383 protein-coding genes and 8 pseudogenes (1 of these 391 cut by a window edge) are annotated in these 457,900 nt (G+C 73.0%); 177 read left to right on the forward strand and 214 right to left on the reverse strand.

All coding sequences use genetic code 11. The features are described 5' to 3' along the window. The 9 genes and pseudogenes from ACZ7D7_RS17940 to ACZ7D7_RS17980 all read right to left on the reverse strand — a co-directional run. Positions 1–1,109: Gfo/Idh/MocA family protein (locus ACZ7D7_RS17940; RefSeq protein WP_470825363.1), on the reverse strand; the 1,109-nt coding region annotated here is incomplete at its 3' end. A gap of 83 nt (positions 1,110–1,192) precedes the next feature. After that, the gene (locus tag ACZ7D7_RS17945; protein ID WP_470825364.1) at positions 1,193–2,239 is read right to left on the reverse strand and encodes a substrate-binding domain-containing protein; all 1,047 of its coding nucleotides are present in this window, start codon (positions 2,237–2,239) and stop codon (positions 1,193–1,195) included. Positions 2,240–2,256: 17 nt separating this feature from the next. After that, positions 2,257–3,276, reverse strand: a complete 1,020-nt coding sequence (locus ACZ7D7_RS17950; RefSeq protein WP_470825365.1) for an ABC transporter permease — start codon at positions 3,274–3,276, stop codon at positions 2,257–2,259. Next, positions 3,273–4,793 (reverse strand): sugar ABC transporter ATP-binding protein, encoded by a 1,521-nt coding sequence (locus ACZ7D7_RS17955; protein ID WP_470825366.1) that lies wholly within the window; start codon positions 4,791–4,793, stop codon positions 3,273–3,275. Before ACZ7D7_RS17955 ends, ACZ7D7_RS17950 begins: the two co-directional genes overlap by 4 nt. Positions 4,794–4,985: 192 nt before the next feature. After that, entirely contained in the window at positions 4,986–6,167 is a 1,182-nt protein-coding gene (locus tag ACZ7D7_RS17960; RefSeq protein WP_470825368.1) for an ROK family transcriptional regulator, read from the reverse strand. A 327-nt stretch (positions 6,168–6,494) separates the two neighbouring features. After that, positions 6,495–7,172, reverse strand: a complete 678-nt coding sequence (locus ACZ7D7_RS17965) for a GntR family transcriptional regulator (protein ID WP_470825369.1) — start codon at positions 7,170–7,172, stop codon at positions 6,495–6,497. Positions 7,173–7,307: 135 nt separating this feature from the next. Continuing rightward, on the reverse strand, positions 7,308–8,246 hold the full coding sequence (locus tag ACZ7D7_RS17970) for a beta-ketoacyl-ACP synthase III (RefSeq protein ID WP_470825370.1): 939 nt from the start codon (positions 8,244–8,246) through the stop codon (positions 7,308–7,310). A gap of 192 nt (positions 8,247–8,438) precedes the next feature. Further along, entirely contained in the window at positions 8,439–8,573 is a 135-nt protein-coding gene (locus ACZ7D7_RS17975) for an MFS transporter small subunit (RefSeq protein WP_470825372.1), read from the reverse strand. Then, positions 8,542–9,874 (reverse strand): annotated as a pseudogene (locus ACZ7D7_RS17980) (OFA family MFS transporter). Before ACZ7D7_RS17980 ends, ACZ7D7_RS17975 begins: the two are co-directional and overlap by 32 nt. Positions 9,875–10,205: 331 nt before the next feature. Here ACZ7D7_RS17980 and fdhD point away from each other — a divergent pair. The 3 genes from fdhD (at position 10,206) to ACZ7D7_RS17995 (ending at position 14,634) form a co-directional block, all read left to right on the forward strand. Further along, positions 10,206–11,054: a formate dehydrogenase accessory sulfurtransferase FdhD gene (gene fdhD, locus ACZ7D7_RS17985; RefSeq protein WP_470825373.1), complete on the forward strand. Its 849-nt coding sequence runs from the start codon at positions 10,206–10,208 to the stop codon at positions 11,052–11,054. A gap of 305 nt (positions 11,055–11,359) precedes the next feature. Then, on the forward strand, positions 11,360–13,234 hold the full coding sequence (locus ACZ7D7_RS17990) for an exo-alpha-sialidase (protein WP_470825374.1): 1,875 nt from the start codon (positions 11,360–11,362) through the stop codon (positions 13,232–13,234). 11 nt (positions 13,235–13,245) lie between these two features. Then, on the forward strand, positions 13,246–14,634 hold the full coding sequence (locus tag ACZ7D7_RS17995; protein WP_470825376.1) for a hypothetical protein: 1,389 nt from the start codon (positions 13,246–13,248) through the stop codon (positions 14,632–14,634). Here ACZ7D7_RS17995 and ACZ7D7_RS18000 read toward each other — a convergent pair. Further along, a complete protein-coding gene (locus ACZ7D7_RS18000; RefSeq protein ID WP_470825377.1) occupies positions 14,570–15,613 on the reverse strand; it encodes a bile acid:sodium symporter family protein in 1,044 nt (347 codons plus the stop codon). The genes ACZ7D7_RS17995 and ACZ7D7_RS18000 overlap by 65 nt on opposite strands. Positions 15,614–15,752: 139 nt before the next feature. Between ACZ7D7_RS18000 and ACZ7D7_RS18005 the strand changes: the two genes are divergently transcribed. From ACZ7D7_RS18005 to ACZ7D7_RS18020, 4 genes are all read left to right on the forward strand, one after another. After that, the gene (locus tag ACZ7D7_RS18005; protein WP_470825378.1) at positions 15,753–16,631 is read left to right on the forward strand and encodes a LysR substrate-binding domain-containing protein; all 879 of its coding nucleotides are present in this window, start codon (positions 15,753–15,755) and stop codon (positions 16,629–16,631) included. Between the two features lie 476 nt (positions 16,632–17,107). Continuing rightward, entirely contained in the window at positions 17,108–18,934 is a 1,827-nt protein-coding gene (locus tag ACZ7D7_RS18010; protein ID WP_470825379.1) for an AMP-dependent synthetase/ligase, read from the forward strand. Positions 18,935–19,063: 129 nt separating this feature from the next. After that, entirely contained in the window at positions 19,064–19,900 is an 837-nt protein-coding gene (locus ACZ7D7_RS18015) for an aldo/keto reductase (RefSeq protein ID WP_470825381.1), read from the forward strand. A 210-nt stretch (positions 19,901–20,110) separates the two neighbouring features. Continuing rightward, complete coding sequence (locus ACZ7D7_RS18020) at positions 20,111–20,887, forward strand: glycoside hydrolase family 75 protein (RefSeq protein WP_470825382.1); 777 nt, start codon at positions 20,111–20,113, stop codon at positions 20,885–20,887. Positions 20,888–20,911: 24 nt separating this feature from the next. Here the strand turns inward: ACZ7D7_RS18020 and ACZ7D7_RS18025 are convergent, their stop codons facing one another. Continuing rightward, entirely contained in the window at positions 20,912–21,850 is a 939-nt protein-coding gene (locus ACZ7D7_RS18025) for a class I SAM-dependent methyltransferase (protein WP_470825383.1), read from the reverse strand. A 136-nt stretch (positions 21,851–21,986) separates the two neighbouring features. After that, positions 21,987–23,729, reverse strand: a complete 1,743-nt coding sequence (locus ACZ7D7_RS18030) for a glycoside hydrolase family 6 protein (RefSeq protein ID WP_470825385.1) — start codon at positions 23,727–23,729, stop codon at positions 21,987–21,989. Positions 23,730–24,390: 661 nt separating this feature from the next. Here ACZ7D7_RS18030 and ACZ7D7_RS18035 point away from each other — a divergent pair. Together ACZ7D7_RS18035 and ACZ7D7_RS18040 are read left to right on the forward strand one after the other, a co-directional pair. After that, positions 24,391–27,303, forward strand: coding sequence for a glycoside hydrolase family 48 protein (locus tag ACZ7D7_RS18035; protein ID WP_470825386.1), 2,913 nt, complete (start codon positions 24,391–24,393; stop codon positions 27,301–27,303). Between the two features lie 127 nt (positions 27,304–27,430). Then, positions 27,431–30,121, forward strand: a complete 2,691-nt coding sequence (locus tag ACZ7D7_RS18040; protein ID WP_470825388.1) for a cellulose binding domain-containing protein — start codon at positions 27,431–27,433, stop codon at positions 30,119–30,121. A 110-nt stretch (positions 30,122–30,231) separates the two neighbouring features. Here ACZ7D7_RS18040 and ACZ7D7_RS18045 read toward each other — a convergent pair whose 3' ends face one another. The 3 genes from ACZ7D7_RS18045 to ACZ7D7_RS18055 form a co-directional block, all read right to left on the reverse strand. Further along, entirely contained in the window at positions 30,232–32,103 is a 1,872-nt protein-coding gene (locus tag ACZ7D7_RS18045; RefSeq protein WP_470825389.1) for a rhamnogalacturonan lyase, read from the reverse strand. A 69-nt stretch (positions 32,104–32,172) separates the two neighbouring features. Next, entirely contained in the window at positions 32,173–32,931 is a 759-nt protein-coding gene (locus ACZ7D7_RS18050; protein WP_470825391.1) for a class I SAM-dependent methyltransferase, read from the reverse strand. Between the two features lie 5 nt (positions 32,932–32,936). Further along, positions 32,937–33,242: a 4a-hydroxytetrahydrobiopterin dehydratase gene (locus ACZ7D7_RS18055; RefSeq protein ID WP_470825392.1), complete on the reverse strand. Its 306-nt coding sequence runs from the start codon at positions 33,240–33,242 to the stop codon at positions 32,937–32,939. Between the two features lie 158 nt (positions 33,243–33,400). On the opposite strand from ACZ7D7_RS18055, the gene ACZ7D7_RS18060 reads away from it, so the two are divergent. Then, positions 33,401–34,306, forward strand: a complete 906-nt coding sequence (locus tag ACZ7D7_RS18060; protein WP_470825393.1) for a helix-turn-helix domain-containing protein — start codon at positions 33,401–33,403, stop codon at positions 34,304–34,306. On the opposite strand, the gene ACZ7D7_RS18065 is transcribed toward ACZ7D7_RS18060, so the two are convergent. Continuing rightward, positions 34,288–34,713, reverse strand: coding sequence for a hypothetical protein (locus ACZ7D7_RS18065; RefSeq protein ID WP_470825394.1), 426 nt, complete (start codon positions 34,711–34,713; stop codon positions 34,288–34,290). The two genes, ACZ7D7_RS18060 and ACZ7D7_RS18065, sit on opposite strands and share 19 nt — an antisense overlap. 240 nt (positions 34,714–34,953) lie before the next feature. Between ACZ7D7_RS18065 and ACZ7D7_RS18070 the strand changes: the two genes are divergently transcribed. Together ACZ7D7_RS18070 and ACZ7D7_RS18075 are read left to right on the forward strand one after the other, a co-directional pair. Next, complete coding sequence (locus ACZ7D7_RS18070; RefSeq protein WP_470825396.1) at positions 34,954–35,823, forward strand: helix-turn-helix domain-containing protein; 870 nt, start codon at positions 34,954–34,956, stop codon at positions 35,821–35,823. A 105-nt stretch (positions 35,824–35,928) separates the two neighbouring features. Further along, the gene (locus ACZ7D7_RS18075) at positions 35,929–36,744 is read left to right on the forward strand and encodes an SAM-dependent methyltransferase (RefSeq protein ID WP_470825397.1); all 816 of its coding nucleotides are present in this window, start codon (positions 35,929–35,931) and stop codon (positions 36,742–36,744) included. 21 nt (positions 36,745–36,765) lie between these two features. On the opposite strand, the gene dnaK is transcribed toward ACZ7D7_RS18075, so the two are convergent. The 4 genes from dnaK to ACZ7D7_RS18095 form a co-directional block, all read right to left on the reverse strand. Beyond that, the gene (gene dnaK, locus ACZ7D7_RS18080; RefSeq protein ID WP_470825398.1) at positions 36,766–38,649 is read right to left on the reverse strand and encodes a molecular chaperone DnaK; all 1,884 of its coding nucleotides are present in this window, start codon (positions 38,647–38,649) and stop codon (positions 36,766–36,768) included. A 197-nt stretch (positions 38,650–38,846) separates the two neighbouring features. After that, a complete protein-coding gene (locus tag ACZ7D7_RS18085; RefSeq protein WP_470825399.1) occupies positions 38,847–39,275 on the reverse strand; it encodes an OsmC family protein in 429 nt (142 codons plus the stop codon). Positions 39,276–39,403: 128 nt separating this feature from the next. After that, positions 39,404–41,479 carry a phage holin family protein gene (locus tag ACZ7D7_RS18090; RefSeq protein WP_470825401.1) on the reverse strand — a complete coding sequence of 692 codons (2,076 nt, stop codon included), beginning with the start codon at positions 41,477–41,479 and terminating at the stop codon, positions 39,404–39,406. A 140-nt stretch (positions 41,480–41,619) separates the two neighbouring features. Continuing rightward, complete coding sequence (locus tag ACZ7D7_RS18095; RefSeq protein ID WP_470825402.1) at positions 41,620–42,057, reverse strand: hypothetical protein; 438 nt, start codon at positions 42,055–42,057, stop codon at positions 41,620–41,622. A gap of 83 nt (positions 42,058–42,140) precedes the next feature. Here ACZ7D7_RS18095 and ACZ7D7_RS18100 point away from each other — a divergent pair, with 83 nt between their 5' ends. Together ACZ7D7_RS18100 and ACZ7D7_RS18105 are read left to right on the forward strand one after the other, a co-directional pair. Continuing rightward, complete coding sequence (locus ACZ7D7_RS18100) at positions 42,141–42,914, forward strand: MBL fold metallo-hydrolase (protein WP_470825403.1); 774 nt, start codon at positions 42,141–42,143, stop codon at positions 42,912–42,914. Continuing rightward, the gene (locus ACZ7D7_RS18105) at positions 42,911–43,561 is read left to right on the forward strand and encodes a DedA family protein (protein WP_470825404.1); all 651 of its coding nucleotides are present in this window, start codon (positions 42,911–42,913) and stop codon (positions 43,559–43,561) included. Before ACZ7D7_RS18100 ends, ACZ7D7_RS18105 begins: the two co-directional genes overlap by 4 nt. Before the next feature lie 172 nt (positions 43,562–43,733). Here ACZ7D7_RS18105 and ACZ7D7_RS18110 read toward each other — a convergent pair whose 3' ends face one another. The 4 genes from ACZ7D7_RS18110 to ACZ7D7_RS18125 all read right to left on the reverse strand — a co-directional run bounded on the left by ACZ7D7_RS18110 (position 43,734) and on the right by ACZ7D7_RS18125 (position 48,020). Continuing rightward, positions 43,734–44,870, reverse strand: a complete 1,137-nt coding sequence (locus ACZ7D7_RS18110) for an MBL fold metallo-hydrolase (protein ID WP_470825405.1) — start codon at positions 44,868–44,870, stop codon at positions 43,734–43,736. Continuing rightward, the gene (locus tag ACZ7D7_RS18115; RefSeq protein ID WP_470825407.1) at positions 44,867–46,117 is read right to left on the reverse strand and encodes an aminotransferase class I/II-fold pyridoxal phosphate-dependent enzyme; all 1,251 of its coding nucleotides are present in this window, start codon (positions 46,115–46,117) and stop codon (positions 44,867–44,869) included. Before ACZ7D7_RS18115 ends, ACZ7D7_RS18110 begins: the two co-directional genes overlap by 4 nt. A 303-nt stretch (positions 46,118–46,420) precedes the next feature. Continuing rightward, positions 46,421–47,080 (reverse strand): hypothetical protein, encoded by a 660-nt coding sequence (locus tag ACZ7D7_RS18120; protein WP_470825408.1) that lies wholly within the window; start codon positions 47,078–47,080, stop codon positions 46,421–46,423. Between the two features lie 130 nt (positions 47,081–47,210). Further along, positions 47,211–48,020: an RNA polymerase sigma factor SigF gene (locus ACZ7D7_RS18125; protein ID WP_470825409.1), complete on the reverse strand. Its 810-nt coding sequence runs from the start codon at positions 48,018–48,020 to the stop codon at positions 47,211–47,213. 272 nt (positions 48,021–48,292) lie between these two features. On the opposite strand from ACZ7D7_RS18125, the gene ACZ7D7_RS18130 reads away from it, so the two are divergent. The 4 genes from ACZ7D7_RS18130 (at position 48,293) to ACZ7D7_RS18145 (ending at position 51,858) form a co-directional block, all read left to right on the forward strand. After that, positions 48,293–50,107 carry a thiamine pyrophosphate-requiring protein gene (locus ACZ7D7_RS18130; RefSeq protein WP_470825410.1) on the forward strand — a complete coding sequence of 605 codons (1,815 nt, stop codon included), beginning with the start codon at positions 48,293–48,295 and terminating at the stop codon, positions 50,105–50,107. A 298-nt stretch (positions 50,108–50,405) separates the two neighbouring features. Continuing rightward, positions 50,406–50,795, forward strand: a complete 390-nt coding sequence (locus tag ACZ7D7_RS18135; RefSeq protein WP_470825411.1) for a DUF2795 domain-containing protein — start codon at positions 50,406–50,408, stop codon at positions 50,793–50,795. Between the two features lie 73 nt (positions 50,796–50,868). Further along, the gene (locus ACZ7D7_RS18140) at positions 50,869–51,303 is read left to right on the forward strand and encodes a CBS domain-containing protein (protein WP_470825412.1); all 435 of its coding nucleotides are present in this window, start codon (positions 50,869–50,871) and stop codon (positions 51,301–51,303) included. A 6-nt stretch (positions 51,304–51,309) separates the two neighbouring features. Beyond that, entirely contained in the window at positions 51,310–51,858 is a 549-nt protein-coding gene (locus tag ACZ7D7_RS18145) for a type 1 glutamine amidotransferase domain-containing protein (protein ID WP_470825413.1), read from the forward strand. Between the two features lie 89 nt (positions 51,859–51,947). Here the strand turns inward: ACZ7D7_RS18145 and ACZ7D7_RS18150 are convergent, their stop codons facing one another. After that, complete coding sequence (locus tag ACZ7D7_RS18150) at positions 51,948–52,226, reverse strand: DUF6158 family protein (protein WP_470825415.1); 279 nt, start codon at positions 52,224–52,226, stop codon at positions 51,948–51,950. 64 nt (positions 52,227–52,290) lie between these two features. Here ACZ7D7_RS18150 and ACZ7D7_RS18155 point away from each other — a divergent pair, with 64 nt between their 5' ends. Further along, positions 52,291–53,403 (forward strand): baeRF2 domain-containing protein, encoded by a 1,113-nt coding sequence (locus tag ACZ7D7_RS18155; protein ID WP_470825417.1) that lies wholly within the window; start codon positions 52,291–52,293, stop codon positions 53,401–53,403. A 22-nt stretch (positions 53,404–53,425) separates the two neighbouring features. On the opposite strand, the gene ACZ7D7_RS18160 is transcribed toward ACZ7D7_RS18155, so the two are convergent. Continuing rightward, on the reverse strand, positions 53,426–55,045 hold the full coding sequence (locus ACZ7D7_RS18160) for an ABC-F family ATP-binding cassette domain-containing protein (protein WP_470825419.1): 1,620 nt from the start codon (positions 55,043–55,045) through the stop codon (positions 53,426–53,428). A 109-nt stretch (positions 55,046–55,154) separates the two neighbouring features. Between ACZ7D7_RS18160 and ACZ7D7_RS18165 the strand changes: the two genes are divergently transcribed. The 3 genes from ACZ7D7_RS18165 (at position 55,155) to ACZ7D7_RS18175 (ending at position 57,807) form a co-directional block, all read left to right on the forward strand. Next, positions 55,155–56,651: a phosphatase PAP2 family protein gene (locus tag ACZ7D7_RS18165; protein WP_470825421.1), complete on the forward strand. Its 1,497-nt coding sequence runs from the start codon at positions 55,155–55,157 to the stop codon at positions 56,649–56,651. Between the two features lie 120 nt (positions 56,652–56,771). Further along, positions 56,772–57,593, forward strand: a complete 822-nt coding sequence (locus tag ACZ7D7_RS18170; protein ID WP_470825422.1) for a methyltransferase domain-containing protein — start codon at positions 56,772–56,774, stop codon at positions 57,591–57,593. Positions 57,594–57,636: 43 nt separating this feature from the next. Beyond that, entirely contained in the window at positions 57,637–57,807 is a 171-nt protein-coding gene (locus tag ACZ7D7_RS18175; RefSeq protein WP_470825423.1) for a hydrophobic protein, read from the forward strand. Between the two features lie 45 nt (positions 57,808–57,852). Here the strand turns inward: ACZ7D7_RS18175 and ACZ7D7_RS18180 are convergent, their stop codons facing one another. From ACZ7D7_RS18180 to ACZ7D7_RS18240, 13 genes are all read right to left on the reverse strand, one after another. Next, positions 57,853–58,137 (reverse strand): gas vesicle protein K, encoded by a 285-nt coding sequence (locus tag ACZ7D7_RS18180; RefSeq protein WP_470825425.1) that lies wholly within the window; start codon positions 58,135–58,137, stop codon positions 57,853–57,855. Further along, positions 58,134–58,322, reverse strand: a complete 189-nt coding sequence (locus tag ACZ7D7_RS18185) for a gas vesicle protein (RefSeq protein ID WP_470825426.1) — start codon at positions 58,320–58,322, stop codon at positions 58,134–58,136. Before ACZ7D7_RS18185 ends, ACZ7D7_RS18180 begins: the two co-directional genes overlap by 4 nt. Next, a complete protein-coding gene (locus ACZ7D7_RS18190) occupies positions 58,319–59,152 on the reverse strand; it encodes a GvpL/GvpF family gas vesicle protein (protein WP_470825427.1) in 834 nt (277 codons plus the stop codon). The genes ACZ7D7_RS18185 and ACZ7D7_RS18190 overlap by 4 nt, the downstream gene beginning before the upstream one ends. Beyond that, a complete protein-coding gene (locus tag ACZ7D7_RS18195) occupies positions 59,149–59,502 on the reverse strand; it encodes a gas vesicle protein (RefSeq protein WP_470825428.1) in 354 nt (117 codons plus the stop codon). Before ACZ7D7_RS18195 ends, ACZ7D7_RS18190 begins: the two co-directional genes overlap by 4 nt. Then, complete coding sequence (locus tag ACZ7D7_RS18200; protein WP_470825429.1) at positions 59,499–60,629, reverse strand: SRPBCC family protein; 1,131 nt, start codon at positions 60,627–60,629, stop codon at positions 59,499–59,501. Before ACZ7D7_RS18200 ends, ACZ7D7_RS18195 begins: the two co-directional genes overlap by 4 nt. After that, positions 60,626–61,270 carry a DNA primase gene (locus ACZ7D7_RS18205; protein WP_470825430.1) on the reverse strand — a complete coding sequence of 215 codons (645 nt, stop codon included), beginning with the start codon at positions 61,268–61,270 and terminating at the stop codon, positions 60,626–60,628. Before ACZ7D7_RS18205 ends, ACZ7D7_RS18200 begins: the two co-directional genes overlap by 4 nt. Then, positions 61,267–61,527 carry a gas vesicle protein GvpG gene (locus ACZ7D7_RS18210; RefSeq protein WP_470825431.1) on the reverse strand — a complete coding sequence of 87 codons (261 nt, stop codon included), beginning with the start codon at positions 61,525–61,527 and terminating at the stop codon, positions 61,267–61,269. Before ACZ7D7_RS18210 ends, ACZ7D7_RS18205 begins: the two co-directional genes overlap by 4 nt. Before the next feature lie 4 nt (positions 61,528–61,531). Then, the gene (locus ACZ7D7_RS18215) at positions 61,532–62,305 is read right to left on the reverse strand and encodes a GvpL/GvpF family gas vesicle protein (RefSeq protein WP_470825432.1); all 774 of its coding nucleotides are present in this window, start codon (positions 62,303–62,305) and stop codon (positions 61,532–61,534) included. Then, the gene (locus ACZ7D7_RS18220; protein ID WP_470825433.1) at positions 62,302–62,733 is read right to left on the reverse strand and encodes a gas vesicle structural protein GvpA; all 432 of its coding nucleotides are present in this window, start codon (positions 62,731–62,733) and stop codon (positions 62,302–62,304) included. The genes ACZ7D7_RS18215 and ACZ7D7_RS18220 overlap by 4 nt, the downstream gene beginning before the upstream one ends. 101 nt (positions 62,734–62,834) lie before the next feature. Beyond that, on the reverse strand, positions 62,835–63,215 hold the full coding sequence (locus tag ACZ7D7_RS18225) for a gas vesicle protein GvpO (RefSeq protein WP_470825435.1): 381 nt from the start codon (positions 63,213–63,215) through the stop codon (positions 62,835–62,837). A 62-nt stretch (positions 63,216–63,277) separates the two neighbouring features. After that, a complete protein-coding gene (gene ligD / locus ACZ7D7_RS18230; protein ID WP_470825436.1) occupies positions 63,278–64,240 on the reverse strand; it encodes a non-homologous end-joining DNA ligase in 963 nt (320 codons plus the stop codon). Further along, on the reverse strand, positions 64,237–66,090 hold the full coding sequence (locus tag ACZ7D7_RS18235) for a transketolase (RefSeq protein ID WP_470825437.1): 1,854 nt from the start codon (positions 66,088–66,090) through the stop codon (positions 64,237–64,239). The genes ligD and ACZ7D7_RS18235 overlap by 4 nt, the downstream gene beginning before the upstream one ends. Next, entirely contained in the window at positions 66,087–67,925 is a 1,839-nt protein-coding gene (locus ACZ7D7_RS18240; RefSeq protein WP_470825438.1) for an FAD-dependent oxidoreductase, read from the reverse strand. The genes ACZ7D7_RS18235 and ACZ7D7_RS18240 overlap by 4 nt, the downstream gene beginning before the upstream one ends. 190 nt (positions 67,926–68,115) lie before the next feature. On the opposite strand from ACZ7D7_RS18240, the gene ACZ7D7_RS18245 reads away from it, so the two are divergent. Then, positions 68,116–69,078 (forward strand): LLM class F420-dependent oxidoreductase, encoded by a 963-nt coding sequence (locus ACZ7D7_RS18245; protein ID WP_470825439.1) that lies wholly within the window; start codon positions 68,116–68,118, stop codon positions 69,076–69,078. A gap of 163 nt (positions 69,079–69,241) precedes the next feature. Beyond that, positions 69,242–69,589: a VOC family protein gene (locus ACZ7D7_RS18250; protein ID WP_470825441.1), complete on the forward strand. Its 348-nt coding sequence runs from the start codon at positions 69,242–69,244 to the stop codon at positions 69,587–69,589. Between the two features lie 34 nt (positions 69,590–69,623). On the opposite strand, the gene ACZ7D7_RS18255 is transcribed toward ACZ7D7_RS18250, so the two are convergent. From ACZ7D7_RS18255 to ACZ7D7_RS18295, 9 genes are all read right to left on the reverse strand, one after another. Continuing rightward, positions 69,624–71,603 (reverse strand): DUF5107 domain-containing protein, encoded by a 1,980-nt coding sequence (locus tag ACZ7D7_RS18255; RefSeq protein WP_470825442.1) that lies wholly within the window; start codon positions 71,601–71,603, stop codon positions 69,624–69,626. A gap of 82 nt (positions 71,604–71,685) precedes the next feature. Beyond that, on the reverse strand, positions 71,686–72,237 hold the full coding sequence (locus ACZ7D7_RS18260) for a GNAT family N-acetyltransferase (protein ID WP_470825443.1): 552 nt from the start codon (positions 72,235–72,237) through the stop codon (positions 71,686–71,688). Positions 72,238–72,269: 32 nt separating this feature from the next. Further along, positions 72,270–74,057: a CocE/NonD family hydrolase gene (locus ACZ7D7_RS18265; protein ID WP_470825444.1), complete on the reverse strand. Its 1,788-nt coding sequence runs from the start codon at positions 74,055–74,057 to the stop codon at positions 72,270–72,272. Positions 74,058–74,237: 180 nt separating this feature from the next. Then, positions 74,238–75,164 (reverse strand): S66 peptidase family protein, encoded by a 927-nt coding sequence (locus ACZ7D7_RS18270; protein ID WP_470825445.1) that lies wholly within the window; start codon positions 75,162–75,164, stop codon positions 74,238–74,240. Continuing rightward, on the reverse strand, positions 75,161–77,125 hold the full coding sequence (locus tag ACZ7D7_RS18275) for a prolyl oligopeptidase family serine peptidase (protein ID WP_470825446.1): 1,965 nt from the start codon (positions 77,123–77,125) through the stop codon (positions 75,161–75,163). The genes ACZ7D7_RS18270 and ACZ7D7_RS18275 overlap by 4 nt, the downstream gene beginning before the upstream one ends. Positions 77,126–77,147: 22 nt before the next feature. Next, positions 77,148–78,452, reverse strand: coding sequence for a M20/M25/M40 family metallo-hydrolase (locus ACZ7D7_RS18280; protein WP_470825447.1), 1,305 nt, complete (start codon positions 78,450–78,452; stop codon positions 77,148–77,150). After that, positions 78,445–79,278 (reverse strand): M55 family metallopeptidase, encoded by an 834-nt coding sequence (locus tag ACZ7D7_RS18285; protein WP_470825449.1) that lies wholly within the window; start codon positions 79,276–79,278, stop codon positions 78,445–78,447. Before ACZ7D7_RS18285 ends, ACZ7D7_RS18280 begins: the two co-directional genes overlap by 8 nt. A 165-nt stretch (positions 79,279–79,443) precedes the next feature. Continuing rightward, complete coding sequence (locus ACZ7D7_RS18290; protein ID WP_470825451.1) at positions 79,444–81,843, reverse strand: MFS transporter; 2,400 nt, start codon at positions 81,841–81,843, stop codon at positions 79,444–79,446. A 164-nt stretch (positions 81,844–82,007) separates the two neighbouring features. Further along, positions 82,008–82,451 (reverse strand): SRPBCC family protein, encoded by a 444-nt coding sequence (locus ACZ7D7_RS18295; protein ID WP_470825452.1) that lies wholly within the window; start codon positions 82,449–82,451, stop codon positions 82,008–82,010. A 169-nt stretch (positions 82,452–82,620) separates the two neighbouring features. Here ACZ7D7_RS18295 and ACZ7D7_RS18300 point away from each other — a divergent pair, with 169 nt between their 5' ends. The 4 genes from ACZ7D7_RS18300 to ACZ7D7_RS18315 all read left to right on the forward strand — a co-directional run bounded on the left by ACZ7D7_RS18300 (position 82,621) and on the right by ACZ7D7_RS18315 (position 86,489). Then, positions 82,621–83,691: an Rv2578c family radical SAM protein gene (locus ACZ7D7_RS18300; protein ID WP_470825453.1), complete on the forward strand. Its 1,071-nt coding sequence runs from the start codon at positions 82,621–82,623 to the stop codon at positions 83,689–83,691. Positions 83,692–83,829: 138 nt separating this feature from the next. Continuing rightward, complete coding sequence (locus ACZ7D7_RS18305) at positions 83,830–85,416, forward strand: alpha/beta hydrolase (RefSeq protein WP_470825454.1); 1,587 nt, start codon at positions 83,830–83,832, stop codon at positions 85,414–85,416. 66 nt (positions 85,417–85,482) lie between these two features. Beyond that, on the forward strand, positions 85,483–85,884 hold the full coding sequence (locus ACZ7D7_RS18310; RefSeq protein ID WP_470825455.1) for a RidA family protein: 402 nt from the start codon (positions 85,483–85,485) through the stop codon (positions 85,882–85,884). A 20-nt stretch (positions 85,885–85,904) separates the two neighbouring features. Further along, a complete protein-coding gene (locus ACZ7D7_RS18315; RefSeq protein ID WP_470825456.1) occupies positions 85,905–86,489 on the forward strand; it encodes a GNAT family N-acetyltransferase in 585 nt (194 codons plus the stop codon). Here ACZ7D7_RS18315 and ACZ7D7_RS18320 read toward each other — a convergent pair. Further along, the gene (locus tag ACZ7D7_RS18320) at positions 86,413–86,988 is read right to left on the reverse strand and encodes an adenylosuccinate lyase (protein WP_470825458.1); all 576 of its coding nucleotides are present in this window, start codon (positions 86,986–86,988) and stop codon (positions 86,413–86,415) included. The two genes, ACZ7D7_RS18315 and ACZ7D7_RS18320, sit on opposite strands and share 77 nt — an antisense overlap. A 367-nt stretch (positions 86,989–87,355) precedes the next feature. Between ACZ7D7_RS18320 and ACZ7D7_RS18325 the strand changes: the two genes are divergently transcribed. The 9 genes from ACZ7D7_RS18325 to pssA all read left to right on the forward strand — a co-directional run bounded on the left by ACZ7D7_RS18325 (position 87,356) and on the right by pssA (position 98,237). Continuing rightward, positions 87,356–89,161, forward strand: a complete 1,806-nt coding sequence (locus ACZ7D7_RS18325) for a 3-hydroxyacyl-CoA dehydrogenase family protein (RefSeq protein WP_470825459.1) — start codon at positions 87,356–87,358, stop codon at positions 89,159–89,161. A 139-nt stretch (positions 89,162–89,300) separates the two neighbouring features. Further along, a complete protein-coding gene (locus ACZ7D7_RS18330) occupies positions 89,301–90,110 on the forward strand; it encodes a TetR family transcriptional regulator (protein ID WP_470825460.1) in 810 nt (269 codons plus the stop codon). Between the two features lie 395 nt (positions 90,111–90,505). After that, the gene (gene ccrA, locus ACZ7D7_RS18335) at positions 90,506–91,843 is read left to right on the forward strand and encodes a crotonyl-CoA carboxylase/reductase (protein WP_470825836.1); all 1,338 of its coding nucleotides are present in this window, start codon (positions 90,506–90,508) and stop codon (positions 91,841–91,843) included. A 9-nt stretch (positions 91,844–91,852) separates the two neighbouring features. Further along, complete coding sequence (locus tag ACZ7D7_RS18340; RefSeq protein ID WP_470825461.1) at positions 91,853–93,880, forward strand: protein meaA; 2,028 nt, start codon at positions 91,853–91,855, stop codon at positions 93,878–93,880. Then, a complete protein-coding gene (locus tag ACZ7D7_RS18345; protein WP_470825463.1) occupies positions 93,877–94,842 on the forward strand; it encodes an HpcH/HpaI aldolase/citrate lyase family protein in 966 nt (321 codons plus the stop codon). Before ACZ7D7_RS18340 ends, ACZ7D7_RS18345 begins: the two co-directional genes overlap by 4 nt. A 5-nt stretch (positions 94,843–94,847) precedes the next feature. Next, positions 94,848–95,360 carry a MaoC family dehydratase gene (locus ACZ7D7_RS18350; protein WP_470825464.1) on the forward strand — a complete coding sequence of 171 codons (513 nt, stop codon included), beginning with the start codon at positions 94,848–94,850 and terminating at the stop codon, positions 95,358–95,360. 2 nt (positions 95,361–95,362) lie between these two features. Continuing rightward, positions 95,363–96,568 carry an acyl-CoA dehydrogenase family protein gene (locus tag ACZ7D7_RS18355; protein WP_470825465.1) on the forward strand — a complete coding sequence of 402 codons (1,206 nt, stop codon included), beginning with the start codon at positions 95,363–95,365 and terminating at the stop codon, positions 96,566–96,568. A 171-nt stretch (positions 96,569–96,739) separates the two neighbouring features. Next, positions 96,740–97,396 carry a phosphatidylserine decarboxylase gene (locus tag ACZ7D7_RS18360; RefSeq protein WP_470825467.1) on the forward strand — a complete coding sequence of 219 codons (657 nt, stop codon included), beginning with the start codon at positions 96,740–96,742 and terminating at the stop codon, positions 97,394–97,396. Between the two features lie 22 nt (positions 97,397–97,418). Next, positions 97,419–98,237: a CDP-diacylglycerol--serine O-phosphatidyltransferase gene (gene pssA / locus ACZ7D7_RS18365; RefSeq protein WP_145871655.1), complete on the forward strand. Its 819-nt coding sequence runs from the start codon at positions 97,419–97,421 to the stop codon at positions 98,235–98,237. Between the two features lie 137 nt (positions 98,238–98,374). On the opposite strand, the gene ACZ7D7_RS18370 is transcribed toward pssA, so the two are convergent. Continuing rightward, positions 98,375–99,493 carry a glycerate kinase gene (locus tag ACZ7D7_RS18370; RefSeq protein WP_470825837.1) on the reverse strand — a complete coding sequence of 373 codons (1,119 nt, stop codon included), beginning with the start codon at positions 99,491–99,493 and terminating at the stop codon, positions 98,375–98,377. Between the two features lie 254 nt (positions 99,494–99,747). Here ACZ7D7_RS18370 and ACZ7D7_RS18375 point away from each other — a divergent pair, with 254 nt between their 5' ends. Together ACZ7D7_RS18375 and ACZ7D7_RS18380 are read left to right on the forward strand one after the other, a co-directional pair. Beyond that, positions 99,748–100,848 carry an ADP-ribosylglycohydrolase family protein gene (locus ACZ7D7_RS18375; protein ID WP_470825468.1) on the forward strand — a complete coding sequence of 367 codons (1,101 nt, stop codon included), beginning with the start codon at positions 99,748–99,750 and terminating at the stop codon, positions 100,846–100,848. Continuing rightward, entirely contained in the window at positions 100,845–101,375 is a 531-nt protein-coding gene (locus ACZ7D7_RS18380; RefSeq protein WP_470825469.1) for an NUDIX domain-containing protein, read from the forward strand. The genes ACZ7D7_RS18375 and ACZ7D7_RS18380 overlap by 4 nt, the downstream gene beginning before the upstream one ends. Here ACZ7D7_RS18380 and ACZ7D7_RS18385 read toward each other — a convergent pair. Next, on the reverse strand, positions 101,350–101,550 hold the full coding sequence (locus ACZ7D7_RS18385) for a type II toxin-antitoxin system VapB family antitoxin (protein WP_470825471.1): 201 nt from the start codon (positions 101,548–101,550) through the stop codon (positions 101,350–101,352). The two genes, ACZ7D7_RS18380 and ACZ7D7_RS18385, sit on opposite strands and share 26 nt — an antisense overlap. Positions 101,551–101,645: 95 nt before the next feature. Here ACZ7D7_RS18385 and ACZ7D7_RS18390 point away from each other — a divergent pair, with 95 nt between their 5' ends. Beyond that, positions 101,646–102,374: an SIR2 family NAD-dependent protein deacylase gene (locus ACZ7D7_RS18390; RefSeq protein ID WP_470825473.1), complete on the forward strand. Its 729-nt coding sequence runs from the start codon at positions 101,646–101,648 to the stop codon at positions 102,372–102,374. 29 nt (positions 102,375–102,403) lie between these two features. On the opposite strand, the gene ACZ7D7_RS18395 is transcribed toward ACZ7D7_RS18390, so the two are convergent. The 3 genes from ACZ7D7_RS18395 to ACZ7D7_RS18405 all read right to left on the reverse strand — a co-directional run bounded on the left by ACZ7D7_RS18395 (position 102,404) and on the right by ACZ7D7_RS18405 (position 106,382). Next, entirely contained in the window at positions 102,404–102,895 is a 492-nt protein-coding gene (locus tag ACZ7D7_RS18395; protein ID WP_470825475.1) for a methylated-DNA--[protein]-cysteine S-methyltransferase, read from the reverse strand. 9 nt (positions 102,896–102,904) lie between these two features. Next, positions 102,905–104,371 (reverse strand): AlkA N-terminal domain-containing protein, encoded by a 1,467-nt coding sequence (locus tag ACZ7D7_RS18400; RefSeq protein ID WP_470825839.1) that lies wholly within the window; start codon positions 104,369–104,371, stop codon positions 102,905–102,907. 91 nt (positions 104,372–104,462) lie between these two features. Next, a complete protein-coding gene (locus tag ACZ7D7_RS18405) occupies positions 104,463–106,382 on the reverse strand; it encodes a heavy metal translocating P-type ATPase (RefSeq protein ID WP_470825476.1) in 1,920 nt (639 codons plus the stop codon). A 57-nt stretch (positions 106,383–106,439) separates the two neighbouring features. Here ACZ7D7_RS18405 and ACZ7D7_RS18410 point away from each other — a divergent pair, with 57 nt between their 5' ends. Further along, positions 106,440–106,802, forward strand: a complete 363-nt coding sequence (locus ACZ7D7_RS18410; RefSeq protein WP_470825478.1) for an ArsR/SmtB family transcription factor — start codon at positions 106,440–106,442, stop codon at positions 106,800–106,802. Between the two features lie 128 nt (positions 106,803–106,930). On the opposite strand, the gene ACZ7D7_RS18415 is transcribed toward ACZ7D7_RS18410, so the two are convergent. From ACZ7D7_RS18415 to ACZ7D7_RS18435, 5 genes are all read right to left on the reverse strand, one after another. Then, positions 106,931–107,440, reverse strand: coding sequence for an O-acetyl-ADP-ribose deacetylase (locus ACZ7D7_RS18415; RefSeq protein WP_470825479.1), 510 nt, complete (start codon positions 107,438–107,440; stop codon positions 106,931–106,933). Positions 107,441–107,579: 139 nt separating this feature from the next. Then, positions 107,580–108,989 (reverse strand): phytoene desaturase family protein, encoded by a 1,410-nt coding sequence (locus ACZ7D7_RS18420; protein ID WP_470825481.1) that lies wholly within the window; start codon positions 108,987–108,989, stop codon positions 107,580–107,582. Positions 108,990–109,198: 209 nt separating this feature from the next. After that, positions 109,199–110,044 carry an inositol monophosphatase family protein gene (locus ACZ7D7_RS18425; RefSeq protein WP_470825482.1) on the reverse strand — a complete coding sequence of 282 codons (846 nt, stop codon included), beginning with the start codon at positions 110,042–110,044 and terminating at the stop codon, positions 109,199–109,201. Positions 110,045–110,149: 105 nt separating this feature from the next. Next, positions 110,150–111,979: a gamma-glutamyltransferase family protein gene (locus ACZ7D7_RS18430; protein ID WP_470825483.1), complete on the reverse strand. Its 1,830-nt coding sequence runs from the start codon at positions 111,977–111,979 to the stop codon at positions 110,150–110,152. A 110-nt stretch (positions 111,980–112,089) separates the two neighbouring features. Further along, positions 112,090–113,844: a glycoside hydrolase domain-containing protein gene (locus tag ACZ7D7_RS18435; protein WP_470825484.1), complete on the reverse strand. Its 1,755-nt coding sequence runs from the start codon at positions 113,842–113,844 to the stop codon at positions 112,090–112,092. A 464-nt stretch (positions 113,845–114,308) separates the two neighbouring features. Here ACZ7D7_RS18435 and ACZ7D7_RS18440 point away from each other — a divergent pair, with 464 nt between their 5' ends. Beyond that, positions 114,309–114,974 carry a hypothetical protein gene (locus ACZ7D7_RS18440; RefSeq protein ID WP_470825486.1) on the forward strand — a complete coding sequence of 222 codons (666 nt, stop codon included), beginning with the start codon at positions 114,309–114,311 and terminating at the stop codon, positions 114,972–114,974. Between the two features lie 55 nt (positions 114,975–115,029). On the opposite strand, the gene ACZ7D7_RS18445 is transcribed toward ACZ7D7_RS18440, so the two are convergent. The 8 genes from ACZ7D7_RS18445 to ACZ7D7_RS18480 form a co-directional block, all read right to left on the reverse strand. Then, the gene (locus ACZ7D7_RS18445; protein ID WP_470825487.1) at positions 115,030–116,556 is read right to left on the reverse strand and encodes an NCS1 family nucleobase:cation symporter-1; all 1,527 of its coding nucleotides are present in this window, start codon (positions 116,554–116,556) and stop codon (positions 115,030–115,032) included. Between the two features lie 151 nt (positions 116,557–116,707). After that, positions 116,708–117,736, reverse strand: a complete 1,029-nt coding sequence (locus ACZ7D7_RS18450) for a TIGR03842 family LLM class F420-dependent oxidoreductase (protein ID WP_470825488.1) — start codon at positions 117,734–117,736, stop codon at positions 116,708–116,710. Between the two features lie 11 nt (positions 117,737–117,747). Next, the gene (hydA, locus tag ACZ7D7_RS18455; RefSeq protein ID WP_470825489.1) at positions 117,748–119,148 is read right to left on the reverse strand and encodes a dihydropyrimidinase; all 1,401 of its coding nucleotides are present in this window, start codon (positions 119,146–119,148) and stop codon (positions 117,748–117,750) included. A gap of 61 nt (positions 119,149–119,209) precedes the next feature. Further along, on the reverse strand, positions 119,210–120,052 hold the full coding sequence (locus ACZ7D7_RS18460) for a nitrilase-related carbon-nitrogen hydrolase (RefSeq protein WP_470825490.1): 843 nt from the start codon (positions 120,050–120,052) through the stop codon (positions 119,210–119,212). A 155-nt stretch (positions 120,053–120,207) separates the two neighbouring features. Further along, positions 120,208–121,827: a PucR family transcriptional regulator gene (locus tag ACZ7D7_RS18465; protein WP_470825491.1), complete on the reverse strand. Its 1,620-nt coding sequence runs from the start codon at positions 121,825–121,827 to the stop codon at positions 120,208–120,210. Between the two features lie 31 nt (positions 121,828–121,858). Continuing rightward, complete coding sequence (locus ACZ7D7_RS18470) at positions 121,859–123,145, reverse strand: aspartate aminotransferase family protein (protein WP_470825492.1); 1,287 nt, start codon at positions 123,143–123,145, stop codon at positions 121,859–121,861. Next, positions 123,142–123,984, reverse strand: a complete 843-nt coding sequence (locus tag ACZ7D7_RS18475) for a nitrilase-related carbon-nitrogen hydrolase (RefSeq protein ID WP_470825493.1) — start codon at positions 123,982–123,984, stop codon at positions 123,142–123,144. Before ACZ7D7_RS18475 ends, ACZ7D7_RS18470 begins: the two co-directional genes overlap by 4 nt. A gap of 158 nt (positions 123,985–124,142) precedes the next feature. Then, entirely contained in the window at positions 124,143–125,549 is a 1,407-nt protein-coding gene (locus ACZ7D7_RS18480) for a hypothetical protein (protein WP_470825494.1), read from the reverse strand. Positions 125,550–125,812: 263 nt separating this feature from the next. On the opposite strand from ACZ7D7_RS18480, the gene ACZ7D7_RS18485 reads away from it, so the two are divergent. Continuing rightward, positions 125,813–128,347, forward strand: coding sequence for an ATP-dependent Clp protease ATP-binding subunit (locus ACZ7D7_RS18485; RefSeq protein ID WP_470825495.1), 2,535 nt, complete (start codon positions 125,813–125,815; stop codon positions 128,345–128,347). 20 nt (positions 128,348–128,367) lie between these two features. Here ACZ7D7_RS18485 and ACZ7D7_RS18490 read toward each other — a convergent pair whose 3' ends face one another. Continuing rightward, the gene (locus ACZ7D7_RS18490; protein WP_470825840.1) at positions 128,368–129,027 is read right to left on the reverse strand and encodes a formylglycine-generating enzyme family protein; all 660 of its coding nucleotides are present in this window, start codon (positions 129,025–129,027) and stop codon (positions 128,368–128,370) included. 50 nt (positions 129,028–129,077) lie between these two features. Further along, positions 129,078–130,877, reverse strand: a complete 1,800-nt coding sequence (gene ggt, locus ACZ7D7_RS18495) for a gamma-glutamyltransferase (RefSeq protein ID WP_470825496.1) — start codon at positions 130,875–130,877, stop codon at positions 129,078–129,080. Between the two features lie 158 nt (positions 130,878–131,035). On the opposite strand from ggt, the gene ACZ7D7_RS18500 reads away from it, so the two are divergent. Beyond that, entirely contained in the window at positions 131,036–131,791 is a 756-nt protein-coding gene (locus ACZ7D7_RS18500) for a hypothetical protein (RefSeq protein WP_470825498.1), read from the forward strand. Between the two features lie 494 nt (positions 131,792–132,285). Here ACZ7D7_RS18500 and ACZ7D7_RS18505 read toward each other — a convergent pair whose 3' ends face one another. Next, positions 132,286–133,029 carry an amino acid ABC transporter ATP-binding protein gene (locus ACZ7D7_RS18505; RefSeq protein ID WP_470825499.1) on the reverse strand — a complete coding sequence of 248 codons (744 nt, stop codon included), beginning with the start codon at positions 133,027–133,029 and terminating at the stop codon, positions 132,286–132,288. Positions 133,030–133,155: 126 nt separating this feature from the next. After that, a complete protein-coding gene (locus tag ACZ7D7_RS18510) occupies positions 133,156–133,560 on the reverse strand; it encodes a DUF6278 family protein (RefSeq protein WP_470825501.1) in 405 nt (134 codons plus the stop codon). Between the two features lie 236 nt (positions 133,561–133,796). Between ACZ7D7_RS18510 and ACZ7D7_RS18515 the strand changes: the two genes are divergently transcribed. Then, the gene (locus tag ACZ7D7_RS18515) at positions 133,797–135,563 is read left to right on the forward strand and encodes an SGNH/GDSL hydrolase family protein (protein ID WP_470825503.1); all 1,767 of its coding nucleotides are present in this window, start codon (positions 133,797–133,799) and stop codon (positions 135,561–135,563) included. Positions 135,564–135,787: 224 nt separating this feature from the next. Here ACZ7D7_RS18515 and ACZ7D7_RS18520 read toward each other — a convergent pair whose 3' ends face one another. The 4 genes from ACZ7D7_RS18520 to ACZ7D7_RS18535 all read right to left on the reverse strand — a co-directional run bounded on the left by ACZ7D7_RS18520 (position 135,788) and on the right by ACZ7D7_RS18535 (position 139,936). Next, positions 135,788–136,567, reverse strand: coding sequence for an exodeoxyribonuclease III (locus ACZ7D7_RS18520; RefSeq protein WP_470825504.1), 780 nt, complete (start codon positions 136,565–136,567; stop codon positions 135,788–135,790). Between the two features lie 75 nt (positions 136,568–136,642). Beyond that, entirely contained in the window at positions 136,643–137,278 is a 636-nt protein-coding gene (locus ACZ7D7_RS18525) for an MBL fold metallo-hydrolase (protein WP_470825841.1), read from the reverse strand. Between the two features lie 76 nt (positions 137,279–137,354). Then, entirely contained in the window at positions 137,355–138,635 is a 1,281-nt protein-coding gene (gene pcaDC / locus ACZ7D7_RS18530) for a bifunctional 3-oxoadipate enol-lactonase/4-carboxymuconolactone decarboxylase PcaDC (protein ID WP_470825842.1), read from the reverse strand. A 287-nt stretch (positions 138,636–138,922) separates the two neighbouring features. Then, complete coding sequence (locus ACZ7D7_RS18535; RefSeq protein WP_470825505.1) at positions 138,923–139,936, reverse strand: LacI family DNA-binding transcriptional regulator; 1,014 nt, start codon at positions 139,934–139,936, stop codon at positions 138,923–138,925. Positions 139,937–140,142: 206 nt separating this feature from the next. Here ACZ7D7_RS18535 and ACZ7D7_RS18540 point away from each other — a divergent pair, with 206 nt between their 5' ends. After that, the gene (locus tag ACZ7D7_RS18540) at positions 140,143–141,108 is read left to right on the forward strand and encodes a glycoside hydrolase family 6 protein (RefSeq protein WP_470825506.1); all 966 of its coding nucleotides are present in this window, start codon (positions 140,143–140,145) and stop codon (positions 141,106–141,108) included. Positions 141,109–141,332: 224 nt separating this feature from the next. After that, positions 141,333–141,797: a hypothetical protein gene (locus tag ACZ7D7_RS18545; RefSeq protein WP_470825507.1), complete on the forward strand. Its 465-nt coding sequence runs from the start codon at positions 141,333–141,335 to the stop codon at positions 141,795–141,797. A 232-nt stretch (positions 141,798–142,029) separates the two neighbouring features. On the opposite strand, the gene ACZ7D7_RS18550 is transcribed toward ACZ7D7_RS18545, so the two are convergent. Further along, entirely contained in the window at positions 142,030–142,704 is a 675-nt protein-coding gene (locus ACZ7D7_RS18550) for a lytic polysaccharide monooxygenase auxiliary activity family 9 protein (RefSeq protein ID WP_470825509.1), read from the reverse strand. Positions 142,705–142,895: 191 nt separating this feature from the next. Between ACZ7D7_RS18550 and ACZ7D7_RS18555 the strand changes: the two genes are divergently transcribed. After that, positions 142,896–143,672 carry a calcium-binding protein gene (locus ACZ7D7_RS18555; protein WP_470825510.1) on the forward strand — a complete coding sequence of 259 codons (777 nt, stop codon included), beginning with the start codon at positions 142,896–142,898 and terminating at the stop codon, positions 143,670–143,672. 130 nt (positions 143,673–143,802) lie between these two features. Here the strand turns inward: ACZ7D7_RS18555 and ACZ7D7_RS18560 are convergent, their stop codons facing one another. From ACZ7D7_RS18560 to ACZ7D7_RS18610, 11 genes are all read right to left on the reverse strand, one after another. Further along, positions 143,803–148,695, reverse strand: a complete 4,893-nt coding sequence (locus ACZ7D7_RS18560; protein ID WP_470825511.1) for a DNA repair ATPase — start codon at positions 148,693–148,695, stop codon at positions 143,803–143,805. Between the two features lie 79 nt (positions 148,696–148,774). Further along, a complete protein-coding gene (locus ACZ7D7_RS18565; protein WP_470825512.1) occupies positions 148,775–150,811 on the reverse strand; it encodes a flotillin family protein in 2,037 nt (678 codons plus the stop codon). A gap of 284 nt (positions 150,812–151,095) precedes the next feature. After that, on the reverse strand, positions 151,096–151,872 hold the full coding sequence (locus tag ACZ7D7_RS18570) for a hypothetical protein (protein WP_470825513.1): 777 nt from the start codon (positions 151,870–151,872) through the stop codon (positions 151,096–151,098). A gap of 278 nt (positions 151,873–152,150) precedes the next feature. Beyond that, entirely contained in the window at positions 152,151–154,535 is a 2,385-nt protein-coding gene (locus ACZ7D7_RS18575; RefSeq protein WP_470825514.1) for an SWIM zinc finger family protein, read from the reverse strand. Further along, positions 154,532–157,378 carry a DEAD/DEAH box helicase gene (locus tag ACZ7D7_RS18580; protein WP_470825515.1) on the reverse strand — a complete coding sequence of 949 codons (2,847 nt, stop codon included), beginning with the start codon at positions 157,376–157,378 and terminating at the stop codon, positions 154,532–154,534. The genes ACZ7D7_RS18575 and ACZ7D7_RS18580 overlap by 4 nt, the downstream gene beginning before the upstream one ends. A 161-nt stretch (positions 157,379–157,539) precedes the next feature. Further along, positions 157,540–158,115, reverse strand: a complete 576-nt coding sequence (locus ACZ7D7_RS18585) for a sugar kinase (RefSeq protein ID WP_470825516.1) — start codon at positions 158,113–158,115, stop codon at positions 157,540–157,542. Then, on the reverse strand, positions 158,112–159,281 hold the full coding sequence (locus ACZ7D7_RS18590) for an ROK family glucokinase (protein WP_470825517.1): 1,170 nt from the start codon (positions 159,279–159,281) through the stop codon (positions 158,112–158,114). The genes ACZ7D7_RS18585 and ACZ7D7_RS18590 overlap by 4 nt, the downstream gene beginning before the upstream one ends. An 89-nt stretch (positions 159,282–159,370) precedes the next feature. Continuing rightward, a complete protein-coding gene (locus tag ACZ7D7_RS18595; RefSeq protein WP_470825518.1) occupies positions 159,371–160,165 on the reverse strand; it encodes an ATP-binding cassette domain-containing protein in 795 nt (264 codons plus the stop codon). Further along, positions 160,162–161,190, reverse strand: coding sequence for an ABC transporter permease (locus ACZ7D7_RS18600; protein ID WP_470825519.1), 1,029 nt, complete (start codon positions 161,188–161,190; stop codon positions 160,162–160,164). The genes ACZ7D7_RS18595 and ACZ7D7_RS18600 overlap by 4 nt, the downstream gene beginning before the upstream one ends. After that, entirely contained in the window at positions 161,187–162,191 is a 1,005-nt protein-coding gene (locus ACZ7D7_RS18605) for a sugar ABC transporter substrate-binding protein (protein WP_470825520.1), read from the reverse strand. The genes ACZ7D7_RS18600 and ACZ7D7_RS18605 overlap by 4 nt, the downstream gene beginning before the upstream one ends. 209 nt (positions 162,192–162,400) lie before the next feature. Further along, complete coding sequence (locus tag ACZ7D7_RS18610) at positions 162,401–163,138, reverse strand: GntR family transcriptional regulator (protein WP_470825843.1); 738 nt, start codon at positions 163,136–163,138, stop codon at positions 162,401–162,403. Positions 163,139–163,266: 128 nt separating this feature from the next. Between ACZ7D7_RS18610 and ACZ7D7_RS18615 the strand changes: the two genes are divergently transcribed. Next, positions 163,267–164,286 carry a Gfo/Idh/MocA family oxidoreductase gene (locus ACZ7D7_RS18615; protein WP_470825521.1) on the forward strand — a complete coding sequence of 340 codons (1,020 nt, stop codon included), beginning with the start codon at positions 163,267–163,269 and terminating at the stop codon, positions 164,284–164,286. A 465-nt stretch (positions 164,287–164,751) separates the two neighbouring features. On the opposite strand, the pseudogene ACZ7D7_RS18620 reads toward ACZ7D7_RS18615, so the two are convergent. The 4 genes and pseudogenes from ACZ7D7_RS18620 to ACZ7D7_RS18635 all read right to left on the reverse strand — a co-directional run. Then, a pseudogene (locus ACZ7D7_RS18620) lies at positions 164,752–164,889 on the reverse strand (cytochrome P450); the annotation flags it as partial. Between the two features lie 15 nt (positions 164,890–164,904). Beyond that, positions 164,905–165,591 carry a response regulator transcription factor gene (locus ACZ7D7_RS18625; protein ID WP_470825522.1) on the reverse strand — a complete coding sequence of 229 codons (687 nt, stop codon included), beginning with the start codon at positions 165,589–165,591 and terminating at the stop codon, positions 164,905–164,907. Positions 165,592–165,667: 76 nt separating this feature from the next. Continuing rightward, positions 165,668–166,498 carry a hypothetical protein gene (locus ACZ7D7_RS18630; RefSeq protein ID WP_470825523.1) on the reverse strand — a complete coding sequence of 277 codons (831 nt, stop codon included), beginning with the start codon at positions 166,496–166,498 and terminating at the stop codon, positions 165,668–165,670. 471 nt (positions 166,499–166,969) lie between these two features. After that, the gene (locus ACZ7D7_RS18635) at positions 166,970–168,235 is read right to left on the reverse strand and encodes a sensor histidine kinase (RefSeq protein ID WP_470825525.1); all 1,266 of its coding nucleotides are present in this window, start codon (positions 168,233–168,235) and stop codon (positions 166,970–166,972) included. Positions 168,236–168,447: 212 nt separating this feature from the next. On the opposite strand from ACZ7D7_RS18635, the gene ACZ7D7_RS18640 reads away from it, so the two are divergent. Continuing rightward, positions 168,448–168,648, forward strand: coding sequence for a hypothetical protein (locus tag ACZ7D7_RS18640; protein WP_470825526.1), 201 nt, complete (start codon positions 168,448–168,450; stop codon positions 168,646–168,648). A gap of 62 nt (positions 168,649–168,710) precedes the next feature. Here the strand turns inward: ACZ7D7_RS18640 and ACZ7D7_RS18645 are convergent, their stop codons facing one another. Further along, positions 168,711–169,106, reverse strand: a complete 396-nt coding sequence (locus ACZ7D7_RS18645; RefSeq protein WP_470825527.1) for a guanyl-specific ribonuclease — start codon at positions 169,104–169,106, stop codon at positions 168,711–168,713. Positions 169,107–169,269: 163 nt separating this feature from the next. Here ACZ7D7_RS18645 and ACZ7D7_RS18650 point away from each other — a divergent pair, with 163 nt between their 5' ends. Further along, positions 169,270–170,037 (forward strand): SDR family oxidoreductase, encoded by a 768-nt coding sequence (locus ACZ7D7_RS18650; protein ID WP_470825528.1) that lies wholly within the window; start codon positions 169,270–169,272, stop codon positions 170,035–170,037. A 127-nt stretch (positions 170,038–170,164) separates the two neighbouring features. On the opposite strand, the gene alc is transcribed toward ACZ7D7_RS18650, so the two are convergent. Next, entirely contained in the window at positions 170,165–171,280 is a 1,116-nt protein-coding gene (gene alc, locus ACZ7D7_RS18655; RefSeq protein ID WP_470825529.1) for an allantoicase, read from the reverse strand. A 41-nt stretch (positions 171,281–171,321) separates the two neighbouring features. After that, on the reverse strand, positions 171,322–172,662 hold the full coding sequence (gene allB / locus ACZ7D7_RS18660; protein WP_470825530.1) for an allantoinase AllB: 1,341 nt from the start codon (positions 172,660–172,662) through the stop codon (positions 171,322–171,324). A gap of 268 nt (positions 172,663–172,930) precedes the next feature. Between allB and ACZ7D7_RS18665 the strand changes: the two genes are divergently transcribed. Further along, positions 172,931–173,740 carry an IclR family transcriptional regulator gene (locus ACZ7D7_RS18665; protein WP_470825531.1) on the forward strand — a complete coding sequence of 270 codons (810 nt, stop codon included), beginning with the start codon at positions 172,931–172,933 and terminating at the stop codon, positions 173,738–173,740. 93 nt (positions 173,741–173,833) lie between these two features. Here the strand turns inward: ACZ7D7_RS18665 and ACZ7D7_RS18670 are convergent, their stop codons facing one another. Continuing rightward, positions 173,834–174,148 (reverse strand): DUF5955 family protein, encoded by a 315-nt coding sequence (locus tag ACZ7D7_RS18670; RefSeq protein WP_470825532.1) that lies wholly within the window; start codon positions 174,146–174,148, stop codon positions 173,834–173,836. 200 nt (positions 174,149–174,348) lie between these two features. On the opposite strand from ACZ7D7_RS18670, the gene ACZ7D7_RS18675 reads away from it, so the two are divergent. Both ACZ7D7_RS18675 and aceB read left to right on the forward strand, forming a co-directional pair. Further along, complete coding sequence (locus tag ACZ7D7_RS18675; protein ID WP_470825533.1) at positions 174,349–174,948, forward strand: nucleotidyltransferase family protein; 600 nt, start codon at positions 174,349–174,351, stop codon at positions 174,946–174,948. Positions 174,949–175,145: 197 nt separating this feature from the next. Continuing rightward, a complete protein-coding gene (gene aceB / locus ACZ7D7_RS18680; protein ID WP_470825534.1) occupies positions 175,146–176,771 on the forward strand; it encodes a malate synthase A in 1,626 nt (541 codons plus the stop codon). Between the two features lie 106 nt (positions 176,772–176,877). Here the strand turns inward: aceB and ACZ7D7_RS18685 are convergent, their stop codons facing one another. The 3 genes from ACZ7D7_RS18685 to ACZ7D7_RS18695 all read right to left on the reverse strand — a co-directional run bounded on the left by ACZ7D7_RS18685 (position 176,878) and on the right by ACZ7D7_RS18695 (position 180,215). Next, the gene (locus tag ACZ7D7_RS18685) at positions 176,878–177,792 is read right to left on the reverse strand and encodes a HipA family kinase (RefSeq protein ID WP_470825535.1); all 915 of its coding nucleotides are present in this window, start codon (positions 177,790–177,792) and stop codon (positions 176,878–176,880) included. Between the two features lie 393 nt (positions 177,793–178,185). Next, on the reverse strand, positions 178,186–178,599 hold the full coding sequence (locus ACZ7D7_RS18690) for an SsgA family sporulation/cell division regulator (protein ID WP_470825536.1): 414 nt from the start codon (positions 178,597–178,599) through the stop codon (positions 178,186–178,188). 131 nt (positions 178,600–178,730) lie between these two features. Beyond that, positions 178,731–180,215, reverse strand: coding sequence for an IucA/IucC family protein (locus ACZ7D7_RS18695; RefSeq protein ID WP_470825844.1), 1,485 nt, complete (start codon positions 180,213–180,215; stop codon positions 178,731–178,733). A 284-nt stretch (positions 180,216–180,499) separates the two neighbouring features. Here ACZ7D7_RS18695 and ACZ7D7_RS18700 point away from each other — a divergent pair, with 284 nt between their 5' ends. From ACZ7D7_RS18700 to ACZ7D7_RS18710, 3 genes are all read left to right on the forward strand, one after another. Further along, positions 180,500–182,047, forward strand: a complete 1,548-nt coding sequence (locus tag ACZ7D7_RS18700; protein WP_470825537.1) for an IucA/IucC family protein — start codon at positions 180,500–180,502, stop codon at positions 182,045–182,047. Positions 182,048–182,113: 66 nt separating this feature from the next. Beyond that, positions 182,114–183,388: a VWA domain-containing protein gene (locus ACZ7D7_RS18705; RefSeq protein ID WP_470825539.1), complete on the forward strand. Its 1,275-nt coding sequence runs from the start codon at positions 182,114–182,116 to the stop codon at positions 183,386–183,388. Beyond that, a complete protein-coding gene (locus ACZ7D7_RS18710; protein ID WP_470825540.1) occupies positions 183,388–184,185 on the forward strand; it encodes a hypothetical protein in 798 nt (265 codons plus the stop codon). The genes ACZ7D7_RS18705 and ACZ7D7_RS18710 overlap by 1 nt, the downstream gene beginning before the upstream one ends. A 95-nt stretch (positions 184,186–184,280) precedes the next feature. Here the strand turns inward: ACZ7D7_RS18710 and ACZ7D7_RS18715 are convergent, their stop codons facing one another. Then, positions 184,281–184,907, reverse strand: a complete 627-nt coding sequence (locus ACZ7D7_RS18715; RefSeq protein ID WP_470825541.1) for a winged helix-turn-helix transcriptional regulator — start codon at positions 184,905–184,907, stop codon at positions 184,281–184,283. A gap of 87 nt (positions 184,908–184,994) precedes the next feature. Between ACZ7D7_RS18715 and ACZ7D7_RS18720 the strand changes: the two genes are divergently transcribed. From ACZ7D7_RS18720 to ACZ7D7_RS18745, 6 genes are all read left to right on the forward strand, one after another. Continuing rightward, a complete protein-coding gene (locus tag ACZ7D7_RS18720; protein WP_470825542.1) occupies positions 184,995–186,203 on the forward strand; it encodes a pyridoxal phosphate-dependent aminotransferase in 1,209 nt (402 codons plus the stop codon). A gap of 249 nt (positions 186,204–186,452) precedes the next feature. Beyond that, positions 186,453–187,325 (forward strand): lysozyme, encoded by an 873-nt coding sequence (locus ACZ7D7_RS18725; protein WP_470825543.1) that lies wholly within the window; start codon positions 186,453–186,455, stop codon positions 187,323–187,325. 216 nt (positions 187,326–187,541) lie between these two features. Continuing rightward, on the forward strand, positions 187,542–188,189 hold the full coding sequence (locus ACZ7D7_RS18730; protein ID WP_470825544.1) for a hypothetical protein: 648 nt from the start codon (positions 187,542–187,544) through the stop codon (positions 188,187–188,189). Between the two features lie 56 nt (positions 188,190–188,245). Next, positions 188,246–188,668, forward strand: a complete 423-nt coding sequence (locus ACZ7D7_RS18735) for an acyl-CoA thioesterase (protein ID WP_470825545.1) — start codon at positions 188,246–188,248, stop codon at positions 188,666–188,668. A 354-nt stretch (positions 188,669–189,022) separates the two neighbouring features. Continuing rightward, positions 189,023–189,901 carry a lysozyme gene (locus ACZ7D7_RS18740; protein WP_470825845.1) on the forward strand — a complete coding sequence of 293 codons (879 nt, stop codon included), beginning with the start codon at positions 189,023–189,025 and terminating at the stop codon, positions 189,899–189,901. A 121-nt stretch (positions 189,902–190,022) separates the two neighbouring features. After that, positions 190,023–190,682, forward strand: a complete 660-nt coding sequence (locus ACZ7D7_RS18745; RefSeq protein ID WP_470825546.1) for a peptidoglycan recognition protein family protein — start codon at positions 190,023–190,025, stop codon at positions 190,680–190,682. A gap of 91 nt (positions 190,683–190,773) precedes the next feature. Here the strand turns inward: ACZ7D7_RS18745 and ACZ7D7_RS18750 are convergent, their stop codons facing one another. From ACZ7D7_RS18750 to ACZ7D7_RS18780, 7 genes are all read right to left on the reverse strand, one after another. Further along, complete coding sequence (locus ACZ7D7_RS18750; RefSeq protein WP_470825547.1) at positions 190,774–192,159, reverse strand: nucleobase:cation symporter-2 family protein; 1,386 nt, start codon at positions 192,157–192,159, stop codon at positions 190,774–190,776. Between the two features lie 240 nt (positions 192,160–192,399). After that, the gene (locus ACZ7D7_RS18755; protein ID WP_470825548.1) at positions 192,400–193,776 is read right to left on the reverse strand and encodes an 8-oxoguanine deaminase; all 1,377 of its coding nucleotides are present in this window, start codon (positions 193,774–193,776) and stop codon (positions 192,400–192,402) included. Positions 193,777–193,892: 116 nt separating this feature from the next. Next, entirely contained in the window at positions 193,893–194,816 is a 924-nt protein-coding gene (pucL, locus tag ACZ7D7_RS18760) for a factor-independent urate hydroxylase (RefSeq protein WP_470825549.1), read from the reverse strand. Positions 194,817–194,822: 6 nt separating this feature from the next. Continuing rightward, positions 194,823–195,248, reverse strand: a complete 426-nt coding sequence (uraH, locus tag ACZ7D7_RS18765) for a hydroxyisourate hydrolase (protein WP_470825550.1) — start codon at positions 195,246–195,248, stop codon at positions 194,823–194,825. Continuing rightward, entirely contained in the window at positions 195,245–195,763 is a 519-nt protein-coding gene (gene uraD / locus ACZ7D7_RS18770) for a 2-oxo-4-hydroxy-4-carboxy-5-ureidoimidazoline decarboxylase (protein ID WP_470825551.1), read from the reverse strand. The genes uraH and uraD overlap by 4 nt, the downstream gene beginning before the upstream one ends. A gap of 224 nt (positions 195,764–195,987) precedes the next feature. Beyond that, entirely contained in the window at positions 195,988–196,356 is a 369-nt protein-coding gene (locus tag ACZ7D7_RS18775; RefSeq protein ID WP_470825552.1) for a helix-turn-helix domain-containing protein, read from the reverse strand. Further along, positions 196,353–196,604 (reverse strand): YkoF family thiamine-binding protein, encoded by a 252-nt coding sequence (locus tag ACZ7D7_RS18780; protein WP_470825553.1) that lies wholly within the window; start codon positions 196,602–196,604, stop codon positions 196,353–196,355. The genes ACZ7D7_RS18775 and ACZ7D7_RS18780 overlap by 4 nt, the downstream gene beginning before the upstream one ends. Positions 196,605–196,899: 295 nt before the next feature. On the opposite strand from ACZ7D7_RS18780, the gene ACZ7D7_RS18785 reads away from it, so the two are divergent. The 17 genes from ACZ7D7_RS18785 (at position 196,900) to ACZ7D7_RS18865 (ending at position 214,800) form a co-directional block, all read left to right on the forward strand. Further along, positions 196,900–197,934, forward strand: coding sequence for a lytic transglycosylase domain-containing protein (locus tag ACZ7D7_RS18785; protein WP_470825554.1), 1,035 nt, complete (start codon positions 196,900–196,902; stop codon positions 197,932–197,934). Positions 197,935–197,988: 54 nt separating this feature from the next. Beyond that, positions 197,989–199,050 carry an RNA polymerase sigma factor gene (locus ACZ7D7_RS18790; protein ID WP_470825555.1) on the forward strand — a complete coding sequence of 354 codons (1,062 nt, stop codon included), beginning with the start codon at positions 197,989–197,991 and terminating at the stop codon, positions 199,048–199,050. Between the two features lie 208 nt (positions 199,051–199,258). Beyond that, the gene (locus tag ACZ7D7_RS18795) at positions 199,259–200,197 is read left to right on the forward strand and encodes an ABC transporter ATP-binding protein (RefSeq protein ID WP_470825556.1); all 939 of its coding nucleotides are present in this window, start codon (positions 199,259–199,261) and stop codon (positions 200,195–200,197) included. Beyond that, positions 200,194–200,964, forward strand: a complete 771-nt coding sequence (locus ACZ7D7_RS18800) for an MlaE family ABC transporter permease (RefSeq protein ID WP_470825558.1) — start codon at positions 200,194–200,196, stop codon at positions 200,962–200,964. The genes ACZ7D7_RS18795 and ACZ7D7_RS18800 overlap by 4 nt, the downstream gene beginning before the upstream one ends. Before the next feature lie 2 nt (positions 200,965–200,966). Next, positions 200,967–201,770 (forward strand): MlaE family ABC transporter permease, encoded by an 804-nt coding sequence (locus ACZ7D7_RS18805; RefSeq protein ID WP_470825560.1) that lies wholly within the window; start codon positions 200,967–200,969, stop codon positions 201,768–201,770. 14 nt (positions 201,771–201,784) lie between these two features. Beyond that, positions 201,785–203,035, forward strand: coding sequence for an MCE family protein (locus ACZ7D7_RS18810; RefSeq protein ID WP_470825561.1), 1,251 nt, complete (start codon positions 201,785–201,787; stop codon positions 203,033–203,035). Then, positions 203,032–204,069, forward strand: coding sequence for an MCE family protein (locus ACZ7D7_RS18815; RefSeq protein WP_470825562.1), 1,038 nt, complete (start codon positions 203,032–203,034; stop codon positions 204,067–204,069). Before ACZ7D7_RS18810 ends, ACZ7D7_RS18815 begins: the two co-directional genes overlap by 4 nt. Further along, positions 204,066–205,139: an MCE family protein gene (locus tag ACZ7D7_RS18820; protein WP_470825563.1), complete on the forward strand. Its 1,074-nt coding sequence runs from the start codon at positions 204,066–204,068 to the stop codon at positions 205,137–205,139. The genes ACZ7D7_RS18815 and ACZ7D7_RS18820 overlap by 4 nt, the downstream gene beginning before the upstream one ends. A gap of 20 nt (positions 205,140–205,159) precedes the next feature. After that, a complete protein-coding gene (locus ACZ7D7_RS18825; protein WP_470825846.1) occupies positions 205,160–206,260 on the forward strand; it encodes an MCE family protein in 1,101 nt (366 codons plus the stop codon). Further along, positions 206,257–207,549 (forward strand): MCE family protein, encoded by a 1,293-nt coding sequence (locus ACZ7D7_RS18830; RefSeq protein WP_470825564.1) that lies wholly within the window; start codon positions 206,257–206,259, stop codon positions 207,547–207,549. The genes ACZ7D7_RS18825 and ACZ7D7_RS18830 overlap by 4 nt, the downstream gene beginning before the upstream one ends. Then, positions 207,546–208,817, forward strand: coding sequence for an MCE family protein (locus ACZ7D7_RS18835; protein ID WP_470825565.1), 1,272 nt, complete (start codon positions 207,546–207,548; stop codon positions 208,815–208,817). Before ACZ7D7_RS18830 ends, ACZ7D7_RS18835 begins: the two co-directional genes overlap by 4 nt. Continuing rightward, positions 208,790–209,305 (forward strand): hypothetical protein, encoded by a 516-nt coding sequence (locus ACZ7D7_RS18840; protein WP_470825566.1) that lies wholly within the window; start codon positions 208,790–208,792, stop codon positions 209,303–209,305. The genes ACZ7D7_RS18835 and ACZ7D7_RS18840 overlap by 28 nt, the downstream gene beginning before the upstream one ends. Positions 209,306–209,327: 22 nt before the next feature. Beyond that, complete coding sequence (locus ACZ7D7_RS18845) at positions 209,328–210,098, forward strand: hypothetical protein (protein WP_470825567.1); 771 nt, start codon at positions 209,328–209,330, stop codon at positions 210,096–210,098. A gap of 196 nt (positions 210,099–210,294) precedes the next feature. After that, positions 210,295–211,152: a TIM barrel protein gene (locus tag ACZ7D7_RS18850; protein ID WP_470825568.1), complete on the forward strand. Its 858-nt coding sequence runs from the start codon at positions 210,295–210,297 to the stop codon at positions 211,150–211,152. A gap of 34 nt (positions 211,153–211,186) precedes the next feature. Then, positions 211,187–212,074, forward strand: a complete 888-nt coding sequence (locus ACZ7D7_RS18855; protein WP_470825569.1) for a 2-hydroxy-3-oxopropionate reductase — start codon at positions 211,187–211,189, stop codon at positions 212,072–212,074. Positions 212,075–212,281: 207 nt separating this feature from the next. Continuing rightward, positions 212,282–213,739: a catalase gene (locus ACZ7D7_RS18860; protein ID WP_470825570.1), complete on the forward strand. Its 1,458-nt coding sequence runs from the start codon at positions 212,282–212,284 to the stop codon at positions 213,737–213,739. Between the two features lie 443 nt (positions 213,740–214,182). Beyond that, on the forward strand, positions 214,183–214,800 hold the full coding sequence (locus tag ACZ7D7_RS18865) for a TIGR04222 domain-containing membrane protein (protein WP_470825572.1): 618 nt from the start codon (positions 214,183–214,185) through the stop codon (positions 214,798–214,800). A 98-nt stretch (positions 214,801–214,898) separates the two neighbouring features. Here ACZ7D7_RS18865 and gcl read toward each other — a convergent pair whose 3' ends face one another. The 3 genes from gcl to ACZ7D7_RS18880 all read right to left on the reverse strand — a co-directional run bounded on the left by gcl (position 214,899) and on the right by ACZ7D7_RS18880 (position 220,133). Then, positions 214,899–216,683, reverse strand: a complete 1,785-nt coding sequence (gene gcl, locus ACZ7D7_RS18870; RefSeq protein ID WP_470825573.1) for a glyoxylate carboligase — start codon at positions 216,681–216,683, stop codon at positions 214,899–214,901. Positions 216,684–216,855: 172 nt separating this feature from the next. Continuing rightward, the gene (locus ACZ7D7_RS18875; protein ID WP_470825574.1) at positions 216,856–218,466 is read right to left on the reverse strand and encodes an AMP-binding protein; all 1,611 of its coding nucleotides are present in this window, start codon (positions 218,464–218,466) and stop codon (positions 216,856–216,858) included. Then, positions 218,463–220,133: an AMP-binding protein gene (locus ACZ7D7_RS18880; protein ID WP_470825575.1), complete on the reverse strand. Its 1,671-nt coding sequence runs from the start codon at positions 220,131–220,133 to the stop codon at positions 218,463–218,465. The genes ACZ7D7_RS18875 and ACZ7D7_RS18880 overlap by 4 nt, the downstream gene beginning before the upstream one ends. Positions 220,134–220,341: 208 nt before the next feature. Between ACZ7D7_RS18880 and ACZ7D7_RS18885 the strand changes: the two genes are divergently transcribed. The 4 genes from ACZ7D7_RS18885 (at position 220,342) to ACZ7D7_RS18900 (ending at position 225,941) form a co-directional block, all read left to right on the forward strand. Continuing rightward, positions 220,342–221,196, forward strand: coding sequence for a helix-turn-helix transcriptional regulator (locus ACZ7D7_RS18885; protein WP_470825577.1), 855 nt, complete (start codon positions 220,342–220,344; stop codon positions 221,194–221,196). A 140-nt stretch (positions 221,197–221,336) separates the two neighbouring features. Further along, the gene (locus ACZ7D7_RS18890; RefSeq protein WP_470825579.1) at positions 221,337–224,147 is read left to right on the forward strand and encodes a helix-turn-helix transcriptional regulator; all 2,811 of its coding nucleotides are present in this window, start codon (positions 221,337–221,339) and stop codon (positions 224,145–224,147) included. 203 nt (positions 224,148–224,350) lie between these two features. Beyond that, positions 224,351–225,145, forward strand: a complete 795-nt coding sequence (locus tag ACZ7D7_RS18895; protein ID WP_470825580.1) for a S1 family peptidase — start codon at positions 224,351–224,353, stop codon at positions 225,143–225,145. Between the two features lie 148 nt (positions 225,146–225,293). Next, positions 225,294–225,941, forward strand: a complete 648-nt coding sequence (locus ACZ7D7_RS18900) for a LysE family translocator (protein WP_470825582.1) — start codon at positions 225,294–225,296, stop codon at positions 225,939–225,941. Positions 225,942–225,953: 12 nt separating this feature from the next. On the opposite strand, the gene ACZ7D7_RS18905 is transcribed toward ACZ7D7_RS18900, so the two are convergent. Continuing rightward, entirely contained in the window at positions 225,954–227,081 is a 1,128-nt protein-coding gene (locus tag ACZ7D7_RS18905; RefSeq protein WP_470825583.1) for a winged helix DNA-binding domain-containing protein, read from the reverse strand. A gap of 109 nt (positions 227,082–227,190) precedes the next feature. Here ACZ7D7_RS18905 and ACZ7D7_RS18910 point away from each other — a divergent pair, with 109 nt between their 5' ends. Next, positions 227,191–228,114, forward strand: a complete 924-nt coding sequence (locus tag ACZ7D7_RS18910) for a polysaccharide pyruvyl transferase family protein (RefSeq protein WP_470825584.1) — start codon at positions 227,191–227,193, stop codon at positions 228,112–228,114. 118 nt (positions 228,115–228,232) lie between these two features. On the opposite strand, the gene ACZ7D7_RS18915 is transcribed toward ACZ7D7_RS18910, so the two are convergent. From ACZ7D7_RS18915 to ACZ7D7_RS18965, 11 genes and pseudogenes are all read right to left on the reverse strand, one after another. Next, complete coding sequence (locus ACZ7D7_RS18915; RefSeq protein ID WP_470825585.1) at positions 228,233–229,129, reverse strand: glycosyltransferase family 2 protein; 897 nt, start codon at positions 229,127–229,129, stop codon at positions 228,233–228,235. After that, complete coding sequence (locus ACZ7D7_RS18920) at positions 229,126–230,079, reverse strand: glycosyltransferase family 2 protein (RefSeq protein WP_470825586.1); 954 nt, start codon at positions 230,077–230,079, stop codon at positions 229,126–229,128. The genes ACZ7D7_RS18915 and ACZ7D7_RS18920 overlap by 4 nt, the downstream gene beginning before the upstream one ends. Positions 230,080–230,301: 222 nt before the next feature. Then, positions 230,302–231,264 (reverse strand): annotated as a pseudogene (locus ACZ7D7_RS18925) (glycosyltransferase family 9 protein); the annotation flags it as partial. Beyond that, positions 231,261–232,628 (reverse strand): D-glycero-beta-D-manno-heptose 1-phosphate adenylyltransferase, encoded by a 1,368-nt coding sequence (gene rfaE2 / locus ACZ7D7_RS18930; protein ID WP_470825847.1) that lies wholly within the window; start codon positions 232,626–232,628, stop codon positions 231,261–231,263. The gene rfaE2 and the pseudogene ACZ7D7_RS18925, both read right to left, overlap by 4 nt. 11 nt (positions 232,629–232,639) lie before the next feature. Then, positions 232,640–233,221 (reverse strand): D-sedoheptulose-7-phosphate isomerase, encoded by a 582-nt coding sequence (locus ACZ7D7_RS18935; RefSeq protein WP_470825587.1) that lies wholly within the window; start codon positions 233,219–233,221, stop codon positions 232,640–232,642. Further along, complete coding sequence (locus ACZ7D7_RS18940; protein ID WP_470825588.1) at positions 233,221–234,438, reverse strand: glycosyltransferase; 1,218 nt, start codon at positions 234,436–234,438, stop codon at positions 233,221–233,223. Before ACZ7D7_RS18940 ends, ACZ7D7_RS18935 begins: the two co-directional genes overlap by 1 nt. Before the next feature lie 7 nt (positions 234,439–234,445). Then, positions 234,446–234,676: pseudogene (locus ACZ7D7_RS18945) on the reverse strand (glycosyltransferase family 1 protein); the annotation flags it as partial. Next, positions 234,673–235,662, reverse strand: coding sequence for a glycosyltransferase family 9 protein (locus ACZ7D7_RS18950; protein ID WP_470825589.1), 990 nt, complete (start codon positions 235,660–235,662; stop codon positions 234,673–234,675). The gene ACZ7D7_RS18950 and the pseudogene ACZ7D7_RS18945, both read right to left, overlap by 4 nt. After that, positions 235,659–236,285, reverse strand: coding sequence for a D-glycero-alpha-D-manno-heptose-1,7-bisphosphate 7-phosphatase (locus ACZ7D7_RS18955; RefSeq protein WP_470825590.1), 627 nt, complete (start codon positions 236,283–236,285; stop codon positions 235,659–235,661). The genes ACZ7D7_RS18950 and ACZ7D7_RS18955 overlap by 4 nt, the downstream gene beginning before the upstream one ends. After that, positions 236,282–237,286: a glycosyltransferase family 2 protein gene (locus ACZ7D7_RS18960; protein ID WP_470825591.1), complete on the reverse strand. Its 1,005-nt coding sequence runs from the start codon at positions 237,284–237,286 to the stop codon at positions 236,282–236,284. Before ACZ7D7_RS18960 ends, ACZ7D7_RS18955 begins: the two co-directional genes overlap by 4 nt. 20 nt (positions 237,287–237,306) lie before the next feature. After that, positions 237,307–237,486, reverse strand: a pseudogene (locus tag ACZ7D7_RS18965) (carbamoyltransferase); the annotation flags it as partial. 395 nt (positions 237,487–237,881) lie between these two features. Between ACZ7D7_RS18965 and ACZ7D7_RS18970 the strand changes: the two are divergent. Next, a complete protein-coding gene (locus ACZ7D7_RS18970; RefSeq protein WP_470825593.1) occupies positions 237,882–238,322 on the forward strand; it encodes an SRPBCC family protein in 441 nt (146 codons plus the stop codon). A 21-nt stretch (positions 238,323–238,343) separates the two neighbouring features. Here ACZ7D7_RS18970 and ACZ7D7_RS18975 read toward each other — a convergent pair whose 3' ends face one another. The 5 genes from ACZ7D7_RS18975 to ACZ7D7_RS18995 form a co-directional block, all read right to left on the reverse strand. Further along, positions 238,344–239,495, reverse strand: coding sequence for an XdhC family protein (locus ACZ7D7_RS18975; protein WP_470825594.1), 1,152 nt, complete (start codon positions 239,493–239,495; stop codon positions 238,344–238,346). A gap of 50 nt (positions 239,496–239,545) precedes the next feature. Then, positions 239,546–241,003, reverse strand: coding sequence for an NCS2 family permease (locus tag ACZ7D7_RS18980; RefSeq protein WP_470825596.1), 1,458 nt, complete (start codon positions 241,001–241,003; stop codon positions 239,546–239,548). 171 nt (positions 241,004–241,174) lie between these two features. Beyond that, on the reverse strand, positions 241,175–243,571 hold the full coding sequence (locus ACZ7D7_RS18985; RefSeq protein WP_470825597.1) for a xanthine dehydrogenase family protein molybdopterin-binding subunit: 2,397 nt from the start codon (positions 243,569–243,571) through the stop codon (positions 241,175–241,177). 2 nt (positions 243,572–243,573) lie between these two features. Next, complete coding sequence (locus ACZ7D7_RS18990; protein ID WP_470825598.1) at positions 243,574–244,155, reverse strand: (2Fe-2S)-binding protein; 582 nt, start codon at positions 244,153–244,155, stop codon at positions 243,574–243,576. Then, positions 244,155–245,045, reverse strand: coding sequence for an FAD binding domain-containing protein (locus ACZ7D7_RS18995; RefSeq protein ID WP_470825599.1), 891 nt, complete (start codon positions 245,043–245,045; stop codon positions 244,155–244,157). The genes ACZ7D7_RS18990 and ACZ7D7_RS18995 overlap by 1 nt, the downstream gene beginning before the upstream one ends. Before the next feature lie 357 nt (positions 245,046–245,402). Here ACZ7D7_RS18995 and ACZ7D7_RS19000 point away from each other — a divergent pair, with 357 nt between their 5' ends. Together ACZ7D7_RS19000 and ACZ7D7_RS19005 are read left to right on the forward strand one after the other, a co-directional pair. Continuing rightward, positions 245,403–247,076: a PucR family transcriptional regulator gene (locus tag ACZ7D7_RS19000; RefSeq protein WP_470825601.1), complete on the forward strand. Its 1,674-nt coding sequence runs from the start codon at positions 245,403–245,405 to the stop codon at positions 247,074–247,076. 153 nt (positions 247,077–247,229) lie between these two features. Beyond that, positions 247,230–248,012: a hypothetical protein gene (locus ACZ7D7_RS19005; protein ID WP_470825602.1), complete on the forward strand. Its 783-nt coding sequence runs from the start codon at positions 247,230–247,232 to the stop codon at positions 248,010–248,012. Positions 248,013–248,386: 374 nt separating this feature from the next. Here ACZ7D7_RS19005 and ACZ7D7_RS19010 read toward each other — a convergent pair whose 3' ends face one another. After that, positions 248,387–249,211 (reverse strand): GntR family transcriptional regulator, encoded by an 825-nt coding sequence (locus tag ACZ7D7_RS19010; protein WP_470825603.1) that lies wholly within the window; start codon positions 249,209–249,211, stop codon positions 248,387–248,389. 130 nt (positions 249,212–249,341) lie between these two features. Here ACZ7D7_RS19010 and ACZ7D7_RS19015 point away from each other — a divergent pair, with 130 nt between their 5' ends. Further along, complete coding sequence (locus ACZ7D7_RS19015; RefSeq protein WP_470825604.1) at positions 249,342–250,172, forward strand: (2Fe-2S)-binding protein; 831 nt, start codon at positions 249,342–249,344, stop codon at positions 250,170–250,172. A gap of 297 nt (positions 250,173–250,469) precedes the next feature. Then, positions 250,470–251,519: a DUF2637 domain-containing protein gene (locus tag ACZ7D7_RS19020; RefSeq protein WP_470825605.1), complete on the forward strand. Its 1,050-nt coding sequence runs from the start codon at positions 250,470–250,472 to the stop codon at positions 251,517–251,519. A gap of 125 nt (positions 251,520–251,644) precedes the next feature. Here the strand turns inward: ACZ7D7_RS19020 and ACZ7D7_RS19025 are convergent, their stop codons facing one another. Then, positions 251,645–252,136, reverse strand: a complete 492-nt coding sequence (locus tag ACZ7D7_RS19025) for an ATP-binding protein (RefSeq protein WP_470825606.1) — start codon at positions 252,134–252,136, stop codon at positions 251,645–251,647. Between the two features lie 248 nt (positions 252,137–252,384). Then, positions 252,385–253,008 (reverse strand): hypothetical protein, encoded by a 624-nt coding sequence (locus ACZ7D7_RS19030; RefSeq protein ID WP_470825608.1) that lies wholly within the window; start codon positions 253,006–253,008, stop codon positions 252,385–252,387. A gap of 200 nt (positions 253,009–253,208) precedes the next feature. Here ACZ7D7_RS19030 and ACZ7D7_RS19035 point away from each other — a divergent pair, with 200 nt between their 5' ends. Further along, positions 253,209–254,591 carry a helix-turn-helix domain-containing protein gene (locus ACZ7D7_RS19035; protein WP_470825609.1) on the forward strand — a complete coding sequence of 461 codons (1,383 nt, stop codon included), beginning with the start codon at positions 253,209–253,211 and terminating at the stop codon, positions 254,589–254,591. Between the two features lie 215 nt (positions 254,592–254,806). Here ACZ7D7_RS19035 and ACZ7D7_RS19040 read toward each other — a convergent pair whose 3' ends face one another. Both ACZ7D7_RS19040 and ACZ7D7_RS19045 read right to left on the reverse strand, forming a co-directional pair. Continuing rightward, on the reverse strand, positions 254,807–256,549 hold the full coding sequence (locus ACZ7D7_RS19040; protein ID WP_470825611.1) for a pyruvate dehydrogenase: 1,743 nt from the start codon (positions 256,547–256,549) through the stop codon (positions 254,807–254,809). Between the two features lie 97 nt (positions 256,550–256,646). Next, positions 256,647–257,912: a protein phosphatase 2C domain-containing protein gene (locus ACZ7D7_RS19045; RefSeq protein WP_470825612.1), complete on the reverse strand. Its 1,266-nt coding sequence runs from the start codon at positions 257,910–257,912 to the stop codon at positions 256,647–256,649. Positions 257,913–258,033: 121 nt separating this feature from the next. Here ACZ7D7_RS19045 and ACZ7D7_RS19050 point away from each other — a divergent pair, with 121 nt between their 5' ends. Then, the gene (locus ACZ7D7_RS19050) at positions 258,034–258,516 is read left to right on the forward strand and encodes a DUF456 domain-containing protein (RefSeq protein ID WP_470825613.1); all 483 of its coding nucleotides are present in this window, start codon (positions 258,034–258,036) and stop codon (positions 258,514–258,516) included. A gap of 57 nt (positions 258,517–258,573) precedes the next feature. Here the strand turns inward: ACZ7D7_RS19050 and ACZ7D7_RS19055 are convergent, their stop codons facing one another. From ACZ7D7_RS19055 to ACZ7D7_RS19070, 4 genes are all read right to left on the reverse strand, one after another. Further along, on the reverse strand, positions 258,574–259,095 hold the full coding sequence (locus ACZ7D7_RS19055; protein WP_470825615.1) for a methylated-DNA--[protein]-cysteine S-methyltransferase: 522 nt from the start codon (positions 259,093–259,095) through the stop codon (positions 258,574–258,576). Further along, the gene (locus tag ACZ7D7_RS19060) at positions 259,095–260,489 is read right to left on the reverse strand and encodes a bifunctional transcriptional activator/DNA repair enzyme AdaA (RefSeq protein WP_470825848.1); all 1,395 of its coding nucleotides are present in this window, start codon (positions 260,487–260,489) and stop codon (positions 259,095–259,097) included. Before ACZ7D7_RS19060 ends, ACZ7D7_RS19055 begins: the two co-directional genes overlap by 1 nt. 431 nt (positions 260,490–260,920) lie before the next feature. Beyond that, a complete protein-coding gene (rsgA, locus tag ACZ7D7_RS19065; RefSeq protein ID WP_470825850.1) occupies positions 260,921–261,994 on the reverse strand; it encodes a ribosome small subunit-dependent GTPase A in 1,074 nt (357 codons plus the stop codon). 362 nt (positions 261,995–262,356) lie between these two features. After that, positions 262,357–263,802 carry an NCS2 family permease gene (locus ACZ7D7_RS19070; RefSeq protein WP_470825617.1) on the reverse strand — a complete coding sequence of 482 codons (1,446 nt, stop codon included), beginning with the start codon at positions 263,800–263,802 and terminating at the stop codon, positions 262,357–262,359. Between the two features lie 274 nt (positions 263,803–264,076). On the opposite strand from ACZ7D7_RS19070, the gene ACZ7D7_RS19075 reads away from it, so the two are divergent. Together ACZ7D7_RS19075 and ACZ7D7_RS19080 are read left to right on the forward strand one after the other, a co-directional pair. Continuing rightward, entirely contained in the window at positions 264,077–264,754 is a 678-nt protein-coding gene (locus ACZ7D7_RS19075; RefSeq protein ID WP_470825618.1) for a helix-turn-helix domain-containing protein, read from the forward strand. A 181-nt stretch (positions 264,755–264,935) separates the two neighbouring features. Then, positions 264,936–266,201, forward strand: a complete 1,266-nt coding sequence (locus ACZ7D7_RS19080; RefSeq protein ID WP_470825619.1) for a cysteine desulfurase-like protein — start codon at positions 264,936–264,938, stop codon at positions 266,199–266,201. Positions 266,202–266,216: 15 nt separating this feature from the next. On the opposite strand, the gene ACZ7D7_RS19085 is transcribed toward ACZ7D7_RS19080, so the two are convergent. Together ACZ7D7_RS19085 and ACZ7D7_RS19090 are read right to left on the reverse strand one after the other, a co-directional pair. Next, complete coding sequence (locus ACZ7D7_RS19085) at positions 266,217–267,710, reverse strand: cellulose binding domain-containing protein (protein ID WP_470825620.1); 1,494 nt, start codon at positions 267,708–267,710, stop codon at positions 266,217–266,219. A gap of 174 nt (positions 267,711–267,884) precedes the next feature. Continuing rightward, positions 267,885–269,204 carry a radical SAM protein gene (locus ACZ7D7_RS19090; RefSeq protein ID WP_470825621.1) on the reverse strand — a complete coding sequence of 440 codons (1,320 nt, stop codon included), beginning with the start codon at positions 269,202–269,204 and terminating at the stop codon, positions 267,885–267,887. Between the two features lie 217 nt (positions 269,205–269,421). On the opposite strand from ACZ7D7_RS19090, the gene ACZ7D7_RS19095 reads away from it, so the two are divergent. Both ACZ7D7_RS19095 and ACZ7D7_RS19100 read left to right on the forward strand, forming a co-directional pair. After that, entirely contained in the window at positions 269,422–270,675 is a 1,254-nt protein-coding gene (locus tag ACZ7D7_RS19095) for a D-arabinono-1,4-lactone oxidase (protein WP_470825623.1), read from the forward strand. A 94-nt stretch (positions 270,676–270,769) separates the two neighbouring features. Beyond that, complete coding sequence (locus tag ACZ7D7_RS19100; RefSeq protein WP_470825624.1) at positions 270,770–273,655, forward strand: glycoside hydrolase family 2 TIM barrel-domain containing protein; 2,886 nt, start codon at positions 270,770–270,772, stop codon at positions 273,653–273,655. 48 nt (positions 273,656–273,703) lie between these two features. Here ACZ7D7_RS19100 and ACZ7D7_RS19105 read toward each other — a convergent pair whose 3' ends face one another. Both ACZ7D7_RS19105 and ACZ7D7_RS19110 read right to left on the reverse strand, forming a co-directional pair. Beyond that, positions 273,704–274,216 (reverse strand): hypothetical protein, encoded by a 513-nt coding sequence (locus ACZ7D7_RS19105; RefSeq protein ID WP_470825626.1) that lies wholly within the window; start codon positions 274,214–274,216, stop codon positions 273,704–273,706. Further along, positions 274,213–275,919, reverse strand: coding sequence for a PHP domain-containing protein (locus ACZ7D7_RS19110; RefSeq protein ID WP_470825627.1), 1,707 nt, complete (start codon positions 275,917–275,919; stop codon positions 274,213–274,215). Before ACZ7D7_RS19110 ends, ACZ7D7_RS19105 begins: the two co-directional genes overlap by 4 nt. 486 nt (positions 275,920–276,405) lie before the next feature. Here ACZ7D7_RS19110 and ACZ7D7_RS19115 point away from each other — a divergent pair, with 486 nt between their 5' ends. Beyond that, positions 276,406–276,984, forward strand: a complete 579-nt coding sequence (locus ACZ7D7_RS19115; protein ID WP_470825628.1) for a TetR/AcrR family transcriptional regulator — start codon at positions 276,406–276,408, stop codon at positions 276,982–276,984. A 42-nt stretch (positions 276,985–277,026) separates the two neighbouring features. On the opposite strand, the gene ACZ7D7_RS19120 is transcribed toward ACZ7D7_RS19115, so the two are convergent. From ACZ7D7_RS19120 to ACZ7D7_RS19130, 3 genes are all read right to left on the reverse strand, one after another. Further along, positions 277,027–278,073: a rhamnogalacturonan acetylesterase gene (locus ACZ7D7_RS19120; RefSeq protein ID WP_470825629.1), complete on the reverse strand. Its 1,047-nt coding sequence runs from the start codon at positions 278,071–278,073 to the stop codon at positions 277,027–277,029. 206 nt (positions 278,074–278,279) lie between these two features. After that, the gene (locus ACZ7D7_RS19125; RefSeq protein WP_470825631.1) at positions 278,280–279,689 is read right to left on the reverse strand and encodes an RICIN domain-containing protein; all 1,410 of its coding nucleotides are present in this window, start codon (positions 279,687–279,689) and stop codon (positions 278,280–278,282) included. Between the two features lies 1 nt (position 279,690). Beyond that, on the reverse strand, positions 279,691–280,782 hold the full coding sequence (locus tag ACZ7D7_RS19130) for a glycoside hydrolase family 43 protein (protein WP_470825632.1): 1,092 nt from the start codon (positions 280,780–280,782) through the stop codon (positions 279,691–279,693). 203 nt (positions 280,783–280,985) lie between these two features. Between ACZ7D7_RS19130 and mmuM the strand changes: the two genes are divergently transcribed. After that, entirely contained in the window at positions 280,986–281,924 is a 939-nt protein-coding gene (mmuM, locus tag ACZ7D7_RS19135) for a homocysteine S-methyltransferase (protein WP_470825633.1), read from the forward strand. 170 nt (positions 281,925–282,094) lie between these two features. Here mmuM and ACZ7D7_RS19140 read toward each other — a convergent pair whose 3' ends face one another. Continuing rightward, a complete protein-coding gene (locus tag ACZ7D7_RS19140; protein ID WP_470825634.1) occupies positions 282,095–283,690 on the reverse strand; it encodes a carboxylesterase/lipase family protein in 1,596 nt (531 codons plus the stop codon). A gap of 287 nt (positions 283,691–283,977) precedes the next feature. Between ACZ7D7_RS19140 and ACZ7D7_RS19145 the strand changes: the two genes are divergently transcribed. Both ACZ7D7_RS19145 and ACZ7D7_RS19150 read left to right on the forward strand, forming a co-directional pair. Beyond that, complete coding sequence (locus ACZ7D7_RS19145; protein WP_470825635.1) at positions 283,978–285,042, forward strand: LacI family DNA-binding transcriptional regulator; 1,065 nt, start codon at positions 283,978–283,980, stop codon at positions 285,040–285,042. 84 nt (positions 285,043–285,126) lie between these two features. Next, positions 285,127–285,642 carry a DUF3515 family protein gene (locus ACZ7D7_RS19150; RefSeq protein ID WP_470825636.1) on the forward strand — a complete coding sequence of 172 codons (516 nt, stop codon included), beginning with the start codon at positions 285,127–285,129 and terminating at the stop codon, positions 285,640–285,642. 60 nt (positions 285,643–285,702) lie between these two features. Here ACZ7D7_RS19150 and ACZ7D7_RS19155 read toward each other — a convergent pair whose 3' ends face one another. Further along, positions 285,703–286,347: a ThuA domain-containing protein gene (locus ACZ7D7_RS19155; protein ID WP_470825638.1), complete on the reverse strand. Its 645-nt coding sequence runs from the start codon at positions 286,345–286,347 to the stop codon at positions 285,703–285,705. Positions 286,348–286,508: 161 nt separating this feature from the next. On the opposite strand from ACZ7D7_RS19155, the gene ACZ7D7_RS19160 reads away from it, so the two are divergent. Together ACZ7D7_RS19160 and ACZ7D7_RS19165 are read left to right on the forward strand one after the other, a co-directional pair. Continuing rightward, positions 286,509–289,286: a SpoIIE family protein phosphatase gene (locus ACZ7D7_RS19160; RefSeq protein ID WP_470825639.1), complete on the forward strand. Its 2,778-nt coding sequence runs from the start codon at positions 286,509–286,511 to the stop codon at positions 289,284–289,286. Positions 289,287–289,362: 76 nt separating this feature from the next. After that, positions 289,363–289,767 carry a VOC family protein gene (locus tag ACZ7D7_RS19165; protein WP_470825640.1) on the forward strand — a complete coding sequence of 135 codons (405 nt, stop codon included), beginning with the start codon at positions 289,363–289,365 and terminating at the stop codon, positions 289,765–289,767. Here the strand turns inward: ACZ7D7_RS19165 and ACZ7D7_RS19170 are convergent. Then, positions 289,747–290,436, reverse strand: coding sequence for a helix-turn-helix domain-containing protein (locus ACZ7D7_RS19170; protein WP_470825642.1), 690 nt, complete (start codon positions 290,434–290,436; stop codon positions 289,747–289,749). The genes ACZ7D7_RS19165 and ACZ7D7_RS19170 overlap by 21 nt on opposite strands. A 288-nt stretch (positions 290,437–290,724) precedes the next feature. Continuing rightward, positions 290,725–291,699 (reverse strand): AraC family transcriptional regulator, encoded by a 975-nt coding sequence (locus ACZ7D7_RS19175; RefSeq protein ID WP_470825643.1) that lies wholly within the window; start codon positions 291,697–291,699, stop codon positions 290,725–290,727. An 82-nt stretch (positions 291,700–291,781) separates the two neighbouring features. On the opposite strand from ACZ7D7_RS19175, the gene ACZ7D7_RS19180 reads away from it, so the two are divergent. Then, positions 291,782–292,624, forward strand: coding sequence for an NAD(P)H-binding protein (locus ACZ7D7_RS19180; protein ID WP_470825644.1), 843 nt, complete (start codon positions 291,782–291,784; stop codon positions 292,622–292,624). Between the two features lie 31 nt (positions 292,625–292,655). Here ACZ7D7_RS19180 and ACZ7D7_RS19185 read toward each other — a convergent pair whose 3' ends face one another. Next, a complete protein-coding gene (locus ACZ7D7_RS19185) occupies positions 292,656–293,792 on the reverse strand; it encodes a YihY/virulence factor BrkB family protein (protein WP_470825645.1) in 1,137 nt (378 codons plus the stop codon). A gap of 121 nt (positions 293,793–293,913) precedes the next feature. Between ACZ7D7_RS19185 and ACZ7D7_RS19190 the strand changes: the two genes are divergently transcribed. The 15 genes from ACZ7D7_RS19190 (at position 293,914) to ACZ7D7_RS19260 (ending at position 309,059) form a co-directional block, all read left to right on the forward strand. After that, positions 293,914–295,548: an acyl-CoA dehydrogenase family protein gene (locus tag ACZ7D7_RS19190; protein WP_470825646.1), complete on the forward strand. Its 1,635-nt coding sequence runs from the start codon at positions 293,914–293,916 to the stop codon at positions 295,546–295,548. A 301-nt stretch (positions 295,549–295,849) separates the two neighbouring features. Further along, positions 295,850–297,139 (forward strand): helix-turn-helix domain-containing protein, encoded by a 1,290-nt coding sequence (locus tag ACZ7D7_RS19195; RefSeq protein ID WP_470825647.1) that lies wholly within the window; start codon positions 295,850–295,852, stop codon positions 297,137–297,139. Between the two features lie 145 nt (positions 297,140–297,284). Then, positions 297,285–298,658 (forward strand): hypothetical protein, encoded by a 1,374-nt coding sequence (locus ACZ7D7_RS19200; protein WP_470825648.1) that lies wholly within the window; start codon positions 297,285–297,287, stop codon positions 298,656–298,658. 115 nt (positions 298,659–298,773) lie between these two features. Beyond that, positions 298,774–299,346 (forward strand): GNAT family N-acetyltransferase, encoded by a 573-nt coding sequence (locus ACZ7D7_RS19205; protein ID WP_470825649.1) that lies wholly within the window; start codon positions 298,774–298,776, stop codon positions 299,344–299,346. Between the two features lie 127 nt (positions 299,347–299,473). Continuing rightward, entirely contained in the window at positions 299,474–299,557 is an 84-nt protein-coding gene (locus tag ACZ7D7_RS19210; RefSeq protein ID WP_310591794.1) for a putative leader peptide, read from the forward strand. Between the two features lie 149 nt (positions 299,558–299,706). Then, entirely contained in the window at positions 299,707–301,404 is a 1,698-nt protein-coding gene (locus ACZ7D7_RS19215; protein ID WP_470825650.1) for a nitrite/sulfite reductase, read from the forward strand. A 145-nt stretch (positions 301,405–301,549) separates the two neighbouring features. Next, positions 301,550–301,729, forward strand: a complete 180-nt coding sequence (locus ACZ7D7_RS19220) for a hypothetical protein (RefSeq protein WP_470825651.1) — start codon at positions 301,550–301,552, stop codon at positions 301,727–301,729. Then, positions 301,726–302,445, forward strand: coding sequence for a phosphoadenylyl-sulfate reductase (locus tag ACZ7D7_RS19225; RefSeq protein WP_470825652.1), 720 nt, complete (start codon positions 301,726–301,728; stop codon positions 302,443–302,445). Before ACZ7D7_RS19220 ends, ACZ7D7_RS19225 begins: the two co-directional genes overlap by 4 nt. A gap of 23 nt (positions 302,446–302,468) precedes the next feature. Further along, complete coding sequence (cysC, locus tag ACZ7D7_RS19230) at positions 302,469–303,005, forward strand: adenylyl-sulfate kinase (protein ID WP_470825653.1); 537 nt, start codon at positions 302,469–302,471, stop codon at positions 303,003–303,005. Next, complete coding sequence (gene cysD / locus ACZ7D7_RS19235; RefSeq protein ID WP_470825655.1) at positions 303,002–303,940, forward strand: sulfate adenylyltransferase subunit CysD; 939 nt, start codon at positions 303,002–303,004, stop codon at positions 303,938–303,940. The genes cysC and cysD overlap by 4 nt, the downstream gene beginning before the upstream one ends. Before the next feature lie 2 nt (positions 303,941–303,942). Beyond that, positions 303,943–305,277, forward strand: a complete 1,335-nt coding sequence (locus tag ACZ7D7_RS19240) for a sulfate adenylyltransferase subunit 1 (protein WP_470825656.1) — start codon at positions 303,943–303,945, stop codon at positions 305,275–305,277. A gap of 223 nt (positions 305,278–305,500) precedes the next feature. Then, positions 305,501–306,604 (forward strand): aliphatic sulfonate ABC transporter substrate-binding protein, encoded by a 1,104-nt coding sequence (locus ACZ7D7_RS19245; protein ID WP_470825658.1) that lies wholly within the window; start codon positions 305,501–305,503, stop codon positions 306,602–306,604. 36 nt (positions 306,605–306,640) lie between these two features. Then, complete coding sequence (locus tag ACZ7D7_RS19250) at positions 306,641–307,429, forward strand: ABC transporter ATP-binding protein (RefSeq protein WP_470825659.1); 789 nt, start codon at positions 306,641–306,643, stop codon at positions 307,427–307,429. Next, entirely contained in the window at positions 307,416–308,315 is a 900-nt protein-coding gene (locus ACZ7D7_RS19255; RefSeq protein ID WP_470825660.1) for an ABC transporter permease, read from the forward strand. The genes ACZ7D7_RS19250 and ACZ7D7_RS19255 overlap by 14 nt, the downstream gene beginning before the upstream one ends. 6 nt (positions 308,316–308,321) lie before the next feature. After that, entirely contained in the window at positions 308,322–309,059 is a 738-nt protein-coding gene (locus tag ACZ7D7_RS19260) for a sirohydrochlorin chelatase (protein ID WP_470825661.1), read from the forward strand. Positions 309,060–309,107: 48 nt separating this feature from the next. Here the strand turns inward: ACZ7D7_RS19260 and ACZ7D7_RS19265 are convergent, their stop codons facing one another. Then, a complete protein-coding gene (locus ACZ7D7_RS19265) occupies positions 309,108–309,653 on the reverse strand; it encodes a DUF1697 domain-containing protein (RefSeq protein ID WP_470825663.1) in 546 nt (181 codons plus the stop codon). A gap of 376 nt (positions 309,654–310,029) precedes the next feature. On the opposite strand from ACZ7D7_RS19265, the gene ACZ7D7_RS19270 reads away from it, so the two are divergent. Continuing rightward, positions 310,030–312,297 (forward strand): MMPL family transporter, encoded by a 2,268-nt coding sequence (locus ACZ7D7_RS19270; RefSeq protein WP_470825664.1) that lies wholly within the window; start codon positions 310,030–310,032, stop codon positions 312,295–312,297. A gap of 68 nt (positions 312,298–312,365) precedes the next feature. Here the strand turns inward: ACZ7D7_RS19270 and mgt are convergent. From mgt to ACZ7D7_RS19290, 4 genes and pseudogenes are all read right to left on the reverse strand, one after another. Next, a pseudogene (mgt, locus tag ACZ7D7_RS19275) lies at positions 312,366–313,617 on the reverse strand (macrolide-inactivating glycosyltransferase). Then, positions 313,614–314,894, reverse strand: coding sequence for an ABC transporter substrate-binding protein (locus ACZ7D7_RS19280; protein WP_470825665.1), 1,281 nt, complete (start codon positions 314,892–314,894; stop codon positions 313,614–313,616). The pseudogene mgt and the gene ACZ7D7_RS19280 overlap by 4 nt, the downstream one beginning before the upstream one ends. After that, on the reverse strand, positions 314,894–315,727 hold the full coding sequence (locus ACZ7D7_RS19285) for a carbohydrate ABC transporter permease (protein WP_470825666.1): 834 nt from the start codon (positions 315,725–315,727) through the stop codon (positions 314,894–314,896). Before ACZ7D7_RS19285 ends, ACZ7D7_RS19280 begins: the two co-directional genes overlap by 1 nt. Next, a complete protein-coding gene (locus tag ACZ7D7_RS19290) occupies positions 315,724–316,659 on the reverse strand; it encodes a carbohydrate ABC transporter permease (protein WP_470825667.1) in 936 nt (311 codons plus the stop codon). The genes ACZ7D7_RS19285 and ACZ7D7_RS19290 overlap by 4 nt, the downstream gene beginning before the upstream one ends. A gap of 175 nt (positions 316,660–316,834) precedes the next feature. Between ACZ7D7_RS19290 and ACZ7D7_RS19295 the strand changes: the two genes are divergently transcribed. Beyond that, positions 316,835–317,698, forward strand: a complete 864-nt coding sequence (locus ACZ7D7_RS19295) for a phosphotransferase enzyme family protein (RefSeq protein ID WP_470825668.1) — start codon at positions 316,835–316,837, stop codon at positions 317,696–317,698. On the opposite strand, the gene ACZ7D7_RS19300 is transcribed toward ACZ7D7_RS19295, so the two are convergent. The 4 genes from ACZ7D7_RS19300 to ACZ7D7_RS19315 form a co-directional block, all read right to left on the reverse strand. After that, the gene (locus ACZ7D7_RS19300) at positions 317,673–318,416 is read right to left on the reverse strand and encodes an exonuclease domain-containing protein (RefSeq protein ID WP_470825852.1); all 744 of its coding nucleotides are present in this window, start codon (positions 318,414–318,416) and stop codon (positions 317,673–317,675) included. The two genes, ACZ7D7_RS19295 and ACZ7D7_RS19300, sit on opposite strands and share 26 nt — an antisense overlap. A 115-nt stretch (positions 318,417–318,531) precedes the next feature. Beyond that, entirely contained in the window at positions 318,532–319,770 is a 1,239-nt protein-coding gene (locus tag ACZ7D7_RS19305) for an SAV2148 family HEPN domain-containing protein (RefSeq protein WP_470825670.1), read from the reverse strand. Between the two features lie 103 nt (positions 319,771–319,873). After that, entirely contained in the window at positions 319,874–321,193 is a 1,320-nt protein-coding gene (locus ACZ7D7_RS19310) for a copper amine oxidase (RefSeq protein ID WP_470825671.1), read from the reverse strand. Between the two features lie 56 nt (positions 321,194–321,249). Beyond that, positions 321,250–322,077, reverse strand: a complete 828-nt coding sequence (locus ACZ7D7_RS19315) for a Tat pathway signal sequence domain protein (protein ID WP_470825672.1) — start codon at positions 322,075–322,077, stop codon at positions 321,250–321,252. Between the two features lie 192 nt (positions 322,078–322,269). Here ACZ7D7_RS19315 and glgX point away from each other — a divergent pair, with 192 nt between their 5' ends. The 3 genes from glgX (at position 322,270) to ACZ7D7_RS19330 (ending at position 328,161) form a co-directional block, all read left to right on the forward strand. Further along, on the forward strand, positions 322,270–324,387 hold the full coding sequence (gene glgX, locus ACZ7D7_RS19320) for a glycogen debranching protein GlgX (protein WP_470825673.1): 2,118 nt from the start codon (positions 322,270–322,272) through the stop codon (positions 324,385–324,387). Positions 324,388–324,501: 114 nt separating this feature from the next. Further along, on the forward strand, positions 324,502–326,853 hold the full coding sequence (gene treY / locus ACZ7D7_RS19325; RefSeq protein WP_470825674.1) for a malto-oligosyltrehalose synthase: 2,352 nt from the start codon (positions 324,502–324,504) through the stop codon (positions 326,851–326,853). Positions 326,854–326,910: 57 nt separating this feature from the next. Beyond that, positions 326,911–328,161, forward strand: coding sequence for a M14 family zinc carboxypeptidase (locus ACZ7D7_RS19330; RefSeq protein WP_470825675.1), 1,251 nt, complete (start codon positions 326,911–326,913; stop codon positions 328,159–328,161). A gap of 78 nt (positions 328,162–328,239) precedes the next feature. Here the strand turns inward: ACZ7D7_RS19330 and ACZ7D7_RS19335 are convergent, their stop codons facing one another. From ACZ7D7_RS19335 to ACZ7D7_RS19345, 3 genes are all read right to left on the reverse strand, one after another. After that, positions 328,240–328,653: an SSI family serine proteinase inhibitor gene (locus ACZ7D7_RS19335; RefSeq protein WP_470825676.1), complete on the reverse strand. Its 414-nt coding sequence runs from the start codon at positions 328,651–328,653 to the stop codon at positions 328,240–328,242. Further along, a complete protein-coding gene (locus ACZ7D7_RS19340; protein WP_470825678.1) occupies positions 328,650–329,969 on the reverse strand; it encodes a M14 family zinc carboxypeptidase in 1,320 nt (439 codons plus the stop codon). Before ACZ7D7_RS19340 ends, ACZ7D7_RS19335 begins: the two co-directional genes overlap by 4 nt. A gap of 227 nt (positions 329,970–330,196) precedes the next feature. Continuing rightward, the gene (locus ACZ7D7_RS19345) at positions 330,197–330,748 is read right to left on the reverse strand and encodes an FHA domain-containing protein (protein ID WP_470825679.1); all 552 of its coding nucleotides are present in this window, start codon (positions 330,746–330,748) and stop codon (positions 330,197–330,199) included. A gap of 196 nt (positions 330,749–330,944) precedes the next feature. Here ACZ7D7_RS19345 and treZ point away from each other — a divergent pair, with 196 nt between their 5' ends. Beyond that, positions 330,945–332,690, forward strand: a complete 1,746-nt coding sequence (gene treZ, locus ACZ7D7_RS19350) for a malto-oligosyltrehalose trehalohydrolase (protein ID WP_470825681.1) — start codon at positions 330,945–330,947, stop codon at positions 332,688–332,690. A 264-nt stretch (positions 332,691–332,954) separates the two neighbouring features. Here treZ and ACZ7D7_RS19355 read toward each other — a convergent pair whose 3' ends face one another. From ACZ7D7_RS19355 to ACZ7D7_RS19385, 7 genes are all read right to left on the reverse strand, one after another. Beyond that, positions 332,955–333,920 carry an aminoglycoside phosphotransferase family protein gene (locus ACZ7D7_RS19355; RefSeq protein ID WP_470825682.1) on the reverse strand — a complete coding sequence of 322 codons (966 nt, stop codon included), beginning with the start codon at positions 333,918–333,920 and terminating at the stop codon, positions 332,955–332,957. 60 nt (positions 333,921–333,980) lie between these two features. Then, positions 333,981–335,108: a M24 family metallopeptidase gene (locus ACZ7D7_RS19360; protein ID WP_470825683.1), complete on the reverse strand. Its 1,128-nt coding sequence runs from the start codon at positions 335,106–335,108 to the stop codon at positions 333,981–333,983. 132 nt (positions 335,109–335,240) lie between these two features. Beyond that, positions 335,241–335,849 carry a PDZ domain-containing protein gene (locus tag ACZ7D7_RS19365; RefSeq protein WP_470825684.1) on the reverse strand — a complete coding sequence of 203 codons (609 nt, stop codon included), beginning with the start codon at positions 335,847–335,849 and terminating at the stop codon, positions 335,241–335,243. An 84-nt stretch (positions 335,850–335,933) separates the two neighbouring features. Next, on the reverse strand, positions 335,934–338,090 hold the full coding sequence (gene cyc2 / locus ACZ7D7_RS19370; protein ID WP_470825685.1) for a germacradienol/geosmin synthase Cyc2: 2,157 nt from the start codon (positions 338,088–338,090) through the stop codon (positions 335,934–335,936). Between the two features lie 124 nt (positions 338,091–338,214). Then, positions 338,215–339,393, reverse strand: coding sequence for a damage-control phosphatase ARMT1 family protein (locus tag ACZ7D7_RS19375; protein ID WP_470825686.1), 1,179 nt, complete (start codon positions 339,391–339,393; stop codon positions 338,215–338,217). Between the two features lie 23 nt (positions 339,394–339,416). After that, positions 339,417–340,064, reverse strand: a complete 648-nt coding sequence (locus ACZ7D7_RS19380) for a ScbR family autoregulator-binding transcription factor (RefSeq protein ID WP_470825687.1) — start codon at positions 340,062–340,064, stop codon at positions 339,417–339,419. Positions 340,065–340,304: 240 nt separating this feature from the next. Then, positions 340,305–342,101, reverse strand: coding sequence for a S8 family peptidase (locus ACZ7D7_RS19385; protein WP_470825688.1), 1,797 nt, complete (start codon positions 342,099–342,101; stop codon positions 340,305–340,307). A gap of 556 nt (positions 342,102–342,657) precedes the next feature. Here ACZ7D7_RS19385 and ACZ7D7_RS19390 point away from each other — a divergent pair. Beyond that, positions 342,658–342,942, forward strand: coding sequence for a hypothetical protein (locus tag ACZ7D7_RS19390; RefSeq protein WP_470825690.1), 285 nt, complete (start codon positions 342,658–342,660; stop codon positions 342,940–342,942). A gap of 14 nt (positions 342,943–342,956) precedes the next feature. Then, positions 342,957–343,385: a roadblock/LC7 domain-containing protein gene (locus ACZ7D7_RS19395; RefSeq protein WP_470825691.1), complete on the forward strand. Its 429-nt coding sequence runs from the start codon at positions 342,957–342,959 to the stop codon at positions 343,383–343,385. 40 nt (positions 343,386–343,425) lie between these two features. On the opposite strand, the gene ACZ7D7_RS19400 is transcribed toward ACZ7D7_RS19395, so the two are convergent. From ACZ7D7_RS19400 to ACZ7D7_RS19415, 4 genes are all read right to left on the reverse strand, one after another. Further along, positions 343,426–344,382: an ABC transporter substrate-binding protein gene (locus ACZ7D7_RS19400; protein WP_470825692.1), complete on the reverse strand. Its 957-nt coding sequence runs from the start codon at positions 344,380–344,382 to the stop codon at positions 343,426–343,428. A gap of 105 nt (positions 344,383–344,487) precedes the next feature. Further along, the gene (locus tag ACZ7D7_RS19405; protein ID WP_470825694.1) at positions 344,488–345,153 is read right to left on the reverse strand and encodes an ABC transporter permease; all 666 of its coding nucleotides are present in this window, start codon (positions 345,151–345,153) and stop codon (positions 344,488–344,490) included. Next, positions 345,150–345,860 carry an ABC transporter permease gene (locus ACZ7D7_RS19410; RefSeq protein WP_470825695.1) on the reverse strand — a complete coding sequence of 237 codons (711 nt, stop codon included), beginning with the start codon at positions 345,858–345,860 and terminating at the stop codon, positions 345,150–345,152. Before ACZ7D7_RS19410 ends, ACZ7D7_RS19405 begins: the two co-directional genes overlap by 4 nt. Continuing rightward, a complete protein-coding gene (locus ACZ7D7_RS19415; protein WP_470825696.1) occupies positions 345,857–346,990 on the reverse strand; it encodes an ABC transporter ATP-binding protein in 1,134 nt (377 codons plus the stop codon). The genes ACZ7D7_RS19410 and ACZ7D7_RS19415 overlap by 4 nt, the downstream gene beginning before the upstream one ends. Positions 346,991–347,208: 218 nt before the next feature. On the opposite strand from ACZ7D7_RS19415, the gene ACZ7D7_RS19420 reads away from it, so the two are divergent. Beyond that, positions 347,209–348,195 (forward strand): NAD-dependent epimerase/dehydratase family protein, encoded by a 987-nt coding sequence (locus tag ACZ7D7_RS19420; protein ID WP_470825697.1) that lies wholly within the window; start codon positions 347,209–347,211, stop codon positions 348,193–348,195. A 178-nt stretch (positions 348,196–348,373) separates the two neighbouring features. Here the strand turns inward: ACZ7D7_RS19420 and ACZ7D7_RS19425 are convergent, their stop codons facing one another. Both ACZ7D7_RS19425 and ACZ7D7_RS19430 read right to left on the reverse strand, forming a co-directional pair. Continuing rightward, on the reverse strand, positions 348,374–349,486 hold the full coding sequence (locus tag ACZ7D7_RS19425) for a sensor histidine kinase (RefSeq protein WP_470825698.1): 1,113 nt from the start codon (positions 349,484–349,486) through the stop codon (positions 348,374–348,376). Between the two features lie 6 nt (positions 349,487–349,492). Beyond that, on the reverse strand, positions 349,493–350,209 hold the full coding sequence (locus ACZ7D7_RS19430) for a response regulator transcription factor (protein WP_470825699.1): 717 nt from the start codon (positions 350,207–350,209) through the stop codon (positions 349,493–349,495). Positions 350,210–350,312: 103 nt separating this feature from the next. Between ACZ7D7_RS19430 and ACZ7D7_RS19435 the strand changes: the two are divergent. From ACZ7D7_RS19435 to ACZ7D7_RS19445, 3 genes and pseudogenes are all read left to right on the forward strand, one after another. Further along, positions 350,313–351,017: pseudogene (locus tag ACZ7D7_RS19435) on the forward strand (glycosyltransferase family 2 protein); the annotation flags it as partial. A 155-nt stretch (positions 351,018–351,172) separates the two neighbouring features. After that, positions 351,173–351,832 (forward strand): TIGR04282 family arsenosugar biosynthesis glycosyltransferase, encoded by a 660-nt coding sequence (locus ACZ7D7_RS19440; RefSeq protein ID WP_470825700.1) that lies wholly within the window; start codon positions 351,173–351,175, stop codon positions 351,830–351,832. After that, positions 351,829–352,380 (forward strand): annotated as a pseudogene (locus ACZ7D7_RS19445) (class I SAM-dependent methyltransferase); the annotation flags it as partial. The gene ACZ7D7_RS19440 and the pseudogene ACZ7D7_RS19445, both read left to right, overlap by 4 nt. Before the next feature lie 65 nt (positions 352,381–352,445). Here ACZ7D7_RS19445 and ACZ7D7_RS19450 read toward each other — a convergent pair. Then, on the reverse strand, positions 352,446–352,952 hold the full coding sequence (locus ACZ7D7_RS19450; protein WP_470825701.1) for a hypothetical protein: 507 nt from the start codon (positions 352,950–352,952) through the stop codon (positions 352,446–352,448). Further along, entirely contained in the window at positions 352,949–354,235 is a 1,287-nt protein-coding gene (locus ACZ7D7_RS19455; RefSeq protein WP_470825702.1) for a molybdopterin-dependent oxidoreductase, read from the reverse strand. The genes ACZ7D7_RS19450 and ACZ7D7_RS19455 overlap by 4 nt, the downstream gene beginning before the upstream one ends. A gap of 113 nt (positions 354,236–354,348) precedes the next feature. Between ACZ7D7_RS19455 and ACZ7D7_RS19460 the strand changes: the two genes are divergently transcribed. After that, positions 354,349–355,695, forward strand: a complete 1,347-nt coding sequence (locus ACZ7D7_RS19460; protein WP_470825703.1) for a hypothetical protein — start codon at positions 354,349–354,351, stop codon at positions 355,693–355,695. 189 nt (positions 355,696–355,884) lie between these two features. Continuing rightward, entirely contained in the window at positions 355,885–356,406 is a 522-nt protein-coding gene (locus ACZ7D7_RS19465) for a hypothetical protein (protein ID WP_470825704.1), read from the forward strand. A 40-nt stretch (positions 356,407–356,446) separates the two neighbouring features. Here ACZ7D7_RS19465 and ACZ7D7_RS19470 read toward each other — a convergent pair whose 3' ends face one another. The 6 genes from ACZ7D7_RS19470 to ACZ7D7_RS19495 all read right to left on the reverse strand — a co-directional run bounded on the left by ACZ7D7_RS19470 (position 356,447) and on the right by ACZ7D7_RS19495 (position 361,839). Continuing rightward, on the reverse strand, positions 356,447–357,007 hold the full coding sequence (locus ACZ7D7_RS19470) for a DM13 domain-containing protein (protein ID WP_470825705.1): 561 nt from the start codon (positions 357,005–357,007) through the stop codon (positions 356,447–356,449). 93 nt (positions 357,008–357,100) lie between these two features. After that, positions 357,101–357,748 carry a potassium-transporting ATPase subunit KdpC gene (gene kdpC, locus ACZ7D7_RS19475; protein WP_470825706.1) on the reverse strand — a complete coding sequence of 216 codons (648 nt, stop codon included), beginning with the start codon at positions 357,746–357,748 and terminating at the stop codon, positions 357,101–357,103. After that, positions 357,745–359,916 (reverse strand): potassium-transporting ATPase subunit KdpB, encoded by a 2,172-nt coding sequence (gene kdpB, locus ACZ7D7_RS19480; RefSeq protein ID WP_470825707.1) that lies wholly within the window; start codon positions 359,914–359,916, stop codon positions 357,745–357,747. The genes kdpC and kdpB overlap by 4 nt, the downstream gene beginning before the upstream one ends. Next, positions 359,913–361,577, reverse strand: coding sequence for a potassium-transporting ATPase subunit KdpA (kdpA, locus tag ACZ7D7_RS19485; protein ID WP_470825708.1), 1,665 nt, complete (start codon positions 361,575–361,577; stop codon positions 359,913–359,915). The genes kdpB and kdpA overlap by 4 nt, the downstream gene beginning before the upstream one ends. Positions 361,578–361,579: 2 nt before the next feature. Further along, the gene (gene kdpF / locus ACZ7D7_RS19490; RefSeq protein WP_470825709.1) at positions 361,580–361,669 is read right to left on the reverse strand and encodes a K(+)-transporting ATPase subunit F; all 90 of its coding nucleotides are present in this window, start codon (positions 361,667–361,669) and stop codon (positions 361,580–361,582) included. Further along, complete coding sequence (locus ACZ7D7_RS19495) at positions 361,666–361,839, reverse strand: hypothetical protein (RefSeq protein WP_470825710.1); 174 nt, start codon at positions 361,837–361,839, stop codon at positions 361,666–361,668. Before ACZ7D7_RS19495 ends, kdpF begins: the two co-directional genes overlap by 4 nt. A 175-nt stretch (positions 361,840–362,014) precedes the next feature. Here ACZ7D7_RS19495 and ACZ7D7_RS19500 point away from each other — a divergent pair, with 175 nt between their 5' ends. The 4 genes from ACZ7D7_RS19500 to ACZ7D7_RS19515 all read left to right on the forward strand — a co-directional run bounded on the left by ACZ7D7_RS19500 (position 362,015) and on the right by ACZ7D7_RS19515 (position 366,128). Then, entirely contained in the window at positions 362,015–363,397 is a 1,383-nt protein-coding gene (locus ACZ7D7_RS19500) for a TrkH family potassium uptake protein (RefSeq protein WP_470825711.1), read from the forward strand. After that, a complete protein-coding gene (locus ACZ7D7_RS19505) occupies positions 363,390–364,112 on the forward strand; it encodes a potassium channel family protein (protein ID WP_470825712.1) in 723 nt (240 codons plus the stop codon). The genes ACZ7D7_RS19500 and ACZ7D7_RS19505 overlap by 8 nt, the downstream gene beginning before the upstream one ends. Before the next feature lie 152 nt (positions 364,113–364,264). Beyond that, a complete protein-coding gene (locus ACZ7D7_RS19510) occupies positions 364,265–364,669 on the forward strand; it encodes a hypothetical protein (protein ID WP_470825713.1) in 405 nt (134 codons plus the stop codon). 160 nt (positions 364,670–364,829) lie between these two features. Next, positions 364,830–366,128, forward strand: a complete 1,299-nt coding sequence (locus tag ACZ7D7_RS19515) for an ArsB/NhaD family transporter (RefSeq protein WP_470825714.1) — start codon at positions 364,830–364,832, stop codon at positions 366,126–366,128. A 6-nt stretch (positions 366,129–366,134) separates the two neighbouring features. On the opposite strand, the gene ACZ7D7_RS19520 is transcribed toward ACZ7D7_RS19515, so the two are convergent. Together ACZ7D7_RS19520 and ACZ7D7_RS19525 are read right to left on the reverse strand one after the other, a co-directional pair. Further along, positions 366,135–366,611, reverse strand: coding sequence for a CBS domain-containing protein (locus tag ACZ7D7_RS19520; protein ID WP_470825715.1), 477 nt, complete (start codon positions 366,609–366,611; stop codon positions 366,135–366,137). 184 nt (positions 366,612–366,795) lie between these two features. Further along, positions 366,796–367,026, reverse strand: coding sequence for a hypothetical protein (locus ACZ7D7_RS19525; RefSeq protein WP_470825716.1), 231 nt, complete (start codon positions 367,024–367,026; stop codon positions 366,796–366,798). Between the two features lie 102 nt (positions 367,027–367,128). On the opposite strand from ACZ7D7_RS19525, the gene ACZ7D7_RS19530 reads away from it, so the two are divergent. Next, on the forward strand, positions 367,129–367,872 hold the full coding sequence (locus ACZ7D7_RS19530) for a YqjF family protein (RefSeq protein ID WP_470825717.1): 744 nt from the start codon (positions 367,129–367,131) through the stop codon (positions 367,870–367,872). 36 nt (positions 367,873–367,908) lie between these two features. Here the strand turns inward: ACZ7D7_RS19530 and mscL are convergent, their stop codons facing one another. Beyond that, the gene (gene mscL / locus ACZ7D7_RS19535) at positions 367,909–368,388 is read right to left on the reverse strand and encodes a large conductance mechanosensitive channel protein MscL (protein ID WP_470825718.1); all 480 of its coding nucleotides are present in this window, start codon (positions 368,386–368,388) and stop codon (positions 367,909–367,911) included. A 294-nt stretch (positions 368,389–368,682) separates the two neighbouring features. Here mscL and ACZ7D7_RS19540 point away from each other — a divergent pair, with 294 nt between their 5' ends. The 3 genes from ACZ7D7_RS19540 to ACZ7D7_RS19550 all read left to right on the forward strand — a co-directional run bounded on the left by ACZ7D7_RS19540 (position 368,683) and on the right by ACZ7D7_RS19550 (position 372,794). Continuing rightward, positions 368,683–370,725: an ATP-binding protein gene (locus ACZ7D7_RS19540; protein WP_470825719.1), complete on the forward strand. Its 2,043-nt coding sequence runs from the start codon at positions 368,683–368,685 to the stop codon at positions 370,723–370,725. A gap of 123 nt (positions 370,726–370,848) precedes the next feature. Beyond that, positions 370,849–371,586 (forward strand): VOC family protein, encoded by a 738-nt coding sequence (locus ACZ7D7_RS19545; RefSeq protein WP_470825720.1) that lies wholly within the window; start codon positions 370,849–370,851, stop codon positions 371,584–371,586. Between the two features lie 185 nt (positions 371,587–371,771). Beyond that, entirely contained in the window at positions 371,772–372,794 is a 1,023-nt protein-coding gene (locus ACZ7D7_RS19550; RefSeq protein ID WP_470825854.1) for a lysylphosphatidylglycerol synthase transmembrane domain-containing protein, read from the forward strand. Positions 372,795–372,828: 34 nt separating this feature from the next. Here the strand turns inward: ACZ7D7_RS19550 and msrB are convergent, their stop codons facing one another. The 4 genes from msrB to ACZ7D7_RS19570 form a co-directional block, all read right to left on the reverse strand. Continuing rightward, entirely contained in the window at positions 372,829–373,236 is a 408-nt protein-coding gene (gene msrB, locus ACZ7D7_RS19555) for a peptide-methionine (R)-S-oxide reductase MsrB (RefSeq protein WP_470825721.1), read from the reverse strand. 39 nt (positions 373,237–373,275) lie between these two features. After that, on the reverse strand, positions 373,276–374,664 hold the full coding sequence (murC, locus tag ACZ7D7_RS19560; RefSeq protein ID WP_470825722.1) for a UDP-N-acetylmuramate--L-alanine ligase: 1,389 nt from the start codon (positions 374,662–374,664) through the stop codon (positions 373,276–373,278). A gap of 102 nt (positions 374,665–374,766) precedes the next feature. Further along, positions 374,767–375,240: a beta/alpha barrel domain-containing protein gene (locus ACZ7D7_RS19565; RefSeq protein ID WP_470825723.1), complete on the reverse strand. Its 474-nt coding sequence runs from the start codon at positions 375,238–375,240 to the stop codon at positions 374,767–374,769. 260 nt (positions 375,241–375,500) lie between these two features. Further along, complete coding sequence (locus ACZ7D7_RS19570; RefSeq protein ID WP_470825724.1) at positions 375,501–376,319, reverse strand: pyrimidine reductase family protein; 819 nt, start codon at positions 376,317–376,319, stop codon at positions 375,501–375,503. A gap of 33 nt (positions 376,320–376,352) precedes the next feature. On the opposite strand from ACZ7D7_RS19570, the gene zapE reads away from it, so the two are divergent. From zapE to ACZ7D7_RS19625, 11 genes are all read left to right on the forward strand, one after another. Further along, positions 376,353–377,462 carry a cell division protein ZapE gene (zapE, locus tag ACZ7D7_RS19575; protein WP_470825855.1) on the forward strand — a complete coding sequence of 370 codons (1,110 nt, stop codon included), beginning with the start codon at positions 376,353–376,355 and terminating at the stop codon, positions 377,460–377,462. Positions 377,463–377,796: 334 nt separating this feature from the next. Further along, complete coding sequence (locus tag ACZ7D7_RS19580; protein WP_470825725.1) at positions 377,797–378,378, forward strand: carbonic anhydrase; 582 nt, start codon at positions 377,797–377,799, stop codon at positions 378,376–378,378. Between the two features lie 8 nt (positions 378,379–378,386). Further along, positions 378,387–379,850, forward strand: coding sequence for a SulP family inorganic anion transporter (locus tag ACZ7D7_RS19585; protein ID WP_470825726.1), 1,464 nt, complete (start codon positions 378,387–378,389; stop codon positions 379,848–379,850). 126 nt (positions 379,851–379,976) lie between these two features. Continuing rightward, positions 379,977–380,777 carry a slipin family protein gene (locus tag ACZ7D7_RS19590; RefSeq protein ID WP_470825727.1) on the forward strand — a complete coding sequence of 267 codons (801 nt, stop codon included), beginning with the start codon at positions 379,977–379,979 and terminating at the stop codon, positions 380,775–380,777. An 88-nt stretch (positions 380,778–380,865) separates the two neighbouring features. After that, positions 380,866–382,248 (forward strand): PhoX family protein, encoded by a 1,383-nt coding sequence (locus tag ACZ7D7_RS19595; protein ID WP_470825728.1) that lies wholly within the window; start codon positions 380,866–380,868, stop codon positions 382,246–382,248. Between the two features lie 78 nt (positions 382,249–382,326). Then, the gene (locus tag ACZ7D7_RS19600; protein WP_470825729.1) at positions 382,327–383,844 is read left to right on the forward strand and encodes an FAD-dependent oxidoreductase; all 1,518 of its coding nucleotides are present in this window, start codon (positions 382,327–382,329) and stop codon (positions 383,842–383,844) included. A gap of 84 nt (positions 383,845–383,928) precedes the next feature. Then, the gene (locus ACZ7D7_RS19605) at positions 383,929–384,792 is read left to right on the forward strand and encodes a polysaccharide deacetylase family protein (RefSeq protein WP_470825730.1); all 864 of its coding nucleotides are present in this window, start codon (positions 383,929–383,931) and stop codon (positions 384,790–384,792) included. Positions 384,793–384,820: 28 nt separating this feature from the next. Next, complete coding sequence (locus ACZ7D7_RS19610) at positions 384,821–385,003, forward strand: hypothetical protein (protein ID WP_470825731.1); 183 nt, start codon at positions 384,821–384,823, stop codon at positions 385,001–385,003. Between the two features lie 34 nt (positions 385,004–385,037). Then, positions 385,038–385,754 carry an aminoacyl-tRNA hydrolase gene (locus ACZ7D7_RS19615; RefSeq protein WP_470825732.1) on the forward strand — a complete coding sequence of 239 codons (717 nt, stop codon included), beginning with the start codon at positions 385,038–385,040 and terminating at the stop codon, positions 385,752–385,754. A gap of 138 nt (positions 385,755–385,892) precedes the next feature. After that, positions 385,893–387,200: an MbnB/TglH/ChrH family RiPP precursor modification enzyme gene (locus ACZ7D7_RS19620; protein ID WP_470825733.1), complete on the forward strand. Its 1,308-nt coding sequence runs from the start codon at positions 385,893–385,895 to the stop codon at positions 387,198–387,200. Positions 387,201–387,280: 80 nt separating this feature from the next. Further along, on the forward strand, positions 387,281–388,933 hold the full coding sequence (locus tag ACZ7D7_RS19625) for an alpha/beta hydrolase (protein ID WP_470825734.1): 1,653 nt from the start codon (positions 387,281–387,283) through the stop codon (positions 388,931–388,933). Here ACZ7D7_RS19625 and hemQ read toward each other — a convergent pair whose 3' ends face one another. Together hemQ and hemG are read right to left on the reverse strand one after the other, a co-directional pair. Next, entirely contained in the window at positions 388,934–389,665 is a 732-nt protein-coding gene (hemQ, locus tag ACZ7D7_RS19630; protein ID WP_470825735.1) for a hydrogen peroxide-dependent heme synthase, read from the reverse strand. 4 nt (positions 389,666–389,669) lie between these two features. Continuing rightward, the gene (gene hemG / locus ACZ7D7_RS19635; RefSeq protein WP_470825736.1) at positions 389,670–391,124 is read right to left on the reverse strand and encodes a protoporphyrinogen oxidase; all 1,455 of its coding nucleotides are present in this window, start codon (positions 391,122–391,124) and stop codon (positions 389,670–389,672) included. 157 nt (positions 391,125–391,281) lie between these two features. On the opposite strand from hemG, the gene ACZ7D7_RS19640 reads away from it, so the two are divergent. After that, positions 391,282–392,184, forward strand: a complete 903-nt coding sequence (locus ACZ7D7_RS19640) for a DUF4349 domain-containing protein (RefSeq protein WP_470825737.1) — start codon at positions 391,282–391,284, stop codon at positions 392,182–392,184. 27 nt (positions 392,185–392,211) lie between these two features. Continuing rightward, on the forward strand, positions 392,212–393,612 hold the full coding sequence (locus tag ACZ7D7_RS19645) for an FAD-dependent oxidoreductase (RefSeq protein ID WP_470825738.1): 1,401 nt from the start codon (positions 392,212–392,214) through the stop codon (positions 393,610–393,612). 21 nt (positions 393,613–393,633) lie between these two features. Here the strand turns inward: ACZ7D7_RS19645 and ACZ7D7_RS19650 are convergent, their stop codons facing one another. Further along, the gene (locus tag ACZ7D7_RS19650; RefSeq protein ID WP_470825739.1) at positions 393,634–393,966 is read right to left on the reverse strand and encodes a hypothetical protein; all 333 of its coding nucleotides are present in this window, start codon (positions 393,964–393,966) and stop codon (positions 393,634–393,636) included. 132 nt (positions 393,967–394,098) lie between these two features. Here ACZ7D7_RS19650 and ACZ7D7_RS19655 point away from each other — a divergent pair, with 132 nt between their 5' ends. Further along, positions 394,099–394,923: a rhomboid family intramembrane serine protease gene (locus ACZ7D7_RS19655; protein WP_470825740.1), complete on the forward strand. Its 825-nt coding sequence runs from the start codon at positions 394,099–394,101 to the stop codon at positions 394,921–394,923. A gap of 40 nt (positions 394,924–394,963) precedes the next feature. Here the strand turns inward: ACZ7D7_RS19655 and hemE are convergent, their stop codons facing one another. Continuing rightward, entirely contained in the window at positions 394,964–396,031 is a 1,068-nt protein-coding gene (hemE, locus tag ACZ7D7_RS19660; protein WP_470825742.1) for a uroporphyrinogen decarboxylase, read from the reverse strand. A gap of 142 nt (positions 396,032–396,173) precedes the next feature. Here hemE and ACZ7D7_RS19665 point away from each other — a divergent pair, with 142 nt between their 5' ends. The 5 genes from ACZ7D7_RS19665 (at position 396,174) to ACZ7D7_RS19685 (ending at position 402,956) form a co-directional block, all read left to right on the forward strand. Continuing rightward, entirely contained in the window at positions 396,174–396,884 is a 711-nt protein-coding gene (locus tag ACZ7D7_RS19665; RefSeq protein WP_470825744.1) for a DUF3000 domain-containing protein, read from the forward strand. Between the two features lie 335 nt (positions 396,885–397,219). Further along, positions 397,220–397,882 (forward strand): response regulator transcription factor, encoded by a 663-nt coding sequence (locus ACZ7D7_RS19670; RefSeq protein ID WP_030249151.1) that lies wholly within the window; start codon positions 397,220–397,222, stop codon positions 397,880–397,882. Positions 397,883–398,026: 144 nt separating this feature from the next. Next, positions 398,027–399,313, forward strand: coding sequence for an HRDC domain-containing protein (locus ACZ7D7_RS19675; protein WP_470825747.1), 1,287 nt, complete (start codon positions 398,027–398,029; stop codon positions 399,311–399,313). A gap of 296 nt (positions 399,314–399,609) precedes the next feature. Beyond that, a complete protein-coding gene (locus ACZ7D7_RS19680) occupies positions 399,610–400,830 on the forward strand; it encodes a thiolase family protein (protein ID WP_470825749.1) in 1,221 nt (406 codons plus the stop codon). After that, positions 400,827–402,956, forward strand: coding sequence for a 3-hydroxyacyl-CoA dehydrogenase NAD-binding domain-containing protein (locus ACZ7D7_RS19685; protein WP_470825751.1), 2,130 nt, complete (start codon positions 400,827–400,829; stop codon positions 402,954–402,956). Before ACZ7D7_RS19680 ends, ACZ7D7_RS19685 begins: the two co-directional genes overlap by 4 nt. Before the next feature lie 53 nt (positions 402,957–403,009). Here ACZ7D7_RS19685 and ACZ7D7_RS19690 read toward each other — a convergent pair whose 3' ends face one another. Genes ACZ7D7_RS19690 through ACZ7D7_RS19715 form a run of 6 tightly spaced genes read right to left on the reverse strand, consistent with a single transcriptional unit; the run spans position 403,010 to position 412,414 of the window. Continuing rightward, complete coding sequence (locus ACZ7D7_RS19690) at positions 403,010–403,927, reverse strand: endonuclease/exonuclease/phosphatase family protein (RefSeq protein ID WP_470825753.1); 918 nt, start codon at positions 403,925–403,927, stop codon at positions 403,010–403,012. Further along, entirely contained in the window at positions 403,896–405,287 is a 1,392-nt protein-coding gene (locus tag ACZ7D7_RS19695) for a GDSL-type esterase/lipase family protein (protein WP_470825755.1), read from the reverse strand. Before ACZ7D7_RS19695 ends, ACZ7D7_RS19690 begins: the two co-directional genes overlap by 32 nt. A 13-nt stretch (positions 405,288–405,300) precedes the next feature. After that, positions 405,301–407,397 (reverse strand): glycosyltransferase family 4 protein, encoded by a 2,097-nt coding sequence (locus tag ACZ7D7_RS19700; protein WP_470825756.1) that lies wholly within the window; start codon positions 407,395–407,397, stop codon positions 405,301–405,303. Beyond that, positions 407,394–409,154 (reverse strand): stealth family protein, encoded by a 1,761-nt coding sequence (locus ACZ7D7_RS19705; protein ID WP_470825758.1) that lies wholly within the window; start codon positions 409,152–409,154, stop codon positions 407,394–407,396. The genes ACZ7D7_RS19700 and ACZ7D7_RS19705 overlap by 4 nt, the downstream gene beginning before the upstream one ends. Continuing rightward, complete coding sequence (locus ACZ7D7_RS19710) at positions 409,151–410,764, reverse strand: sugar phosphotransferase (RefSeq protein WP_470825760.1); 1,614 nt, start codon at positions 410,762–410,764, stop codon at positions 409,151–409,153. Before ACZ7D7_RS19710 ends, ACZ7D7_RS19705 begins: the two co-directional genes overlap by 4 nt. Positions 410,765–410,779: 15 nt before the next feature. Further along, positions 410,780–412,414, reverse strand: coding sequence for a stealth family protein (locus ACZ7D7_RS19715; RefSeq protein WP_470825761.1), 1,635 nt, complete (start codon positions 412,412–412,414; stop codon positions 410,780–410,782). Positions 412,415–412,852: 438 nt separating this feature from the next. Between ACZ7D7_RS19715 and ACZ7D7_RS19720 the strand changes: the two genes are divergently transcribed. After that, positions 412,853–413,950 (forward strand): LCP family protein, encoded by a 1,098-nt coding sequence (locus tag ACZ7D7_RS19720; protein ID WP_470825762.1) that lies wholly within the window; start codon positions 412,853–412,855, stop codon positions 413,948–413,950. 76 nt (positions 413,951–414,026) lie between these two features. On the opposite strand, the gene ACZ7D7_RS19725 is transcribed toward ACZ7D7_RS19720, so the two are convergent. Next, a complete protein-coding gene (locus ACZ7D7_RS19725) occupies positions 414,027–415,148 on the reverse strand; it encodes a PLL family lectin (RefSeq protein ID WP_470825763.1) in 1,122 nt (373 codons plus the stop codon). Between the two features lie 180 nt (positions 415,149–415,328). Then, the gene (locus ACZ7D7_RS19730) at positions 415,329–416,348 is read right to left on the reverse strand and encodes a hypothetical protein (RefSeq protein WP_470825764.1); all 1,020 of its coding nucleotides are present in this window, start codon (positions 416,346–416,348) and stop codon (positions 415,329–415,331) included. Positions 416,349–416,451: 103 nt separating this feature from the next. Here ACZ7D7_RS19730 and ACZ7D7_RS19735 point away from each other — a divergent pair, with 103 nt between their 5' ends. Further along, the gene (locus ACZ7D7_RS19735) at positions 416,452–416,823 is read left to right on the forward strand and encodes a PIN domain-containing protein (protein ID WP_470825765.1); all 372 of its coding nucleotides are present in this window, start codon (positions 416,452–416,454) and stop codon (positions 416,821–416,823) included. A gap of 26 nt (positions 416,824–416,849) precedes the next feature. Here the strand turns inward: ACZ7D7_RS19735 and ACZ7D7_RS19740 are convergent, their stop codons facing one another. The 10 genes from ACZ7D7_RS19740 to ngcE form a co-directional block, all read right to left on the reverse strand. Further along, positions 416,850–418,301, reverse strand: coding sequence for an ArnT family glycosyltransferase (locus ACZ7D7_RS19740; RefSeq protein WP_470825766.1), 1,452 nt, complete (start codon positions 418,299–418,301; stop codon positions 416,850–416,852). A gap of 68 nt (positions 418,302–418,369) precedes the next feature. After that, positions 418,370–419,893 (reverse strand): amino acid permease, encoded by a 1,524-nt coding sequence (locus ACZ7D7_RS19745; protein WP_470825767.1) that lies wholly within the window; start codon positions 419,891–419,893, stop codon positions 418,370–418,372. Positions 419,894–420,038: 145 nt separating this feature from the next. Beyond that, the gene (dxs, locus tag ACZ7D7_RS19750; protein ID WP_470825769.1) at positions 420,039–421,958 is read right to left on the reverse strand and encodes a 1-deoxy-D-xylulose-5-phosphate synthase; all 1,920 of its coding nucleotides are present in this window, start codon (positions 421,956–421,958) and stop codon (positions 420,039–420,041) included. Positions 421,959–422,125: 167 nt separating this feature from the next. Continuing rightward, the gene (locus tag ACZ7D7_RS19755) at positions 422,126–423,421 is read right to left on the reverse strand and encodes a sugar ABC transporter permease (protein ID WP_470825771.1); all 1,296 of its coding nucleotides are present in this window, start codon (positions 423,419–423,421) and stop codon (positions 422,126–422,128) included. Beyond that, positions 423,418–424,209 carry an ATP-binding cassette domain-containing protein gene (locus ACZ7D7_RS19760; RefSeq protein WP_279549458.1) on the reverse strand — a complete coding sequence of 264 codons (792 nt, stop codon included), beginning with the start codon at positions 424,207–424,209 and terminating at the stop codon, positions 423,418–423,420. The genes ACZ7D7_RS19755 and ACZ7D7_RS19760 overlap by 4 nt, the downstream gene beginning before the upstream one ends. 200 nt (positions 424,210–424,409) lie before the next feature. After that, on the reverse strand, positions 424,410–425,507 hold the full coding sequence (locus tag ACZ7D7_RS19765; RefSeq protein WP_470825856.1) for a sugar ABC transporter substrate-binding protein: 1,098 nt from the start codon (positions 425,505–425,507) through the stop codon (positions 424,410–424,412). A 134-nt stretch (positions 425,508–425,641) separates the two neighbouring features. Next, positions 425,642–426,841 carry an ROK family transcriptional regulator gene (locus ACZ7D7_RS19770; protein WP_470825772.1) on the reverse strand — a complete coding sequence of 400 codons (1,200 nt, stop codon included), beginning with the start codon at positions 426,839–426,841 and terminating at the stop codon, positions 425,642–425,644. Between the two features lie 236 nt (positions 426,842–427,077). Further along, on the reverse strand, positions 427,078–428,001 hold the full coding sequence (locus tag ACZ7D7_RS19775; RefSeq protein ID WP_470825774.1) for a carbohydrate ABC transporter permease: 924 nt from the start codon (positions 427,999–428,001) through the stop codon (positions 427,078–427,080). Positions 428,002–428,004: 3 nt separating this feature from the next. After that, positions 428,005–428,931: a carbohydrate ABC transporter permease gene (locus ACZ7D7_RS19780; RefSeq protein ID WP_470825776.1), complete on the reverse strand. Its 927-nt coding sequence runs from the start codon at positions 428,929–428,931 to the stop codon at positions 428,005–428,007. An 88-nt stretch (positions 428,932–429,019) separates the two neighbouring features. Then, positions 429,020–430,489: an N-acetylglucosamine/diacetylchitobiose ABC transporter substrate-binding protein gene (gene ngcE, locus ACZ7D7_RS19785; protein WP_470825777.1), complete on the reverse strand. Its 1,470-nt coding sequence runs from the start codon at positions 430,487–430,489 to the stop codon at positions 429,020–429,022. A 397-nt stretch (positions 430,490–430,886) separates the two neighbouring features. On the opposite strand from ngcE, the gene ACZ7D7_RS19790 reads away from it, so the two are divergent. Beyond that, complete coding sequence (locus ACZ7D7_RS19790; RefSeq protein WP_470825778.1) at positions 430,887–434,684, forward strand: GH92 family glycosyl hydrolase; 3,798 nt, start codon at positions 430,887–430,889, stop codon at positions 434,682–434,684. Positions 434,685–434,838: 154 nt separating this feature from the next. Then, positions 434,839–436,845 (forward strand): alpha-glucuronidase, encoded by a 2,007-nt coding sequence (locus ACZ7D7_RS19795; protein WP_470825779.1) that lies wholly within the window; start codon positions 434,839–434,841, stop codon positions 436,843–436,845. A gap of 36 nt (positions 436,846–436,881) precedes the next feature. On the opposite strand, the gene ACZ7D7_RS19800 is transcribed toward ACZ7D7_RS19795, so the two are convergent. The 5 genes from ACZ7D7_RS19800 to ACZ7D7_RS19820 form a co-directional block, all read right to left on the reverse strand. Continuing rightward, the gene (locus tag ACZ7D7_RS19800) at positions 436,882–437,601 is read right to left on the reverse strand and encodes a YesL family protein (protein WP_470825780.1); all 720 of its coding nucleotides are present in this window, start codon (positions 437,599–437,601) and stop codon (positions 436,882–436,884) included. Further along, on the reverse strand, positions 437,598–439,115 hold the full coding sequence (locus tag ACZ7D7_RS19805) for a GH39 family glycosyl hydrolase (protein WP_470825781.1): 1,518 nt from the start codon (positions 439,113–439,115) through the stop codon (positions 437,598–437,600). The genes ACZ7D7_RS19800 and ACZ7D7_RS19805 overlap by 4 nt, the downstream gene beginning before the upstream one ends. Beyond that, on the reverse strand, positions 439,112–440,737 hold the full coding sequence (locus ACZ7D7_RS19810) for an ABC transporter substrate-binding protein (RefSeq protein WP_470825857.1): 1,626 nt from the start codon (positions 440,735–440,737) through the stop codon (positions 439,112–439,114). Before ACZ7D7_RS19810 ends, ACZ7D7_RS19805 begins: the two co-directional genes overlap by 4 nt. An 88-nt stretch (positions 440,738–440,825) precedes the next feature. After that, positions 440,826–441,734: a carbohydrate ABC transporter permease gene (locus tag ACZ7D7_RS19815; protein ID WP_470825782.1), complete on the reverse strand. Its 909-nt coding sequence runs from the start codon at positions 441,732–441,734 to the stop codon at positions 440,826–440,828. After that, positions 441,731–442,654 (reverse strand): ABC transporter permease, encoded by a 924-nt coding sequence (locus ACZ7D7_RS19820; protein WP_470825783.1) that lies wholly within the window; start codon positions 442,652–442,654, stop codon positions 441,731–441,733. The genes ACZ7D7_RS19815 and ACZ7D7_RS19820 overlap by 4 nt, the downstream gene beginning before the upstream one ends. Positions 442,655–442,918: 264 nt before the next feature. On the opposite strand from ACZ7D7_RS19820, the gene ACZ7D7_RS19825 reads away from it, so the two are divergent. The 14 genes from ACZ7D7_RS19825 to ACZ7D7_RS19890 form a co-directional block, all read left to right on the forward strand. After that, positions 442,919–443,914, forward strand: a complete 996-nt coding sequence (locus ACZ7D7_RS19825) for an acetylxylan esterase (RefSeq protein ID WP_470825785.1) — start codon at positions 442,919–442,921, stop codon at positions 443,912–443,914. A gap of 1,064 nt (positions 443,915–444,978) precedes the next feature. Then, positions 444,979–445,803, forward strand: coding sequence for a methyltransferase (locus ACZ7D7_RS19830; RefSeq protein WP_470825786.1), 825 nt, complete (start codon positions 444,979–444,981; stop codon positions 445,801–445,803). A 66-nt stretch (positions 445,804–445,869) separates the two neighbouring features. Continuing rightward, entirely contained in the window at positions 445,870–446,667 is a 798-nt protein-coding gene (locus ACZ7D7_RS19835) for a HalD/BesD family halogenase (protein ID WP_470825787.1), read from the forward strand. Beyond that, positions 446,657–447,844 (forward strand): fatty acid desaturase, encoded by a 1,188-nt coding sequence (locus tag ACZ7D7_RS19840; protein WP_470825788.1) that lies wholly within the window; start codon positions 446,657–446,659, stop codon positions 447,842–447,844. The genes ACZ7D7_RS19835 and ACZ7D7_RS19840 overlap by 11 nt, the downstream gene beginning before the upstream one ends. Before the next feature lie 4 nt (positions 447,845–447,848). Continuing rightward, positions 447,849–449,240: a phosphoribosylamine--glycine ligase gene (purD, locus tag ACZ7D7_RS19845; protein ID WP_470825790.1), complete on the forward strand. Its 1,392-nt coding sequence runs from the start codon at positions 447,849–447,851 to the stop codon at positions 449,238–449,240. An 8-nt stretch (positions 449,241–449,248) separates the two neighbouring features. Continuing rightward, positions 449,249–450,571: an ATP-grasp domain-containing protein gene (locus ACZ7D7_RS19850; RefSeq protein WP_470825792.1), complete on the forward strand. Its 1,323-nt coding sequence runs from the start codon at positions 449,249–449,251 to the stop codon at positions 450,569–450,571. Between the two features lie 53 nt (positions 450,572–450,624). Further along, the gene (locus tag ACZ7D7_RS19855; protein ID WP_470825793.1) at positions 450,625–451,956 is read left to right on the forward strand and encodes a diaminobutyrate--2-oxoglutarate transaminase; all 1,332 of its coding nucleotides are present in this window, start codon (positions 450,625–450,627) and stop codon (positions 451,954–451,956) included. Between the two features lie 26 nt (positions 451,957–451,982). Then, positions 451,983–453,224 (forward strand): ATP-grasp domain-containing protein, encoded by a 1,242-nt coding sequence (locus tag ACZ7D7_RS19860; protein ID WP_470825795.1) that lies wholly within the window; start codon positions 451,983–451,985, stop codon positions 453,222–453,224. A 78-nt stretch (positions 453,225–453,302) separates the two neighbouring features. Next, positions 453,303–454,610, forward strand: coding sequence for an MFS transporter (locus ACZ7D7_RS19865; protein WP_470825797.1), 1,308 nt, complete (start codon positions 453,303–453,305; stop codon positions 454,608–454,610). After that, positions 454,607–455,857: an ATP-grasp domain-containing protein gene (locus ACZ7D7_RS19870; RefSeq protein WP_470825798.1), complete on the forward strand. Its 1,251-nt coding sequence runs from the start codon at positions 454,607–454,609 to the stop codon at positions 455,855–455,857. The genes ACZ7D7_RS19865 and ACZ7D7_RS19870 overlap by 4 nt, the downstream gene beginning before the upstream one ends. Before the next feature lie 9 nt (positions 455,858–455,866). Next, positions 455,867–456,190 (forward strand): hypothetical protein, encoded by a 324-nt coding sequence (locus ACZ7D7_RS19875; RefSeq protein ID WP_470825799.1) that lies wholly within the window; start codon positions 455,867–455,869, stop codon positions 456,188–456,190. Positions 456,191–456,209: 19 nt separating this feature from the next. Continuing rightward, on the forward strand, positions 456,210–457,169 hold the full coding sequence (gene nudC, locus ACZ7D7_RS19880; RefSeq protein ID WP_470825801.1) for an NAD(+) diphosphatase: 960 nt from the start codon (positions 456,210–456,212) through the stop codon (positions 457,167–457,169). Position 457,170: 1 nt separating this feature from the next. Further along, a complete protein-coding gene (locus ACZ7D7_RS19885) occupies positions 457,171–457,590 on the forward strand; it encodes a rhodanese-like domain-containing protein (protein ID WP_470825802.1) in 420 nt (139 codons plus the stop codon). A 2-nt stretch (positions 457,591–457,592) separates the two neighbouring features. Continuing rightward, a protein-coding gene (locus ACZ7D7_RS19890; RefSeq protein ID WP_470825803.1) for a DUF6421 family protein crosses the window boundary here: on the forward strand, positions 457,593–457,900 show its 5' portion. It continues 820 nt past the right edge of the window; only the first 308 of its 1,128 coding nucleotides appear in the window; its start codon is at positions 457,593–457,595; its stop codon lies beyond the right edge, outside the window.

Below are 457,900 nucleotides of genomic sequence, written 5' to 3' on the forward strand. Positions count from 1 at the left end.
ATGCGGCGGAAACCGGCCGTGGCGGCGGGCTCCCGGTGGTCGTGGAAGGACAGCTCGTTGAGGCGCTCCAGGTCGAAGGCGAGCGAACCGTGCGACCCGTTGAGTTCGATGCGCAGGGCGTTCTTGCGGCCGGTGGCGTAGCGGGTGGCCTCGAAGGAGGCGAGGGCGCCGGAGGTGAAGCGGCCGGTGAAGACGGCGGCGTCGTCGACGGTGACCTGTCCGGTGTCGCCGGTATGCAGTCCAGTGCCGTCTGCGGCCAGTCCGCTGTCATCCGCCGACCGCGTACTGTCGTCCGCCGACCGTACGCCGCCATCCCCCGCCCCCGCGCCGCCATCCGCCGCCCCCGCGCCACCGTCCGGCGCCGCTGTCGCCGTCAGGCCCTGCGGGCTGCCGCCCGGCAGGGGCCGTCGGCGGACGAACGTCTCGGTGATGGCGGAGACTCCCACCAGGTGCTCACCGGCGAGGTGCTGGGCGAGGTCCACGATGTGCGCGCCGAGGTCGCCGAGCGATCCGGAGCCGGCCCGCTCCTTGAGCAGCCGCCAGGTCAGCGGGAACTCCGGGTCGACCAGCCAGTCCTGGAGGTAGCAGACTCGGACGTGGCGCAGTGCGCCGAGCCGGCCCTCGGCGATCATCTTCCGGGCCAGGGCCATGGCGGGCACCCGGCGGTAGTTGAAGCCGACCATGGCCACCTGGCCGCGGCGTGCGGCCTCTTCGGCGGCGGCGGCCATGGCCTGCGCCTCCTCGACCGTGTTCGCGAGGGGCTTCTCGCACAGGACGTGCTTTCCGGCGGCGAGGGCGGCGAGGGCGATCTCGGCGTGGCTGTCGCCGGGGGTGCAGATGTCGACGAGGTCGACGTCGTCCCGTTCGATCAGGGCCCGCCAGTCGGTCTCGGCGGCCGCCCAGCCGTGCCGGTCGGCCGCCGCCCGCACGGCGTCGGCGTCGCGGCCGCAGATCGCGGCGAGCACCGGGCGGCGCGGCAGGTCGAAGACGCGGCCCGCGGTGCGCCAGCCCTGGGAGTGGGCGGCGCCCATGAAGGCGTAGCCGACCATGCCGATCCTGAGCGGCGGCTTGTCGGTCGGCGTCCCTTCTTGCTGCTGCGGCTGTCCCATGCGGAAGGTCCTCCTCGTCGTCACGGCGCGGTGGGGGCGGGCCCGGTCCGTCGTGAGGGCCGGGCCCGGTCGGGCGGGCGCCTCTACTTGAAGCCGGTGGGCATGTACTGGTCGACGTTGGTCTTGTCGACGACGGCGGAGTAGAGGGTGAGGGACGCCGGGATCTCGAACTCGGCCAGGCCGCCGATGCCCTTGCCCTGGCCGAGGGCGCGGGCGAGGTCGATGGCGGAGGCGGCCATGGTCGGCGGGTAGAGGACGGTCGCCTTGAGGACGCCGTTGTCCTGCTTGATGGCCTGGAACGCGGAGAGCGCGCCGGCGCCGCCGACCATGAGGAAGTCGTCGCGGCCCGCCTGCTCGATGGCGCGCAGGGCACCGACGCCCTGGTCGTCGTCGTGGTTCCACAGCGCGTCGAACTTCGACTGCGCCTGGAGGAGCTGAGCCATCTTGGCCTGACCGGACTCGACCGTGAAGTCCGCGGCCTGGCGGGCGACCTTCTTGATGTTCGGGTAGTTCTTCAGGGCGTCGTCGAAGCCCTGCGTGCGCTGCTTCGTCAGCTCCAGGTTGTCCAGACCCGCGAGCTCGATGACCCGGGCATTCGGCTTGTCCTTGAGCTTCTCGCCGATGTAGTGACCGGCGTTCAGGCCCATGCCGTAGTTGTCACCACCGATCCAGCAGCGGTACGCCTGCGGCGAGTTGAAGATCCGGTCCAGGTTGACGACCGGGATCCCCGCACGCATCGCCTTCAGACCGACCTGGGTCAGCGCCTTGCCGTCGGCCGGCAGCACCACCAGCACATCGACCTTCTTGTTGATCAGGGTCTCGATCTGCCCGATCTGCTGAGCGGTGTCGTTCGAGCCCTCGGTGATCTCCAGGGTGACGTCCTGGTATTTCTCGGCCCGGCTCTTGGCGTTCTGGTTGATGGCGTTGAGCCAGCCGTGGTCGGCCTGCGGCCCCGCGAAGCCGATCGTGACCTGCTTGCCCGGCTTGTCGTCGGCGGCGGGCTGGTTGTCCGCGGCCTTGTCGTCGCCCTTGTCGGACGGTTCGTTACTCGTGCAACCTGCGAGGAGGGCACCGGCCGACACGGCGGCGGTCCCGAAGAGCAGTCCTCTGCGACTGGTGAGTTGAGACATGGCGGTGAACCCTTTCCTCAGGTCGTGCTCGCGGTACGGCGCTGGACCAGCACGGCGGCGACGATGATCGCGCCCTTGGCGATCTGCTGGACGTCGCTCTGCAGGTTGTTCAGGGCGAAGATGTTGGTGATGGTGGTGAAGATCAGGACGCCGAGCACGGAACCGGTGATGGTGCCGCGCCCGCCGCTGAGCAGGGTGCCGCCGATGATCGCGGCGGCGATGGCGTCGAGTTCGTAGAGGTTGCCGTTGGTGTTCTGGCCCGAGCCGGACAGGACGACCAGCAGGAAGGCCGCGATGCCGCAGCACAGTCCGGACAGCAGGTAGAGGTAGAGGCGCTGGCGGCGGACGTCGATGCCGGCGAGGCGGGCCGCCTCGCTGTTGCCGCCGACGGCGACGGTGCGGCGGCCGAAGGTGGTGCGGTTGAGCACCAGCCAGCCGATGACCGTGACCACGGCGAAGACCAGGACGAGCGGCGGTACGCCGAGGATGTACGCGTCGCGTTCGCCGAGATCCAGTACACCGTCGACAGTGACGACTTGTGTCCTGCCGTCGGTGATCTGCAGGGCGAGGCCGCGGGCCGAGGCGAGCATGGCGAGCGTCGCGATGAACGGCACCATCGCGCCGTAGGCGATGAGCACCCCGTTGACGAGTCCGCAGCCCACCCCGACGACGATCGCGGTGAACAGGATCCCGAAGAATCCGTACTCCTGGGTGGCGACGGTGGTCGCCCACACGGAGGCGAGGGCGACGATCGCGCCGACGGACAGGTCGATGCCGCCGGAGATGATGACGAAGGTCATGCCGACGGTGACGACGCCGATCACGGAGGCCTGCGTCAGGACGAGTTGCAGGTTGCGGGTGTCGAGGAACTCGTCGGGCTTGGTGATGCCGCCGATGAGGACCAGCACGGCGAGGACGCCGAGCAGGGACAGGGTGCGGACGTCGGCGCGGCCGAGCATGCCGCGCCAGGCGGGCGGACCGTCCGCCTGGGCGGTCTTGCCGGTGCCGCCCCGGGGCGGGGACACGTGCTGCGTCATGACGCCGGACTTCCTTCCATGACGAGGTCGAGTACGCGGTGTTCGTCGAGTTCGCGGGCCGGCGCGGTGTGGACGACGCTGCCCTCGCGCAGGACCAGGACGCGGTCGGCGAGGCCGAGGACCTCGGGCACTTCGCTGGAGACCAGCAGCACGGCGAGGCCTTCGTCCGCCAGTCGACGGATGACCGCATACAGTTCGGCGCGGGCGCCGACGTCGACGCCGCGGGTCGGTTCGTCCAGCAGCAGCACCTTGCAGCCGTGCAGCAGCCAGCGGGCGAGCACCGCCTTCTGCTGGTTGCCGCCGGACAGGGTGCGGACCGGGACGGACGGGTTGTCGGGCCTCAGGGACAGTTCGCGGGTCGCTGCGCGGGCGGCGCGCAGTTCGGCGCCGCGGTCGAGCCAGCCGCCGTGTGAGAAGCGGGACATGGAGGACACCGACACGTTGCGGGTGACGGACTCCAGCAGGAGCAGGGCCTGGGCCTTGCGTTCCTCGGGCGCGAGTCCGAGTCCGGCGCGGACGGCGGCGCGGACGCTGCCGGGCCTGAGCGGTCGTCCGTCCACGAGCACCTGACCGGCTGTCGGCTTCCGTGCACCGTATACGGTCTCCAGTATTTCGGATCGCCCGGAGCCGACGAGGCCCGCGAGGCCGACGATCTCCCCGCCGTGCACGGTCAGGTCCAGGGGCGCGAACTCGCCCTCCCGCGCCAGTCCCCGCACCTCCAGAACCGGTGTGCCCGCGGAGCCGTCCCTTGCGGGCCGCTCCGGGAAGACGTACTCCACGTTGCGTCCCGTCATCAGCGCGACCACTTCCTTGGTCGGCGTCGACTTGGCGGGCAGTCCCACGGCGACGGCCCGGCCGTCCTTCAGGACGGTGACCCGGTCGCCGATGCGCCGGATCTCCTCCAGACGGTGGGAGATGTAGACGACGGCGACGCCGTCGGCGGTCAGGTCGCCGACGATGCGGAAGAGGTTGTCGACCTCGTCCGGGTCGAGGGCGGCGGACGGCTCGTCCATCACGATGAGCCGTACGTCGTGGGAGAGGGCCCGTGCCATGGACACGATCTGCTGCTGCGCCGCCGACAACTCCCCGACGAGCCGGCCGGGGTCGATCTCGGGGTGGCCGAGGCGCCGCAGCAGTGCGGCGGTCGAGGCGCGGGCCGCCTTGCCGCGCACCACGAAGCCGGCGGTGGTGGGTTCGTGGCCGAGGTGGACGTTCTCGGCGACGGACAGGTGCTCCACCAGGTCGAGTTCCTGGTAGATGGTGGCGATGCCGAGGCGCATGGCGGCGATGGGCGAGCGGAGGGTGACCTGCTCGCCGCGCCAGCGGATGGTGCCGCTGTCGGGCTGGTGGGCGCCGGCCAGCACCTTGATGAGGGTGGACTTCCCGGCACCGTTCTGGCCGAGCAGGCAGTGCACCTCGCCGGCCTGGACGTCCAGGTCGACGCCGTCGAGGGCCCGGACTCCGGGGAAGGACTTGGTGATGCCTGACATGCTGAGCAGGGGTGCTTCCGGTGCCATGCGATTTCCCCTCGGCGGGCGTGCGGGCCGGTTCCAGGGCGCTTGTCGAGCGGGCCTGCTCGGAGCGAGCGGGCCGTGCGGGCCTGCGCGGGGCAGGCCGTTTTCGGGCAGGGCGGGACAGAGCGGGGTGCGGTGCGGGTGAGTGGTGCCGACGGTGCCGTGGTGCCGTACTGCGGTGGTGCGGGTGCGTGCCTACGCGGGTGAGAACAGGTGGTCGCTGATGAGCCGGGCCGCGCCGGTGACTCCGGCGGTGGGGCCCAACTCGCCGAGCACGATGGGCAGGTTGCCGGTCGCCAGGGGCAGCGACTGGCGGTAGACCTGGGTGCGGATCGCGGCGAGCAGGGTGTGGCCGAGGCCGGTCACTCCGCCGCCGATCACCACCAGGCCGGGGTTGAAGAAGCTGACGAGGCCGGCGATGACCTGGCCGGTGCGGTTGCCGCCCTCGCGGATCAGGTCGAGTGCGGTGGAGTCACCGGCGGCGGCCGCAGCAGCGACGTCGATCGCGCTCAGGGTGCCGTTCTCCTCCAGCCGGGCGGCGAGTTCCGCCGACAGGCCCTGCTGAGCGGCCTCGGTGGCGTCCCGGGCGAGGGCCGCGCCGCTGAAGTGGGCCTCCAGGCAGCCGCGGTTGCCGCAGGCGCAGGGGCGGCCGTCGGGTACGGCCTGGATGTGGCCGATGTCGCCGGCGCTGCCCGTCGTGCCGCGGTAGACCTCGCCGCCGACCACGATGCCGCAGCCGATGCCGGTGCCGATCTTGACGCAGAGGAAGTCGGCGACGCTGCGGGCGACACCGGCGTGCTGCTCCCCCATGGCCATCAGGTTCACGTCGTTGTCGACCATGACCGGGCAGCCGAGCTCCTGGCTGAGCGCCTCCCGTACGGGGAAGCCGTCCCAGCCGGGCATGATCGGCGGCGCGACCGGCACGCCCTCGGGAAAGCGGACGGGGCCGGGGACGCCGATGCCGGCGCCGTCGAACCCTTCCGCGAGCCCGGAGGCCTTGAGTTTCGCGGCCATGGCGAGGACCTGTTCGAAGACCGCGACGGGGCCTTCGCGCACGTCCATCGGCTGGTTGATGTGCCCGAGGACCTCCAGTTCGGCGTTGGTGACGGCGACGTCGACCGAGGTCGCGCCGATGTCGACGCCGAGGAACCTCAGTCCGGGCGCGAGGCGGATGTTGTGGGAACGGCGTCCGCCGCGTGAGGCGGCGAGCCCGTCGGCCACGACCAGTCCCGTCTCCAGCAGGCGGTCGACCTCCACGGCCAGCTTGGACCGGGAGAGGTCGATCTGGTCGCCCAGCTGGGCGCGGGAGTTGGGGCCGCCGTCGCGCAACAGCTTCAGCAGCCGGGCCTGGTGGGCGTTCGCGGGTCGTGCCGTCATGCGTCTCACGTGCCCCTCCCCGCCTCGGTAGGCCTGTGCGCGCCGGTTTCCGGCCACGTCGTCGGCTTGCTTCGTAGGGGAAAGTAGCAGCGGCTGCCGGAGGTGGGAAGAAGTCGCGCACGAATTGCCGCCGACTTTCTCCACTCACAGGACAAAGCCGGGCGCGAAACCGGCTCCGATGACGCGTGCGCCCGCGCCACCAGGGGTGGACGCGGGCGGTGTTCCGGGACGTGCGGAGCGTCCGACCGGTTGGTCCGAGATCTACGACCGGTCGGTGCGAGGTCTACGACCGGCTGACGCGAGGTCTGCGACCGGTCGGCACGGAGCCTACGACCGGGTGCGGGCGTGGTAGGAGCGCCGGGTGTGCTCGGTGTGCTCCCGCATCAGCTGTGTGGCGCGCTGCTCGTCGCGGTTGAGGAGCGCCACGATCAGCTCCTCGTGCTCGATCCAGGACTGCTTCCCCCGCTGGCGGGCGACCGGTGTGTGGTACCAGCGCACCCGCCGGTCGACCTGCGCGGCGAGTTCGGCGAGCACGGCGTTGCCCGCGAGCTCCATGATCTTGGCGTGGAAGCGGGCGTTGAGGGCGACGGCCGCGTCCACGTCGTCGGACTCCACGGCCACGAGGCCCTGTTGCACGATCAGGTCGAGGTCGTGGACGTCCTCCTCTTCGAAGTTGCGGGCGGCGAGGCGGGCTGCCTCGGCCTCCAGCAGTGCGCGGACCGTGAGGAGTTGGTCGGCCTCCTCGTCGGTCGGTTCGTGGACGAACGCGCCCTGGGCGGGCCGCAGATCGACCCACCCCTCGGTGTTGAGCCGCTGGAGCGCCTCGCGCACCGGCTGCCGGGACACGCCGAGGTGGCCGGCGAGCTCGCTCTCCACGAGGTGCTGGCCCGGTTTCAGGGCGCGCGTCGTGATGAGTTCGAGGAGCGCCTCGTAGACGCGGTCGCGCAGCGGCCCCGGGCGTTCGAGTTTGGGCACCGCACCCTGTGGCAGACCTGTGGACAACATCGGGATCCCCCTTCTCGGCAGCGGCCCCGCGGCCGCACCGAATCCACTATCGATTGTCTTTCGTCTACAGTCTACGGCGCACAAAGGCCAGGGTGGCGGGGAGTTGACCTCATCACACTCGATCGTGTGAGCAGGTCACGGGCACCTGACGACTTGTCCCGCATAGGAGAGGTTGCCCCCGAACCCGAACAGCAGCACCGGGTCGCCGGAGGTGATCGCGCCCTGTTCCACCAGCTTGGAGAACGCGATCGGGATGCTCGCCGCCGAGGTGTTGCCGGACTCGGTGACGTCGCGGGCGACGACGGCGTTCACGGCGCCGATCTTCTCTGCGAGGGGCTCGATGATGCGCAGGTTGGCCTGGTGCGTGACGACCGCGGCGAGGTCCGCGGGGGCGAGGCCCGCCCGCTCGCACGCGGCGCGCGCCACGGGCGGCAGCTGCGTGGTCGCCCAGCGGTAGACGCTCTGGCCCTCCTGGGCGAACCGCGGCGGGCTGCCCTCGATGCGCACGGCCCGCCCCATGCCGGGCACCGAGCCCCACAGCACGGGCCCGATCCCGGGTTCCTCGGCGGCCTCCACGACCGCGGCGCCCGCGCCGTCGCCGACGAGCACGCAGGTGCTGCGGTCGGTCCAGTCGGCGACGTCGGACATCTTGTCGGCGCCGACGACCAGCGCCCGGGTCGCGGCGCCCGCCCGCACGGCGTGGTCGGCGGTGGCGAGGGCGTGGGTGAACCCGGCGCACACGACGTTGACGTCCATCGCGGCGGGCGACGGCACGCCGAGGCGGTCGGCGACACGGGCGGCCATGTTCGGGGACCGGTCGATCGCGGTCGAGGTCGCCACCAGGACGAGGTCGATGTCGGCGGGCAGCAGGCCCGCCCCGGCGAGCGCCTTGGCGGCCGCGTGGGCGGCGAGTTCGTCGACGGGTTCGTCGGGACCGGCGATGTGGCGCGTGCGGATGCCCACCCGGCTCGTGATCCACTCGTCGCTCGTGTCCACCATGGCCGCGAGATCCTCGTTCGTCAGGATGCGGGCGGGCTGGTAGTGGCCGACGGCGGCGATCCGCGAGCCGTTCATGGCGTCCCCCTTGATGCTGTGTGATGCGGGATTCACCAGTCTGATCAGTGACTCACGGGTAGCGCGGCGGGTGAAGCGACAGGAAAGCCGAGGTGGCCTTGTCGGCTTCTGTCAGACCCTTGGACGCCCGACCATCGTCCGCGGGGAGCCCCGGCCCGCCCCGGGACTCCCCCGCCGCCGCGGCGCAGCCGTCTACCCGGTGAACAATTGGGTGGCTTTGCGGACGAGTTCGTACAGGCCGTAGGCGAGCGGTGCGCCGACCCACAGCCAGGCGAAGGCGATGAGGCCGCGCCGGTCAGGCGGACTCTGGCTGCTGTCGTCGGTCATCGGCGGCCTCCTCGGGCGTGGGGACGTGGTGGCGGGGGTGGACGGGCCGGACGAGTTCGTTGGCGGCGAAGCCGACGACGAGCAGCCCGATCATGATCAGGAAGGAGAGTCCGTACAGGGCCGGGCCGTGCCGGCCGGCCTCCTCCTGGCGGTCGGCGATCCAGTTCACGATCAGCGGGCCGAGGACGCCTGCCGTGGACCAGGCGGTGAGCAGCCGGCCGTGGATGGCGCCGACCTGGTAGGTGCCGAAGAGGTCCTTCAGATAGGCGGGGATCGTCGCGAAGCCGCCGCCGTAGAAGGAGAGGATCACCAGCGCGCCGAGGACGAACAGCGGTTTGGAGGAGTCGCCGAACAGCGCGATGACCGTGTACGTCAGCGCGCCGACGCCGAGGTAGACGCGGTAAATGTTCTTGCGCCCGATGAGGTCGGAGGTCGAGGACCAGCCGATGCGGCCGGCCATGTTGGCCGCCGACAGCAGCGCCACGAAACCGGCGGCTGCCGTCACCGAGACCGGCGCCGACGTGTCCGCGAAGAAGTCCGTGATCATCGGGGCGGCCTTCTCCAGGATGCCGATGCCCGCGGTGACGTTGGTGCAGAGCACGATCCACAGGAGCCAGAACTGCGGGGTGCGCACCGCGCCGCGGGCGGAGACCTGGGGCCCGTCGAGGATGCTCGGGCCGCTGTCGACGGGCCGCTCGCCGCGCGGCACCCGCACCAGCAGGTACGCCCAACGCCATGAAGACCGCATACGAAAGCCCGTGTACGACAAAGGCGAGGGCGATACCGGTGCTGTCGCTGCCGAACGACTCCAGCATCTGCGCCGACCACGGCGAGGCGATGAGCGCGCCGCCGCCGAAGCCCATGATGGCGATGCCGGTGGCCATGCCGGGCCGGTCGGGGAACCACTTGATCAGCGTCGAGACGGGCGAGATGTAGCCGATGCCGAGGCCGATCCCGCCGACGAAGCCGTAGCCGAGGACGATCAGCCAGTACTGCTCGGTGGCCGCGCCGAGGGCGGAGAGCAGGAACCCGGAGGAGAAGCAGACCAGGGCGACCGTCATCGCCCAGCGCGGCCCGTTGCGTTCGACGAGCGTGCCGCCGAAGGCGGCGGAGAGCCCGAGCATGACGATGCCGAGCTGGAACGGCAGCGCGCTCTGGGTCCCGCTGAGGCCGAGTGCGGACTCCAGGGGCGGTTTGAACACGCTCCAGGCGTAGGCCTGGCCGATGGAGAGGTGGACGGAGAGGGCGGCGGGCGGCACGAGCCAGCGGCTCCAGCCCGCGGGGGCGACGGGTGGACTCATGATCCCGAACGGTAGGAAGGGGGCCGGGAGTTGAGAAGACGGCGCGTCGACGGTATGCGATGAGCGGTATGCAGCATGCGGTGAGCGGTCGCCGGTCCCCCACAGGCAGCCGCCCGCAGACAGCCACCCATCACCCACCTCGGCCGACTCACGACTCACGACTCGCGACTCACGACTCACGTAGAGATACTTGCCGACCCCACCTACATACTGTAGACAATATCCGTGCACGTGCCCGCGCGGGCTGCACCCTGACGCGGCAGGCCACGACAATGAGATCGTGAAGGTCACCTCGCCGCACGACAATCACAGAACCGGGGCTGATCAGGGCATGGGACGAGTCACGGAACGACGCAAGGTGCTCCGCATCCGGGACGGCGCCGTCTCGTCCCGCCCGGACACGCTGGTCGCCGAGGAGCCGCTGGAGATCCGGCTGAACGGCAAGCCGCTCGCGATCACCATGCGCACACCGGGCGACGACTTCGCGCTGGCGGCCGGCTTCCTCGTCAGCGAGGGTGTCCTGGCGAACGCATCCGATCTGCAGAACATCGTCTACTGCGCCGGCGCGACGGTCGACAACTCGAACACGTACAACGTCGTCGACGTGCGCACCACCCCCGACGTGGTGCTGCCGGACATCTCCCTCGAGCGGAACGTGTACACGACGTCGTCCTGCGGACTGTGCGGCAAGGCGAGCCTGGACGCGGTCCGCACCACGGCCCGCTGGACCATCGCCGACACGCCCCCGCTCCGCGTCACGCCCGAACTGCTCGCGAGTCTCCCCGACCGGCTGCGGGCGGCCCAGCGCGTCTTCGACCGGACCGGGGGCCTGCACGCGGCGGCACTGTTCTCCGAGGACGGTGAACTGCTGGACGTGCGCGAGGACGTGGGCCGGCACAACGCGGTCGACAAGCTGGTCGGCCGCGCCCTGCAGAACGGGGATCTGCCGCTGTCCCGGGCGGTACTGCTGGTGTCGGGCCGGGCGTCGTTCGAGCTGGCGCAGAAGGCGGTCATGGCGGGCATCCCCGTGCTGGCGGCGGTGTCCGCGCCGTCGTCCCTCGCCGTGGACCTGGCCGCGGAGACGGGCCTGACCCTGGTGGGTTTCCTGCGGGGCAACTCCATGAACGTGTACGCGGGCGAGGAGCGCGTCGCTCTCACGGCCGACGCCACCCGGGGCTGACGCCACCCACGGCTGACGCGTCGGCCGGCGGTCACGGCCGCCTGTCAGCGCCCCGCGCCGCGAGCACCATCGACTATCGACCAGCGGCCAGCGGCCAGCGGCCAGCGGCCAGCGGCCACCAACCGGGTGACGAGGCGTCAGGTCCCGGCATGGTTCGTGCGCCGACACGTGCACGGTTCTTGCGGGGCGGGCGTGCGCCCAACTAACGTCGGCCGCCCATACCTGGACATGGGATGTCCTGATGTTCAGATGTCTGGGCCACCGACCGGACCACACGACCAGACCTATGAAGGGCAGGTCGCACCATGCCGGCACGTCTTCGCACCCGCCTGAGATCCCCTCTCGTCGCCCTGCTCGCCCTCGCGGCGACAGCGGTACTGCCCGCCCCCGCCCGGGCCCAACCCCCTTCCGCCGCCCCGGACTTCGAGCAGCAGGTCATCTTCAAGGCGTCCCAGGACCCCGGTTACGCCTGCTTCCGCATCCCGGCGATCGTGCGGACCACGAACGGGACGCTGCTCGCCTTCGCCGAGGGCCGCGTCCTCAATTGCGGGGACGCCGCCGACATCGACATCGTCCTCAAGCGGTCCACCGACGGCGGCCGCACCTGGGGCCCCCTCCAGGTCGTCAACGAGGGCGCCGGCGACACGCACGGCAACCCGGCGCCGGTCGTCGACCGCGAGACGGGCCGGATCCTGCTCGCCGAGACCTACAACACGGGCCGCACCGACAGCGGCAACTGCACGGTGCCCTGCGACCGCACCCCCCATCTGCAGTACAGCGACGACGACGGCCGCACCTGGTCGAAGCCGCGGGACCTGAGCGACCAGATCCTGCCGCCGCACTGGAACTCCTGGTACGCGACCGGCCCCGTGCACGGCATCCAGCTCACCCGCGGCCGGCACGCCGGGCGGCTGGTGTTCGGCGTCAACACCGAGACGTGGGACGGCAATCGGATAACGGCCAACCACGCGGCGCTGGTCGTCAGCGACGACGGCGGCGACACCTGGCGGATCGGCGCGACGGACAGCTGGCCGCTCGCCGCGGACGGCACCTTCCGGCAGAAACCCTCCGAGGTGACCCTCACGGAGCGCACCGACGGCACGATCCTCGTCAGCGGCCGGGAGCAGGACGGCACGGACCTCGGGCACCGCTCGCAGGCCGTCAGCCGGGACGGCGGCGACAGCTTCGCCGCTCCGTTCCGGGCGATTCCGGATCTGTACACGCCGCAGGTGCAGGGCGCCGTCCTGCAACGCGGCGACCGCATCCTGTTGTCCGCGCCGGCCGATCCCGACCGCCGGCGCACGATGATGATCCGGTCCTCCTACGACGGCGGCCGGACCTGGGACAGCGTGGACCGCGGCACGGTCGTCGCACGGGACTGGTCCGGCTACTCCGACATGGTCGGCATCGACGGGGACACGGTGGGCCTGATGTACGAGGGCGGCGCCGTCGACGCCCGGGACGAGATCCGCTTCGCCCGGTTCACGGAAGGCTGGCTGACGCCGCGCCGCGGTCCCGACCCGACGACCGCGGACGTCGCCCCGCACGGCAGGCCCGCGGCCGTGCTCGGAGGCGCCCGGACGACGGACGGCGCGCGGGGCGGCGCGCTCGAGTTCGACGGCGCCGACGACGCCGTACGCCTCCCCTACCGTGAGCGACTGCGGCTCGGGGACGGGGACTTCACGGCGTCTTTGTGGTTCCGGTACACGGCGTCCTCGGGTGAGCAGCCGCTGCTGTGGATGGGTGGCATCGGCACCAACCAGCCGCAGGTCTGGCTGCGCGGAGAGCCCTCGAACAACCGCGTCCAGGGGCTGATGACGGCCCGCGACGGGGCCGCGGCCCCGCGGTCGGCGTCCGTGCGCACGACGGGCGCGTACAACGACGGCGAGTGGCACCGTCTGGCGCTGCGCCGGGGCGGCGGGAAGCTCACGATGTTCCTGGACGGCGCGCCGGTCGGATCCGTGGACGCGCCGGCCGGTTCGGTCAGCCGGAACTCGCCGTTCGGGGTGCACGTCGGCCAGCGGATGGACAGCCGGGCGTTCTTCACCGGCGCCATCGACGACGTACGGGTGTGGAACCGGGCGCTGAGCGACGGGGAACTCGCCGACGGGCCGACGAGTCCGGCCACGTGGGGCACGGTGGCGTGGCTGCCCATGGACCGGGTGGGCGGCAGCCACTAACGTCCCGGTGCGTGTCCGACGACGGGAGCCGCGCACTACGGCGTACGGGAATCGGGGTCGGCCTGGTGCTGGCCCTGGTCCTCGGGGCGGCAGTGTTCGGCGGACTGCCGACGGACGACGGTCGGCGGAACAGCGGCGACTGTATACCGCGTACGGTCGCCTCCTGGTCGACGGACGACGCCCTCACCGGCGAGTTCGTCCGCTACGGCGACGACGCCGCCCGCACCGACGACTGGACCGGCGGCGACGGCACGCACTCTGTGCGCCTCCCGGACGGCCGGGTGCTGTGGCTGTTCTCCGACACCTTCCTCGGCCGGGTGCACGGCCCGCCCAACCCGCAGGGCGAGCCCCGCGCCTGGCGGGACGGCACCGCGCCGATGGTGCGGAACTCGGCCGTACTGATGCGGGACGGCCGGCTGGAGGCCACGCTGCCCGCGCCGGTGTTCGCCGATCCGGCGCCGGGCCAGTGGCGCTGGCCGGTCGCTGCCCGTGTGGAGCCGCGCTCCCCCGGCTCCGACGAGCGGGTGGTGCGGGTCCTGCTGTGGGTGCGGGCGGCCGGTCCGGCGCCGTGGATCTACGGCGTGCCGGCAGCCACGGAGGTCGCCACCCTCTCGCTGCCCGACCTGCGGGTGGAGTCCATCACGCGGGTGCGCGACGAGCAGGGCGTGCCGGACCCGTCGCGGCGGGTCCTGTTCGGCACGGCGCTGGTGGCGCGGGGCGGATGGACGTACGTCTTCGGCGGCGACGACGGCCGTGCGGTGTCCCGGCCGGTCTCCCACGCGTATGCCGCGCGGGTGCCGGACGGCAGGCTCGCGGAGCCGGGTGCCTGGCAGTACTGGGACGGCGACGGCTGGCGGGCGGGTGCCCGGCCGCGGCCCGTGCTGGGCGACGGCCGGCGCACCGGGGTGGGCAGCGCGTTCTCCGTGGTGCGCGAGGGCGGGACGTATGTGCTCTTCACGATGGCGGCGGGCGTGGAGGGGCTGACGGCGGTGACGTCGTACTGGGCGTGTTCGCCCGCCGGTCCGTGGCACGGGCCCACCCGGGACTTCGCTCCCCCGTTGCCCGGGGACGGCGGGGACGGCGGGGACGGCGGGGACGGCGGGGACGGGCGGGTCGCCGTGTACAACCCTCAGACGCATCCGGCTCTCGGCGAGGGCGGAGCCGGGCGCGGGGCCGGGGGCGGAACCGGGGACGACGGCAGCGCCCCGACCGACGACGCCGCCCGGGACGACGGCAGCGCCGGGGGCGAGGGCAGGGCCGAGGGCGGCGGGGGCGCGCGGGTGGTCCTCAGTTATGACGTCAACTGGCTGGGCACGGCGGGCGCGGCGGAGCGGCTCAGCCGTGACGTGTCGCTGTACCGGCCGCGTTTCGTGACGCTGCGGCTGGCCGCGACGCGGTGACGTCCGCGTCCTCGCGGGGGTCGTGGGAGCGGCGCTTGGCGATCACGGCGCACACCATGAGCTGCATCTGGTGGAACAGCATCAGCGGGAGCACGGCGAGGGAGGCGTGGGCGCCGAACAGCACGCTCGCCATGGGCAGCCCGGCGGCGAGGGACTTCTTGGACCCGGCGAACTGGATGGCGACGCGGTCGGCGCGTCCGAAGCCCAGCGCGCGGGCGCCGTACCAGGTCAGGGCGAGCATGACGGCGAGGAGGAGGGCCTCGACGGCGAGCAGTCCGGCCAGCCGGGCGGGGCTGACCCGGTTCCAGATGCCCTCGGCCATTCCCGCGCTGAACGCGGTGTAGACGACGAGGAGGATGGAGCCGCGGTCGACGAGCCCGAGGGCCCTGCGGTGCCGGACGACGAAGGCGCCGATCCAGCGGCGCAGGAGCTGTCCGGCGAGGAAGGGCACGAGGAGCTGCAGGACGATCTTGCCGAGCGAGTCGGCGGAGAAGCCGCCGGTGCCGCCGAGCAGGGCGGCGGCGAGCAGCGGGGTGAGGACGATGCCGACGAGGGAGGAGAAGGAGCCGGCGCAGATCGCGGCGGGCACGTTGCCGCGGGCGATGGAGGTGAAGGCGATCGACGACTGGATGGTCGACGGGACGAGGGTGAGGAAGAGCAGACCCTGGTAGAGGGGGTCGGTCAGGAAGACCGGGACGAGTCCCCGGGCGGCCAGGCCAAGCAGCGGAAAGACGACGAACGTGCAGGCCAGGACGGTGACGTGGAGTCGCCAGTGCTTGAGGCCGTCGAGGGCCTCGCGGGTGGACAGACGGGCGCCGTAGAGGAAGAAGAGGAAGGCGATCGCGGCGGTGGAGGCGCCGGAGGCGATGTCGGCCGGTGTGCCCCGGGCGGGGACTAGCGCGGCGAGGCCCACTGTTCCGAGCAGCAGCAGGATGTAGGGGTCGACCGGCAGCCGGCTCGGCCAGGACAGGCGTTTCACAGTGCTCCACTTACTCGGTGACGTGCTCGGGGTCACGGGTGCCCCGTTCCATCGTGCTCTCTTCGTCGGCGATCGGGAATCCCGTATACCGCTCTCACTGTGATCGTGGTTCGTGATGGGGGACGGTAGGCTGTCGACTGTGTACGACCCTTCGCAGTTGCGGACGTTCCTGGCCGTGGCGCAGACGCTGAGTTTCACGCAGGCCGCGCGGCGGCTCGGACTGCGGCAGTCGACGGTGAGCCAGCACGTGCGGCGGCTGGAGGAGGCCACGGGCCGGCAGCTGTTCACGCGGGACACGCATTCGGTGGAGGTGACCGAGGACGGCGAGGCGATGCTGGGTTTCGCGCGCCGGATCCTTCAGGTGCACGAGCAGGCGACGGCGTTCTTCACGGGAACCCGGTTGCGGGGGCGGCTGCGGTTCGGGGCGTCGGAGGACTTCGTGCTGACGCGGCTGCCGGAGATCCTGGAGGGCTTCCGGAACGACCACCCCGAGGTCGACCTGGAGCTGACGGTGGAGCTGTCCGGGGTGCTGCACGAGCAGTTGGCGGCGGGGAAGCTGGATCTGGTGCTGGCCAAGCGGCGGCCGGAGGATCCGCGGGGCGAGCCGGTGTGGCAGGACCGGCTGGTGTGGATCGGCGCGGAGCGGCTGCGGCTGGATCCGGAGCGTCCGGTGCCGCTCATCGTGTATCCGCCGCCGGGCATCACGCGGGCGCTGGCGCTGGAGGCGTTGCAGCGGCAGGGGCGGCAGTGGCGGATCGCGTGCACGAGCGGCAGCCTGAACGGTCTGATCGCGGCGGCGCGTGCGGGGCTCGGCGTGATGCCGCACTCGCGGGGTCTGGTCCCGCCGGGTCTGGTGCGGGTGCCGGAGCGTGCGGGGCTGCCGGAGCTGGGGCGGGTGGACTTCGTGCTGGTGCACGGGCGGCGGCACTCCTCGGCGCAGGACGCGGCGGACGCGCTGGCGGCACGCGTCCTGGCGGGCGGCGACCGGCTGCAACGACGGCGGGACACCGGCGGGTGACGTCGGGACGCCGGCGGGCGACGTCGGGGACCCCGGCGAGTGACGTCGCGCCGCGATCCCGGCCCGCCGAACGGCCGACGCCCTCGCCCGCCACGTCGGCAACGCCCTATGCGGTCACGTCGGCGATACCTCGGCGGTCACGGGGGGGCACGGGTCACGGGGGTCGCACCGGTGACGTTTTCGGCGGTCACGGCGCTGAAGGGAGCGGACGGCGCCCGAGGGGCGGGGCGGCAGGGGCCGCGCCCGGAGCGGAGCGCCGCGGTCGGGTCGTACAGATTCGGTGGAGATTACGGCACCGAAACTTACTCAACCGTCAGGAATGTGTCCGACCCTTCCCCATGTGAGCGCATTGTCCCCCGCTGACCAGGGCGGACGAGGGCGCTGTCCGGTCTTCGACCCCCTCCCGGCCCGTCGGTGGGTGGGGTAGCTTTCACCGCGCCACAGGCAGACCGGGAGCCGAGAAGCGGGGAGCGGGTTTGCGCGAGTTCACCAACCCTCCGTTGGCGCTGGCACCGCCGGTGGGCGGTCTGGCCGACGCCGTCTTCGAGCATGCCCGGCAGGACCCGCGGCGCATCGCGCTCGGCCGCAAGGACGAGGCGGGCCGGTGGCGGGACGTGACGTCCGGCGAGTTCCGCGACGAGGTGCTGGCGATCGCGAAGGGGCTGCTGGCGCGCGGGGTCCGGTTCGGGGACCGCGTCGCGATCATGTCCCGTACCCGCTACGAGTGGACGCTGTTCGACTTCGCGCTGTGGACGATCGGCGCGCAGGTCGTGCCGGTGTATCCGACGTCGTCGGCGGAGCAGTGCTTCTGGATGCTGTACGACGCGGAGGTGTCGGCGGCGATCGTGGAGCACGAGGACCACGCGATGACGATCGCGACGGTCATCGACCGGTTGCCGCGGCTGCGTCAGCTGTGGCAGCTGGACGCGGGCGCGGTGCAGGAGCTCTACGACGCGGGCGCGCACCTCGACGACGAGGTGGTGCACCGGCACCGGCAGGCGGTCACGCCGGACTCGATCGCGACGATCATCTACACGTCGGGCACCACGGGCCGCCCGAAGGGCTGTGTGATCTCGCACGGCAACTTCATGTACGAGGCCGACACCATGGTCGAGCGGTGGGAGCCGGTGTTCCACTCCCGCAAGGGCGACGAGGCGTCGACGCTGCTGTTCCTGCCGCTCGCGCACGTCTTCGGGCGGATGGTGGAGGTCGCGGCGATCCGGGGCCGGGTGAAGTTCGGGCACCAGCCGCAGCTGAACGCGGCGGCGCTGCTGCCGGACCTGGCGGCGTTCCGGCCGACGTTCATCCTGGCGGTGCCGTACATCTTCGAGAAGGTGTTCAACTCCGCGCGGCGCAAGGCGGAGAAGGAGGGCAGGGCGGGGCCGTTCGAGAAGGCGGTCGACGTGGCGGTGCGGTACGCGGACGCCGTGGAGGCGAAGGCGTGGGGCGTCGGTCCGGGTCCGTCGGCGGCGCTGCGCCTGCAGCACCAGCTGTTCGACAAGCTGGTGTACTCCAAGGTGCGCACGGCGATGGGCGGGCGGATCCGGCACGCGATGTCGGGCGGTTCGGCGATGGACCGGCGGCTCGGGCTGTTCTTCGCGGGCGCGGGCGTGCACATCTACGAGGGGTACGGCCTGACGGAGTCGACGGCGGCGGCCACGGCCAACCCGCCGGAGCGCACCCGGTACGGCACGGTCGGGCAGCCCATCCCGGGGGTGACCGTGCACATCGCGGACGACAACGAGGTGTGGCTGCACGGCGCCAACATCTTCCAGGGCTATCTGAACAACCCGAAGGCCACCGACCAGACCCTGCACGACGGCTGGCTCGCGACCGGCGACCTCGGCTCGCTCGACGAGGACGGCTACCTGACGATCACCGGCCGGAAGAAGGAGATCCTGGTGACGTCGGGCGGCAAGAGCGTCTCGCCGGGGGTGCTGGAGGAGCGGGTGCGGGACCATCCGCTGGTCAACCAGTGCATCCTGGTCGGCAACGACCGCCCGTACATCGCGGCGCTCGTGACGCTGGACACCGAGGCGGTCGAGCACTGGCTGACGATGCGGGGCAAGCCGCGGATGACTCCGGCGGAGCTGGTGCGGGACCCGGACCTGGAGACGGAGGTGCGGCGAGCGGTGGTGGCGGCGAACACGCTGGTGTCGCAGGCCGAGTCGATCCGGACGTTCCGCATCCTGGCGCAGCCGTTCACCGAGGAGCACGGGCTGCTGACGCCGTCGCTGAAGCTGAAGCGGAAGGCGATCGAGAAGGCGTACGCCGGTGAGGTCGACGCGCTGTACCGGGCGTGACCGCCGTGTCCCCACGCGGCACCCGGGCCCGGCGGCGCCGACCGGAAATCTGCGGTCAGGAATGCGTCGCCGTCCGTGATCGTTGACGATGGAAGCACCATCTGACCACAACCGAAGGATCAAGAGCTCGTGAGCAGCAAGGTCCCCCCGATCATCCTGAACAACGGCGTCGAGATGCCCCAGCTGGGCTACGGCGTGTGGCAGGTGCCGGACGACGAGGCCGAGACGGCCGTGGCGACGGCGCTCGAGGCCGGGTACCGCAGCATCGACACCGCGGCGATCTACGGCAACGAGCAGGGCACCGGCAAGGCCATCGCCGCCTCGGGCATCGCCCGCGAGGAGCTCTTCGTCACGACCAAGCTCTGGAACAGCGACCAGGGCTACGACTCGACGCTGCGCGCGTTCGACACGTCGCTGGACAAGCTCGGCCTCGACTACGTCGACCTGTACCTGATCCACTGGCCGCTGCCGGCCCGGGACACGTACGTGGACACCTACCGGGCGTTCGAGAAGCTGCACGCCGACGGCCGGATCCGCGCGATCGGCGTGTCCAACTTCCTGCCGGAGCACCTGGAGCGGCTGATCGGCGAGACGTCGGTCGTGCCGGCGGTGAACCAGATCGAGCTGCACCCGCACCTGCAGCAGCGCGCGGCCCGTGAGTTCCACGCGGAGCGGGGCATCGCCACGGAGGCGTGGTCGCCGCTCGGTCAGGGCAGGGGCCTGCTGGAGGTCCCGGCGATCGTCGCGATCGCGCGGAAGCACGGCCGCACCCCGGCGCAGGTCGTGCTGCGCTGGCACCTCCAGATCGGCAACGTCGTGATCCCGAAGTCGGTGACGCCGTCCCGCATCCGGGAGAACATCGCGGTGTTCGACTTCAGCCTGGACGACGAGGACCTCGCGGCGATCAGCGCGCTGAACGAGGACCGGCGGCTGGGCCCGGACCCGGCCGAGTTCGACATGGGCTGAGCCAGTCCCTCTGAGCCGGTCCCGCTGAGCCCTGCCGGCTCGGCCCCGCGGCACCGCCTGTCTGTGGCCCCGGACCCGTGCGGTCCGGGGCCACACGCCGGTCGGGGGCTTCCTTGACCGGCCCGGGGCGACCCTTCAGTGTGGAGCGCACCGTCGCCCCGGGCCGGTCCCGGCCGGCAAGGAAGCTTTCCTCACAGGAAGGGTCCCGCCTTGCGCGTACGCCCGCTGCGCCTCGCCACGGTCGCCGGTGCCGCCCTCCTTTCCGCGGGACTGCTGCCCGTGACCGCCACCGGCGGCACCGGACCTACGCCGACGCCCCCGCGCACGCCGACGCCCCCTCCCCCGCCAACGCCGACGCCGACACCGACACCGACAGGCACGGTGGGAAAGGCCGGCGAGGCGGGTGACGTGAGCGCGGCCGATCTGCTCGCCCGGGTGCGGACCTGCACGCGGATCTCCCGGGGCGACTACCGCACCGACGCGCACGCCCGGCCGTCCGTGCCGGTGTGCGGGACGGACGACGTCGTGTTCTGGAAGGCGGACATGGACATCGACTGCGACGGCCGCCGCACCTCCCGGTGCAACTCGCGCACGGACCCCTGGTTCCTGCCGGAGACCGCGTTCCGCCAGTCCGACGGCAGGCCGCTGCGCTCCGACCGGCTCCCGCACGTCGTGGTCCCCGCCCCCAGCGGCCTGTGGAACTACTCCCGGTCCGGCATCGGCGGCGGCACGCCGGTCGCGGTGGTCCACGACGGCAAGGTGCGGTACGGGGTGGTCGGCGACACCGGCCCGGCGGGCGTCATCGGCGAGGCGTCGTACGCCATGGCCGAGTCGCTGGGCATCGACCCGGACCCGCGCACCGGGGGCACCGGCTCCGGCGTGACGTACATCCTCTTCCGGCACGCGCGCGTGAAGCCGATCGAGGACCGGGCGGCGGCGACCCGACTGGGCGAACGACTGGCCCGCGAACTGATCGCGGCCGACTGACCGCACCGTCACCCCGACCGGGCCCTACACCGGCCGTACCGCCGTGTGCACCGTGTGGGCCGCGAGGACGAAGACGTCGCGCCGGTGGTGGACGCTCGCCGGGTCGTCGGGGTCCAGGAGCCGGTCCAGGGTGGCGCGGTCGGTGGCGTCGAGGTCGTCGGCGAAGAAGTCGCGGGTGCGGGTGAGGGCGTCGGCGACGTAGGCGCGGGCGCGGTCGGTGGCCGGGGCGGGCAGGTCGAGGAGGAAGCTGCGGGTCCTGGTGTGCTTCAGGCCCGCCGCCGTGAGCAGTGCCGGCCAGTCCTCGGTCTCCGCGACCGCGTCCGGGAGTTCGGCCCGCATACGGGTGAACCTCTCCTCCTCCAGCACGTCGATGCGCGCCTGGAGTCCGGGGCGGCCGATGCCGATGTCGCGCGGCAGGAAGCGCGGGGGCAGGCCGCCCTCGAGGACGGCGAGGGTGCCACCGGGTGCGAGGCGTTCGGCGAACGCGGCGAGGGCGGCGCGCTGGTCGCCGAGGTGGTGGACGCTGCGGCTGGCCCACAGCAGGTCGGCCGGGTAATCCAACTCCTCCAGCACGTCGGGGAGTTCGCCGAGCAGTGTGCCGAAGCGGTCGGCGCTGCCCTCGCGGCCGGCGCGGGCGCGGGCCCGTTCCAGGAGGGGTGCGGAGCCGTCGACGGCGACGACGCGGGCGCCGGGGAACGTCTCGGCGAACAGGCAGGACAGGACGCCGGGGCCGCTGCCCGCGTCGACGACGAGGCCCGGTTCGGTGACCTCTTTCGCCAGCCAGGCCAGCGCCTTCTCGTACAGGGGCGTGAACAGTTCCGCCTGCGATTCCAGCAGGGGCGCCATCTCGGCCCAGTCGATGTCGTCGTGCGCGTGGTGGTGGGCGGAGGAGGAGTCGTTCGGGCGGTGGTGGGTGGGCGAGGAGTCGTGCGTGCCGTGCGTGTGGTCGTGGTCGTGCGCCATGGGGTCAGCCTCTCGTCCGGTGTGACGTCAGAGTGCGACGGCACACCGGACGGAGGCCACTGCTGTTGCCGTTACCGCAAAACGCTCACCCCGGTGCCGGGGCCCGGGCGGGCCGGGACCCGGCGGGGCCGGCGGGTCAGGACAGCGGCGGGTAGGCGTTCTTCATGAGCTCCTGGAACTGGGCCGAGAACCACTGGCCGGCGATCGGGGAGTCCGGAAGGGCGCCGGAGGGGTTGTTGCCGTTGCGCGCGTTGCCCCCGTAGGTCGGGTCGCACATGCGGTCGAAGCCCTTGCCCTCGTCGTTCGGGATCTCCTTGCTGGCCCCGTCGGACTCGCCCGGCGGCTTCGCCCAGACGTAGGCGTCGATGCCCGCGGCGGGAGCGGCCTTCGGACGCTCGCCGAGGCCGGCGCCGCTCTGGTTGCACCAGTTGCCGAGGTGGATGCGGCGGTCGGTGCGGCTGCCGTCCACGTAGGCGTCGACGGAGGTCTGCGGGCCGGGGCCGGAGGGACGGGCGGTGCCGCCCCAGCCGTTGCGCGAGGTGTCGATCAGCATGCCGAGGTTCGACTGGAAGCCGGCCGCGACGAGCTTGGTGCGCAGCGCCTGGGCGAAGGACTGCTCGTCCGTGTACCAGTTCCAGTCGATCCACTTCGCCTGGCGGACCGTCTGCCCGTTGACGGTGTCGGAGATCTTGAAGTACGGCTCCGTCGTGGCCCCGTAGTTGGCCGTGTTGGTGATGAAGCCGTGGACGTCGCTGACGCTCGCGCCGTTGGTGGTGGCCACCTTCTTGAACAGCTGGACGGAGGGATCCAGGTTGGTGTCCCAGCCGAGCCAGCCGTGGTGGGCGGCGTCGATGTAGTTGTAGACGTTCGGGATGGCGCCGAGCTTGTCGAGGGCGTAGCTGACGCCCTTCTCGTAGTTGCCGTTGGCCTTCATGGTCTCGCAGGCCGGGGTGGTGGTGTTGGTGCCGCCGGCGTTGGTGACCAGGTTGGGCAGGGAGTCGGGCTCGATGACGGTGGCGATGCGCAGGCCCGCGTACTTCGGGTCGGACATGATCGCCGCGATCGGGTCGATGTACTGCGTCTTGTACTTGTCGATCTCCGTCGGGCCGAGTTCGCCATTGGAGGCGAGCGCGGCGCAGTCACGGCCGGGCAGGTCGTAGATGACGACCTGGATGACGAGTTCGCCGGTGCCCTTCTGGCGCAGGGCCTCGTCGAGGTGCTCGCGCAGGCCCATGGCCTCGCCGACGCCCTCGATGGCGGCGATGCGGTCCATCCACACGGCGGTGGACTGGTTGGCGACGCGGCTGCCTCCCGGCTCGGCCGCGGCCTTGGCCGACCAGTTCGGGTTGACGTAGCCCTTGGCGCCGGCGAACGGGTTGTCGACCTTGTCGCCGGGGTTGGTGGGCGGGTCGGTCGGGGGGTCGGTGGGCGGGTCGGTGGGCGGGTCGGTGGGGCCGCCGGAGTCGACGTTGCACGTGACGCCGTCGAGGGTGAAGGTCGCCGGGATCGCGTTGGTGCCGCTGTAGGTGCCCTGGAATCCGAAGCTGACCGAACCGCCGCTCGACAGCGTGGCGTTGTACGACTCGTTGGCCGCGGTGACGGCCGTGCCGCTCTGGGTGATCTTGGCGTTCCAGCCGCTGGTGACCTTCTGGTTGCCGGAGTACGACCACTTCAGCGACCAGGAGCTCTTGGCGGCGCTGTTGTTGGTGACGGTCACGGCGGCGGTGAAGCCGGTGGACCACTGGTTCGAGACCTTGTAGTCGACGGTGCAGGGGACGGCGGCGGTGCCGACGCCCCCGGACGTCGCGGCCAGCGCGGTTCCGGATGCCCCGGCGACCAGCGCCAGTGCGGCGATCATCGCTGTTCTGCTACGGCTCATGAGTGCGGGTTCCCTTGTCCGTTGAGCGGGTGTTGACGGTGCGGCCGTGGTCGACGCCCGGACGGACGGTTGGTCGTGCCGTCCGTCCGCGGGCCTGCCGGTCACGCGTGGCGCGGGAGCGCTCCCATCACCCGACGGTTCGTCAGATCCGTCGGTGTGCGGGGGTGCTCGGCGTCGGCCTTGCCGGTCGTGCCGTGGAACTCGGTGCGGCCGGGGCGGACTTGCACCCCGGAAGGGCGGCGACGGTCCCCGCTCCGGGACGCCGGGCGCACGGGGCGGCCGGGTCGCCGGGATCCCTCGGGGCGGGCCGGACGCCGGCGGTGGGACGAAGGCTCGGCCGGCGGGCAGGCGTGATCGCCCGAGAGGGACGTGAGAGCTGAACGCGGGGGGTGTCGCATGAGCGACTCCTTGCAGACCGGGCGCGCCGCGACGGGCGTGCCGACTGAATGGAATCGCTCCCACTGGTGCAACGAAGCTAGCGCCAAGTGACGGCGAAAGACAGAGGAGTTGCAAATTTTCTGGGTCGCCGCAGGTCGAATCTTTTCGACTCTTCAAGCGTCTTGACCCCTTCGGGCCCCGTCTCCACTATGGGAGCGCTCCCACTGGTTCAAGGCTTGTTGCTCCTCCCCACTTCGTCCGAGCCGCAAGGAGGAACCAGCACATGCATCCCAGACGCAGACGCCGTGTCACGCGGCGGCTGTTGACCGCCGTCGTGGCGGCCCTCGCCCTTCCGCTGACCATGCTGTCGACCGGCTCGACTCCCGCTCAGGCGGCGGCCGTTCAGTGCAGCGTCGACTACAAGACCAATGACTGGGGTTCCGGCTTCACCGCGGACCTGACGATCACCAACCGCGGTACGGACGTCATCGACGGCTGGACCCTGACGTACGCGTACGGCGGCAACCAGAGGCTGACCAACGGCTGGAACGGCACCTGGTCGCAGTCGGGCCAGTCGGTCACGGTGAAGAACGCCTCCTACAACGGGCGGATCGCCGCGGGCGCCGCCGTCTCCACGGGCGCCCAGTTCACCTACAGCGGCACCAATACCGCGCCGTCCTCCTTCTCGGTCAACGGCACCGCCTGCAACGGGGCGCACCAGCCGCCGATCGCGGTGCTCACCAGCCCCGCGGCCGGCGCGGTCTACACGCAGGGCGAGGCGGTCCCGCTGGCGGCGACCGCGGCCGCGGCGGACAACGCGACGATCAGCAAGGTGGAGTTCTACGACGACACCACGCTGCTCGGCACCGACACCAGCTCGCCGTACACGCTGTCCGCCGCCAACCTGTCGGTCGGGAGCCACTCGCTGGTGGCGAAGGCGTACGACAGTCTGGGCGCGTCCGCGAACTCCACCCCGGTCGGCATCACGGTCACGTCCGGGCCGACCGTGGTCGCCACGCCCGCCCAACTCGCCGTGCAGCAGGGCAGGACGGGCACGTACGAGGTGAAGCTGTCGAAGCAGCCGACCGCCAACGTCACCGTCACGACGGCGCGGGCGAGCGGCAATTCGGGGCTGTCGGTCACCGGCGGCGCGTCGCTGACGTTCACGCCGTCGAACTGGAACACGGCGCAGAAGGTGACCGTCACCGCCGACTCCTCCGGGACCGGTGCGGCCGTCTTCGAGTCGACGGCGCCGGGCCACGGCAAGGCGTCGGTGACCGTGACGCAGATCGGCGCGACGAAGGCGTACGAGGCCCGCTTCCTCGACCTGTACGGGAAGATCACCAACCCGGCGAACGGCTACTTCTCCCCCGAGGGCATTCCGTACCACTCGGTGGAGACGCTGATCGTCGAGGCGCCGGACCACGGCCACGAGACCACCTCGGAGGCGTACAGCTATCTGCTGTGGCTGCAGGCCATGTACGGCAAGGTGACGGGCGACTGGACCAAGTTCAACGGGGCCTGGGAGATCATGGAGAAGTACATGATCCCGACCCACGCGGACCAGCCGACCAACTCGTTCTACAACGCGTCGAAGCCGGCGACGTACGCGCCGGAGTACGACAACGTGAACCAATACCCGTCGGCGCTCGACACGGGTGTCTCGGTGGGACCGGATCCGATTGCCGGTGAACTGAAGACCGCATACGGTACGGACGACGTCTACGGCATGCACTGGATCCAGGACGTCGACAACGTCTACGGCTTCGGCAACTCGCCCGGCAAGTGCGAGGCCGGTCCGGCGGACACCGGACCGTCGTACATCAACACCTTCCAGCGCGGCCCGCAGGAGTCGGTGTGGGAGACGATCCCGCAGCCGACCTGCGACGCCTTCAAGTACGGCGGCAGGAACGGCTATCTGGACCTGTTCACCAAGGACGCGTCCTACGCCAAGCAGTGGAAGTTCACCAACGCCCCGGACGCCGACGCGCGCGCCGTGCAGGCCGCGTACTGGGCGGACATCTGGGCGAAGGAGCAGGGCAAGGGGTCCCAGGTCTCGGCGACCGTGGCCAAGGCCGCGAAGATGGGTGACTACCTGCGGTACGCCATGTTCGACAAGTACTTCAAGAAGATCGGCAACTGCACCAGCCCGTCCTGCCCGGCGGGCACCGGCAAGGACTCCTCGCACTACCTGCTGTCCTGGTACTACGCGTGGGGCGGCGCCACCGACACCTCGGCGGGCTGGGCCTGGCGCATCGGCTCCAGCCACGCGCACGGCGGTTACCAGAACCCGCTGGCGGCGTACGCGCTGAGCAACTACGCCGACCTGAAGCCGAAGTCGGCGACGGGTGCGGCGGACTGGGCCAAGTCGCTGCAGCGGCAGGTGGAGTTCTACCGCTGGCTGCAGGCCGACGAGGGCGCCATCGCGGGCGGCGCGACCAACAGCTGGGCGGGCCGGTACACGACGCCGCCGGCCGGTGTGTCGACGTTCTACGGCATGTACTACGACGAGAAGCCGGTCTACCACGACCCGCCGTCCAACCAGTGGTTCGGCTTCCAGGCGTGGTCGATGGAGCGGGTCGCCGAGTACTACCAGCAGTCGGGCAACGCGCTGGCGAAGTCGGTCCTCGACAAGTGGGTCGACTGGGCGCTGTCGGAGACCACGATCAACCCCGACGGCACCTTCCGGATCCCCTCGACGCTCAAGTGGTCGGGCCAGCCCGACACCTGGAACGCCGCGAACCCGGGCGCCAACAGCAACCTGCACGTCACCGTGGCCGACTACACCAACGACGTCGGTGTGGCGGCGGCGTACGCCAAGACCCTGACGTACTACGCCGACCGTTCCGGTGACACCGAGGCCGCCGCCACGGCGAAGGCCCTGCTCGACGGCATGTGGGAGAACCACCAGGACGACCTCGGCATCGCCGTGGAGGAGACCCGGTCCGACTACAACCGCTTCGACGACGGCGTGTACGTCCCGAGCGGCTGGACCGGCACCATGCCGAACGGCGACGCGATCAACTCGTCGTCGACCTTCGAGTCGATCCGTTCGTTCTACGAGGACGACCCGGCCTGGTCGAAGATCGAGGGTTATCTCGCGGGCGGAGCGGCGCCCACGTTCACGTACCACCGGTTCTGGGCCCAGGCGGACATCGCCCTCGCCATGGGCTCGTACGCGGAGCTTCTCGAATAGTCCCCGCTCTCCGCGTACCGCGCGCCGGGCGGCCCCACCCGCACAGGGGCCGCCCGGTCGTCGCGTCGCTCCCCGAAGGGAGCGGAGGCAGGCCCCCTCCTCCTCACCGGAAAGGAATTCCCCACACATGTTGAGAAAGCGCTTACTCGGGACCGTGTCGGCGCTGGCCGCCGGTCTGCTGCTCGCGGGCGCCCCGTCCGCGCCGGCCGCCGACGGTCCGAGGACGGCCGCGGCGTCCGGCGGTCGCACGGCGACGGCCCTGACGGCGGACACCTACACCTGGAAGAACGCCCGGATCGACGGTGGCGGCTTCGTGCCGGGCATCGTCTTCAACCGCGCGGAGAAGGACCTCGCCTACGCCCGCACCGACATCGGCGGCGCCTACCGCTGGCAGGAGGCGACGAAGACCTGGACGCCGCTGCTGGACTCGGTCGGCTGGGACGACTGGGGTCACACCGGTGTCGTCTCGCTCGCCTCCGACTCCGTCGACCCGGACCGGGTGTACGCGGCGGTCGGCACGTACACCAACGGCTGGGATCCGGGGAACGGCGCGGTGCTGCGGTCCTCGGACCGGGGCGCGAGCTGGCGGAAGGCGGACCTGCCGTTCAAGCTGGGCGGCAACATGCCCGGCCGCGGCATGGGTGAGCGCCTCGCGGTCGACCCGAACAGGAACAGCGTGCTGTATCTCGGCGCGCCCAGCGGCAAGGGCCTGTGGCGGTCGACGGACTCGGGGGCCACCTGGTCGCAGGTGGCGAACTTCCCGAATGTCGGCAACTACGTACAGGATCCCAGCGACACGAGCGGGTACGCGAGCGACAACCAGGGCATCGTCTGGGTCACGTTCGACGAGTCGACGGGCTCGGCGGGCACCGCCACGAAGTCGATCTACGTCGGGGTGGCCGACAAGGACAACGCCGTGTACCGGTCGACGGACGCGGGCGCGACGTGGCAGCGCGTCGCCGGCCAGCCGACGGGATACCTCCCGCACAAGGGTGTACTGGATACCGAGAACGGCCATCTGTACATCGCATACAGCGATTCGGGGGGTCCCTACGACGGCGGAAAGGGCCGTCTGTACCGGTACGCGACGTCCTCCGGCACCTGGACGGACATCAGCCCGGTCGCGGAGGCCGACACCTACTTCGGGTTCAGCGGGCTCACGGTCGACCGGCAGGATCCGGGCACCGTGATGGCGACGGCGTACAGCTCGTGGTGGCCGGACACGCAGCTCTTCCGGTCCACGGACAGCGGCGCGACCTGGACGAAGGCGTGGGACTACACGTCGTATCCGAACCGCGAGAACCGCTACACGATGGACGTGTCGTCGTCGCCGTGGCTGACGTGGGGCGCGAACCCGTCGCCTCCCGAACAGACCCCGAAGCTGGGCTGGATGACGGAGTCGCTGGAGATCGACCCGTTCGACTCCGACCGCATGATGTACGGCACGGGCGCGACGGTCTACGGCAGCGAGAACCTCACGAACTGGGACGCCGGTTCCAAGTTCGCCATCAAACCGATGGTGCGCGGCCTGGAGGAGACCGCGGTCAACGACATCGCCTCTCCCCCGTCGGGCGCCCCGCTGCTCAGCGCGCTCGGGGACATCGGCGGCTTCCGGCACACGGACCTGACGAAGGTGCCGGCGATGATGTACACGCAGCCGAACTTCACGTCCACGACCAGCCTGGACTACGCGGAGAGCAACCCGAACACCGTGGTGCGCGTCGGCAACCTCGACGCGGGGCCGCACATCGCGTTCTCGACGGACAACGGCGCCAACTGGTTCGGCGGGACCGACCCGTCGGGCGTGAGCGGTGGGGGCACGGTCGCGGCGGCGGCCGACGGCAGCCGCTTCGTGTGGAGCCCGCAGGGCGCGGGCGTGCACCACACGACCGGCTTCGGCACGTCGTGGACGGCGTCGACCGGGATCCCGGCGGGTGCGGTGGTGGAGTCGGACCGGGTCGACCCGAAGGTGTTCTACGGCTTCAAGTCCGGGAAGTTCTACGTGAGTACGGACGGCGGTGCCACCTTCACGGCGTCCGCGGCGACGGGCCTGCCCGCCGGTGACAGCGTGCGGTTCAAGGCGCTGCCGGGCGCGAAGGGCGACGTGTGGCTGGCGGGCGGCGCGAGCGACGGCGCGTACGGTCTGTGGCACTCGACGAACGGCGGGGCGAGCTTCACGAAGCTGTCGAACGTCGAGCAGGCCGACACGATCGGGTTCGGCAAGGCCGCGCCGGGTGCCACGTACCAGACGCTGTTCACCAGCGCCAAGATCGGCGGGGTGCGGGGGATCTTCCGCTCCACCGACCGGGGTGCGACCTGGACACGGATCAACGACGACGCGCACCAGTGGGGTTGGACGGGCGCGGCGATCACGGGTGACCCGCGGGTGTACGGGCGCGTGTACGTGGCGACGAACGGGCGTGGCGTCGTGTACGGCGACACTTCGGAGGTGGGCACCGGTCCGGGCCCGGGCCCCGGACCGGATCCGGAGCCGGTCGGGGCCTGCGAGGTGACGTACACGGTCACGAACCAGTGGTCGGGCGGTTTCCAGGCGGAGGTCCGGCTCGGCAACACGGGCGCGAGCGCGTGGACCGGCTGGTCGCTGAACTGGTCGTTCGCGGACGGACAGAAGGTGACGCAGATGTGGAACGCGCAGCACACGCAGTCGGGTTCGGCGGTGACGGCGAAGAACGTCGGCTGGAACGGGAACGTGGCGGCGGGTTCGTCGGTGAGCTTCGGCTTCACGGGCGACTGGTCGGGCGCGAACACGAAGCCGGCCGCGTTCAAGCTGGGTGACCGGAGCTGCACCGTGCGGTGACCGGGCGCGAGCGGTGAAGGCGCGAAAGGAGCGGGGCGCGTGCCGGGTGACGGCACGCGCCCCTTCTTCATGTTCTTCATGTGGGGTGGTCGCGGCGGGACTTGTGGGTCCTACGGCGTGTGGACGGCCGGCCTGGGCGCGGCCGGCATCTTGTTGCCGATGAAGAAGCTGGGGTGCGGGGGCTGGTTGTAGCCGGTGTTCTGCCAGGCCAGGGCGGTGCGGTACTGCGTGTCGTGCAGGAGCGTGGTGATGCGGGTGCTGGTCTGGTGCGGGGTGGAGTAGATCCGCAGGGCGGTGTTGGTGCTGGTGCGCCAGACGACCTCCTCGCGCCAGTCGCCGAGGATGTCCCCGGACAGCACGGGGGTGGACTTGGTGCCGTTGTTGGAGGAGACGCCGGAGCCGGTCAGCAGTCGGGTGTCGGACGACGTGCCGTACTTGTCGATGCGGGTGCCGTCGAGGAGTTCGCGGAGGGGGTCGCCGTCCCACCAGGACAGGAAGTTGACGGAGGACGGTTCGCGGCCCTTGGTGGCGCCGGCCTCGTCGCGGATGGAGGTGTCGGAGGCTGACCACACCTCGGCGCCGTCGTTGCCCGCGTACACGTCGGCGGCGGCTCCGCGGCCGTTGTCGCAGCAGGCGGCGAGTTTCCAGCGGACGGCGCCGTTGGCCGGGTTGAGGTAGAGCTCGGCGGGCTGCGAGGTGGACTCGGACACCTTGAAGTACTCGAGTCCGGGTGTCGCCGGGTCGAGGTCGGCGAGGTGCTGGGCGTCGCCGTGGCCGGTCCTGGCGGTCCACAGGCCCGCGCCGTTGTCGTCGACGGCCATCGAGCCGTACACGATCTCGTCCTTGCCGTCGCGGTCGACGTCGCCGACGGACAGGCTGTGCGAGCCCTGCCCGTCGTAGCCCCTGCCCGCGTTGGTGGAGGAGTTGGTGTCGAAGGTCCAGCGGCGGGTGAAGGCGCCGCCTCGCCAGTCCCAGGCGGCGATGACGCTGCGCGTGTAGTAGCCGCGGGCCATGATCAGGGAGGGGCGGGTGCCGTCCAGGTAGGCGGTGCCGGCGAGGAAGCGGTCGACGCGGTTTCCGTAGGAGTCGCCCCAGGAGGAGACGGTGCCGCGGGCGGGGACGTAGTCGACGGTGCCCATCGCCCTGCCGGTCCGGCCGTCGAACATGGTCAGGTACTCGGGGCCGGTCAGGATGTAGCCGCCGGAGTTGCGGTGGTCGGCGGAGGCGTTGCCGATGACGGCGCCGGTGCCGTCGCGGGTGCCGTCGGCGGTCTTCATGGCGACCTCGGCCCTGCCGTCGCCGTCGTAGTCGTAGGCCTGGAACTGGGTGTAGTGGGCGCCGGAGCGGATGTTGCGGCCGAGGTCGATGCGCCACAGGCGGGTGCCGTCGAGTTTGATGCCGTCGACGATCGTGTTGCCGGTGTAGCCGGACTGGGAGTTGTCCTTGGCGTTGGTGGGCTGCCACTTGAGGACGAAGTCGAGGGCGCCGTCGCCGTCGAGGTCGGCGACGGACGCGTCGTTGGCCTCGTAGGTGTAGGAGACGCCGTCGGGGGTGGTGCCGCCGGCGGGCGGGGACAGGGGCACGTCCTTGTAGCCGGCGCGGAACTGCACGGCGTGGACGGAGTCGCCCTGTTCGACGCCGCCGACGACGGCGCGGACCGTGTAGTCGGCCGAGTTGGGCGCCCCTGAGTGGAAGTAGTTGGTGGAGCCGGTGACGGGGGTGGCGTTGACCTTGGTGCCGGCCCGGTAGACGTTGAAGGCGACGTCGTCGGGGTCGGTGGCGAGCCAGCGCCAGCTGACGAGGTTGCCGGTGCCGGTGTGGACGCTGACGACGCCCCGGTCGAGGGCTTCGACCTGGCGGCCGGCGGCGGCCTCGGCCTCGTCCGTGGCGAGGGTGGCGAGTCCGGCGCCGGCGAGGGCCACGACGGCGGTCACGGCGGACAGCAGGGTGCGGCTTCTGCGGTGCCTGTGCGGGTGCTTCACGGGACGGACCTCCTGGGAGACGGGGGTGTTCCGCCTCTCAGTCGCCGCCGGTGGGCGCGGGGTTGCCGCCTACTCGGGTGTGTTTTCCGGGGACTTGGTGAAGGCGCGGAGGGTGAAGACGGGGTCGGGGCGGGGGCGGTCCTGGTCGGGGAGGGCGGCGAGGCGGGCGGCGAACCGGTCGCTGAGGGGGTCGCCCGGGGGCAGCGTGACGAACCAGCCGCGGCGCAGGTCGGCGATGGTGCGGCGGGGGCTGCGGCCCTGTCCGTGGCCGCGGAAGCTCGCCCGGCCGGTGGGGGTGAGTCCGTGGTGGGCGGCGTACGTCTCGACGGCGGCGGCGCCGTCGCGGGCCTGCCGGGGCGGGCGGGTGGCGAGGACGGCGTCGATGTCGCTGCCGACGTTGTGGGCGGCGGCCTTGTCGACGGTGGTGACGTAGACGCCGCCGGGGCGCAGGACGCGGGCGCATTCGCCGACGATGCGCCGGACGTCGTCGGGGTGTTCGGCGAGGTGCAGCAGCCACACGCTGGTGACGGCGTCGAACCGGCCGTCGGGGAAGGGGAGTCGGCGGCTGTCGCCGAGGACGACGGCGCCGGGCAGGCGGGCGGCGGCCCGGTGGGCCATGGCGGGGGTGAGGTCGACGCCGGTCACGCGCAGTGCGGGGCGTGCGGCGGCGAGGCGGCGGGTGACGATGCCGGTGCCGCAGGCCACGTCGAGGAGGCTCCGGGCGCCGGGCGGCAGCAGGCCGAGGACGGCTCCCGCCGCGGCGGCGGCCCGGGCTTCCCCGCCGCGTGAGGTGTCGTAGTGCTCGGCTTCCCTGTCGTAGTCGATCACAGGCCTCAGTGTGCCGCGTGGCCCGGGGCGAGGTCTGCCACCCTGCGAGCCAACTCGACGTCCTTCTTGGTGACGGCGCCGCCCGCGCTGTGGGTGTGCACGGCGAGGGTCACGGTGTTGTAGCCGAGGGTGAGGTCGCTGTGGTGGTCGAGTTCGTCCTGGACCTGCGCGACGTGGACGACCATGGCGGTCGCCGCGAAGTGGGTGGCCAGGCGGTAGGTGCGGGTGAGGCGGCCGTCCTCGAGGGACCAGCCCGGCAGCTCGCCGAGGCGCTCCTCGATCTCCTCCTGCGACAGCGGTTCGACGGGCATGGGCCGCGCTCCTTCCGTGGTGCGGGGGTGTGTCCTCAGCGTGCCACAGACCGTCCCGCGGGGCCCTGGTGTGCGCCGCCGCACGCGGGGGGTGCGGGGGCGGTGGTGCGGGCGCCCGTGCGCCCCCGCGCGGCGTGCCGGTGGTCTACCGTCGTGCCATGACCACGTCGCCCGTGTCCCGCGCCGCCGTGTCCGCCGCTCCCGCCGCCGGCCAGGGTGGGGGCCAAGGTGTGGGCCCGCTGCTGCGGGCCTGGCGGGAGCAGCGCAGGATCAGCCAGCTGGAGCTGGCGCTGCGCGCGGACTCCTCGGCCCGGCACATCAGTTTCGTCGAGACGGGCCGGTCGCGGCCGAGCGAGGAGATGGTGCTGCGGCTGGCGGAGCACCTGGACGTGCCGGTGCGGGAGCGCAACGCGCTGCTGCTCGCGGCGGGCTACGCCCCGCGCTATCCGGAGACGTCGCTGGACGATCCGGCGCTGGGGGCGCTGCGCGCGGGCATCGAGCGGCTCATCCAGGGGTACGAGCCGTACCCGGCGCTGGTGGTCGACGCGACGTACCGGGTGGTGGCCGCCAATCGGGGGATCGCGATGTTCCTGGAGGGGCTTCCGGAGCATCTGCTGCGGCCGCCGCTGAACGCGATGCGGCTGACGCTGCACCCGGAGGGCATGGCGCCCCGCATCCGCAATCTGCGCGAGTGGCGCGGGCATCTGCTGGAGCAGATGGAGCGGCAGATCGCGCTGCGCCGCTCAGAGCCGCTGCGGGAGCTGTACGAGGAGGTCGCGGCGTATCCGCTGCCGGACACGGCGGGCTCCGTCGGCAGGGCGGGCTCCGGGGCGACGGGCTCCGACACGGCGGGCGGCGGGGAGGCGGCGGGAGAGGAGGCGGAGCCGTATCCGTATTTCGCGCTGCCGATGGTGATCGAGCACGAGGGCCGGACGCTGTCGTTCATCTCGTCGATCTCCACGTTCAACACGCCGATGGACGTGACGGTCGCCGAGCTGGCCATCGAGACGTTCCTCCCGGCCGACCCGGCGACGGTCAAGTACCTTCAGGGACTGGCGGACTGACGGACTTTCAGAGCGGTGTGCTGGAGTCCGGCGAAGCCGGCCACGGTCACCGCCTGGAGCGCGGTCCACACCGTGCCGGCCGTGGACGGCGTGAGCCACAGCGCGAGGGCGAGGAAACTGAGCACGGCCCAGGCGAGGTTGGCCTCGACGACGGCCCGCACGCCGAAGGTCGGCGGGTGCGGCCGGGAGGCGGTCAGGGCCACGGCGGCGGTGTACGCGGCGAGGAACGCGCCGAGGATCAGCAGCAGTCCGGGGCGGACGCCGAGGAAGCGGCCGAGCGGGCCGGACGCGGCGAGGTAGGCGACGGCGTTGGCGCCGGTCACCACGGCGTCGAGCGCCAGGAACCGGCGCAGCATCCGCTGCGGGTCCGGGGTGCGGGCGAGCACGGCAAGCTGGGTCGCGGTCATGGCGAATCCCCCTTCGTCGGGGTCGAGTTGTCGCTGGGGGCCGGATCCCGGGCCGGAGTGCGCCGGCCCGGAACCCGGTACGTCCACGATGGCCGCGGCCGGGCGTGGGGTCGATTACCTCCGGAGTAATGCCGGGTTCGTGCCCCCGCGGTGACGCCGGTCGCCCCGTGGACGCTGGGAGAGTGGGGGCGGCGCGTGTCAGACTGCCCCCGTACTTTCGGCGCGTAGGGGAGGCGTGGCGTGAGTGAGCGGCGGCCGGCGCCCACCGTGGGACAGGTGGTGCTCGGCAAGCGTCTTCAGGAGCTGCGGGAAGCCGCGGGGCTGAGGCGCGAGGAGGCGGCCCGGGTGCTGCGGGTGGCGCCGGCGACGGTGCGCCGGATGGAGACGGCCGAAGTCACGCTGAAGATCCCTTACGTGCAGGTGCTGCTGACGACGTACGGGGTGGCCGAAGAGGATGTCGCGGCGTTCGTCGCGCTGGCCGAGGAGGCGAACCGGCCGGGCTGGTGGCAGCGCTACCACGACGTGCTGCCGGACTGGTTCAGCATGTACGTGAGCCTGGAGGGTGCCGCGCGGATCATCCGCTGCTACGAGCCGCACTTCGTGCCGGGGCTGCTCCAGACCGAGGACTACGCGCGTGCCGTCATGCGGGCGGGGACGATAGGGCAGGGTCCGCTGGGGCCCGAGCTGTTGGAGCGGCACGTGGCGCTGCGCATGGAGCGGCAGCGGCTGCTGGAGCGGCCCGGCCCGCCGCACCTGTGGGTGATCATGGACGAGACGGTGCTGAGGCGTCCGGTGGGCAAGCAGCGCTCCGTGATGCGGGACCAGTTGGACCGGTTGCTGGAGTTCGCCGAGCGGGACCGGGTGACGCTGCAGGTCGCGGAGTTCGCGAGCGGGCCGCATCCGGGGACGTACGCGCCGTTCACGCTGTTCCGGTTCGGGGAGCCGGAGTTGCCCGACATGGTGTTCACGGAGTACCTGACCGGCGCCCTGTACCTGGACTCCCGTACGGAGGTGTCCGTGCACCTGGAGGTGCTGGACCACATGACGGCGCGTGCCGCGTCCACGCAGCGCACCCGGAAGATCCTGCGGGAGTACCGCGAGACGTACTGACCGCCGTCGCAACGGCCGGGCCCGCCCCCGCACGCATCAGGCATCACGCATCACGCATCACGCACAGCGAGCAGTTGTACCGAAATCGCTAGGAGAGCACAGCGCATGACCGGATCAGACGCCGCGCCCACGCACATCGACACCAGCCGGCCGCATCCGGCCCGGGTGTACGACTGGTGGCTGGGCGGCAAGGACAACTACCCGGTGGACGAGGAGCTGGCCCGCAGGATCCTCGCCGTGGACAGCACGGCGGTGCGCGGGGCGCGTGCCAACCGCCGGTTCATGCACCGGGCGGTGCGCACGGCGGCGCAGGCCGGGGTGCGGCAGTTCCTGGACATCGGGACGGGCATCCCGACCGAGCCGAACCTGCACCAGGTGGCGCAGTCCGTGGCTCCCGAGGCGCGGGTGGTGTACGCGGACAACGACCCGATCGTGCTGCGGCACGCGGAGGCGCTGCTGCACGGCACGGCGGAGGGCAGCACGGACTACGTGCACGCCGACGTGCGGGACGTCGACACGCTGCTGCGGCGGGCCGGTGAGCGCCTGGACCTGGGCGAGCCGGTCGCGCTGTCGCTGGTGGCGCTCACCCACTACCTGGGCGACGACCCGTCCGGCGACGACGTGTACGGGCTGCTGAAGCGGTACGTCGACGCGCTCGCGCCGGGCAGTTATGTGATCCTCTCGCAGGTCACGCCGGATCTGAACCCGGAGTCCATCGAGAAGGCGGCCGGTCTGTTCGCGCGCAGCGGCACGCCGTTCCACCCGCGGACGCTGGCCGACTTCAGCCGGTTCTTCGACGGCCTGGAGCTGCTCGGTCCCGGTGTCATCCCGGTCACCGGCTGGCGGCCCGAGCCGGAGGACGTGGCGGCGCAGGCGGAGGGCATCGTGCCGGTGTACGCGGGGGTGGCGCGCAAGCCGTAGCGCCTGAGGGGCGGCGTGCTCCTAGGCCGCGCCGCCCTTCTCGTCGGCCGGGCCGGCGTTCTTCTCGTCGTCGACGATCTCCGCGTCGACCACGCCCTCCTCCTCGGGCGGGGCGTGGTCGGTACCGGCGCCGGTGCCGTCCGGGCCGGTGGGGCGGGCCTGTTCGTACATGGCCTGGCCCATGCGCTGGCTGACGGTGGCGAGTTTCTCGACGCCGGTGCGCAACTCCTCGGTGGGGGCCTGCCGTTCGAGGAGGGCCTTGAGTTCGGTGACGGCCGACTCGACGTCCGTCTTCGTCGTGGGGTCGACGCGGTCGGCGTTCTCGCGGAGGAAGTGCTCGGTCTGGTAGACGAGTTGCTCGGCCTGGTTGCGGGTCTCGGCGGCCTCGCGGCGGGCGCGGTCCTCCTCGGCGTACTGTTCGGCCTCGCGCATCATGCGGTCGATGTCGTCCTTGGGCAGCGCGGAGCCGCCGGTGACGGTCATCTTCTGTTCGCGGCCGGTCGCGAGGTCCTTGGCGGCGACGTGCATGATGCCGTTGGCGTCGATGTCGAAGGCGACCTCGATCTGCGGGACGCCGCGCGGCGCGGGCGGCAGGCCGGTGAGGTCGAAGACGCCGAGCTTCTTGTTGTAGGCGGCGATCTCCCGTTCGCCCTGGTAGACCTGGATGCCGACCGAGGGCTGGTTGTCGGCGGCGGTCGTGAAGATCTCCGAGCGGCGGGTGGGGATCGTGGTGTTGCGTTCGATGAGCTTCGTCATGATGCCGCCCTTGGTCTCGATGCCGAGGGACAGCGGGGTGACGTCGAGGAGCAGGACGTCCTTGACGTCACCGCGGATCACGCCCGCCTGGAGGGCGGCGCCGAGGGCCACGACCTCGTCGGGGTTGACGCCCTTGTGGGGTTCCTTGCCGGTGAGTTCCTTGACGAGTTCGGTGACGGCGGGCATCCGGGTGGAGCCGCCGACGAGGATGACGTGGTCGACGGCGGCGAGTTTGATCCCGGCGTCCTTGACGGCCTGGTGGAAAGGGGCCTTGCAGCGGTCGAGGAGGTCGGCGGTGAGTTCCTGGAAGCGGGTGCGGGTGAGTTTCTCGTCCAGGTGCAGGGGGCCTTCGGCGGAGGCCGTGATGTAGGGCAGGTTGATGGTGGTCTCGGTGGAGCTGGACAGCTCCGTCTTGGCCTTCTCGGCGGCCTCGCGGAGCCGTTGCAGGGCCATCTTGTCCTTCGCCAGGTCGATGCCGTACTGCCCCTTGAACTGCTTCACGAGGTGTTCGACGATCCGCTGGTCCCAGTCGTCGCCGCCGAGGTGGGTGTCGCCGTTGGTGGCCTTGACCTCGATGACGCCGTCGCCGATCTCCAGCAGGGACACGTCGAAGGTGCCGCCGCCGAGGTCGAAGACGAGCACGGTCTGCTCCTCGCCGCGGTCGAGTCCGTAGGCGAGGGCGGCGGCCGTCGGCTCGTTGATGATGCGCAGCACCTTCAGGCCGGCGATGTCCCCGGCTTCCTTGGTGGCCTGCCGCTGCGCGTCGTCGAAGTAGGCGGGCACGGTGATCACGGCGTCGGTGACGTCCTCGCCGAGGTAGGACTCGGCGTCCCGCTTGAGTTTCTGCAGCACGCGCGCGGACAGTTCCTGGGCGCGGTAGCGGGTGCCGTCGATGTCGCCCTGCTCGGGGAAGCGCCAGTCGGTGTCGCCCATGTGGCGTTTGACGGAGCGGGCGGTGCGCTCGACGTTGGTGACGGCCTGCCGTTTGGCGACCTCGCCGACGAGGACCTCGCCGTGTTTGGCGAACGCCACGACGGACGGTGTGGTCCGGGCGCCCTCCGCGTTGCCGATGACGGTGGGCTCGCCGCCCTCCAGGACGGCCACCACGGAGTTCGTGGTCCCGAGATCGATCCCGACCGCGCGTCCCATCGCTGTCCCCTTCCGCCGCTCCCGAACCCACTTGTCCGCTTTCCAGCACAAATCTTGCGCGGGCGGTTGTCAATGGCGCGAGGTGCGGCGCGCAGGCGCCGCCCCGCGGGTTCCCGGGGGTGCGGCGTCCGGGCACAGGGCGACGGCGCGCGGCCCGCCAAGGTGGGCGGGCCGCGCGCCGTCGTGGGTGCGCCGGGTCAGGCGAGCTTCGCCGACAGGGTGATCGGCACGGCCTTCAGGGCCTGGCTGACCGGGCAGTTGACCTTGGCGTCCTCCGCCGCGGCGACGAACGCGTCGTTGTCCAGGCCGGGCACGGTGCCCTCCACGGTGAGGTGGACGCCGGTGATGCCCTCGCCCGGCTGGAACGTGACGTCCGCCGAGGTGGTGAGCTTGGTGGGCGGGGTGCCGGCCTGCGCGAGGGCGTGCGAGAACGCCATCGAGAAGCAGCTGGAGTGCGCGGCGGCGATCAGCTCCTCGGGGCTGGTCTTTCCGTTCGCCTCCTGGGTGCGGGCGGCCCACGTCACCGGCTGCTGGTCGATCGCGCCGGAGGAGTCGAAGGTGACGACGCCGTTGCCCTCGAGCAGGTTGCCTTCCCAGACGGTGTGTGCGGAGCGCGTGGTAGCCACGATTAGTCCTTTCGCGTGTGGGCCCGTTGCCGGGTTCCGTGGCCCCCATCCGATCACACTCGGGCGCGGCGCACGGGGAAGACCGGTGGACGCCGCGTGAACGACACGTCCGCCCCGTGCCGCCCGCCCTATGCCGCGTTCTCCTCCTGCGGCCGGACCACCGGCACCTGGGGGCCGTGGGACTCGCGCAGCCAGCGGCGCAGGACGCGGTGGACGTGTTCGGCGCCGGTGAGGTCCTCGCCGTTCGCGGCCGGTGCGGACAGGGCGAGCGGGGACAGCAGGAAGGCCTTGCCCTGGGCGCCGCCGAGGCCGCCGTGCGAGCCGATCTGTTCCTCGAACGCGAGGACCTCCCCGTCGGCCGGGTCGTGGAAGGAGTTGACCATGATGTCGGCGGTGTGCGGGAAGGAGTGGGTGCGGCGCACCGCGTCGGCGGCGCCCGGCCCGAAACCGGCCAGCGGTCCCGGCTCGGCGTCGAGGTCGGCCAGCGGGATCTCCGCGCCGAACGCGCCGAGCACCACGCCGCCGTGCGTCTCGCTGCGCACCAGCAGGAAGCCGATGCCGGGGTGGTTGGCGAGGGTGGACAGCAGCGCCGGGTGGCGGGCGTCGATCTCCTCCTTGGTCATGCGGTGCGGCACGTCCGGGAAGGAGATCAGGCCGAGGTTGCCGGACGCCAGCACGATCGGCTCGGAGCGCCGGGACGGGCGGTGCTGTTCGCCGGCCTCCTCCACCGGGATGCGCAGCGCGGCGCGGACGGCGGCGCGGGCCTCGGCCCCGCTGCGGGTGCGGCGAGCGCGGCGCGGCACGGGCAGCCCGCAGCCGGCCCGGACCAGGTCGCCGAGGGTGAGGCCGTAGCGGGCGCGGAACGTCTCGCCGGGGCTCTGGCCGTGGTCGGACAGCACGACGATCCGGTAGGGGCGCGGGGCGTGCTCGGCGACCTTCTCGATCAGCGCGAGGGAGCGGTCGAGGCGGGCGAGGACCTGTTCGGCGTCCCGGCTCGTGGGCCCGGAGTGGTGTGCGACCTCGTCGTACGCCACGAGGTCGGCGTAGACGGCGGTCCGGCCGGCGAGCATGTCGCCCACCACAGCGGCGACGACGACGTCCCGTTCGACGACGGTCGCGAAGGCCCGGACGAACGGGTAGAGGCCGCCGCGTGAGACGCGGGGACGCTGTTTGCGGAGGCGGGCGCGGGTGGACTGGCCGATCTCGCGGGCGACCTCGGCGACGAACGACAGGGCGGTGCGGACGGCGTTGGCGGGGTCGGAGAAGTACGCGAAGTAGCCCGCCCGGGACCGGGTCTCCTTGCGGCGCCGGGTGGCGATGGACAGCACGAGGGCCTGTTCGTCGGCGCCGCCGCCGAACAGGTTGCCGCGGCTGGCGCCGTCGGCGCAGAGCAGACCGTCGTGGCCGGCGTACCGCACGGCGCGGCGCTGGAGTTCGGCGGCGCTGGTCGGGCGGTTGCAGACCATCACCTCGCGGGTGTCCTTCTCGTACCAGCGGAAGGCGGGCACGTCGTGGTTGCTGCCGTGCAGGATGCCGAGCTGGCTGGCGCCGGTCTGGCTGGACCAGTCGGTGCGCCAGGGGGTGAGCCGGTGGGTGGGTGCGCGGCCGGCGCCGCCGTCGAGCCAGCGGGCGACGGTGGGCATCAGGCCGTCGGCGACGGCGTCGAGCAGCACGTCGTGGCCGACGCCGTCGAGTTGCAGGAAGACGGTGCCGTGCCCGGCGGCGCTGGGCGGGGCCGTTCTTCGGCGGCGGCGGTCGGCGAGGCGGTACAGGCGGCGCCGGTAGGCGTCGTCGTCGCGGACGGCGAGGGCGCCGCCGGTGGCGGAGGCGACGGCGGACATCACGGCGGCGACGACGACGGCGGTCTCGGGGGCGGCGGCGCCCCGCTCGGCCGGGTTCAGGCCCAGGGCGACGAGCAGCAGCGCGCCGTTGAGGAAGAAGACCAGCAGGCCGAGGACGAGGGCCGGGACCAGGAGCAGCAGCCGCACCAGCAGGGGCCAGACCAGTGCGGACAGCAGGCCGAAGGCGCCGGCGCCGAGCGCGGCCGTGACGGCGATGGTGGTGGCACTGTCGCCGTCGGCCGACTGGAGCTTGAAGTCGGGCAGGATCCCGGCCAGGACGAGCATGGTGAGCGTCGAGACCGCCCACACGGTGACGCTCCGTCCGACCTGACTGGCGATCCGCCGCCACCGCGCGTCACGCACGCCACGCACACCTCACGTCCTCGGCCCGTCCTCGCCGCGGGCCCGGCGCCCACACTGCCACAACGCCGGGAAGGGCCGTTTCGTCCCCGCGCGCGGCGCACCGCGCGCCGCGAAGGGCGGGCGGAGGGCACGGGGGCGGTTCAGCGGCCGTCGTAGCCTGCCGTCGGCATCGACAGGCGGCGGTGCACGCAGGCCTTCATCTCCGCGTCGTACGACGGCTCGGCGTGCTCCACGGTCGCCACCCGCACCCCGCGGCGCGCGCATTCGGCGGTGAAGTCCTCGACGGAGGCGAGCGCGCTCTCGAGGACGCGGCGGCTGGGCGCGACGAACAGGTCGGCGCCGGGACGGACGCCGTCCCACAGCGCGCCGTGGTCGGGGCGCAGGCCGTGCACCAGCAGTTCCCGGCTGACGACGTAGCCGTGTTCGGCGGCCCAGCGGGCGCACATCGCGTACTGGCTGCGGGAGTCCACGAGGAACGGGTCGGCGTCGAGTTCCTCCAGCGGCGTCAGGCTCGCGATCGCCGTCACGCGCACCCGTGCCGCGGCCGACGCGCCGGGGAAACCCCGCAGTTGTCCCATGGCGTCCCCCTCACCTCCGGTTTCGCCGCCGACCCTACTCCTGCCCGTAGGCTTCGGGGGAGTCGCGCGAAGGAGGCAAAGAAGTGCCGGTGGAGATCACCTGGTGGGGGCACGCCACCTGCACGGTCGCGGACTCGGACGTACGCGTCCTCACCGATCCCCTGTTCGCACGCCGGCTCGCGCATCTGCGCCGTCGGCGCGGCGCGGTGCCCCCGCCCGGCGCATGGCGCGCGGACGTGGCGCTGGTGTCGCACCTGCACGCCGACCATCTGCATGTGCCGTCGCTCGCGCGGCTCGCGCCGGGCACGCGCCTGCTCGTGCCCCGGGGCGCACCACGGGCGGTACCGGGGCTGCGCCGGCTCACTCACCTGCGGGTGACCGAGGTGGCGCCCGGTGATGCGACGACCGTCGGCGATCTTGTCGTACGGGCCGTGCCGGCGCGGCACGACGGGCGGCGGCTGCCGTTCGGGCCGCACCGCTCCCCCGCGCTCGGGTACGTCGTGGAGGGCGAGGCCAGGACGTACTTCGCCGGGGACACCGGGCTGTTCGACTCGATGGCGAAGGAGGTCGGTCCGGTCGACGTGGCGCTGCTGCCGGTCGGCGGCTGGGGCCCGTACCTCGGGGAGGGGCATCTGGACGCGGGGCGGGCGGCTCAGGCGCTGGTGCGGCTGGCGCCGCGCTGCGCCGTGCCGGTGCACTACGGCACGTACTGGCCGATCGGGATGGACGCCGTGCGCCCCCACGAGTTCCACGCGCCGGGCGCGGAGTTCGTGCGGCTGGCGGCGCTGCGGGCGCCGGAGGTGGCGGTGCACCGGCTGGAGCACGGCGAGAGCGTGCGCCCGGGGGCGGCGCGGTGAGTCCGTCGGCCGCTGCGGCGGCGGCGTTGCTGGCCGTCGCTCCGACGACGGTGCCGCCGGAGTCGACGCAGCAGGCGATCGGCTATCCGTCGCTGTTCCTGCTGGTGCTGATCGGCGCGCTGGTGCCGGTGGTGCCGACGGGCGCGCTGGTGAGTTCGGCGGCCGTGGTGGCGGTGCACCAGACGGCGCCGTTCTCGCTGGCGCTGGTGTTCGTGACGGCGTCGCTCGCGGCGTTCCTCGGGGATGTGGCGCTGTACTGGCTGGGGCGGCGCGGGATGGGCTCGAAGAACGGTTCGCGGTGGCTGGAGGCGCTCCGGGCGCGGGCGCCGGAGGACCGGCTGGCGCGGGCGCAGGCGAAGCTCGCGGACCACGGGGTGACGGTGCTGGTGCTGTCCCGGCTGATGCCGGCGGGGCGGATTCCGGTGATGCTGGCGTGTCTGATGGCGCGGTGGCCGCTGCGGCGGTTCGCCCGGGGGAACCTGCCGGCGTGTCTGGCGTGGGCCGTGACGTACCAGGTGATCGGGATCCTGGGCGGTTCGCTGTTCCCGGAGCCGTGGGAGGGCGTGGTCGCCGCGGTCGCGCTGACCCTGCTGATCAGCGCGACACCGGGCGTCTGGCGGCGACTGCGCGGCACGCGGGCGCACTGAGGACGACGCGGCGCGCCGGGCACGCTCCGGGTCCGGCGGCGTCCGAGCCCGGTCCGACGGCGCCGATCCGAGTCCGGCGGCGTCCGAGCCGGGGCCGGTGGTGCCCCAGCCCGGTCCGGCGGCGCCCCAGGCCAGTCCGGCGGTGCCCGACCCCAGTCCGTTGCGTCCGAGGTCAGTTGAGCAGGTCGGACGTTCGGGCGGGCGGGGTGGGGTTCAGGACGCGTGAGGCGCCCACCGGCAGGTCCCACAGGTGGTCCCTGGGCAGGCCCGCCTTCTCCCAGGCGGCACGCACGCGCGTGAGCGGTTCCAGCACCGGCTCGGCGGACAGCACGAACGTCCCCCAGTGCATGGGCGCCATGCGGCGCGCGCCGAGGTCCTGGCAGGCCCGGACCGCCTCCTCCGGGTCGCAGTGCACGTCGCTGAGCCACCAGCGGGGGTCGTACGCGCCGATGGGCAGCAGCGCGAGGTCGATGCCCGGGTAGCGCCGGCCGATGCGGCCGAACCAGTGGCCGTAGCCGGTGTCCCCCGCGAAGTAGACGCGCTGCCCGTCGGGCGCGGTGAGCACCCAACCGCCCCACAGGGAACGGCAGGTGTCGGTGAGGCTGCGCTTGGACCAGTGGTGCGCCGGGACGAAGTCGAGGCGGACGCCGGCCCGCCGCCCGCCGGCGTCCTCGACGGGGACGCCCCGGGCGGGGAGTTCGGCGGCCTCCCACCAGTCGAGCTCGGTGACGCACGTGAACCGGCGGCGCTCGAACCAGCGTCCGAGGCCGGCCGGCACGAACACCGGGGTGTCGCGCGGGAGCCGGCGCAGCGTGGGCGCGTCCAGGTGGTCGTAGTGGTTGTGGCTGATGACGACCGCGTCCACGCGCGGCAGGGCGTTCCAGGGGACGCCGACGGGGGTGATGCGGCCGGGGGTGCCGAGGATGCGGCGGGACCAGACCGGGTCGGTGAGGACGGTGAGCCCGCCGATGCGCACCACCCAACTGGCGTGCCCTGCCCAGGTGACGGCGACGGTGCGGGCGTCGACGCGGGGCAGCGGGCCCGGCTCGTAGGGCAGCCGGGGGATGTCGGCGAGGCCTTCGCGGTCCGGGCGTACGGCGCCCTCGCGGGCGAAGCGGGCGACGGCTCTGAGGCCGGGCAGCGGGGCGGTCAGCCGGTCGTGGAACGAGCGCGGCCACACGCGCCGTTCGCCCAGCGGCCGGGGCTCGGCGAGCGGCGGGGGCGGAGGTGCAAGGGGTGCGGGGGTCGCCGGTGCGCCGGTGTCGCGGGGGCCGGGGCTCGTGGTGGTCGACTCGGACTGCTGCGTCATCGGGGAGACTCCCATCGCTGAGCGTCGTCGCGGAGATCGTCGAAGACCGCCTTCAGATGGATGATCGCGCGTTGCGGGTGCGGCAGTTCCAACGGTTCGGCCGTTCTGAGGCATTCCTCGAGTTCCGCGTCGGTGCCGCCGCCGAGCAGCGGGCCGGTCGACAGGCGTACGCGCAGCGCGCCGAGGTCGTCGCCGAACCGGTGCCCGCCCGGCGCGGGCATGCCGAGCCGGGCGGCGAGGAAGTCCTCCAGTTCCTGTGCGTCGCCGACGCCCCGCGCGAACAGCGCGGCGCGCAGCGGATCGAGGTCGGCATACACGTGCCGGCCGGCCTGAGGGGGGCGTGCCACGGCGCCCGCGCCGACGACGGCGCCGTGCACGGCGGCGGCCACGCGCGCGTGCAGGCGTACGGCGGCGGCGACCCGGGCGGTGACCGGCTCGGGCTCGCCCAGCGCGTGGGCGGCAGCGGCGGCGACCGGGGTCGCGACGCGGGCGCCGAGCGCGGTGAGGACGTCGAGCACGCGCGCGTGGAGGCCGTCGCCGCCGCCGCCGGCCGGGAACCGGGCGACCGCGGCGGGCCAGCCGGGCGGCAGCAGCGCGCCGGCCAGGTCGGTGACGACGGTGACGTGCTCGGGCAGCATCTCGGCCGGGCTGAGCAGCACGGTGTCGTGCGGGTCGTGCAGGGTGTCGCGCCAGGTCTCGTCGCTGACCAGGTGCAGGCCCTCGCCGGTGGCCGCCTCCAGCGTCTCGTGCAGCACCTCGGGGGGCGCGACGGTGGCGGTGGGGTCGTCGGCGACGGACAGCACCAGCAGGCGCGGATCACCGCCCTCGTCGCGGACCCGGCGGACGGTCTCCAGGAGGGCGTACGGGTCGGGTACGCCGCCGCACTCGGCCGGGGTCGCGACGTGGAAGGCGGGCCGGCCCAGCAGCCGGGCGTACGGCGCCCACCAGGCGGCGCACGGCCGGGGCACGAGGACGTCGCCGCCGATCGCGGCGGTCAGGGCGAGCAGCAGGGCGAGCGAGCCGGGGGCGGCGGCGACCTGGCCGGGGTCTGCGGCCAGTCCGCGCCGGGCCCAGTAACCGCAGGCGGCCTCCCGCAGGGCCGTCGCGCCGCCGACCGGCTCGGCCCCGGCGCGGTGCGCGGCGGCGGCGAGGGCCTCGGCGGTCTCGGGCAGCACGGGCAGTCCGTCGTCGGGCAGCGGCGGCCCGAAGCGGACGGGGCCGTGGCCTTCGGGGGCCGTCCGCGACATCCGTACCTCCGTGGGTGGGCGCCGGTGCCGCGCGCCGTCGGACACGACGTCCCGGCGCCCGGCGGGGCGATTGCGGGTCGGTTCTCGGCATCGGGCGGGCCGGGGCGGCCCCGCCCTGGGGCGTACGGTGCGCTGCGTGCTGTCGGAGGGCCGAGTACCCACCGGCCCCCGGTACCCACGAGCCCTCCGGTAACCACGAGCCCTCCAGTACCCACGAGCCCTCCGGTAATCCGCGGGGGCGCGTCCCCGAGGCACGCGTGCGTGCCGGAGCGGTCGGGGTGTCCCCCTCGGTGGCCGCCGCCGTCACTCCCCCGTCGCCGGGCGCTTGCGGCGCAGGCGGTACACCGCGCCGCCCAGGGCCGCCGCGATGAACACGCCGCCGGCGGCCAGGGCCGGAACGGAGTCCGTGAAGGTGCCGCCCTCCCCGGCGCGTACGCCCCGGTGGATCACGGCGCCCTCGCAGTGCCCGGCGTGATGCTCCGGCGGCTTCGGGCAGGGCCGGTGGCTGGGCGGTGCCGTGGAGGCGCCTCCGCCGCGCGTCACGGTGAACGTGGCGCTCCACGGCTTGCCCGCCCCGCCGGGTGCCGCCGGGCAGGTGCCGTCGACGGTCCACGCGGCGTCCGGGCCGCCGCCCGCGGGCCCGGCGTCGAGTTCGGCGGCGGACGCGATGCGGGCGGTGCCGCGGTAGGCGGGCTTGTCGTGCTTGGCCTCGGCGGTGTCGCCGGCGGGCAGCAGGCGGAGTTCGACGACGCCGTCCGCGAAGGCGTCCGAGGTGGCTTCGAGGGTTTTCGGCGCGGGACCCGCGACGGGGTCGCAGGACACGGAGACCGTGACGCTGCCGCCCGGGTGGACGGTCGCGGGGCTGACCTCCGCGGCCGGGTCCGCGCGGACGACCGCGGCGGGACCGCCGAGGACGGCGCCGGCCAGGACGGCGACGGACAGGGCGCGGGCGGTGCGGCGCATGGGGTGGGCTCCTTCGAGCGGCGGCTGCGGGGCGCTGCTCGCGCCCTGGCTGCCATCACAGCCCGCCGCACGCCGCGCCGCGCGCGGCCGGACACCATTAGCGGGACGGCCGCGCCCGAGCGGGTGACCGTCAGCCGCTCCCCGTGCCGTGCTCCGCGTCCCGCAGCACCTGCTCCCGCACGCGCCCGCAGCAGCGGCTGATGAGGCGGGAGACGTGCATCTGCGAGATGCCCAGCTGTTCGGCGATGCGGCTCTGTGTCATGTCGTCGAAGAAGCGCATGTAGAGGATGGCCCGCTCGCGCTCCGGGAGGGCGGCGAGGCGGGGCTTGACGGCCTCCCGGTCCACGACGGTGTCCAGCGCCGGGTCGGGCGCGCCGAGGGCGTCGCTCAGGCTGTAGCCGTCCTCGCTGCCGGGCAGTTCGGCGTCCAGGGACAGCGCGGTGAAGCTCTCCAGGGCCTCCAGGCCGACCTTGACGTCCTCCTCGCTGAGGTTGGCGTGTTCGGCGATCTCGGCGACGGTGGGCCGCCGGCCGGAGAGGTTCGCGGCGAGGTCCTGGGAGGCGAACCGGACGCGGTTGCGCAGGTCCTGCACCCGGCGCGGTACGTGCAGGGTCCACATGTGGTCGCGGAAGTGCCGCTTGATCTCGCCGGTGATGGTGGGCACGGCGTAGCTCTCGAAGGCGTTGCCGAGGTCGGGGTCGTACCGGTCGACGGCCTTGACCAGGCCGAGGGCGGCGACCTGGCGCAGGTCGTCCATGCTCTCGCCGCGGCTGCGGAACCGGCCGGCGAGGCGTTCGGCCATCGGCAGCCAGGCCTCCACGATCCGGTCCCGCAGGGCGTCGCGCTCGGGTCCCGCGGGGAGCGTGACGAGCGTGCGGAAGTCGTCGGCGGTGTCGGGGGCGTCGTCGTGCGGGTGCTTCGCGCTGACTCGGGTCGCCATGATGCGTCGCAACTCCCTTGCGGGTGCTTTGGGTTGGACGGTCACCGCGGGAGCGCACCGGCGTGCCGGACGGACGCACCGGGGGCGGGCCGAGCCGCTCCCACGGGCGTGCCTCCTGTCCGAAGCACTGTGCAAGTGCGCCTGCCCCCGGGTCCGGGCCGCAAACACGGGCGCAGGTTTTCCGCCGACGGGGACGGTGACTCGGTCACGCGTAGTGCCGACACAGCGACCCGAGTCCGACGCACGTCCGATCCCGTCCGGAAGGTCCTTCCATGAGCACCAAGGTCTCCGACCATGTCCTCGGCCGCCTGCGCGAGTGGGGCGTGGAGCACGTCTTCGGCTATCCCGGGGACGGCATCAACGGCCTGCTCGCCGCCTGGGGCAGGGCCGGCGACGAGCCCCGGTTCGTGCAGTCCCGGCACGAGGAGATGTCCGCGTTCCAGGCGGTCGGCTACGCGAAGTTCAGCGGGCGGCTCGGGGTGTGCGCGGCGACGTCGGGGCCGGGGGCGATCCACCTCCTCAACGGCCTGTACGACGCGAAGCTCGACCATGTGCCGGTGCTGGCGATCGTCGGGCAGACGCACCGCACCGCGATGGGCGGCTCGTACCAGCAGGAGGTGGACCTGCACTCGCTGTTCAAGGACGTCGCCTCCGACTTCGTGGAGACGGTGACGGTTCCGGAGCAGTTGCCGAACGTGCTGGACCGGGCGATCCGCACCGCGTACGCGCGCCGCTGCCCGACGGCGGTCATCCTCCCGGGCGACGTGCAGGAGCTCGACTACGCGCCGCCCACGCACGAGTTCAAGATGGTGCCCTCCAGCCTGGACAGCAGCGGCTGGACGTCGGTCCCGTCCGAGGAGTCGCTGCGGCGGGCGGCGGACGTCCTCAACTCCGGTGACAAGGTGGCGATCCTGGTGGGCCAGGGCGCGGCCGGGGCGCGGAGCGAGGTGGAGACGATCGCCGACCTGCTGGGCGCGGGCGTCGCCAAGGCGCTGCTCGGCAAGGACGCGCTGAGCGACGAACTGCCGTACGTGACCGGCTCGATCGGGCTGCTGGGCACCCGGCCGTCGTACGAGCTGATGCGGGACTGCGACACGCTGCTGACGATCGGTTCGTCGTTCCCGTACTCGCAGTTCCTGCCGGAGTTCGGCAAGGCGCGCGGGGTGCAGATCGACATCGACCCGCACATGGTGGGGATGCGCTACCCGTACGAGGTGAATCTCGTCGGGGACGCGAAGGAGGCCCTGCGGCGGCTGATCCCGATGATCGAGCCGGGGCGGGGGCGCGAGTGGTTCGACACGGTGTGCGCGAACGTGACGCGGTGGCGCGACGTCATGGAGCGGCGCGCGGAGCTGTCGGCCGACCCGATCAACCCGGAGTACGTGGCGCGTGCCCTGGACCCGCTGCTGCCCGCCGACGCGATCGTCACGTCGGACTCGGGGTCGGTGGCGAACTGGTACGCGCGGCACCTGACCATGCGGGACGGCATGCGCGGTTCGCTGTCCGGGACGCTCGCCACCATGGGCTGCGGGGTGCCGTACGCGATCGGCGCGAAGTTCGCGCATCCGGACCGGCCGGCGATCGCGCTGGTGGGGGACGGGGCGATGCAGATGAACGGCCTCGCGGAGATGATCACGGCGGCGAAGTACCGGGATCTGTGGGAGGACCCTCGGCTGGTGGTGGCGGTGTGGAACAACCACGATCTCAACCAGGTCACCTGGGAGATGCGGGCCATGGAGGGCGCGCCGTCGTTCCTGCCGTCGCAGGAACTGCCTGAGGTGCCGTACGCGGCGTTCGCCCGCTCGCTCGGTCTGACGGGGATCCGGGTGGAGAAGCCGGAGGACGTGGCGGACGCCTGGCGCGCCGGTCTGGAGGCGGACGGTCCGGCGGTGATCGAGTTCCTGACGGATCCCGCCGTGCCGCCGGTGCCGCCGCACGCCACCTGGGAGCAGATGGAGGCGACCGCCGCCTCGATCCTGAAGGGCGACGCGGACCGGGGGGCGATGCTCAGGCAGGGGTTCAAGGCGAAGGTGCAGGAGTTCCTGCCGCACCGCGGGAGGAAAGAGTCACGGCGCGAGGAGGAATAGGCCGCGCCTCGGCCGGTTCGGGCTTGACGGGGTCCGGGTCGCCCGGCAGGAGGAGTTCCTCGTACCGGCCGAGCGCCAGGACCACACCGAGCATCAGGACCGGGATGAACACAGCGAGGATCGCCATGGTCCGTCCTTCCCCAGAGGTCGAGCGTGGGGGGCCACGGCCGGGTCTCCCGCCCCGCACGGGGCAAACCCTCGCCGGGTTCGGCCCATTTCCTCCCTGTCGGGCGCCGGGCTGTGTCGGCTCCCCCGGTTCGGGTACGCGGTCACCGCCCCCGAAGGTCTGGAGGGAGACATGCAGCGAGGCAGCGACCGGTTGAGCCGCCACCGCGACGACGAGATGAAGCACGAACTGCAGGGCCTGCTCAGGTCCGGCCACCCCACGCGCACCGAGGAGTGGCACGACCCCGAGCCGGCCGCCGAGGACGACCCGGAGGTCGCCGCCGGTCCGGTGACGCCGAGCCGCGCACCGAGCTCTCTGGAGTCGGTGCGGCTGGAGCTGGCGCGGAACCTGAGCCGCGGGGCGTTCCCCGCGAACCCGCCCGCGCTGTCGCGCGCCCTGCGCCGCGGCCACGCGCCCGACGCGCTGGTCGAGCAGGTGGAGCGGCTGCCGCGCAACGAGCGCTACGGCACCGTCCAGCAGCTCGCCGAGGCGCTGACCGGCGGCCGGCGGGACCGGTCATAGAGACAGGTCGGCACGCTGCGCGGCGTCGGCGTCGCGCACCGTGTCGGCCGGAATTCCAGGAGGGGCTCCAGTGATGGCTGAGTTCGTGAGGGACGTGATGACACCGGGCGTGGTCGCCGTCCGCCCGGACGCGTCCGTCGTGGAGGCGGCGCAGCTGATGCGCACGCAGAACATCGGCGACGTGGTGGTGGCCGACGGCCAGGAGGTCGTCGGGATGCTCACCGACCGGGACATCACCGTGCGGGCCGTCGCGGACGGCACCGACCCGCAGACGGTGAGCGCCCGCACCGTGTGCACGCCGGATCCGCTGGTCGTCGCCCCGGACGACCCGGTGTCGGCGGCGGTGGCACTGATGCGGGAGCACGCGGTGCGGCGGCTGCCGGTGGTGGAGGACGGCATGCCCGTCGGCATGGTCAGCCTCGGCGACCTCGCCGAGAGCGAGGACCCGGACTCGGCGCTGGCGGACATCAGCCGCGCCGCGCCGGACACCCGCAACGAGAAGGGTTGAACGCTCATGCGTATCGCGTTTCTGACCGCACCCGAGGGCGTCGAGCAGGTGGAGCTCACCGAGCCGTGGCAGGCGGCCGTGGACGCGGGACACGAGCCCGTGCTCGTGTCGACGCAGGCCGGTGAGATCCAGGCGTTCGACCACCTCGACAAGGCGGACACGTTCCCCGTGGACGAGGTCGTGGGCGAGGCGTCCACGGACTCCTTCGGCGGGCTGGTCCTGCCGGGCGGCGTGGCCAACCCGGACTTCCTGCGCACGGACGACGGGGCCGTGGCCTTCGTGCGGGACTTCTTCGAGCAGGGCCGGCCCGTCGCCGCGATCTGCCACGCCGCGTGGACGCTCGTCGAGGCGGACGTCGTGCGCGGCCGGGTGCTGACGTCCTGGCCGAGTCTGCGGACCGACATCCGCAACGCGGGCGGCACCTGGGTCGACGAGCAGGTGAAGGTCTGCGACCACGGGCCGAACAAGCTGGTCACCAGCCGCAAGCCGGACGACCTGAAGGCGTTCGACGAGACGTACCTGGAGGTGTTCGCCGCGGAGGGCACCGGCGGCTGAGGAGCGCGCGGCGAACGCGTGTGACGCAGAGGGGCTCCGAGGGTTTCGGGGCCCCTTTTCGTGCCCGGTTCCGGGTACGGGAGGGCGCGTCAGGTGCCCGGCGTGGCGCTCTCGCCGCTGGTGCGTTCCCTGGCGCCCTCACGGGTGCGGCCCGCGGCGACGGAGCGGCGCGGGTTGCGGCGCAGGTACTCGCCCTCCAGTTGCGCCATGCGCTCGTTGTGGGCCCGCAGCGCGTCGTTCGAGCCGTACAGCAGCGTGTCGTGGCGCGTGCGGTGAATGGTCTCGAGCTCCTTCATGAGCTGCTGCCCGTCCAGACGCTCCGGGTCGACTCCGGTCATGGTGGTGTCCCGCTCGTCGTGTTCGTTCATGCGGTCCGGGTACCCGCCCGGAGAACACTGAGCACTGCACCCGAGCGGCACCCGGGAGGGAGCCATGGATCTCGCTTTCCTGCATCCACTCTACGAACGTCCGGGGCCTTGGGCGTCGGTGTACGTCGACACCTCCCGGCACACGGAGGGCACCCCGCACGAGCGGGAACTGACCGCCCGGGCGATGGCCGCGGACCTCGCGGAACAGGGCGCCGACGAGGCGACCTGCCGGGCCGTGCAGAGCGCGATCGAGGATCTGCGGCACTCTTCGGAACCGCACGGGCGGGCCCTGTTCGCCCGCGCCGGCGAGGTCGTCCTCGACCCGCCGCTGGCCCGCGCCCCGCAGCGCGACTGGGCCGAGTGGGCGCCGCTGCCGCGGGCCGCGCCGCTGCTGGAGCTCGCCGGCGAGGATCCCGTGTGCGTCGTGGCGTACGTCGACCGCAAGGGCGCCGACTTCGAGCTGCGCAGCGCGCTGGGCAGTGAGGACGCGGGCGGCGTCACCGGGCGCCAGTGGCCCGTGCACCGCACCAGCACCGTCGACTGGTCCGAGCGGCACTTCCAGCTGCGGGTGGAGAACACCTGGGAGCACAACGCCGCCGAGATCGCCGACGCGCTCGCCGTGTGCCAGGAGGAGACCCGCGCCGACCTGCTGATTCTCGTCGGCGACGACCGGGAGCGGCGGTCCGTGCACGAGCGGCTGCCGCAGCGGCTGCACGGGCTGGTCGTCGAGGCGTCGCACGGCAGCGGCAGCCGGCTGCTCGACGACGAGGTCGAGCAGGCCCGCGCCGAGCACGTGCGGCAGCGCGCCGCCGCCGAGCTGGAACGCTTCCTCGCCGCGCGCACCCCGGACGCCGAGGGGCACGCCGGCGCCGTCGAGGGTGTGCCCGCGCTGGTCGAGGCCGCGCGCGAGCACCGGATCGGCGAGCTGCTGGTCCGGCCGGACGGGCCCGACGCGCACCGGGAGGTGTGGATCGGTGAGGACCCGGACCAGCTGGCGGTGCGGCGTACCGATCTCAAGGCGCTGGGCGAACAGCACTCGTGGGCAGCCCGGGCCGACGACGCGCTGATCCGCTCGGCCGTCGCCACGGACGCCGCCGCGCTGTCGGTGACGGCCGCCCCGGCGACGGACCAGGAGGCGCCGGTGGGCGGCCTCGGGGCGCTGCTGCGCTGGACCTGACGGCCGGCCCCGTGGGAGGACGCTACCGGGCGCGTTCCACCCGGCGTTCGTCCCAGACCGGGGCCGAGGTCTCCCGGACCCGGCCGTCGCTGCCGAAGACGAGGTAGCGGTCGAAGGAGCGGGCGAACCAGCGGTCGTGGGTGACCGCGAGGACCGTGCCCTCGAACGCCTCCAGGCCCTCCTGGAGCGCCTCGGCCGATTCCAAGTCCAGGTTGTCCGTGGGCTCGTCCAGCAGCAGCGCCGTCGCGCCCTCCAGCTCCAGCAGCAGGATCTGGAACCGGGCCTGCTGCCCGCCCGACAGCCGCTCGAAGGCCTGCTCCGCCTGTCCCGTCAGCTCGTAGCGGCGCAGCCGGGACATGGCGGCGCCGCGGTCCTGGGAGTGCTCGCCCCAGAGGATGTCCAGGAGCGTGCGGCCCTGGAGTTCGGGGTGCGCGTGGGTCTGCGCGAAGTGGCCGGGGACGACGCGCGCGCCGAGCTTCCACTGCCCCGTGTGCGCCACGTCGTCGCCGGCCAGCAGGCGCAGGAAGTGGGACTTGCCCGAGCCGTTCGAGCCGAGGACGGCGACGCGTTCGCCGTAGTAGACCTCCAGGTCGAACGGCTTCATCAGGCCCGTGAGTTCGAGGCCCTCGCAGGTGAGGGCGCGGACGCCGGTCCGGCCGCCCTTGAGCCGCATCCGGATGTCCTGCTCGCGCGGCGGCTCCGGCGGCGGGCCGGCCTCCTCGAACTTGCGGAGCCTCGTCTGCGCCGCCTGGTAGCGGGACGCCATCTCGTGGCTGACGGAGGCGGCCTGACGGAGGTTCAGGACCAGCTTCTTCAGCTGGGCGTGCTTCTCGTCCCAGCGGCGGCGCAACTCCTCGAAGCGGGCGAAGCGTTCGCGGCGGGCCTCGTGGTACGTGGCGAAGCCGGCGCCGTGCACCCAGGCGTCGGCGCCGGCGGGGCCGGGTTCGAGGGAGACGATGCGCTGGGCGGCGCGGGCGAGGAGTTCGCGGTCGTGGGAGACGAAGAGGACCGTCTTGCGGGTCTCGTGGAGCCGCTCCTCCAGCCAGCGTTTGCCGGGCACGTCGAGGTAGTTGTCCGGTTCGTCGAGGAGCAGGACCTCGTCGGTGCCGCGCAGCAGGGCCTCCAGCACGAGACGCTTCTGCTCACCGCCGGAGAGGGTACGGACCTGGCGCCACTGCGCCTTGTCGTAGGGGACGCCGAGGGCGGCGGTCGTGCACATGTCCCAGACGGTCTCGGCCTCGTAGCCCTGGGCCTCGGCCCAGTCGGCGAGGGCCTGGGCGTAGCGCATCTGGGCGGCTTCGTCGTCGACGGTCATGATGCCGTGCTCGGCGGCGTCGACGGCGCGGGCCGCCTCGCGGATGCGGGGCGCGGCGACGGAGACGAGGAGGTCGCGGACGGTGGTGTCGTCCCTGACGGAGCCGACGAACTGGCGCATGACGCCGAGGCCGCCGCTGACGGTGACGGTGCCGCCGTGCGGTTTCAGCTCGCCGGCGAGGAGCCGGAGCAGGGTGGTCTTGCCGGCGCCGTTGGGCCCGACGAGGGCCACGACGGCTCCCTCTCCCACCCGGAAGGAGACGTCGCCGAGCAGCGCCCTCCCGTCGGGGAGGTAGTACTCCAGGTGCGCTGCTTCGAGATGACCCATGGGGGCGATTGTGTGGGCCGTGTGAGGTGAGGGCAATCTCTTTTCCCCTGTGACCTGGGGGTCCGCGCCGCCGCGGCGTTCGCGCGGCCCGCCCGGGTACCCGTGTCCCATGACCCCGGACGTTGACCTCACCGCCCCGAAGCCCGGACACCACCTACTGCGGGACCGTCTCCTCGCCCTGGACTGCCGCCTGTTCGAGGCCGCCGCCGCCCGGCACTGGCCCGGCGCCGAGGGCGTGCTCCCCCGGCTGAGCCGCAGCGCGAACCACGGCGTGCTCTGGTTCGGCGTGGCCGCCGCGCTCGCCGCGACCCGCACCCCGCGCGCCCGCCGTGCCGCGGCCCGCGGCCTCGCCTCCCTGAGCCTGGCCTCCCTGACGATCAACACCCTCGGCAAGCGCACGGTGCGCCGCCCCCGGCCGGTGCTGGACCCGGTCCCGGTCGTACGGCAGCTGAAGCGGCAGCCGATCACCACCTCCTTCCCCTCGGGCCACTCCGCGTCGGCCGCCGCCTTCGCGACGGGCGTCGCCCTGGAGTCCCCGACGTGGGGCGCGGCCGTCGCCCCGGTGGCCGCGTCGGTCGCCCTGTCCCGCGTCTACACCGGGGTCCACTTCCCGAGCGACGTCCTCGCCGGTGCCGCCCTCGGCGCGGGCGCCGCGTTCGCCGTACGGGGCATGGTGCCGACGCGGGCCCAGCTGACCCCGCCGGCCCGGCCCCGCGCCGACGCCCCCGCGCTGCCGGAGGGCGCGGGACTGGTGCTCGTCGCCAACACCGCCGCGGGCAGCGCGGACCGGGTGCGGTCGCTGCGGGACGCGCTGCCGCGCGCCGAGATCGTCGAGTGCGAGGCCGCCGATGTGCGGGCCGAGCTGGAGAAGGCGGTCGCGCACGCCGTGGTGCTCGGCGTGTGCGGTGGCGACGGCACGGTCAACGCCGCCGCCGAGATCGCCCTGCGGCACGGCGTCCCGCTCGCGGTGCTGCCCGGCGGCACCCTCAACCACTTCGCCTACGACCTGGGCGTCGAGGACGCCCGCGATCTGGCGCCCGCCCTGGAGCGCGGGGACGCCGTGCGGGTCGACGTCGGCCGGTTCGCCTGCGGCGGCAAGCAGGGCGTCTTTGTGAACACGTGCAGCCTGGGCGTCTACCCGGAGCTGGTGCGGGAGCGGGACCGGTGGTCGCACAGCATCGGCAGCTGGCCGGCCGGTGTCCTCGCCGCGCTGCGGGTGCTGCGCGGCGGGCGGCACCCGCTGGAGGTCGAGGTGCAGGGCCGCCGACGGCCGCTGTGGCTGCTGTTCGCGGGCAACGGCACGTACCACCGCATGGGGCTCGCGCCCGGCCGCCGTCTCGACATGGCGGACGGGCAGCTGGACGTGCGGGTGGTGCACGGCGGCCGCAAGCCCGCCGTGCGGCTGCTCGCCGCGGCGCTGGCCGGCCCGCTGACGCGCTCGCCCGCCCACGCCGCCGTCCAGGTGGGCCGGCTGCGCCTCGACGGCGTCGCGCCCGGCACGCTCCTCGCCTACGACGGCGAGGTCACCGAGGTGGAGGGCAGCGTGACGCTGGAGAAGGTGCCCGAGGCGCTGGTCGTCTACCGGCCCCTGGGGCGCCAGACCTGACGGTACGTCAGTCCAGTATGCAAAACGGTCGTCTCACTATGCGGGGCACGCCTCTATCGTGGTGATCACCTGGCCGGGAGCCGCATCCCGCCCGCGGTTGGTTCGAAGGGGAGCGCCGTCATGCCGGAAACACGGGAGACCGCCGTCTACACGCACGGGCACCACGAGTCCGTGCTGCGTTCGCACACGTGGCGCACCGCCGCCAACTCGGCGGCGTACCTGCTCGGTTCGCTCGAACCCGGCATGAAGGTCCTGGACGTCGGGTGCGGGCCGGGCACGATCACCGCCGACCTGGCGGCGCTGGTCCCCGAGGGGCATGTCACCGGGCTCGACCGGGAGCCGGGGATCCTGGAGCGGGCGGCCGCCACTGCCGCCGGCCGGGGGCTCACCAACGTCGACTTCGCCGTCGGGGACGTGCACGCGCTGCCGTACCCGGACGACACGTTCTGCGTCGTCCACGCCCACCAGGTGCTCCAGCACGTCGGCGACCCGGTGGCGGCGCTGCGCGAGATGCGGCGGGTGACGCGACCCGGCGGGTACGTCGCCGCGCGCGACGCCGACTACGCGGCCATGACCTGGTACCCCGAGATTTTGGGGCTGGACGACTGGCTGGGCCTGTACCGCCGGGTCGCGCGCGCCAACGGCGGTGAGCCGGACGCGGGGCGGCGACTGCGGTCGTGGGCGCTGCGGGCCGGGTTCACCGACGTCTCCGCCGGCTCCGGCGCGTGGACCTTCGCCACGGCCGAGGAGCGCCGGTGGTGGAGCGGGCTGTGGGCGGACCGCACGGTGGCCTCCTCGTACGCGGCGCGGGCGGTCGAGGGCGGGCACGCCTCCGAGGAGGAGTTGCGGCGCATCGCGGAATCCTGGCGGGAATGGGGTGCGCGGGAGGACGGCTGGTTCGCCGTTCTGCACGGGGAAATACTCTGCCGAAAGCAGGCCTGATTTCGTCCTTTCGGGACACCCGAAGAGCAGGAGGTAACAGGTTATGGTTCCACTTCTGCTTGTCCTGCTTCTGGCAGTGATTCTTTTCGGTGCCGGATTCGCCGTCGAGGTCCTGTGGTGGATCGCGATAGCGGTGCTCGTGCTGTGGCTGCTGGGTTTCCTGGTGCGTGGCACCACGGCAGCCGGAGGCAGGGGCCGGTGGTACCGGTGGTGAGCTACCGGTGGTGAGCCGCGCCGGGACCGGGCCCGACGAACAGGCCTAGTCCCGGGGCAGCAGCGGTCCGAGCGGCCCGAGGTCCAGATTGAGGTCCTCGGGCCGCAGTCCGTAGCGGTCCCGGAGTTCCGTCATGCGCTCGTCGAGCAGCATCAGCGTCAGCCCGACCCGTTCCTCCTGCTCCTCGCTGAGGTCGCCCACGTCGAAGCGGCGCAGGGCCTGCCTCTCCATGAGCTGGCGCAGCAGTTCCACGACGGTCAGGACGAGTTTGACCAGGTCCCGCTCCACGGTGTCGGGTTCCAGGTCCAGCCGGTTGCGGCGGGTCGTCACGTCAACTCCTCCCACGGCGACGGAACGTTCTCGTTCACGGAGCTGATCAGGGCGTTCAGGTCGATGCGGACGAGGTCGACGTCCGCGATGCGCAACGTGATGTCCCCCGTGATGACGACCCCGCCGGCCAGCAGCCGGTCGAGGAGGTCCACGAGGGCGATCTCACGGCGTTCTACGACGGTCACGCCTCTTCCTCCCGAACGGCGTCCTCTTCCCGGACGGCGTCTTCTTCCCGGACGGCGTCTTCTTCCTCGACGAACGAATAGGCCGCCCAGGGGCCGGTGAGTTCCACGCGCATTCCCGGTACGTCGTCCTTCGTGCGGTCGACGAGTTCCACGAATTCCTCGGACTCGGCGCGGGGAACCAGATAAGCGGCGTTGAGCACATTCCGTCCGGCCGCGCCGGAAAGCACCGCGTTCTGCGGATTGTGCAGCCGGGATTCCTCGGCGTGCGCGGAAAGCCTTTCGTGGAGCCGGCTCGCGAACGACTCGGCCCGCTGCCACATGTCCTCGCTCGCGCGGGCACGACGGCGCCGCTGCATGAGGTACTCCCGGCCCGACGCGGGCCGCCGCGGCGCCTCCGCCTCGGCCGGCTCGCCCTGCTGGGGCCCCGGCTCGGGTTCGGCGTACACCTTCACGCCCCACTCCACCCGGCCGTCGAGCCGGTCGAGGGCGCGCCGGAACTCCTCCTCGCGCTCCTCCAGCATCACGCGGACGCCGCTGTCGTCGCGGAACACGGTGCCGAGCCGCAGCGGCAGCGGGGTGGTGACGGTGGTGAGCGCGTCGATCACGCCCTGATGGGCGCGGGCCGTCGCGGTCAGCCAGTCGAGGTCCTCCAGGTGCTGCCGGAGCGGCTCCTCGGCGAAGTCCCGTTCCGGCACGGTGCTGACGACGGCGACGAGGCCGTGGTGCGTGAGCAGGTTCGGGGGCGCCCCGGCGACGCCGCCGACCTGGGACTGGAGGGCGGCGCCGAAGGGCCGGCAGACGGCGTAGACGTAGCGCAGTCCGGTCGTCATCGGGCCCTCCTCTCCTCCGCCCGGCCGGGCTCGAGGCGCTCGGCCCGGTCGGGCTCCAGGGCTGCGAGGCGTTCACGCAACTCGGCGTTCTCCCGGGCGAGTTCGTCGCGCCGGGCGCGCGAGGACAGCGCCGGGTCGGTCTCCCACCAGTCGATGCCCATCTCCTTGGCCTTGTCCACTGACGCGACGATGAGCCGCAGCTTGATCGTCAGCAGTTCGATGTCCAGCAGGTTGATGCGGATGTCGCCCGCGATCACCACGCCCTTGTCGAGCACCCGTTCCAGGATGTCGGCGAGGTTGGCGCCGGAGTCACGGCCGTAAGGGTCGGGCAGTCGGCCGGCTGTCGTCATCGACGGCTCCCGTCCTCGGCGTACCGGTCTTCGTCGTCGGCCTCGTACGCGTCCTCGACGTCGTCGTCCTCGTCGTCCTCGTCTTCGTCGTCGTATGCGTCCTCGGGTTCCTCGTCCTCCTCGTACGCGTCCTCGGCGTCGTCCTCGTCCTCCTCGTCCTCCTCGTCGAGGGCGCCTCCGGGCTCGTCGGACTCCGCGGACTCCTCGTCCTCGTGCGCGTCCTCGGCCTCGTCCCGTTCCGAGGACTCCTCTTCCTCGGCCACCGCGTCCTCGTGGCTGCGTACGACCTCGCCGTCGCGGATCTCCCCGCGCCAGCCGTCCTCCGCCTCGCCCTTGATGGTGATGAAGCGGGCGAAGTTCTTCAGGTCGAGCCGGGTCCGGCGGCCCTGGGCGCGCCAGATGTTGCCGGTCTTCTCGAAGAACCCGGACGGGTAGTACTCGATCACCAGCATGACGCGGGTGAGGTTGTCGGTGAGCCGGTGGAAGGAGACCACGCCCTTGGTGGTGCCCTTGGCGCCCTCGGACGTCCAGGAGATCCGGTCGTCCGGCACCTGTTCGGTGGTCGTCGCCTTCCAACTGCGGTTGGACCACCAGACCTTGGCCTGCCAGTCGGAGTGCGTGTCGTCGTCGCGGCTCGCGCTCTTGACGCCCTTGGCGAAGGTGCTGAAGTCCTGGTACTGCGTCCACTGGTCGTAGGCGGTGCGCAGCGGCACGCCGACGTCGATGTGCTCGATGATCACCGTGGGCTTGTTGCCGCTGTTCTTCTTGCCCTTCTTGCCCCCACCGAGGCCCTTGAGCGCGCCCATCACGTTGTCCTTCGCGTGCGTGGCGCCGGCCTCCAGCACGGAGCGGATCGGGCCCTTGCCCTGGGTGACCTTGCGGCCGGTGTCCAGGGCGAGCTTGCCGAAACCGGGGCTCTTGCCGTCGGCGATGTCGTTGAGTTTGACGGTGGTCTCGCCGAGTTTGCGTCCGACGCCCGTCAGCAGCCGCTGCGCCTGGGCGGCGACGTAGTCCTGGAGTTCCGCCTTGAGCCGGTCCGCGGCCTCGCTGTGGGCCACGTCGCTCAGCGGGTTCTTGGCGGCGGCGCCGCGTGCTGTGGAGGACGCCGATCCGAGGGTGTCGGTCATCGTTCACCGCTTCCCTTCGACTGGCGGCCCCGGGCACCTTCGGAGGTGCGCCGCGTGCCGGCCGTCTTCTTGCCGGCGGGCTTGCCGCCCGCCGAGGTGCGCTTCGCCGCCGCCGTCCTGGCGGAGGCCTTCTTCGCGGGCGCCTTGGCCGCCTTCTTCTTCCGGGCCGGAGCCTCCTCGCGCCCCCCGGTCCCGGCGCTCTCGTGGCGTGCCTCGTCCTCGTCGTCCTCGTCGCGGGCGTCGGCCCGGTCCTCGTCCGCCTCGTCCCGGGGCCCGTCGGTGTCCTCGTCGTCGCCGCGGCCGGTGCCGGGCACCTCGGGGGTCACGCCGGCGAGCTGGTCGCGCACCTGGCTGGTGCGGCCGTGGAGGCGGTTCGCGAGCGAGTCGAGCTGCCGCTCGACCATGGCGCCGGAGGCCGCCTTGCCGACGCCGCTCAGGTCCTGCCTGAGCTGGTCGCCGATCTCCTTGAACTGCGGGTTCTCGCGCAGCTGGCGGGAGACGAGATCGCCCACGGCCTTCGGCGAGAGGTTCATCCTCTTGCCGGCCACGAGACTGCCGACGGCGACCGCCATCTTCGCCTTCTTGGTCCGTCCGAGGACGTATCCGGCCCCTATCGCGAGGCCCAGTGCCATTCGGTTCATCGTGCCGTCCCGCCTGTCTGCGTGCTCATGCGCTCAGCGATCTCCAACCGGTCGAGGAGTTCATCCTCGGCGCGGTCGAACTCCTCCTCGGTGATCTCCCCGGCCTCCAGCCGCTCCTCCAGACGGGACAGCTCGGCCCGTACCGTGGCGGGGTCGTAGTAGATCCGTTCGGCTTCGGTGAGCACCTGTCTGATGGCCCAGGCGCTGCCGCGCACCGGGGCGAACGGCAGCAGCAGCACCTCCTTGATCAGGCCCATGACGTCACCCCGCTCCGGTGCCGGTACCGCCTGCCGCGGCGCCCGCCGGTTCCGCGGGGCCGGGTTCGACGAAGCTGTACGGCGGCAGCGGGCCGTTCAACCGCACCTCCAGGTGGGTCATCTCCTCGCGGACCCGCTCCACGGCGGCGAGGAAGTCCTCGGCCGAGTCCCGCGCCACGAGGAACGACACGTTGGCGAGCCAGCCCGTGGACTCGGGGCCCACGCTGACCGCGTCCGCGACCGGTTCCAGGACGCGCTGCAGGGCGACGGCGTCCTCGGCCTCCTTGGCCTTGACGGCGGCCGCGACCGCTTCGCCGAGGCGCAACTTGTCGTCGTAACTGCCGCCGCCCGCTTGCCGGTTGGCCTCGGCGAGGGAGCGGATCTCCGCGTTCTCGGCCATCACGTGGTGCAGGACGGCCTCTTCGACGTGGTTGGCCTTGACGTTGTACTCGACGCGGCCGTCGAGGGCCCGCAGGCGTTCCAGGTAGTGCTCGACGCGCTCGGTGAGGACGCCGGTGACGGCCTCGTCGTCGGGGGCGACGCTGCCGAACCGCATGGGCAGCACGCAGCCGGCCGCGCCGGCCTCGCTCAGCACGTTCTGGTGGGCCAGCAGGTCCCGGCGCTTGGGGCGCAGCCCCTCGGGCGCGTCGCTCACCAGCGCGGACAGTTCACCCGCGGTGAGGATCCGCACCGGGCGGGGCGGGTCGCCGACGCCGCCCATGCCCTCGGGAAGCGCGGGGTGGGAACTCGCCGCGATGCCGTAGACGTACGTGCTCACTCCTGCTCCTCCTTCCTGCTGCGGGCGGACGAGGTCGCCTTGCGGGCACGCCGGGGCTCCTCGCTCCCGCCTTCGTCACGGGCCTGCTTGAAGGCGCCGGAGATGGTCTCGGCCGCGCCGGACAGGGCGCCCTTGGACTTGCCGCGCGCGCCGGACTCGGTGATCTCGCCGACCATGTCGGGCAGTCCCGGGCTCTTGCGGGGCCCGGCCTCCAGATCGAGCCGGTTGCACGCCTCGGCGAAGCGCAGATAGGTGTCCACGCTGGCCACGACGACGCGTACGTCGATCTTCAGGATCTCGATGCCCACCAGGGACACGCGCACGAATGCGTCGATGACGAGCCCCCTGTCCAGAACGAGCTCGAGCACGTCGTAGAGGCCGCTGCTTCCGCCTCCACCGCCGGACTGCGATGCCGGTACGACAGTCATGTCGACCGTTCCTCCCCTTCCGCTGTTGGGTGCGTGTGGTTCTTCCGCTGTTGGGTGCGTGTGTGCTTGCTGTCGGATGCGCGTGATCGGTACGTGCGTGCCTACTGGCCGCCGGGCCTTCGTGTGTCGGCCCTTCCGCGTTCGTAGCGGCGGACGCGCCGGTAGCCGGTGAGCGTGCCCTGCGGATCGAGTTCCACCTGGTAGCTCGCCATCAGGCTCATGGTGTCCGGGACCCGCTGGAGCTCGAGGACCTCGATCTCCAGGGCCCAGCCCTCCTCGGTCTGCTCGAAGGAGGAAACGGACTCGGCTTCCATTCCGGTGAGCTCCGCGAGCTGGTCGCGCGCCTGGCGCAGCACCTCGACGGGGCTCGGGCGGCGGTCCGCCCTGCGGCCGTCCGCCCGCTCGGACGAATGATCCGAAGTATCCGGTTTTTGCGGTTTCCGTGAATCCTGTGACTCTGATGTGTTTCTTGTGTTCGACATGGCCACCTCGCCCCTCGGGTGGCCTCATGTCCGTTGGCCAAACCTTCACGAGCACAAGGTGTTCAACCGCGCACCCTGTCGAGCCGGCGCCGCGCCGGTCCCAGGGCGCGGCGCCGGCGCATGATCGCCGACCAGGGGCGGGTGCGGGCCTGGTCGGCGGCGTCGGTGATCGTCCAGCGGCGGGCGTGCAGCTCCGGGTCGTCGAGCCGGTCCCAGGTGAGCGGGGTCGCCACGGGGGCGCCGGGCCCGGGCCGCACGGTGTACGGGGCGACGGCGGTCTGCGCGTAGGCGTTGCGCTGCACGTCGAGGTAGAGGCGGTCGCCGCGGTCCTTCTTGCGGGCGGCGGTGGTGAGCCGCTCGGGGTGGGCGGCGGCGAGGGTGTCGGCGACGTCGCGGGCGAACCGCCGTACCTCGTCGAAGGGGTGACGGCCGTTCAGCGGCACGACGACGTGCAGGCCGCGGGAGCCGGTGGTCATGAGGGCCGACGGCAGGTCCAGCGCGTCGAGCAGTTCACCGAGCAGCCCGGCCGCCTCCCGCACCGCGGCGAAGTCGTCGCCGGCCGGGTCGAGGTCGAAGACCATCAGGTCGGGCCGGTCCGGGTGGTCGACGCGGGACAGCCAGCGGTGCAGGGTGAGGGCGGCCTGGTCGGCGAGGTACAGCAGGGTGGCCGTGTCGTCGCACACCGTGTGGCACACGGTGCCGCCCTCCTTGGCGACCTCGGCGCGGGTGATCCACTCCGGGTAGTGCTCCGGGGTGTTCTTCTGCATGAACCGGGGGCCGTGCGGGCCGTCCGGGTACCGCTCCAGCATCAGGGGCCGGCCCCGCAGGTGCGGCAGCAGGTAGGGCGCGATCGTCCGGTAGTAGGCGACGAGGTCGGCCTTCGTCACGTCCCCGGCCGTGCCGTCGCCGGGGATCAGCACCTTGTCCGGCCGGTGGACCTCGACCGTGCGGCGGCCGGCCCGCACGCTCCGTCCGTCGCCGCCGGTCCTTCCCTCGTCCCCGGTCCGTCCGTCGTCGCCGGTCACGGCACCACGGCCTGCTCCACCAGCAGGCGGCCCGCGGCGGCGATGGAGTCGGCGTCGATGCCGGCGGCGTGCGCCTGCTCGTCCGGGGTGGCCGAGCCGGGCATGGTGCGCACGGCGAGCCGGACCAAGCGCGGCACGGGCCGCCCGTCGAGGAAGGCGTCCAGGACGGCGTCCCCGATGCCGCCCTCCGGGTGGTGGTCCTCCACCGTCAGCAGGCAGCCGGTCTCCTCCGCGGCACGCCGCAGGGTGAGGCGGTCGACGGGCTTGACCGAGTACAGATCGATCACCCGGACCGCGATGCCCTCCCGGTCGAGGGCGTCCGCGGCGGCCAGCGCCGCCGGCACGGTGACGCCGGCCGCGACGAGGGTCATCCGGTCCTGCCCGGAGGAGCGCAGCACCTTGCTGCCGCCGACCGGGAACGTCTCGTCGGGGCCGTAGATCACCGGGCTCTCACCGCGCGAGGTGCGCAGGTAGCGGACGCCCTCCAGGCCGGCCATCTCGGCGACGAGCCGCGCGGTCTGGTTGGCGTCGCACGGGTAGAGCACGGTCGAGCCGTGCACGGCGCGCATCATCGCCAGGTCCTCCAGACCCATCTGACTGGGCCCGTCCTGGCCGATGGCGACGCCCGCGTGCGAGCCGACGAGGTTGATGCCGGAACCGCTGATCGACGCCATGCGCACGAAGTCGTACGCGCGCGTGAGGAACGCCGCGAAGGTGGCGGCGTACGGCACCCAGCCGCGGGTCGCCATGCCGACGGCCGCGGCGACCATCTGCTGCTCGGCGATGTAGCACTCGAAGTAGCGCTCGGGATGCTCCTTGGCGAACGTCTCCGCGCGCGTGGAGTCGCCGACCTCGCCGTCGAGGGCGACGACGTCGCCGCGCGCGGTGCCGAGCGCGGCGAGCGCCTGCCCGTACGCGTCGCGCGTGGCGACGCCCTGCTCGGCGCCCTTCTCCCAGCGGGGCAGTTCGAGGTCGCCGGTGCTCACGGAGTGCAGCATCCTGGTGGCCGGCGGCTCCTGCACCCGGAGGCGGACATCGCGGGGGCCGCCGAGTTCGGCGATGGCCTCGTCGGCGTTCTTCAGCGGCTTGCCGTGCAGGCCCTCGCGGTCCTCCACGTCGGCGACGCCCTTGCCCTTCAGAGTGCGGGCGATGATCGCCGTGGGCTGGCCCTTGGTGGAGGCGGCCTCGCCGTAGGCCCGGTCGATGGCGTCGACGTCGTGCCCGTCGATCTCGACGGTGTGCCAGCCGAACGCCTGGAAGCGGCGGGCGTACGCGTCGAGGTCGTGGCCGTGCCGGGTGGGGCCGCGCTGGCCGAGCCGGTTGACGTCGACGATCGCGGTGAGGTTGTCGAGGTGCTCGTGTCCGGCGTGCTCGGCGGCCTCCCACACGGAGCCCTCGGCGAGTTCGCTGTCGCCGCACAGCACCCACACCCGGTACTCCGCGCGGTCGAGCCGCTTGCCGGACAGGGCGATGCCGACGCCCACCGGCAGCCCCTGGCCGAGCGATCCGGTGGCCGTCTCCACCCACGGCAGCCGCTGCGGCGTGGGATGCCCTTCCAGCCGGCTGCCGAGCGTGCGGTACGTGAGGAGTTCGGCGTCGTCGATGGCGCCGGCCGCCTTGTACGCGGCGTACAGCAGGGGCGAGGCGTGTCCCTTGGACAGCACGAAGCGGTCGTTGCCGGGGTGGGCGGGGCGGTCGAAGTCGTAGCGCAGATGGTTCGCGAGGAGTACGGCCATCAGGTCCGCGGCGGACATCGACGACGTCGGATGCCCGGACCCCGCGGTGGCCGAGGCCCGGATGCCGTCCACGCGCAACTGCTGGCCCAGCTCGACGAGTTCACCGGTGTTCATGAGTCTCCTTCTGCGGGGTCTGCGGGCTCTGCCGGGGCTGAGGGCTCTGCGGGGCTGCGGGGCTTCGCGGGCTCTGCGCGGGTGTCGCGGCCGTGGGAACCGCCGGGCCTGTCGGGCGGATCGGTCGGATCAGGCGGATCGGTGCGCTTGACGGGACCGGGGGCGACGCCGGGCCCCGGTGGCGGCTGGTTCGCGGGCGGCTCGGAAAGGGGCTGATTCCTGGCGGGCTCGCCACCGGGTTGGCCCTTGGCGGGCTCGCCGCCGGGCTGACTCTTGGCAGGCTCACCGCCGGGCTGATTCCTGGCGGGCTCGCCGGGCTGCGGCTTCGCGGGCTCGCCACCGGACGGACCCTTGGCGGGCTTGTCCTGCGAACGCCCCTCCCCCGCCCGGGGCTTGGCTTCCGATCCACCCTGCCGCGCCCTCGACGCGGACGTCGAACCACCGCCCGTCACCCCCGACTCGGCCTTCGCACCACCGTCCCCCGCCCTGGACTCGGACTCGGCCCCGCCCCCGGACCCCCGCCGCTCCGGTCCGCCCGGCACCCGGGCCAGTTCCGGGGACGCCGTGTCCAGCGGTACCGACCAGGAGCGGACGAGGCCCAACTGGACGGCCTGGCGGGGCAGTACCGCGTCCAGGATCCAGTCGGCGGCCACCCGGACCCGATTGCCGGGCATCGCCGCGAGGTGGTAGCCGCGTGTCACCGCGCCCGCCGCCGGCCCAGCGAGGGCCACGCCGAACGGGTTGGCGGCGGCCTTGACGCCGCCCAGGTCGACCACGAAGCCCAGGTCGCGGTGGCGGTAGGCGTGCCGTTCGCCGAGGCCGAGCGACGCGGCGACGTTCTGCGCGCACACCTTCCCCTGCCGCCAGGCGTGCTGCGCGGTCATCGGCGTGTACTGGCCGGGCTTCTCCAGGTCGGGCACCGCGGCGGCGTCCCCGCACGCGAACAGCTCGGGCCGGCCCGGCACTTGGAGGTGCGGGTCGACCACGAGCCGGCCGCGCTCCATGGGCAGCCCGAGCGACTCGGCGAGCGGATCGGGCCGTACGCCGACGCACCACACCAGGGTGCGGGTGTCCACGAACTCGCCGTCGGTCAGCAGCACCCCGTCGTGCGTGGCCTCCTTCACGGAGGTGCCCATGCGCACGTCGACGCCGCGCTGCCGCAGCACCCGGTCGGCCGTGCGGGAGAGCTTCTCGTCCAGTTCGGGCAGCACGCGCTCCGCGATGTCCAGCAGCATCCAGCGGGGCCGCATGCCCTGCCGCAGCGGGTGCTTGCGCACCTGCGCGTCGGTGAACAGCTGCCCGTGCGCGGCGACCTCGGTGCCGGTGTATCCGGCGCCGACCACCACGAAGGTGCAGCGGGCGGCGCAGGCCGCGGGGTCGGAGGCGGACGCGGCCAGTTCGACCTGGCGGGTCACGTGGTCGCGCAGGTACAGCGCCTCGGGCAGCCCGCGGAAGCCGTGCGCGTGCTCGGCGACGCCGGGGACGGGCAACAGTTTGTTGACGCTGCCGGCGGCGAGCACGAGCCGGTCGAAGGGCAGGGTGCCGCTCTCCCCCTCGGGCCCGGTGTAGTGCACGGTGTGCCCGTCGAGGTCGACGCGGTCGGCCTCGCCGAGGACCAGCCGGACGTGCGGCAGGGTGCCGGACAGGGACACGGTGACTCGGCGCGGTTCCAGGATCCCGGCGGCGACCTGGGGCAGCAGGGGCAGGTACAGGAAGTAGTCGGTCGGGTTCAGCAGGGTGATGTCGGCGCGGTTCCGGGTCAGCCGGGACAGGGTGCGGGCCGTCCGGTACCCGGCGAAACCGGCACCGACGATCACGATGCGGGGTCGACTCACGGTTCGCCTCCGGGGCTGTCGCGTACCTCGGGAGCCTTCCGCGTCCCCCCGGCGGGGTCGGCCAAACGTCGCGGCCCCCGCGACCGGCCGGTTGCCCGTGGCGCCCCCGGGTACTCGGTGGCCCGACCCCCACCCCCCGCCGGGCCGTGGTCCGGGCGGGGGGAGCCCGTCGTCGCGGAGGCGCACCCCCATGCCCGAATACGGCTACTTCCTCTCGTGCGAGCAGTACGGTCCCGCCGAGCTGATCGAGCAGGCGCGGATGGCCGAGCAGGCCGGTTTCCAGGCGCTGTGGATCTCGGACCACTACCACCCGTGGAGCGACGAGCAGGGCCAGAGCCCGTTCGTGTGGTCGGTGATCGGCGCGCTGTCGGAGGCCGTGTCGCTGCCGGTCGAGACGGCCGTGACCTGCCCCACCGTGCGGATCCACCCGGCGGTCGTCGCACAGGCCGCCGCGACGAGCGCGGTGATGACGAACGGCCGGTTCCGGCTGGGCGTCGGCACGGGCGAGGCCCTCAACGAACACATCCTCGGCGACGCCTGGCCGCCCGCGCACGTGCGCCTGGAGATGCTGGAGGAGGCGATCCAGGTGATGCGCCGGCTGTTCTCGGGCGACGAGGTGAACCACCACGGCACGCACTACACGGTGGAGAACGCCCGCCTCTACACCGTGCCGGACGAGCCCGTCCCCATCGACATCTCCGGTTTCGGCCCCGCGGCGACCAAGCTGGCGGCCCGCGTCGGCGACGGCTACATCACGATGACGCCGGACGCGACGATGGTGGAGCAGTACCGCAAGGGCGGGGGCGGCGGGAAGCCCGTCAGCGGCGGCACCAAGGTCTGCTACGACACGGACCGCGACGCGGCGGTGCGCACCGTGCACCGCCTGTGGGCGAACGAGCAACTGCCGGGCGAGCTGGGCCAGGTGCTGCCGTCGCCGAAACACTTCGAGCAGGCGCAGTCCCTCGTCACCGAGGACATGGTGCGCGAGAGCCGGGTGTGCGGCGACGACGTGGACGAGCACGTGGCGGAGCTGCGGCGGTTCGCCGAGGCGGGATTCGACCGGATCTACGTCAACCAGATCGGCCCCGACCTGCGGGGCTTCTTCGACTTCTACCGCACGAAGGTCCTGCCGCAGCTCCAGCAGAGTTCCTGAGCACGGGGCGCCGTCGGGCGCCGGCCGGGGGCCGAGGGCCGAGGGCCGGGGGCCGGGGGCCGGGGGCCGGGGGCCGGGGGCCGGGGGCCGGGGGCCGGGGAGGTTGGCGGGGATCGTGTGAAACGATCACCTCGCCCGGCCGGCCCCAACTAGGCTCGTCCGCATGGACATTCTGGGAGCCACGCTGCGCGTTTGCGTCGACGACCTGGAGACCGCGGTCCCCTTCTACGAACGCCTCGCGGGCGGCACGGCGCTCCGCTTCGAGCGCGGCGGCGTACAAGTGGCGGCGGTCGGCTGCTTTCTGCTCATGAGCGGGCCCGAGGCGGAACTGGAGGTGCTGCGCAAGGTGGCGGCGACCATCGCCGTCACGGACGTCGACGAGGCGCGCCAGGTGCTCAGCGACCTGGGCGCCCACATCGTCGCGGGTCCGATGGCGACGCCCGCGGGCCGCAACCTGATCGCGATGCATCCGGACGGCGCGGTGTACGAGTACGTGGACCGCCGCCAGTAGACCGGCCCCCGGGACTGCCCGCATGCCGCTCCCCTCACGGGGACGGGTCGGGCCGCATCCGGAAGTCGAGGCGGGCGGGCAGCGGTTCGCCGCCGCCGACGGCCGCCCACAGCCGGTCGATGTCCCGCGAACCCTCCCGCAGATCCGCCACCTCCAGGCCCGCGTCGAACACGGCGCGGGCCTCCTCGCGCCGCCCCTCGGCGAGCAGCAGCGCCGCCTCCAGGAGCCGGAACCGGCCGCGGGCGCGCGTCGACCGGTCGAGCCGCCGCCACACGGCCCGCGCGTCGGCGGTACGCCCCACGGCGAGCAGTGCCTCGACGGCCTCGCGGCCCAGCGCGGCCGTGGCCGCCACCCACCGCTCGTGGACGTCGCCGCCCACCTCGCCGCGCTGCCGGCACAGGTCGTCGAAGGCCTCGGCGTACCGGTCGGCGGCCCGCTCGGGATGCCCGCCCTCCTGGTCGGCGACGGCGAGGCAGCGCAGCATCGGCCACACCGTGGGCGCCTCGCGCAGTCCGCGTTCCCAGCTGCGCTCGGCCTGGGCCCGGTCCCCGGCGTGCCATTGGGCGACGCCGAGGTGGTACTCGGTGTGCGGGGCGGCGGGCGCGGTCTCCAGCATGTCCCGCCAGTGCGGGGCGACGAGCGTCGGACCGGGCGGCTCCGCGCCGTCGGGCTCGGGCACCGACCCGGCGCGCAGCAGGTGCAGCCAGGGTTCCTGGGCGGCGCCGAGCGTGCTCTCCGGGAACGGCGTGCCCGGCAGCTTCCAGTCGGCGCGCAGCACTTCGAGGGCGCCCCAGCCGGAGCCGACGGCGAGCTGCTCGACGGGTTCGGTGTCGGCGTGCGGCAGCCAGGCGGCGTACGCGGCGTCGACGTCGGCGCGCGGCAGCGCCGCCTCCAGCCGGGCCTCGGCCCCGGCCAGCACGGTGTGCCACTCCCCCGCGGGCGGCGCGTCGAGGGGCCCGTAGGACTCCAGCCAGGACACCTCGCTCTCCGCGTCCAGCGGTACGTGCTCCAGCTGGGTGCGGGCGAGTCCGGCCTGGATCTCGCAGTAGCCGCCGGTGCCCGGCTCGGTGAGCCAGTCCTGCCAGCGCCGTCCGCCGGGACCGGTGCCCCACACGAACAGCTTCCGGCCGCGCAGCACGTCCGTCGACGTCTGCACCAGTCCGTGCCCGTCCTCGCCGAGGGCGGCGATCCAGCGGCGCCGGCCGTCCGGCACGTCGTAGAAGTAGTCCGCGGCGTAGGTGCTGTTGGCGGGATACGTGCGGTCGGCGCCGTCGGACACCGGGACCGGCACCTGCCGCAGCCGGCGTTCGTAGCCGAAGTGCCAGGCGGTGTCGGCGGGGGCGAGCACGCGGCGGTCCTCGGGCACGGCGATGTTGGACCACCAGTACAGGGGCGCGGGCCGCTCGTGGGGGTTGCGGATCCGGACGCCGACGTGGAGGAAGTCGGAGCCGTCGGGCAGCCACAGGTCGACCTGGAAGGGCAGGTCGCGCAGCCGTTCCCACTCCCACAGGCGCAGCATGTCGGTGCCGTCGGGCGCGGTGACGCGGGCGGCGTGCAGGGGCGCGCAGGACAGGGCGGTGTGGCCGGTGGCGCCGATGTTCCATTCGACGCCGCCGGAGTACCAGGCGCCGTTGAGGGCGAAGTCGGCGGGCTGGAACACCGGATTGCGGTACAGGAGTTCGCGGCCGGCGGGCTTGTGGAAGAGGGAGGCGATCCGGCCGCCGAGGCCGGGCAGGACGGTGGCTCTGAGCCGGTCGTTCTCGATGACGAGGGCGTCGATGCCGCGCGGTGCGCGGACGCGGTCGTAGCCGTCGCGGACGTGCTCGGGCAGCAGGCTGCGCAGGGGCTCGTGGCCGACCTGGCGGGCCATGTCGCGCGGCATGCCCTCCTTGTCGCGGTCGTCGATGCGGTGCGTCTCGTCCAGGGGCCGCAGGGGTGGCAGCGGGTTGTCGGGGCCCAGCGGCGCGGCGGGCAGCGTCAGTACCTCGCGTCGGATCGTCGTCACGATCACCATGGAAGCCGCTCGACGGTGAGCTGACCAGGGGCCCTACGAGCCGAGTTCGCCCGCCGCCGCGGTGCGGGGCGGCCGCTCCGGCTCAGGTGCCGGACACCATCTCGGCGGTGATCGCCCAGCGTTCGTGGTCGCGCCAGGCTCCGGCGATGAACAGCATCTTCGGCGAGAAGCCCTCCAGCCGGAAACCGCAGGCGGCGGCCAGCCCGACGGACGCGGCGTTGGCGGGCTGGACGTTGATCTCCAGCCGGTGCAGCCGCATCGGGCCGAACGCGTACCGCACCACAAGGTTCAGCCCCTCCTTCATCAGTCCCCGCCCGGCCGCGTGCGCGAACGCCCCGTAGCCTAGGGCCCCGCTGAGGAAGGCGCCCTGCACGATGTTGTTGATCGTGACGAACCCGGCGATGTCGCCGCTGTCGCGCTCGCACACCAGGAACCCGGCCTTGGTGGGGTCCTCGATCAGCCGTCCCGCGTAGGCGGCGTAGGCGTCGGCGCTGTCCGGCGGGAACAGCCACGGCTGGTGCAGGTCCTTGCTCTCCCGGACGCGCGCGGTGAACTCGGCGCCGTCAGCGTAGGTGAAGTGGCGGATGCCGACCCGTGGCCCGGTGGCGAGGTGGCGGGAAGCGTCGTGCGGCATCCAGCCACCCTACGACGCCGCCTCCCCGGCGCTCACGGGGCCGCGTCGGTCACCGGCAGCCGCAGCACTCCGGTGTCGTCGTCCGGGGCGCTCACCACGGTCACCGGCTTGATGCCGCGGTTGCCTCCGTAGGCGCCGTCGCTCGCCGCGATCACGAACCGCAGCCGGTGGCCCCGCTCGTAGCGGTGCACGATCCCGGGCAGGGTCACGGTGAAGGCCCGCGTCACGTCGGGCACCCGCACCGGCGCGACCAGCCGGTGCACGAGGGTGCGCGTGCCGTCGGGCGCCTCGTCGTACAGCTTGGCGAACAGCACCAGCCGGTCGGCGTGATCGCCCGAGTCCTGCGTCCGCGCCGCCGCCGGGGAGACCACCTTCAGGCGTGCCGTGGGGGCGCCCACGACGTCGAGGGGTGACTCCAGCGGTGCGCTCGTCCACGCCAGGTGGCTGCCCGGGGTGTCGTACGGCGCGGGGTCGGGCAGCCCGACGACCCGGGCGAGTGAATTCTCCGAATGGCTGGTCGGCACCGGGGCGTTGGCGTAGGTGCGGCTGCCGCGCGTCACCTCGGCGCGGCTGCCGACGAGTCCGCCGTCGCCCGACAGGTACAGCGCGTGGTCCGGGTCGGGCAGGCGGGCCGCGGTGGCGTAGGCCTCGGCGGGGTCGGTGATCCAGTCGCGCCGGTAGGCGAACGCGGGTCCGGTGTCGACGTCGTGTCCCCGCAGGTGGCGGTCGAACCAGGCGAGGACGCGGCGGCCGACGTAGCTGGTCTCCAGGTTGCCCTCGGTGATGTTCAGTTCTCCGGTGGCCGGGTCGGTGAGGCCGCCGCTGTGGCCCCAGGACTGCCAGATCATCTTGGCGGGCGTGCCCTGCGCCCGGAGCGTCCGGTACGTCGCCGTCGCCTCGTTGAGATTGAACAGGGTGTCCGCCTGCCCCTGCACGAGCAGCGTGGGCGCCTTCACGCGGCTCAGGTACGACACCGGGGACACGCTGCGCGCGTAGGCGAGCATGTCCTTCGCCTCGTCGGCCGGGAAGCGGCCCGAGTTGAGGGTGCGGATCGTCTCGCAGGCCTCGGTGACGAAGTGCAGGCAGGCGACGGAGTTGACGCGCGACGGGTCGAGGGCGGGCTCCAGCAGCGGCTGCCCCTCGCCGATGAGGTAGAAGCCGTTGGTCCACTGCCATTTGAAGGCACCCGGCACGTCCTCGCCGCCCACGGCGTTGTTCGGCACGAGCGAGTACGCCAGGTCGTGCCAGGTGATCATGGGGACGAGGGCGTCGACGCGGCGGTCCACGGCGGCGGTCGCGAGCTGGACGGCGCCGCCGTAGGAGCCGCCGATCATGCCGACGCGCGGGTCGCCGGCCCGGTCCAGGGCGACGAAGTCCGCCCTGGTGCCGTCGTCGGCGGTGCGCCCGCCGCCGAGGAAGTCGACCAGCTGGGAGGCGGCCTCGCCGTCGATCGCCGGGTCGTCCAGGGAGATGAGGCAGCCGCTGCGGCCGAAGCCGAGCCCGGAGTACACCAGGGAGACGTAACCGCGCTGCGCGAACGCCTTGCCGATGGCGTCCGTCGAACCGTCGGACTTGCTGCCGCCGAAGCCGTTCGTGGCGAGCACGGCGGGCGCCGGGCTGTCCCGGTCCACTCCGGCGGGCCGGTAGAGGTCGGCGTCGATCGCACAGGTGCGGTCGCCGGCCCGGACGGTGAACTCCAGCGCGGTGACGGTGTACCGGTCGTCCGCCGCCGCGGGCGTGGCCCGGACGAGGGGCGCGGTCAGCGCGGCGCCGAGGGCGAGCGCGAGGACCGCACGGGATCTGGGCACACGACGGGACACGGAGACCTCCACACTGAGGCGCGCTGGGACTGCCCTGCATACCGGCCGGTGAGCACGGGCCGCAGTCATGCTGTGACACGTGTCAGACGGCGTCAATCACCGTCACGGGGGTTTCTTGACGGAGATTCAGTGGAGGTGTGCCCCGACCGCCGGGGCCGCACGCGCCCGGCGGGGAAGGCGTCAGCGCAGGGCCGGTTCGTCCAGCGTCAAGGTCCCCGCGTCCGCGTCGAGTTCGGCCGCCACCCCGAAGGGCACGGTCAGCGCGCCGTCGCAGTGCCCGAACCCGAACTCCTCCACCACCGGCACCCCGAGTCCGCCGAGCCGGTCGGCGAGCAGCGCGCGCACCTCGTCGTACGGGTCGCAGTCCACCCAGGACCCGAGCAGCACCCCGCGCAGCCCGTCGAGCCACCCCGCCCGCAGGAGCTGGGTGAGGTAGCGGTCCAGCCGGTACGTCTCCTCGCCGATGTCCTCCAGGCAGAGCAGCCCGCCGCGCGCCGCCGGCCGGGCGCGCGGGGTGCCCAGGTCGGCGGCGAGCAGGGACAGGCAGCCGCCGAGCGTGACGCCGCGCGCCCGGCCGGGAACCAGGGCGCCGCCGCCGGACGCCGTGAGGGTGCGGACCGTCTCCGGGGCGAAGAGCGTGGCTCTCAGGTGCTCCTGCGCCCCGGCGTTCTTCACGAAGTCCAGGCCCGCCGCCATCGGCCCGTGCAGGGTGACGATGCCGAGGCGGGTCGCGAACGCCTCGTGCAGCGCGGTGATGTCGCTGAAGCCCACGAACACCTTCGGCCCGGCCGCCCGCATCGCCTCCCAGTCGAGCAGGTCGGCCATGCGCTGCGCCCCGTATCCGCCGCGTGCGCACAGCACGGCGTCCACGGACGGCTCGCACCAGGCGGCCTGGAGGTCGGCGGCGCGGCCGGCGTCCGTGCCCGCCAGGTAGTCGAACGTGCCGTGCCGGTCCAGCACGTGGGGCGCCACGACGGGCTCGAGGTCCCAGCCGCGCAGCACGTCGAGACCGGCCTGGAGCCGCTCCTCGGGCACGGGCCCGCTGGGCGCGACGACGGCGACGCGGGCGCCGGGAGCCAGCCGGGGCGGTCGCACGAGCGGCTTCACCGGGACAGCTCCAGGGTCGGGATGCCGCTCGCCTTCAGCCCGAACACCTGGGCGTACAGGGAGAGTTCGGCCTCCAGGGCGCGGACCAGGGTGTCCGCGCGCCGGAAGCCGTGCCCCTCCCCCTCGAAGGTGAGGTAAGCGTGCGGCACGCCCCGGCCCCGCATGCGGGCGAGGAACCGCTCGCACTGGGCGGGCGGGCAGATCACGTCGTCCAGGCCCTGGAGCATCAGGAAGGGCGCGGTGACGCCGTCGGCGTGCGCGGCGGGCGACCGCTGCTCGTACCGCTCGGGCACCTCGGCGAACGGGCCGACCAGGGTCTCCAGGTACTGCGACTCGAAGTCGTGGGTCCCTCCCGTGCTCCAGCCGGTGAGGTCGAGGACGGGGTAGATGATCGTGCCGCAGGCGTAGACGTCGGTGGTGGCGAGGGACGCGGCCGTGGTCCAGCCGCCGGCGCTGCCGCCCCGGATCGCGAGCCGGGCGGGGTCGGCGGTGCCCTCCTCGGCGAGGGCGCGGGCGACGGCGGCGCAGTCCTCGACGTCGACGACGCCCCACTGTTCGCGCAGCCGGTTGCGGTACTCCCGGCCGTGCCCGGTGGAGCCGCCGTAGTTGACCTCGACGACGCCGATGCCCCGCGAGGTGAAGTAGGTGATCTCCAGGTCGAGCACGAGCGGTACACGGCTGGTGGGCCCGCCGTGCGCCCAGACGACGTACGGCGGCAGTTCGCCGTCGGGCGCGGCGCAGCCGGGGTTGTGCGGCGGGTACACGTGGGCGTGGATGTCCCGGCCGCCCGGCCCGGTGAAGGTGCGGGTCCGCGGGTCGGGGTGGTACGCCGGGTCCACCGGGTCGTGGTGCGCGGCGCCGATGACGCGGGCGCGGCCGGTGCGGGTGTCGAGCTCGACCACCTCGAACCCGGTCCGGGCGCTCGCGGCGACCGCGACGACGCGTTCGGCGTCGGCCGCGAGGGTGGAGGCGAACTCGGTCCAGGGCCCCGCCGCGTCGCACAGCTCGCCCGTCTCGGGGTCGAGTACGCCGAGCGCGGTGGTGTCCCTGCCGTGCACGACGGCGATCAGCCCGCCCTCCAGCGGCGCGAACCAGCGCAGGCCGAGTTTCCACAGCGGCCCGCCGAACTCCTCGTCGCGCGGGCACAGCGGCTGCCCGTCGCGGTAGAGGTTCCACCAGCCGGTGCGGTCGCTCGCGTACAGCAGGGAGCCGTCGGCCGCCCAGTCGGCCTGGGCGACGGACTCCTCGGGGCCTCCGGCGACGGTGCGGGCCGCGCCGAACGTGCCGTCGGGCGCGATGTCGGCTACGAGCAGTTCGGTGCCGTCCCACGGCATGCGCGGATGGTCCCAGGCCAGCCAGGCCGCGCGCCGCCCGTCCGGGGAGATCCGCGGTCCGCTGACGAACCGGTGGGCGTCGTCGGTGAGTTCGCGCACGGCGCCCCGGTCGTCGGCCGCCGAGCCGTCCAGCGGCACAGCGGCCAGGACCCGGCGCACGTCGGTGGGCGCCTCGCCGGTGAACTCCTCCAGCACGCACCACACTTCGCCGAGTTCCGGGCGGATCAGCGGCTCCGCCCAGCGCAGTCCGCCGCCCACCGGGGACACCGGCGTCAGCGGACGCGGCGCGCCGCCCGGCTCGTGGCGGTACAGCCGCTGGTCGGCGAAGTTCGCGAACACCACCAGTGGGCCGTCGGGTCCGGCCTGTGCGGCCCAGGGGTGGCCGCCGTACTCGATGACGCGGCTGCGCACGTTCCACGGCGCGGGCAGCAGCGACTCCTCCGTGCCGTCGGCCGTTCTGCGCACCAGGGTGCGCCGGCCGCCCTCGGCCGGTCGTGGCGCGGTCCACCACACCTCGTCGCCGACGAATCCCACGTACTCCGGCCGGCCGTCGTGCGCGGCGGCGAGCGCCGCGTCGACGGGCGAGGGCCACGCACCGTACGGCAGGGTCTGCACGTTCTCCCCCAACTCCGGTTCCTCCCGGGCTTCTCTAGGCCGACCGCAGGAAGCGGTCGAGGACACGGACGCCGAAGTGCAGGGCCTCCACCGGGACGCGCTCGTCGACGCCGTGGAAGAGAGCCTGGTAGTCGAAGCCCTCGGGCAGCTTCAGCGGGGTGAAGCCGTAGCCGGTGATGCCGAGCCGCGAGAACTGCTTGGCGTCGGTGCCGCCGGACATGCAGAACGGCACCACGTGCCCCTCCGGCGCGAACTCCTCGATGGCGGCGCGCATCCCGGCGAACGTCGGCGAGTCGACGGGCGCCTGGAGGGCCACCTCCCGGTGGTGGAACTCCCAGTCGACGTCGGGCCCGGTGAGCCGGTCGAGCGTGGCCCGGAACTCGTCCTCGCCGCCGGGCAGGAAGCGCCCGTCCACGTGGGCGACGGCTTCGCCCGGGATCACGTTGACCTTGTAGCCCGCGTTGAGCATGGTCGGGTTGGCGCTGTTGCGGACCGTGGCCTCGACGAGCTTCGCTGCGGGGCCGAGCTTGCCGAGGAGCGCGTCGACATCGTCGAGGTCCGCCTCGATGCCGTACAGCGCGGCCAGTTCGGTGAGGGCGGCCCGTACGGTCGGGGTGAGGCGGGTGGGCCACTCGTGGTCGCCGATGCGGGCGATCGCCGCCGCGAGCCGCGAGACCGCGTTCTCCGCGTTGACCTTGGAGCCGTGTCCGGCGCGGCCGCGCGCGGTCAGCTTCAGCCAGCCCGTGCCGCGCTCGCCCGCCGCGACCGGATAGATCTGGCGGCCCTCGCCGTCGTGGAACGTGTACGCCCCCGACTCGCTGACGCCCTCCGTGCAGCCCTCGAACAGGCCGGCGTGCCGGTCGGCGAGGTATCCGGAGCCGTCGGCGGCGCTGTCCTCCTCGTCGGCGGTGAACGCGATCACGACGTCCCGGCGGGGCCGCACGCCCTGGCGGGCCCAGGCGCGTACGACGGCGAGGATCATCGCGTCCATGTTCTTCATGTCGACGGCCCCGCGCCCCCACACGACCCCGTCGCGGATCTCGCCGGAGAACGGGTGGACGCTCCAGTCGTCGGCCTGGGCCGGCACCACGTCCAGGTGACCGTGCAGCAGCAGGGCGTCGGCGGCCGGGTCGGTGCCCTCGACGCGCGCGACGACGTTGGTCCGGCCGGGGGTGCGCTCCAGCAGCACGGGCTCCAGGCCGGCCTCGGCGAGGCGGGCGGCCGCGTACTCGGCGGCGGGGCGCTCGCGGCAGTCGCCGCCGCCCCGGTTGGTGGTGTCGATGCGGATGAGCTCGGACGTGAACGTCACGACCTCGTCCAGTGCCTGCGGGTCAGCCATACTGCTCCTCCACCGCGGCCGAGACGATCGTCGTGACCGCCTTGAACGTGCGGATGCCCTCGTACATGGTGTCGTTGGTGTAGGCGACCTTCCGCTCCCCGATCCGGGCGACGCCCGGCACGACCGTGGCGGCCATCGCCAGATGTTCCGCGTCGAACTCCAACGCGATGGTGAACGGCCCGCCGCGGACCGGTTCGTGACGCACCGCCAGGGACGCCGCCTCCTTCGCCGCGGCGCGGATGTCCGAGGCGGTTCTGGACGGGGTGCGGCACACGGCCGCGTACCGCGAGACGTGGTCCTTGACGGCGACCTTCAGCGCCTCGGGCGCGTACCCGAGCGCGTCCTCGCAGGCCACGTCGTCGCCGGTGACGAGGACGACCGGGACGCCGTACTCGGCGACCACGTGCGCGTTGAGCAGGCCCTCGCTCGCCCGGACGTCGTTCAGCCACACGCCCGTGATCGAGTTCGCCAGGTAGGTGTGGGCGAGGACGCCCTCCATGCCGGCGCCCGCGTGGTAGCCGACGAAGGCGATGCCGTCCACGTCGCCGTGCTGCACGCCTTCCACCATGGACAGGGACTTGTGCCGTCCGGTGAGCATCTCGGCGCGCTCGTCGAGCTGCTCCAGCAGGAGATTGCGCATGGTCCAGTGCGCCTCGTTGATCAGCACCTCGTCGGCGCCGCCGTCCAGGAAGCCCAGCACGGCGGCGTTGACGTCCGAGGTGAACATCGAACGGCACCGCTCCCACTGCGGCGTGCCCGGCAGCACGTCGGCGGGCCAGGTCACGCCGGTGGCGCCCTCCATGTCGGCGCTGATGAGGATCTTCATGCCGCCTCACGCTACGCGGTCGCGGCGAATCCCTGCCAGGCCTGTGGAAAACTCTCACCGGCCCAGACCAATGGCGGTCCGGCCGAGGGCCCTCACGGGACGGTGTGGGCAGGTCAGCGGGCCGGACCGGGCCGCGAAAGGCCGCCGGCCCCGTGTCCCCGGCCCTCAGTCCTCGTGTCCGAGTTGCAGGTCTCGTTCGGTGCGTCCGCCGCCGGCGACCTGGAGGACGGTCGCCACCGGCGGGTAGCCCGCCGCGATGACGGTGTACTCGCCGGACGACAGGTCGACGAACCGGAACGTGCCGTCCTGGCCCGTGGTGAGGGTGTCGACGACGTTGCCCGCCGCGTCGAGCAGCGTCACGCGCGCGTCCTCGACGGGCCGCCCGGCGCTCGCGCGGACGGTGCCGCGCAGGACGGCCCCGCCGGCGAGTTCGACGTCCTGGCGGGTCTCCCGGGCGGCCTGCACGCTGACGGGCAGCGCGGCAGGACGGAAGGCGGGCGCGCTCGCCGCGAGGGTGTACTCGCCGGCCACCAGCTCGGTGATGACGTAGCCGCCCTCGCGTCCGCTGCGGGTGCTCGCGACGACCTCGCCGTGCACGTTGGTGAGCGTGACCGCCGCGTCCCGCACGGGCGTGCCGTCGGCGGTGACCACGCTGCCCGCGAGGCGTCCGGCGCCGCCGAGGACGACGTCGAGTTCGACGGGCCGCTCGCCGACGGTCACGGAGACGGCCTGCGGCTGGTGGCCGCCCGCCGCGGCGATCAGGACGTACGCCCCGGAGCCGGGCGTGGCCAGCGCGTACCGGCCGTCGTCCCCGCTGGCGCCTCGTCCGATCTGCTGCCCGGAGACGTCGATGAGGGTGAGCGCCGCGCGCGGTACGGCGGTGCCGTCGGGGTGCTGCACGGTGCCGCACACGGGGATGCCGCCGGTGTGGGGTGAACGGGCGCCCGGGACCGTGGTGTTGTTCGGCCGGGCGGTCGTCGGGTCGGGGGCGGTGTGGGACGCTGCGGTGTTCAACAGGGGGGTCTCCTTGAGGAAGAAGGCGATGAGCAGGCCCAGGACGAGCACCGGCACGAGGTAGAGGAAGATCCGGGGCATGGCGTCGGCGTAGGCCCGGATGTAGCCGTCACGCAGCGCCGGGGGCAGCGCGTGGACCACCTGGGGGGTGAGGGACTCGGGGTCGGGCAGCGCGCCGCCCGCGCGCGCGGGGACGTGGTCGCGCAGCGCGTCGGCGAGCCGGTCGGCGAAGAGGGTGCCGAAGACGGCGGCGCCCACGCTCCCGCCGATCTGCCGGAAGTAGTTGTTGGCGCTGGTGGCGGTGCCGAGGTCCGAGGGGCGTACGGAGTTCTGGACGGCGAGGATCAGGACGGGCATCACCATGCCGATGCCGGCGCCGAGGACGAACATCCAGACGCTGTAGTGCAGCCGGGGCGTGTCCGACTCCAGGCGGGACAGCAGCCACATGCCGGCGACGGACAGGGCGCCGCCGAGGACCGGGAAGGCGCGGTACTTGCCGGTGTGGCTGATGAGCTGGCCGGAGACGATGGAGGCGCCGACGATGCCGCCCATCATGGGCAGCATCAGCAGCCCGGACTCGGTGGCGGACGCCCCGTCGACCATCTGCAGGTACGTCGGCAGATAGCTGGCCGCGCCGAACAGGGCAACGCCGACGACGAGTCCGACCAGTCCGGTGACGTTGAAGACGGAGTTCCTGAACAGCCGCAGCGGGATGAGCGGTTCGGGGGCGAAGCGCTCGGCGACGAGGAACAGGGCGGTGGCGGCGACGGCGCCCGCGCCGAGGCCGAGGACGACCTCCGAGTCCCACGCGTACTCGGTGCCGCCCCAACTGGTGAGCAGGACCAGGCAGGTGGAGGCGGCGGCCAGCAGGAGCGCGCCGAGGACGTCGAAGCGGGGTGTGGCGGTGGGTTTCGGCAGCTTCAGGACGACGGCGACGACAGCCATGGTGAGCAGGCCGAAGGGGACGTTGATGTAGAAGCACCAGCGCCAGGAGAGGTGGTCGGTGAAGTAGCCGCCGAGCAGCGGTCCCGCGACGGACGCGAGGCCGAACGCGGCGCCGATCAGTCCCATGTACCGGCCGCGCTGCCGGGGCGGGACGATGTCCGCGATGATCGCCTGCACGCCGATCATGAGGCCGCCCGCGCCGACGCCCTGCACCGCGCGGAAGGCGATCAGCTGGTCCATGGTCCGGGCGCGGCCGGCGAGCGCGGAGCCGACGACGAAGACGACGATGGCGAACTGGAAGACGCCCTTGCGGCCGAGGAGGTCGCCGAGCTTGCCGTAGATCGGCAGGCCGACGGTGGCCGTGAGCAGGTAGGCGGTGATCGCCCAGGACATCTTGTCCAGGCCGTGCAGCTCGCCGACGATCTTCGGGAGCGCGGTGGCGACGATCATCTGCTCCAGGGCGGCCAGGAGCAGCGCCAGCATGAGCGCGAAGAACACCAACCGGACGCGGCGGGGGTCGAGTTCGGCCGGGGGCGGCGGTGGCGGCGCGGGCCTTTCGGGCGGCGCGGCCGCCTGTTCGTCCTGCACCAGAGTGATCCCGCCCACGTACCGCTCCCCTCGTCGCACTGCCGCACATTTCCCGCGCAAAGCGACAACTGCGAGCAGATACGGCGAGTTACGGCACAAGGCCGGTCGGTCCGGAGATCACCCGAACCGGTGAAGGCGCCAACACCCCGGGGATGTCGGCGCCTTGAGAGACCGGTCGCGCGCTACTTCTCGACCTCGGCGGCGAGCTTGGCGAGGAGAGCGTCGTAGATACGGCCGAGACCCTTCGGCGCGAAGGTCTTCTCGAAGAAGCCGCCGATACCTCCGGCGCCCGTCCAGGTCGTGGTCACGACGACGCGGGACCTGCCCTCGCCGGCCGGGGTGACCCGCCAGGTGGTGACCATGGAGGAGTTGCGGTCCTTCTCGACGAGCTCGCCGTCGGTGGGCTCGGTGACGTCCAGCAGGCAGTCGCGGACGCGCTTGCTGGTGGCCTGGAGCTTCCAGTGGACGACGGTGCCCTCGCCGTCGCCGCCCTCGCGGACCTCGTACTCGCTGAAGTGCTCGGGCAGCAGCTTCTCGCGCGCGCCGCTGTAGTCGGCGAGCGTGTCGAACACCGTCTCCGCGTCCGCCGCGACGATCCGCTCCGTAGTGGCCTCGACCTGCGCCATCGACTTCCTCCAGCACCTGGGTTCTCGGGGTGGGGACCAGCCAACCACCCCGCTGCCCGCGGGCCCAAATCGGGGGCACCGGCGACGGCCGGAAGTGATCGGAAAACACCTTCGCACGATCAAGGGAACATGTGTTCTATTCTGTGCCCAGTGCTACCGAGGAGGCGTCATGCGCTGGGAGAACCTCACTGTCGAGTCCGGCCCCACCGAGCACGGCCGGGCCGACGCCGCGCTGTTCGGCGCGGACGCGGTGACCACCCGCACCTTCGACACGCCTGAATTCGCCGGGATCACCTTCCACGAGGTGCGGGCCCGTTCGATCGTCAACCGGGTGCCGGGGGCCTCCCGGATGCCGTTCGAGTGGACGGTGAACCCCTACCGGGGATGCACGCACGCGTGCGTGTACTGCTTCGCCCGCAAGACGCACAGCTATCTGGACCTCGACACGGGCATCGGCTTCGACACGCAGATCGTGGTCAAGGTGAACGCGCCGGAGGTGCTGCGCCGCCAGCTGTCCTCGCGGCGCTGGCAGGGCGAGCACATCGCGATGGGCACGAACGTCGACTGCTACCAGCGCGCCGAGGGCCGCTACCGGCTGATGCCGGGCATCATCGGCGCGCTGCGCGACCACGCGAACCCCTTCTCGATCCTCACCAAGGGGACGCTGATCCTGCGCGACCTGGACCTGCTGACGCAGGCGGCGGAGGTGACGGACGTCGGCATCTCGGTGTCGGTGGGCTTCACGGACCCGGAGCTGTGGCGCACGGTGGAGCCGGGCACGCCCGCGCCGGAGCGCCGCCTGGACGTCGTACGCACCCTGGGCGAGCACGGCATCGGCTGCGGTGTGCTGATGGCGCCGGTGATCCCGTTCCTGAGCGACGGTCCCGCCCAACTGCGGGCGACGGTGCGGGCGATCGCGGAGGCGGGCGCCACGTCGGTGACGCCGCTCGCGCTGCATCTGCGGCCCGGCGCCCGCGAGTGGTTCATGGCCTGGCTGGGACAGCACCACCCGCATCTGGTGCGCCGCTACGAGCGGCTGTACGCGGACGGCGCCTACGCCCCGAAGTGGTACCAGCGCCGGATCACGCGTCAGGTGCACGACCTGGCGCAGGAGTACGGCATCGGGCCCACGCGCGCGGGGATGCCGCGCCGCATCCGGGAGCCGGAGCCCGCGCCCGGGCCGACGCCCGAGGAGACCGGACCGGCCGTGACCGAACCGACTCAACTCACGCTCATTTAGGAGCATCCGAGCGCATCCCTCGACCCGATCGGGTCAAGTCTTGGCAGAACGCGTTCTGCGGGGGTCGCTTTCCGGGACGATGCGGCGAGGGCCGTGAACCTCGCGGTCCGACACCCCTCCGTCCTGGGAGGCCCCCACATGAGAAGAAGCGCAGCCGTTCTGAGCGGCGCCGCCGTGCTCGTGGCCTCGGCCGCGACGGCCGTCCCGGCCGAGGCGAACGCCCCGCTCGCCGCGCGGTCCGCGCCCGCCGCGAAGCTCACGAAGCTCACCTGGAAGGACTGCGGAACCAAGGACTACCCGACGCTCCAGTGCGCGTCGCTGAAGGTGCCGCTCGACCACGCGGACCCGCGCGGGCGGCAGATCACCCTGGCGCTGTCCCGGGTGCCGCACACGTCGAAGACGTACCAGGGCCCGCTGCTGGTCAACCCCGGCGGCCCCGGCGGCAGCGGTCTGACACTGGCCGGATTCGTCGCCTCCGCGCTGCCCGACAAGGTCGCCGCCCAGTACGACGTCATCGGCTTCGACCCGCGCGGGGTGGGCGCGAGCCGGCCCGCGCTCGACTGCCGCCCCGGCCACTTCGACCCGGTCCGCCCGGACTCCGTGCCGCGCACGCGCGCGCTGGAGAAGGCGAACGTCACGCGCGCGAAGGCGTTCGCGGCGGCCTGCGGCAAGAAGTACGGCGACCTGCTGCCGCACATCGACACGGTCAGCACGGTGCGCGACATGGACGCGATCCGGGCCGCCCTCGGCGCCGAGAGGATCAACTACTTCGGCTACTCCTACGGCACCTACCTCGGCGCGGTCTACGGCAGGCTGTTCCCGGAGCGGGTGCGGCGGCTGGTGCTGGACTCGGTCGTGGACCCGAGGGGCGTGTGGTACGAGGACAACCTCACCCAGGACTACGCCTTCAACGACCGGCACCGCGCGTTCATGGCGTGGGTCGCCCGGCACGACGGCACGTACCGGCTGGGCAAGGACCCGGGCGCGATCGAGTCCAAGTGGTACGCGATGCGGGCCGCGCTGGCGAAGGAGCCGGCCGAGGGCAGGGTCGGGGCCGCCGAACTGGAGGACACGTACCTTCCGGGCGGCTACTACAACGGCTACTGGCCCTATCTCGCCGAGGCGTTCGCGGCGTACGTGAACGACGGGAACACCGACCCGCTGGTCGAGGCCTACGAGAACTTCGGCGCGGTGGACGCCTCCGGCGACAACGGCTACAGCGTCTACGCGGCGGTGGAGTGCCGTGACGCGCCCTGGCCGCGGGACTGGGGGCAGTGGCGCGAGGACAACTGGGCGGTGCACGAGAAGGCGCCGTTCATGGCCTGGAACAACGCCTGGTACAACGCGCCGTGCGCGTTCTGGCCGACGAGTTCCCTGCGCCCGGTGGACGTCACCAACCACCAACTGCCGCCCGCCCTGCTGTTCCAGGCGACGAACGACGCGGCGACCCCGTACGAGGGCGGTGTGACGATGAGCCGCAGCCTCGCCGGATCGAGCCTCGTGGTCGAGGAGGGCGGCGGCAACCACGGCATCACGCTGAGCGGGAACGACTGCCTGGACGAGCACCTCGCGGCCTACCTGACCGACGGGACGGTGCCGCGCGGCGACGGCGAGGCGGACGCGGTGTGCCGCGCCCTGCCCGACCCGAAGCCGCTGACGTCGAAGGCGGCGTCGGACTCGGCACGCGGCTCGGCCCTGCACGGCCTCCTGGGCTTCCGCGGCTGAGCCCGGCCCGCGGCGAGGGCCTCCGCCGGGGCGGGGATTGTCAGTCCCGTACGCAATCATGTCCGCATGAGCAGCGAGCTGACGAGAATCCCCGCCCCCGAAGGCGTCGCCCCCGCCGCGCAGTACACGCACGTGGTCATGGGCACCGGCCGCTTCGTGGCGATCTCGGGCCAGCTCCCCCTGGACGCCCGGGGCGAGCCGGTCGGCGAGTCGGACCCGTCGGCCCAGGCCCACCAGGTCTTCGCCAACCTGTCCCACTGCCTGACCGCGGCGGGCGCGACCTTCGACGACGTCGTCAAACTCACCTATTTCGTCACGGACATGTCCCACATGCCGGCCGTCCGCGAGGCCCGCGCCGCCCACATCCCCGACTCCCGCCTCCCCGCTGCCTCGGCCGTCCAGGTCACCGCCCTGGCCCACCCGTCCTGCCTCCTGGAGATCGAGGCCTACGCGGTCGTGCCCGAGTGACGGCGCCGACGATCCGCGAGATGACCCACGCCGACTGCGACCGGGTGGCCGAAATCCGGGTCCGCGGCTGGCAGTCGGCGTACCGGGGGCTGGTGCCCCAGCCGTACCTGGACGCGCTCGACGTGACGGCGGACGCCGCGCACCGCCGGGCCCTCCTGGCACGGGGCGACGCGGGCGTGGTGAACCTCGTCGCGGAACTCGACGGCGAGATCACCGGCTGGGCCGCGCACGGCCCGTACCGGAACGGGGACGCATTGACCCCGGACGGCGAGCTCTACGCGCTCTACGTACGGCCGGACCTGCTCGGGCAGGGGCTGGGGCGGGCCCTGCTCGCCGAGGCGGTTCGCCGCTGCGCCGGGCGCGGTCGCGTGTTCCTCTGGGTGCTGCGGGACAACTCCCGGGCCCGGCGGTTCTACGAGCGCGCCGGCTTCCGCGCCGACGGGGCCGAGGAAGCCTTCGAGGCGGCCGGGGCCGCGGTCGCCGAGGTGCGGTACGTGAAGGAGCTCTCCGGCCGACCAGGCGATGCCCTCAGCGCTGGCGTGGGATTCGGGTCAGGGAATGGGCCGCCGCTCGGGCCAGGTGGGGGTGGGCCAGGGACTCGGTGAGGACTCGTCTGGCGCGCGGGTCGGCCAGGGTGCCGAGGCCCTCGACGCAGGCCAGGGCGACGCGGTGGTACGGGTCGTGGGGGTGCAGACGGCGTTCCAGGGTGGTGATCAGGGCCGGGACGGATTCGGGGGCGCGCAGTTCGACCAGGAGGCGGACGGGGTGCAGGGCGTAGGCGACGCGCAGTTCGTTGGTGGCGAGCGCGGCGGCGGCGCGGGCCGTGCGCGGGTCGCCGAGGCGGGCGAGGGCGTGCGCGGCGGCGGCGCAGCGGGGCGGGTCGCGGTGGTTGAGGAGCAGGATCAGGGCCTCGAAGGCGCGGCGGTCTCCCGCGAGTCCGAGCCGGAAGGCGGCCAGTTCGCGGGCCCACAGGGGTTCGCCGGGCCGGGTGAGCACCGCGGCCAGTTCGTCGGTGTCCTCGGTCGCGGCCAGCTGCCGGAAGGCCTCCGACGCCCCGGCCTCGGTCCGTAAGCGCTCCGTGAGTGATCGCAACTCTTCGTCCATGGCACGAGGGTAGGACGGCCGTCGGCGGCTCGGGACGTACATCACAAACCCGGGGACTGGCGCGCTCGTTACCCGCAAGTTAAGCTCAGACGAGCGAGTTACCCTCTCGCAGCATTCCTCACCACGGTTTGGTGACGCAGCCGTTGGTGAGAGCAGTCGGTTCGGTACTGACGTACCTGTACGACTCGGCCACGGGACAGGGCCGGTCGGACCGCCGTTCGCCGGGCACGCGTGTCGCCCGGGCGACGGCACCGGGCGTGTGCGCCTGCAGCCCGGCAACACCCGCACTCCTCCACGCCACCCGGTGCGCCCTTCCCGGCGCACCCGGTCGCGCTCCCAGTCGTCACCCTCATTCCTGGAGTCCGCGATGGCCACTCCCCTGTCCGACACCCCTCTGTCCCCGCTCCGGACCATCGCCGTCGTCGGCCTCGGCACCATGGGCACCGGCATCGCCGAGGTCCTCGCCAAGGCCGGCCGGACGGTCCTCGGCATCGACATCAGCGAGGCCCAGGCCGCCAAGTGCGCCGCCGCCCTGGAGGCCTCCACCGCCCGCGCCGTGCAGCGCGGGCGGCTCACCGAGCAGGACCGCGCGGACCTCCTCGCCCGGGTCCGCACCTCCACCGACCTGCGCGCGGCGGCCGACGCCGACCTGGTCATCGAGGTGGCGCCGGAGTCGTACGAGGTCAAGCAGCAGATCTTCCGGGAGCTGGACGGGATCGTGCGGCCCACGACGATCCTCGCGACCGGCACCAACGCCCTGTCGGTCACGCGCCTGGCCGCCGACTCCTCCCGCCCCGAGCGGGTGCTCGGCATGCACTTCTTCAACCCGGCGCCCGCGATGAAGCTGGTCGAGGTCGTCTCGTCCGTGCTGACCGCGCCCGCCGCCGTCACCGCCGTCACCAACCTCGCCCTGGACCTCGGCAAGGAGCCCGTCGCGGTCGGCGACCGGCCCGGATTCGTCGCCGACGGGCTGCTGTTCGGCTACCTCAACCAGGCCGCCGCGATGTACGAGGCGAACTACGCCTCCCGCGAGGACATCGACGCGGCGATGCGGCTGGGCTGCGGACTGCCGATGGGCCCCCTCGCCCTGCTCGACCTGATCGGCATCGACACCGCCCGCACGGTCCTGGAGGCCATGTACGCCGAGTCCCGCGACCGGCTGCACGCCCCGGCGCCGATCCTGAAGCAGCTCAGCGCGGCGGGCCTGACGGGCCGCAAGGCGGGCCGCGGCTTCTACACGTACGAGGCACCCGACAGCGCGACCGTCGTGCCGGACGCGCTGACCCCGCGCGAGGGCGGCACCGAGGCCGTCGGCCGGCCGGTCCGCTCGGTCGGCGTCGCGGGCTCCGGCACGATGGCCTCCGGCATCGCCGAGGTGTTCGCCAAGGCCGGCTACGAGGTCGTCCTCGCCGCCCGCAGCGAGGAGAAGGCGCAGACGGCCAAGGCCCGCATCGGCAAGTCGCTGGCCCGCTCCGTCGACAAGGGCCGGATGACCGCCGAGACCGCCGCGCAGACCCTGGAGCGGATCCGGCCGACGGGCAGCTACGACGACTTCGCCGACGTCGACCTGGCCGTCGAGGCGGTCGCGGAGGACCTGGCGGTCAAGCAGCAGTTGTTCGCCGCGCTGGACAAGGTCTGCAAGCCGGGCGCCGTCCTCGCGACGACGACCTCGTCCCTGCCGGTCGTCGCCTGCGCCCGCGCCACCTCGCGTCCGCAGGACGTGATCGGCATGCACTTCTTCAACCCGGCGCCCGCGATGAAGCTGGTCGAGGTGGTCCGCACGGTGCTGACCGCCGACGACGTCCACGCCACGGTCCGCGAGGTGTGCGTCAGGATCAAGAAGCACGCCGTGGACTGCGGCGACCGCGCCGGGTTCATCGTCAACGCGCTGCTCTTCCCGTACCTGAACAACGCGATCAAGATGGTGCAGGAGCACTACGCGTCGCTGGACGACATCGACGCGGCCATGAAGCTCGGCGGCGGCTACCCGATGGGGCCCTTCGAGCTGCTGGACGTCGTCGGTCTGGACGTCTCCCTCGCCATCGAGAAGGTCCTGCACCGCGAGTTCCGCGACCCGGGCCTCGCCCCGGCGCCGCTGCTGGAGCACCTGGTGGCCGCGGGCTGCCTCGGCCGCAAGACGGGCCGCGGCTTCCGCGAGTATGCCCGCCGCTGAAGGACGGCCCGGCGACTGGTTCCGGCCAGGTGAGGACTGGGGCGGACTGCTCGACCCCGCCGTGCTTCCCCCGTCCCCGAGGGGCGGGGGGAACCCCGTGCACGCGCATGGAGCTGCGCACATGCAGTACGTTCGGGGCATGTCCCAGCCCGCCAAGTCCTCACGTACACCAGCTACGCCCGACGCGCCGGAAAGCGCCGCCGGCAGTCGCGCCGCCGCCCAACGGCTCAAGATGCGCCGGGAACTGGCGGCCGCGGCGATGGAGCTGTTCGCGACCAAGGGGTACGAGGCGACCACCGTCGACGAGATCGCGGCCCAGGCCGGGGTCGCGCGCCGCACGTTCTTCCGCCACTTCCGCTCCAAGGAAGAGGCCATCTTCCCCGACCACGACGACACCCTGGTGCGCGCGGAGGCGGTGCTCAACGCGGCGCCCGCGCACGAGCACCCGCTCGACACCGTGTGCCGCGGCATCAAGGAAGTCATGAAGATGTACGCGGCCCGGCCGGAGATCTCGGTCGCCCGCTACAAGCTGACGCGCGAGGTGCCCACCCTGCGCGAGGCGGAGATCGCGTCGGTGGCCCGCTACGAGCGCCTCTTCACCCGCTACCTCCTCGGCCACTTCGACGAGCACGCGCACGACGACGACGCCAACGACGACCCGCTGCTCGCCGAGGTCGCCGCGTCCGCGGTCGTCACCGCCCACAACCACGTCCTGCGGCGCTGGCTGCGGGCGGGCGGCCAGGGCGACGTGGAGGCGCAGCTCGACCACGCCTTCGCGATCGTCCGCAAGACGTTCGGCACGGGCATCGGGGCGGGCCGCAGCGGCGCGCCCCGCCAGACGCCGGCCACGGCCTCCGTGCACGGCGAGGTGCTGGTGACGGTCGCGCGGACCGACGCGCCGCTGGACGAGGTCATGCGGACCATCGAGGAGGCCCTCAAGACCCGCTGAGCCCGCCCAGCCCGCTGTGACGACGGCCACCCGTACGGGTGGCCGTTTTGGCGTATCCGGGTGGCGTTTGCCCCTCTCCGGTGAGGCAATTCGATCGATCATCGCTCATTTGTTACGTAAAGATTTCATCTGAGAGCAGGTTCTGGCACTCAGTGCCTTGTCAGCTGACACGCGGTGTCATACGTTGAGGGGGTCCGGGCACCTGTCCCAGCGGGCCCACCGCCCGCGCGTGCTCCGGACGCCTGCGTCACAGGCACCCTCCCGCGCCACAAAGCGCTGCCGCACAGCACCACCGGCCGAACCGACGGCACACCCGCGAAAACCCTCAGCAGCACCGACGCAACCCTCAGCGCCCCTCCCTCAGGGCGCTCACCGCCGGAGGCAACACCGTGACCGTGAAGGACATCCTGGACGCGATCCAGTCGCCCGACTCGACGCCGGCCGACTTCGCCGCCCTGCCGCTCCCCGAGTCGTACCGCGCGATCACCGTGCACAAGGACGAGACCGAGATGTTCGCGGGCATGCCGACCCGCGAGAAGGACCCGCGCAAGTCGATCCACCTCGACGACGTGCCGGTGCCCGAACTGGGCCCGGGCGAGGCCCTGGTGGCCGTGATGGCCTCCTCGGTCAACTACAACTCGGTGTGGACCTCGATCTTCGAGCCGCTGTCGACCTTCGGCTTCCTGGAGCGCTACGGCCGCACCAACGAGCTGGCCAAGCGCCACGACCTGCCGTACCACATCATCGGCTCCGACCTCGCGGGCGTCGTCCTGCGCACCGGCCCCGGCGTCAACGCCTGGCAGCCGGGCGACGAGGTCGTCGCGCACTGCCTGTCCGTCGAGCTGGAGTCCTCGGACGGCCACAACGACACGATGCTCGACCCGGAGCAGCGCATCTGGGGCTTCGAGACCAACTTCGGCGGCCTCGCCGAGATCGCGCTCGTCAAGTCCAACCAGCTGATGCCGAAGCCGAAGCACCTCAGCTGGGAGGAGGCCGCCGCCCCCGGCCTGGTCAACTCCACCGCCTACCGGCAGCTGGTCTCGCGCAACGGCGCCGGCATGAAGCAGGGCGACAACGTCCTGATCTGGGGCGCGAGCGGCGGCCTCGGCTCCTACGCCACGCAGTTCGCGCTGGCCGGCGGCGCCAACCCGATCTGCGTCGTCTCCAGTGAGCAGAAGGCGGACATCTGCCGCTCGATGGGCGCCGAGGCGATCATCGACCGCAACGCCGAGGGCTACAAGTTCTGGAAGGACGAGAACACCCAGGACCCGAAGGAGTGGAAGCGCTTCGGCAAGCGCATCCGCGAGCTCACCGGCGGCGAGGACATCGACATCGTCTTCGAGCACCCCGGACGCGAGACCTTCGGCGCGAGCGTCTTCGTCACCCGCAAGGGCGGCACCATCACCACCTGCGCCTCGACCTCGGGCTACATGCACGAGTACGACAACCGCTACCTGTGGATGTCCCTGAAGCGCATCATCGGCTCGCACTTCGCCAACTACCGCGAGGCCTGGGAGGCCAACCGGCTCATCGCGAAGGGCAAGATCCACCCGACGCTGTCCAAGGTGTACTCCCTTGAGGACACCGGGCAGGCCGCCTACGACGTGCACCGCAACCTCCACCAGGGCAAGGTCGGCGTGCTGTGCCTGGCCCCCGAGGAGGGCCTCGGCGTCCGCGACGAGGAGACGCGCGCCAAGCACATCGACGCCATCAACCGCTTCCGGAACATCTGAGGGCCGGAGATGACAGAGCGTCAGAAGGACCGTCCGTGGCTCATGCGGACGTACGCGGGGCACTCGACCGCGGAGGCGTCCAACGAGCTGTACCGGCGCAACCTCGCCAAGGGCCAGACCGGCCTGTCGGTCGCGTTCGACCTGCCGACGCAGACCGGCTACGACTCCGACCACGTCCTCGCCCGCGGCGAGGTCGGCCGGGTCGGCGTGCCGGTCGCCCATCTCGGTGACATGCGGCGGCTGTTCCAGGACATCCCCCTGGAGCAGATGAACACCTCGATGACGATCAACGCCACGGCCATGTGGCTCCTGGCGCTCTACCAGGTCGTCGCCGAGGAGCAGGGCGCGGACATCACCAAGCTCCAGGGGACGACGCAGAACGACATCGTGAAGGAGTACCTGTCGCGGGGGACGCACGTCTTCCCGCCGGGCCCCTCCCTCCGTCTGACGACGGACATGATCGCGTACACGGTCTCCCACCTGCCGAAGTGGAACCCGATCAACATCTGCAGCTACCACCTGCAGGAGGCGGGCGCCACGCCGGTGCAGGAGATCGCGTACGCGATGTCCACCGCGATCGCCGTGCTGGACGCCGTGCGCGACGGCGGCCAGGTGCCGCAGGAGCGCATGGGCGACGTCGTCGGCCGCATCTCGTTCTTCGTGAACGCGGGCGTCCGCTTCGTCGAGGAGATGTGCAAGATGCGCGCCTTCGGCCGCATCTGGGACAAGGTCACCCGCGAGCGGTACGGCATCGAGAACCCCAAGCACCGCCGCTTCCGCTACGGCGTCCAGGTCAACTCCCTCGGTCTGACCGAGGCGCAGCCGGAGAACAACGTCCAGCGCATCGTGCTGGAGATGCTGGCCGTGACCCTGTCGAAGGACGCACGCGCGCGTGCCGTGCAGCTGCCGGCCTGGAACGAGGCCCTCGGCCTGCCGCGCCCCTGGGACCAGCAGTGGTCGCTGCGCATCCAGCAGGTCCTGGCGTACGAGAGCGACCTGCTGGAGTACGACGACATCTTCGAGGGCTCGAAGGTGATCGAGGCGAAGGTCTCGGAGCTGGTCGAGGAGTCGCTCGCCGAGATCGAGCGGATCCAGGAGATGGGCGGCGCGATGGCCGCCGTCGAGTCGGGCTACCTCAAGTCGCAACTGGTGGCCTCGCACGCCGAGCGCCGGGCCCGCATCGAGTCCGGCGAGGAGAAGATCGTCGGCGTCAACGCCTTCGAGGGCACCGAGCCGAACCCGCTGACCGCCGACCTGGACACCGCGATCCAGACGGTGGATCCGGCGGTCGAGGCCCGCGTCATCGCCTCGCTCCAGCAGTGGCGCGACACCCGCTACCAGCCGCCGTTCAACCACCCGCGCCCGTGCAAGGCGCTGGAGCGCCTGAAGGAGGCCGCGCGCGGCACCGCCAACCTGATGGAGGCGACCCTGGAGTGCGCCCGCGCCGGTGTCACGACCGGCGAGTGGGCCGGCGCGCTGCGCGAGGTGTTCGGCGAGTTCCGCGCCCCGACGGGCGTGTCGTCGGCGCCGGTCGCGATCCCCGCCGAGGAGGGCTCCGCGCTCGCCGGGGTGCGCCGCAAGGTGGAACTGACGGCCAGGGACCTGGGCGTCGGCAAGCTGCGCTTCCTGGTGGGCAAGCCGGGCCTGGACGGGCACTCCAACGGCGCCGAGCAGATCGCCGTACGCGCGCGTGACGCCGGCTTCGAGGTGGTGTACCAGGGCATCCGGCTCACCCCGGAGCAGATCGTGGACGCGGCGCTCGCGGAGGACGTGCACGCGGTCGGCCTGTCGATCCTGTCCGGGTCGCACGCGCAGCTGGTGCCGGACGTGCTGGAGCGGCTGCGTGTGGCCGGTGCCACAGACATTCCGGTGATCGCAGGTGGCATCATCCCGAACGGCGACGCCGAACAGCTCAGGTCCGCAGGTGTGGCCGCGGTCTTCACCCCGAAGGACTTCGACATCACCGGAATCATCGGCCGCATCGTCGACGAGATCCGGAAAGCGAACAAGCTCGACCCCCTGGAGGTCCCCGCATGACCACGCCCGTCAACCGCCTTCGCCCGCGGCGTTCCTGCCTGGCCGTGCCGGGCTCGAACCCGCGCTTCCTGGAGAAGGCCCAGGGCCTCCCCGCCGACCAGGTCTTCCTCGACCTGGAGGACGCCTGCGCGCCGCTCGCCAAGCCCGAGGCGCGGCACACCATCGTCAAGTTCCTCAACGAGGGCGACTGGACGGGCAAGACGCGCGTGGTCCGCGTCAACGACTGGACGACGGAGTGGACGTACCGGGACGTCGTGACGGTCGTGGAGGGCGCCGGCCCGAACCTCGACTGCATCATGCTCCCGAAGGTCCAGGACGCGCAGCAGATCGTCGCGCTGGACCTGCTGCTGACGCAGATCGAGAAGACGATGGGCTTCGAGGTCGGCCGCATCGGCATTGAGGCGCAGATCGAGAACGCACAGGGCCTCAACAACGTCAATGAAATCGCTCAGGCCAGTCCACGTGTGGAGACGATCATCTTCGGCCCGGCCGACTTCATGGCGTCGATCAACATGAAGTCGCTCGTCGTGGGCGAGCAGCCGCCCGGTTACCCGGCGGACGCCTACCACTACATCCTGATGAAGATCCTGATGGCGGCCCGCGCCAACAACCTCCAGGCGATCGACGGCCCCTACCTCCAGATCCGCAACGTCGACGGCTACCGCGAGGTCGCGCAGCGCGCCGCGGCGCTCGGCTTCGACGGCAAGTGGGTGCTGCACCCGGGCCAGGTCGAGGCGTCCAACGAGATCTTCTCGCCGTCGCAGGAGGACTACGACCACGCCGAGCTGATCCTGGACGCGTACGAGTACTACACGTCCGAGGCGGGCGGCAAGAAGGGCTCCGCGATGCTCGGCGACGAGATGATCGACGAGGCCAGCCGCAAGATGGCGCTGGTCGTCGCGGGCAAGGGACGCGCCGCCGGCATGCGGCGCACCAGCACGTTCGAGATCCCGGAGGCGTGACGGCCATGCAGTTCGGACGCACCTACGAGGAGTTCGAGGTCGGGGCGGTCTACAAGCACTGGCCCGGGAAGACGGTCACGGAGTACGACGACCACCTCTTCTGTCTCCTCACCATGAACCACCACCCGCTCCACATGGACGTCAACTATGCGGAGAGGACGACGGACTTCGGCAAGAACGTCGTCGTCGGGAACTACATCTACTCGCTGCTGCTCGGCATGTCCGTGCCGGACGTCTCCGGCAAGGCGATCGCCAACCTGGAGATCGAGTCGCTCAAGCACGTGGCGCCGACGTTCCACGGCGACACGATCTACGGCGAGACGACGGTCCTCGACAAGTGGCCGTCGAAGTCGAAGAACGACCGCGGCATCGTGCACGTCGAGACCAGGGGCTACAAGCAGGACGGCACGCTCGTCTGCGTGTTCCGCCGCAAGGTGATGGTGCCGACCGAGACGTACATCAAGGAGCGCGGCGGCGAGCAGCCCGGCCGCCCGGAGCCGAAGCAGCAGGAGAAGTAGCCATGGCGCGACTCGCCCAGACCGCCGGTCTGACCGACGTCCAGCAGGAGATCCTGTCCACCGTCCGCGACTTCGTGGACAAGGAGATCATCCCGGTCGCGACCGAGCTGGAGCACCGCGACGAGTACCCGCAGCAGATCGTCGACGGGCTCAAGGAGCTCGGTCTGTTCGGTCTCATGATCCCCGAGGAGTACGGGGGTCTGGGCGAGTCGCTGCTCACCTACGCGCTGTGCGTGGAGGAGATCGCGCGCGGCTGGATGTCGGTGTCCGGCATCATCAACACCCACTTCATCGTGGCGTACATGCTCAAGCAGCACGGCACGCAGGAGCAGAAGGACCACTTCCTGCCGCGGATGGCGGCCGGTGACGTCCGGGGCGCGTTCTCCATGTCGGAGCCGGCGCTGGGCTCGGACGTGTCGGCCATCACGTCGAAGGCGGTGAAGGACGGCGACGAGTACGTCCTGAGCGGCCAGAAGATGTGGCTGACGAACGGCGGAACCTCGTCCCTGGTGGCCGTTCTGGTCCGAAGTGACGAAGGACACCCGGAGGGCACGGCCCCCCACAAGTCGATGACCACCTTCCTGGTGGAGAAGGAGCCCGGGTTCGGCGAGGTGCGCCCCGGCCTGACCATCCCGGGCAAGATCGACAAGATGGGCTACAAGGGGGTCGACACCACCGAGCTCATCATGGACGGCCTGCGCATTCCCGCGAACCGGGTGCTCGGCGGGGTCACCGGCCGCGGCTTCTACCAGATGATGGACGGCGTCGAGGTGGGCCGCGTCAACGTCGCGGCACGTGGTTGCGGCGTCGCGCAGCGTGCGTTCGAGCTGGGTGTGCGGTACGCCCAGCAGCGCCACACCTTCGGCAAGCCGATCGCCCAGCACCAGGCGATCCAGTTCAAGCTGGCCGAGATGGCTACCAAGGTGGAGGCCGCTCATGCGATGATGGTGAATGCCGCACGCAAAAAGGACTCGGGAGAACGAAACGACCTCGAGGCAGGGATGGCGAAGTACCTCGCCTCCGAATACTGCAAGGAGGTCGTGGAGGACGCCTTCCGCATCCACGGTGGATACGGCTTCTCCAAGGAGTACGAGATCGAGCGCCTCTACCGCGAGGCGCCGATGCTGCTCATCGGTGAAGGTACCGCCGAGATCCAGAAAATGATCATCGGCCGGCGGCTGCTCGAAGAGTATCGATTCCAGGGCTAGATGTCCGGATACGGGGTGTTTTCTTTGGGAAGAGGATCACACCCCGTCAGCACTCTTCAGCCGCCGACTCGGCTTCCTGGCTTACCCAGTTGCGGCCCGAAGCCGCTACGATCGCCGGAAAGCCGCCGTCCCCCGCAAGAAGCGCGGCATCATCCGCTACGAAGGTCATCCATGCCCCACAGCCAAACCTCTGCACCTCGCGACAGCCGTGTCGGCGTACGCCTCGCGCGCGGAGCATCGCCGTGGCTTCTTCCGACCGTCGCCACCGCAGCCGTCAGCCTGCTCCGCGCCCGCCGCTCGGGCACGGCCAAGGCCGTCGCCGTCCCCGCCACCGCGCTGGCGGCGGGGATGCTGTGGTTCTTCCGCGACCCCGAGCGCGAGATCACCCGGGGCCGGGTCATCTCGCCCGCCGACGGTGTGGTGCAGAGCATCATGCCGTGGAAGGACGGCCGCACGCGCGTCGCCATCTTCATGAGCCCGCTCAACGTCCACGTCAACCGTGCGCCGCTGGACGGCACGGTGACGTCGGTCGAGCACATCCCCGGCGGCTTCGTCCCCGCTTTCAACAAGGAGAGCGAGAACAACGAGCGCGTCGTCTGGCACTTCGACACCGAACTCGGTGACATCGAGATGATCCAGATCGCCGGCGCGGTGGCCCGCCGCATCGTGCCGTACGTCCCGCAGGGCACGAAGGTCGAGCAGGGCGAGCGGATCGGCCTGATCCGCTTCGGCTCCCGCGTCGACCTGTACCTCCCGGAGGGCGTGGAGGTGGCGGTCGAGGTCGGTCAGAAGACCGTGGCTGGGGTGACTCGCATTGACCGTGATTGATCCGGAGACACAGGCGGGCTGGGTGCCCGAGGCCGACGAGGCGGACGACGAGGAGGAGATGCCGCTCTCGCTGCGCCTGTCGATAGCGGACACCCTCACGCTCGGCAACGCCACGTGCGGCTTCATGGCGGTGTACTTCACCACCACCGGCATCCTCATCCCGCACCTCACGGGCAGCCAGGAGACCGGCATGGCCCGCCACAGCGCGGCCACCGCGGTCATCCTGATGCTGTGCGCCGCGGTCTTCGACCTGTTCGACGGCCTGGTGGCGCGCAAGCTGCGCTCCTCCCCCATGGGCGCGGAGCTGGACAACCTCTCGGACCTGATCAGCTTCGGCCTGGCCCCGGCGTACTTCGTCCTGGTCTACGGCATGGTCGCCGACGACGCGCACCAGCGGGTGGCGGCGGTCGGCGCGATCGTGGTGCTGCTGGCGGTGGTGCTGAGGCTCGCGAGATTCTCCTGCGTCACGGTGAAGGACGGCACGTTCCAGGGCATGCCGTCGCCGTTCGGCGCGCTGACGGTCGTCTCGATCGTCCTGCTCGAGCTGCCCTTCGTGGCGACGCTGCTGGCCATCCTCGGGACGGCGTGGCTGATGGTGAGCCGCGTGGAGTACCCGAAGCCGCGCGGGCGTCTCGCCGTGGCCATGCTGTCGTGGATCGTGCTCAGCATGGGTCTGCTGGCCGCGTGGGCGTTCGACGCGCCGAGCGGGCAGCTGCTGCTCCAGACGGGCTGCGCGCTGCAGCTGGTGATGGGCGCGGTGATTCCGCTGTTCGCGACGGCTCGCCGGGTGAACAACTTCCGCGACAACCGGCGCGAGGCGCGGGCGGCGCAGCTGCCGTAGCGGCGCGGGTGCCGTAGCGGCGCGGGTGCCGTAGCGGCGCGGGTGCCGTAGCGGCGCTTGAGCCGAAAAGGAGTTGGGCCCCGAACCCGGGATCGACGGGTTCGGGGCCCTTTCCGTGCCCGGCCGGCGTCAGCTCGTCAGCTGAGGAAGTCCCTCGCGATCTTCCGCGCCACCTGCTCCAGGATCGGTCCCGCGTTCGCGATGCACTTGGCGACGTCCGGCTCGACGTCCGTCAGCGCGTACGCCCGGCGGATCCCGGCCCGCCCCAGCGCCTCCGGCGGCAGCGCCAGGCGCCCGCACACCGCGACGACGTCCTTGCCCGCCGCGCGCGCCGCCGCGGCGACACCCGCGGGCGCCTTGCCGTGCAGGGTCTGCTCGTCGAGGGAGCCCTCACCGGTGATCACCAGCTCGGTGCCCTCCAGCGCGGGCGCAAAGCCCAGCACGTCGAGCATCACCTCGATGCCGGGCCGGAACCGGGCCCCGACCAGCATCGCGCCGTACCCGATGCCGCCGGCGGCGCCCGCGCCGGGCGACGCGGCGTACTCGGCGGCCTTCGGGCCGACCGTCTCCGCGAGGACCTCGGCGAAGTGCGCGAGGGCCGCGTCCAGGGCGGCCACGTCGTCCGCGGAGGCGCCCTTCTGCGGGCCGTACACGGCCGGGGCGCCCGTCGGGCCGGTCAGCGGGTTGTCGACGTCGCTGGCCAGCACGAACTCGACGTCCGCGAGGCGCGGGTCGAGGCCGGACAGGTCGGCCGACTCCAGTTCGGCGAGGCCGCCGCCACCGGGCGGGACGGGCTCGCCGCCCTTGGTGAGGAAGCGGGCGCCCAGCGCGGCCAGCATGCCGGCGCCGCCGTCGGTGGTGGCGCTGCCGCCGACGCCGAAGACGATGGTCCGCGCGCCCGCGTCGAGGGCGGCGCGCAGCAGCTCGCCGGAGCCGTACGTGGAGGCCGTGAGCGGCGCGAACACGCCGGCCGGCAGTCGCTGGAGGCCACTGGCCTCGGCCATCTCGACGACGGCCGTGTCGCCGCGCAGCGCGTAGGTCGCGGTGACCTCGTCGCCGAGGGGCCCGGCGACGCGCACCTCGCGCCGCTCGAACCCGGCCGCGACCGCCGCGGCCACCGTTCCGTCGCCGCCGTCGGCCACGGGCAGCGCCGCCACCTCCAGGTCGGGCAGGACGCCGCGCAGCCCGGCCGTGACCCGGTCGGCGACCTCCACGGCCGTCAGCGACCCCTTGAACTTGTCCGCGGCGATGAGCACCCGCCGGACCGGCCGGCCCCTCACGGTGTCAGTCCCTGCAGCGTCCGCCACTCGTCTTCCCCTTGCTCTCCGGGCCGCGTGCATCCGTGCGCACGTCACGGCCAGTCGCGCCGCTGCGACCTTAACCGAGGACGCCCCCGCCGTCATGCCCCTGCCCAGTCCCTGGACCAGGGCGGGAAGGCCCTGGCGGAGCCCGATGAGGGCCGTCGGCGGGGGCCGTGGTGCGGGCGGGCCGAATCGGGTAGACCGGAGGAATGACCCCAGTGGGCACCACGGGCACCGCGCCCGACCTCGCCGACCGCGTGCACGGGGGCTGGCTGGGCCGGATCGCGGGCAACATGCTCGGCAAGCCGGTCGAGCGGGGCGATCTGTGGACCCGGGACCGCATCGACCGCTATCTGCGAGCGGCGTCCGCCCTGCCGCTCACCGACTACCTGCCCGAGCCGCCGGGCGGCGACGGGGACGCCTGGGAGCTGCGCCCGGAGTGGCGGGCGTGCGTGCGCGGCCGGATCCACGGCAGCTGCCGGGACGACGACGTCGACTACGCGATCCTCGGCCTCGACCTGCTGGAGACCCGCGGCTTCGGCTTCAGCACCGAGCAGGTCGGCGAGCTGTGGCTGCTGCGGCTGCCCTACCTCCAGACGTTCACGGCGGAACGGGTGGCGTACCGGAACCTGGCGAACGGGCTGCGGCCGCCGCTGACGGCGACGTACGACAACCCGTACCAGGAGTGGATCGGCGCGCTGATCCGCGCCGACGTGTTCGGCTGGACCTGCCCCGGCGACCCGGCGCGGGCGGCGCACCTGGCGCGCCGGGACGCGGTGCTGTCCCACACCGGCAACGGCGTGTACGGCGCGATGTGGGCGGCGGCGCTGATCTCGGCGGCGTTCACGGCGGGCGGCGTGCGGGAGGCGCTGGACCGGGCGCTGACCGTGATCCCGGCGAGCAGCCGGCTGGCCCGCACGGTCCGGCGCGTGATGTCGCTGCACGACGCCCGGATGAGCTGGGAGGACACCCTGACGACGGTCGGCGGGGAGACCGCCGGCCTCGGCTGGATCCACACCGTGCCGAACGCCGCCGTGCTCACGGCCGGGCTGCTGTACGGCGACGGCGACTTCACCCGGACCCTCGCCCTCACCGTCCGCGGCGGCCTGGACACCGACTCCAACGGCGCGACGGCGGGCTCGGTGGCGGGCGTCCTCGCCGGGGCGCGGGGCATTCCGGCCCAGTGGACGGAGCCGCTTCAGGACACGGTCCGCAGCGCGGTGTTCGGCTTCGACGGCGCCCGGATCAGCGAGCTGGCCCGCCGGACGCTGCGGCTGGCCGAGTCGGCGGTCGCTACCCTGCCCGCATGACCACCAGTGGAGACTTCGCCGCCTACATCGCCTCCCTGCCCCGCGCGCTCGTCGGTGCCGCCGCCCTGTTCCGTGACGCCGAGGGACGGGTGCTGCTCGTCGAGCCCAACTACCGGGAGGGCTGGGCGCTGCCGGGCGGGACCGTCGAGTCGGACGACGGCGAGACCCCGCGGCAGGGCGCGCGGCGCGAGACGGCCGAGGAGATCGGCCTCGACCGGGAGCCGGGGCGGCTGCTCGCGGTCGACTGGGTGCCCGGCCCCGGCCGGCCGCCGCTGGTCGCCTACCTGTACGACGGCGGGGTGCTCGACGAGGAGGAGCTGAAGGCGATCCGGCTCCAGGAGGAGGAGTTGCTGTCCTGGCGTCTCGTGCCGCGTGAGGAACTCGCCGACCATCTGCTCGGCGCGCTCCTCGGCCGGGTGCGGGCGGCGCTGGACGTCCTCGACTCGGGCGCGGGCACGGTCGAGCTGGAGAGCGGCCGGCCGGTCGGCCGTCCCGGCCGGTTCAGCCCTGGTGGTCCTGCGGCTTGACGTCCACCTCGCGCAGCGCCTCGTCCCGCTCGGCGACGCGGGCCTCGGTGCGGTGGCCGCGCTGGATGTAGTCACGGACGACGAGTTCCACGGCGTCCTGGGGGCTGCCGACGCCGGCGAGGACCATGACTTCCACGACGAGTTCAGCGTCCAGCGACACCGTGATCTTTGCCATGCCGGGACGCTAACACCCCGGGCGCCCGCGCGGCACCGGTCCGGGACCGGATATCCCGTTCGCCGCCGGGCCGGGCGCGGCCTACCCTCGTCGGCATGAGCAAGCCTCTCGTCGCCGTCCTCACCGGTGCGGGCATCTCCACCGACTCCGGCATCCCCGACTACCGCGGCCCCAACGGCCTGTGGCGGCGGGACCCGGAGGCGGAGAAGCTCGTGACGTACGGGTACTACATGGGCGATCCGGAGATCCGGCGGCGGTCCTGGCAGATGCGGCGGAAGAACCGGACGCTGCACGCGCGGCCCAACGCGGCGCACCGCGCGGTGGCCGATCTGGAGCGGTCCGGGGTGCCGGTGCGGGTGATCACGCAGAACGTGGACGGGCTGCACCAGCTCGCCGGGATGCCCGCCCGCAAGGTCCTCGAACTGCACGGCAGCGCACGGAGTTTCGTGTGCACGCGGTGTCACGCGCGCGGGCCGATGGAGGACGCGCTCGCCCGGGTGGAGGCCGGTGAGGCGGACCCGCCGTGCCGGGAGTGCGGCGGCATCCTGAAGTCGGCGACGGTGATGTTCGGCGAGCGTCTCGACCCGGTGGTGCTGGGCGACGCCCTGGCCGTCACCAAGGCCTGCCAGGTGTTCTTCGCCGTCGGCAGCAGCCTCCGGGTGCAGCCGGCCGCGGGGCTCGCCGGGATCGCCGTCGACCACGGCGCCCGGCTGGTCGTCGTCAACGCCGAGCCGACGCCGTACGACGAGCTCGCCGACGAGGTCGTGCGGGAACCGATCGGGACGGCGCTGCCCCGGCTGCTGGGCGGGCTCGCGGAGGCGTAGCGCGCGGTCGGTTCCCGCGACGGCCGAGGTCAGAACAGGCCCGTGCCGCGCTCGAAGTCCAGCAGGCGGCGCTTGCGGTCCAGGCCGCCGCCGTACCCGGTGAGGCTGCCGTTGGCGCCGATGACACGGTGGCAGGGCACGATCACGCCGATGGGGTTGCGGCCGTTGGCCAGGCCCACGGCGCGCGATGCCTTGGGGGCGCCGAGGAGTTCGGCGAGTTCGCCGTAGGTGCGGGTCTCGCCGTAGGGGATGCGGCGCAGTTCGTCCCACACGCGACGCTGGAACGGCGTGCCGTTCAGGCGCAGTTCGAGGGTGAACTCCTTCAACTCGCCCGCGAAGTAGGCCTCCAGTTGCTCCTCGGCCCGCGCGAAGGGTGTTGCGTCGCGTGCGCCGAAGGTCTCCTCGGCGGGGCGGTGGCGCTGGGCCTCCATGTAGAGGCCGCACAGGATGCCGTCCTCGGCGACGAGGGTGAGCGGGCCGTACAGGCTGTCGACGACGGTGTGCTGTCGGTGCTGGGTCACGGAACGTCCTTATACCGGAAGGAAGTTGATCGGGTGGCTGTCGGTCGCCCACAGGTACTGCACGGCGTACGCCCGCCAGGGCCGCCAGGCCGCGGCGCGGGCGGTGAGCGCGGCCGGCGTGGCGGGCAGGCCGAGTTCCCGGGCGGCGCGGCGGATGCCGAGGTCGGTGGGCAGGAACGCGTCGGGGTCGCCGAGGGCGCGCATCGCGACGACGTCGGCGGTCCAGGGGCCGAAGCCGGGCAGGGCGAGGAGTTCGGCGCGGGCCCGCGGCCAGTCGCTCTCGACGCCCAAGTGCAGGGATCCGTCCGCCAGTCGGGACACCAGGGTGGTGAACGTGGTGCGCCGGGTGCGCGGCATCGCCAGCGTCGCGGGGTCCACGGCGGCGAGTGCCTGAGGGGAGGGGAAGAGGTGGGTGAGTCCGCCCTCGGGGTCGTCGACGGGCTCGCCGTGCGCGGCGACCAGGCGGGCGGCGTGGGTGCGGGCGGCGGCCGTGGAGACCTGCTGGCCGAGGACGGCCCGTACGGCGAACTCCGCCTCGTCCACCGTCCGCGGCACCCGCCGCCCCGGCGCCTTGTCGACCAGCGGCGCGAGGACCGGGTCGGCGCGGAGCCGTGCGTCGATGGCGACGGGGTCGGCGTCGAGGTCGAGCAGGCGGCGGCAGCGGCTGATCGCGACGGTGAGGTCCCGCAGGTCGGTGAGGGTGAGGCGGCAGGCGATGTGGTCCGGGGCCGGGGTCAGGGCGACGATCCCGTGCCCGTACGGCAGCCGCAGGGTCCGCCGGTAGGCGCCGTCCCGCCACTCCTCGACGCCGGGTACGGCGGTGGCGGCGAGGTGGCCGAAGAGGTTGTCGGGGTTGAGGGGGGCGCGGAACGGCAGCCGCAGGGACAGGGCGCCGGGGGCGCCGCCGGGGGTCTTCGGGGCGCGGGTGCGCAGTTCGGTGGGGGCGAGCGCGAAGACCTCGCGGACGGTGTCGTTGAAGGTGCGGATGGAGGAGAAGCCGGACGCGAACGCGATCCGCGCCATGGGAAGTGCGGTCGTCTCGATGAGGAGGCGGGCGGTCTGGGCGCGCTGGGCGCGGGCCAGGGCGAGCGGGCCGGCGCCCAGCTCGGCGAGCAGCTGCCGCTCCACTTGGCGGGTGCTGTAGCCGAGCCGGGCGGCGAGGCCGGGCACGCCCTCGCGGTCCACGACGCCGTCGGCGACGAGCCGCATGGCGCGGGCCACGAGGTCGGCCCGCTGGTTCCACTCCGGGGAGCCGGGGCTGGTGTCGGGACGGCAGCGTTTGCACGCCCGGAAACCGGCCTGCTGGCAGGCCGCGGCGCTCGGGTAGAACGTCATGTTCTCCGGCTTGGGCGGCACGACCGGGCAGCTGGGGCGGCAGTAGATGCGGGTGGTCAGGACGGCCGTGAAGAACCAGCCGTCGAACCGCGCGTCCTTCGACTGCACGGCGCGCACGCAGTGCTCGGTGTCGGTGTGCATCGCCTTCCGCATGCGTCCAGCATCGGGGACCGGCGGCCCGCTGGCTGGCGAGAATCCGACATCGACCTCGCCGGGCCTGGGGACCTGGCGTTCACCCCGCCGACGCGCGCCGCCACGCGGACTCGCGCAGCAGGCGCAGGCCGTTGAGGCCGACGATGACCGTGGAGCCCTCGTGACCTGCCACGCCCAGCGGCAGCGGGAGGTGGCCGATCAGGTCCCAGGCGACGAGCACGGTGATGAAGGTGCCGGCGATGACGAGGTTCTGCACCACCAGGCGCCGGGCCGCGCGCGACAGCCGCACGGCGGCCGGTACGGCGGTGAGTTCGTCGCGCACGACGACGGCGTCCGCGGTCTCCAGCGCGAGGTCGGAGCCGGCGCGGCCCATGGCCACGCCCGTGTGGGCGGCGGCGAGGGCGGGGGCGTCGTTGACGCCGTCGCCGATGAACAGCACTTTGCGTCCGGTGTCCTGGATACCGCATACAGCCTTCACCTTGTCCTCGGGAAGCAGCTCCGAGCGGACGTCGGTGATGCCGGTCGCCGTGGCGACCCGGGCGGCGGCGCGGGCGTTGTCGCCCGTCAGCAGCACGGGTGAGGAACCGGTGAGGGCGGTCAGGGCGGCGGTGGCCGCGGGCGCGTCGGAACGGACGCGGTCGGTGAGGGCGAGCGTGCCGACCGGCGTGCCGTCCCGGGTGACCCGCACGGTGGTCTCGTCGCCCTCGGGGGCGTCCGCCCGGCCGACCTCGATCACGCTTCCGCCGACCACGGCCGTGACGCCGCGGCCGGGCAGCGCGGTGAAGTCCCGCGCGGGCGACAGGTTCAGGCCGCGGGCTCGGGCGGCGGTCACGACGGCGCGGGCCAGCGGGTGCTCGCTGGGGTGCTCGGCCGCCGCGGCCAGCGCCAGGAGGTCGTCCTCGGCGAGCCCGGAGCCGGGCGCCGGGCGGACGGCGGTCACCTCCGGGGTGCCTTCGGTGAGGGTGCCGGTCTTGTCCAGGGCGGCGGTGTCGATCTCGGCGAGACGTTCCATGGCGACGGCGGACTTGACCAGGACGCCGTGCCGGCCGGCGTTGGCGATCGCGGACAGCAGGGGCGGCATCGTCGCGAGGACGACCGCGCAGGGCGAGGCGACGATCATGAAGGTCATGGCGCGCAGCAGCGCGTCCGTGAGGCTGTCGCCGAAGGCCAGCGGCACGCCGAAGACCGCCAGGGTGGCGGCGACGATGCCGACGGCGTAGCGCTGCTCGATCTTCTCGATGAACAGCTGCGTCGGCGCCTTGGTGCGGGACGCCTCCTCGACCAGGGCGACGATCCGGGCGATGACGGAGTCGGCGGGGTCGCGCTCGACGCGGACGCGCAGCGCGCCGGTGCCGTTCAGGGTGCCGGCGAAGACCTCGTCGTCGGCGCGCTTGACGACCGGCACCGACTCGCCGGTGATGGTCGCCTGGTCGACCTCGCTGGTGCCGTCCGTGACGCGGCCGTCGGCGCCGATGCGCTCCCCCGGCCGGACCAGCAGCAGGTCGCCGACGGCGAGGGACGCGGTCGGCACGGTCTCCTCGGTGTCGCCGGTCAGCCGGGTCGCGGTGGCGGGGGCGAGGTCGAGCAGGCCGCGGACGGAGTCGGCGGTGCGGGCGGTGGCCAGGGCCTCCAGGGCGCCGGAGGTGGCGAAGATGACGATCAGCAGGGCGCCGTCGAGGACCTGGCCGATGGCGGCGGCTCCCAGCGCGGCGACAATCATCAGCAGGTCGACGTCCAGGGTCTTCTCACGCAGCGCGCGCAGGCCCTCCAGGGCGGGCTCCCAGCCGCCGGCGACATAGGCGACCGCATACAGCGGACCGTATGCCCAGACCGGGGCGCCGCCGAGGTCGAGGGTCAGGCCGAGCAGGAAGGCGACGGTCGCGGCGAGCGCCCAGCGGGCCTCGGGCAGAGCGAGCACACGGGTGCGGCTCCGGGGCGTCGGACGGCCGGCCGCGGGGACACGTTGAGGAGCGAGAGTCGTGGACACGCGAGACACCATACAGGAACACATGAAGAGACATTCATTCGTTCATGTGTGGTGAGTAAGATGACCGGCATGGGTCATGGAGCCGCAACCCCCGCGCAGGACACCGCCGAGCGGGTCCGCCTCGACGCGGACAACGTCGCGAACGTCGCCACCACACTCCAGGCCCTGTCCACGCCGTCCCGGCTGCTGATCCTCGCCAGGCTCCGCGAAGGGCCGCTGCCGGCCACCGAGTTGGCGGCGGAGGTAGGCATGGAGCAGTCGGCGTGCTCGCACCAGCTGCGGCTGCTGCGCAACCTCGGCCTGGTCGTCGGCGAGCGCCGCGGCCGGTCGGTGGTGTACGCGCTGCACGACCACCACGTCGCCGAACTCCTCGACCAGGCCGTCTACCACGTGGAGCATCTGCGCCTGGGGCTCAGCGACGCCGCGGAGTGACGGCCTCGTGACGGCCTCGGATCTGCCGCGTCGACGGGCGACCCGGTCACCGGCCCGGACCGGACCTCCGTCGACCGTCGTCGGCCGCCCCCCGACCACCGCGCGGTCGCACTCGGGAACTCGGGCGCTCAGCCCACCTGTGCGGCGAACGCCGCGTGGGCCCGCTCGTCGAAGAGGACGAACCTGACCTCCTCGACCGAGGTCTCGGTCACCCGTACCGTCTCCACGGCGATGCGGGCCGCGTCGTCCATCGGCCAGCGGTAGACGCCCGTGGAGATCGCGGGGAAGGCGACCGTACGGGCGCCGAGTTCGTCGGCGACGCGGAGGGACTCGCGGTAGCAGGAGGCGAGCAGGCCGGAGCGGTCCTCGGTCGCGGAGTACACGGGGCCGACGGTGTGGATCACCCAGCGGGCGTCCAGGTTCCCCGCGGTCGTCGCCACGGCCCGGCCGGTGGGCAGGCCCTTGCCGTACCGCGAGGCGCGGAGCCTGCGGCAGTCCTCCAGGACGGCGGGGCCGCCGCGCCGGTGGATCGCGCCGTCGACTCCGCCGCCGCCCAGCAGGGAGGAGTTCGCCGCGTTCACGAGGGCGTCGACGCTCTGCCGGGTGATGTCGCCCCGGACGAGGGTGAGGGTGGCCATGCGGGCATCGTACGAAGCCGGCGGGCCGGTCCTCGAAGGGCGCGGCGGAGGCCCCGCGCGCGGCCGGGCCCGCGGAGTCGCCGGCGCCGCGATCCGGCTGATCCGGGCCCGCCGCCCCCGGATTCCGGGGCGTCGCCGCTCAGGTCCGGCGCAGTCGGCGCCACACCGCCTTCGCCGCGTTGTGGCCGGACATGCCGTGGACGCCCGGTCCCGGCGGGGTGGCCGAGGAGCAGATGAAGACGGCCGGGTGCGGTGTGCTGTACGGGAAGAGGGACAGCTTGGGGCGGAGCAGGAGCTGGAGTCCGGAGGCGGCGCCGGCGGCGATGTCTCCGCCGACGTAGTTGGCGTTGCGGGCGGCGATCTCGGGCGGTCCCGCCGTGGCGCGGGCGAGGACGAGGTCGCGGAACCCCGGGGCGAATCGCTCCAGTTGGCGTTCGACGGCGTCGGTGAGGTCGCCGGTCCAGCCGTTCGGGACGTGGCCGTACGCCCAGAAGACCTGCTTGCCCTCCGGGGCGCGGCTCGGGTCGGCGACGCCGGGCTGCACGGTGATGAGGAACGGCGGGTCGGGTGCGCGGCCGTCGCGGGCGGCGGCGCGCAGGGCGGCGCCGATCTCCGCGCTGTCCGCGCCGACCTGCACGGTGCCGGCGGTGCGGGCCTCGGGGGCGGTCCAGGGAACGGGTCCGTCGAGCGCGTAGTCGATCTTGAAGACGCCGGGTCCGTAGCGGTAGCGGTCGTAGTAGCCGCCGAGGCCCGCGATGCGGGCGAGGGCGGTGGGCGAGGTGTCGAAGACGTAGGCGCGGGCGGGCGGCAGGTCGTCGAGGCGCTTGACCTCGTAGTCGGTGTGGATCGTGCCGCCGAGGTCGGTCAGGAGGCCGGCGAGGGCGTCGGAGATCGACTGGGAGCCGCCGCGGGCCACGGGCCAGCCGCGGGCGTGGGCGGCGAGGGCGAAGACGAGTCCGACGGCGCCGGTCGCGAGGCCGCCGAGGGGGGCCATGACGTGGGCGACGAGCCCGGCGAACAGGGTCTTCGCCTTCTCGTCGCGGAAGCGGCGCATCAGCCAGGTCGACGGGGGCAGGCCGACGAGCCCGAAGCGGGCGAGGGTGACGGGGTCGCGGGGCAGGGCGCTGAGCGGCAGGGACATGAAGTCGCGGGCCAGTGTGTCCCATTTGGTGAGGAACGGCGCGACCAGCCGGCGGTAGGTGCCCGCGTCGCGCGGTCCGAAGGAGGCGGCGGTCTCGCCGACGGAGCGGGACAGCACGGCGGCGGAGCCGTCCGGGAAGGGGTGGGCCATGGGCAGCGGCGCGTGCAGCCACTCCAGGCCGTAGCGCTCCAGCGGCAGGTCGCGGAACGCGGGTGAGTTGATGCCGAGGGGGTGGGCGGCGGAGCACGGGTCGTGCCGGAAGCCCGGCAGGGTGAGTTCCTCGGTACGGGCTCCCCCGCCGACGGTGTCCCGTGCCTCGAAGACGGCGACCGCGAAACCGCGGCGGGCCAGCTCCACGGCAGCGGTCAGCCCGTTCGGCCCCGCACCCACCACGACCGCATCGAGCATCGACGGCACCTTCGGACCCCTTCGTCAGCCGATGGCCACTCGGGATCAGGATAGGCCCGGGCACGGACCGTCACGGGGGCCGGGTGGTCATCCTGTGGACAACTGGCCGGGGCGGGCCCGGGAAACCGGGCAGCGAGACCTCGGGCGGGCGGCCCGGCAACGGTCAGCGCGGCAAGGGGCAGCCGGACCGTGTCACCGGGCGGGGGCCGTCAGGCGGACTGTGCCAGCAGGTCCGCCACCCGGCGGGCCGTCGCCGCGTCGCGGGCCGTGGTGAACGGCAGGTCGTTGCCCCCGGTGATGCGGAAGGGGCGGCCCGAGCGGGTGAGGTGGGCGCCGCCGGCCTCCTCGACGAGGAGGATGCCCGCGGCGTGGTCCCATGCGGCCTCCCAGGAGAACGCGGTCGCGTCGGATTCGCCCCGGGCGACGGCGAGGTACTCCAGACCGGCCGAACCGCAGTCGCGCGGGGCGACGCCGTCGGTGCGCAGGCCGAGCAGGGCGCGCTTCTGCTCGTCGGTCGTGTAGTCCGGGTGGGAGGTGGCCACTTGGAGGTCCCGGCCGGGCTCGGGCGAACCCGCGCGCAGCCGCTCACCGTCGAGGTGGGCGCCCTTGCCCCGGACCGCGGTGGCGAGTTGGTCGCGGGCGGCGGCGTATGTCCAGGAGGCGTGCACGACGCCGCCCAGGGCGAGCGCGACGAGGGTGCAGAAGCCCGTGTCGCCGTGCACGAACTGGCGGGTGCCGTCCACGGGGTCGATGATCCAGACCGGCGCGTCGCCGCGTATCGCCTCGTACGACGCGGGGTTGGCGTGGACGGCTTCCTCGCCGACCACGACGGAGCCGGGCAGCAGGGCGCCGAGCGCCTCCGTCAGGTACAGCTCGGCCATGCGGTCGGCGTCGGTGACCAGGTCGTGCGGGCCGGCCTTCTGGTCGACCTCGTGGGCGGCGAGCCGGCGGAAGCGCGGCATGATCTCGGCCGCGGCGGCCTTGCGGACCGCTTCCTCCACGTCGGTGGAGTGGCGGGCGAGAAACTCTTCGATGGTTTCCTTGTCTTCGATCATGTCTCCATGAGAGCACGCACCGCTGACAATCCCCACCCGGCCCGTGTACTCCGGGTGGAATCGCCATGAACGCCCAGATCGGACACCTCGACCCTCCCCCGCACCTCAGCGGCCCACCGCGTACCCCTGCATCCCGCGCGGGTTGGCCGCCGCCGACAGGACGCCCGTGCCGGGGTCCCGCGCCACGGCGCACAGCCGCCCCTCCGACCAGGGGTCGCCGACGCCGACGTCATGGCCGCGGCGGCGCAGCTCGCCGACGACCGCCGGGTCGAACCGGGACTCCACGGTGACGCTGCCGGGCCGCGCCGCGCGCGGGTAGAAGGAGCCGGGGAAGCTGTCGTTGTGCCAGTTGGGGGCGTCGATCGCGCCCTGGAGGTCGAGGCCGCCGCGGACCGGGGAGCGCAGCGCGACCGCCAGGAAGAAGTGGGTCTGCCACTGGTCCTGCTGGTCGCCGCCGGGCGTGCCGAACGCCATGACGGGCACGCCGTCGCGCAGCGCGATCGAGGGGGTGAGGGTGGTGCGGGGGCGGCGGCCCGGGGTGAGGGTGTTCGGCAGGCCGTCCTCCAGCCAGGCCATCTGCAGGCGGGTGCCGAGCGGGAAGCCCAGTTCGGGGACGACGGGGTTGGACTGGAGCCAGCCGCCGCTGGGGGTGGCGGCGATCATGTTGCCCCAGCGGTCGACCACGTCGATGTGGCAGGTGTCGCCGCGGGTGAGGCCGTCGGCGCCCACGTCGGGTTCGCCGGGCACCGGTGAGGCGGGCCGCTTGGCGACGGTGGGTTCGCCGATGCCGAGCGCGTCGAAGGCGGCGCCCGCGGGGGCCGCCACGCGCGTGTGCGCGCACAGCCGCGGGGTGCGCCCGCCGGGGCTGCCGGGCCGCAGGTCGTGGTTGGCCCGACGGCCGACGAGAGCGCGTCGTTCGGCGTTGTACTCGTCCGACAGCAGGTCGTCGAGCGGCACGTCGGCGGCGTCGCCGTACCAGGCCTCCCGGTCGGCCATGGCGAGTTTGCAGCCCTCGATCAGCAGGTGGACGTAGTCGGCGGAGCCGTACTCGGGCAGTTCGGGCGGGAGCAGGGCGAGTTGCTGGAGGAGCACCGGGCCCTGGCTCCAGGGTCCGGCCTTGCACACGGTCCAGCCGTTCCAGTCGTACGTCGCCGCGGTTTCGTAGCCGGCGGACCAGGTGGCGAGGTCGTCGCCGGTCAGCGTGCCGGTGTGGCGTTCGCCGCTGGTGTCGCGGGTGGGGCGCGCGGCCTGCCGTACGAGGGCCTCGGCGATGAATCCCGTGCGCCAGACGTCGCGCGCGGCGTCGATCTGCGCCTCGCGGTCGCCGGCGCCGGCCACCTCGGCGAGCAGTCGGCGCCAGGTGGCGGCGAGGGCGGGGTTGCGCAGCAGTTCGCCGGGGCGGGGCGCCCGGCCGTTCGGCAGATAGACCTCGGCGGAGGTCGTCCACTCGGTCTCGAAGAGCTCCCGTACGGTCTCGACGGTCTCGCCGACGCGTTCCACGGGCGCGTGGCCGTGCTCGGCGTATCCGACGGCGTACTTGAGGACGTCGGCGAGGGACTTGGTGCCGTGGTCGCGCAGCAGGAGCATCCAGGCGTCGAAGGCGCCGGGCACGGCAGCGGCGAGCGGTCCGGTGCCGGGGACGAGGTCGAGGCCGAGGTCCCGGTAGTGCTCGGCGCTCGCGCCGGCGGGGGCGACGCCCTGCCCGCACAGCACCCGCACCTGTGCCCCGGCGGGCGCCAGCAGGATCGGCACCTCGCCCGCGGGACCGTTGAGGTGGGGTTCCACGACGTGCAGCACGAACGCTCCGGCGACGGCCGCGTCGTAGGCGTTGCCGCCGTCCTCCAGCACGGCCATGGCCGACTGGGACGCCAGCCAGTGGGTGGAGGACACCATGCCGAAGGTGCCCTGGAGGGTGGGGCGGGTCGTGAACTGCATCTGTCACCTCGGTGCCTCGCGGTGCGTCGGTCCGCCCAGGATCATGCCACCGCGGACGGCGGGCCCGCCGAGCCGCTACGGGGAGCGGCTCGGCGGGTGGTGCCGGAGTGTCACTTTCCGGACTGGAGGGCGCCCCAGGTGCCGGGGCCGACGATGCCGTCGACGGTCAGGCCGCGCGAGGACTGGTAGTCGCGCACGGCCTGGCCGGTGCCGGACCCGAAGATGCCGTCGATGCCCACGGTCCTGCCGAGCGCGGCGGTCAGGGCGCGCTGCACGCGCGTGACGGCCTCGCCGGTCGAGCCGTTCTGGACGGTGGTGGTGGCGCCGCGGGACAGCAGGGCGGTCCAGGTCTTCGGGCCGACCACGCCGTCCGCCGCGAGGCCCTTGGCGGCCTGGAAGTTGCGGGCGGCGGTGGCCGTGGCCGAGCCGAACACGCCGTCGGGGGCGCCCGGGTCGTAGCCGGCGGCCTTCAGCAGGCACTGGGCGGCCTTGACGAGGTTGCCGGTCGATCCGGTCTGGACGGTGGGGTAGGCGGTGAAGTCGAGGTTCGCCCCGCTGCACGTGGGCGCGGGCGCGGAGCCGGTGCCGACGTCCAGGTAGTCGCGGTCGATGTTGATCGAGTAGCCGCCGTAGGACTCGGTGACCTCACCGACGTACTGGTGGATGCGCTGGTGGTCGGCCCAGTAGGTGGAGGGCACGTACGTGCCGGTGTTGGTGTCGGCGGCGCCGTTCCACCAGGCGTAGAAGAGGTGGTCGACGCGCGTGTACGCGCTGTTGTTGTACTCGCTCGCCGCGTCCTTGATGCCGGAGGCGGCGCTGGAGTAGAAGCCCGACAGGTAGCCGCTCGCGTGCAGCCGCTCGGTCCAGCCGGACAGGTAGGACAGCACGGCGGCCTTGCAGGAGGCGGTCGAGGTGTACGCCTCGATGTCGCTGTAGATGGCGCTGCCGGACGGGATGCCGAGGTTGGAGGCGGCGGTGACGGCGGCGGCCGCCGCGGAGACGCCCTGGGACTTGGCGGTGGCCGGGTCGTAGGACATCTTCAGCGAGTAGTTGGTGCAGGGCGCCTGGCGGCCGACGTCGATGGGGAACAGGCGCCAGCCGTTGTTGGTCTGGTTGGTCACCCAGGTCGCGGTCAGGTTGGGCTGGGCGCAGCCGCGGAAGGAGCCGCTGATGTAGACGCCGACCGCGCTGTACGGGGAGCTCGCCTGCCAGGCGTTCATGGCGGCCTGGGAGGGCGCGGTGCAGGCGTCGAAGCCCTTGCCGAGGTAGGTGCCGGGCTGCGGTCCGGCCGCGGCGAGGGCCGTGGCACCGGACTGCCGTGCGGCGGGGGGCAGTTCGGTGCGCTCGGCGCCGGCGGTGAGCCGGGCCGTGGCGAGGACGCCGCGCACCTGCCGCTCGGTGTCCGGGGTGTGGGCGGCGGTGACGAGGACCCCCGCGTCCTCGACCGCGACCTGGATGGTGTCGTTGTGGGAGACGGCGGACGGCGCGGTGGCCTTGCCGCGCGGGGTGCGCACGGTCGCCGCCGACGCCTGGCGTGCGGAGCGGGCGGTGATGGGCTCCACGACGAGGCCCGCGGTACGGCCGACGACGCGCGAGGGGCAGTCGTTCTGGTCGGCGGGCTCGCCCAGGTAGACGGCGGGTCTGTCGAAGCGGAGGCAGGCGCGGGGGTTCTCGGCCAGATCGACCACCTGCCAGTCGGCGGGCACCTCGACGCGGTAGCCGTGGTAGGTGACGGTCCGGCTGCCGCTGTCGGGGGGCGGGGCCGCCTGGGCGGAGCCGGGCAGGGCGAGCGCGCCGGTACCGGCGAGGACCGCCAGCACGGCCGTGGTGGCGCGGAGGCGCCAGGGCATGCGGGACGACGACATCAGGGCACTCCTGGTCGGATACGGAAGATGGGGAAGCCTTTGGGACGAACCGGCGGCCGGGTGCTGCTGATCAGACGCCGCGGCACCTGTGTGGCCATGCCCATGACAATCCATGGGGAATCGCACGCCGTGACATCGCACCTCCACCCATCCGTTCCCGGGCCCCCCGAGAGGACTGAGCCGAGTGTGGCGCCACCGCCGTGACGTGTCCACCGGATCACGGTCCGCCACAGGACCAGACCTCCGGCGTGACGGGCGCGAGCCGGGGACCGCCGCCGCCAACCGCCCCCGGCAACCCGGCAAATCGACACAAAGACGCCATGCCGGTGCGGCCGGCGAGCATGCCGCGTCACCGCCCGAGCACGCAGCGAGTTGACCCTTCCGCCCCACCGGGACTCGTGTGACACTGGCGTCCCGTCCGCAGTGCGGACCACCTCCGCACCGTCCCCCACGAGAAGTGCGCCGTGCGTTCTCTTCCTCTGCCGCTCGCCCTGACCGCGCGCCTGTCCCCGGTGGCCGTGCTCGCCGTCGCGGGCTGGGCGCTGTCGTCCGGTCCGCTCGCCGCGACCCCGACCGCCGAGCAGAGACCGGACGAGGCGACCGCCCCGCAGTCCGCGTCGTCCTCGGCCCCCGCGACGGCCGCGGAGTCCAAGACGTACACCTCCGCCCCCGCGCCGTGCGCCGCCGTGGCCGAGAAGACGGTCAAGTCCCTGGTGCCGGGCGCCAAGGCGGGCGGCAAGGAGATCCCGTCCACGGACGCGGACGTGCGCCGCACCTGCTCCTGGAACGCCCTCAAGGGCTACGAGTACCGCTGGCTCGACGTCTCCTTCGAGGTCACGGCGTCGGACGAGAAGGCGGAGAGGTCCTACCGGCAGCACACGTCGGAGAAGAGCGGCGGCGGCAAGGTGCCCGGTCTCGGCGACGAGGCGTACTCGGTGGTGAACCTCGTCACCGAGGACGGGCAGCAGACCCGCGAGGGCACGGTCGTGGTCCGCGCCTCCAACGCGCTGGTCGTCATCACGTACAACGGCAGCGACTTCGAGTCCAAGAAGGCGCCCGCGACGGACGAGATCAACAAGGGCGCCATCAAGGCCGCGAAGGACGCGGTCGCCGCGCTCACCAACGGCTAGCCGCTGACGCCCTCCGCGTCCACCGGTTCTCCGGGTCCCGGTTGCTGCGGGCGGCTCAGACCTCCGTCCGGCCCCTCCCCCGCGCGTACATCAGCGCCAGGTACAGCACCGTCGACGTGGCGAGGCCCACCGCCCAGCCGTAGTCCGCAAGGCCGGCCAGCGCCGGGATCGGGCGGCCGTCGATCAGAGGGTGGAAGTCGGCGCCGCCGATCGCGAGGACGCCGCCGACGGCGAACGCGACGACGGCACGCCAGTTCCAGCCGCCCCGGTACCAGTAGCGGCCGTCCGTGCGGTACAGGTCGGCGAGGTCGAGCCGGGTGCGGCGCAGTATCCAGTAGTCGGCGATCAGGATCCCGGCGACCGTACCCAGCAGACCGCCGACCAGGCCGAGCCACGTGAAGATGTAGCCCTCCGGGTCGGAGTACAGCTTCCACGGGAAGATCAGCACCGCCAGCACACAGGTGATGAGCGCGCCCGCCCGGAAACTCACCTTGCGCGGCGCCACGTTGGAGAAGTCGAACGCCGGCGAGACGAGGTTGGCCGCGATGTTCACCGACAGCGTCGCGACGAGCACGGTCACCAACGCGAACAGCAGGCCGACCGTGCTGTCGGTCTTCGCGGCGAGCTTGACCGGGTCCCAGATGGCCTCGCCGTAGACCGCCTGCGAACCCGAGGTCACCATCACGGACAGGAACGCGAACAGCGTCATCGTCGTCGGCAGGCCGAGCGCCTGACCCCAGGTCTGCGCCCTCTGGCTCTTGCCGTACCGGGTGAAGTCGGGGATGTTCAGCGACAGCGTGGACCAGAAGCCGATCATGCCCATCAGCGCCGGAGCGAACAGCGTCCAGAAGTCGGCGCCCCAGCCCAGCCTGGACGGCTGGTCGAGCAGCGGGCCGAAGCCGCCGGCCTTGTCGCTCATCCACCACAGCATCACGAACGCGCCGACGAGCACGAACGGCGCCGCCCAGTTCTCGAAGCGGCGGATCGTCTCCATGCCCCGGTGGATGATGGCGACCTGGATCGCCCAGAAGATCGCGAACGACAGCCACATGGTCCAGGCGTAGCCGCCGAACTGCGCGGCGTTCGTCCAGCCGTCGCCGATCAGCTTTCCGGCGAGGAAGTAGATCGCCTCGCCGCCGATCCAGGTCTGGATGCCGAACCAGCCGCACGCCACCAACGCCCGTACGACAGCGGGCAGGTTGGCGCCGCGGATGCCGAACGAGGCGCGGGCGAACACCGGGAAGGGAATGCCGTACTTGGGTCCGGCGTGCCCGGTGAGCAGCATCGGGACGAGCACGATCACGTTGGCCAGGGCGATGGTGAACACCGCCTGCTTCCAGTCCATGCCGACGGCGATCAGACCGGAGGCCAGGGTCCAGGATGCCGTGTTGTGGGCCATGCCGACCCAGAGCGCGGAGAAGTTGTACGTGGTCCACGTGCGCCTGCGGGCCGGGACCGGCAGCAGGTCCTCGTTGGCGTAGGGGCCGGTGGGCTGCGGGGCGTCCGGGGCGATCTCCACCCGACCGTCGGCAAGGGTGACTTGGGTGGTGGGCGGTATGGCCGTGGGAGCGGTGTCGGTCATGGGCAGGCCAATCGAAGAGGTGGGTCGGGAAAGGCCGTGCGGGGCTCCCGGGCCCTCCCCGGGGGAGGTCGGGGAGGGACCGGGCGACGGGGGCGGGGGGTTCGGGTGGGTGCCGGGTGGGTGCCGGGTGGGGTGGGCCGAGGGGGACGGCTCAGGCCTTGACGGCGTTGACGGCGGGGATGACCTTCTGGCCGTAGGCGTCGATGACGGTTTCCTGCGCGTCGTGCATGTCGTAGACGGCGAACTGGTCGACGCCCAGCTCGCGCAGGGCGTTCAGCTTCTCGATGTGCTTCTCGGCGGGGCCGATGACGCAGAACCGGTCGACGATCTCGTCGGGCACGAACCGCGTGTCCGGGTTTCCGCTGCGCCCGTGGTGGGAGTAGTCGTAGCCCTCGCGGGCCTTGATGTAGGCGGTGAGTTCGCCGGGCACCTGGGCGGAGTGCTCGCCGTACTTGGCGACCAGGTCGGCCACGTGGTTGCCGACCATCCCGCCGAACCAGCGGCACTGGTCGCGGGCGTGCGCGAGCGCCTCGGGCGAGTCGTCCTCGGTGACGTAGGCGGGCGCGGCCACGCAGATCGTCACGTCGGAGGGGTCCCGGCCGGCGGCGACCGCCGCGTCCTTCACCGCCTTGACCATGTACTCGGTCAGGTAGAGGTCGGACAGCTGGAGGATGAACCCGTCGGCCTCCTCACCGGTCATCTTCAGCGCCTTCGGCCCGTACGCGGCCATCCACACGGGGAGTTCGGCGCCCGGCCGGATCCAGGGGAACTTGACGACGGTGCCGCCGAGGTCGGCCTCCTCGCCCCGGCCGAGCGCCCGGATGACCTTCATCGCCTCGCTGATGCGGGCGAGGGTGTTGGGTTTGCGGCCGGCGACGCGCATGGCGGAGTCGCCGCGGCCGATGCCGCACACGGTGCGGTTGCCGTACATGTCGTTGAGGGTGGCGAAGGTGGAGGCGGTGACCTCCCAGGTGCGGGTGCCCGGGTTGGTGACCATCGGGCCGACCTTCAACTTGGTGGTGTTGGCGAGGATCTGGCTGTAGATGACGAACGGCTCCTGCCACAGCACGGCGGAGTCGAAGGTCCAGCCGTGCGTGAAGCCGTTGCGCTCGGCGCGTTTCATCAGGCTGATCACGCGTGAGGCGGGCGGGTCGGTCTGCAGGACGAGTCCGAAGTCCATGGGCGCTCCTCCTAGTCGAGGTACTGGCAGGTGGAGCGGGGCGTGTAGACGCCGTGACCGGCGCGGCCGGTGAACTCCCGCTCGGTGATGACCGGTTCGCCGCGCGAGAGGACCGTCTCGACACGGCCGGTGACCCGGCGGCCCTCGTAGGCCGAGTAGTCCACGTTCATGTGGTGCGTCTCGGCCGAGATGACCTGTTCGGCGTGCGGGTCGTAGATGACGACGTCGGCGTCGGCGCCGGGTGCGAGGGTGCCCTTCTTCGGGTACATGCCGAACATCCGGGCCGGGGTGGCGCAGGCGATCTCGATCCACCGGCGGCGGGAGATGTGCCCGTCGACGACGGCCTGGTGCAGCAGGTCCATGCGGTTCTCGACGCCCGGCAGACCGTTGGGGATCTTCGAGAAGTCGCCGCGGCCCAGCTCCTTCTGGCCGGTGAAGCAGAACGGGCAGTGGTCCGTCGACACCACCTGGAGGTCGTTGGTGCGCAGTCCTTTCCACAACTGCGCCTGGTGCTCGCGGGGCCGAAGCGGCGTCGAGCACACGTACTTGGCGCCCTCGAAGTCCGGCTCGGCGAGGTTGTCGGTCGACAGGAACAGGTACTGCGGGCAGGTCTCGCCGAAGACGTTCAGGCCCTCGTCGCGGGCCCGCGCCAGCTCGGCGACCGCCTCCATGGCGGACACGTGCACGACGTACAGCGGGGCGCCCGCGACCTGCGCGAGCTTGATGGCGCGGTGGGTGGCCTCGGCCTCCAGCAGCGCCTTGCGGACCTCGCCGTGGTGGCGCGGGTCGGTCTCGCCGCGGGCCAGCGCCTGCTCCACCAGCACGTCGATCGCGATGCCGTTCTCGGCGTGCATCATGATCAGGCCGCCGTTCTCGGCGGAGCGCTGCATGGCGCGCAGGATCTGGCCGTCGTCGCTGTAGAAGACGCCCGGGTAGGCCATGAACTGCTTGAAGGAGGTGACTCCTTCCTCCACCAGCAGGTCCATCTCCTTGAGCGTCTCCTGGTTCACGTCGGAGACGATCATGTGGAAGCCGTAGTCGATCGCGCAGTTGCCCTCCGCCTTGGCGTGCCAGGCGTCCAGGCCCTCGCGCAGGCCGTGCCCGACGCTCTGCACGGCGAAGTCGACGATGGTGGTGGTGCCGCCCCAGGCGGCGGCGCGGGTGCCGGTCTCGAAGGTGTCGGAGGCGAAGGTGCCGCCGAACGGCAGCTCCATGTGGGTGTGGACGTCGACACCGCCCGGGATGACGTACTTCCCGGTCGCGTCGATCGTGCGCTCGGCCGTGAACGCCTCGGCGGCCGGGGTGCCGGACGCGGCGAGGGCGGCGATGCGGCCGTCCTCGATCAGGACGTCGGCGTGGATCTCGTCGGCCGCGGTGACCACCAGGCCGCCGCGGATGACTGTACGGGTCATCGGTCGCTCCTCACCGTGTGCGTGTGCCGGTCGGGGGTGCCGGGTGCGCCTGGTGCGCCCCTCACAGGTCCGTCAGCGGGCCGTACGCGCCGGGGGCGCGGTCCCGGTAGAACTGCCAGCGGTCGCGGACCTCGCGGAGCTTGGCCATGTCCAGGTCCCTGACGACCAGTTCGGGCTCCTTGTCGCTCGCGACCTCGCCCACGAACTGGGCCTCGGGGTCGACGAAGTAGGACGTGCCGTAGAAGTCGTTGTCGCCGTACTCCTCGACGCCGACCCGGTTGATGGCGCCGACGAAGTACTCGTTGGCGACGGCCGCCGCCGGCTGCTCCAGCTGCCACAGGTAGCCGGACAGGCCACGCGAGGTGGCCGACGGGTTGAACACGATCTCGGCGCCGGCGAGGCCCAACGCCCGCCAGCCCTCCGGGAAGTGGCGGTCGTAGCAGATGTAGACGCCGACCTTGCCGACGGCGGTGTCGAAGACGGGCCAGCCGCTGTTGCCGGGGCGGAAGTAGAACTTCTCCCAGAAGCCCCGCACCTGCGGGATGTGCGTCTTGCGGTACTTGCCGAGGTAGGAGCCGTCCGCGTCGATGACGGCCGCCGTGTTGTAGAGGACGCCGGGCTGCTCCTCCTCGTACATCGGCAGGACGAGGACGAGGCCCAGCTCCCGGGCGAGGGACCGGAAACGCTCGGTGATCGGACCGCCGGGGATCTGCTCGGCGTACTCGTAGAACGCGGGGTCCTGCACCTGGCAGAAGTACGGGCCGTAGAACAGCTCCTGGAAGCAGAGCACCTGGGCGCCCTGGGCGGCCGCGTCGCGCGCCGCCTGCTCGTGGACCTGGATCATGGATTCCTTGTCGCCGGTCCAGGCTGTCTGGAAGACGGCGGCACGGATCACTCGGCTCATCGGGACCTCCGGTCGCTGGATGTCCGGCGAGCCTAGGAAGTCCGAAAGCGTGCTTTGAGTGGCACGGTGTCACGTCTGCGGGTGTGCGGCGTGTCACCGTGTCACTCCGCGCTCGGCTCATGTTTCACCGCCGTTTTCCCTGGTCGTTGCATGTGTCACCCCTGTTGCGCGTCGTGCGCGAGGAGCGCGATGTGCACGGAGGCGGCCTGCTCGAAGTCGTCGAGGTCGACGCCGAGCCTTGCCTGTATCGCCTCCAGGCGGCGGTAGAGCGCGGGCCGGGAGACGTGGTGGAGCTGCGCGGTGCGGGACTTGTTGCGGCCGGTGGCGAGATAGGTCCGCAGCACGGACAGCAGGTCGTCCAGCGGCTCCTCGTCCGGCCCGCGCAGCAGCCCGTCCAACTCCCGCTCCGCGAACGACTGCACGTGCGGGTGGTCGCGCAACAGCCGTACCAGCCCTCGCAGATGGACGTCCCTGAGGCGTACGACGGGCGGCAGGTCGAGAACGGCCGAGGAGTCGGCGACGGCCTCCGCGACGTGCCGCGCCTCGCGCAGCCCGGCGGGTACGTCGTCCCAGTCGACGCGGGTGTCGGCGGCGGCCACGACCGGGGCGGGAGCGCCCTGTTCGGAGCGCAGCCGGGCCGCGAAGTGCGCGGTGAGCGCCTCGGCGTCCTGGTCGCGGGCCAGGCTGAGCAGCACGGCGGTCGCCCCGTCGGCGAGCTGCGCGGCGAGCCCCGGCAGGCCCAACAGCCGCAGTGTTCGGCCCAGTTGGTCCGGGGTGCGGTCGCGGACCACGAGCGGGACGAACGCCCGCCGGTTCACCGGCAGCCCCGCCGCCCGGGCCCGCGGCAGCAGTTGCCGTGCGGGGACGACGCCGCTGACGAGGTCGGTGAGCAGGCCCTGCGCGGACTGCTCCTCCCAGCTGGCCGCCGCGCTGCCGCCGAGCATGCGGTGCAGGACGAGGGCCTCGGCGGCGCGGTCGGCCAGCAGCCGTCCCGCGGTGCTGTCGCCGCGGTGGCCGCACAGCACGAGGCGTCCCCAGCGTTCGCCGCGCCCGACGAGTTCGGCGCGGATCCAGCCGTCGCCCGCGCTGCCTCCGCCGGTGCCTGGACGGCCGGGGTGGTGCCCCCATGCCTGCCGGGCGATGCGTTCCCAGTCGCGCAGCACGTCGTCCACGGCGGGCCGCTCCCCCGCCGTGGCGAGGACGCGGTGGGCGAGGTTGGTGACGACGACCGGGCAGGCGCTGTGCCGGGCGACCTCGTCGAGCAGGCGCTGCAGCGGGGCGCCCGCGGTGATCAGCGCGGTCAGCTCGGTGCGGACCGCCTCGGAGAGGCTGACGGCGGCGAACTTCCGCCGCACCAGCCGGCACTGCACCTCCTCGGTCAACTCGGCGAAGGGGAACGGCCGGTGCAGCACCACCAGCGGCAGCCCGCACCGCTCGGCCGCCCGGCGCATCACGTCCGGCGGGGCGGGGAAGGCGCGGCCGAGGCCGAGGACGACCGCCGCGGCCTCGGCGCGGTGCAGGGAGCGGATGTACTCGGCCTGCTTGTCCTCGTCCCCGGCGAGCAGCACGCCGGTGGTCAGCACCATCTCGCCGCCGCTGAGCATGACGCCGACGTCGGCGGCCTCGGCGACGTGCACCCAGCGCACCGGCCGGTCGAGCTGGCCGGCGCCGGCCACCACCTCGGGCTCCCCGGCGAGGACGCGTTCCAGCGTGAGCACCTGGCGCACCGACAGGGCGGGTTCCAGGGGCTCCCAGGGTTGCGAGGCGGTGGTCATGGCAGGTGATTCCCTCGCTCGGCGGTGCGTGCTACAGGAGGCTTCTCAGTGCGCTTTCGAGGATCGCGGCGCCCTCCTCGGCCTCCGCGACGGTCAGGGACAGCGGCGGTGCGACCCTCAGGGCGCTGGTGTTGTGCCCGCCGCCCTTGCCGATGAGGAGTCCGCCGTCGCGGGCGGCCTCCAGCACGGCCGCGGCGGCCTCGGGGTCGGCCTCGTCGGTGCCGGGCTTCGTCAGCTCGATGCCGATCATCAGCCCGCGTCCGCGCACCTCGCGCACGTGCGGGACGTGCGCGGCGGCGGCCCGCAGCCGTTCGATGAGCATGCCGCCGACGCGCCGGGCGTTGCCCTGGAGGTCGTGTTCCAGCAGGTAGGTGAGGTTGGCGAGGCCGGCCGCCATGGTGATCTGGGTGCCGCCGAAGGTGGAGATGGAGTTGGCGTCGAGGCAGTTCATGATCTCGGAGCGGGCGACGACGCCGCCGATGGACATGCCGTTGCCGATGCCCTTGGCGAAGGTCAGGATGTCCGGCGGGCCGTTCTGGCCGTGTGCCTGCCAGCCCCAGAAGTGGTCGCCGGTGCGGCCCCAGCCGGTCTGCACCTCGTCGGCGATCCACAGGATCCCGTATGCGTTCAGCACCTCGCGGAATGCCGCATACAGTCCGTCGGGCGGGGAGGTGAAGCCGCCGACGCCCTGCACCGGCTCGGCGATCAGCGCGGCCGGCGGCCGGGTGTGCCCGAGAAGGTCCTTCAGGTCGGCCACGCAGGCCGCGACGAACTCGGCGTCGTCGAGGTGCGCGTAGGGGCCGCGGGTGCGGACGCCGCCGTGCACGTACATCGTCTGGAGCGGGGACAGCGAGGTCGGGGACCAGCCGCGGTTGCCGGTGATGCCGACGGAGCTGAAGGAGCGGCCGTGGTAGCTGTTGCGCATGGCCAGGACCGTGTTGCTGCGCCGGTGGGTGGTGGCGAGGAGCAGCGCCGTGTCGTTGGCCTCGGTGCCGGACGTGGTGAAGAAGACGCGGGCGTCGGGGATGCCGCTCAACTTGGCGACGCGCTCGGCGAGTTCGACCATCGGCCGGTTCAGGTACAGCGTGGAGGAGTGGACGATGCGGCCGGCCTGTTCGCTCACCGCCTTGGTGACCTCGGGCAGGGCGTGCGCGGTCATGGTGGTGAGGATGCCGCCGAAGAAGTCGAGGTAGCGGTTGCCTTCGGAGTCCCAGACGTGGCGGCCCTCGCCGTGGGTGATCTCCAGGGGCTCGTCGTAGTAGAGGGCGAGCCAGTCGGGCAGGACGGATCGGTGGCGGCCCAGCAGGTCACGGTTCACGGCCGCACCAGCCCCTCGTAGGCGTCGGGCCGGCGGTCCCGGTAGAAGGCCCACTGCTGCCGGACCTCCTCGACCAGGTCGAAGTCGAGGTCGCGCACGACGAGTTCCTCCTTGCTGTCACTGGCCACGTCGCCGACGAACTGGCCGCGCGGGTCCACGAAGTAGGACGTGCCGTAGAAGTCGTTGTCGCCGTACTCCTCCTGGCCGACGCGGTTGATCGCGGCGACGAAGTACTCGTTGGCGACGGCCGCCGCGGGCTGTTCCAGCTTCCACAGGTGGGACGACAGACCGCGGTGGGTCGCCGACGGGTTGTAGACCAACTGGGCGCCGCCGAGGCCGAGTTGACGCCAGCCCTCCGGGAAGTGGCGGTCGTAGCAGATGTAGACGCCGACCTTGCCGACGGCCGTGTCGAAGACGGGCCAGCCGGCGTTGCCCGGTTTGAAGTAGTACTTCTCCCAGAATCCCTTGACCTGCGGGATGTGGTGCTTGCGGTACTTGCCGAGGTAGGAGCCGTCCGCGTCGATCACGGCCGCGGTGTTGTAGTAGAAGCCGGACTGCTCGATCTCGAAGACCGGGGCGACGACCACCATGCCGGTCTCGCGCGCGAGCGCCCGCATGCGGGTGACGGTCGGCCCGTCCGGCACGGGCTCCGCCCAGCGGTAGTGCTCCGGCTCCTGGACCTGGCAGAAGTACGGCGCGTTGAAGACTTCCTGGAACCCGATCACCCCGGCGCCCTGCCGGGCGGCCTCGCGGGCGTGCTCCTCGTGTTTCGCCACCATGGACTCGGTGTCGCCGGTCCAGGTCGCCTGGACCAGAGCGGCGCGTACGACGTTGGCCATGAGCTGCTCCTTCGACGGGACGTCAGAGCCTCTACGCCCGTAGAGCAGGGCGGTAGAGGCTCGAACGTAAGCCTCCGGGACGGGCTTGCCAAGACCATCGCCGTCAACCCGCTGCGTCCGGCGCGTTTCACACTCCGGTGGGCGAGCCGCGCCGCCGGTCAGGTGGCGTGCCCCGCGACCCGCAGCGCGTGCACGAGGTCCCAGTACCGCTCGTCGGAGACGCCTCGGGCGGCCTCCAGCAGCAACGGTACGAGCGTCACGGGGTCCGGGTCGACGCCCCGGACGGACTCCTCCGGGGTGCGCATCCGGACGTAGGCGTCGAGCAGCGCCCGCACCTCGCGTCGCCTGCCCTCGCCGGCGAGGGCGAGCACCGCGGTGCCCACCTCGGCGGGCGGGCGTACGACGCCCTGGCGCAGGATCTGCTGTCCGTCGGCCGCGTGGCCGGCGGCGATCAGCGCGTCGGCCGCGGCGACGAGCCGGTCGGCGGGCAGCGAGGCGGCCTCCCACAGCAGGGTCGCCCAGTCCGCGTCCAGCCCGGCGCGCCGGAGCCCGGCGGCGAGCGGCGGGTAGCGCACGGCGGGCCAGTGGGCGGCCTCGACCAGCAGCGCGTGCGCCTCGCCGCTGCGCCCCTCGGCGCGCAGCCGGGCCAGCGCGCCCACGACCCGGTCGACCTCCCGCAGCCCGTCCGCGTCCACCTGCTCGAACGCCGGCTCCGTCGCCTCGGGGGCGGCGTCGTCGGCCCCGGCGAACCGCGCCCCGCGCGGCGTACGGCCCCCGTCGGCGGGCACGGGCGCGGGCGCCTCGGCGGCGGGCGGCGTGACGACGGGCACGGCGTCCTCTTCGAGCATCCCGGCGAACCGGGCACTCCCCCGCCGCTTGCGCCGCTGCTTGGGTACGGCGGGCGGCTCGCCGGGGGCAGGGAGAGGAGCGGGGGATTGCGCGGGGGTGCGGGGAGCAGTGGCGGCCTTCCGAGCAGTCGGGGGCTGAGGTTCGGCCGCGGGGTGGGCGCCGCGCGCCGCCCCGAGGTCGGCCGGCACCCGGGGGCCCGGGGGTGCGCCGGGTTCGTTCAAGCGGGTGATGCGGGCCCGGAGTTCCGCGCAGCGGGCCGTGGCGCGTTCGTGGTCGTCGCGGGCCCAGGCGACGTCGAGGCGGATCGCGTCGGCCTCCTCGCGGGTGGTGGCCGTGGACAGGAGCCCGGTCAGCTCGGCCTGGCGGCGCGCCGCGTAGCGCTGCTCGCGGAGCATGACGTCCAGCCGGTCGTTCAGCGCGTCGCGGGCGCCCGGCCCGGTGTCGTACGCGGCGAGGGCGGCGGCGTGCAGGGCGCGGGCGCGGTCCCGCTCGGGTCCGGCGACGGCGGGGCCGTGCTCCGCCGCGAGGTCATGGAGGAGGGACTCGACCACGTCCCAGGGCGGCACCTCGCGGCCGTCGAGGCAGGCGCGCATGCCGTCCGGGTCGCGCTGCCAGAACACCCCGCACCACCCGCCGGACTGGTCGAGGCGCGCCAGCAGACCGTCCAGATAGTTCGCGAACTCCCGCACCCGTCCGGGGAGTCGATCCACAGTCATCGCCCGACTCCCGCCTGACTGGAGCACTCCGGTCCGTAGCGAACACCAGCCGTGTTACAGAGCCGCTACGGGGAGTTTTCGTCGCGAGTGCCGATCGCTCGTACCACACCGTGTCCGTCATGTGACGCGATGTCACGCCCTGGGGGTGCATCGGAAATGCCCCCGGCGTCCGGGCGTGCCAAGGTGAGTAAGAACTCGCCCCCCGGTGTACCCGGCGTGGGAAAGCGGCAGCGCACCGCACGTCGAGAGGGAACGGAAGGCCCATGACCAGCGGTTTCACACCCGAGGGCTTCGGCTCGGACCCCTTCGGAGAATTCCTCGCCCGCTTCTTCGGCGGACCGCGGCCCCGCCAGATCGACCTGGGCCGACTGCTCAGCCAGCCGGCCCGGGAGCTCGTGCGCGGCGCCGCCCAGTACGCCGCCGAGCACGGCAGCCGGGACCTGGACACGGAGCACCTGCTGCGGGCGGCACTGGCCGCGGAGCCCACCCGGGGCCTGCTCAGCCGGGCCGGCGCCGACCCCGACTCGCTCGCCTCGGAGATCGACGAGCGTTCGGGCCCGGTCCAGTACCCGCCGGGCGAGGTGCCGCCGCCGACGTCCCTGTCGCTGACCCCGGCCGTCAAGCGTGCCCTGCTGGACGCGCACGAGCTGGCCCGGACCAGCGGCACCGGCTACATCGGCCCGGAGCACGTGCTCAGCGCCCTGGCCGCGAACCCCGACTCGGCCGCCGGGCACATCCTGAACGCGGCCCGCTTCGCGTCACCCGGTCTGCCGCCGGAGGCGCCGGAGGCGCCGCAGCCGCGCGCCGAACGGCCCCGCGTCACATCGACGCCGACCCTGGACAAGTACGGCCGGGACCTCACCGACCTGGCCCGGCAGGGCCGGATCGACCCGGTGATCGGGCGTGACCAGGAGATCGAGCAGACCGTCGAGGTGCTGTCCCGGCGCGGCAAGAACAACCCGGTGCTGATCGGCGACGCGGGCGTCGGCAAGACGGCGATCGTGGAGGGTCTCGCCCAGCGCATCGCGGACGGCGACGTGCCCGACGTGCTGGCCGGCCGGCGGGTGGTGACCCTGGACCTGACGGGCGTCGTCGCGGGCACCCGCTACCGGGGCGACTTCGAGGAGCGGCTGAACACCATCGTCGGGGAGATCAGCGAGAACTCCGACCGGCTGATCATCTTCATCGACGAGCTGCACACCGTCGTCGGCGCCGGCGGTGGCGGCGAGGGCGGCGGCTCCATGGACGCCGGCAACATCCTCAAGCCGGCCCTGGCCCGCGGCGAGCTGCACATCGTGGGGGCGACGACGCTGGAGGAGTACCGGCGGATCGAGAAGGACGCGGCGCTGGCCCGCCGCTTCCAGCCGATCCTGGTGCCGGAGCCGACCCCGGCCGACGCGATCGAGATCCTGCGCGGCCTCGCGGACCGCTACGAGGCCCACCACCAGGTCCGCTACACCGACGAGGCGCTGGTCGCGGCCGTGGAGCTGTCGGACCGCTACCTCACCGACCGGCGGCTGCCGGACAAGGCCATCGACCTGATCGACCAGGCCGGTGCCCGGGTGCGGCTGCGGGCCCGGACCAAGGGCACGGACGTACGGGCCATGGAGCGCGAGGTCGAGCAGCTCGTGCGGGACAAGGACCAGGCGGTCGCCGACGAGAGCTACGAGCAGGCGACCCAGTTGCGCGACCGGATCGTGGAGCTGAAGACGCGGATCGCCGAGGTGGCCGGCGACGGCGAGGCCGACGAGGGGCTGAACCTGGTGGTGGACGCCGAGGCCGTCGCCGAGGTGGTGTCCCGGCAGACCGGCATCCCGGTGAGCAGCCTCACCGAGGAGGAGAAGGACCGGCTGCTCGGCCTGGAGCGGCATCTGCACGAGCGGGTCGTCGGGCAGGACGAGGCGGTCCGGGTCGTGTCGGACGCGGTGCTGCGGTCCCGCGCGGGCCTGTCGAGCCCCGACCGGCCCATCGGCAGCTTCCTGTTCCTCGGCCCGACCGGCGTGGGCAAGACGGAGCTGGCGCGGGCGCTGGCCGAGGCGCTGTTCGGCAGCGAGGACCGCATGGTCCGCCTGGACATGAGCGAGTACCAGGAGCGGCACACGGTGAGCCGTCTGGTGGGCGCCCCGCCCGGTTACGTCGGGCACGAGGAGGCCGGGCAGCTCACCGAGGTGGTGCGGCGGCACCCGTACTCGCTGCTGCTGCTGGACGAGGTGGAGAAGGCGCACCCGGACGTGTTCAACATCCTGCTCCAGGTGCTGGACGACGGCCGGCTGACCGACTCGCAGGGCCGGACCGTGGACTTCACGAACACGGTGATCGTGATGACCAGCAACCTGGGGTCCGAGGCGATCACGCGGCGCGGCGGCACGCTGGGCTTCGCGGCGGGCGGCGCCGAGGCGGACGAGGAGGCCCGGCGCGAGCAGGTGCTGCGTCCGCTGCGGGAGCACTTCCGGCCGGAGTTCCTCAACCGCATCGACGAGATCGTGGTGTTCCGCCAGCTGACGGGCGAGCAGTTGCACAGCATCACGGAGCTGCTGCTGGAGCAGACCCGGCGCATGCTGCACGCCCAGAGCATCACGGTGGAGTTCACGGACGCGGCGGTGGACTGGCTGGCCGACCGCGGCTTCGAGCCCGCGTACGGGGCGAGGCCGCTGCGCCGGACCATTCAGCGGGAGGTCGACAACCATCTGTCGCGGCTGCTGCTCGACGGGCGGGTCGCGGAGGGCGACCGGCTCACGGTGGACGTGGCGGACGGCCGGCTGGACTTCCGCACGGACCGGCCGGCCGCTCCGGTGTAGACGTTCCCGTCCAGGGGCTCCTACGTCGTGGCCGGGGCCTGCGGCGCGGGGCGGACCACGCGGAATCCGACGTCGTCGATGCGGAACGTCGGATGGCTGCGGCGCCGTACGGAGGCGCGGCAGCTCCAGTGCTCGTCGGCCCAGCCGCCGCCGCGCAGCACCCGGTAGGTGCCGTACACCTCGGGGTCGTAGAGGTCCCAGCACCAGTCCCAGGTGTTGCCCAGCATGTCGTACAGGCCCCAGGCGTTGGGCGCTTTGCCGCCGACGGGGTGGACGCGTGCCTCCGAGTTGGCGCCGTACCAGGCGATGTCGTCGAGGGGTCCGTAGCGGGGTCCTGTGGTGCCCGCGCGGCAGGCGTGCTCCCACTCGGCCTCGGTCGGCAGGCGGTAGCCGTCGGCGGACTCGTCCCGCTCGGCGCGCTCGCCGTCCAGGCGGTGGGCGGGGGTGAGGCCCTCGCGGCGGGACAGGGCGTCGCAGAAGCGGACCGCGTCCCACCAGGACACGCCCTCGACGGGCAGCCGGTCGCCGCGGAAGGTGCCGGGCCGCTCGCCGGTCACGTCGGCGTACCACTCCTGGGTGACGGGGCAGGCCGACATCCGGAACGCGGCGACGTCGACCTGCCAACTGCGCTCGGTCCGCCGGTCGTTGAGCGTGACGCGGCCCGCCGGGACCGTGACCAGGGCGTCGGCCGCCCGGCCGGTCACGACGGGCCCGCTCGGCGCGGCCCCGGTCAACGGGGCGCCGGGTGCACGACCATCGCCGAGCCGCCGCCGCGCCGCGTCTTCTCGGCCGCCGCCAGCCACCGGCCGTCCGGCAGGCGCTGCACGCCCGTCGCGGCGCCGATCTCGGGGTTGGCGCGGAAGGAGTGCCCGATGGCCTCAAGGCCGGTCCGCACGGCGGCGGGGAGTCCGGGTTCGAGGTCGGTCTGGGCCGCGTTGCGCTGGCTGGCGCGCGGGGCGGCGATCGCGTCGACGAGGGGCAGTCCGCGGTCGACGAATCCGGTGAGCGTCTGCAGCACGGTGGTGATGATGGTGGCGCCGCCGGGCGAGCCGAGCGCCACGACGGGCTCGCCGTGCCGGTCCAGCACGATCGTCGGCGCGATCGAGGAGCGCGGGCGCTTGCCGGGGCCGGGCAGGTTCGGGTCGTGGACGGCCGGGTTGGCCGGGGCGAAGGAGAAGTCGGTCAGCTCGTTGTTGAGGATGAACCCGCGGCCGGGCACGGTGATGCCGCTGCCGCCGGTCTGCTCGATGGTGAGCGTGTAGGCGACGACGTTGCCCCACTTGTCGGCGGTCGTCAGGTGCGTGGTGCTGTCGCCCTCGTACGTCGTCGGGGCCGGCGTGCCGCCCGTGGCGCAGTCGGCGGGGTCGCGCGGGTCGCCGGGGGCGACGGGGCTGGTGAGGACCGCGTCGTCCTTGATGAGGCAGGCGCGGGAGTCGGCGTACCGCTGGGACAGGAGTTCCTTCGCCGGTACGTCCTCGAAGGCGGGGTCGCCGACCCAGCGGCCCCGGTCGGCGAACGCGATGCGGCTGGCCTCGATGAAGCGGTGCAGGTACCGCACGTCGCTCGCCTTGGACAGGTCGGTGTTCTCGAGGATGTTGAGGGCCTCGCCGACGGTGGTGCCGCCGGAGGAGGACGGCGCGATGGAGTACACGCCGAGGCCGCGGTACTCGGTCCTGGTGGGGGCCTGGACCTTGGCGCGGTAGGCGGCGAGGTCCCGCGCGGTCAGGTCGCCGGGGCGGGCGTTCCAGCCGGACGCGGGGTCGACGGGCGGTGCGTTGACGGTGTCGACGACGTCCTCGCCGATGCCGCCGCGGTAGAGGGCGCCGATGCCGTCGCGGCCCAGTTCGGCGTAGGTGCGGGCCAGGTCGGGGTTCTTGAACGTGGAGCCGACGACAGGCAGTTGGCCGCCCGGCAGGAACAGTTCGGCGGTGTCGGGGAAGTACCGGAACCGGGTCTCGTTGGCCGCGGTCTGCGCGCGGAAGGTCTCGTCCACGGTGAAGCCGTCGCGGGCGAGCCGCTCGGCGGGCCTCAGCACGCTGCCCAGCGACTTGCTGCCCCACTTGTCGAGGGCCTTCTGCCAGGTGGCGGGCGTGCCCGGGGTGCCGACGGAGAGGCCGCTGCTGACGGCCTCGGCGAACGGGACGGGCTTTCCGTTCTCCAGGAAGAGGTCGGATCCGGCGCTCAGGGGCGCGGTCTCGCGGCCGTCGATGGTCCGCACGGTGCGGGACTTGGCGTCGTAGTGGACGAAGTAGCCGCCTCCGCCGATGCCGGCCGAGTAGGGCTCGGTGACGCCGAGCGCGGCGGCCGTGGCGACGGCGGCGTCGACGGCGTTGCCGCCCTTCCTGAGGATCTCGATGCCCGCGGCGGAGGCGTCCGGGTCGACGCTGGAGACCGCGCCGCCGTAGCCGACGGCCACCGGTGTCTTGGTGGGCGTCGTGGCCGGGGCGCCGGGCGGTGCCGCGGCTCCCACCGAGACCATGGCGGCCGAGACCGCCAGGACCGACAGTTTCCGCGCGACAGGGCGACGCATCCGCACCTCCAGGGAACAGGCAGTCCGCGCAGCGTAGTTCACCCGCCGCCGGATCGTCAGGACCATCGGTCCCCCAAGTCGTGACCCGGGGCCGCCCCGGCCGGTCGCCCCACCCGGGTCGAACACGGGTTTGCCGGCGCCCGCTACCATGCGCGCCCATGAATGACGACGTGCGCAACATCGTGCTGGGCGTGGTGGCCGCGGGCATCAGCGCCGCCCTGGGCTGGATCGCCCGTACGTATCTGTGGAAGCGGAAGCTGCGCCGCAAGCAGGCGTTCTTCGGGCTGCCGGAGAACGCCGAGTCGCTGCTCGTCGTCAACCGCGATCCGGCGGCGGGCGAACCGGCCGTGCACCGCATCGACGTGTTCGCGCTGCTGGAGCTGTCCGCGCTCATCAAGGACTGCGGCGCGCACGTGCAGGTCCTCACGCAGGACACGCCCCACCAGGGCTTCGGTGAGCGCACGGAGTTCTGTCTGGGCGGCCCCGCCTCCAACCGGCGGATGACGGCGCACATGGCGGCCATGCTGCCGGGGGTGCGGGTCAACGTGGATCCCGAACCCGGCCCGGACCGGGGCGCGTTCCAGATCGGTTCGGAGCGCTACCGGATGGAGCCCGGTGTCACCGAGTACGTGCTGCTGGCCCGGCTCACCGCCGGTGACCGCCGGGAGACACGGCCGGTGTTCCTGTTCTGCGGGCAGCGGGCGGTCACCAACCAGGCGGCGACCCGTTATCTGGCCCGCAACCACGAGCGGCTGGCCCGCAAGTACGGCTCGGGTTCGTTCGTGCTGCTGCTGAAGGTCGTCAACTCGCAGGCGTACGGCCCGGACGTCGTCGAGCTCGTCGGGGACGTGACCCGCACGGCGCAGGCTCCCCTGCCGGCGGCGGCCAAGCCCGCTTCCCACCGGGCGTCCTGAGGACGGCCGTTGGGGCGGGTGCCGGTGGTGCGGACCGAGGGGAGCGGCTCCCGTCGCGCCGTTGGGCGACGGGAGGCCGCTCGGCCTCGGCGAGCCGGTCGGCCCCGGTCGTCGACACGGCCGCCCCGCTCTGCCTCGAGCACAACCCGTCCGGCGCGCAGCTGACCTTCTCCCCGCCGGCGAACGCCCCGTGGTTCGGGTCGCGTCCACCGCGCGAGCAGTGATCTCCGGCTGCCGCCGGGCGGGCCTGGCTCATGTGAACTGCTGCCCCCTTCGGTCGAGGGGCCGTGAGGGTACCCCCCACTCGGCAGCAGTGTCCCCGGTCCGGCCGCGGTGGTTCCGCGGCCTCGGTCGTCCCGCAGGCGGTGGACGGGACCGGTGGGACCGTCCCCACCCCCGCCGCCGTCTCCGGGACGAAGGACCCATCGTAGTCGAGGGGTGCCGGGGCGGTCCGGTCCCCCGGGCGAACCCGGCGCGCGGCGTCCGCACGCCGGTCAGTGCTTGAGGATCTTGGAGAGGAAGTCCTTGGCGCGGTCGCTGCTCGGGTTCGTGAAGAACTCGTCCGGGCTGCGGTCCTCGACGATCCGGCCGTCGGCCATGAAGACGACGCGGTTGGCGGCGGACCGGGCGAAGCCCATCTCGTGGGTGACGACGACCATGGTCATGCCCTCGCGGGCGAGTTGGCGCATCGCCTCCAGTACCTCGTTGATCATCTCGGGGTCGAGTGCCGAGGTGGGTTCGTCGAACAGCATCGCCTTGGGTTCCATGGCGAGCGCGCGGGCGATCGCCACGCGCTGCTGCTGTCCGCCGGACAGCTGGGCCGGGAACTTGTCCGCCTGGTCGGCGACTCCCACCCGGTCGAGGATCTCGCGGGAGCGGCGGTCGGCGTCCTCCTTCTTGCGCCCGCGGACCTTGATCTGTCCCAGGGACACGTTCTGCAGGACGGTCTTGTGGGCGAACAGGTTGAAGGACTGGAAGACCATGCCGACGTCGGCACGCAGCCGCGCCAGGGCCTTGCCCTCGTCGGGAAGCGGCTGTCCGTCCAGCAGGATCGTGCCGGACTCGACGCTCTCCAGCCGGTTGATCGCCCGGCACAGCGTCGACTTCCCCGACCCCGAGGGGCCGATGACCACGACCACTTCCCCCCTGCCGACGGTGAGGTCGATGTCCTGGAGGACATGCAGCTCTCCGAAGTGCTTGTTGACGTCACGCAGCTCGATCAGTGGATCGACGGCCATGCTCAGCCCTACTCACTCGTCGCCGTGTGGTGGTGGCCGCAACGTATCCAGGCAAGATCCACGTCGCGGTGCGACACGCACCTGTCGGCCATTAGCCGTATTTACGTCGCAGCCCGGGCCAGTGGTTCACGCCTCCGCGACCTCGGCGTAGAGCTGCGACAGTTCGGGGACGCCGCTGGCGGCCCACTCGTGCCCGTAGTCCACGACGTCGAACTCGCGGCCGGAGGCGAGCCGTACGACGGGCTGGCCGTCGGAGCGGATCTCCCAGGCGGCGCCGGGCACGGTACGGACGATCACCGTGCCCAGGTACAGTCCGGCGTCGTTGCCGAGCCAGGACAGCACCTCCTCGTCGTCCCGCCAGCGCGGGACCAGTTGGTCGAGCGCCTCCAGCGAGGCGGCCGAGTCGTCGAGCAGGACGCTCTCCCGGGACGCCAGGGAACGCAGCAGTTCACACTCGGCGAGGAGCTCGGCGATGCCCGCGGGGTCGGGGACCCCGGGCTTGGCGCGCCGGCCCAGGAAAGGGATGTTCATACCTCCAGCGTGTCATTCGTACCGGCGAACGCACCACAGGCGCGCGGCGGTCGCTTCCCGGCGCCCGGTCGACGCCACGGTGACGCGGAGGTGGACGCCGGACGGTTTCCGGGCCACTTCGGGACGACTTCTCGCATGGTGCGTTGACGGGTCACACGGGTCTCTCTAGCTTCACGGTGCGGCGTTCGTCGCGTCGTGGCGTGCCGCACCGGGCGGCGGGAACGGGAGGAGCGGCCGTGCGCCGAGGTCTGTGGAGTTCCGCGGTCGTCCTCGCCCTGCTGTCGGTGCTCGTGCCGGGGGCCGCCGCGCAGGCCGCGTCGTCGGAAAGACGGGGGCCGCTCCCGCTGGAGCGGCTGTTCGACAACACGGCCGTCAGTGACGACGCCCGGCCGGACGGGGCGGACTTCGACGGCTTCGGTGCCTCCCTGTCGGCGCGGGACCTGGCGGCGGCGGGCTGGACCCCGGGCCGCGTCCTCGACGTGCAGGGCGCCCGGCTGACCTGGCCGCGCCGGCAGGCGGGCGAGGCGGACAACGTGCGGGCGGCGGGGCAGGAGGTCCGCGTCTCGGGGCGCGGTGACGCGCTCGCCTTCCTCGTCGCGGGCACGGCGGGCGGTGACGTGTCAGGTTCCGGCACGGTCGCGTACGCGGACGGCGGCCGCTCCTCGTACCTGCTGACCGCGCCCGACTGGCGGACCGGCCCGCTGGCGACGAAGGCGGTGGCGCTGCCGCACGTGAACACGCCGGACGGCCAACTCGCCGAGCGGGCGCGGCTGTACGTGGTGACGGTGCCGCTGGCGCCGGGGCGGCAGGTCGCCTCGGTACGGCTGCCCGACGCGCCCGCGCTGCACGTGTTCGCGCTGTCGGTGCGGGGCGACTCGGCGGGCTGGACGGGCAGTTGGGCGGCGTCGACGGGCGGCTACCAGGCCGTGGGGCCGTGGACGGACCGGACGCTGCGGCTGGTGGTACACACCTCGGCGGGCGGCCCGCGGGTGCGGGTGCGGTTCGACAACACCTTCGCCGGGGCGCCGGTGCGGATCGGCAGCGCGACGGTGGCCGTGCAGGAGACGGGTGCCGTGCCGCGCCGGGCGCCGGTGCCGATGACCTTCGGGGGCGCGGCCGGCGTGGAGATCCCGGCCGGGGCGCAGGCGTACAGCGATCCCCTCGACTTCGTCGTGCCCGCCGACGCGAATCTGCTGGTGAGCTTCCATCTGCCGGGGCCGGTGCCGGCGGCGCCCGTGCACCGGCTCGCGTTCCAGCGGTCGTACCTGAGCGTGCCGGGCGACCACGCGGCGGACGGCTCGGCGGCGCCGTTCACGTCGGTGCTGACGAGCTGGCCGCTGCTGACCGGTGTGGACGTGGGCGGCGGGCCGGGGTCGGTGGTGGCGCTGGGCGACTCGATCACCGACGGCGACCGGTCCACGACGGACGCCAACCGGCGCTGGCCGAACGTGCTCGCCACCCGGCTGCTCGGCCGGCACGACGTGCCGCGCTACGGCGTGCTCAACCAGGGCATCTCCGGCAACCGCGTGGTCAGTGACCGCTATCCCGGCGACGGGGTGTCCACGGACACCGCCGGGGTGAGCGCCCTGAACCGGCTGGACCGGGACGTGTTCGCGCAGACGTCGGCCCGTACGGTCGTCGTCTTCGAGGGGATCAACGACCTGCGCTGGGGCGCGTCCGCGCGGGACGTGATCGCGGGCCTCTCCCGGATCGCGGACCGGGCGCACGCGCGGGGTCTGCGGGTGCTGGCGGCGACGATCGTGCCGTGCGAGGGCGAGGCCCGCTGCACCGCGGCCGTGGACGCCGAGCGGGCCGTCGTGAACGCGTGGATCCGGGACACGGACGCGTACGACGGCGTGCTCGACTTCGACGCGGTGCTGCGGGACCCGGAGCACCCGGCGCGGATCCTCCCGGCGTACGACAGCGGGGACCACCTGCACCCGAGCGACGCGGGCCTCGCCGCGCTGGCCGAGTCGGTGAACCTGCGGCTGCTGACGGGCTGACCGGGGCCGGGGGCCCGGCGCCGGGGGGGCGGAGGCCGGGGGCCCGAGGGCAGGAAGCCGAGGGTCGGGGCACGGGGCCGGAGGGCCGGGAGCCCGAGGCCGGGAGCCCGAGTTGCGGAGGGCCGAGGTCCGGAGGGCCGAGGACAGGGAGCCGAGGGCCGCCGGGCCCGGGAGCCGGAGGGCCGGAGGGCCGGGGGCGGGGGTCGGAGGGCCGGGGCCCGGGGCTACACGTCGAGGTCGACGACGACCGGGGCGTGGTCCGAGGCGCCCTTGCCCTTGCGCTCCTCGCGGTCCACGTAGGCGTCCTTGACGGCCTTCGCGAAGGGCTGGTTGCCGTACACGAGGTCGATGCGCATGCCGCGGTTCTTCGGGAAGCAGAGCTGGCGGTAGTCCCAGTACGTGAACGGGTGCTCGTACTTCAGGGGGCGCGGGACGACGTCGGACAGGCCCGCCTCGCGCAGGGAGGTGAGGGCGGCGCGCTCGGCCGGGGTGACGTGGGTGGCGCCGGCGAAGGCCGCCACGTCGAAGACGTCGTCGTCGGTCGGCGCGACGTTGTAGTCGCCGAGGACGGCGAAGGGGCGGCTGCCGGTCGCGTCACCGGCGACGGCGGCGCGCAGCGCCTCGAACCACTGGAGCTTGTACGCGTAGTGCGGGTGGTCCACCTCGCGGCCGTTGGGCACGTAGACCGACCAGACGCGGACCGGGCCGCAGGTCGCGGAGATGGCGCGGGGCTCCACGGAGCCCTCGTAGCCGGGGTCGCCGGGCAGGCCCTTGACGACGTCCTCGATGCCGACGCGGGAGAGCACCGCCACGCCGTTCCACCGGCCGGTGGCGTGCACCGCCGCCTCGTAGCCCAGCTCGCGCAGCTGCTCGAAGGGGAACTGGGCCTCGGCGACCTTGGCCTCCTGGAGGCAGAGCACGTCCGTGCCGCTGCTCTCCAGCCAGGCCAGGAGCCTCGGCAGGCGGGCGGTGATCGAGTTCACGTTCCAGGTCGCGATGCGCATGCCCCACAAACTACCGGGCGGGGCTGACATCCCGGTCCGGGCCCGCTCCCTGGGCGGTAATGCCCCCTTGTGCGGTTATACGTCCGTCGTGGTGCCGGGCGTGAGGCGGGCGTGGTCGGCGCCGCCGAGGGCGCCCAGGTGGCGGTCGTAGATCGGGCGGGCGAGGTCGGTCAGGAGGGCGTCGTGGATGTCGTGGACGCGCTGCGGGCGGACCTCGCGGACGTAGTCGATGACCTCGGCGATCTTGTTCCAGGGCGCGTGCACCGGGGCGAGCAGCGTCTCGACCGAGTGGTCCGGGACGGTGAGGGCGTCGCCGGGGTGGAACACCTTGCCGCCGTCGATCAGGTAGCCGACGTTGGTGACGCGCGGCAGGTCGGGGTGGATCACGGCGTGCAGTTCGCCGTGCACCTGGACGTCGAATCCGGCGGCGGTGAAGGTGTCGCCGTGGCCGACGGTGTGGACCCGGCCGGGGAACGCGGAGGAGATCTTGTCCGCGACGGCCCTGAGCGTCCAGATCCGCGCGGCCGGGTTGTTCTCCATGGCGGCACGCAGCCGGAACTCGTCGAAGTGGTCGGGGTGCTCGTGGGTGACGAGGATCGCGTCCGCGCCGAGCGCGGCGTCCTCCTCGCTGAATCCCCCGGGGTCCAGGACGAGCGTCTGCCCGTCCTTGTCGAGGCGGACGCAGGCGTGCGACTTCTTCGTGAGCTTCATGGTCATGGGTCCCATATTGGCGCGCCGCGGCTGCTTCACGGTTCCCTTCCCGGCGCGCCGCGGCGGGGTGTGCGGCTCAGTCCTGCGGGGTGGTCTCCTCGCGGATGACCTGCTGGGCGACCTTGAAGGCACTGTTGGCCGCCGGTACGCCGCAGTAGACGGCCGCCTGGAGCAGCACTTCCTTGATCTCGTTCGGGGTGAGGCCGTTGCGCAGGGCGGCCCTGACGTGGAAGGCGAGTTCGTCCAGGTGCCCGCCGGCGACGAGGGCGGTGAGGGTGACGCAGCTGCGGGAGCGGCGGTCCAGGCCGGGCCGGTCCCAGATCTCTCCCCAGGCGTAGCGGGTGATGAACTCCTGGAAGTCGCCGGAGAACTCGTCGGCCTGCTCCAGGGCCCGGTCGACGTGGGCGTCGCCGAGGACCTCGCGGCGGACCTTGAGCCCGGTGTCGTAGGGGTCGGGGCGGCCCTGCTGCGGCAGGGCGACGGCCGGGGCGATCTCGGCGATCGGCGACTGCTGCGGGGGCGCGGCGGCCAGTACGGGCTTGACGGGCGCCGCGCTGATGGCGATCTGGCCGGTGCCGTGGTCGTGGACGGGCTGCCAGGCGGTGGAGAAGTGCCGCACCAGCAGGTCGGTGACGGCGGCCGGCTGCTCGACCGGGACGAGGTGGGAGGCGCCGGGCACGACGGCGAGCCGCGCGTCGGGGATGCCGGCGACCAGGGTGCGTGCCTCGGCGGGGCCGGTGACCTGGTCCTCGGAGCCGACCAGGACGAGCGTGGGGACGCCGACCCGGCCGAGCTCGGACCGCACGTCGAAGGTGGCGAGCGCCTCGCACGCGGCGATGTAGCAGCCCGGGTCGGTGGTGCGGACCATCTGCACGGCCCACTCGGTGATCGCGGGCTGCGCTGCGGCGAACCCGCTCGTGAACCAGCGGTCCGGGGAGGTGCGGGCGATCGGGTCGAGGCCGTTGGTCCGCACGATCACGCCGCGCTGACGGAACTCGTCGGCGGTGCCGAAGCGGGGCGAGGCGGCGATCAGCGCGAGCGAGGCGAGCCGCTCGGGGTGCCGCAGCGCCAGCTCGACGCCGACGGCTCCGCCGAGCGCGCAGCCCGCGTAGCCGAACCGCGTGACGCCGAGCCCGTCGAGCGTGGCGAGCAGCCGGGCGGTGAGGTCGGTGACGGCGCCCGCCGGGTACGCGGGCGCGCCGCCGTGGCCGGGCAGGTCGAACCGGAAGACGCGCCACTGCTTGGTCAGCTCGGGGACCTGGCGGTCCCACATGTGCCATGTGGTACCGAGGGACGGTCCCAAGATCAGCACGGGGAGGTGTTCTGGCCCGTCAAAGCGGTACTGCAGCGTTTGAATCTTGGCTTCGGTCACGGGTTCACACCTTCGTCTGTCACGATCTGTCACACGCCCCCTGCGAGATCGTACAGACGGACCCTGCGAAGGCCGCTTGCCTCCCTTGTCCCGCAGGCCCGCGGTGCCCGTCGCCCGCCGCCGGTGCCGTGTCGCTCACGCGCGGGTCCACTTCTGGTTGGCCTGGCCGTTGCACCACGCCAGAGAGACGACCGGTCATGGCAACACCCTCTGGGCGGGCGGGATTTGGCGCGCCATTCGCCGGGCGCCCGTCCGTCGACGACGGTGCGGAGTCAGGCGCTGGCCCGGACGGTCAGGCGGGTGGGGAGGACCAGCGGGGTGGGGTCCTGCCCGTTGACGAGCGCGACGAGCATGCGCGCCATCTCCCGTCCGAGAGCCTCCACGGGCTGATGGACGGTGGTGAGCGGCGGGTCGGCGATCCGGGCGACCGTCAGGTCGTCGAAGCCGACCACGGCGACGTCGCCGGGGACCTGCCGGCCGGCCTCCCGCACGACGCGCAGCGCTCCCGCCGCCATGTTGTCGTTGGCGGCGAACACTCCGTCCACGTCGGGGTGTTCCGCCAGCAGCGCGGTCATGGCGGCGGCTCCGCTCGGCTCGGTGAAGTCCCCCTCCAGCGGCGGGAACGGATCGAGACCGGCACCCAGCATGGCGTCCCGGTAGCCGCGGTACCGGGCGCGCCCGGCCTCGGTGTCCAGGCGCCCGCAGATCACGGCCACGCGCCTGCGGCCGAGTGAGACCAGATGCTCGGTCGCCTCGCGCGCCCCGCCGACGTTGTCCACGTCGACGTACCACCGGGGAGCGGGACCGACCGGGCGCCCGCCGAACACGACGGGCATCTGCGCCTCCTCGGCCATCCGGGTCAGCGGATCGTCCTCGCGCAGCGCCATCAGCATCACACCGTCCGCGCCCCTGGACCGCAGGAGTTCCGCGACCCGCTTGCGGCCCCGGTCGGAAGCGGCCAGGCACAGCATGAGATGCAGGTCCGCCTCGTCCAGGGCGGCCGACGCCCCCACGATCACCCGGGCGAAGAACGGATCGGCGAAGATCGAAGGATCCTCCCCCGAGACGACCAGGGCGGCGGCCCCCGTCTGACGGGTGGCCAGGGCGCGAGCGGTCGGATTGGGTACGTAACCGAGTTGCCGCACGGCCCGTTCGACAGCCTCACGCTTGGCACGGCTGACATGCGGGGCGTTGTTCAGGGCGCGGGAGGCCACGGAGCGGGAGACACCGGCGCGTTCGGCCACCTCGTCGAGCGTCGGATGCCGACGCGGGGCTGCTTCTGCCACGGCTCGTGAGTCTTTCACAGGCGCGGAGCGCACGGGAACACAAAGCTGGGAGCGCTTCCAGTATGAGCGGCCGTCAGGACCTGCCTCCCCAGTGAAATCCGAATGCCGCGAAGGCTATTGACACCTCAACCACTCGCCCACACCATTGGGACCGCTTCCAGTGGGAGCGCTCCCAAGCACGCCTCCTCCGAAACCGAGGTACTGTCTTGAGCCGCAGACTCCGCACCCTGATGGCAGCGCTCTGTGCCCTGCCGCTGGCGTTCGCCGCCGCACCGTCCGCCCACGCGGCCGACCCCACCACGATGACCAACGGGTTCTACGTGGACCCCGACTCGAGCGCGAAGCGGTGGGTGGCCGCGAACCCTGGCGACGGCCGGGCCGCCGCGATCAACGCCTCCATCGCCAACACACCGATGGCCCGCTGGTTCGGCTCCTGGAGCGGCACCATCGGCACCGCGACCGGCGCCTACGTCGGAGCCGCGGACCACCGGGACAAACTGCCCGTCCTCGTGGCCTACAACATCTACCACCGTGACTACTGCGGCGGGCACTCCGCCGGCGGCGCCGCCTCGCCGTCCGCCTACGCCGGCTGGATCGCTCAGTTCGCCGGAGGCATCGGGTCCCGACCGGCCGTCGTCGTCCTCGAACCGGACTCCCTCGGAGACTACGGCTGCATGACCCAGGCCCAGATCGACGAACGCGAGGCCATGCTCACCGGTGCCGTCGCCGAGTTCAACCGCCAAGCCCCCAACACCTGGGTCTACATGGACGCCGGCAACCCGCGCTGGGCCGACGCGGCGACCATGGCCCGGCGTCTCCACGAAGCCGGCCTCCGGGGGGCCCACGGCTTCTCGCTCAACGTCTCCAACTACATCACCACCGCCGAGAACACCGCCTACGGCAACGCCGTCAACAACGAACTGGCCGCCCGCTACGGCTACACCAAGCCGTTCGTCGTGGACACCAGCCGCAACGGCAACGGCTCCAACGGCCAGTGGTGCAACCCCTCCGGCCGCCGCATCGGCACGCCCACCCAGAAGGGCGGAGGCGCCGAGATGCTCCTGTGGATCAAGACGCCGGGCGAGTCCGACGGCGACTGCGGTGTCGGAACCGGCTCCACGGCCGGCCAGTTCCTCCCCGAGGTCGCCTACAAGATGGTCTACGGCTACTGATCCAGAATTCCCGCCGGTGCGGCCCCGTCCGGCACGGGGAAGCCGCCTGAACGGAGCTGCCGCCGTGAGCGCACCGGCAGCCGGGTCCCCCGGCGTCAGCGCGTCCCCCGCAACAGGAATCGTGACATTGTCATGACCGAGCAACTTCCTTGCACGAACGGCCAGTTGTGGTCACTGACTGGATAGCGTTCCCCTGGAACACAGGCAGAACAACAGGGGGACTTGTGAGAACACATCGCGCGGGACGGTTCGGCACCGTCGGCGTACTGGTCGCGGCGACTCTGGGCGCATCAGTCGTCTTCACCCCGTCATCGGCATCCGCCGCTCCCGACTGGGTGTGTCACGGCGAGGGAGTCAAGCGCTGCGCCCTGGTCTGGTGGGATCAGACCAACGACACCTACCGGGCGCGAGCGAAGATCACCGACGTCGCCGGTGGCCGGAGCTTCCAGGTGAAGGTGACCGACGTCAAGTTGCGGCGGAGTGACGGCCGAGGGGGCTGGGTCACGCTGCGCACATCGGACGACTACGACGGTTGGCACGGCACCGAGGACACGGCCCGCACCTCCGCCGTCGATCCGTGCAACTGGCCGACATCGAGTTTCAGCGTGGTCGCGAAGTTCAACTGGAGGGGTGCGGCCACCGGCGGGGAGACCTGGAGTCCGGCCACGTCCTGGACGTTCTACTGCTGACACCCTGAAGGGCCGGGCCCCGGGCGGGCAGCCTGGCCACCATCGGCGGCACGGGAACCGGCCTGACCAGGTCGAAGACCTCTCGTACCGCCCGTCGCCCCGCCAGGAGCGCCGGAAGCCCCGCCGGGGCGGAGGAACCACATGGGTCCCCTGCCCCGGCGGGGCTCGGTCGGCCGGGCGGCGGGTTGCCGTCGCCCGGCCGAGGGCGGTGCCGTGTGCGGTACTTACCGGCTCAGCCGAAGTTCACGTCGCTGCACCACATGTAGGTCTGGTCGAGGTGCGAGGCCTGCCAGATCACGAACACGATGTGGTGTCCGGTGTAGCCGGAGGTCTGGACGGGGAACGTGATGTTCTGCGCCGGGGCGAAGCGGCCGGTCTGCGTGATGAAGTCGAGGTTGCCCCAGCCCAGGGACTGGGTCTTGGGGTCGAAGCCCTGCTTGCTCACGTAGACCCTGAAGAAGTCGGCACCGTGGGACGCCTGGTCGTACAGCTGGACCGAGAAGTTGTTGCCGATCGTGGTGGTCTTCCACGCCCCCGGCTTGTTCAGACTGGCGTTCCGGGAGAGGTTGTTGCTGCAGAGCGTCCCGTCGGGGGTCTTCGCCTGGAACTGGCCGCCGAGGCCGTCGCGGAGCGCGCTCATCCAGTTCCACATGGTGTCGGGGTTGGCCTGCCAGGCCTGCCAGCACATGGGGTCCTGGGTCTGCATGACCGGGTTCGTGTGGTTGCTGCCCCAGGTCTTCCAGCACTGGTACGCGCGGGTGGCGGGGCCGACGACGGTGCCGTGGGCCTGGGCGGGGGTCGACCAGGTCAGCGCGCCGACCACCATGGCGAACAGCATGACGAGCACCTGGAGAGGCCGACGGAGCGGTGACCGCGAACGGCCGGTTAACAGGCTTGGGTTACGCATGTGGGGGGAACTCCTTCCAGTGACGAGGCTGTTATGGGAGCGCTCCCAACGGTAGGACTTCTGAATGAAATGTCAATGAAACGAACCGAGTTGGTTGCTCGCGGAGCCGTTCGGCGTTGGCCGACAGGGCAGTTCCGGACAGCTCACGCCAAGCGGATCGGTCCACCGTCACTCCCCCGAGATGAGGTCTCATGAACCGAAACCGAGTTGCCGTCGGCGCGGTCGCCGTGGCCCTGTTCACCGCCGGCCTCGCCGTCGGCCCGGCAGCCGCCTCCACCTCCGCCGCCACCGGGGCGAAGGCCCGGGTCGGAGCCGACTGGGCGACTCAGTCGATCCTCTTCACCGCCGCCGCGGGGCAGACCAACGACCTCAGCGTCTTCTCCATGTACACCAGCGACGGGATCCGGCGGATCGGCTTCAGGGACGTGGTCCCGCTCGAACCGGGCGACCACTGTGCGTACTCCAGGGCCGAGGACACCACCTCCGTCGTCTGCGAACTGCCCGCCGACAGCGCCCGGCCCGACAGGATCGACGTCGTCCTCGGCGACGGCGACGACACGATCGCCGCGTTCGACCCCGGGATCGGCACCGTCAGCGGCGGATCCGGCGACGACGAACTGCACGCCCACACCGCACGCGCGGTGCTGGGCGGCGCGGGGAACGACATGGTCATGGGTCCCGCCGCCCTGCACGGCGGCGACGGCATGGACCACCTGATGGGTGACGGCGGCCATCAGCAGATGTGGGGCGGCCGGGGCGACGACATGATCGAGGGCTACGGCGGTGACGACACCGTGCACGGCGGCCCCGGCGACGACCACGCCATGGGCGGGGACGGCCGCGACGTCGTCCTCGGCGGTCCCGGTGACGACACGCTGGACGGCGAGGGCGGCGACGACTTCGTCTGCGGCGGCACCGGAGAGGACGTCGTCGAAGGCGGGGACGGCCACGACATGGTCCACCCGTAGACGCGCCTGCGTACCGGAGGCCCGGCCCGCGGCGCGAACGGCGCCGCGGGCGCCGGGCCGCCGGCCGGGGCGGCCCGGCGCCCGCCCGGGGGCTGCTTCTCCTAGTGCTGCGACCGGGAAGGCCGCAGCACTAGCAGTCGGATTGCGGTGCCGGGCGTGCCGCGTGGCGGGCGTCCGGGTTCGCCAGGAGGTGGCGGGGGTCGGTGGCTCGGGTGATCGCCGCCTCCACGGCCGTGATGCGGTCGGCGAGCAGGCCGAGTGCGGCGACCGCGCGGGTGAGCGGGTCGTCCTCGGGGCCGCCGAGGGTGCGTGCGCGGACGTACGCCGCCTTGATCTCGGCCCAGCGCCGCGCGTCCTCGCCCGTCAGCGTGCCGCGCAGCTCGGCCAGTTTCAGCAGGTTGGCCTCGGCGCCGGTGGTGAGGGTCTGGGCCTCGGCCGTGTAGTGGTCGTCGACCACGGCGGCCGCCTCGGCGTCGTTCATGACCGGCCGGATCCGCTGGGCGATCTTGTTCATGTTGCGGTAGGAGCCCTGGAGGAGGAACGGCGGCTCGGTGCGCGTGTCGTCGGAGCGGGCGGCTGAGGCGATGTACGCCGCGTTGACCGCGAGGACCGTCGAGCGGGCCGCGAGCAGGTGGCGCAGCACCGCCAGGATCCGCTCCAGTTCGGCCGGCGCGTACGGGTGGGACAGCCGGTCGGCGCGGGCCGACGGGTCGCCCTCGGCGAGCCGGATCAGCAGTTCCAGGTCGGCGCGGTCGCGGCCGGCGAGCGGCGCGAGGACCGGGTTGGCGGTGAGGGCGTTCTCCACGAAGCTGAGCGCGAAGGCGTCCTCCTTGCCGGTCAGGACGTCGCCGAGGTTCCACACGTCGGCGCGGTTGGCGAGCATGTCGGGCACGCGGAAGCGGGCGCCGGACTCGGTGTACGGGTTGCCGGTCATGCACACCGCGAACCGCTTGCCGCGCAGGTCGTAGGTGCGCGGCTGGCCGTCCCCGACGCCCTCGACGCGGCGGGTGGCGTCGCACAACGGGATGAACTTCTGGAGCAGTTCGGGCGAGGTGTGCTGGATGTCGTCGAGGTGGAGGAGGGTGTTGTTGCCCGCCTCCAGCGCGAAGTTGATCTTCTCGATCTCCTGGCGGGCGGTCGCGTTGGGCGCCTCGGCGGGATCGAGCGAGGTGACGCCGTGGCCGAGCGCGGGCCCGTTGACCTTGACGAGGACCAGACCGAGGCGGTCGGCCACGTACTCCATGAGCGTCGTCTTGCCGTAGCCGGGCGGGGAGATGAGCAGGAGCAGTCCGCCGCTGTCGGTGCGCTTGGCGGCGCCGGTGGTGCCGAGCTGCTTGGCGAGGTTGTCGCCGACGAGCGGCAGGTACACCTCGTCGATGAGGCGGCTGCGCACGAACGTCGACATCACGCGCGGCCGGAACTCGTCCAGGCGCACGCGGGTGCGCTCGGCGGTCAGCAGGGCGGCGCGGCGGCGCTGGTAGGCGCGGTGGGCGGGGACCTCGTGGGTGCGGAACCGGCGGGTGCGGGCCAGGAGTTCGTCGATCCGTACGGTGAGGGCACGGCCGGTGATGCGCGGGTGCGCGCCGCGCAGGTCCTCGACAGTCTCGGTCAGCGGGGCGGCCGACTCGTGGCGTGGCAGGTCCGGGCAGAGCTCGGCGGCGACGGCCTCGGCCAGGTCGCCGGGCGCCGGGGCGGTGCCGGTCGCGGCGGTGTACGACGCCAGCCACGCCTCGACGAGTTGCCGGCGCGCGGACAGGCCGTCGATACCGGCGAGGTCGTCGTCGTACGCCGACGTGCCCACCGTGCGACGGAACTTGTCGAGCAGGGTGCGGGTGCCGGCGCTGATCACGAAGCCGTCGGGGCCGGTCGTCAGTTCCTCGACGAGGTACGCGGCGGCAGCGGCGCCGTCCGGTCCGCCGATCGCGTCGGCCAACTCGCCCTCCAGGGCGCCGAGTCCGGCCGCCGGTCCGAAGGTGTCGCGGGCCCGGGCGAGCGACACGGCGCGCCGGGTCCAGCTCTGGCGCTGTTCGGCGGTGGTGCCGTGGGCCCAGAACAGCTGGGCCGCGGCGCGCGCCGAGGGCTCGTGGCGCAGGGGTCCGGCAGCGGCGTACAGGCGCAGCAGCGCGGTGAGGACGAGCACCGCGTCGTGGTCGTGGACGCCCCGGTCGTAGCCCTCGTCGTACGCGGCCTCGGCGGCCCGCCGGACCAGGTCGGGCAGGTCGGCCTCGGCGAGGGCCTCGGCGCCGTGCTCGTCGAGGAGCCGGGCGGCGAGGTGCTCGGCGCGGTAGACGTCGGGCGACTCCGAGGGCAGCGGGCGCTCCCAGTAGGGGCGGGTGGCCGCGAAGTCGGGGTCGGTGACCGGGGCGCGGTAGTCGGTGCCGGTCAGGGCGAAGGCGAGGCTGTCGCCGTGCGGGACGAGAGTGAGGTCGAGGGGCTGGGTGTTGACGGCGAAGAGGTGGTCACCGAGGCGGAGGGTGCGGCCGTCGTCGGCGTACAGGTCGGTGCGGTCGCGCAGGGCGCGCAGCGCCTCCTGGTGGGCGGCCTTGAGCCGTCCCTCGAGTTCCTCCGCCCGTACCTGGTCGCCGAGTTCGCGCAGTTCGCCGGCGACGCGGCGGACCTTGAGGGGCATCGGGTCGGAGGTGAAGTAGGTGGCGACGGCGTCCGCGTCGGGGAGGGCGGCGGCGCGGCGGGTGACGGTCCGCAGCACGCGGCCCGCGGAGTCGGCGAGGCGTTCGGCACGGCGGGCGCGGGCGTCGGCGAGGGTCTGCTTGCGGGCGGTGAACGCCTCGTGGATGTCGTCGCGTTTGTTCGCGAGGTCGCCGAGGAAGTCGTCGAACTCGGCGAACCGGGATTCCAGGTTCTCCAACTGGACGAGAGTCCGGGCGAGTTGCTCGTCACAGGCCTCGGGGCTGTCGGCCGCGGCGAGCGCGGCGGTCACGGTGTGGCCGAGGAGCGCGAACTGGGTGGCGAACTCGGCGCGTCCCTCGCGGTCGAGGAGGGCGCGGCGGCGGCGTTCGAGGCCGGCGCGGGCGTGGTTGACGCCGCCGAGGACCTCGGCGACGCGTTCCAGGACGGCGGTGCGGACGGTGGCGTCGGCGTCGTCGAGTCCGGCGACCACTTCGGTGACGGTGTCGAGTCCGCGGGTGAGGGCGTCGAGACGGGCGGCGAGCGGCTCGGCCTCGGCGACGGTGGCGATGTCCTCGGCCGCGGCGACGAGTGCGTCCACCTCCTCCTGCTGTGCGGTGAAGGCGTCCTCGCGGGTGAGGTGGGTGAGGGCGCGCTGCCCGAAGGCGGCGAGGTCGGCGTCGATGCCCGCGGCGAGTGCGTCGATGCGGTCGGTGTCCGCGTACCGCATGTCCTTCAGGGTCAGCAAGTGGCCCTGCGCGGCACGGAGTTCGGTCAGTCCGGCGACCCAGGCGGTGGCGGCGCGGGGTGCTTCGCCGCGCAGGCGGCGTACGACGGCGGTGACGCGGTCGGTGGCCTCGGTGAGCGCGTCGGCGGCCTGCCGGGTCAGGGTCCGCACGGTCTCGAACTCGGTGATGACCTGCTCTGCGGTCGCGCGTACCTGCTCCAACGGCTCCAGCAGGTCGCCGAGTTCGGGGTCGCCCAGCCAGTGGTGGGTGTCGGCGGCGGTGACGCAGTCGGCGGCGATCGCCCGGTACACCTCGCCGGTGGGCGTGGTCCCGGTGACGGCGGCCGCGACGGACAGGCAGTCGGAGATGCCGCGCACGAGGTCGGCGTTGCCGACGCGGGCCACCGCCCCGCCCCCGGCGGGCCGCGCGGCGGCGTGGGTGTCGGAGACGTAGGGGGACGTCCAGCGCTGGACGGCGTGGACGCGCTGCGGCTCGGCGTCGTTGCCCGCGGGGTCCCCGCGCAGCGCGAGCAGCGTGCCGTCGTCGAACAGGGCCCAGCCGTGGCAGGTCAGCGGGTTGGCGACCTCCTTGCGGATCACGTTGTACGGCAGCAGGACGCTGCGTCCCTCCACGCGCGCGTGGAAGGCGTACAGGACGTCCTCGCCGTTGGGTGAGCGTATCTCGCGCTCGAACTCCAGCTCGGCGGTGTCGATGCCGTCGAACGTCTTGTGCGCGCCGCCGGCCAGGCAGTAGCCGCCGGGGAAGGCGATGCCCTGGTCCTCGGGCAGCCGCCGGCAGGCCCGGCCGATGCCGTCGAGGCGGACGACGGTCCGGGTGAGGGTGTTGAAGACCAGGTAGCGGTGGGTGTCCTCCTTGTACGGCAGGACGTCCAGCAGGATGAGCGCGCCCACGCGGGCGTAGGCGATGTCCGCGTCGGCGAGGGACTGGAGCGGCTCGGCGACCGGCTCGCAGTGGACGCCCTCGCCGGTCTCCGTGTCGTTCTCGGTCTTGACGGTGAGCGTGCCGCCGGTCGTCGACACGTACAGCTCGTCCTCGACGGCGACGTGCGGGTGCCTGCCCAGGACGTGGTCCTCGCGGGTCGTCGGCGTCCACGTGAAGTCGTGGGCGGGCGGGAAGACGTGGTCGCGGTCGCCGCGGGCGTCGAGGAAGGACACCTGTCCGTCGTCGGTGGCGGCCCAGCGCAGCACGCGGAGGTCGGCGGCCTTCTCGCCGGTGCGGAACACGGCCAGCAACTTGCCGTCGACGCAACGCAGTTGCAGCAGGTGTGCCTGGCGGTAGTAGCGGTACAGGGCGGCGAACTCGCGGCGGAACGCGGGGTCGTCGAGCAGGCCGGGCACGGCGTCGTCGGGCAGCCGGTTCAGGTCGCGGTCGTACAGCGCGAAGACGTCGCCGACGGCCGTCTCGTTCCTGAGGCCGCCGAAGTCGTTGTGGCCGAAGAGCAGGGCGTCGCCCACGGCGACGACGTCGCGGGGCACGCGGGCGTGCTCGGTGCGCAGCCGCTCGGCGCCCGCGAGTTCGAGCCGCTGGGCGCCGAACTCCTCGACGCGGCGGGCGTTGAGGGCCTCGGCGCGGCGGGCGAGCTCCGCGGCCTGAGCGGTGAGGCGGTCGCGCAGCACCTCGTAGGTGCCCGTGTCCAGGCCGGTGGTCATGGATCCCTCTCAGGAAGTCGGTCGGACGCGGCCGGGAGCCGCCGCCGGGTGGGCGGCGGCGGCTTTCCGGCCGGGGCGGTCAGTGCGCGGCGCCGCTGCCGTTGACCGCGGTGAGCGGGGTGTCCGCGAGGCCGAGCTCACCGGCGGCGTCCAGCAGGCGCTGGAGCTGTCCGGCCTGTGCGCCGCCGCCGTTGATGAGCTTCATCAGCAGCGCGGACACGGTCAGGTTCCGCACGTCGGCGGTGGACGCCTGGCCGAGGACGCGGCTCAGGTCGTCGGTGAAGCTCGACGTGCCGTCCAGCCACGGCCCCGCGAGGGCCTGCGCGGTCTCGGAGTTCTGGACGAAGCCGTCGACGCTCTTGCCGAGCGCGATCGAGGACATCAGCCGGTCGAGGAACAGCGACTCGCCGCCGACGATGTTGATGTCGGCGCCCTCCAGGCCGGTGGCGAGCACGGTGGCCTGCGCCTCGGCGACCTGCCGCTGCGCGTCGAGGGCGGCGAGCCGGACGTCCTTCTCGGCCTCCAGGCGCAGCCGGTACTCCTCGTGGCCGCGGGAGGCGTCGTCCAGGGCGGCCATCGCCGCCGCCTTCTCGGTGAGGCCCGCGGCCTCCGCCTTGAGCTTCTCCCCGATGCCCTCGGCCTCCGCCAGTGCCTTCGCCTTCGTGCCCTCCGCCTCGGCCCGCATGCGCGCCTGGGCGGCCTCCGCCTCCGCGCGGCCGGCCTTCTCGATGACCTCCGCCTCCTTGTCGCGGACCTGGACCGCCGCGAGCCCTTCGGCGGCGGACTCGGCCCGGACGCCCTCGGCGAGCCGCACCTTGGCCTGCGCGTCGAGGTCGGCGCTCTTCAACCGGGCCTCGGCCAGGGTGAGTTCCTCGGCGGCGCGGTGCACGGCGGCCTGCTCGGCGGCCTCCGCGGCCTTGATCTCCTTGACGAGGGTCTCCTGCGCCTCGGCCTCCGCCGCGATGACGACGGCCTGCCGCTGCCGTTCCGCCTCCTCCACGGCCCGCAGCCGCTTGATGGCCTCCTCCTGCTCGGCCACGGTCCGGTCCACGGCGACGCGTTCCCGGATGACCTCGGCGATGTCCCGCTTCTCCGCCTCGACCTCCTTCTCGGCGGCGATCCGCGTCAGGCCGGTCTCCCGCTCGCGGGCGATGACTTCGAGGACGCGGTCTTTCTCGATGCGCTCGTTCTCGATGGCGATGACCCGCTCGCGGTTCTTCGCGGCGACGGCGATCTCGCGGGCCTGGTTCTCCCGCTGCACGCCGAGTTGCTCCTCGGTCCTGAGGAACGCGGCCTGGGCACGCAGCCGTTCCTCCTCCACCACCCGCGCCGTCTCGGCCTCCTCGCGGGCCCGTACCGTCTCGATCTCGCGGCGCTGCTTGATCTCGGCGTCCGCCTGGCGGCGCTCCAGCTCCAGGATGGCCTCGCGCGCGTCGACGTTCTGCCGGGTGATCTCCTTCTCCTCGGTGCGCCGGAACTCGTTGGTGCGCACGTGCTCGATCGCCGTCAGCTCGGTGATCTTGCGGATGCCCTGTGCGTCGAGGACGTTGGCCGGGTCGAGCTGGCTGAGCGGCGTCTGCTCCAGGTAGTCGATCGCGGCGTCCTCGAGGTGGTAGCCGCTCAGGTCGATGCCGATGACCTCGATGATGCGGTACCGCAGTTCCTCGCGCTTGGTGTAGAGGTCGGTGAAGTCCATCTGCTTGCCGACGGTCTTCAGCGCCTCGGAGAACTTCGCGTGGAACAGTTCCTGGAGGGTTTCCCGGTCGCTCGCGCGTGCCGTGCCGACGGCCTGGGCGACCTTGATGACGTCCTCGACGGTCTTGTTGACCTTGACGAAGAACGAGATGCGGATGTCGGCGCGGATGTTGTCCCGGCAGATCAGCCCGTCCTTGCCGGCCCGCGTGATCTCGATGGTCTTCACCGAGATGTCCATCACCTCGGCCTTGTGCAGCACCGGCAGGACGACCTGTCCGGTGAAGGTCACGTCGACCTTCCGCAGTTTGGAGACGATCAGCGCCTTGCCCTGTTCCACCTTGCGGAACAGCCGGGAGACGAGGAACAGCAGGAGCAGGCAGGCGGCGACGAGCACGCCGACGCCCACGATCACGACAGTCATGGCATACGTCCTTGAGGCGAAACGGAGTTGAGCCTGAGGAGAATCGGGCGCCGGACGACGTCCGCGGTCCGGGCCGCACGGTTTCGCGGCTCGACGTCGGACCCGTGCGATGTCGCTCGGCACGCCGTCGTTCCGGCGCCCGGCATCGGTGTCGTCAGCCGTGCTCCCCCTGAGCTCATGCTGCCCGCCCTGTTACGGTCCGCGCATTGCCGGATCCCGGCAGTGTTCACCGGGGTCTGCATGCCGGTGGCCGTCAGGTACGCGTCATCCACACGGCACGGTGGTCATCGCTCGGCGGTGAGCGTCTCGCGCAGTCCGGCCGGATCGTGGGCCAGCGCCTTCGGCACCCGCTGGTTCCATCCGGCCGCGAACTCGTCGACGGACCGCACGACGGACCGGCGCAGCCGGCCGTGCAGCAGCCGGAGCAGCACGGCCGCGAGCGGGCGCAGCAGGCCGCGGCCGCGCAGGATGACGGTGACGCGCACGTCCCACTGGTCGCCGTAGTCGCGCGGGCGGGGCGCTGCCCGCAGTTCGGCCCGGAAGAGGCGGTGGGTGAGCCGGGCCCCGAGCGGGACGGCAGCGGCGCCGCGTTTGCCGTCCGCCGCGGCCCACCAGTCGTCGAGCCGCAGGCGCAGCGTGCCGTCCAGCGCGGACAGGGCGGACCCGGCGGACAGGGCGGGTCCCGTGCCGTCGAGGCGGGCATATCCGTCGATCCGGAGGTGCCGCGGCCGGTCGGCGCTCCACAATGTGGTGCGCAGCCCGAACTCGCCGTCGCCGGTGACCAGGCGCGCCTCGGCCCGCAGGGCGCGCCGCCGGTTCCATTCCTGGAGCGTGACGTGCGCCGTCTCACCGTCGTCGTCCGTGACGGCGTACACCGCGCCGGTCCGCAGATGCCGGCCCTCCACCAGCCGCACGTCCGGGACGACGTTCCCGCCGGGCAGCCGGATCCGGCCGTCCTCGGCCCGGCTGTCGTCCGCCAGACCGGCGAGCACGGCCAGGACGGACTCGCACCAGGAGCGGGGCACGGCGTGGAGGAGAACGGTGTGACGGACACGGACCATGCCGGGATGATGCCGCCCGGCGTCGGCACCTTCCATGCGGCGGCACGGCAGTTCCGCCCGGGACACGGTGCCGGATCCCGGCAGTGGGGGGGGCAAGCGGGCGCTGTGGGGGGCAAGCGGGCGCCGTGGGCGGCGCCCGAGGGGTGGTCGGCGCACCACGCGGGCCGTCGCGACGGTCGGCGTCATGCGAGTCGTCACGGCTGATCGGCGCGCCACGGCCTGTCACGGTGGGGTGGCGCCACGCGGGCCGCCACGACGGGTCGGCTCCGCGCGGGACGTCACGGCAGGTCGGCGCCGGGCGGGTCGTCTCCCCCGTTCGGGAGGCCGAGGCCGGTGAGGGCGCCGACCGGGTCGAGGTCGGGGGTGCCGCGCGGCCACCAGTCCTCGCGGCCCGGTTCCGACTCGTACGCGTACCACAAGCCGTCGCGCCCGAGGCGCAGTTGGAGGTGGCCCCGCGGGTGCGTGAGGGTGTTGTGCCAGGGGCGGAACGCGGGCAGGTCGGCGGCGAGGAGCAGTGGCCGGGCCCGGTCGAAACGGCCTGCGGGCGGGTCCCAGAACTCGTCGAGGACGGTGAGGCCGGCGAGGCCGCCCTGCCGCCAGGCGGCCACCGCGCGGGCCAGGTCGGCCGGGGTGCGGCCGGTGGCGGTGGCGAGCGAGGAGTACAGGGAGCGGGTGCTCGCGGTGAGTCCGGAGCCGGGGCGGGCGGCGGCGAGCCGGACGGCGTCCTGCCACAGCGTCAGGCCGCCGACCGGGTCCCGGCTGGTGGTGAGCAGCGCGTGGGCGCGGGCGGCGGCGTCGGTGGCGAGCTGGTCCAGCGCGAACGGGTCCGGGCCGCCCGGCGCCGCCGGGTAGGCCGGGGGCTGCTCGGGGTGCGGAGGCGGGGGCAACGGCGCCGGGAGCGGCGGCAGTCGGCGCGGGGCGACGGCGTCGACGGCGCGTACGCCGGGGACCGCGGCCGGTGCCCGGTCCTGGGTGGCGCGGGCCGCGCGGGCGGCGCTGAGCCGGGACAGGTCGTCCAGCAGTCGGCGTTCGCCCCGGCCGCGCAGCAGGAGCAGCACGAACGGGTCGGCGTCGAGCAGCCGGGCCGTCTGGTAGCAGAGCGCGGCGGCGTGCTTGCAGGGGTGGCCGGAGTCGGGGCAGCTGCACTGCGGCGCGAGGTCGCCGGGGCCGGGCAGCAGCGGGACTCCGCAGTCCGCGAGCGACTGGGGCAGCTCCTTGTCGAGCAACGCGGCGATGTGGCCCGGCCGTTCGGCCGCGGCGTCCAGGAACCTGTCCCAGTCGGCGTCGTCGAGGGTGCGCAGGCGCAGCTGGACGCGGTACGGGCGGGGGCGGGTGCCCTGCACGTAGGCGAGTACCAGTCCCGGTGTGACGGTGATCGCGTCGACGTGGCCGCGCGCCGCGTAACCGCGCCCGCGCGCGAGGCGGTTGGCGTCCAGCGCGCCTTCCTCCAGCGCCGCGACCCACGCCTCGCCCCACCAGGTCTCGGCGAACGCCCCGTCCTCCGCGGAACCCTCGGGACATGCGGGAAGCGCCGGGAAGGTCCGCCGCAGCTCACCGTCCCGGCCGGGGGCGGCCATGGAACGCGGGGAGGCGGGGGCGGCGAGGACGCCGGGGTCGGCGGGTCGGCGCGGGGCGCCGGGGTCGGTCGTGGATCGACGCGGCTCGACGGGGTCGGCGGGGTCGTTTGTGGACCGGCGCGGGGCGACGGAGTCGGTGGTGGACCGGCTCGGGGCGACGGGGTCCGAGGCTGGCGGATCCGGCGTGGTTCTCCCGCGCGGGGGGCGTTCGTGTCCGGTGGTCGGGCGAGCCGTGCGCGCGGGTTCCACGGGCGCGCCTGCGGTGGGCTCGTCCTCAGCCGCCTCCGGGGGGAGTTGGAACGCGCCGGCCAGCAACTCCCGCAGCTCGCGGGCGCGGGTGGCCGCGGCGGACCGCTCGGCTCCGGGGCGGGGCGGCGCCGTACGCCGGTCACCGCGGCCCCGGCCGCGCGCGGCCCGCTCGTGTCCGTCGCCGGCGCCGCCGTCGCCGATTCCGTTGCTGTTGCCACTGCCACTGCCACTGCCAACGCCGCGTTCGCGCGCTCCGCCGTGCCGTGCCTCCGGTGTCGTACGGGCCCGGTCGGCCTCGGCCCGCGCCACGCGCAGCGCCTCACGGGCGATGTCGGCGGGCCGGGCGGAGGAGGACGCGGGCTCGACGCCGTCCTCGTCCCCCTCCTCGTCACCGTCGTCGCCAGCCTCGTCGTTCCCCTCCTCGTCTTCGTCCTCTGCGACGTCACGATCACCCTGCCCGGAGGGGGCCGCTTCCTCCCCGCGCGGGGCGAGGACGGCCGTCGGCTTCTCGACCGTGTCGCCCGAAGCGGCCTCGGGAGCGGGCACGTCGTCGGCGTCCGCGGGCTCTCCCGGCGCGTCCGCCCCGTCCTCGCCGGCGTCGGGCCGACCCGATGCGTCCCCCGCCCGCCGGGAGGCGAGGGCGCGGCGCAGCGCCTCGCGCGCGGCGTCGCCGGGACGGGGGCCGCCGCTTCCGCCGACCGGCGTCTCCTCGGCCCGCTCCTCCGTCTCCCCCGCCACGCCGTTCGGCGTCGTCGGGTCGGCGTCCCCGCTCCCCCGCGTCTCGGCCAGTGCCGCCCGCAGGGCCCGGCGGGCCTCCTCCGACGGGCGCGGGGTCATGACGGCCTCCGGAGGGACACCAGGTCGGCCAGGTCGCGGTCGGTCAATTCCGTGAGGGCCGCCTCGCCGGAGCCGAGGATCGCGTCGGCCAGGGCGCGCTTGGACTCCAGCATCTCGGCGATGCGGTCCTCCACCGTGCCCTCGGTGATGAGGCGGTGGACCTGGACGGGCTGGGTCTGGCCGATGCGGTAGGCACGGTCGGTGGCCTGCTCCTCCACGGCGGGGTTCCACCAGCGGTCGAAGTGGACGACGTGGCCCGCGCGGGTGAGGTTCAGGCCGGTGCCGGCCGCCTTCAGCGACAGCACAAGGACGGGGGTCGCGCCGCTCTGGAAGCGGTCGACCATGTGCTCCCGCTCCGGCACGGGCGTGCCGCCGTGCAGGAGTTCGGCCGGGACGGCGCGCTCGGCGAGGTGCGCGGTGATCAGGCGGGCCATGCCGACGTACTGCGTGAAGACGAGGGCGGAGCCGTCCTCCGCGAGGAGGGTGTCCAACAGCTCGTCCAGCAGGGCGAGTTTCCCGGACCTGGCGGCCTGCCGGTCGCCGCCGGTCAGCTCCTCCTTCAGGAACAGGGCGGGGTGGTCGCAGATCTGCTTCAGCGAGGTGAGGAGCTTGAGGACCATGCCGCGGCGTGCCATGCCCTCGGCGGTCTCGATGGCCAGCATCGACTCGCGCACCACCGCCTCGTACAGCGCGGCCTGTTCGCGGGTGAGCGGCACCGGGTGGTCGGTCTCCGTCTTGGGCGGCAGCTCGGGCACGATGCCGGGGTCGGACTTCTTGCGGCGCAGCAGGAAGGGCCGCACGAGCCGGGCCAGCCGCTCGACCGCCTCCTCGTCCTCGCCGGTCTCGACGGCGCGCGCGTGCCGGGCGCGGAAGGACTTCAGGGGGCCGAGCAGGCCGGGGGTGGTCCAGTCGAGCAGGGCCCACAGCTCGGAGAGGTTGTTCTCGACCGGGGTGCCGGTGAGGGCCACGCGCGCGGGGGTCGGGATGGTGCGCAGCGCCTTGGCGGTGGCGGAGTAGGGGTTCTTGACGTGCTGGGCCTCGTCGGCGACGACCATGCCCCAGTGCTGCTCGGCGAGGGCGGGGGCCGCGCTGCGCATCGTGCCGTACGTGGTGAGGACGAAGCCGCCGGGCGGCAGGTCGGTGAGGCTGCGGTCGGGGCCGTGGAAGCGGCGGACGGGGACGCCGGGGGCGAACCGGGTGATCTCCCGCTGCCAGTTGCCGAGCAGGGAGGCCGGGCAGACCACGAGCGTCGGTTCGCGGCGGGCGCGTTTGAGGTGCAGGGCGATGACGGTGATCGTCTTGCCGAGGCCCATGTCGTCGGCGAGGCAGCCGCCGAGGCCGAGGGAGGTCATGAGCTCCAGCCAGGCCAGGCCGCGCAGTTGGTAGTCGCGCAGGGTGGCGCGCAGGCCGGGCGGCGGCTCGGCGGGCCGGACGCCGGCGGTGAGGCGGTCGCGCAGAACGGCGAGCGTGCCCGCGGGCACGGCCTCGACGGTCTCGCCGTCGACCTCGGCGGTGCCGGTGAGGGCGACGGACAGGGCGTCGACCGGGTCGAGCAGGCCGAGGTCGCGTTTGCGGGCCTTGCGGACGAGGGCGGGGTCGACCAGCACCCACTGGTCGCGGAGCCGGACGACGGGGCGGTGCGCCTCGGCGAGCGCGTCCATCTCGGCCTCGGTGAGGGGGTCGCCGCCGAGGGCGAGCTGCCAGCGGAACTGGAGGAGGTCCTCGCTCTCGAAGAAGCCGGTGCCGTCGGTGGCGGAGCCGGGCGCGGGCCGGACGACGGCCGTGGCGGCCAGGTCCTGCGCGAGGTCGCGCGGCCAGTGCACGGCGACGCCGGCGGCGGCGAGCCGGGTGGCGGCGACGCCGAGGAGGTCGCCGAGTTCGTCCTCGGACAGGGCGAGCACGTCGGGCACGTCCTGGTCGCCGAGCCGGTCGAGCGGCGGCCAGACGCGGGCCGCCCGGCGCACCGCGAGCGCGGCGTCCACGCGCGCGCGTGGCCCGAAGGCGTCGTCCGCCGTGCCCGCCCACAGGGCGGCCGCGTCGGCCACGAGGGTGGGGTCGGCGAGGCTGTGCACCTGGACGATCGCGGCGCCCGCGGCGCGCGTGCCGGCGTCGGGATCGCCGTCGAACAGGTCGGACGCCGACAGGTCCAGGCGCAGCGAGATCCGCACGCCCGCGTCCATGCCGGCGGCGACCTCGGCGGCCCAGTCGTGCGCGTGGGGCAGGTGCTGGGCGGTGCTCGCGGCGAAGGGTTTCCCGACGGCGTAGGGCGCGGCCGGGGTGCGGGGCAGGGTGTCCGCGACGGCGTCCAGGAAGGCCCGCACCAGCGTCTCGGGGTCGGGCAGCCGCAGCGGGCCGGGGCCGGGCAGCGGAACGGCGTGTCCCTCGTGGGGCAGGGCCGCGGCCACGGCCCTGAGGTGCGCGATGTCGTCGGGGTCGAGGGGGCCGGCCCGCCAGGCGTCGTGGGCGGTGGCGGTGAGGCCGGGCAGCAGGCGGCCCCGGGCGGTCAGCCGCAGCGCGTGCAGGGCGGCGGCGCCCCAGCAGGCGGTGGCGGGGTGGGCCGACGGGTCGTGCCGGGCGCCGGCGAGCAGCGGGAGTGCCTCGGCGACGGGGAGGATCAGCGCGGGAGTGGTCCTGCGGCGTACGCCCGCGCCGTGCCGTCGTACCACCGTGAGCTCGGTGTGCTCCGCGTCGGCGGCGGGCAGGGGGCCGCCCTCGGGGTCCCAGAAGGCGACGCTGCTCTCCCGCGGCAGGGGCGCGGGCAGGAAGACGGCCGCGAGCCGGGCGGGGACCGGGCCCCCGGCGGCCTCGTCCGTCCGCTCGGCCACCGCGACCGTGCCGCTCATACGTCCTGCCACCTCCCGTCCCGTGTGCCGGCTCATGTGTCTTCGACTCTACGGGCGGGGTCTGACAACCGGCCCCGGAACCGGGCCGGCGCGGGACGACCGCACCGGCCGGTGACCGGCGGCGGCAGGCCGTTCCGGCGGCCGGCGGCCGACGGCCGGCGCTACGGCACGGTGCGGGAGACGACGTAGACCATGACGTGGTCCGGGTTGGTCAGGTTCACCACCACGTCCTGGGTGGGCGCCGGGTTCTTCTGCCGGTGGACCAGGCCCCACCACCGGCCGTCGTCGGGGAACTTCCAGCCGCTGACCTTCTGGTCGCGGGCGCCTATCGTCACGTCGCCCTTCTCCAGGTCGGCGCGGGTGACGCCCATGCCGGTGAGGAACGCGTCCAGGCCCGCGCCGGTCGTGCCGAACTGGACGTAGAGGCGGCTGGTCTTCCAGTTGTTGGTCTCGTAGTAGGCGACGCGGTCCGCCGGGTGCGGGATCGGCACCTGGTAGAGGCGGCGCTGCACCTTGGACGGCCAGCCGGCGGTGAGGCCGGTCGCCGAGTACTTGGCCTCCTTGTCCTTGCCGCTGTCGCGGCTCTGGTTCGCGGAGATCACGAGGTAGCCGGCCGGGATGCCGATGAGCAGCACGATGATCAGCAGGGTGAGGGCCCTGCGGCGGATCATGTGCCGGCGGTCCTCGACGGGACGGGGCGCCCGGTCCGGGGCCGCCGGGTGCGGTACCGCGGTCATGCCGTCCCCTCGGTGGTGCGGCGGAACTGTTCTGTGGTGCGCCGGAACTGGGCGTAGCGCTCGTAGCGCTCGTACCGCTCCACGCGGCGCCGCTTGGCGCGGCGGAAGCGGCGGGCGACGAGCCGGGCGAGGTCGGCGGCGCCGACCATGCCGGCCTCGGGGCCGAGCTGGGCGCGGGCGATGCGGGCCTCGGGACGGTAGCCGCGTCCGGTGAGGTTGCGCCGGAACGCGTCCCGCGCGGGGCCGATCAGCAGATCGTCGGCGGCCGAGACTCCGCCACCGATGACGAAGCAGGACGGGTCGAGGGCGGCGGCGAGGTTGGCGATGCCGACGCCGAGCCACTGCCCGATGTCCTGGAGCAGCTCGATGCACATGGCGTCGCCCTCACGGGCCAGCTCGGTGATCATCGGGCCGGTGATGTCGGAGACGTTGCCCTTGACGTGCTCGATGATCCCGTAGGCGACCGGGGAGTCGGCGGCGGCCAGCTCGCGGGCCTCGCGCACCAGGGCGTTGCCGGAGCTGTACTGCTCCCAGCAGCCGCGGTTGCCGCACGGGCAGCGGTGGCCGCCGGGCACGACCTGCATGTGCCCGAACTCGCCGGCGACGCCGTACTTGCCGCGCTTGACCTGGCCGTCCTCCAGGATCGCGCCGCCGATGCCGGTGCCCAGGGTGATCATGACGAGGTGGTCCTCGTCGCGGCCGGCGCCGAAACGCCACTCCGCCCAGGCGGCGGTGTTGGCGTCGTTGTCGACGAGGACGGGGACGGAGAGCCGGTCGGAGATGCGGTCCCTGAGGGGTTCGTTGCGCCAGGACAGGTGCGGCGCGAACAGGACGCGGTTGCGGTCGGCGTCGACCCAGCCGGCCGCGCCGATGCCGACGGCGTGCACGTCGTGCCGGTCGGACAGATCCAGGACCAGCTCGACGATGGTGTCCTCGACGACCTTCGGGCTCTTGGACTTGTCCGGGGTCTCCGCGCGGAGCTTCTCCAGGATGTTGCCGTCGGCGTCGACCACGCCCGCCATCACCTTCGTGCCGCCGATGTCGATGCCCACCGTGGGCACCCGGGGCGCGGTCAGGTGGGACCGGCGCTCCCTGGTGCCGACGGTGCGCAGGACCGGCGCTCGGCGGGAGCCGATGGGGGCCGTGAAGTCGCGGTAGGTGCTCATCGTCGAACGATTCTGCCTCACGGCCGGGCCGGGTGTGGGGCGGGGCGAAACGCCGGGTGGGGGCCGGGGGGAACACCGCCCCGCGCCCCTCAGGGACGGCGGCGCAGTTCGTGGCGCAGGTCGTCCAGCTCGTCTCCGCCCGCCATCTGCCTGGTGAGTTCCTCCAGCGTGATCTCGTCGCGCGCGTGGTTGCCCACCATGACGCCCCGCTTCAGCAGAACGAACCGGTCGCCGACGAGGTGGGCGTGGTGGGGGTTGTGCGTGATGAAGACGACACCGAGGCCCTCGTCACGGGCCGCCGCCACGTACCTCAGGACCACGCCGGACTGCTTCACGCCGAGGGCGGCGGTCGGTTCGTCGAGGACGAGGACCTTCGCGCCGAAGTACACCGCCCGCGCGATGGCCACGCACTGGCGTTCACCGCCGGACAGGGTGCCGATGGGCTGGTCGACGTCGCGCAGGTCGATGCCCATGCGCTGCAGTTCGGCGTGGGTGGTGCGGCGCATGTGGTCGACGTCCATGCGCTTGAAGGGGCCGACGCCCTTGCGGGGCTCGGAGCCGAGGAAGAAGTTCCGCCAGACCGGCATGAGCGGCACGACGGCCAGGTCCTGGTGGACGGTGGCGATGCCCCGGTCGAGGGCCTCGCGCGGGGAGGACAGCGTGGTCTCCTCCCCGTCGAGGCGCAGGGTGCCGGCGTCGTGCCGGTGCAGCCCAGCGATGATCTTGATGAGGGTGGACTTGCCCGCGCCGTTGTCGCCGAGGACGCAGGTGATCTCGCCCGCGTGGACGTCGAGGCCGACGCCTTCAAGGGCGCGGACGTTGCCGTAGTACTTGCCGACGCCGGACAGTTCGACGAGCGCGGTACGGGTGGCGGTGTGGGTCATGGGGTGGCCTCCGCGCGCCGGCGGACCCAGGCGTTGAGCAGGGTCGCGAGGAGCAGCATCGCTCCGAGGAAGAACGTGAACCAGTCGGGGTTCCACTCGGCGAAGACGATGCCCTTGCTGGTCATGCCGAAGATGAGGGCCCCGACCGCCGAGCCGACGGCGCTGCCGTAGCCGCCGGTGATGAGACAGCCGCCGATGACGGCCGCGATGATGTAGATCAGTTCGTTGCCGACGCCCTCGCCGGACTGGACGACGTCGTACGAGAACAGCAGGTGCTGGCCGGAGATCCAGGCGCCGAGCGCGACGCCCGTGTAGAGGCCGATCCTGGTGCGGTCGACGGGGACGCCGACCGCGCGGGCGGCGGCCCGGTTGCCGCCGACGGCGAAGATCCAGTTGCCGGCGCGGGTGCGCAGCAGGATCCAGGAGGCGACGGCCACCAGGGCGAGCCACCACAGGATGGTGATCCTGAAGCCGACGCCGCCGACGGTGATCGTCGAGGCGAAGACCTCGCGGGCGGAGTCGAAGCCCTCCATGTCGGCGATCGTCTTGGTGGAGACGGTGCCGCCGATGAGCTTGGTGAAGCCCAGGTTCATGCCGGTCAGCATGAGGAAGGTGCCCAGCGTGATGATGAAGCTGGGCAGCCCGGTACGGGTGAGCATGAAGCCGTTGAAGACTCCGATCGCCACGGTGACCAGCAGGGACACGCCGACGCCGACCCAGACGTTGGCGGTCATGTGGTAGCTGGACATCGACGACACCAGGGCCGACGAGGTGACCATGACGCCGGCGGACAGGTCGAACTCGCCGCCGATCATCAGCAGCGCGACGGGCACCGCCATGATGCCGATGGTGGAGGCCGCGTAGAGGACGGTGCTGAGGCCCTCGGCGCGCAGGAAGCCGTCGGCCGCGACCGCGAAGAACACGAAGACGGCGATGGCGCCGACGACCGAGCCGAGTTCGGGGCGGCCCAGCAGTCCGCGCAGCGGCGACCTGGGCAGAAACCTTTCGTCAGTGAGGGTGCTCATCGGGTGCCCCGCTTCGTGTACTCCTCGATGTCGGCGGCGTCGTCCTTGGTGATGATCTGCGGTCCGGTCAGCACGGGCCGGCCGCCGCCGAGGACGTCCGCGTTGTACTTGTGCAGCCACAGCAGGTCGACCGCCTCGTAGCCCTGGAGGTAGGGCTGCTGGTCGACGGCGAAGCCGAGGGTGCCGTCCTTCAGGCCGGCGGCCACCTTGGCGTTGAGGTCGAAGGTGTCGATCTCGGCGCGGCTGCCGGCGGCCTGCTTGGCCTTGACGGCGGTGTCGGCGTAGGGCGCGCCGAGGGTGACGACGGCGTCGACCTCCTTGTCGGACTGGAGCTTGGCCTCCAGGGCGGACTGCACGTCGGGCATGCTCGTGCCGTTGACGTAGAGCCGCCGCACGGTGCCGTCGAAGGTCTTCCCGACGCCGTCGCAGCGCTGCTCGTGACCGACGTTGCCCTGCTCGTGCAGGACGCAGAGGACGTTCTCGCGGCCGCGTGCGTCGAGTTCCTCGCCGACGGCCTCGCCCGCGATCGTCTCGTCCTGGCCGATGTGCGTGAGCGCGCCGAACTCCTTGGACTTCTCCGAGCCCGAGTTCACGGTGACGACCGGGATGCCGGCCTTCGCGGCCCGCGCGAGGGCGGCCTTCATCGCGTCGGGTTTGGCGAGCGTGACGATGATCCCGTCGACCTTCTTGTCGACGGCCGCGTCCACGAGCTGCGCCTGCTGCTGCGCCTCGTCGTCGTGCGAGTAGAGGAAGGTGATGTTGTCCTTGACGGCGGCCTGTTCGGCGCCGCTCTGGACGATGTCCCAGAACGTGTCGCCGTCACCCGAATGGGTGATCATCGCGAAGGTCCAGCGGGGCGTGTCCACCGCCGGCCCGCCCTGGGCCGCCGCGGCCTTGCGGGCGTCCTCCGCCCGCTTGCCGCCGGTGCTGCTGCACCCCGCGAGGGAGGTGCACAGTGCCCCCGCCAGCGCGATGCCCACCCAGGTCCGAAACCGTGCCACGAGGCCGTGCCCTTCTTGCCGTGTTCGTCGTACGCAAGGGGCTGGTCGTGACATGCCTTACATGTGTCCCACCGGCCCCAAACGCCCCATTGTCAACCACGGGGATCAGGCGCCCGGCGGCCGGGGAGGGAGGCGCGGTCACCTTGTCCGGACATTGAGACGAACCAGGGGGCGCGGGAGCGGTCGCGGCGGGGCGGCGCCGGGCGGACTCAGGGCCGTACGAGGAGCTGGAACTCGAAGGAGTAGCGCGACGGCCGGTAGGTGTGCGTGCCGTACTCGACCGCGCGGCCGGTGTCGTCGAAGGTGACGCGCTGCATGGTGAGCAGCGGCGCGCCCTCCGCCTCCGCGAGCCGTTCGGCCTCGGTGGCCGTGGCGGAGCGGGCGCCGATGGTCTGGCGGGCGCTGTGCAGGGTGATCCCGGCGGCGCGCATCAGCCGGTACAAACCGGTCGCCTCCAGCTGTCCGGTGTCCAGGTCGAGCAGGCCGGGAGGCAGGTAGTTGCACAGGTACGCCATCGGCTCGCCGTGTGCGAGCCGCAGCCGCTCGACGCGGTGCACCTCGCTGTCCTCGGCGACCGCGAGCGCCGCCGCGATCTCGGCGGAGGCCGGCACGACCGTGTTGACCAGGACTTTCGTGGCCGGGCGCTGGCCCGCCGACTCCAGGTCGTCGTAGAGGCTGCTCAGTTCCAGGGGGCGCTTGACCTGGCTGTGGACGACCTGCGTGCCGACGCCCCGGCGGCGCACCAGCAGTCCCTTGTCGACGAGGGACTGGATGGCCTGGCGGACCGTGGGCCGGGACAGGCCGAGCCGGGCGGCGAGCTCGATCTCGTTGCCGAGCAGGCTGCCGGGGGTCAGCGTGCCGTGCTCGATCGCGGCCTCCAGCTGCTGCGACAGCTGGAAGTACAAGGGCACCGGAGAGCTCCGGTCCACGCGGAGATCCAGCTGCACGGTCGGGTCCACTCCTGGTTTCGGCACGGCCCGAGCGTAGCTCCGTGCGTTGTTGACGGGAAGTTGTGTAGTTCGGTTGTCCGGACATACGCATTGACAGGGAGGGGGCTGGGCCGCACTTTGTTTCCATGCGCATCGGGGTCATCGGTACGGGCCGCATCGGCACCATCCACGCGAACACGCTCAGCAGGCATCGCGACGTCGGGTCCCTGATCCTCACGGACGCCGACCACGCGCGGGCGCAGTCGCTGGCGCAGCGGCTGGGCGAGACGGCGGCCCCCGGCGTGGACGAGATCTTCAAGTGGGGCGTGGACGCCGTGGTGATCACCACGGCGACGCCGGCGCACGCCGAGTTCATCGGGCGGGCGGCGCGGTCGGGTCTGCCGGTGTTCTGCGAGAAGCCCATCGCGCTCGACCTGCCGGGCACGCTCCACGCGATCGCCGAGGTGGAGGCGGCCGGGACGATTCTGCAGATGGGGTTCCAGCGCCGCTTCGACACCGGGTACGCGGGCGCGCGGGACGCGGTGCGGTCGGGGCGGCTCGGACGGCTGCACACCGTGCGGGCGCTGACGTCCGACCAGGCGCCGCCGCCGGCCGCGTATCTGCCGGTGTCCGGCGGGCTGTACCGGGACACGCTGATCCACGACTTCGACGTGCTGCGCTGGGTGACGGGGCGGGAGGTGGTCGACGTGTACGCCACCGGGTCCGACGCCGGTCCGCGGATGTTCCGGGAGGCGGGCGACGTCGACACGGCCGCCGCGGTGCTCACCCTCGACGACGGCACGCTGGCCACGGTCACCGGGGCGCGGCTGAACGGCGCCGGCTACGACGTCCGCATGGAGCTCGCCGGGGAGCGCGACCAGATCGTCGTCGGCCTGGACGACCGTACGCCGATCGCGTCCACGGAGCCGACGGGGCCGCCCGCCGCCGACAAGCCGTGGTCGGGCTTCCTGGAGCGCTTCGGGCCCGCCTACGAGGCGGAGCTGTCGGCGTTCGTGGAGGTGGTGCGGGGTGAGCGGCCCAACCCGTGCGACGGGCGCGAGGCGTTGCAGGCGCTGCGCGTCGCCGAGGCCTGCGAGCTGTCCCGGCGGGAGCGGAGACCGGTGCGGCTGGTGGAGATCCCGGGCGGGCGGGCGTTATTGGGGTGAGTGCCGGGGGAAGCGCTTACGCGCGGGTTCGTCGGGGGTGTCACGGCGCCGCCGGCGGGTCCGGGCGCACCGCGCCGCCGACCGGCCCGGGGTGCCACCACCACGTCGGCCGGACTAAGACGTCACCGCCCCGCCGCAGGTCCGGGCCCGCGCCATCGCCCCACTGGCCAGCCCGGAGTACCACCACCCCGCCTGCCGGCCCCGGTGCCACCACCACGTCGGCCAGACCAGGACGTCACCGCCCCGCCGCAGGTCCGGGCCCGCGCCATCGCCCCACTGGCCAGCCCGGAGTACGACCACCCCTGCCCCCCGGGCCCGGGACCGGGTATCACCGTCCCGCCGGCGGGACCGGGGGCTACCAGCCCTCCGGCGTCCGGGACGTCACGACCCCACCGGCCGGTCCAGGGTGTTACCGCCCCACAGGCCGATCCCAGACATCACCCGCCCATCCTCGGGGTGAGGGCGTCACCACCGCACCGGGAGGCTCCGAACGCCTCTCATCAGGGCGCCCAGCAGCCACGCGCCCGGCGGGCCGTCGAGCGCGAGGCCGGGGGCACGCTCAAGCAGGGCGCGGACCGCCGTGCTCGCTTCGAGGCGGGCCACGACCGGCACCCGCGACTAGTGCCCGCCGCCCTCGCCGGTTCGCTCCTCCAGCAGTCCGGCGTCGTGGGCCAGCAGGGCGATCTGCACGCGGTTGTTGAGGCCGAGCCGGGACAGGACACGGGAGACGTGGGTCTTGACGGTGGCCACGCTCATGAACAGCTCCGCGGCGATCTCCGCGTTGGCGAGGCCCCGGCCGACCGCTACGGCGACTTCGCGCTCACGGTCGTTGAGGAGGGCGATGCGCTCACGCGCGCGTGCCCGGCGGGCGTCGGCCGCGCTGTCCGCCGCGTGGGTCATCAACTGGCGGGTGACGGCGGGCGACAGGACGGGATCGCCCGCCGCGACCCGGCGTACCGCGTCCAGGATCTCGGCGGGCGGCGTGTCCTTGAGGACGAATCCGGCGGCGCCCGCGCGCAGGGCCCGCAGGACCTGTTCGTCGGCGTGGAAGGTGGTCAGCACGACCACCTGCGGGGCGTCCTCACGTCCCCTGAGCAGTTCCGTCGCCGTGAGGCCGTCGACCGTCGGCATCCGGATGTCCATCAGGACGACGTCGGGCCGGGTGCGGTCGACGAGCGCCACGACCTCGCACCCGTCACCGGCTTCGCCGACGACCTCGATGTCGTCCGCGCCACCCATCATGAAAGACAGCCCGGCCCGCACCAGGGGGTCGTCGTCGACGAGGAGGAGTCTGATCGCAGTCATGAGGCATACGTAATCACGGTGGTGAGGCGGGGAGTTGGGCCCGTCGGGCCGTGTGCGGTGGCGGCGTCCCAGGTACCTACGCGCGCAGGATCACGCCGTGGCGGGTGCGCAGGACGCGGAGTTCCCACCAGACCACGGCCGTCACCGAGGCCGGACCGCCCAGGAAGGCGAGGATCTGGACGAGCGGCGGGCCCGGCGGCAGGCCGCCCGCGAGCAGGCTGATCAGCGCCCACTCCCACACCAGGACCCCGGTGAGCAGGGCGGGCAGTGTCGCGTGCACGGCGGCGGTGTTGAAGCCGGTGCGGATGGCGGGGCCGGTGGCGAAGCCGAGGAAGAACACCACCCAGACGAGGGGCAGGAACAGCGCGAGCGTCAGCCAGGGGGTGGCACCGCTGTCGCCGGTTCCTGAGGCGGCGCCCGTCTCCTCCAGCATGCTGATGCCCACGACCGCCAGCGGCACCGCGGTGACGGCCGCGATGTACCACAGGGCCGACTTTCCCGCGGCACGCACGCGTGGGCGCATGTCGGCCTTCGTCTCGGGCGTGGCCCAGCGGAAGAGGAACGCGATGACGACGGGCGCGCTCAGCAGGAGCAGCGGCGGGGTGATGGCGATCCGCAGCATGTACTGCTGCTGCGCCTCGCTCACGTCCTCGGGCTTGCCGTACAGCGCGAGCAGCAGCACGGTCAGCGCGGCGGCGGCCCAGGCGCGCGCCTTCTGGAGCCGCGTCACCCGCGGGTCCTCGATGCGGCGTTCGCCGCGCGGCGGGAACAGCCGGTGCGCCCTGAGACGGGCCGAGCGGGCGAACGAGTAGCCCGCGACGAGGGGCACGAACACGAACCAGGCGCACGGCGCGAGCAGCACGAGCCACATGCAGCCGGGGCTGCTTCGCCGCCAAGCGCTGAACATGTCGCGCACCCGCGGCCATTCGGCACCGCGCAGCCCGCGGAACGCGCCCCAGCCCAGCGGGGAACCGCCCCCCGGGCGCGGCGGATACGGCTGCTGCGGCGGGTAGGGCTGGGGAGGTACGTACGGCGCGTTGGTGTACGGCGACGCATAAGGACCGGCGTTCGGCGATGGCGGCGGGTACGGCCCCGGGTTGGGCGGAGGGTACGACCCTTGGTTCGAGGGCTGGTACGGCCCTTGGTTCGAGGGCGGAGCGTACGGGCTGCCGGGCGGGGGCGCGGGCGGGTGCTGTCCGCCGTTCGTCGGCCACTGGGGCTGCTGCGGATGGTGGGGTCCCCCGAAACTCACGCCGGCTGTTCCTTCCGAGACGCTCGATGCTGAAGCCGGACAAACATAGCCAGCGGCACTGACAAGTCAAATGCCGCTCACCTGCCGGGAGATGGGGACGCGTGGGGACGCGTGCGACGGGGCCGGTCAGTCCCACGGCAGCCACGCGCGTACCTCGAAGCCGCCCTCCGCCGTGGGGCCGTGTGCCAGGGTGCCGCCGGCCAGGGTGGCGCGCTCGGTCAGTCCGATGAGGCCCTGTCCGGAGCCGGGGACGGGCGGGACCTCGCCCTCGGGCGCGGGGTTGTGCACGCGGATCACGAGTCCGTCGCCGGGTCCGCCGGTGACGGTCACGGCGACCTCCGTGCCGGGCGCGTGCTTGCGGGCGTTGGTCAGTCCTTCCTGGGCGATGCGGTAGGCGGTGCGGCCGACGACGGCGGGTACGGCGCCGGCGTCGGTGACGCGGTGGGTGAGCGTGACCTTCATGCCGGCCGCGCGGGACTCGGCGACGAGCGCGTCGAGTGCGGCGAGCGTCGGCTGCGGTCGTCCGCCCGGGTCGTCGGAGTCGGCGGCGCGCAGGACGCCGATGATCTGCCGCAGGTCCTGCAAGGCGTCGTGGGCGCTCTCCCGGATGACGCCGGCGGCCCGGGCGACCTCCTCGCGGGGCGCGTCGGGCCGGAACTCCAGGGCGCCGGCGTGCACGCTGAGCAGGGTCAGGCGGTGCGCGAGCACGTCGTGCATCTCGCGGGCGATGGCCTCGCGGGCGAGCCGCTGGGCCTGTTCGGCGCGCAGCCGCGCCTCGGTCTCGGCGCGCCGGGCGCGGTCCCGCAGACTGAGCATCAACTGCCGTTTGGAGCGGACGAACATGCCCCAGCCGATGGCCGAGACGATCAGCAGCCCGGTGAAGACGAGCACGGCCGGGTACGACAGGTCGGGGTCGGGGCGCAGCCGGAAGAACACCGGGAGCACGGCGAGGGACGCGCCGCCGGTCCAGGCCACGTACCGGAAGGGCCGGTGCACGGCGAGGGTGAACAGGGAGATCAGCCCGGCGCCGCCCGCGGTGTTGGAGAGGAACCCGACGGGGACCATCGCGATGGCGAGCCCGAGCGGCCAGCGGCGGCGCAGCCACACGGCGCCGCAGGACAGTGCGCCGATCACCTGGTCGACGGCGGCGACGGGCCCCGGGAGGTTCGGGTCGTCGGCCATCGACTCGGCGCCGAGCAGGCCGATGCCGACGGCCAGCGCGAAGCAGGAGAAGTCGACGATCCAGTCGCGGGCGGTGCGCCGGGTGCGCCCGGACCGCCGGGCGCCGGGGTCGAGTTCGTCGGCCAGCGCGGACGGCAGCAGCCACCGGCGCGTGGCGGGAAGGTCGGCGGGGGTCCGGGGATCCGCCTGGTCACCACTCACGGTCGACAAATCTACGCAGCGCGGGACGGCGGCACGCGCGGCCGCGGCGGATCGTCGACCGAAGTCGCGGGGGCGTGGACTTTCGGCGCGGGGTCGTGGACTATCGGCGCGGGGTCGCGGACTTTGGGCTCGGTCGGCGGCGGACACCGGCTGCTTCGGTCGGGGCGGGCTGGCCCCGCGGCCGATGACCGCGGGGGGTCGGCGGGGCGAGGGTCTCACCCATGAAGAAGTTGCTGGAGATCCTCGGGTTCATCGCCCTGGTGCAGGGCGTGGCGGGCCTGGTGCACGAGTTCACCGACTGGAAGTGGGGCCTCGTGCAGCGGCTCGGGTTCCTCGACGGCCACGAGTTGTACGCGAGTGGGGCCCTGTTGCTGCTGGGGGTCGCGCTGTTCGCCGCGGCGGAGAGCCGGGGGTCCGGCTGAGCTCGGACCGGACCCCCGGCGGTGACGCCGGCCGCGCCGGCGCCGGTGGGGCGTGACGCGGATCAGCAGCCGTGGTCGACCAGGTCGAACGAGGCGTAGTGGTCCGCGGTGTAGTAGTCCTCCTGGTACTCCTCACCGGTGACGATGCGGCGGGCGCCACGGTCGTCGGAGCCCGGCGTGATCACCGTGTACTCGTGGTAGTAGCCGGAGGACTGGCTGGGCAGGATGCCTTCCCGGTTCTGGAAGACGGTCCCGTCCTGCTCGAACGGGAACGGTCCGCCCTGCTCGATGAGGTCGAGGGTGTCGTGTGCCTGCGAGGGCAGGTCGCTGTAGCAGATGCTGCCGACCGCTGTGGGGGCGGCGGCAGCCGTGGTCGTCGAGACGGTGCCGCCCACGAGGAGGGCGGACAGGACAGCTGCTGCGGCGCCGAGGCGCGTGATGTGTGGGGGGAATTTCATGCATCCCATGATGACGCGCGTAGACGCTGGCATGTCAATGTCAAGCAAGAGAATTTTGCGTGCCGTTGGAGCCGTTCCCCCTGAACGCGATGCCGCGTTCTCCCCTGAACGCGATGTCCGTTCGCCGCCAGCACGCGCGTGTGCCGACGGCTGGGATGGGGGCATGACCTCACACGAACTCATGACCTCGCGGGACACCTCTCTGGCCGGCAGGGCGGCCCTGGTCACCGGCGGCAGCCGGGGCATCGGCGCGGCCACGGCCCTGCGGCTGGCCCGGGACGGCGCGGACGTCGCCGTCACCTACGTGGACAACAAGGACGCCGCCGAGGACGTCGTACGGGCCGCTCGGGCGCTGGGCCGCAAGGCGGTGGCGCTGCGCGCGGACTCGGCGGACGCCGAGGAGGCCGGGGGCGCCGTGGAGCGCGCCGCCCGGGAACTCGGGGGACGGCTCGACGTGTTGGTGAACAACGTCGGCGTGGGACTGCTCGGCCCGCTGGAGAGCTTCACGACCGCCGACGTCGACCGCGTCCTCGCGGTGAACGTGCGCGGGGTGTTCCTCGCCTCGCAGGCCGCCGCGGCCCGGATGACGTCCGGCGGGCGGATCGTCACCGTCGGCACGTGCATGACGCGGCGCGTGCCGGGGCCCGGCGGCACGCTGTACGCGATGAGCAAGGCGGCGCTGACCGGGCTGACCAAGGCGCTCGCACGGGAGCTCGGCCCGCGCGGGATCACCGCGAACATCGTCCACCCGGGGCCGATCGACACCGACATGAACCCGGCGGACGGTCCGTACGCGGACGGCCAGGCGGCGCTGACGGCGCTCGGCCGGTTCGGCACGGTGGAGGAGGTGGCGGCGACGGTGGCGCACCTGGCGGTGTCGGCGTACGTCACGGGGGCGGAGTACTCCGTCGACGGGGGTCATGCGGCGTGACGCGCGTCGCGGGGCCGCTGTTCCGGGGGCTGCGCCCCCGGATCCCCTTGTCGGCCTGGACGGCCTCGTCGTCAAACGCCGGACGGGCCGAGCACACCCGTCCGGCGTCGTGGGGAGCCGGCGCCTCTCAGCCGCCCAACTCCCTGTGCCGTGCCGCCAGTCGCGTCTGTCCGGTCTCCGTCAGCGAGCCGTGCAGACGCAGGCGGGAGATGCCGCCGTCCGGGTAGATGTCCACGCGCGCGTGCGTGCCGACGGCCGGGGCCGGGAGGACGAAGCGGTGGTTCGTGTCGGGCTGGAGGCGGGTGCGGGGCAGGATCTCCGTCCAGTCGCCGTCCGCTCCGTCCCGCACGGACACCGAGGCCCATCCGGCGCTGTTGCCCTTCAGATAGGCGGTGTCGATCTCGACCGCCCGGATCCGGGCCTGCTCGACGAGGCGGTACTCGATCCAGTCGTTGCCCCGGTCGCGGCGGCGGCGGGTCTCCCAGCCGTCGTCCATCTTGCGGGAGCGGCCCGGCTGGATGGTGTTGGTGGCCGGCGAGTAGAAGAGGTTGGAGGCGTCCTCCACCCGGCCGCCGTTCTCCAGTGCGACGACGTCGAACGTGCCGAGCGCGGACAGCCACGCGGGGTCCGGGGCGACCTCGCCGTACACCCGCAGGCGCGCGATGCCGCCGTCGGGGTGCTGGTTCAGGCGGAGGTGGGTGAAGCGCTGCTCGACGGCGACCTCGAAGCCGTTCGCCGCGTGGCCGCCGACCGGGGTGCGGGAGACGAGCGTCGTCCACTTCACGTCGTCCGAGAGGAGTTCCTCCGGGGACGGGGAGCCGGGTACGGAGGCGGCCTCGACCGAGACGGCCTGCGGGTAGTTGCCGCGGAAGTGGGCCGTGTCGACGACGATGCCGCGGATCACGCCGGGCGCGCCGAGCCGGATCAGCGCCCAGTCGTGGTCCTCGGCAGTCGGCCACGGGTGCTCGGCGGAACCGCCGCGGCGGCGCCGGGTCTCCCAGCCGTCCATGACCTTGCCCTTGTGCCCGAAGTGCTCGGGGTCGAACTCGGCACGCTCGGGCACGAGCAGGTTCTCGCGCTGGGCGAAGAACTCGTCGTTGGCGGCGACGACCGAGGCACCGAGCCTGCGGTCGGCGAGATCGGCGTGGTGGGTGAAGGGGAAGTCGGCGGTGCGGTAGTCCGCGTACGGGTCGCCGCCTCCGTAGGGGTTCGCGTCGCCGGTGAAGCTCTCGATCGCCGTCACGGTGATCAGGTCCTGCCTTTCTGGAGTCGGCTCGGTGGGTGTCAGGTGGTCCGGGTGAGGAGGTGGCCCTGCGGTGCGGTGAACTCGCCGTCGGTCACGATGCGTCGGCCGCGCAGCCAGGTCGACTTGACGACGCCGTGCAAGGTGCGGCCCGCGTACGCGGTGACGCGGTTGCGGTGCTGGAGGGCGGCGGGGTCCACGGTGAACGTCTCGTCGGGCGCGAGCACCGCGAAGTCGGCGTCGCGGCCGGGGGCGATGGCGCCCTTGCGGTCGTCGAGGCCGACGAGTGCCGCTGTCCGCGCGGACATCCAGCGGACGACGTCCTCCAGGCAGTGGCCACGCGCGCGTGCGGCGGTCCACACGGCGGGCAGGCTCAGCTGGAGGCCGGAGATGCCGCCCCAGGCGGTCGCGAAGTCGCCGGTCTTGAGGTCGGCGGTGGACGGCGAGTGGTCGGTGACGACGCAGTCGATCGTGCCGTCGGCGAGCGCCTGCCACAGCAGGTCCTGGTTGGCGGCCTCGCGGATGGGCGGGCAGCACTTGAACTCGCTGGCGCCGTCGGGGACTTCCTCGGCGGTGAGGGTCAGGTAGTGGGGGCAGGTCTCGACGGTGACGCGGACGCCGTCGGCCTTCGCCTCGGCGATCAGCGGCAGCGCGTCGCTGGAGGACAGGTGCAGCACGTGCACGCGCGCGTTCATGCGGCGGGCCTGGGCCAGCAGGGCGGCGATCGCGGTGTCCTCGGCGTCGCGGGGGCGGCTGGCGAGGAAGTCGGCGTACTTCGGGCCGCCGTGCTGCGGGGCGGCGGCGAGGTGGTGCGGGTCCTCGGCGTGCACGATGAGCAGCCCGTCGAAGGCGGCGATCTCGGCCAGGGAACGGGCGAGTTGGTCCTGGTCGAGGTGCGGGAACTCCTCGACGCCGGACGGGGACAGGAACGCCTTGAAGCCGAACACCCCGGCGTCGTGCAGCGGGCGCAGGTCCGCGACGTTGTCGGGCAGGGCGCCGCCCCAGAAGCCGACGTCGATGTGCGCCTTGTCGGCGGCGACCTTCTGCTTGACGCGCAGGTGGTCGACCGTGGTGGTGGGGGGCAGGGAGTTCAGCGGCATGTCGACGAGGGTGGTGATGCCGCCCGCGGCCGCCGCGCGGGTGGCCGTCCAGAAGCCCTCCCACTCGGTGCGGCCGGGGTCGTTGACGTGCACGTGCGTGTCGACCAGCCCGGGCAGCAGGACGTCGTCGCCGAGGTCCTCGAGGCGTGCCCCGGCCGGCACGGGGGCGTCGTGCGGCAGGACGGCCGTGATGGTCCCCCCGGCCACCGCGACGGACGCGGCGCGCGTCCCCTCGGGTGTGATGACGCGCGTCGAGCGCAGCACCAGTTCAGCGTCGGACACCCCAGCCCCTCTCTGCCGCCGTCTGTTTCCGGCCATGGGTCTACTTCCACGCTACGGAATTCAACGTTCTGTTGAAGGAGTCTTCACTCCGGCGCGCGACCCGTCAAGGGCACGCCGCTTCCGGAGACGCCGGACGAACCCGCTCTGGACGTTTCCACAAAGCGGAATTAGAATTCCAGCAAGCAGAACGTAGCTACGCACAAGCGGGGAGTCAACCGACTGCCGGGTAGGCTTCTGCCCTTCCCGCCAGTCCCGAAAGGAACGCGCCGTGCCGACGTCCAGCGCCAGCACCACCGACTCCGCCCGGTCCGCCGCCACAGGCGGCGTGCAGTCCCTGGAGCGCGCCTTCGACCTGCTCGAACGGATGGCGGACGCGGGCGGCGAGGTCGGCCTGAGCGAGCTCTCCGCCAGCAGCGGGCTGCCGCTGCCCACCATCCACCGTCTGATGCGCACGCTGGTGGCGTGCGGGTACGTGCGTCAGCAGCCCAACCGCCGCTACGCGCTCGGCCCGCGTCTGATCCGGCTCGGCGAGTCCGCGTCCCGGCTGCTGGGCACCTGGGCGCGCCCGTACCTCGCCCGCCTGGTCGAGGAGACCGGCGAGACGGCGAACATGGCGCTGCTCGACGGCGACGAGATCGTCTACGTGGCGCAGGTGCCGTCCAAGCACTCGATGCGCATGTTCACGGAGGTCGGCCGACGCGTGCTGCCGCACTCCACCGGCGTCGGCAAGGCCCTGCTGGCGCACTTCCCGCCGGAGGAGGTGCGCGCGCTGCTGGCCCGTACCGGCATGCCGGCCGCGACGGAGAAGACGATCACCACGCCGGAGGGCTTCCTCGCGGCGCTGGAGGACGTGCGGCGGCGGGGTTACGCCGTCGACGACAACGAGCAGGAGATCGGCGTGCGCTGCCTCGCGGTCCCGGTCCCCGACTCCCCCACCACCGCGGCCATCTCGATCTCGGGCCCGGCGGGCCGGGTCACCGAGACCGCGACGGAGAAGATCGTGCCGGTGCTCCAGGAGGTCGCGGCCGAGCTGGCCGAGGCGCTGGCGGCCTCGGGCGGCGGCCCGGCCACCGGCTGACCTCGGTCGCGAACCCGTACGACGGCAGCCCCCGGTCCACGAGACCGGGGGCTGCCGTCGTACGCGCCGCGCCTCACGGCGCGGGCGCCCCGCTCAGCTCCGCGGCGGTTCGCCGAACATGTCGACCGCCACCCGGAGTTCCGCCAGGGCGCCCGACAGGGCGCTGACGGATCCGGTCGCCGCGGCGATCCGCAGCAGCGACCGGCGCAGCCGGTGGATCTCCGGGGTGCCGTCGGCAGGCAGGGCGGCGAGCGCGGCGAGTTCCTCCTCGGCGATGGTGCGGTCCGGGAAGTCGGCCGGGTGCGCGGCGAGCGCGCGGCACAGCCGGGACACCGCCGTCCGCAGTTCCGTCACTCTCGGGTCCTCGTCGCTGCCGGTCACGGGCCTGTGCCCCGCGCTCCGCAACATGGTTCTCCCCCCTCGCGCACCTGGTGCGCCGTCTCGTACTCGTTCCTCGGGGCGCCCCCGCGGTGGTGGTCGGGCACCTGGGGACGCCGGTCAGTAAACGTCACCCGGGACGGGCCGCGCCACCACGCGGGCCGAAATTCAGCCCTGCGAAACCGGCCGCTCGCCGGGACGTCGGACGGCGGGTCGGGTATGCAGAGCGCATGACCTACGACGAACCACGGATCGCCGGGCTGCTGCTCGCGGCGGGCGGCGGCCGGCGGCTCGGCGGGCGGCCCAAGGCGCTCCTCGAACACCACGGGCGCCCGCTCGTGGAACACGCGGTCGGCGTGCTGCGCGCGGCCGGCTGCACGCGCGTGCACGTGGTCCTGGGGGCGGCCGCCGACGAGGTGCGCCGGCGGGCGGGGCTCGACGGCTGTGTGCTCGTGGACAACCCGGAGTGGGAGGCGGGCATGGGGTCCTCGCTGCGCGCCGGGCTGGCCTCGCTCGCCGGGACCGGCGCGCGGGCGGCGCTGGTGTCCCTCGTCGACCAGCCGGGCATCGGGCCGGAGGCGGTGGCCCGGGTGCGGGACGCGTACCGCGACGAGACGTCCCTGGTGTCGGCGGCGTACGCCGGCGTGCGTGGGCACCCGGTCCTCTTCGGCGCGGCGCACTGGGCCGGGATCGCCGCCAGTGCGACCGGTGACCGGGGGGCGCGCGCCTACCTCGCGGAGCACCGGGAGGCGGTCACGCTCGTCGAGTGCGGGGACGTGGCCGAGGCGTACGACATCGACACCCCGGCCGATCTCGGACACCTTCGGTGAACGGCGTGGCACTGAGCGCCACCTTGGCTCGATCCGGAGAATCTCGACGTCAACAAAACATTGAACTTCCACTATGAGGAAACTAGTATCCACTGTTCAGAAGCGCCCGAGGCCTCCACGGGCGTCCATCGCCGTATCCGGCAGCACCCGGGAAACCTGGCACCCGGTGCCACGCTCGCTGAAGGAAGTGACAGCTCATGTCCACACCAGCGCCGTCCCCGCTGGCCATCGTCGACGCCGAGCCCCTGCCCCGGCAGGAGGAGGTCCTCACCGACGCGGCCCTCGCCTTCGTGGCCGAGCTGCACCGCCGGTTCACGCCCCGCCGTGACGAACTCCTCGCCCGCCGTGCGGAGCGCCGCGCCGAGATCGCCCGCACCTCCACGCTCGACTTCCTCCCCGAGACCGCCGCGATCCGCGCCGACGACTCCTGGAGGGTGGCCCCCGCTCCCGAGGCCCTGAACGACCGCCGGGTCGAGATCACCGGCCCCACCGACCGCAAGATGACCATCAACGCCCTCAACTCCGGCGCGAAGGTCTGGCTCGCGGACTTCGAGGACGCCTCGGCGCCCACCTGGGAGAACGTCGTCCTCGGCCAGCTCAACCTGATCGACGCCTACACCCGGAACATCGACTTCACGGATGAGCGGACCGGCAAGTCGTACGCGCTGCGCCCGAACGAGGAACTCGCCACGGTCGTCATGCGCCCGCGCGGCTGGCACCTGCCCGAGCGTCACCTCACGGACGCCGAGGGCCGCGCCGTGCCCGGCGCCCTGGTCGACTTCGGCCTGTACTTCTTCCACAACGCGCAGCGACTCCTCGACCTCGGCAAGGGCCCGTACTTCTACCTGCCGAAGACCGAGTCGCACCTGGAGGCCCGCCTCTGGAACGAGGTGTTCGTCTTCGCGCAGGACTACGTCGGCATCCCGCGCGGCACCGTCCGCGCCACCGTGCTCATCGAGACGATCACGGCCGCGTACGAGATGGAGGAGATCCTCTACGAACTGCGCGACCACGCCGCGGGGTTGAACGCGGGCCGCTGGGACTACCTGTTCTCCATCGTCAAGAACTTCCGTGACGGCGGCGCCCGGTTCGTGCTGCCGGACCGCAACGCGGTCACGATGACGGCCCCGTTCATGCGGGCGTACACCGAACTGCTCGTCCGTACCTGCCACAAGCGCGGCGCGCACGCGATCGGCGGCATGGCGGCGTTCATCCCGTCCCGCCGGGACGCCGAGGTCAACAAGGTCGCCTTCGAGAAGGTCCGCGCCGACAAGGACCGCGAGGCGAACGACGGCTTCGACGGCTCCTGGGTCGCCCACCCCGACCTGGTGCCGATCGCCATGGAGTCCTTCGACCGCGTCCTCGGCGACAAGCCGAACCAGAAGGACCGGCTGCGCGAGGACGTCGACGTCAAGGCGGCGGACCTCATCGCGATCGACTCCCTGGAGGCCAAGCCGACGTACGCCGGTCTGGTCAACGCCGTGCAGGTCGGCATCCGGTACATCGAGGCGTGGCTGCGCGGCATGGGCGCCGTCGCGATCTTCAACCTGATGGAGGACGCGGCCACCGCCGAGATCTCCCGCTCCCAGATCTGGCAGTGGATCAACGCCGAGGTCGTCCTGGACAACGGCGAGCAGGTCACCGCCGACCTGGCCCGCGAGGTCGCCGCCGAGGAACTCGCGAACATCCGCGCCGAGATCGGCGAGGAGGCCTTCGCGGCGGGCAACTGGCAGCAGGCCCACGACCTGCTGCTGACGGTCTCCCTCGACGAGGACTACGCCGACTTCCTGACGCTGCCGGCGTACGAACGCCTCCAGGGCTGAGCGCCCGGCTCCTCCGGTCCGAGTGGCCCCGGCGCCTTCCCGGGGCCACTCGCGCGCGTGCGGGACTCGATCTCCGGTTTGGCGGCGGTCGTCCCGGGCGGCGCGTTCACCCCAGGTGCACGGACCAGTCCTGTTCGGCGGCCGGTTTGCCGTGCAGGTCGGGGACCTGCTTGAGCCAGTCCGGCCGCCCCTGCCGGGACTTCGCCGCGCGGCGCGCGTTCTCCGCGGCGAGTTCGTCGCGGCTCGGGAAGTCGACGGGCAGCCAGGCCGCGGAGGCCCGCACGCGCGCGTGGAGATGCGTGACGTACGCCTGCCGGACTTCATCGGGCGTCGCGAAGCCGGCCTCGCCGGCCAGCCAGGCGTCGGGCACCTCGGCGACCACCTCGCGCAGCAGCTCCTCGGTGACGCGGGGCGCCAGCTCGGCGTCGGCGGCGCGGGTGTCCGGCGCGTAGCCGCCGAGGGCGTGGTGGCGGAAGTCGTAGGCCTTCTCGGGTGCGGACAGGTCCCAGCGGTGGTGGAAGACCAGGGCGGCTCCGTGGTCGATGAGCCACAGGCGCGGCGGCGCGACACCGCGCGTGGGCCACACCATCAGGTTGGAGCTGTGCACCGTGCGGTCGACGTTCAGCGTCAGCGCGTCGAGCCAGACGATCCGCCCGGCCTCCAGCGGGTCGACCGGAAGGACCTCGGCCACCTCGGGCGTGAAGTCCCGCGCACCCGGCAGGAAGTCCATGCCCAGGTTGATCCCGGCACTGGAGGCGTGCAGGTCGCGCACCTCCTGGTGCGGCTCGGCGCCGGCGATCGCGGGGTCGAACCGCACCAGCACCAGCTCGGGAAACCGCAGCCCCAGCGCGCGGGCCAGCTCCCCGACGATCACCTCGGCGACCAGCGCCTTGCGCCCCTGCGCGGAGCCGGTGAACTTCACGACGTACGTGCCGAGATCGTCGGCCTCGACGACTCCGGGGACGGAGCCGCCGGACCTCAGCGGGGTCACGTAGCGAGTGGCACATACCTCTCTCAGCATCTTCCAGGACCCCACGGCTCGTATGCCTTGCGTTCCACGGCAGGTTCCATTCCGGCGCAGGCTTGAAAAGTCTCCGATCCTCCCTGAGGAGAATCCGGTGGCCCGGCCATTGCTCTCGGCCTTCAGTATGAAGCCAGGCCACGCTCCGAGCGGCCCGATGTCCTGTCCGCAGTCGCCCAGGGGCCCGAGCGGCGGCACCGGCGCAGCGAGCCGGGAGCGTCCGTCAGCGTCGGCGGTCCGCGGGATCTCCGCCGCCGCAGGCGGCCGCCGCCTGCGCCAGGGTCAAGCCCTGCTCCACGCGCATCGTGCGCAGACGTCTGCCGAGCCGGAACGCCTCAGCGCCGTGGAGGACGGTCCGCCGGACGGGAGGGCGCGTACCGCTGACGTCGCGCATCAGGCCCGGCCTCCGAACAGCGTCGCGAGGCCGTGGTCGAGGTCCACGGCCACGGCCTCCTCGGCGGGGGCCACGACCGAGTGCGTCCGGTCCAGGAAGCGCCGCAGGACGTCGGTGTCGAAGCGGAGCGAGGCGACGCCCTCGGGCGAGGCGAGCTGTACGAGGGTGTGGGACGGCCGCCCCGGCCTGATCCGCACCTTGCCTATGCCGGCGGCGCCGGCCAGTCCTTCGGCGAGCAGTGTGCGGGCGAAGACCCAGGTCGTCTCCTTGCCGTCGGCCGTGGTGTGCGCCGGGAAGCGGAGGTGGACGGCGAGCGGGTCGGAGGAGGAGTAGCGGAGCGTGACGGAGAGGGGGATCTCGCGGTACGCGGTGAGCAGACGGGCGCCGATGGCCAGTTCCAGGGTGACGTGCATGAGGGGACTCCATGAGGGGTGCGGCACGGCCTTGTGGCTGTTGTGCTGTGAGAGCACCTGTGGGGCCCCGCATTACGCGAGTTCGGGTCATCATTTCGTGTGACCTGTCTCACACGCGGAGAGGTGTGACGCTACGCCTCGGCCAGCGGGTTCGGCAGCGGCAGATAGCGGGCGTCGGCTCCGTCCGCGCCCGTCCAGCGCAGGAGGAGGTTGGTCTTGGCGGGCAGGGTCGGTGCGGTGAGCAGGGTGGCCGCCTCGGGCAGGAGCCGGTCGTGGCGGGCGAGTTCGCGGCGTACGGCGGGCCAGGGGTTCAGGCCGGGGTGGTACTCGGCGAGGGCCGCGGCGATCTCGGTGAGGTGGTTGACGAGCAGGCAGTACTGGAGGCGTTCCCAGCCGGCGGCGCGGGAGACCTCGGGCAGGAGTTTGACGCCCTCGGCGTCCCGGAACAGGGCCTGCACGGGCGTGCCGTCGGCGTCCACCGCGATCAGCGTGTTCTGGAGGTGGGCCTCCAGGACGACGCCGTGGTCGGCGAACGCCGTCAGCGCCGGGGGCACGACCTGGCGCAGGTAGGCCGCCCACCAGGCGTCCGGGTCCGCCGTGCGGTGGAGGGGGTTGTCCGGGAAGTCCTCGGTGAGGGCGGCGGCGAGGACCGGGGTCGCGCCGGGCAGGACGTGGTCGAGCAGCCCGTCCCGCACCACCACGGCGAGTTCCTCGAAGGCGAAGTCGGCGGTGCGGTGCCCCCGGTCGCTCAGCCAGGCGGCGGGGCCGGGCGAGGCCGCGAGGGCGGCGCGCGCCGCGGTGTCGGTGCGGCGCAGCCGGAGCAGGTCGTGGCGCCACAGGCGGCGGATGTCGTTGGTGATGCGCACGTCGAGGCTGAATTTCAGGAACAGGTCGCGCTCGGGCGCGTACACCGTGCGGATCGCGGCCGTGGGCCGGACCGGGAAGCCGGTGGTGCCGAGCCGGATCAGCCGGCCGTCGGCGAAGGCGGGCGCGAGCGCGGCGCCCGCGAGGTCGAGCTGCCAGGGGTGGGCGGGCAGCAGGCGGTAGCCGGGCGGGGCGGTGCCGAGGGTGTCGAGGGCGGACGTGTCGCCGTCGTCCACGACGGTGTCGGCGCGTACGGCGAGCAGCACCAGCGGGAAACGGGCGTGCGCCTCGGGCGCGTACGGCAGCCAGAGCGCCGCCGGTGCGCCGCCGCGCGCCTTCGGGGCGGGGTGGTGGGGGTGGCCGGTGACGAGGGACTGCTCGGAGCGCAGGTAGGGGTCGTCGGGCGGGACCGCGTCGGCGCGGGCCGCCAGCAGCGCGGCGACGGCGTCGCGGCTGTCGATCATCTCGGCGGGGAGTTCGTGGTTGGTGACGCCGGTGTGCCGGCGGACCTCGTCGGCGACGAGTTTCACCAGGTCGGTGTGGCCGAGGCGGTGCCAGCCGCCCGCTGCGTAGACCTCGGCCCGGGTGGGCCGCCGGCCCGGGCTCACCCGCAGCAGCCGTTCCGATCCGGGCAGCCGGTACACGGGCCGTCCCCCGGCCGTCGGCACACGCCGGGCGACCTCACGCAGGAGACAGTTCAGCAGCGGCGCGGTGGCACACGCGTCGGCACGCCGAGCGACCTCCGCGCGCAGCGCGGCCCTCTCGGCACCGGCAGCGGCCCCGGCCCGCGGCTCAGCCCTCTCGACAGCGGCAGCAGCCCGGGCGCGCGGCGCGGCCCCCTCGGCAAGGGGTCCGGCCGCCCTGGAAGGGCCAGGTGTACCCGCGTCGTGGGTGGCCTCGGATGCGGGCGGGGGCATGTGGTCCACGCGTTCCACTGTTCCCTACGGTCTGTTCGGGCGGAGACGATCAGTATGTCTGGCATCGTCCCCCGCTGTGCCGCCCTGCTCGTCCCTACCCGTACCCGAGGAGACCACCCGTGCACCGTCCCTCCACCGCCGAGGCCGAGGTCGGCCGCGAACTGGCCGAAGTGCGCCCCGAGCTGGTGCCCCGGTACACGGCCGAGCTGCCCGGGGCCCGCGCCGCCGTGCTGACCCGGCTGTGGCGGGCGCTCGCCCACGAGCCGCTGCCCTGGATCGCGGCGCGCGAGCCGGTCCGGGACGGGCTGGTGCTGCGGCTGTCCGACGGGCGGCGTCTGTCCGGCCCGGCGGCCGACCCGTACGCGACGTCCGCGTACGTCACGGCCCTACACCTCGACGACGCGCCGCACGGCGTTCCGCACGACACCCCGTACGACGATCCGGCCGCGCTGCTGACGGCACTCGCCGTGCCGCACTCGGCCGCCTTCGCCGCAGAACTCGGCCACGGCGTCGCCTCGTTGGCGTTGTCACGCGCCGGACAGGACGCTCACCCGAAGGCGCCCCCCGGAACGGACTGGGAGTGGGAGCAGCGGGTGGTCGACGGTCACCCCTTCCACCCGAACTGCCGCTCCCGGCCGGGCTTCTCGGTCTCCGAGCAGCTCGCCCTGGCACCCGAGCACCGGCCGGTCGTACCGCTGGGGCTGGTGCCCGTGCGGGCTGCCGAGTGCCTGGTGACGGGGGTGTGGCCGGAGGCCTGGCGGGACGGGGGGCGGGTGCTGGTCCCGGTGCATCCCTGGCAGGCGGCCCACGTGCTGAAGCGGCCCGGGGAGGAAGGAGCGGACAGTCAACAGGTCGTCCACGCCCATCCCTTGATGGCCCTGCGCACCCTCGCCCTGCCCGGCGGGCCGCACGTCAAGACGGCGCTGAGCACGCGGCTCACCTCCTCCGTGCGGGACATCTCCGTGGCGTCGGTCGCCGCCTCCGCCGTCGTGTCGGACTTCGCCGAGGCGCTGGCCGCGCGCGCCGACGGACTGCTGCACGTGACCCGGACTTCGGGCGCGGCGACCGCCCACTCCCCCGACCTGGCCGCCGTGCTGCGCGAGCCGCCGGGCCGGTACGCGGCGCCCGGTGAGCGGGTGGTGCCGGTGGCGGCGCTGCCGGCGACCGGTCTGCCCGGCTCGCCTGACTGGCTCGCCGCCTTCGCCGCGCTCGCCCTGCGGGTCGGTCTGCGGCTGCTGGAGTGGGGGGTGGCCCTGGAGGCGCACGGCCAGAACCTGCTCGTCGTGCTGTCGCCGGACGGCGCGCCGGTGCGGCTCGTGTACCGCGACCTGGCCGACATCCGCGTCAGCCCGGAGCGTCTCGCCCGGCACGGCGTCGCGGTTCCCGCGCTGCCCGGGCGGATGGTGACGGACGATCCGGCTGCGCTGCGCCGCAAGCTGTTCGGCTCGCTGGTCGCGGGCGCGCTGGCGGGCACGGCGGGCTCGGGTGCGGCCCTGCGCGCCGCGCTGGAGCCGGCCGTACAGGATCTGCCGCGCACCCCGGACCTCCTCGCGCTGCTCCGGGAGCCGCTGCCCACGAAGGCGCTGACGCTGATGCGGCTCTCCCCGGCGACGCCGGGCGACCAGTGGGCCGAGCTGCCCAACCCGCTGGGCTTTGCCCTGCCTTGACGCGCCCTTGCCGCCCCTTGACGCACCGTTTTGGATCACGGCACCAAAGATCAATAGGATCCGCCGATGATCAGACGAACACGGCTGGCGGCAGGGATGTGCGCCCTGCTCGCCGCGCTGACGGCCGGGGCGGCGTTCCCGGTCACGGCGGCCGCCGGTGAGCCCACGGGCGAGGACGCACCCAAGGTCGATCTCGTGCTGGACGTCAGCGGCTCCATGCGCACCCGGGACATCGACGGCGGCACACGGATGGCCGCGGCGAAGCGGGCCTTCAACGAGGTGCTCGACGCGACCCCCGAGGAGGTCCGGCTCGGCATCCGCACCCTCGGCGCCGACTACGCGGGCGACGACCGGAAGACGGGCTGCAAGGACACCGCGCAGCTCTACCCGGTCGGCCCGCTGGACCGCACCGAGGCGAAGGCGGCGGTGGCGACGCTCGCGCCGACCGGCTGGACGCCCATCGGGCCGGCCCTGCTGAAGGCCGCCGACGACCTGGACGGCGGCACCGGCTCCAAGCGCATCGTGCTGATCAGCGACGGCGAGGACACCTGCGCCCCGCTCGACCCGTGCGAGGTGGCGCGGGAGATCGCCGCCAAGGGCATCGGGCTGACCATCGACACGCTCGGCCTGGTCCCGAACACCAAGATGCGCGAACAGCTCAGCTGCATCGCGGAGGCGACCGGCGGGACGTACACGTCGGTGGAGCACACCGACGAACTCACCGACAAGGTCAACCAGTTGGTGGACCGCGCGGCCGACCCGGTGGTGACGCCGGTCGCCGTCGAGGGCGGTGACGCGTGCGTGAAGGCGCCGACGCTGAGGTCCGGGCTGTTCACCGACCGCGAGGAGTTCGGGCAGCAGCGCTGGTACCGCGTCGACGTGCTGCCGGGCCAGGAGCTGCGCGCGGCGGTGAGCGTCGCCGCCGACCGTGCCGTGCGCCCCGACCACGGGGTGCTGCTGCGGGCGGTCACCGTGCGCGGCCGGGAGATCGTGCGCGGCGAGGCGGCGGGCAACGGCCGCACCGACGTGATCTCGACCGGCCTGCGCTACCCGAAGCCCGACATCGAGGGCGCCGACACCGACAAGCCGGCCGCCGAGACCGTGTGCCTGGTGGTCACCAACTCCTTCGCGGCGGCGTCCGGCGTGCCGGCCACGCCCGGTCTGCCGGTCGAGCTGACGGTGGACGTCGTGGACGGGCCGGGCGACGCGGACGACGTGGCGTCGTTCGGGCTCGGCCGCGGCTGGTGGCTGCTCGGCGCGCTCGTGCTCGCCGGGTTCCTGGCCGGTCTGGTTTGGGGTTGGCTGTCCCGCTGGCGGGTCGCGGTCTGGAGGACCAACTGATGCGTGTCGCACGCTGCTTGAGCGCAGCCCTGCTGACCCTGGGACTGGCCGCCGCACCCGCCGCGGCCGACGCGTCCCCCTCGGCGAGCCCGCCCGGGGACGACTCAGCGCCGACCTCGGCCGGTACGTCGTTCCGTACGGCGGCGGAGATCGAGCAGGGGCAGCGGGCCACGGCCGACGGCTCGGCCGGTGACTACCTGTACTGGTCCTTCCCGGCGGACGCGGGACAGCGCCCCACCGTCCGCGCCACGGTCCGGCTGCCCGGCGAACACGCGGCGCAGGCCTGGCAGATCGACGTGTACGACGGGCTGCGGCGGCGCCAGGCCTGCCAGTACGGGGCGCAGAGGCGCACCGCCGAGTCCGGCACGTCCTCCGTCGCCCTGACGTGCGTGCTGCGTACGGTGCGCGCGTGGTCGGAGCCGTGGGCCAACGACCCGCTGCCGGGCACGTACTACGTCCGGCTCACGGCGGTCGGGCTTCCGACGTCCGACCTCGGACTGCCGGTCGACGCCGAGGTCCTGGTGGACGCGAAGGACGTCGGCGGCTCGGCCGCGGTGGACGGCTCGCTGGCGGAGCCGCTGGTTCCGGGGGTCGCCCTCAAGTCCGAGACGGACGAGGAGGGTTCAGTGGCCGCACTGGCCGGGCTCGAACCCGAGGACGGCTGGGCCTCCGGCTGGTGGTCCGACCGCTGGGTGTGGACGGGAGCGGGTGGCTTGCTGGCGGCGCTCGCCGGCATCGGCGGCTACGCCCTGACCCGCGGCTCGGGCCGCCCGTCAAGGGTGCCGCCGGGCGCCTGAGCGCACTCGGCCGACAGGGAGGGCCCGCCCGGGAGGCGGGCCCTTCTCATGTCCCCGCACCCTCACGTCCCCGCCCTCTCATGTCCGCCACGGGGTCACGCCTCCCGCAGTGCCTTCGCCGGAGTCCCCTCGCCCGTGACCTGGACGCGTCCGGCGCGCACCGCGTCGACGACGCTCAGCTCGCCGCGTGCGACGGCCGTGCACGTCGCGGTGTCGAGGACGAGCCGGGCGTCGGGGTCGCGCGGGGCGGGCCCGTCCCCGTAGACGGCGCCGTCCCGGGCGCCGAGGTACAGGTGGAACTCCCCTTCGTCCAGGCGCACTTCGACCACGCCCTCGCCCTGAAGCTGCCTGAGCAGCGGCAGCGCGAACCAGTGGGCGCGCACCGCGTCCGTGGGCCGCCGTTCCCCGAGGACGCCCTGTCCCCACCGCCCGAGCTCCTGGAGGACGGGCAGCAACGCGCTTCCCCGCGCGGTGAGTTCGTACACGTACGCCGCGCCGGGCGGCGCCAGCCTGCGCCGGGTGGCCAGCCCGTCCCGCTCCATGTCCTTCAGCCGCGAGGCCAGTACGTCCGTACTGACACCCGGCAGGTCGGCGTGCAGGTCGGTGTAGCGCCGCGGACCGGCGAGGAGCTCGCGGACGATCAGCAGGGTCCAGCGGTCGCCGACGACGTCGAGGGCGCGGGCGGCGGAGCAGTACTGGTCGTAGCTTCTGCGGGGTGGCATGCGACGCAGTCTAGACATGTCGTTGGACTTTCCAAGCCGACACTTGGTAAAACCAAGCAACACCAGTTGGCGGAGAGGCGGCGGCGCATGGAGTTCCGGCAGTCGAGCAAGCTCAGCGAGGTCTGTTACGAGATCCGCGGCCCGGTGATCGAGCACGCCAACGCACTGGAGGAGGCGGGCCACAGCGTGCTGCGCCTCAACACCGGGAACCCGGCGCTCTTCGGCTTCGAGGCGCCGGAGGAGATCCTCCAGGACATGATCCGCATGCTGCCGCAGGCGCACGGCTACACGGACTCGCGCGGCATCCTCTCGGCCCGCCGGGCCGTGGCGCAGCGCTACCAGACGCTCGGCCTGGAGGTGGACGTCGACGACGTGTTCCTCGGCAACGGCGTCTCGGAGCTGGTGTCGATGGCCGTACAGGCGCTGCTGGAGGACGGCGACGAAATCCTGGTCCCCGCCCCGGACTTCCCCCTGTGGACCGCGGTCACCACGCTCGCCGGCGGCAGGGCCGTCCACTACCTCTGCGACGAACAGGCCGACTGGTACCCGGACCTGGACGACATGGCGTCGAAGATCACGGACCGCACGAAGGCCGTCGTGATCATCAACCCCAACAATCCGACGGGCGCGGTGTATCCGAAGGAGGTCCTGGAGGGCATCCTCGACCTCGCCCGCCGGCACGGCCTGATGGTGTTCGCGGACGAGATCTACGACCAGATCCTCTACGACGACGCCGTGCACCACTCGACCGCGGCGCTCGCGCCCGACCTCGTCGTCCTCACCTTCTGCGGGCTGTCGAAGACGTACCGGGTGGCCGGCTTCCGCTCGGGCTGGCTGGTCGTCACGGGCCCGAAGCAGCACGCGAAGGACTATCTGGAGGGCCTGACGATGCTGGCGTCGATGCGGCTGTGCGCCAACGCGCCCGCCCAGTACGCCATCCAGGCCGCGCTCGGGGGCCGCCAGTCCGTCCGCGAGCTGACGGCGCCGGGCGGCAGGCTGCGCGAACAGCGGGACGTGGCCTGGGAGAAGCTCAACGAGATCCCCGGCGTGACGTGCGTGAAGCCGAAGGGCGCCCTCTACGCCTTCCCTCGCCTCGACCCGAAGGTGCACAGGATCCACGACGACGAGAGGTTCGTGCTGGACCTGCTGCTCCAGGAGAAGATCCAGGTGGTCCAGGGCACCGGCTTCAACTGGCCCTCCCCCGACCACTTCCGCATCCTCACGCTCCCCCACGCGGACGACCTGGAGACGGCGATCGGACGGATCGGCCGCTTCCTGAGCGGGTACCGGCAGTGAACCGGCCGTGCGGAACAGAGCGGGACTCAGCTTTCAGCGCGTGAAAGTTCGCGCCGCCTCCGGCACGGTCTGCCTGGCCGCATGCTCCTCAAGTGGACCAGACCACCAGCGGAGTTGGTGAGGCCTTTACACGCGTAGACACTCGTGGGTAACTAATGACGCGCGCACGACAGATCTGCACGGAACCTCTCAGTGGCAACGGCCGACGTCACCTCCTCCCCCGAACCCCACTTGTGCCAGGAGGCAGCCATGTTCTCGTTCCGTTCCTCCCGCTTCCCCAGACGCGCGGCGCTCGGCGCCACGGTCGCGGCGCTCGCCCTGACGGCGACCGCCACGAGCGGCGCGACCGCGGCGCCCCAGCCCGACAAGAACCCCGTCAAGATCCAGCCGGGCGAGGCCTACATGGGCGTGGGCCAGCGCGTCCACGAGGGCAAGCCCGCCGGTGAGCCCGAGCTGGGCACCCTCGACCACTACACCGGCCCGCAGGGCATCGACGTCTCGCACTGGCAGGGCGCCATCAACTGGACCGCGGTGCGCGGCGCCGGCATCCAGTTCGCCTGGATCAAGGCGACCGAGGGCACCAGCTACAAGGACGACCGCTTCAACACCAACTACACGAACGCCTACCACGCGGGCGTCATCCGCGGCGCGTACCACTTCGCGCGCCCCAACATCTCCAGCGGCGCCACGCAGGCGAACTACTTCGCGTCCAACGGCGGCGCGTGGTCGCGCGACAACCTGACCCTGCCCGGCGTGCTGGACATCGAGCACAACCCCTACGGGGCGATGTGCTACGGCCTGTCCACCACGGCCATGCGCGCCTGGATCAACGACTTCTACAACACGTACAAGGCGCGCACCTCGCGCGACGTCGTGATCTACACGACCGCCGGCTGGTGGAACACCTGCACCGGCAACTGGACCGGCATGTCCACCAAGAGCCCGCTGTGGGTGGCGCACTGGACGTCGAACCACTCCCCGACGATCCCGGTCGGCTTCCCGACGTGGACGGTGTGGCAGTACACCAGCACGGGTTCGGTGAGCGGTGTGTCCGGCAACGTGGACCGCAACAAGTTCAACGGCACCCGCGACCGGCTCCTCGCGCTGGCCAACAACACGTGACGCCCGCGACCGCGTGACGCCGTGACCGCGTGAGCGCCGTGACCGCGTGAGCGCCGCCCTCCTCCGGCCCGGCCCGGAGGAGGGCGGCGCCGTGTGCCCGGGCGCCGCGCCCCCCGCACGGGTGTGCCCACGTGCCCGCGCGTGCCCGCGTTGTCACACCCGCGTCGTACGCTGCGCAGCAGGTGACCACCCCGTCCCGGGAAGGAGGCCACCGCCGTGGCGCGACCGCCCACCGCCGCTCAGCTGCGGGTCATCGAGGGCGCCGACCCCGTGACCGGACGGCTGAGGGGCAGCGACGCCCAGCTCGCCGCGCTGGTCGGGCGCGGGCTGGCCTTCCGCCATCCGCGGCCTCCGCACGACCACTTCCTCACGCCGGCCGGGCACCGCGCGCGGGAAGACGCGGCCCGGCCCGAGGCACCAGGTGCTCCCGAGGCCCCCGGCGCTCCCGAGCCGGCCGACCGCGGCCCCTTCGCCGCGCGCGTCGGCGGGGAGGAGGACGCGGCACCCTCCACCCCGGCCCGCCGCCGCGAGGTGCAGAGCGCCTGGCAGGGGCTGCTGGAACTGCGGCGGATGACGAACACCGACGGCGCCGTCGACCGGCCCTGCGGCTGGGAGCGGGCCAACCTCGTGCGCGCCGCGGCGCTCGCGCTGGAGGCGGCCGGGCACCGGCCCGCCGGACCGGACGGCGACGGCTACCGCGTGCGGGCCACACCGCAGCCCGACTCCGTGGCCGTACGAGCGCCGGACGCCTCGGTCCTGCGCGCCTGCGCGGCCACGCTGGAGGAGGCCGGCTGGCAGGCCGGCGAGTACACCGAGCCGCGGACACGGGAGCGCTATCTGCTGGCCTCGCCCCGCCGGGTGTGAGCACCATGCAAGGATCGACCCCACCGAACAGACGTCCACGACGAGAAGGGGCAACCGTGAGCGAGCCGTTCTCCGTTCCGGTGACCGTCCGCGGGTACGAGACCGACACGCAGGGCCACCTCAACCAGAGCGTCTACCTCAACTACGCGGAGCACGCCCGCTGGTCGCTGCTCCAGGCGGCCGGCATCGCGCAGGCCGCGCTGGTGGGCAAGGGCGTGGGGCCGGTGGCGCTGGAGACGACGATCCGCTACCGGCGCGAGCTGCTGGCCGGCGACGAGGTGACGGTGACGTGCGCCTTCTCCTGGAGCGAGGGCAGGACCTTCCGCATCGAGCAGACGATCCGCAAGGCGGACGGCACGGTGTCGGCGGAGATCTCGGCGGTCGGCGGACTGATGGACCTCAAGGCGCGCAAGCTGGTCGCGGACCCCGAGGAGTACTTCCGCGCGCTCGCCTCCGACCCGAGCCTCTTGGGCCTCTGAACCTCACGCGACGCGCGCACACGGCCTCACGAACCTTATGACCGGCGCGCCGCACGGGGCCTGTGAACTTCACGCCCAGCGCGCCACGCGAGGCCGAAATCCCGCCTGCGGAAACGAAACTGAGTAACCCTCAGGTTTCACTCGCTGAAAGTTTGTGCCGCCCGGTTCCCAAGTGTCCAGGCCATCTGCTCCTACAGTGGACCAGACCACCAGAGAGGTCTGGAGACTCTTTACACGCTCGGAGCCCACGTGCGTAACTAATGACGCGCGCACGTCAACTCTGTTCCAACTGCCCTGGTGGCAGCGGCCGACGTCACCTCCTTCCCCCATCCCCACATGCACCAGGAGGAAGCCATGTTCTCGCTCAGCTGCCGTTCCACTGCCAGACGGACGACCACGGCACTGGCCGTGCTCGGCGCCGCTCTCGCACTGACGGCCACGACGGCGGTGGGTGCGAACGCCGCGCCCAAGCCCGGCAAGGACCGCGTCACTGTCGAGCCGGGCGAGGCCTACATGGGTGTGGGCCAGCGCATCCACGAGGGTGCCCCGGCCGCCGACGGACGCTCCCTGGGCGTCCTCGCGCCGACCGACGGCGTCCAGGGCATCGACGTCTCGCACTGGCAGGGCGCCATCAACTGGGGCTCGGTACGCAATTCCGGCATCCAGTTCGCCTGGATCAAGGCGACCGAGGGCACCAGCTACAAGGACGACCGCTTCAACGCGAACTACACCGGCGCCTACAACGCGGGCGTCATCCGCGGCGCGTACCACTTCGCCCGGCCCAACGTCTCCAACGGCGCCACACAGGCGAACTACTTCGCCTCCAGCGGCGGCGGCTGGTCGCGCGACAACCTGACCCTGCCCGGCGTGCTGGACATCGAGCACAACCCCTACGGGGCGATGTGCTACGGCCTGTCCACCACCGCCATGCGCAGCTGGATCATGGACTTCTACAACACGTACAAGGCGCGCACCTCGCGCGACGTCGTGATCTACACGACCGCCAGCTGGTGGAACACCTGCACCGGCAACTGGGGCGGCATGGGCGCCCTGAGCCCGCTGTGGGCGGCGCACTGGGGCGCCTCGTCCCCGACCATCCCGGCCGGCTTCCCGACCTGGACGGTGTGGCAGTACACCAGCACCGGCTCGGTCCCCGGTGTCTCGGGCAACACCGACCGGAACCAGTTCAACGGTTCCCGCGACAGGCTGCTGGCGCTCGCCAACAACACCTGACGCGGCGCGGCGCGTCGACGCCCGCGCCTTCCCCTCCCCAGCACGCGATCACGTGGTGGAGCCGGCCGGCTGCCGGCTCCACCGCACCCCCCGCCCTCCCCACCTCCGCAGAGGAGTGATCGTGAACGCCGAGAACGCCCTACGGCGCCGCCTCCTGCTGGCCGCGACGGCCGGACTGGTCGCCGGTACCGCCCTGCCGGCCACCGCGCACGCCGCGCGGTCCCGGGCCGCCGCCCTCGAACCGGACATAGACTCCTGCGCGACCTGGGGCGCCCGCGCCCCCAAGGGCACCATCAGCACCCTCAACTACCGGCCGAGCAAGATCATCGTCCACCACACGGTGAGCGCCAACACCGCGGACTTCTCCCGGGCCCAGGCGCACAACCACGCCCACTGGGTGCAGAACCTGCACATGGACAAGAACGGGTGGGTGGACACCGGCTACCACTTCCTGGTCAGCCGGGGCGGCTGGATCACGGAGGGACGGCACGGCAGCCTGCGCACCCTCACCGGCGGCACCACCTTCGTGCAGGCCTCCCACACCTCGGGGCAGAACAACTCGGCCATCGGCATCGCCAACGAGGGCTCGTACCACGACGGCGCCACCCCGCCCGGCGCCCAGTGGGACGTCCTGGTGCTGCTGTGCGCGTACGTGTGCTCCAAGTACCGCATTCCCGCGACGCAGATCTACGGGCACAAGGACTACGGCGACACGCTCTGCCCCGGCGTGTTCCACGACATGCTGCCGCGGCTGCGGCAGGAGGTCGCGGCCCGGATGTGACGGCGGGCCGGGGCCGGCGCGGGCCCCGGACGCGCGGGGCGCGGCACGACGCCCGGCCGGGTTGGCTCCCCCGGCCGGGCGTCGTGGTGTCTCACGGTGTGACCGGGGCCTTCGCGCCGGTGATCTCCTCGCCCGCCTCCATGGGGTGGGTGACCTCGGAGGCCTCGCGTCCGCCGTTGCCGAGGTGGTTGAAGACGACGTTCAGCAGGACGGCCACGACGCAGCCCGTGGAGATGCCCGAGTCGAGGACGATCCGGGCGGTCTCGGGGAAGGAGTGGTAGAACTCCGGCGCGCTGATCGGGATGATGCCGACGGCCAGCGAGACCGCCACGATCAGGACGTTGTTGTCCTTGTCCAGTCCGGCCCGTACGAGGGTCTGGATGCCGCTCGCGGCGACCGAGCCGAACAGGACGATGCCCGCGCCGCCGAGCACCGGACGCGGTACGACGGCGATGAGCGAGGCGGCGACCGGGCACAGGCCCATCAGCACCAGGAAGCCGCCGCCGGCGGCGACGACGAACCGGCTGCGGATGCGGGTCATCGCGACGAGGCCGATGTTCTGCGCGAAGGCGCTGCACATGAAGCCGTTGAACAGCGGGCTGATCGCCGAGCCGAGGGTGTCGGCGCGCAGTCCGGCGGCGATGGTCTTCTCGTCGGCCGGCCGGTCGACGATCTCGCCGAGGGCGAGCATGTCGGCGGTCGACTCGGTCATCGACACGACCATCACCACGCACATCGAGACGATGGCGGCGACCTGGAACTGCGGTGCGCCGAAGTGGAACGGGGTCGGGAAGCCGACGAGGTCCGCGTCCGTGACGGGGCTGAAGTCCGTGACGCCGAGGGGTATCGCGACGAGCGTGCCCACGACGAGGCCGAGCAGGACGGCGATCTGCTTGACGAAGCCGCGGGTGAAGCGGCGCAGCAGCAGCACGACGAGGAGGGTGGCCGCGGCGAGGGTGAGGTTGGTCCCCGAGCCGAAGTCGTCGGCGGTGGGGCTCGGTCCCTGGGCCCAGCCGAACGCGACGGGCAGCAGGGACACGCCGATGAGGGTGATGACGGTGCCGGTGACGACCGGCGGGAAGAAGCGCACGGCCTTGCTGAAGAAGGGCGCGGCGAGGAAGCCGAGGAGTCCGGCGACGATGACCGCGCCGAAGATGATCGGCAGCGCGTCGGACTTGTCGTCGGTGGAGGCGACGATCGCGGTCATGGGGGCGACGCCGGCGAAGGTGACGCCGTTGACGAAGGGGAGTCGGGCGCCGATCTTCCAGATCCCGAGGGTCTGGAGAAAGGTGGCGAGGCCGGCGGTGAACAGGCAGGCGCCGGTGAGGAAGGTCAGTTCGGTGCCGGACAGGCCGATGGCCGCGCCGACGATCAGGGGTGGGGCGACGACTCCCGCGTACATGGCGGCCACGTGCTGCAAGCCCGTGGTGGCCATTTTGAGTGCGGGGAGTCTCTCGTCAACTGGGTGGTCGGCCACGGCGGCTTCCCTCCGGTCGGTTACACGTCGGCTCTGACGTGGGTGTCAAGGAGGCGGTGCGGGTGGTCGTGCGGGACCGGATCTTTCGCTGTGACGGTGGGACCGTTCCGGGGCACACGCGTCCACGCGCGCCCCGGCGACGGCCGCCACGGACCCCGCTGGGGTCCACGGCCACCGGCCGGGAGCCGTCCCTCCCGGCCGGAGATCAAGTGCCTTGCGGCGGTGTGGTGCCGTACGGGTCTACTGGGCGGCGATCCGCGCCAGCCGGCGTGCCTCGTCGCGGGTGTCGCGGGCGATGGCGTCCTCGTCGGCGGTGAGCAGCCGGCCGTCCTCGACGATCTGGCGGCCGTTCACGAAGGAGGCGGTGACGGGGGCGGCGGCGCCGAAGACCAGCGCGGTCACCGGGTCGGCGATGGAGGCGTGGGCGAGGGTGTCGAGCCGCCACAGCACGAGGTCGGCGAGCTTGCCGGGCTCCAGGGAGCCGGTCTCGCGGGCCCGGCCGAGGACCTGCGCGCCACCGTACGTGCCGAGGCGCAGCGCCTGCCGGGCGTTGAGGGCGGCCTCCTTGTGCGCGCCGAGGCGGTTGATGAGGAGGGCGTTGCGCAGTTCGGTGTGGAGTTCGCCGGACTCGTTGGAGGCGGTGCCGTCGACGCCGAGGCCGACGGGGACGCCGGCCTTCAGCATGTCGGGGACGCGGGCGATGCCGGCGGCGAGGCGGGCGTTGGAGGACGGGCAGTGCGCGACTCCGGTGCCGGTGCGGGCGAACGCGGCGATGTCGGAGTCGTTCATGTGGACGCAGTGCGCCATCCACACGTCCTCGCCGAGCCAGCCGGTGGACTCGAAATAGTCGGTCGGGCCCATGCCGAACAGTTCGTGGCAGAACTTCTCCTCCTCCACGGTCTCCGAGCCGTGGGTGTGGAGCCGGACGCCGAGCCGGCGGGCCAGTTCGGCGCCCTGGCGCATGAGTTCGGTGGAGACGGAGAAGGGGGAGCAGGGGGCGACGGCGACCTGGGTCATGGCGTCGAATGAGGAGTCGTGGTGCTGCCGTACGGTCTCCTCGGTGGCGGCGAGCGCGCCGTCCAGGGTCTCGACGGCGAAGTCCGGGGGCAGTCCGCCGTCCTTCTCGCTGCGGTCCATGGAGCCGCGGGCGAGGGTGAAGCGGACGCCCGTCTCGCGGGCGGCGCGGATGATCGCGCCGGACAGGTCGCCGGAGCCGTGCGGGAAGACGTAGTGGTGGTCCATGGCGGTGGTGACGCCGCCGCGGGCCATCATCGCGAGCGAGCCCCGGGCCGCCGCGTGGACCATCTTCTCGTCGATGCGGGCCCACACCGGGTACAGGGCGACGAGCCAGTCGAAGAGGTTGTGGTCGGTGGCCAGGCCCCGGGTGATCCACTGGTAGAAGTGGTGGTGGGTGTTGACCAGTCCGGGGGTCACGAGGTGACCGGAGGCGTCGATGCGGCGTACGACGTTCTCCAGGCCCTCGGGGGCCCTGCCCGCGCCGAGCGACTCGATGCGGTTGCCGGCCAGGACGAGGTGCCCGGAGGCGTACTCGGTGTCCTCGGCGTCGACGGTCGCGACGGCACAGTTCTCGATGACGATGCGCTGGGCTGCTGCCATGGTTCGTCCTTTGCGCTTTCGTGGAGAGGGCACGGCAGGACCCTGGGGGATTTGAGTGCCGCGGCCGGGGAGGCGGGGCGTCCCCCGGCCGCGGGTGCCGAAATGGAGTTCTCGACTTACAGGTTGCTGAGGTCCACCGGGATGCGGGGCTCGCAGCCGTCCCGCAGGACGGTGGCCTCGATCAGGCCGTAGGGGCGGTCGGCGGCGAAGTACACCTCGTTGTCGTTCTTCAGCCCGAACGGCTCCAGGTCCACGAGGAAGTGGTGCTTGTTCGGGAGGGAGAAGCGGACCTCGTCGATCTCGCCGCGGTTGTTGATGATGCGCGAGCCCATCTGGTACAGCGTCTGCTGGAGGGACAGCGAGTACGTCTCGGCGAAGGCCTGGAGCATGTGCTTCCTGGTCTGCTCGTAGGACTTCTCCCAGTTGGGCATCCGCTGCTCGTCGTCGGTCCAGTTGAACCGCCAGCGGCCGGAGACCTGGGTGGCCAGGATGCGGTCGTAGGCCTCCTGGAGCGTCGTGTACTTGTCCTTGACGTAGCCCCAGAACTCGGAGTTGGTCGAGTTCATCACGACGAGGTCCTTGAGGCCGGATATGACCTCCCAGCTCTCGCCGTCGTAGGTGATCTGCGTCAGGCGGGTCTCCTGGCCCTTGCGGACGAAGGAGTGCTTGACCTCGTCGGCGCCGATGAACCTCGAGTTGGCGTCGGAGGTCTCGATGCGCTCCCAGGCGTACTCCTCGATGCGGATCCGGGCGCGGTGGATCGGCTCCTGCGAGGTGACGAAGTGGCGGGCGAGGTGGATGCCGAACTGCTCGGCGGACTCGATGCCGTGTTCCTTGGCGAACGCGTACACCGTGTTCTTCGTGGTGTCGGTCGGCAGGACGTTGGCGTTGGAGCCCGAGTAGTGGACGTCGTCCATGTCGCCGGAGAGGGCGACGGAGACGTTCAGGTCCTTGATGTGGTGGGTGGCGCCGTCCCGCGTGATCTTTACGACTCGGTTCTCGGCCTTGCCGTACTGGTTCTGTCCCAGGATCGTGGGCATCTTCTGCTAGCTCCCTCGGTAAACGGAGTAGCCGAACGGGTTGAGCAGCAGCGGCACGTGGTAGTGCTCCCCGGGCGTCACGGCGAAGGTGATCGCCACCTCGGGGAAGAACACGGCACCGCTGTCCCGATTCGCGGGGGCGTCCTGCTGCGCATCGGCTTGCTGGTTCGCGGAGTCGTCGGGCTCCGCGACGTCGGACTTCGAGAAGTACGCCTCGACGGCGAAGTCGAGCCGTACGTGGGTGGTCCCCTCCGGCAGGGCCGGGAGGTCCTTGCACCGTCCGTCCGCGTCGGTCGCCGATCCGCCGAGCGATCGCCAGTCCGCCTCGCGCCCGGGGCGGGCGGAGAGGTGGACGGCGACGCCCTCGGCGGGGCGGCCGACGCTGGTGTCCAGGATGTGCGTGGACACGGAGGCGGTGGTGCTGGTGCTCATGCTCGGGCTTCCTCTTCGACGAGTCGGGCCAGACGGATGCGGTTGATCTTCCCCAGTTCGGTGCGGACGATCTCCCGCTCCTGCTCGGGCGAGTTGCCGATCCGCTCCTTGACCGCGTCGCGCATCTGCTCGCCGGTCCGGCCGGTGGCGCAGATCAGGAAGACGTGACCGAACTTGTCCTGGTAGGCCAGGTTCAGGTCGAGCATCTCCGCCTTGAGGTCCTCGGAGGCTCCCGCCATGCCGCGCTGTTCCCGGGCCGAGGTGGGGTCGCCGGGCCGGGGGCGGCCGATCGGCGGGTGGCCGGCCATCGCCTCGGCCAGGTCGTCCGCGGCCAGGGCGGCCGTGGCGGCGTCGCTCGTGGCGTAGAGGTCCTCGGGGGTGGCGTAGGGGCGGGCGGCGAGGAGCCGCTCGACCCACGCCGTCGCGGCGCACGCCTCGTGGAGCGCGGAGTGGGCCGCGTGCTCCTCCAGAGCGTTGAACCGGGCCAGGCCCGGCGGCGTGGAACTGGTCGTCACGGGAGCCTCCGTGGCCTTGTGCTGAACGGGCGTGCCGATAGCTAACGCCCTCCGAAACAACACGTCAACACTTTGTTGAAAATTCGGGGTAAGAAAAAGGGGCCGCCGCCCGGGGTTCGGGCGACGGCCTCAGAGGCTCACGGCAGGGCCCTGACCAGGGCTGTTTCTCGCGGGTCCGGCCCTTTGGCGTCAGGCCCGCCCGGTGCCGTCAGGCCCGCCTGCCGTCAGGCTTCCTTCTCGCGGTTGAGGTAGTTGTAGACGGTGAAGCGGCTGACGCCGAGCGCGCCCGCCACGGTCTCCACGCCGTGCCGCACGGAGAAGGCGCCGCGCGCCTCCAGGGCGCGGACGACCTCCTGCTTGGCCTTGCGGTCCAGGTCGGCGAGCGGCATGCCCTTGCGGCGCTCCATGGCGGCCAGGATGTGGTCCAGGGAGTCGGCGAGCTGCGGCAGGCGCACGGCGACGACGTCGGCGCCCTCCCACGACAGCACCACGTCGTCGGGGCCGGCCTCGTCGGGCGGGATCATCACGCCGCCCATGGCGTCGACCAGCGGTTTCACGGCCGCGATGAACGGCGCGTCGCCGGTGGCGGTCACCGGTCGCCCTCCTCGATCACGCTGACCTGGAGCGAGATCCGGGTGGCGCCGGCCGCCAGGGTCTTGCGCAGCAGTTCGTCGACGGCGCCGAGCACCGGTTCACAGCCGCCCTCCACCGTGTTGCCGAACGGGCCCACGTCCACGGCGTCCAGTTCGGCCGCCGCCACGACCTCGCGGGCCACCAGCGCGTGCGCGGGCGCCTCGTCCAGGTCGAAGGGCTCGGTCGTGAACTCCACTTTCAGTCGCACTGTGCCCCCATGGCATCTCCTCGGGCCCGGCGTGCCGCCAGGTGAGCGGCCGGGCCCGGACTCGTACCGCCCCGTCCGCCTGGGGAGACCTTAACGGACCGGCGCGGCGGACAGCGCGCCGCGCGATCCGGCCTCCGCGACGGCCCCGCGCCTTCGGCGACGGACGCGGCCGGCTCCCCCGTAGAGCAGACGACGACGGTCCGCAGGAGGGGAGCTCGACATGGCAGGACGCACGGTCGGCGGGGGCAGAAGGGTCACTGGGGCGAGAGGGGTCAGAGGTGCGAAGGGTACGGCCGTGGCGGTGGCGGCGATGGCCGCGCTGACCGCGTCGCAGGCGCCCACCGAGGCGCGGGCCTCCGCGCCGCAGCGCCCGCAGGCACCGGCCGGGGCGGGGCCGAGCGTGTCCGGTGACACCCCGTACCGGACCGAACTGCCGCCGCTGCGGGCCACCGGGCCCGGGGCGGCCGAGGGCGCCGGAACGGTGGCGGGCGGCACGGTGGCGGGCGGCGCGCTGCCCGCCACCGTGTTCGCCGCCTACCGCGCCGCCGAGGCGGAACTCGCCCGCACCGCGCCCGGCTGCGGGCTGAACTGGCAGCTGCTCGCCGCGATCGGCCAGGTGGAGTCGGGGCAGGCACGCGGCGGCCGGGTGACGGCGGACGGCACGACGACCGCGCCGATCCGCGGGCCGCGCCTCGACGGCGGCCCGTTCGCCGTCATCCGGGACACCGACGGCGGACGGTACGACGGGGACACCGGCTACGACCGCGCGGTCGGTCCGATGCAGTTCATCCCGTCGACCTGGGCGCGCTGGGGCGCGGACGGCAACGGCGACGGGCTCGCCGATCCGCACAACGTCTTCGACGCGGCGCTGGCCGCCGGGCGTTATCTGTGCGCGGGCGGCAGGGATCTGTCCGATCCCGCCGACCTGGACCGGGCGATCCTCGGCTACAACCGCTCGACGGCCTATCTGCGCACGGTCCGGGCCTGGTACGCGTACTTCCTGGCCGGGCACCGGGTCGTGCCGGACGGCCCGGCGGCCCCCGCCCGGCGCGCGGAACCGTCCCGGCGGCCGGAGACCACCCCGCCGCCGTCCCCGGCGCCGGCCCCCTCCCCGAGCGGCGGCCCGTCGAGGACGCCGGCCCGGTCGGCGGCGCCCTCCCCGTCGCCGACCCAGGAGCCTCCGAGGACCCGGGAACCCCAACTGCCCACTCCCGCCCCGACCCTCGGCCTGCCCGGCGGCGACCTGCTGCCCAGCGGCGGTCCCCTCACCGGCAACAGTGCGGACTCGGTCGCCGCCGCCCCCTCCACAACCGCGCCTACCGGGCGGTAATGTCGCCACCCGCCGGACGGCACGGAGACCGGCGGGGAGCGCGAAGGGGCCCTCATGGCGACGGACATGCCCGCACAGGCGCAAGCGGCGCACGAGCGTTGGGAGCGCATGTGGAGCCACCGCGAGCAGCTGCTCAAGGTGGCCCGGCGCCGTTCCATGAGCCAGGAGGACGCCGAGGACGCCGTGCACGAGGCGATGCTGCGCGCGGCGGAGCGCCCGGACCTGGACGACGAGCGCCTCGCGGCCTGGCTGACGACCGTGACCATGCGGCTGTGCGTGGACCGCTACCGGCAGGTCAACCGTGAGGCCGAGGTGCGCACCAGCCCCACGCTTCTCGCGCCGGGGCCGGTGCCGGTGGACGAGGCCGTGTGCGACCGGGCCGAGGCGCGGTGGCTGGCGGTGCGCAGCGGCGAGTTGCCCGCCCGGCAGGCGGAGGCACTGCGGCTGAAGTCGCTGGACCTGGACGTCGGCCAGGTCGCCGTGCGGATGGGGCTGAGCTACCGGACGGTCGAGTCGCTGCTGGCCCGCGCCCGGCGCACGCTGCGCAACTCGCTGGCCGGGACGCTCGGGCTCGCGCTGTTCCTGGTCGGCCGGGGCCGGCCGCGGTCCGGCGGGAAGGTGCAGGCCGCGGCGACGGTGTCGACGGCGGCCACGCTGGCGGTGGCCGGGTTCTGCCTGCCGTACGCGCTCGACGACGGCGGAAACGGTCCGGCACCGCGGCCGCCGGTGTCCCGGGGCGTGGAGTCGCCGCGGGCCGACGGCGCGGGCGGGGGGCCGCGCGTCCCGGAGCCGCCGGGGTCGTCGTCCCGTCCGGCCGGTCCCGGACGTGGCGCGACCGGGCCGGGTGAGGAGGGCGGGCTGCTGCCGCTGTCCGTGCCGTCGCTGCCGGAGGTGTCCCCGCTGCCCGCGCTGACCTCGGCGCCGGTGCCGGTGCCGAGCGTGCCCGCCGTCCCGGAACTGCCGACGGTGCCGGAGCTGCCGGTGGGCTCGGCGGTGCCCTCGGTGCCCGCGCTGCCGTCCGCTCCGGAGGCGACCTCGATACCGGCCCCCACCGAGGTGCCGTCCGCGCCACTCCCCGCCCCGACCGGGAACGCGCCGACCCCCCGCCTGCCGTAGCCCACCGAGGCCGCAGCTCCGCCGGGGGCCGTGGCCCCGCCGGACCCGCTCCAGCCCTGCCGGATCCCTGTCGGACCGCGGCCGGAAACCCGCCCGGTAACCCGCCCGGAAACTCGTCGAAAAAAATCCGGGTCCGCCGCGACGGACGTGCCTCCCCTCCCCGTAGAGCAGATGTCGGAGCTGCGCAGGGCGGGCGAAGGGTGAACGGATGGGTGTCGAGATCTGTGTGGAAGGGCTGACCAAGTCCTTCGGTCACCAGGTCATCTGGCAGGACGTCTCGCTGACGCTGCCCGCCGGGGAGGTCTCGGTCATGCTCGGCCCGTCGGGCACGGGCAAGTCGGTGTTCCTCAAGACGCTCGTCGGACTGCTGAAGCCGGAGCGCGGGTCGATCACGATCCAGGGCCGGGACATCACGAAGCTGCGCGAGCACGAGCTGTACGAGGTGCGGAAGCTGTTCGGCGTGCTGTTCCAGGACGGCGCCCTGTTCGGCTCGATGAACCTGTACGACAACATCGCCTTCCCGCTGCGGGAGCACACCCGCAAGTCCGAGAGCGAGATCCGGCGCATCGTGTTGGAGAAGATGGACATGGTCGGGCTGATCGGCGCGGAGGAGAAGCTGCCCGGCGAGATATCCGGCGGCATGCGCAAGCGGGCCGGGCTCGCGCGGGCCCTGGTGCTGGACCCCGAGATCATCCTGTTCGACGAGCCGGACTCCGGTCTCGACCCGGTCCGCGTGGCCTACCTCAACCAGCTGATCGTCGACCTGAACGCGCAGATCGACGCGACCTTCCTGATCGTCACGCACGACATCGCCTCGGCGCGCCAGGTGCCGGACAGCATCGGGCTGCTGTTCCGCCGCGAGCTGGTGATGTTCGGGCCGCGCGAGAAGCTGCTGAGCAGTGACGAGCCGGTCGTGCGGCAGTTCCTGAACGGCCGGATGCAGGGGCCGATCGGCATGGCGGAGGAGAAGGACGCCGCGCAGGTCGAGCAGGAACTCGCCGCGCTCGACGACGCGGCGGCGGCCGGGGAGCCCGTGCCCCGCACTCCCCGGCTGCTGCCCGGCCCCGGCATCGAGCGTCCGCCGCGCTGGCGGGAGATCGCCCGGCGCGAGGCCGAACTGCACCGCGCCGAGGGGGCCGACGCATGAGCGCCTCACCGACCGGGGCGCTGCGGCACTCCGGGAACCTGTTCGCGCTGGCGCTGGACGTGCTGCGGACGATACCCCGACGGCCTTTCCAGGCACGGGAGTTCATCCAGCAGGCGTGGTTCGTCGCGAGCGTCACGATCCTGCCGACGGCGCTGGTGTCCATCCCGTTCGGTGCGGTCATCGCGCTCCAGATCGGCAGCCTGACGCGGCAGTTGGGCGCCCAGTCGTTCTCCGGTGCCGCGTCCGTGCTCGCCGTGCTGCGGGAGGCCTCGCCGATCGTGACCGCGCTGCTGATCGCGGGCGCGGGCGGCACGGCGATCTGCGCGGACCTCGGGGCACGGAAGATCCGCGAGGAGATCGACGCGATGCAGGTGCTCGGCATCGACCCGATCCACCGGCTGGTCGTGCCGCGGGTCCTGGCGTCGATGCTGGTCGCGGTGCTGCTGAACGGGCTCGTGTCGGTCGTGGGCGTGGCGGGCGGCTACTTCTTCAACGTCGTGCTGCAGAACGGCACTCCGGGCGCCTATCTCGCCTCCTTCACCACGCTCGCGCAGCTGTCGGACCTGTGGGCGGCCGAGCTGAAGGCGCTGGTGTTCGGGGCGATCGCCGGGATCGTCGCCTCGTACAAGGGGCTCAACGCCAAGGGCGGTCCCAAGGGCGTGGGTGACGCCGTGAACCAGTCGGTGGTGATCACCTTCATGTTGCTGTTCGTGACGAACTTCGTGATGACCGCGGTGTACTTCCAGGTCGTCCCGCAGAGGGGCTGAGCATGGCACTGCTGAAGAGTCTGGAGGAGCTGGGTGCCCAACTCTCCTTCTACGGACGCTCGCTGGCGTGGACGGGCCGCACCCTGCGCCGCTACAAGAAGGAGGTGCTGCGGCTGCTGGCCGAGGTGAGCTTCGGCCGGGGCGCGCTGGCCGTCGTCGGCGGCACGGTCGGCGTGATCGCGTTCCTGTCGTTCTTCACCGGCACCGAGGTCGGCCTCCAGGGCTACGCGGCGCTCAACCAGCTCGGCACGTCCAACTTCGTGGCGTTCCTGTCTGCGTACTTCAACACGCGGGAGATCGCGCCGCTGGTGGCCGGGCTCGCGCTGTCCGCGACGGTCGGCGCCGGCTTCACGGCGCAGCTCGGCGCGATGCGGATCAGCGAGGAGACGGACGCGCTGGAGGTGATGGGCGTGCCGTCGCTGCCGTTCCTGGTGACCACGCGGATGATCGCCGGGTTCGTCGCGGTGATCCCGCTGTACGTGATCGGGCTGCTGTCGTCGTACCTGGCCGCCCGCACCATCACCACGAGCTACTACGGGCAGTCGACGGGCACGTACGACCACTACTTCCACCAGTACCTGCCGCCGGTCGACGTGTTCTGGTCGTTCGGCAAGGTGATCGTCTTCGCGGTGCTGATCATCCTCGTGCACTGCTACTACGGCTACCACGCGAGCGGCGGCCCGGCGGGCGTCGGGGTCGCGGTGGGCCGGGCGGTGCGCACATCGATCGTCGCGATCAACGTCCTCGACTTCTTCCTGAGCCTCGCGATCTGGGGCGCCAACACGACCGTACGGATTGCGGGGTGAGCCGGGTGAACCGCGTGGGACCACTGAGACTGAGGCTGTACGGCGTCGCCTTCATCGCCGTGCTGGCGCTGCTGCTGTCGCTGGCCGTGGCCGTCTACCAGCAGGCGTTCACGCCGGTCGTGCGGGTGACGCTGCAGGCCGACCGGCTCGGCAACCAGCTCGATCCGCGGGCCGACGTGAAGCTGCGCGGGCTGCTGGTGGGCGAGGTGCGCGAGGTGCGTGCGGACGGGGCGCGGGCCACCCTGGACATCGCGCTCAAGCCGCAGCACGTCGCGTCGATCCCGGCGGACGTGCGGGCGCGGCTGCTGCCGAAGACGCTGTTCGGCGAGAAGTACGTCGACCTGGTGCCGCCGCCCGGCTCGTCGGCGCGGCCGATCCGGGCCGGGGACGTCATCCCGCAGGACCGCACGCGGGTCGGCATCGAGGTGCAGCAGCTGATGAACGACCTGCTGCCGCTGCTGCGGACGGTGAAGCCGGGCGAACTCAACGCCACGCTCTCGGCGTTCGCGACGGCGCTGGAGGGCCGGGGCGACCGGATCGGCGACAACCTCGTGCGGGTGGAGGGCTATCTGCGGCGCCTCAATCCGCATCTGCCGTCCCTGAAGGAGGACATCTCACGCTTCGCGGACGTCGCGGAGGTGTACGGCGACGCGGCGCCCGACCTGATGCGGATCCTGCGCAACACGGTCACGACCAGCCGCACGCTGGTGGAGGAGAAGGACCGGCTGGCATCGGCCCTGCGCTCCACGACGACGGTCGCGGGCACCGCCGAGGAGTTCCTGGCCGACAACGGCGACCGGCTGATCACCCTGGGCGAGGTGTCGCGGCCCACGCTGGACCTGTTCGCCCGCTACTCCCCCCAGTACCCGTGCCTGCTGGCCGGACTGGTCCGGCAGAGCGAGGCGTCCGAGGAGGCCTTCCAGGGCGGGGAGATGCGGATCACGCTGGAGGTCGTCCCCCAGCGCCCGGGGTACGAGCCCGGCGACGAGCCGCGCTACGGCGAGCGGTCCGGGCCGAACTGCCGCGGTCTGCCCCACCCGCGGGTGCCCGCGCCGCACACCGAGCTCGACGACGGCACGTCGGGAGGCGGTGCGGGCGACAGTCCGGGCGGCGGGTCTCCGCCGGTGTCGGCCACCTCGGCCGAGCAGCGGGCCGTGGGCTCGCTGGTGGCGCCCGTGCTGGGCGTTCCCGCGGACGAGGTCCCGTCCGTCACGACCCTGCTGTTCGGCCCGCTGGCCCGTGGGACGGCGGTGAGCGTCGCATGAGCACGACAGCGGCACGGCGCACCGCGGCGCCCCTGGTCAAGTTCACCCTGTTCGCGCTGGTGACGATCCTGGCGACGGCGCTGCTCGCGGCGACCATCGTCAACGTCTCGTTCGAGCCGAAGGACCGCTACCGCGCGGTGTTCAGCGACGTCACCGGCCTGGAGGAGGGCGACGACATCCGCGTCGCCGGCGTGCGGGTCGGCGAGGTGGAGGACATCCGCATCAAGGACCGCACACTGGCGGAGATCACGTTCACGGTGAGCGCCGAACGGCCGCTGATGGCGAGCACGCGGGCCGTGGTGCGGTACCGCAACCTCGTCGGGCAGCGGTACGTGGCGCTCACCGAGGGCCGCAGCGACGGCACCCGGCTGCCGCCGGGCGGCACCATCCCGCTGTCGCGGACGCAGCCGGCGCTGGATCTCAACGCGCTGCTGAACGGCTTCAAGCCGTTGTTCGCGGCGCTCAGTCCGAGCGACGTCAACCAGCTCGCCACGGAGATCGTCAAGACCCTCCAGGGCGAGGGCGGCACGGTGAACAGCCTGCTCGCCCACACCGCGTCGCTCACGACGACGCTCGCCGACCGGGACGAGCTGATCGGCTCCGTGATCACCAACCTGAACACGGTGCTGGAGACCCTCGACAAGCGCGGCGGCCGGTTCTCCGGGCTGCTCAAGCAGTTGCGGCGGGTGATCTCCGGGTTGTCCGCCGACCGCAAGCCGCTCGGGGAGTCGCTGGTGAACGTCGGGAACCTCGCGGAGGCCACCTCGGGGCTGATCGAGGAGGCCCGTCCGCCGCTGAAGGACGACATCGCGGAGCTCACCGAGCTCACCGGGACGCTGAACAAGAACGAGAAGACGGTGGAGGGCGTGCTGAAGCGGCTGCCGAACAAGCTCGACGAGCTGACCGGGACGGCGTCCTACGGCTCGTGGTTCAACTTCTACCTGTGCGACTTCGACGGCCGGATCGTGCTGCCGAAGACGAAGCAGGTACTCACCCCTGAGCTGCACGTGGCGCGGGCGAGGTGCGGCGGATGAGACTGCGACTGCCCGGGCCGGCCGGGCTGCCCCGACTGCCCCGACTGCCCCGACTGCCCCGACTGCCCAGGAGACTCCGCCGTCCGCGCCTGAAGCCGTTCCGGGAGCGCAACCCCGTGACGGTCGGCGCCGCCGGGCTCACCGCGCTGGCCCTGCTGACCCTGGCCGCGTTCAACGCCGACAGCCTGCCGGTGATCGGCGGCGGCGAGAGGTACAGCGCGGCGTTCTCGGAGGCCGGCGGGCTCAAGGCGGGCGACGAGGTGCGCATCGCCGGCGTCAAGGTCGGCAAGGTCGAGTCCGTCGACCTGGACGGCGACCACGTGAAGGTGACGTTCAAGCTGAAGGACGACCCGGACTTCGGCACCGCGACGGGTGCGTCGATCCGGGTGAAGACCATCCTCGGCGCCAAGTACCTGGCGCTGCACCCCAAGGGGCCGGGGCAGTTGCGGCCGGGCAGCGAGATCCCGCTGCGGCGGACGGTCCCGGCGTACGACGTCGTGCAGGCGTTCAGCGATCTGACGACCACCTCGGAGAAGGTCGACACGCAGCAGCTCGCGAAGGCGCTGGACACCATCGCCACCACCTTCCGGGACTCGCCCGCCGAGGTGCGCGCCTCCATCAAGGGGCTGTCGCGGATCTCCCGGACGGTCGCTTCCCGCGACAAGGCGCTCGGTGAACTCCTCGAACGTGCCAACGGCGTCACCGGGGTGCTGGCCGAACGCTCCGGGGACTTCAGCGCGTTGGTGAAGGACGGCGACAAGCTGTTCAAGGAGATCGCCAGGCGCCGCGCGGCGATCCACAAACTGCTGGTGTCGTCGGCGCGGCTGGGCGTGGAGCTGTCCGGTCTCGTCGAGGACAACCGCGCGGAGATCGGCCCGGCCCTGAAGAACCTCGGCGTCTTCGTGAAGATGCTCGAACGCAACCAGGCGAGCCTCGACCGCAGCGTCAAGCTGCTCGCGCCCTACGTCCGCGTCTTCACCAACACCCTCGGCAACGGCCGCTGGTTCGACAGCTACATCCAGAACATGGTCGCGGCGCCCGTGGTGCCGCGCACGGGAGGTGCCCGGTGAACTCCCCCGTCAGGCGGCGCATGGCCCTGGTCACCGCCCTCGCCCTCGTCGCCGCGTGCGTGTACGCGCTGTGGCCGCGCACCGAACCGGTGCGCGTCACGGCGTACTTCCCGCGCACCGTCGGCATCTACCCCGGTTCGGACGTCCGCGTCCTCGGCGTCCGCATCGGGGAGGTGAAGGAGATCAAGCCGGAGGGCGGCCGGGTGCGCGTGGTGCTGGAGTACGACGAGGGCCGCAAGGTCCCGGCGGACGCCAAGGCCGCCATCGTCAACTCCTCGGTGGTCAGCGACCGTTACGTGCAGCTGCTGCCGGTGTACCGGTCGGGTCCCGCGCTGCGGGACGGCGACGTGATCCCCGAGTCGCGCACCGCGGTGCCCGTCGAGCTGGACCGGATCTTCGACAGTCTGCACACGACGGCCGAGGCGCTCGGCCCCGACGGCGCCAACAAGGAGGGGGCCCTGTCGCGGCTGCTCGGGGTGAGCGCGGACAACCTGGACGGCCAGGGCAAGAACCTGCACCGGACCGTGGAGGACCTGTCGAAGGCGGTCACCACGCTGTCCGACGGACGGGGCGACCTGTTCGGCACCGTGCGCAACCTCCAGGTCTTCACCGCCGCGCTGGCCGCCGACGACAAGGAGGTGCGGTCGTTCAACTCCAGCCTGGCGAAGGTCGCCGCGCAGCTCGCCGGGGAGCGCAAGGACCTCGCGGCGGCGCTGAAGAACCTCGGCGCGGCCCTCGGTGACGTGGCCGAGTTCGTGCGGAAGAACAAGAAGTCGCTCACCTCGAACGTGCGCGGGCTGAGCAAGGTCACCAAGGTGCTCGTCACGCAACGGGCCGCGCTGGAGGAGCTGCTGGAGGTGGCGCCGACCGGCCTGTCCAACTTGCAGAACGCCTACAACCCGGCCTCCGGCACCCTCGACACCCGCAACAACCCCGACGGCCCGCAGGACCCGGCGGCCCTGCTGTGCTCCCTGCTGAGGACGACGGGCGACGCGGGCGGCGACGGTCCCGACTGCCGGGACCTGGAGAAACTCTTCGACTCGCTGCCCGAGCCGCCGACGGCACCGGCGTCCGGCACGGTCGACCGGACGCTCGGCGGGATTCTGGGGGCGGGCGCATGAGCGTGCTGCGCAAGGGCGGTACGGCGGCGTGGACGGCGGTCGGCGCGCTGCTGCTGTCCGGCTGCGAGTTCAACGGATGGTACGACGTGCCGCTGCCCGGCGGTGCCGCGGCGGACGGCCGCGCCTACCGCGTCACCGTCGACTTCCGGGACGTCATGGACCTGGTGCCGCAGTCCTCCGTGAAGGTGAACAACGTGACGGTCGGCGCGGTCGAGGAGGTGGAGCTGCGCGGCTGGCACGCACGCGTGCGGCTGCGGGTCGCCGACTCGGTGAAGCTGCCCGGCAACGCGGTCGCGGAGCTGCGCCAGACCAGCATGCTCGGCGAGAAGTACGTGGCGCTGTCCGCGCCGCCGGGCACCGCGCCCGTCGGCCGGCTCGGCGACGGCGACCGCATCCCGCTGTCCCGCAGCGGCCGCAACCCGGAGATCGAGGAGGTGCTGTCCGCGCTGTCGGCGCTGCTGAACGGCGGCGGCGTGGCCCAGCTGAAGACGATCACCGTGGAGCTGAACAAGGCTCTCGCGGGCCGGGAGAACCGGGTCAAGTCCCTGCTGAAGGAGCTCGACACGTTCCTCGGCGGGCTCGACGACCAGCGAAAGGAGATCGTCCGCGCCCTGGAGGGCGTCGACCGGCTGGCCAAGCGGCTCGGCAAGGAGCGCAGGACCATCGCCACGGCCGTCGACACGATGCCGCCCGCCCTGAAGGTCCTCGCCGACCAGCGCAAGGACCTGACGAGGATGCTGACCGCGCTGTCGAAGCTCGGCAGGACCGGCACGCGGGTCGTCAACGCCTCCAAGGCCGACACCGTCGCCAACCTCAAGCGGCTCCGCCCGATCCTCCAGCAGCTCAACAAGGCGGGCGCGGACCTGCCCAACTCCCTCGAACTGCTCACCACTTACCCGTTCCCGCGGAACGTCACGGAGGCGGTGAAGGGCGACTACGTCAACCTCAAGGTCACCGCGGACCTGGACCTGTCGAGCCTGTACGGCAACCTCGCCGACGAGCCCGGCGAGGAGGAGCAGGGCCCGAAGGTGCCCGAGGCCCCCGACCTGCCCGAGCTGCCCGACGTGCCGCTGCCGTCGGCGCCCGCGCTGCCCGACACCCCGAAGGTGCCGGACCTGCCCACCGAGCCGTCGGCGCCGGGAGACGGGGACGGCGTCGGAGGCGGCGGCGGTGACGTCCTGTGCCCGCCGGTGTGCACCGCCGCCCACGGCCGCGGGGACACCCGCCGGCTGCCGCCCGGGATCGACCTCGCGCTCGCCGAGCTGATGCTGAAAGGGATACAGCCGTGATCACACGGACGGTCAAGGCCCAGCTGGTCGCCTTCGCGACGATCACCGCGGTCGGGGTGACCTACGTGGGCGCCGAGTACACCGGCCTCGTGGACGGCCTGCTCGACCGCGGGTACACCGTGCGGGCCGAGTTCGCCGACTCGGGCGGGGTGTTCTCCGGCGCCGAGGTGACGTACCGCGGGGTGCCGGTGGGCCGCGTGGGCCAGCTGCGGCTGACCGGGTCCGGGGTGTCGGTGGCGCTGGAGATCGAGGACGGGGCGCCCCGGATCCCGGCGGACGCGCTGGCCGTCGTCGCCAACCGTTCGGCGGTCGGCGAGCAGTACGTCGACCTCCAGCCGCGCGGGACGAGCGGACCGTACCTGCTGGACGGCAGCACCATCCCGCGCGACCGCACGCGGGTCCCGCTGCCCACCACGGACCTGGTGCTGAGCCTGGACCGGCTGGTGAACTCCGTCGGCAAGGACGATCTGCGCACCACCGTCGACGAGTTGGGCCAGGCGTTCGCCGGAACCGGGCCGCACCTCGGCCGGCTCGTGGACTCGGGCAACGCGCTCGTGGAGTCGGCGTCCGGCGCGCTGCCGGAGACGGTCGCGCTGATCGAGGACTCGCGGACGGTGCTGAAGACGCAGGCCGACCAGGGGTCCTCCATCAAGGCCTTCTCCCGTGACCTCGCGACGCTCACCACCCAGTTGAAGGCGAGCGACAAGGACCTGCGGCGGCTCATCGGCAACGGGACGCCCGCCGCCGTGGAGGTCAACTCCCTGCTGAAGTCGACCGAGTCGAGCGTGCCGGTGCTGCTCGCGAACCTCGTCAGCGGCGGCCGGGTGACGCGGGCCCGGCTGCCGGGCGTGGAGCAGGCGCTGGTGACGTTCCCGGTGGTGGTCGCGGGCAGTTACACCGTCATCCCCGGTGACGGCACGACCCACTTCGGCCTCGTCGTCAACGCGGACGACCCCCCGCCGTGCCGGCAGGGCTACGGAACGGCGCGGCGCGACCCGGCGGACACCAGCAGGCGGCCGGCCAACACCGACGCCCGCTGCACGGCGCCGCGCGGCTCGGACACCTCGGTGCGCGGCGCGCAGAACGCGCCCGGCGCGTCCGGCGGGGGCGGCGCCCGGCGGGCGGCGCACGTCGCGCCGTACGACCCGGAGACCGGCGTGGTGGCCGGACCGGGCGGCAGGACGGTCGAGATCGGCTCGACCGGCGGTGAACAGAGCATGTTCGGAAAGGAGTCCTGGCAATGGCTGCTCGTCGGCCCCATGGCATGAGCGGGAGGTCGCGGCGCCGTGCGCTGTCCGCGGGACTCGTCGCGGCGACGGTCCTGACCACGGCGGCGGCGCTGTGGCTGGGCCTGCGCCTGCACGACCAGCGCGCGGACGAGCAGCGCCGCCAGGACATCCTGGCCGCCGCCCGCCAGTCCGCGCTGAACTTCACCTCGCTCGACTACCGGCACTACGGCCGGGACAGCGCCAACGTCCTCAAGGGCGCCACCGGTGACTTCAAGAAGGAGTTCGCCGCGCAGACGGCGGAGCTGACCCGGCTGGTGGCCCGGAACAAGTCGGTGTCCGAGGGGCAGGTCCTGGAGGCGGGCATCGTCCGCTCCGACGACCGCTCGGCCCGCGTCCTGGTGGTCGCCGACAGCAAGGTGACCAACACCGCCGTGCCCAAGGGGGAGGCGCGCACCTACCGGCTCCAGCTCGACCTGGTGCACCGGGGCGGCCGGTGGCTGACCTCCGACGTCGAGTTCGTCGGCTGACCCGCACGTGAGGAGTACGACCATGGCGAACCCGACCCCCCGGGTCCGCGGCGCCGGTGCCCCGGCCCGCCGTCCCCTGTCCGCCGCCGCCCGCGCGGCGGCCAAGCGCGCCGGGCGCGCGGACGTCCCGCGGCGGCGCGAGAGCGCGGCCGGCCCGGAGGAGGAGCGGCTCTCCGGGCGGACCGTGGTGATCGACGTCCCCGACGGCTGGGACGACCCGCCCGAGCCGGCCCTCGAATCCGGATCCTCCGAGGAGCACGAGGCGCGGCCTGCGGGGCCCCTCGCCCGGCTGCGCCGGGAACTGCCCGCCGTCGTCCTGTCGCTCGTGCTCGCCGCGGCCCTGGTCACGGTCGCCGTGCTGGGATGGCAGTACGCGCGGGCCGGGAGCACCGAGGAGGCGCGGGGCGAGGCGCTGGCGGCCGCGCGCGAGGCGGCGCCGGTGGTGCTGTCGTACGACTACCGGCATCTGGACCGGGACTTCGCCCGCGCCCGCGCGCATCTGACCGGCACGTTCCGCGACGAGTACGGCAGGACCACGAAGACCGTGGTCGCGCCGACCGCCGAGAAGTACCGCGGGGTGGTGAAGGCGACGGTCGTGGCACCGCCGGACGGCGGGGCGCCCGCGGCGTCCGTCGTGTCGGCCTCGCCCGACCGGGTCGTGGTGCTGCTGTTCGTCAACCAGGTCACCCGGAGCACCCAGGTCTCGGGCTCCCGCCTGGACCTGAACCGGGTCCGCATGACGCTGTCCCGCACGTCGGACGGCTGGAGGGTGAGCGCCGTGGACGCCCTCTGACCTGCTCCCCGCCGATGCCCCGCTGATCCCCCGCCGATCCGCCCCCGCGCCTGACGCGCGGGGGCTTTTTTGCTGCCGGTTTGCGCGGCCGGTCTTGACAGCCCTTCCCGTCCACAGGCAATCTTCCATTACGCAGAAATGAACTTCCGCGATACGAAATACGCTGCGGCGTCACCAGAAGGGAGCGCGACACCATATGTCAGGCTTTGAGTGGGACACGGCCGCAGACCAGCGCTTCACCGTCAACCTGTCGATCCTCTTCACGGAACTCCCGCTGCTGGAGCGCCCGGCGGCCGCCGCCGCGGCGGGCTTCACCGCGGTCGAGCTGTGGTGGCCCTGGACCGACTCCCCCACCCCGGACCGGTCCGAGCTCGACGCCCTGAAGAAGGCGATCGAGGACGCGGGCGTCCGGCTGACGGGGCTGAACTTCTACGCGGGCCGGCTCCCCGGCCCGGACCGCGGCGCCCTGTCGGTGCCGGGCGAGGAGTCGGAGCGGTTCCGCGCCAACATCGACGTGGCCGCCGGCTTCGCGGGCTCCCTGGGCTGCGGCGCGCTCAACGCGCTGTACGGCAACCGCGTCGAGGGCATGGACCCGGCCGAACAGGACGCGCTCGCCCTGGAGAACCTGGTGCTCGCGGCGCGGGCCGCCGACCGGATCGGGGCGGTCCTGCTGGTCGAGGCGCTGAACGAGCCGGAGTCGCCGCTGTACCCGCTGGTGAGCGCCCCGGCCGCCGTCGCGGTCGTCGACAAGGTCAACGAGGCGAGCGGCCTCGGCAACGCCAGGTTCCTCATGGACCTCTACCACCTGTCCATGAACGGCGAGGACCTGCCGCGGGTGATCGAGCGGTACGCCGCGAAGACCGGTCACGTCCAGATCGCCGACAACCCCGGCCGGGGCGCCCCGGGCACCGGCTCCCTCCCGCTGGCGGACCTGCTCGGCCGGCTGGCGAAGGCGGGCTACGGCGGCCGGGTCGGCCTCGAGTACAAGCCGGGCGACCGCCCGAGCGCCGAGGCCTTCGACTGGCTGCCGGCCGCCGCGCGCGCGGCCCGCTGACCCTCATACGCACGTCATCAGAGAGGTACCCCCAATGAGTCTCCCCAAGATCGCCTGGATCGGCCTCGGCATCATGGGTTCGCCGATGTCGGAGAACCTGATCAAGGCGGGCTACCAGGTCACCGGTTACACCCTGGAGAAGGAGAAGCTGGACCGGCTCGCCGCCGCGGGCGGCACCGCCGCCGGCTCCCTCGCCGAGGCCGTGCGGGACGCCGACGTGATCGTCACGATGGTGCCCGCCTCCCCGCAGGTCGAGGCCATCGCGTACGGCCCCGACGGCATCCTGGAGAACGCGAAGCCGGGCGCGCTGCTGATCGACATGTCGTCGATCACGCCGCAGACCTCCGTGGATCTGGCGAAGAACGCCAAGGAGAAGGGGATCCGCGTCCTGGACGCCCCCGTCTCCGGCGGTGAGGCCGGCGCGATCGAGGCCGTGCTGTCCATCATGGTGGGCGGCGAGCAGGCCGACTTCGCCGAGGCCAAGCCCCTCTTCGAGGCGCTCGGCAGGACGATCGTGCTGTGCGGCCCGCATGGCTCCGGCCAGACCGTGAAGGCCGCCAACCAGCTGATCGTCGCCGTGAACATCCAGGCGTGCGCCGAGGCCGTGGTCTTCCTGGAGAAGTCCGGCGTGGACCTGGCGGCCGCGCTGGACGTCCTCAACGGCGGTCTCGCGGGCTCGACCGTGCTGACGCGGAAGAAGGACAACTTCCTGAACCGCGACTTCAAGCCGGGCTTCCGCATCGACCTGCACCACAAGGACATGGGCATCGTCACCGACGCCGCCCGCAACGTCGGCGCGGCCCTGCCCGTCGGCGCCGTGGTCGCCCAGCTGGTCGCGTCGCTGCGCGCCCAGGGCGACGGCGGCCTGGACCACTCGGCCCTGCTGCGGGCCGTGGAGCGCCTGTCCGGCGCCCGGGTCTGACCCTCCCCCAAGTCTCCGGGCGGCACCGCCGCTGACATCTGTCCCGTCGCGCCCAGGCGGCGGTGTCGCCCGGTTCCAGGGCCGGGCCGACCCATGCCCACCGGTTCAACAAACTGTTGACTCCCGCACACCTCGAACTTAGGCTCCACGAAGCGGAAACAGGTTTCCGCTCGTTTTCGCTGCTGCTTCTCGTACGGAAGGTCCACGATGTCGAAGCGCGTGCTCACCACCGAGTCCGGCGCCCCGGTCGCCGACAACCAGAACTCCGCCTCCGCCGGCATCGGCGGCCCGCTGCTGCTCCAGGACCAGCACCTGCTGGAGAAGCTGGCCCGGTTCAACCGGGAGCGGATCCCGGAGCGCGTGGTGCACGCCCGCGGTTCCGGCGCGTACGGCCACTTCGAGGTGACCGACGACGTCACCGACGTCACGCACGCCGACTTCCTCGGCGAGGTCGGCCGCCGCACCGAGGTGTTCGTCCGCTTCTCGACCGTGGCCGACTCGCTCGGCGGTGCGGACGCGGTGCGCGACCCGCGCGGCTTCGCCGTCAAGTTCTACACGCGGGAAGGCAATTACGACCTCGTCGGGAACAACACCCCGGTGTTCTTCATCAAGGACCCGGTCAAGTTCCCCGACTTCATCCACTCGCAGAAGCGCGACCCGTTCACGGGCCGTCAGGAGCCGGACAACGTCTGGGACTTCTGGGCCCACTCCCCCGAGGCCACGCACCAGGTGACGTGGCTGATGGGCGACCGCGGCATCCCCGCCTCGTACCGGCACATGAACGGCTACGGCTCGCACACCTACCAGTGGACGAACAGCGCGGGCGAGGCCTTCTTCGTCAAGTACCACTTCAAGACGAACCAGGGCATCCGCTGCCTGTCGAGCGAGCAGGCCGCCGAGACCGCGGGCAAGGACCCGAACTCGCACCAGACGGACCTGCTCCAGGCCATCGAGCGCGGTGTGCACCCGTCGTGGACGCTGTACGTGCAGCTCATGCCGGCGGCCGAGGCGGCCGACTACCGCTTCAACCCGTTCGACCTGACGAAGGTCTGGCCGCACGCCGATTACCCCCTGCGCCGCGTGGGCCGGCTGGTCCTGGACCGCAACCCGGACAACGTGTTCGCCGAGGTCGAGCAGGCCGCGTTCTCCCCGAACAACTTCGTGCCGGGCATCGGCCCCTCCCCCGACAAGATGCTCCAGGGCCGCCTGTTCGCCTACGCGGACGCGCACCGCTACCGGCTGGGCGTCAACCACACCCAGCTGGCCGTGAACGCCCCGCGCGCGACGACCGCCGAGAACTACGGCCGGGACGGTCTGATGGCCGTCAACTCCCAGGGCCGGTACGCCAAGAACTACGAGCCGAACTCCTACGGCGGACCCGTCGAGACCGGCCGTCCGCTGTCCGCCCCGCTGGCCGTCGCCGGGTTCACCGGCACGCACGAGGCGCCGCCGCACACCAAGGACGACGACTTCTTCCAGGCCGGTGAGCTGTACCGGCTGATGTCGGAGGAGGAGAAGAAGCGTCTGGTCGCGAACATCGCCGGCGGCCTGTCGCAGGTCTCCCGCGACGACGTGATCGAGAAGAACCTGGCCCACTTCCACGCCGCCGACCCGGACTACGGCACGCGCGTGGCGGAGGCGGTCCGCGCCCTGCGCGAGGACTGACCCCACAGGCTGCGTCCGGGGTCCGACGGGGAGGTCGGACCCCGGACGCGCGGACCCGCCGTGCCGGCGACCCGGATGAGGGGTGGTCGACCGGCACGGCGGGCAGGGCGCGGACCGCGGCGGTGTGCGAGCCAGTGCGGTGGTGAAGGTCCCGGAGCCTCCTTCTTCGACCTGAGGGAAGGAGCCCTGCGGTTCCGTCGCACCCGCCGCGGTCCCGATCCCTCCCCCCAGATTCGAGAAGCGCCGGATGCGGACGGTCCCGCATCCGGCGCTTCTCGGCGTGCGCGCGCCTACGCAGAGCGGCGTAGACGGCGTACGGCACCCTCAAATCAAGCTCTGAACACGGCCCCGGCAGGCTTGGGGAGCCGTCGAGTGCGGGCACAGTCCGTCGTACGGGGGCCCGCCGGCACGGGGGCGGCGGGCCCTTCGACGGGGGGTGAGCCATGGACGGTGACGCGACGGTGCTGCGGCGCCCGCACACGCTGGCGCTGCTGGGCGGGGGACCGCGCGCCGCCGTCCTGGTGAGCGTGGTGGCCCTGCATCTGCGGGGCGCCGTCGAGGCCTGCGGGAAGGACACCGTGGAGGCGGTGCCGGGCGCCGGCGCGGACGTCACGGAGCCGCTGGAGCGCGCGGTGCTGGAGCACCTGAGGGACCCTGCGCACCTGCGGTACATCCACCGGGACCTGGACGTGCGGGTGGCGGTCGCGGACCTGTGGGTCGAGCTGGCGGGGGCCGGGCTCACGGGCTTGGGCGCCCGCGCGAACCGCGCGGGACGCCGCCGGATCCGGGCCCTGCGGCTGCGCCATCCGCTGCCCGCCGCCCGGCACGGCCTGTCCGACGAGGCGAAGCTGCGGGCCGTCGCCCTGCACGGCGAGGCGGCCCTGCGGACGGTCGTGCCGCGCTTCGCGCTCCGCGTGGGCCTGGTCGGGCGCGTGACGCCGCGGAGGAAGCTCCGCGGCGGCTCGGGCGGCGGCATGAGCGGTCCCGGCGGCGGCGCGAGCCACGCCGCCGGGGGTCACGGCTGCGGGGGCGGCGGGGGCTGCGGCGGGGGCGGCTCGTGAGCACGGCGCTGTGTACGGGGGCCACTTGTGCGTGCGCCGCCGCATGCCGCGGCGGCCCGTCCCCCGGCGGGGAACGGGCCGCTGCGGCGTGAAGGAGGTCAGACCTTCAGCGTCCTGACCGAGGTCGGGGCGTGGCCCGGCTCGGTGGCGATCTCCTCGAACTCCACGACGTTGCCGATGTCGTTGGTGGTCGACATGGAGATGTTGGTGACGCGCTCCAGGATCGCCTCGACGACGACCGGGACGCGGTACTCGGCGGCGAGCTTCTTGGCCTGCTCGAAGGCGGCGCCCAGTTCGTTCGGGTCGGTCACGCGGATCGCCTTGCAGCCGAGGCCCTCGGCGACCTTCACGTGGTCGACGCCGTACACGCCGAGTTCGGGCGTGTTGATGTTCTCGAATTCGAGGTTGACCTGGAAGTCGATCTCGAAGGCGCGCTGCGCCTGGCGGATCAGCCCGAGGTAGGCGTTGTTGACCAGGACGTGCACGTAGGGGATGCGGTGCTGGGCGCCGACGGCGAGTTCCTCGATCATGAACTGGAAGTCGTAGTCGCCGGACAGGGCGACGACGGACGCCTCCGGGTCGGCCTTGGCGACGCCGAGCGCGGCCGGCACGGTCCAGCCGAGGGGGCCGGCCTGGCCGCAGTTGATCCAGTGCCGCGGGCGGTAGACGTGCAGCATCTGGGCGCCGGCGATCTGGGAGAGGCCGATGGTGGAGACGTAGCGGGTCTCCGGTCCGAAGGCCTTGTTCATCTCCTCGTAGACGCGCTGCGGCTTGATCGGGACGTCGTCGAAGTGGGTGCGGCGCTGGAGGGTGGCCCTCTTCTCCTGCGCGGCGGCGGCCCACGCGGAGCGGTCGGGCAGCCTGCCCTCGTCCTTCAGCTCGCGCGCGACCTCGACGAAGAGCTGGAGCGCGGCCCTGGCGTCGGAGGCGATGCCGTAGTCGGGGGCGAAGATCTTGCCGATCTGGGTGGGCTCGATGTCGACGTGGACGAAGGTGCGCCCGGCCGTGTAGACGTCGAGCTTGCCGGTGTGGCGGTTGGCCCAGCGGTTGCCGATGCCGAGGACGAAGTCGGACTCGAGGAACGTGGCGTTGCCGTAGCGGTGCGAGGTCTGCAGGCCCACCATGCCGGCGTTCAGCTCGTGGTCGTCGGGCAGGACGCCCCAGCCCATCAGGGTCGGCACGACCGGAACGCCGGTCAACTCGGCGAATTCCACCAGCAGTTCGGCGGCGTCGGCGTTGATGACGCCGCCGCCGGCCACGATCAGGGGGCGCTCGGAGGCGTTGAGCATCCCGATGGCCTTCTCGATCTGGGCGCGGGAGGCGGCCGGCTTGTAGACCGGGAGCGGCTCGTAGGTGTCCGGGTCGAACTCGATCTCGGTGAGCTGCACGTCGATCGGCAGGTCGATGAGGACCGGGCCGGGCCGGGCGGAGCGCATCAGGTGGAAGGCCTGCTGGAAGACGCCGGGGACCTGGGCGGCCTCCAGGACGGTGACGGCCATCTTGGTGACCGGCTTGGCGATCGAGGCGATGTCGACGGCCTGGAAGTCCTCCTTGTGGATCACGGCGGTGGGGGCCTGGCCCGTGATGCACAGGATCGGGATGGAGTCGCCGGTCGCGGAGTACAGGCCGGTGATCATGTCGGTGCCGGCCGGGCCGGAGGTGCCGATGCAGACGCCGATGTTGCCGGCGTGGGTGCGGGTGTAGCCCTCGGCCATGTGGGAGGCGCCCTCGACGTGCCGGGCGAGGGTGTGCGTGATGCCTCCGGAGGCCTTGAGGGCCGCGTAGAAGGGGTTGATCGCCGCGCCCGGGACACCGAACGCGTCGGTGATGCCCTCGCGCTTGAGGATCTCAACTGCCGCGCGGGCAGCGGTCATACGAGCCATCGAGTACTCCTGCTTCGGCTGTCGGATTCGCACTCCCGTCGCGCCCCGCGGTGAGTACTTCCGTATAGCGGAAATAAGTTTCTACTATCTGGAAGCAATGTAAGCGGGCACGAGAAAGCCGTCAAGGGACGCGGTGTCCCTTGACGGCCGGGTGCCGGCTCCGGTCCGGCTCTCAGTCCTTGTAGCGCTCCCGCAGTTCCACCTTGCGGACCTTCCCGGACACGGTCATCGGGAAGGAGCCGAGCAGTTCCAGACGGCTCGGGACCTTGTAGTGGGCGAGCCGCCCGTCGCAGAAGGCCCGCAGTTCCTCCAGCGTGAGCGGGTCGGCCGGGTCGCGCGGCACGACGCAGGCCAGGACCTCCTCGCCGTACCGCTCGTGCGGCACGCCGACCACCTGGACGTCCCGGATCTTCGGGTGGCCGTGGAGGAACTCCTCGATCTCGCGCGGGTAGATGTTCTCGCCACCCCGGATGATCATGTCCTTGATGCGGCCGACGATCTCGACGTAGCCGTCCTCGCGCATCACCGCCAGGTCGCCGGTGTGCATCCAGCGGCCGGGGTCGACGGCCTCGGCGGTCCGCTCGGGCTCGTCCCAGTAGCCGAGCATCACGCTGTAGCCGCGGGTGCACAGCTCGCCGGCGGTGCCGCGCGGCTGCGTGACGCCGGAGGCCGGGTCGACGACCTTCACCTCGATGTGCGGCAGGACCCGGCCGACCGTGCCCGTGCGGTGCTCCAGGTCGTCGTCCATCCGGGTCTGGAGGGACACCGGCGAGGTCTCCGTCATGCCGTAGCAGATGGAGACCTGCTCCATGTGCATCTCGTTGACGACCCGCTTCATGACCTCCACCGGGCAGGGCGACCCGGCCATGATGCCGGTGCGCAGGGAGGTGAGGTCGTAGTCCGCGAAGTCCGGGAGGTTCAACTCCGCGATGAACATGGTCGGGACGCCGTAGAGCGAGGTGCAGCGCTCCTGCTGGACGGCCTCCAGGGTGGCCCTCGGTTCGAAGGACGGGGCGGGGAGGACGATGCAGGCACCGTGGGAAGTGGCCGCCAGATCGCCCATCACCATGCCGAAACAGTGATAAAGCGGCACCGGCAGGCACACCCGGTCCTGTTCCGAGTAGCCGATCGTCCGGCCGACCCAGTAGCCGTTGTTGAGGATGTTGTGGTGGGAGAGCGTGGCGCCCTTCGGGAAGCCTGTGGTGCCCGAGGTGTACTGGATGTTGACCGGGTCGTCGCAGCTCAACTCGGCCTCGGCCGCTGCCAGTTGCGCGTCGGTCACCCGGGCCGCGCCCGCCGTCAGCGCGTCCCAGCTCGGGTCGCCGATGTAGACGACCGAGCGCAGGGCGGGGCAGGCGCCGCGCACCTGGTCGACCAGGGCCCGGTAGTCGCTGGTCTTGTGCGCCTGCGACGCGATCAGCAGGGAGATCCCGGACTGCTTGAGCACGTACTCCAACTCGTGGGCCCGGTAGGCCGGGTTGATGTTCACCATGATCGCGCCGATGCGGGCGGTGGCGTACTGCGTGAGCACCCACTCCGGGCAGTTCACCGCCCAGATGCCCACCCGGTCGCCCTTGGCGACCCCCTCGGCGAGCAGCCCGCGCGCCACCTCGTCGACGGCCGCGCCGAACTCGGCGTAGGTCCAGCGCCGCCCGGACTCCACGTCCACCAGGGCCTCGCGGTCGGGGAACGCGGCGACGGTCCTGGCCAGGTTGGCGCCGATCGTGTCGCCGAGGAGCGGCACCTCGCTCGTGCCGTGCGTGTAGGACAGGTCTGCCGTCACCGGAAGTCCTCCTCGCGGTACTCGTTCGCGGAGCCGGCCGCCGTGGCCTCGCGCAGCTCGATCCGGCGGATCTTCCCGGACACCGTCTTGGGCAGGTCGCCGAACTCCAGGCGGCGGATCCGCTTGTAGGGCGCGAGGACCTCACGGGAGTGCTCGAACAGCACCTTCGCGGTGTCCGGGCCGGGCTCCCAGCCCTCCGCGAGCACGACGTACGCCTTCGGGACGGCGAGGCGCAGTTCGTCGGGGGCGGGCACCACGGCCGCCTCGGCGACCGCCTCGTGCTCCAGCAGGGCGCTCTCCAGCTCGAACGGAGAGATCTTGTAGTCGGACGCCTTGAACACGTCGTCGGCGCGGCCGACGTAGGTGAGGTAGCCGTCGGCGTCGCGGGAGCCGATGTCGCCGGTGCGGTAGTAGCCGCCCGCCATGGCCTCGGCGGTCTTCTCCGGGTCGCCGTGGTAGCCGGTCATCAGGCCGACCGGGCGCTCGGAGAGGTCGAGGGCGATCTCGCCCTCGGTGGCGCCGGGCGCGCCGGTGACCGGGTCGAGGAGTTCGACGCGGTAGCCGGGGCCGGGGCGGCCCATGGAGCCGGTCTTGAGGGGCTGGCCGGGGCTGTTGGCGATCTGCACGGCGGTCTCGGTCTGGCCGAAGCCGTCGCGGACGGTGACGCCCCAGGCGCGCCGGACCTGCTCGATGACCTCCGGGTTGAGGGGTTCCCCGGCGGCGACGGCCTCGCGGGGCCGGTTGCGCAGCTGCGTGAGGTCGGCCTGGATGAGCATGCGCCACACGGTCGGCGGGGCACAGAACGTGGTGACGCCCGCGCGGTCCATCTCGGCCATCAGCCGGGCGGCGTCGAACCGCGTGTAGTTGTGGATGAAGACGGTCGCCTCCGCGTTCCACGGGGCGAACAGGTTCGACCAGGCGTGCTTGGCCCAGCCGGGCGAGGAGATGTTCAGGTGCACGTCGCCGGGTTTCAGGCCGATCCAGTACATGGTGGCCAGGTGCCCGATCGGGTACGAGGTGTGGGTGTGCTCGACCAGCTTGGGGCGGGCGGTGGTGCCGGAGGTGAAGTACAGCATCAGCGGGTCGTCGGCGAGGGTGGGGCCGTCCGGCGTGAAGCCGCCGGGCGCGGCGTACGCGTCGGCGTACGTCCGCCAGCCCTCGACGGGGGCGCCGACGGCGACGCGCGTGTAGTCGCCGGGCACCTCGTCGAACTTGGCGGTGTCCGCGTCCCGCGCGACGACGTGGGCGACGCGGCCGCGGTCCACCCGGTCGCGCAGGTCGGCGGGGCCGAGCAGCGGCGTCGCGGGGATGACGACGGCGCGCAGCTTCATGGCGGCCAGCATCGTCTCCCACAGCTCGGCCTGGTTGCCGAGCATCACCAGCACCCGGTCCTCGGCGCGCACGCCGCGCTCGCGCAGCCAGTTCGCGACGCGGTCGGAGCGGTCGGACAGCTCGGCGAAGGACAGCCGGGTCTGCGTGCCGTCCTCCTCGACGATGTGCAGGGCGGTCCGGTCGTTGCCGGCGGCGATGACGTCGAACCAGTCCAGTGCCCAGTTGAAGCGTTCGGGCCGGGGCCAGGTGAAGCCCTCGTGGGCCGCGGCCCAGTCCTCGCGGTGCTCCAGCAGGAAGTCCCGTGCCCTGCGGAACGCGTCCGTCGCCGTCGTCATGTGTCATCCTCTCTGGCCGGATCGGCACCCGCGCGCCCGCGGCTCACGCACGCGCTCGGTGCCGGACCTTGCCGGGCGGCTCTCTGCCATCGTGTAATCCGTGATGCAGGTCTCACTACCCCCGAACGGGGGTGTCCGGGCGCCGACCCGCCGAGCGCGGGGCGGTCCGGGCGCCCGCCGCCGGAGCCGGCACAGGAAGGGCGAGGACGTGGCAGCGGACCCGAGGGCAGTCGCCGCGGTGGAGATCCGCGGCGCGCTGACGCGGCTGCGGCGCGCGACCGGGCTGCCGGTCGCGTTCGGCGGCCTGGTGGAGGCGGGGCGCCGGCAGGTGCGGATCAGCGAGCTGAGCGGTACGGCCACGCCGGCGCTGCGGGCGCTCGCGGTGACCTCCGGCAACGGCCTGGGCGGCAAGGCGGTCGCGCTGTCCCGGCCGTGCGCGGTGACGGACTACTCGGTGTCCCGGCAGATCAGCCACGAGTACGACGCCCCGGTCGCGGCCGAAGGGCTGCGGTCGGTGCTGGCGGTGCCGGTGGTGGTACGGCGCCGGGTGCGCGGCGTGCTGTACGGCGCGCTGCGATCGGCGCAGCCGCTGGGCGACCGGACGCTGGGCGCGGCCATGGACGCGGCGCGGGACGTGGAGCAGGCGCTGGTGGTGCGGGACGAGGCGACGGCGCTGCTGGCGGCGGCCCGCGCCGAAGCCGTGCCGGATCCCGGTCCGGCGGCGGACGGGGCGGTGTGGGAGCGGGTGCGGGAGGCGCACGCGGCGCTGCGGGCGCTGGCCCCGCGGATCGCCGACCCGGGTCTGCGCGAGGAGCTGCTCGGGGCGTGCGGGCTGCTGGCGGCGGGCCCGGCGGAGACCGGACGGGGGGTGGTGCTCGCGCCGCGCGAGGTGGACGTGCTGGCGTGCGTCGCCTCCGGTGCGACCAACGCGGTGGCCGCCGAGCGGCTGGGCCTCGGCGTGGAGACGGTCAAGGGCTATCTGCGGTCGGCGATGCGCAAGCTGGGCACGCGCACGCGGGGCGAGGCCGTGGTGGCCGCGCGCCGGGCGGGCTGGCTGCCCTAGTGCCCTTCTTTCGGTTCATTCGGTCACGTCCTGAATTTCCGGTACCTGGCCATCTGTTATTTCCCTCACGACCGCGTGCGTCCGAAATTGAAAGACCTGTTGCCTAATATTGGCCAGGACACGCCACAGGGAGGGGAGCGGTGACCGTGCGACGGGACTTCAAGGAGCCTGCCAGAAGCCGCTCCGAGCAGGTCATCGGCCAGGAGGAACTCTGTGCTGCGGCCCGTGAGCAGCTGGGCCGGGGCGGCAGCGTGCTGCTGCACGGTCCGGCCGGAATAGGAAAGTCGACCGTCCTGCGGACACTGGCCGCGGATTACGCGCATACCGCGCGGACGGTCTTGCGGTGCTCGGCGACCGAGTCCGAATCACATCTGCCCTTCCTGGCCCTCGCCGACCTGTTCGGCCTGGTCCTCGACCGGGTCGCGGGCAGCCTGCCCGCCGCCCAGCGCACGGCCCTGGAGTCGGCGCTGACCGGCCGGGGCGAGTCCACCCTCCAGCGGGACGGCCTCGCGCTGCGCCTCGCGGTGCTGTCCGCGCTGCGCGCGCTGGCCGCCGACGGGCCCGTCCTCGTCGTCGCCGACGACCTCCAGTGGCTGGATCCGGCCAGTGCCGAACTCCTCGGCTTCGCCGCCCGGCGCCTCGGCGACACCCCCGTGCAGCTGCTGTACGCGGTGCGCACCGAGGGCGAGGAGTTCGACCGGCATCTGCGGGCCACCCCGCCGGACACCCTCGCGCTGCGGCTCGGCCCGCTGTCCCGCGGCCAGGTCTCCGCGCTGCTCGACCACCGCGGCTACCGCGGCCTGCCCCGCTCCACGGTGCGGGACATCCACCGCACGAGCGGCGGCAACCCGCTGTTCGCGCTGGAGCTGGGCCGTGCCCTCGCCGAGAACCCCACCCCGCCGCGTCCGGGCGAGCCGCTGCCGGTGCCGACGTCGCTGCGCGCCCTGGTGCTGTCCCGTCTCGAGATGCTGTCGGCCGAGGCCCGCCGCACCCTGCTGGTGGCCAGCGCCGGCGCCCGGCCCACGCTGGCGCTGCTGCACGCGGCCGGCCGGGCGGGCGCCGAGGCCGAGACCGCGCAGGCCGCCGAGCTGGGCCTGCTCGCCACCGAGCCGGAGGGGCCCGCCGTACGGTTCGCGCATCCGCTGATCTCCGCCGCGCTGTACGCCGAGGCCCCGGCGCAGGAGCGGCGGGCCGTGCACGCCGCGCTGTCCACGGCCGCCTCCGACCCGATCGAACGCGCCCGGCACCTGGCGCTCGCCACCCCCGGCACCGACCCGGAGGTCGCCGCCCGGCTCGCCGAGGCCGCCGCGCTGGCCCGGGACCGCGGCGCGCCGTCGGTGGCCGCGTCGCTGGGCCTGCTCGCGGCCCGGCACACCCCCGCCGACAGCAGTCCGGCGCCCGACGAGCGGCGCCTCCAGGCCGCGGAGGACGCCATCACCGCCGGCGAGGTCGACCTCGCCCGGCACATCGCCCGCGACGTGCTGACCCGGGCCACGGTGCCCGCCGACCGGGTGCGGGCCTGGATGGTGGTCGTCGAGGCCGCGGGGCAGGCCCTCGGCGACGTCGACGCCGTGTTCCCGCAGGCCCTCGCCGACGCCGGGGACGACCCGCGCCTGCTCGCCCAGGTGCACTACCAGCTGGCCTGGCGGGGCCTGGTCGTGGAGGGCGACTTCGAGGAGGGCCGCCGGGAGGCCGCGCACGCCGCCGAGCTCGCCGCGCGGGCCGGGGACCGGCGCACCGAGCTGATGGCCCTGTCGTTCCAGGCGCAGACCGAGACCCTGATGGGGCACCCGGAGGCCCCCGCCACCATCAAGCGGGCCCTGACGGAACCGCAGGACCCGCAGGTGGCGTGCCACCACAACGGCGCGGGCTCGGCCCGCTTCCGCTGGCTCATCATGAGCGACCAGCTGCCGGAGGCGCGCACCACCGTCACCGCCCTGCTGCGCGAGGCACGGCGGCGCGGCATGGTCGAGAGCGAGGTGCACTACGTGCGCATGCTCGCCGAGACCGAACTGCGCGCCGGGCACTGCGGCCGGGCCCTCGACCTGGCCCGCGAGAGCCTCAGACTGGCCCGGGACTGCGGCATCGGCGAGGTGCCCTCCGCGCTGCTCACCTCGCTCGCGGAGGCCTCCGGCGGTGACGTGGACAGCGCCATCGCGCTGGCCCGCGAGGCGGTCGAGCAGGCCGAGGAGGACGGCGACCAGATGTACGTCTCGCGTGCCCTGGCCGCCCTCGGCTACGCGCAGTTCGTGGCCGGGGACGCGGCCGGCACGGTCCGTTCGCTGCGCCGGGTGCGGGAGTTGGAGAACGGCCTCGGCATCACCGACCCGGCCCGCGGCCGCTGGCAGGGCGACCTGGCCGAGGCGCTGGTGCGCGTCGGCGAACTCGACGAGGCGCAGGAGCTCGTGGACGTCACCCGCGAGCAGGCGCTGCGGCTGACCCGCGACAGCGTGGTGGCCGTCCTGGACCGCGCCGAGGCCCTGATCCGGGCGGCGCGCGGCGAACACGCCGCCGCCGTCGCCCAGTTGACCGCTGCGCAGCACCGGCTCGCCGAGCTGGGGTCCGGCCTGGAGGAGGCGCGGGCCGCGTTCGCGCTGGCCGCGCTGCGCGCCCCCGCGCCCGGGCCGGCGTCGTACGACGAGGCGGCGCGGCTGATGCGGCGCTGCCGCGCGCTGCCCTGGCTGAAGCAGGTCGACGCCGCGGCCGCGGCGAGTCCCGCCGCGCCGCCCGCCGTTCCCGCCGCCACGGCGGACGGCCTGGAGGGCCTCGCCTCGATGGAGCGTCAGGTCGCCTCCCTGGTCATGGAGGGCGCGACCAACCGGGAGATCGCCGCGCGCCTGTTCATCAGCGTCAAGACCGTCGAGGCCACCCTGACCCGGGTCTACCGCAAGCTCGGGATCCGGTCACGGGTGGACATCGTCCGGCTGGCGGCGGGCCGCCGCCCCAGCTGAGCATGCCACGCGCGCGCCGCGTGGCGACCGAGGGTTTTCCCTGCCCCAACTCCCCTAGGGGGTTCCCTCATTGGGGCGCCGGTGGGCCGGCTCTAGCGTGAAGTCGTGCCGCTCGCCCGGGCATATCGGGGGTCTGTCCCGAGACCCCCGAACCAACCCCCCGCACCCGTGCGACCCCCCACCGGCAACAACCGAGGAGACTCATGTTCGGGATCCGCCGAGCAAGACAGGCCGCCACGACCCTCGCGGCCACCGCCGCTGCCGCCGTCGCCACCGCGCTGCTGACCGCCCCCGGCGCCGCCGCGGCCCCTCAGCCCATCGTGGGCGGGACGACGACCACCACCACGACGTACCCGTTCATGATGCAGATCACGGACTCGAACCAGAACCAGTTCTGCGGCGGGACGCTGGTCTCCCCCACCAAGGTCGTCACGGCCGCGCACTGCATGGCCGGCGAGACCACCAGCAGCATCCGGGTGGTCGGCGGCCGCACCTACCGCAACGGGACCAACGGCACGGTCGCCCGGGTCAGCAAGATCTGGGTCCACCCCAACTACACGACCGCCACCCGCGGCGAGGACGTGGCCGTGCTGACGCTGTCGACGTCGATGCCGTACACCCCGGCGAAGTACGTCACCCCCACCCAGACCTCGGTGTACGCGGCCGGCACCACGGCCCGCATCGTCGGCTGGGGCACCACGTCCGCGGGCGGCAGCTCCTCCAACCAGCTGCGCACCGCGACCGTGCCGATCGTGTCCGACACCAGCTGCCGCACCTCCTACGGCACGGACTTCGTGGCGAGCGAGATGGTGTGCGCCGGGTACAGCTCCGGCGGCGTGGACACCTGCCAGGGCGACAGCGGCGGCCCCCTGCTCGTCGGCGGGGTCCTCGCGGGCATCACCTCCTGGGGCGAGGGCTGCGCCTACGCCGGCTACCCGGGCGTCTACACCCGGCTGACGACCTTCTCCAGCCTCGTGACGCAGCAGGTCAACTCGTAGCGCGTCACACGGTCTCCTGAGTAACCCTCAGGTGAAATACCAGGGGGCGTTGCGGGCCTCCACGAGCGGCCCGCAACGCCCCCTCTCCATGTCCTGGTCTCCCACTCCCCTCGCCGCCTACGATGCGCGGCGAGGGGAGTGATGCGTCATGGTGTCCGCCGACCGCCTCCTGGCGTTCGCCGCGATGTCGCTGCTGGTGATCGCGATCCCGGGGCCCAGCGTGCTGTTCGTCATCGGCCGGGCCCTGGCCCACGGCCGCCGCACCGCCGTGGCGACCGCCCTCGGGAACGTCGTCGGGTCCTATCTGCTGGTGGTGGCGGTCGCGGTCGGGATCGGTTCGCTGGTCGAGCGGTCCGTGACGGTGTACCTGGCGGTGAAGTTCGCGGGCGCCGCCTATCTGGTGTTCCTCGGCGTGCAGGCGTACCGGCACCGCAAGGAGCTGTCGGCGGCCGGGCTCGGGACGCCGCCGGCGGGGGCGGCCCGTGGCGACGCGCGGACCGTCCTGGACGGCGTGCTGGTCGGGGTCACCAATCCCAAGGGCGTGGTGTTCTTCGCGGCCGTGCTGCCGCAGTTCGTGGACCACGCGGCGGGGCACGTCGTGGCGCAGATGCTGGTGCTGGGCCTGGTGCCGATCGGGATCGGCCTGGTCACGGACACCCTGTGGGGTCTGGCGGCGTCGGCGGCCCGCACCTGGTTCGCCCGCTCCGACCGCCGGCTGTCGCTGATCGGCGGGGCGGGCGGGTGCACGATGATCGGGCTCGGCGTGTCGGTGGCGGTGACGGGCCGGGCGGACTGACCGGCCGGGCCCTCACCTCCGTACGGTCCCGAAGCGGATGTCGTACGACGCCCCCGGGTGCAGGACGCCCAGCAGGTGTTCCGCCTCGGCGAGGACGTCCGTGCGCTCCGTCCGGCCGAGGGGGGCGAACGGCTCGATGACGAGGGCGTCGGGGGTGAGGCGCCACAGACCGGCGAGGAAGCCGTCGACCAGCAGGGCGCAGTGGGCGATGTTGCCCTGCCAGGTGCTCCCCCGGTGGGCGGCGGGGACGACGCGGGTGCGGTCGGCGTGGGACAGGAGCAGGTTGTCGAACTCGGGCAGGAAGCGGGGCGGGGCCGGGGTGTCCGGGTCGGGGCGGGGCGCGTCGGGGAGGTCGAAGAGTTCGGCGCCGTTCTCGTCGCGGAACGTCACCAGCCGCGGCCGGAGCCGCTCGAACGCGTCGCGCAGCCGGGTCAGTCCGGCCCAGGTCTGCATGTCCCGCACGGACGCCGGGCCGAACGCGGCGAGGTAGCGCAGGACCACGGCGTCGGGCTCCGGGGCGGGCTCGGCGGGCCGGCCCAGCCAGTGCTCGGCGGTGGTGAGCGCCACCTGCCCGCTGCGGCCCCACAGCCCGCGCGGGGTGACCTGGACGAGGGGCAGCTTGCAGCGCGCGGCGACGGCCAGCGACTGGGGATCGGCGTCGGGCCACCGGGCCGACAGCGCCTCCCGCAACTGCTTCATGGTGCGCGGCTCGGCCTCGACGAGCTCGCGGGCCAGCCGGGCGAGCAGGTCCAGGTCGACGCCCTGGAGTCCCTTGCGGAACGCGGTCAGTTCGCGGTCGCGGGCGGGCTGCACCAGCGGCCGCAGGGTGAGGCAGTCGTCGGCGGTGTGGGTGTGGATGGTGGACCGCATGGTGACGATGCGGACGACCTCGCGGCGGGCCATCGGCTCCGACAGGTCCCGCGGGTCGAAGCCCCGGAGCCGGGCGGCGAGGGCGTAGTACGGCGGCTTGACGTTCTGCGCCTGGAGCCCGAGGAGGTGGGCGACGGCGTCCGTGGCCGTCATGTCCGCCCGCTCCAGCAGGAGTTGCCGGTCGAGCGTCGCACGGTTGAGGGCGCGGGGGCCGAGGACGGGCGCGTCGCCGCCGGTCCGGGACGCGCTGCTGCTGGTCCGCTTCGTCATGGACGGCACGGTAGTCCCGCATGCGGACGGATTCTGTCCGCAACGGTCGGGATTGCGTCCCGGGAGGGGTGGGCACCCGCCCCGCACTGTGGAGCGGCGGCGGATTCTGGTGGTCGGGTGGTTCAGCTTCCTGCACGGGGAGGCGACCGCCGGGGACGTGCTCGCCCTGCGCCGGGTGGAGGACGTCCTGCGGCGGGCCGGGCTCGGCCACGACGTGGTGTGGAGCCCCGGTTTCCGGCCCGGCGCGAGGCACCTGGACGACGTGCGGCCGGACGCGTACACGCATCTGGTGTTCGTGTGCGGGCCGCTGCACGGGCCGCAGGTCGAGGACCTGCACCGGCGGTTCGCGCACTGCGTGCGGATCGCCGTCGGCACGTCCGTGATCGACCCCGCCGGTCCCGCCGTCGCCGGCTTCCACCACGTGCTGGCCCGGGACGGCGCCCCGGGCACCGCCCCGGCCGCGGACCTCGCGGCCCGCGCGCCCGCCGTGCCCGGCGTGCCCGTCGTGGGCGTGGTCCTCACCCACGGGCAGCACGAGTACGGGCGGCAGCGGCGCCACGAGCAGGTCGCGGAGTCCGTCACCGGCTGGCTCGCGGGGCGGGACTGCGCACGGCTGGAGCTGGACACCAGGCTCGACGCGCACGACTGGCGGCTGTGCGCGACGCCCGGCCAGCTGGAGTCGGTGCTGACCCGGCTCGACCTCGTCGTCACCGACCGGCTGCACGGCCTGGTCCTCGCCCTGCGCGCCGGCGTACCGGCGCTGGCCGTCGACCCGGTGGAGGGCGGCGCGAAGGTCACCGCCCAGGCCCGCGCCTGCGACTGGCCCGCGCTGGTGCCCGCCGAGCGGCTGGACGCGGCGCCGCTGGAATGCTGGTGGCGGTGGTGCCTGGCCGACGGCCGGCCGGCCGCCGCCCGGGTCCGCGAGCGGTTCCGCGCGGCGGAAGCGGGGGAAGCGGCGGAAGCGGGGGAAGCGGGGGAAGCGGACGGCGCGGAACGGCTGCCCGCGCTGCTGGGGGCACCCGGGGCCGGCTGACGGGCGTGCCCGTGGCGGGGTCCCGCCGCGCCGAACGCCCGGGGCCGGCTGACGGGCGCGTGCCCGTGGCGGGGTCCCGCCGCGCCGAAGTCCCGTCACGCCCAGACAGCAGCCGGGGTCAGCCCACGTAGCGCCGGGCCGTGGAGCGGCGCTGGGTCTCGTCGAGGAGGCGGAGGCGGGACTCGACCGGCGGGGGCACCACCCGGCGTTCGCGCAGCACCCAGGGGAAGGCCGCCGCCGCCTCGGCGAAGGCGCGCAGCGACGCGGTGTCGCGCGGGACGGTGCGCGCCAGGTGCAGGGTGCGGCGCAGGGCGGGTCCCGGCGGGCGGCGCAGCCAGGTGAACCACAGGGTGTTGCGGATGCCGTGCGCCCGGCGGCGCGTGGCGTCCCGTGCCCGGGACGGCTGGTGGTGGACCGTGAGGTGGTCGGCGTAGGTCAGCCACCAGCCCGCCGCCGCCAGGTCCGCCGCGAGCAGTTCCTCCTCGCCGCCCAGCCACAGCCGCGGGTGGAAGCCGCCGACGGCCCGGAAGGCGTCGGCGCGCAGGACGGTCGCGGCGGCCAGGAAGGAGCCGAGCGCCGGTCCCGGCAGCCAGTCGGGGCGGGGCAGCGGGGAGTCGCGGAGTTCCTCCGTGATGGGGTCGTCCGTGCCGGCCGGCTCCACGACGATGCGGGCTGTCACGGCGGCCAGCGCGGGGTGCCGGTCCAGCAGGTCGGCCGCGCCGGACAGGACGCCGGGCGCCCACCACGAGTCGTCGTCGCAGAACGCGACGTAGGGGGTGCGCACGCGCCGCACGGCCAGGTTCCGGCCGACGGCGCCGAGGTTGCGGCCGGGGCGCAGCAGCCGCACCCGGGGGTGGTGGCGGGCGACGGCGGTCGCGGTGCCGTCGGTGGAGGCGTTGTCGGTGACGAACACCGGGGGTTTCTCCGGGAGTTCGGCGAGCCGGTCGAGGGTGTGCAGGAGTTCGGGGCGCCGGTTGTGGGTGATGACGACGACGGTCGTGCGGGGGTCGGTCATACGGGGCCTCCGGGGGTGCCGTCGACGAGGCGGGCCGCGCGTTCCACGTGCGGGGGCAGCGGCCTGCGGTCGCGCAGCGCGGCGGGGAGCCGGGCGAGGGCCTCGCGCAGGGCGCGCCGGGCCTCGGGGTCGTGGCGGGCGTCGGCCGCGAGGTCGCGGGTGCGGGCGAGCGCGACGGGCAGGGGGCGGCGCAGCCACGCGGTGAGGAGTGCGTTGCGGCGCTGCACGGCCACGCGGCCCGGGCGGGGGCCGCCGCTGTCGGGGTGGTGGTGGGCGACGACCTCGGGGCAGTGGGTGACGCCCCAGCCGCGGGCGGCGAGATCGTAGGCGAGGAGGGTTTCCTCACCGCCGAAGAACAGCAGGTGGTGGAAGCCGCCCGCGTCCAGGTAGGCGGCGCGCCGGGTGACGCCGGCGCAGGCGAGGAAGCCGAGCACCTGGGTGCCGGGCAGGTCGGTGGCCGGGCCGAGGGGGGACGCGGCGAGCTGGTCGTTCAGCGGGTCGGTGTCCTTCCCCGGGCCGACGAGGGTGCGGGCGGCGAGCAGGCCGAGCCTCGGGTGCGCGTCGAACAGCCGGGCGGCCTCGGCGAGGGAGCCCGGCGCCCACCAGGAGTCGTCGTCGCTGAAGGCCACGTACGGGGTGCCGATGGCGCGGACCCCGTGGTTGCGGGCGAGGGCGCCCCGGTTGACGGGCAGGGCCAGGACGCGGACCTGCGGGAACTCGCGGGCGAGGAGGGCGCGGGTGCCGTCGGTGGAGGCGTTGTCGACGACGAGGACACGGGGCCGCTCGGGCAGCGCGAGCAGCCGGCGCAGGGTGCCGGCGAGGGTGTCGGCGCGGTTGCGGGTGGCGATGACGACGCCGACGGGCGAGGAGGGCGGCGGGTCGGTGCCCGCCGCCGTCTCGGAGGCCGGGTGCCCGTGGGGCTGCCGAAGGGTGGTCCGGTGGAGGTTCATGGGCGCTCAGCAGAAGGTCTGTTCGCTCGGGGCCGGGGGTCGGGCCGGAGCTGGTCCCGGGGTCGGTTCCGGGGCCGGGTCCGGGGTCGGTTCCAAGGCCGGGACCGGGGCTGGTCCCGGGGTCGGCCCCGACGTCGGGGCCGGGTCCGAGGCCGGACCCGAGGCCGGACCCGAGGCCGGACCCGAGGCCGGACCCGAGGCCGGACCCGAGGTCAGGTCCGGGGGCGATTCCGGGTCCGGGGCCGGCAGGGTGGTGAACGCGTGCAGGACGTCCCGCGGGTGCAGGCGGAGCAGGGCCGGGTCGGGGCGGGTGGCATGCGGGTCGCCCTCGGGGCCGGGGTGCCACAGGGCCCGGTGGTGCGGGTCGGCGGGCGGGCCCCAGCGGCTCGGCGGGACCGGGCCGAACAGCGTGACGGAGGGCGTGCCGTGGGCGACGGCCAGGTGGGCGACGCCGGTGTCGCCGCTGAGCACGGCGCGGGCGCCGGCGACGAGCGCGGACAGCCGCTCGAAGGGCGGTCCGCCGCCGAACAGGTCGTCGGCGGGCAGTCCCGCGCGGGCGGCCAGCGCGGCGACCAGGTCGTCCTCGCCGGGTCCCCCGGTGACGACGACGCGGTGGCCCGCGGCGCGCAGGGCCGACGCGACGGCCGCGTACCGGTCGACGGGCCAGCGGCGGGCGCGGGAGGCGGCGCCGGGGTGCACGACGACCGCGCCCGGCGCCGGGGACGGCACCGGCGGCGGGGCCAGCCGCAGGTCGGTGGGGTCGGCGTCGGCGCCGTACCACTGGAGCAGCCGGCACCAGCGGTCGCGTTCGTGTTCCTCGGCGCGCCAGTCCGGGCCGTCGATCTCCGGGGTGTCCGGGTGCGCGAAGGCGAGCAGGCGCGCGGGGCGCAGCGCGGCGAGGAGGCGGTGGCTGGGCGGGCCGTTGCCGTGCAGGTCGACCGCGACGTCCGGGGGCGGGCCGGTCCAGTCGAGGGAGGCGGGCACGGCCCGGCCGGGGGCGGACGCGGGCAGCAGCCGGTCGACGGCGCCGGTGGCGGCGGCGACCGGCGCGAGCGCGGCGGGTGCGGCCAGTACCAGTTCGTGGTCCGGGTACGCGCGGCGCAGCGCCCGCAGGGCGGGGACCCCGGTGAGGAGGTCGCCGAGGCCCAGGGCGCGCAGCGCGAGGACGCGGGGTGTGCGGGTCATCCGGCGGTGCCTCCCGTCGCCCGGGCGAGCAGCCGCGTCGAGGAGCGTCCGTCGAGGTAGGGCAGCAGCACGGCCTGACCGCCCCACTCCTCCAGCAGGGCGGCCTCGGGCAGGTCGGCGCCCGTGTAGTCGCCGCCCTTGACCCACACGTCGGGCCGCAGCCCGGCGAGGAGGCGTTCGGGGGTGTCCTCGTCGAACACGGCCACGGCGTCCACGCAGGCGAGGGCGCGCAGCACGTGCACCCGGTCGGCGAGCGGGTTGACGGGGCGGTCGGGGCCCTTGCGGCGGCGCACCGAGGCGTCCGAGTTGACGCAGACGACGAGGCAGTCGCCGAGCCGGCGGGCGGCCTGGAGCAGCCCGACGTGTCCGGCGTGCAGCAGGTCGAAGCAGCCGCCCGCGGCGACGACGGTGCCGTGCGCGGCGCGGACCCGGTCGGCGAGGGTGAACGGGTCGTCGGCGGCGGGCGGTTCGCCGCCGCCGTGGGCGTCCGGCAGGCCGGCGGCGCCGCCCGCGCCGACGAACCCGGTCGCCGCGGCCACGGCGCCCTCGACGGCCTCGCCGACCACGGCGCCGTCCGCGAGGAGCCCGGCGGCCGCGGCCGCGAAGCGGTCCCCGGCGCCGCAGCTGTCGCCGTGGTGCACGCCGGCCACCGGTACGAGCAGTGGGTGGTCCCCGTACGACAGCAGCGCGCCCCGGGCGCCGAGCGTGACGGCCACGGCGCCGACCCGCCACTGCCGCACGAGTCCGGCGGCGTGCCGCGCGGCGGCGCGCAGGCCCCCGGTCCGTTCGCCGCCGGGTGCCGCGAACGCGGCCGCCTCCTTCTCCGCCGGTGTGACGAGGCGGGTGCCGGGCGTCGGGGGGCCGCCGCGCGGGTGCGGGTCCCACAGCAGGGGCGGGTGGTCGCGGAGGGTGTCGCGCAGCGCGTCGGCGGCGCCGCGGCCGTAGTCGGAGACCAGGACGGCGGGTGCGGAGCGGACGGCCGCGCGGGCCTCCTCGGTGGCCGCGCGGACGTGTCCGTCGCCGTCGTCGATGCGGACGAGGGGGCGGCCGTCCTGCGCGAGGACGCGCGTCTTCTCGGGCAGCGGTCCGCTCGTCGGCAGCGGGACCAGGCGCACCGACGGCTCCAGCAGGCGCCGCAGTTCATGGCTCGCGGGGTCGTCGGACAGGCCGGTGACGAGCGTGACGTCCCGGCCGTCGCGGGCCGCCAGGTACGCCGCCAGGGCGGCCCCGCCCGGCCGCAGGCGTTCCGCGCAGCCGGACACGACCGGCACCGGCGCGTCGGGCGCCAGGCGTTCGGCGCGGCCGGCCAGGTCGCGGTCCAGCAGCGCGTCCCCGACGACGAGCAGCGGGGCGCCGCCCGGCACGCGGCCCCGCCTCACGCGGTCCTCCGTTCCAGCGCCGCGTCGAACGCCCCGCAGATCATGTGCACCGCCACCAGGTGCAGTTCCTGGACGGTCGCGGCGGAGGCCGCCTCGACGCACAGGGACTCGTCGCAGCCGGCCATGAGGGGGTTGGGGGCGGGGCCGGTCAGCGCCCACACGCGCAGCCGGGCGGCGCGGGCCGCGTCGGCGGCGGACAGCAGGTTGGTGCTGGCCCCGCTGGTGGACAGCAGCATCAGGACGTCGCCGGGGCGGCCGTGGGCGCGGACCTGGCGGGCGAACACCTCGTCCACGCCGTAGTCGTTGGCGATCGCGGTGGTGCTGGAGGTGTCGGCGTGCAGGGCGATCGCGGAGAACGCCGGCCGGTCGTCGCGGTAGCGGCCGACGAGTTCGGCGGTGAGGTGCTGGGCCTGGGCGGCGCTGCCGCCGTTGCCCGCCGCGAGCAGCCGTCCGCCGCCGCCGAGGACCTGGGCGAGCCGGGTGCCCCACCGCTCGGTGATGTGCGCGGAGGCCCGGAAGGCCCCCAGCGCGTCCTGGAGTTCGTCGCAGTGCCCGGTGACGGGCGGGTGCACGGTCATCACGCGACCTCCTTGGGGAGTTCGTGGCCGGTGAGCGTCCGGCGGTAGACCTGTTCGCAGCCGTCGGCGACGCGCTGCCAGGTGAAGCGTTCGAGGACCTGTTCGCGTCCGGCGGTCCCGAACCGGGCCCGCAGGTCGTCCCGGGCGAGGAGTTCGCGGGCCGCCGCCGCGACGGCCCCCGCGTCGCCCGGCGTCACGCGGCGGCCCGTGACGCCGTCGGAGACGGTGTCGCGGTGGCCGCCGACGTCGGTGGCGACGACCGGGACGCCGCAGGCCATCGCCTCCAGGGGCACGATCCCGAACGGCTCGTAGACCGGCGTGCACAGCACGAGGTCCGCGCTGCGCATCAGGGCGGGCATGGCGGCCGGGTCGACCGCGCCGAGCATCCGCACCCGGTCGGCGACACCGGTGCGCAGCGCGAGCCGGCGCAGCCGCCGGGCCTCCGGGTCGTCGTCGATCAGCTCGGCCGGCGGGCCGCCCGCGACGAGGAGTTCGGTGTCGGGGAGGTCGGCGAGGGCGCGCACGGCGAGGTCGTAGCCCTTGCGGGGCACGAGCCGGCCGCAGGAGAGCAGCCGGTGCCGGGCGCGGCGCGGGGGCGCGGCGGACGGGTCGGCTCCGGGGTGGAAGTGGGCCGCGTCCACGCCGCACGGCACGACGGACACCCGCCGGGACGGTATGCCGAGACCGGCCAGTTCACGCACCTCGTCGGTGCAGGTGGCGAGCACACGGGCGCAGGTGCGGCCGATCTGCCGCTCGATGCCGACGCGTTCGGCCGGGCTGGTGTCCTTCAGCCCCTGGTGGCGGCGCTTGACGGTGCCGAGGGCGTGGTAGGTCTGCACGACGGGGATGCCGTGCGGGTACGCGCCGAGTTGCGCGGCCATGCCGGACATCCAGAAGTGGGCGTGCACGAGGTCCGGTGGTTCCCGGCGCCAGGTGCGCGCCAAGTGGGCGCCGAATCCCGGCATGTACGGGAACAGGTCGTCCTTGGGCAGTGGTTCGGGCGGCCCGGCCGGCACGTGCTCGACGACGGCGCCGCCGGGCAGCGGCACCCGGTCGGGGAGGTCGGCGCGGTCGCGCCGCGTGTGGACCGTGACGTCGTGGCCGCGGCGCGCCAACTCCTCGGTGAGGCGGGCGACATACACGTTCTGGCCGCCCGCGTCGACGCCGCCGAGCGCGGCGAGGGGACTCGCGTGCTCGGACACCATGGCGATCCTCATCGGGTCACCTCCTCACGAGGCCGAGTTCGTGCGGGCGCTGGAGGACGACGACGTCGACGCCGGCGTCCCGCAGCCGCTCCGGGGGGAGTTCGACGACGGAGTCGGGCCAGTCCCAGGTGCGGGCGCGGCCGAGGCCGTCGGGGCCCCGGTCGGGGGTGACCGGGACGACGTAGGTGTGCGGGCCCTGCACGAAGGACGTGGTCCAGGAGCCGTGCACGTGCCACAGCAGGATCCTCATGTCTCCGCCATCAGCTTCTCCACGGACGTCACGACGTCCTGTGCGGTCACGGTCTCCAGGCACGGGTGGCCCGGCACCGGGCACTGCCGCGCCCTGCTGCCGGCGCAGGGTGCCTCCTGGTCGCCGAGCAGCACGTACGGGACCCCGTACGGCCGCCAGCGCTCCGCGGGCACGACGGGGGCGAACAGCGACACCACGGGGGTGCCGACGGCGGCGGCCAGGTGGGCGGGGCCGGTGTTGCCGGTGACCACGACGGCGGCGCGCGCGAGGACTCCGGCGAGTTCGGCGGCGCCGGTGCGTCCGCCGAGGTCGACGCCGTGCTCCCCGGCGACGCGCGCGGTCAGGTCCCGTTCGCCGGCGCCGCCGGTGACCAGCACCCGGTGTCCGGCGGCGGCCAGTTCGCGCACCGCCTGCGCGCACCGGCCGGCGCTCCAGGCGCGGGCGGGCACGGCGGCGCCGGGGTGCACGACGACGTACGGCCCGGGGCCGGTCGTGGGCGTGGTGTCGGGCGGCGGCAGCACCCGCAGCCGGCCGTCGTCGGCGCGCGGGAACCCGGCGGCCTCGGCGAGGTCGAGCGCCGCCTCGGCCTCGTGGGCGCCCGGGGCCCGCCGGTGGCGTACGTCGAGCAGGGAACCGGGGTAGTCCACGCTGTCGGCGGCGATGTGCCGCACGCCGGCCAGCCGCAGCAGCAGGGCCGTGGGCAGCGGGGACTGGTGGTACGAGGTGAGGACGAGCGCGGTGTCGGCGTCGATCGCGTCGAGCAGGTCCTCGATCTCTCGGCGGTCGACGGGCGGCGGTGTGAACCCGGCCCACGGGGCGTCCCACACGAGGACGTCGTCCACGCCGGGCAGCAGTCGCGCGGCCGGGGCACCGCGCGGCCCGCACAGCAGGGTGACGGTGTCGGCGCGGGCGGCGACGGCCCGGACGGCGGGCCCGGCGAGCAGCACGTCGCCGAAGCTGTCGAGTCGCGCGACGAGCGCTTTCACGGGCACCTCCGGTGCGGGGCGGACGGGGCCTTTCGGCCGGTGCCGCCGGTCGGCGGAAACGCCTCCCGCAGGGGCCGTTCGTCGGCCAGGACCCGGCCGGTGGGCGGGCCGTTCAGGAGGGCGCGGACCGCCGTCAGGAGGTCGGGGGCCACGTGGAGGGCCGCCGCCGTCTCCTCCGGGCGGGTCATGGGGGTGGGGACGAGGACGCCCAGGGCTCCGGCGCGGCGGGCCGCCTCCATGTCGGAGCCGATGTCGCCGACGACGGCGCAGTCGGTGGGCGCCGTGCACACCCGGCCCGCGGCCCACAGGACGAGGCCGGGTTCGGGTTTGCGGCAGCGGCAGCCGTCGTCCGGGCCGTGCGGGCAGACGGCCCACACGTCGAAGGGGCCGAGGAGTTCGTCGACGCGCGCGTTGACGCGGCGGACGTCGGCGTCGGTGAGCAGCCCGCGGGCGATGCCGGACTGGTTGGTGACGACGCCGGTGCGGACGCCGCTGTCGCGCAGCAGGTCCAGTGCCTCGCGGGCGCCGTCGACCGGGCGGACCAGGTCGGGGTCGGCGTTGTAGGGCACGTCGTGGATCAGGGTGCCGTCGCGGTCGAACAGCACGGTGCGTACGGGGCTCACGGTGCCACCTCCCGCCAGGGGGCGGCGGCGCGGTGGCGCCACGCGCCGCGCAGCCGGTGCCAGGTCGCGGCGGGCGGGATCAGCGCGCTGGTCACGAGCATGGTCGTGATCTCGTCGCGGGTGCGTGGTCCGGGCGCGATACGGGCCCACGCGAACTCGGCGGTGCCGGCCGCCCAGCCGAGGGCGGCCGCCGAGGCGGCCCGGGGGCGTCCGGCGGCGGCCAGCGCGCAGGCGGCGGCACCGGCGGCGGTGATCGCGGCGTGCCGGCGGATGCGGCCGCGTGGCGCGACCGCCCTGTGCCACCAGTCGGGGCCGTGGAGGCGGCGCATGAGCGCGTCGTCGGCGTTGCCGCGCTGCTGACGCAGCGACGCCCAGCGGGAGGCCGGGCGCACCGGGTGCCGGGTGGTGCGCCGGCCGCGCCGGATGCCGTGGCCGGCGTCGAGGACGCGCAGCGCGAGGTCGGCGTCCTCGCGGAAGGCGCGCGGGAAGCGCTCGTCGAAGCCGCCGACGTCGTTGAGGACGTCGGTGCGGTAGGCCATGTCGGCGGTGATCCAGCGGGCCCGGGCGAGGCCGGCGGTGCCGCGTTCCCAGTCGGTGGCGCGGCGCCCGCCGGGCAGCGGCACGGTGATCACGCCCTGGACGCCGGCCGTGCCGGGGTCGGCCTCGGCGAGGTCCCGGGCGAGTTCCTCGCACCAGTGCGGGCCGACCTGGACGTCGTCGTCGAGGAACGCGGTCCACGGCTCGGTGACCGCGCGGGCGCCGGTGTTGCGGGCGGCGGCCGGTCCGTGTCCGCCGCCGCGCAGGACGACGGTGCGGTCGCGCAGGTCGCCGAGAACGCTCAGGGGGTGTTCCAGCGCGCCGGGGTCGGCCGCCGGTTCGGGCCGGTCGTCGACGAGGACGATCCGCTCGGGGCGCGGCCCGGTCGCGGCGGCGAGCGCGGCCAGGCAGTCGGCCAGCGTGTCGCGGACGAGGGTCGGGATCACGACGGCGTACCCGGTCATGCGCACGCCCTTCCGCGCCGCACGGCCTGGACGGAGGCGGCCAGGTCGGCGTGGTCCCGGGTCCAGGGCTCACCAGGGGCGCGCGGCGGGGCGAGGCCGGCCCAGTCGACGCCGTGGGCGCGGAAACCGCCGCGCCCGGTGGCGTGGACGTGTTCGCGCAGCCGGTCGAGGAAGCGCGGGGTGCCGTGCGAGGCGAGGGCCGGGTCGTGGAAGAGGGCGTTGATGCCGAGGATGCGCATGAGGCCGGTGCTCCCTGGGCGGTGCTGTGGGACTCGGTTCCAGCGGGTGCCGCACCGCGGCTGTCTCAAACACTTGGAGACAACTGACCGCAAGGAGGGACGCTTTGCCACTCTTTGGAGTGATATGCGGGCATACGGTGAACGACTCAGGCCGCCGCGAACCGCGTGAACCAGCCAATCGTGCGGGCGATGCCCTCGTCCCAGCCGACGCGCGGTCGCCAGCCGAGCCGCTCACGGGCCGGCCGGGTGTCGGGGCGGCGGCGGGCGGGGCGGTGGGCAAGCCGGACGGGGCCGGTAGCCGGGCGGGGGGCTCTCGGGGCGGCGCGGGCGCGGGGGGCGTTCCCTACGATCGTGGCGTGGTCACCTTCCTCGTCGAACGCACCGCTCCCCTCCCGCTCGCCGAGGCCTGGCGCCGGCTCACCGAGTGGCCCCGGCACGGGGCCGTGGTCCCGCTGACGCGGGTCACGGTGGTCACGCCGCCGCCCACCGCCGTGGGCACGGTCTTCGTGGCCCGTACGGGGCTCGGCCCGCTGGCGTTCCCGGACCCGATGGAGGTGACGGTCTGGCGCCCGCCGCGGGGGGACGAGCCCGGTCTGTGCCGGCTGGAGAAGCGGGGCCGGGTGGTCGTGGGCTGGGCGGAGCTGGAGGTCCGGCCGGGGCCGGGCGGCCGGGCCCGGGTGCTGTGGCGGGAGGAGATCGGCGTGCGTTTCCTGCCGTCGCTGTTCGACGGCGTCCTGCGCGCCGTGGCCCGCCGGGTGTTCGGACGGGCGGCGAACCGCCTGCTCAGGATGGCGTGAGACGGGCCCGCCGCGACCTGTTCACGCGACCGAGTCGATGCGGCCCGTCGGCGGCCCGGGGGTGTCGTGGTGGATCGGGGTGTGGGCGCCCGTGAGGGACACGCCGGTGCCGCCGCGGCGACTGGCGACGATCTCCGCCGCGATCGACAGGGCCGTCTCCTCCGGCGTGCGGGCACCCAGGTCGAGGCCGATGGGCGAGCGCAGGCGGGCCAGCTCCAGCTCGGTGACGCCGACCTCGCGCAGCCGGCGGTTGCGGTCCAGGTGGGTGCGCCGGGAGCCCATCGCGCCGACGTACGCGACCGGCAGCCGCAGCGCCAGCTTCAGCAGCGGTACGTCGAACTTGGCGTCGTGGGTCAGCACGCACAGCACGGTGCGCGCGTCGACCCGCGTGCGCTCCAGGTACCTGTGCGGCCACTCGACGACGATCTCGTCGGCCTCCGGGAAACGCGGCCGGGTCGCGAACACGGGCCGCGCGTCGCACACCGTGACGTGATGGCCGAGGAACTTGCCGACGCGGACCAGGGCCGACGCGAAGTCGATCGCGCCGAAGACGATCATCCGGGGCGGCGGCACGGACGACTCGACCAGGACGGTGAGCGGCGCCCCGCACCGCGAGCCCTGCTCGCCGATCTCCAGGGTGCCGGTGCGGCCCGCGTCGAGGAACGCGCCCGCCTCCGCGACGACCGTGCGGTCCAGCTCCGGGTGGCCGCCGAGGCCGCCCTCGTGGGAGCCGTCGGGGCGCACCAGGATGGCGCGGCCGGTCAGTTCGGCGGGTCCCGACACGATCCGGGCGAGCGCGGCCGTGCCGCCGCCGGCGGCGGTCGCGAGGGCGGCGGCCACCACCGGGCGGGCGGGGTCGTCCGCCCGTACCGGGGTGACCAGGATGTCGATGACGCCGCCGCAGGTCAGGCCCACGGCGAAGGCGTCGTCGTCGCTGTAGCCGAAGCGTTCCAGGACGGTTTCGCCGTCCTGGAGCGCCTGCTCGCACAGGTCGTACACCGCGCCCTCCACGCAGCCGCCGGAGACCGAGCCGATGGCCGTGCCGTCGGCGTCCACCGCGAGCGCGGCGCCCGGCCGGCGGGGCGCGCTGCCGCCGACGGCCACGACGGTGGCGACGGCGAAGTCACGGCCCTGCTCGACCCACCGGTTGAGCTCCTCGGCGATGTCCAGCATCTGTCGGTTTCTCCTTAAGCAGCGGTTGTGCGGAGGGCGTCGCGGCGCGGCTAGTGCACGCCGAGCCAGCTCTCGATCGGGTTGAGGGCGAAGTACACCAGGAACACGGCCGTCAGGATCCACATGAAGGCGCCGATCTCGCGCACCTTGCCCTGCGCGGTCTTGATGGCGACGTAGGAGACGACGCCGGCGGCGACGCCGGTGGTGATGGTGTACGTGAACGGCATCAGGACGACCGTGAGGAACACCGGGACGGCGGTGGCCCGGTCGGCCCAGTCGACGTGCCGGGCGTTCATCAGCATCATCGCGCCGATGACGACCAGCGCGGCGGAGGCGACCTCCTGCGGGACGATCGCGGTGAGCGGGGTGAAGAACAGGCACGCCGCGAAGAACAGGCCGGTGACGACCGAGGCGAGTCCGGTGCGGGCGCCCTCGCCGACGCCGGTCGCCGACTCGATGAACACGGTCTGCCCGGAGCCGCCGGACACGCCGCCGATCGCGCCGCCCGCGCCGTCGATGAACAGCGCCTTTGACAGGCCCGGCATGCGGCCCTTGTCGTCGGCGAGTTTCGCCTCGGTGCCGACGCCGATGATGGTGGCCATCGCGTCGAAGAACCCGGCGAGCACGAGCGTGAACACGATCATGCCGACGGTCATCGCGCCGACCTCGCCCCAGCCGCCGAACTCTACGTCCCCGAAGAGGGAGAAGTCGGGCGCGGACACGGCGCTGCCGGGCAGTTCGGGCGCGCCGGCCGCCCACTGCTTGGGGTCGACCACGCCGGCGGCGTTCAGTACGGCCGCGACGACCGTGCCGCCGACGATGCCGATGAGGATGGCGCCGGGGACGTTGCGCGCCTGGAGCATGAAGATCAGCAGCAGGGTGCCGGAGAACAGCAGGACGGGCCAGCCCGCAAGCTCGCCGGCGGGGCCGAGCGTGACCGGGGTGGCCTCGCCCTGGTGGACGAAGCCGGACTTGTAGAAGCCGATGAGGGCGATGAACAGGCCGATGCCCATGGTGATGCCGTGCTTGAGCGCGAGCGGGATCGCGTTCATGATCATCTCGCGCAGGCCGGTGACGACCAGCAGCATGATGACGACGCCGTACATCACGCACATGCCCATGGCCTGCGGCCAGGTCATGGCGGGCGCGACCTGGGAGGCGAGCACTCCGGAGACGGAGAGGCCGGCGGCGAGGGCGAGCGGCACCTTGCCGACGAAGCCCATCAGCAGCGTGGTGAGGGCCGCCGCGAACGCGGTGGCGGTGATCAGGGCCTGCTGGCCGAGGGTGTTGCCGGCCGCGTCCTTGCCGGACAGGATCACCGGGTTGAGCAGCAGGATGTACGCCATCGCCATGAAGGTGGTGACGCCGCCGCGCACTTCGCGCGCGACCGTGGACCCGCGCGGGGATATGTGGAAGTACCGGTCGAGCCAGGACCTGCCGGCCGGGACGCGGGTGCCTTCGCCCGCGTCTTCGGCCGTCGTCCTGGGTTCCAGGGACTGTTGGGTCATGTGGGGCCTACTCCCAAGGTTCACAGGGACACCCGCCGAACGCCTTGGACGTCGCGGGATTTGGGATGGTGCTTCGGCCGCACGACCCGGGGGACGGCCCGAGACGAACGATGAAGTACTCCGGGCGGCGCGGGGAGTGTGTGACGTTCCGTGCGCCGCCCGGAGGGTCTGTCACGCGGTTCCGGTGAGGTGTTCCGGGCGTACCGGCGTGCGGTTGAGCTCCAGGCCCGTGGCGTCGCGGATGGCCGCCAGGACTGCCGGTGTGGACGACAGGGTGGGTGCCTCGCCGACGCCGCGCAGCCCGTACGGCGCGTGGTCGTCGGCGAGTTCGAGCACGTCGACGGGGATGGTCGGCGTGTCGAGGATGGTGGGGATGAGGTAGTCGGTGAAGGACGGGTTCTTCACCTTCGCCGTCTTGGGGTCGACGACGATCTCCTCCATGACCGCGACGCCGAGGCCCTGCGTGGTGCCGCCCTGGATCTGCCCGATGACGGACAGCGGGTTGAGGGCCTTGCCGACGTCCTGGGCGCAGGCCAGTTCGATGACCTTGACCAGGCCGAGTTCGGTGTCGACCTCGACGACGGCGCGGTGCGCGGCGAAGGAGTACTGGACGTGGCCGTTGCCCTGTCCGGTGCGCAGGTCGAAGGCCTCGGTCGGCCGGTGCCGCCACTCCTCCTCGACCTCGACGGCCTCGTCCTGAAGGACGTCCACGAGGTCGGCGAGGACCTCGCCGGCGTCGGTGACGACCTTGCCGCCCTCCAGCAGCAGTTCGGCCGTCGCCCAGGCGGGGTGGTAGGAGCCGAACTTGCGGCGCCCGATCTCCAGCACCCGCTCGCGGACGAGTTCGCAGGCGTTCTTGACGGCGCCGCCGGTGACGTACGTCTGGCGGGACGCGGACGTCGAACCGGCGCTGCCCACCTCCGTGTTGGCCGGGTGGATGGTGACCTGGGTGACGCCCAGCTCGGTGCGGGCGATCTGGGCGTGGACGGTGACGCCGCCCTGGCCGACCTCCGCCATGGCGGTGTGGACGGTCGCGACGGGCTCGCCGCCGACGACCTCCATGCGGACGCGGGCGGTGGAGTAGTCGTCGAAGCCCTCGGAGAAGCCGACGTTCTTGATGCCGACCGCGTAGCCGACGCCGCGGACGACGCCCTCGCCGTGCGTGGTGTTGGACAGGCCGCCGGGCAGCTGCCGTACGTCGGCGCCCTCGCTGGACTCCCACTGGCGCTCCGGCGGCATGGGCATCGCCTTGACGCGGCGCAGGAGTTCGGCGACGGGGGCGGGCGAGTCGACGGGCTGGCCGGTCGGCATGATCGTGCCCTGTTCCATGGCGTTGATCCGCCGGAACTCCACCGGGTCCATGCCGAGCTTCTTCGCCAGCTTGTCCATCTGCGCCTCGTAGGCGAAGCACGCCTGGACCGCGCCGAAGCCGCGCATGGCGCCGCAGGGCGGGTTGTTGGTGTAGAGGGCGATGGCCTCGATGTCGACGTCGTCCACGACGTACGGGCCGACGGACAGGGAGGAGGCGTTGCCGACGACGGCCGGGGAGGCGGAGGCGTAGGCGCCGCCGTCCAGCACGATGCGGCACTTGAGGTGGGTGAGCTTGCCGTCCTTGGTCGCGCCGTGCTCGTAGTACAGCTTGGCCGGGTGGCGGTGGACGTGGCCGAAGAAGGACTCGAAGCGGTTGTAGACGATCTTGACGGGTTTGCCGGTGCGCAGCGCCAGCAGGCAGGCGTGGATCTGCATGGACAGGTCCTCGCGGCCGCCGAACGCGCCGCCGACGCCGGCCAGCGTCATGCGCACCTTGTCCTCGGGCAGGCCGAGGACGGGCGCGATCTGGCGCAGGTCGGAGTGCAGCCACTGGGTGGCGATGTAGAGGTGGACGCCGCCGTCCTCCTCGGGCACGGCGAGGCCGGACTCGGGGCCGAGGAAGGCCTGGTCCTGCATGCCGAAGGTGTACTCGCCCTCGACGATCACGTCGGCACGCGCGCGTGCCGCCTCGACGTCGCCGCGCACGATGGGCTGGCGGTGCACGATGTTGGGGTGCGGGACGTGCCCGATGTGGTGGTCGTCGCGGTTCTCGTGGACGAGGATCGCGTCCGGCGCGGTCGCGGAGGCCTCGTCGGTGATGACGGGCAGCTCCCGGTACTCCACCTTGATCTTGGCGGCGGCGCGGCGGGCGGTCTCGGGGTGGTCGGCGGCGACGACGGCGACGGGCTCGCCGTGGTGGCGGACCTTGCCGTGCGCGAGGACCGGGGTGTCCTGGATCTCCAGGCCGTAGTTCTTCACGTCCGTCGGCAGGTCGTCGTACGTCATGACGGCGTACACGCCGGGGGTGGCGAGGGCCTCGGCCGTGTCGATGGAGACGATCTCGGCGTGCGCGACGGTGGAGCGCAGGATCTGGCCCCAGAGCATGTCCTCGTGCCACATGTCGGACGAGTACGCGAACTCGCCGGTGACCTTGAGGGTGCCGTCCGGGCGGAGCGTGGACTCGCCGATGCCGCCCTTGGTCTGCGACCCCTGGGTGATCTTGGTGGGGGTGCCGTTGGGGGAAGTGGGGGAAGCCATGGTCAGACCGCCTCTGACTGCCGGGCGGCCGCGAGGCGGACCGCGTCCATGATCTTCTCGTAGCCGGTGCAGCGGCACAGGTTGCCCGAGAGCGCCTCACGGATGTCGGCGTCGCTCGGGTTCGGGTTGCGCTCCAGCATCTCGTCGGCGGCGACCAGCAGGCCGGGCGTGCAGAAGCCGCACTGGACGGCGCCGGCGTCGATGAACGCCTGCTGGATCGGGGAGAGTTCGGTGCCCTCGCCGGTGCGGGAGTCCTGGCCCTTGGCGGCCCAGCCCTTCGCCTCGTCGAGCGAGGTGCCGCCGCAGGCGCCGCTCGCGCAGCCCTCGGCGCGCTGCTTGGCGAAGTCGGCGAGGCCCTCGACGGTGACGACGTCGCGGCCCTCGACCTGGCCGGCGGCGACGAGACAGGAGCACACCGGGACGCCGTCGAGACGGACGGTGCAGGAGCCGCACTCGCCCTGCTCGCAGGCGTTCTTGGAGCCGGGCAGGCCGAGCCGCTCGCGCAGCACGTACAGCAGGGACTCGCCCTCCCACACGTCGTCGGCCTCCTGCGGACGTCCGTTGACAGTGAAGTTGACGCGCATTACGCAGCTCCCTCGGTGGTGCGGCGGGCGCCGCGATAGGACTCCCAGGTCCAGGTCAGCGTGCGGCGTGCCATGACGCCGACCGCGTGGCGGCGGTAGCTCGCGGTGCCCCGGACGTCGTCGATCGGGTTGCAGGCGGCGGCGCACAGGTCCGCGAACTGCTTGGCGACCGACGGGGTGATGATCTTCCCGTTGTCCCAGAAGCCGCCGTCCTCGAGCGCCGCGTTCAGGAACTCCTCGGCGGCCTTGGCCCGGACGGGCGTGGGCGCGGCCGAGCCGATGCCGGTCCGCACGGTCCGGGTCTCGGGGTGCAGGGCGATCCCGAAGGCGCACACGGCGATGACCATGGCGTTGCGGGTGCCCACCTTGGAGTACTGCTGGGGCCCGTCCGCCTTCTTGATGTGGACGGCGCGAATGAGCTCGTCGGACGCGAGGGCGTTGCGCTTCACGCCGGTGTAGAAGTCGTCGATGGGGATGCGGCGGGCACCGCGCACCGACTCGACCTCGACCTCGGCGCCCGCGGCGAGGAGGGCCGGGTGGGCGTCGCCCGCCGGGGAGGCGGTGCCGAGGTTGCCGCCGACGCCGCCGCGGTTGCGGATCTGCGGGGAGGCGACGGTGTGGGAGGCCAGGGCCAGGCCCGGCAGCTCGGCGCGCAGGTGGTCCATGATCTTCGTGTACGGCACCGAGGCGCCGAGCCGTACGCTCTCCTCGCCGACCTCCCACTCGTACAGGTCGCCGACCCGGTTCAGGTCCAGCAGGTACTCGGGCCGGCGGTGGTCGAAGTTGATCTCGACCATCACGTCGGTGCCACCCGCAATCGGCACAGCGGTGGGGTGCTCGGCCTTCGCGGCGAGCGCCTCCTCCCAGCTGGCGGGGCGAAGGAAGTCCATGACCGGCTCTCTTCTTCGTCTCGTGGGTCGTCCAGATCGAGCCAATCCGTGTGCGGCGGGCGAGGCTCGTTCCTGTGCTGTTGACGCCAAGTGGGGTCAGTACACAGCGCCGTACTCCACCGGGGTCAGTCACGGAAACCATGAAGGAGTTGGCTGGCCAGGCAGGCCATCTTGTAGATTCGTATGAACGGAGGTCCTCGGAAACCTCCGCGTTCTCCTGTGGAAACGCGAGAAAACCCCGCGTGACCTGGAACACGCGTCGGCAGACGGCGAGCCCGGCTCGCCCGCCGCCGGAGGGGCCCGCACCCCCACTCCCCACCCCACGCACATTCGAGACAAAGAACGGCGGCGACGAGAATGCGGCTGCGCGCACTGCTGGACACCGACGCGCTGGGCCTCAAGCTGCTCGGCGGCGAGGACGAGCTGGACCGCACCCTGCGGGGCGTGATGACCACCGACCTGCGGGACCCGAGCCGCTATCTGTCGGGCGGTGAGCTGGTGCTCACGGGCCTGGCCTGGCGCCGGGACGCGGCGGACTCCGAGCCGTTCGTGCGGATCCTGGCGCAGGCCGGGGTGGCCGCCCTGGCGGCCGGCGAGGCGGAGCTCGGCGACGTCCCGGAGGACCTGATCGCGGCCTGCGAACGCCACCGCCTCCCGCTGTTCGCGGTGCACGAGTCGGTCGCGTTCGCGACGATCACCGAGCACGTCGTGCGGCAGGTGTCCGGCGAGCGCGCCGGGGACCTCGCGGCCGTCGTGGACCGGCACCGCCGCATGATGACCTCCGGCCCGGCGGGCGGCGGCCCGGACGTCGTCCTGGACCTGCTCGGCTCCGACCTGGACCTGCGGGCCTGGGTGCTGTCCTCGACCGGGCGGCTCATCGCGGGCCCCAAGGTGGCGGGCCCGGCGCTGCCCGCGGACGTGTGCGGCCGGCTGGCGGCCGAGCACCTGTCGGCGACCCGCACGGGCCGGCGCGCCCCGCACCGCGTGCTGCCGGCCGGCACGACGTACTCGCTGTTCCCGATCCGCAGCACGGGCCGCGCCCCGCAGGCGGCCCAGGACGTCCGTGAGACGGTCCTGTCGGACTGGCTGCTCGCCGTGGAGGCGGACGCGGGCGACTGGCCGGAGGAGCGCCTCGACCTCGTGTACGGCGTCACGCAGCTGATCTCGGTCGAGCGGGACCGCCGGGACGCCGCCCGCACGGTCCGCCGCCGGCTGGCGCAGGAGGTGCTGGAGCTGGTGCAGACGGGCGCGGCGCCGGCCGAGATCGCGGCGCGCCTGAGGGTCGCCGCGCCGGTCCTGCTGCCCGGACTGGGCGCGGCACCGCACTGGCAGGTCGTGGTGGCCCGCGTCGACTGGCAGGACGGCGACGTCCAGGAGGGCCCGGCGGCGCAGTCGCTGCTGGAGGAGATCCTCGTCGACCCGCTGTCGACGGGCCCGGAGCCCTCCGACCGGATCGCGGTGGCCCACGCGGGCGAGGAGGCGGTGGCGCTGGTGCCGCTGCCGGCCGTGTCCGCCGAGCACGACGGCTCGGAGAGCGGGATCGTCGCCGACACGCTGCTGGAGTCCGTACGGGACCCGCTCTCGGCGGGCCTAGGCGAGGAGGGCCGCGTCACGCTGGGCGTCAGTGCGGCGGTCCACTCGGCGGAGGGCCTGCGCGGCGCCCTGGAGGAGGCCCGGCACGCCAGACGCGTCGCCGCGGCCCGGCCGGGCCGGGTCTGCGCCGCGGGCCACCAGGAACTCGCCTCCCACGTCCTGCTGCTCCCATTCGTCCCGGACGACGTGCGCCGCGCCTTCACCGCCCGCCTGCTGGACCCGCTGCGCGACTACGACCGGCGCCACCGCGCGGAACTGATCCCGACCCTGGAGGCGTTCCTCGACTGCGACGGCTCCTGGACCCGCTGCGCGACCCGGCTGCACCTGCACGTCAACACGCTGCGCTACCGCGTCGGGCGAATCGAGCAGTTGACGGGTCGTGACCTGGCGCGTCTGGAGGACAAGCTGGACTTCTTCCTGGCGTTGCGCATGAGCTGAAACCACTCGGAAGTGGCACGACGGGCCACGGCGGACCCCCGCCGTAGCCCAACTTTGTGAATTCCTTCACCCACCCTCTTGGCCGGGCCGGGCGATTCGTGCTGAGATGCCGCCACCACTCAACAGCTCGATGGCGTGCTCGGGGAGGGCAACGTGGCGCATACCGCCATGTCTGGTAACGGAACGACCGCCGGTGACGATCCACTCCAGACCGCGGTATGGCGGCTGCGCTCACGCGCATGCTGGGCCGACGCGGCAGCCCTGCTGACACCGGACACCCCGGCGTCCGCGCTGCAGCGGGCCGCGCTGCTGGTGGAGCGGTGCCTGTTCACCGAGCAGGGCTGGGAGGAGGCGGAGGACGCGCTGCGCACCGCCGAGGCGCTGGCCCACACCGACGAGGAGCGCGGGGCGGCGGCCTGCGAACGGGGGCAGCTGGCGTACGCGTCGACGCTGCACACGGTGCGGGACCGCGCCGACGAGGCGCGGGCTGCGCTGGGCCGGGCGGCAGCCCTGATTCCGCCGGGTTCGCCCGGGCGGGCGCTGCTGGACTTCCGCCGCGGACTGCTCGCCGAGAACCTGACGCGCTCCCCGCAGGCCGCGCGGGCCGCGTACCGCAGGGCGCACGCGGGGGCGACGGCGCACTCCGACGCGCTGCTGCTCTCCTTCACGTGGCGGCACCTCGCGGGACTCGCCCTGCGGGACGGGGAGTTGGCGGAGGCACGGCACGGCTTCGCGGAGTCCCTGCGCATCCGGGAGGAACTGGGCTACCTGGTCGGCACGGCACCGGCGCTCGCGTCCCTCGCGGACGCCGAGCCGGAACCGGAGGCGACCCGCCTCCGCGAGGAGGCCCGCCGCCTCTTCCGCCTCCTGGGCGGCGTCCCCACCTGGCTCTCCCGCCAACTGGCCCTGCCGGCACCGGATGCGGGGGCGGCGTAGCCGCTGCGACCCGACGTCGGGACGAACGAGGGTGGGACGCGCCGCCCGGCAATGACGGGGTGCCGCCCGCTGCGGGACGACTGCCCGCGGCTTGCGGCGGGAGCGACCGCCGGGCCGCACTCGCCTACGGCGGGAAGGGGACGTGGCGGGGGGTGTCCGCCCGCAGCGGACGGCGCGTCAACAGAGTCGAGCCTCTTGAGACACCTGACCCGCGCCGTTCCGAGGACGGACACCCCCCGGCGCGGCCCCGACCCACCACCGGACCGCAGGCGCGACGCGCACCCCCACCGAACCCGCTCAGGCCGCCGCAGGCATCCGCACCCCAGCCGAGAGCAGCCCGGCCCAGCCGGCCCAGTCAAAACCCAGCGGACGCGTCACGCGCCCGCGAAGTGCTCCCGCACCAGTTCCCGCACCACGTCCAGGTCGCGTGCGATCAACGCGTCCAGGAGGGCCGTGTGCTGGGCCGCGTCCGCCACCAGGTCCGCCCGGCCCCGGGTCGCCGGTCCGCTCAGCACCGGCCACTGCGAACGCCGGTGCAAGTCCTCCGCGATCTGGAGCAGTTGACCGTTCCCGGCCAGCGACAGCACCGCCCGGTGGAACGCCCGGTCCACCTCCCCGTACGACGCCGCGCACCCCGACGACGCCGCCCGCACCGTCGACTCCGCGAGCGGCCGCAGCTCCGCCCACCGCTCCGCCGGCACCGTCCGCGCCAGTCGCAGCATCACCGGCACCTCGATCAGCGCCCGCACCTCGGCCAGCTCCGCCAACTCCCGCGCGCCCCGCACCACGACCCGGAACCCCCGGTTCGGCACCACCTCGACGGCGCCTTCCAGCGCCAGCTGCTGCATGGCCTCCCGCACCGGCGTGGCCGACACCCCGAACCGTTCACCGAGCACCGGCGCCGAGTACACCTCCCCCGGCCGCAGCTCCCCCGAGACCAGCGCGGTCCGCAGCGCGTCCAGGATCTGCCCGCGCACGGACGACCGCTGCACCCGCGTGACGGCCTGCTCACCGTGCGTGTGCTCCCCGCGAGCGGAGTCCTGGACGCCGGCCGGGCCCCCGGCGGGGCCGCTCCGCCCCGCCGTCCGGTCCACGTCCGCCGCCCCCGGCTGGAGCGGCACCCGTACGACGGGCTCGGCGGAGCCCTGCACACCCTGCGTCACGGGTCCTCCTCCGGGCTTGTCGGCACTTGGGATCATTGCGGCGGGGATGTGACCCGCTCGGGAGCACGATAGGCGTACAGGCGGTCAGTTCACATCCCCACGATCTCCGCTAAGGTAAGCCTTACCTTCAGCACGCCCGAAGACGTCGCGGATCGGTGGTCCTCGTATGCCTGTGTTCCGTTCACCCCTCACGGAGGCGTACACCCGCCTGACCGAGGCGTTCCCGGGCCTGGCGATCACGGAACGGACCCCCGGGGCGCCCGCCGTCACCACCGCCGCCCTCGCCACCGACCCCGCCGCCCTCGACGCCTTCCTCGCCCACGACGAGGCGCAGACCTTGCGTGACTACGGCCACCGCGCCCGCCCCGACGTGGTCGCCAGCTTCGGCCTGCACCGCTACGCCTGGCCGGCCTGCCTGCTGATCACCGTCCCCTGGTTCCTGAGCCGCCGCGTCCCCCGCTACCCCGTGACGCACGTCGCGTACGACCGCACGGCCCCCGGCCTGTCCGTCGGCCGCATGACGGTCCTGCCGACGGACTTCGCCTGCCTCCCCGGCGACCCGGCGGCCGCCCTGCCGGGCGCGCGCGTCGTCCCCGACGAGGAGGCGCTGCGCGCGGAGGTGCGGGCCGCGGTCGCCGAGCACCTCGAACCGGTCCTCGCGGCCTTCGGCCCCCGCATGCGCCGCCGCGGCCGGGCCCTGTGGGGCATGGCGACCGACGAGATCGTCGAGGGCCTCTGGTACGTCGCCCACCTCTTCGGCGAGGAGGAGCGGGCGATGCGCGAACTGGAGCTGCTGCTGCCGGGCGCGACGAAGCCGTACGCCGGGGCGGCGGGCTTCCGGGAGCTGACCGGCCCGAACGGCGAGTCACTGCCGACCCGGGACCGGGCGAGCTGCTGCATGTTCTACACGGTGCGCCCCGAGGACACGTGCGCCACCTGCCCGCGCACCTGCGACGCGGACCGCATCACCAAACTCCTGGCGACGACGGCCGCCTGACGAGGGATCACCCCACGTCGCCCCGGTCACCACACGGACGCCCCGGGGCCGCTGGGATTCGGCCACGGCTGCTTCACATCTCCCTCACCAACCGCAGCAATTTTCCATGGAACCACCCGCACGGGTAGTCTTATTCGAACTCAACTCCCGCCCCTCAAGCGGCAGTTCGAGCAGATCGCTGCCCTGGGCATCCCCTTGCACCTCCTTGGCGGCCTCTTGCCCCGAAACCCCCTGAGGGCCGGTGGGTTTGGGCCACTATGGCGGGCGTTACGCCCTATCCCAATGCAAGGGACCCAGATGAGACTGACCGACATATCGCTGAACTGGCTGCTTCCGGGCGCCGTGCTGCTCCTGGGCATGCTGGCGGCGGTGGCGGTGCTCGCCCACGGCAAGCGCTCCTCGGGGAAGGACACGAGCGCGGACGACTCGTGGGAGCGCAGCGAGGAGCGCCGCAGGCGCAAGGAGGCCCTCTACGGCACGGCCTCCTACGTCCTTCTTTTCTGCTGTGCGGCGGTGGCCGCGGCACTCTCCTTCCACGGACTGGTCGGCTTCGGCCGGCAGAACCTGAACCTGTCCGGCGGCTGGGAGTACCTCGTGCCGTTCGGCCTGGACGGCGCGGCGATGTTCTGCTCCGTGCTCGCGGTGCGCGAGGCCAGCCACGGTGACGCGGCGCTCGGCTCCCGGATACTGGTGTGGACGTTCGCGGGTGCCGCCGCGTGGTTCAACTGGGTGCACGCACCCCGGGGTCTGGGCCACGACGGCGCCCCGCACTTCTTCGCCGGCATGTCCCTGTCCGCGGCGGTGCTGTTCGACCGCGCTCTGAAGCAGACCCGCCGGGCCGCGCTGCGCGAGCAGGGCCTGGTGCCGCGTCCGCTGCCGCAGATCCGCGTGGTCCGCTGGCTGCGGGCGCCGCGTGAGACGTACAAGGCGTGGTCGCTGATGCTCCTGGAGGGCGTGCGCAGCCTGGACGAGGCGGTCGAGGAGGTCCGCGACGACAAGCGCCGCAAGGACCAGGAGCGCATGCGGCGCCGGGAGGCGCAGCGCATGGAGCGCGCGCAGCTGAAGGCGATCAGCCGGGGCCACCGCACCTTTCCGGGCCGCGGCGGGCGCCAGGTGGAGGTGGAGGTACAGGTGGAGCGCGACTCCGACCGGGTCTCCGCGGAGCCTGCCATAGCGGCTTCCACGCCGGAGCAGTTGCCCGTGCGCTCGCGTCCCTCCCTTCAGCCCGTGCGCGGCGCCTCTGACCCCGTGACCGTCGACCTCACCGCGGAGGACGACACCATGGCACTGCCGCGGCTCGACTCCCTGGAGCGCAAACTCAAGGACCTGGAGCAGCAGTTCGGCTGAGCCGGACGGGCTCCGAGGTGACCTGCACGGCTCCGGGCGGAAACGAGCACCACGGGGCGGGGCGCGGCCTGTACGGGCCGCGCCCCGCCCCGTTGGCGTATGCCCCGCCTGCCCCGTCGGGCGGTTCAGGCGGCTCCCGCGTCGAGTTCGAACCACACGGCCTTGCCCACGCCGTGCGGCCGGACTCCCCAGGCGTCGGCGAGGGACTGCACGAGGACGAGGCCCCGGCCGCCGGTCCGTTGCGCACCGTCGTCGGCGTACGGTACGCAGGGCCTCGGCCGGCCCGCCACGAAGTCCCTGACCTCCACGCGGAGTCCGCCCGGCCGGACCGTCGCGGTGAGGACCGCGTCGTCGTCGGTGTGGACGAGGGCGTTGGTGACGAGTTCGCTGGTGAGCAGCTCCGCTATCTCGGATCGTCCGGGCCTGCCCCACTGGCGCAACAGCTCGCGCAGCGCCCTGCGGGCCTCCGGCACGGCCCTCAGGTCCGCCCGCCCGAGTCTGCGTCTGAGCTGAGGTGCGGTGGCGCGCTCCGGGTCACCGCCGGCCGTCTCCTCCACGGTCTGTGCCGAGGAGACCGCGGCCGCTGCCGGAAACCCACCTCGTAACTGCCTCTTCATGATCCCCCGCGCGGCGATGGTCGGTTCCCTCCTGCTCGAACAGGTACACGGGGATCCTTGCCCGATCGGGCACGGGACAGTCATGCGGAATGGTGAACGCCGCACGGCGTGGGCCCAACTGGCCAGTGACACCTGCCGATCCGGTCGTAGGGAAACCTCCGCCCCGAGGCCCTTCGACGCGGACGTCGGGGCGGGGGCTCCCTCCCGTCCCCCGGGGCGGGAGGGAGCCCCCGCAGGGGGGCGCGCGGTCAGTACAGCTTGTCGACCGCGGCGGTGGTCGTGTCGCGGAACGCGGCGACCGGCGCGTCGTCGAAGTCGCCGATCTGCGACCAGTCCACGACGGTGACGGTCCGGTCGTCCCTGCCCACGGAGATCAGACGGATGTCGTTCGCGCCCCACGAGGTCCGCGTGTGCAGGCCGTAGACGTGGGCCCCCTCCTCGACCGCGACGGGCCCGTGGTCCTCCAGCGCCGCCTCCACCTCGGGGTCCGCCCCGACGCGCTCCGGGCAGGAGCGGATCTCTTGGTCGATGCGCGCGGCCAGGGCCCCGGCCTTGGTGGCGCTCTTCGCGACGACGGTCAACTGACGTGCGGTGGTGTCGAGTTCGGTCCAGAAGTCCCGGTACCGCGAGCCGTCGGCGGGCAGCACCCGCTCCAGGCAGAGCAGCAGCTCGACGGGGACGCCGTCGGTGACCGCGCCGGCGCTCCAGGCGGAGTACGGGTGCGGCGGCAGGTCGGCGGCGGAGAGGAACGTGGGCGCTGGGGCGGCGGCGGGCGCGGCACCGGCCGGCGCGGTGACGGTGAGCGTCGTGGCGGCGGCGAGTACGGCGGCGGCGCAGGCGGTGAGTGTGCCGACGCGGAGGCGTTCGGGCATGCGTGTCCCCCCGGACGTGAGAGCGTGATGGTGTGTCACCCGACCGGCGGTCGGCGTGACTCCAAGAGCATCGGCGGTCACGGCGGGGCGGCGCAACGGCCGTTGCCCGACCGGCGTGGGTGGAACCGTCCCAGGCCGTCCGACGTGCGGATACATGAGGTGCCTGGGACGCCGTCCCGGGACGGGGAGGGACACGGGGCGTGGTGGGGTCGGAACGGCGGGACGAGGTCGAGGAGTTCGCGGCACTGCTGCGGAGGCTGAAGGAGCGGACGGACCGCAGCTACGGCTCGCTGGCCCGCCGCCTGCACATGAACACCTCGACGCTGCACCGCTATTGCGCGGGCGAGGCGGTCCCGGTCGACTTCTCGCCGGTGGAGCGCTTCGCGGCGCTGTGCGGAGCGACGGCCGAGGAGCGCCTGGAACTGCACCGCCACTGGATGGCGGCGGCCGCGGCCCGCCGCCGCGCACAGAAGGGCCCGGCTGCCGGGCCCCCATCCGAGCAGCCCACAGAACCCGAGCAGTCCACGGAACCGCCGGAACCGCCGGAGGACCCGAAGCCCTCGAACGACACGAACGACACGGACGGCTCGGGCAGCACGGCGGAGCCCGACACCACGAAGGACACAGCCGCCGCAAGCGCCTGGTACCGCCGGCGCCGCACCGCCGTGGCCGCCGCCGCGTCCGCCACACTGCTCGTCGCGCTCGGCGGGCTCTCCGCCCTGTCGGCGAACCGCACCCCGGCGGACGACGGCACGCGGGCCGCCGCCCCCTCCGGACCGGCCGCCACCCCGCACGCCCGGCCCGGACCGTCGGACGCGCCGCGCGGCGGCCCCTCCCCCGGCGCCCGCACGGGCACCCCCTCGGCCGCGGACGGCGCCGAGCGGCCCACGCCCCAAGCGGGCCGCGGCGACAGCGACCGGCACACCGCGCAACCGAAGGAAACCACCAGCGCTCCCGCCACCGGGACGCCCCTCACCTGGACCGCCGACTCGCACGTCTGGGCGGGCGGTTGCGGCCACGACTACGTCGTCCGCAAGCCGCCCTCGCAGGTCCCGCCGCCCCCGGCGCCGCAGGACGCCGCGACGTGGGCGGCGACGCAGGGGGCGGTGCACGGCAGGGAGACGATGGTGGAGGTCTCGGTGCAGGGCAGGTCGTCCACGGCCGTCGTCCTGGAAGCCCTCCGCGTCCGCGTCGTCGGGCGGGCGGACCCCGTGCAGGGGTCCGTCTACGCGATGGACCAGGGCTGCGGGGGTTCGATCACGCCCCGGCACTTCGCAGTCGACCTGGACAAGGACCGGCCGATCGCCCGCCCGGTCGACGGCAACGACGCGGGCACGCCGATCCCGGCGGTGCGCCTGCCGTACCGGGTGTCGGCCGAGGACCCGGAGGTGCTGCTGGTGACGGCGCGGACCGGTGGCTGCGACTGCCGCTGGTACCTGGAACTGGACTGGTCGTCGCAGGGCCGCACCGGCACCGTCCGGGTGGACGACGACGGCCGCCCGTTCCGCACCAGCGCCGTCGAGGGGCTGCCGCGCCACCTGTACGACACGTCGACGCGGGCGTGGACGGCGTACACGCCGTAGAAGGCGGCGAGGGCCCTAGGGGGTGTCTGACAAATGAGCGCGGGAGAAGGAGCGGTGTCTGGTGCGTGCGATCGCAAGGCGCCGGAGCGTCCTCGATGGGGGTGCCCCCGAGCAAGCGAAGCCGAGCTTGGGGGAGGAGCCACGTGGGCGGTTCGGCAACGCCGCGAGCGCGCGTGCCAGGCGCCGCGACGCCGCGGGCATTTGTCAGACACCCCCTACGGCCGTGGCACGTTGCGCAGGTTGGAGCGGGCCATCTGGACCATGCGGCCCACGCCGCCGTCCAGCACGATCTTCGAGGCGGACAGGGCGAAGCCGGTCACCATCTCGGCGCTGATCTTCGGCGGGATGGACAGGGCGTTGGGGTCGGTGACGACGTCCACGAGGGCGGGGCCCTTGTGCTTGAAGGCCTCCTTGAGCGCCCCGGCGAGCTGCTTGGGCTTCTCGACGCGGATGCCGTGGGCGCCGCAGGCGCGGGCGACGGCGGCGAAGTCGGGGTTCTTGTTGGTGGTGCCGTAGGACGGCAGACCGGCGACCAGCATCTCCAATTCGACCATGCCGAGGGAGGAGTTGTTGAACAGGACGACCTTCACGGGCAGGTCGTACTGGACGAGGGTGAGGAAGTCGCCCATCAGCATGCTGAATCCGCCGTCGCCGGACATGGCGACGAACTGCCGTCGGCGGTCGGTGAAGTGGGCGCCGATCGCCATGGGCAGCGCGTTCGCCATGGAGCCGTGGGAGAAGGAGCCGATGACGCGGCGCCGCCCGTTGGGCGAGATGTAGCGGGCGGCCCATACGTTGCACATGCCGGTGTCGACGGTGAACACGGCGTCGTCGTCGGCGAGTTCGTCGAGGACGGCCGCCACGTACTCGGGGTGGATCGGGACGTGCTTGTCGACCTTGCGGGTGTAGGCCTTGACGACGCCCTCCAGCGCGTCGGCGTGCTTCTTGAGCATCTTGTCGAGGAACCGGCGGCTCTTCTTCACCTTCACGCGCGGGGTGAGGCAGCGCAGGGTCTCCCGCACGTCGCCCCACACGGCGAGGTCGAGCCGGGAGCGCCGGCCGAGGTTCTCGGGCCGGACGTCCACCTGGGCGATCTTGACGTCGTCGGGGAGGAAGGCGTTGTACGGGAAGTCGGTGCCGAGCAGGATCAGCAGGTCGCACTCGTGGGTGGCCTCGTAGGCGGCGCCGTAGCCGAGCAGCCCGCTCATCCCCACGTCGAAGGGGTTGTCGTACTGGATCCATTCCTTGCCGCGCAGGGCGTGCCCCACCGGGGACTTGATCTTCTCGGCGAACTCCATGACCTCGGCGTGCGCGCCGGCCGTGCCGCTGCCGCAGAACAGGGTGACCTTGTCCGCGTCGTCGATCATGCGGACGAGGGCGTCGATCTCGGCGTCGCCGGGCCGGACCGTGGGCCGGGAGGTGACCAGGGCGGTCTCGGCGGCGCCCTCGGGGGCTGGCCGGTCGGCGATGTCGCCGGGCAGGGAGACGACGCTGACGCCGGAGCGGCCGACGGCGTTCTGGATGGCGGTGTGCAGCAGCCGGGGCATCTGCTGGGGGTTGGAGATCAGCTCGCTGTAGTGGCTGCACTCGCGGAACAGCTGGTCGGGGTGGGTCTCCTGGAAGTAGCCGAGGCCGATCTCGCTGGACGGGATCTGCGAGGCGAGCGCGAGCACCGGGGCCATCGAGCGGTGGGCGTCGTACAGGCCGTTGATGAGGTGCAGGTTGCCGGGGCCGCAGGAGCCGGCGCACGCCGCCAGCTTGCCGGTGATCTGGGCCTCGGCGCCGGCGGCGAACGCGGCGGTCTCCTCGTGCCGGACGTGGATCCAGTCCATGGACCGGTGCCGGCGCACGGCGTCGACCACCGGGTTCAGGCTGTCGCCGACGACGCCGTAGAGGCGTTCGACTCCGGCGCGGGCGAGGATGTCGACGAACTGTTCGGCGACGTTCTGCTTGGCCATGGCTGCGTGTGCCCCTTCGGTCGCTCGGTCGCTCGGTGCGAGGCGCCCGCCCGTCGCGGGGCCCTTCCCGACTTCCATGGAGGCACAGCGAGCGGCGTTACGCCTCCCACACGGCGGCGGCCGTACGGTCGTCGGCGTAGCCCTTGACCCTCACCTGGGTGTCGGCGAGGAACCCGGCGAGGCCGGGCGGGGTGGGGCCGGACCACCGCTCGGTGAGGTACGCGGCCAGGTCGGGTTCGCCGCGCAGCGGCTCGGCGAGGCCCGCGGTGCACAGCAGCAGCGTGTCACCCGGGCGGGCCAGGGAGGCGCGGAACCGGAACGGCTCGCGGGGCGGCCCCGGCGCCGGTTCGTACGGGCTGGGCGGGGTGGGTATGCCGAGGTCCAGGGTGAGGCGGTCGCCGTCGGGGGTCTCGGCGGGCGGCGAGCCGAAGCCGACGACTCCTTCGCCGACGGCGTCGGTGACGCGCGGTTCGATGTCCTGCCACCGCCCGTCCCGCAGCCGGAACAGGCCGCCCTCACCGACGCCGAAGAACACGCGGGTGCGGCACGCGGGGTCGGCAGGCAGCAGCAGGCAGCGCAGGCTCGCCGTGTAGGCCTCCGGCCGGACGCCCTGCTCGGCGGCTCCGGCGCGGAGCCTGCCCAGGCCGCGGTCGGTGAGCCGGTGCAGGCCCGACTTCAGGTCGCCGCGCCTGGCCGCCCGCAGGTCCTCGGCGAGCCGGACGTGGCTGCGGCCGACGGCCCGGCCGATCCAGTGGCAGACCTCGGCGGCGGCGCGGTGCGCGCCGGGCGTGCCCCGGGCGCCGGTGGCCATCGCGACCAGTACCAGCGCCTGGTCGCCGGTGCCGAACCGGGCGGTGAGCAGGAAGTCGCGGCGCGGCTCGCCCCGGAACCGCGCCGAGTCGCCGCGCACGGAGGCGGCGCGCAGCGTGCAGGTGCCGTACCGGGCGCCGTCCAGCACCGTGTCGGGCACGAGGTCGGTGAGCGCGTCGGGGTCGGCGGGCGGCAGGGCGGAGGGCTCGGCGTCGTAGGTGGGCGGGCGGGGCCCGACGTAGTCCGGGCCGGGGCGGTCGGGCGGCGGTACGAGGACGTCGTCGGAGGGCGGCCGGGACGCCGGGACCGACGCGCCGGGCGGCTCCGGGTCCGGCGGCTCCACGACGGGCCGGACGGCGCCGGTCGTGGCGGTCGTGCGGTCGCTGGGCGGCCGGGCCGTGGTCCCGGTGCCGACCGTGCCGGCCGCCGAGGCGAACCGGTCGTCCAGTGAGTCGGGCGCGGGCGCGGGGCCCGTGTCGCCGGTGGCGTCGTCGTACAACTCCCGCCACCAGTCGTCCTCGTGTCCGGTGGGACTTCCCCCCTGCTGGCTCATGCCCTCGATTGTCCACCGGCCGGGCGGTGGGAAAGGGGGTCAACCGGAAATTCGGCACCCGCCGTGCGGGCGGCAGGCCGGCCGGCCTGCGGCGCCTCCCCCGGTCCGGCACTCTGGACAGATGGGAGTGTGGGGCCTGCTGCTGGTCGGCCTGGTCATCGCGCTCGGGCTGTACGGGGTGCTCGTGCCCGGCGTGCCCGGGTCGTGGCTGGTGTGGGCCGCCGTCCTGTGGTGGGCGCTGCAGGACCCGCGGCCGGTCTCCTGGTGGGTGCTGGTCGGGGCCACGGTGCTGCTGTTCCTGGCCCAGGTGGTCCGCTGGGCGCTGCCGCCGCGCCGGCTGCGCGCGGGCGGCGTCACGCACCGCACGGCGGTGTACGCGGGCACCGGGGCGTTCCTCGGGTTCCTGCTGCTGCCGGTGATCGGCGCGATCCCCGGCTTCGTCGCCGGCGTCTACCTGTCGGAGCGGCTTCGTCTCGGCGGGCACGGGGAGGCGCGGGCGGCGCTGCGCACGGCGATGCGCTCGGGCGGCTCCAGCGTGCTGGCGGAGCTGTTCACCTGCCTGCTGATCGCGGGCGCGTGGCTGGGCGCGGTGCTGTGGGGCTGAGCGGCGCGGTGCCATGGGGCCGGGTCCGGGGTGCGCGGGCGGGCGCGCGCCCGGCGTTCAGAGCGGCGCGGCGGCGAGCGCGCCCTCGTGGGTGAGCAGGTGGATCTTGCGGTCCAGGCCGCCCGCGTAGCCCGTCAGGGAGCCGTCGGCGCCGATCACCCGGTGGCAGGGGCGGACGATCAGCAGCGGGTTGGCGCCGATGGCGCCTCCGACGGCCCGGACGGCGGCCCGGGGCGCCCCGACGCGGGCGGCGATCTCGCCGTACGTGGTGGTCGTCCCGTGGGGCACGGAGTCGAGGGCGGCCCAGACCCGTTCGCGGAAGGCGGTGCCGTCGGTGCTGAGCGGCAGCGAGAACTGCTTGAGGTCGCCCGCGAAGTAGGCGGCGAGCTGCCGCTCGGCCTCGCGGAACGGCCCCGGGTCGTGCCGCCAGTCGTCCCGGACGCTCCGGCCGCCCTTCTGGCCGGGCACGGACAGCGACGTCAGCGCGCCGGACGCGTCGGCGGTGAGCAGCAGCGGGCCGACGGGGCTGTCGAGCCGGGTCCACAGGACGGCGGCGGTGGTCGTGGTCGGGTCGGTCATCACAACTCCCACTCCCCTGCGGCGCGCAGGTGGTGTACGGCGTAGGTGCGCCAGGGGCGCCAGCTGTCGGGGACGTCCACGCCGGGCGGCGCGACATCGGGGTCGCCGAGGGCGCGGCCGCGGACGACGGCCACGGTACGGGCGTCGAGGCCGGGCAGTGCGCTCAGGGCGGCGTGGGCGTCGTCGCGGTCGGCGCCGGGGTCGAGGTGCACGGTGCCGTCCGCGAGGGCGGCGGCGAGGGTGCCGAGCGGGGTGTCCGGCTCGGCCTCGGCGAGGGCGGCCGGTTCCGGGAAGAGGTGGGTGAGGGTGCCGCAGGGGGCGTCGAGGGCCTTGCCGTGGCGCAGGACGAGCCGTGCCGCCTCCGCGCTGCCGGTCAGGGCGCGTACGGCGATCTCCTCCGGGTCGGCGGCGCCGGGGGCGCGCAGGCCGGGGCGGGCGGCGACGAGCGGGGCGAGGCGGGGGTCGGCGCCGAGGCGCTCGTCCACGGCGTACGGGTCGGCGTCGAGGTCGAACAGTCTGCGCAGCCGCTGCACGGCGGTGGTCAGGTCCCGCGGGTCGGTGAGGTGCAGCCGGGCGTCGAGCCAGCCGCCCGGGTGGGTACCGGAGGCGGTCCGTGCGGCGCCGGGCCGTTCCTCGACGGCGACGACGCCCGTGCCGTAGGGCAGGCGAAGGGTGCGCCGGTAGGTGCGGGCGCCGACCGGTCCGGCGACCTCCTCGACGCCGGCGACCGCCTCGTGCGCGAGGACGTCGAAGACGTACCCCGCCTGGTAGGGGCCGCGGTGGGCGAGGCGCAGCGGGATGCCGGCGGACGGGGTGCCGGTGCGGCGGGCGGCGCCGGCGGGGGCGGTGGCGCGCAGCGCGGTGGGGGTGCGGGCGTACACGGCGCGGATGGTGTCGTTGAACTGGCGGACGCTGGCGAAGCCCGCGGCGAACGCGATCTCGGTGATCGACAGGTCCGTGGTCTGCAGCAGCACGCGCGCGGTGTGGGCGCGCTGGGCGCGGGCGAGGGCGACGGGGCCCGCGCCGACTTCGGCGGTGAGCTGCCGCTGCACCTGCCGGGCGCTGTAGCCGAGGCGGGCGGCGAGCCCGGCGACGCCCTCGCGGTCCACGACTCCGTCGCCGATGAGCCGCATGGCGCGGCCGACGACGTCGGCGCGGACGTTCCAGTCGGCCGAGCCGGGCACGGCGTCGGGCCGGCACCGCCGGCAGGCCCGGAACCCGGAGCCCTGCGCGGCGGCGGCCGTGGTGAAGAACTGCACGTTGTGCCGCTTGGGCGTCACCGCCGGGCAGCTGGGCCGGCAGTAGATGCCGGTGGTCGCGACGGCGAAGAAGAACGCCCCGTCGAACCGGGCGTCCCGGCTCCGCACGGCCTCGTACCTGCTGTCCGCGTCCATCACGCCTCCCAGTCTCCGCCCTCGCCGGACAACCGGCTGGCGGAAATCGGACACGACGCTCGGCGGGGTGACGGAGGTGACGGGCGACAGGGGCGCCGGGCGCCGGGGAGTGGCGGTCGCCGGGGACACGGACACGGGGCCGCCCTGGGCGACAAGGGGCGGGCCTGGGCGGCAAGGGGCGGTCTCCGGTGGCGGGCGGCGGGGCCACCGGGCGGCGGGGACACGGACACGGGCCCCCGAGGCGGCAGGAGGGCCTCCGGGGGCGCCGGCGGCGGGGACGCCAGTCGGCGGGGACACGGGGGCATCCCGAGGCGGCCGGGGGGCGGCCTCCGGGGGCGCCGGTCGACCAGGACGGCGGGCGGCGGGGGCGCCGGTGTGGTCGTGAGGACCGCGCCGACGCCCCCTGGCGTCCCCGGAGGGCCCGCGGCCCGCTACCGGATCCGGCCCCGCTTCGCCTCCATCGCCGCGCGGCCGATGGCGCCCTTGCGTTTCCAGTCCTTGCGCAGCTCCGCCCGCAGGCGCGCGTCCGTCTTGGCAACGATGTACTGGTTCTCCCGCAGGAGCTTGCGGTAGCTCTCCAGGCGCCGGTGCGGGAGGGCGCCGGAGTCGATGGCGGCGCGGACCGCGCAGCCCGGTTCGCTGTCGTGGGCGCAGTCGTGGAAGCGGCAGTCCTCGGCGAGTTCCTCGATCTCCGCGAAGACCTGCCCGACGCCGCTCCCGGCGTCCCACAGCCCGACGCCGCGCAGCCCCGGCGTGTCGATGAGCACGCCGCCGCCGGGCAGCACGAGGAGGTTGCGGGTGGTCGTGGTGTGGCGGCCCTTGCCGTCCACGTCACGGGTGGCCCGCACGTCCATCACGTCCTCGCCGAGCAGCGCGTTGGCGAGGGTGGACTTGCCCGCGCCGGACTGCCCGAGCAGCACGGCCGTGCCGCCGGAGACGACGGCGGCGAGCACGTCGAGCCCGTCCCCGTCGCGGGCGCTGACGGGGAGCACGGGCACGCCGGGCGCGCTGGTCTCGACGTCCTGGACGAGGTGGGCCCGGGTCGCCTCGTCGGGCACGAGGTCGGCCTTGGTGAGGACGACCACCGGCTGCGCCCCGGACTCCCAGGCGAGCGCGAGGAACCGTTCGACGCGGCCGAGGTCGAGTTCGACGGCGAGCGACACGGCGACGATCGCGTGGTCGACGTTGGCCGCGAGGATCTGCCCCTCGGACCGCTTGGAGGAGGTGGACCGCACGAAGGCGGTACGGCGCGGCAGGTACGCGCGTACGTAGCGCGGGGTACCGCCGGGTTCGACGGCGACCCAGTCGCCGGTGCAGACGACGCGCAGCGGGTCGTGCGGGGTGACGAACGCCGTGTCGGCGCGCACGGTCCCGCCGGCGGTGACGACGTCGCACTGTCCGCGGTCGACCCGGACGACCCGGCCGGGCAGCAGCCCGTCGGCCTCGTACGGGGCGAACGTCTCGGCCCAGGCGTCGTCCCAGCCGTAGGGGGCGAGCGGGGACATGGAGACGGCGGGTACGGATGAGCTGGAGCTCAAGGGGATGGCCCTTCGAGGAGGGGTGGCCCCGGCACGCGCGCGTCGGCGCGGTTGGTGTGAAGGTCAGCCGGTGGCCACGGAGGTGGACTTGACGACGAACTGGATGCGGGCAGCGCCCTTCGCAAAGACAGCCATCGGTCACACCTCCCGTTCTTCACCCGGTCTGCGGCGGCGGCGTGGGCCGTCGCTCGATTCGCCCCCACCTTAGAGGCGTGCACACGCGCGTGCCACCGGATTTCCCCGATGCGCGGGCGGCGCCCCGGAGAACGTCGTCGGGGTGGCCTCGGCGGACAGGGCCGAGGCCACCCCGGTGACAGGCGGTGGTGCGGTTACTTGATGCCGAGCAGCTGCTCCAGCGGGTCGATGGCGAAGTACACGAAGAACAGCGCCGCGGTGCCCCACAGCAGCCAGTGCACCTCGCGGGCCTTGCCGAGGCAGGCCTTGATGACCACGTAGGCGATGAAGCCGGCGCCGATGCCGTTGGTGATGGAGTACGTGAACGGCATGACGACGATGGTCAGGAAGGCCGGGACGGCGAGCTCGTAGCGGTCCCAGTCGATGTGCTTGACCTGCGTCATCATCAGGAAGCCGACCGCGACGAGGGCGGGCGACGCGGCCTGGAGCGGCACGATGGTCAGCACGGGCGTGAAGAACAGCGCGAGCGCGAAGAGACCGCCGGTGATCAGGTTGGCGAAGCCGGTGCGGGCGCCTTCGCCGACACCCGCGGCGGACTCGATGTACGTCGTGGCGGACGAGGCGGAGGCGGCGCCACCGGCGACGGCCGCGGTGCTGTCGATGAGCAGGACGCGGCCGAGGCCGGGAACCTGCCCGCGCTCGTCGAGGAGTCCGGCCTCGGCGGTGACGCCGACGACGGTGCCCATCGTGTCGAAGAAGTCGGACAGGATGAGCGTGAAGACGAGCAGGACGACGGTCAGCACGCTGACCTGACCGAACGCGCCGAGCAGGTCGAATTCGCCCAGAAGACCGAAGTCGGGGGCGGCGACGGGCTTGTCCGGCAGCGTCGGCGAGGTCAGACCCCACGACTTGACGTCGGCGATCGCATTGATGATCAAGGAAACGACCGTCATCAGCACGATGCTGATGAGAATGGCGCCCTTCACCTTGCGGGCCAGCAGCACGATCGTCACCAGGACGCCGAGGCAGAACACCAGCATGGGCCAGCCGGTGAGAGCGCCGGTGCCGAGCTGCACGGGAACCGTGGTGTTCGCGGCGTCCGGGATTCGCGTGACGAATCCGGCGTCCACAAAACCGATGAAAGCGATGAACAGACCGATACCGACGCTGATGGCCTGCTTGAGCGGCTGCGGAATGGCGTGCATGACCGCCTCGCGCAAACCGGTCAGCACCAGGACGCAGATCAGCAGACCTTCCAGCACGATGAGGCCCATCGCGTCGTCCCACGCCATCAGCGGGGCGATCTGGAAGGCGACGACGGCGTTCAGGCCGAGACCGGCGGCCAGGGCGAGAGGCAGGTTGCCGCCCACGCCCATGATCACGGTCATGACGGCGGCCACCAGGGCGGTGGCGGTGGCCAGTTGGGCGGCATCCAGCTGGTTCCCGAACTTGTCCTCGGCGCTGCCGAGAATGATCGGGTTCAGTACGAGGATGTACGCCATGGTGAAGAACGTGGCGAATCCGCCGCGTATCTCACGGGCGTATGTCGAACCGCGTTCGGTGATGCGGAAGAAGTGGTCGAGCGGGCCGCCGTTTCTCGTGGGTGGCGCCTCGGCCGGACCTGTCGTGCTGGTGGTCATGACTGCGTCTCCTGGACCTGCAAGTGTGCGGAAATCCTGGCGGTGCCGCCGAGAGAGTGTGGCAGTCGATTGGCGAACACACATGCGGCACCTTGGTGGCGGATCATACGCACGCGAGGGCCGTAATCAATTCCCCAGGCGGTTCCCATACTTGACTTTCCGGCGCCACTTCTGCCGGTTCCTGCAAAATTGTCGGCCACCTATCCTGCCAAAACAGGATGCGGGCGGCCGGAGGTCTGGAGTTCGTCCCGGGGGAACTCCATACTCTCGCTCCGTGCATTCACCACTCCCCTTCAACGCGCGCGCCGCCCGCACCCTGCGCGAGAAACTCGGGATGGCTCCCGGCCACGTCGCCTACGGCATGCGCGCCTCCTACGGCCTGAACCACATCACTCCCGACCACATCGCCGCGTGGGAACGCGGGACCGCGGTGCCCAGCGCGAGCGAACTCACCGCTCTCGCCGGCGCGTTGTGGTGTGCCCCGCGTGAACTCATGGGCGCTCCCCGCACCCTGCGCGAACACCGTCTCGCCCGCGGCCTCGCCGCCGAGGACGTCGCCCGCGTCACCGGGCTGCCCCTCGACGCCTACCTCCACATGGAGGAGACCGGCCTGTGGACCGGCAGCAAGGGGCAGGCCTCCGCGCTCGGCGACCTCCTCAAGCTGCCCCCGCGGGCCTTCGTCGCGATCACCGGCATGGAGGGCGAACTCGCCCATCTCCTCACCGAGGCGGTCTCCACGCGCTGGCAGGCCCACATCCGGGCGATCGCGCGCCTCGTCTCCATGGACCGCCGCGATCTGCAGGATCCCCTGCGCTCCATGCACCAGGAGTACCAGACCCTCCTGGCGGCCACGCTCAGCCGGGCCGGCGGCGACACCGCCTCCGGGAAGGCCGGTCAGCAGTACCTCGACGACATCGTCAACCACTTCTGGTCCCGCATCCCCGGGAACTGAGGAACCGGGGGTGGTGAGCGGCGCTCGACAGGGGTGACGTGGGCGGTCGGGACGTAGGTGCGGGGCGCCGAGGGGCGCCGGTGAAAGCCCGGGCGGCGTCGAAGGGGGCGCCGGTGGTGCCGGGGCGGCGTCCCGAACGTATTCTCGGCGCGTCCGCACCCGTACCGCCCTGGAGTCTTACATGGCCCTCGACGTCGCCGCGATCCGTGCCCGGGTCCCCGCCCTGAAGTCCGGCTCGGCCCGCTTCGACGCGCCCGGCGGCACGCAGACGCCGCAGCCGGTCGTCGACGCGATCGCCGAGGCCCTCACGCGTCCGCTCGCCAACCGGGGGCGGCTGACCGAGGGCGAGCGCAACGCCGACGGCATCGTGCTGGAGGCCCGCCGCGCCCTGGCCGACCTGCTCGCGGCCGACCCGCGGGCCGTCGTCTTCGGCCGCAGCGCCACCCAGCTCTGCTGCGACCTGGCCCGCACGCTCGCCAAGGACTGGGGTCCGGGCGACGAAGTGGTCGTCACGCGGCTCGACCACGACTCCAACATCCGGCCGTGGGTCCAGGCCGCCGAGGCGGCCGGCGCCACCGTGCGGTGGGCCGACTTCGACCCGGAGACCGGTGAGCTGCGCCCGGAGCACGTCGCCGCCGTGCTGTCGCCGCGCACCCGGCTGGTCGCGGTCACCGCCGCCTCCAACCTCATCGGCACCCGCCCCGACGTCCCGGCCCTCGCCGCGCTGGCGCACGAGGCGGGCGCGCTGTGCCACGTGGACGCCGTGCACTACGCCTCGCACGCCTGCGTCGATCTGGCCGCGCTGGGCGCCGACACGCTGGTCTGCTCGCCGTACAAGTTCCTCGGCCCGCACCTGGGCGTGCTGACGGGGCGGCTCGACCTGCTCGAGTCGCTGCGGCCCGACAAGCTGCTGCCGTCCGCCGACACCGTCCCGGAGCGCTTCGAACTGGGCACGCTGCCGTACGAGTTGCTGGCCGGGGCGCGCGCCGCCGTGGACTTCCTCGCGGGGCTGGCACCGAACGCGACGGGCACCTCGGACACGGCAGGCACGGCAGGCGCGCCGGGCCCGGTGGACGCGGCGGACGCGGTGGACGGCCGCCGGGCGCGGCTGCGGGCGGCCTTCGCCGCGGTCGAGGAGCACGAGGACGCGCTGCGGGGGCGCATCGAGCGAGGGCTGGCGGAACTGGGCGGGGTCACGGTGTACTCGCGGGCGGCGCGGCGCACGCCGACGCTGCTGTTCACCGTCGCGGGCCGGCGCCCGGCCGACGTCGCGCGGCTGCTGGCCGAGCGTTCCGTGGACGCCCCGGCCGGCTCGTTCTACGCGCTGGAGGCGTCCCGGCGGCTCGGTCTGGGCGACGAGGGCGGGGTGCGGGTCGGCCTCGCGCCGTACAGCAGCGACGAGGACGTCGACCGGCTGCTGGAGGCCCTCGGTCCGGTGGTGCGCTGACCGGCGCGGCGCCGCTCAGGCCCTGGCGCAGTCGCCGCCGTTCAGGGTGAAGGCGGACGGCGGGGCGTTCCTGCCGCTCCACGAGGCGACGAAGCCGAAGGTGAGGCTGCCGCCCGCGCGGACAGCGCGGTTGTGGTCGGCGGCGGTCGCCGTGACGCGGTCGCCGTCCTGCGCGTACGTCGCGTCCCACATCTGCGTGACGCGCTGGCCGTCCGGGAAGGTCCAGGCGACGCGCCAGGTGTCGAGAGGGTCCTCGGTGGTGACGGTGACGGTGGCCTGGAAGCCGTCGGGCCACTGGTTGACGAGGTCGTAGCGGACGCGGCAGGCGGGCGGCTCGGGGGTGTCCGGGGCGGGCGTGCCGCGGCCCCGTGACGTGGGGGCGGGCGCGGTGGCCGGGGACGTGGGGGCGGGGCCGGCGCGCTCGCCGGGCGGCCGGGTGCCGCTGCGGGACGGGCGCGGGGAGCGGGCCCGGGACGGGGACTCGGAGGGGGACGCGGACGGCGGCGGCCCCGTGGTGGCCGAGGGCGCCGTCGGGGCTGCGGGCGTCGGGCGGTCGGCGCCGGCCGCCGCCGTGCCGGTGGGCCGGTCCGGCGGCATCAGCGAGACGGCGAGCGCGAGCATCGACACCAGGGCCGCGGCGACGAACAGCCCGCCGCGCAGGACGCGCCCCCGCCGGCCGGCGTCCTCCGGGTCCGCGGCGTCCGTCTCCGGCGCCCCGTACGGCCCGGCGCCGAGCCGTACGTCGGCCGCGCGCCGGCGGCGCTCCAGGTAGGCGAGGCCGCCCCAGCCCAGCACTCCCCCGGCGAGCGCGCCGGGCAGCGCCGCGCCCTGGCGGAGGCAAGCGGCGGCCTCGGCGCAGCGGGCGCACGTGGCGAGGTGCCGGGAGAGGTCCTCGGGGGCGTCCTGCGCGGGTGAGCGGGTGACGGCGTCCAGGAGCCGGGCGTAGCTGCGGCAGCGGGCGTCCATCGGGGTGTCGAGGTGGTTGCGTCGGCAGCGTTCCCGGAACAGGCCGCGCACCTGGGCGAGTTCGTCGGCCGCGTCGGCCGGGTCGAGGCCGAGCCGGCGGGCGGCGGTGGGCAGCGGCAGGGCCTCCACGTCCGCGAGCCACAGCAGTGCGGCGTCCGCCTCCTGGAGGTCGCGCAGGGCGCGGAGGGCGACGGGGCGCCGCGGCGGCGGGCCGCTCCAGCGGGCCGCGTCCTCGGAGGTGAGCCACAGCCGCAGGTCCGGGGCGAGCTTGTGGCCCCGGCCGTCGGTCTCCCAGGCCGCGGCCGTGACGCGTACGGCGGTCAGCAGGTGCGGGATCCGGGGCAGCCCGGGCGGGCGGCGGCCCCGTGCGGTGTGCTCGGCGGCGCGGACCTCGCGCATGCCCCGCGCGAACGCCTCGCCGGCCAGTTCCGTGGCGGCGTCGCCGCCCGCCGTGCACAGGTCGGCGTAGGACAGCACCGCGTCCCAGCACTCGGAGAACAGCGCGGCCTCGGTCGCGTCCCGAGGAGTGGGCAGGTCGGGCATGTGTCTCCCGCATCCACGAGCGAGGCCAACTCACCGCACGAGGGGTGGAGTTGTGAGAAACCTCGCGGCAGGGCACGAAGCCTTGCACGCCGCCCGCGACGCTGACAAGCGTCGCAGGGCAATGCGGTGGCCGGGCAAGCCGCAACCGGGAGGACCGGCCACCGTCCGCCGCCGTCACACCTCGACGGGCTCCGTCGCGGAGAGGCTGTCCATGAAGGAGCTGACGGAGAACACCGCGCGGCCGGGGCCGGGCGGGCCGTAGCCGGGCGGGGAGGACAGGCCGAACTCGTCCATGGTGGCGCGGTAGGCCTCCAGCAGGCGGATGTGGTACTCCAGCGGGGCGCCCTCGGGGTTGGCCTTGCCGAGCGGCGTGGTCGGTTCCGGGCACCAGGTGGTGAACCGGGGCGTGATGCCGTGCGACATGAAGAAGCGCAGGCCCTCGGTGGTGGAGGCGATCGCCTCGTCCACGGTGGTGAAGCCGAACGGCTCGGCCATCTCCACACCCGCCACGAAGTTGGGGATCACGTTGCGCGCGCCGAACACGTCCGCCGAGTCCAGGATCCGGCGGTGCCACTCGTCGCGGCCGACGTAGCGCTCCTTGCCGGGGCAGTACAGCTCGAACAGGCGCCGGTCCCACACCTCGAAGTTGGGGTGGTAGATCTGCACGCCGTAGTCCTTGAAGCGCTGCACGTCCGGCTTGGGCAGCGCCTGGGCGACGACCTTGCCGATCCAGCGGCCCGGGAAGCGCTCCTCGATGGCCTTGGCGTAGTGGCCGTAGAAGTCGGCCTCGTCCCGGCCGGCGACCTTCGACGTGATGGCGCCGCCGGTGAGGGTGTACGCGGTGGACGCCTTCTGGGTGTCGTACCGGTCGATGATCTCCAGGGCCTCCAGGACCTCGTCCACGTCCTTGACGCCTGTATACGGTCGACCGGCGGCCTTGTGCTGTCGCCAGTTGTGGTTGATGTCGCAGTACTGGCACTCCTCCTTGGCGCCGAAGTACTGGCAGACCCGGAAGACGGTCAGATAGATCAGGTAGCCCCACTGGATGGTCGGGGCGACCTCCATGACGGACTTCCCGTTGCTGAGCGTGTGCCGGTAGTACTCCGGCATCGGCGGCACGCCGACGTCGGCGATCCGCTTCCCGTCGAGGTAGAGGCCGAGCACGCCGTCGTCGTTCGCGGCGACGCGGTACGGCGAGGACGGGTTCACGCGCACCGAGACGACGGTGCGGCGCAGGTCGTACGGGCCGCCGGTGAGGACGATCTCCTCGGGCGGGCGCCTGAGGGCCGCCTCGCCCAGCTCGGGCAGCGTGCCGTGGTCGAAGGAGAAGATGAAGTACGACTTCGGCTTGACCTCTCCGCCCTCGTTGTCGCTCAGCGCCGAGGGATCGAACGCGACTCCGCCCCGGAGCAGGTCCTCCTTGAAGACGGCCTCCCGCGGGACGTGCGGGAACCGCTCCATCAGATCCTCGACCAGCGCGGTGCGGCTGCCCATCGAAGTGTCTCCTCCCGGTTCGGACGTACGACTCCTCACGGTATGCCCCCCGCTCGGCGCGAGCCTCGGCGGGGCCCCGGCACGTCGCGCGGGCCGCGGTCGGAAAGCGCTCTCAGCAGGTGGACCCCGTCGGCCCGGGACCGGGTCCGGGAGGTAGGTTCCGGCAGGGACCGCCTGGTCCGCCATGCTCTCCACGCCTCGGGGAAGGACGCGACGCATGACCGAGACGGTGACCAACTGGGCCGGCAACATCACGTACACCGCCAAGGAGCTGCACCGGCCGCGCTCCCTGGACGCGCTGCGCACGCTGGTCGCGGGCAGCGGGCGGGTGCGGGTGCTCGGCAGCGGACACTCCTTCAACGAGATCGCCGCACCCGACACGGACGGCGTGCTGCTGTCGCTGGCGGACCTGCCGGCCGAGGTCGACGTCGACACCACGGCCCGCACCGTGCGGGTCGGCGGCGGTGTCCGCTACGCGGAACTCGCCCGCCAGGTGCACGCGCGGGGCCTCGCGCTGCCCAACATGGCGTCGCTGCCGCACATCTCGGTGGCCGGTTCGGTCGCCACCGGCACCCACGGTTCGGGCGTCGGCAACGGCCCGCTCGCCGCGCCCGTGCGCGACGTGGAGATGGTGACCGCGGGCGGCGGCCTGGAGACCCTGCGCCGCGACGACCGGCGGTTCGGCGGCGCGGTCACCTCGCTCGGCGCGCTCGGGGTCGTCACCGCCCTCACCCTCGACCTGGAGCCGGCCTACGAGGTCGAGCAGTACGTGTTCACCGAACTGCCCCTGGCCGGGCTGGACCCCGACACGTTCGAGGCGGTGATGTCGGCGGCGTACAGCGTGAGCCTGTTCACCGACTGGCGCGCGCCGGGGTTCCGGCAGGTGTGGCTGAAGCGGCGCACCGACCAGCCGCTGCCCGACGTCCCGTGGGCCGCCCCGGCCGCCGAGAAGATGCACCCGGTGCCGGGCATGCCGGCGGTCAACTGCACGGAGCAGTTCGGGGTGGCCGGGCCCTGGCACGAGCGGCTGCCGCACTTCCGGGCCGAGTTCACGCCGAGCAGCGGGGCGGAGCTGCAGTCGGAGTACCTGATGCCGCGGCGGTACGCAATCGACATGCTGCATGCGATCGACGGTATCCGGGATACGGTCGCCCCCGTGCTGCAGACCTGCGAGGTGCGGACGGTCGCCGCCGACGAGCAGTGGCTGAGCCCGGCGTACGGCCGGGACTCCGTGGCGGCGCACTTCACCTGGGTCGAGGACACGGCGGCGGTGCTGCCAGTGGTGCGACGGCTGGAGCAGGCGCTGGCCGGCTTCGAGGCGCGCCCGCACTGGGGCAAGGTGTTCACCACGCCCGGCCGGGAACTGCGGGAGCGCTACCCGCGGTTCGGGGACTTCGAGCGGCTGGTGCGGCGGCTGGACCCGTCCGGCACGTTCACCAACGCCTTCCTGCGGGACGTCCTCGGCGGGTGACGCGGCGGTGGTTTCACCGGCCTCCCGTCCCGGCAGTACTTCCTGGGGTTCCCGATCCTGCCTCCGCCGCATCAAGGGCTGACCTAGGAGACCGATGACCTTCCGCGAAACGGCCGTCGATTACGTCGAGGACGTCTCGCCGGGCCGCGGGGCGCTGCCGCCCCGCGCCTGGTACCCGTCCTCGGACGCGAGGGCCCTCTCCCTGAACGGAACTTGGCGTCTGCGCCTGTCGGCGACCGCCGACGCCGAGGACGACACGTTCGCCGCGCCCGGGTACGACGCCGGGGACTGGGCCGAGGTCGCGGTGCCCGGCCACTGGGTGCTCCAGGGGGACGGGGCGTTCGGCGCGCCCGCCTACACCAACCACCGCTATCCCTTCCCCGTCGATCCGCCGCGCGTCCCGACGGAGAACCCGACCGGCGACCACCTGCGCGTCTTCGACCTCCCGGACGACTGGCCCGCCCCTGCGGCCGGTGACGCGGTACTCCGCTTCGACGGGGTCGAGTCCTGCGCCCGGGTGTGGCTGAACGGCACCGAGCTGGGCGACTTCAAGGGCTCGCGGCTGCCGCACGAGTTCGCGGTCGGCCATCTGCTGAAGACTGTCGGCAATGTCCTGGCGGTGCGTGTCCATCAGTGGTCCGCGGGCTCCTACCTGGAGGACCAGGACCAGTGGTGGCTGCCCGGCATCTTCCGTGACGTGACGCTGCTGCACCGCCCGCCGGGTGCGGCCGGCGACTTCTTCGTGCACGCCTCCTACGACCACCGCACGGGCGAGGGCACCCTGCGCGTCGACTCCGACGTGCCGGGCCGGGTCACGGTGCCGGGCCTCGGCGTGGACGTCGCGACCGGCGAGTCCGCGACCGTCCCGGTCGAGCCGTGGTCGGCGGAGACGCCGCGCCTGTACGACGGGGTGCTCGCGACGCCCGGCGAACGGGTCCCGCTGCGGATCGGTTTCCGCACGGTGGCGCTGGAGGACGGCCTGGTCAAGGTGAACGGCCGGGCGGTGCTGTTCAAGGGCGTCAACCGCCACGAGTGGCATCCGGAGCGGGGCCGCGCCCTCGACCCGGAGACCATGCGGCAGGACGTGCTGCTGATGAAGCGGCACAACGTCAACGCCGTGCGCACCTCCCATTATCCGCCGCACCCGGCGTTCCTCGATCTGTGCGACGAGTACGGCCTGTGGGTGATCGACGAGTGCGACCTGGAGACGCACGGCTTCACCGAGCAGGCCTGGCGGGACAACCCGGTGGACGACGACCGCTGGACCCCGGCCCTGCTGGACCGGGCCGCCCGTATGGTCGAGCGGGACAAGAACCATCCCTCGGTCGTGATGTGGTCCCTCGGCAACGAGGCCGGCACCGGCCGCGGTCTGACGGCGATGGCCGAGTGGATCCGCGGCCGGGACTCCTCCCGGCTCCTGCACTACGAGGGCGACGCCACGTGCCGGGACACGGACGTCCACTCGCGGATGTACCCCCCGCACGCCGAGGTCGAGCGGATCGGCAGGGGCCTGGACGGCGGCTCGCGGCGGCGCCGCGAACTGCCGCTGATCCTCTGCGAGTACGCGCACGCCATGGGCAACGGCCCCGGCGGACTCGCCGACTACCAACGGCTGTTCGAGCGGTACGAGCGGCTGCAGGGCGGGTTCGTCTGGGAGTGGATCGACCACGGCGTGCGGCACCCGGAGTTCGGGTTCGCGTACGGCGGGGACTTCGGTGAGGAGCTGCACGACGGCAACTTCGTGTGCGACGGGCTGCTGTTCCCGGACCGCACCGCGTCGCCGGGCCTGGTCGAGTACGGCAAGGTGATCGAACCGGTCCGCATCGAGGGCGACGGCGCCGACGGCACGGTGCGGGTGACGAACCAGCACGACTTCGCGGACCTGTCGGCGCTGGCCTTCGAGTGGGCGTACGAGGTGGACGGCGAGGCGGTCGCGTCGGGCCCGCTGCCCGTGCCGCCCCTCGCGCCGGGCGAGTCGGCGGAGGTGAAGCTGGAGCGGCCGGGCGGTGAGACGGGCGGAGCGGAGACCCGGTGGACGGTACGGGCGCTGCTGGCGGCCGACACCGCGTGGGCGGCCCGGGGGCACGAGGTGGCGTGGGGTCAGGTGGCCGGGGCCCGGCGGACACCGCCGACCGTCGCGCCGACCGGGCGTCCGGTGGTCGAGGGGCCCCGGATCGGGCTGGGGCGGGCGGAGTTCGACGCGCGGACGGGGGCGCCGCGGACGATCTGCGGAGTGGCGGTCGACGGGCTGCGGCTCGACGTGTGGCGGGCGCCGACGGACAACGACCTGGGCGCGCGGTGGCAGCCGGACACCCGGTACGGGCTGCTGTGGCGCGAGGTGGGCCTGCACCGGATGCGGCACCGGGTGGACGCGGTGGAGGCGGCCGACGACGCGCTGACGGTGCGGAGCCGGGTGGCGCCGGCGGGGACCGACCTGGGACTGTCGACGGTGTACCGCTGGACGTCGGACGGCGACCGGCTGCGGCTGACGGTGTCGGTGACCCCGGTCGGCGACTGGAGGGTGCCGCTGCCGCGGCTCGGCGTCCGGTTCGGGCTGCCGGCGGGCGCGGACCGGGTGCGGTGGTTCGGGGGCGGTCCCGGTGAGGCGTATCCGGACACCGGGATGTCGTCGATGGTCGGCCGCTGGGAGTCGACGGTCGACGGTATGCAGACACCGTACGTCCGTCCGCAGGAGAACGGCGCCCGTGCCGACGTCCGCTGGGCGGAGCTCGGCGGTCTGCGCGTCGAGGGCGACCCGGAGTTCTGGTTCACGGCCCGGCGCTGGACGAGCGAGCAGCTGGACGCGGCCGGGCACCTGAGCGATCTGGTGCCGGGCGACACGGTCTGGGTGAACCTGGACCACGGCCAGCACGGCATCGGCTCGCAGTCGTGCGGGCCCGGCCCTCTGCCGCGGTACTTCCTGAGGGCCGAGCCGGCACGTTTCTCCTTCGTGTTCGGGGCCGCCGACGGGCCCCGGTAGCCGCGGCGGTCACGATGGCCGCTGTGGTCGCCGTGGTCGCGGACCGGGTCAGTGGTCCGCGCAGCACGGCGTCGGGTCCGGGACCTCGAAGGGCACCAGGACTCCGCCCGAGGCGGGCATGGCGGTGAGCACCAGCTCACCGCCGTGCCACTGCGGGCGCACGTGCTCGCGGGTCACGAGCCGGGCGTCGCCGTCCGGCGCGTCCGGGGAGCCGAGCACGGCGACGCGGTCGATCGCGGAGCGGTCCAGCAGCTCCGCGATCGTCAGCGTGCCGGTCATGAGGGCCGCGCCCGGGTAGAGCACGGCCCTGCCGTGCCCGTCGGGCAGGCCCGCCGTGACGTCGTGGCCGTCGGCCGAGAGCCGCTCCCGGGCGGTGCGCAGGAGCGGCTCGGACGGGAGGGCGAGGGACACGGCGACGTGCGGCCGGTCGCCGCGCACCAGGTGGGTGCAGCCGAACGTGTCCTCGGGGAGGGCGAGTTCGGCTGCCAGGGCGTGCAGCAGGTGGTCGGCCGCACGCAGTTCCCGGGCCCCCGTGTCCAGCGTGAGGGCGTAGGGGGTCACGACGGCAGGACCCACACGGGGTTGGAGTAGAACCACAGGTCGAGCCACGGGTCGGCGTCGCCGACGACGTCGAGGGCGGGCCCGGCGGGGTCGACGGCCGCGCCCATGGCGCCGACGGCGGAGCGGTTGCCGTCGGTGCCGCGCAGGCGGACGTAGAGCGGGCGGTCGACGCGGCCGAGGTCGTAGGTGAGGCGGACGGTGCCGGCGGCCTTGTTCACCTCGTAGGACTTGACGACCCTGGCGGTGGGCGCGGTGAAGGTGTCCTGGTCGGCGACGGGGCCGGTGACGTCGCCCTGGACGACGTCGACGCGGGCCAGCCTGGGCTGGAATCCGGCCCAGTTGGGGCCGCCGGCGAGGGCGATGTCGGCGGTGAGGACGACGTGGGAGCCCTTCTTGACGTGCAGGGCGCCGCCGAGGGTGGCCCACTTGCCGGCGCCGGACACGCGGACGTCGAGGCCGCTGATGAGCCGGCCGTGGTCGACCCAGATGCGGCCGGCGCGGATGCCGTCCATGACGGCGGCGTAGGAGAAGCCGTCGGCGCCGACGTGGGTGCGGCTGTACTGGCCGGGCCAGTAGTCGCCCTGTGTGACGTCGATCCTTCCGCCGTAGACGGGGTCCTCGTAGCGGCCGTTGGCGCCGAAGTCGCCGCCGGGGCCGCGGACGGCGGTGTCGGCGTAGACCTGGTGGGAGTCGGAGTTGGCGGTGATCCACCAGGGTCTGCCCTCGGCGAGGAGGCTGTCCCACAGGCCGCCGACGGTGGCGGTCATCCAGTCGAAGCCGCCCCAGGTGCGGTAGCTCTCCAGGGGGTAGCCGGGGAAGGAGTTGGCGCTCGGGTTGTTGTCGTAGATGCCCCGGGCGCGGCCCATGCCGAGGGGCTGGGGCAGGCCGGCGGCCTGGTGGCCGGGGGCGCCCTCGAAGCCGACGGCGATCTGGTGGGAGGGGTCGGTGGCGTCGCGCCAGGCGCGGATCTCGTGCGGGGAGTCGACGCCGCGGCGCGCGGGGTGGTTGGCGAGCATCAGCGCGTCCTTGATCCTGCGGCGCTTGATCTGCTCGCCGAGGAAGGCGAGTCCGGCGACGGCGAGGGCCTCGTTGGCGGGGGTGGAGTCGGAGGCGCCCTTGACGCTGCCGTCGTAGTCGGTCTCGAACTGCTTGAGGACGGAGACCTCGTTGCTGCCGGGGTGGACGAAGACGGTGCCGTGTTCGGCGGCGGGGATGTTCCACTCCAGGCCCTGGAAGACGAGGGTGTCCTCGTAGGCGGCGCGGGCCTCCCTGATGTCGGGGTTGACCTTCTCGACGCCGATCTTGGCGTGGGTGGCGCTGCCGTGGTCGGTGATGACGAGCCAGTCCATGCCGTGGACGGCGCCCTGGCGGACCTGGTCGACGACGCGGTACTTGCCGTCGCTGCTGTACTGGGTGTGGATGTGGTGGTCGCCGGCGAGCCACAGGAAGCCCTTGGAGCGGCGGCCGTTGGTGGCGGCTGCGGCCGGTGCGGCGCCGGCGGTCTGGCCGAGGACACCGCCGGCGGCGAGTCCGGCGCCGAGGAGGCCGGCGCGGCGCAGCAGGGAGCGGCGCGACTGCTGTTCGGGGGTCAGGGCCTCGTCGGGCACGGAGGTGTCGAAGGCGGCGGGCAGAGGTGCCGTCGCCCCGTGTCCGTGGTGGTCGTGTCCGTGCCCGTGGTGGTGATGCCCGTGGCCGTGTCCCATGCTGCGCCTCCCGAGTGCCGCGGCCTTCTCGCGGCTGCCTTCCGCGGCGCGTTGTCGCCGCGTGGGGAGGATCGACGGGGAAGGTGAACGTTGAACGACCCGGGGGTGGGCGGTGCGCGAAGGCTGGTCGGCACGTGAGAGGCCAGGGCGGGAGCCGCTCCGCCCCGGCCGTCACGACCGGTCCACCCGCGGGAACCGGAGATCCACCGAGGGGGGAAGAACCGAAATCGACGCGCATTCAATATTCGCGAATTTCATCTTTCCCCCTTCTGGTCGTTTCGGTGATTTCCCGTGCCACACCGGACACTAGGCGCGCGGACACCCGCTCCCCAAGACGCAATTCCGCCACGCGTCCTGTCGGAATTCCGGCCCGCGACGTTGACGGCCCCTTCCCGGCACGCACCCCCGCGCCGTGGGAAACTTCGCTCCCAGCCCCGGCCCCAGCCCTGGCCCCGCCCCCGCCCCCGCCCCCGGAGGACTCCGCCCATGCCCCGTGCCGGTCTCAGCGCCGACCGACTCGCCGAAGCCGCCGTCGCCATGGCCGACGAGGCGGGCTTCGAGAACGTCACCCTGTCGGCGCTGGCACGGCACTTCGGCGTGAAGGACGCCAGTCTCTACTCGCACGTCAAAGGGCTGCGGGACCTGCGGAACCGGATGGCGCTGCGCGCCGGCGCCGAACTGATCGAGCGGATCGCGGCGGGCGTGGCGGGCCGCTCGGGCCGGGAGGCGCTCGCGGCGTACGCCGACGCCTACCGGGCGTACGCGCTGGAGCACCCGGGGCGGTACGCGGCGACGCAGGTCCGCGTCGACCCGGAGGTCGCGGCCACGAGCCCGGTGATGGCCCGGACGGTCGAGGTCACCTACGGCCTGCTGCGCACGTACGGCCTCGACGAGCCCGATCTCACGGACGCCGTACGGCTGTTGCGCAGCACGTTCCACGGCTTCTGCGCCCTGGAGGCCGACGGCGCCTTCGCCGCGCCGCGTGAGGTGCGGGCGTCCTGGGAGCGGATCGTGGACGCCCTGCACGTCACCCTGGCGAACTGGCCCGCCCGGCCCGCCGCGTAGCCGTCGGCTTCGACCCGGGTCGCCCGGATCGGCGTGCGGAACTCACTCCGCGCGCGTCAGGCCCTCCGGAACCAGCCCCTGGGCGACGAGTTCGTCGCGGACGAGCTGGGCGTACACGGTGGCGCCGTGCACGGAGGTGTGCGTGTTGTCGCGCTTCTCGTCGGTGAGGTACAGCGCCTTGGACGCCTCGACGCCGAGGGACTCCACGAGCGCCTTCGTCTTCGCGGTGAGGTCGATCAGCGGGACGCCCTCGGCGGCGGCCACCTCGCGGACGACGGCCGGGTGGTCGACGCCAAGGCCGTTCACCAGCAGGGCGGTTCCGTTGTTCAGGGTGCCGTCGGCGGTGAACCAGCGGCGCACGATCGGGGTGACGAGGACGGGCTCGCCGCCCTTCTCGCGGACGCCCGCCACCAGGGCCTCCAGGTTGGCGCGGTAGGTGGGGCCGTCGGTGGTCTTGTCGTTGTGGGCGAGCTGGATCAGGACCAGGTCACCGGGGCGGATCAACGGCTGGACGGTGGCGAACAGCCTCGGGTCCCGGAGGTAACTGACCGTGCTTTCACCGGAGTCGGCGTGGTTGGCGACGGACAGCCCCTTGCGCAGGTACTGCGGAAGTCGCTGGCCCCAGCCCGCGTAGGGGGCGCCGGGCTGGTCGCAGACCGTGGAGTCGCCGACGAGGAAGACCTGCCGGGCGTGCCGGGCGGGGGTGACGCGGATGCCGGCGAGCGCGGGGGCGGTGCCGTCGAGCGTGAGGTTCAGGCCGGGCGCGCCGGCGGGTCCGGTGGGTTCGCCCTCGGGGTCGCGGACGTCGACGGTGAAGCTGCGGGCGACGCGTTCCCCGGCGGGGACGGCCGTCTCCGGCAGGAGGGCGCGCCGGGACTCGCCTCCGACGGCGGTGCTGGACGCGGTGGCGCCGCCGAGCAGCACCTTGACGTCGTACGTGCCGGGTGGGACGTCGAAGTGGCAGGCGGTGGCGGTGCAGTGGCCGGGGCCGGGCGAGGGGGCGTTCGCCTCGGCCCGGGCGGGGGCGGCGGTCAGGGCGGCGGTGCCCAGGGTGAGAGCCGCCAGCACGACTGCGTTGAATCGTCTCATGTGCTTCCTTCGGAGGGCGACGGGCGTGGCGGTGGGACCGTATCGCGGCCCTGCAAGCGCTTTCCAGGCCCGTGGAGGCAGATTTTCCCGAAGGCCGGAGCCGACCGCGCAAGTGACCTGATCGAAACGATTCAACCGCCAGGCGACAGCACTCCGGCCGGTACCCGTCAGGCGGGTACCGGCCGGGCACGCGTACCGTCGCGGCGTCAGGTGCCGCGGGCCCACTGCTGGTTGGCGCCTCCGTTGCAGGTGTACGTGATGAGCGGCGCGGAGTTGACGGTGGCACCGCCGGACACGTCCAGGCACTCGCCGGTCGCGCGGGACCGGACGGTGACGTGGCTGCCGGTGCCGGTCACGGACCACTGCTGGGCGGTCGAGCCGGTGCAGTTCTCCTGCGTGACGGTGTTCGCGTTCTCCTGCACGCACAGGGAGCTGTTGCGCACCATCAGCTGGTGGTGACCGCCGCCGAGGGGCTTGAACCAGTACTTCTGGTTGCCGCCGCCGTTGCAGTCGTACTGCTTGAGCTGGGCGCCCTGCCAGAGCGACTGGCTCGTGACGTCGGCGCACCGGCCGCTGTGCCGGGCGACCAGTGTCTGGTACGTGGCGCTCGTGCCGCCGACCGTTCCGGCGGCGGTGTCGACGGTGACCTCCGGGTACCAGGACATGGTCATGGTGGTGGAACTGGGGAAGGTCAGCGGCAGCCACACGTAGCGGGAGTCGTTGACGGTGCCGCCGAAGGAGTTGCCCCAGCGGTCGCCGAGGTAGAGGTACGACGTGCCACTGGATCCCTGCACCGGCAGAACGTATGCGGTCTGCGAGCCGTAGGCCGTGGAGTCGCCGACGTCGCGCATCGCCGACCAGGGACCGGCGAGCGAGGTCGCCGTGGCGTACTGCTGCTGGTTGGGGTTCCAGCCGGTGGCGCCGGAGGTCAGCATGAAGTAGACGCCGCCCCGTTTGAAGAGGGCTGGCGCCTCGCGGTGTCCGCCCGGCCACGGGTTGGCGACCAGGCCGGCGACGCCGGTGTAGTCGGCGGTGAGCCGGTAGATGTGCAGGTCGTAGTTCTCGCGGGCGGCGGACACCATGTATCCGGCGCCGTCGGTGTCGGTGAACACCGTGATGTCGCGGGACATGTGCTGCCCGAGCGGCCGGAAGCTGCCGCGGTAGGCGTAGTCGCCGTCGACGGTGTCGGAGACGGCGACGGCGGCCCGGGCCTCGCTGTAGTCGGTGCCGTTCTCCTTGTGCATCCACATCACGAACGTGCCGGTGGAGGCGTTGTACATCACCTTGGGCCGCTCGATGTTGGCGGTGGCCAGCTCGGGTGCGCTCGACTCGGTGAGGACGTGGTTGCGGAACTCCCAGTTCTTCAGGTCGGTGGAGCGGTAGGCGTCGACGTACCGGAAGGTGTTGTCGGCGTTGCGGTGCTCGCCGAACCAGTAGTAGTACGCGCCGACCTTGAGGACGCCGCCGCCGTGGGCGTGGACGGGGTTGCCCGAGATGTCCGTGAGCCGCGTGCCGTTGGTGACCGTCTGCGGGGCCGCCTGGGCCTGGCCCGCGCCGGCGAGGGAGCCGAACAGGGCCAGGCACAGGGTGAGCAGTAACGCGGGGGCACGTCTCATGTCACGCGCCCTCTTCCGCCGCGCCGGAGCTCGCCGTGTCGGCGACGGGGACGCCGAAGTCCGGGGTGCCGTCGGCCTTCCAGCCGAGCGTCTGGACGCGGGTGTGGCGGTTCGGGTCGTGCAGCGGGTCGCCGTCGATCTCCTTGTACTGGCGGGCGTGGTAGACGAGGACGTCGGTGCGGCCGTCCTCGGCGACGGTGAAGCAGTTGTGGCCGGGGCCGTACTGCTTGGTGGTGTCGTTGCTGGTGAAGACCGGGGTCGGCGACTTGGACCAGTTGGCGGGGTTCATGATGTCGCTGTCGGCGTCGGCGGTGAGCAGGCCGAGGCAGTAGTTGGCGTCGGTGGCACTGGCCGAGTACGACATGAACAGGCGGCCGTTGCGGGCGATGACCGAAGCGCCCTCGTTGACCTTGTATCCGACGCACTCCCAGTCGTATTCCGGTGTCGACAGCCGCACTTGGGGGCCGGTCAGCGTCCAGGGGTTCGCCATCCTCGACAGCCACAGGGCGGTGTTGTTGTCCATGCCGGGTTCGTGCTGGGCCCAGGCGAGGTAGCGGGTGCCGCGGTGGGTGAACGTGGTGGCGTCGAGGGAGAAGGTCTCCCACGCCGTCCGCAGCTGCCCCTTCTCCACCCAACGGCCCTGGAACGGATTGGCGTTGGAGTTCTCCAGCACCCAGATGCGGATGGCCCACACGTCCTCGGCGGGCGCGGCGGCGAAGTAGATGTACCACTTGCCGTCGACGCGGTGGATCTCCGGCGCCCAGATGTGGGCGCCCATGGCGCCCGTGGCGTGCTTGCGCCAGATGACGGACTCCCCCGCGGTCGCCAGGCCGTTCAGGGTGCGGGAGCGGCGCAGGACGATGCGGTCGTACTCGGGGGCGGTCGCCGTGTAGTAGTAGAAGCCGTCGGTGTGGCGGTGGATGTGCGGGTCGGCGCGGTTGCGGACGAGCGGGTTCACGTACGGGGCTGCTTTCGGGGACGCGGGCGCCGCCTGGGCGGCGCCGGGGACCGCGGCCAGGGCGCCGGCGGCTGCGGCGCCCTTCAACAGCAGTCGGCGGCTGGGGACTTCGGGCAGATCGTGCGCGCGGCTCATGCGGCCTGCCTCTCGGTGGGGGCGTGCGGGCTCGTGCGGAACCCACACGGGACGTCCGTCATTTCGAACGCCATCTGTGATTCCGAACGCCGAAAAGGTACGGCCGAGGCGGAGGGAGGTCAACGGGGTGTGCCGGGCCGTCCGCGCCGGAGGGGACCGGGGGCGCGGCTCCCGGTGGCCGTACGTGGACTACCGTCGTCCGTATGCACGGCACGCCCACCCTCCTCGAAGCCCTCACCACCGGGACGCTCGTCCTCGACGGCGGGATGTCGAACCAACTGGAGTCGGCCGGGCACGACCTCGGCGACGACCTGTGGTCGGCGCGGCTGCTCGCCGAGCGGCCCGAGGCGATCACCGAGGCGCACCTCGCCTACTTCGAGGCGGGCGCGGACGTGGCGATCACCGCCAGCTACCAGGCCACGTACGAGGGCTTCGCCCGCCGCGGCGTCGACCGCGCCCGCGCCACCGAACTCCTCGCCCTCAGCGTCGAGTCGGCCCGCGAGGCGGCCCGCCGGGCGCGTGCGGGCGGCGTGGTGCGCCCGCTGTGGGTGGCGGCCTCGGTCGGCCCGTACGGGGCGATGCTCGCGGACGGTTCCGAGTACCGGGGCCGCTACGGACTGACGGTCGGCGAACTGGAGCGCTTCCACCGGCCCCGCGTCGAGGCGCTGGCCGCCGCCGGCCCCGACGTCCTCGCCCTGGAGACCGTGCCCGACGCGGAGGAGGCCGAGGCGCTGCTGCGGACGGTGCGCGGGCTGGGGGTGCCGGTCTGGTTGTCGTACACCGTCGACGGCGACCGCACGCGCGCCGGGCAGCCGCTGGAAGAGGCCTTCGCTCTCGCCGCGGACGCGGAGGAGGTGATCGCGGTCGGCGTCAACTGCTGTGCGCCCGAGGACGCCGGGGACGCGGTCGGCCTCGCGGCCCGGGTCACCGGCAAGCCGGTCGTGGTCTATCCCAACAGCGGCGAGTCCTGGGACGCCGCCGCCCGCGCCTGGACCGGCCGGAGCACGTTCACGCCCGACCGGGTCCGCGCCTGGCACGCCGCGGGCGCCCGGCTGGTCGGCGGCTGCTGCCGGGTGGGGCCGGAGGCGATCGCGGATATCGGCCGGGCACTGGCGGACACGCCCGGGACGCGGGACGGCTAGGGGCTGCCGTTTGGACCAGCCCGGCGTCGCGCAGCCAGGCCGGTCCGAACGGCAGCTCTTGGGCCGTGTCCGCGCAGCGCCGCCCGCCGCGCGACGGCCCGCACCGCCCTCTCGCCGCACCGCCCGGAAGTCCCCGCACGGTGGCCTCGAGGCCGGTGGTGGGCCGGGGGTCAGGGGCGTCGCAGTGCCCCGGAGCGCCGCAACCGCCTTATGACCGAGCGGAGTTCCGCTCCCCGGGCGGCGGTGTCGTCGCGTTCGTCGGCGCCGCGCCGGGGCTGGGCGGGGGTCGTCCGCCGCAGAGTGGCGTCGGCCGCCCATATGGCGTATTCGCGATCCCGCGGACCGAACACCGTATGCGGTATGCCGTCGCCGAAGATCCGTACGGGATGTGTCGCATCCCAGCGCTCCCAGCCCGGGTCGCCGTCCACCGCGAACCGCACCCACGCCCCGTGCATCGCCTCGGCCAGCTCCCGCGGCGCGCCGTCCCCCGCGAGCCGGGCCGACTCGGGCGTCGCGCCCGTGTCGAACACGAAGCCGAGCTCCAGGGCGTGGCAGGAGCCGAGACCGGGCCGGTTGGAGGGCCAGGCGAATTCGTAGACGTAGGAGGCCTCCCGGCGGGCGTCGGCCAGGCGGTGCAGCGGGACGCGCAGCAGGTGGTCGGTGACCATCTGGCCGACGATCTCGGCGGCGCCGGCGTCGGGGGCGAGCGCGCGGTAGGCGCGCGGCACCTCGGGCCCGCAGCGGCAGCGGGCGCGGGCGCCGGCCAGGGCGAAGGAGCCGAGCCGGTCGACGCGTTCCAGCAGGCCGCCGGGCACCAGCCACAGCCGGTACTCGTCCCGGGTCCAGCCCATGAGCAGATCCACGCCGCGGGCCGCGCCGCCCTCGGTGAGCGCCTGGAGCGGGTCGCGGGGCACGACGTCGCCGTCGACCACGATGCCGAAGGCGGGCCCGCCGAGGACGGGACTGCTGAGCCTGCCGACCTCGGCCTGGGTGCGCAGCAGCAGGTCGCGGTCGACGGCGGCGAACGCCTCGGCGGTGGCGGGCACCTTCAGCCGGGCGGCCATGCGGCGCACCATGCGCCGTACCTTGTCGCGGTCGGCGGCCTCGGGGGCGCCGCTCTGCAGGACGGCCCGCCGGACGAGGCCCTGCGTCCGGGGCGCGGCGAGGAGGGCGCCGATGCCGATGGCCCCGGCGGACTGGCCGAAGAGGGTGATGCGGTCGGGGTCGCCGCCGAACGCGCCGATCGCCTCGCGGACCCAGGTGAGGGCGGCGATCTGGTCGCGCAGGCCGGCGTTGGCGGGGGCGTCGGGGAAGAGGCCGTAGCCCTCGACGCCGAGGCGGTGGTTGAGGGAGACGCAGACGACGCCGTCGCGGGCGAAGGCGTGTCCGTCGTAGACGGGGACGGCGGAGGAGCCGCGGGTGAGGGCGCCGCCGTGCAGCCAGACCATGACGGGCAGGCGGGCGGCGGGGTCGGGGTCGGGGGTCCAGACGTTGAGGTTGAGGCAGTCGTCGCCCGGGACGGCGGGGTCGCAGAGGTACTGCGCGAAGGCGGGCGAGTAGGGCGGTTTGGGTGCCGTGGGCCCGAAGGCGCCGGCGTCGCGGACGCCGTCCCAGGGTTCGGGCGGGACGGGCGGACGGAACCGGCGGGGGCCGAAGGGGGGTGCCGCGTAGGGGATGCCGCGGAAGACGGCGACGCCCCGTTCGTACCGGCCGCGTACGGCGCCGTAGGGGGTCGTCGCCTCGGGGTCCGTCCGGTCCGCCGTCATCCGCCACCAGCCTCCTCGGGCGCGTCCGATGTGGTTTCGAAAGTTTTACCCGCTGCCGTCGGCCCGATCCCGGTGCGATCCGGCCCGGCCCCAGTGTCTTCCGGCCCGATCCCTGTGTCTTCCGGCCCGATCCCGGTCCGTTCCCTCGTCTTCCCGCCGCGTTGCCGCGCCCTTACAGTAGGAAGCGCTTTCTACCGGTCGGTCCGCGACCGCGGCGCGGCCGGGCGGTTGCCGCGCCGGCCGAAACTTTCCCAGGCCCTCGGGCGGGCCGGAGAGGTGGTTTCCCGATGGTCCGTACGGGGAGTGCGAGCACGGCGGCGGGGCCGACCCTCGCGGTCGTGGCCCGCGAGGCGGGCGTGTCCGTGCCCACCGCGTCCAAGGTGGTCAACGGCCGGGAGGACGTCGCTCCCGAGACCCGCCGCCGCGTCGCGGAGGCGCTGGAGCGGCTCGGCTATGTGCGCCGGCCCCGGTTCGACATGGCCAAGGCGCCCCGGCTCGTCGACCTCGTGGTGCACTCGCTGGACTCCTCCTGGTCGGGTGCCGTGCTGCACGGCGTGGAGGAGGCGGCGTACGACGCGGGCCTGGAGGTCGTGGTCTCGGCGGGGCTGGCGCGGACGCGGGGCGGGCGGCCGGAGCGGGGGTGGCTGGACAAGCTGGTGGCGCGCGGTTCGTCGGGTGCGCTGTTCAACCTGGCCGAGCTGAGCGAGTCGCAGTACGCGTGGCTGGAGCAGCACCGCATCCCGTTCGTGATGATCGACCCCGTCGTGGAGCCGCCGGCGGGGGTGGTGTCGGTGGGCGCGGCGAACTGGCAGGGCGGGGTGACGGCGACGGAGCACCTGCTGGGTCTCGGGCACGAGCGGATCGCGGTGCTCGCCGGGCACCGGCGGAAGATGTGCAGCAGCGCGCGGGTCGCCGGGTACCGCTCGGCACTCGCCGCGGCGGGGGTGCGGCACCGGCCGGAGTACGTGCGGCACGCCGGGTTCGAGGAGGCCGTGGCGCGGCGCCGGATGCTGGAGCTGCTGGATCTGCCGGAGCCGCCGACGGCCGTCTTCGCCTGTTCGGACCGGATGGCGCTGGGGGTGTACGAGGCGCTGGCGGAGCGGGGGTTGCGGGTGCCGGACGACGTGAGTGTGGTCGGTTTCGACGATCTGCCCGAGGCGCGCTGGGTGTCCCCGGCGCTGACCACGGTGCGGCAGCCGCTGGCGGAGATGGCGGCGACGGCGCTGCGGCTGCTGGTCCGCATGATGGACGGCACCCGGCCGGAGGGCACGCGGACGGAGCTGTCGACGCGGCTGGTGGAGCGGGCGAGCACGGCCCGCCCTGGTGGCCGGCCGCTTCGGGGGCGGGGCTAGTCTTGCAGTCGCCCGGTCGTCCGGCCGTCCGCCCGCGGACCCCGGCGACGGGCGGCACGGACTCCTCTCCCCACGGATCGGAACATGCAGGCCGGAAGCCCTCCAGCGAGCAGGTGGCGCAAGAAGCCCGGCCTCGGCACGTGGATCGCCCTCGCCGTGGTCGTGGCCGCGGTGGTCGCCGGCCTGCTGGTCGTCGACGGTCACCGCATCTCCGCCGCCCCGCACGCCGGTGACCCGAAGTGCGAGAAGGTCCTCTCGCGCGCCCCGGAGGAGATACCGGGCATGCAGCGGGACTGGGCGATCGGCGAGGCCGTCGCGTCCTGGGGCGGCCGGGCGGCGGTGCTGCGCTGCGGCGCCGAGGAGCTCCCCCCGAACGTCAACCTGTGCGTCACCGTCGACGGCGTCGACTGGGTCCTGGACGAGACGCGCCTGAAGGCGGACGGCGTGAGCGTGCTGCGGACGTACGGCCGCTCCCCCGCCGTCGAGTTCACGTACACGGGGCCGCGCTCCGAGGTGGGCGGTCTGCTGACCGAGCTGAACCGCACCGTCGACTGGATCCCGCAGAAGCGGAAGTGCGTCGGCCTCCAGGACGCCCTGTAGCCGACGCGCCGGGTCCGCAGGCTCGGCCTCGAAGCGCGTCGGGCCCGGAGGGGACGACGCCTAGTGGCGGGCCGCCCAGCTGATGCCGCCCAGCAGGTGGGACCGGAAGTCCGGATCCCGGTACGCCTCGGAGGTGTGGCCCAGTGCCGTGTAGAAGACGCGGCCCCGGCCCTGTTCCCGGCACCAGGCGAGCGGGTGGTCCGCCCCCATGCCGCCGCCCTCGTACGACGTCTCGTCGGCGCTGATCAGGACGCGTACCGCCGGGCGCGGGTTGGTGCGGAAGTCGTACCACTCGTCGGTGAAGTCCCACACGGCCGGCAGGTGCCGGGTCGCCGGGTGGTCCCGGTCCTCGACCACCGCCTTGCCGGGCTGGAGGGCGGGGTGGCGGTCGAAGCGGGCGCCCAGCAGTTCGCCGTAGTAGGGCCAGTCGTACTCGGTGCAGGCGGCGGCGTGCACGCCGACGAAGCCGCCGCCGGACTCGACGTACGCGGTGAGCCGCTCGCGGCCCGCCCGGGTCAGCACCTCGCCGCTGGTGGAGAGGAACACGACGGCGGCGAAGGCGTCCAGGGGCGCTTCGAGGGCCGCGGGGTCCTCGGTGGCGGTGACGGCGAAGCCGCCGAGGGTGCGCAGGGCGGCGACGGCGTCCGGGATGGAGTCGTGCCGGTAGTCGGTGGTGCGGGTGTACACGAGGAGTCGGGGCGCCATGGCACCGAGCCTATGCCGGTGCCGCGGCCGTTCCCAGGGAGTCGATCACACGGAAAGTCCCGGCCGGCGCTTCACTCGCCCGGCTCAGGCCCGTACCGCTGTGACCTGCGCCGATGAGGTGACCTTGGCCCCGACGTCGCCAGGTGCTGCACACTTGACCCATGGCCAGTCCCGATCCGCCCGGGGCGCTGCGGCGCCGGTGCCCCCGGAGCCCGAGGAGCGCGGCGTCGGCCCGGCGCCTCGTCGGAGAGGCACTGGGCGATTCCGCTCCGGACGTGGTCGACACGGCCCAGTTGCTGGCCGGCGAGCTCGTGACCAACGCGCTGCTGCACGCCGCCACCGAGGTCGAGGTGGCCGCCTGGTCCCTGAACGGCAGGGTCTGCGTGCGGGTCGGCGACCACCGCCCGAGCCGCACCCTGGTCCCGCACGACCTGCCGCCGTACGCCGGTACGGGCCAGGGGCTGTCCCTGGTCCGGCAGCTCGCGTCGCGGCACGGCGTGGAGAGCGACGCGTGCCGCAAGACGGTGTGGTTCGAGCTGTGGCCCGAGGGCCGGCCACCGCCGCCGTCGCAGTGGCAGTCCCCGGTGTCGTCCACCGACGTCGCACCCCGCGAGACCGTGACGCTGGTCGACGTGCCGGCCGCCCTGTGCTCGGCGTCCCAGCAGCACCGGCACGCGCTGCTGCGGGAGTTGGCGCTGGCCGTGGCGGGCGGCGCCGACCTGGGGGTGGCGCCGGAGGACCTCGTCGTCGCGCTCGACGCCAACAACGTGATCAGCGCCTGCGTCACCGCGGCGCTGGCGGGGCAGCCGCCCCGCGCGGACATGCGCTCGCTGCCCCTGTCCCTGCCGACGGACGCCGCGCACGCGATGCGCACCCTGCGCCGGGTGCTCGACGCGGCCGAGGAGGCCGCCCGGCGGGAGCTGCTGCTGACGCTTCCGGGGCTGCCGCGCGTCCGGTTCTTCCAGGACTGGCTGTTCGACCAGGTCGTCGACCAGTTGGAGGGCGGCCGGCCGACGGCGTGGACGCTGGTGCCGCGCGTGGCGGGCGCGGGCCCGTCGGAGCTGGCGCCGTGGGACGCGGCCCACGCGCGGGCCGGGCGGATCGCGACCGTCGCCGCCGACGAGAGCAACCGGATCGTCGCCGTCAACGGGCCGGCCGCCGATCTGCTCGGCTGGCACGCCGACGACCTGGTGGGGCGGAAGCTGACCGCGCTCATCCCGGAGCATCTGCGGGACCGGCACCGCTCCGCCTTCGCGTCTCTGCTGCTGACCGGAGAGTCCCGCATCGTGGACCGTTCGGTGCCGCTGCCGGCGCTGCACCACGACGGTCATCTGGTCCCGGTGCGGCTGTTCGTGCAGACGCAGGAGATGGCCGACGGGCGGACGGTGTTCGTCGCCCAGCTCACCCCGCGGGCGGCGGCGTCGGCCGACTCCCCGCCCACGCCGGTGCCGACCCGGCAGGCCCCGCCGCACCCGGACGGCCCGGCGGCCCCGGCAGCCCCCGCGGTCCCGGTGCGGGCTTCCGCCGCGCCGCCCGGGACCGGCGCGCTCCGGCCGAAGGCGCCCGGCGCCGGGGCGCCGCGGGACGGTGCGCGCATCTCCGCACCGGCCCCGGCCACGGCTCCCGGGACCGACGCCTCCGACCCCGAGTTCCCCGGCACCCAGGCCCCCGGGGCGTCGGCGGGCATGTCGGCGCTGGACCGGCTCTCCCTGCTGGCGGACACCGGTGCGGCGCTGAGCAACACCATGGAGCTCGACGAGGGGCTCGAGATCGTGGGTCACATCCTGACCCAGCGGCTGGCCGACTGGTGCGTGGTGGATCTGCTCACCGAGCACTCCCGGGTGGACCGGGCGTGCGTCGTGCACCGCGATCCCGGCGGGCTGCGACCGCAGGACTTCGAGGGCAGGCTGCCGCCGGTCAACGAGGAGGCCCGCGGCCCGCTCGCCCGCGTGCTGCGCGGCGCGGGCCCGCTGCTGCTGACGCAGGCACCGCCGTCGAGCCGGGGCAGCCCGCTGGACACCGGATACCGGGAGCTGTTCCTGCGGCTGGGCGCCGGCAGCGCGGTCGTGGCGCCGATGCGGGCCCGGCGGGAGATCGTGGGCGCGCTGACGGTGGCCCGGGCGAGCGGGCGTCGGCCGTTCACCGAGGAGGACCTGTCGCTGGTCGACGACCTGGTCCGCACCCTCGCGCTCGGCGTGGACAACGCCCGTCTCTACCAGGACACCCGGCATGTCGCCGAGCGCCTCCAGCGGTCCATGCTGCCGGACGTCGGGCACCTGGGCATGGCGGCCCGGTACGCGGCGTCGTCCACGACCACGCAGGTCGGCGGCGACTGGTACGACAGCTTCGTGCTGCCCATCGGGGACACCGCGCTGGTCATCGGGGACGTGACCGGGCACAACCTGGACGCGACGATCGCCATGAGCCAGTTGCGCAGCATGCTGCGCGGCATCGCCGTGGACCGGCAGGAGCCCCCGGAGACGGTGCTGCGCCGCCTGGACGCGGCCAATCACAGCCTGTACCGGGAGGCCACCGCCACCTGCATCTACGGTCTGCTGCGGGGCGGCGCGAGGGGTCCCTGGGAGCTGGACTACTCGTCCGCCGGGCATCTGCCGCCGCTGCTGACCACGGAGGACGGCGAGACCAGCTATCTGACCGAGGGCGGGGGGCTGCTGCTCGGCATGGACCCGGACACGGCCAGGCCGCGCGCCACGTGTCCGGTGCCGGCCCGTTCGACGCTGCTGTTCTACACGGACGGGCTGATCGAGCGGCGCGGTGAGCATCTGGACGAGGCGATGGAGCGGTTGCGGCTGCGCACCGCCGACCTGGCGCGCGAGCCGCTGGACGTGTTCTGCGACGAACTGCTGATCGGGCTCGGCGCGGACAACGACGACGACATCGCGGTGCTCGCGGTGCGGCCGGTGCCTCCGGCGGGCTGACGCCGGGGCCGCCCCGGGTGTGGCGACGTCCGATTCGTTCAAGACCGGCCGTCGCCGCGCTGCCTACGGTGGCCGTATGAGTGCACGATTCGATGCCGTGGGCCTGGTCGTCTCCGACATGGCCGCTTCCGTCACGTTCTACCGCCGCCTCGGGTTCGCCTTCCCGGCGGGCGCCGAGGAGTTGCCGCACGCCGAGGCCGAACTGCCCGGCGGGCTGCGGCTGTTGCTGGACACCGAGGACACCGTGCGGTCCTTCCGCCCCGGTTGGCTGCCGCCCTCCGGCGGGGGCCGCGCCTCGCTGGCGCTGCGGTGCGACGACCCGGGTGAGGTGGACTCGCTGTACAAGGAGTTGGTGGGCGCCGGCTGTCATGGTGAGCTGGCGCCGTGGGACGCGGTGTGGGGGCAGCGGTACGCCGTGGTGCTGGACCCCGACGGCAACGGCGTGGACCTGTTCGCGCCGCTACCGGCCGCCGCCGAGTAGCTCGCGCGGCGCGAGTCCCGTCAACTCCCGCACGTCACGCGACAGGTGGGCCTGGTCGGCGTAGCCCGCGCGGGCGGCGGTCGCCGCGAGGGGGACGCCGGAGCGGGCGAGCGCCAGGGCCCGTTGCAGGCGCAGGACGCGGGCCAGCGTCTTGGGTCCGTAGCCGAAGGCGGTCAGTGAGCGGCGGTGCAACTGGCGCGCGGTGAGGCCGAGTTCCGCGGCGAGGGCGCCGACGGGACGGCCCGTGCCGAGGCCGGTCACGAGGTGCCGCAGCAGGGGGTCGGGGGTGCCGGCCCCGGTGTCGGCGGCCCGGCTCACAGCGAGGGCCTCCAGGCCGGTGGCCGGGTCGTCGGCCGCTTCGACGCGCGCGGTGAGGCGTCGTACGAGGGGCGCCGGCCACAGGTCGGCCAGGGGCACGCGCCGGTCGCGCAGTTCGTGCGCGGGCACGCCGAGGAGGGCGGGCGCGGTGCCGGGGAAGAGGCGGACGCCGGCCCAGGCGGTGGGCGGGCCGTCGGTGACGTGGGCGCGGGTGTCGGGGCCGGCGACCAGCAGCGTGCCCTCGCTCCACAGCAGGTCCATGCAGCCGTCGGGCAGCACGCGCCCCGGCCCGGTCGGGGTGTTGCTCCACACGACCGCCCCGGCCAGCCGCGCCGCCCGCTCCACGTACACGCCGCCCAGGCTACGCCGCCCGAAACCGCGCCACCCGCACCGCACCGCGCCCGACCCCCACCGCCCGCAACACCGCCACCCGCGCCGCACCCGACCCGCGCCGCCCGCAGCCGCGCCACCCCCACCGCCCGCAACCGCGCCACCCCCACCGCCCGCAACCGCGCCACATCCGACCCGTGCCGCCCGCACGCGCGCCACCCGCGCCACATCCGACCCGCGCCGCCCACAACCGCGCCACCCGCACCGCGCCCACCCCCGCCGCGCCCCGCGCCCGTGATGGCCCCGGCGTCAGCCCAGCCGCCCCAGCCGGTGCTCCTGGGGGCTGACCCCGTAGGCGCGTTTGAAGGCGGTCGACAGGGCGAACGCCGTGCCGTAGCCGACCTGGCGGGCGATGGCGGCGACGGTGTCCTCGGTGTCGCGGAGCCGGTCGGCGGCGAGGGCGAGGCGCCAGGCGGTGAGGTACGTCATCGGGGGTTCGCCGACGAGGGAGGTGAAGCGGCGGGCGAGCGCGGCGCGGGACACCCCTGCCTTCGCGGCGAGTCCGGCGACGGTCCAGGGGTGGGCAGGGTCGTCCTGGATCAGGCGCAGGGCCCGGCCGACGACCGGGTCGGCGAGGGCGAGGTACCAGCCGGGCGGCGCCGCCTCGGGCCGGGCGAACCAGGTGCGCAGCGCGGCGATGACGAGCAGGTCGAGCAGCCGGTCGAGGACGACGTCCTGGCCGGGTTCGTCGCGGACGATCTCCGCCGTGAGCAGCGGGGTGAGCGGGCAGTCCCAGTCGTCGGAGGCGAGGGTGAGCAGCGGCGGCAGCGCGTCGAGCAGCCGGCCGCCGATCTCGCCGCGCATGAGGTAGGTGCCGATCAGGACGACGGTGCCGCCGTCGAGCCGGTCGCCCCAGGTGCGTACGCCGAGGTCCATGGTGCCGTTGAGGGGGCGCCCGTCGGGGTGGCTGCACCGGCCGCCGGGCAGGATCAGCGCCTGCGGTGCGGTGTCGGGGTGGTCGGCGCAGGTGTAGGCGCCGGGGCCGCGCGCGATGGCGAGGTCACCGGCCCGCAGCCGTACGGGTTCGCCCGTCTCGGGCAGGATCCAGGCATCGCCGCGGACCATGACCATCACGGACAGCGGAGCCCGGTCCTCGACGCGCACGGCCCACGGCGGGTCGAAGCAGGCGCGGATCATGAACGCCCCGCGGGCGCGGGGGCCTTCCAGCAGGCCCGTGAGGGGGTCGCCCCGCAGGAGCGTGTCCGGCCGGGCAGGAGCGTCCATGGGCCCAAGCGTAGACGCGGGCGTATGCGGGTGAGCCGCTCGGCGATGGTTCCGTGCCGCGTACGGCAGTTGACTCGGTGGCATGGCAAAGAACACGCGGAGCACGCGGGACATGACGGTGGTGGTGACGGGCGCTACGGGGCGTACCGGGCGGCGGGTGGCCGAGGCGGCGCGCGCGGCGGGGCCGGCGGTGCGGGAGGCGTCGCGGCGCACGGGGTTCGACTGGCGGGACCGTTCGACGTGGGCGGACGTGCTGCGCGGCGCGGACGCGGCCTATCTGGTGCATCCCTCGGACGTCGGCGCGCCGGGCGCGGCGGAGGAGGTGGGTGAGCTGGCGCGGGCGGCGGTCGGGCTCGGTGTGCGGCGGCTGGTGCTGCTGTCGGCGCGGGGCCAGGAGCGGGCGTTGCCGACGGAGGAGGCGCTGCGCGCGTCGGGCGCGGACTGGACGGTCGTGCGGGCGGCGTGGTTCGCGCAGAACTTCAGCGAGGGCCCGCTGGTGGAAGGGCTGCGGCTGGGCGGGGAGCTGGTGTTCCCGGGCGGTGAGGTGCCGGAGCCGTTCGTCGACGCGCGGGACATCGCGGACGTGGTGGTGGCGGTGCTCGGGGACGACGCGTACGTGGGGCGGGAGGTGGCCGTGTCGGGGCCGCGGCTGCTGACCTGGGGCGCGGCGGTCGCGGAGATCGGGGAGGCGGCGGACCGGACGCTGGTGTACCGGTCGGTGTCGCCGCGCGCGTACGGGGAGGTGCTGACGTCGTTCGGGGTGCCGGACGGGGAGGCGGCGTTCCTGGTGGAGTTGTTCGAGGCGCTGCTGGACGGCCGCAACGCGCATGTGTCGGACGGTGTCGAGCGGGTGCTGGGCCGGCCGCCGCGGGACTTCGCCGAGTTCGCGCGGGACGCGGCGGCGCGGGGCACCTGGTCGGTGTGAAGGGCTGCCGCGCCCCGTGCGGGGCGCGGTGTCACTTCTCGTCGTGCGGTGGGCCGTCCCCGTGGCGCGGGGCGCTCTTGACGTGGGTGCGCAGCCGGGCGGAGACGTCCTCGGGGGGCAGGAAGCGGGACCAGCGTTCGGGGAACTCGGACGGCATGTCCGGGTCGGACCCGCCGCCGGCCGCGGTCCGCGCCACGTACTCGGCGACCTGTGCCTGCCGCAGCCGTTCGTTCGCCTCGCGGGCGGCGGCGGTGGCGGCGGCCGGCCACACCCGGTCGATCGCGGCGTTGACGGCGGCGCCGACGAGGACGGCGAACGCGGACACGCCGATCCACAGCAGGACGGCGACGGGCGCGGCGAGCGAGCCGTAGATGGTGGGGCCCTCGACGGTGCTGGTGAGGTAGATGCGCAGCAGGGAGCTGCCCAGCACCCACATGCCGAGGGCGACGAGCGCGCCGGGGACGTCCTCGATCCAGGGGGAGCGCACGGGCACGGACACGTGGTAGAGCGTGGTCAGGAAGGCGATCGACAGCAGGATCACGACGGGCCAGTACAGGACCTGCACGACGGTCGTCGACCAGGGCACGATCCGGACGACGGCGTCGGGTCCGGCGACCATCAGCGGCAGGGCGACGGAGCCGATGAGCAGCGCCACGACGAAGAGCAGGAAGGCCAGCAGGCGGGTCTTGACGATGCCGCGGACGCCGTCGAGGCCGTACATGACGGTGATGGTGTCGATGAAGACGTTCACGGCGCGCGAGCCGGACCACAGGGCGAACAGGAAGCCGATGGAGATGATGTCGGGCCGGCCGCCCTTCATCACGTCGTGCAGGATCGGCTCCGCGATCTGCTGGACGCCCCGGTCGGACAGGACGGTGCGGGCGGCGTCGAGGATGTTCTGCTGGAGGCTCTCGATGGTGTCGGCGCCGGTCCAGGCGTCGACGTAGCCGAGCAGGCCGATCATGCTGAGCAGCAGGGGCGGCACGGACAGCAGGGTGAAGAACGCCGCTTCGGCCGCGAGGCCCAGGATGCGGTACTCGATGCAGGAGTTGACGGTGTCCTTCAGCAGCAGCCAGGCGGTCCTGCGTTTGGAGACGTTCCGGTAGAGCGCGCGGGCGCGGTGGAGTCGGCCGGAGGGCCTGTCGGGGGTTTCACTTGCTGGCTGCACGCACTAAAGGTATCCGTCGCGCGGGGCCGCGCTCATCCACCGGGCCCGGTGCCGTCCGCCGCGGACCGGTGGCCGTGTCACTCTGGTGACCTCCGCCGTGCCGAGGGGTAGGTTCGCAGACATGTCAGGCAGCACCCACCGCGTCACCAATCAGGCTCCGCCGCTGGTCGGACACGACGTGTTCGCCGCGGACCGGGCGCTGGCGGAGGCGGTCGAACGGCATCTGGACCCGGCGCTCCTGGACGAGGCGCGCGGCGAGTTGTCGGCGCTCGGGCGGTCGGCGGGATCGGCGCAGTTGCAGGAGTGGGCGGCGCAGGCCAACGAGAACCCGCCCGTGCTGCGCACCCACGACCGGTACGGGAACCGCGTCGACGAGGTCGACTTCCATCCGGCGTGGCACCGGCTGCTGGGCAAGGGCGTGTCGGCGGGGCTGACGTCGGCGTGGACGCGGCCGGGCGGGCACGTGCGGCGGGCGGCCGGGTTCGTGGTGTGGACGCAGGCGGAGGCCGGCAGCGGCTGCCCGCTGTCGATGACGCACGCGGCGGTGCCCGCGCTGCGCGCGGATCCGGCGCTCGCGGCGGAGTGGGAGCCGCGGCTGACGTCCACGATCTACGAGCGGGAGCTGCGGCCGGCGGGGCAGAAGTCCGGTGCCCTGTTCGGGATGGGCATGACGGAGAAGCAGGGCGGCAGCGACGTACGGGCGAACACGACGGCGGCCCGGCCGCTGGCCGAGGACGGCACGTACGGGCTGACGGGGCACAAGTGGTTCTGTTCGGCGCCGATGTCGGACGCGTTCCTGGTGCTCGCGCAGGCGCCGGGCGGGCCGACGTGCTTTCTGGTGCCGCGGGTGCTGGCGGACGGCTCGCGCAACGTGTTCCTGATCCAGCGGCTGAAGGACAAGCTGGGCAACCGGTCGAACGCGTCGGCGGAGGTCGAGTTCGACGGGACGTGGGCGCGCCGGGTCGGTGAGGAGGGGCGCGGGGTGCGCACCATCATCGGGATGGTGGCGGCGACCCGGCTGGACTGTGTGCTGGGCTCGGCGGGTCTGATGCGGCAGGCCGTCGCGCAGGCGGTGCACCACTGCACGTACCGGGAGGCGTTCGGCGGGCGGCTCGTCGACAAGCCGCTGATGCGCAACGTGCTCGCGGATCTGGCGCTGGAGTCGGAGGCGGCGACGACGCTGGCGCTGCGGCTGGCCGCCGCGTACGACGACGGCGGTGAGCAGGAGCGGGCGTTGCTGCGGCTGGCGGTGCCGGCGGCGAAGTACTGGGTGACGAAGCGGTGCGCGCCGGTGGCGGTGGAGGCGGCGGAGTGCCTGGGCGGCAACGGGTACGTGGAGGAGTCGGGGCTGCCGCGGCTGGTGCGGGAGTCGCCGCTCAACTCGATCTGGGAGGGCGCCGGGAACGTGCAGGCCCTGGACGTGCTGCGGGCGCTCGGCCGGGAGCCGGCCGCTCTCGACGCGTATCTGCGGGAGGTGGGTCTGGCGCGCGGCGCGGACCACCGGCTGGACCGGGCGATCAAGGACCTGCTGACCGAACTCGCCGATCTGGAGGGTGTCGAGGCGCGGGCGCGGCGGGTCGCGGAGCGGGTCGCGCAGGTGTTGCAGGGGTCGCTGCTGGTGCGGTTCGCGCCGCCGGAGGTCGCGGACGCGTTCTGCGCGTCGCGGCTGGGCGGTGACGGTGGCGCGGCGTTCGGCACGCTGCCGCACACCCTGGACCTGGCGTCGGTGGTGGAGCGGGCCCGGCCGGAGCGTTAGGACGCGGTGCGGGTCCCGCGGGTGCGGGCCGACGCGGGGGTGGTGCTGCGCCGACACGGCACCACCCCCGCAGCACTGGCCCTGTCGGACCACGCGCGTCGCTCGGGGCGACGTCGCTCAAGTTTCAATCACCGCACGTGTGTCCCACCAGGGTTGCGAGGGGTTGCAACTTGTCCGTCACTGTGAGCGGACTGGGCCCGTCCGTCCACGCCGGACGGCACCATGAGACGGAGGGTCAGGGAGGGTCCGCCTTCCTGGCTTCCTTCCCCGTTCTTCCTTCGTTCTGCTTCCGGGAGGACCAGTGGCGCTCTCGCCGATGGACGTGACGCAGCTCGCCGTCGTCGACACGACGCGCGCGGCCCGGGTACTCAGCGAGATCCGCTCCGCGACGCTCTCGGGCCGGCCGACCCCGCTGCCGCCGCGCCCGGTGATCGGGCAGTCGTGGGAAAGAGTGCTGCGGGGCGGCCTCGACCCGGACCACGAGTCCAGAGCCACACCGCTCGACGCGGACGAGGTGCGGCGCCGGCGCGAGGCGTCGGAGCTGCGCCATGTGCTGCCGGTGCTGCGTGAGGGGCTGGTGTCGATCGCCGACGTCACCCGGCACATCATGGTGGTGGCCGACGCGGACGGGCGGGTGCTGTGGCGGGAGGGCAGCGCGCCGGTGCTGCGCAAGGCCGACGGGATCGGGTTCGAGGTGGGCGCGGACTGGCGGGAGAACGTCGTCGGCACGAACGGGGTGGGCACGGTCACGGTCACCCGGCGTCCGGTGCAGGTGTTCGCGTCCGAGCACTTCTCGCGCTCGCAGACCGGCTGGACCTGTGCCGGGGCGCCCATCACGGACCCGCGGGACGGCCGGCTGCTCGGCGTGGTCGACGTGAGCGGGCCGCTGGACACGATGCACCCGGCCACGCTCGCCTGGGTCGACTCGGTGGCCAAGCTCGCCGAGGCGCGGCTGCGGGAGCGTCATCTGCGGGCGCTGGAGCGGCTGCGGGCGGTGGCGGCGCCGGTGCTGGCCCGGATCGGCGGCCGGGCGCTGGTCGTGGACCGGGACGGCTGGACGGCGGCGGTGACCGGGCTGCCGTACACGGACCGGGTCGCGCTGCCCAAGTCGCTGACGGCGGGCATGCGGTGGCTGCCGGCGCTGGGGCTGTGCTCGGTGGAGCCGCTGACCAGGGGCTGGCTCGTGCGGGTCGAGGAGGAGCCGGTGCGGCACGGGGTCACCCGGATCGCGCTGGACCTGCGCAGGCCGCGCCGCTGGTCGCTGGAGGTGGCCGGCGGCTCGGGCTCCTTCAGTCACGAACTGAGTCCCCGGCACGCCGAGTTGCTGTTCCTGCTGGCGACGCACCGGGCGGGGCGCAGCGCGTCGGAACTCGCCGAGGACCTGTTCGGCGACCCGGCCCGCACGGTGACGGTACGGGCCGAGATGTCGCGGGTCAGGCGGTATCTCGGGGGATTCCTGCAACATCGGCCGTATCGTTTCCGCGACGAGGCGGAGGTCGAGGTCCTGTTCCCCGACGACCCGGCCGACCTGCTGCCGCACTCGACGGCACCGGCGGTGGCCCGGCACCGGACCCCGGCGGCACCGTGCTGACCGCGTCGCGGGCCGCCGCGCATTTGCGGGGTCTTCGCCCCCGACCCGGCACGTCTGCCGTAGCATCCGTCTTCGGGTCACCCCACCTGCTCCTCGACCAACACGTGGATCACCCGGCGCAGTTGGCCCGGCTCAGGAGGACGGCATGAAGCAACGCGGCAGGCACCGCAGGCGCAGACGCGGCCGGGTGCTGCGCGGCGCCCTGGCGGGTGCCGCGCTCGGGCTGACGGCCGCGGCGACCATGATCAGCGCCTCGCAGGCCACGGTCACCGAGGACCCGGGTGCCCTGCGGCCGCTCACCTCCGCGGCGGACACCGGCAGGCTGCGGCTCACCGAGCACCCGGTGCCGCCCGCGTCCGAACGCCTCGCCGCCTCACTGGGCCGTCCCGTCGGCGTGGGCGCCGTCCTCGCCGACGCCGACCGCACCCTGCGCGAGAAGGACCGCTGCACGGGCCGGGAGCGGGCCGCCCTGCCCGTGTCCCCGGCGGCCACCCGCGCCTACTGCTGGGACGACGCCGACACGGCGGGCTGGCGGCCGGGCGCGGTCACCACCTCCGGGGACGCGGACGACGACGGCCGCTGGGGCGAGAACCGCGTGATCCTGTCGGCCTGGAGCCGGGAGGCGCCCGCGGGACGCGACCCCGACCGGGGCGCCACGGCGGCCGACGGCCCGGCCCGCGTCGCCTTCGTCGACGCGAACGACCCCGAGCGCCTCGCCTACACGTGGGTGCTGCTCGCCGCCCCCTCCCCCGACGGGCGCGACCTGCGGGAACTCGACTCGTCGGTGTCCGGGATGGTCTGGTACCAGGACAAACTCCTCGTCACCGCCGGCCACGCGGACCGCACCGCCCTGTACGTCTACGACATGGACCGCATCCGGCGGACGGACGGCGGCCCGGGCGCCGAGAGCGGGTCCGGCACAGTGGGCCGGGCCGAGAGCCGGTCCGGCGCCGAAGGCCCCAGTGGCGACGCGCCGCGGGCGGGCGAGGGCCGGGCCGTGCACGGCTGCCGGTACGTGCTGACGCCGGTCGCGTCCTACCGGCTGTCCGGCGGCGCCGGTGCGCCCAGGCCCGACAGCGTCTCCCTGGACCGCAGCACCGCTCCGGACAGCCTCGCCGTGAGCGACTGGGTCTCCCCCGACGGCGACGCCCGCACCCGGCTGTGGCGCTACCCGTTCAGCGCCGACCCGGCCCGCGCCGGCCTGCTGGACACCGACGCGGACGGTCACGTCCGCGCCGACGAGGCGTACGAGACGCGGGTGACGGGCGTCCAGGGCGTGCTGTCGCACCGTGCCGCCTGGTACCTGGGCCGCCCGGTCGGCACGTTCGAGGGCCACGGCGCGCTGTGGCGCCAGGACACCGAGGGCGCCCACCCGGCCCGCTGCGGCACCGACCGGACGCACCACTGCTGGAGCGGCCCGGCCACGTCCCTGTCCCACTGGGTGGCCACGGGCGAGGTCTGGTCCCAGTCGTCCCGCACCCTGTTCGCGGTCCCGCTGGCCTCCCTCGCCGAGGACTGAGGGCCGGCAAGACCGAGGGCTGAGGTCTGCCCGGACCGAGTGCCCAGGGCCGCCGGGGCGGGCGGCCCGGACCCTCGATCGACAGACGCGCGAGCGGGATGATTCCCTGACGGGCATGAGCAACATCGCCGTGACCACCTGGTCCCTGGAGCAGACCGCCCCCGGTGACCTGCTGCCGGCCGCCGAGCCCGAGGGCGACGTGCGGATCGTGTGCGCCGAGGTGCCCTCCCCCGAGTTCAGCCGTTTCCTGTACACGTCGGTCGGCGGCGACCTGCGCTGGATCGACCGCCTGGGGTGGACGTACGCGCGGTGGCGGGAGCACCTGGAGCGGCCCGGCGTGGAGACCTGGGTGGCCCACGACCGCGGCACACCCGCGGGCTACGTGGAACTGGAGGCGCAGGACGACGGCGTGGTGGAGATCGTCCACTTCGGTCTGCTCCCCGCCTTCCGGGGGCGCGGCATCGGCGGCCACCTGCTGTCGTACGGGACCGCGCGCGCCTGGGACCTCGCCGACCGCCGGCCCGGGCTCGCCCCGACGAAGCGGGTGTGGCTGCACACGTGCAGCAAGGACGGCGAGTACGCCATGGCGAACTACCTGCGGCGCGGCTTCCGGCTGTTCGACACCAGGGTCGAGGAAGAAGCGGACGGCCCCACCCCAGGTCCCTGGCCGGGGGCCTGTCCGGCCTGACCTGCGCCGACAAGACCGCTCGCGCGGAGTGTGACCACGGACACCCTTGTCTCTCTCTTCGAGACAAGGGTGTCCGAATATTGGACGAAGCTGGACTGTGTCCAGATCGCCGTGACACGCTTCCGTCATGTCTGGAACTGGAATTGCCTTGGTGAGTCGGCGGCACGTCGACCTCGGCCGCATGTCCAGCGCCATCTGTCCGGCGCGCTGACGCACCTCCCCCGGCCCCCGGGCCGCGGGTTCCAGCAGCGCCGGCACTCTCTTCCGTTCCCCCTCCGCGCAACGAAGCGCACGTATGCCCATGCGCCCCTATGCGCAGGTCAGAGACTAATTCCGCCTGTCCCGAAGGACGTATCCACCATGGCCGCCACCCCGCAGAACCCTGCCGCCGCGACTCCCCGCCGCAAGGTGAGCCGTCACCGCGGCGAGGGTCAGTGGGCCGCGGGGCACTTCACCCCGCTCAACGGCAACGAGCAGTTCAAGAAGGACGACGACGGTCTCAATGTGCGGACACGCATTGAGACGATCTACTCCAAGCGCGGATTCGACTCGATCGACCCCAACGACCTGCGCGGCCGCATGCGTTGGTGGGGGCTCTACACCCAGCGCAAGCCCGGCATCGACGGCGGCAAGACCGCCGTACTGGAGCCGGAGGAGCTGGACGACAAGTACTTCATGCTGCGCGTCCGGATCGACGGCGGCCGGCTCACCACCCAGCAGCTGCGCGTGATCGGCGAGGTCTCGCAGGAGTTCGCGCGCGGCACCGCCGACATCACCGACCGGCAGAACGTCCAGTACCACTGGATCCGGATCGAGGACGTGCCCGAGATCTGGAACCGCCTGGAGGCCGTCGGCCTGTCCACCACCGAGGCCTGCGGCGACACGCCCCGCGTGATCATCGGCTCGCCCGTGGCCGGCATCGCCGAGGACGAGATCATCGACGCGAGCCCGGCGATCGACGAGATCCACCGCCGGGTCATCGGCAACCCCGCGTACTCGAACCTGCCGCGCAAGTTCAAGACGGCGGTCTCCGGATCGCCGCTGCTGGACGTGGCACACGAGATCAACGACGTCGCGTTCGTCGGCGTGGTCCACCCCGAGCACGGCCCCGGCTTCGACGTGTGGGTCGGCGGCGGACTGTCCACCAACCCCAAGATCGGCGTCCGGCTCGGCGCCTGGGTCCCGCTGGACGAGGTCCCCGACGTCCACGAGGGCGTCGTCTCGATCTTCCGCGACTACGGCTACCGGCGGCTGCGCACCCGCGCCCGGCTGAAGTTCCTCGTCGCCGACTGGGGCCCGGAGAAGTTCCGCCAGGTGCTGGAGGACGAGTACCTGGAGCGGAAGCTGACCGACGGCCCCGCGCCCGCGCAGCCCGTGGAGCGCTGGCGCGACCACGTCGGCGTGCACCGGCAGAAGGACGGCCGCTTCTACGTCGGCTTCGCCCCGCGCGTCGGCCGCGTCGACGGCACCACCCTGACGAAGATCGCCGACCTCGCCGAGGCGCACGGCTCGGGCCGGGTGCGGACCACGGTCGAGCAGAAGATGATCATCCTCGACGTCGAGGAACCGCAGGTCGAGTCGCTGGTCGAGGCCCTGGAGGCGCTGGACCTCACCGCCCGGCCGTCCGCGTTCCGGCGCGGCACGATGGCCTGCACCGGCATCGAGTACTGCAAGCTCGCCATCGTCGAGACGAAGGCGCGCGGCGCCTCGCTCATCGACGAACTGGAGCGCCGCATCCCGGACTTCGACGAGCCGATCACCATCAACCTCAACGGCTGCCCGAACGCCTGTGCCCGTATCCAGGTGGCGGACATCGGTCTCAAGGGCCAGCTGGTCGTCAACGACGCGGGCGAGCAGGTCGAGGGCTACCAGGTGCACCTCGGCGGCGCGCTCGGCCTGGAGGCCGGCTTCGGCCGCAAGGTGCGCGGCCTGAAGGTCACCGCCGACGGCCTGCCGGACTACATCGAGCGCGTGCTGAAGCGGTTCCAGGCGGAGCGCGAGGACGGCGAGCGGTTCGCCGCCTGGGCCGCCCGCGCCAGTGAGGAGTCGCTGTCGTGAACCAGGCGAGTGAGCCGAAGGGGCGCGCCTCCGTCGAAAGGGAGAGCGCGCGGAGGTCGCGAAGCGGCCGAGCACGGTCGACCGTCGACGGAGGCTGGAGCGCCCCGGAGGCGAACCGAGCCGCTGAAAGAGGGGAGTCGCTGTCGTGAGCGAGCGTGCCGCCCCGTTCTACTGCCCCTACTGCGGCGACGAGGACCTGCGTCCGAGCGAGCAGGGCCACGGCGCCTGGGAATGCGCGGCGTGCAACCGCGCCTTCCAGCTGAAGTTCCTCGGGCTGCTCGCCCAGGGGCTTCACCCCAACTCCTCTGGAGGGGACCGGATATGACGGCGATTCAGGAAGAGCAGGGAGAGCGCGCGGCCGGGGAACTCAAGGCACTCGCCGAGCAGGCCGGGCGCGACCTGGAGGACGCCTCCGCCCTGGAGATCCTCCAGTGGGCCGCCAAGACGTTCGGCAAGCGCTTCTGCGTCACCTCGTCCATGGAGGACGCGGTGGTCGCCCACCTCGCCTCCCGCGCGATGCCCGGCGTCGACGTGGTCTTCCTCGACACCGGCTACCACTTCGAGGAGACCATCGGCACCCGGGACGCGGTCGACGCCGTGATGGACGTCAACGTCATCACGCTCACCCCGCGCCGGACGGTCGCCGAGCAGGACGCGGAGTACGGCCCGAAGCTGCACGACCGCGACCCCGACCTGTGCTGCAGGCTCCGCAAGGTGCAGCCCCTCGAAGAGGGCCTGAAGGGCTACCTCGCGTGGGCGACCGGCCTGCGCCGCGACGAGTCGGAGACCCGGGCGAACACCCCGGTCGTCGGCTGGGACGACAAGCGGCAGAAGGTCAAGATCTCCCCCATCGCCCGCTGGACGCAGGACGACGTGGACGCCTACGTCGCCGAGCACGGCGTGCTCACCAACCCCCTGCTGATGGACGGTTACACGTCCGTCGGCTGCGCCCCCTGCACCCGCCGGGTCCTGGAGGGCGAGGACGCGCGCGCCGGCCGCTGGGCGGGCCGCGCCAAGACCGAGTGCGGGCTGCACGGATGACGACGACGATTCAGGAGACCGACGTGACGACCGGAGCCACCGTCTGGCTCACGGGTCTGCCGAGCGCCGGCAAGACCACCATCGCGTACGAGCTGGCCGGCCGGCTGCGCGCCGAGGGCCACCGGGTCGAGGTGCTCGACGGCGACGAGATCCGCGAGTTCATCTCGGCGGGCCTCGGCTTCAGCCGCGAGGACCGGCACACCAACGTTCAGCGCATCGGCTTCGTCGCCGAACTGCTCGCCCGCAACGGCGTCACGGTGCTCGTCCCCGTGATCGCGCCGTACGCCGACAGCCGCGAGGCCGTCCGCAAGCGCCACCAGGCGAACGGCACGGGCTACCTCGAAGTGCACGTGGCGACCCCGGTCGAGGTGTGCAGCGTCCGCGACGTCAAGGGCCTGTACGCCAAGCAGGCCGCGGGTGAGCTCACCGGGCTCACCGGCGTCGACGACCCGTACGAGGAGCCCGAGTCGCCCGATCTGCGCATCGAGTCGCAGAACCAGACCGTCCAGGAGTCCGCCGCGGCGGTGTACGCCCTGCTCAGCGAAAGGGGACTGGCATGACGACGACCGTCGCGAGCATCTCCGAGGAGACGGACAGCCCGTACGCGCTGTCCCACCTCGACGCCCTCGAGTCCGAGGCGGTGCACATCTTCCGCGAGGTGGCGGGCGAGTTCGAGAAGCCGGTGATCCTGTTCTCCGGCGGCAAGGACTCCATCGTCATGCTGCACCTTGCGCTGAAGGCGTTCACGCCGGCGCCGGTGCCGTTCGCGCTGCTGCACGTCGACACCGGGCACAACTTCCCCGAGGTCCTCGACTACCGCGACCGGACGGTGGCGAAGCACGGGCTGCGGCTGCACGTCGCCTCCGTGCAGGACTACATCGACCGCGGCGTCCTCAAGGAGCGCCCGGACGGCACCCGCAACCCGCTGCAGACGCTGCCGCTGACGGAGAAGATCCAGGCGGAGAAGTTCGACGCCGTGTTCGGCGGCGGCCGGCGCGACGAGGAGAAGGCCCGCGCCAAGGAGCGCGTGTTCTCCCTGCGCGACGAGTTCTCCCAGTGGGACCCGCGCCGCCAGCGCCCCGAGCTGTGGAACCTCTACAACGGCCGGCACGCGCCCGGCGAGCACGTGCGGGTCTTCCCGCTGTCCAACTGGACCGAGCTGGACGTGTGGCAGTACATCGCCCGCGAGAACATCGAGCTGCCCGGGATCTACTACGCCCACGAGCGTGAGGTGTTCCGGCGGGACGGCATGTGGCTGACCGCCGGCGAGTGGGGCGGCCCGAAGGACACCGAGACGGTGGAGAAGCGGCAGGTCCGCTACCGCACCGTCGGCGACATGTCCTGCACCGGCGCCGTCGACTCCGACGCCGACACCATCGAGAAGGTGATCACGGAGATCGCCGCGTCCCGGCTCACCGAACGCGGCGCGACCCGCGCCGACGACAAGCTGTCCGAGGCCGCGATGGAAGACCGCAAGCGCGAGGGGTACTTCTAGACATGAGCACCGTCACGACCGAGGAACTCTCGGCCACCACCCTGCTGCGGTTCGCCACCGCCGGCTCCGTCGACGACGGCAAGTCCACGCTGGTGGGCCGGCTGCTGCACGACTCCAAGTCGGTCCTCGTCGACCAGCTGGAGGCCGTGGAGCGCGCGTCGGCCGGCCGCGGCCAGGACACCCCCGACCTGGCGCTGCTCACCGACGGCCTGCGCGCCGAGCGCGAGCAGGGCATCACCATCGACGTCGCCTACCGCTACTTCGCGACGCCGCGCCGCCGGTTCATCCTCGCCGACACCCCGGGCCACGTGCAGTACACGCGGAACATGGTGACCGGCGCCTCCACCGCCGAGCTGACGGTGATCCTGGTCGACGCCCGCAACGGCGTCGTCGAGCAGACCCGCCGGCACGCCGCCATCGCCGCGCTGCTGCGCGTCCCGCACGTCGTCCTCGCCGTCAACAAGATGGACCTGGCCGGCTACCAGGAGTCGGTGTTCGCGGCGATCGCCGAGGAGTTCACCGCGTACGCCGCCGAGCTGGGCATCCCGGACGTCACCGCGATCCCCATCTCGGCGCTGGTCGGCGACAACGTCGTGGACCCCTCCTCCCACATGGACTGGTACGCGGGTCCGACCGTGCTGGAGCACCTGGAGACGGTGCCGGCCGCGCACGACCTCACGCACTGCCACGCGCGGATGCCGGTGCAGTACGTGATCCGGCCGCAGACCGCCGAGCACCCCGACTACCGCGGCTACGCGGGCCAGATCGCCGCCGGCACCTTCCGCGTCGGCGAGTCCGTGACGGTCCTGCCGTCGGGCCGCGCCACCAGGATCGCCGGCATCGACCTGCTGGGTGAGCCGGTCGACGTGGCGTGGACGCCGCAGTCGGTGACGCTCCTGCTGGAGGACGACATCGACATCTCCCGCGGCGACCTGATCGTGCCCAGCAAGGACGCGCCGCCGACCACGCAGGACATCGAGGCGACCGTGTGCCACGTCGCCGACGCACCGCTCACCGTCGGCCACCGCGTGCTGCTCAAGCACGGCACCCGCACGGTCAAGGCGATCGTCAAGGACATCCCGTCCCGGCTCACCCTGGACGACCTGTCGCTGCACCCGCACCCGGGCCGGCTCGTCGCCAACGACATCGGCCGGGTGAAGGTCCGCACCGCCGAGCCGCTGCCCGTCGACTTCTACGCCGACTCGCGCCGCACCGGCTCGTTCATCCTGATCGACCCGAACGACGGCACCACCCTCACCGCCGGCATGGTCGGCGAGTCGTTCGCCTCGCCGGAGCCCGTCAAGGACCCGACCGACGACGACGGGTGGGACTTCTGAGCATGAACTCCCCCGACTTCTACTCGATGTTCGCGAAGGAGGGCGGCCGCGTCGGCAGCGGTGCTCTCGGCGCCGGGCAGGGCGGAGTGGCCCGATGTGTGCGTTGACGTACGCGCACCGCTCGCGCGCCCTCAGCCGCCACCGCCGTAGGACCCGACCTGCCGACCTCCCGGCCACGACCTGAGAGACCGTGACCGCCGGGCCACCGAGAGGAACACCTCCCGTGCCTGCCAACCCAGCCGTCCGCCGCACCCTCGCGGTGCTCGCGGCGCTGCCGCTGCTCGCCCTCGCCGCGTGCGGGTACGGCTCCCAGGCCAAGGACGACGACACCGTGAAGGTCGCCGCCGGGGCCGAGAAGACCGACGGCCTCGACTCCGTGCGGATCGGGTACTTCGGGAACCTGACCCACGGCACCGCTCTGGTCGCCCGCCAGAAGGGCTTCATCCAGCAGGAGCTGGGCGGCACCGAGGCGAAGTTCGCCACGTTCAACGCGGGCCCCTCCGAGATCGAGGCACTCAACTCGGGCTCCATCGACATCGGCTGGATCGGCCCGTCACCGGCGATCAACGGGTACACCAAGTCCCTCGGCAAGAACCTGCGGATCATCGCCGGTTCGGCGTCCGGCGGCGTGAAGCTGGTGGTGAACCCCGAGAAGATCAAGTCGCTGAAGGACGTCGAGGGCAAGCGGATCGCCACGCCGCAGCACGGCAACACGCAGGACGTGGCGTTCCTCAACTGGGTGTCGGAGCAGGGCTGGAAGGTCGACGCGCAGAGCGGCAGGGGCGACGTCACGGTCGTCCGCAGCGACAACAAGGTCACCCCGGACGCCTACAAGTCCGGTTCCGTGGACGGCGCGTGGGTGCCCGAGCCGACCGCGTCGAAGCTGGTCGCCGAGGGCGGCAAGGTCCTCCTCGACGAGGCGACGCTGTGGCCCGACGAGAAGTTCGTCATCACGAACGTCATCGTGTCGCAGGCGTTCCTCAAGGAGCACCCGAAGGCCGTCGAGGCCGTGCTGCGGGCGTCGGTGACGACCAACAAGTGGATCAACGCCCACCCGGACGAGGCGAAGAAGGCCGCGAACGAGCAGCTGGAGATCGACTCGGGCAAGGCGTTGCCGCCCGAGGTCCTGGACCCGGCGTGGAAGTCGATCAGGTTCACCGACGACCCGCTGGCCGCCACGCTCGGCACGCAGGCGCGGCACGCCGTCGGGGCGGGCCTGCTGGAGAAGCCCGACCTGAAGGGCATTTACGACCTCACCCTCCTGAACAAGGTCCTCGCGGCCGAGGGCGGAAACAAGGTCGACGACGCCGGTCTCGGCACCGGCTGAGCACGGACACCGAAGAGTTCCCAGGAGGTGACGACCATGGCCACGACCCTCGCCAAGGCCGCCGACGACACCGAGGCGGTCACGCACGCCGCCCGGATCGAGCACGTCTCGAAGTCGTTCGCGGGCCCCGCCGGGCAGCAGCTCGTGCTGGACGACATCACGCTCGATGTCGCGCCCGGCGAGTTCGTCACCCTCCTGGGTGCCTCCGGCTGCGGCAAGTCCACGCTGCTGAACCTGGTGGCGGGCCTGGACCGGCCGAGTGCCGGTTCGATCACGACGGACGGCCGCCCGGCGCTGATGTTCCAGGAGCACGCCCTGTTCCCGTGGCTGACCGCGGGCAAGAACATCGAACTCGCCCTGCGCCTGCGGGGCGTTCCGAAGGCGGAGCGGCGTGAGCGGGCCGAGGAGCTGCTGGAACTCGTCCGCCTCAAGGGCGCGTACGGCAAGCGGGTGCACGAGCTGTCCGGCGGTATGCGTCAGCGCGTCGCGCTCGCCCGTGCGCTGGCGCAGGAGAGCAAGCTCCTGCTGATGGACGAGCCGTTCGCCGCGCTCGACGCGATCACCCGGGACGTGCTGCACGACGAGCTGACCCGGATCTGGCGCGAGACGCGGCTGTCCGTCCTGTTCGTCACGCACAACGTGCGCGAGGCCGTCCGTCTCGCGCAGCGGGTCGTGCTGCTGTCGTCCCGCCCGGGGCGGATCGCACGCGAGTGGACGGTCGGCATCCCGCAGCCGCGCCGCATCGAGGACACCGCCGTGGCGGAGCTGTCCGTCGAGATCACCGAAGAACTGCGGGGGGAGATCCGCCGTCATGGCCAGCACTGACACGACGACCGGCACCAGGGACGGCGGGGGCGACCTCGCCGGCCTGGAGGCGGGCCTCGACGCACTGGAGACGGTGCAGAAGGTCCGCACGCCCTTCCGGCAGACGCTCACGCAGAAGATCCTGCCGCCGGTCAGCGCCGTACTGCTGGTGCTGGTGGTGTGGCAGGGCCTGGTGTCCTTCGGGATCGCCGACGATCCGACGAAGCTGCCGGCCCCGGCCGACGTGTGGCACGTGGTCCGGGAGGCCTGGCTCCAGGGCGAACTGCTCGGCTACATCTGGACGTCCGTCTCGCGCGGTCTGCTCGGCTTCCTGTTCGCGCTGGCCATCGGCACGCCGCTGGGCCTGATCGTGGCGCGCGTGAAGTTCGTGCGCGCGGCGATCGGCCCGATCCTGTCCGGCCTGCAGTCGCTGCCGTCGGTGGCGTGGGTGCCGCCGGCCGTGATCTGGCTGGGTCTGAACAACTCGATGATGTACGCGGTGATCCTGCTCGGCGCGGTCCCCTCGATCGCCAACGGCCTGGTGTCGGGCGTGGACCAGGTGCCGCCGCTGTTCCTGCGGGCGGGCCGCACGCTGGGCGCCACGGGTCTGCGGGGCACCTGGCACATCACGCTGCCGGCCGCGCTGCCGGGCTATGTGGCGGGTCTGAAGCAGGGCTGGGCGTTCTCCTGGCGGTCTCTGATGGCCGCGGAGATCATCGCGTCGTTCCCCGATCTGGGCGTCGGCCTCGGCCAGTTGCTGGAGAACGGCCGCAACGCCTCCGACATGGCCATGGTGTTCGAGGCGATCCTGCTCATCCTGATCGTCGGCATCGCCATCGACCTGCTGATCTTCAGCCCGCTGGAGCGCTGGGTGCTGCGCAGCCGCGGTCTGCTGGTGAAGGGCTGACACGTCATGCGCGAACCGGTCCTGCTCGTCATCGCCCACGGCAGTCGCGACCCGCGGCACGCCGCGACCGTGCACGCCCTGGTGCGGCGCGTGCGGTCGCTGCGCCCCGGGCTTCGGGTGGAGACCGGTTTCCTCGACTTCAACGTGCCGTCCGTGCGGGGCGTCCTGGAGTCCCTGGACGCGCAGGGCGTCCGCGACGTCGTCGCCCTGCCGCTGCTGCTGACGCGGGCCTTCCACGCGAAGGCCGACATCCCGGCGGTCCTCGCGGACGCGCCGCCGCGGCTGCGGATCCGCCAGGCGGACGTGCTCGGCCCGTCGCCGCTGCTGCTGTCGGCGCTGGAGCGGCGCCTGTACGAGGCGGGTCTGACGCCCGCCGACAAGTCCTCGACCGGGGTCGTGCTGGCCTCGGCGGGGTCCACCGACCCGGAGGCGATCGCAGTGATCGCTGACATCGCGCGGGAGTGGCGGCACACCGGTTGGCGTGCCGTGCGGCCTGCGTTCGCCTCCGCATCCCTTCCCCGCACGCAGGACGCGGTGCGGGAGTTGCGGGCGCTCGGCTGCGAGCGCGTCGCGGTCGCCCCGTACGTGCTGGCGCCCGGCCGGCTGCCGGACCGGATCGCGCGGGGCGCGGCCGGGGCGGACGTGCTGGCGGACGTCCTCGGTCCGGCGGCCGAGGTGGCGCGGGTGCTGCTGGAGCGGTACGACGGGGCGCGGATGCCGCTGGCGGCGGCCGCGAGCGCCTGAGACGCCGGCGCCGCCGGCCCTGGGACGTCGGCCCGGCGCCCGAGTCCGTCAGCCGCCGGTCAGCTCCACGAGTTTGACGACGGTGTTCCAGTTCCGGGTGGTGGCGATCAGGCCCTTGGTGACACGGGGTTTGGCCAGGCGCTCGGCGAGCTTGGAGCGGCCGAGGCCGTCCGGGACGTACAGGTACAGTGCGCGGTCGCCGAGGCGGAACTCCTCGGGGAGGAAGGCGGCCCGGTCGATCTCCGCGAAGCGGGCCTCGTCGGCCGGCTCCGAGAGGTACGTGACGTGCAGCTGCCGTCCCTCGAGTTCGGCCGCCGGGAACGGGCAGGCGTCGGCGACCGCCTTCAGGTAGGCGTGGTCGCGGACGAGGACGTCGACGCGGAAGCCGAAGTGCCGTTCGAGGGCCGCGGTGATCTCGGCGGCCAGGGAGTCCTCGTCGCCGCGAGGGGGCGTGAACACGGCCTGTCCGCTCTGGAGATGGGTGCGGACGCCCTCGTACCCGAGGCGTTCCAGGACGGCGCGCAGCTCCGCCATCGGGACCCGCTTGCCGCCCACGTTGATGCCGCGCAGCAGCGCCGCGTACGTCGTCGTCATGCGCACACCATAAGGCGGCCGTCGTGCCCCGTGGGGGTGGGCACGACGGCCGGGTCCGGATGCCGGACTGGGCGAAACTCTGGCCGAACACCGGACGCGGATCAACTTCTCCACGCGCCTGTGACTGATTCAACACTGGTTCAAGAGGGGCGCGGTGGCGTCCGGGCACGGCACCCTGACCGTCCTCCCCGACGGCACCCGGTAGATGTAAGGGGCGGCCGTCCTCCCCAGTGCGGAGCCGGCGGGGTCCGGGGGGATGAGCCGGGCGCACCGGACTTCACCGGGCAGTACGACGAGACGGTCCTTTCCGGCCCATAGCTTCGAGGGGAAAGGCGGCGGCAGGGGGTCGTCGCCGCGCACGAGGGGGCAGGCCGGCATGGGGAACGCAGACACGCGGGTGAGAGGGCTCGCCGCGCGGGCCGGCGGATGGAGCGCCCGGCACCGGTGGGCGGCCGTGGGGATCTGGGTGCTGTTCGTCGTCCTCGCGATGGGGCTGGGCTCGGCGGCGGGCCGCGTCGACGTCAAGGACAGCGACCAGTTGTCCGGGGAGACGCGCACGGCCGCCGCGATCGTCGAGGACGCGGGGATCGACGAGCCGGCCGGGGAGACGGTGCTGATCCAGTCGGAGGACGGCTCGGTCAAGGCGACGGACGCCGCGTTCCGGGCCGCCGTCGCGGACGTCGTCCGGGCGGTGGAGGCGACCGGCGAGGTCACCGACGTCACGACGCCGTACGACTCGGGCACGATCTCGGAGGACGGCCGCAGCGCGCTGGTGCAGTTCGACATGCGGGGCGAGTCGGACACCGCCGGGGAGCGCGTGGAGCCGGTGCTCCGGGCCGTGGCCGGCGTCCAGAAGGACCACGAGGCGCTCACGATCGAGGAGATCGGCGGCGCCAGCATGATGAAGACGTTCGACGACGCGTTCGGGGACGACTTCCGGAAGGCCGAGTACTCCGCGGTGCCGGTGGCCCTCGGCATTCTGCTGATCGCCTTCGGCGCGCTGGTGGCGGCGCTGCTCCCGGTGGCGCTGGCGATCACCGCGATCATGGCGACGATGGGCCTGATGGGCGTCGTCAGCCATGTGATGCCGATGAGCGACACCGCCAACTCCGTGATGCTGCTGGTGGGTCTGGCCGTGGGCGTCGACTACTGCCTGTTCTACCTGCGCCGTGAGCGCGAGGAGCGGGCGGCGGGCCGGGACGCGGAGACGGCGCTGCGGATCGCCGCCGCGACCAGCGGCCGGGCGATCGTCGTCTCGGGTGTCACGGTGTGCGTGGCGATGGCGGGCATGCTGTTCACGGGTCTCGCCGAGTTCGAGGCGATGGGCCTGGCCTCGCTGATGGTGGTGGCGGTCGCCATGGTGGGCTCCGTGACGGTGCTGCCGGCGCTGCTGTCGCTGCTCGGCGAGCGGGTCGAGAAGGGCCGCATCCCGTTCCTGCGCCGCCGGGACAAGGCGCACGGCGGCGGCGCGGGCGGCGAGAGCCGGTTCTGGTCGGCGGTGCTGAAGCGGGTGCTGGCCCGGCCGGTGATCGCGGTGGTCGTCGCGGCGGGCGCGCTGCTGGCGATCTCGGCTCCGGCGGTGGGCATGAAGACGCAGAACCTCACGCTGGACCAGGAGTTCGGGGATTCGCTGCCCATCGTGCAGACGTACAACCGGGTCAACGAGGCCTTCCCGGGCGGCTCCGAGCCGGCCGAGGTGGTCGTGAGGGCGGACGACATCAACGCGCCGGAGGTCAAGGGCGCGCTGGCCGACTTCAAGGAGCGGGCGGTCAGTTCGGGTGCCTCGCGCGGCCCGGTGGAGATCAAGCTGCACGACGAGCAGAACGTCGCCTTCGTCTACGTCCCGCTGGTGGGCGGCTCCGACCAGGACAAGGCGGGCGCGAGCCTGGAGAAGCTGCGCGACGAGGTGCGTCCGGCCACGCTGGGCAAGGTCGAGGGTGTGGAGGCGCCGATCACCGGTCAGGTCGCGGGCTCGCACGACTTCAACGACCAGTTGGTGGGATCCGTCGTCCCGGTCTTCGTGTTCGTGGTGGTGTTCGCGTTCCTGCTGATGCTGCTGTCGTTCCGCTCGCTGACGATCGCGGTCACGTCGATCGCGCTGAACCTGCTGTCGGTGGGCGCCGCGTACGGCATCCTCGTCGCGGTCTTCCAGCACGGCTGGGGGGCGTCGCTGGTGGGCGCGGAGGGGGTCGGCGCGATCGTCACGTGGCTGCCGCTGTTCCTCTTCGTGATCCTGTTCGGCCTGTCGATGGACTACCACGTGTTCGTGGTGTCCCGGATCCGTGAGGCGCGGCTGCGGGGCCTTGCGACGGCGGACGCGATCAAGCACGGTGTGGTGACCACGGCCGGGGTCGTCACGAGCGCCGCGGTCATCATGGTCGCCGTGTTCGCGATCTTCGGGACGCTGTCGATGCAGTCGATGAAGCAGATGGGCGTGGGTCTCGCGGCGGCGGTGCTCATCGACGCGACGATCATCCGGGGTGTGCTGCTCCCGGCGGTGATGGCGCTGCTGGGCGAGCGGAACTGGTACTTCCCGGCGTGGCTGAACCGTCTGCCGGACCTGACGCACGACGAGGCGCCGGCGCCGGTGGCCGCGACGGCGGAGCGGGACGGCGAGGGCGAGCACGAGCCGGTGCGGGTCTGACCCGCGCGGCGATGGGCGGGGCCCGACGACTCGACCGGAGTCGTCGGGCCCCGCCCTTCGCCGTGGTGTTACGCGGTCGGCAGTTCGGCCTCGATCAGGTCGGCCGCCCGCCGGGTGCCGCCCTCCCGCGCCATCTCGGCCTGGATGTCCTTCAGGCGGCGGGCCACTTCCGGGTCGTCGACCAGGGCGAGGGCGGTGGAGCGCAGCGTCCCGGCCGTGGCCTCCTCCGTCGGGACGTGCCGGGCGACGCCGAGCCCCTGGAGCATGTCGGCGTTGCCGAACTGGTCCACGGCCTGGGGTACGGCGATCATGGGCGTGGCCGTGGCCAGGCCCTCCTGGCTGCCGCCCGCGCCGGCGTGGGTGACGAACAGGTCGGCCTGCCGCAGCACGGCCAACTGCGGCACCCAGGGGTGGACTTCGACGTTGGCGGGGATCTCGCCCAGCTCGGCCGGGTCGACGTGCTTGCCGACCTGGAGGACGAGGTGCCAGCCGGGCAGGTCGCCGAAGGCCTTGACGCACTCCCGGTAGAAGCCGGGCTGCTTGGTGAAGGACGACCCGAGCGACACGAGGACGACCTTGTCGGCGCCGGCGGGCCGCCGCCAGTCGCCCTCACCGGCGCGGTCGCCCTGGCAGGCGCCGACGAAGCTGTGCACGCTCTCGTCCACCCGGTCGGCGTTCGGCTGGAGCGCCCTGGGGATCAGGACGATCGAGCGGGACGGGCGGCCGACGAACGGGTCCGGGTGCTCGGTGATCCCGTTCTCCGCGAGCCAGGCCTCGAAACGGGCGTAGTAGGCCCTGCCCCGTTCGGTCTTCCTCGGCTCCTCCCACATCGGCTCGGCGACCTCCTGCTCGTAGCCGTCCCAGGCGACGAGGTTCGGCGAGAGGGAGACGGCGGGCACGCCCCAGCGGTGGGCGAGGACGCGGGCCGGGTAGGAGGTGATGTCGTGCAGCACGAGGTCGGGCTCGTCGCCCCGGTAGGCCTCGATGAGCTGCGGCAGCGCCTGGACGGCGTCGTCGAGGAACGGCTCGACGTTGTCGAGCAGGGTGCTCCCCCACGCCGAGGGGTCGTCGTCGGGCGAGGGCAGCGTGGAGTTCCAGGGCTTCACCTCGGCGCCGGTGGCGGCGACCTTGTCGGCGAAGACGGGCGGAATGGCGTACGTGACCCGGTGTCCGCGCGCCACCAGTTCGCGGATCACCTCGAGACTCGGGTTCACGTGGCCGTGGGCGGCGATGGAGAACATGGCGATGTGCGCGCGACTGGTCATGCCGACGACCCTAGACGAGACGAGACGTCTCGTGCAATTCATTTCGGCGCGTCAGCGCTGGTAGCGGGCGAGGACCAGGTTGCCGTCCTCCTCCAGGCGCTCGCGCAGCTCACCGAGGCCGATGGCCCCGCTGTAGTACTCCTGGAACGCGGGTGTGGCCACCTTGTCCTTCCACTCGGGATAGCCCCGCACGGTCTGCGCGGGTGCGGGACTGAGGTGCGCGGCGAGGGCCGTGCCGGTGACCCAGCCGTGCTCGGGTGTGCGCAGCGCCGGGTCCTTCAGCGCCTCGGTGCCGGTGGGCAGCATCCAGTCGCCGAGGGCCAGGCGCACCATGTTGCGGGGTTGCAGCAGGAAGTCGACGAAGCGCGCGGCCTCCCGTTTGTGGGGGCTGTCCTGGGCGATGGACAGGGTCTGCGGGCTGACGCCCTGGGTGAGTCCGCCGGCGCCCGCGGGGGCGGGCAGGACCTGCCAGTCGAAGCCCTTCGGCGCCTGCTGCACGATCTGCTGGCGGTAGGAGAAACCGAGGGGGACCATGGCGTATCTGCCGCCGAAGAAGCCGGGCAGCGTGTCCGAGCCGCCGCTGCCGAGCGTCGTCGGCGAGGCACTGCGGTCGGTGTTGGCCTGGTCGTGGATGGTGCGCGGCACCACCTGGTCGCCCGGTTCGAGGCGGACGGTGACCCTGCCGTCGGCGCCGCGGTGGAACAGCGTGCCGCCCGCGGACAGCGACAGGTTGAGCGTGGCGGACACGGGCTCCTTCAGCGGCCAGGCCACGCCGTACTTGCCCTCGCCGCTCAGCCGCTTCGTGACCTGCCGGAACTCCGGCCAGCTCCAGGGGCGTTCCGGGGTCGGAACGCGTACGCCGGACTCCTTCAGCCAGGTCGCGTTGGCGATCAGGACGCGCGGCTCCTGGAGGAACGGCACGCCGTAGACGCCGTCCCCGAAGGTCGTCGTGTCCCAGCTGCGCCGCGGGATGTCGGCCTTGAGGCGGTCGGAGAGCAGTCCGGTCAGGTCGGCGAGGTGGCCGCCGTAGGCGAAGTCCGCGAGGTCGTCGGAGGCGTCGTGGATGATGTCGGGCGCCTCGCCGCCCTCGAAGGAGGTGAGGAGCTGGTCGTGGACGCTGTCCCAGCTGCCCTGGACGTACTCGACGCGTACGTCGGGGTGGGCCGCGTTCCACTCCGCGACCAGTTCCTTGTTGGCCTCCACGGACTCCTGCTGCCAGGCCAGGGACTGGAAGCGCAGGGTGATCCGGCCGTCGTCCCGGGCGCCGCCCGAGGAGCAGCCGGTGAGGACCAGCAGGGCGGCGAGGAGCGCCGCGATCGTTCTCGTACGCATCAGGCCTTCACCGCCCCGGCGGGCATGCCGCCCGTGATCCTGCGCTGGATGAGAGCGAACACCACCAGGGACGGCAGTGTCGCGAGGAACGCCGCCGCGGCCAGCGGTCCGAGGTCGGCGACGCCCTCGGCGCCGATGAAGTGGGTCAGCACGACCGGCAGGGTCTGCTTCTCCGGGGTCTTCAGAAGCACCAGCGCGAAGAAGAACTCGTTCCACGCGGTGATGAACGCGAAGAGTGCCGTCGCCACGATCCCCGGCGCGAGCAGCGGCGCCGTGACGGACACCAGGGTCCGCAGCCGCCCGGCGCCGTCGACCGCCGCGGCCTCCTCCAGCTCGCGGGGCACGGCCCGCACGTATCCGGCGAGCATCCACAGCGCGAACGGCAGCGCCCACACCACGTAGACCAGCACCAGCCCGGGCACGGAGTTGATCAGCCGGAGGCTCTTCAGCACCAGGAACAACGGGATGATCAGCAGGACGAACGGGAAGGCCTGGCTGACGACCACCCAGCCGGTCGCCGCCTTCGCGAGCCGGGTGCGGTGCCGGGCCATGACGTACGCCATCGGCGTCGCGATCAGCACGGCGATCACGGCCGCCGCGAGTGCGGCCACCAAGGAGTTGAACGCGGCGTGCAGCAGCGGCTGTTCGTCGAAGGCCTGCCGGAAGTTGGCGAGGGTGGGGTCCCGCGGGATCCAGGTGGGGTGCAGGCTGCCCAGTTCGCGCGGCGGTTTGAACGCCGTCGAGATCAGCCACAGGAACGGGAACGCCAGGAAGACGAGATACGCGAGCAGGGCGGCGTACTGGCCGGCGCGGGCCGCGGGAGTGGTCCTCACGTGTCGTCACCTCCCCTGAGCCGGCCGACGAGGAACACGGCCAGCAGGATCGAGATCACGGCGACCATGACGCAGCCCATCGCCGCCGCGTAGCCGAACTGGCCGTAGCGGAAGGCCTCTTCGTAGGCGAACAGCATGGGCAGCCGGGTGCGTCCGCCGGGGCCGCCGCTGGTCAGGACGTAGACCAGGGCGAAGGAGTTGAAGTTCCAGATCAGGTTGAGGGCGGTGACGGCCAGGGCGATCGGCCGGATGGCGGGCCAGGTGACCGTGCGGAAGCGGCGCCAGGCCCCGGCGCCGTCGACGGCCGCCGCCTCGTGGAGTTCGCGCGGGGTGTTCTGCAGGCCTGCGAGCAGGGCGACCGTGGTCTGCGGCATGCCGGCCCAGACGCCGACCACGACGACGGCGGGCAGGGCGGTCGCGAGTCCGCTGAGCCAGTCGCGTCCGTCGCCGAGGCCGAGGTCGCGCAGGGTCTCGTTGAGGATTCCGGCGTCCGGGTTGTAGACGAGCCGCCACATGATGCCGACGACCACCTCGGGCATCGCCCAGGGGACGATCGCCAGGGCGCGGGCCAACCAGCGCAGCCGCAGGTTCTGGTTGAGCAGCAGCGCGAGGCCGAGCGCGAGCAGGAACTGCGGGATCGTCACCCCGACGGCCCACACCAGCCCGATCCGGAACGACTCCCAGAACAGCGTGTCGTGCAGCAGGTCACGGAAGTTGAGGCCGCCGATCCACTGCGTGGGTTCGGTGCGGCCCGACTGGGCGTCGGTGAACGCCAGCGTGATCCCGTACAGCAGCGGTCCGACACTGAGCACGAGGATGGGGAGCAGGGCGGGCAGCACCAGGAACCAGGCGCCGTGGTCGAGGGCCCTCGGTCGCTTGCCGGGACCGGGCGCGCCGCGCGCCGGTCTGTTCACCTCGGTCGCCAATGTCACGCAATCAGCCCCTTTGCACGGCCCGGACGGCCTGGTCATGGTCGTGAAGGCGGTCTGCCTCGTCAAGACACCGCGCACACCGCCCGACCTGTGCGAATGGGAAACTGGCGGAGGATGGCCGGATCTCGCCGGAGGCGTGGGTCCGGACGGTGACGTGGAGCGGAGGCGGACGACGATGGACGAGGCGCGGGCGCGGGACGTGCTGGCCGCGGCGGAGGTGCTGCCCGGCGCGGCCCGGGAGGCGCGGCTGCTCGCCCTGGGCGAGAACGCGGTGTTCGCCGCCGGTGACCTGGTCGTCAAGGTCGGCCGCGACGCCGAACTCCTGGACCGGGCCCGGCGCGAACTGGCGGTCGCCGGGTGGCTCGAGTCGGCCGGGGTGCCGGCGGTGCGGGCGGCGCGGCCCGACGCGCTGCTCGTGGAGGGGCACCCGGTGTCCGTGTGGCACCGGCTGCCCGATGCGGTGCGCCCGGCCGAACCGCGGGACCTGGCCGGACTGCTGCGTCTGGTGCACGAGTTGCCCTCTCCTCCCGTCGCGTTGCCGCCCCGCGACCTGCTGGGCGGTGTCGAGCGGTGGCTGCGGCTGGCGGGCGACGCGATCGACCCGGCGGACGCGGCGTATCTGCGGGACCGCCGCGACGGGTTCGCGTCCGCCGCCGCCGCGCTGACCCCGCGTCTGCCGCGCGGGCCGATCCACGGGGACGCGCTGCCGCGCAATGTGCACATCGGCCCGGACGGGCCGGTCCTGGTCGACCTGGAGACGTTCTCCGACGACCTGCGCGAGCACGACCTGGTGGTCCTGGCGCTCTCGCGCGACCGGTACGGGCTGCCCGCCGAGGCGTACGAGTCCTTCGTGCGGACCTACGGCTGGGACGTGCGCGAATGGGACGGCTGCGCCGTGCTGCGGGGCGCGCGGGAGACGGCGAGCTGTGCGTGGGTCGCGCAGCACGCGCCCGGCAACCCCAAGGCGCTGGCCGAGTTCGAGCGGCGGGTGGCGTCCTTGCGGGACGGGGACCCTACGGTGCGGTGGTACCCGTTCTGACGTCGGGCGCCGTCAGTTCCCGGAACGGCCACGCGCCGTCGACCGTCGCCGTCGCGTCCCCCTTGCGGCGCAGGAACGCCTGGAAGTCCGCCGCCCATTCGGCGTACCACCGTATTTGGCGGTGGTGCAGGTCCGCCGGGCCGAGGGAGGCGACCTTCGGGTGACGGTCGGCTATCGCGCAGGCCAGGCGGGCCGCGGCGAGCGCGTCGGAGGAGGCGTCGTGGGCGGTGTCGAGGGCGACGCCGTACTCGGCGCAGACCGCTTCGAGGTTGCGCTTGCCGCGTCGGTAGCGGTCGGCCCAGCGGTCGATGGTGTACGGGTCGATGACGGGCGCCGGGTCCCGGCCGCCGAGGCGGTCACGCAGGGACGGCAGGCCGTGGCGGCGCAGTTCGGCGGAGAGCAGCGTGAGGTCGAAGGCGGCGTTGTAGGCGACGACCGGGACGCCCGTCTGCCAGTAGGACACGAGGACACCGGCGATGGCGTCGGCGACCTGGTCGGCCGGCCGGCCCTCGGTCGCCGCGCGTTCGTTGCTGATGCCGTGCACCGCGACCGCGTCCGCCGGGATCTCCACCCCGGGGTCCGCCAGCCACTCCCGGCGGCCCATCGGCTCGCCGTTCCTGACCTCGATCACGGCGCCCGTGACGATGCGCGCCTCGCGCGGATCCGTGCCGGTGGTCTCCAGGTCGAAACCGATCAGCAGCTCCCGGTGCCAGCCCATGCGGCGGCCCCCCTTCTTGGTGGTGCGTCCCCCAGTGATCTCCACCTTCGCACGCGGCACTGACAACGGGAGGACCGCATTCCGCTCACCGGGCCCGTCCGGGCGCCGCGACGGCTCACGACACCGGCCGCGAATCCGCCCACATCACCTCGAACTCCTCGCGGTACGTGGGGAAGAGCCCGCCTTCGTCGACCTCGCCCGACTTGACCACCTTGCCCGCGTTGCGCAGGACGAACACGGGGGCCTCCATGCCCCGGGTGCGGCGCAGGTAGGACTGCACGACGGCGATGCCGTCGGCGCCGTCGCCGTCGACCAGGTAGGCGGTGAAGCGGGGCGTCTCGTCGAAGACCTGGATCTCGAAGGCGCCGGGGTCGCGCAGCCGGGCCCGCACCCGGCGCATGTGCAGGATGTTCATCTCCACGGCCCGGCTCAGCTCGCCCCGCTTGATGCCGAGTTCCCGCTCGCGCCGTTTCACCGCGCTGGACGCCGGGTTGAGGAACAGCAGCCGCACCCGGCAGCCCGACTCGGCCAGGCGCACCAGGCGGCGGCCGGAGAAGTTCTGCACGAGGAGGTTGAGGCCGATGCCGATGGCGTCGAGGCGCCGGGCGCCGCCGAAGATGTCCTCGGCGGGGAACTGCCGCAGCAGCCGCACCCGGTCGGAGTGCACGGCCACCACGTCGGCGTACCGGTCGCCGACGAGGTCCTCGACCGCGTCGACGGGCAGCCGGCGCGCCGACGGCACGTCGCCGCCGGCGCCGAGGATCTCCAGCAGCCGCGCCGAGGCCCGCTCGGCCTGGTTCAGGACCGCCTCGGACAGGGCGCGGTTGCGGGAGACGACGTTCCGCGTGACCTCCAGCTCGTCCAGGGCGAGTTCGACGTCCCGGCGGTCGTCTATGTACGGCTCGAAGCACGGCCAGTGCTGCACCATCAGCTCGCGCAGCTGCGGCAGGGTGAGGAAGCTGAGGACGTTGTCGTCGGCAGGGTCGAGCAAGTAGCCCTTGCGGCGGCTGACTTCGCGGACCGCGACCGCGCGCTGCACCCACTCCTGCCCGGCGGGCCCGGCCGCGGCGACCACCCAGTCGTCGCCGTGGACGGGCTCGTAGACGGGGCGCAGAACGGCGGCCACGACGGCGCGCAGCCGCTGTTCGACGAGGTTGAGCCAGATGTAGGCGCGGCCGGCCCGCTGGGCGCGGGTGCGCACCTCGCGCCAGGACTCGGCGTCCCAGTCCAGCTCCGGGCCGATCGCGCCCGCGTCCATCGGCCGGGCCAGGGACACGGCGCCGGGCGGGACATCTGTGGAGTTCCCCTCGTGACCCTCGTCACCAGGGGGCAGCTCCAGCCCTCCCGAGCCCACCCGCGCACCGCCTTCCGCTCCCCCGAGCACTCCCCGTCTCAACGATCAAGGAAGGGTACTCCGGTAGCGGTGCGCGGTGCAGCCCGATGGGCAGGCTGGTTTCTCAACTCGGGCCTTCGGGAGAGCCGTTCTGGCCCGCGAGCTCGCGGGGAGTGAGCGGATTCATAGCGGTCACGTCACGTGGGGCGATGCTGAATCCCTGCCAGTGGACCGGCATGGGCTGCTGGTCCTCGTCGCGGGCGATGTGGTGGAAGCCGACATTCACCCAGACCACGGGGTGGGTGAGGGTCTGTCCGTTGACCCACTTGTCGACGGACCGCCCGTGTCCGGCACCGCAGTTGTGGGGGTTGTTGCTGGCGTACTGCTCGCACTTGTTGTACTGGGTGACGTAGAGGTCGTGCTTGGTGTAGCCGCGGCCCGGATACGTGTCGCCCGCGCCGCGGACGAGTTCGTAGGAGCGCGGGTGGTTGTCCTTGTTCTTGCCGGCCGAGCTGACCACGCGCCACCAGCGCATGTTCCGGGCGTCGCCCGCGAGTTCCTTGGTGACCTCGGTGACGGTGGTCCTGTTCGTGGGCGCCTGCTGTCCGCGCGCGGGCGGGCTGACCTTCGAGTCGTACTGCTCGACCCGGCTCCTGGAGGAGCCGTCCAGGCCGAAGTTGAGCCGCCAGAACACGTTGTGGCTGTGGCTGGTCGCGTACGCCTTCGCGCCCTTGCCGATGGGCCAGCCGCGGCCGTCCCCGGCGTCGTAGTCGCCGGGCGAGAGGCTGCCGGTGGCGCCGACGTTGCTGGTGATGGTGCCGTCGTCCTGGAAGCGCCACTCGGTGATGTACTCGTACCAGCCGACCTGGTTGGCGGTGTAGACGAGCAGGTCCTTGCCCTGGGCCTGGTACACCTTGCCGGCGGCGTCGCCCTGCATGCGGTAGGCGTGGCCGCGGGTGCGGGTCGTGGTGTACAGGCCCTTGACGTTGGCCTGCTCCGGGTCCCAGGCGTCGGGGACCTTGACGGTGCGGATGGTGCCGCCGGGGCATTCGCCGGGCGCCAGGTTCATCAGGCCCTTGCCGAAGTCGAAGCTGGTGAGGTCGTCGTACTCGACGCTGCCGTCGTCGTAGGGCACGTGGATCTGGGCGAGTTTGGCGCTGGTGAGGACCTTGATGGGGCGGGGCTCGCCGGGCGGCTGGTAGGAGACGTGCTCCAGGACGAGCCCGGCCTTGGCCTGGTAGCTCCAGCACATCCGCCAGGTGGTGCCGGAGGCGAGCTTCTGTTCGATGCGGTGGGCGGCGCCGCATTCGGCGGGCGGCGCGGGCGCGGCCTTCGGCCCGGCGGCGGCCGGTCCGGCGCCGGCGGTCGCCCCGGCGAGGAGCGCGCCGGCCGTGAGCGCCACGGCGGCCCGCGCGCGGGCACGGCTGATTCTGGTCACGGGCATGACGAAATGACTCCCCTTGCAGGAGGTACGGGCGGGACGGGCGGACGGTGGGCGGCTCAGCGGCGGTTCAGCGCCGCGACCGTGCCGGTGCTCAGGTCGATCACCAGGTGCCGGGAGTCGATCCACGGCCCGTTGACGACCTTCGGGAACAGCCGGGCGCAGCGGTGCTCGCCGCACTTGTCGAGCGCGGCGGGCTGGGCGCCGGGCGTGGCCCGGTACACCATGGCGTGGATCCGCAGCTGGTCAGGCGAGGTGAGCCGCTTGCCGGTGGCGTCCCGGTAGTCGGCGCGCAGGCCCGCGCCGAGCGGGCCGGCGATCAGCAGCCGGGCGGCCTCGGTCTGCTCGGCCCCGCTCAGCGGCGGCTGCACGCCCCGCTGGGTGCCGGTGCGCTCGACCTTCCCGGTCGCCAGGTTCACGGTCCTGGTGACGAGGGTGTCGTCGCGGTAGTCGTAGAACGTGACGTCGGCGCGGCGCGGCGCGTCCGGGTCGTCCAGTTCGGCGGCCTCCGGTTCGGCCAGTTCGACGCCGAGGCGCTGCGGGCCGCGGTCGCCGTCGACGCGTTCGCTCGAGTCGAACAGGCGCCGGTTCTCGGCGATGCGCAGGACCCGGTCCCGTTCGTCGTCGGTGAGCGGGTCGCGGCCCACTCCCGTGGCGCCCTCGTCCGGCGCGTCCTCGACGACGCCCGGCGCGACCCGCCCCTGGTCTCTCCCCTGTCCCTCCTGGTTGCCGGCCGCCTGCTGCACGGGGCGGCCACCCCCTTCCGGCGTGTCGTCGGCGCCCGCGGTCCCCGGAAGGGTGACCGCGATCATCGCGGCGGTCCCCGCCACCGCGACGGCCGCACCGGCCACCACCTTCCCCAGATGGCGGTGCACTGTCTTGCGCACGTTGTCCCCCTACTCCCCCATTGGCCCCGGGAGTATGTGTTTGCCCCACTGGTTCGGCATACCTCGCGTGTACGGGGTATGCGCTGTTCGCCCGGTAAGAGGGTCGTAAGTCCTAGGTGGTTCCGTGACTTTCGGGGAGACTCGGGGCCAAGGCGCCACCGGGGGCGCCGCACACCTGAAAGAGTCGTATCCATGCAGGTCTGGCCTGGAGAGGCGTATCCACTCGGTGCCACGTACGACGGCGCCGGCACGAACTTCGCGGTCTTCACGGAGGCCGCGGACCGAGTAGAGCTGTGTCTGCTGCACGACGACGGCTCGGAGACGGCGATCGAACTGCGGGAGAGCGACGCGTTCGTCCGGCACGCGTACGTGCCGGGCGTGATGCCGGGGCAGCGGTACGGCTACCGCGTGCACGGCCCGTACGCGCCGGAGCGCGGGCTGCGCTGCAATTCGGCGAAGCTGCTGCTCGACCCGTACGCGCGTGCGATCAGCGGCACGATCGGCTGGGGCGAGGAGGTGTACGGCTACCACTTCGACGCGCCGGACCGGCGCAACGACCTGGACTCGGCGCCGCACACGATGACGTCGGTCGTGGTCAACCCGTACTTCGACTGGGGCGACGACCGGCGGCCCCGCACCGAGTACCACCACACCGTGATCTACGAGGCCCACGTCAAGGGCCTCACGATGCGCCACCCGGGGCTGCCCGAGGAGCTGCGCGGCACGTACGCGGGGATGGCGCACCCGGCGGTGATCGAGCACCTGACGGAGCTCGGGGTCACGGCCCTGGAACTGATGCCCGTGCACCAGTTCGTGAACGACCACCGGCTGGTCGACATGGGCCTGAACAACTACTGGGGCTACAACACGATCGGCTTCTTCGCCCCGCACAACGCGTACGCCTCCTGGGGCGACCGCGGCCAGCAGGTGCTGGAGTTCAAGTCGGCGGTGAAGGCGCTGCACGAGGCCGGGATCGAGGTCATCCTCGACGTGGTCTACAACCACACCGCCGAGGGCAACCACCTGGGCCCCACGCTGTCCTTCAAGGGCCTGGACAACCCGCAGTACTACCGGCTCGCGGACGACCCCCGCTACTACACGGACACCACGGGCACCGGGAACTCCCTGCTCATGCGGTCCCCGCACGTCCTGCAGATGATCATGGACTCGCTGCGGTACTGGGTCACCGAGATGCACGTCGACGGATTCCGCTTCGACCTCGCGGCGACCCTGGCCCGGCAGTTCCACGAGGTGGACCGGCTGTCGTCGTTCTTCGACCTGGTGCAGCAGGACCCGGTGGTGTCGCAGGTGAAGCTGATCGCCGAGCCGTGGGACGTCGGCGAGGGCGGCTACCAGGTGGGGAACTTCCCGCCGCTGTGGACGGAGTGGAACGGCAAGTACCGCGACACCGTGCGCGACCTGTGGCGCGGCGAGCCGCGCACGCTCGCCGAGTTCGCCTCGCGGCTGACCGGCTCCTCCGACCTCTACCAGGACGACGGGCGGCGGCCGCTGGCCTCCATCAACTTCGTGACCTGCCACGACGGCTTCACGCTGCACGACCTCGTGGCGTACAACCACAAGCACAACGACGCCAACGGCGAGGACAACCGCGACGGCGAGAGCCACAACCGGTCGTGGAACTGCGGCGTCGAGGGCGACACCGACGACCCCGACGTGCTGGCGCTGCGGGCCCGGCAGATGCGGAACTTCGTCGCGACGCTGATGCTGTCCCAGGGCGTGCCGATGATCAGCCACGGCGACGAGTTCGCGCGGACGCAGCGCGGCAACAACAACGCCTACTGCCAGGACAACGAGCTGGCGTGGGTGGCGTGGCCGGGGGCGGAGGGCCCGGAGCGGGACCTGTTCGACTTCACGCGCGCGATGGTGTGGCTGCGCAAGGACCACCCCGTGTTCCGCAGGCGGCGCTTCTTCCACGGGCGGCCCGTGGAGGGCACCCACGACGAGCTGTCCGACATCGCGTGGTTCACGCCCGAGGGCCAGGAGATGACCCAGCGGGACTGGAACTCGGCGCGGGCCTCGGCGCTGACGGTGTTCCTCAACGGCAACGCGATCTCGGAGCCGGGCGCGCGCGGGGAGCGCATCACCGACGATTCGTTCCTGCTGATGTTCAACGCCTCGCCGAAGCCGCTGGACTTCGTGGTGCCGGTCGACCACGGCCGGCAGTGGCAGGTCGTCGTGGACACCGCCCGCCCGGACGGGGTGCCGCCGGGCACCGGCCCGAAGGTGCAGGCCGGGGCCCGGCTGACGCTGGTGGACCGCAGCATGACGGTGCTCCAGCGGCCGGTGTGAGCGGTCCCCCCGAGTGCCCCCGGCTGCCCCGGGTCGTCCGATCGGGCGACCCGGGGCACACCGCCGTACGCCGGGAATGACACGAAGTGCGGCAGGGCGGGTACGTACGTCTCCATGACACCTGAGCGACGCGACCCCGTGGTGCCCACGGCCACCTACCGGCTGCAGCTGCAGCCCGACTTCCCCTTCGGGGCCGCCGCCGCGGCCGTGCCGTACCTGGCCTCGCTCGGCGTCTCGCATCTGCACCTGTCGCCCGTCCTGGAGGCGGTGCCGGGCTCGCAGCACGGCTACGACGTCGTGGACCACGCGCGTGTGCGCGCGGAACTGGGCGGCGAGGAGGGGCTGCGGGCGCTGGCGCGGACCGCGCGGGAGCACGGCCTCGGGCTGGTCCTGGACATCGTGCCGAACCACATGGCGATGGCACCGCGCCACAACCGCGCCCTGTGGGAGGTGCTGCGCGACGGCCCGTCCTCGCCGTACGCGCGGTGGTTCGACATCGACTGGGAGGCGCGGGGCGGGCAGGTGCTGCTGCCGGTGCTCGGCGGGCCGCTCGGCGACGAGATCGGCCGGCTGAAGGTGGACGGCGACGTCCTGCGCTACTACGACCACGCCTTCCCCCTGCGGGAGGGCACCGCGGACCTGCCGCTGCCGCAGCTGCTGGACGCCCAGTGGTACCGGCCGGTGTGGTGGCGGCTGGCCCGCACCGAGCTGAACTACCGGCGGTTCTTCAGCATCTCCGAGCTGATCGGGGTGCGTGTGGAGGACCCCGAGGTCTTCGACGCCACCCACGCCACCGTCCTGCGGCTGCTGCGCGAGGGCGTGGTCGACGGGCTGCGCGTCGACCACCCGGACGGGCTGTCCGACCCCGGCGGCTATCTGCGCAGGCTGCACGAGGCGACGGGCGGGCGCTGGACGGTCGTGGAGAAGATCCTCGCCGACCACGAGCACCTCCCGGCGTCCTGGCCGGTCGCGGGCACCACCGGCTACGACGCCCTGCGCCGCGTCGACGGCGTGTTCGCGGACGCCGCCGGGTCCGAGGAACTGGTGGCCCGCTACCGGCGCTTCGCGGCCCCGCAGACGGACCGGGGCGGCGACTGGGCGGCGACCGCGCGCCGGGCCGCGTACCAGGTGCTCACGCACGAGCTGGCCACCGAGCTGGACCGGCTGACGCGGGCGGCGAGCCGGGTGTGCGCCGGCGCGCCGGAGCCCGAACTGCGCGACCGGGCGCCGTGGGCGCTGCGCACCGCCCTCCAGGAGCTGCTGGTCCGGCTGGAGGTGTACCGGCCCTACACGCCCGGCGACGCGGCGTCCGTCGTCACCGAGGAGGCCGCCGCCGAGGCCCGGCTCGCCTTCGTCGTCCCCGAGGAGGCGGGCGCGGTCGATGTCGTACGGGACCTGCTGCTCGCGCGGTACGGGGACGGTCCCGAGCACGTGGAGTTCCGCACGCGGTTCGCACAGACGGCGTCGGCGCTGCGCGCCAAGTCCGTGGAGGACACGGCGTTCTACCGGTACGTGCCGCTGCTGTCGGCGACCGAGGTGGGCGGCGACCCGGGCCGGCCCGCGATCCCGCCCGAGGAGTTCCACGCGTACTGCGCGCGCGTGCAGCGCGACTGGCCGCTGTCGGGGACGGTCGTGTCGACGCACGACACCAAGCGCAGCGCGGACGTGCGGGCGGCGCTGGCCGTGCTCACCGAGTGCCCGGGGCGCTGGGCGGAGCTGCTGGCGGAGGTGTCCCGCGGCGGGGACGGCGTGCCCGACGCACAGCTCGCGTGGGCGGCCTGGCAGACCGTGTTCGGGCTCGGCCCGGCGGACCCGGAGCGGGTGCGGGGCGCGCTGCTGAAGCACGTGCGGGAGGCCGGGCTCTACACGAGCTGGACGGAGCAGGAGCCGCCGTACGAGGACGCGGTGGCAGCGTTCGTGACGGCGGGGCCGTGCGGGGTGCCGGGCGAGCCGGTGCGGGAGCTGCGCCGGGAGCTGGAGCCGCACATCCGGGCGAACGTCCTCGGCACGGCGCTGGTGCATCTGACGATGCCGGGCGTGCCCGACGTCTACCAGGGCACGGAGGCCGAGTACCTGGCCCTGGTCGACCCCGACAACCGGCGTCCGGCCGGTTTCCCGCCCGAGGGCGACGGCGGCGGGAAGGCCGGTCTGACGCGCGCGGCGCTGCGGCTGCGCGCCCGGCGGCCCGGGGCGTTCGGCGCCGCGGCGACGTACGAACCGCTGACGGCCGAGGGGCCGGCGGCGGCCCACTGCCTGGCGTTCGCCCGCTCGGGGCAGGTCGTGACGGCGGTGACCCGCCTGTCGCTGCGCCTGGCCGAGGGGGGCGGCTGGCGGGACACGGAACTCGCCCTGCCGCCGGGCAGGTGGACCGATGTCCTGGACGGCGCACGGGAGTTCACGGGCCGCGTGCGGGTGGCGGACCTGTTCGGGCGGCTGCCGGTGGCCTTGCTGGAGCAGGCTCCTTGACAGCTCCCCGCGCGCGTGGGGTACTGCGAGTGGCGAGGCCGGGCGGATGTGACGGGGGTGAGTCTCCTGGCGGAGCTGCGCTACCCCACGGTGACCGAACTGGTCGCGTCCGCGCGGGCGTTGGCCGCGCGGTGGCCGGGCGTGTGCGCCGTGCGTCAGGTGGGCGTGTCCCGGGCCGGCCGGGCGCTGCACCTGCTGTCGGTCGGCCGGGCGCGGCGGGCGGTGCTGGTGGTGGCGGGCGCCCACTCCAACGAGCCGGCCGGGGGTCCGACACTGCTCGCCCTGGCCGAACGCGTCCTTGAGGAGCGGGTGTTGCGGGACGACACGTCCTGGCACTTCCTGCTGTGCGCCGACCCCGACGGGGCGAGCCTCCATGTCACGCCGGCGCCGCGCAGCCTGCTCGACTACCACCTCGGGTTCTTCCGGCCGGCGGGTCCCGAGCAGCCCGAGTGGGCGCCGTCGGTGCTGCCGCCGGACCGGCTGCCGCCCGAGACGCGCGCCCTGACCGGCGTCATCGACGAGTTGCGGCCCTACCTCCAGGTGAGCCTGCACGGAACGGAACTGGGCGGCAGCTGGGTGCAGTTGACCCGTGACGTGCCCGGTCTGGCGGAGCCGTTCGCCAAGTCCGCCGCCGAACTGCACATCCCCGTCGAGACGGGCGCCTCGGACGCCGCGGGGTGGCCGGCCGCGGGGCCCGGGGTGCGGGTGCTGCCCGCCGCCGAGGCGGGCCGGGCCTACCCGAGCCTGTCGGACGACGCGCGGCACAGCACCTGGTACCACGCGCACCGGTACGGGGGCCTGACGGCGGTCGTGGAGGTGCCGATGTGGGCGAGCGACCTGGTGGACGACCCGGCGCCGCATCCGGCCCCGGCCTCCGCGATACGGCGGCTCGCGCACCGGCTGCAGCGCGACACGGTTCAGGTCCGGGACCTCTTCGAGGACGCGCTGCCCCGCCTGGAGGTCGTCGACGGGCCGATGCTGCGGGCCGTGCGGTGGGGCCTGGAGCTGGTGCCGGGGCTGGCGGCGGACCTGATCCACACGCCGCCCGTGGACGGCACGCGCGCGTACGTGGGCAGCGTCGACGCGTTCGCGCGGCGGGTGCCGCTGCGGGCGGCGGCCATGCTGCTGCGGGTGCTGCGGGAGTCCGAGGACCGCGCGGCGCCCCGTCTGGAGCGGCTCGTCGCGGACTGGAGCGACGCGTTCGCCACGCGGTTCCGCGCCCGCTGGGTGCCGGTGGCGCACCAGGTCGAGCACCAGTCGCGGACGGTCGTCGCGGCGGCGCTGCACGCGCGCGAGAGGGCGGTGTGAGCCGGCACCGCCCTCTCGGCCGGTGAATCGGTCGGTGGCTCCTCGGCCGGTGAACCGGTCAGTGGCTCCTCGGACGGCTCAGTCGTCGAGGGCGAACACGGCGCCCGTGCGGGCCGCCATCACGCAGGCATTCGGGAACGTCTCCGTGTACTCCACCGGGCGCCCCTGCCACTGCCCGCGCGCGTGGGCCGTCACCGGCGCGTGGACCATCGTGCAGAAGGTGTCGCGCGGCGGGAGGGCGCGCGGGTCGCCGCCGGTGGCGTCGAGTTGGGCGCACGCCTCGGCCGCGCGTGCGTGCCCCTGGGGCGGGTCGCACAGCAGGAGGGTGCCCTGGGTGACGTGGGAGCGGATGTCGCCCCGGGTGACGGAGAGGTAGAGCCAGTCGCCGGGGCTCTTGCCGGCGGCCTCGGCCGGGGCGGCGCAGGCGACGAGGAGAGCGGCCGCCGCGAGCAGGCCGCCCCGTACCGCTTTCGCTGTGGTGGTGTGCGTCATTCCCGATGCATCGGCACGGCGGGCTGCGAACCCCACCCGGACTCACCCGAACGGGAGCACGCGGGCGTGTGCCCGGCCGCCAGTTCGAACAGGGCGAGCACTACGCGCGCCTGGTACTCGGCCTGGCGTGCGACCGGGATCCAGCGGGCGCCGTGGCCGTCGCGGTAGTCGGCGCACCAGGCGTCGATGAGCCGGTCCAGTTCCGGAAGGACGCCGGCCGGGTCGTGGCCGGACGCGAGCACCAGTTGGTGCAGCAGGCCCGCGGTGCGCAGCGCCAGCCGGCGCCCGGCGATGCGCAGCGCCGCGAGGTGCGCGGTGCCGAGCGGCGGGAGGGTGTGCCCGCCCTCGGTGTCGGGGTCCCAGGTGTCGGCGAGGCCGGGGCAGACCAGCAGATAGTCGTCGACGGGCGCGAGCAGCGGCGCGGCGTCGGGCACTCCGGCGACGTGCGGCCGGATGCGGGCGAGGAGTCCGCGCAGCAGCCGGGTGTCGTCGCGCAGGGTGCGGCTGACGGCGCGCAGGACGGCCTGCGGGTCGCCGCACGGCGCGGTGGACGCCACGTCGGCCACGCCCCACATGGGCGACTCGACGACGGCGGTGACGGTGCCGTGCCGGTGCGGGTGGTACCAGGTCGACTCGACGGCGGCCTCGGTGATGGCGGCGGCCAGGTCGCCGCGGCGCGGCGGCGGGATCAGGTAGACGGCGGGGCCGAGGTCGGGCCAGTACAGGGTGTCGTAGGCGCCGAGTTCGCGCGGGATGCCGAGGCGGACGGCGGCGCGGGCGACGCGCTGGGCGAGGCCGGGCAGGTCGTCGGTCACCTCGACGAAGCCGCCGCCGACGTCGACGCCGTGCAGGGAGCACTGGAGGAAGGGCCGCAGTTCGTCCTGGAGGTCGAGCAGGGCGCGGGTCTCGGGGAGCGTGGCGCCGCCCGGGCCGTCGGGCAGCCACTCGGGCTGTTCCATGAAGCCGGGCCGGAAGAAGTTCCGGAAGTACCGGCCGAGGGTGTACGGGCCGGGCAGCCAGCGCTCGTTGCGGCGCAGCCCGTCGGGGTCGAGGCACAGCAGCAGGTTCCAGGTGGCGTCGGCGCCCTCGGTGAGCCGGGGGTCGGCGAGGGCCCGTTCGGCCAGCCGCAGGACGGTGGAACCGCCCACGGGCTCGTTGGCGTGCGGTCCGGCGACGACGAGGGCCTGACGGCTGCCGTGGCCGACGGACAGCAGCCACAGCGGGTTGCCCGCGCGGGAGGTGCCGACGCGCCTCAGGCGGGCGTCGCGGGGGCGGCGGGCGACGAGCGCGGCGGCGCGGGCGCCCAACTCGTCCACGGTCTGGTAGCGGAGGAGTGGCTGCAGGGCACACCTCCACAAGGTGGTGCGGTCGGCTCACCCGATTTGCGCGGTGTACGCCAAGTCAGTCACGACTTGGAAGGTACGTCAACACCGCGGCGCGGGACGGGACGGGAAAGGCGGGCGGGGAGTAAACCCCAGGCCAGAGCTAAGGTTCGGCTCAGTCGGTGGCCGAGGCCCGGCACGGTCGGTGGCCGCCGTCCGGCTCAGTCGGCCGCGAGGCGGAAGGTCATCCGGCCGAAGCCGATCTGGTCGCCCTCGCGGACCACGGCGGCGCCCACGACCCGCCGGCCGTTCACCGTCGTGCCGTTGGTCGAGCCGAGGTCCCGCAGCACCCACATGCCGCCCTGGTTGCGGAGTTCGGCGTGCACGCGGGACACCGTCTCGTGGTTGAGCCGCAGGCCGTTGGCGGGGTCGCGGCCTATGCGCAGCGGGTGGCCGGTACCCGGGTGCGGCAGCAGCAGCTTGGGCAGCCGCTCGGCCTGCCAGGCGCGGCGCAGCCGTACGGTGAAGCCGGACACGGCCTCCACCGCGCCGAACACCATCCGCGAGGCGCGGCCCTCGCTGGGCAGGTCGGCCGTGAGCCGGGCGAGTTCGTCCGGGCGCCGGGCGGCGAGGGCCAGTTCCATGCGGTGGATGAACGTGTCGTGGGACAGCCGGCCCATGGCGACGCCGTCACGCAGCACCTTCAGCGCCTTGTCGCGCTCCACGTCGGAGACCCGCGCGGGGAACGTGTTGAACTCGAATGACGACGTCACGCAGGTGATTGTCATTCAGGCGGGCCGGGGTGTCCAGAAAACGCGAAAACGGCCGCCATGCGCGCGTGGCGGGCGGGGCCGGGATCGGGCGCGCGGCGACACCTGCGGCGAAAGGGGTGTTCCAAAAGCGGATCGATCCCGTTTGACGCACCATGGACGGGCTACATCACGGTGAGCAGACGAAGGGGAACCGTCCGTGCAGTTCGAGGTGTGGGCACCGCAGGCCGGCCGTGTGACGCTCCAGTGCGACGGCGTCACGCACGCGTTGGAGCGCGATCCGGAACGGACGGGATGGTGGCGGGGCGAGGCGGAGGCGCGGGACGGCTCCCGGTACGGCTTCGCGCTGGACGACGGCCCCGTGCTGCCGGATCCGCGCTCGCGCCGGCAGCCGGACGGCCCGGACGGGCTGAGCGCCGTCGTCGACCACGCGCGCCACGCGTGGCGCGCCGCGTGGGCGGGCCGCCCGCTGCCGGGCGCGGTGCTGTACGAGATGCACGTGGGCACGTACACGCCCGAGGGCACCCTGGACGCCGCCGCCGAGCGGCTCGGACACCTCGTGGAACTGGGCGTCACCCACGTCGAGTTGATGCCCCTGTGCCCGTTCCCGGGACGGCACGGCTGGGGGTACGAGGGCGTGTCGCTGTGGGCGGTGCACGAGCCGTACGGCGGCCCCGAGGCGCTGAAGCGTTTCGTCGACCGGGCGCACGAACTCGGTCTCGGCGTGGTCCTCGACGTCGTGCACAACCACCTGGGCCCGTCCGGGAACCATCTGCCGCAGTTCGGGCCGTACTTCACGGACACCCACCACACGCCGTGGGGCGTCGCCGTCAACCTGGACGCGCCAGGCTCCGACGAGGTGCGCGACTACCTCCTCGGCAGCGCGCTGGCGTGGCTGCGGGACTACCGGATCGACGGGCTGCGGCTGGACGCCGTGCACGCGCTGGCCGACACGCGCGCGTGCCACTTCCTGGAGGAGCTGTCGACGGCCGTGGACGCGCTGGCCGCCGAGGTCGGCCGGCCGCTGTTCCTGATCGCCGAGTCCGACCTGAACGACCCGCGGATCGTCACCCCGCGCGCGCGGGGCGGCCTCGGGATCCACGCGCAGTGGAACGACGACTTCCACCACGCCCTGCACACCGCGCTGACGGGCGAGTCCCAGGGCTACTACGCCGACTTCGCGCGCGCCCCGCTGGCCGCCGTCGCCAAGACGCTGACGGGCGGCTACTTCCACGACGGTACCTACTCCAGCTTCCGGCAGCGGCACCACGGCCGCCCCCTGGACCGTACGCGCGTGGCCGCGCACCGGCTGCTCGGCTACAGCCAGACCCACGACCAGGTGGGCAACCGCGCCCAGGGCGACCGGCTGTCCGCGCGGCTCTCCCCCGGGCTGCTGGCGTGCGCGGCGACGCTCGTGCTGACCGCGCCGTTCACGCCGATGCTGTTCATGGGCGAGGAGTGGGCGGCGGGCACGCCCTGGCAGTTCTTCACCGACCACACCGACCCGGACCTCGCCGACGCCGTACGGCGGGGCAGGCGGCGGGAGTTCGCGGCGCACGGCTGGGCCGAGGAGGACGTGCCCGACCCGCAGGACCCCGCGACCCGCGACCGGTCCTGCCTCGACTGGTCCGAGCCGGAGCGGGATCCGCACGCGCGCGTGCTGGCCTGGTACCGCCGGCTCCTCGCGCTGCGCCGCGCGCAGCCCGACCTCACCGACCCGGACCTCGCCGACACGAAGGTGGCCTACGACGAGGAGGAGCGCTGGCTGGCGTTCCGGCGCGGCGACGTCCGCGTCGCCGTGAACCTGTCCGCCCGGCCGGCGGCGATCCCGCTGGGCGGCGGCGAGGCGCACGTCCTGGCCGCGTGGGAGCCGGTCGAGCCACCGGGCCCGGACGGGGTGCTGCACGTGCCGGGCGAGTCGTGCGTGGTGCTGACGCAGGTGTGAGGGGCGCTGACGCAGACGTGGCGGGGCCGGGCGGCACGCGGCGACCCACGTGGGCCCGGTGACCTGACGCGACCGCGCGGGCCCGGCGTGAGCGGCGGGCGAAACCGGCGTGGGTGAGGGCTCGGCCGTGTGGTGCGGGTGGCGCGGGCGCCGCGCGCGGTCGTCGGTCGGCCGCGTGTGCTCCCGGTCCGCCGGGAGGCGCCCACGGCCGCGCGGCTCCGGGGCGTGAGCGGCGGGGCGTGAGCGGCGGGGCGGCCCGCTGGTTCAGGAGTCGGCCGGGGTCCGGCCCGGCTCGTCGTCCGGGCGCAGTTCCGTCACCCGTTCCAGCAGGATGGCCTCCCAGGCGCGGTTCAGACGGCGCCGCAGCAGCGGCAGGGAGGCGGCCGTGCCGTGGCCCGCGAGGGCGTCCGCGAGGTGCAGGATCGCGTCGCAGCGGGCGAGCCACAGGCCGCGCAGGCAGGGGCGGGCCCCGTATCCGGCGAGGGTCGCGGCGCGCACCGCCGCGGGTGAGCCGACGGCGCGGGCGAGGCCGGCGATGTCCTCGGCCGGGTCGCCGACGATCGCGTCGGCCCAGCCGAGGACCCCGCGCACCCGGCCGTCGGCGGCGACCACGAGGTGCTCGCCGGTCAGGGCGTGGTGGACGAGGACCGCGGTGCCGGGCTGCGCGGCGAGCTGGACCGCGGCCGGGCCGGTGAGCTGCTGGAGCCGCGCCGGGTCGAACTCGTCGGCGCGGGCGAGGTGTTCGGCGGCGCGTGCGGCCGAGCGGCGCAGGGCGTCCAGGGAGCGCGGCGGGACGCGCGGCACGCCGAGGGTCTCGGCGGCGCGCACGGGCACCTCGCGCAGTCCCGTGAGGAGCGCCGCGAGGTCGGCCTCGCCGACGGCGGACACGTCGTACTCGTCGGCCGAGCCGCCGGGCACGCGCGTGTCCAGGGTGCAGAGCAGCCCGGGTGCCCACTCGCCGCGGGCCACGCTCGTCGGCACGGCGACCGGGACGTGCGCGCGGACGAGGTCGCGCAGGCGCAGTTCCCGGCGGCGGCGCGCGCCGGCGTCCCGGTCGGCGGCGAGCCGCAGCACGTGGCGGTCGCCGACCCACCAGGTGGCGGGGGCGGCGCGCTCCTCGGCGGGCCGGACGTCGGGGCCCGGGCCGCCCGCCCCGCTGCCTGCCTCCTTCAGCAGGGAACGGACGAGCCGGCGGACGGTGTCCGCGGTGGGTGTCGGTGCCTGGGTCATGGTCACGCCGTCGTCGCTCGGGGATGGGTTCCTTCGAGGGGTGGTGCCCGGTGGCCGTCGTCAGTCCACGACGACCAGCTCGCGGGTCGTGTCGTTGAGGCGCCGCCCGCCGTCCTCGGTCACCGTGACGATGTCCTCGATGCGCACGCCGAAGCGGCCGGGCAGGTAGATGCCGGGTTCCACGGAGAAGCACATGCCGGGCACGAGGGGCTGTTCCTCGCCCTCGACCATGTAGGGCGGCTCGTGGGTGGTGACGCCGATGCCGTGCCCGGTGCGGTGGATGAAGTGCTCGCCGTATCCGGCGCCGGCGATGACCGCGCGGGCGGCCCGGTCGACGTCCTGGCAGGCCGCGCCGGGCCGCACCGCGCGGAAGCCGGCCTCCTGGGCCTCGCGGACGATGTCGTGGACGCGGCGTTCCTCGTCGGTGGGTTCGCCGACGTGGACGGTGCGGGAGGTGTCGGAGCCGTAGCCGTCGCGCAGGCCGCCGAAGTCGAGGACGACCATGTCGCCGTGTTCGATGACGCGCCGCCCGGCCTCGTGGTGCGGGTTGGCGCCGTTGGGCCCGGAGCCGACGATGGTGAAGTCGACCCGGGAGTGCCCGTACCGGCGGAGCAGTTCGGCGAGTTCGGCGGCGACGTCGGTCTCCCGGCGCCCGGCGAACGGCACCCGGCGGATGTCCTCGAACGCGGCGTCGGCGGCGGCGCCCGCGGCGGCCAGCAGCTCCAGCTCGGCGGCGTCCTTCACGGCGCGCAGCATGGGCAGCGCGTCGGTGAGAGCGGCGTATCCCGTGCCGGGCAGGGCCCGCCGGAGGGCGAGCAGGTGCAGGGCCCAGGTGTTGTCGCTGACGCCGTAGCGTCCGGCGGGGTCGAGGAGGTCGGCGGTGGCGAGGTAGGGGTCCTTGCCGTCGGTCCAGTCGCGCAGGGTCAGCGCGGGCGCGCCGCTCGCGCGTTCGGCGTCGGGCGCTTCGAGGGCGGGGACGACGAGGACGGGGTCGCGGCCGGGGACGAGGACCAGCAGGGTGAGCCGCTCGGTCTCGGCGGTGGGCGCGTAGCCGGTGAGCCAGACCAGGTCGGGGCCCGGCGACACGAGGAGCCCGGCCAGTCCGGCGTCGGCCGCGGTCCGGGCGGCGCGCGCCATGCGTGCCCGGTAGTCGTCGGCGGTGAAGGGCGCGGGCGTGGTGCCGCTCATGCGGGCCTCCCTCGGGTGATGAAGGGACTACGGGCAGCATCCTCCCCCTCCGGAGGGGGCCACGCGAGCCGGTCGGCGGGCTTTGCCGCAGCTTGCACCCGCCTGCGGCGCGGGCCGTCCGGTTCCGGCCGGTCAGGTGACGACGCCGGGGACGACGGTCAGCTGCTGGAAGCCGCCGCTTTCGTGGCGTACGACCACTTTCACGGGGTCCCCGGGGCGGGCCCGGGACACGGCGCGGGCCAGGTCGGCCGCGGTGTCGACGCGCGTGGTGCCGAAGGTGAGGAGCACGTCGCCCCGGACCAGGCCCGCCGAGTGTCCGGGGCCGGGGACGTGGACGCCGACGACGCGGGCGCCGGGCCGGCCGGCGTCGACGACCTCCAGGCCGAGCGTGGCGCCGGCGGGCGCCGGCGCCGCGGTCGCGGGAGCGGGGGCGTGGCCGGGGCGGGCGGCGGCCGCGGTGCCGGGCGCGGTCACGCCGTGCTGCGGCCGGTCCGCCTGCCTCCGGAGGTCGGCGAGGCCGCTCATGCCGGTGACGCCGGCGCCGACCGTGCCGAGGCCGACGCCCGCGAGGACCAGGACCAGGCCCACGAACAGGGCGAACAGCAGGTTCACGAGCCGTCGTCCCCGGCGGCGCGCGGCGTGCGGGCGCGGGGGGACGGCGGGGGCACTGTCGGTGGCGGGGGCCGGGCCCCCGCGGTCCTGGCCGGGCATGGGCCTGGGACGCAACGCTGTCTGTTCCATGGATCGCCTCCGGCCAGAGGCCTACCCCTCGCACCGGCGCACGACGTGCCACGAACGAGTGAGACTGGGCGCCGGCCCTCCGGGTCAGCGCGGCACGGGGACCGCCGGCGGCAGGTCGGGCACGAAGCCGTGGGCGCGGCGGGCCAGCTGGTCGGCACGGTAACGGGCCACCTCGCGGTGCCAGTTGAGGATGCCGGCCAGCCAGTTCCGCAGGCCCGCCACATGGTCCCGGACGGCCGCGCGGGCCTCCCGGGACAACGCGAAGTCCTGGTACAGGACGGGTAGTTCGTGGGCGACGACGTGCTGGAACTGTTCCATGCGCCGCGTCATCAGGTCGTGCACGACGCCGAGGGCCGCCGGGTAGTCGCAGCCGAAGAAGTTCTGCACGACGAGGATCGAGTTGTGCAGCTCGCCCTCGTACTCGATCTCCTTCTGGTACGAGAAGACGTCGTTGACCAGGCAGGCGTAGTCGGTGGCCGCGTGCTCCAGGGAGCGCAGGGGGCCGCTGCGGTGTGCCTCGGGCGGGATGCCCGGTCCGCGGCCGAGGCGGCTGAGCATCATGTGGAAGTCGGCGCCGAAGGTGACGCGGCGCATCTCCAGGTGGTCCACCGGGTCGGGGACGCGGTTCTGGAGCTGGTTGGACAGCTCCCACAGCCAGCTCTCCAGCATGGCGACGATCGCGGACCTCAGCTCGGCGCGCTGCCCGGCGGGTGTCGCGGCGGTGGTGCGCTGCCACAGGTCGGTGAGGGCGCGTTCGAGGGCGTTCGCGGGGACGAGGGGCGGTGCGTCGTCGGTGGGCATGCAGGCCGCGAGGCGTGCGGTGCTCAGTCTGGCGCCGGCCAGGTCGCGGCGGCGGCCGAAGACGAGGGGGTAGTAGTCGTCGGCGTAGGTGCCCCAGGCGAGCCACTGGGTGCCGAGGTCGAGTGCCTCGGCGTCGCCGTCGGGGTCGATCCCGGCCGCGCACAGCGCCGCGTCGTTCATCGTGAGCCTGTCCTCGTCCCAGACGCCCTCGCCGAGGATGCCCATGCGGTGCGCCCACGGGTACAGGCGGGCGCGCGCCCCCTCCAGGCCGGGGTTGAGGCGCAGGTCGAACGGCATGGGGAGGTCGGGGATCCGGGAGGGGCCGACCTTCTGGAACGGCACGTGCGTGTACGGGCGCAGGCGTTCCGCGCCGGCCGCGGCGAGGAGCGCGCCGATGTCGGCGCCCGACGTGCCGAGTCCCGTGGGGGAATGCCACGGCTGCGTGGGGCGGGCGCCCTCGTTCATGTAGCGGCTGGAGCGCGTGTGCCATTCGTGGCCGCCGGCGTACCAGTCGCGCAGGGCCTTCGCGTAGACGCCGACGGCGGCCGTCTCGGCCGGGGTGAGGCCCTTCTCGACGGCGATCGCAGGGACTTCGGTGAACGCGGTGTGCTCGAACTGGTGGAGGCGGGAGGTGAGGATGTCGTTGACGGTGTCGGCGGCCTGCTGGGTGGTGCAGCCGAAGAAGGTCTCCAGGACGAGGACGCCGTTGCTGTTCTCGCCCTCGTCCTCGACCTCGCGCTGGTAGGAGAACAGGTCGTTGAGCAGGTGGACGGCGTCGGAGAAGGTCTCCGTCAGCACCCTGAGGGGCCTGGTTCCGGCGACGGCGGCGGGCACTTCGGCGGTCGCGAACTCCACGAGCCCGGCCGACCAGGGGGCGCCGCCCACCTTGCGGCGCATCTCGATGTACTCGACGGGGTTGGCGATCCGCCCCTCGTTGATGTTGGACAGCTCCCACATCGACTCGTTGAGGAGGTTCTCGGTGGCCAGGGCGAAGCGGCGGCGCCAGTCCTCGGACATCGAGGGCACGGTGCGCGTCCACAGGTCGGCGAGGCCGGCCTCGACCGGGTTCTCCGGCTCGGGCACCCCGGCCGCGGGGTCGAGGGGCATGAAGAGGGGCAGCCGTTCGAGGTGGGCCTTGGCCGCGGCACGGTCCTGGGTGCGCTTGAACATGTCCAGGAAGTGGTCGTCGAAGAAGAAGACCCACACGTACCAGTCGGTGAGCAGGGACAGGGTGGGGCCGTCGCAGTCGGGGTGGGTGCAGGCGCACAGCAGTCCGTAGTCGTGGGCGTCGAGGTCGGACTGCTCCCAGATGCCCGAGCCCTCCAGCATGCCCATCTCGCGCGCCCAGGCCGTCGAGTGGGCGCGGGCCTCGCCGACGTGCGGGTTGAGCCGCGCGGGAACCGGCATGTAGAAGTGCGGGAGGTGGAACGGCTGCGTCATGGCCGGGCCCTACCCGTGGCCTTTCGGCGGCATCCGCCCGCCGGGACATGATCACACCATCGCGTGAACCGGGAGCGAACCGGGCACTTGGGTCCGTCCGCCCGGCGCGTTCAGCGGCGAGCGGTCAACTCCGCACCTGGATCAGGGCGTGTGTGCCGCTGACACGCCAGCGCTGCTCCTCTGCGGCGGTCAGCGCGGCCTCGGTGGCGGGGCCGAGGCCGGTGATCACGTCGGACTTGAGGGTGCGCAGTGCGGCGACCGGCCCGGGGAAGTGGGCGGTGACCTCGGCGAACGGCGTGGTCGGCGGCCATCGCCGGTCGCCCACCAGGCGGCGGTAGTTGAGGTCGCCCTTGACGACGGTCACGGTGGCCCGGGCGAACTCGTCCCGCAGGTCGCCGGGGAGGTCCGCGAAGGGCAGCGGTCCGGCGGAGAAGGGGTGCGCCCGGACGGTGAGCCGCCCGTCGGCCATGGCGGCCCACAGGATGCCGCCGTACGCGGCGGCCGCGCCCTCGGCGCCCGTGAGGCGGCGCAGGGCGTCGACGACGTCGGCGGTGGTGGCGTCGGAGACGTAGTACGGGTACGGCTTGACGTGCAGGACGGCCCGGCCGATCCGGCCGCGCTCCAGCAGGTGGGCGACGAGCAGCAGGTCGGGGACGAGTTCCCGGCCGGCGTTGTCGGCGATCAGGCACAGGGTGCCGGTGCCGGTCGGCGGCAGCAGCGACCAGAGGGCCTCACTGTCGTCGGCGACCAGCGGCGGTGTGCCGTCCGCCGCCGCGGCGCCGCCGGCCGAGAGCCGGAAGCCGAGGTCGGCGCGGTTGCCCCAGAGGGAGCCGTGCAGCAGGGCCCGGTCCTGTTCGTCGGCGGGCAGTGCGGCGAGGCCGTCGAGGGCGGCGAGTTCCTCGTCGGTCCCGGGTGCGTCGAGTTCGGCGAGCTTGAACGGCCGGAAGGGGTCGATGCCCTGCCAGGGGCCGGGGCCGAAGTAGCCGACGGCGTCGAGGAGACGGCGGTAGAAGTAGCTCTCGGACCACAGCCACGGCACGTCGAACCAGGACCGGCCGGCGTGGTCACCGAGGCCCCAGGACGCCCACCGGTCCGCGTCGTGCGCGTCGGCGGGCAGCTCCTCGACGCGGCCCTCGACGCAGCTCGCGAGGAGCGCGTCGAGGGCGCGGTGCTGTCCGGGTCCGTACGGGAAGGCGTCGCGGACCTGCCCGATGATCGCGGGGTGCCGCTCGGCGAGCACCCCGTGCGGGAAGGAGCCGGGTTCGTTGCCGAGGATCACGGGCGCGGACGGGCTGTGGGGCATGCCGATCACCGTACCCCGCTCGGTCAGGTCGCGGTGATCTCCCGTTCCAGGCGCGCGGCGAGGCCGACGTAGCGGGCCCGGCGGGGCACCGGCACCAGTCCGCGGATCATGATGCGCCACAGCTCGGCCGTCCTGCGGGGCTGCCTCGCCAGCGGGTCCAGGGTGTGGCCCACGACGGCGGCTCCGACGAACGAGCTGACCAGGGAGTGCGCGACGGCCTGCGCGTCGACGTCCGGGTGCACGTCGGACTCCCGTACGGCGCCGAGCAGTTTGCTCGTGGCGATGTCCCGCCACTCCGCGAACGGGTGGGCGAGCGGCGGGCGGACCCGCACTCCCCCGGTCGCCAGCCGCAGCCCGGCCCGCAGGATCGGGCCCTCGACCGACAGGCGCGTGATGCCGAACGTGATCCGCATCAGCGCCTCCAGGGAGGAATAGCCGCGGTTCTCCATGTCGCCCGCCATGCGGCGCAGGGTCCGCGACTGGATCTCCATGATGGCGTGCGCCAGGTCCTCCTTGGCCGCGAAGTGGAAGTACAGGGCGCCCTTGGTGACGCGGGCGTGCTCCACGATGTCGCTGAGGCTGGTCGATTCGTAGCCGTGACGGTCGAACAGGTCGGCCGCGGCCGTGATGATGGTCGCGCGGGTCTGTTCGGCGCGTAACTGCCTCGCCATCGGCTGAACCACTCCCGGGATGGATATGGACGGGTTGTACGGTGTCGTCAACTACCCCCCGTGCACATCGACTCACCATACGACAGCGCCTGTCACGCCATTATGCCGGGTCATCGGGGTTCCCGGTGCCCACAACAGGGCGGGCCGGTCGGCGCCCCATCCGCGCCGTCCGGCCCGCCGGTCCCGTACACGCGCCCCGGTGGGGGCGCGCGACGTGTTCGGAGGTTCGTCAGTAGGTCGTCAGAACGTCAGCTTCCAGCTGTTGATCGTGCCGGTGTCCTGCGCGTACAGGTCCTGGACGCGCAGCTTCCAGGTGCCGTTCGCGACCTCCGCCGAGGCGTTCACCGTGTAGGTGGCGACCACGTTGTCCGCGGAGTCCGAGCTGCTGGAGGACTTCAGGCGGTACGTCGATCCGTCCGGCGCGACCAGGTCGACGACCAGGTCGCCGCGGTAGGTGTGGCTGATGTCCACGCCGACCTGGAGGGTGGAGGGGGCGTTGCCGCTGCGGCCACTGACGGTGATCGGGGACTCGACGGCCGAACCGGCGTCCGGGATGGCGACGGGCGCGGTGCTGGTGTACGTCGTGCCGGTGCTCGTGCCGCCCTTGACGGCCTGGACCGTCTTGGTGGCGTCCGCGAGGCCGGCGCCGCAGCCGCCGGTGCAGGTGCCGGGCAGGGCGCGGGCGTTGGCCTTGATCGCCGACTCGATCTGCGCCGGGGTGAGGGCGCTGTTCGCCGACTTCATCAGCGCGGCGAGGCCGGCGATGTGCGGGGCGGCCATGCTGGTGCCCTGGTAGAAGGCGTAGTTCTCGCCCGACGGGGTGCGGGTGCCGGCGTTCAGCGTGGACAGGATGCCGTCGGAGGTGGTGGTGCGGGTCTCGCCGCCGGGAGCGGCGATGTCGACGACCGTGCCGTAGTTGGAGTAGTACGAGCGTCCGCCGGAGCGGTTGGTCGCGGCGACGGTGATGACGTTGTTGCAGCTCGCCGGGGAGTAGTTCGCGGCGTTGGCGTTGCTGTTGCCGGCCGCGACGACGACCGAGGTGCCGCGGCTCACGGCGCCGTTGATGGCGTTCTGGGTGGCGGTGCTGCACGTTCCGCCGCCGCCCAGGCTCATGTTGATGACCTTGGCGACGTTGGTGTTGGCGGGCACGCCGGAGACGGTGCCGCCGGACGCCCAGGTGATGGCGTCGATGATGTCGGAGTCGTAGCCGCCGCACTTGCCGAGGACGCGCAGCGGGGAGATCTTCGCGCCGTAGGCGATGCCGGCGACGCCCTTGCCGTTGTTGGTGGCGGCGGCGATGGTGCCGGCGACGTGCGTGCCGTGCCAGGAGGAGTTGCTGCCGGTCTGCTGGCCGCACTCGCCGGCGGCGTACCAGTCGCCCGGGTCGGCCGGGTTGCTGTCGCGGCCGTTGCCGTCGACGGCGACGGCCGTGTCGGAGATGAAGTCGTAGCCGCCGACGATGTTCGCCGCGAGGTCGGTGTGGGCGACGTAGCCGGTGTCGATGACGGCGACGGTGACGCCGCTGCCGGTGGCGAGGTCCCAGGCGCCGGGCACGCGCATGCCGGCGGTGGTCTCGAACAGGTCCCACTGCTTGGCGTACTCGGTGTCGTTCGGGGTGGCCAGCGGCTTGTTGAGGCGGTCCGGCACGACGTAGGCGACCTGCGGGTCGGCCTCGTACGCGGCGATGACGTCGGCGACGTCGGACCTGGTGGCGTCGGAGCCGAGGTCGACGAGGGCGGCGCCGGTGCCGAGGCGGCGGCTGAAGTCGAGGTTCTCGCCGGCCTTCTGGCCCTTGGCCTCGGCGTCGGCGGCGGCGGCCTTGTTCGACTTGGCCTCGGTGGCGCCGGACTCGTAGCCGACGATGAGGCGCTCGGCGGGGGTGCCGGGGGCGGCCTCGGTGGCGGCCGCGGGGACGGCGGTGTCCCGGGCGGTGCTCTCCTGGGCGACGGCCGCCTGAGCGGTGGCGGCGGTGAGCAGGGCCGCGGAGACCGCGGCGACGGATATGAGCTTCCGTCGTGGGGAGTTGGGGGTACGCAAGGACTTGCCTTTCGTGCCGTAGCTCCGGGCAGCGCGGAGCGGAGGTCGATCGCTTCGTCGGCGAAGCGGAGGGGGGTGCATCGAGGGGAGACGCGTGACCGGCCGTGCGTGGAGCGTGGACCCGTTCGGGGTTACCTGTGGGTCAGCTGTGCTCGAACGATAGGCAAAGCGCTGGTTATGCGGATACAGGGGAAACCCTTGATCCACCCTCGATCCGGCCGGAAACACCCCCTGTGCGGCGACCGGTTGCCTGTGATTGGTCCGCTTCGTCCGGGACGTCACCGCGGGAACGCGCCGCGCCGCTTCTTCGAACGGCGGTGCGACCGTGCCGACGGGCCGCGGGGCCCCGCGCTTTCGGGGGATCTTCCCGCGGATCATCACGATGCGGCAGCGGCAAGTACCGGGGGGAGCCGCTCACTTGACGACCGGTGTCCACACACGATTGGCTCCCAGCCAGTGAACGGGCGACCGGTGCGCGCCACGCGGCTTTCCGTCGCGCGCCCCGTGCGCTCCGCCATGTTCTTTGCTCGGCCGCACAGCGAGGTGCCGCACGCCCATGACCAGTCCCCCACCGCCTCGTGCCCGTCCCGGTTCCGGGGGACTCGCCCATGCCACGGCCCTGGCGATCCCGTTGCCGCGGCGTGTGCCGCGTCCCCGGCGCGCCGCCGAGCCGCACGAGGAACCCCCCGGTCGTGAAGTGGGCGACGCCGACGGGGAGTTCACCGCGGAGCGGGCGGCCTCGTCGCTGGCCGGGTTCCAGCGCGGCACGCGCCGGGCGCGCCAGGAGGACGCCGCGTCCCGCGCCCACCCTCCGACTTCCCCGCCGAACGCCGACCGCTGACGAAGGAGACCGCCATGACTCTCCCCCGCCCAGCCACCCACACCCGGCTGGACCAGCTGCTGACCGGACTCGTGGAGCGGGTCGCCGACGCCAACCAGGCCGTGGTGCTGTCCGACGACGGGCTGGTGCTCAGCAGGTCGACGGGGTTCCTGCGGGACGACGCCGAGCGGCTGGCGGCCAGCGCGTCCGGGCTGATGAGCCTCAGCAAGGGCGTCAGCATGGATTTCCGGGGCGGCCCGGTGCGTCAGGCGCTCGTCGAGATGGCCAACAGCTATCTGATCCTCACGTCGGCGGGTCCGGGCGCCCTGCTGGTCGTGCTGACCGGGCCGGGCGCGGACGTCGGCGCGGTGGCGTACCGGATGAACCTGCTGGTGAAGGAGATCGGTGAGCACCTCGGCACGGCACCGCGGGCCGCCGCGGCTCCCGCGGCGGCCGACGGGTGAGGCGGACGGCCGGTCCGGCCCCGCGGGCTTCAGCCGGGATTCAGTCCAGGCCCACGGACTTCAGCCAGGACTTGGCCACGTCCAGCGGGTCCTTCTTCTCCAGCTGGACCTGGGCGTCCAGCTCCAGGAGGGTGCGGGTGTCGAGCTTCGCGGAGACCGCGTCGAGGGCCGCGGCGCCCTCCTCGGGCAGCCCGTCCCGGTAGACGAGGGGCTGCACGTTCTGGAAGCCGAAGAGGTTCTCCGGGTCCTTCAGGACGACGAACTTCTCCTTGCCGATGGCGGGGTCGGTGGTGAAGACGTCGGCGACCTGCACGGTGTTCTTCTTCAGCGCCGCCTGCGTCAGCGGGCCGCCCGCGTCGAGCGACTTGAAGGACTTGAACTCCAGGCCGTACACCGACTTCAGGCCCACGAGGCCCTGGTGCCTGGTCTGGAACTCGGGCGAGCCGCCGAAGACCAGACCGGGGGCCGCGTCCTTGAGGTCGGCGATGCTCGACTCGGCGGTGAGGCCGTACTTCTTCGCGGTGGCGGCGTTGACGGTGACGGAGTCCTTGTTCTGCGCGGACGCCGGCTTCAGCAGCGCCAGCTTGGCGTCCAGCTTCTTCTCGAGGGCGGCCGTCGTCTCCTCGACGGACTTCGGGGTGGCCTTCGGGTCGAGGTAGGCCAGCAGGGAGCCGTTGTACTCGGGCAGGACGGTGATGGAGCCGTTCTTCATCAGGCCGTACGTGGTCTCGCGGCTGCCGATGTTGGGCTTGTAGGTGACCTTGATGCCCTTGGCCTTCAGGGCCTCGCCGTAGATGTCGGCGAGCAGGATGCTCTCGGCGAAGTTGTTCGAGCCGACGACGACGGTGTCGCCGCCGCCCGCGTCGCCCTCCGCCAGCGGGTCGGAGGGGTCGGAGGAGGAACAGCCCGCGAGCAGGGCTGCCGTGGCGGCGATCGCGACGGGGAACGCGACCGTGTGTCTCGTCCGGGTCCAGCTGCTCTTCGCGGTGGAAGTCATTGACTGATCCAATCCAGCCACTTCTTGGTCAGTCAAGAGCGGCCTGGTCACCAATTGGCGTCGATGTACGACCGGTTGCGCACCGGCGGCGGTCCGGTGCCGGCGTCACCGCCTGCGTACGCCGGGGGACACGGCGAGGCGTCCGACGGCCCAGAACACCGCCAGGGTGACCAGGGCCAGCCCGGCGACGAGGGTGGCGCCGCCGACGACCTTCTCGTAATTGCGCTGGTACAGGCCGTCGATGATGTAGCGGCCGAGGCCGCCGAGGCTGACGTAGGCCGCGATGGTGGCCGTGGAGACGATCTGGATGGCGCCCGAGCGCAGGCCGCTGAGGATCAGCGGGAGCGCGGCCGGGAGTTCGATCCGGAACAGCACCCCGGCCTCGCTCATGCCCATGCCGCGGGCGGCGTCCACGGGCGCCGGGTCGACGGAGCGCATCGCCTCGTAGGTGGTGACGAGGATCGGCGGGACGGCGAGGACGACCAGCGGGGTCATCACGTTCACCATGCCGAAGCCCACCATCAGGGTCATGAGCACCAGCAGGCCGAAGGTGGGCAGCGCGCGCCCGGCCACGGCGATCAGGGCGAGGGTGTTCCCGCCGCGCCCGTAGTGCCCGGTGACCATGCCGACGGGCAGGGCGATCGCGGCGGCGATGCCGAGCGCCTGGAGGGTGTACCGGACGTGTTCGGCCACGCGCGTGGGGATGCCGTCGTAGCCCTGCCAGTGGGCGCTGTCGGCGAAGAAGGAGTTGATGAAGGTCAGCAGGTTCACCGGGCCGCGTCCTTCCCCGCCGCGGCGACGGCCGGTTCGGGCGCCTCGGCCTTCGGGTTCCCGCGTGTTCGGCGTGGCATCCACGGCGTGAGCAGCAGGCGTACGGCGACCAGCAGGCCGTCGGCGAGGATCGCGAGGAGGGCCATGCTGAGCACGGCGTTCACGGCGAGTTCGGGCCGGTCGTAGATGTTCGCGTCGTTGATCAGGTTGCCGAGCGCGCCCTGGTTGCCGATGAGGGCGCCGATGCTGACGAGGCTGATGCTCGACACGGTCGCCACGCGCAGGCCCGCGACGATGGCGGGCGTGGCGATCGGCAACTGCACCTGGAGGTAGCGGCGTACGGGGCCGAACCCCATGGCGGTCGCGGCGGCGAGGGTCTCCTCCGGCACGGAGCGGACGCCGTCGACGATGGCCGGGACGAGGACGACGAGGCTGTAGACGGTGAGCGGGATCATCACCGTGAGCTCGGTCTGGCCGGTGTAGTCGATGAGGAGCACGAAGAAGGCCAGCGAGGGAATGGCGTACAGCACGGTCGTCACCCACAGCACCGGCGGGTACAGCCAGCGGAAGCGGACGCACAGCTGGGCCAGCGGCAGGGAGACGAGCAGCCCGGCGAGCACCGGCAGCAGGGCCTCCCGCAGGTGCAGTCCGACCAGGCCGAGCCAGCTGTGCTGGAGGTCGCTGGGGATGTCGAAGAAGCCGTTCATTCGGCGGCCTTCGCGGCCGGTGTGCCGTGCGCGCGCCGCTCGGCGTGGGCGTCCCGGATGGCTTCTCCGATGGTCTGCTGGGAGACGACGCCGCTGACCCGGCCGTCCGCGTCGACGGCGACGGCCCAGCCGGTCGGGGACAGCACGGCCCCGTCGAGGGCGGCGCGCAGGGAGTCGGTGCCGGGGGTGAAGGGCCGGCCGTAGGGCAGCAGCCGGGCGGGATCGACCGCGCCCGCGGTGAGTTGGCCGGGCTCGGCCCAGCCGAGGGGTCTGCCGTCCGCGTCGGTCACCAGGAGGTAGGGGGCGTCGGGGGCGGCGGTCCGCCCGGCGGCAGCGTCGGCGGCGACGACGGGGCCGGTCGTCAACTCCAGTCCGGCGGACGGGAAGAAGGACAGTCCGCGGATGCCGCGGTCGGCGCCGAGGAAGTCCTCCACGAAGGCGTCGGCGGGGTCGGAGAGCAGGTCGGCGGGCGGCGCGAACTGGGCGAGGCGGCCGCCGGTGCGCAGCACGGCGACCATCGTGCCGAGTTTGACCGCCTCGTCGATGTCGTGCGTGACGAAGACGATGGTCTTGCCCAACTCGTCCTGGATGCGGAGCAGTTCGTCCTGGAGGCCCTTGCGGACGACGGGGTCGACGGCGGAGAACGGCTCGTCCATGAGCAGGACGGGCGGATCGGCGGCGAGGGCGCGGGCCACGCCGACGCGCTGCTGCTGGCCGCCGGACAGCTGGTAGGGGTAGCGCTTCGCGAGCGAGGTGTCGAGGCCGACGCGCTCCATGAGTTCGGCGGCGCGTTCCCGCGCGCGGCGCTTGCCCCAGCCGAGCAGGCGGGGCACGGTGGCGATGTTGTCGAGGATCGTGCGGTGCTGGAAGAGGCCGGCGTTCTGGATGACGTATCCCATGGACCGGCGCAGGGAGTTGACCGGCTGCTGCCGGCTGTCCACGCCGTCGACGAGGATGCTGCCCTCGGTGGGCTCGACCATCCGGTTGATCATGCGGAGGGTCGTGGTCTTCCCGCAGCCGGACGGGCCGACGAGGACGGTGATCGCGCGGTCGGGTATCTCCAGGGACAGCCGGTCGACCGCCACCGTGCCGTCCGGGTACCGCTTGGTGACTGATTCCATCCGTATCAAAACGCCGAATGCCCTTCGGGTTGGCACGAGCTGCCCGCTGCGGCCGCGGTCACGGGGCCGTCGCCGGTCGAGTCTAAGGTGCGGAGGTTTCACGCCCGGGCGGAAACCTATCCACGGACGGCGGACCGAAACTGCCCGGCTCGCCGGGAGTCTTACGGACCGGTGACGGACGGGCGCGGCCCGGGGCCCGGACCCGGCCGCCGTCCTAGCGTGGGCGCATGCGCGTACTGGTCACCGGCGGTGCCGGGTTCATCGGGTCCCACGTCGTCGAGGCGCTGCGGGCGGACGGCCACGAGCCGGTGGTGTACGACGTCCGGGACGACCCGGCGGCCGACGTGCGGGACGGCGGGGCGGTACGGCGTGCGCTGGCCGGCGTGGACGCCGTCTGCCACCAGGCGGCGATGGTGGGTCTGGGCACGGGTTTCGCGGACGCCGCGGAGTACGTCTCCCGCAACGACCTCGGCACGGCGGTGCTGCTGACCGCCATGGCGGACGCGGGCGTGGGGCGGCTGGTGCTGGCCGGGTCGATGGTGGTGTACGGCGAGGGCCGCTACACCTGCCCCCGGCACGGAGTGGTGCGCCCCGGTCCGCGCGCGGTCGCCGATCTCGACGCGGGCCGCTTCGAGCCGCCGTGCCCGCTGTGCGGCGCGGACTTGGGGCCGGGCCTCGTCGGCGAGGACGCGCCGGCCGACCCGCGCAACGTGTACGCCACGACCAAGCTGGCCCAGGAGCACCTGGCGGCGGCGTGGGCGCGGGCGACGGGCGGCTCGGCGGTGTCGCTGCGCTACCACAACGTGTACGGGCCCCGGATGCCCCGCGACACCCCGTACGCGGGCGTCGCCTCCTTCTTCCGCTCGGCGCTGGCCCGCGGCGAGGCCCCGCGCGTCTTCGAGGACGGCCGCCAGCGACGGGACTTCGTGCACGTGCGGGACGTGGCGGCGGCCAACGTGACGGCGCTGGAGGCCGGTTCCCGGCCGGGCACGCTCACCGCGTACAACACCGGCAGCGGTGAGCCGCACACGGTCGGAGACATGGCCCGGGCCCTGGCGGCGGCCCACGGCGGCCCCGCCCCGGTCACCACCGGCGAGTACCGCCTGGGCGACGTCCGCCACATCACGGCCGACTCGACCCGCCTGCGGACGGAGCTGGGCTGGAAGCCGGTGGTGAGCTTCGAGGAGGGGATGAGGGAGTTCGCGGGAGTGTGAGGGCGACACCGGCGGTGACCGACTGCCGCACGCCGCGGGCCGTCGTGCCGCAGGGCGGCGCCCGTCCCGCGGAAGACGGCACCCGCCGACGCCGGGCAGCGCGAACGCCGTGACGGTCACAGCGACGCCGACCGCCACACCACCGACGCGACGCGTCCCTTCTCCGCCGAAGGCGACGTCACCGCTCCGCCGCGGGCAGCGTCACCTCGAATCGGCAGCCCCCGTTGACGTTCCGTACCGTCGCCCGCCCGCGGTGCGCCTCCACGATCCCCCGCACGATCGCCAGCCCCAGCCCCGCGCCCGCCGGAGGCGTCCGCGCGTGCGTGCCGCGCCACCCCGTGTCGAAGACCCGCGGCAGATCCTCCTCCGGGATGCCCCCGCAGCCGTCCGTCACGGACAGCACCACTCCCTCCGCCGACCGCTCCGCCGCCACCGCGACCGTGCCGTCCGCCGGCGTCCGCCGGATCGCGTTCACCAGCAGGTTGCCCAGCACCCGGCTCATCTCCCGCCCGTCCACCTCGACCGGCACCGCCTCGACGGACTCGCCGACGAGCCGTACCCCGTTCTCCCGCGCGAGCGGATCCGCGCCCGCGAGCGCGTCGCCGACGAGGTCGTAGAGGGACATCCGGGAGAGGGAGAGCGTCAGGGCGCCGGCGTGGATGCGGGACAGTTCGAAGAGGTCGCCGACCATGTCGTTGAGGCGTTCCACCTCCGTGCGGATCTGCCGGAGGTAGCGGTCCGGGTCGGCGGCGACACCGTCCTCCAGCGCCTCGGCCATGGCCCGCAGCCCGGCCAGCGGCGTGCGCAGGTCGTGCGAGATCCAGGCGACGAGTTCACGCCGCGAGGACTCCAGCGCGCGCTCCCGGTCCCGGGACTCGGCGAGTTTGGCGCTGGTCGCCTCCAGCTCGCGGCTCAGGGCGGAGAGTTCGGCCGTCGACGGTCCGGTCGGCGCCGCGAAGTCCCCGCCGTCGCCGAAGGACCGCGCGGCCATCGCCAGCGCCCGGCTGCGGGCGACGACCCAGCGGCCCAGCAGCAGCGCGGTCGCCAGCGACACCACGGCGGCCATCGCGACGACGGTCGTCACGACGGTCAGGTCGTGCGCCGAGAGGAACATCGCCTGGGCGACCGCGAGGGTGCCCGCGAGCATCGCCGTGACGGCGACACCGGCGACCACGGCCAGGTGCGCGGTGAGGGAACGGCGCCGGATCAGCAGGAGCACGCACGCGCCGAGCAGTCCGGCCGCCGCCGCGCCGACGAAGGCGAAGAGGGCGATGAGGAGGGTGTCACGCACGGCAGGTCACTCCCCCGCCACGGACGTGTCGTCGAAGCGGTAACCGACGCCCCACACCGTCTGGATGAGGCGGGGCCGCGCCGGGTCGTCCTCGACCTTGCCGCGCAGCCGGCGGACGTGGACGGTGACGGTCGACAGGTCGCCGAAGTCCCAGCCCCACACCTCCCGCATCAGCTCCTCGCGGCTGAAGGCCCGCCCGGGGTGCCGGAGCAGGAACACCAGCAGGTCGAACTCGCGGATGGTGAGGGCGAGTTCGGTGCCGCTCTTGGCGACGCGACGGGCCGCCGGGTCGACGGTGAGCCCGGCGGCGCACAGCGGTCCGGAGGGCTGCGCGGGCCGGGTGCGGCGCAGCACGGACTCGACGCGCAGGACGAGTTCGCGCGGGCTGAACGGCTTGGTGACGTAGTCGTCGGCGCCGACCTCCAGCCCGAGGATGCGGTCGTCCTCGTCGCCGCGCGCGGTCAGCATGATCACCGGCACCGGCCCGCTGCCGCGCATCCGGCGGCACACCTCCAGGCCGTCCATGCCGGGCAGCATCAGGTCGAGGACGACGAGGTCGGGCCGGTTGGCGGCGGCGCGGGCGAGCGCGTCGGGGCCGTCGCCGGCCCGGTCCACGACGTATCCGGCCCGGTCGAGGTACCCCGAGACGATCTCCGCGACGGTCGGATCGTCGTCCACGACGAGGACCCGGGCCCCGGTCGGCTGATGCGGCTGCTGCTCCATGCGGCCAGCCTCGCACCACGCGCGCGAAAGCGCTGCTCCCGGCCGCAGCCGTCCCTGTTCCGTAAGGAGCCGAAGTCCGTTTTGCCGTTTTCGCGCTCGTAGGCTGAGAGCCGTGACGACCTTCTCCCCCGCGGATTCGGAAACGGCGCCCGTCGACGTCGTGCTGCCCTGTCTCGACGAGGCCGGGGCGCTGCCCTGGGTGCTGGAGCGGATCCCGCCCGGCTGGCGGGCGATCGTCGTGGACAACGGCTCCTCGGACGATTCGGCCCGCGTCGCCCGCGGCCTCGGCGCGACCGTGGTGCGCGAGGAGCGGCGCGGCTTCGGGGCGGCCTGCCACGCGGGCCTGACCGCCGCCACCGCCGACGTGGTGTGCTTCTGCGACTGCGACGCCTCCCTCGACCCGGCCGACCTGGTGCCGTTCGTCCGGGAGATCCGGTCGGGGCGGGCCGATCTGGTGCTCGGCAGGCGCCGCCCGCGTGCGCGGGGCGCGTGGCCGGCGCACGCGCGGGCCGGGAACCTCGCGCTGGCCCGCCTGTTGCGCCGCCGCACCGGGGTGCGCCTGCGCGATCTGGGCCCGCTGCGCGCCGCCCGGCGCGAGCAGCTGCTCGCCCTGGACCTCACGGACCGGCGCAGCGGCTACCCGCTCCAGATGGTGGTGCGGGCGGCCGACGCGGGCTGGCGCATCACCGAGCACGACGTCCCGTACCACCCGCGTACGGGCACGTCCAAGGTGACGGGCACCTGGCGCGGCACCTGGCAGGCGGTGCGGGACATGAGCCGCGTGCTGAGCGAGACGGGCACGACGGCGCCCGTGCGGCGCGAAGCCGGTCCCGGCGGGGTCGGTTCCGGCGAGGGCGGTTCCGGCGGGGTCGGTTCCGGCGAGGGCGGTTCCGGCGGGGTCGGTTCCGGCGGGGTCGGTTCCGGCGAGGGCGGTTCCGGGTCCTCTTCGGAAGGACGCCGCCCGTGACGCCGCCGGCCGCGCCTTCCGCGCCGTCCGCGCCTCCCGTGCGCTCCGCCGTCACGCTGCTCGTCATCGCCAAGGAGCCCCGCCCGGGGCGGGTGAAGACCCGGCTGACGCCGCCGTTCACGCCCGAGGAGGCAGCGGGTCTCGCCGAGGCCGCGCTCGCGGACACCCTCGACGCCGTGGCCCGAACGCCCGCCCGGCGCCGGGTCCTGGTGCTCGACGGCTCCCCCGGCCGTTGGCTGCCGCCCGGCTTCGACGTCGTGCCGCAGTGCGCCGGCGGTCTCGACGCGCGGCTCGCCGCCGCCTTCGCCGGCTGTGACGGGCCGGCGCTGCTCGTCGGGATGGACACACCGCAGGTGACCCCGGAGCTGCTCACCGTGGACTTCGCGGACTGCGACGCGTACTTCGGCCCCGCCGAGGACGGCGGCTTCTGGGCGCTGGGCCTGGCCTCGCCGGACCCCGCGCTGCTGCTCGGCGTGCCGATGTCGACGCCGGACACGGGCGCCGTCCAGCGTGCCCGGCTGGCGGGTCTGCGGGTACGGGACCTGCCGCCGCTGCGGGACGTGGACACCGCGCGGGACGCCGCCCTGGTCGCCGAGGCGGCGCCCCGCGGCCGGTTCGCGGCCCGGCTGGCGTCCCTGACGGCGGCGGACCGATGACCGCCCCCGCCCGGACCCCGCGCCCCCGCCCCTGGTCCACCGACCTCTACGCCCGGGCGCTGCGCACTGGGCGTGGACCCCTCTTCCTGGGCCGGGCCGACGGCTGGCTGTTGCCGTTGGACGTGGAGCGGTGGTGCTCCGAGGCCGACGCCGCCGATCGGGAGGTGCTGAAGCGCTGCGAGGGCTCCGTACTGGACGTGGGCTGCGGCCCCGGCCGGCTGGTGGCGGCGCTGTGCGCGCGGGACCACCGGGCGCTCGGCATAGACGTCAGCGAGGCAGCCGTCGCCCGTACGGTCCGCCGCGGCGGCCGGGCCCTGCGCCGCTCCGTGTTCGAGCCGCTGCCCGGCGAGGGCCGCTGGGGCACCGCCCTGCTCATGGACGGCAACGTCGGCATCGGCGGCGACCCGTCCGCGCTCCTGCGCCGCGTCGCCCAAGTCCTCGTCCCCGGCGGCCTGTTGATCGCCGAGGCCGCCGCGGACCCGGACGTCGACGAACGCGTCCTGGTGCGGGTCACCGACGCCCGCGGCGCGACCGGCAGCCCTTTCCCTTGGGCGCGGCTCGGCGCGCCGGCCCTGCTGCGGCTCGCGGACCGCGCGGGCTGGCGCGCCGTCGCTCAGTGGTCGGCCGGCGGCCGCTGCTTCGTGGCCCTGCGCAGCCGCAGTGCGCAGAGCAGCGCCGAGCCGCCGAACAGGGCCGCCGTCAGCAGCAGCCAGCGGCCGAGGAAGCCGTCGGCGGACTGCCCGGTGGACCCGGCGTAGCGGTCGTCCACCCTCCCGCTGATCAGCGGGAACCACACGAGCAGCAGCAGCCCGGACAGGGCGGCCGGGACACGCACGTACCCGACGAGCCTCCGCCGCCCGCCCGCCGCGCGCACCAGGGCGCGGTCCACCGCCGCGTACAGCGGCAGCAGCACCAGGTCGTGCAGGACCGCCGCGCCCACGAACCACAGCACCACGCCGAACCAGTCGTCCGCGAGCAGCCGCACCCCGGCGTACCCGGCGAGCGCGAACGAGCAGGCGAGCAGCAGCAGTTGGAGCGGGCAGCCGACCGCCCGCCGAAGGCGACGCGTCCCCGGCCCGCGTCGCCGACGCACCGGGGCATCCGCACGACCGCGGGTCATCCCAGGTCTCCGAACGTCATCCGCGCCACCCACTTGGTGTTGAGCACGCCGGGCGCGGCGGGCACGATGATCCGCGCCGGGTGGCCGTGGTCGGCGGTGAGGTCCTCGCCGTTGACCTGGAGGGCGAGCAGGGACCGCGGGTCGGCGACCTGCCCGGCGTGCAGGGCGGCCCGGCGGAAGGCGCCGCGCCGTTGCAGGGACTCGACGAGGACGTCCGGCGGGTCGCCGCCGCGGCCGACGAGCGCCGCGAGGTCCCGCAGCCGTACGCCCCGCCACCACTGGTCGGAGGTGGACCAGCCCTCGACGCAGGCGATGGGCAACGCGGCGCTGTGCAGCGGGAGTTCGAGCAACTCGGCGCGGCTCAGACGGACGGTGCCGGCCGGCCCCGCGACGACCAGCCGCCACGCCTCGTCGCTCCGCTCCGCCGGGCGGATCCCGGCGTAGGCGGCCGTCTTGTTGATCTGGAACGCGCCGGGTCCCGAGCCGGGTTCGGGGCCGCCGTGCGGGGAGAGGACGGCGGTCTGCCGCAGCGGCCCGTCGAAGCTCCGGCCCACGGACGTGGCGAACAGCAGTAGCGAGGCGCCGCCGACCGTCCCCAGGGCGCCCCGCCGGGACACGGTGGCCTCGGCGGGGTCGGGCGCCACGAGGTCGTCGGCCGCCTCCCGCGCGCCGGTCTCCTCCCCACCCTCCGCGTCACGCCCTGCCCGCATGGCCCTGAGGTTGCGCAGCGCCGTCGGTGCCTTCAGCACCACGTGCAGGGCGAACGCGGCGAAGAACACCCACGCCCCGTAGAAGTGCAGCGGGTAGAAGGACCCGGGGAAGACGTAGTCGAGCTGCACGTTGAGGATGCCGGTCGCGAACTCGAACAGCGCGCCGCCGACCAGGAGCAGCAGCGAGATCCGCTCCAGGGCGTGCGCGACCGAGCGGGCCGGCGGCAGCGCGAACAGCCTGGGCACGACTGACCACAGCTTGGCCAGCAGCACGGGCACGAGGGTGAGGCCGAGCGTGACGTGGACGCCCTGCGTGAGCCGGTACAGCCAGTGCGGGTCGGTCGGCCACGTGAACAGGTAGAAGCCGAGGAGACCCTTGTCCGGTGTCTTGTCGTTCACCGGCGACAGGTCCGGGTTGTACGCCGCGTACGACAGCAGGCCGGTCACGAACAGCACCGTGATCCCGCCGAGCAGCACCACGCCGAGCAGCGAGGTGAGCCGCCGGCCGCGCAAGGGGCTGCGCCAGAACGCGGGCGAGGCGGGAGAGGCGGAGGAGAACCGGGTCCGGGCCATGTCTCGACCGTAGGTCCGGACCACCCCGGAAGAGGGCACCCGAACCATGACGAATCGCTGACGTCGCCGCTCGTCACCCGCGCGGCGCGGCCGTGGCGCCCTAGCGTGCTCACGTGAACCGCGATCTCGCCTCCGCCCGGCGCGCCCTGCGCCGCGACCTGTGTGCGGTGGGCCTCGCCGCGCTGCTCGTCGGGGCCGCCGTCCTGGTCGGCGACGCGATCCAGCGCCGCGACGGGACGCTCCGGGTCGGGTGGCCGCCGCTGCTGGCCGAGTGGTCGCCGCACCTGGGCCCCGGCACCCCGGCGGCGGTCGCGGTCGCCGTCGCGGTCGTGGCGTACGGCCCGTCCCTCGCGGCCCGGCTGCCCTGGCGGCCGCTGCTGTGGGCGACCTGGGGCGCGGGGCTGGCCTGGACGTGGTCGCTGGCCCTGGTCGACGGCTGGCACCGCGGCGTCGCCGAGCAGCTGACCACCCGGCACGAGTACCTCCGGGCCGTCGACCGCTTCCACGACCTGCCGGCCGCCCTGCGCGACTTCACCGGGCACATCCTGCTCGACGCTCCGGACAACTGGCCCGCGCACGTCGCCGGGCATCCTCCGGCGGCGACCGTGACGTTCGTGCTGCTGGACCGGGTCGGCCTGGGCGGCGGTGGCTGGGCCGGGGCGTGGTGCGTCACGGTCGGGACGACGGCGGCCGTGGCGGTGCTGGTCGCCGTGCGGGCCCTGGCCGACGAGTCGCTCGCCCGGCGGGCCGCGCCGTTCCTGGTCCTGGCCCCGGCCGCGGTGTGGGTGGGCACGTCGGCCGACGGGTACTTCGCCGCCGTCGCGGCCTGGGCGGTGGCGCTGCTGGCGCTCGCGGTGGCGGGGCGGCGGCCGGGCGCGACCGGCCCGGCGTCCGGGCTGCTGTTCGGGCTCACCGTGTACCTGTCGTACGGGCTGACCCTGTTCGCCGTGATCGCGGCGGCCGTACTGCTGCTGGGGGCGCGCCGTGCGCCGCCGCTGCCGTTCCTGCTCGCCGGGTTCGCCGTCGTGCCGCTGGTGTTCACGTTGGCGGGATTCGACTGGTGGGAGGCGTACCGGCTGCTCGTCACCCGCTACCACCAGGGGGCGGGCGGCGTGCGGCCGTACGGCTACTGGGTGTGGGCGAACCTGGCGTGCGCCGTCCTCGTCGTGGGCCCGGCGACGGTGGCGGGACTGCGCCGCTGCCCGGCCCGCCTCCGGGTCGGCCGGCCGGGGACGCTCGACGCCCCGGCGCGCCTCGTGCTGCTCGTGTCGGCCGCGCTGCTCGCCCTGCTGGCCGCCGACCTGTCCGGCATGAGCAAGGCGGAGACGGAGCGGATCTGGCTGCCGTTCGCGGTGTGGCTGCTGCCTGCGGGCGCGTTCCTGACCGGGCCGCGCGGCTGGCTCGCCGGACAGGCGGTCCTCGCGTTGCTGATCAACCACCTGCTGCTGACCGGCTGGTGACCGGTCGGCGGGAGCGGCGGGCTCGCCGCCGGGCCGCAGGGACAGCACCAACTCCCCCGGCGGCGGGGGGGGGAAGTTGTCAAGACGGTTCACCCGACAGGTCGGGGACGGAACGCAGCGGGCGTCTCCGTCGTCCGACAGGATGGGGACCAGCACCACGAGAAGGAACAAGGGGAAGTGGGGGCGACCATGACCGGTCGGGAGTCGGGAAGCGACAGAACGCCGTGGGACGGGGACGGGGACGGTACGGGTCCCGTCCCGGACGACGTCTGGCAGAAGTTCCTCACCGACAGCGAGAGCGCCATCCGCAGGTCGGCGCCGCGGGAGCCGTCGGCACGCGAGCGTACGGTCCTGGCGCTCGGGCCCGCAGGCGACCCCCAGGACACGACGGCCTCTGGGGCGACGGGTCCGGGCACGACCGGCTCCGGCGCGGTCGGCGAGTTGTGGCAGCCCGAGGACCGGTGGAGCGGCCCGGCCTGGCGGGACATGGACAGCAGGGCCCGGCGGCGCCGCGTGGGCCGCGCCGTCGGCACGGTCGCCGCGCTGGCGCTGCTGTTCGGCGCCCTGTCCCTGCTGCCCGCCAGCTCCCGCAACCCGTACCAGGACCCGGCCGGCACCATCTCGCAGCAGTCGGAGGACGCCCCGGAGGACCTGCCGACCGCGACGGCGACCACCGTCCCGTCGACGGTGTTCGCCCCGGACGGAACCTGACGCGCCGACCCGGCGGCCCGGTGGGCCCGGCAGCGGGTGATCAGGCCGGGCTCAGCTCCGCCGCCCCGAAGGACACGTCGAAGCGGTCGCACCAGATGCTGACGCTGGTGAACTTCGCGGGGTCCACGTCGGCGGGCAGGGCGTAGTTCTGGCTGCCCTTGTTGCCCTTCAGCCGACCGAGGCTGACGTACTCGCCGTCGTCGAAGACGTGCCAGCCCGCGCGGCCCTCCTTCACGGGCGCGTCGGTGAGCCAGACGTGCAGGTCGGGCCCGTTGCTGGTGTCGAGCTTCTCCAGCCGGACCACGTGGGACCCGTCGGCGAGCCGGACGAGCTTCACGGTGCCGGACGTGGCGTGCTCGTGGCTGACGAGTTCGCCGCCGGCGAGGGTCCGCGGACCCGCCGGGGAGGCGTCGGGGGCGGAGGCGTCCGGGGAGGCGGCCGGCGCCTCGGAGGGCCGCGTCGCGGGCTGCGACGCCGTGGGCAGCGCCTCGTCCACCGTCTCGTCCTGCCAGATCTTCCACGGCTGGAACCAGTACAGTCCCGCGCCGCCCACGACCAGCGCCACCGCCACCGCCCCGGCCACCCACTGCTTCTTGCTCACGCGCACCGTCCCGCTTCGTTTCCCAGAGGGGTTCCGGTGCCCATTCAACGCGGACGGGAGCCGCCGCGGGCCCGCGCGCCGATGACGGTTTCCTTACGGCGCCGCCTCCCGCGCGTCCCGTGTGTCCTGCTTCATCTCCCGCAGCGCGAGGTTGAGTTCGAGGACGTTCACGCGCGCTTGGCCCAGGAACCCGGCGACGCGGCCCTCGGTGTGGTCCCGCACCAGCCGCTCCACCGGCCGGACCGGCAGCCCGTTGGCGCGTGCGACGCGGGCGGCCTGGAGTCCGGCGTACCGCGGGGAGATGTCCGGGTCGACGGCGGAGGCGGAGCCGGTGACCGCGTCGGCGGGGACCCGGGACTCGGGTACGCCGTTGAAGGCGGCCACCTGCCGTTTCGCGTCCCGTACGGCTCTCACGAGCCGCGGGTCGCTCGCGCCGAGCTGGCTGGAACCGGTGGCGAGCGGGTCGTAGCCGCTGTGGGACGGGCGGCCCTGGAACCACCGGGGGTCCGGGCGGTCGGTGCCGGGGACGTTCCAGCTCTGCCCGATCAGCCGCGAGCCGACCACCCTCCCGTCGGCCGACACGAGGGAGCCGTTCGCCCGGTCGGGGAAGGCGAGCCGGCCGACGCCGGTCACGGCCAGCGGGTAGAGGACGCCGGTGACGACGGTGAGGGCGAGCAGCATGCGCAGCGCGGCCCAGGCCGACCGGGCGGTGCGCGCGGGTGTGTTGGTCATGTCCTTCATCCGATCCCGGGGATCAGGGAGACGAGCAGGTCGATGAGCTTGATGCCGACGAACGGCGCGAGGAGCCCGCCGAGTCCGTACACGGCGAGGTTGCGGCGCAGCATGCGGTCCGCGCTCGCCGGCCGGTAGCGCACCCCGCGCAGGGCGAGCGGCACCAGCGCGACGACGACGAGCGCGTTGAAGACGACCGCGGAGAGGATCGCCGACTCCGGCGTCGCCAGCCGCATGATGTTCAGACGGTCGAGCGAGGGATGCGCGACGGCGAACATCGCCGGGATGACCGCGAAGTACTTGGCGACGTCGTTGGCGAGCGAGAACGTCGTCAACGCGCCCCGGGTGATGAGGAGTTGCTTGCCGATGCCGACGATCTCGATGAGCTTGGTCGGGTCGGAGTCGAGGTCGACCATGTTGCCGGCCTCCTTGGCGGCCGACGTGCCGGTGTTCATGGCCACGCCGACGTCGGCCTGGGCGAGGGCGGGGGCGTCGTTGGTGCCGTCGCCGGTCATCGCGACGAGCCTGCCGCCCGCCTGTTCCCGCCGGATGAGCGCCATCTTGTCCTCGGGGGCGGCCTCGGCGAGGTAGTCGTCGACGCCGGCCTCCCACGCGATCGCCCGCGCCGTGAGCGGGTTGTCGCCGGTGATCATGACGGTGCGGATGCCCATGCGGCGCAGTTCCTCGAACCGCTCCCGCATGCCGTCCTTGACGACGTCCTTGAGGTGGACGACGCCCAGCACCCGGGCCCCGGCGCCGTCCTCGACGGCGACCAGCAGCGGTGTGCCGCCCGCCTGCGCGATGCCGTCGGCGACGCGTTCGGCGTCCTCGGGCACCGTCCCGCCGCGCTCGCGCACCCAGGCGAGGACGGCGGCGGTGGCGCCCTTGCGGACGCTGCGGCCTTCGACGTCCACGCCGGACATACGGGTCCGCGCGGTGAACGGCACCCAGGTGGCGTGGCCGAGTTCGCCCGGCTTCCGCTCGCGCAGGCCGTACCGCTCCTTGGCGAGGACGACGACGGAACGGCCCTCGGGTGTCTCGTCGGCGAGCGACGACAGCTGGGCGGCGTCGGCGAGTTCGGCGGCCGTGGCGCCCTCGACCGGCAGGAACTCGGCGGCCTGCCGGTTGCCGAGGGTGATCGTGCCGGTCTTGTCGAGCAGCAGCGTGGAGACGTCGCCCGCGGCCTCGACGGCCCGCCCGGACGTGGCGAGCACGTTGCGCTGCACCAGCCGGTCCATGCCGGCGATGCCGATGGCGGACAGCAGGGCGCCGATGGTGGTGGGGATGAGGCAGACGAGCAGCGCCGTGAGCACGGTCAGGGAGGTCTGCCCGTCGGCGCCCGCGTACACCGCGAGCGGCTTCAGGGTGACGACGGCGAGCAGGAACACGATCGTGAGCGCGGCGAGGAGGATGTTCAGCGCGATCTCGTTGGGCGTCCGCTGCCGCGCCGCGCCCTCCACCAGGCCGATCATGCGGTCCACGAAGGTCTCGCCGGGCCGCGTGGTGATGCGGACGACGATACGGTCGGACAGCACCTTCGTGCCGCCGGTGACGGCACACCGGTCGCCGCCGGACTCGCGGATGACAGGCGCCGACTCGCCGGTGATCGCCGACTCGTCGACGCTCGCGACGCCCTCGACGACGTCGCCGTCGCCCGGGACGACGTCCCCGGCCTCGCACACGACGAGGTCCCCGACCCTCAACTCCGTGCCTGGGACCCGCTCTTCGCGGTCCCCGGCGAGCCGCCGGGCCACGGCGTCGGTGCGGGCCCGGCGCAGGGTGTCGGCCTGGGCCCGGCCGCGGCCCTCGGCGACGGCCTCGGCGAGATTGGCGAAGAGGGTCGTCAGCCACAGCCAGCCGGCGACGGCCCAGCCGAACCCGTCGCCGGGGTGGACGGCGGCGAGGCCGGTGGTGAGGACCGAACCGACCCACACCACGAACATCACGGGCGACTTGACCATCACCCGGGGATCGAGTTTGCGGACCGCGTCGGGCAGGGACCTCAGCAGCTGCGCCGGGTCGAACAGCCCGCCGCGGACCCGGCCCCCGGCTGGCGGACGGCCCTCGCGGCCCGCGTCGGGCGGGCTCTGGCGCGGCGGCCGGGCGGGGGCGGCCGATTCGTCTGTGCACGTCTCGGTGGACACGGCGTCCTCGTGGTTCGTGAGGTGGGTGGTCATGCCGCCAGCCCTTCGGCGAGCGGGCCCAGGGCGAGCGCGGGGAAGAAGGTGAGCCCGGCGACGACCGTGACGGCCCCCACCAACAGGCCGGTGAACAGGGGGTTTCCGGTGCGCAGGGTGCCGGCGGTGACGGGCACGGGCCGCTGCGCGGCGAGCGAGCCGGCCAGCGCCAGCACGAACACCATCGGCAGGAACCGGCCCAGCGCCATGCACAGGCCGAGCGTGGTGTTGAAGAACGCCGTGTTCGCGCCGAGGCCCGCGAAGGCGGAGCCGTTGTTGTTCGACGCGGACGTGTACGCGTAGAGCACCTCGGAGAAGCCGTGCGCGCCGGTGTTGGTCATGGCCGCCGGGCCGTCGGGCAGCGCCATCGCGAGGGCGGTGCCGGTCAGTACCAGGGCGGGGGTGACGAGGATGCAGCAGGCGGCGAGCTTGATCTCGCGGGTGCCGATCTTGCGGCCCAGGTACTCGGGCGTGCGGCCGACCATCAGGCCGGCGAGGAACACCGCGACGACCGCCATGACGAGCATGCCGTAGAGACCGGAGCCGACCCCGCCGGGCGCGATCTCGCCGAGCATCATGCCGAGCAGCAGCACCCCGCCGGACAGGCCCTGGTAGGAGTCGTGGAAGGAGTTGACGGACCCGGTCGAGGTCATGGTGGTCGAGACCGCGAACAGCGAGGACGGACCGACGCCGAACCGCTGCTCCTTGCCCTCCATGGCGCCGCCCGCGAGCTGCGAGGCGGTGCCGGGGTGGGCGTGCTCGACCCAGGTCACGGCGATCACGCCGGCGAACCAGATGACGGCCATGGCGGCGGCGATCGCGTGGCCCTGCCGGGGGCTCTTGACCATCGTGCCGAAGGTGCGCGGCAGCGAGAACGGGATCACCAGCAGCAGGAAGATCTCCAGCAGGTTGGTGAGGCCGTTCGGATTCTCGAAGGGGTGCGCCGAGTTGGCGTTGAAGAAGCCGCCGCCGTTGGTGCCGAGGTTCTTGATGGCCTCCTGGGAGGCGACGGCTCCCGGGCTGACGGTCTGCCGCTCGCCGGTCAGCGTGGTGACGGTGTGGAGGTCGCCGAAGTTCTGCACGGCGCCGGCGGCGATCAGCAGCACGGCGGCGACGGCGGACAGCGGCAGCAGGACACGGACGGTGCCGCGCACCAGGTCGGCCCAGAAGTTGCCGAGGTCCCCGGTGCGGGACCGGACGAAGCCGCGGACGAGCGCCACGGCCACCGCCATGCCCACGGCTGCGGACACGAAGTTCTGCACGGCGAGCCCGGCGGTCTGGGTGAGGTGGCTCATCGCCGTCTCACCGGAGTACGACTGCCAGTTGGTGTTCGTCACGAACGACACGGCGGTGTTGAACGCCTGGCCGGGGGCGATCGGCGCGAAGCCGAGCGACAGCGGCAGCACGTCCTGGACGCGCTGGAGGACGTACAGGAACAGCACGCCCACCGCGGAGAAGGCCAGTACGCCGCGCAGGTAGGCGCTCCAGCGCAGCTCCGCGTCGGGGTCGACGCCGACGGTGCGGTAGATCCAGCGCTCGACGCGCAGGTGCCGGTCGGAGGTGTAGACGGCGGCCATGTGGTCGCCGAGCGGGCGGTGCACCAGGGCGAGGGCGCCGACGAGCGCGGTGACCTGGAGCCCGTCGGCAAGCAGGGGGCTCACGCTCAGAACCTCTCCGGGAAGATCAGGGCGAGGACGAGGAAGCCCAGCAGGGCGACGGCCACGGTCAGGCCGACGGCGTTCTCGGCGGTCACAGCTTCCCCACCGCCTTGGCTATGAGGACCACCAGCGCGAACACCGCGATCGTGGTGACGACGAAGGCCACGTCGGCCATCGGGAGCTCCTGGAGGGGTTTCGGTCGTGTGCGGACGTCACGATGGAACGCCCGTTCCCGCCCGGATCGGCCGCCGTTGACGTGCCCCATACGGCCGCCCGCCCGGCCTTGACGAGTCTCTGACGTTCCGCGTCGGCCCGCCGCCACCTGCGCGGACGAGAGCCCCGGAGCGGCGCGGGACGGCCCGGCGGATCGGCGGGTAGGGTGTGCGGCCGGATCTTGACGGGCCCCGCGGAACGGGCATGGGAACAGGTGGGAGGTGGCCGTGACGTCGGCGCTGCTGAGCCGCGTGCGGTCGGGCACCGCCCTGCTCGTCGCCCATCCCGCGCGGGCCGTCGTGGTGGCGTTCGCGGTGGTGGTGCTGGTCGGCGCGACGCTGCTGACGCTGCCGCTCGCCGCCGAGGACGGCTCCGCGACCGGCTTCGTGACCGCGCTGTTCACGGCCACGTCGGCGGTGTGCGTGACGGGCCTCGCGGTCGTGGACACGGGGACGTACTGGAGCGGCTTCGGGCAGGGCGTCGTCCTCGTGCTGATCCAGGTCGGCGGCTTCGGCATCATGACGCTGGCCTCGCTGCTGGCGCTGCTGATGTCGGGCCGGCTCAGGCTGCGCATGCAGCTGACGGCGCAGGCCGAGACCAGGAGCCTCGGCATCGGCGAGGTGCGCCGGGTGCTGCTCGGCGTCGCCGGCACCACCCTGATCGTGGAGCTGGCGGTCGGCGCGACGCTGGCGCTGCGGTTCCGCTACGGCTACGGCCACAGCATCGGCGACGCCGTGTACATGGGCGGGTTCCACGCCGTGTCGGCCTTCAACAACGCCGGTTTCGGCCTGCACGCGGACAGCCTGACGCGGTACGCCGCCGACGCCTGGGTCACCCTGCCGGTCTCGGTCGCGGTGATCCTGGGCGGCATCGGCTTCCCGGTGCTGCTGGAGCTGCTGCGGCACCGGCACCGCAAACGCACCACCGGCCGCCGCCGGTTCACCCTGCACACCAAGCTCACGCTCATCACCACGGCCGTCCTGCTGGTCGCCGGGACCGTGCTGACGTGCGCGCTGGAGTGGTCCAACCCGGGCACGCTCGGCCCGCACTCGGTGTTCGGCAAGGTGCTGAACGGCTTCTTCCACTCGACGATGAGCCGCACCGCCGGCTTCAACGCGGTCGACGTCGGCGCCCTGCACGCGTCGACGCTGCTGATGACGTGCGTGCTGATGTTCATCGGCGGCGGCAGCGCGGGCACCGCGGGCGGCATCAAGGTGACCACCTTCGCGGTGCTGGCCGCGGCGATGCTGGCCGAGGTGCGGGGCGAGCCGACGTCGTCGGTACTGGGCCGCCGGCTCGGCCCGCACGTGCTGCGGCAGGCGCTGACCGTGGCCCTGCTGGGCATCGGCCTGGTGATGGCGGCGACGCTGGCCCTGCTGACGATCACCCACCAGCCGCTGGACGCGGTGCTGTTCGAGGTGGTGTCCGCGTTCGCGACGGTCGGCCTGTCGACCGGCATCACCGCCGACATCCCCGCGGCCGGCCAACTGCTGCTGGTGGGGCTCATGTTCGTGGGCCGCCTCGGTCCCATCACCCTGGTCTCGGCGCTCGCGCTGCGCGAGCGCACCCGCCGCTACGAACTGCCCGAGGAGCGACCCGTCATTGGCTAACGTCCTGCATTCCCTGCGTCGGCGGCGCCGCAAGCGCCTCGCCGAGACCCACGTCCGCGAGTCCGCCGATCAGCGGGTGGCCGTGATCGGCCTGGGCCGCTTCGGTTCGTCCCTCGCGGGCGAGCTGATGCGGCGCGGCTGGGACGTGCTCGGTCTGGACACCGACGCACGCCTGGTGCAGAAGTACAGCGACGAGCTCACGCACGCCGCCGTCGCCGACTGCACCGACGCCGAGACGCTGCGCCAGCTCGGCGTCAACGAGTTCACCAGCGCGGTGGTCGCCATCGGCACCGACATCGAGGCGTCGATGCTGGTGAGCTCCAACCTGCTGGACGCCGAGGTGCCCAACATCTGGGCGAAGGCCATCAGCCGCCAGCACGGCCAGATCCTGGAGCGCCTCGGCGTGCACCACGTGGTGCTGCCCGAGCACGAGATGGGCGAGCGCGTGGCCCACCTGGTCACCGGCCGGATGCTGGACTTCATCGAGTTCGACGACGACTACGCCCTGGTCAAGACGGTCGCCCCGGACATCGCGACGGGCGTCCCGCTCGGCACGAGCCAGGTCCGCAGCCGGTTCGGCGTGACCGTCGTCGGCATCAAGCGCCCCGGCGAGGACTTCACGTACGCCACGGCCGAGACCGTCGTCGAGCGGGGCGATGTCATCGTCGTGACCGGCAAGACGCACGCGGTGGAGGCGTTCGCCGACCTGAGCTGACCCGGCCTGAACCGACCCGGCCCGCGCCGAGCCGCCCGAACCGGCCGAACCGGCCGGGAACGACGCCGGAGCGGCCCGCCCGAGCGCATGGCAGGATTTTCGCACCGGCGTCCGCGTGGGCCGCCGGCCGGCGGACGGCGGAAGGAGCGGGGATGGTGCGGTGGCGGCCGCTGCGGGGTGCCCGGGTGCGGCCCGTTCCCGAACCGGTGGCGACGCCGTTCGTGTGGCTGGCGGCGTTCGTCGGCTCCCTGGTGCTGGTGACGGTGCTGGGCGTGGCGGGCGGGCTGGCCAGTTCGTCCGTGGCGCTCGCGGCGCTGAGCGTGCTCGCGGTGGTGCTGGGGCTGCCCGCCCGGTTCCAGGCGGCGCCGGGCATCGCGGTCGTGTGCTGGATGTTCCTCAACAACTTCGCGGTGGCGCCGCGCGGCCGGCTCAGCTGGGACGGGCATCCCGACGCGGCGCGGTTCGTCGTCCTCCTCGCCGCCGCGGCGCTCGGCACGGTCGTCGCCCGGCTGCTGCACGCGCGCGGCGCGCACCACCGCACGACGCCGGGACGCTGACCGGCGCCGCCGCGCCAGGAGCCGCTGTCTCCGTCGCGTCGGGAACAGGTAAGGTTCCCCGCGGTGTGCCGGGAAGCCTGGTCGGCGAACAAGGGACAGGTCTCTTCTCCGACCGGCAGCCGCGCGAGCCGCCGGTCGGCGCAAACCGCAGCGGAGGATCGTGAACGACTGGCACAGCTGGGCCGCCCTCGTCGTCTTCGTCGGCGCCTACGCGTTGATCATCAGCGAGAAGATCCACCGCGTGGCCGTCGCCCTCGGCGGCGCCGCCCTGATGCTGGCGCTCGGCGCCACCGACGACAAGTCGGCGTTCTACTCGGAGCACAGCGGCGTCGACTGGAACGTCATCTTCCTGCTGCTCGGCATGATGATGATCGTCGGCGTGCTGAAGCGGACCGGCATGTTCGAGTACCTGGCCATCTGGTCGGTGAAGCGGGCCCGCGCCAAGCCCTTCCGGGTGATGGCCATGCTGGTCGTGATCACGGCGGTGGCCTCGGCGCTGCTGGACAACGTGACCACGGTCCTGCTGATCGCCCCGGTGACGCTGCTGGTGTGCGAGCGCCTGGCGCTGCCCGCGACCCCGTTCCTGATCGCCGAGGTGATGGCGTCGAACATCGGCGGCACCGCGACGCTGGTCGGCGACCCGCCCAACATCATCATCGCCAGCCGCGCGGGCATGACCTTCAACGACTTCCTCGTGCACCTGGCGCCGCTGGTCGCCGTCCTGCTGGTCGTCCTGGTGCTGTTGTGCCGCGTGCTGTTCCGCAAGTCCTTCGTCTACAACGAGGACCGCGCCGCCGAGATCATGGCGCTGGAGGAGCGGGAGGCCATCAAGGACCACCGCATGCTGATCCAGGGCCTGGTGGTGCTGGCCCTGGTGGTGGCCGGTTTCGTGCTGCACCCGGTGCTGCACTACGAGCCCAGCGTCGTCGCCCTGCTCGGCGCGGGTCTGCTGATCACGATCTCGAAGGCGCAGACCGGCGAGGTCCTCGGCGAGGTGGAGTGGCCGACGCTGGCGTTCTTCGCCGGCCTGTTCATCATGATCGGCGGCCTCATCGAGACCGGCGTGATCGGCGAGGTCTCCAAGTCGCTGGCCGGCCTGATCGGCGACAACGAGTTCGGCGGCTCGATGCTCCTGCTGAGCGCCTCCGCCGTGCTGTCCGGCATCGTCGACAACATCCCGTACGTCGCGACCATGGCGCCCATCACCAGCGACCTCGTCGAGGGCATGGGCGGCGGCAGCGACCACGTGATGTGGTGGGCCCTGGCGCTCGGCGCGGACCTCGGCGGCAACGCCACGGCGATCGGCGCGAGCGCCAACGTGGTGGTGCTGGGCATCGCCGAGCGCAACCGGCAGCCGATCTCCTTCTGGCAGTTCACCAAGTACGGCCTGATCGTCACGGCCGTCACGGTGCTGCTGGCGATGGGCTACGTCTGGCTGCGGTACTTCGCGCTGGCCTGACCGGGGTCAGTCCCGCCGCACCTCCCCCGCCGCGCTGAGCAGTTCGTGCAGGAGGTGGGAGGCGGTGATCACGCCGAGCAGGTGGGTGCCGTCCTTGGCCGTCTCCGCCACCGCCACCAGCGGGCTGCGCACCCGGGCCATCAGCGCCGCCACCTCCAGCGCCGTGTCGTCGGGCTCGGCGATCGGCGGCTTCGTCGGCTGTCCGGACAGGCAGTCCCCCACGCGCCGGCCGGCCAGCGCCTGGCAGAGCCGGTCGGCGTGCGGCTCGTCGACGACCGCCGCGAGGGTCGGGTCCTCGACGACGTAGGCGGGGACCAGCACCTTCACCATCTGGGAGGCGGGCAGGATCGCCTTCGGCTCGCCCCGCTCGTCGAGCACCAGCAGTCCGGGCAGCTTGTGCTCGGCCATCATCCGGGCCGCCTCCAGGGCGTCGCTGTCGACGCTCACCGACTCGTATTCGACCGCCAGATCCCGAGCGCGCACGACGGACTCCTCGTCAGCTCCACGGCAGCCGGGGCCCGGCTGCGCACGTCCTGTGACCAGCCTCGTACGCGGACGGCCCGGGGGCCGCGCCACTGACGGAACGCATACGCCCCGGGCGGGGGTCAGCGGCCGGGTGCCGGTGGCGTGAGCGCGCCACCGGGGGTCCGGCGGCCGAGGCTCCGCTTCACCGGGTGCCCGCCGAACCCTCGCTCCAGTCGTACGGGCCGCCTCCGCGCCAGTCGATCAGCTCGGGGTCGTCCACGGCGGTGTCGACGGCGGGCAGCCCGGCGCCGTGCAGGATCTCCATCACGTCGAACAGGCCGTAGGCGGTGCCCGCCTCCTCGTCGCGGACCGTCACGCGCCGACCGCCGTCCGGTGCGGGCGGGAACACGACAACAGGGGGGCGTCGCTCCATGCCACCACCATGCCCGCCCGGCGCCCGGAACGCAGCCCCGCGTGGGCCTTCCGGGTCCCGGCGCCGTTCTCCGCCCCGGGGCCCCGTGCTAGAACACCGGCCATGAGGGCCGAGCCGATCACCCTGTCCGCGCCGCGTCCGGTGCGGCGCCCCGCCCTGGTGCAGGGCTGGCACGAGCTGACGTTCCTGCACTGGCCGGCGGACCCGGCGGCGGTGGCGGCGCTGCTGCCGGCCGGCACCCGCCCCGACACCCTGGACGGGGCGACGTACGTCGGTCTGGTCCCGTTCGTGGTGCGCCGCACGCGCCCGGCGGCCGGGCCGGCGGTGCCGTACCTGGGCACGTTCTGCGAGACGAACGTGCGGCTGTACTCGGTGGACGACCAGGGCAGGCGCGGGGCCTTCTTCCTGTCCATGGACGCCGCGCGGCTGCTGCCGGTGCTGGCCGGGCGGCTCGGGGTGCGGCTGCCGTACCGCTGGGCGGCGATGCGGCTGCGCCGCCGGCACGACGTGGTCACGTACGCGTGCCGGCGGCGCGAGAGCGGGCGGCCGGGCAGCGGGGCCGAGGTGCGCATCGGGGCGCCCGTCGCGGATCCCTCGCCGCTGGAGCGGTTCCTGACCGCCCGGTGGGGCCTGCACGTGTCCTGGCACGGCCGGACCCTGTACCTGCCCAACGACCACGAGCCGTGGCCCCTGCACCGCGCGGAACTGCTCCGACTCGACGACGGGCTGATCCGGGCGGCCGGACTGCCGCCGGTGCAGGGGCCGCCGGTCAGCGTCCTGTACTCGCCGGGGGTCACGGCCCGGTTCGGGACACCGGTCCGGGTGCGGGCCCAGCGCACCGGATGAGGGCGCAGGACGGGGGGACGCGGCGGGCGGCCGGTGTCATTCGCGGGTGGAGCCGCCCGGGCCGCGCTGGGCGACGAGGCTGTCGCGGATCTCCTTGAGGACCTGCAGCTCGGTCACCTCGATGACCTCCTGCGCGCCCTCCTTCTCCTTGCGGCGGGCCTCGGCTCGGGCCAGGTACTTCGCCATCGGCAGGACCATCAGGAAGTAGACCACCGCAGCGGTGATCAGGAAGCTGAGCGCGGCACCGAGGACCGAACCCCACAGGATCATCACGCCACTGGTGACCGTGCCGTCGGCCGCCTTCTCGCAGGGGCCCTTCAGACACGAGCTGTAGCTGTCGAGGTTCTTCGTCCCGATGGCGCCGACGAGCGGGTTGATGACGCCCTTGACCACCGCGTTGACGATGTTGGTGAAGGCGGCACCGATGACCACCGCCACCGCCAGGTCGACCACGTTCCCACGCATCAGGAAGGCCTTGAAGCCATCCAGAACGCCCGGCTCCTTCTTGTCACTCACTGGGAGCCTCTCTCCTTATGTTCAGGTAGCACAACAATCAGCAGCGCAACCTACGCCACCGCAGTGACGTTACCTCCCTTTCGTTAACTCGATCGAGCTACTTGACATCGAACCTCCACAATTGCCGCCAACCAGATATCGAATGTCCGTCCAGGTGTTCCTCGTGATGAGTGGTCCCGTGCCCCACGGCGCCACTCGGCACCCGACCGGGCCGTTGGGGTTCCCGTGGCGCCGCAGCAGTGACGGTTCTGCAAATCAGCCGAAGATCCGAAGACGGTACGGAGACCAACGAAAGTGTGGACACGCATCGGCGGCCCCGAGGTTCTGCCTGCGTCCGGCGAGGAAGGACTCGGTGGCCTCGTCGGCCGGGGCCCCGAGTCGGAGACCCTGCGAGAACTGCTCCGCGAGCACCGTCTGGTGACGGTCACCGGCCCGGCCGGCATCGGCAAGAGCCGGCTGGCCGCCACCGCCGTGGCCGCGACACGCGACGCGCCCTGGCAGCACGTCGTACGCGTGCACTGGCAGGGCCGGGGGCCGGCGGCGCCCGGCGCGCTCGCCGCCGCCGTCGTCCGCTCGGTGTCCGGGGTGCGGCCGCGACGCGAGTCGGTGGGCGTCGACACGGTGATCCGTGGGCTGCCCGGCGTGCGGAACCTGCTCTTCATGGACGACGTCGACCCGGCGCACGAAGAGTGCGTCGGGCTCGTGCAGCGCCTGCTGCTGACCGTGCCGGACCTGCGCGTCCTGGTGACGGCACGCCGGCCCCTGGGGCTGGGGGACGAGCGGGTGCTGCGAGTGCCACCGCTGCGGACGGAGGACGCCGAGGACGCCGAGGACGCCGAGGGCGCAGAGGACACAGAGGGCGCAGAGCACGGGGAGGGCGGGGAGGGCGGCGAGACCGGTGCGGGTGGGCGCGGGCCCGCCGTTCAGTTGTTCCTCGCCCGGGCGCGGGCCCTGGTCGACGGGTTCCACGCCGAGGGCGCCGAGCTGGACGCCGTGGCCGGGATCTGCGCGACCCTGGAGGGCGTGCCGCTGGCGATCGAGCTCGCCGCCGCGCAGATGGACCGGCACCGGCCGACCGAGCTGGCCCGGCTGCTGCGCCGCCACCAGTGCTGGCTGGCCGCCCCGCACGCGCCGCTGCGCCGGCACCGGTCCCTGCGGGAGGCGGTCGGTTCGAGCTACGTGCTGTGCGACCGGACGCTGCGGGTGGTGTGGGGACGGGCCAGCTCGTTCGCCGGGCCGTTCTCCGAGGGGACCGCGGTGTTCCTGTGCGCCGGCGGGGGCGTCGCGCCGCACGACGTGCCCGGGGCGCTGGCGCGGCTCGCGGCGATCGGGGTGCTGGAGCCCGTCGGGGATCCCGGGGGTGTGCGGCAGCCCCGCTACCGGATGGGCCGGGCGGCCCGGGACTTCGGCGCCGAACGGCTGCGGGAGGCCGGGGAGTTCCCGGTGGCCGTGGAGCGGCTGATGGTGCACTGCCGACGGGCGGCGTCCGTCGCCGAGAACCTGTGGAGCACCGGCTGCCAGTCGCAGGCCGTGCACCTCGTCCGGGACGAACTGGCCGACGTCACCGCGATGGTGGAGTACGCGCTGCAGCACCCCGAGCACGCGGAGGCGGCGCTGGACGTGGTCGTCAGCCTGTGGTTCTGGTGGGCGGTGTACGACGGGGTCGAGCAGGGACGCGACTACCTGATGCGGCTGCTGCCGCTGTGCGACGCGGACGATCCCCTCGTGGTCCGGGGACTGTGGCTGGCGGCGTGGCTGGCGGTGGCCGGTGATCCGGAGACCGCGCGGACGCTGCTGGGGCGGGCGTGGCCGGCGGCGGTGCTGGCGGGCGACGACGCGACGGTGGGCCGCATCGCGCACGTGCAGGGGATGCTGGCGCTGCACGCGGACGACGCGCGGTCCGCCGCGGAGCACTTCAGGGAAGCGGCGGAAACGATCCCGCCGTACGCGCCCGGGGGTCCGTCGCCGGCGCTGAGCATGGCGGCCCGCGCGGTCGCCCAGGCGGCGTTCGCGCCCGGCGCGGCCCGCCGCAGTGCCCGGCGCGCGCTGCGGTACCCGGGGATCCGGCACGACACGTGGGCCTGCCTGGTCGCCCGCTACGCGCGCGCCTTCGTCGACCACCGCACGGGCCACGGCGGGCGGGCCCGGAACCGCGCCCACCGCGCCCTGGCGTCGCTGGACCCGGCCGTCCCGGCCCCGCACGGCGCGACGGCCCTGCGCCGGCTGATCACGGACATCGAGTCCGGCGTCCAGCCCGGCCCGCACCTGCGCACCGCCTGCCCGCCCCGCCTCCTGACCCCGCCCCCACCGGCCGCGGCAACGGCGGTCCGTCGCTAGTGCTGCGGGAGTTGAGGATGGTCCCCGATGCCGGGGCCGGCGGCGGGAGCCAGGGGCAGGCCGTGCGTGCCGGGCGTCGCGAGTCCGCCCGCCGCTTCGCGGACACGGCCTAGGATCGGGGGCATGGCGACGCGACTCGTGCAGATCAACATGAAGGCCCATGACGACTCGGCGCTCGGGCGGTTCTGGGCGGAGGCGCTCGGGTGGGGTGTCGACAGCGAGGGACCCGGCGTCACCAACCTCGAACCCGTGGGGTTCTCCTATCCCGACCCCACGGCCGTCTGCATCGATCTCATCGCCCGCCCGGAACCCAAGACGGTGAAGAACCGGGTGCACCTCGATCTGGCCACCACTTCGACGGCCCATCAGGCGGAGCTGGTCGCGCGCCTGAAGGAGCTCGGCGCGACGCTCGCCGACGTGGGCCAGGGCGACGTCCCCTGGACGGTCATGGCCGACCCGGAGGGCAACGAGTTCTGCGTCCTGGAGCCCCGCCCCGTCCACCGGGACACCGGGCCGATCGCCGCGGTGGTGGTCGACTGCGCCGACCCTCGGGCGATGGCCCGGTTCTGGGACAGCGCGATGGACTGGACGCTGCACGAGGTCACCGACGACCTGGCGACCATGCGATCCGCCCAAGGCGTCGGCCCCTACCTGGAGTTCGTCCGCACCCCCGACACCAAGAGCGTGTGGAACCGCGTCCACCTCGACGTCTGCCCCTACCCCGACGGCGACATGAAGGCGGAGGAGGCCCGGCTGCGCGCGCTGGGCGCCACCGACCCGGGAATCGACCAGTCCGAGATCAACTGGACGGTCCTGGCCGACCCCGAGGGCAACGAGTTCTGCCTCCTCACGCCTCGCTGACCCGGTGACGCCGGCTGGCGGGCGTCACCCGCCGCCACCGTTTCCTCCGCGCCCCGTCGGCTCGCGGACACCGGCCCGTCATGCCGGGCGGAAAGGGTGGACCACAGTCCCCCTCCCCCGCCCGCCTCCCCATGCGTACGTCCGCACCCGAGTCACCGGACGTGACGTGGAAGGACGACGTCGCCGTGTCCCTGCTCCCGCTCGACGCCATCACCCGGCCCGACACCCTCGCCCGGCCCCTCCCCGCCGCCGGCGCCCGCCGCTCCCTGCCCCGGCTCGCCCGCCACGTCCCCGTACTGCTGCCCCTGGTGCTCGTCGCGGGATGGGCCGCCGCCGACTGGCAGACCGTGCGGGACGGCGCCGCGCGGATCGCCGGGGCCGACCCCTGGTGGCTGCTCGCCGGCCTGCTGTTCACCTGCCTCGGCTGGGTCGCCGCCGCCTGCGTCCGGCAGGGCGCCCTGCCGGAGAAGCTGCCCCCGGGTCCGCTGCTCGCGTCGCAGTTCGCCGCGGGCGCCGCCAATCACGTCCTGCCCGCGAGCATCGGCGCCCACGCCGTGACCCTGCGCTTCCTCCAGCGCCAGGGCGTCCCGCTCGCCCGCGCCACCTCGTCCCTCGCCCTGTACTCCCTGGTCAGGCCCGTCGCGAAGGTGTGCGTGCTGGTGGGCTTCCTGGTCGCGTTCCCCGGCGCGGCCCCGGGGCTCGGGGAGTTCCGGTTCCTCCCGGAGCGGCGGGTCCTCGTCCTCGTTCTCGGCGGGGCGGGCCTCGGGGCGGTGGCGGTCTGCCTCGTGCTGTTCGCCGTACGGCGCCTGCGGCGGCCCGTCGTCGGCTTCCTGCGGACCGCACTCGCCGACGCGCGGCGGCTGCACACCATGCCCGCCCGGGTGCTCGCACTGTGGGGTGGTGCGGCGCTCACGCCGGTCCAGCAGGGCACCGTGATCGCCTGCGTCGGCTTCTCGCTGGGGCTGCCGCTGTCCTGGGCGCAGGCCGTGCTCGCGCTGCTGGTCGCCAGTACGGCGGTGGGGGCCGTGCCGGCGCCGGGCGGCATCGGCCCCGTGGACGCGGCGCTGGTGTTCACCATGGTCGCGTTCGGCGCCCCGCTCACGGCCGCCACGGCCACCGTCGTCGGGTACCGCGTCCTGACCGTGTGGGTGCCCCTGCTGCCCGGCGCCCTGGTGCTCTCCCTGCTGGTGCGCAGGAAGGTGCTGTAGGCGAAGGGCGCGCAGGGGGTGCGGCGACGGCGCGTCAGGCGTTCTTCGGCGTCAGGCGCAGGGAGATGGAGTTGATGCAGTAGCGCTGGTCCGTCGGCGTCGGGTAGCCCTCGCCCTTGAAGACGTGTCCCAGGTGGGAGCCGCAGCGGGCGCAGCGGACCTCGGTGCGGACCATGCCGTGGGAACGGTCCTCCCGGAGTTCGACCGCGTCGGTGTCCTTCGGGTCGAAGAAGGACGGCCAGCCGCAGTGGGACTCGAACTTCGTGTCGGACGTGAACAGTTCGGCGCCGCAGGCGCGGCACGCGTAGACGCCCTCGGTCCTGGTGTCGGTGTACTCACCGGTGAAGGCGGGCTCGGTGCCGGCCTGGCGCAGCACGGCGTACTCGGCGGGGCTCAGCTCCGCGCGCCATTCCTCGTCCGGTTTCTCGACGTCGTACGGCATGCGTCTCAGCCCCTCGTTCCGCTCGGTTTCGTCACTTCGTCACTTCGTCAGGCGGTCCAGGACGACCGGGCCCAGGTCCGTGACGTCTCCCGCGCCCATGGTGATAACGAGGTCACCGGGCTTGGCCATTCCCGCGATCACGCCGGGGACCTCGGCCTTGTCGTGCACGGGGGTCACGTCGGCGCCGGCGGCCCGGGCCGCCTCGATGATCAGGTCGCTGGTGACGCCGGGGATCGGGTCCTCGCGGGCCGGGTAGATGTCGAGGACCACGGAGGCGTCGGCGAGGGCGAGGGCCTGGCCCATCTCCTTGCCGAGTTCCTGGGTGCGGGAGAACAGGTGCGGCTGGAAGACGACGAGGATGCGCGCGTCGCCGGCCGCCGCGCGCATGGCCTCCAGGTCGGCGGTCATCTCGGTGGGGTGGTGCGCGTAGGAGTCGACGACCTGGACGCCGGCGGCCTCGCCCTTCAGCTGCAGGCGGCGCTTGACGCCGGTGTACGCGGCGAGGGCGGGGGCGAGTTCGGCGGCGGGGATGCCGAGGGCTGCGCCGGCGGCGAGCGCGGCGACGGCGTTGTGCGCGTAGTGGCGCCCGGGGACGGAGACCGTGAAGGTGAGCTCGTGGCCGTCGAGGAGGACGGTCACCTCGCTCTTGAGGCCCTGCGGGACGACGGACAGGACGCGGACGTCGGCGTCGGCCGACTCGCCGTACGTCACGGTCCGCACCGTGCCCGCGAGGCGGCGGGTCAGCTCGCGCGCGCCCTCGTGGTCGGCGGTGATCACCAGCGTGCCGCCGGGCACGATCTTCCCGGCGAACATCTCGAAGGACTCGTAGATCTCCTCCATCGACGCGTAGTTGGCGTGGTGGTCGAGTTCGACGTTGAGGACGATCGCGACCTCGGGGGCGTACTTGTGGAAGCTGCGGTCGGACTCGTCGGCCTCGGCGACGAAGATGTCGCCGTCGCCGTGCAGCGCGTTGGAGCCGGGCGCGTCCAGGTCGCCGCCGATGGCGTACGACGGGTTGAGGCCCAGCTCGGAGAGGGAGACCGCGAGCATCGACGTGGTGGTGGTCTTGCCGTGCGTGCCGGCGACCGCGATGGGGCGCAGGCCGTCCATCAGGCGGGCCAGGGCGTCCGAGCGGTGGACCACCGGGATGCCGAGCTCGGCGGCGCGCGCCAGCTCGGGGTTGTCCGCGCGGATCGCGGAGGAGACGACGACGCAGGTGGCGTCGGACGCCAGGTGCTCCGCGGCGTGCCCGATGTGCACGGTCGCGCCCAGGGCGCGCAGCGCCTCGGCGGTCGCGGAGTCCTTGGCGTCGCTGCCGACCACCTCGGCACCGCGCTGCGCGAGGATCTTCGCGATGCCCGACATTCCGGCGCCGCCGATGCCGATGAAGTGCGGGCGGTCCATGGCGGTAGGAAGGCCGGGTGCCATGCGCGTTTCTCCCCAGTGGTGCGTCGGGTGGTACGTGATCGGTGTGCTGCGGTGGTACGGCGCCGCCGCCCGGGAGGACCCGCGCGAGGGCGCCGCCCAAGCCTATGCCTTGCTGTGCGAGAACAGTTTCAGCACCGGGACGCCCACCTTGTGCCGGGCCCGGGACGCCCAGTCCCGGTGGAAGAACTCCTCCACGTAGTGCGGGTCGGTCAGCACGATCACCTCGTCGGCGCCGGCCTCCTCGACCATGGTCTTCAGGGCGTCGAGGGGGTGGTCGTCGACCAGCCGCCCCTCGGCGGCGCTGCCGGACGCTCTGAGGGCGGCGAGCGACACCTCCAGGGCCCGGCGGCCCGTGCTCAGCGCCTCCTCGCCCTCGGGCGTCTCGCCCTCGCGGACGGCCTCGTCGAGTTCGCCGAGCGCGACGTCGTCGATGGCCCTCAGCAGCCGGTCGGCCTGTTCGCCGCGCGGCTGGAGCAGCACGTGGAAGGAGACGGGCTCGTCCCCGTGCAGCGTGGTGACGAACTCCACGTCGGCGGACGTCAGGGCCTTCTCGATCATCAAAACGCTTGTGAACACCAGGCGCCCCTTCTCCTTCGAGGGCTCCGGGCCCTCAATCCTCCGTAGGCCGAGACAGGCCCTGCGGAAACCATCCTGCCCCGTGATCGCACGGGTCTTGCCGGACTAAGTGTGCCCGCCGGACGCCAAGCGGAACGGTAGATTCCGCAGTTTTGCGGACGGGTGGTACCGCTCGAACTCGCATCCGGCCAACCACTTGTACCCGCGGATTTCGGTACCAGTCCGTCACAGACCCACTACACGACGGGCACGAGGCGCGCTCAGGCCCGGCGGTAGCGGCTGTAGAGGAACCCGTCCTCCTCCAGCAGCGAGACCAGCGCGTAGCGCTCCGGAATCGTCACGGACGGCCCTCCCGCGATCCGCTGCGCCCCGCCCGCGGTGAGCATCGGCGAGACGGTCAGGCACAGCTCGTCGAGCACCCCGGAGGCGACCAGCTGGCCCAGCAGCCGGGGCCCGCCCTCGGTCAGCAGCCGGGTGTGGCCCAGCTCGGCGAGGGCCCCGACGACGCGCACCGGGTCCACGCCGACGCCGTCGCCGCAGATCACCACCTTGGCGCCGGCCCTCTCGGCGGCGGCGATCCGGTCCGGGGCCGCGGCGGCGCCGGTCAGGACGAGCGTGGGCACGAGCGGCGAGGTGAACAGCGGCAGACCGAAGTCCAGCTCGAGACCGGCGGTGACCACCGCGATCGCGGGCGCGGGCCCCTGTCCGGCCGCCTTCCGCAGGGCCGCGAACTCGGCACGCGCGCGTGCGGGGCGGTAGCCCTCCTGCCGTACGGTCTGGGCGCCGACGACCACGACGTCCGCGAGCGCCCGCAGCGTGCCGAAGATCCGCATGTCGGTCGCGTTGGAGATGGGCTGCGAGCGGCCGTCGTGCTGGGCCGCGCCGTCGAGCGTGGAGACCATGTTGGCGCGCAGCCAGGACTGCCGGCCGCCCGGCTCGGGCTCGGGGTAGGCGTAGGCGGCGGCCAGCTCGGCGAGGCTCCATTCGCGCTCGTCGGCGGCGCCGGTGACGCGGTCTCCGGCCGCCTCGCCCGGGGCGGGGGCCGCTGTCTGGTCGGTCACAGGGAACAGGCGTCGCATTCGTGCAGTCTGGCACGGCGACTACGATGGGGAATCGTGTCGTCCTCCCCCGCCCCAGACCTCCGCCCGCCGGCCGACGTGGCTCCGCTGTCCCTGTGCGCCCGCGAGCCGCACGTCCCCGCGGACCGGCTCGTCGCCGAGATGGTGCCGCCGCCGCGCTTCGACGGCGTCCGGTTCGACACGTACATCCCGGACCCGGACCAGCCGAGCCAGTCCGAGGCCGTCCGGGTGCTGGAGGAGTTCGCGGCCGGGCTCGGCGGGGCGCACGCCTCCGGCGCCGGCCGCCGGGGCTTCTTCGGCCTCGGCAGGGCCAGGGCGCCCAAGACCCCCGCGGGCCCGCGCGGCGTCTACCTGGACGGCGGCTACGGCGTCGGCAAGACCCACCTGCTGGCCTCCCTGTGGCACGCCACCCCGGCCGAGCCCGCGCTGAAGGCCTTCGGCACCTTCGTGGAGCTGACGAACCTGGTCGGCGCCCTGGGCTTCCAGCAGACCGTGAAGACGCTGTCGGGTCACCGCCTGCTGTGCATCGACGAGTTCGAGCTCGACGACCCGGGCGACACGGTGCTCGTCTCCACGCTGCTCGGCAAGCTCGTGGACGCGGGCGTGGCGCTCGCCGCCACCTCCAACACGCTGCCGGGCAAGCTCGGCGAGGGCCGCTTCGCGGCGGCCGACTTCCTGCGCGAGATCCAGGGCCTGTCCGCCCACTTCCGCGCGCTGCGCATCGACGGCGAGGACTACCGCCACCGGGGCCTGCCCGAGGCGCCCGCGCCGTACTCCGCCGACCAGGTGAAGCAGGCGGCGCACGCCACCGAGGGCGCCTCGCTCGACGACTTCCCCGAGCTGCTGGAGCACCTGGCCCGCGTCCACCCGAGCCGGTACGGCGCGCTGACCGACGGCGTGCGGGCGGTGTGCCTCACGGACGTGCGGCCCGTCCCGGACCAGTCGACGGCGCTGCGGCTGGTCGTCCTCGCGGACCGGCTCTACGACCGCGAGGTGCCGGTGCTGGCCTCGGGCCTGCCGTTCGACCGGCTGTTCAGCGAGGAGATGCTGAAGGGCGGCTACCGCAAGAAGTACTTCCGCGCGATCTCCCGCCTCACCGCCCTGGCCCGCGACGCGAAGCCGCTCGTCGAACACCAGGACTAAAACTCCTTTACGCGGCCGATTACCCGACCATCAAGAGCGACTTCACGCCAAACAGGCCGCGCTTTTCACGCTCTCTTCGATACGAAACGTTGAGTTAACCCTGCAAAGGTCTTTGCAGGGTTAACGTGTTTCTTGACCCCCCGTTGACCATTCATTGGCACGCACTAAAACATGCACGTGAGGCGGGAACCGCCGGACGGCCCACAGGTCGTCCCTGTTCACGCCTTCACTCGACCTCCCCATTCGCGTTGACAGCGCGTCAGGTCGAGGCCATGAATCAGTCCGGAATTCACACCGACGCGCTTGAACGCGCGCCAGGAGGAATCACCCACAGATGCAACCCCTCATCGACAACGCCCGTACGTTCGGACAGCGCCCTGAGGAGTTCGCCAAACTCGCCGAGGGCCAGTCCCCCGACGTCCTGTTCATCACCTGCTCCGACTCGCGGGTCGTCCCCGCCCTGATCACGGGCGCCCGCCCCGGCGAGCTCTTCGAGCTGCGCACCGCGGGCAACATCGTCCCGCCGTACGCCTCCGAGCGCCCCACCGGCGAGGCGGCCACCATCGAGTACGCCGTGGAGGTCCTCGGCGTGACGGACGTCGTGGTGTGCGGCCACTCCCACTGCGGTGCCGTCGGCGCACTGGTGCGCGGCGACGACCTGGAAGCCGTGCCCGCCGTGCGCGACTGGCTGGCGCACGCCGCCGGCCGCCCGAGCGGCGTCGACGCGGCCGACCCTGCGGTCGCCGACGCCGTGCAGCACCACGTCCTGGCCCAGCTGCTCCGGCTGCGCTCCTACCCCTGCGTGGAGAAGCGCCTGGCGGACGGCCGGCTGAGACTGCGCGGCTGGTACTACGAGGTGCACACCGGTGCCGTGCGCGAACACCGCGCGGACACCGACGCGTTCGAGGCGCTGTGAGGGACCCGATGAGCCGGTTCCCCCACCTGCGGCAGGACTTCGCCGCCTCGCTCGTCGTGTTCCTGGTCGCCCTGCCGCTGTGCGTGGGCGTCGCCGTCGCCTCCGGTGTCCCGGCCGAACTGGGCCTGGTCACCGGCATCGTGGGCGGCATCGTCGCCGGCATGCTGCCGGGCAGCAGCCTTCAGGTGTCCGGCCCGGCGGCCGGCATGACCGTGCTGGTCTTCGAGGCCGTGTCCGCGTACGGGCTGCCGGTGCTGGGCGTGATCGTCCTGGCCTGCGGGCTGCTCCAGCTCGGCATGGGCGCCCTGCGGATGGGGCGCTGGTTCCGGGCGATATCCCTGTCGGTCGTCGAGGGCATGCTGGCCGGAATCGGCCTCGTCATCATCGCGGGCCAGCTGTACGCGGCGGCCGGCCTGAAGGCGCCCGCGTCCGGCGTCGACAAGCTCCTCGGACTGCCGGGAGCCGCCGCCGACGCCGTAGGCAGCACCGAGGCGCTCGCCTCGCTCGCCGTCGGCGCGGGCACCGTCGCCGTGATGGTGCTGTGGAAGCGGCTGCCGGAGCGGGCGCGGACGGTGCCGGGCGCCCTGGCCGCCGTCGTCCTCGCCACGCTGGCCACGCTCGCGTTCGGGCTGCCGGTCGCGACCGTGGAGGTGCAGGGCCTGCTGGACTCCGTCCAGGTGCCCGGCGTGTCGGCCTTCGGCGAACTGGCCGGGGTGGGCGTGCTCGGCACGGTCCTGGCGTTCACCCTGATCGCCTCGGCCGAGAGCCTGTTCAGCGCCGCCGCGGTGGACCGGCTGCACGACGGTCCGCGCACCCGGTACGACAAGGAGCTGATGGCCCAGGGCGCCGGGAACACGGTGTGCGGGCTGCTGGGCGCGCTGCCCATGACCGCGGTCATCGTGCGCAGCTCCGCGAACGTCCAGGCGGGCGCGAGGACCAAGGCGTCCCGCGTGCTGCACGGCGTGTGGCTGCTGCTGTTCGCGGCGCTGCTGCCGGGAGCGCTGGCGCTGATCCCGCTGCCCGCGCTGGCCGGCATCCTGGTCCACGCGGGCTGGAAGCTGATCCCGTTCCGGGGCCTGGTGGCGCTGTGGCGGGGACACCGCGGTGAGGCCCTGATCCTGGTGGTCACGGCCGTGTCGATCGTCACGGTGAACATGTTCGAGGGCGTCCTCATCGGCCTGGCGCTGTCCGTGGTCAAGACCGCCTGGGAGGCCTCGCACCTGAAGACGGAGGTCATAGACAAGGGTGCGGGACCGATCCAGGTGTACCTGTCGGGCAACGCGACCTTCCTGCGGCTGCCGAAGATACTCGACAGCCTGGAGGCGCTCCCGCAGGACCGGCCCATCGAGCTGGACCTGTCCGGACTGCACCACCTCGACCACGCCTGCCGTACGGCGCTGGAGAGCTGGGCCGAGCGGCACAGCGCGGCCGGCACCGACCCGGTGCGGCTGACCTCCGGGTCCACCGGGTAGGCCGACCGTCCCGTCCGGTCCGGGGCAGGAGCATGGCCCCGGGCCGGGCATCGGGCATATCGTGACATCAGGCGCACCCGTGCCCCGGGCGCGCCGCCCAGCGGACCTCTCGGCAAGGAGGCCGTCATGCTCGAGGAAGTGCTGGCGGCGCTCGCCGCGACCGGTGCCGCCGGCCTGGCGTACGTCGCGGCGGCGGCCCGGATCGTCAAGCAGTACGAGCGCGGGGTGGTCTTCCGGCTCGGACGCCTGCACGGCGACGTGCGCCCGCCGGGGTTCACCCTGGTCGTGCCCGGCGTGGACCGGCTGCGCAAGGTCAACCTGCAGATCGTCACGATGCCGGTGCCGGCCCAGGAGGGCATCACCCGGGACAACGTCACGGTGCGCGTGGACGCGGTCGTGTACTTCAAGGTCGTGGACGCGCCGGCGGCGATCGTGAACGTCGAGGACTACCGCTTCGCGGTCTCGCAGATGGCGCAGACGTCGCTGCGGTCCATCATCGGCAAGAGCGACCTGGACGACCTGCTGTCGAACCGCGAGAAGCTCAACCAGGGCCTGGAGTTGATGATCGACAGCCCGGCGGTGGGCTGGGGCGTGCAGATCGACCGCGTAGAGATCAAGGACGTGTCGCTGCCGGACACGATGAAGCGCTCGATGGCCCGGCAGGCCGAGGCGGACCGCGAGCGGCGGGCCCGGATCATCAACGCGGACGCCGAGTTGCAGGCGTCGAAGAAGCTCGCCGAGGCGGCCCAGCAGATGGCCGACACCCCTTCCGCGCTCCAACTCCGGTTGCTGCAGACGATCGTGGCGGTCGCGGCGGAGAAGAACTCCACGCTGGTGCTGCCGTTCCCGGTGGAACTGCTGCGCTTCCTGGAGCGGGCCCAGCAGCCTGCGCCCGAACACGCCGGGGAGCGGCGCGTCGAGCAGTGACACGTGTTTCTCGCGTGGTTCCCGCCGACAGTCGCAGGTGATAGACACAGCGGGTCATGTTCCTGTCCGCCAGCAGGAAGGTTCCGCCATGTCCGAAAACGACCGTTCCGCGACCCGTCGTCAGGTGCTCGCCCGCACCGGTGCCCTGGGAGCGGGCATCGCGTTCTCCGGGGCCCTGTCCGAGCTGTTCACCGGCACCGCCGCCGCGCAGAACCTCGGTCACACCGGGTACGGTCCGCTCGTCCCCGACCCGAAGGGCCTGCTCGATCTGCCGGAGGGCTTCCGCTACCGGGTCCTGTCCCGCGAGGGCGAGCCGCTGCGTTCCGGTGAGGGCCCGGTCCCCTCCAACCACGACGGCATGCAGGCCTTCGCCGGCAGACAGGGCCGCGTGCACCTGGTCCGCAACCACGAGAACCGCGCCACCGCGAAGCTCGGCGTCCCCACCGTCGAGGGCCTCACCTACGACCCGGCGGCCAAGGGCGGCTGCACGGCGCTGACCCTGGACTCCCGCGGCGACGTGGTCTCCGAGCGGGTCGCCATCGCCGGTACGGCGGTCAACTGCGCGGGCGGGCCCACCCCGTGGGGCACCTGGCTGACCTGCGAGGAGACCGAGGACAAGGCGGGCACCGCCGGCTACGCCAAGGACCACGGCTTCATCTTCGAGGTCGACCCCGCCGACCCCCACCGCACCGGGGCCGTGCCGCTCACCGCGATGGGCCGCTTCCAGCACGAGGCGATCGCCGTCGACCCCAAGAAGGGGGTGGTCTACGAGACGGAGGACGCCTTCCAGCGGCCGTTCGGCCTGTTCTACCGCTTCCTGCCCGAGAAGCCGCTCGGCGGGCTCGGCTCGCTGCGCGCGGGCGGCCGGCTCCAGGCGATGCGGGTGCCGGGCCTGCCCGACCTGTCGTCGGTCCAGGAGACGGGCGCCTCGTTCGACGGCGTGCAGTGGGTGGACGTGCCGGACCCGCTGGCCGCCGAAACGCCCATCCGGCTCCAGGACTTCGGCCCGAAGGGCATCACGCACGCGCAGAAGCTGGAGGGCTGCTACTGGGGCGGGCGGTGCGTGTACTTCGTGTCGTCGTTCGCGCGCAGCGCCGAGGGCTCGGCCGGGGACCACTACGGCCAGATCTGGCGGTACGACCCGGACCGCCGCCGCCTCACGCTGGTGATCGTCTTCGGCCCGGACACGGACGTGCAGCTGCCCGGCGAGTCGCCGGACAACATCTGCCTCGCCCCGAGCGGCGGCCTCATGGTGTGCGAGGACGGCAACGGCGCCCAGCACGTCTACGGCGTCACCCGGCGGGGCGAGGTCTACGAGATGGCCCGCGGCCGGCAGAACATCGGCACCCCCGAGGAACCGGAGTGGGGCGAGTTCGCCGGCGTCACCTTCTCGCCCGACGGCGAGACGATGTACGTCAACTGCTACACCCCCGGCACGACGTTCGCCGTGACCGGCCCCTGGCGCCGGTAGCCGCCGCGCCCGGGGAGTCCGCGCGGCTCCCCGGGCCGCCCCGGAACTGAAACCGCCGGGACGGGGTACCCGGCGGCCATGAGCGACAAAGACCAGGTCAGCGGCTCGTACTGGCTGCGGACGGCAACCGGCGGGCCGCGTCCCGCGCTCACCGAGGACCTCGACGTCGACGTGGCCGTGATCGGCGCCGGAGTGGCCGGGCTGAGCACGGCGTGGGAGCTGACGCGGGCCGGGCGGAGCGTGGCGGTGCTGGAGGCGCGCCGGGTCGCGGCCGGCGTCACGGGCCACACCACCGCCAAGGTGACCGCCCTGCACTCCCTGATCTACGACAGGCTGCGCCGTACGCGCGGCGCCGAGGGCGCGCGGCTGTACGCCCGTTCGCAGTCCGAGGCGGTCGAGCGCATCGCGGAGATCGCCGAGGAGCTGGGCGTCGACTGCGAGTGGGAGCGCCGGGACTCCTTCACGTACGTCTGCGAGCCGGGCCGCGTCGACGAGGTGCGGGCCGAGGCGGAGGCCGCCCGGGAGGCCGGACTGCCCGCGTCCTTCGTGACGGAGACGGGGCTGCCGTTCCCGGTCGCCGGCGCGGTGCGGGTCACGGGGCAGGCGCAGTTCCACCCGCTGAAGTACCTGTACGCCCTCACCGACGACCTGGTGGCGCGCGGCGGGCGGGTGTTCGAGGAGACCACCGTGCTGTCGCTGGACGAGGGCGAGCCCTGCCGGCTGTCGACGGACACCGGCGCGACGGTCACCGCGCGGGACGTCGTGGTCGCCACCCACTACCCGATCTTCGACCGGGCCCTGCTGTTCACGCGGCTCTCCCCGCGCCGGGAGCTGGTGGTCGCGGGCACGATCGGGGCGGACCGGGACCCGGGCGGCATGTTCATCACGCCCGACGAGAACACCCGCTCGGTGCGCACGGCCCCGCTGGACGACGGCCGGCGGCTGCTCGTGGTGACCGGGGAGCACTTCACGCCGGGCACGGGCGACACCCGGGAGCGATTCGACCGGCTGTCCGCCTGGGCGACGGAGCACTTCCCCGGTCTGGAGCCGACCGACGCCTGGGCCACGCAGGACAACGACTCCACCGACACCGTGCCGCTCGTCGGCCCGCTGCACCCGCGTGCCCGGCACGCGTACGTGGCGACCGGTTTCGGCGGCTGGGGCATGAGCGGCGGCGTGATGGCGGGCCGGCTGCTGACCGCGCAGATCACCGGGCAGCCGTGCGCGTGGAGCGAGTTGTACGACCCGCGCCGGCTGCGCTCGACCGTGCGGGAGGCCCCGGCGTTCCTGAAGCACCAGGCGCAGGTCGCGGGCCACTTCGTGGGCGACCGGCTGAAGCCACCGCCGCCGGTGGAGGCGCTGCCGCCGGGCGAGGGCGCCCTGGTCCGCGTCGACGGCGACCGGCTCGCGGTCTACCGCGACGACGACGGCGCCCTGCACGCCGTCTCCTCCCGCTGCACGCACATGGGCTGCCTGGTCGCGTTCAACGCCGCCGAGCGCGCCTGGGAGTGCCCCTGCCACGGCTCCCGCTTCGACACGGACGGCAAGGTGATCCAGGGCCCGGCGACCCGGCCGCTGAAGCGCCGCGACATCTGACGGGGACGCCCGGCCGGGTGAGGCTCACCCACACCCCTACACATTTCCGGCAATCCACACGATCACCGCACATACCTTCATACGGTGATCACATCGGTACGTCGCGTCACCGCCGTCTGCGTCCTGGCCGCCGCCCTCGCCGCCTGCGGCACCGCCGAGGACCCGCGGGACCCCGGGCCCGCCCGCCGGGCGTCGAGCGGCCCGCCCTCCACCTCGCCCGCCGGGCCCGCCGGCCCTCCGACGCTCGCGCCCGGACCGGCGGGCCTGACCCCCGTCTTCGAGAGCGGCCCCCGCACCCGCGGCCGGAGCGTCGCGCTCACCTTCGACGCCGACATGACCGCCGACCAGGGGCCCCGGGCTGCGGCGGGCGAACGCTTCGACAATCCGCGGCTGATCGCGACGCTGCGCGCGCTGCGGGTGCCGGCCACCGTCTTCATGACCGGGCGATGGGCCGAGCAGTACCCCGGCCAGGCCCGCTCCCTCGGCCGGGACCGGCTGTTCGAGGTCGCCAACCACTCCTACAGCCACTACGCGTTCACCGGCGACTGCTACGGCCTGCCGACCGTCGCCGCGCACCGGATGCGGGCGGACGTGGAGCGGGCGTACGAGGCGTTCCGCAGGGCCGGGGTGCCGGATCCGATGCCGTACTTCCGTTTCCCGGGCGGCTGTTACGACCGCCGCGCGCGGCGGGCGCTCGCGGCGGCCGGTGTCACCGCCGTGCAGTGGGACGTCGTGGGCGGGGACGCCTTCGCGACGGACGCGGACGCGGTGGCCCGGCAGGTGCTGGACGGCGTGCGGCCCGGGTCGGTGGTGGTGCTGCACTGCACCCGCAGCGCCGCCCCCGCGACGGAGCGGGCGGTGCGCAGGATCGTGCCGGAGCTGCGCCGCAAGGGCTACCGGTTCGTGAAGGTGTCGGAACTGATCGGCTCCGCCGTGGGCCGGGGCTGACCGGGCCCGATCGGCTTACGCTGGAGGCATGAGTGACGGCGACGACTACTGCCTGATCGACGCGGCCCGGCCGCCCAAGGCCGATGGGCCGCCGTACGCGGAGTGCGTGCTGTGCCGGGAGCCGACGGAGTACCCGGAGTCGTACAAGGGCATCACGCTGTGCCCGGTCTGCGAGTGGCAGGAGGCGCAGCGCACGGCCTGCTCCGGGTGACGCGCGCGGGACGCGGGTTGGCAGACTTGGGGGCGTGAGCGAAGAACCGACGCCCGCGGGCGACAGCCCCTTCCGTCCCGAGCCCGGCGACCGCGACCGGGCGCCCCAGTTCGTGCTGCCGTTGGTCGTCCGCATCGAGCGGGCGGCTCCCCCGGCGCGCACCGACGCCCTGGAGACCGCGGCGCGCGCGGTGCTCGTGATGCTGAGCGACGCGCGCTCGACCGGCGAGGGCGAGTGGGCGCGGGCGATGCGGGACTGGCAGGACGCCCGGATCCGCAAGGTGGTGCGCCGGGCGCGCGGCGCCGAGTGGCGGCGGGCCGAGGCGCTGCCGGGCATCACGGTGACCGGCAAGTCCGCCGAGGTGCGGGTCTTCCCGCCGGTGCCGCTGGACGGCTGGCCCAAGGACCTGGCCCGGCTCCAGGTGTCCGGCACCGAGCTGGACGACCCGGAACCGCCGGTGCCGGCCGACCCGGGCACGCCGGTGCTGTGGACGAGCCCCGGCCTCGGCATGTCGGCGGGCAAGGCGATGGCGCAGGCCGGGCACGGCGCCCAGCTCGCCTGGTGGGAGCTGAACGACGAGGAGCGGGCCGCCTGGCGCGACGCGGGCTTCCCGCTCGCCGTCCGCACCCCCGACGCCGAGACGTGGGGAGCGCTCACGACGAGCGGACTCCCCGTGGTGCGGGACGCGGGCTACACGGAGATCGCCCCGGGCAGCTGCACGGTCGTCGCCGACCACCCGGCGCTGCGCTGACGCGTCCCGGCGAACCTCAAATGTTGCTCTGAACGTCCTCGCCGGGGGGTTCGGTCCCGTCCGGCGGGGTCATACCCCCGTCACGTCCGGGGGACGGCGGGGCGAGCACGGCCGGGGGGCCTTGGGTTGGAGGGGACCATGGAGCGACTGGGCACGGGGATCGGATGGCGGCCGGAGATCGCGGACGCCGTGGAGCGCATGCCGGGCATCGACTGGGTCGAGGTCGTGGCCGAGAACGTCTGCCCCGGGCACCTGCCCGAGTCGCTGCTGCGGCTGCGCGAGCGCGGCGTGACGGTCGTGCCGCACGGCGTCTCACTGGGTCTCGGCGGCGCGGACCGGCCCGACGCCGGACGGCTGGCGGCGCTGGCCGAGCGCGTCGAGGCACTGGGATCGCCGCTGGTCACGGAGCACATCGCGTTCGTCCGGGCGGGCGGCCCGCTGACCGCGTCGCCGCGCCTGGAGGCCGGGCACCTGCTGCCCGTGCCGCGCACCCGGGACGCGCTCGACGTGCTGTGCGAGAACGTCCGCGTCGCGCAGGACGCGCTGCCGGTGCCGCTGGCCGTCGAGAACATCGCGGCCCTGTTCTCCTGGCCCGGCGAGGAGCTGACGGAGGGCCAGTTCCTGTACGAACTCGCCGACCGCACCGGCGTACGGCTCCTCATCGACGTGGCGAACCTGCACACCAACCACGTCAACCGCGGCGAGGACCCGGCCGAGGCGCTGGCCGAACTTCCGCTGGAGGCCGTCGCGTACGTCCATGTCGCGGGCGGCTTCGAACGGGACGGCGTGTGGCACGACAGCCACGCCCACCCCGTCCCGCGGCCCGTCCTCGACATCCTGGCCGACCTGGCCTCCCGGGTCGCCCCGCCCGGCGTGCTCCTGGAGCGGGACGAGAACTTCCCCGAACCGGCGGAGCTGGAGGGCGAGTTGGCGGCCGTCCGGGAGGCGGTGCGGAAGAGTCCGCCGCCGCGCGTAACGGCGCGGGCGGGAAACGGCGTGCCGCGCGGGGCCGAGCCGGTCCCGGAGCAGCCGGGGGCCCGTCAGCGTCTCGGCATCGCGCAGGCCGCGCTGCTGTCCGCGCTGGTCGCCGGGACGCCCGCGCCCGAGGGGTTCGACCGGGTGCGGCTCGGGGTGCAGGCGCGGGCCCTCGCCGCCAAGCGGGCCGGCGTCGTCGCGAAGGTCGCGCCGGAACTGCCGGACATCCTCGGCGACGCGTACCGGCCCGCCTTCCTCGCGTACGCGCGCAAGCGCCCGATGACCGGCGGCTACCGGCGCGACGCCCTGGACTTCGCGGAACACGTCCTGAAGACCGACCGCCGCGAACACGCCGATGCCCGCCGGGAGTTGCGCGACTGGTGGTTGGACCGCGCGGGCCCGGCCCCACGACGGCGCCGCGCCGGCAGCCGCCTGGGCCGGGCGACCCGACGGGTGCTCCTGCGCCGCTGAACCGCGAGCCGACGCCGCCTTCCTCCCGGGATGGGCGAGACTTCCCCTTTGTCGCTGTCGTGCGCCGAAAGGGATACCCGATGAAGAGTGCCGTTCTCTACTCGGCCGCCGGGTCGTTGCTGCTCACGGGCCTCGCCGCCGCCCCGGCCGGGGCCGGTCCCGGCCTGCCGGCGGGTACGGCCGAGCTGCGCGGCACCGAGGTGGCCGCCGCGCGCGCCGCGGCCCGGGGCGTCCACTTCGGCGCGTGCCCCGAGGCCGGGGACCTGCCGGGCGGCATGCGCTGCGGCACGGTGACCGTGCCGCTCGACTACGCGCGCCCCGACGGCGAGCAGATCGCACTCACCGTCAGCCGCGTGCCGGCCACGCAGAAGGACCCGCACAACAGCAAGCACCAGGTGCCCCGGCAGGGCGCGCTCGTTTACAACCCGGGCGGGCCCGGCGCGTCCGGGCTGTACTTCCCGCTCATCGGCTTCCTGCCCGAGTGGAAGCGCATCGCCGCGGCGTACGACCTGGTCGGCTACGCCCCGCGCGGCGTGAGCCCGTCGGCTCCGCTGTCCTGCAAGGACCCCAAGACGTACTTCAAGGGGCCGACGCCCGCCCCTACGCACCCCTCGGAGTCGTACAAGCGGGAGCGCGTCGCGCAGGCCAAGGCGTACGCCCGGGGCTGCGCGCAGCGCGCGGGCAGGGCGCTGCGGCACTACCACTCCCTCAACAACGCCCGCGACCTCGAGGTGCTGCGGGCCGCACTGGGCGAGCGGCGGCTGACGTTCATGGGGGCGTCGTACGGCACGTACTTCGGGGCGCTGTACGCGACGATGTTCCCCGGGCACGTGCGGCGCATGGTGTTCGACGCGGCGGTGAACCCGGACCCGGAGCAGGTCTGGTACCGCAACAACCTCGCGCAGTCGGCCGCGTTCGAGGACCGCTGGGCGGACTTCCGGGAGTGGGTCGCCCGGCACGACGGCGTGTACGGGCTCGGCGCCACCGCGAGCGAGGTGCAGCGCAGCTACGAGCGGGCGAGCGCCCGGCTGGCGGAGAAGCCGGCCGGCGGGAAGGTCGGACCGGGCCAGCTGCAGGGGGCGTTCCTCCAGGCCGGGTACTACGACGACTACTGGCCGCACCGCGCGCACGCGCTGTCGGCGTATCTGAAGGGCGACCCGAAGCCGCTGATCGAGCAGGCGGCGCCGCCCGGCGAGGGCACCGGGGGCGCCGAGGCCACGCGGGCGGCGACCGAGGCGGAGAACAGCACCGCCGTCTACACGGCCGTGGAGTGCAACGACGCGCCCTGGCCGACCGACTTCCGGGTGTGGGACCGGGACAACACCCGGCTGGCGCGCACGGCGCCGTTCGAGACCTGGGACAACGTCTGGACGAACCTGCCGTGCGCCTTCTGGCCCGCGCCCCGGCAGGAGCCGCTCGACGTGCGGACCGCGCCGGGTGAGCTGCCGCCGACGCTGATCCTGGCCGCCGAACGGGATGCCGCCGCGCCGTACCAGGGGGCGCTGGAGATGCACCGCAGGCTGGCGGGCTCTGTGCTGGTGACCGAGCGGGACGCCGGCACGCACGGCATCGCGGGCGGCCCGAACCGCTGCGTCAACGGGCACCTGGAGGCGTACCTGCTTCAGGGGCGGCTCCCGGTGCGGCGCGCGGCGTGCGCACCGCACCCGGAGCCGCGGCCCACGTCCCCGGACGACCGCGCGAAGCGGCGCGGGGCCCTGCGGGCCGCGCCCTGATCAGGCGAGCCCGGCGACCAGCTCGGACACCGACTTGCGGCGGCCGGTGTAGAACGGCACCTCCTCGCGGACGTGCAGCCGGGCCTCGGAGGCGCGCAGGTGACGCATGAGGTCGACGATGCGGTACAGCTCGTCGGCCTCGAAGGCGAGGATCCACTCGTAGTCGCCGAGGGAGAACGAGGCGACCGTGTTCGCGCGCACGTCCGGGTAGCCGCGGGCCATCTTGCCGTGGTCGGCGAGCATCCGGCGGCGGTCCTCCTCGGGCAGCAGGTACCAGTCGTAGGAGCGCACGAAGGGGTAGACGCTCACGTAGTCGCGGGGCGTCTCGTCGGCGAGGAACGCGGGGATGTGCGAGCGGTTGAACTCGGCGGGGCGGTGCAGCGCCATGTTCGACCACACCGGCTCCAGGGCGCGGCCCAGCTTCGTACGGCGGAAGAGGTTGTACGCCTCCTGGAGCTGGTCGCTGGTCTCGGCGTGCCACCAGATCATGAGGTCGGCGTCGGCGCGCAGCCCGGACACGTCGTACGTGCCGCGGACGGTGACGTCCTTGGCGGCGAGCTGGTCGAACAGCTCCTGGACCTCGTCGGCGTACCCGGCGCGGTCCTCGGGCAGCACGTCCTTCAGCTTGAAGACGGACCAGAGCGTGTAGCGGATGACCTCGTTGAGGTCCTTGGCCAGCTTGCCCTTGTTCGGGATCCGGTCGGCGGCGGGGGTGGTGGCGTCGTCACTCATGCCCTCATTCTCCCGCTCCTCCGTGCAGGCTCTGCACCGGGTTGGCGGTGAGCTCCTGCACAGCGCGCGGGTCGCCGAGGATCTGGTCGGCGGCCGCGTTGGCGCTCGCGACGCAGGCGGGGATGCCGACGCCGTCGTACACCGCGCCGCACACGGCGAGGCCGGGGAGCCGCGCGACGTGGGCGCGGACGCGGGCCACGCGCGCGTGGTGGCCGACGGGGTACTGGGGCAGGCCGTCCGTCCAGCGGGTGACGCGGGTGGCGACCGGGTCGGCGGTGAGGCCGGTGGCCTCGCGCAGGTCGTGCCGCGAGACGGCCACCAGTGCGGCGTCGTCGCGGCCGAGGATCTCCGTCTCGCCGTACCGGCCGACGGAGGTGCGCAGCACGAGCAGGTCCGGGTCCTCGTCGGCGATCCAGCCCCACTTGCGGGAGGCGAACGTGGACGCCTTGATGGTGCGTCCGTCGACGGGCGGCACGAGGAAGCCGCTGCCCTCGGGCAGGCCGGCGTCCGCGCGGCGGTAGGCGAGGGTGATCAGGGCCATCGAGGCGTACTCGACGGCGGTCAGCTCGGCCGCGGCGGCCGGTGCCTCCTCGCGCAGCAGCGCGGCGGCGGCGGGGGCGGGCACGGCCACGACCACGGCGTCGGCGCGCAGCTCCCGGTCCCCGGCGGTGATCCGCCACCCGGCGTCGGCCGCGCGCCGCAGCCGCGTCACGCGCGTGCCGGCGAGGATCTCGCCGCCGCGGGCCCGTACCGCGTCGGCGACGGCGAGCGGCAGGCTTCCCACGCCGCCCTCGATGCCCATGAACACCGGTCCGGTCCGCTGATTCGCCGCGGCCTTCGCCTGGATCTCGCGCACGCCCTCGGTGAGCGAGGTGTGCGTGCGCGCGGCCCGGTACAGCTGCGGGACGGCCGAGCGCATCGAGATGCGGTAGGCGTCGCCCGCGTACACCCCGCCGAGGAGCGGTTCCACGAGGCGGTCGACGACCTCGCGGCCGAGCCTGGCCGCCACGTAGGCGCCGACGGCCACGTCGTCGCCGACCTCGGTGCGCGGCAGGTCGGCGTCCCGCTCGATCCGGGCGAGCCCTTCGTCGGACAGGACGCCGGCGAGGGCGGCGGCGCTGCCGGGCACGCCCATGACGTGGCCCTTGGGCATGGGGCGCAGGGCGCCGCGGGTCCAGATCGAGGCCGTCGCGGTGGCCGGCGGGGTCAGCCGGTCGGCGAGGCCCACCTCGCGGGCGAGGTCCACGGCCTCGGGGCGGCGCGCCAGCATCGACTCGGCACCCAGGTCGACGCGGACGCCCGCGATCTCGCCGGGCAGCAGCTTGCCGCCGACGCGCTCCGAGGCCTCCAGCACGGTGACCCGCGCCCCGCGCTCCAGCAGCCGGTGGGCGGCGGCGAGACCGGCGATGCCGGCCCCGACGACGACGACCTCTCCGGCGCCCGTAGGTGATCCGCTCATGGCTCCACCTTCTCAAACGGCACCGACGGCCACGCGGGCCGCACCGCCCTCGGCCCGAGTCCCGACCGTGACCCGTTCGGAACCGTTCCGCGCCAACGTCCGGGGGTCTCGCGGCGTCGTAGGAGCGTCAGTCGGTTCACGACCCTGGGGGCTTGCCATGCACGCACGACGTTCCACCCGACCGGTCCGGGCCCTGGCCGGGGTGCTGCTGGCCGCCGGCCTCGCGCTCACCGGATGCGGCGGCGCCGCCGACAGCGGCGGCAGCAGCGCCGACAAGGCCGCCGTCGGGGAGGCCGGCTCGCGGGCCGACGCCAAGGAGGGCGCGCCGGGCGCCGGCTCCCGGGCCGACGGCGCCGCGGCGGGCGAGGCGCCGAAGGCCCCGGCGAACCCGAGCCGCGTCATCCGGACCGCGACCGTCTCGGTGCAGGTCGAGGACGTGCCGAAGGCGCTGGAGGAGGCGCGGGCCACCGCCGGGGACGCGGGCGGTTACGTCGGCAGCGAGACCACCACCCACGACGGGGGCCACGAGCACACGCGGGTCGTGCTGCGGGTGCCCGTCGACCGGTACGAGGCGGTCCTCGCCGAGCTGGAGGGCGCGGGCAGGCTCCTGGAGCGGACGGCGAAGGCGCAGGACGTCACCGACCAGGTCGTGGACGTGGACAGCCGGATCGCGTCGCAGCGCGCGAGTGTGGCGCGGATCAGGGAGCTGATGGAACGGGCCACGAAGCTGAGCGACGTGGTGACGCTGGAGGGCGAACTGGGCGCCCGGCAGGCCGATCTGGAGTCGCTGCTCGCCCGGCAGGCGTCGCTGAAGGACCGCACGAGCCTCGCCACCGTCACCCTGTCGCTCTCGGAGCGGCCGGTGAAGCGGGCGGCGAAGGACGACGAGCCCGGTTTCGTGGACGCGCTCGCGGGCGGCTGGGGCGCGTTCGTGACGACGCTGCGCTGGATCGTGGTGGCGGTCGGCGCGGTGCTGCCGTTCGCCGCGGCGGTGGCGCTGCTCGCCCTGGTGTGGCTGCGGCTGGTGCGGCCGAGGCTGCCGCGCCGTCGCGCGGAATGACATGTCCTTCTCCCGTAGCGTGTTCGCATGGTCATGAGCCGTGCGAGGGGTACGAGAGAACGTCTGGTCGTGATCGGCGCCGACGCCGCGGGGATGTCCGCGGCGTCGCAGGCGCGCCGGCTGAAGGGCCCCGACGAGCTGGAGATCGTGGCGTTCGAACGCGGCCACTTCACCTCCTACTCGGCGTGCGGCATCCCGTACTGGGTGGGCGGTCACGTCCCCGGGCGGGACCAACTGATCGCCCGTACGCCCGAGGAGCACCGCGCGCGGGACATCGACCTGCGGATGCGGACGGAGGTCACGGAGATCGACGTGGCGGGCGGGCGGGTACGCGCGCGTGACGTGGACTCCGGCGGCGAGTCCTGGACGTCGTACGACAAGCTCGTGATCGCCACCGGGGCCCGGCCGGTCCGTCCGGACCTGCCCGGCGTGGACGCGCCGGGTGTGCACGGGGTGCAGACGCTGGACGACGGGCAGGCGCTGCTGGACACGCTCACACGCGCGCGTGGCCGTCGCGCGGTCGTCGTCGGCGCGGGCTACATCGGCGTGGAGATGGCGGAGGCGCTCATCGACCGCGGCTACGAGGTGACGGTCGTCAACCGGGGCTCGGAGCCGATGTCGACGCTGGACCCGGACATGGGCCGGCTGGTGCACGAGGCGATGGAGGGCCTCGGCATCACGATGGTGAACGACGCCGAGGTCACCGGGATCCTCCTCGACGGGGACGGCCGGGCGCGCGCGGTGGCCACGGCGGACGCCGAGTACCCGGCGGACGTGGTGGTCCTCGGCATCGGCGTGCGCCCGGAGACGTCGCTCGCGGCGGCGGCCGGACTGCCGCTGGGCGCGCACGGCGGGCTGCTGACGGACCGTGCGATGCGGGTGCGCGGACGGGAGAACATTTGGTCGGGCGGCGACTGCGTGGAGGTCCTGGACCTGGTGTCCGGGCAGGAGCGGCACATCGCGCTCGGCACGCACGCCAACAAGCACGGTCAGGTCATCGGCACCAACGTGGGCGGCGGCTACGCCACGTTCCCGGGCGTGGTGGGCACGGCAGTGAGCAAGGTGTGCGACCTGGAGATCGCGCGTACGGGCCTGCGGGAGAAGGACGCCCGCCGCGTGGGTCTGTGTTTCGAGGCGGTCACCATCGAGTCGACGAGCCGCGCGGGCTACTACCCGAACGCCTCGCCGATGACGGTGAAGATGCTCGCCGAGCAGCGCACGGGCGTGCTCCTCGGCGTGCAGATCGTGGGCCGCGAGGGCGCCGCCAAGCGCGTCGACGTCGCGGCGGTCGCCCTCACCGCCCGGATGACGGTGGAACAGATGACGGCCCTGGACCTGGGGTACGCCCCGCCGTTCTCGCCGGTGTGGGACCCGGTGCTGGTGGCGGCCCGCAAGGCGGCGAAGCGCATCCAGGACGGCGGCCGGTAGGACCGGCGCGGCCGGGCGGCATCAACCCGACTGCGCCGCCGTGCCGTTGATGCGTTCGATCGCCTGCCGGGCCTGTTCCGCCGGTGGCCTCGGCGGCAGCGACGACACCGACGCCGGGGCGGAGGCGGCGGCCGGCTGCTCGCCGGCGGGCCGGGCGTGGGCGGCGGTCCGCGCCGAGCGCAGGCGGTGGCTCACCGCCTCGTCCAGCGTCACCGGGCGCTGCGTCTGGGACGCCAGCCGCGCGGCATCCTGGCCGAGCCGGGCGACGTCCTCCCAGGGCAGGCGCACCACGAGCGTGAGCTCCGCCTCTCCGTCGGGCAGGGCGTGCATCGTGGGAGTACCTCGGTCGTTCATCGCCTGTCCTCACGTCGTCGCCGCGACCGCCTTCCCCGTGCCGCGGGCGGTTGAGGAGACATACGGACACCCGTACGGACGCGTTCAGCGCCGGCGCCGATTCGCCGGCGGCGACACGGGCACTAGTGGGGTGTGGTCATCCCGGTCCATGACGTGAATCCGGCGCGGCGCACCCCGTGGGTGACGTACGCGCTGCTCGTGGCGAACATCCTGGTGTTCGTGTTCACTCCTGGCGTCGTCGGCTCGCTGACGGGCGAGAGCAGCCTGGCGCAGCTGTGCCACCTCCAGGAGTTCCTGGACCGGTACGCGGTGGTGCCGCGCGAGCTGATCCACCATCACATGCCGCGCCTGGTGCCCACGGGCGAGGTGGGCGTGGGCCCGCGGGGGCCCGGCTGCGTGGTGGGCCCGCCGGGCTACGACAAGTCGCCGGAGCTGAGCGTCCTCACGGCGATGTTCCTGCACGGCGGCTGGCTGCACCTGCTGGGCAACATGCTGTTCCTGTGGATCTTCGGCAACAACATCGAGGACCGCATGGGCCACCTGAGGTTCCTGCTGTTCTACCTGGTGTGCGGCTACGCGGCGTCGTACGGCTTCGCGCTGCTGAACGACGGTTCCGGCGACCCGCTGATCGGCGCGTCCGGGGCGATCGCCGGGGTGCTGGGCGCCTATCTGGTGCTGTATCCGCGGGCCAGGGTGTGGGTGCTGGTGCCGTTCCTGGTCTTCCTGCCGCTGCGGCTGCCCGCCTGGATCGTGCTGGGTCTGTGGTTCGTGCTCCAGGCGCTGTACTCGTCCGGCGCGGGCGTGTCCGCCGCGGGCACGGTGGCGTACGCGGCGCACGTCGCCGGTTTCGTCGTCGGCCTGCTGATCGCGCTGCCGCTGCGGCCGGGCACCACGCCGCCCCCGGAGCCGCCCGGCCTGCTGTTCGGCAGGCGGGCGCGGCCCCGTCACCCGTGGTGAACCGGCGGGCGGGCGGCGCGGGTCGGCGTGCGGTGCGGGGTCAGCGGGCGGTGCTGGTGTGCACGTGCTCCACGAGACGGGTCAGCGCGTCCGGGTCGGTGGACGGCATCACGCCGTGGCCGAGGTTGAAGACGTGGCCCTCGAGACCGGCGGCGCTGCGGAGGACCTCCTCGGTCTTGGCCTCGACGGCCTCGCGGCCCGCGAACAGCACGGTCGGGTCGAGGTTGCCCTGGAGCGCCTTGCCGGGGCCGACGCGGCGGGCGGCCTCGTCGAGCGGGACGCGCCAGTCGACGCCCACGACGTCCGCGCCGGCCTCGCCCATCAGGCCGAGCAGCTCGCCGGTGCCGACGCCGAAGTGGATGCGCGGCACGCCGTACGCCTCGACGGCGCGGAACACCTTCGCGGAGGCGGGCATCACGGAGCGCCGGTAGTCGGCGGGGGCGAGCGCGCCGGCCCACGAGTCGAACAGCTGGACCGCGCTCGCGCCGGCTTCGATCTGCACCTTGAGGAAGGCCGCCGTGATGTCGGAGAGGCGGTCGAGCAGGTCGGCCCACAGCTCGGGGTCGCCGTACATCATGGCCTTGGCGTTCTCGTAGGTGCGGGAGGGGCCGCCCTCGACGAGGTAGCTGGCGAGGGTGAACGGGGCGCCCGCGAAGCCGATGAGGGGCGTGGCCCCCAGCTCGCGGGTCAGCATGCCGACGGCCTCGGTGACGTAGGAGACGTCGTCCGGGGTGAGGTCGCGCAGCCGGTCGAGGTCGGCGCGGGTGCGGACCGGCCGCTCGACGACGGGGCCGACGCCGGGCTTGATGTCGAGATCGACGCCGATCGCCTTGAGCGGGACGACGATGTCGCTGAAGAAGATCGCCGCGTCCACGCCGTGCCGGCGCACCGGCTGGAGGGTGATCTCGGTGACCAGGTCGGGCCGCATGCAGGAGTCGAGCATCCCGATGCCCTCGCGGACCTTGCGGTACTCCGGCAGGGAGCGCCCGGCCTGCCGCATGAACCAGACCGGAGTGTGCGGCACGGGCTCGCGCCTGCACGCCTTGAGGAAGGCTGACTCGTACGTCGCTGTCGGCTGCTTGCCCGTGGGGCTTCCGTTGGCACTCACGACGGAAAGTCTCCCACGGCCCCGGAACGGGAGCGGCCACGGGCGTCCGGGCGGCCGCTTCGGCCGCTTTGTACATCACGTACATCACGCCACCGGGTGTCTTGCCCTGCGCGGAGCCCCCGTTCCCCTTAATCTTCCCCGCATGGCTGCGGCTCAGGGACGACTGTCGGACGGCACTGGCGGAATGGACGAACCCAAGGACCCGAAGGACACCAAGGACTCGAAAGTCGCGGAGCAGGCCGGGGAGGGCGACCGGCAGGCGGCCGCCGCCCCGTTGCCCTTCAGGGCGGCCGTGGACGCGTTGCGGGCGGCGCGGCTGCGACCGCAGGTGGAGGTGGAGCCGACGCGCCCGCCGCAGCGTCTCGCGCCGTACACGTACGCGCTGGAGGCGGCGGTCGTGGACGGCGACCAGGACCTGGCGGACGGGCGCCTGGTGCTGCTGTACGACCCGGCCGGGCACGACGCCTGGCGGGGGACGTTCCGGCTGGTGACGCTGGTGCGCGCGGAGCTGGAGCCGGAGATGGCGGCGGATCCGCTGCTGCCGGAGGTGTGCTGGTCGTGGCTGACCGGGGCGCTGCAGGCGCGCGGGCTGACGTACGGCGAGCCGAGCGGCACGGTGACGCGGGCGAGTTCGCACTACTTCGGCGGTCTCTCGGCGCGGCCGCCGGCGTCGCAGATCGAGATCCGGGCGTCCTGGACGCCCCGTGAGGGGCTGGGCGGGGTGCCGGACACCGGGGCGCACCTGGCGTCCTGGTGCGATCTGCTGGCGCAGGTCGCGGGGCTGCCGCCGGCCGGTCCGGGCGATGCGTCGGTGGTGACGCTGCCGCAGCGCAGGGGGCCGCAGTCGACGTGATCCCTTCCTGAGTACGCCGCGGGCGTACGGGGCGGTCGGTACCGCCTCGTACGCCCTTTCGTTTTGCCTCGCCCCGGCGCTCCTTCGCGCCCGGCTCACGAACCGTCACTTTGTCGATACGGCCACTTTCGGACGCGTTGCGACGCGGACCGAAACCGTTCGGTCTTCGAATGATCGATCGCGTGTCCGAATTGCACGGATTGTTACTCACCAGATCGTGATCATTCTCTAAAGGCCCAGAGGTTTGCTGCCGAAGACGACTGTGACCTTGAAAGCACGGTTCGTACCGGCTACACCCCCACGAGCCGGCCCCGTCCCGCACCCCAGGAGGCCTGGTGTCCGTTCTCCTCGAGCAGCCCGCAAGCCTGGTCGCCTACCGCCCGAACAAGCCGACCGCCATGGTGGTCGTGGCCGACCCCCGCGTCCGCTCCACCGTCACCCGCCACCTGTGGGCGCTCGGTGTCCGTGACGTCATCGAGGCCTCGTCCGTCGCGGAGGCTCGTCCCCGCATCGGCAACCCCCGCGACATCTGCGTCGCCGACGTCCACCTGCCGGACGGTTCCGGCCTCACCCTGCTGTCCGAGACCCGTGCCGCGGGCTGGCCCAACGGCCTCGCCCTCTCCGCGGCCGACGACATCGGCGCCGTGCGCAACGCCCTCGCGGGCGGTGTGAAGGGCTACGTCGTCACCGGCACCCGCACCAACATCGGGCTCCCCACCCGACCCGGCGCCGCCCCCATCGGCGCCGCCGCCGCCCGCCTGCACCGCCGCCCCCCGGGTGCCCCGAGCCACCCGGGCGGCTACCGCGAACTGTCCGGCCGCGAGGTCGAGGTGCTGCGCCTGGTCGCGGAGGGCCAGTCGAACAAGGCGATCGGCGTCTCCATGGGCCTGTCCGCCCTGACCGTCAAGAGCCACCTGGCCCGCATCGCCCGCAAGCTCGGCACGGGCGACCGCGCCGGCATGGTCGCGGTGGCCCTGCGCACCGGCATCATCCACTGACCGCCCACGTCCCGCCCTACCCCACGCGGACCACGACGCCGTGAACGCGATCCGTCCCTGAGCTGTCCTGTTTACGACCCCGCGGCGCCCGCGGAGGGAACGTTCCCTCCGCGGGCGCCTTCCGCGCACGGATACTCTTGACATGTGACCGACGCCCACGAAACCGCAGCAGACAGTTCACTGCGAACCACCGGAGGCGCTCCTCCGGACGACGACGGATCTTCTGCTACGGAGGCGCCGATCCCCTTGCTCGAACCCCGTGAGGGCATTCCCCCCGTGGTCGCGGACGACGCCGCCCTCGCCGAGGTCGTCGCCGCGTTCGCCGCCGGGTCCGGCCCTGTCGCCGTCGACGCCGAGCGCGCCTCCGGCTACCGCTACGGCCAGCGCGCCTACCTCGTGCAGCTGCGCCGTGAGGGCGCCGGCACCGCGCTGATCGACCCCGTCGCCTGCCCCGACCTGTCCGGCCTCGGCGAGGCCCTGTCCGGCGTGGAGTGGGTGCTGCACGCCGCCACGCAGGACCTGCCGTGCCTGCGCGAGATAGGGATGATGCCCACCCGGCTGTTCGACACCGAGCTCGCCGGACGGCTCGCCGGGTTCCCGCGGGTCGGCCTCGGCGCGATGGTGGAGAACGTCCTCGGCTACGTCCTGGAGAAGGGCCACTCGGCCGTCGACTGGTCGACCCGGCCGCTGCCGGAGCCCTGGCTGCGCTACGCCGCGCTCGACGTCGAACTGCTCGTCGACCTGCGTGACGCGCTGGAGAAGGAGCTGGACCGGCAGGGCAAGCTGGACTGGGCCCGGCAGGAGTTCGACGCGATCGCCTCGGCGCCGCCGCCCGAGCCGCGCAAGGACCCCTGGCGGCGCACGTCCGGCATGCACAAGGTGCGGCGCCGGCGGCAGCTCGCCGTGGTGCGCGAGCTGTGGCAGACCCGGGACCGCATCGCCCAGCGCCGGGACGTGTCGCCGGGCAAGGTGCTCGGGGACGCGGCGATCGTCGAGGCCGCGCTGGCGCTGCCGGCGAACGTGCACGCCCTCGCGGCGCTGAACGGCTTCGGCAACCGCATGGGGCGGCGCCAGCTGGAGCAGTGGCAGGCCGCGGTGGACCGCGCCAAGTCGCTGACCGAGGCGCAGCTGCCGCAGCCGGGGCAGCCCGTGACCGGGCCCCCGCCGCCGCGGGCGTGGGCCGACAAGGACCCGCAGGCCGCCGCGCGGCTGTCGGCGGCGCGGGCCGCGGTGACGGCGCTGGCCGAGGAGCTGAACATGCCGCAGGAGAACCTGATCACGCCGGACACGGTGCGGCGGGTGTGCTGGGAGCCGCCGGCCGTCATCGACGCGGAGTCGGTGGGCGCGGCGCTCGCGGGCCACGGCGCGCGGCCCTGGCAGGTGGAGCAGGTGACGCCGGTACTGGTCACGGCGCTGACCGAGTCGGCGTGAGCACGGCCCGGGGATACCGCGCCCGCCGCCGCACCGAAGCCGAAGCGGTGCAGGAAGCTGCAGGAACGGGAAGGGGCCGGAGAATGCGGCCCGGAAGCGGAACGGCGACGTCGAGATCGCGCCAAGATCCGCGAACGGTTCGACGGCCGGGCGACTCGGCGGTCCGCCCGGCGGTGTGACGTTCGCCGCTTGGGGCGGGGGGACTGGGCAGCTACGTTACCCACAAGTAGCATGTGACTGAGCGCGCGCTCAGCGCATCGCAGCAGTGCCACCCAGCACCCTGGAGGAGAGCCATCGTGCCTCGTACCGTCAGGGACGTCGTCTTCGTCGACGGCGTCCGCACCCCGTTCGGCAAGGCGGGCCCGAAGGGCATCTACCACGAGACCCGTGCCGACGACCTTGTCGTGAAGGCGATCCGGGAGCTGCTGCGCCGCAACCCCGGACTGGACCCGAAGAAGGTCGACGAGGTCGCCATCGCCGCGACCACGCAGATCGGTGACCAGGGCCTGACCATCGGCCGCACCGCCGGCATCCTCGCGGGCCTGCCGCAGTCCGTGCCGGGCTACTCCATCGACCGCATGTGCGCGGGCGCGCTGACCGCCGTCACCACGGTGGCCGGCTCCGTCGCGTTCGGCGCGTACGACGTCGCCATCGCGGGCGGTGTCGAGCACATGGGCCGCCACCCGATGGGCGAGGGCGTCGACCCGAACCCGCGGTTCGTGTCCGAGAAGCTGGTCGACGAGTCGGCCCTGTTCATGGGCATGACCGCGGAGAACCTGCACGACCGGTACCCGCAGATCACCAAGCTGCGCGCCGACGAGTACGCGGTGCGCTCGCAGGAGAAGGCCGCCAAGGCGTACGCCAACGGCAAGATCCAGGCCGACCTGGTGCCGGTCTCGGTGCGCCGTACGAACGCCGAGGCCGGTGAGACGGGCTGGGGCCTGGTCACCGCCGACGAGCCGATGCGTCCGGGCACCACGCTGGAGAACCTCCAGGGCCTGAAGACGCCGTTCCGTGTGCACGGCCGGGTCACCGCGGGCAACGCGGCCGGTCTGAACGACGGCGCCACCGCCTCGCTCATCGCCTCCGAGGACTTCGCCCGGGAGAACGGCCTCCCGGTCAAGATGCGCCTGGTCTCCTACTCCTTCGCGGGCGTCGAGCCGGAGGTCATGGGCTACGGCCCGATCCCGGCCACCGAGAAGGCCCTGGCGCAGGCGGGCCTGTCGATCTCCGACATCGGCCTGTTCGAGATCAACGAGGCCTTCGCCGTGCAGGTGCTGGCCTTCCTGGAGCACTACGGCATCGCCGACGACGACGAGCGCGTCAACCAGTACGGCGGCGCCATCGCGTTCGGCCACCCGCTGGCCTCCTCCGGCGTCCGCCTGATGACGCAGCTGGCCCGCCAGTTCGAGGAGCAGCCGCACGTCCGCTACGGCCTGACCACCATGTGCGTCGGCTTCGGCATGGGCGCGACGGTCATCTGGGAGAACCCGCACTTCGACGGAGGCAACAAGTGAGCACCACCGCTGAACTCCTGAAGGGCGCGGCCGAGCTGTTCCCCGACGAGGTCGTCACGCAGGCGCACGTGCGCCACTTCGACCTCCCCCTGGGCGCGGGCCGTTTCGCCCTGATCACCCTGGACAACGGTCACGACCACACCAAGCCGACCACCTTCGGCCCGCAGTCGCTCGCGAACCTGAACACCGCGATCGACCAGGTCGAGAAGGAGGCCGCGGCCGGCGAGATCGTCGGTGTCGGCATCACCGGCAAGCCGTTCATCTTCGCGGTCGGCGCCGACCTCAAGGGTGTCGAGCTGCTGAAGGAGCACAAGGACGCGCTGGCCATCGGCAAGGGCGGCCACGACGTCTTCAAGCGGCTGTCGGCCCTCGCGGTGCCGACGTTCGCCTACTACAACGGCGCGGCCATGGGCGGCGGCGTCGAGGTCGGCCTGCACTGCACCTACCGCACGGTGTCCACGGCCATCGCCGCGTTCTCGCTGCCCGAGGTCTTCCTCGGTCTCGTCCCCGGCTGGGGCGGCTGCACGCTGCTGCCGAACCTGATCGGCGCCGAGAAGGCCGTCAAGGTCGTCATCGAGAACAGCCTCAACCAGAACAAGCAGCTCAAGGGCAAGCAGGTGTACGAGCTCGGGATCGCCGACGCGATCTTCGAGGGCGCCGACTTCCTGGAGCAGTCGCTGATCTGGACGGCGTCCGTCCTCAAGGGCGAGATCGAGGTCGAGCGCCCGGTGATCGACCGCGGCGAGGCCTGGGACCAGGCCGTCGCCACGGGCCGCTTCATCGCGGACTCCAAGGTGCACGGCGCGGCCCCGGCCGCCTACCGCGCCCTCGACATCATCGCCGCCGCCAAGAACGGCGACCTCCAGCAGGGCTACGACGCCGAGGACCAGGCGCTCGCCGACCTGATCATGGGCGGTGAACTGCGCGCCGGCATCTACGCGTTCAACCTGGTGCAGAAGCGCGGCAAGCGCCCGGCGGGCGCCCCGGACAAGAACCTGGCCCGCCCGGTCACCAAGGTCGGTGTGGTCGGCGCCGGTCTGATGGCCTCGCAGCTGGCGCTGCTGTTCCTGCGCCGCCTGGAGGTCCCGGTCGTCCTCACGGACATCGACCAGGAGCGCATCGACAAGGGTGTGGGCTACGTCCACGCCGAGATCGACAAGCTGCTCGGCAAGGGCCGGATCAACCAGGACAAGGCCAACCGCCTCAAGGCGCTCGTGACCGGTGTCCTGGACAAGGCCGAGGGCTTCGCCGACGCGGACTTCGTCATCGAGGCCGTGTTCGAGGAGATGGGCGTCAAGCAGCAGGTGTTCGCCGAGGTCGAGGCCGTCGCCCCGGCGCACGCGATCCTCGCGACGAACACCTCCTCCCTGTCGGTGTCCCAGATGGCGTCGAAGCTGAAGAACCCCGAGCGGGTCGTCGGCTTCCACTTCTTCAACCCGGTCGCCGTGCTGCCGCTGCTGGAGATCGTCCGCGGCGAGAAGACCGACGACGCGTCCCTGGCCACGGCCTTCGCCGTCGCCAAGAAGCTGAAGAAGACGGCCGTCCTGACGAAGGACGCCCCGGCGTTCGTCGTCAACCGCATCCTCACCCGCTTCATGGGCGAGATCCAGAACGTCATCGACGAGGGCACCCCGGTCGAGACCGCGGAGAAGGCCATCGAGCCGCTCGGTCTGCCGATGTCCCCGCTGGTGCTGCTGGAGCTGGTCGGCCCGGCGATCGGCCTGCACGTCTCGGAGACGCTCAACAAGGCGTTCCCGGACCGCTTCACGGTCTCCCCGAACCTCAAGGCGGTCGTCGAGGCGGGCAAGCGCGGCTTCTACGTCTACGACAGCGGCAAGCCGGAGCTGGACCCGGAGGTCGCCGCGCTGCTGAAGCAGGGCGACACGGTGCTGACGGAGGAGCAGGTCCGCGCCCGCGTCCTGGACGCCGTGGCGCAGGAGATCGGCCTGATGCTCGACGAGGGCGTCGTCGCCGAGGCCCAGGACATCGACCTGTGCCTGATCACGGGCGCCGGCTGGCCCTTCCACCTGGGCGGCATCACGCCGTACCTGGACCGTGAGGGCGTGTCGGAGCGGGTGAACGGCAAGCGGTTCCTGGAGCAGGGCGTGGCGTCGGTCCCGGCGTAGCGCACGGTGGTGCGGAGCAGGGCCCTCGCCTCGGCGGGGGCCCTGCTCCGTGTTCAGCCCCGCCCGGTGCGCCGGCCGGCCGTCGCGGTGAACCGGCCGTGCAGCAGGGCGTGGTCGGACTCGGGGTACCGGTGGACCGTCGCCTCCGCCGCGGTGAAGTGGCGCCGCGCGGCGAAGACGTAGTCGATCTTCCGGCCGCCGGCCGTGGGCTCCGCGTCGGTTCCGTCGGCCTCCGTGAACCGGTGGGTGAGCGGGGCGAGGGCGGGGGCGCCGGGCGGCACGTTCAGGTCGCCCGCGAGGACCACGGGGACGTCGGGCGGGACGCCGGCCGTGCGGTCCGCGATCTCCTGGAGCTGCTCGGGGACGCCGGAGTAGGTGTGGGCCGTGCAGGCGACGAGGCGTTCCCCGGCGAACCGGGTGTCGGCGCACAGGACTCCCCTGCGGACCCGGACGGTCCGGCCGCCGTTGGTGTAGGTCTCGGCGCCGGTGTGCGTGAACGGGTGGTGGCGGCCGTCGGGCACGTCCTCGCGGCTGAGGACCGCCGCGCCGAACCGGCCGGACGCCCCGCAGGCCGGCACGTTGTCCTGCGAGGAGGCGTACGTGCCGTCCATCGGGCGCCCGGAGGCGGCGAGTCGGTCCTTCAGCGCCCGGTACTGGGTCAGGCAGATCTCGTTGACGGTGACGACGTCCGGTGCGAGGCGCACGACCTCCCGCACCAGCCGGGCCACGGACGTGCCGGGTCCCGAACCGCCCGCGTTCCAGGGGCAGGCGGCCGCCGCGCCGCACAGGTTGTACTGGAGCACGTGGAGGTCCCGTCGGGCGTCGAGGTCCCTCTCCCCCGGCGCGGCGAGGGACGCGACGAGCAGGCCCGCCGCGAGGACGAGCACCCCGGCCGCCGTCCGCGGCGCCGTCCGGCGGGCGTCCCCGGCCGCCTCCCGCCTACCAGTCGCCGCTGAACGGCCGGTGTTCACAGATGTCTCCGCACGCGTGGCGGGAGGCCCCGAGGCTCCGGATCGGGCTGTCCTCCGGGATGCCCACGACCTTGAAGGTACGGGAGGTCGGCGCCGACTCGGCCGCGCCGAACAAGGAGACGACGTCCACGGTGTGGGTGCCCGGGCGCCAGGGGTGGGCGTGCGTGAACGCCCACTCGCCGCTGTCGCTCACCCCGGTCGCCCCGATGAGCACGCCCCGCTCCATGAGCACGATCTTGGTCACGCCGGGCTGTGCCTTCCCGGAGAAACGCGGGCGCGGACCGGAGAAGGCGCCCTCGGCGGGGCCGGTGACCACGGGCGGCGCCACGTCGGTCAGCACCGTGAAGCGGACCTCGCGGACGGGTGAGCAGCCGTCGCCGCGCAGCCCCACGCAACTCACCACGTGCTCCCCCGCCGTCCAGTTCACCGACCGGCGCCAGATCCACTGCCCGGCGCTGCCCACGCCGGTGCCGCCGAGGTACTGCCCCTGCTCGAAGAAGAGCAGGTAGGTCGTGCCGGGGGCGGCGACGCCGGTGAACTTCACCATCGGGCCGGCCAGTCCGCCCGCGCCCGGCTTCGTGACCTCCGGGGCCTCGCCGACGGGCTGGGCGTACAGCGCCGCGTCGGGCGCCTGCACGGTGAACTCGGCGGACACCGGCGGCAGCGTGGGCGGCTCCATGAGCAGCGGCACGTTCACGTCGGTCTTGTCGAGGACCCCGAGGTTGCACAGGCCGGCCACCACGATGCGGGCCACCTCGAACGCGCCGGTGTGGCTGAGGTGGGTGGAGTCGACGGTGCCGTCGGGGTGGAGGGGGTGCTCACCGGCGTCCGTCCAGCAGAAGTACTGGCGCAGCCGCATCGGGCCGATCTCGGCCCACAGTTCGGTGCTGCGGCTGGTCAGGTCGATCACCGGCGCGCCGAGCCGGGCGGCGACCTCCAGCATGGCCCGCGGGTGGCCGCCCATGGTGTTGAGCACCTCGCCGGTGCCGGAGAAGGCGTACCGCGCCACGGGCGTGACCAGGACGGGGACTCCGCCCTCCTGGTGCACGTACGTCACGAACAGCCGCAGCAGCTCCTGGTATTCGGCGACCGGGACGTACCGCGTGCCGTTGTGGATCATGTGGTCGACGCAGCCGAAGCCGATCAGCACGATGTCGCCGCGCTTCATGCGGTTGAGCATCGCCGGGAAGCGCTCGGTGAAGTACTTGCGCGTCGTCATGGCGCTGCGGGCGTAGTTGGCGACCTCGACGGGGCCGATCAGGAGGTCCTCGATCTTCTGGCCCCAGCCCGCCATGGGGGCCTCTTCCTCGGTCCGCGGGGCAGGGACGGAGTCCCCGAGCACGAATATCGTCCGGTTCACTTCTCATCCATCCCTATCGGTCGACCACGTTCATGGCCATGGCTCCCGAGGCCGAGCAGTACGGCCGCACCCACACCGGCCGCATCGGGTGGACCACGGCGTGCGCGGAGGTCTCGTCGCCGACGAGCGGCACCGGCGGGTAGGCGTAGGCGCCCTTGACGTCGGGGAAGTCCTCCAGCAGGTGGCACACGCGGATCTTGCGGCGCTGGTCCGGGTCGGGCCGGAGCCACCAGTCCCAGTCCTCCCAGCGCTCCAGGCGGTGGTCGACGACCTGGCGCACGGGTGCCTCGGCCCGGAACCACCGGGATCCCAGCAGCCGTACGGGCACGGTGAAGTCGGCCGGGTGCCGCCCGCGCCGGCTGACCACGAACAGCGCGCCGGGCCGCAGCAGGGCGTCGCCGTGCAGGACTGCCTCGACGGCGATGCCGGTGTCGGTGACCTGGACGGCGACGCACTCGGCGTGCTGCTCGCGGAGCACGGTGCGCAGCATGAGCCGGCCGTTGGGCTGCGCGTAGGGCAGGTTCCAGCCGATCGGCTCCGACGACGGCTTGGCGAGCAGGCGCCGGCGGGCGTCGATGAGGGCCCTGGTGTCGCGGATGCCGGCCTTCATGTGCACGGTCCCGGACTTCGGCGAGCCCATCGCGACCTGCCAGCGGCCGTCGCCGAGTTCGCCGAGGGCGGAGGGGGTGACGGCGGCGGTGTAGCGGGTGCCGCCGTTCTCCAGCGGTTTGCGTACGGTGCGCAGCGGCACGTCGGGGCGGGCGGCGCCGTCGGTGGCCCGGTGCCGGAGGACGAACTGCCAGCGGTGCCGGCCCTCGCCGGGCCCGTCCGCGCTCAGCCGCAGCCAGCCTGCGTCGTCGGCCGTGACGTCGACGGTGGCCGCGCCGAGCGACACCGGCGGCACGGTGGTCTGAGCGGCGGCCCTGCCGCGGGGGCCGGCCGGGGCGCGGTAGCCGCGGACGGCGGCGGCGCGGCGGCGGGCGGCGTCCTCGAAGAGCTCGACGTAGCGGTCGGCGACGGCCGCCGGGTCGTACCGGACGGCGTTGTGCAGCGCGGTGGTTCCCATGAGGCGGCGCAGGTGCTCGTCGGCCATGAGCCGGCGCAGGCCGTGGGCGATGCCCGCCACGTCCCCGTTGGGCACGAGGAACCCGTCCTCGCCGTCGGTGAGGATCTCGCGGGGGCCTACGGGGCAGTCGGTCGAGACGACGGGCAGGCCGCAGCGCATGGCCTCGACCAGGGTCATGCCGAAGGACTCGGCGCTGGAGGTGACGGCCGCGATGGATCCCTTGGCCCACTCGGACTCGATCGGCGAGAAGCCGCCCATCAGCAACGCCCGTCCGGTGAGGCCGAGTTCGGTGACGAGGGTGCGCAGCTTGCCCGCCTCGCCGCCGTCGCCGTAGATGCGCAACTGCCAGTCGGGGAAGTCGGGGGCGAGCCGGGCGAAGGCGCGGATCAGCAGGTCGTACCGCTTGATGTGGTGCATGCGGCCGGCGCTGACGACGACCTTCCGCGTGCAGTCCGAGGGCGGCACGGCGGGCCGGGGCACGCTGTTGGGGATGCCGACCACGGGGATGCCGGGGATCGGGGTGTTCTCCAGGAAGGAGCGGGCGTCGGCCTCGGTGACGGTGGTGATCGCGTCGAGCCGGGGGTAGACCCGGGCCATCTCCTCGCGCACCGCGGGCGGGATGGCGAGGTGCGTCATGTGTTCCTGGGCGACGCGCAGGGCGCCGTCACGCGCGTGGGCGGCGACGAACAGGTTGAGGCTGGGGCGGGTGCCGACGACGACGTCGGCGTCCGACTTCGCCAGGTCGCGGATGATCCGGCCGTCGGTGAACCTGCTGTACTGGGCGTAGAACTCCTCCTGGCGCGGGACGACCTCGCTCGGCTCGTCGCTGCCCGCGGCGCCGCGGTCGGCGGAGCCGGGGCGCAGGTCGACGAGGGCGCGGACGGTGACGCGCGGGGAGATGGTGAACTTCGTCGTGTTCGCCCGGCGGAAGACGGACACGATCTCCACGTCGTGGTGGACGGAGAGCGCTTCCGCGAGGTTGATGACCGTGCGGTTGGTGCCGCCGATGCCGTAGACGTTGTTGATGAGGAAGGAGATCTTCACCGGATCTCGTGCTCCTTCCGCTCGAAGGGGCTCGGCACCGGGTAGTACGCCCGCAGGAAGCGGGCGAGCATGGCCGTCTGCCGGTCGACGTCGTGACCGTCGGAGAGCGTGTCGTTGATGCAGAACGCCTGCCGGTCGCGCCGGGCCAGCAGGATGCCGAGCCGGCGCTGGATCTCGGGCCTGGCGAGGTCCAGGTAGGCGAAGCTGATGTCGGAGGGGACGGCGCGGCCCGTGAGGTACGCGTAGTAGTGGTACAGCGACGACGGGATGGAGATGTCGGTCGCGCTGCGGAACCGGCTGAGCGAGGTCCGCCGGTGGGCGTCGGCGTACTCCTTCTCGATCTCCTCCAGGACGCTGCGGCGCAGGGCGTACGGCGCGTGCCGCAGTTTCTGCACGATGGCGGTGCCGAAGTTGTCCAGCAGCAGCTGCCGGTTGTTCTTGCCGGCGGCGTCGACGGGACGGTCGCCGAGGGTGAGGTGCCGGCGGGGCACCTGGGACGGTGAGAAGAAGGTGCGGGTCATGCCGTTGGACAGGAAGAAGTCCTGCGGGGTGACGGGGCGGCCCAGGAACATGTCGTCGTTGAAGTAGAGGAAGTGCTCGGCGAGGCCGTCGATGTGGTGGAGCTGGCTCTCGATGGCGTGCGAGTTGAAGGTGGGCAGCGCCTGCGGTTCGCGGAAGATCTCCGCGTGGTCCACGACCGTGATGCGGGGGTGGGCGTCGTTGAGCCAGGCGGGGCGCTGTCGGTCCGTCACCAGGTAGACGTGGCGCACCCAGGGGGCGTTCTGTTCGAGGGCGCGCAGCGAGTAGCGCAGTTCGTCGCGGCTGATGTAGCGGGCGGCGTTGGCGGACTCGCTGTGGTAGGCGCCGTCGTACCGGCCGCGCCTCAGCTGCCAGGCGGGGTCGTTGCCGTCGACCCAGGTGTAGACGACGTCGACCGGGAAGCGCACGTCCTCGGGCAGCGGGTCGGCGCACGGCCGGATGGTGCGCACGGCGCGGGTGCGCCGGGTGTGCAGGGCGGCGAAGCCGGTGAGCCTGCTGATCGGGAGGGTGACGCGGGGTTCGTCGAGGGCGACGTCCTCGGTGACGCGGTTGCGGCGGGGTGCGACGAGGCGGCCGTCCTGAGGGCGCCAGAACTCCAGGTCGCAGCCGTGTTCGAGGCCGAGGACGAGGGAGCCGGCCGGGTCGCTCCACACCATGCCGACGCGCAGCACGGCGGACTCGCGGGCGAGCCGCCGGGCGCGGGGCGAGCCGCACAGGGCACGGCGGCCGACGGCCGTGTCGCCGTGGCAGGCGGTCAAGTAGACGGGCGCGTTGTCGGCGCACCGCTCGAGGACCTGGCCGACGCGGTCCCGGTCGGACTCGGCGATCGCGAGGCAGGAGCGGAAGTCGGAGTCGCCGCGGATCGCGAAGTAGTCGACGCCGGCGGCCTCCAGCAGGGTGACCATCAGTTCGAGGTTGGCCTCGCGCAGGCCCAGCGGGGACACGGTGGGCCGCACCAGCGCGATCTGCGCGCCGTGCCCGGCGAGGGCGGCGAGCCGGTCCCCGTCGCGGAACAGCTGGGGCCAGCGGCGCCGGGCGCGCACGGCGCGCAGCAGGCGGGCGCCGAGGGTGAACGAGGTGAGCCGGCGCAGCAGTTGCTTGAGCAGCGTGCGCAGGCCGATCGGCACCCGGCGGGCGATCCGGCGTCTGAGGCCGGCGGGGACCAGGCTGCGGTACATCCCGACCGCAGCGGTCGCCTCGGGATTCCCAGTGCTCACGAGTGGTTGTCCGGCTCCTCGGTGGTCCCGCGCTCGAAGACGCTCGCGACGGGGAAGTAACGGCGCAGGAAGTGGAGGACGGCGTCGGTGCCGCCCCGGGCGAGTGCCGGTTCGCTGCCGAGGCCGAACAGCTGGATCTGCCGGGTGTCGCGGCGCACCAGCAGGCGTTCCAGGTGGTTGCCGAGGCCGGGCAGCGCGGCGTGCAGCGCCATGGACGCCTCGCCGGAGGGGTCGGCGAGGCCGGCGACGTGGCCGACGTGGTGGACCAGGCCGTCCAGGGGGTGCGTGCCCGGGACGACGGGCGCCAGCTGGCCGTCGGTGAGCGGCACGGGCCGGGTGCCGCCGCGGGCGAGGAGGTCCAGCGCCTCGCGGCTGTAGGGCTGGGGGCCCTCGGCGTAGCCGTGGGCGGTGACGCGTCCGGTGGCCGCGTGGGCGGCGTGCGCCCAGGGGCTGAAGGACTCCTCGGCGGTCCAGGGCCCGCGGCGGGGCCGGGTGGCGCCGGTCGGCGTGAAGTAGTCGAACGGCCTGGTGGGGCGGCCCAGTACGGCTCCGGGGCGCAGCAGCAGGAAGGCGTCCGCGAGGTCGGGCAGCCGGTGCAGGGACCATTCGGCGCCGGGCCGGGCGGGGACGACGGTGAGCCGGTCGTCGCCGCCGAGCCAGGCGGGGACGGGGGCCTGCGCGACGACGTGGACGACGTCGACCCAGGGCGCGTACTGGTGCAGCGACCGCAGGGCGGCGCGCAGGAGTTCCTCGCCCCAGGGGGTGGGGTGCTGCCAGAGGACGACGGCGTCGACCGGGAAGGTGATCTCCTCCAGGCGGGGGATGTCGAAGTGCTCCAGCGTGATCGTCGGCTCCAGGGCGCCGTCGTCGTCGAGGTAGCCGCAGAGCCGGTCGAGGCCGATCTCGATGCCCGGCGCGTCGGCGGGCACGGCGCGCTGGACGCGGTTGGGGCGCGGGCCGACGAGCCGTTCGGCGGGCAGGTCGGTGTTGGTCGTCCAGAACTCGATCTCCACGCCCTCGTCCTCGCCGACCCAGAGGTTCTCGGTCGGTTCGGTGCGCAGCCAGGTGAGGCGGACCACCCGGGACTTGCCGAAGTGCTTCCAGGCCTTGAGGTGGCTGCCGGGGACGTCCCGGGTGTCGGCGTGGGCGGGCGAGACGGAGACGACGTAGCCGGTGTGCTCCTCCAGCAGCGCGCGCAGGGCCCGGCGTACGGCGCCCTTGTCGCGCTGTCCGACGGCGAGGCAGATGCGGCGGTCGTCGAGGGCGGGCACCGCGAACCAGGGGATGTCGGCGGCGTCGAGGGCATGGGTGACCAGGTCGTGGTCGAGCCGGCGGGCGAGGTCGGCGGTCAGTCCGGTGTGGACGTGGCCGATCCGGCCGTCGGGTGCCGTGGTGCGGCGTTCGGAGTGCCCGAACCGTCCCTTGCGGACCCGTCGCAGGGCGCGCCGGTGCAGCAGGGCCTCGCGCCGGCCGAGGGTGCGGGCGAGGCCGCGCTTGACCTTGCGCCGGACGCGGACCGGCACGGTGGTGGCGGCGGCCGAGCGCACGGGCTGCGGCACGAGCTTCTTGTAGACGTGGGCCGCGGAGCTCATCGACGTCGCGTCGGACACGTCATGAACTCCGTCTCATCGTTCGTGGGGACTGGGGGTGGGGAAGTAGGAGTTGAGGAATCCGTCGAGGAGTTCCTGCTGTGCCTCGATGTCCTCGGGGGTGGAGAAGGCGTCGTTGAGGCAGAACGAGTCCTGGTCCCGGCCGTCGAGGAGCCTCTGCAGCCGGTCCGCGAGGTCGGGCACGGCCAGCTGGAGATAGGTGAAGGGCATCGAGCCGGGCTGGGCGCGGCCGGTGAGCGCGGCGTAGTACAGCGCGAAGGACGACGTCGGCGACAGGTCGGTCATCGCGCGGAACCGGCTGGCCGAGGTGCGGGCCCAGGCCTCGGGGAAGTCCCGTTCGGCCTCCTCCATCGCCGAGCGGCGCAGGGCGTAGGGGATGTGTTCCATCGGCTGCGTGATGACCCGTCCGAAGCGTTCCCTGAGCAGGGCGCGGTTGTTCTTGCAGGCCGCGTCGACCGGGGTGTCGGTCTCGGTGACCGGGCCCTGCGGGATGCGGTTGCGGGAGGGGAAGTAGCGGGCGGTGCCGCTGGGGGTGAAGAAGGCGTGCGGCGCCACGGGGCGGCCGATGAACATGTCGTCGTTGAAGTAGAGGAAGTGCTCGGCGAGGCCCTCGATGTGGTGCAGCTGGCTCTCGATGGAGTGCGAGTTGAACGTGGGCAGGTCCGCGGGGTCGCGGAAGATCTCGCGGTGGGTGGCGATGCGCAGACCGGGCACGTCCTCGCGCAGCCAGTCCGGGACCTGGTCGTCGGTGACGATGCAGATGTTGCGGATCCACGGCGCGAACAGGTGCAGGGAGCGCACCGAGTAGCGCAGTTCGTCGCGGCTGATGAAACGCGCGTCGCTCGCGGACTCGGCGTGGTAGACCTCGCCCTTGGCCTGCGCCTTGCGCTGCTGCCAGGCCGGGTCGTTGCCGTCGACCCAGGTGTAGACGGCGTCGACGGGGAAGGTGATGTCGTCCGCGCAGTTCACCAGGAACTCGGGCCGGGTGGGCAGGGCCGGGGCGAGGTGCGCCGGGGTCCAGTCGGAGACGAAGCGGCTGAACAGCCGGGCGGCGCCGAGGACGTTGCCGCCGTCGGCGGTGACCGCCCAGGTGGCGCGGTTGGCCCGGGGGGCGACGAGGTGGCCGCCGTGGGGGCGCCAGAACTCGATCGCGCAGCCGTACTCGTGGCCGAGCAGGAGGTTCCGGCCGGGGTCGGTGCGGTGCCAGCCGACCTGGAGGACGCGGGCGGCGGCCACGTCGCGCCAGGCCTTCGGGTCGCGTGACGAGACGGGCCGGGCGGGCCGGGGCGCGTCCGGGTCGATCACGCGCAGATGGCCGGGGTAGCGGCTCAGGCCGTGGAACACCGCGCCGAGCACCCGCTCGCGATGCTCCTCGGCCACGGCGACGACGGTGCCGTGGTCGGAGGTGCCCCGTACGGCGAAGTGCGGGACGCCCGCCGCGTCGAGGAGGGCGGTGAGCGCGGAGCGGTTGGCCTCACGCGCCCCGAGCGGGGTGAGGCCGGGCTCGACGTAGACGTCGTCGTGTTCCGGTCCGGCGGCGTGGCCGGACTCCTGGCGCCGCGGCTGCCGCGGGGCGCCGGTGCCGGCCTGCTGAGGACGGCCGGAACCGCCCGCCGTCCATGGGACGGCGGGATCGAAGACGGTTGTCACACCCTCCGCCCCTCATGGGCGGACGCATGCAGCAACACAGGACACCCTCGCTCTCATGTCCCGCCCCCGGGCGGGACCACCCCCGTGGCCGACGCGCCCTCCAGCCCCCCGGCTCGAAATCGCGGCCACTCGACGGCCGGCATCGCCGCCGACCTCATTCACACTTCTGTTCACAGATCCTGCACATCATCACCAGCAGTAATTCAACTGTCAACAGCAGGCATAAATGACAGAAAACACACCGTGCTCAGTACAACCATCGAACACTTCGTGACTGTCTGATGAAACGGCCGCCCTCGCCGCAGTCCGGATTCGGTCTATAGTTCGGACTTCTGCGGCGCTCGGCGGCCGCCCGGGCCCGGCCTCTCCCCCCACTCGTGCCCTGCCCCAGACGCAATCTTCCGGCACTGAGCCGTCCGCGAGAGAGGACACCGAGGCATGACGCACGCCCTGACGGAGTCGGACCGCCCCAGCAGATCCAGGCGGGCGGGCGGCGGACGGCGGTCGCGGCCACCGCGCCGCCGCCGGGTGTGGCGCCGGCTCGCGCTGGTCCTCGTCCTGCTGCTCCTCGCCGGCGGCGGCACCGCCTACTGGCTCTACAGCAGCCTCGACGGCAACATCGACGGCGTCGACATCGACGAGGCGATCGGTGACGACCGCCCGCAGCGGCTGCCCACCTCCGGGCAGAACATCCTGATCCTCGGCTCCGACTCGCGCGCCGGCGCCAACGCCTCCCTGAAGACGGGGAACGTCTCCGGGGCGCGCTCCGACACCGCGCTGGTGATGCACATACCCGAGGGCCGCACCGAGGCCGTCGCCGTCAGCATCCCGCGCGACACCCTGGTCACGCGGCCCGGGTGCCGGAAGTCCGACGGCACCGAGATCGCCTCGGCGAAGCGCGTGATGTTCAACTCCGTCTACTCCCAGGCCGGTCCGGCCTGCGTGGTGAAGACGGTGGAGCGGATGTCCGGCGTCCGCATGGACCACTACGTGGAGATCGACTTCGCCGGCTTCAAGGACCTCGTGGACGCGATCGGCGGGGTCACGGTCACCGTCGACCAGGACATCCACGACAAGTCCAGCGGCCTCGACCTGACCGCCGGCACCCACAGGCTCGACGGCACCCAGTCCCTGGCCTTCGTCCGCACCCGGCACGGCGTCGGCGACGGCAGCGACCTCGGACGCATCGGGCTCCAGCAGCAGTTCATGATCGCCCTGCTGGCCGAGATCAAGCGGCAGGACCTGCTGGGCAGCCCCACCAAGACCTACCGGATCGCGGACACGCTCACCTCGGCGCTCACCACCGACTCCGAACTCGCCTCGTTGAAGGCGCTGGCCGACTTCGGCCGCAGCATGAACGGCGTCAACCCGGAGAGCATGGAGACGATCATGCTGCCGGTCGCGTACGACAAGGCCGACCCGAACCGGGTCGTGCCCGCGCAGCCGCAGGCGGGCGCGCTGTGGAAGGCGATTCGCCACGACACCGCCATCCCCGAATCAGCGAAGAAGTCCCCGGCCTCGGGCGGCGGTTCCTGACACCCGCCGCGGTTCCTGCCGCCCCGCGTGGCCCCGCCGCCGCGCCGGGCGGCGGGGCGGGCTCCGTGACGCGGGGTCAGACGCGTACCGCCGGGGCCAGGGCGAAGCCCGGCTCGTCGCTCTGCCGGGCGACGCGCAGGGCGCCGTCCGTGCCGATGGTGGCCAGCACCACCCGGCCGTAGGCGTCGGTCGCGAGCGCGGGGGCGCCGGCGCAGCGCTCGCCGGTCGGCGACCACCACAGGCCGGCCTGCTCGTTCTCCGTGCCGCAGGCGGCGAACAGCACCTGGCCGTCCCGGTCGCGGTGGGCGAGCACGGTGCAGTCGTAGCCGCCCAGCACCGTCCGCAGCGCCGCGACGGGCCGCCCCGCCGGCGCACCGCCGAGCGGCAGCACCCAGCCGCCCGGCCGGTGGGCGACGACGCCTCCGGTGGCCGGGTCCGTCCAGTAGTACGTCGCCCGGTCCGGCGCGGTCTCCAGCGCCGCCGCCGTGCCCCGCGTCACCGCGAGGGGGATGTTCGGGGCCCTGCGGAAGTCCCCGCCGGGCTGGTCCTGCACCCACCGCATGACGAGGTCCTGGCCGACGGCCATCGCCTCGACGCGTCCGGAGGCGTGCGCGACCACGGTCATCGGGTCCTGTACGAGGCTGCCCTGGAGGTCGGTCCAGGGGCCCCACTTGCCGTCGGGCTGCTCGCGGCGCAGCATCACGCCGCCGCCGGCGTTGCGCACGAAGACGTGCACGATGCCGGACGTGTTCACGGCCGCCACCGGCACCCCGAGCCGGGCCGCCTTCTCCCGGTCCTTGTGCGGGTTGCCCAGCGAGCGCCACTCGGTGACCGGGCGCCCGGTCTGGTACTGGATGGCGTGCACCACGTCCACGGCGGGCGGACCGTCGCCCTTGCGGACCTCGCGCCGGCCCACGAAGTGGACGTAGCCGTCGGCGCCCTGAGCCACCCACAGGTGTGTCAGGTCCCCGACCGGGAAGAAGTCGGGGCCGTGCCATCGCGGGCCGCCCGGCCGGTCCTCGGTCCAGCGCAGCAGGCCCCCGTCGGCGGCGGCGTAGGCGGTCAGCCTGCCGTCCCTGCCCGTCACCAGCCAGCGGCCGCCCGGGGTGTCCCGGGCCGCGTGGCTCCCGGTCGCCGTGCGGTCCGCTTCCCCGGCGGCTCTGGCGCGGGCGGCGCCGCGCCCGGATCTGGTCCGCATGACGAGACCTGTCCCTTCCTTGACCCTCGGCTCGGCGTGCACGCCGTTCCCGAACCTGCGTACGGGAGGCCGGGCCGGCCCATCATAGGATGACCGTTCGGTGAACAAGGTGCGGCGACCGTGTGGACGGCACGCCGGGCGGCGCACCGCCAGCCGGGCGCGGCTGCCGGGGCGGGTCGCTCAGACCTCCCGCCACGCCCCCAGCGCCAGCCCCGGCTCCTCCTTGCGGCGGGCGACGAGCACCTGCCCGGTGGCCGGGGACACCGTGGCCGCGACGACGTCGCCGTGCGCGTCCAGCGCCAGGGACACCGTGGCGTCCTCCGGCAGCCGGGGGCCCGACTCCGTCCAGTCGGCGCCCGCCGACTCCCGCTCCGTGGGGTATCCGGCGAAGGCCACGCGGCCGCTCGCCGAACGCTGCGCGAGGAGCGTGCAGTCGTGGCCCTCGACCTCGCACCGGACGACGGACACCGGGCCGGGTCCGGCGGCGGGCAGCAGCCGGGCCGGCTCACCGCCGGGCCGCCACACGCACAGGTCGCCGGCGTCGTCGGTGAAGAAGACGCTCGTGTGCCCGGCGGAGGTGGCGAGCGCCCGCAGGGTGCCCGGCCGCACGCCCGCCTTCAGCGTCTCCTCCAGGACGGGCACGCTGCCCGGCTTCTCCTGCCGCCAGTACAGGATCCCGGCCGGTGAGGCCGCGTAGAGCGCGACCCGGCCGGACTCCCCCGTCACCGCGGCCAACCCGTCCCGCACGTCCGTGCCCTTGAGGTCGCGCCAGGGCCCCCAGCCGCCCTTCTCCTTCTGGCCGAGCATGCTCAGGCCGCCGCTGCCGTTGCGGACGAAGAGATGGGCGCGGCCCTCGGCGTCGACGGTGACCGCCGGGGTGCCGGTACGGTCGCCCTTCCTGTCGGGGTGGCCGACGGGGACCCAGTCCAGTGCCGCGAGGAGCGGCCTGAAGTGCGTGGAGTGCACCAGGCCGGACTCGCCGGGCACGGTGGGCCGCCAGGCCACGAGGTGGGCGTAGCCGTCGGCGCCCTGGCCGACGGCGGCGGTGCCGGGGCGCAGTTTCTGGTCGCCGCCGACCGGGCGCGATGCCTCCCAGGGGCCCCCGGGAGCGCGTTCCGCGCGGCACAGCAGGACGTCCCCCGACGGCACATAGACACTGAGCCGGCCGTCACGGCCACGGATGAGCCAGTCGCCGTTCACGCGGCTCACTTTATGCGGGCCACCGCACCGCCTCGCTCCCGGCCCCCTCCTGGTCAGCGCGGTGGGGGCGCGAACGGACGGAAGGGCGTGCGACCCTGGCCGCATGGCCGACCCTTCCGCCCTGCTCGTGATCGTCGACGCCGCGAATGTCGTCGGGTCGGTGCCCGACGGCTGGTGGCGGGACCGGCGCGGCGCCGCCGAGCGGCTGCGCGACCGGCTTGCGGCGGACGGGCTGCCGGGGCACGACGGTCCCGTGGAGATCGTGCTCGTGGTGGAGGGCGCGGCCCGGGGCGTCGGCTCCGTGCCGGGCGTCCGGGTGGAGGACGCGCCGGGCAGCGGCGACGACCACATGGTCGCCCTGGTCGCCGCGGCCACGGGGCGCCGCGTCCTGGTGGTCACCGCGGACCGCGAACTGCGCCGCAGGGTGGGCGAGTCGGGCGCGGAGGTCACGGGACCGCGGAGCGTACGGCCGTAGCCCACGTCCTCCCCGGTGCACCCCCGCTACTCCGCTCCCGTCCGCACGTACACCACCGCCCCGTCCACCGTGCCGGCCTCCTCGTAACCCTCCGTCAGAAAGCGTCGCAGGCTGGGGACGCGGTCGGGGCCGTACGGCTTGCCGCGGGAGTCGTCGACGACCAGGGCGGGCGGGGTGGCGGCCAGCTCGGCGCGGAAGACGGGCCAGGCGCCGTCGACGGCGTACTTCTCGCCGACGCGGGGGCCGTCCCGGCCGCCGCTGAAGTTGGTGAGGAACCCGGCGGTGAGGAACCGGCTGGCCGGGGCGCGGTCGGCGAGCCAGTACGTCTCCGGGTGCATGCCCCACAACAGCACGCGGTCCCCGGGTCCGGTGCGGTGGGCGACCGCGTCGGCGAGGCGCCGGGCGTGGTCGAGTTCGGGGCGCGGCGCGAACAGGCCCCAGGCCAGGAACAGGGCGCAGCAGCAGGCCGACGTGACGACGGCGGCCCGCAGCCGCTCGCGCGGCAGGACCTGGAGCGCCGCCGTGGCCAACAGGGCGAGCGGCGGCAGGAGTTGCAGGTAGTAGTGGCCGAAGAAGTGGAAGCCGGTGACGACGGCGCCGGCCGACGCGGCGAGCCACAGCCACAGCGCGGGCACTCCGGTGCGGGCGACGCGTAGCCCCCGCAGCACCGGCGGCAGCAGCCCCGCGCAGGCCCCCGCGAGGATCGCCGTGTTGGCCAGGGCCCGCCCGAGGACGTGGAGTTCGGAGCCGGTGAACGAGGCGTACGTGCCCGAGCCGGTGACGGTCCAGAACAGGAACCCGCCCGGGTCGGTGACCAGGGCCGCGCCCAGCACCGGCAGCAGGGCGCCCGCCGCCACCCGGAGCGGCCCGCCACGCGAACCCCGGCACAGCCACAGCACGGGCAGCAGCACCGCGCCACCGGTCTGCTTGGCGAGGAACGCGCAGCCGACGGCGAGGCCGGCCGCGCCCCAGCGGCGGCGGTCGGCGCACCACATGGCCGCCGCCGTGCACGGCAACATGAACACCTCGAAGCCGGCGGCCTGCGCGTCCTCGGGGTTCAGGCCGACGGAGACCAGCAGGTACAGCACGCCGGCGGTGCGGCCCGCGCGGTCGCCCCAGTGGCGCCGGGCCAGCGAGGCGAGCAGCACGGCGGTCAGCAGCTGCGCGAGGAGGGCGAGGACGCGCACCGACGTGAGCGTGTCGGAGCCGGTCACCGCGAAGGCCGCCTCGTAGAGCCACGGCACCAGGGGCGGCTTGCGGTCGACGACCGTCTCGTAGAGCTCGCCGCCGTGGGCCAGCATCCGGGCCTGTACGGCGAGATGGCCCTCGTCGGGGTTCCACAGCGGCCGGACGAACGACGGGACGCGGGTGACGCAGGCCAGCGCCGCCAGCAGGGGCAGCAGGCGGCGCCAGTAGCGGAGGTCCGTGTTCCGTTGTCCGGGTGCGGAGCGTGATGCTGCGAGGAGCTCGGCGCGCATGGGGAGCACGCTATCGGTCCCCACCCGCGGAATTGGGCGGTCCGGTTACTCCGTGTCGCCCGTTCCGTTCACTCCGTGTCGCCGCGCCGCGGTGGGGAGACCTCGGCGGCGGCCGTCTCCCGGCCGGGGGCGAGACGGCTGTGGCTGCGGCCGTAGAGGAAGTACACGACGACTCCGATGGCCATCCAGATGCCGAACCGGATCCAGGTCTCGGTGGGCAGGTTCAGCATCAGCCACAGCGAGGCGCCCACCGACAGGATCGGCAGGACCGGCACCCACGGGGTGCGGAAGGAGCGCGGCAGGTCGGGCCGGGTGCGGCGCAGGATGATCACGCTGATGGCGACGATGACGAACGCGAACAGCGTGCCGATGTTGACCAGCGCGGCGAGTTCGCTCAGCGGCGTGAAGCCCGCGAGGACCGCGATCAGCACGCCCAGCAGGATGGTCGGCCGGTGCGGGGTCTTGAACTTCGGGTGGACGCGCGAGAAGAAGCGCGGCAGCAGTCCGTCGCGGCTCATCGCGAAGAAGACGCGGGTCTGGCCGAGCAGCAGGATCATGCAGACGGTGGTGAGGCCGACGGCCGCGCCGAAGCTGATGAAGCCCGCGTACCAGGGATGGCCGGTGGCCTTGAAGGCGTCGGCGAGCGGGGCGTCCACGGACAGCCGGCTGTAGTGCTGCATCCCGGTGACGACGATGGACACGGCGACGTACAGCGCGGTGCAGATGAACAGGGAGCCGAGGATGCCGCGGGGCATGTCGCGCTGCGGGTTCCTGGTCTCCTCGGCGGCGGTGGCGACGATGTCGAAGCCGATGAAGGCGAAGAAGACGACCGAGGCGGCGGTGAAGATGCCCATCACGCCGAAGTTCGAGGGCGCCCAGCCGAACAGCACCTGGATGAGCGGCGAGTCGAGGCTCTCCCCCGCCGGCACCGGCTGCGACTTCGGGATGAACGGGTCGTAGTTGTCGCCCTTGATGAAGAAGGCGCCGGCGATGATCACGACGAGGACGACGGTGACCTTGATGGCGACGACGAGCGAGGTGATCCGCGCGGACAGCTTCATGCCGAGCACGAGGATCGCGGTGAGGACGAGGACCAGGGCGGCGGCGAGGATGTCGAAGCCGAAGCCGTCGGCGCCGTCCCGCCCGGCGAGCGCCTCGGGCATCGTCCAGCCCGCGTTGTCCAGCAGCGAGCGGATGTAGCCGGACCAGCCGACCGCCACCACCGCCGTCCCGAGCGCGAACTCCAGCACCAGGTCCCAGCCGATGATCCAGGCGGGCAGCTCACCGAGCGAGGCGTACGAGAAGGTGTACGCGGACCCGGCGACCGGGACCGTGGACGCGAACTCGGCGTAGCACAGCGCGGCCAGCGCGCAGACGACACCGGCCGTGACGAAGGCCAGCGCCACGGCGGGGCCCGCGTTGTCCTTGGCGACTGTACCGGTGAGGACGAAGATGCCGGTGCCGATGATGACACCGACGCCGAAGACGGTCAGGTCCAGCGCGGACAAGGACTTCTTGAGCGCGTGCTCTGGCTCCTCGGTATCGAGGATGGACTGCTCGACCCTCTTCGTCCGGAAGAGATTGCTGCTCACGGGTACCTCCCACGCTTGTCGTCCTCGACATGATCGAGAGGGGGCGTACTCCGTATGCCCCGGCACGGGCACCTTCACGCGAATGGGCCGGTCGCACCACTCTTCACAGTGGCGCAACCGGCCCAGGAGGACCACTCGGGCCGGGTCAGTCGCGGGCGGGCTCCACCTCGGCGGCGGACCGCTCGAACCGGCCGTCGATCTTCGCGACCAGGCCGGTGACCTGACGCGCGATGTCCGGCGCGGTCAGGCCGATCTCGGCGAGCACCTCGGCGCGGGAGGCGTGGTCGAGGAAGCGCGGCGGGATGCCGAAGTCGCGCAGCGGCACGTCGACGCCCGCGTCCCTGAGGGCCTGCGCGACGGCGGAGCCGACGCCGCCGACGCGGGAGTTGTCCTCGACGGTGACGACGACGCGGTGCCGCTCGGCGAGCGGGGCCATGGCCTCGTCGACGGGCTTGACCCAGCGCGGGTCGACGACGGTGGTGGAGATGCCCTGCTTGTCGAGGAGGGCGGCGACCTCCAGGCACATCGGGGCGAGTGCGCCCACGGACACCAGCAGGACGTCCGGGGTGTCGGTGCCGGCCTCGCGCAGCACGTCCATGCCGCCGACGCGGCCGACGGCCGGTACGGCGGGGCCGACGGCGCCCTTGGAGAAGCGGACCACGGTCGGGGCGTCGTCCACCGCGACGGCCTCGCGGAGCTGGGCGCGGACCTGGTCGGCGTCGCGCGGGGCGGCGAGCCGGAGGCCGGGGACGACCTGGAGGATCGACATGTCCCACATGCCGTTGTGGGAGGCGCCGTCGGTGCCGGTGACGCCGGCCCGGTCCAGGACGAAGGTGACGCCGCACTTGTGCAGGGCGACGTCCATCAGGACCTGGTCGAAGGCGCGGTTGAGGAAGGTGGCGTACACGGCGAAGACGGGGTGGACGCCGCCGTGGGCGAGGCCGGCCGCGGAGACCGCGCCGTGCTGCTCGGCGATGCCGACGTCGTAGACCCGCTCGGGGAAGCGCTTGGCGAACTTGTCCAGGCCGACCGGCTGGAGCATGGCCGCGGTGATCGCGACGACGTCCTCGCGCTCCTCGCCCAGCTTGACCATCTCGTCGCCGAAGACGCTGGTCCAGTCGGCGCCGGAGGTGGCGATGGGCAGGCCCGTGTCGGGGTGGATCTTGCCGACGGCGTGGAAGCGGTCGGCCTCGTCCTGGAGGGCGGGCTGGTAGCCGCGGCCCTTCTCGGTGAGGCAGTGCACGATGACGGGGCCGCCGAAGCGCTTGGCGCGGGCGAGGGCGGACTCCAGGGCCTCGATGTCGTGGCCGTCGATCGGGCCGACGTACTTCAGGCCGAGGTCCTCGAAGAGGCCCTGCGGGGCGATGAAGTCCTTCAGGCCCTTCTTCGCGCCGTGCAGCGTGTCGTAGAGGGGCTTGCCGACGACCGGGGTGCGCTCCAGGAGGTCCTTGGTGCGGGCCAGGAAGCGCTCGTAGCCGTCGGTGGTGCGCAGGGTCGCCAGGTGGTTGGCGAGTCCGCCGATCGTGGGGGCGTAGGAGCGCTCGTTGTCGTTGACGACGATGACCAGCGGGCGGTCCTTGGCGTCGGCGATGTTGTTCAGCGCCTCCCAGGCCATGCCGCCGGTGAGGGCGCCGTCGCCGATGACGGCGACGACATGGCTGTCGCGCTTGTGCAGCTCGTTGGCCTTGGCGATGCCGTCGGCCCAGCCGAGGACCGTGGAGGCGTGGCTGTTCTCGATGACGTCGTGCTCGGACTCGGCCTGCGAGGGGTAGCCGGACAGGCCGCCCTTCATCTTCAGGCGGGAGAAGTCCTGGCGCCCGGTGAGCAGCTTGTGCACGTAGGACTGGTGGCCGGTGTCCCACAGCACCTTGTCCTTGGGCGACTCGAAGACCCGGTGCAGGGCGATGGTGAGCTCGACCACGCCGAGGTTGGGGCCGAGGTGGCCGCCGGTCTTGGAGACGGCCTCGACGAGGAAGGTCCGGATCTCCCGGGCCAGCTGGTCCAGCTCCTGTGGGCTGAGCGTGTCCAGATCGCGCGGTCCCCTGATGCGGGTCAGCAGCGGCACCCGTGCCTCCTTGCAGTAGAGCTGTTCGAGCTGTTGCCGGGCTCGTCGAGTCTAATGTTCCGCCCGGCGCCCCGGCGCCCGGGAGGTGCGTCGTGCGTCACGCGAACGGCCCAGGAAACGCCAGTTGCCCGGCGCCTGGAGGGCACCGGGCAACTCGAGCGGGAGTGCTACGCCCGGCCCGCGGTCTTCTGCGTCCGGCGCGTCACGGAGTCGATCACGACGGTGGTCAGCAGCACCGCCGCGGTGATCATGTACTTCACCGGCTCCGCGATGGACTCCAGCTGGAGCCCGTACTGGATGGAGACGATCACCAGCACGCCGAGCAGCGCGTTCCACGTCCGGCCGCGACCGCCGAACAGCGACGTGCCGCCGATGACGGCCGCGGCGATCGCGTTCATCAGCAGGTCACCGGTACCGGCGCTCTGGTTGGCGGACGCGATCTTGGAGGCCAGGAACAGGCCGCCGATCGCGGCGAAGCCGCCGGCGATGCCGAACACGGAGATGCGGATCGCCGTGACGTTGATGCCGGCGCGGCGGGACGCCTCGACGCTGCCGCCGAGGGCGAAGACCTTGCGGCCGTAGGCGGTGCGGCGGAGCAGGAAGTCCGTGCCGATGAGGAAGGCGAGGAAGATCACCGTGGCCAGCGGCAGGCCCTTGTACTGGTTGTACATGATCGCCGCGGCGAAGGAGACGACGGCCAGCAGCACGGTGCGCAGCACGATGTCGCTGAGCGGCCGGGACGGGATGCCTGCGGCCTCGCGGCGCCGGTTGCCCAGGAAGGAGGTGATGAAGAACACCGCGACGACCAGGGCGGCCAGGCCGTAGGCGGCGGCGACGTCCGCGAAGAAGTACGTCGTCAGCTGCCCGATCAGACCGTCGCTGTCGAGGTTGATGGTGCCGTTCTCGCCCAGGATCTTGAGCATGAAGCCGAGCCAGAACAGCAGGCCGGCCAGGGTCACGGCGAAGGCGGGGGCGCCGAGCACCGCGAAGAAGAAGCCGTGGGCCGCGCCGATGGCCGCGCCGGCGGCGACGGCGAGCAGCACCGCCAGCCACTCGGGCAGGCCCTGGTTCACGGCGAGGACGGCCGCGATGGCGCTGGAGGCGCCGCTGACCGAGCCGACGGACAGGTCGATCTCGCCGAGCAGCAGCACGAAGACGATGCCGACCGAGATCATGCCGGTGCCGACCATCGTGACGGTGATGTCGCTGATGTTCTGCGCGGACAGGAACGCCGAGTTCAGGCTCTGGAAGATGACGCAGATGAGGATCAGGCCGACGACGACGGGGATGGACCCCAGTTCGCCCGCCTTCATCTTGCGCTTGAACTCGCCCCAGTAGCCGGCGATGCCCTGCTCGCGGACGAGCAGGCGGGGGTCGACGGCGGTGACCGCGGCGGCGGCGGCCTCCGGGTTCACGACCTCGTGCTCGCCCTGCTTGGTGACGGAGGTCTTCTCGGTGCTCACTTGGAGGCCTCCCCGTTCGAGCGGGCCGCACGGCGGGTGACGGCGTTGTCGGTGGCGCCGGTGATCGCGGCGATGATGTCCTCCTGGGAGGTCGTCTTGACCTCGAAGACACCGTTGTTGCGGCCGAGGCGCAGCACCGCGACCTTGTCCGCGACCGCCTTGACGTCGGCCATGTTGTGGCTGATGAGGATGACGGCGTGTCCGCGCTCGCGCAGTCGCTCCACGAGGTCGAGGACCTGCGCGGTCTGCTCGACGCCGAGGGCGGCGGTGGGCTCGTCGAGGATGACCAGCTTGGGCTCGCCGAGCATGGAGCGGGCGATGGCCACGACCTGGCGCTGACCGCCGGACAGCGAGGCGATCGGGATGCGCACGCTGGGGATGCGGATCGACAGGGTCTGCAGGAGGTCGCGGGCGCGGCGCTCCATCTCGACCTCGTCGAGGATCCCGCGGCGCTTGATCTCGCGGCCGAGGAACAGGTTTCCGACGACGTCGATGTTGTCGCACAGCGCGAGGTCCTGGTAGACGGTCGCGATGCCCAGGGCCTGGGCGTCGTGCGGCTTGCTGATCTGGACGGTCTTGCCGTCCCACTCGATGGCGCCCTCATCGATGGGGTGCACGCCGGCGATCGTCTTGACCAGCGTGGACTTTCCGGCGCCGTTGTCGCCCACCAGGGCGACCACTTCACCGGCGTGGACCTCAAGCTCTACGTCGGTGAGCGCCTGGACGGCACCGAAACGCTTGGAGACCCCGCGCAACGCCAGCACGGGCGTAGCGGACACGTGAACCATCTCCTTCGCCGCCTGACCCGGCGGAAGGTAGTGCAGAGGATTGGGGGGTTGGAGGCCGATCCGTCCGGCGCCCCGCCACGAGCTTGCGGGGCTGTCTGATGCGCGGGGCGCCGGAGGAGCCTCGGGGCAGCCGTCCCCTCATGCGGTCGCGGTACGGGAATCCGGGCCGGATTCCCGTACGCGGCAGGGGACTTGGCTGGTTACTTGATGCCGAGCTTGTCGCAGGCGGCCTTGTACTTGCCGGTGCAGATCTCGGCGGCGGTGTAGACGCCGTCCTTGATGACGGTGTCGTTGATGTTGTCCTTGGTCAGCGAGGTGACCGGGACGAGCACGGACGGGACGTCCTTGGCGCTGCCGCTGGAGACCTTGTCCTTGGCGATGGAGTCGAGGCTCTCGCCCTTGGCCAGCGCGACGGCCATCTCGGCGGCGGCGTCGGCCTCCGGGGCGTACGGCTTGTAGACGCTCATGTACTGCTCACCGGCGACGATGCGCTGCACACCCGCGAGTTCGGCGTCCTGGCCGGTGACCGGGACCTTGATGCCGGCGGCCTTCAGGGCGGTGATGATGCCGCCCGCCATGCCGTCGTTGGCGGAGTAGACGCCCTGGATCTTGTCCTTGCCGAGGGCCGAGATCGCGGCCTCCATGTTGGCGTTGGCGTTGTCCGGCGACCACTCCTTGGTGTCGAACTCCTTGCCGACCTTGACCTTGCCGTCGAGGACCTCGTGGGCGCCCTGCTTGAACATGGCGGCGTTCGGGTCGGTGACGGAGCCGTTCATCATGACGATCTGGCTGTCCTTGGCCTTGTCGCCCAGGGCCTCCAGCAGGGCCTTGCCCTGGGTGCGGCCGACCTCGACGTTGTCGAACGAGGTGTAGGCGCTGATCGGGCCCTCGGCGAGGCGGTCGTAGGCGACGACCTTGATGCCGGCGTCGGCGGCCTTCTGCACGGAGTTCTTGATGGCCTTGGCGTCGACCGCGTCCAGGATCAGGACGTCCACCTTGTTGGTGATCATGGTGTCGACCTGCTGGGCCTGCAGGTTGGCGTCCTGACGGGCGTTGTTGTACTGGATCTCGGCCTTGTTGTTCGTGAGCTCCTTGATCTTCTTCTCGATCAAGGGGCGGTCGAACTTCTCGTAGCGCGCGGTCTTGTTCTCCGGCAGGAGCAGACCGACCTTGATGTTGTCGCCCTTCGCGGCGGAGCCGGAGGACTCGGTCTTGTCGCCGGACTCCTTGGCACTGCCACAGGCGGCGAGCGAGACGGCCATCGCACCGGCGGCAACGGCAACAGCGGCACGACGCATACGCGTGTTCACTTCGAAAAACCTCCCTGACGAGGCCGCGTCGTTGCGGCCGAGGTGGCTGGAAGTCAACTCGGCCACACGTGCGACGTCAAGAAGTAAATCCTTAACGGGTTGGCAACGGTGCCATCCGTTCTCTAAGTGAAGGCGGGTGTCGCCGTGGGGAGGGAGCCGTCCAAAAGGGTGGAATCGCCCATCTCGCTGAGTGCGAGAGCGAGCGCTCCGAGCACCTCCGCACGGCCCCCAAGTGCCCCGGGGAGAACGGACAGTTGACGTGCCGCGCTGGGGATCGCGTAGCGGCCGACGGACTCCCGGATGGGCCCGAGCACCAGCTCACCGGCCTCGGCGAGATCACCGCCGAGGACCACCCGGCTCGGGTTCAGCAGGTTGCACAGATTGGCGACTCCGCTGCCGACGTGACGGCCGACGTCGGCGATCACTCGACGGCAGCCGGGGTCGCCGTCCCGCGCCAGCCGGACGACTCCTTCCAGCGTGAGATCGGTGCCGTGGCTGGACTGGAGCAGCGGCAGGACGTAGCGCGCGGCCGCGAAGGTCTCCAGGCAGCCCCGGTTTCCGCAGCGGCAGACGGGGCCGGATTCATCAAGAGTAATATGCCCGATTTCACCCGCTGTGCCACCCGGGCCGCGGTAGATCTTGCCGTTGATCACGAGGCCGGCGCCGACACCGCTGGCGACCTTGATGTAGGCGAGGTCGCGCACCCCTCGCCCGCTCCCCCAGACCATCTCGCCGAGGGCGCCGAGGTTCGCGTCGTTGTCGACGTGCACCGGCACGCCGAGCCGCCCCCGCAGCTCCTCGGCGGGCTTGGTGCCGCCCCAGCCGGGCAGGATGGCGGTCGACCCGAGGGTGCCCGACTCGACGTCGATCGGACCGGGCACGCCGAGGCCCACGCCGGCGATCTTCGAGCGGTCCACGCCGGTCGCCGCGATCAGGCGGCTGACCAGTTCCTCCGCCCGGTCGAAGCCCTGCGTCGAGGAGGCGTCCACGTCCAGCGGCTCGGCCTCCTCGGCCAGCACCTGGTGGGCGAGGTTCCCGACCGCGACGCGCAAATGCGTATGGCCGAAATCGACCCCTATGACGATGCCCGCGTCGCCGCTGAGCGAGACGGCACGGGCCCGGCGGCCACCGGCCGAGGTGGGTGTGACCTCGACGGTTCCGCCTTCCTTCAGTTCCCGCACGATGTTGGAGACCGTCGCGGCCGACAGGCCCGTCGTCCTCGCGATCTCCGCCTGGGTGAGTGATCCGGCCAGCCGTACGGCTCGGACGACCCTCTCCAGGTTGGCTCGGTGCAGCGACGACTGCGACCCCGGAGTCTCCACGACGACCTCCTGCGCGCGGGACCGCATCGATGAGGCCCCGTCTATGTCCAACTAGTGAACTCTAAGCTGACCCGTTCGGGTTGCCTACCGTCAAGAGGTTGAACCGCATCGGGGCACATGCTCACAACGCCGCACGCCGTCCCCGGGGGCGGGAACGGCGTGCGTACGAGCGGTGGCACAGGGCTACGGAGAGGCGCGGGGAGGCGCGGAGCATTCTCTCCGCCGGGGGCGCGCGGTTACTTCAGCGCGCCTGCCGTGAGGCCTTGCACCACCTGCCGCTGGAAGATGATGTACGCCGCCAGCACGGGCAGCATCGCCATCACCAGCCCGGCGAACAGGCCCGACCAGTCGCCCTTGTAGCCCTGGCTGACCGCCAGCTGGACGAGACCCTGGGTGAGGACGCGCTTGTCCGGGTCGGTGTTGAGCACCGTCGGCAGCATGTACTGGTTCCACTGGCCCAGGAAGTTGAAGATGCCGACGCTGATCAGGCCCGGCTTGGCCATCGGCAGCATGATCTGGAAGAACGTCCTGGTGTGCGAGGCGCCGTCCACGAACGCCGCCTCCGCCACCGACGACGGCAGGGTCCGGAAGAACGCCGTCAGGAAGAACACGGTGAACGGCAGCGAGTACGCGATGTAGACCAGGATCAGACCGTGGAGCGTGTTCAGCAGCCCCATGTTGTTCACGACGTAGAACAGCGGGACCAGCGCCAGCATGATCGGGAAGCTCATGCCGCCGATGAACAGGTAGTAGATGAACCGGTTGCCCGGGAAGTCGAAGCGGGCCAGCACGTACGCCGCCATCGAGCCGAGCACCAGCGTGCCGATGAGCGAGCCCCCCACCACCAGCACGGTGTTGAGGAAGTAGTCGCCCATGTGGGCCTCGGTCCAGGCCCGCGACCAGTTGTCGAAGTGCAGCTTGTCCGGCAGCGACCAGGGCGAGCCGAAGATCGAGGCGTCGTCCTTGAAGGACGTCATCACCGCCCACAGCAGCGGCAGGACCACCATGAAGGCCCACAGGACGAGGATGCCGTGGGAGAAGACGTTGAGGACCGTGCCCTCCTTCTTCTCCTTCTGCGGCGGCGCCGGCGGCGCGTCCGTCTTCGTCACGGTCGTACCGGGCTCGGCCGGCACGGGAGCGGGGGGTTCGGTCGTCTTCATTGATCAGTACTCCAGCCGCTCGCGCCGGCCCAGCCGCATCACGACGGCCGCGAAGGCCAGCGTCACGATGAGCAGGGCGACGCCGATGGTGGTGGCGTAGGCGGCCTGACCGTCGCGGAAGGCCTTCTGGTACACGTACAGGACCATGACGGTGGTCGAGTAGTCGGGGCCGCCCGGACCGGTCGTCATGATGTGCACGACCGCGAACGACTCGGCGCCCAGGGCGAGGATGCCCATGTAGACCCAGCCGGACTGCACGGTGTCCCACAGCAGCGGCAGGGTGATCCGGAAGAAGGTGGTGACGCGGTTCGCCCCGTCCAGCAGCGCCGCCTCGTAGAGGTCCGCCGGGATGGACGCCATGCCCGCCGAGAACAGGACCACGAAGAAGCCGACCGTGGACCACACGATCACCGCCATCACGCACCAGAGCGCGAGGTCGGGATCGCCGAGCCACACCGGCTGGAGGTCCCCGAGGCCGATGCCCCTCAGCAGCGAGTTGATGGCACCGCTGTCCGGGTTGTACGCGAACGCGAACAGCAGCGCCACGATCGCGATGGACAGCACCTGCGGGAAGAAGTAGACGATCTTGTAGAAGCCGGAGCCGCGGACGCCCGTGATGACCGGTCCGCCGCGGCGGCGCCGCCCGCCCACGTTGATCATGAAGGCGAAGAACAGCGCGAGGCCGATCGTCACCACCGGCAGCAGCAGCGCGAACAGCAGGCTGTGCTGGAGCGACTTCCAGAAGATGTCGTCGTCGAGCATCCTTTCGTAGTTGTCGAAGCCGACCGTCTTGAAGTCGGGGCTCAGGCCGGTCCAGTCCGTGAACGAGTAGTAGATGGACTGGATGAACGGCCAGACGACTAGAAGCGCGTACAGCCCCAGGGGAACCGCCAGGAACCCCACGATGAACCGGTACTTGCCGTGCTGCATTGCTACCGACCCCGATCTGCGCGCGGGTACCGCCGTCAGGGCCCGCCCGGCGCGGACGACACGCCGGACAGGCCCTGGTGACGTTGCGTCACTGGTGCTTGTAGTGCTTGATCGACGTGTCCTTGGCCGCCTCGTCGGCGAAGCCCTGGATCTTCTTGATGGCCTCGGCCGGGGTGATGCGTCCGGCCATCATCTCGCCGAGACCGGCGACACCGATCTTCTCCTTCTGGAGCTGCACGTACCAGTCCTGGATCCGCGGGTTCACCACGTTCTCGCCGGCCTTCTCCAGCGCCGCGACACCGGCCTTCAGGCCCGGGGTGAGGCTGATGCCGTCGGTGCCGCCGTTGTAGGCGGTGAGCGACTTGACCTTGCTGGTGAAGTTCTTGGACGACGCCTCGCTCAGCATGATGCGGAGCTGCTCCATGCCGCCGGCGCCGTTCTTCGCCTTGGCCGGCACGATGAAGGGCTCGCCGCCGGAGGCCCAGATGGTGCCGAAGGGCAGCTTGTCGGAGCTGTCGAGGCCGGTCGGCGCGGACACGGCCAGGTCGAAGTCGGCCGGGATGACGTTCGCCGACTCGTTCTCCACCCAGGAGCCGTTCGGGATGAACAGCGCCTTGCCCTTGGCCCACGCGGTCTGCGACTGGACGTGGTCGAGGCCCGGGGTGCCCTTGAGGACGTAGCCCTTCTTGACGAGCTCGTAGTAGGCCTCGAAACAGGCCTTGACCGCCGGGTGCTTCCAGGCGTTCGGCTCCAGGTTGTCGATGGCGTCGAGCACCTCGCGGCCGCCGACCTTGCCGATCATCGGGTACAGCGAGAACGGGACGTAGTACGGGTACTTGCCCGCGTAGGTCCAGCCCGCCATGCCCTTCTTCTTGGCCTTCTCGCACACGGCGAGCATCTGGTCCCAGGTCTCCGGGTACTGCTCGTCGAGCGAGTCCAGCGCCTTCTGCGAGTACCAGACGCCGTACACCGTGTAGGCGTAGTACAGGATCCAGACCTGCTCGCCGTCGAACTGGCCCATCTCCACGATGCCGGGGCGCAGCGTGTCGCGGACCTTCTTGTTCGGGTCGTCGTAGGACGGGGCGTCGAGCAGGGCGGTGAGGTCGGTGAGCTGCTTCTTGCCGACCAGGACGCCCATGTCCATCTGCTCGGCGCCGGAGTTGTCGATGAGGTCCGGCGGGGTGCCCTGGTTGAAGCGGGGCTGGAGCGTGGACTGGATCTTCTGGGTGGCGGAGAACTTGACCTTCGCCTTGGGGAAGTTCTGCTCGTAGATCTTGACGGCGTCCTCGGCGTACTCCTTGCCGAAGCCGCCGTCGAACAGCACGAACTCCATCTGCGCGCTGTCGTTGACGCCGAGCGGGTTCTTGGCGGTCTTCTTGCCGCCCTTCGCCTTCTCCTGCTCGTCGCCCCCGCCGCCGCTGGCACACGCGGACAGGAAGCTCATGGTGGGGACGGTGACCAGGCCGAGCGCGGCGGACCGCTTGATGAGGTCGCGGCGGCCGACTCCCGTCGTGCCGCCGTGCTCGGAACCGTTGGTCTCGGTGTGGGTGGATCCCATGCTCAAGTCCTCGCCTTCTCCAGGACTCAGGCGGTGAACCGGATCCTCCCCGGCACCGCGATCGGGTCACGCTGGGTCGTGCAGGAAATGCGGGTCGTGCGGGGCGCACTCGGGAGTGCTGACCGCTCACGGTACGGAAGGGTGCGAACGCCGACAGGTATAGTCCACTTCCCGCCAGCGGAGCAAGATCGAATGCAAGGTTCGCCGTGGGTCTTTTCCGAAGTGAGACCTCGCGGAAATATGAGCGGCCTGTGCGTTCCCCGACGGAAAAATCCCCGGCATCGGCCCCGAATGCCCTACTCAACACCCTTGACACCGCTTGGCACTTGACCCACTACTGTTCCTTGCGCATCGAAGCTGACAACGTTGTCCGACGTGCAGGGAGGCTGACCCGGGTATGCAGCGCAGAGCACGCCACAGATGGGGTCCGGCGGTCGTGGTCACGACCGCCTTTGTCATGGCCGTGGGCTCGCAGGGCGTGGCGGTCGCCCTGCCCGAGGCCCCCGACGCCGCCGGGCGGGAGTTCGCCTCCTCGTTCGAGGCGGACGATCCGGCCCCGGACTGGCTGAACACCGTCGAGACGGCACCGGACGGCGGCAAGCGCGCCTCCGGGGTCGACGGCGGGTACAGCAGCGGCATACCGGGGAACGTGACCGACCACGTCACGGACGTGCGGGCGAGCGCCGAGAACACCGGCGGCGGCGAGGTGAAGGAGAACCTCGTCGACGGCGAGCCCAGCACCAAGTGGCTGGCGTTCGAACCGGCCGGCTGGGTGGAGTTCGACCTGGACGAGCCCGTGCGGCTCGCCCGTTACGCGCTCACCTCGGCCAACGACCACGCCGAGCGCGACCCCGCGGACTGGACGCTGAAGGGCTCGGCGGACGGCAAGGACTGGAAGACGCTCGACACCCGCTCCGGCGAGTCCTTCTCCGAGCGGTTCCAGGCGAAGACGTACGACCTCGCCGAGCCGGCCGAGTTCCGGCACTTCCGGCTCGACGTCACGAAGAACAACGGCGGCGGCATCCTCCAGCTCGCCGACGTGCAGTTCTCCACGGGTGGCAGCGACGGGCCGGTGCCGCAGGACATGCTGTCGCTGGTCGACCGCGGCCCGAGCGGCTCCCCCACCGCGAAGGCGGGCGCCGGCTTCACGGGCAAGCGGGCCCTCAGGTACGCGGGACGCCACACGGCGGACGGCCGGGCGTACTCGTACAACAAGGTCTTCGACGTGAACGTGGCCGTGGAGCGCAACACCCGGCTCGGCTACCGCGTCTTCCCCTCCATGGCGGACGGCGACCTGGACTACGACGCCACGAACGTCTCCGTGGACCTCGCCTTCACCGACGGCACCTACCTCAGCGACCTGGGCGCCACCGACAGCCACGGCTTCCCGCTGACGCCGCGCGGGCAGGGCGCGGCGAAGATCCTTTACGTCAACCAGTGGAACGACGTCACCGCGCGCATCGGTTCGGTCGCCGCGGGCAAGACCGTCGACCGGATCCTGGTGGCGTACGACTCCCCGAAGGGCCCGGCGAAGTTCCGGGGCTGGGTGGACGACGTGACGATCCGGCCGGTGCCGCCCGAGGCGCCGAAGGCGCATCCGTCGGACTACGCGCTGACGACGCGCGGCACGAACTCCAGCGGCGGTTTCTCGCGCGGCAACAACTTCCCGGCCACGGCCGTGCCGCACGGCTTCAACTTCTGGACGCCGGTGACGAACGCGGGCTCCCTGAGCTGGCTGTACGACTACGCGCGCGGCAACAACGCGGACAACCTGCCGACGATCCAGGCGTTCAGCGCGAGTCACGAGCCGAGCCCGTGGATGGGTGACCGGCAGACGTTCCAGGTGATGCCGTCCGCCGCGTCCGGCACCCCGGACCTGGGCCGGGAGGCGCGGGAGCTGGCGTTCCGGCACGAGAACGAGACCGCGCGGCCGCACTACTACGGCGTGCGGTTCGAGAACGGCCTGAAGGCGGAGATGACGCCGACGGACCACGCGGCGATGCTCCGCTTCACCTTCCCCGGTGACGACGCGAGCGTGCTGTTCGACAACGTCACCGACCAGGCGGGCCTGACGCTCGACAAGGAGAACGGGATCGTCACCGGCTACTCGGACGTGAAGTCCGGGCTGTCGGCGGGCGCGACCCGGCTGTTCGTGTACGGCGTGTTCGACAAGCCGGTCACCGGCGGTGACTCCTCCGGCGTCAAGGGACACCTGCGGTTCGACGCGGGCGAGGACCGCACGGTGACGCTGCGCCTGGCCACCTCGCTGATCAGTGTCGACCAGGCGAAGGACAACCTGCGTCAGGAGCTCCCGGACGGCACGGACTTCGCGGCCGTGAAGAACCGCGCCCAGAAGCAGTGGGACGAGCTGCTCGGCAAGGTCGAGGTGGAGGGCGCGACGCCGGACCAGCTGACCACGCTGTACTCCAGCCTGTACCGGCTGTACCTGTACCCGAACTCGGGCTTCGAGAAGGTCGACGGGAAGCACAAGTACGCCTCGCCGTTCTCCCCGATGCCGAACCCGGACACGCCGACGCACACCGGCGCGAAGATCGTCGACGGCAAGGTGTACGTCAACAACGGATTCTGGGACACCTACCGCACGACCTGGCCGGCGTACTCCTTCCTGACGCCGGGCAGGGCCGGTGAGCTGGTCGACGGGTTCGTGCAGCAGTACAAGGACGGCGGCTGGACCTCCCGCTGGTCCTCCCCCGGCTACGCCGACCTGATGACCGGCACGTCCTCGGACGTCGCGTTCGCGGACGCGTACGTCAAGGGCGTGGACTTCGACGAGAAGGCGGCGTACGACGCGGCCGTGAAGAACGCCACCGTCGTGCCCCCGGCGTCCGGCGTGGGCCGCAAGGGCATGGCGGCCTCGCCGTTCCTCGGCTACACGAGCACCGAGACGCACGAGGGCCTGTCGTGGGCGCTGGAGGGCTACCTCAACGACTACGGCATCGCCCGCATGGGACAGAAGCTCTACGACGAGACCGGCGAGAAGCGCTACAAGGAGGAGTCGGAGTACTTCCTGAACCGCGCCCGGGACTACGTCAACCTCTTCGACGCGAAGGCCGGCTTCTTCCAGGGCAGGAACGCCAAGGGCGACTGGCGCGTGCCGTCCGAGAAGTACGACCCGCGCGTGTGGGGCCACGACTACACCGAGACCAACGGCTGGGGCTACGCCTTCACCGCCCCGCAGGACAGCCGGGGCCTGGCCAACCTGTACGGCGGCCGGGACGGCCTCGGCGACAAGCTCGACGAGTACTTCTCCACGCCGGAGACGGCCTCGCCCGAGTTCGTCGGCTCCTACGGCGGCGTCATCCACGAGATGACGGAGGCGCGGGACGTCCGGATGGGCATGTACGGGCACTCCAACCAGGTCGCCCACCACGCCATCTACATGTACGACGCGGCCGGGCAGCCCTGGAAGGCGCAGAAGAACGTGCGCGAGGTGCTGTCCCGGCTCTACACCGGCAGCGCGATCGGGCAGGGCTACCACGGCGACGAGGACAACGGCGAGCAGTCGGCCTGGTTCCTGTTCTCCGCGCTGGGCTTCTACCCGCTGGTGATGGGCAGCGGCGAGTACGCGGTCGGCTCCCCGCTGTTCAAGAAGGCGACCGTGCACCTGGAGAACGGCCGTGAGCTGGTCGTGAAGGCGCCGGACAACAGCGCGCGGAACGTGTACGTGCAGGGCCTGAAGGTCAACGGCCGCGCGTGGACGAAGACGTCGCTGCCGCACTCGCTGCTCGCGAAGGGCGGGGTGCTGGAGTTCGACATGGGCCCGCGTCCGTCGTCGTGGGGCACGGGTGAGGACGCGGCGCCCGTGTCCGTCACGCGGGACGACAAGGTGCCGACGCCGCGCGCGGACGTCCTGGACGGCGACGGAGCCCTGTTCGACGACACGTCGGCGACGAACGCGGCGGTGTCCGCGGTGGAGTTGCCGGTCGGTGAGGAGACGAAGGCCGCGCAGTACACGCTGACGTCGGCCGACCGTGCCAAGGCGCCCACCGGGTGGGTGCTTCAGGGCTCGGCCGACGGCGACACCTGGAAGGACCTGGACCGGCGCTCCGGCGAGTCGTTCCGCTGGGACCGGCAGACCCGGGCGTTCTCGGTGCCGGAGCCGGGCGCGTACCGGCACTACCGGCTGGTCCTGGACGGGGAGGCCACGCTGGCGGAGGTGGAGCTGCTGTCCTGACGGAACGTCACGAGCAGTAACGGCGGGTTCGGCCCGGGGTGTTCGGCGCCCCGGGCCGAACCCGTCGTCCCCTCCTGCCCCACGGGGTACCCCCCGGGGCGCGGATGCACCACAATGACCGGGCCGAGGCAGTCGCCGAGTTCCCGAGGATTCCATGTCGATTCCCCCGCCCGTCGCGCCCGTCGAGGTCGACCCCGCGTGGCTGCCGGACACCGCCTTCCGGGCTGTCGGCGAGAGGTCGACCCTGGTCCGGGGTGCCGGGGCGCTGGTGGACACCGTGCACGGCGAAGTGGCCGCCGCCTGCGGGCGGTTCGGCGGCCGGGTGGCGCGGGACGCGGGCGACGGGCCGTACGACCTCGTGCTGTCGCTGGGCGACGCGGACGGGGCGGGGCTGGAACTCGAGCTGGGTGACGAGGGTTTCGCCGTTCTGCGGCAGGGCGGCACGACGACCGTCACGGCCGCCGGTGAACGCGGGCTGCTGTACGGGCTCTTCCACGTCGTGCGGCTCGGGCCCGAGGCCTTCGGCGGTGAGCGTCCCCGCGAGACGCACCGCCCGGCGACCGCGCTGCGCGTGCTGGATCACTGGGACAACGTCGCCGTGCACCCCGTGATGGGCCAGGTGGAGCGCGGTTACGCGGGCGGCTCGCTGTTCTGGGCGGACGGCCGGGCGCGCGGCGACCTGGACCGGGTGCGCGCCTACGGCAGGCTGCTCGCGGCCTGCGGGATCAACGCGCTCACCGTCAACAACGTCAACGTGCACGAGACCGAGGCGCGCCTGCTCACCGACCGGATCGGTGAAGTCGCCGCGATCGCCGACGCGTTGCGGCCCTACGGCATCCGCACGCATCTGTCGGTCACGTTCGCCGCGCCGGTCGTGCTGGGCGGTGCGGCCACCGCCGATCCGCTGGACGCGGCCGTGCGCGACTGGTGGGCGGAGGCGACCCGGCGCGTGTACGAGGCGATCCCCGACTTCGGCGGGTACGTCGTGAAGGCCGACTCGGAGGGCCGGCCCGGCCCGTTCGCCTACGGCCGCAGCCACGCCGACGGCGCGAACATGCTGGCCGCCGCGCTGGAGCCGTACGGCGGGACCGTGCGCTGGCGGGCCTTCGTCTACGACCACCGGCAGGACTGGCGGGACCGCACGACGGACCGGGCGCGTGCCGCGTACGACCACTTCACGCCGCTGGACGGGGAGTTCGCGGCGAACGCGGTGCTCCAGGTGAAGCACGGGCCGATGGACTTCCAGGTGCGTGAGCCCGTGTCACCGCTGATCGGCGCGATGCCCCGGACCCGGCTCGCGGTGGAGGTGCAGGCCACGCAGGAGTACACCGGGCAGCAGCGGCACGTGTGCTGGCTCGGGCCGATGTGGAGCGAGGTGCTGCGCTTCCGGCCCGAGGGGGAAAGCGGGCCCCCCGTCGGCGAGTTGGCGCGCGGCGGCCTCGTGGCGGTGTCGAACGCCGGGGACGACCCGTTCTGGACCGGGCATCCGCTGGCCCAGGCGAACCTGTACACCTTCGGCCGGCTGGCCTGGGAGCCGGACGCCGACCCCGGCCGGATCCTCGGCGAGTGGATCGCGCTGACCCACCCGGGCGCCCCCGGGGAACTGGTGGCCGGGCTGCGCGCCGTCCTGGACGGTTCGTGGCGGACGTACGAGAAGTACACCGCGCCGCTCGGGGTGGGGTTCATGGTCCAGCCGGGGCATCACTACGGGCCGGGCGTGGACGGCTACGAGTACAGCCCGTGGGGCACCTACCACTTCGCCGACCGGGACGGCGTCGGCGTGGACCGCAGCGCGGCGACCGGCACCGGCTACGCGGCGCAGTACGCCGAGCCGTGGGCCGAGGTGTACGAGTCGACCGGGACCTGCCCCGACGAACTGCTGCTGTTCTTCCACCACGTGCCGTACGGGCACGTCCTGCACAGCGGGACGACCGTGATCCAGCACATCTACGACACGCACTTCGAGGGCGTGACGGAGGCGGAGGAGGCCCGCCGGGTGTGGGCGGGCCTCGCGAACCTGGTGGAACCGGCGCGTCACGCGCGCGTGACGGAGCTGTACGAGGAGCAGGTGCGCTGCGCCCGCGAGTGGCGGGACCAGGTCAACAGCTACTTCTTCCGCAAGTCCGGGGTGCCGGACGCGCGCGGGCGGCGGATCCACTGAGGCGGTGGCGCGCGGCGGGTGAGCGGTGCCGTACGTCTACCGAGGCGGTGACGCGTCGCGGTCCGAGGTGAAGTGCGTCCGCGTCTCGGCGATCACCGGGCGGCTGCTGTGCAGCAGGGACAGCAGCAGCGGGGCGGCGAGCAGAGCGGGCAGGGCCTCGGTCAGGAGAGCGGTCAGCGCGCCGGTCAGGACGAGCAGCGAGGCGGCACCGAGGGTGGCGCGCCAGTGCCGGAATGTGAAGTACGCGGCGAGCCGGGCGGTGTCGCGGGCCCGGAACGCGAACAGGGAGGTGAGGACGAGGGCGTGCGCGCCCCACAGCAGGGAGACCGCGCCGATCACGCCGAGCAGGGCCGCCCACCAGCGGGGCAGGCCCGACGCGGGGAAGTGGGTGAGGGTGAACGCGATGACGGTGAGCCAGGCGAGCAGCGGCGCCCACAGCTTGAGGGCGGGCACGGCGTTCAGGCGCCAGCCGCGCCGGTAGGTGCGGGCGGGGTGCAGCTCGGTGAGGTCGTGCCGGCGGTGGTACAGGGCGTACAGCGCGGCGGACAGGGCCGGTCCGAGCGGCAGGAGGCAGAGGGCCGGGAGAACCGGTCCGGCCGCGCCGGGGCCGAGCAGCAGGAGCGCGGCCAGGCCCGGCGAGGCGGCGAGGAGCAGCAGCACCTCGACGGTGACGAGGGTGTGGACGAGGGCGGCGGCGCGGGAGAGCGGCCCGGCGCCGAAGCCGCTCCCCCGCGCCGGCCGGGCGGCGCCGCTCACGGCGCCTCTCCGCCCAGCAGTCGCCGCTGGTCCCACCAGGGCGGTGTCTCGTCCTCGACCGGGGTCAGCTCCACGAGGGTGATCTCGTGCCGGGCGAGGGTGAGGGCCAGGTCGACCCGGCCGTCCTCGATCGGGAGCCGCCGGTGGCTGCGGGCGGGTTCGGCGGCCTCGTACAGCATGTCGAGCTGCGTGGCCTTCGGGGAGCGCGGGCTGCCCAGGTGCCGCCAGGCCGCGTACGCGTTGCCGTGCTCCTCGTCCACGGTGGAGCGCCGGACGAACGCCTCGCCGTCCGGCCGGTCACCGACGGGGACGGACATGCGCAGGGTGTGCCGCTCGGGGCCGGGCGTCTCGCCGGTCGGGTCGACGGGCGCCCAGGCGAGGACGGTGACCCGGCCGTCGGCGCCCCGGCTCACCAGGTGGTCCGCGCCGCGTGCGAGGCGCTGCCCGCCCATCCGGGCCATGAAGGCGTACAGGTGGTAGGTCGGTTTGCGCACCTGCCGGTGGGTGAGCAGGCCGAAGCCGCCGTGGAACAGGGCGGTCGGCACGCCGGTCTCCTCGAACATGTCGCTGAACGTCCAGTAGGAGAAGGAGTCGGCGTGGTCGCCGCCCGCCACGACGACGGGCGCCAGGTAGGCGGCGTGGAACGCGGTGTCGTGGATCGCGTTGTCGGGCCGGTAGGAGGAGTTGAACTCCGTGATGTGCACCGGGAGTTCGCCGAGGCGGGTGCCCTTGAGAACGCGGCGGGGCGCGGCGAACTGGTCGAGCAGGGCGCTCGCCTCCCCGAGCGTCTGGTGGACGGCGAACGGCACGTGCTGGGCGGGTCCCGAGGTGTAGGCGTGCCGGGACACGAAGTCGACGGGGACGTCGCGCCGGTCGGTGAACTCGGCGAACCGCTCCAGCCATGCGTCGGCGCCGGGCGAGATCGCGGGCCCGCCGACGCGGATCTCCGGGTCGACCTCCTTCACGGCGTGCGCGGTCACCTCGTACATCCGGTGGTACGCCGTCTCGTCCGCGTCCTGCCAGAACGCCGGCAGGTTGGGCTCGTTCCACACCTCGACGGGCCAGCTGCGGACCTCGTCGGCGCCGTAGCGGTCGACGAGGTGGCCGAGCGTGGCGCGGACCAGGGCGGCCCACTCGCGCCAGTCGCGCGGCGGTGTGACGTTGCCGCGCCACCAGAACACCGTCTGTGTCCCCGACGCCAACCCCTCGGGCATGAAGCCGAGTTCGAGGAAGGGGCGGATGCCGTGGTCGAGGCAGGCGTCGATGACCTGGTCGACGTAGGTGAAGGAGTGGTGGACGCGGCGGGTGCCCTGCCAGTCGTAGGGGCGGTGGACGCCCATGCCGTCGCTGAGCAGGCCGTGGCCCCGGATGTGCCGGAAGCCGATGTCGCGCTGGAGCAGGGCGAGGGAGTCCTGGTAGTCGCGGCGCAGGGCGAGTTCGAGGCGGCCGGTGCCGACGCAAGTCCGCCAGGCGTCGGACACCGCTCCCTCGGACTCGGCGGGGACGCGGATCACCCGTTCTCCTTCTTGTACCGCTCGTGGGCCTTGTTGTGCAGGTCGACGAGCTGCTGCATGTTCTTCGCCTTGAGTTCGGCGACGTAGGCGTTCCACTCGGACAGGGGGCGCTTGCCGAGGACGAACCGGAGGAGGTTCTGCGTGACGTGGTCCTTCAGCGGCGTGTCCCACAGGGAGGCCTGTTCCTGCTCGGCGGCCTGGAGCGGGTGCGGCGGGTCGACGGGCAGCTCCTCGCGCCGTGTCATGGCGTCCTGGAACTTCCTCTCGTCCGCGCTGAAGGCGGAGGAGACCAGCTTCCAACTGCCGCCGTAGGAGAAGACGCCGTTGTAGAAGCCGAAGTCCTTCTGCATGTCCTTCGGGGCGTCCGGGTCGGAGCCGAGCAGGCTGATGCCGTCCTTCGGCCGGTACCGGCCGGGGCCCGAGCTGGTGTACGTGACGTTCTCGACGCCCCACTTGGACAGCAGCTGGCCCTCGTCGGAGTACCAGAGCCAGTCCACGAACTGCATCAGGGCGACGAAGTCGTCGCTCTCCAGGGCCTTGCTGGAGATCATCATGCCGTTCTCCAGGCGGCTGCCGCCGAGGACCACGGGCCCGGCCGGGCCGATCGGCACGGGGATCATCTCGATCTCGGCGCCCTCGACCTGCTTGCGCAGGTTGTAGCGGTAGTTCTGGACGAGTTCCTGCGGGTTGGCGCTGATCACGAAGGACTTCTCGGAGAGCAGCTTCTGCACGGCCTCGTCGTCGGTCTGCGTGAAGCTCTCCGGGTCGAGGAGCTTGTCGGCGACCAGGCCGCGGACGTACTCGACCATGGACCGGAAGGCGTCGGTGGCGCCGGTGAAGACGAACTCCTTCCGGGCGGCGTCCCAGCTGATGTTGAGGTAGGACCAGCCGGCCCGGACGCCGAAGGCCTGGCCGAGGTAGCCGAACAGGGCGCCGGCCGGGAACGGCGTGTTGGTGGACCAGCGGTCGGTCCACGGGTAGCGGTCCGGGTACTCCGCCTTCAGCGCCTTCAGCGTCTCGCGGACCTCGTCCCAGGTGCCGGGCGCCTTCAGGCCGAGCTTTTCGAGGACGTCGGTGCGCAGGGAGAGCGAGTAGTTGGCCTTGGCCTTCTCGTGCAGGCCGGGCAGCAGGTAGTAGTTGCCGTCGGACTGGCGCAGCGAGTCGACCTCCGGCTGGAGGTTCCATCTCCGCACCTTGTCCCGGAAGTTGGGCATCAGGTCGACGTACTCGCTGACCGGCAGGATCGCGCCGGAGGACACGAACGCGGTCTCGCCGCCCGGGTAGGTCTTGGGGATGAGGAAGGGTGCGTCGCCGGCGCCGATGAGCAGGCTGCGCTTCTTCTCGTAGTCGCTGAGCGGGACGGCGATCGGCTTGAGGGTGACGCCGGTGCGCTCGGTGACCTCCTTCCAGAACAGCCAGTCGTCCTTCATCGGGTAGACGGGGTTGTTGTTGTGCAGGACCTCGAACGACAGCGGCTTGGTCGCCTTGAAGCGGTCGCCGGCGCGGTACCGCTTCATCGCGCCCTCCCGCTTCTTGGTGAGGTCCTTGCCGTCGGAGGAGTCCTCGCCGCTGCCGCAGCCGGTGAGGGCCGCGAGGCCGGCGAATCCGGCGGCGGCGAGCATCTGGCGGCGTGACAGGCCGGGCTTGTTCACGGGCGCTCCTGGGGGCGGAGGAGGTCGGGGAGGAGAAGGAAGAGCGAGGTGGGGCGGGTCAGCCCTTGACGGCGCCGAGCATCACGCCCGACACGAAGTACCGCTGCACGAACGGGTACACGCAGAGGATCGGCAGCGAGGTGAGGACGATCGTCACGGCCTGGATGTTGGCCGCGGTCTGGGTCAGCTGGTCGGCGCCGGCCCCGGCGTTGCCGCCCTGGGTGGCGCCCGCGATGAGGTTGCGCAGGTAGACGGTCACGGGCATGAGGTCGGCCCGGTCCATGTAGAGGAAGGCGCTGAACCAGGAGTTCCAGAAGGACACCGAGTAGAACAGCACCATCGTCGCGACGACCGCCTTCGACAGCGGCAGCACGATCTTGAGCAGGGTGCCGTAGGTGCCGAGGCCGTCGATCTGGGCGGCCTCCTCCAGTTCGTCGGGCAGGCTCTCGAAGAAGGCCTTCATCACCAGCAGGTTGAACACGCTGATGGCGTTCGGCAGGGCCAGCGCCCACACGCTGTTCTTCAGTCCGAGGCTGGTGATCAGCACGTAGTGGGGGATCAGGCCGCCGGTGAAGAACATGGTGAAGACGGCGACACCGACGAGCAGCCCGCGGCCCTTGAGGCGCTTCTTCGACAGGACGTAGGCGTAACAGGTCGTCAAGACCATGGCCACGGCGGTGGAGAGCACCGTGTAGAGCACGGTGTTGCCGTAGTTGCGCCAGAACATCCCGTCGCTGAGGACCACTTCGTAGGTGGTGAGGTTGACGTCCTTGGGCCACAGGGTCACTTCACCGGCCCTGATCCTGCGTTCGCCGGAGAACGAGCGGGCGATGATGTTGACGAACGGATAGAGGGTGACCAGCACGACCAGGGTGAGGATGACCCCGTTGACGCCCTGGAAGACGCGGTAGCCGGGGGTCGGCTGGTTGACCGAGGTGCGCGGTCTGCGCGCGGACAGCAGGCTCACCACAGGCTCGTCCCCACGGTGCGGCGCGACATCTGGTTCGCGGAGGTGATCAGGATCAGGCCGATGACCGCCTCGAACAGGCCGATCGCGGCGGCGTAGCTGAAGCTGTTGGACTCCACGCCGGTGCGGTACAGGTACGTGGAGACCACGTCGGCGGTCGGATACGTCAGCGGGTTGTAGAGCAGCAGGATCTTCTCGAAGCCGACCGCGAGGAACGTGCCGATGTTGAGGATCAGCAGCGTGATCATGGTGGGCCGGATGCCGGGCAGGGTGACGTGCCAGATCTGCCGCCAGCGGCTCGCCCCGTCGATGCGCGCGGCCTCGTAGAGGTCCTCGTCGATGGTGGTGAGCGCGGCGAGGTAGAGGATCGTGCCCCAGCCCGCCGTCTGCCAGATCTCCGAGCCGACGTAGATGGTGCGGAACCACTCGGGTTCCTGGATGAACCGGATCGGATCGTGCCCGAACCAGTCGAGCACGTGGTTGACCGGGCCGTCCGTGGCCAGCATCTGCATGGTGATGCCGGCGACGATCACGATCGACAGGAAGTGCGGCAGGTACGACACCGACTGCACGAACCGCTTCAGGGCCCGGGTGCGCACCTCGTTCAGCAGCAGCGCGAGCACGATCGGGATCGGGAAGCAGAACACGAGCGTGAGCCCGCCGAGCCAGAGGGTGTTGCGGAACACCTGCCAGAAGGTGGGGTCGGACAGGAACATCCGGACGTAGCGCAGGCCCACCCACTCCTCCCCCAGGATCGAGCCGCCCGGCTCGAACCGGCGGAAGGCGATGACGTTGCCGATCATCGGCAGGTAGCGGAAGACCAGGAAGAACAGCAGCGGCAGGACGGCCAGCGAGTACAGCTGCCAGTCGCGCCGCAGCGCCCGCCGCCAACTGCCTCCGGGCGCTGTGGAGGTGCTCATGCTCGGGGCCTCCCCGGGGCACGGAACGCGGAATCGAAATCGAAACTTTCGAGCTCTTACCGGTAACTTCGCGGCAACCTAAGGGCACCGGTAAGCGCTGTCAATGGCTTGCGCAGACTGGGGTCTTCCCCGGTTCGGCGTGGCTCAATTCCCTTTCCGGGGACGGCGAACGGCGGTATCCGGCTGCTAGGGTCGGCGGAAATTTCTGCCCTGCGACCGCAACAATCGGTCTCCCTGTCCCCGAGTCCCGTGCGAGGTGCCGCCGTGCCCGCGTTCGACCTTCCCCTGTCGGAACTGCGATGCCACCGCCCGCGCCCCGAGGAGCCGGACGACTTCGACGCGTTCTGGCGGAGCACCCTTGAACAGGCGGGCGGCGCCGAGGTGGTGGAGTCGGCGCGGCCGGTGGAGACCGGCCTGCGGCTGACCGAGACCCGGGACGTGACGTTCCGGGGCTTCGCCGGCGACCCGGTGCGCGCCTGGTTCAGCCGGCCCGCCGGGGTGCGCGAACCCCTCCCGGGCGTCGTCGAGTTCGCGGGCTACGGGCGCGGACGCGGCCTGCCGCACGAGCGGCTCACCTGGGTGAACGCCGGGTACGCGCATCTGCTGATGGACAACCGGGGACAGGGCGACCAGTACGGCTCGGGCGGGGCCACTGCGGACCCGCACGCCGACGCGCCGGGTGGCCCGGGACCGGCGGTGCGCGGCCTGCTGGACCCGCGCGACCACCACTATCGGCGGCTGATCACCGACGCGGTGCGCGCGGTCGCCGCCGTGCGCGCGCTGCCGGGCGTGGACGCCGGCCGCACCGTCGCCGTCGGCAACAGCCAGGGCGGCGGGCTCGCGCTGGCCGTCGCCGGGCTCGTCCCCGACCTGGCGGCCGTACTGGTGACCGCGCCCCTGCTGTGCGGCATCCGGCGCGCGCTGGACCTGACGGACGCGGGCCCGTACGGGGAGATCGCCGCGTATCTCGCCGTGCACCGGGGCGCCGAGGAGGCCGCGTACCGCACGCTGTCCTACCTGGAGGGCGTCTCGTTCGCCCGCCGTGCCCACGCCCCGGCGCACTTCGGGGTGGGCCTGCGCGACACGGTGTGCCCGCCGAGCGGGGCGTACGCCGCGTACAACCGTTACGCGGAACTGACCGGCGCCGACCCGCGCCGGGAGATCCACGCCTACCCGTTCAACGGGCACGAGGGCGGCGACGCGGTACACGTGCGCCGTCAACTACTGTGGTTGCGGCAGGTGTTGGGCGAGGGTCCCTGAAATGACAGGAGCCGTTTACAACAGCTGCCGGGCGGCGATACGTTCGCCCCGTGCGGTGGGAGCGCTCCCAGAGGTGGACCGGAACCTGCCTCCGGAACGCTCCCACCGCACGCCCCGGCCGGCGAACGCCTGAGGGCCTCCCACGTCACGCCAACTGGCCCGTGGCTCAAAGAAGTTGACCAACACGAGGCTCAGCTGAGCCGTGTCGCCGCCGTCGACCTGGACATCCCGAACCGCGGTAGCGGGTCCGAAGGGACGAGTCGACACCTGCCCCCGTGGCTGAAAACCGAGCAGCGTTCGCGACGCGAGAGCCGCGACCCCCTTGCAGTACTCGCCGGTTTCGTCTCCGTGTCCGCCACATTTCGTCCGTGTTACACGGAGTGCCCACCCCCCGCCCCGCCGGCCGAGGTGGAGCGAAGGCGTCACGGCGGCCCGGAATGCCCGGCTTCGCAAGGGAACCTTCACCGAGTTGGTTCTGGAATAAATCACTCCGCAAGCATGCGCTTTTCGGCCATATAAATTGAGCGCTCAAAGTGATTGACGTGCGGCATTGCCGATCACTAGCTTGTCCGAGTGCCGCGCACACCATGCCCGGCCGGATTCCATCGAAATGCTGGCTCTACTTCCTGTGCGGCACACCCCTGCCCCCAGGTCGTTATTGGTCACCCGCTAAATGGAGGCAGTGCGTTGCTAGAAAGTCCGGCCGTGGGCCGGTATCTCCTGGGGCGATTGAAGCCGTCCTTCTCGCCCCCCGCGGGTGTCTCCCGCCCCGCTGGTCCCTGCTGTCATCCGCAGCGGCCCGCCGTGAACCAGTCGACGACCTTCTGACAGCGCCGTCGAGAGGCGACTCTCCCCGCCCCTTTCGCGTTTGCTCGGGCGACCGGTTTTCCGTGCGCACCCGCGCAGGCCGTTACTCCATGCCGCCGGCCCGCGGAATACCCGCGTTTCGTTCAGCAATTCCTTTTGCCCTGTCTCCGAATTGTTCTGCCTGCAAAAATCCCAGACGGCCGCAGATATTTTCCGGCCAGCCCTTGTGCGACGAGTCGAAAGGTTTCACGGCCGACATGACCCAGGCACCCACGAACGTGCTCACCAGGACACGTGTCCTGCCCCACGGCGAGAGCGGCTCCCTGTGGGCCGTGCGGCCCTCCTCCGGTGTATTCGAATTCCGCGGCCGTGAGCTGCGCATCGAGGTCAGGGACCCGTCGGAGGTGCTGTTCCCCACCGACTGCGGACTGAGCCTGGTGGCCGCGCTGAACGGTGAGGAGGAACTGGACCTCGACGGCGTTCACGCGCTCGACGTGGGCTGCGGGTCCGGGCTCTACACCGTCGCGCTGCTGGCGGCCGGCGCCGAGCACGTCACCGCCCTCGACATCAACGCGGCCTCGGAGGACGCCACCACCACCAACGTCGAGCGCAACGGCCTCGACACCGACCGCCTGGCCTGCGTCACCGCCGACCTCGCGGAGTACGCACCGGCCCGGAAGTTCGACCTGGTGGTCACCAACCCGCCGCACCTGCCCTACGACCCCAGCTACGCCACGGACAACGGTCTCGAGACGGCGCTGGTGGCGGGGCGGGACGGCCGTGCGCTCTACGACACCGTCGTGGGGCGCGTCGACGACCTCCTCGCCCCGGGCGGCCGGCTGCTCATGGCCCACTCCTCACTGGCCGACGTCCCGCGCACGATCGCGGAAATGCAGGCACGCGGTTACGTGTCGCGCACGATCGAAGTGTTCGAGATGGACATCCCGCTCCTCGCCTACGCCGAGCACAAGGAGACCATGCTCGCCCTCCTCGAAGCGCAACGCGCCCTGGGCAGCGCCGACTTCACCGGCGAGCGGTTCACGGTCCACGCACTGGAGTTTTGCCGGGCGGCCGAGGTGTAACGCACGTACCCGACCACAGCCACACGCACCACCACGTAGCACGCATCACACCACGAGGGGAATCAGATGTCAGCTGAGGCAAGCGCGCTGGGTGTCGATGTCACGGCGGCCGAGGTGAACGGCCTGCTGAGCCGTCACTTCGCCGAGGCCTTCGACGCGGAGAGGCTCGCCGCGCTCCGCGAACAGTTCGACGCGGAGCACATCGTCCCGCTCCGGCAGATGTGTCCGCCGGAGCTCTTCGCCGCGATCCGCGACGAGGCCTGCGACATCATGGACCGCCACGGCGTCAGCCATGACCTCGTCTTCGAGATCACCGACAACACGCCGCGCAGCATGACCACCGTCGGGCAGCCGGTGATCAAGGACGAAGGACCGCTCATCGACGCGTTCTACTTCGCTCCCGAACTCCTCGGGCTGGTCTCCGAGGTCGTGGGCGAGCAGGTGCACACGTGTCCCTACGCGGGTGAGCACTACGTCATCAGCAGGCTCGGGAAGTCCGGCGACACGCACGGCTGGCACTGGGACGACTACACCTACGGCATCATCCTCGTCCTGGAGGCACCGCACTACAGCGAGGGCGGCTTCGTCCAGGCCGTCCCCCACACCTCCTGGGACAAGGAGAACCCGGACGTGTACGGGGCCCTGATCAGCAGTCAGGTCCGCTCCTACGCCCTGGAGCCCGGGGACGCCTACGTCGTCAAGACCAACACCACGATGCACCGCGTGCACCCGATCCGCGGCGAGAGCCGCCGCACCATCGTCAACATGACCCTGGCCAGCACCGACGACCTGACCAAGGACATGACGCACGAGACCAACGACGCCCTCTTCGGTGGCGTCCGGGACCCCCGCAGTGCCGGCTGAACCGGCCCGCCCGTCCACCGAGGAGTTGTCGATGCACCCGCCCGAGCCGATACGACCGCGTGAGACGATGCGCGGTCTCCCGCGCCCCGTCCAGCCCTTCCTGACCTGGGTGACCGGCGTGCCGCTGGCCGGTGACCAGCTGCGCGTGCGCTGGCGGCCCACGCTCGCCCTCGTCGCCGGGGTGATCCAGACCGCCGTCGGCATGTCCATGGGCGTGTACGCGCTCAGCCTGCCGTGGTACGCCATGGTCCCCCTGGTCCTGCTGTCCTGGCCGACCACGGCCGGCGGCATGCGCCGCCTCGACGTGGTCGTCGTCCACCAGACGCTGCACCGCATGTTCACCGGCTCCACCGCCGGCAACCGCGTGGTCAGCGAGATCATCACCACCCTGCTCTGGCGCCCGCCCTACGACGGCAACCGTGAGGAGCACCTCACCCACCACGCCTTCCCGTGTTCCCTCAAGGACGGCGACACGGTCTACCTGCAGAGCACCGGAGCACGCCCCGGCATGACGCGCCGGGAGTTCCGCCGCTACCTGCTGAAGGCGGCCCTCTCCCCGGCCCACCACTGGGGATTCCTCTCCAGCCGCATCCGGGGCAACTTCTTCACCAGGTCGCCGCTCTACCGGATGGCCATGGCGTACACCTACCTGGCCGGCACCGTCGCCTTCGTGACGCTCACCGGCTGGTGGCTCCAGTGGCTGCTCTTCTGGTTCCTGCCCGCCACCTTCTTCTTCCAGAACCAGACGCTGCTCTACACCCTCAGCGAGCACCGCTGGTGGCTGTTCGACAACGCCGAGCGGCTCACCAAGGCCCAGCGCGACCAGCTCACCTTCGGCCGCTTCTGCGGCCGGCCCGTCCCGGACACCGCCGGCGTCGGCGTGCTCGGCCGCTGGGGAGCCTGGACCGCCTGGTGGCTGCGCATGGTCCTGCTCTACGCCCCGTACCGGATGTGGATCCTCGTCGGCGACACCGTGCAGCACGACCTGCACCACGTACGCCCCAAGGTCGACTGGGCGAACTCCTCCTGGATCCGCAACGAGGACCTCGCCACCGGCAACGCCGACCGCTACTTCGAGGCGTGGGGCGGTCTGCTCACCCACGTGTACGTCGGCAACAGCGTCCGGGACTGGACCGCGGTGCCCTCCGCCCCGCTCACCGCTACCCGGGCGGGGTGACCCGATGACCCACCCACCCGCCGCCGTCCTCGTGGTGGACGGCACCGGACGCGGGCACGCCCTGTGCGAACTGCTCACCCGCACCAACCAGGACGTGACCGTCCACTACGGCCCCGGCTGCGACGTGATCGAACATCCCCGGATCCTTCCGGCCCCGTCCGTCACGCTCACCGACCCGCGGACCGCCCTCGACTTCCTCGCAGACCACCCGGTGGAGTTCGTCCTCGTCTCCAACATCGACGCCCTCTCACAGGGGTACGTCGAGGTCCTGCGCGAGGCCGGCCACCGGGTCGTCGGCCCCACGGCCGCCGCGGCCGCCCTGGAGTCGAGCAAGACCCGCGGCAAGGACTTCTGCCGGGACCACGGCATTCCGGTCCCCGAGTTCGAGGTGTTCACCGACGCCGCCAAGGCCAAGGCGTACGTGCGCTCGCTGCCGTACCGGTGCGTCGTCAAGACGGACGGTCTGACACCGGACGGCGACGGCTCGGTCGTGTGCGACACCGCTGCCGAGGCCGTCGCCGCGATCGACCGGTTCGCCGCCGAGGCGGCCACGGCACCGGCCGGGACCGGCGACAGCCTGCGGATCGTCGTGGAGGAGCGCCTGACCGGCCAGGAGATCTCCGTCTTCGCCCTGCTCGACGGCGAGAGCGCGATGCTCTTCCCCACCGCGATGGACTACAAGCGCACCCTGGAGGCCGACGCGGGCAAGAACTGCGACGGGATGGGCTCCATCTCCCCGCACCCGCGCGACTCCCCGGCGCTGCGCGAGGAACTGCGCACCGTGCTCGTCGAGCCGCTGCTGCGCGGTCTGAAGGCGGAGGGCCTCGACTTCACCGGCTTCGTCTACCTCGGGGCGATGCTCACCCCGCGCGGACCGGTCGTCATCGAGATCAACGCCCGCTTCGGGGACTCCGAGGCCGAGGTCGTCCTGCCCGGGATCCAGAGCGACTTCCTGGAGCTGTGCCGGGCCGTGCTCGCGCGGGACCTCGGCCGGCACCGGCTCGTCACCGACGGCCTGGCCCGCTGCTCGGTCGCACTCGTGCAGGGCTGCCTCGATCCGGCGGATCCCGACGCCCTGGTCGGCTGGCCCTTCGGTCCGTACTCGACCGGTCAGCCGGTCCACGGCCTGACCCCGTCGGACATGGTCACGAACGGCCCCGCCGACACCCTCGTGTTCTGCGCCAACGTCCGCCGCGACGCCGAGGGCACCCCGCGGACCAGCGGCGGCCGGGTGCTCCACGTCGTGGGCGCGGCTCCGACGCCGGACCGGGCACGGCAGAGGGCGTACGAACGGATCGAGCACCTCGGATTCCCCGGCATGCGCTACCGCACCGACATCGGGGCCCTGCCCGCCACAGCACACGCGGGCGCCGTCCCGACGCCGACAGGAAAGTGAGAGCGGCCATGCCCGCACGCAGGAAAGCGTTCGTCCTCTTCGAGATGATGAACGCCATGCTCTACACCGCGCAGGCGGCCAAGGCGCGGGGCTTCGACATCGTCGCCCTCAACCACAACCCCCTGTGCGCGACGGGCCCGTTCACCGTGCCCGACGGCCTGGTCGACGAGCTCGTCCCCGTCCCGTCCTGGAGTGACGCGGGCGCACTCGGCGGTCTGCTGAAGGAGCTGGCCGACCGGTACGAGGTCGTCGGCACGCACAGCATGTTCGAGCCGACCCTGCCCTGGCAGGCGACCCTGCGCGAGCTCGCCGGGCTGCCCACCACCGGCCCCGGGACGCTGCTGCGCATCCTCGACAAGACCCAGGTGCGCACCACGCTGTACGAGGCCGGCCTCAGCGCCCTGCGCGGGGTCCCGCTCGATGAGGCGCTGACCTGGGACAGCTGGCAGTTCGCCGGACCGGCGGTCCTGAAGCCGGCCAACGGCACCGGCAGCGCCCTGTGCCACGAGGTCGCCACGCTCGCCGAACTGCACAGCGTCGCGGCCGGGATCGGGACCGCCGACGTCGTCAACCCGCTCATGCGGGAGTACATCCGGGCCCACGGCGGCTTCGTGCTGGAGGAGAAGGCCGAAGGGGAACTCCTCTCCGTCGAATCCGTGGTCCACCGCGGCGAGATCGGCTTCGTCACCCTGACCGGCCGCTACGTCCTGGCCTCGGACCCGGTCGTCGAGCAGGGCATGCAGACCCCGTACCACCACCCGCACCTGGAACGGATCGTGGCGGCGTCCCGGGCGGTCCACGAGTGTCTGGGGTTCCACCACGGCGGCACCCACCTGGAGTTCATGGTGGCCGACGACGGCACCGCCGAACTCATCGACTTCAACCCGCGTCCGGCGGGCTTCGCCTCCCCGGTGTCGATCGGCGAGGCCTACGGCCTCGACTACGCCGAGGTGCTCGTCGACGTCGGCTGCGGCATCCGGCCCGATCTCGGCTTCACCGGCAGGCCGCCCCGCTACGCCGTCGAGATGGTGGTCCTCCCGCCCCCGGGAACCACCGAGTTCCACACGATCGAGTTCCCGGAGGGCAGCATCGCCGCCCGGGCCACCAAGTCGCCGGGGGAGCGACTCAGCGGCCGTGCCGACCAGTTGGACGCCGTCGGCATGTTCATCGTCACCGCCGACACGGCCGCGCAGGCGCACCGGCTCGGTCTGGCCGCCCGGCGCGAAGTCGTCGTCAACGGCGTCCGGCTCGGCGACAACCCGCACAACGCCGTCGCCTTCTCCGAGTACATCGGCCGTGACCTTCCCGCACCTGCCGGACGGCAGTGGTGAGCACCCCGGAAATCGTGACGAGTCCCATGACCGGACCCCGCAGAGAGGGAACCATGACTCAGGGCCCAGGCCTGGCCGAGGTGTTCGACGACCGTGAATCGGCGGTCCGTTCGTACTCGCGGTCCTTCCCCGCCACCTTCGCGACCGCTCGGCAGGACCACCTGGTGTGCGCCGACGGAACCCGCTACCTCGACTTCTTCGCCGGCGCGGGCGCGTTGAACTACGGCCACAACCCGGCGTTCGCCAAGCAGGCCCTGATCGACTACCTGCAGCGGGACGGACTGACGCACGCGCTCGACATGGCCACCGCGGCCAAGCAGGACTTCCTGGAGGTCTTCCGGGCGCACGTGCTCCAGCCACGCGGCCTGGACCACAAGGTGCAGTTCTGCAGCCCGTCGGGAACCAACGCGGTGGAGGCCGCGCTGAAGGTCGCCCGCCTGGTCACCGGCCGCACCAATGTCGTCGCCTTCGGCGGCGGCTTCCACGGCATGAGCACCGGGGCACTCGCCGCCATCGGCGCCGGCTACTACAAGGACGGTCTGCGCCCCACGCTGGCCGGCGTCACCCACGTGCCCTACCCGGACTCGCCCATGGGGCCGTTCGACAGCCTGGACCTCCTGGACCGGATGGTCGGCGACACCAGCTCCGGCGTCGAGACGCCGGCCGCCGTGCTGCTGGAGACGGTCCAGTGCGAGGGCGGGGTGTACGTGGCGCCCGACGCGTTCCTGGCCGGGTTGCGGCGTTGGTGCGACACCCACGGGGTGCTGCTGATCGTCGACGACATCCAGGTCGGCTGCGGCCGCACCGGCGCGTTCTTCTCGTTCGAACAGGCCGGGATCCAGCCGGACCTGGTCGCCCTCTCCAAGTCGATCAGCGGCTACGGCCTGCCGATGGCGCTGCTGCTGATCAAGCCCGAGTACGACGTCTGGAAGCCGGGGCAGCACAGCGGCACCTTCCGCGGCAATCAGCTCGCCTTCGTCGCCGCCGCGGCGGCCGTCCGCGCGCACTGGGCGGACGGCGCGGATCCCGCGTTCGGTGCGCAGGTGCGCCGCAAGGGGGAGGCCGTCGCCGACTTCCTCCGGCGTGAGGTGACGTCCCGGTTCCGCGCCCGGGTACGCGGCCGTGGCCTGATCCACGGCATCGACCTGAGCGGCGCGGGGATCTCGGGCGCCGCGATCTCCCGCCGCTGCTTCGAACGCGGACTGATCGTGGAGACCTGCGGCCGTGACAGCGAGGTGGTCAAGATCCTTCCGCCGCTGACCATCGAGGACAGCAACCTGCTGCGCGGCCTGGAGATCATCGTCGAGGCCCTGTACGACGAGGCGGAAGGCGCCGGCCCGCGCTCCGCCGACAACGGCCGCACCCCCGCGGCGGCTGCCTCATGACCGCGACCACCGGAGGAACCGCCCCCGTGAACCACGACGCCACCGACACCATCCTGATCATCGGCGGACGGCTGGAGGCACTGAAGAAGGCCAAGGAGCTCGGCCTGCGGATCGTGTTCCTCCAGCACAAGGAGCGGCTGCTGCCGGGCCAGGCCGAGGTCGCCGACGTCCTCCTCCTGGTCGACTATCTCGACTGGGAGGTGACCCGGCCCCTCGTGCGGGCCGCGCACGAGGCGTACGGCTTCAGCGCGGTCATGACCCTGGTGGAGCAGGCGACCGAACTGGCCGGACGCATCAACGACATGCTCGGGCTCGGCGGCACCTCCTACGAGGTGGCCCGGCGCTTCCACGACAAGCACCGGATGCGGGAGTGGCTGCACACCACCGGGTTCGAGTCGGTCGGCTGCGCCGAGGTCGCCTCGGCCGGCGACATCCGGGCCTTCGGCGAGAAGTACGGCTTCCCCGTGGTCGTCAAGCCGCTGGACGGCACGGCGAGCAGGGGCATCGCGGTCATCGCGGATCCCGGGGAGACGGACGCGGCCTGGGCGGAGCTGAACGGCCTGCGCGGGCGCGGCGATCTGCCGATGGCCACGTTCTACCCCGTGGACCGCTTCATCGCCGAGGAGTACATCGACGGCGTCGAGTACAGCGTGGAGAGCTTCTCGTTCGAGGGCCGGCACATCGTCGTCTCGATCACCGGCAAGTTCGCCGACGGAGTCATCGAGATGGGCCACGCGCTCCCGGCCGTCCTCCCCGAGGAGGACGAGGCCACGATCGTGGAGCACGTCACCGGCTTCCTGACGGCCATGGGTCTGCGGGACGGCGTCGGCCACACCGAGGTGAAACTCTCCTCCAAGGGTCCGCGCATCATCGAGGGCCACGACCGGGTGGCGGGCGACCGGCTCCTCGACTTCATGGCGGTCACCCACGGCTTCGACATCGAGCAGTACGCCTCCGGCTGGCCGATGCGGCGGCTGCCCGCGCTCACCGAACGGCCCAAGGCCGTCCTGGGCGCCGCCACCAAGTGGGTGAACGGGCAGCCGGGCATCGTCGAGTCCGTGGAAGGCGTCGAGGAACTGCGGTCCGAGAAGGGCGTGTTCGGCGTCGACGTGTACGTGAATCCGGGCGACCGGATCGAGCCCATGAGCGACAACTTCGGCCGCCACGTCCAGGTGCTGGTCACCGCGGAGACCACCGAGGCCGCCATCGAGCGTCTCGACGCGCTCATCGGCAGGGTACGGGTCGTCACCCGCCCCGCCGCCGACTGAGCCGGCCGGCTCACCCCTCCCCCACGAGCGGCACGCGCCGTTCGAGCGACACGAGAGACACGAGAGAGAGCCGGGACAGTGGCAGCAACCCTCGCACCCGAGCCGATATGGCAAAGACTCGGCGTACCACGGCTGAAGGGCAACGGCAGGTTCGTCTCGGCGAGCCTCATCGACAGCCTCGGCACCGGGCTGATCATGGCGTTCACCGTGGTGTACTTCGCCAGGACGACCTCCGTGTCCGTCGCCGCGATCGGCGCCGCGATGACGGTGGCACGGTTGATCGCCCTCCCCGCGTCGATCGTCGTGGGCCCGCTGATCGACCGGTTCACCGCGCGGATGACCGCGGCGTACGGCAACCTCGTCTCGGTCGTCGGCTATCTCGGGTTCCTCCTGGCCGATTCCCTCTGGCAGATCGTCGTCGTGGTCTTCCTGGTGCAGGTCGGCCACACGGCGTACTGGACGTCGAGCAGCGGCCTGGTGGTGCTCGCCTCGTCCGAGGACCGGCGCACCATGTGGTTCGGCTTCATGACGGCGCTGCGCAACACCGCCATGGGGATCGGCGGCGCGCTGGCCGCCTTCGCCTTCGCCCTGGGTGAAGGGAACGCCCTGCACGCCATCGTCGTCGGGAACGCGGCGAGTTACGTCCTGGCGGCGACCCTGCTGTTCCTGTGGAAGCCGGTGCCCCACGAGGCGCCGGTGTCCGAACCCCCGCCGGCCGGGGCGGACGGCGCGCCCGGACCGGCGGGCGGGGCCGAGAAGCCCGCGGCCGGCTACGCCACTGTGCTCCGGGACGTCCCGTACACCCTTCTGATCGGCGTCAACGCCACCCAGGTCTTCGGCCAGATGCTGATCAAGGTGTTGCTGGCGATCTACATCGTCGACGTGCTGGACCTCCCGGCCTGGATCGCCGGAACGCTCATTGTCGTCAACGCCCTCCAGGTGTCCCTCACCCAGACGCTGGTGGCCAAGCGGACCGCGGGTTCGCGGATGACCCGGGCGGTCATGCTGGCAGCGGTCCTCAACGCCGCGGCCTTCGGACTGTTCGCGGTGCTGTACACGACACCCGGCGCCGTGACGTACGCCGGTCTGTTCCTCGCGATGGTCGTCTTCACCCTCGCCGAGGTCATCGCGTTCCCCGCCCTCGACACGCTGAGCGTCTCGATGGCCCCCGACCACATTCGCGGCCGCTACCTGGCCACCTACCAGTTGTCCTGGACCGTCGGCGAGGTCGCCGCACCGGGCCTGCTCACCTTCCTGCTCGCACGCGGCGAGGTCCTGCCGATGCTCTTCCTGCTCGGACTGAGCCTGCTGGCCGTTCCCCTGCTGCTGGCACTGGAAAAGCGCACACGCACGAAGAACATGACGATGATCGGAGAAAGTGCATGAAGACCGTGGCAGTGATATCGACGCGCGGCTTCGGGGTGTTCCGCCACGACCTGCTCGTGGAGCCCGACCGGGTCCGGTTCGTGGGCATCTTCTCCGAACAGGACAGCGTCAACGTCTCGGAGGCCGAACGGGCCTACTTCCACCGGATCCACACGGTGCCGTGCGGGCTCGCCGACCCCTCGTACACCGAGTCGTCGATCGTCGACCCCGCCGCGGCCCGGGCGATCGTGCGCGAGCTGGTGGCCGAGACCGGCCCGGACGAGCTCACCCTGCACTGCTTCGACGAGCGCAACCTGCTCCTGACGGCCGAGCTCCGTGAGGAGTTCGGGCTGGCGGGTCCGACCTACGAGCAGTTGCTGCCGTACCGGGACAAGTGCCTGATGAAGGAGAAGCTGGCCGGCACCGGTCTGCGCGTGCCCCGCTTCGGCCGCTTCGACCAGCAGGCCTTCACCGACGATCCGGCGGCCTGCCTGAAGGCCGTCGTCGCCGACGTCGGCATGCCGTTCGTCCTGAAGCCGGTCGACGCCGCCTCCGCGGACGGCGTGTACAAGATCTTCTCGGCGGACGACTTCTTCGCGCTGCCGTCGGACCTGGGCCGCAGCTACGAGTACGAGGAGCACATCGACGGCACCATGTACAGCGTCAACCTGGTCGTCAAGGACGGGAAGACCGTCTTCGGCGGGGTGACGGAGTACCTGGTCAACTCGACCGAGGTGCAGAACGGCCGGGTGAACGCGGACATCAACCTGATCGACTCCGACCCGCGCGTGCCGCGCATGATCGCCTTCGCCGAGACGGTGCTCGACGCCCTCGGCAAGCTGGACGGCGCCAGCCACCTGGAGCTGTTCCACACCAAGGACGACGAACTGGTGTTCCTGGAGGTGGGAGCACGCTTCAAGGGCCTCGCCGGCCTCGCCGCCATGCAGCAGAACTACGCCGTGGCGCTGCTCAACCTGGCCTTCGAGATCGAGGCCGGTCTGGAGAGCAGGCCCTGGGACCAGGAGCAGGTGTACTGCTTCGACGCCGTACTGCCCAAGCGGCCGGGTGTCGTCGCCGAACTCGTCCTCCCCGACCTGGAGAGCGAGGTCGAGATGAAGTGGAAGGTCCGGGTGGGTGAGGAGATCGGGCAGGGAGCCTCGCTCATCGACAACGGCGGCACCTTCCTCGTGCGCAACCGTGACTACGACACCCTGTACCGGGACTTCGAACGACTCGCCGCGTACGAGCCCATCCGCTACGAGGACTAGACGAACGCCATGTGGCGCAGACGACCGCAGGAAGACGTCCACATCGACGCGTTGCGTTCCGCGGTGGAACGCATCATCGAGGCGGACCGGTACGACGCCTGGCTGATGGAGCTGCCGGACCACGTCCTGGTGCAGGTCGCGGCTCCGCTGGAAATGCTGCAGTTCCAGCACTTCCTGACGCCGCAACAGGAGCATTTGCTGGTCAGGTCGGCACGAGTGGTGTGGGACGCTGTCTCGGGCCTCCTGGACGACTGCCCGGACGATCTGGCCGCCGAGTTCGCCTTGCTCGGCGCTGCCCTCACGGATCGCTCCGCCGGGGCGCGCCAGGGCTGAGCGGCCCCACAGTACGGGAATGACGAAAGAGGACAGGACCATGTCCGTGCACTACTCCGGACTCGAACTCGACCGCGCCGGCGACCGGCGTGCCGACGCCGAATGGATCAAGGGCCTGGCCGACCGGCCCGACGCCCGGGTCGTCCCGCTCTGGCGGGACCGGTGCCTGGTCGGCGACGGCGCACCGGTGTCGCCCGGAACGGTCCGGGCCCGTCGCCTGCTCGCTGCGGCCAAGCCGGTGTTCCTGGGGCTCGACGGCGAGACCGGGGTGTTCGCGGCCGACCTGTCCGCACTGCCCGAGGAGGAGGCGCTGGCCATGGCCGGGGCCGACGCCGTCCAGGATGTACGCGCCCTCGTCCCCGGCCTCGACGTCGCGGAGGCGGGACTCCTCGCCTACGCGCGCGGTCTCACGCACTGGAACCGCAACCAGCGGTTCTGCGGTGCCTGCGGCGGGAGGGCCGACAGCCGCAACGGCGGCCATCTGCGGGTCTGCGCCGACTGCGGCAAGCTGCTCTTCCCCCGGATCGAACCGGCGGTGATCGTCCTGGTGGAACGCGCCGGGGATCCCCGGCGCTGTCTGCTGGGGCGGCACTCCGGCGCCGGGCCGGAGGCGTTCAGCACCCTGGCCGGATTCGTGGAGGTCGGCGAGAGCCTCGAGGACGCGGTCCGCCGCGAGGTCTTCGAAGAGGCCGGCGTCGTGGTCGAGGACGTCGTCTACCAGGGCTCCCAGGCATGGCCGTTCCCCGCCGGGCTCATGGTGGCGTTCCGGGCGCGGGCCTCCTCGGACGCCACGGCGGTCGACGGCACGGAGGTGGTGGAGGCCCGCTGGTTCACCCCCGCCGAGCTGCGCTCCCACATCGCGGCCGGGCACGGCTACCGGCCGGACTCCATCGGCAAGTTCCTTATCGAGAGCTGGATTGCGGAGGACGCGCATGACAACAGCGCACAGGACACGGGACAGATCGCGGCCAGAGGATGAAGTGACCGGGCGGGACGTCCACTCCCGCGTGCTGGGGGTCCCCGCGGCCGCACCCGCGGCGGCGCTCGACTACTTCCTCCGGGTACGGCTCGCCTGCGAGACCGACCCATTCGACGTTCACCACGACATGTCCGCCGGAGTGACGGACTTCGTACTCGTCGACGCACGTTCGACGGCCGCCTACGAAGACGAACGCCTGCCCGGCGCGCTCGGCATGCCCCACGACGAGATGACGGAGGCGGGACTGCGCGGGCTCGACCCCGCGCCGGTCTACGTCACCTACGGCTGGGGCCCGGGCTGCAACGCGGGTTCCAGGGCCGCCGCGAAACTCGCGGCGGCGGGATTCCGGGTCAAGGAGATGATCGGCGGCCTCGAGTACTGGAAACGGCAGAACTATCCCACGACGAGGACGAGGCGGTAGCGGTGTCGAACGAGATCAAGCTGGTCATCGACGAAGTCAACGAGATACGCGGGCGGATCGAGAAGGGTGCGGACGTCTGCGGCCGCGAGTTCCTCGCGGAACTGCTGGACCGGTTGGACTGCTCGGACCACCTGCGTCACCAGCCGGCGGCGCAGGCCTTCATGCAGGACCTCCGGGAGCACCTGGGCGGCGAGGAGGACGTCCCGCGCCTGCGGCGGACCAAGGAGCACATCAACGGCGAGCGCGACCGTCATCTGTTCTCCCTCTTCAACGCCTCGTACTTCCCTCGGCTCTCGCTCGACTGGCTGAC

The organism is Streptomyces sp. NPDC037054, assembly GCF_055606745.1.

Excerpts from the sequence above, each read along its gene's own strand:
- ACZ7D7_RS18125 (WP_470825409.1), bottom strand. The coding sequence starts at position 48,020 with ATGGCGACCCGAGTCAGCGCGAAGCACCCGCACGACGACGCCCCCGAC.
- ACZ7D7_RS18055 (WP_470825392.1), bottom strand. The coding sequence starts at position 33,242 with ATGCCCGTCGAACCGCTGTCGCAGGAGGAGATCGAGGAGCGCCTCGGC.
- ACZ7D7_RS19180 (WP_470825644.1), top strand. The coding sequence starts at position 291,782 with ATGGCAAAGAACACGCGGAGCACGCGGGACATGACGGTGGTGGTGACG.
- ACZ7D7_RS19590 (WP_470825727.1), top strand. The coding sequence starts at position 379,977 with ATGCTCGAGGAAGTGCTGGCGGCGCTCGCCGCGACCGGTGCCGCCGGC.
- ACZ7D7_RS19000 (WP_470825601.1), top strand. The coding sequence starts at position 245,403 with ATGCGGCTGCGCGCACTGCTGGACACCGACGCGCTGGGCCTCAAGCTG.
- glgX (WP_470825673.1), top strand. The coding sequence starts at position 322,270 with ATGCAGGTCTGGCCTGGAGAGGCGTATCCACTCGGTGCCACGTACGAC.
- ACZ7D7_RS19070 (WP_470825617.1), bottom strand. The coding sequence starts at position 263,802 with ATGACCACCAGCACGACAGGTCCGGCCGAGGCGCCACCCACGAGAAAC.
- aceB (WP_470825534.1), top strand. The coding sequence starts at position 175,146 with ATGTCCACACCAGCGCCGTCCCCGCTGGCCATCGTCGACGCCGAGCCC.
- ACZ7D7_RS17960 (WP_470825368.1), bottom strand. The coding sequence starts at position 6,167 with ATGACGGCACGACCCGCGAACGCCCACCAGGCCCGGCTGCTGAAGCTG.
- ACZ7D7_RS19120 (WP_470825629.1), bottom strand. The coding sequence starts at position 278,073 with ATGAGACGATTCAACGCAGTCGTGCTGGCGGCTCTCACCCTGGGCACC.
- ACZ7D7_RS18805 (WP_470825560.1), top strand. The coding sequence starts at position 200,967 with ATGGCACTGCTGAAGAGTCTGGAGGAGCTGGGTGCCCAACTCTCCTTC.
- ACZ7D7_RS18195 (WP_470825428.1), bottom strand. The coding sequence starts at position 59,502 with ATGACGACAGCCGGCCGACTGCCCGACCCTTACGGCCGTGACTCCGGC.
- mmuM (WP_470825633.1), top strand. The coding sequence starts at position 280,986 with ATGCACGGCACGCCCACCCTCCTCGAAGCCCTCACCACCGGGACGCTC.
- ACZ7D7_RS17970 (WP_470825370.1), bottom strand. The coding sequence starts at position 8,246 with ATGAACGGCTCGCGGATCGCCGCCGTCGGCCACTACCAGCCCGCCCGC.
- ggt (WP_470825496.1), bottom strand. The coding sequence starts at position 130,877 with ATGCGTCGCCCTGTCGCGCGGAAACTGTCGGTCCTGGCGGTCTCGGCC.
- ACZ7D7_RS19420 (WP_470825697.1), top strand. The coding sequence starts at position 347,209 with ATGCGCGTACTGGTCACCGGCGGTGCCGGGTTCATCGGGTCCCACGTC.
- ACZ7D7_RS19725 (WP_470825763.1), bottom strand. The coding sequence starts at position 415,148 with ATGCGGACCAGATCCGGGCGCGGCGCCGCCCGCGCCAGAGCCGCCGGG.
- ACZ7D7_RS18510 (WP_470825501.1), bottom strand. The coding sequence starts at position 133,560 with ATGAACATCCCTTTCCTGGGCCGGCGCGCCAAGCCCGGGGTCCCCGAC.
- uraH (WP_470825550.1), bottom strand. The coding sequence starts at position 195,248 with ATGAGCACCAGCACCACCGCCTCCGTGTCCACGCACATCCTGGACACC.
- cyc2 (WP_470825685.1), bottom strand. The coding sequence starts at position 338,090 with ATGACGCAGCCGTTCCACCTCCCGCACTTCTACATGCCGGTTCCCGCG.
- nudC (WP_470825801.1), top strand. The coding sequence starts at position 456,210 with ATGACGAAAGAGGACAGGACCATGTCCGTGCACTACTCCGGACTCGAA.
- ACZ7D7_RS18630 (WP_470825523.1), bottom strand. The coding sequence starts at position 166,498 with ATGTTCAGCGCTTGGCGGCGAAGCAGCCCCGGCTGCATGTGGCTCGTG.
- ACZ7D7_RS19740 (WP_470825766.1), bottom strand. The coding sequence starts at position 418,301 with ATGCGCGCCGAGCTCCTCGCAGCATCACGCTCCGCACCCGGACAACGG.
- ACZ7D7_RS18420 (WP_470825481.1), bottom strand. The coding sequence starts at position 108,989 with ATGCTCGATGCGGTCGTGGTGGGTGCGGGGCCGAACGGGCTGACCGCT.
- ACZ7D7_RS19335 (WP_470825676.1), bottom strand. The coding sequence starts at position 328,653 with ATGACGCACACCACCACAGCGAAAGCGGTACGGGGCGGCCTGCTCGCG.
- ACZ7D7_RS19850 (WP_470825792.1), top strand. The coding sequence starts at position 449,249 with ATGCCCGCACGCAGGAAAGCGTTCGTCCTCTTCGAGATGATGAACGCC.
- ACZ7D7_RS18975 (WP_470825594.1), bottom strand. The coding sequence starts at position 239,495 with ATGCTGGACATCGCCGAGGAGCTCAACCGGTGGGTCGAGCAGGGCCGT.
- ACZ7D7_RS18165 (WP_470825421.1), top strand. The coding sequence starts at position 55,155 with ATGACCCCGGACGTTGACCTCACCGCCCCGAAGCCCGGACACCACCTA.
- ACZ7D7_RS18300 (WP_470825453.1), top strand. The coding sequence starts at position 82,621 with ATGCGCTGGGAGAACCTCACTGTCGAGTCCGGCCCCACCGAGCACGGC.
- ACZ7D7_RS18900 (WP_470825582.1), top strand. The coding sequence starts at position 225,294 with ATGGTGTCCGCCGACCGCCTCCTGGCGTTCGCCGCGATGTCGCTGCTG.
- ACZ7D7_RS18200 (WP_470825429.1), bottom strand. The coding sequence starts at position 60,629 with ATGACCGACACCCTCGGATCGGCGTCCTCCACAGCACGCGGCGCCGCC.
- ACZ7D7_RS19360 (WP_470825683.1), bottom strand. The coding sequence starts at position 335,108 with ATGAGCGGCACCACGCCCGCGCCCTTCACCGCCGACGACTACCGGGCA.
- ACZ7D7_RS19720 (WP_470825762.1), top strand. The coding sequence starts at position 412,853 with ATGACGCACGCCCTGACGGAGTCGGACCGCCCCAGCAGATCCAGGCGG.
- ACZ7D7_RS18800 (WP_470825558.1), top strand. The coding sequence starts at position 200,194 with ATGAGCGCCTCACCGACCGGGGCGCTGCGGCACTCCGGGAACCTGTTC.
- ACZ7D7_RS19450 (WP_470825701.1), bottom strand. The coding sequence starts at position 352,952 with ATGACCCGCGGTCGTGCGGATGCCCCGGTGCGTCGGCGACGCGGGCCG.
- ACZ7D7_RS18175 (WP_470825423.1), top strand. The coding sequence starts at position 57,637 with ATGGTTCCACTTCTGCTTGTCCTGCTTCTGGCAGTGATTCTTTTCGGT.
- ACZ7D7_RS18160 (WP_470825419.1), bottom strand. The coding sequence starts at position 55,045 with ATGGGTCATCTCGAAGCAGCGCACCTGGAGTACTACCTCCCCGACGGG.
- ACZ7D7_RS18110 (WP_470825405.1), bottom strand. The coding sequence starts at position 44,870 with ATGACGCAGCAGTCCGAGTCGACCACCACGAGCCCCGGCCCCCGCGAC.
- ACZ7D7_RS19410 (WP_470825695.1), bottom strand. The coding sequence starts at position 345,860 with ATGAACGGCTTCTTCGACATCCCCAGCGACCTCCAGCACAGCTGGCTC.
- ACZ7D7_RS18990 (WP_470825598.1), bottom strand. The coding sequence starts at position 244,155 with ATGCGCGTCAACTTCACTGTCAACGGACGTCCGCAGGAGGCCGACGAC.
- ACZ7D7_RS18960 (WP_470825591.1), bottom strand. The coding sequence starts at position 237,286 with ATGACCGGGTACGCCGTCGTGATCCCGACCCTCGTCCGCGACACGCTG.
- ACZ7D7_RS18865 (WP_470825572.1), top strand. The coding sequence starts at position 214,183 with ATGGACGGTGACGCGACGGTGCTGCGGCGCCCGCACACGCTGGCGCTG.
- ngcE (WP_470825777.1), bottom strand. The coding sequence starts at position 430,489 with ATGGGATCCACCCACACCGAGACCAACGGTTCCGAGCACGGCGGCACG.
- ACZ7D7_RS18400 (WP_470825839.1), bottom strand. The coding sequence starts at position 104,371 with ATGCACACCGACACCGAGCACTGCGTGCGCGCCGTGCAGTCGAAGGAC.
- ACZ7D7_RS18350 (WP_470825464.1), top strand. The coding sequence starts at position 94,848 with ATGCAGTTCGGACGCACCTACGAGGAGTTCGAGGTCGGGGCGGTCTAC.
- ACZ7D7_RS19570 (WP_470825724.1), bottom strand. The coding sequence starts at position 376,319 with ATGCGACGCCTGTTCCCTGTGACCGACCAGACAGCGGCCCCCGCCCCG.
- ACZ7D7_RS18410 (WP_470825478.1), top strand. The coding sequence starts at position 106,440 with ATGGGTCATGGAGCCGCAACCCCCGCGCAGGACACCGCCGAGCGGGTC.
- ACZ7D7_RS18850 (WP_470825568.1), top strand. The coding sequence starts at position 210,295 with ATGTCAGGCTTTGAGTGGGACACGGCCGCAGACCAGCGCTTCACCGTC.
- ACZ7D7_RS19465 (WP_470825704.1), top strand. The coding sequence starts at position 355,885 with ATGACCGGTCGGGAGTCGGGAAGCGACAGAACGCCGTGGGACGGGGAC.
- ACZ7D7_RS19280 (WP_470825665.1), bottom strand. The coding sequence starts at position 314,894 with ATGCGTACGAGAACGATCGCGGCGCTCCTCGCCGCCCTGCTGGTCCTC.
- ACZ7D7_RS18705 (WP_470825539.1), top strand. The coding sequence starts at position 182,114 with ATGATCAGACGAACACGGCTGGCGGCAGGGATGTGCGCCCTGCTCGCC.
- ACZ7D7_RS19390 (WP_470825690.1), top strand. The coding sequence starts at position 342,658 with ATGACCAGTCCCCCACCGCCTCGTGCCCGTCCCGGTTCCGGGGGACTC.
- ACZ7D7_RS19610 (WP_470825731.1), top strand. The coding sequence starts at position 384,821 with ATGAGTGACGGCGACGACTACTGCCTGATCGACGCGGCCCGGCCGCCC.
- ACZ7D7_RS18210 (WP_470825431.1), bottom strand. The coding sequence starts at position 61,527 with ATGGGCCTGATCAAGGAGGTGCTGCTGCTGCCGTTCGCCCCGGTGCGC.
- ACZ7D7_RS18905 (WP_470825583.1), bottom strand. The coding sequence starts at position 227,081 with ATGACGAAGCGGACCAGCAGCAGCGCGTCCCGGACCGGCGGCGACGCG.
- ACZ7D7_RS19530 (WP_470825717.1), top strand. The coding sequence starts at position 367,129 with ATGAGGGCCGAGCCGATCACCCTGTCCGCGCCGCGTCCGGTGCGGCGC.
- ACZ7D7_RS19175 (WP_470825643.1), bottom strand. The coding sequence starts at position 291,699 with ATGGACGCTCCTGCCCGGCCGGACACGCTCCTGCGGGGCGACCCCCTC.
- ACZ7D7_RS18710 (WP_470825540.1), top strand. The coding sequence starts at position 183,388 with ATGCGTGTCGCACGCTGCTTGAGCGCAGCCCTGCTGACCCTGGGACTG.
- ACZ7D7_RS18880 (WP_470825575.1), bottom strand. The coding sequence starts at position 220,133 with ATGACGACGGCGACGGACGCGTTCCGCAGGGCACGGGACTTCCTGCTG.
- ACZ7D7_RS18575 (WP_470825514.1), bottom strand. The coding sequence starts at position 154,535 with ATGACCCCGCGCCCGTCGGAGGAGGCCCGCCGGGCCCTGCGGGCGGCA.
- ACZ7D7_RS18380 (WP_470825469.1), top strand. The coding sequence starts at position 100,845 with ATGACCACCAGTGGAGACTTCGCCGCCTACATCGCCTCCCTGCCCCGC.
- ACZ7D7_RS18460 (WP_470825490.1), bottom strand. The coding sequence starts at position 120,052 with ATGAGCCGAGTGATCCGTGCCGCCGTCTTCCAGACAGCCTGGACCGGC.
- ACZ7D7_RS19095 (WP_470825623.1), top strand. The coding sequence starts at position 269,422 with ATGACCGAGACGGTGACCAACTGGGCCGGCAACATCACGTACACCGCC.
- ACZ7D7_RS18025 (WP_470825383.1), bottom strand. The coding sequence starts at position 21,850 with ATGGCGCACGACCACGACCACACGCACGGCACGCACGACTCCTCGCCC.
- ACZ7D7_RS18985 (WP_470825597.1), bottom strand. The coding sequence starts at position 243,571 with ATGGCTTCCCCCACTTCCCCCAACGGCACCCCCACCAAGATCACCCAG.
- treY (WP_470825674.1), top strand. The coding sequence starts at position 324,502 with ATGACACCTGAGCGACGCGACCCCGTGGTGCCCACGGCCACCTACCGG.
- ACZ7D7_RS19250 (WP_470825659.1), top strand. The coding sequence starts at position 306,641 with ATGGCCACGACCCTCGCCAAGGCCGCCGACGACACCGAGGCGGTCACG.
- purD (WP_470825790.1), top strand. The coding sequence starts at position 447,849 with ATGACCCACCCACCCGCCGCCGTCCTCGTGGTGGACGGCACCGGACGC.
- gcl (WP_470825573.1), bottom strand. The coding sequence starts at position 216,683 with ATGGCTCGTATGACCGCTGCCCGCGCGGCAGTTGAGATCCTCAAGCGC.
- ACZ7D7_RS19205 (WP_470825649.1), top strand. The coding sequence starts at position 298,774 with ATGAGCAACATCGCCGTGACCACCTGGTCCCTGGAGCAGACCGCCCCC.
- ACZ7D7_RS18580 (WP_470825515.1), bottom strand. The coding sequence starts at position 157,378 with ATGAGCGGCACGGTCGCGGTGGCCGAGCGGACGGACGAGGCCGCCGGG.
- ACZ7D7_RS19810 (WP_470825857.1), bottom strand. The coding sequence starts at position 440,737 with ATGCTCGCCGCCGCCGGATTCGCCGGCCTCGCGGCCCTCACCGGCTGC.
- ACZ7D7_RS19030 (WP_470825608.1), bottom strand. The coding sequence starts at position 253,008 with ATGCCCGAACGCCTCCGCGTCGGCACACTCACCGCCTGCGCCGCCGCC.
- ACZ7D7_RS19025 (WP_470825606.1), bottom strand. The coding sequence starts at position 252,136 with ATGAAGAGGCAGTTACGAGGTGGGTTTCCGGCAGCGGCCGCGGTCTCC.
- ACZ7D7_RS19625 (WP_470825734.1), top strand. The coding sequence starts at position 387,281 with ATGAAGAGTGCCGTTCTCTACTCGGCCGCCGGGTCGTTGCTGCTCACG.
- ACZ7D7_RS19835 (WP_470825787.1), top strand. The coding sequence starts at position 445,870 with ATGTCAGCTGAGGCAAGCGCGCTGGGTGTCGATGTCACGGCGGCCGAG.
- ACZ7D7_RS18845 (WP_470825567.1), top strand. The coding sequence starts at position 209,328 with ATGGCGAACCCGACCCCCCGGGTCCGCGGCGCCGGTGCCCCGGCCCGC.
- ACZ7D7_RS19545 (WP_470825720.1), top strand. The coding sequence starts at position 370,849 with ATGGCGACGCGACTCGTGCAGATCAACATGAAGGCCCATGACGACTCG.
- ACZ7D7_RS18075 (WP_470825397.1), top strand. The coding sequence starts at position 35,929 with ATGACCGGATCAGACGCCGCGCCCACGCACATCGACACCAGCCGGCCG.
- kdpB (WP_470825707.1), bottom strand. The coding sequence starts at position 359,916 with ATGACCACCCACCTCACGAACCACGAGGACGCCGTGTCCACCGAGACG.
- ACZ7D7_RS19145 (WP_470825635.1), top strand. The coding sequence starts at position 283,978 with ATGGTCCGTACGGGGAGTGCGAGCACGGCGGCGGGGCCGACCCTCGCG.
- ACZ7D7_RS19090 (WP_470825621.1), bottom strand. The coding sequence starts at position 269,204 with ATGGGCAGCCGCACCGCGCTGGTCGAGGATCTGATGGAGCGGTTCCCG.
- hydA (WP_470825489.1), bottom strand. The coding sequence starts at position 119,148 with ATGACCCGTACAGTCATCCGCGGCGGCCTGGTGGTCACCGCGGCCGAC.
- ACZ7D7_RS18305 (WP_470825454.1), top strand. The coding sequence starts at position 83,830 with ATGAGAAGAAGCGCAGCCGTTCTGAGCGGCGCCGCCGTGCTCGTGGCC.
- ACZ7D7_RS18155 (WP_470825417.1), top strand. The coding sequence starts at position 52,291 with ATGGATCTCGCTTTCCTGCATCCACTCTACGAACGTCCGGGGCCTTGG.
- ACZ7D7_RS19240 (WP_470825656.1), top strand. The coding sequence starts at position 303,943 with ATGAGCACCGTCACGACCGAGGAACTCTCGGCCACCACCCTGCTGCGG.
- ACZ7D7_RS18030 (WP_470825385.1), bottom strand. The coding sequence starts at position 23,729 with ATGAGCCGTAGCAGAACAGCGATGATCGCCGCACTGGCGCTGGTCGCC.
- ACZ7D7_RS18150 (WP_470825415.1), bottom strand. The coding sequence starts at position 52,226 with ATGAACGAACACGACGAGCGGGACACCACCATGACCGGAGTCGACCCG.
- ACZ7D7_RS19165 (WP_470825640.1), top strand. The coding sequence starts at position 289,363 with ATGAGTGCACGATTCGATGCCGTGGGCCTGGTCGTCTCCGACATGGCC.
- ACZ7D7_RS19010 (WP_470825603.1), bottom strand. The coding sequence starts at position 249,211 with ATGATCCCAAGTGCCGACAAGCCCGGAGGAGGACCCGTGACGCAGGGT.
- ACZ7D7_RS17955 (WP_470825366.1), bottom strand. The coding sequence starts at position 4,793 with ATGGCACCGGAAGCACCCCTGCTCAGCATGTCAGGCATCACCAAGTCC.
- ACZ7D7_RS18585 (WP_470825516.1), bottom strand. The coding sequence starts at position 158,115 with ATGACCGCGGTACCGCACCCGGCGGCCCCGGACCGGGCGCCCCGTCCC.
- ACZ7D7_RS18715 (WP_470825541.1), bottom strand. The coding sequence starts at position 184,907 with ATGCCACCCCGCAGAAGCTACGACCAGTACTGCTCCGCCGCCCGCGCC.
- ACZ7D7_RS19640 (WP_470825737.1), top strand. The coding sequence starts at position 391,282 with ATGCACGCACGACGTTCCACCCGACCGGTCCGGGCCCTGGCCGGGGTG.
- ACZ7D7_RS18430 (WP_470825483.1), bottom strand. The coding sequence starts at position 111,979 with ATGCAGTTCACGACCCGCCCCACCCTCCAGGGCACCTTCGGCATGGTG.
- ACZ7D7_RS18390 (WP_470825473.1), top strand. The coding sequence starts at position 101,646 with ATGAGCAAGCCTCTCGTCGCCGTCCTCACCGGTGCGGGCATCTCCACC.
- ACZ7D7_RS19310 (WP_470825671.1), bottom strand. The coding sequence starts at position 321,193 with ATGCCCGTGACCAGAATCAGCCGTGCCCGCGCGCGGGCCGCCGTGGCG.
- ACZ7D7_RS18595 (WP_470825518.1), bottom strand. The coding sequence starts at position 160,165 with ATGACCCACACCGCCACCCGTACCGCGCTCGTCGAACTGTCCGGCGTC.
- ACZ7D7_RS17990 (WP_470825374.1), top strand. The coding sequence starts at position 11,360 with ATGCCGGCACGTCTTCGCACCCGCCTGAGATCCCCTCTCGTCGCCCTG.
- ACZ7D7_RS19225 (WP_470825652.1), top strand. The coding sequence starts at position 301,726 with ATGACGGCGATTCAGGAAGAGCAGGGAGAGCGCGCGGCCGGGGAACTC.
- ACZ7D7_RS18625 (WP_470825522.1), bottom strand. The coding sequence starts at position 165,591 with ATGACTGCGATCAGACTCCTCCTCGTCGACGACGACCCCCTGGTGCGG.
- ACZ7D7_RS19365 (WP_470825684.1), bottom strand. The coding sequence starts at position 335,849 with ATGGAACAGACAGCGTTGCGTCCCAGGCCCATGCCCGGCCAGGACCGC.
- hemQ (WP_470825735.1), bottom strand. The coding sequence starts at position 389,665 with ATGAGTGACGACGCCACCACCCCCGCCGCCGACCGGATCCCGAACAAG.
- ACZ7D7_RS19735 (WP_470825765.1), top strand. The coding sequence starts at position 416,452 with ATGGCCGACCCTTCCGCCCTGCTCGTGATCGTCGACGCCGCGAATGTC.
- ACZ7D7_RS19760 (WP_279549458.1), bottom strand. The coding sequence starts at position 424,209 with ATGGTTCACGTGTCCGCTACGCCCGTGCTGGCGTTGCGCGGGGTCTCC.
- ACZ7D7_RS19260 (WP_470825661.1), top strand. The coding sequence starts at position 308,322 with ATGCGCGAACCGGTCCTGCTCGTCATCGCCCACGGCAGTCGCGACCCG.
- ACZ7D7_RS18565 (WP_470825512.1), bottom strand. The coding sequence starts at position 150,811 with ATGACTGTCGTGATCGTGGGCGTCGGCGTGCTCGTCGCCGCCTGCCTG.
- ACZ7D7_RS18325 (WP_470825459.1), top strand. The coding sequence starts at position 87,356 with ATGGCCACTCCCCTGTCCGACACCCCTCTGTCCCCGCTCCGGACCATC.
- ACZ7D7_RS18205 (WP_470825430.1), bottom strand. The coding sequence starts at position 61,270 with ATGAACCGAATGGCACTGGGCCTCGCGATAGGGGCCGGATACGTCCTC.
- ACZ7D7_RS18815 (WP_470825562.1), top strand. The coding sequence starts at position 203,032 with ATGAGCACGACAGCGGCACGGCGCACCGCGGCGCCCCTGGTCAAGTTC.
- ACZ7D7_RS18915 (WP_470825585.1), bottom strand. The coding sequence starts at position 229,129 with ATGACCGACCCCCGCACGACCGTCGTCGTCATCACCCACAACCGGCGC.
- ACZ7D7_RS18640 (WP_470825526.1), top strand. The coding sequence starts at position 168,448 with ATGAAGAAGTTGCTGGAGATCCTCGGGTTCATCGCCCTGGTGCAGGGC.
- ACZ7D7_RS19620 (WP_470825733.1), top strand. The coding sequence starts at position 385,893 with ATGGAGCGACTGGGCACGGGGATCGGATGGCGGCCGGAGATCGCGGAC.
- ACZ7D7_RS18095 (WP_470825402.1), bottom strand. The coding sequence starts at position 42,057 with ATGGGACAACTGCGGGGTTTCCCCGGCGCGTCGGCCGCGGCACGGGTG.
- ACZ7D7_RS19210 (WP_310591794.1), top strand. The coding sequence starts at position 299,474 with ATGTCTGGAACTGGAATTGCCTTGGTGAGTCGGCGGCACGTCGACCTC.
- ACZ7D7_RS18465 (WP_470825491.1), bottom strand. The coding sequence starts at position 121,827 with ATGACCACCGCCTCGCAACCCTGGGAGCCCCTGGAACCCGCCCTGTCG.
- ACZ7D7_RS18480 (WP_470825494.1), bottom strand. The coding sequence starts at position 125,549 with ATGACTGTGGATCGACTCCCCGGACGGGTGCGGGAGTTCGCGAACTAT.
- ACZ7D7_RS19765 (WP_470825856.1), bottom strand. The coding sequence starts at position 425,507 with ATGCGTCGTGCCGCTGTTGCCGTTGCCGCCGGTGCGATGGCCGTCTCG.
- pucL (WP_470825549.1), bottom strand. The coding sequence starts at position 194,816 with ATGCCCACGATCCTGGGACAGAACCAGTACGGCAAGGCCGAGAACCGA.
- ACZ7D7_RS18260 (WP_470825443.1), bottom strand. The coding sequence starts at position 72,237 with ATGCCGCACGACGCTTCCCGCCACCTCGCCACCGGGCCACGGGTCGGC.
- ACZ7D7_RS18140 (WP_470825412.1), top strand. The coding sequence starts at position 50,869 with ATGGCTGAGTTCGTGAGGGACGTGATGACACCGGGCGTGGTCGCCGTC.
- ACZ7D7_RS18795 (WP_470825556.1), top strand. The coding sequence starts at position 199,259 with ATGGGTGTCGAGATCTGTGTGGAAGGGCTGACCAAGTCCTTCGGTCAC.
- ACZ7D7_RS18130 (WP_470825410.1), top strand. The coding sequence starts at position 48,293 with ATGAGCACCAAGGTCTCCGACCATGTCCTCGGCCGCCTGCGCGAGTGG.
- ACZ7D7_RS18725 (WP_470825543.1), top strand. The coding sequence starts at position 186,453 with ATGTTCTCGTTCCGTTCCTCCCGCTTCCCCAGACGCGCGGCGCTCGGC.
- ACZ7D7_RS18330 (WP_470825460.1), top strand. The coding sequence starts at position 89,301 with ATGTCCCAGCCCGCCAAGTCCTCACGTACACCAGCTACGCCCGACGCG.
- ACZ7D7_RS18245 (WP_470825439.1), top strand. The coding sequence starts at position 68,116 with ATGCCCGAATACGGCTACTTCCTCTCGTGCGAGCAGTACGGTCCCGCC.
- ACZ7D7_RS18820 (WP_470825563.1), top strand. The coding sequence starts at position 204,066 with ATGAGACTGCGACTGCCCGGGCCGGCCGGGCTGCCCCGACTGCCCCGA.
- ACZ7D7_RS18190 (WP_470825427.1), bottom strand. The coding sequence starts at position 59,152 with ATGACGACCGGACTGCGCTACGTCTACGCCGTCTGCCGGCCCTTCGGC.
- ACZ7D7_RS19100 (WP_470825624.1), top strand. The coding sequence starts at position 270,770 with ATGACCTTCCGCGAAACGGCCGTCGATTACGTCGAGGACGTCTCGCCG.
- ACZ7D7_RS19295 (WP_470825668.1), top strand. The coding sequence starts at position 316,835 with ATGGACGAGGCGCGGGCGCGGGACGTGCTGGCCGCGGCGGAGGTGCTG.
- ACZ7D7_RS19055 (WP_470825615.1), bottom strand. The coding sequence starts at position 259,095 with ATGACCGACCCGACCACGACCACCGCCGCCGTCCTGTGGACCCGGCTC.
- ACZ7D7_RS19395 (WP_470825691.1), top strand. The coding sequence starts at position 342,957 with ATGACTCTCCCCCGCCCAGCCACCCACACCCGGCTGGACCAGCTGCTG.
- ACZ7D7_RS18550 (WP_470825509.1), bottom strand. The coding sequence starts at position 142,704 with ATGCGTAACCCAAGCCTGTTAACCGGCCGTTCGCGGTCACCGCTCCGT.
- ACZ7D7_RS19215 (WP_470825650.1), top strand. The coding sequence starts at position 299,707 with ATGGCCGCCACCCCGCAGAACCCTGCCGCCGCGACTCCCCGCCGCAAG.
- ACZ7D7_RS18685 (WP_470825535.1), bottom strand. The coding sequence starts at position 177,792 with ATGCTGAGAGAGGTATGTGCCACTCGCTACGTGACCCCGCTGAGGTCC.
- ACZ7D7_RS18235 (WP_470825437.1), bottom strand. The coding sequence starts at position 66,090 with ATGAACACCGGTGAACTCGTCGAGCTGGGCCAGCAGTTGCGCGTGGAC.
- ACZ7D7_RS18340 (WP_470825461.1), top strand. The coding sequence starts at position 91,853 with ATGACAGAGCGTCAGAAGGACCGTCCGTGGCTCATGCGGACGTACGCG.
- ACZ7D7_RS18650 (WP_470825528.1), top strand. The coding sequence starts at position 169,270 with ATGACCTCACACGAACTCATGACCTCGCGGGACACCTCTCTGGCCGGC.
- ACZ7D7_RS18135 (WP_470825411.1), top strand. The coding sequence starts at position 50,406 with ATGCAGCGAGGCAGCGACCGGTTGAGCCGCCACCGCGACGACGAGATG.
- ACZ7D7_RS18570 (WP_470825513.1), bottom strand. The coding sequence starts at position 151,872 with ATGGTCCGTGTCCGTCACACCGTTCTCCTCCACGCCGTGCCCCGCTCC.
- ACZ7D7_RS19375 (WP_470825686.1), bottom strand. The coding sequence starts at position 339,393 with ATGCCCCACAGCCCGTCCGCGCCCGTGATCCTCGGCAACGAACCCGGC.
- ACZ7D7_RS19780 (WP_470825776.1), bottom strand. The coding sequence starts at position 428,931 with ATGCAGCACGGCAAGTACCGGTTCATCGTGGGGTTCCTGGCGGTTCCC.
- ACZ7D7_RS18315 (WP_470825456.1), top strand. The coding sequence starts at position 85,905 with ATGACCCACGCCGACTGCGACCGGGTGGCCGAAATCCGGGTCCGCGGC.
- ACZ7D7_RS19585 (WP_470825726.1), top strand. The coding sequence starts at position 378,387 with ATGAGCCGGTTCCCCCACCTGCGGCAGGACTTCGCCGCCTCGCTCGTC.
- ACZ7D7_RS19255 (WP_470825660.1), top strand. The coding sequence starts at position 307,416 with ATGGCCAGCACTGACACGACGACCGGCACCAGGGACGGCGGGGGCGAC.
- ACZ7D7_RS18065 (WP_470825394.1), bottom strand. The coding sequence starts at position 34,713 with ATGACCGCGACCCAGCTTGCCGTGCTCGCCCGCACCCCGGACCCGCAG.
- ACZ7D7_RS18670 (WP_470825532.1), bottom strand. The coding sequence starts at position 174,148 with ATGTTGCGGAGCGCGGGGCACAGGCCCGTGACCGGCAGCGACGAGGAC.
- ACZ7D7_RS18755 (WP_470825548.1), bottom strand. The coding sequence starts at position 193,776 with ATGGCAGCAGCCCAGCGCATCGTCATCGAGAACTGTGCCGTCGCGACC.
- ACZ7D7_RS18375 (WP_470825468.1), top strand. The coding sequence starts at position 99,748 with ATGACCCCAGTGGGCACCACGGGCACCGCGCCCGACCTCGCCGACCGC.
- ACZ7D7_RS18285 (WP_470825449.1), bottom strand. The coding sequence starts at position 79,278 with ATGAAGATCCTCATCAGCGCCGACATGGAGGGCGCCACCGGCGTGACC.
- ACZ7D7_RS19155 (WP_470825638.1), bottom strand. The coding sequence starts at position 286,347 with ATGGCGCCCCGACTCCTCGTGTACACCCGCACCACCGACTACCGGCAC.
- ACZ7D7_RS19355 (WP_470825682.1), bottom strand. The coding sequence starts at position 333,920 with ATGACCCAGGCACCGACACCCACCGCGGACACCGTCCGCCGGCTCGTC.
- ACZ7D7_RS19830 (WP_470825786.1), top strand. The coding sequence starts at position 444,979 with ATGACCCAGGCACCCACGAACGTGCTCACCAGGACACGTGTCCTGCCC.
- ACZ7D7_RS18485 (WP_470825495.1), top strand. The coding sequence starts at position 125,813 with ATGACCAGCGGTTTCACACCCGAGGGCTTCGGCTCGGACCCCTTCGGA.
- ACZ7D7_RS19600 (WP_470825729.1), top strand. The coding sequence starts at position 382,327 with ATGAGCGACAAAGACCAGGTCAGCGGCTCGTACTGGCTGCGGACGGCA.
- ACZ7D7_RS19525 (WP_470825716.1), bottom strand. The coding sequence starts at position 367,026 with ATGGAGCGACGCCCCCCTGTTGTCGTGTTCCCGCCCGCACCGGACGGC.
- ACZ7D7_RS18320 (WP_470825458.1), bottom strand. The coding sequence starts at position 86,988 with ATGGACGAAGAGTTGCGATCACTCACGGAGCGCTTACGGACCGAGGCC.
- ACZ7D7_RS18790 (WP_470825555.1), top strand. The coding sequence starts at position 197,989 with ATGGCGACGGACATGCCCGCACAGGCGCAAGCGGCGCACGAGCGTTGG.
- ACZ7D7_RS18500 (WP_470825498.1), top strand. The coding sequence starts at position 131,036 with ATGAATGACGACGTGCGCAACATCGTGCTGGGCGTGGTGGCCGCGGGC.
- ACZ7D7_RS18840 (WP_470825566.1), top strand. The coding sequence starts at position 208,790 with ATGGCTGCTCGTCGGCCCCATGGCATGAGCGGGAGGTCGCGGCGCCGT.
- ACZ7D7_RS19430 (WP_470825699.1), bottom strand. The coding sequence starts at position 350,209 with ATGGAGCAGCAGCCGCATCAGCCGACCGGGGCCCGGGTCCTCGTCGTG.
- murC (WP_470825722.1), bottom strand. The coding sequence starts at position 374,664 with ATGGCACCCGGCCTTCCTACCGCCATGGACCGCCCGCACTTCATCGGC.
- ACZ7D7_RS17965 (WP_470825369.1), bottom strand. The coding sequence starts at position 7,172 with ATGTTGTCCACAGGTCTGCCACAGGGTGCGGTGCCCAAACTCGAACGC.
- ACZ7D7_RS18935 (WP_470825587.1), bottom strand. The coding sequence starts at position 233,221 with ATGACCGTGCACCCGCCCGTCACCGGGCACTGCGACGAACTCCAGGAC.
- ACZ7D7_RS18220 (WP_470825433.1), bottom strand. The coding sequence starts at position 62,733 with ATGACTGTCGTACCGGCATCGCAGTCCGGCGGTGGAGGCGGAAGCAGC.
- ACZ7D7_RS18120 (WP_470825408.1), bottom strand. The coding sequence starts at position 47,080 with ATGCGCCGCACCGCCCGCGCCCTGTCCGTCGCCGTCCTGGCCGGCGCC.
- ACZ7D7_RS19300 (WP_470825852.1), bottom strand. The coding sequence starts at position 318,416 with ATGGGCTGGCACCGGGAGCTGCTGATCGGTTTCGACCTGGAGACCACC.
- ACZ7D7_RS18600 (WP_470825519.1), bottom strand. The coding sequence starts at position 161,190 with ATGAGCACCCTCACTGACGAAAGGTTTCTGCCCAGGTCGCCGCTGCGC.
- ACZ7D7_RS19200 (WP_470825648.1), top strand. The coding sequence starts at position 297,285 with ATGAAGCAACGCGGCAGGCACCGCAGGCGCAGACGCGGCCGGGTGCTG.
- ACZ7D7_RS19665 (WP_470825744.1), top strand. The coding sequence starts at position 396,174 with ATGGCTGCGGCTCAGGGACGACTGTCGGACGGCACTGGCGGAATGGAC.
- ACZ7D7_RS18855 (WP_470825569.1), top strand. The coding sequence starts at position 211,187 with ATGAGTCTCCCCAAGATCGCCTGGATCGGCCTCGGCATCATGGGTTCG.
- ACZ7D7_RS18425 (WP_470825482.1), bottom strand. The coding sequence starts at position 110,044 with ATGATCGAAGACAAGGAAACCATCGAAGAGTTTCTCGCCCGCCACTCC.
- ACZ7D7_RS18555 (WP_470825510.1), top strand. The coding sequence starts at position 142,896 with ATGAACCGAAACCGAGTTGCCGTCGGCGCGGTCGCCGTGGCCCTGTTC.
- ACZ7D7_RS17975 (WP_470825372.1), bottom strand. The coding sequence starts at position 8,573 with ATGACCGACGACAGCAGCCAGAGTCCGCCTGACCGGCGCGGCCTCATC.
- ACZ7D7_RS19855 (WP_470825793.1), top strand. The coding sequence starts at position 450,625 with ATGACTCAGGGCCCAGGCCTGGCCGAGGTGTTCGACGACCGTGAATCG.
- ACZ7D7_RS19510 (WP_470825713.1), top strand. The coding sequence starts at position 364,265 with ATGGTGCGGTGGCGGCCGCTGCGGGGTGCCCGGGTGCGGCCCGTTCCC.
- ACZ7D7_RS19140 (WP_470825634.1), bottom strand. The coding sequence starts at position 283,690 with ATGACGGCGGACCGGACGGACCCCGAGGCGACGACCCCCTACGGCGCC.
- ACZ7D7_RS19380 (WP_470825687.1), bottom strand. The coding sequence starts at position 340,064 with ATGGCGAGGCAGTTACGCGCCGAACAGACCCGCGCGACCATCATCACG.
- ACZ7D7_RS18060 (WP_470825393.1), top strand. The coding sequence starts at position 33,401 with ATGACCACGTCGCCCGTGTCCCGCGCCGCCGTGTCCGCCGCTCCCGCC.
- ACZ7D7_RS18520 (WP_470825504.1), bottom strand. The coding sequence starts at position 136,567 with ATGCGCATCGCGACCTGGAACGTGAACTCGATCACCGCCCGCCTGCCG.
- ACZ7D7_RS18895 (WP_470825580.1), top strand. The coding sequence starts at position 224,351 with ATGTTCGGGATCCGCCGAGCAAGACAGGCCGCCACGACCCTCGCGGCC.
- ACZ7D7_RS18225 (WP_470825435.1), bottom strand. The coding sequence starts at position 63,215 with ATGTCGAACACAAGAAACACATCAGAGTCACAGGATTCACGGAAACCG.
- ACZ7D7_RS19040 (WP_470825611.1), bottom strand. The coding sequence starts at position 256,549 with ATGGCCAAGCAGAACGTCGCCGAACAGTTCGTCGACATCCTCGCCCGC.
- ACZ7D7_RS19820 (WP_470825783.1), bottom strand. The coding sequence starts at position 442,654 with ATGAGCACCTCCACAGCGCCCGGAGGCAGTTGGCGGCGGGCGCTGCGG.
- ACZ7D7_RS18860 (WP_470825570.1), top strand. The coding sequence starts at position 212,282 with ATGTCGAAGCGCGTGCTCACCACCGAGTCCGGCGCCCCGGTCGCCGAC.
- ACZ7D7_RS19870 (WP_470825798.1), top strand. The coding sequence starts at position 454,607 with ATGAAGACCGTGGCAGTGATATCGACGCGCGGCTTCGGGGTGTTCCGC.
- msrB (WP_470825721.1), bottom strand. The coding sequence starts at position 373,236 with ATGCCGTACGACGTCGAGAAACCGGACGAGGAATGGCGCGCGGAGCTG.
- ACZ7D7_RS18435 (WP_470825484.1), bottom strand. The coding sequence starts at position 113,844 with ATGTCGTCGTCCCGCATGCCCTGGCGCCTCCGCGCCACCACGGCCGTG.
- ACZ7D7_RS18310 (WP_470825455.1), top strand. The coding sequence starts at position 85,483 with ATGAGCAGCGAGCTGACGAGAATCCCCGCCCCCGAAGGCGTCGCCCCC.
- ACZ7D7_RS18560 (WP_470825511.1), bottom strand. The coding sequence starts at position 148,695 with ATGACCACCGGCCTGGACACGGGCACCTACGAGGTGCTGCGCGACCGC.
- ACZ7D7_RS18675 (WP_470825533.1), top strand. The coding sequence starts at position 174,349 with ATGACCTACGACGAACCACGGATCGCCGGGCTGCTGCTCGCGGCGGGC.
- ACZ7D7_RS19130 (WP_470825632.1), bottom strand. The coding sequence starts at position 280,782 with ATGAGCCGCGCGCACGATCTGCCCGAAGTCCCCAGCCGCCGACTGCTG.
- ACZ7D7_RS18360 (WP_470825467.1), top strand. The coding sequence starts at position 96,740 with ATGCCCCACAGCCAAACCTCTGCACCTCGCGACAGCCGTGTCGGCGTA.
- ACZ7D7_RS18445 (WP_470825487.1), bottom strand. The coding sequence starts at position 116,556 with ATGACCGACACCGCTCCCACGGCCATACCGCCCACCACCCAAGTCACC.
- ACZ7D7_RS19110 (WP_470825627.1), bottom strand. The coding sequence starts at position 275,919 with ATGGGACACGGCCACGGGCATCACCACCACGGGCACGGACACGACCAC.
- ACZ7D7_RS19050 (WP_470825613.1), top strand. The coding sequence starts at position 258,034 with ATGGGAGTGTGGGGCCTGCTGCTGGTCGGCCTGGTCATCGCGCTCGGG.
- ACZ7D7_RS18115 (WP_470825407.1), bottom strand. The coding sequence starts at position 46,117 with ATGTCGCGGACGGCCCCCGAAGGCCACGGCCCCGTCCGCTTCGGGCCG.
- ACZ7D7_RS19580 (WP_470825725.1), top strand. The coding sequence starts at position 377,797 with ATGCAACCCCTCATCGACAACGCCCGTACGTTCGGACAGCGCCCTGAG.
- rsgA (WP_470825850.1), bottom strand. The coding sequence starts at position 261,994 with ATGTCCCCGCTCGCCCCCTACGGCTGGGACGACGCCTGGGCCGAGACG.
- ACZ7D7_RS19795 (WP_470825779.1), top strand. The coding sequence starts at position 434,839 with ATGTCGATTCCCCCGCCCGTCGCGCCCGTCGAGGTCGACCCCGCGTGG.
- ACZ7D7_RS18145 (WP_470825413.1), top strand. The coding sequence starts at position 51,310 with ATGCGTATCGCGTTTCTGACCGCACCCGAGGGCGTCGAGCAGGTGGAG.
- ACZ7D7_RS19645 (WP_470825738.1), top strand. The coding sequence starts at position 392,212 with ATGGTCATGAGCCGTGCGAGGGGTACGAGAGAACGTCTGGTCGTGATC.
- ACZ7D7_RS19060 (WP_470825848.1), bottom strand. The coding sequence starts at position 260,489 with ATGGACGCGGACAGCAGGTACGAGGCCGTGCGGAGCCGGGACGCCCGG.
- ACZ7D7_RS19595 (WP_470825728.1), top strand. The coding sequence starts at position 380,866 with ATGTCCGAAAACGACCGTTCCGCGACCCGTCGTCAGGTGCTCGCCCGC.
- ACZ7D7_RS18295 (WP_470825452.1), bottom strand. The coding sequence starts at position 82,451 with ATGGCGCAGGTCGAGGCCACTACGGAGCGGATCGTCGCGGCGGACGCG.
- ACZ7D7_RS18280 (WP_470825447.1), bottom strand. The coding sequence starts at position 78,452 with ATGGCTGACCCGCAGGCACTGGACGAGGTCGTGACGTTCACGTCCGAG.
- kdpC (WP_470825706.1), bottom strand. The coding sequence starts at position 357,748 with ATGAAGGACATGACCAACACACCCGCGCGCACCGCCCGGTCGGCCTGG.
- ACZ7D7_RS19020 (WP_470825605.1), top strand. The coding sequence starts at position 250,470 with ATGAGACTGACCGACATATCGCTGAACTGGCTGCTTCCGGGCGCCGTG.
- ACZ7D7_RS18355 (WP_470825465.1), top strand. The coding sequence starts at position 95,363 with ATGGCGCGACTCGCCCAGACCGCCGGTCTGACCGACGTCCAGCAGGAG.
- ACZ7D7_RS18385 (WP_470825471.1), bottom strand. The coding sequence starts at position 101,550 with ATGGCAAAGATCACGGTGTCGCTGGACGCTGAACTCGTCGTGGAAGTC.
- fdhD (WP_470825373.1), top strand. The coding sequence starts at position 10,206 with ATGGGACGAGTCACGGAACGACGCAAGGTGCTCCGCATCCGGGACGGC.
- ACZ7D7_RS19045 (WP_470825612.1), bottom strand. The coding sequence starts at position 257,912 with ATGAGCCAGCAGGGGGGAAGTCCCACCGGACACGAGGACGACTGGTGG.
- ACZ7D7_RS18590 (WP_470825517.1), bottom strand. The coding sequence starts at position 159,281 with ATGAGCACCTACCGCGACTTCACGGCCCCCATCGGCTCCCGCCGAGCG.
- ACZ7D7_RS18450 (WP_470825488.1), bottom strand. The coding sequence starts at position 117,736 with ATGGACTTCGGACTCGTCCTGCAGACCGACCCGCCCGCCTCACGCGTG.
- ACZ7D7_RS18475 (WP_470825493.1), bottom strand. The coding sequence starts at position 123,984 with ATGGCCAACGTCGTACGCGCCGCTCTGGTCCAGGCGACCTGGACCGGC.
- ACZ7D7_RS18505 (WP_470825499.1), bottom strand. The coding sequence starts at position 133,029 with ATGGCCGTCGATCCACTGATCGAGCTGCGTGACGTCAACAAGCACTTC.
- ACZ7D7_RS19875 (WP_470825799.1), top strand. The coding sequence starts at position 455,867 with ATGTGGCGCAGACGACCGCAGGAAGACGTCCACATCGACGCGTTGCGT.
- ACZ7D7_RS18040 (WP_470825388.1), top strand. The coding sequence starts at position 27,431 with ATGTTGAGAAAGCGCTTACTCGGGACCGTGTCGGCGCTGGCCGCCGGT.
- ACZ7D7_RS17945 (WP_470825364.1), bottom strand. The coding sequence starts at position 2,239 with ATGTCTCAACTCACCAGTCGCAGAGGACTGCTCTTCGGGACCGCCGCC.
- ACZ7D7_RS18980 (WP_470825596.1), bottom strand. The coding sequence starts at position 241,003 with ATGACCCAACAGTCCCTGGAACCCAGGACGACGGCCGAAGACGCGGGC.
- ACZ7D7_RS17950 (WP_470825365.1), bottom strand. The coding sequence starts at position 3,276 with ATGACGCAGCACGTGTCCCCGCCCCGGGGCGGCACCGGCAAGACCGCC.
- hemG (WP_470825736.1), bottom strand. The coding sequence starts at position 391,124 with ATGAGCGGATCACCTACGGGCGCCGGAGAGGTCGTCGTCGTCGGGGCC.
- ACZ7D7_RS18345 (WP_470825463.1), top strand. The coding sequence starts at position 93,877 with ATGACCACGCCCGTCAACCGCCTTCGCCCGCGGCGTTCCTGCCTGGCC.
- ACZ7D7_RS18615 (WP_470825521.1), top strand. The coding sequence starts at position 163,267 with ATGCGCATCGGGGTCATCGGTACGGGCCGCATCGGCACCATCCACGCG.
- ACZ7D7_RS18250 (WP_470825441.1), top strand. The coding sequence starts at position 69,242 with ATGGACATTCTGGGAGCCACGCTGCGCGTTTGCGTCGACGACCTGGAG.
- ACZ7D7_RS18415 (WP_470825479.1), bottom strand. The coding sequence starts at position 107,440 with ATGGCCACCCTCACCCTCGTCCGGGGCGACATCACCCGGCAGAGCGTC.
- ACZ7D7_RS19265 (WP_470825663.1), bottom strand. The coding sequence starts at position 309,653 with ATGACGACGACGTACGCGGCGCTGCTGCGCGGCATCAACGTGGGCGGC.
- ACZ7D7_RS19125 (WP_470825631.1), bottom strand. The coding sequence starts at position 279,689 with ATGAGACGTGCCCCCGCGTTACTGCTCACCCTGTGCCTGGCCCTGTTC.
- ACZ7D7_RS19400 (WP_470825692.1), bottom strand. The coding sequence starts at position 344,382 with ATGACTTCCACCGCGAAGAGCAGCTGGACCCGGACGAGACACACGGTC.
- ACZ7D7_RS19455 (WP_470825702.1), bottom strand. The coding sequence starts at position 354,235 with ATGGCCCGGACCCGGTTCTCCTCCGCCTCTCCCGCCTCGCCCGCGTTC.
- ACZ7D7_RS18405 (WP_470825476.1), bottom strand. The coding sequence starts at position 106,382 with ATGGTGTCTCGCGTGTCCACGACTCTCGCTCCTCAACGTGTCCCCGCG.
- ACZ7D7_RS19650 (WP_470825739.1), bottom strand. The coding sequence starts at position 393,966 with ATGAACGACCGAGGTACTCCCACGATGCACGCCCTGCCCGACGGAGAG.
- ACZ7D7_RS19115 (WP_470825628.1), top strand. The coding sequence starts at position 276,406 with ATGCCCCGTGCCGGTCTCAGCGCCGACCGACTCGCCGAAGCCGCCGTC.
- ACZ7D7_RS19015 (WP_470825604.1), top strand. The coding sequence starts at position 249,342 with ATGCCTGTGTTCCGTTCACCCCTCACGGAGGCGTACACCCGCCTGACC.
- ACZ7D7_RS19160 (WP_470825639.1), top strand. The coding sequence starts at position 286,509 with ATGGCCAGTCCCGATCCGCCCGGGGCGCTGCGGCGCCGGTGCCCCCGG.
- ACZ7D7_RS19495 (WP_470825710.1), bottom strand. The coding sequence starts at position 361,839 with ATGGGGCACGTCAACGGCGGCCGATCCGGGCGGGAACGGGCGTTCCAT.
- ACZ7D7_RS18740 (WP_470825845.1), top strand. The coding sequence starts at position 189,023 with ATGTTCTCGCTCAGCTGCCGTTCCACTGCCAGACGGACGACCACGGCA.
- ACZ7D7_RS18035 (WP_470825386.1), top strand. The coding sequence starts at position 24,391 with ATGCATCCCAGACGCAGACGCCGTGTCACGCGGCGGCTGTTGACCGCC.
- dnaK (WP_470825398.1), bottom strand. The coding sequence starts at position 38,649 with ATGGGACGCGCGGTCGGGATCGATCTCGGGACCACGAACTCCGTGGTG.
- ACZ7D7_RS18940 (WP_470825588.1), bottom strand. The coding sequence starts at position 234,438 with ATGAGGATCGCCATGGTGTCCGAGCACGCGAGTCCCCTCGCCGCGCTC.
- ACZ7D7_RS19085 (WP_470825620.1), bottom strand. The coding sequence starts at position 267,710 with ATGCCCGACCTGCCCACTCCTCGGGACGCGACCGAGGCCGCGCTGTTC.
- ACZ7D7_RS19080 (WP_470825619.1), top strand. The coding sequence starts at position 264,936 with ATGGCCCTCGACGTCGCCGCGATCCGTGCCCGGGTCCCCGCCCTGAAG.
- ACZ7D7_RS18255 (WP_470825442.1), bottom strand. The coding sequence starts at position 71,603 with ATGGTGATCGTGACGACGATCCGACGCGAGGTACTGACGCTGCCCGCC.
- ACZ7D7_RS18645 (WP_470825527.1), bottom strand. The coding sequence starts at position 169,106 with ATGAAATTCCCCCCACACATCACGCGCCTCGGCGCCGCAGCAGCTGTC.
- ACZ7D7_RS18825 (WP_470825846.1), top strand. The coding sequence starts at position 205,160 with ATGGCCCTGGTCACCGCCCTCGCCCTCGTCGCCGCGTGCGTGTACGCG.
- ACZ7D7_RS18995 (WP_470825599.1), bottom strand. The coding sequence starts at position 245,045 with ATGGACTTCCTTCGCCCCGCCAGCTGGGAGGAGGCGCTCGCCGCGAAG.
- ACZ7D7_RS19150 (WP_470825636.1), top strand. The coding sequence starts at position 285,127 with ATGCAGGCCGGAAGCCCTCCAGCGAGCAGGTGGCGCAAGAAGCCCGGC.
- ACZ7D7_RS18690 (WP_470825536.1), bottom strand. The coding sequence starts at position 178,599 with ATGCACGTCACCCTGGAACTGGCCATCGGCGCCCGTCTGCTCACCGCG.
- ACZ7D7_RS18170 (WP_470825422.1), top strand. The coding sequence starts at position 56,772 with ATGCCGGAAACACGGGAGACCGCCGTCTACACGCACGGGCACCACGAG.
- ACZ7D7_RS18920 (WP_470825586.1), bottom strand. The coding sequence starts at position 230,079 with ATGAACCTCCACCGGACCACCCTTCGGCAGCCCCACGGGCACCCGGCC.
- cysD (WP_470825655.1), top strand. The coding sequence starts at position 303,002 with ATGACGACGACCGTCGCGAGCATCTCCGAGGAGACGGACAGCCCGTAC.
- ACZ7D7_RS18525 (WP_470825841.1), bottom strand. The coding sequence starts at position 137,278 with ATGAAGCTCACGAAGAAGTCGCACGCCTGCGTCCGCCTCGACAAGGAC.
- ACZ7D7_RS18830 (WP_470825564.1), top strand. The coding sequence starts at position 206,257 with ATGAGCGTGCTGCGCAAGGGCGGTACGGCGGCGTGGACGGCGGTCGGC.
- ACZ7D7_RS19775 (WP_470825774.1), bottom strand. The coding sequence starts at position 428,001 with ATGAAGACGACCGAACCCCCCGCTCCCGTGCCGGCCGAGCCCGGTACG.
- ACZ7D7_RS19270 (WP_470825664.1), top strand. The coding sequence starts at position 310,030 with ATGGGGAACGCAGACACGCGGGTGAGAGGGCTCGCCGCGCGGGCCGGC.
- ACZ7D7_RS18720 (WP_470825542.1), top strand. The coding sequence starts at position 184,995 with ATGGAGTTCCGGCAGTCGAGCAAGCTCAGCGAGGTCTGTTACGAGATC.
- ACZ7D7_RS19790 (WP_470825778.1), top strand. The coding sequence starts at position 430,887 with ATGCAGCGCAGAGCACGCCACAGATGGGGTCCGGCGGTCGTGGTCACG.
- ACZ7D7_RS19190 (WP_470825646.1), top strand. The coding sequence starts at position 293,914 with ATGTCAGGCAGCACCCACCGCGTCACCAATCAGGCTCCGCCGCTGGTC.